Annotated in this window: 399 protein-coding genes, 1 tRNA gene, 3 rRNA genes, 3 pseudogenes and 3 riboswitches (1 of these 409 only partly in view); of the genes and pseudogenes, 155 read left to right on the top strand and 251 right to left on the bottom strand. The window is 71.9% G+C overall.

Features of this window, described 5'->3' with window-relative positions; translation table 11 throughout:
• Window positions 1-96: 96 nt before the first annotated feature.
• The 5 genes from CPH93_RS27350 to recN all read right to left on the bottom strand — a co-directional run bounded on the left by CPH93_RS27350 (window position 97) and on the right by recN (window position 8535).
• A complete protein-coding gene (locus CPH93_RS27350; protein WP_096214350.1) occupies window positions 97-1260 on the bottom strand; it encodes a glycosyltransferase family 4 protein in 1164 nt (387 codons plus the stop codon).
• Between the two features lie 535 nt (window positions 1261-1795).
• Window positions 1796-2587 (bottom strand): hypothetical protein, encoded by a 792-nt coding sequence (locus CPH93_RS27345; RefSeq protein ID WP_096214349.1) that lies wholly within the window; start codon window positions 2585-2587, stop codon window positions 1796-1798.
• 88 nt (window positions 2588-2675) lie between these two features.
• Entirely contained in the window at window positions 2676-3977 is a 1302-nt protein-coding gene (locus tag CPH93_RS27340; RefSeq protein ID WP_096214348.1) for an LCP family protein, read from the bottom strand.
• 230 nt (window positions 3978-4207) lie between these two features.
• Complete coding sequence (locus CPH93_RS27335; protein ID WP_096214347.1) at window positions 4208-6304, bottom strand: bifunctional polysaccharide deacetylase/glycosyltransferase family 2 protein; 2097 nt, start codon at window positions 6302-6304, stop codon at window positions 4208-4210.
• A gap of 503 nt (window positions 6305-6807) precedes the next feature.
• A complete protein-coding gene (gene recN, locus CPH93_RS27330) occupies window positions 6808-8535 on the bottom strand; it encodes a DNA repair protein RecN (protein ID WP_093482487.1) in 1728 nt (575 codons plus the stop codon).
• Between the two features lie 282 nt (window positions 8536-8817).
• On the opposite strand from recN, the gene CPH93_RS27325 reads away from it, so the two are divergent.
• Entirely contained in the window at window positions 8818-10317 is a 1500-nt protein-coding gene (locus tag CPH93_RS27325; RefSeq protein ID WP_231976972.1) for a S41 family peptidase, read from the top strand.
• 60 nt (window positions 10318-10377) lie between these two features.
• Here CPH93_RS27325 and CPH93_RS27320 read toward each other — a convergent pair whose 3' ends face one another.
• Genes CPH93_RS27320 through CPH93_RS27310 form a run of 3 tightly spaced genes read right to left on the bottom strand, consistent with a single transcriptional unit; the run spans window position 10378 to window position 12504 of the window.
• Window positions 10378-11319 carry an NAD kinase gene (locus CPH93_RS27320; protein WP_231976971.1) on the bottom strand — a complete coding sequence of 314 codons (942 nt, stop codon included), beginning with the start codon at window positions 11317-11319 and terminating at the stop codon, window positions 10378-10380.
• The gene (locus CPH93_RS27315) at window positions 11316-12131 is read right to left on the bottom strand and encodes a TlyA family RNA methyltransferase (RefSeq protein ID WP_093482489.1); all 816 of its coding nucleotides are present in this window, start codon (window positions 12129-12131) and stop codon (window positions 11316-11318) included. The genes CPH93_RS27320 and CPH93_RS27315 overlap by 4 nt, the downstream gene beginning before the upstream one ends.
• Before the next feature lie 7 nt (window positions 12132-12138).
• Window positions 12139-12504, bottom strand: coding sequence for a hypothetical protein (locus CPH93_RS27310; protein ID WP_093482490.1), 366 nt, complete (start codon window positions 12502-12504; stop codon window positions 12139-12141).
• Between the two features lie 74 nt (window positions 12505-12578).
• Between CPH93_RS27310 and CPH93_RS27305 the strand changes: the two genes are divergently transcribed.
• Window positions 12579-12926 (top strand): SCP2 sterol-binding domain-containing protein, encoded by a 348-nt coding sequence (locus CPH93_RS27305; RefSeq protein WP_093482491.1) that lies wholly within the window; start codon window positions 12579-12581, stop codon window positions 12924-12926.
• On the opposite strand, the gene CPH93_RS27300 is transcribed toward CPH93_RS27305, so the two are convergent.
• The 3 genes from CPH93_RS27300 to CPH93_RS27290 all read right to left on the bottom strand — a co-directional run bounded on the left by CPH93_RS27300 (window position 12910) and on the right by CPH93_RS27290 (window position 16061).
• Window positions 12910-13761 carry an ABC transporter ATP-binding protein gene (locus CPH93_RS27300; protein ID WP_093482492.1) on the bottom strand — a complete coding sequence of 284 codons (852 nt, stop codon included), beginning with the start codon at window positions 13759-13761 and terminating at the stop codon, window positions 12910-12912. The two genes, CPH93_RS27305 and CPH93_RS27300, sit on opposite strands and share 17 nt — an antisense overlap.
• 135 nt (window positions 13762-13896) lie before the next feature.
• Window positions 13897-15015 carry a FecCD family ABC transporter permease gene (locus tag CPH93_RS27295; protein WP_096214346.1) on the bottom strand — a complete coding sequence of 373 codons (1119 nt, stop codon included), beginning with the start codon at window positions 15013-15015 and terminating at the stop codon, window positions 13897-13899.
• Window positions 15012-16061 (bottom strand): FecCD family ABC transporter permease, encoded by a 1050-nt coding sequence (locus CPH93_RS27290; RefSeq protein ID WP_173909893.1) that lies wholly within the window; start codon window positions 16059-16061, stop codon window positions 15012-15014. The genes CPH93_RS27295 and CPH93_RS27290 overlap by 4 nt, the downstream gene beginning before the upstream one ends.
• Before the next feature lie 63 nt (window positions 16062-16124).
• On the opposite strand from CPH93_RS27290, the gene CPH93_RS27285 reads away from it, so the two are divergent.
• The gene (locus CPH93_RS27285) at window positions 16125-17153 is read left to right on the top strand and encodes an ABC transporter substrate-binding protein (RefSeq protein ID WP_096214344.1); all 1029 of its coding nucleotides are present in this window, start codon (window positions 16125-16127) and stop codon (window positions 17151-17153) included.
• Between the two features lie 170 nt (window positions 17154-17323).
• The gene (locus tag CPH93_RS27280) at window positions 17324-18253 is read left to right on the top strand and encodes a siderophore-interacting protein (protein ID WP_096214343.1); all 930 of its coding nucleotides are present in this window, start codon (window positions 17324-17326) and stop codon (window positions 18251-18253) included.
• A gap of 102 nt (window positions 18254-18355) precedes the next feature.
• Here the strand turns inward: CPH93_RS27280 and CPH93_RS27275 are convergent, their stop codons facing one another.
• The gene (locus tag CPH93_RS27275) at window positions 18356-19381 is read right to left on the bottom strand and encodes an HAD-IIA family hydrolase (protein ID WP_096214342.1); all 1026 of its coding nucleotides are present in this window, start codon (window positions 19379-19381) and stop codon (window positions 18356-18358) included.
• Window positions 19382-19554: 173 nt separating this feature from the next.
• On the opposite strand from CPH93_RS27275, the gene CPH93_RS27270 reads away from it, so the two are divergent.
• The 5 genes from CPH93_RS27270 to CPH93_RS27250 all read left to right on the top strand — a co-directional run bounded on the left by CPH93_RS27270 (window position 19555) and on the right by CPH93_RS27250 (window position 26359).
• Window positions 19555-20820: a DUF1015 family protein gene (locus CPH93_RS27270; protein ID WP_096214341.1), complete on the top strand. Its 1266-nt coding sequence runs from the start codon at window positions 19555-19557 to the stop codon at window positions 20818-20820.
• Between the two features lie 209 nt (window positions 20821-21029).
• On the top strand, window positions 21030-22562 hold the full coding sequence (locus CPH93_RS27265; RefSeq protein WP_096214340.1) for a pyridoxal phosphate-dependent decarboxylase family protein: 1533 nt from the start codon (window positions 21030-21032) through the stop codon (window positions 22560-22562).
• Between the two features lie 34 nt (window positions 22563-22596).
• Complete coding sequence (locus tag CPH93_RS27260) at window positions 22597-23916, top strand: lysine N(6)-hydroxylase/L-ornithine N(5)-oxygenase family protein (protein WP_096214339.1); 1320 nt, start codon at window positions 22597-22599, stop codon at window positions 23914-23916.
• On the top strand, window positions 23913-24557 hold the full coding sequence (locus CPH93_RS27255) for a GNAT family N-acetyltransferase (protein ID WP_093648850.1): 645 nt from the start codon (window positions 23913-23915) through the stop codon (window positions 24555-24557). The genes CPH93_RS27260 and CPH93_RS27255 overlap by 4 nt, the downstream gene beginning before the upstream one ends.
• Window positions 24554-26359: an IucA/IucC family protein gene (locus tag CPH93_RS27250; RefSeq protein WP_096214338.1), complete on the top strand. Its 1806-nt coding sequence runs from the start codon at window positions 24554-24556 to the stop codon at window positions 26357-26359. Before CPH93_RS27255 ends, CPH93_RS27250 begins: the two co-directional genes overlap by 4 nt.
• Window positions 26360-26451: 92 nt before the next feature.
• On the opposite strand, the gene CPH93_RS36465 is transcribed toward CPH93_RS27250, so the two are convergent.
• The 6 genes from CPH93_RS36465 to CPH93_RS27220 form a co-directional block, all read right to left on the bottom strand.
• Entirely contained in the window at window positions 26452-27210 is a 759-nt protein-coding gene (locus tag CPH93_RS36465; RefSeq protein ID WP_197708772.1) for a tetratricopeptide repeat protein, read from the bottom strand.
• Window positions 27147-28271: a hypothetical protein gene (locus CPH93_RS36460; RefSeq protein WP_197708783.1), complete on the bottom strand. Its 1125-nt coding sequence runs from the start codon at window positions 28269-28271 to the stop codon at window positions 27147-27149. Before CPH93_RS36460 ends, CPH93_RS36465 begins: the two co-directional genes overlap by 64 nt.
• A 271-nt stretch (window positions 28272-28542) precedes the next feature.
• A 5S ribosomal RNA gene (gene rrf, locus CPH93_RS27240) occupies window positions 28543-28659 on the bottom strand.
• 113 nt (window positions 28660-28772) lie between these two features.
• Window positions 28773-31894: ribosomal RNA gene (locus tag CPH93_RS27235) — 23S ribosomal RNA — on the bottom strand.
• A 303-nt stretch (window positions 31895-32197) separates the two neighbouring features.
• A 16S ribosomal RNA gene (locus CPH93_RS27230) occupies window positions 32198-33724 on the bottom strand.
• Together the 16S, 23S and 5S rRNA genes form the textbook arrangement of a ribosomal RNA operon.
• A gap of 625 nt (window positions 33725-34349) precedes the next feature.
• Entirely contained in the window at window positions 34350-35000 is a 651-nt protein-coding gene (locus tag CPH93_RS27220) for a DNA-3-methyladenine glycosylase (RefSeq protein WP_096214336.1), read from the bottom strand.
• A gap of 169 nt (window positions 35001-35169) precedes the next feature.
• Here CPH93_RS27220 and CPH93_RS27215 point away from each other — a divergent pair, with 169 nt between their 5' ends.
• The 3 genes from CPH93_RS27215 to CPH93_RS27205 all read left to right on the top strand — a co-directional run bounded on the left by CPH93_RS27215 (window position 35170) and on the right by CPH93_RS27205 (window position 37423).
• Window positions 35170-35952: a sporulation protein gene (locus CPH93_RS27215; protein WP_096214335.1), complete on the top strand. Its 783-nt coding sequence runs from the start codon at window positions 35170-35172 to the stop codon at window positions 35950-35952.
• A 42-nt stretch (window positions 35953-35994) separates the two neighbouring features.
• On the top strand, window positions 35995-36534 hold the full coding sequence (locus CPH93_RS27210; RefSeq protein WP_096214334.1) for a YbhB/YbcL family Raf kinase inhibitor-like protein: 540 nt from the start codon (window positions 35995-35997) through the stop codon (window positions 36532-36534).
• A 385-nt stretch (window positions 36535-36919) separates the two neighbouring features.
• A complete protein-coding gene (locus CPH93_RS27205; RefSeq protein WP_093482505.1) occupies window positions 36920-37423 on the top strand; it encodes an HNH endonuclease in 504 nt (167 codons plus the stop codon).
• A 33-nt stretch (window positions 37424-37456) separates the two neighbouring features.
• On the opposite strand, the gene CPH93_RS27200 is transcribed toward CPH93_RS27205, so the two are convergent.
• From CPH93_RS27200 to CPH93_RS27185, 4 genes are all read right to left on the bottom strand, one after another.
• On the bottom strand, window positions 37457-38230 hold the full coding sequence (locus CPH93_RS27200; protein WP_173909892.1) for a sulfite exporter TauE/SafE family protein: 774 nt from the start codon (window positions 38228-38230) through the stop codon (window positions 37457-37459).
• 77 nt (window positions 38231-38307) lie between these two features.
• Window positions 38308-39246: an SPFH domain-containing protein gene (locus CPH93_RS27195; RefSeq protein ID WP_030087611.1), complete on the bottom strand. Its 939-nt coding sequence runs from the start codon at window positions 39244-39246 to the stop codon at window positions 38308-38310.
• A 101-nt stretch (window positions 39247-39347) separates the two neighbouring features.
• On the bottom strand, window positions 39348-39761 hold the full coding sequence (locus CPH93_RS27190) for an NfeD family protein (RefSeq protein ID WP_093482506.1): 414 nt from the start codon (window positions 39759-39761) through the stop codon (window positions 39348-39350).
• A 136-nt stretch (window positions 39762-39897) separates the two neighbouring features.
• The gene (locus CPH93_RS27185; protein WP_093488531.1) at window positions 39898-40692 is read right to left on the bottom strand and encodes an ABC transporter ATP-binding protein; all 795 of its coding nucleotides are present in this window, start codon (window positions 40690-40692) and stop codon (window positions 39898-39900) included.
• A gap of 108 nt (window positions 40693-40800) precedes the next feature.
• Here CPH93_RS27185 and CPH93_RS27180 point away from each other — a divergent pair, with 108 nt between their 5' ends.
• Window positions 40801-41607, top strand: a complete 807-nt coding sequence (locus CPH93_RS27180; protein WP_093482507.1) for a hypothetical protein — start codon at window positions 40801-40803, stop codon at window positions 41605-41607.
• A 105-nt stretch (window positions 41608-41712) separates the two neighbouring features.
• Here the strand turns inward: CPH93_RS27180 and CPH93_RS27175 are convergent, their stop codons facing one another.
• From CPH93_RS27175 to CPH93_RS27160, 4 genes are all read right to left on the bottom strand, one after another.
• Complete coding sequence (locus tag CPH93_RS27175; RefSeq protein WP_096214333.1) at window positions 41713-41952, bottom strand: chaplin; 240 nt, start codon at window positions 41950-41952, stop codon at window positions 41713-41715.
• A 156-nt stretch (window positions 41953-42108) separates the two neighbouring features.
• The gene (locus tag CPH93_RS27170) at window positions 42109-42348 is read right to left on the bottom strand and encodes a chaplin (protein WP_006606422.1); all 240 of its coding nucleotides are present in this window, start codon (window positions 42346-42348) and stop codon (window positions 42109-42111) included.
• Window positions 42349-42535: 187 nt separating this feature from the next.
• Window positions 42536-43165, bottom strand: coding sequence for a response regulator (locus CPH93_RS27165; protein ID WP_093488533.1), 630 nt, complete (start codon window positions 43163-43165; stop codon window positions 42536-42538).
• 79 nt (window positions 43166-43244) lie between these two features.
• The gene (locus CPH93_RS27160; protein ID WP_093482510.1) at window positions 43245-44390 is read right to left on the bottom strand and encodes a GAF domain-containing sensor histidine kinase; all 1146 of its coding nucleotides are present in this window, start codon (window positions 44388-44390) and stop codon (window positions 43245-43247) included.
• 186 nt (window positions 44391-44576) lie between these two features.
• Between CPH93_RS27160 and CPH93_RS27155 the strand changes: the two genes are divergently transcribed.
• The 3 genes from CPH93_RS27155 (at window position 44577) to CPH93_RS27145 (ending at window position 48050) form a co-directional block, all read left to right on the top strand.
• Window positions 44577-45443 (top strand): SDR family NAD(P)-dependent oxidoreductase, encoded by an 867-nt coding sequence (locus CPH93_RS27155; protein WP_096215614.1) that lies wholly within the window; start codon window positions 44577-44579, stop codon window positions 45441-45443.
• Complete coding sequence (locus tag CPH93_RS27150) at window positions 45440-46558, top strand: S-adenosylmethionine:tRNA ribosyltransferase-isomerase (RefSeq protein ID WP_096214332.1); 1119 nt, start codon at window positions 45440-45442, stop codon at window positions 46556-46558. Before CPH93_RS27155 ends, CPH93_RS27150 begins: the two co-directional genes overlap by 4 nt.
• Window positions 46559-47264: 706 nt before the next feature.
• Complete coding sequence (locus CPH93_RS27145) at window positions 47265-48050, top strand: transglycosylase SLT domain-containing protein (protein WP_096214331.1); 786 nt, start codon at window positions 47265-47267, stop codon at window positions 48048-48050.
• Between the two features lie 97 nt (window positions 48051-48147).
• Here the strand turns inward: CPH93_RS27145 and CPH93_RS27140 are convergent, their stop codons facing one another.
• Window positions 48148-50697 (bottom strand): ABC transporter ATP-binding protein/permease, encoded by a 2550-nt coding sequence (locus tag CPH93_RS27140; protein ID WP_096214330.1) that lies wholly within the window; start codon window positions 50695-50697, stop codon window positions 48148-48150.
• Between the two features lie 535 nt (window positions 50698-51232).
• On the opposite strand from CPH93_RS27140, the gene serB reads away from it, so the two are divergent.
• Window positions 51233-52471, top strand: coding sequence for a phosphoserine phosphatase SerB (gene serB, locus CPH93_RS27135; RefSeq protein ID WP_006606415.1), 1239 nt, complete (start codon window positions 51233-51235; stop codon window positions 52469-52471).
• 283 nt (window positions 52472-52754) lie between these two features.
• Here serB and CPH93_RS27130 read toward each other — a convergent pair whose 3' ends face one another.
• The 4 genes from CPH93_RS27130 to CPH93_RS27120 form a co-directional block, all read right to left on the bottom strand.
• The gene (locus CPH93_RS27130; RefSeq protein WP_093482514.1) at window positions 52755-53273 is read right to left on the bottom strand and encodes a SixA phosphatase family protein; all 519 of its coding nucleotides are present in this window, start codon (window positions 53271-53273) and stop codon (window positions 52755-52757) included.
• Window positions 53274-53359: 86 nt separating this feature from the next.
• On the bottom strand, window positions 53360-53569 hold the full coding sequence (locus tag CPH93_RS27125; protein ID WP_096214329.1) for a hypothetical protein: 210 nt from the start codon (window positions 53567-53569) through the stop codon (window positions 53360-53362).
• Between the two features lie 188 nt (window positions 53570-53757).
• Window positions 53758-53874, bottom strand: coding sequence for an SGM_5486 family transporter-associated protein (locus CPH93_RS37340; RefSeq protein WP_254068946.1), 117 nt, complete (start codon window positions 53872-53874; stop codon window positions 53758-53760).
• Between the two features lie 16 nt (window positions 53875-53890).
• A complete protein-coding gene (locus CPH93_RS27120; protein WP_096214328.1) occupies window positions 53891-55249 on the bottom strand; it encodes a CynX/NimT family MFS transporter in 1359 nt (452 codons plus the stop codon).
• 139 nt (window positions 55250-55388) lie between these two features.
• Between CPH93_RS27120 and CPH93_RS27115 the strand changes: the two genes are divergently transcribed.
• Window positions 55389-56069, top strand: a complete 681-nt coding sequence (locus CPH93_RS27115; protein ID WP_093482517.1) for a FadR/GntR family transcriptional regulator — start codon at window positions 55389-55391, stop codon at window positions 56067-56069.
• 179 nt (window positions 56070-56248) lie between these two features.
• Here the strand turns inward: CPH93_RS27115 and fabI are convergent, their stop codons facing one another.
• Window positions 56249-57019: an enoyl-ACP reductase FabI gene (gene fabI, locus CPH93_RS27110; protein ID WP_006606409.1), complete on the bottom strand. Its 771-nt coding sequence runs from the start codon at window positions 57017-57019 to the stop codon at window positions 56249-56251.
• A 5-nt stretch (window positions 57020-57024) separates the two neighbouring features.
• Window positions 57025-57729: a 3-oxoacyl-[acyl-carrier-protein] reductase gene (gene fabG / locus CPH93_RS27105; protein WP_042161552.1), complete on the bottom strand. Its 705-nt coding sequence runs from the start codon at window positions 57727-57729 to the stop codon at window positions 57025-57027.
• Window positions 57730-58011: 282 nt separating this feature from the next.
• Here fabG and CPH93_RS27100 point away from each other — a divergent pair, with 282 nt between their 5' ends.
• A complete protein-coding gene (locus CPH93_RS27100; RefSeq protein WP_096214327.1) occupies window positions 58012-59544 on the top strand; it encodes a TldD/PmbA family protein in 1533 nt (510 codons plus the stop codon).
• Window positions 59545-59629: 85 nt separating this feature from the next.
• On the opposite strand, the gene CPH93_RS27095 is transcribed toward CPH93_RS27100, so the two are convergent.
• The 3 genes from CPH93_RS27095 to CPH93_RS27085 are packed head-to-tail and all read right to left on the bottom strand — an operon-like array spanning window position 59630 to window position 61576.
• Window positions 59630-60049 carry an arsenate reductase ArsC gene (locus CPH93_RS27095; RefSeq protein ID WP_096214326.1) on the bottom strand — a complete coding sequence of 140 codons (420 nt, stop codon included), beginning with the start codon at window positions 60047-60049 and terminating at the stop codon, window positions 59630-59632.
• Window positions 60042-61172, bottom strand: coding sequence for an ACR3 family arsenite efflux transporter (gene arsB / locus CPH93_RS27090; RefSeq protein WP_096214325.1), 1131 nt, complete (start codon window positions 61170-61172; stop codon window positions 60042-60044). Before arsB ends, CPH93_RS27095 begins: the two co-directional genes overlap by 8 nt.
• Window positions 61169-61576, bottom strand: coding sequence for an ArsR/SmtB family transcription factor (locus CPH93_RS27085; RefSeq protein ID WP_093482531.1), 408 nt, complete (start codon window positions 61574-61576; stop codon window positions 61169-61171). The genes arsB and CPH93_RS27085 overlap by 4 nt, the downstream gene beginning before the upstream one ends.
• Window positions 61577-61655: 79 nt before the next feature.
• Here CPH93_RS27085 and CPH93_RS27080 point away from each other — a divergent pair, with 79 nt between their 5' ends.
• The 3 genes from CPH93_RS27080 (at window position 61656) to tyrS (ending at window position 65538) form a co-directional block, all read left to right on the top strand.
• Complete coding sequence (locus CPH93_RS27080) at window positions 61656-62126, top strand: ArsI/CadI family heavy metal resistance metalloenzyme (protein WP_093482532.1); 471 nt, start codon at window positions 61656-61658, stop codon at window positions 62124-62126.
• A 426-nt stretch (window positions 62127-62552) separates the two neighbouring features.
• Entirely contained in the window at window positions 62553-63992 is a 1440-nt protein-coding gene (locus CPH93_RS27075; RefSeq protein ID WP_096214324.1) for a metallopeptidase TldD-related protein, read from the top strand.
• 142 nt (window positions 63993-64134) lie between these two features.
• Window positions 64135-65538 (top strand): tyrosine--tRNA ligase, encoded by a 1404-nt coding sequence (gene tyrS / locus CPH93_RS27070; protein WP_096214323.1) that lies wholly within the window; start codon window positions 64135-64137, stop codon window positions 65536-65538.
• A 95-nt stretch (window positions 65539-65633) separates the two neighbouring features.
• Here tyrS and CPH93_RS27065 read toward each other — a convergent pair whose 3' ends face one another.
• Entirely contained in the window at window positions 65634-65912 is a 279-nt protein-coding gene (locus CPH93_RS27065; protein WP_006606397.1) for a GlsB/YeaQ/YmgE family stress response membrane protein, read from the bottom strand.
• 209 nt (window positions 65913-66121) lie between these two features.
• Here CPH93_RS27065 and CPH93_RS27060 point away from each other — a divergent pair, with 209 nt between their 5' ends.
• A complete protein-coding gene (locus CPH93_RS27060; RefSeq protein WP_096214322.1) occupies window positions 66122-66496 on the top strand; it encodes a DUF3099 domain-containing protein in 375 nt (124 codons plus the stop codon).
• A 210-nt stretch (window positions 66497-66706) separates the two neighbouring features.
• Window positions 66707-66961, top strand: coding sequence for a hypothetical protein (locus tag CPH93_RS27055; RefSeq protein ID WP_096214321.1), 255 nt, complete (start codon window positions 66707-66709; stop codon window positions 66959-66961).
• 37 nt (window positions 66962-66998) lie between these two features.
• Here CPH93_RS27055 and moaA read toward each other — a convergent pair whose 3' ends face one another.
• The 3 genes from moaA to CPH93_RS27040 form a co-directional block, all read right to left on the bottom strand.
• Complete coding sequence (gene moaA / locus CPH93_RS27050; protein WP_218137663.1) at window positions 66999-67988, bottom strand: GTP 3',8-cyclase MoaA; 990 nt, start codon at window positions 67986-67988, stop codon at window positions 66999-67001.
• A 184-nt stretch (window positions 67989-68172) separates the two neighbouring features.
• Window positions 68173-69813 (bottom strand): solute symporter family protein, encoded by a 1641-nt coding sequence (locus tag CPH93_RS27045; RefSeq protein WP_096214320.1) that lies wholly within the window; start codon window positions 69811-69813, stop codon window positions 68173-68175.
• Window positions 69810-70154 (bottom strand): DUF485 domain-containing protein, encoded by a 345-nt coding sequence (locus tag CPH93_RS27040; RefSeq protein WP_006606392.1) that lies wholly within the window; start codon window positions 70152-70154, stop codon window positions 69810-69812. Before CPH93_RS27040 ends, CPH93_RS27045 begins: the two co-directional genes overlap by 4 nt.
• Before the next feature lie 218 nt (window positions 70155-70372).
• On the opposite strand from CPH93_RS27040, the gene CPH93_RS27035 reads away from it, so the two are divergent.
• Together CPH93_RS27035 and CPH93_RS27030 are read left to right on the top strand one after the other, a co-directional pair.
• Window positions 70373-70570, top strand: a complete 198-nt coding sequence (locus CPH93_RS27035; protein WP_093482539.1) for a hypothetical protein — start codon at window positions 70373-70375, stop codon at window positions 70568-70570.
• Between the two features lie 184 nt (window positions 70571-70754).
• Window positions 70755-72269 carry a S8 family serine peptidase gene (locus CPH93_RS27030; protein ID WP_096214319.1) on the top strand — a complete coding sequence of 505 codons (1515 nt, stop codon included), beginning with the start codon at window positions 70755-70757 and terminating at the stop codon, window positions 72267-72269.
• An 82-nt stretch (window positions 72270-72351) separates the two neighbouring features.
• On the opposite strand, the gene CPH93_RS27025 is transcribed toward CPH93_RS27030, so the two are convergent.
• The 7 genes from CPH93_RS27025 to CPH93_RS26995 form a co-directional block, all read right to left on the bottom strand.
• Window positions 72352-74040, bottom strand: a complete 1689-nt coding sequence (locus tag CPH93_RS27025) for a TIGR03086 family metal-binding protein (RefSeq protein ID WP_231976970.1) — start codon at window positions 74038-74040, stop codon at window positions 72352-72354.
• A gap of 10 nt (window positions 74041-74050) precedes the next feature.
• Entirely contained in the window at window positions 74051-74779 is a 729-nt protein-coding gene (locus CPH93_RS27020; protein WP_096214317.1) for a lysoplasmalogenase, read from the bottom strand.
• Window positions 74776-75687 (bottom strand): sterol desaturase family protein, encoded by a 912-nt coding sequence (locus CPH93_RS27015; RefSeq protein WP_096214316.1) that lies wholly within the window; start codon window positions 75685-75687, stop codon window positions 74776-74778. The genes CPH93_RS27020 and CPH93_RS27015 overlap by 4 nt, the downstream gene beginning before the upstream one ends.
• A 224-nt stretch (window positions 75688-75911) precedes the next feature.
• Window positions 75912-77141, bottom strand: coding sequence for an amidohydrolase family protein (locus CPH93_RS27010; RefSeq protein WP_096214315.1), 1230 nt, complete (start codon window positions 77139-77141; stop codon window positions 75912-75914).
• On the bottom strand, window positions 77138-78574 hold the full coding sequence (locus tag CPH93_RS27005; protein WP_231976969.1) for an amidohydrolase family protein: 1437 nt from the start codon (window positions 78572-78574) through the stop codon (window positions 77138-77140). The genes CPH93_RS27010 and CPH93_RS27005 overlap by 4 nt, the downstream gene beginning before the upstream one ends.
• A gap of 13 nt (window positions 78575-78587) precedes the next feature.
• Complete coding sequence (locus CPH93_RS27000) at window positions 78588-79481, bottom strand: SDR family NAD(P)-dependent oxidoreductase (RefSeq protein WP_096214314.1); 894 nt, start codon at window positions 79479-79481, stop codon at window positions 78588-78590.
• Complete coding sequence (locus CPH93_RS26995; protein WP_096214313.1) at window positions 79481-80278, bottom strand: acetoacetate decarboxylase family protein; 798 nt, start codon at window positions 80276-80278, stop codon at window positions 79481-79483. Before CPH93_RS26995 ends, CPH93_RS27000 begins: the two co-directional genes overlap by 1 nt.
• Before the next feature lie 351 nt (window positions 80279-80629).
• Between CPH93_RS26995 and CPH93_RS26990 the strand changes: the two genes are divergently transcribed.
• The 6 genes from CPH93_RS26990 (at window position 80630) to CPH93_RS26965 (ending at window position 86934) form a co-directional block, all read left to right on the top strand.
• Window positions 80630-81259 carry a TetR/AcrR family transcriptional regulator gene (locus CPH93_RS26990; protein ID WP_096214312.1) on the top strand — a complete coding sequence of 210 codons (630 nt, stop codon included), beginning with the start codon at window positions 80630-80632 and terminating at the stop codon, window positions 81257-81259.
• Between the two features lie 713 nt (window positions 81260-81972).
• On the top strand, window positions 81973-83001 hold the full coding sequence (locus tag CPH93_RS26985) for a DEDDh family exonuclease (protein WP_231976968.1): 1029 nt from the start codon (window positions 81973-81975) through the stop codon (window positions 82999-83001).
• A gap of 63 nt (window positions 83002-83064) precedes the next feature.
• A complete protein-coding gene (locus tag CPH93_RS26980; protein WP_006606380.1) occupies window positions 83065-83298 on the top strand; it encodes a hypothetical protein in 234 nt (77 codons plus the stop codon).
• Between the two features lie 131 nt (window positions 83299-83429).
• A complete protein-coding gene (locus CPH93_RS26975; protein WP_096214311.1) occupies window positions 83430-84335 on the top strand; it encodes an SURF1 family cytochrome oxidase biogenesis protein in 906 nt (301 codons plus the stop codon).
• 54 nt (window positions 84336-84389) lie between these two features.
• Entirely contained in the window at window positions 84390-86174 is a 1785-nt protein-coding gene (locus CPH93_RS26970; protein WP_093482548.1) for a glycoside hydrolase family 15 protein, read from the top strand.
• 4 nt (window positions 86175-86178) lie between these two features.
• Window positions 86179-86934, top strand: coding sequence for an SDR family oxidoreductase (locus CPH93_RS26965; RefSeq protein ID WP_093482549.1), 756 nt, complete (start codon window positions 86179-86181; stop codon window positions 86932-86934).
• A gap of 34 nt (window positions 86935-86968) precedes the next feature.
• On the opposite strand, the gene amaP is transcribed toward CPH93_RS26965, so the two are convergent.
• From amaP to CPH93_RS26940, 5 genes are read right to left on the bottom strand one after another with little or no spacing between them, the layout of a single operon-like run.
• Complete coding sequence (gene amaP / locus CPH93_RS26960) at window positions 86969-87574, bottom strand: alkaline shock response membrane anchor protein AmaP (RefSeq protein ID WP_093482550.1); 606 nt, start codon at window positions 87572-87574, stop codon at window positions 86969-86971.
• Window positions 87575-87579: 5 nt separating this feature from the next.
• The gene (locus CPH93_RS26955; RefSeq protein ID WP_096214310.1) at window positions 87580-88251 is read right to left on the bottom strand and encodes a DUF6286 domain-containing protein; all 672 of its coding nucleotides are present in this window, start codon (window positions 88249-88251) and stop codon (window positions 87580-87582) included.
• Entirely contained in the window at window positions 88248-88631 is a 384-nt protein-coding gene (locus CPH93_RS26950) for an Asp23/Gls24 family envelope stress response protein (RefSeq protein ID WP_096214309.1), read from the bottom strand. Before CPH93_RS26950 ends, CPH93_RS26955 begins: the two co-directional genes overlap by 4 nt.
• A gap of 6 nt (window positions 88632-88637) precedes the next feature.
• Window positions 88638-88835, bottom strand: a complete 198-nt coding sequence (locus CPH93_RS26945; RefSeq protein ID WP_006606373.1) for a hypothetical protein — start codon at window positions 88833-88835, stop codon at window positions 88638-88640.
• 36 nt (window positions 88836-88871) lie between these two features.
• Window positions 88872-89327: an Asp23/Gls24 family envelope stress response protein gene (locus tag CPH93_RS26940; RefSeq protein WP_093482553.1), complete on the bottom strand. Its 456-nt coding sequence runs from the start codon at window positions 89325-89327 to the stop codon at window positions 88872-88874.
• 223 nt (window positions 89328-89550) lie between these two features.
• Between CPH93_RS26940 and CPH93_RS26935 the strand changes: the two genes are divergently transcribed.
• Entirely contained in the window at window positions 89551-90279 is a 729-nt protein-coding gene (locus CPH93_RS26935) for a hypothetical protein (RefSeq protein WP_096214308.1), read from the top strand.
• A 53-nt stretch (window positions 90280-90332) separates the two neighbouring features.
• On the opposite strand, the gene CPH93_RS26930 is transcribed toward CPH93_RS26935, so the two are convergent.
• The 6 genes from CPH93_RS26930 to CPH93_RS26905 form a co-directional block, all read right to left on the bottom strand.
• Complete coding sequence (locus tag CPH93_RS26930) at window positions 90333-91112, bottom strand: enoyl-CoA hydratase/isomerase family protein (RefSeq protein WP_093488547.1); 780 nt, start codon at window positions 91110-91112, stop codon at window positions 90333-90335.
• 113 nt (window positions 91113-91225) lie between these two features.
• Entirely contained in the window at window positions 91226-91447 is a 222-nt protein-coding gene (locus tag CPH93_RS26925; RefSeq protein WP_006606369.1) for a helix-turn-helix domain-containing protein, read from the bottom strand.
• A 335-nt stretch (window positions 91448-91782) separates the two neighbouring features.
• Entirely contained in the window at window positions 91783-93381 is a 1599-nt protein-coding gene (abc-f, locus tag CPH93_RS26920; RefSeq protein WP_006606368.1) for a ribosomal protection-like ABC-F family protein, read from the bottom strand.
• 624 nt (window positions 93382-94005) lie between these two features.
• On the bottom strand, window positions 94006-95460 hold the full coding sequence (locus CPH93_RS26915; protein ID WP_093482555.1) for a hypothetical protein: 1455 nt from the start codon (window positions 95458-95460) through the stop codon (window positions 94006-94008).
• A gap of 218 nt (window positions 95461-95678) precedes the next feature.
• On the bottom strand, window positions 95679-96806 hold the full coding sequence (locus CPH93_RS26910; RefSeq protein ID WP_093482556.1) for an alpha/beta hydrolase: 1128 nt from the start codon (window positions 96804-96806) through the stop codon (window positions 95679-95681).
• Window positions 96807-96891: 85 nt separating this feature from the next.
• Window positions 96892-97560: a class II aldolase/adducin family protein gene (locus CPH93_RS26905; protein ID WP_093482557.1), complete on the bottom strand. Its 669-nt coding sequence runs from the start codon at window positions 97558-97560 to the stop codon at window positions 96892-96894.
• Between the two features lie 467 nt (window positions 97561-98027).
• Here CPH93_RS26905 and CPH93_RS26900 point away from each other — a divergent pair, with 467 nt between their 5' ends.
• Together CPH93_RS26900 and CPH93_RS26895 are read left to right on the top strand one after the other, a co-directional pair.
• Window positions 98028-99344, top strand: a complete 1317-nt coding sequence (locus CPH93_RS26900) for an inorganic phosphate transporter (RefSeq protein WP_093482558.1) — start codon at window positions 98028-98030, stop codon at window positions 99342-99344.
• A 23-nt stretch (window positions 99345-99367) separates the two neighbouring features.
• A complete protein-coding gene (locus CPH93_RS26895; protein ID WP_093482559.1) occupies window positions 99368-99604 on the top strand; it encodes a hypothetical protein in 237 nt (78 codons plus the stop codon).
• Between the two features lie 61 nt (window positions 99605-99665).
• On the opposite strand, the gene CPH93_RS26890 is transcribed toward CPH93_RS26895, so the two are convergent.
• The 3 genes from CPH93_RS26890 to CPH93_RS26880 are packed head-to-tail and all read right to left on the bottom strand — an operon-like array spanning window position 99666 to window position 104148.
• On the bottom strand, window positions 99666-101069 hold the full coding sequence (locus tag CPH93_RS26890) for an extracellular solute-binding protein (protein ID WP_096214307.1): 1404 nt from the start codon (window positions 101067-101069) through the stop codon (window positions 99666-99668).
• Window positions 101066-103693, bottom strand: a complete 2628-nt coding sequence (locus CPH93_RS26885; RefSeq protein ID WP_096214306.1) for a caspase family protein — start codon at window positions 103691-103693, stop codon at window positions 101066-101068. The genes CPH93_RS26890 and CPH93_RS26885 overlap by 4 nt, the downstream gene beginning before the upstream one ends.
• A 5-nt stretch (window positions 103694-103698) precedes the next feature.
• Window positions 103699-104148: a hypothetical protein gene (locus tag CPH93_RS26880; RefSeq protein WP_093482562.1), complete on the bottom strand. Its 450-nt coding sequence runs from the start codon at window positions 104146-104148 to the stop codon at window positions 103699-103701.
• A 204-nt stretch (window positions 104149-104352) separates the two neighbouring features.
• Window positions 104353-104505: riboswitch (cobalamin riboswitch) on the top strand.
• A gap of 174 nt (window positions 104506-104679) precedes the next feature.
• Here CPH93_RS26880 and CPH93_RS26875 point away from each other — a divergent pair.
• The 8 genes from CPH93_RS26875 (at window position 104680) to cobC (ending at window position 114413) form a co-directional block, all read left to right on the top strand.
• Entirely contained in the window at window positions 104680-105750 is a 1071-nt protein-coding gene (locus CPH93_RS26875; RefSeq protein WP_231976967.1) for a cobalamin biosynthesis protein, read from the top strand.
• A gap of 334 nt (window positions 105751-106084) precedes the next feature.
• Entirely contained in the window at window positions 106085-107626 is a 1542-nt protein-coding gene (locus tag CPH93_RS26870) for a cobyric acid synthase (protein WP_093482563.1), read from the top strand.
• A 55-nt stretch (window positions 107627-107681) separates the two neighbouring features.
• The gene (locus CPH93_RS26865) at window positions 107682-109793 is read left to right on the top strand and encodes a putative cobaltochelatase (protein ID WP_096214305.1); all 2112 of its coding nucleotides are present in this window, start codon (window positions 107682-107684) and stop codon (window positions 109791-109793) included.
• On the top strand, window positions 109793-110389 hold the full coding sequence (gene cobO / locus CPH93_RS26860) for a cob(I)yrinic acid a,c-diamide adenosyltransferase (protein WP_096214304.1): 597 nt from the start codon (window positions 109793-109795) through the stop codon (window positions 110387-110389). Before CPH93_RS26865 ends, cobO begins: the two co-directional genes overlap by 1 nt.
• Before the next feature lie 25 nt (window positions 110390-110414).
• Window positions 110415-111812 (top strand): cobyrinate a,c-diamide synthase, encoded by a 1398-nt coding sequence (locus CPH93_RS26855; protein ID WP_096214303.1) that lies wholly within the window; start codon window positions 110415-110417, stop codon window positions 111810-111812.
• A complete protein-coding gene (locus CPH93_RS37645) occupies window positions 111809-112405 on the top strand; it encodes a cobalamin biosynthesis protein (RefSeq protein WP_096214302.1) in 597 nt (198 codons plus the stop codon). Before CPH93_RS26855 ends, CPH93_RS37645 begins: the two co-directional genes overlap by 4 nt.
• The gene (locus tag CPH93_RS26845) at window positions 112402-113307 is read left to right on the top strand and encodes a sirohydrochlorin chelatase (RefSeq protein ID WP_096214301.1); all 906 of its coding nucleotides are present in this window, start codon (window positions 112402-112404) and stop codon (window positions 113305-113307) included. Before CPH93_RS37645 ends, CPH93_RS26845 begins: the two co-directional genes overlap by 4 nt.
• 2 nt (window positions 113308-113309) lie before the next feature.
• On the top strand, window positions 113310-114413 hold the full coding sequence (gene cobC, locus CPH93_RS26840; protein ID WP_096215611.1) for an Rv2231c family pyridoxal phosphate-dependent protein CobC: 1104 nt from the start codon (window positions 113310-113312) through the stop codon (window positions 114411-114413).
• A 96-nt stretch (window positions 114414-114509) separates the two neighbouring features.
• Here cobC and CPH93_RS26835 read toward each other — a convergent pair whose 3' ends face one another.
• The 8 genes from CPH93_RS26835 to CPH93_RS26800 all read right to left on the bottom strand — a co-directional run bounded on the left by CPH93_RS26835 (window position 114510) and on the right by CPH93_RS26800 (window position 122592).
• The gene (locus CPH93_RS26835; RefSeq protein WP_231977483.1) at window positions 114510-115529 is read right to left on the bottom strand and encodes an SCO1860 family LAETG-anchored protein; all 1020 of its coding nucleotides are present in this window, start codon (window positions 115527-115529) and stop codon (window positions 114510-114512) included.
• Window positions 115530-115696: 167 nt separating this feature from the next.
• On the bottom strand, window positions 115697-116245 hold the full coding sequence (locus CPH93_RS26830; RefSeq protein ID WP_093482570.1) for a hypothetical protein: 549 nt from the start codon (window positions 116243-116245) through the stop codon (window positions 115697-115699).
• 20 nt (window positions 116246-116265) lie between these two features.
• Window positions 116266-117717, bottom strand: a complete 1452-nt coding sequence (locus CPH93_RS26825; protein ID WP_231976966.1) for a sensor histidine kinase — start codon at window positions 117715-117717, stop codon at window positions 116266-116268.
• Window positions 117714-118406, bottom strand: coding sequence for a response regulator transcription factor (locus tag CPH93_RS26820; protein WP_096214299.1), 693 nt, complete (start codon window positions 118404-118406; stop codon window positions 117714-117716). Before CPH93_RS26820 ends, CPH93_RS26825 begins: the two co-directional genes overlap by 4 nt.
• 109 nt (window positions 118407-118515) lie before the next feature.
• Window positions 118516-119094 carry a GerMN domain-containing protein gene (locus CPH93_RS26815; RefSeq protein WP_231976965.1) on the bottom strand — a complete coding sequence of 193 codons (579 nt, stop codon included), beginning with the start codon at window positions 119092-119094 and terminating at the stop codon, window positions 118516-118518.
• Window positions 119095-119170: 76 nt separating this feature from the next.
• A complete protein-coding gene (locus CPH93_RS26810; protein WP_096214298.1) occupies window positions 119171-120406 on the bottom strand; it encodes an acyltransferase family protein in 1236 nt (411 codons plus the stop codon).
• Between the two features lie 105 nt (window positions 120407-120511).
• Window positions 120512-121252 carry an SGNH/GDSL hydrolase family protein gene (locus CPH93_RS26805; RefSeq protein WP_443031406.1) on the bottom strand — a complete coding sequence of 247 codons (741 nt, stop codon included), beginning with the start codon at window positions 121250-121252 and terminating at the stop codon, window positions 120512-120514.
• Window positions 121253-121500: 248 nt separating this feature from the next.
• The gene (locus CPH93_RS26800; protein WP_096215607.1) at window positions 121501-122592 is read right to left on the bottom strand and encodes an amidohydrolase family protein; all 1092 of its coding nucleotides are present in this window, start codon (window positions 122590-122592) and stop codon (window positions 121501-121503) included.
• A gap of 598 nt (window positions 122593-123190) precedes the next feature.
• On the opposite strand from CPH93_RS26800, the gene ectA reads away from it, so the two are divergent.
• The 4 genes from ectA to thpD all read left to right on the top strand — a co-directional run bounded on the left by ectA (window position 123191) and on the right by thpD (window position 126622).
• Complete coding sequence (gene ectA, locus CPH93_RS26795) at window positions 123191-123757, top strand: diaminobutyrate acetyltransferase (protein WP_093482574.1); 567 nt, start codon at window positions 123191-123193, stop codon at window positions 123755-123757.
• Window positions 123758-123891: 134 nt separating this feature from the next.
• Window positions 123892-125160 carry a diaminobutyrate--2-oxoglutarate transaminase gene (gene ectB, locus CPH93_RS26790; protein WP_093482575.1) on the top strand — a complete coding sequence of 423 codons (1269 nt, stop codon included), beginning with the start codon at window positions 123892-123894 and terminating at the stop codon, window positions 125158-125160.
• Between the two features lie 55 nt (window positions 125161-125215).
• Window positions 125216-125632, top strand: a complete 417-nt coding sequence (locus CPH93_RS26785; RefSeq protein ID WP_006606340.1) for an ectoine synthase — start codon at window positions 125216-125218, stop codon at window positions 125630-125632.
• Window positions 125633-125722: 90 nt separating this feature from the next.
• Window positions 125723-126622 carry an ectoine hydroxylase gene (gene thpD, locus CPH93_RS26780; protein ID WP_093482576.1) on the top strand — a complete coding sequence of 300 codons (900 nt, stop codon included), beginning with the start codon at window positions 125723-125725 and terminating at the stop codon, window positions 126620-126622.
• A gap of 85 nt (window positions 126623-126707) precedes the next feature.
• Here thpD and CPH93_RS26775 read toward each other — a convergent pair whose 3' ends face one another.
• The 4 genes from CPH93_RS26775 to CPH93_RS26760 all read right to left on the bottom strand — a co-directional run bounded on the left by CPH93_RS26775 (window position 126708) and on the right by CPH93_RS26760 (window position 130601).
• The gene (locus tag CPH93_RS26775) at window positions 126708-127775 is read right to left on the bottom strand and encodes an alkene reductase (protein WP_096214297.1); all 1068 of its coding nucleotides are present in this window, start codon (window positions 127773-127775) and stop codon (window positions 126708-126710) included.
• Window positions 127776-127872: 97 nt separating this feature from the next.
• Window positions 127873-128934, bottom strand: a complete 1062-nt coding sequence (locus CPH93_RS26770; RefSeq protein WP_093488557.1) for an aminotransferase class V-fold PLP-dependent enzyme — start codon at window positions 128932-128934, stop codon at window positions 127873-127875.
• A 114-nt stretch (window positions 128935-129048) separates the two neighbouring features.
• Window positions 129049-129753, bottom strand: coding sequence for a DsbA family oxidoreductase (locus CPH93_RS26765; protein WP_096214296.1), 705 nt, complete (start codon window positions 129751-129753; stop codon window positions 129049-129051).
• 104 nt (window positions 129754-129857) lie between these two features.
• Window positions 129858-130601: an SAM-dependent methyltransferase gene (locus CPH93_RS26760; RefSeq protein WP_096214295.1), complete on the bottom strand. Its 744-nt coding sequence runs from the start codon at window positions 130599-130601 to the stop codon at window positions 129858-129860.
• Window positions 130602-130701: 100 nt separating this feature from the next.
• Here CPH93_RS26760 and CPH93_RS26755 point away from each other — a divergent pair, with 100 nt between their 5' ends.
• Window positions 130702-131376 carry a class I SAM-dependent methyltransferase gene (locus CPH93_RS26755; RefSeq protein WP_093482580.1) on the top strand — a complete coding sequence of 225 codons (675 nt, stop codon included), beginning with the start codon at window positions 130702-130704 and terminating at the stop codon, window positions 131374-131376.
• Here CPH93_RS26755 and CPH93_RS26750 read toward each other — a convergent pair.
• Both CPH93_RS26750 and CPH93_RS37640 read right to left on the bottom strand, forming a co-directional pair.
• On the bottom strand, window positions 131373-131846 hold the full coding sequence (locus CPH93_RS26750; RefSeq protein ID WP_197708714.1) for an SRPBCC domain-containing protein: 474 nt from the start codon (window positions 131844-131846) through the stop codon (window positions 131373-131375). The two genes, CPH93_RS26755 and CPH93_RS26750, sit on opposite strands and share 4 nt — an antisense overlap.
• On the bottom strand, window positions 131828-132064 hold the full coding sequence (locus CPH93_RS37640; RefSeq protein ID WP_096214294.1) for a helix-turn-helix domain-containing protein: 237 nt from the start codon (window positions 132062-132064) through the stop codon (window positions 131828-131830). Before CPH93_RS37640 ends, CPH93_RS26750 begins: the two co-directional genes overlap by 19 nt.
• A gap of 177 nt (window positions 132065-132241) precedes the next feature.
• Between CPH93_RS37640 and CPH93_RS26740 the strand changes: the two genes are divergently transcribed.
• On the top strand, window positions 132242-133204 hold the full coding sequence (locus CPH93_RS26740; RefSeq protein ID WP_107470895.1) for an IS481 family transposase: 963 nt from the start codon (window positions 132242-132244) through the stop codon (window positions 133202-133204).
• Here CPH93_RS26740 and CPH93_RS26735 read toward each other — a convergent pair.
• A complete protein-coding gene (locus CPH93_RS26735) occupies window positions 133201-134745 on the bottom strand; it encodes an aldehyde dehydrogenase (NADP(+)) (RefSeq protein WP_096214293.1) in 1545 nt (514 codons plus the stop codon). The two genes, CPH93_RS26740 and CPH93_RS26735, sit on opposite strands and share 4 nt — an antisense overlap.
• A 157-nt stretch (window positions 134746-134902) precedes the next feature.
• On the opposite strand from CPH93_RS26735, the gene CPH93_RS26730 reads away from it, so the two are divergent.
• The 6 genes from CPH93_RS26730 to CPH93_RS26705 all read left to right on the top strand — a co-directional run bounded on the left by CPH93_RS26730 (window position 134903) and on the right by CPH93_RS26705 (window position 140620).
• The gene (locus CPH93_RS26730) at window positions 134903-135673 is read left to right on the top strand and encodes an IclR family transcriptional regulator (RefSeq protein ID WP_093482583.1); all 771 of its coding nucleotides are present in this window, start codon (window positions 134903-134905) and stop codon (window positions 135671-135673) included.
• Window positions 135674-135860: 187 nt separating this feature from the next.
• Window positions 135861-137117: a sensor histidine kinase gene (locus CPH93_RS26725; RefSeq protein ID WP_096214292.1), complete on the top strand. Its 1257-nt coding sequence runs from the start codon at window positions 135861-135863 to the stop codon at window positions 137115-137117.
• 48 nt (window positions 137118-137165) lie between these two features.
• On the top strand, window positions 137166-137876 hold the full coding sequence (locus CPH93_RS26720) for a response regulator (protein ID WP_096214291.1): 711 nt from the start codon (window positions 137166-137168) through the stop codon (window positions 137874-137876).
• Between the two features lie 170 nt (window positions 137877-138046).
• The gene (locus tag CPH93_RS26715) at window positions 138047-138319 is read left to right on the top strand and encodes a GlsB/YeaQ/YmgE family stress response membrane protein (protein WP_093482585.1); all 273 of its coding nucleotides are present in this window, start codon (window positions 138047-138049) and stop codon (window positions 138317-138319) included.
• 73 nt (window positions 138320-138392) lie between these two features.
• Complete coding sequence (locus CPH93_RS26710) at window positions 138393-139625, top strand: TerD family protein (RefSeq protein WP_096214290.1); 1233 nt, start codon at window positions 138393-138395, stop codon at window positions 139623-139625.
• Window positions 139626-139762: 137 nt separating this feature from the next.
• Window positions 139763-140620, top strand: coding sequence for a class I SAM-dependent methyltransferase (locus tag CPH93_RS26705; protein ID WP_093482587.1), 858 nt, complete (start codon window positions 139763-139765; stop codon window positions 140618-140620).
• Window positions 140621-140674: 54 nt separating this feature from the next.
• Here the strand turns inward: CPH93_RS26705 and CPH93_RS26700 are convergent, their stop codons facing one another.
• Window positions 140675-142126, bottom strand: a complete 1452-nt coding sequence (locus CPH93_RS26700) for an alkaline phosphatase PhoX (RefSeq protein ID WP_093482588.1) — start codon at window positions 142124-142126, stop codon at window positions 140675-140677.
• Between the two features lie 429 nt (window positions 142127-142555).
• Window positions 142556-144049, bottom strand: coding sequence for a hypothetical protein (locus CPH93_RS26695; protein WP_096214289.1), 1494 nt, complete (start codon window positions 144047-144049; stop codon window positions 142556-142558).
• 220 nt (window positions 144050-144269) lie between these two features.
• Between CPH93_RS26695 and CPH93_RS26690 the strand changes: the two genes are divergently transcribed.
• The 3 genes from CPH93_RS26690 (at window position 144270) to dapA (ending at window position 147501) form a co-directional block, all read left to right on the top strand.
• On the top strand, window positions 144270-146108 hold the full coding sequence (locus CPH93_RS26690; protein WP_096214288.1) for an endonuclease/exonuclease/phosphatase family protein: 1839 nt from the start codon (window positions 144270-144272) through the stop codon (window positions 146106-146108).
• Window positions 146109-146234: 126 nt separating this feature from the next.
• On the top strand, window positions 146235-146384 hold the full coding sequence (locus CPH93_RS36285) for a hypothetical protein (protein WP_167511565.1): 150 nt from the start codon (window positions 146235-146237) through the stop codon (window positions 146382-146384).
• 151 nt (window positions 146385-146535) lie between these two features.
• A complete protein-coding gene (gene dapA / locus CPH93_RS26685; RefSeq protein WP_096214287.1) occupies window positions 146536-147501 on the top strand; it encodes a 4-hydroxy-tetrahydrodipicolinate synthase in 966 nt (321 codons plus the stop codon).
• Here the strand turns inward: dapA and CPH93_RS26680 are convergent.
• The 12 genes from CPH93_RS26680 to CPH93_RS26625 form a co-directional block, all read right to left on the bottom strand.
• A complete protein-coding gene (locus CPH93_RS26680; RefSeq protein ID WP_231976962.1) occupies window positions 147413-148429 on the bottom strand; it encodes an EI24 domain-containing protein in 1017 nt (338 codons plus the stop codon). The two genes, dapA and CPH93_RS26680, sit on opposite strands and share 89 nt — an antisense overlap.
• Window positions 148430-148528: 99 nt before the next feature.
• Window positions 148529-149536 carry a 2,3,4,5-tetrahydropyridine-2,6-dicarboxylate N-succinyltransferase gene (gene dapD, locus CPH93_RS26675; protein ID WP_093482591.1) on the bottom strand — a complete coding sequence of 336 codons (1008 nt, stop codon included), beginning with the start codon at window positions 149534-149536 and terminating at the stop codon, window positions 148529-148531.
• A 119-nt stretch (window positions 149537-149655) separates the two neighbouring features.
• Window positions 149656-150195 carry a TetR/AcrR family transcriptional regulator gene (locus tag CPH93_RS26670; protein ID WP_093482592.1) on the bottom strand — a complete coding sequence of 180 codons (540 nt, stop codon included), beginning with the start codon at window positions 150193-150195 and terminating at the stop codon, window positions 149656-149658.
• The gene (locus tag CPH93_RS26665; RefSeq protein WP_093482593.1) at window positions 150195-150515 is read right to left on the bottom strand and encodes a DMT family transporter; all 321 of its coding nucleotides are present in this window, start codon (window positions 150513-150515) and stop codon (window positions 150195-150197) included. The genes CPH93_RS26670 and CPH93_RS26665 overlap by 1 nt, the downstream gene beginning before the upstream one ends.
• Window positions 150516-150655: 140 nt before the next feature.
• Complete coding sequence (locus tag CPH93_RS26660) at window positions 150656-150991, bottom strand: metal-sulfur cluster assembly factor (RefSeq protein ID WP_006606317.1); 336 nt, start codon at window positions 150989-150991, stop codon at window positions 150656-150658.
• A complete protein-coding gene (gene sufU / locus CPH93_RS26655) occupies window positions 150988-151446 on the bottom strand; it encodes a Fe-S cluster assembly sulfur transfer protein SufU (protein WP_093482594.1) in 459 nt (152 codons plus the stop codon). Before sufU ends, CPH93_RS26660 begins: the two co-directional genes overlap by 4 nt.
• Window positions 151447-151500: 54 nt before the next feature.
• Window positions 151501-152757, bottom strand: coding sequence for a cysteine desulfurase (locus CPH93_RS26650; RefSeq protein WP_093482595.1), 1257 nt, complete (start codon window positions 152755-152757; stop codon window positions 151501-151503).
• On the bottom strand, window positions 152754-153518 hold the full coding sequence (sufC, locus tag CPH93_RS26645; protein ID WP_093482596.1) for a Fe-S cluster assembly ATPase SufC: 765 nt from the start codon (window positions 153516-153518) through the stop codon (window positions 152754-152756). Before sufC ends, CPH93_RS26650 begins: the two co-directional genes overlap by 4 nt.
• 7 nt (window positions 153519-153525) lie before the next feature.
• Window positions 153526-153843: a non-heme iron oxygenase ferredoxin subunit gene (locus CPH93_RS26640; RefSeq protein ID WP_093482597.1), complete on the bottom strand. Its 318-nt coding sequence runs from the start codon at window positions 153841-153843 to the stop codon at window positions 153526-153528.
• Window positions 153840-155024, bottom strand: a complete 1185-nt coding sequence (gene sufD / locus CPH93_RS26635) for a Fe-S cluster assembly protein SufD (protein WP_096214286.1) — start codon at window positions 155022-155024, stop codon at window positions 153840-153842. The genes CPH93_RS26640 and sufD overlap by 4 nt, the downstream gene beginning before the upstream one ends.
• Window positions 155025-155083: 59 nt before the next feature.
• The gene (sufB, locus tag CPH93_RS26630; protein WP_093482599.1) at window positions 155084-156505 is read right to left on the bottom strand and encodes a Fe-S cluster assembly protein SufB; all 1422 of its coding nucleotides are present in this window, start codon (window positions 156503-156505) and stop codon (window positions 155084-155086) included.
• Window positions 156502-157365, bottom strand: a complete 864-nt coding sequence (locus CPH93_RS26625) for a helix-turn-helix transcriptional regulator (protein WP_096214285.1) — start codon at window positions 157363-157365, stop codon at window positions 156502-156504. Before CPH93_RS26625 ends, sufB begins: the two co-directional genes overlap by 4 nt.
• Window positions 157366-157655: 290 nt before the next feature.
• Between CPH93_RS26625 and CPH93_RS26620 the strand changes: the two genes are divergently transcribed.
• From CPH93_RS26620 to CPH93_RS26610, 3 genes are all read left to right on the top strand, one after another.
• Window positions 157656-158618 carry an ABC transporter ATP-binding protein gene (locus CPH93_RS26620; protein WP_093482601.1) on the top strand — a complete coding sequence of 321 codons (963 nt, stop codon included), beginning with the start codon at window positions 157656-157658 and terminating at the stop codon, window positions 158616-158618.
• 88 nt (window positions 158619-158706) lie between these two features.
• Window positions 158707-159495, top strand: a complete 789-nt coding sequence (locus tag CPH93_RS26615; RefSeq protein ID WP_093482602.1) for an ABC transporter permease — start codon at window positions 158707-158709, stop codon at window positions 159493-159495.
• Between the two features lie 84 nt (window positions 159496-159579).
• Window positions 159580-160584, top strand: coding sequence for a COX15/CtaA family protein (locus tag CPH93_RS26610; protein ID WP_096214284.1), 1005 nt, complete (start codon window positions 159580-159582; stop codon window positions 160582-160584).
• Here CPH93_RS26610 and CPH93_RS26605 read toward each other — a convergent pair.
• The 3 genes from CPH93_RS26605 to CPH93_RS26595 all read right to left on the bottom strand — a co-directional run bounded on the left by CPH93_RS26605 (window position 160557) and on the right by CPH93_RS26595 (window position 163143).
• Window positions 160557-161603 (bottom strand): amidohydrolase, encoded by a 1047-nt coding sequence (locus CPH93_RS26605; RefSeq protein ID WP_093482604.1) that lies wholly within the window; start codon window positions 161601-161603, stop codon window positions 160557-160559. The genes CPH93_RS26610 and CPH93_RS26605 overlap by 28 nt on opposite strands.
• 135 nt (window positions 161604-161738) lie before the next feature.
• Window positions 161739-162119, bottom strand: coding sequence for a hypothetical protein (locus tag CPH93_RS26600; RefSeq protein WP_093482605.1), 381 nt, complete (start codon window positions 162117-162119; stop codon window positions 161739-161741).
• A 46-nt stretch (window positions 162120-162165) separates the two neighbouring features.
• Window positions 162166-163143: a heme o synthase gene (locus CPH93_RS26595; protein ID WP_371126765.1), complete on the bottom strand. Its 978-nt coding sequence runs from the start codon at window positions 163141-163143 to the stop codon at window positions 162166-162168.
• Between the two features lie 459 nt (window positions 163144-163602).
• Here CPH93_RS26595 and tkt point away from each other — a divergent pair, with 459 nt between their 5' ends.
• From tkt to pgl, 5 genes are read left to right on the top strand one after another with little or no spacing between them, the layout of a single operon-like run.
• The gene (tkt, locus tag CPH93_RS26590; protein WP_096214283.1) at window positions 163603-165693 is read left to right on the top strand and encodes a transketolase; all 2091 of its coding nucleotides are present in this window, start codon (window positions 163603-163605) and stop codon (window positions 165691-165693) included.
• Between the two features lie 35 nt (window positions 165694-165728).
• The gene (gene tal / locus CPH93_RS26585; protein WP_093482608.1) at window positions 165729-166847 is read left to right on the top strand and encodes a transaldolase; all 1119 of its coding nucleotides are present in this window, start codon (window positions 165729-165731) and stop codon (window positions 166845-166847) included.
• 6 nt (window positions 166848-166853) lie between these two features.
• Window positions 166854-168386, top strand: coding sequence for a glucose-6-phosphate dehydrogenase (zwf, locus tag CPH93_RS26580; RefSeq protein WP_093482609.1), 1533 nt, complete (start codon window positions 166854-166856; stop codon window positions 168384-168386).
• Window positions 168383-169411: a glucose-6-phosphate dehydrogenase assembly protein OpcA gene (gene opcA, locus CPH93_RS26575; RefSeq protein WP_093482610.1), complete on the top strand. Its 1029-nt coding sequence runs from the start codon at window positions 168383-168385 to the stop codon at window positions 169409-169411. Before zwf ends, opcA begins: the two co-directional genes overlap by 4 nt.
• On the top strand, window positions 169408-170190 hold the full coding sequence (gene pgl / locus CPH93_RS26570) for a 6-phosphogluconolactonase (RefSeq protein WP_093482611.1): 783 nt from the start codon (window positions 169408-169410) through the stop codon (window positions 170188-170190). Before opcA ends, pgl begins: the two co-directional genes overlap by 4 nt.
• A gap of 114 nt (window positions 170191-170304) precedes the next feature.
• Here pgl and pgi read toward each other — a convergent pair whose 3' ends face one another.
• The 12 genes from pgi to CPH93_RS26510 form a co-directional block, all read right to left on the bottom strand.
• On the bottom strand, window positions 170305-171957 hold the full coding sequence (gene pgi, locus CPH93_RS26565; protein ID WP_093488565.1) for a glucose-6-phosphate isomerase: 1653 nt from the start codon (window positions 171955-171957) through the stop codon (window positions 170305-170307).
• A gap of 346 nt (window positions 171958-172303) precedes the next feature.
• A complete protein-coding gene (locus CPH93_RS26560; protein WP_006606296.1) occupies window positions 172304-172639 on the bottom strand; it encodes an RNA polymerase-binding protein RbpA in 336 nt (111 codons plus the stop codon).
• Window positions 172640-172794: 155 nt separating this feature from the next.
• Window positions 172795-173031, bottom strand: coding sequence for a preprotein translocase subunit SecG (gene secG, locus CPH93_RS26555; RefSeq protein WP_006606295.1), 237 nt, complete (start codon window positions 173029-173031; stop codon window positions 172795-172797).
• A gap of 141 nt (window positions 173032-173172) precedes the next feature.
• The gene (gene tpiA / locus CPH93_RS26550) at window positions 173173-173949 is read right to left on the bottom strand and encodes a triose-phosphate isomerase (RefSeq protein WP_093482612.1); all 777 of its coding nucleotides are present in this window, start codon (window positions 173947-173949) and stop codon (window positions 173173-173175) included.
• A gap of 5 nt (window positions 173950-173954) precedes the next feature.
• Window positions 173955-175157: a phosphoglycerate kinase gene (locus tag CPH93_RS26545; protein ID WP_096215604.1), complete on the bottom strand. Its 1203-nt coding sequence runs from the start codon at window positions 175155-175157 to the stop codon at window positions 173955-173957.
• Window positions 175158-175274: 117 nt separating this feature from the next.
• Window positions 175275-176279: a type I glyceraldehyde-3-phosphate dehydrogenase gene (gene gap / locus CPH93_RS26540; RefSeq protein WP_093482613.1), complete on the bottom strand. Its 1005-nt coding sequence runs from the start codon at window positions 176277-176279 to the stop codon at window positions 175275-175277.
• A gap of 245 nt (window positions 176280-176524) precedes the next feature.
• Window positions 176525-177514 (bottom strand): DNA-binding protein WhiA, encoded by a 990-nt coding sequence (gene whiA, locus CPH93_RS26535; protein WP_018091880.1) that lies wholly within the window; start codon window positions 177512-177514, stop codon window positions 176525-176527.
• Window positions 177505-178566: a gluconeogenesis factor YvcK family protein gene (locus CPH93_RS26530; protein ID WP_093482614.1), complete on the bottom strand. Its 1062-nt coding sequence runs from the start codon at window positions 178564-178566 to the stop codon at window positions 177505-177507. Before CPH93_RS26530 ends, whiA begins: the two co-directional genes overlap by 10 nt.
• A complete protein-coding gene (gene rapZ, locus CPH93_RS26525) occupies window positions 178563-179507 on the bottom strand; it encodes an RNase adapter RapZ (RefSeq protein ID WP_078568763.1) in 945 nt (314 codons plus the stop codon). Before rapZ ends, CPH93_RS26530 begins: the two co-directional genes overlap by 4 nt.
• Window positions 179504-181600 (bottom strand): excinuclease ABC subunit UvrC, encoded by a 2097-nt coding sequence (gene uvrC / locus CPH93_RS26520; protein WP_093482615.1) that lies wholly within the window; start codon window positions 181598-181600, stop codon window positions 179504-179506. The genes rapZ and uvrC overlap by 4 nt, the downstream gene beginning before the upstream one ends.
• Window positions 181601-182107: 507 nt before the next feature.
• Window positions 182108-182971: a hypothetical protein gene (locus CPH93_RS26515; protein ID WP_096214282.1), complete on the bottom strand. Its 864-nt coding sequence runs from the start codon at window positions 182969-182971 to the stop codon at window positions 182108-182110.
• Between the two features lie 4 nt (window positions 182972-182975).
• A complete protein-coding gene (locus tag CPH93_RS26510) occupies window positions 182976-183623 on the bottom strand; it encodes a papain-like cysteine protease family protein (protein ID WP_093482617.1) in 648 nt (215 codons plus the stop codon).
• A 234-nt stretch (window positions 183624-183857) separates the two neighbouring features.
• Between CPH93_RS26510 and CPH93_RS26505 the strand changes: the two genes are divergently transcribed.
• On the top strand, window positions 183858-184796 hold the full coding sequence (locus CPH93_RS26505) for a hypothetical protein (protein ID WP_096214281.1): 939 nt from the start codon (window positions 183858-183860) through the stop codon (window positions 184794-184796).
• A gap of 33 nt (window positions 184797-184829) precedes the next feature.
• Here CPH93_RS26505 and CPH93_RS26500 read toward each other — a convergent pair whose 3' ends face one another.
• Complete coding sequence (locus CPH93_RS26500; protein WP_093482619.1) at window positions 184830-185243, bottom strand: Rieske (2Fe-2S) protein; 414 nt, start codon at window positions 185241-185243, stop codon at window positions 184830-184832.
• 298 nt (window positions 185244-185541) lie between these two features.
• Here CPH93_RS26500 and CPH93_RS26495 point away from each other — a divergent pair, with 298 nt between their 5' ends.
• Together CPH93_RS26495 and CPH93_RS26490 are read left to right on the top strand one after the other, a co-directional pair.
• Window positions 185542-186588: a LacI family DNA-binding transcriptional regulator gene (locus CPH93_RS26495; RefSeq protein WP_093482620.1), complete on the top strand. Its 1047-nt coding sequence runs from the start codon at window positions 185542-185544 to the stop codon at window positions 186586-186588.
• Window positions 186585-187583 carry a carbohydrate kinase family protein gene (locus CPH93_RS26490; RefSeq protein WP_096214280.1) on the top strand — a complete coding sequence of 333 codons (999 nt, stop codon included), beginning with the start codon at window positions 186585-186587 and terminating at the stop codon, window positions 187581-187583. The genes CPH93_RS26495 and CPH93_RS26490 overlap by 4 nt, the downstream gene beginning before the upstream one ends.
• 162 nt (window positions 187584-187745) lie before the next feature.
• Here the strand turns inward: CPH93_RS26490 and uvrA are convergent, their stop codons facing one another.
• Window positions 187746-190727 (bottom strand): excinuclease ABC subunit UvrA, encoded by a 2982-nt coding sequence (gene uvrA, locus CPH93_RS26485; protein WP_096214279.1) that lies wholly within the window; start codon window positions 190725-190727, stop codon window positions 187746-187748.
• 266 nt (window positions 190728-190993) lie between these two features.
• A complete protein-coding gene (locus CPH93_RS26480; protein ID WP_096214278.1) occupies window positions 190994-191761 on the bottom strand; it encodes a TetR/AcrR family transcriptional regulator in 768 nt (255 codons plus the stop codon).
• Window positions 191762-191819: 58 nt separating this feature from the next.
• Here CPH93_RS26480 and CPH93_RS26475 point away from each other — a divergent pair, with 58 nt between their 5' ends.
• From CPH93_RS26475 to CPH93_RS26465, 3 genes are all read left to right on the top strand, one after another.
• Window positions 191820-193379, top strand: a complete 1560-nt coding sequence (locus CPH93_RS26475) for an FAD-dependent monooxygenase (protein WP_096214277.1) — start codon at window positions 191820-191822, stop codon at window positions 193377-193379.
• 123 nt (window positions 193380-193502) lie between these two features.
• Window positions 193503-194246, top strand: a complete 744-nt coding sequence (locus tag CPH93_RS26470; protein ID WP_173909891.1) for a maleylpyruvate isomerase family mycothiol-dependent enzyme — start codon at window positions 193503-193505, stop codon at window positions 194244-194246.
• Between the two features lie 9 nt (window positions 194247-194255).
• Window positions 194256-194912 carry an MBL fold metallo-hydrolase gene (locus CPH93_RS26465; protein ID WP_093482625.1) on the top strand — a complete coding sequence of 219 codons (657 nt, stop codon included), beginning with the start codon at window positions 194256-194258 and terminating at the stop codon, window positions 194910-194912.
• A 79-nt stretch (window positions 194913-194991) separates the two neighbouring features.
• Here CPH93_RS26465 and CPH93_RS26460 read toward each other — a convergent pair whose 3' ends face one another.
• From CPH93_RS26460 to uvrB, 4 genes are all read right to left on the bottom strand, one after another.
• A complete protein-coding gene (locus tag CPH93_RS26460; protein WP_093482626.1) occupies window positions 194992-195975 on the bottom strand; it encodes a TerC family protein in 984 nt (327 codons plus the stop codon).
• Window positions 195976-196188: 213 nt separating this feature from the next.
• Complete coding sequence (locus CPH93_RS26455; RefSeq protein ID WP_096214276.1) at window positions 196189-198318, bottom strand: TerD family protein; 2130 nt, start codon at window positions 198316-198318, stop codon at window positions 196189-196191.
• 104 nt (window positions 198319-198422) lie between these two features.
• Window positions 198423-199001 (bottom strand): TerD family protein, encoded by a 579-nt coding sequence (locus tag CPH93_RS26450; protein WP_006606274.1) that lies wholly within the window; start codon window positions 198999-199001, stop codon window positions 198423-198425.
• A gap of 243 nt (window positions 199002-199244) precedes the next feature.
• Complete coding sequence (gene uvrB / locus CPH93_RS26445) at window positions 199245-201377, bottom strand: excinuclease ABC subunit UvrB (protein ID WP_093482628.1); 2133 nt, start codon at window positions 201375-201377, stop codon at window positions 199245-199247.
• 601 nt (window positions 201378-201978) lie between these two features.
• On the opposite strand from uvrB, the gene CPH93_RS26440 reads away from it, so the two are divergent.
• The 3 genes from CPH93_RS26440 to CPH93_RS26430 all read left to right on the top strand — a co-directional run bounded on the left by CPH93_RS26440 (window position 201979) and on the right by CPH93_RS26430 (window position 204135).
• The gene (locus CPH93_RS26440; protein ID WP_093482629.1) at window positions 201979-202872 is read left to right on the top strand and encodes a glycerophosphodiester phosphodiesterase; all 894 of its coding nucleotides are present in this window, start codon (window positions 201979-201981) and stop codon (window positions 202870-202872) included.
• 71 nt (window positions 202873-202943) lie between these two features.
• The gene (locus tag CPH93_RS26435; protein ID WP_096214275.1) at window positions 202944-203540 is read left to right on the top strand and encodes a methylated-DNA--[protein]-cysteine S-methyltransferase; all 597 of its coding nucleotides are present in this window, start codon (window positions 202944-202946) and stop codon (window positions 203538-203540) included.
• 52 nt (window positions 203541-203592) lie between these two features.
• Window positions 203593-204135 (top strand): DUF1697 domain-containing protein, encoded by a 543-nt coding sequence (locus CPH93_RS26430; RefSeq protein WP_096214274.1) that lies wholly within the window; start codon window positions 203593-203595, stop codon window positions 204133-204135.
• Between the two features lie 15 nt (window positions 204136-204150).
• On the opposite strand, the gene CPH93_RS26425 is transcribed toward CPH93_RS26430, so the two are convergent.
• The 5 genes from CPH93_RS26425 to CPH93_RS26405 form a co-directional block, all read right to left on the bottom strand.
• Window positions 204151-204612, bottom strand: a complete 462-nt coding sequence (locus CPH93_RS26425) for a type II toxin-antitoxin system PemK/MazF family toxin (protein WP_096214273.1) — start codon at window positions 204610-204612, stop codon at window positions 204151-204153.
• Window positions 204613-204932: 320 nt separating this feature from the next.
• The gene (locus CPH93_RS26420; RefSeq protein ID WP_096214272.1) at window positions 204933-205571 is read right to left on the bottom strand and encodes a uridine kinase; all 639 of its coding nucleotides are present in this window, start codon (window positions 205569-205571) and stop codon (window positions 204933-204935) included.
• A 42-nt stretch (window positions 205572-205613) separates the two neighbouring features.
• On the bottom strand, window positions 205614-206063 hold the full coding sequence (locus CPH93_RS26415) for a hypothetical protein (RefSeq protein WP_096214271.1): 450 nt from the start codon (window positions 206061-206063) through the stop codon (window positions 205614-205616).
• Between the two features lie 99 nt (window positions 206064-206162).
• Window positions 206163-207179 carry an IclR family transcriptional regulator domain-containing protein gene (locus CPH93_RS26410; protein WP_096214270.1) on the bottom strand — a complete coding sequence of 339 codons (1017 nt, stop codon included), beginning with the start codon at window positions 207177-207179 and terminating at the stop codon, window positions 206163-206165.
• A gap of 153 nt (window positions 207180-207332) precedes the next feature.
• Window positions 207333-208277: a quinone oxidoreductase family protein gene (locus CPH93_RS26405; RefSeq protein WP_096214269.1), complete on the bottom strand. Its 945-nt coding sequence runs from the start codon at window positions 208275-208277 to the stop codon at window positions 207333-207335.
• A gap of 723 nt (window positions 208278-209000) precedes the next feature.
• Between CPH93_RS26405 and CPH93_RS26400 the strand changes: the two genes are divergently transcribed.
• Entirely contained in the window at window positions 209001-210632 is a 1632-nt protein-coding gene (locus CPH93_RS26400; protein ID WP_096214268.1) for an FAD-dependent monooxygenase, read from the top strand.
• A gap of 298 nt (window positions 210633-210930) precedes the next feature.
• On the opposite strand, the gene CPH93_RS37335 is transcribed toward CPH93_RS26400, so the two are convergent.
• Genes CPH93_RS37335 through CPH93_RS26385 form a run of 3 tightly spaced genes read right to left on the bottom strand, consistent with a single transcriptional unit; the run spans window position 210931 to window position 217312 of the window.
• Complete coding sequence (locus CPH93_RS37335) at window positions 210931-212880, bottom strand: helicase-associated domain-containing protein (protein ID WP_096214267.1); 1950 nt, start codon at window positions 212878-212880, stop codon at window positions 210931-210933.
• Between the two features lie 14 nt (window positions 212881-212894).
• Entirely contained in the window at window positions 212895-214379 is a 1485-nt protein-coding gene (locus CPH93_RS26390; protein WP_096214266.1) for an SWIM zinc finger family protein, read from the bottom strand.
• Window positions 214376-217312: a DEAD/DEAH box helicase gene (locus CPH93_RS26385; RefSeq protein WP_173909890.1), complete on the bottom strand. Its 2937-nt coding sequence runs from the start codon at window positions 217310-217312 to the stop codon at window positions 214376-214378. The genes CPH93_RS26390 and CPH93_RS26385 overlap by 4 nt, the downstream gene beginning before the upstream one ends.
• A 460-nt stretch (window positions 217313-217772) precedes the next feature.
• Here CPH93_RS26385 and CPH93_RS26380 point away from each other — a divergent pair.
• Both CPH93_RS26380 and CPH93_RS26375 read left to right on the top strand, forming a co-directional pair.
• Window positions 217773-219364: pseudogene (locus CPH93_RS26380) on the top strand (UvrD-helicase domain-containing protein).
• A gap of 46 nt (window positions 219365-219410) precedes the next feature.
• Window positions 219411-219725 (top strand): DUF6343 family protein, encoded by a 315-nt coding sequence (locus tag CPH93_RS26375; protein WP_173909889.1) that lies wholly within the window; start codon window positions 219411-219413, stop codon window positions 219723-219725.
• Between the two features lie 311 nt (window positions 219726-220036).
• Here the strand turns inward: CPH93_RS26375 and CPH93_RS26370 are convergent, their stop codons facing one another.
• From CPH93_RS26370 to rpsA, 5 genes are all read right to left on the bottom strand, one after another.
• A complete protein-coding gene (locus CPH93_RS26370; protein WP_096214265.1) occupies window positions 220037-220450 on the bottom strand; it encodes a tetratricopeptide repeat protein in 414 nt (137 codons plus the stop codon).
• A 434-nt stretch (window positions 220451-220884) separates the two neighbouring features.
• Window positions 220885-221346: a cupin domain-containing protein gene (locus tag CPH93_RS26365; RefSeq protein WP_231976960.1), complete on the bottom strand. Its 462-nt coding sequence runs from the start codon at window positions 221344-221346 to the stop codon at window positions 220885-220887.
• A gap of 23 nt (window positions 221347-221369) precedes the next feature.
• Window positions 221370-221960 carry a dephospho-CoA kinase gene (coaE, locus tag CPH93_RS26360; RefSeq protein WP_096214264.1) on the bottom strand — a complete coding sequence of 197 codons (591 nt, stop codon included), beginning with the start codon at window positions 221958-221960 and terminating at the stop codon, window positions 221370-221372.
• Between the two features lie 183 nt (window positions 221961-222143).
• On the bottom strand, window positions 222144-223097 hold the full coding sequence (locus CPH93_RS26355; RefSeq protein WP_096214263.1) for a PAC2 family protein: 954 nt from the start codon (window positions 223095-223097) through the stop codon (window positions 222144-222146).
• A gap of 535 nt (window positions 223098-223632) precedes the next feature.
• The gene (rpsA, locus tag CPH93_RS26350) at window positions 223633-225153 is read right to left on the bottom strand and encodes a 30S ribosomal protein S1 (RefSeq protein WP_033271630.1); all 1521 of its coding nucleotides are present in this window, start codon (window positions 225151-225153) and stop codon (window positions 223633-223635) included.
• Window positions 225154-225532: 379 nt separating this feature from the next.
• Between rpsA and CPH93_RS26345 the strand changes: the two genes are divergently transcribed.
• Window positions 225533-226372: a class I SAM-dependent methyltransferase gene (locus CPH93_RS26345; protein ID WP_096214262.1), complete on the top strand. Its 840-nt coding sequence runs from the start codon at window positions 225533-225535 to the stop codon at window positions 226370-226372.
• Window positions 226373-226469: 97 nt separating this feature from the next.
• Window positions 226470-229034: an ATP-dependent helicase HrpB gene (hrpB, locus tag CPH93_RS26340; RefSeq protein WP_096214261.1), complete on the top strand. Its 2565-nt coding sequence runs from the start codon at window positions 226470-226472 to the stop codon at window positions 229032-229034.
• 76 nt (window positions 229035-229110) lie between these two features.
• On the opposite strand, the gene CPH93_RS26335 is transcribed toward hrpB, so the two are convergent.
• The 3 genes from CPH93_RS26335 to CPH93_RS26325 all read right to left on the bottom strand — a co-directional run bounded on the left by CPH93_RS26335 (window position 229111) and on the right by CPH93_RS26325 (window position 232336).
• The gene (locus CPH93_RS26335) at window positions 229111-230073 is read right to left on the bottom strand and encodes a DUF3068 domain-containing protein (protein ID WP_096215601.1); all 963 of its coding nucleotides are present in this window, start codon (window positions 230071-230073) and stop codon (window positions 229111-229113) included.
• A 108-nt stretch (window positions 230074-230181) separates the two neighbouring features.
• Window positions 230182-230316 carry an SPW_0924 family protein gene (locus tag CPH93_RS35515; RefSeq protein ID WP_107470894.1) on the bottom strand — a complete coding sequence of 45 codons (135 nt, stop codon included), beginning with the start codon at window positions 230314-230316 and terminating at the stop codon, window positions 230182-230184.
• 220 nt (window positions 230317-230536) lie between these two features.
• Complete coding sequence (locus tag CPH93_RS26325) at window positions 230537-232336, bottom strand: lytic transglycosylase domain-containing protein (RefSeq protein WP_096214260.1); 1800 nt, start codon at window positions 232334-232336, stop codon at window positions 230537-230539.
• Between the two features lie 150 nt (window positions 232337-232486).
• Here CPH93_RS26325 and CPH93_RS26320 point away from each other — a divergent pair, with 150 nt between their 5' ends.
• Window positions 232487-233440 (top strand): DUF4184 family protein, encoded by a 954-nt coding sequence (locus CPH93_RS26320; protein ID WP_096214259.1) that lies wholly within the window; start codon window positions 232487-232489, stop codon window positions 233438-233440.
• A gap of 47 nt (window positions 233441-233487) precedes the next feature.
• Here the strand turns inward: CPH93_RS26320 and CPH93_RS26315 are convergent, their stop codons facing one another.
• Together CPH93_RS26315 and polA are read right to left on the bottom strand one after the other, a co-directional pair.
• A complete protein-coding gene (locus CPH93_RS26315; protein WP_096214258.1) occupies window positions 233488-234204 on the bottom strand; it encodes a rhomboid-like protein in 717 nt (238 codons plus the stop codon).
• Window positions 234205-234387: 183 nt separating this feature from the next.
• Window positions 234388-237126, bottom strand: coding sequence for a DNA polymerase I (gene polA, locus CPH93_RS26310; RefSeq protein ID WP_093482652.1), 2739 nt, complete (start codon window positions 237124-237126; stop codon window positions 234388-234390).
• Between the two features lie 270 nt (window positions 237127-237396).
• On the opposite strand from polA, the gene CPH93_RS26305 reads away from it, so the two are divergent.
• From CPH93_RS26305 to CPH93_RS26275, 7 genes are all read left to right on the top strand, one after another.
• A complete protein-coding gene (locus CPH93_RS26305; RefSeq protein ID WP_096214257.1) occupies window positions 237397-239682 on the top strand; it encodes an FdhF/YdeP family oxidoreductase in 2286 nt (761 codons plus the stop codon).
• A gap of 116 nt (window positions 239683-239798) precedes the next feature.
• Entirely contained in the window at window positions 239799-240272 is a 474-nt protein-coding gene (locus CPH93_RS26300; protein WP_093482654.1) for a PaaI family thioesterase, read from the top strand.
• Between the two features lie 486 nt (window positions 240273-240758).
• Window positions 240759-241979 carry a branched-chain amino acid ABC transporter substrate-binding protein gene (locus tag CPH93_RS26295; protein ID WP_093488575.1) on the top strand — a complete coding sequence of 407 codons (1221 nt, stop codon included), beginning with the start codon at window positions 240759-240761 and terminating at the stop codon, window positions 241977-241979.
• Between the two features lie 119 nt (window positions 241980-242098).
• A complete protein-coding gene (locus CPH93_RS26290) occupies window positions 242099-243028 on the top strand; it encodes a branched-chain amino acid ABC transporter permease (RefSeq protein ID WP_093482655.1) in 930 nt (309 codons plus the stop codon).
• 5 nt (window positions 243029-243033) lie between these two features.
• On the top strand, window positions 243034-244830 hold the full coding sequence (locus tag CPH93_RS26285; RefSeq protein ID WP_096214256.1) for a branched-chain amino acid ABC transporter permease: 1797 nt from the start codon (window positions 243034-243036) through the stop codon (window positions 244828-244830).
• A gap of 5 nt (window positions 244831-244835) precedes the next feature.
• A complete protein-coding gene (locus CPH93_RS26280; protein WP_096215600.1) occupies window positions 244836-245792 on the top strand; it encodes an ABC transporter ATP-binding protein in 957 nt (318 codons plus the stop codon).
• Complete coding sequence (locus tag CPH93_RS26275; RefSeq protein ID WP_096214255.1) at window positions 245789-246505, top strand: ABC transporter ATP-binding protein; 717 nt, start codon at window positions 245789-245791, stop codon at window positions 246503-246505. Before CPH93_RS26280 ends, CPH93_RS26275 begins: the two co-directional genes overlap by 4 nt.
• Before the next feature lie 89 nt (window positions 246506-246594).
• Here the strand turns inward: CPH93_RS26275 and CPH93_RS26270 are convergent, their stop codons facing one another.
• Both CPH93_RS26270 and CPH93_RS26265 read right to left on the bottom strand, forming a co-directional pair.
• Window positions 246595-247713 carry a hypothetical protein gene (locus CPH93_RS26270; RefSeq protein ID WP_159395056.1) on the bottom strand — a complete coding sequence of 373 codons (1119 nt, stop codon included), beginning with the start codon at window positions 247711-247713 and terminating at the stop codon, window positions 246595-246597.
• A gap of 582 nt (window positions 247714-248295) precedes the next feature.
• A complete protein-coding gene (locus tag CPH93_RS26265) occupies window positions 248296-248952 on the bottom strand; it encodes an ANTAR domain-containing response regulator (RefSeq protein WP_096214253.1) in 657 nt (218 codons plus the stop codon).
• Window positions 248953-249047: 95 nt separating this feature from the next.
• Between CPH93_RS26265 and CPH93_RS26260 the strand changes: the two genes are divergently transcribed.
• Window positions 249048-249122, top strand: a tRNA-Leu gene (locus CPH93_RS26260).
• A 109-nt stretch (window positions 249123-249231) separates the two neighbouring features.
• Window positions 249232-250002 (top strand): annotated as a pseudogene (locus CPH93_RS26255) (transcriptional regulator); the annotation flags it as partial.
• Window positions 250003-250057: 55 nt separating this feature from the next.
• Here the strand turns inward: CPH93_RS26255 and pyk are convergent.
• The 6 genes from pyk to CPH93_RS26225 form a co-directional block, all read right to left on the bottom strand.
• Complete coding sequence (pyk, locus tag CPH93_RS26250; protein ID WP_093482661.1) at window positions 250058-251494, bottom strand: pyruvate kinase; 1437 nt, start codon at window positions 251492-251494, stop codon at window positions 250058-250060.
• 146 nt (window positions 251495-251640) lie between these two features.
• Window positions 251641-252345 carry an SIMPL domain-containing protein gene (locus tag CPH93_RS26245; protein WP_096214252.1) on the bottom strand — a complete coding sequence of 235 codons (705 nt, stop codon included), beginning with the start codon at window positions 252343-252345 and terminating at the stop codon, window positions 251641-251643.
• Between the two features lie 202 nt (window positions 252346-252547).
• Window positions 252548-253996, bottom strand: coding sequence for a lysine N(6)-hydroxylase/L-ornithine N(5)-oxygenase family protein (locus tag CPH93_RS26240; RefSeq protein ID WP_096214251.1), 1449 nt, complete (start codon window positions 253994-253996; stop codon window positions 252548-252550).
• Window positions 253993-255408 carry a pyridoxal phosphate-dependent decarboxylase family protein gene (locus CPH93_RS26235; RefSeq protein ID WP_096214250.1) on the bottom strand — a complete coding sequence of 472 codons (1416 nt, stop codon included), beginning with the start codon at window positions 255406-255408 and terminating at the stop codon, window positions 253993-253995. Before CPH93_RS26235 ends, CPH93_RS26240 begins: the two co-directional genes overlap by 4 nt.
• Window positions 255409-255607: 199 nt before the next feature.
• On the bottom strand, window positions 255608-258148 hold the full coding sequence (gene pepN, locus CPH93_RS26230) for an aminopeptidase N (protein ID WP_093482665.1): 2541 nt from the start codon (window positions 258146-258148) through the stop codon (window positions 255608-255610).
• 445 nt (window positions 258149-258593) lie between these two features.
• A complete protein-coding gene (locus CPH93_RS26225) occupies window positions 258594-259472 on the bottom strand; it encodes a helix-turn-helix domain-containing protein (protein WP_093482666.1) in 879 nt (292 codons plus the stop codon).
• 165 nt (window positions 259473-259637) lie between these two features.
• Here CPH93_RS26225 and CPH93_RS26220 point away from each other — a divergent pair, with 165 nt between their 5' ends.
• The gene (locus tag CPH93_RS26220; protein WP_096214249.1) at window positions 259638-261458 is read left to right on the top strand and encodes a glycoside hydrolase family 35 protein; all 1821 of its coding nucleotides are present in this window, start codon (window positions 259638-259640) and stop codon (window positions 261456-261458) included.
• 43 nt (window positions 261459-261501) lie between these two features.
• Here CPH93_RS26220 and CPH93_RS26215 read toward each other — a convergent pair whose 3' ends face one another.
• The 5 genes from CPH93_RS26215 to CPH93_RS26195 all read right to left on the bottom strand — a co-directional run bounded on the left by CPH93_RS26215 (window position 261502) and on the right by CPH93_RS26195 (window position 268008).
• Window positions 261502-264618 carry an endo-alpha-N-acetylgalactosaminidase family protein gene (locus CPH93_RS26215; protein WP_096214248.1) on the bottom strand — a complete coding sequence of 1039 codons (3117 nt, stop codon included), beginning with the start codon at window positions 264616-264618 and terminating at the stop codon, window positions 261502-261504.
• A gap of 212 nt (window positions 264619-264830) precedes the next feature.
• Complete coding sequence (locus tag CPH93_RS26210) at window positions 264831-265982, bottom strand: sensor histidine kinase (protein WP_096214247.1); 1152 nt, start codon at window positions 265980-265982, stop codon at window positions 264831-264833.
• Between the two features lie 41 nt (window positions 265983-266023).
• On the bottom strand, window positions 266024-266704 hold the full coding sequence (locus tag CPH93_RS26205; protein ID WP_096214246.1) for a response regulator: 681 nt from the start codon (window positions 266702-266704) through the stop codon (window positions 266024-266026).
• A gap of 101 nt (window positions 266705-266805) precedes the next feature.
• Window positions 266806-266985 carry a hypothetical protein gene (locus CPH93_RS26200; protein WP_093482671.1) on the bottom strand — a complete coding sequence of 60 codons (180 nt, stop codon included), beginning with the start codon at window positions 266983-266985 and terminating at the stop codon, window positions 266806-266808.
• A 216-nt stretch (window positions 266986-267201) separates the two neighbouring features.
• Complete coding sequence (locus tag CPH93_RS26195; protein ID WP_093482672.1) at window positions 267202-268008, bottom strand: S1 family peptidase; 807 nt, start codon at window positions 268006-268008, stop codon at window positions 267202-267204.
• A gap of 267 nt (window positions 268009-268275) precedes the next feature.
• Between CPH93_RS26195 and CPH93_RS26190 the strand changes: the two genes are divergently transcribed.
• Window positions 268276-269169 carry a hypothetical protein gene (locus CPH93_RS26190; RefSeq protein ID WP_093482673.1) on the top strand — a complete coding sequence of 298 codons (894 nt, stop codon included), beginning with the start codon at window positions 268276-268278 and terminating at the stop codon, window positions 269167-269169.
• A gap of 40 nt (window positions 269170-269209) precedes the next feature.
• On the opposite strand, the gene CPH93_RS26185 is transcribed toward CPH93_RS26190, so the two are convergent.
• Window positions 269210-269905 carry an alpha/beta fold hydrolase gene (locus CPH93_RS26185; RefSeq protein ID WP_096214245.1) on the bottom strand — a complete coding sequence of 232 codons (696 nt, stop codon included), beginning with the start codon at window positions 269903-269905 and terminating at the stop codon, window positions 269210-269212.
• 142 nt (window positions 269906-270047) lie between these two features.
• Entirely contained in the window at window positions 270048-270779 is a 732-nt protein-coding gene (locus tag CPH93_RS26180) for an MBL fold metallo-hydrolase (RefSeq protein WP_093482675.1), read from the bottom strand.
• 142 nt (window positions 270780-270921) lie between these two features.
• Between CPH93_RS26180 and CPH93_RS26175 the strand changes: the two genes are divergently transcribed.
• On the top strand, window positions 270922-271410 hold the full coding sequence (locus CPH93_RS26175; protein WP_096214244.1) for a hypothetical protein: 489 nt from the start codon (window positions 270922-270924) through the stop codon (window positions 271408-271410).
• Window positions 271411-271489: 79 nt separating this feature from the next.
• Window positions 271490-271966 carry a PPOX class F420-dependent oxidoreductase gene (locus tag CPH93_RS26170; protein ID WP_093482677.1) on the top strand — a complete coding sequence of 159 codons (477 nt, stop codon included), beginning with the start codon at window positions 271490-271492 and terminating at the stop codon, window positions 271964-271966.
• Window positions 271967-271988: 22 nt separating this feature from the next.
• On the opposite strand, the gene CPH93_RS26165 is transcribed toward CPH93_RS26170, so the two are convergent.
• Entirely contained in the window at window positions 271989-272714 is a 726-nt protein-coding gene (locus tag CPH93_RS26165) for an SDR family NAD(P)-dependent oxidoreductase (RefSeq protein WP_093482678.1), read from the bottom strand.
• 68 nt (window positions 272715-272782) lie between these two features.
• On the opposite strand from CPH93_RS26165, the gene CPH93_RS26160 reads away from it, so the two are divergent.
• The gene (locus CPH93_RS26160) at window positions 272783-273364 is read left to right on the top strand and encodes a MarR family winged helix-turn-helix transcriptional regulator (RefSeq protein ID WP_096214243.1); all 582 of its coding nucleotides are present in this window, start codon (window positions 272783-272785) and stop codon (window positions 273362-273364) included.
• A gap of 20 nt (window positions 273365-273384) precedes the next feature.
• Here CPH93_RS26160 and CPH93_RS26155 read toward each other — a convergent pair whose 3' ends face one another.
• Window positions 273385-274146 carry a winged helix-turn-helix domain-containing protein gene (locus CPH93_RS26155; RefSeq protein ID WP_096214242.1) on the bottom strand — a complete coding sequence of 254 codons (762 nt, stop codon included), beginning with the start codon at window positions 274144-274146 and terminating at the stop codon, window positions 273385-273387.
• 67 nt (window positions 274147-274213) lie between these two features.
• On the opposite strand from CPH93_RS26155, the gene CPH93_RS26150 reads away from it, so the two are divergent.
• The gene (locus tag CPH93_RS26150) at window positions 274214-274789 is read left to right on the top strand and encodes a hypothetical protein (RefSeq protein WP_096214241.1); all 576 of its coding nucleotides are present in this window, start codon (window positions 274214-274216) and stop codon (window positions 274787-274789) included.
• Window positions 274790-274958: 169 nt separating this feature from the next.
• Here the strand turns inward: CPH93_RS26150 and CPH93_RS26145 are convergent, their stop codons facing one another.
• The 3 genes from CPH93_RS26145 to CPH93_RS26135 form a co-directional block, all read right to left on the bottom strand.
• Window positions 274959-276419 carry a glutamate synthase subunit beta gene (locus CPH93_RS26145; protein WP_093482682.1) on the bottom strand — a complete coding sequence of 487 codons (1461 nt, stop codon included), beginning with the start codon at window positions 276417-276419 and terminating at the stop codon, window positions 274959-274961.
• Window positions 276412-281016 carry a glutamate synthase large subunit gene (gene gltB, locus CPH93_RS26140; protein WP_096214240.1) on the bottom strand — a complete coding sequence of 1535 codons (4605 nt, stop codon included), beginning with the start codon at window positions 281014-281016 and terminating at the stop codon, window positions 276412-276414. Before gltB ends, CPH93_RS26145 begins: the two co-directional genes overlap by 8 nt.
• Window positions 281017-281307: 291 nt before the next feature.
• Window positions 281308-282039, bottom strand: coding sequence for a VIT1/CCC1 transporter family protein (locus CPH93_RS26135; RefSeq protein WP_093488579.1), 732 nt, complete (start codon window positions 282037-282039; stop codon window positions 281308-281310).
• 495 nt (window positions 282040-282534) lie between these two features.
• Here CPH93_RS26135 and CPH93_RS26130 point away from each other — a divergent pair, with 495 nt between their 5' ends.
• Both CPH93_RS26130 and CPH93_RS26125 read left to right on the top strand, forming a co-directional pair.
• The gene (locus CPH93_RS26130) at window positions 282535-283827 is read left to right on the top strand and encodes an ADP-ribosylglycohydrolase family protein (protein ID WP_096214239.1); all 1293 of its coding nucleotides are present in this window, start codon (window positions 282535-282537) and stop codon (window positions 283825-283827) included.
• A 46-nt stretch (window positions 283828-283873) separates the two neighbouring features.
• The gene (locus CPH93_RS26125; RefSeq protein WP_096214238.1) at window positions 283874-285121 is read left to right on the top strand and encodes a CaiB/BaiF CoA transferase family protein; all 1248 of its coding nucleotides are present in this window, start codon (window positions 283874-283876) and stop codon (window positions 285119-285121) included.
• A 126-nt stretch (window positions 285122-285247) separates the two neighbouring features.
• Here CPH93_RS26125 and lgt read toward each other — a convergent pair whose 3' ends face one another.
• The 11 genes from lgt to hisI form a co-directional block, all read right to left on the bottom strand.
• Window positions 285248-286318: a prolipoprotein diacylglyceryl transferase gene (gene lgt / locus CPH93_RS26120; RefSeq protein ID WP_096214237.1), complete on the bottom strand. Its 1071-nt coding sequence runs from the start codon at window positions 286316-286318 to the stop codon at window positions 285248-285250.
• A 173-nt stretch (window positions 286319-286491) separates the two neighbouring features.
• Window positions 286492-287466: a DsbA family protein gene (locus tag CPH93_RS26115; RefSeq protein WP_096214236.1), complete on the bottom strand. Its 975-nt coding sequence runs from the start codon at window positions 287464-287466 to the stop codon at window positions 286492-286494.
• Window positions 287467-287575: 109 nt separating this feature from the next.
• Window positions 287576-288394 carry a tryptophan synthase subunit alpha gene (trpA, locus tag CPH93_RS26110; protein WP_096214235.1) on the bottom strand — a complete coding sequence of 273 codons (819 nt, stop codon included), beginning with the start codon at window positions 288392-288394 and terminating at the stop codon, window positions 287576-287578.
• Window positions 288391-289677, bottom strand: coding sequence for a tryptophan synthase subunit beta (gene trpB, locus CPH93_RS26105; protein WP_006606207.1), 1287 nt, complete (start codon window positions 289675-289677; stop codon window positions 288391-288393). The genes trpA and trpB overlap by 4 nt, the downstream gene beginning before the upstream one ends.
• A gap of 177 nt (window positions 289678-289854) precedes the next feature.
• Window positions 289855-290025, bottom strand: a complete 171-nt coding sequence (gene trpM, locus CPH93_RS37635; protein ID WP_368449594.1) for a tryptophan biosynthesis modulator TrpM — start codon at window positions 290023-290025, stop codon at window positions 289855-289857.
• A gap of 34 nt (window positions 290026-290059) precedes the next feature.
• Entirely contained in the window at window positions 290060-290869 is an 810-nt protein-coding gene (gene trpC, locus CPH93_RS26100) for an indole-3-glycerol phosphate synthase TrpC (protein WP_093482689.1), read from the bottom strand.
• 181 nt (window positions 290870-291050) lie between these two features.
• Window positions 291051-291518 (bottom strand): DUF2752 domain-containing protein, encoded by a 468-nt coding sequence (locus CPH93_RS26095; RefSeq protein WP_096214234.1) that lies wholly within the window; start codon window positions 291516-291518, stop codon window positions 291051-291053.
• A gap of 143 nt (window positions 291519-291661) precedes the next feature.
• Window positions 291662-291904 carry an HGxxPAAW family protein gene (locus CPH93_RS26090; RefSeq protein ID WP_006606204.1) on the bottom strand — a complete coding sequence of 81 codons (243 nt, stop codon included), beginning with the start codon at window positions 291902-291904 and terminating at the stop codon, window positions 291662-291664.
• An 85-nt stretch (window positions 291905-291989) separates the two neighbouring features.
• Window positions 291990-292643 (bottom strand): TIGR02234 family membrane protein, encoded by a 654-nt coding sequence (locus CPH93_RS26085; RefSeq protein WP_096214233.1) that lies wholly within the window; start codon window positions 292641-292643, stop codon window positions 291990-291992.
• Between the two features lie 67 nt (window positions 292644-292710).
• Window positions 292711-294255, bottom strand: a complete 1545-nt coding sequence (locus CPH93_RS26080) for an anthranilate synthase component I (protein WP_093482691.1) — start codon at window positions 294253-294255, stop codon at window positions 292711-292713.
• 11 nt (window positions 294256-294266) lie between these two features.
• On the bottom strand, window positions 294267-294671 hold the full coding sequence (gene hisI / locus CPH93_RS26075; RefSeq protein WP_006606201.1) for a phosphoribosyl-AMP cyclohydrolase: 405 nt from the start codon (window positions 294669-294671) through the stop codon (window positions 294267-294269).
• Window positions 294672-294703: 32 nt separating this feature from the next.
• Here hisI and CPH93_RS35905 point away from each other — a divergent pair, with 32 nt between their 5' ends.
• Window positions 294704-294847: a hypothetical protein gene (locus CPH93_RS35905; protein WP_159032211.1), complete on the top strand. Its 144-nt coding sequence runs from the start codon at window positions 294704-294706 to the stop codon at window positions 294845-294847.
• A 97-nt stretch (window positions 294848-294944) separates the two neighbouring features.
• On the opposite strand, the gene CPH93_RS26070 is transcribed toward CPH93_RS35905, so the two are convergent.
• Together CPH93_RS26070 and CPH93_RS26065 are read right to left on the bottom strand one after the other, a co-directional pair.
• Complete coding sequence (locus tag CPH93_RS26070) at window positions 294945-295577, bottom strand: TIGR03085 family metal-binding protein (RefSeq protein ID WP_093482692.1); 633 nt, start codon at window positions 295575-295577, stop codon at window positions 294945-294947.
• 100 nt (window positions 295578-295677) lie between these two features.
• Complete coding sequence (locus CPH93_RS26065; RefSeq protein ID WP_093482693.1) at window positions 295678-296574, bottom strand: LysR family transcriptional regulator; 897 nt, start codon at window positions 296572-296574, stop codon at window positions 295678-295680.
• Between the two features lie 97 nt (window positions 296575-296671).
• Here CPH93_RS26065 and CPH93_RS26060 point away from each other — a divergent pair, with 97 nt between their 5' ends.
• The 3 genes from CPH93_RS26060 to CPH93_RS26050 are packed head-to-tail and all read left to right on the top strand — an operon-like array spanning window position 296672 to window position 300071.
• A complete protein-coding gene (locus tag CPH93_RS26060) occupies window positions 296672-297379 on the top strand; it encodes a succinate dehydrogenase (protein ID WP_096214232.1) in 708 nt (235 codons plus the stop codon).
• 2 nt (window positions 297380-297381) lie between these two features.
• Window positions 297382-299331 (top strand): fumarate reductase/succinate dehydrogenase flavoprotein subunit, encoded by a 1950-nt coding sequence (locus CPH93_RS26055; RefSeq protein WP_096214231.1) that lies wholly within the window; start codon window positions 297382-297384, stop codon window positions 299329-299331.
• Window positions 299328-300071, top strand: coding sequence for a succinate dehydrogenase/fumarate reductase iron-sulfur subunit (locus CPH93_RS26050; protein ID WP_093482696.1), 744 nt, complete (start codon window positions 299328-299330; stop codon window positions 300069-300071). Before CPH93_RS26055 ends, CPH93_RS26050 begins: the two co-directional genes overlap by 4 nt.
• A 1-nt stretch (window position 300072) precedes the next feature.
• Here the strand turns inward: CPH93_RS26050 and CPH93_RS26045 are convergent, their stop codons facing one another.
• The 11 genes from CPH93_RS26045 to hisD are packed head-to-tail and all read right to left on the bottom strand — an operon-like array spanning window position 300073 to window position 307015.
• Window positions 300073-300663, bottom strand: a complete 591-nt coding sequence (locus tag CPH93_RS26045; RefSeq protein WP_093482697.1) for a nitrile hydratase subunit alpha — start codon at window positions 300661-300663, stop codon at window positions 300073-300075.
• Window positions 300660-300947 carry an SH3-like domain-containing protein gene (locus CPH93_RS37450; protein WP_096214230.1) on the bottom strand — a complete coding sequence of 96 codons (288 nt, stop codon included), beginning with the start codon at window positions 300945-300947 and terminating at the stop codon, window positions 300660-300662. The genes CPH93_RS26045 and CPH93_RS37450 overlap by 4 nt, the downstream gene beginning before the upstream one ends.
• Window positions 300937-301206 carry an SH3-like domain-containing protein gene (locus CPH93_RS37445; protein WP_093482699.1) on the bottom strand — a complete coding sequence of 90 codons (270 nt, stop codon included), beginning with the start codon at window positions 301204-301206 and terminating at the stop codon, window positions 300937-300939. The genes CPH93_RS37450 and CPH93_RS37445 overlap by 11 nt, the downstream gene beginning before the upstream one ends.
• Before the next feature lie 32 nt (window positions 301207-301238).
• Entirely contained in the window at window positions 301239-302003 is a 765-nt protein-coding gene (gene hisF, locus CPH93_RS26030) for an imidazole glycerol phosphate synthase subunit HisF (protein WP_093482700.1), read from the bottom strand.
• On the bottom strand, window positions 302000-302407 hold the full coding sequence (locus tag CPH93_RS26025) for a Rid family hydrolase (protein WP_093482701.1): 408 nt from the start codon (window positions 302405-302407) through the stop codon (window positions 302000-302002). The genes hisF and CPH93_RS26025 overlap by 4 nt, the downstream gene beginning before the upstream one ends.
• 21 nt (window positions 302408-302428) lie before the next feature.
• Window positions 302429-303151, bottom strand: a complete 723-nt coding sequence (gene priA, locus CPH93_RS26020; RefSeq protein ID WP_093482702.1) for a bifunctional 1-(5-phosphoribosyl)-5-((5-phosphoribosylamino)methylideneamino)imidazole-4-carboxamide isomerase/phosphoribosylanthranilate isomerase PriA — start codon at window positions 303149-303151, stop codon at window positions 302429-302431.
• A gap of 8 nt (window positions 303152-303159) precedes the next feature.
• Window positions 303160-303816, bottom strand: a complete 657-nt coding sequence (gene hisH / locus CPH93_RS26015; protein WP_093482703.1) for an imidazole glycerol phosphate synthase subunit HisH — start codon at window positions 303814-303816, stop codon at window positions 303160-303162.
• On the bottom strand, window positions 303807-303971 hold the full coding sequence (locus tag CPH93_RS36280) for a hypothetical protein (RefSeq protein WP_006606188.1): 165 nt from the start codon (window positions 303969-303971) through the stop codon (window positions 303807-303809). The genes hisH and CPH93_RS36280 overlap by 10 nt, the downstream gene beginning before the upstream one ends.
• A gap of 4 nt (window positions 303972-303975) precedes the next feature.
• Window positions 303976-304569: an imidazoleglycerol-phosphate dehydratase HisB gene (gene hisB / locus CPH93_RS26010; protein ID WP_030085936.1), complete on the bottom strand. Its 594-nt coding sequence runs from the start codon at window positions 304567-304569 to the stop codon at window positions 303976-303978.
• Complete coding sequence (locus tag CPH93_RS26005) at window positions 304566-305684, bottom strand: histidinol-phosphate transaminase (RefSeq protein WP_096214229.1); 1119 nt, start codon at window positions 305682-305684, stop codon at window positions 304566-304568. The genes hisB and CPH93_RS26005 overlap by 4 nt, the downstream gene beginning before the upstream one ends.
• An 8-nt stretch (window positions 305685-305692) precedes the next feature.
• A complete protein-coding gene (gene hisD, locus CPH93_RS26000) occupies window positions 305693-307015 on the bottom strand; it encodes a histidinol dehydrogenase (RefSeq protein WP_096214228.1) in 1323 nt (440 codons plus the stop codon).
• 262 nt (window positions 307016-307277) lie between these two features.
• Here hisD and CPH93_RS25995 point away from each other — a divergent pair, with 262 nt between their 5' ends.
• Genes CPH93_RS25995 through ybaK form a run of 3 tightly spaced genes read left to right on the top strand, consistent with a single transcriptional unit; the run spans window position 307278 to window position 310247 of the window.
• A complete protein-coding gene (locus CPH93_RS25995) occupies window positions 307278-308879 on the top strand; it encodes an oxidoreductase (protein WP_093482706.1) in 1602 nt (533 codons plus the stop codon).
• A 51-nt stretch (window positions 308880-308930) separates the two neighbouring features.
• The gene (locus CPH93_RS25990; protein WP_093482707.1) at window positions 308931-309677 is read left to right on the top strand and encodes an LON peptidase substrate-binding domain-containing protein; all 747 of its coding nucleotides are present in this window, start codon (window positions 308931-308933) and stop codon (window positions 309675-309677) included.
• Between the two features lie 57 nt (window positions 309678-309734).
• Window positions 309735-310247 carry a Cys-tRNA(Pro) deacylase gene (gene ybaK, locus CPH93_RS25985; RefSeq protein WP_096214227.1) on the top strand — a complete coding sequence of 171 codons (513 nt, stop codon included), beginning with the start codon at window positions 309735-309737 and terminating at the stop codon, window positions 310245-310247.
• Window positions 310248-310359: 112 nt separating this feature from the next.
• Here ybaK and CPH93_RS25980 read toward each other — a convergent pair whose 3' ends face one another.
• From CPH93_RS25980 to CPH93_RS25965, 4 genes are all read right to left on the bottom strand, one after another.
• Entirely contained in the window at window positions 310360-311049 is a 690-nt protein-coding gene (locus CPH93_RS25980; RefSeq protein ID WP_173909888.1) for an ABC transporter permease, read from the bottom strand.
• Window positions 311050-311117: 68 nt separating this feature from the next.
• On the bottom strand, window positions 311118-311942 hold the full coding sequence (locus CPH93_RS25975; RefSeq protein WP_173909887.1) for an ABC transporter permease: 825 nt from the start codon (window positions 311940-311942) through the stop codon (window positions 311118-311120).
• An 82-nt stretch (window positions 311943-312024) separates the two neighbouring features.
• Window positions 312025-313014: an ABC transporter ATP-binding protein gene (locus CPH93_RS25970; protein WP_093482711.1), complete on the bottom strand. Its 990-nt coding sequence runs from the start codon at window positions 313012-313014 to the stop codon at window positions 312025-312027.
• Between the two features lie 95 nt (window positions 313015-313109).
• Complete coding sequence (locus CPH93_RS25965; RefSeq protein WP_093482712.1) at window positions 313110-314396, bottom strand: NYN domain-containing protein; 1287 nt, start codon at window positions 314394-314396, stop codon at window positions 313110-313112.
• Between the two features lie 273 nt (window positions 314397-314669).
• Here CPH93_RS25965 and CPH93_RS25960 point away from each other — a divergent pair, with 273 nt between their 5' ends.
• The gene (locus CPH93_RS25960) at window positions 314670-314849 is read left to right on the top strand and encodes a hypothetical protein (protein ID WP_093482713.1); all 180 of its coding nucleotides are present in this window, start codon (window positions 314670-314672) and stop codon (window positions 314847-314849) included.
• Between the two features lie 166 nt (window positions 314850-315015).
• On the opposite strand, the gene dnaE is transcribed toward CPH93_RS25960, so the two are convergent.
• Entirely contained in the window at window positions 315016-318573 is a 3558-nt protein-coding gene (gene dnaE / locus CPH93_RS25955; protein WP_093482714.1) for a DNA polymerase III subunit alpha, read from the bottom strand.
• A 199-nt stretch (window positions 318574-318772) separates the two neighbouring features.
• Here dnaE and CPH93_RS25950 point away from each other — a divergent pair, with 199 nt between their 5' ends.
• The 6 genes from CPH93_RS25950 (at window position 318773) to CPH93_RS25925 (ending at window position 325371) form a co-directional block, all read left to right on the top strand.
• Complete coding sequence (locus tag CPH93_RS25950; protein WP_096214224.1) at window positions 318773-320134, top strand: DUF2252 domain-containing protein; 1362 nt, start codon at window positions 318773-318775, stop codon at window positions 320132-320134.
• Window positions 320135-320257: 123 nt separating this feature from the next.
• On the top strand, window positions 320258-320917 hold the full coding sequence (locus CPH93_RS25945) for a hypothetical protein (protein WP_096214223.1): 660 nt from the start codon (window positions 320258-320260) through the stop codon (window positions 320915-320917).
• A gap of 96 nt (window positions 320918-321013) precedes the next feature.
• The gene (locus tag CPH93_RS25940; RefSeq protein WP_093482717.1) at window positions 321014-321862 is read left to right on the top strand and encodes a thioredoxin domain-containing protein; all 849 of its coding nucleotides are present in this window, start codon (window positions 321014-321016) and stop codon (window positions 321860-321862) included.
• Window positions 321863-321985: 123 nt separating this feature from the next.
• Window positions 321986-322687 carry a hypothetical protein gene (locus tag CPH93_RS25935; RefSeq protein WP_096214222.1) on the top strand — a complete coding sequence of 234 codons (702 nt, stop codon included), beginning with the start codon at window positions 321986-321988 and terminating at the stop codon, window positions 322685-322687.
• 40 nt (window positions 322688-322727) lie between these two features.
• Window positions 322728-323639, top strand: coding sequence for a thioredoxin domain-containing protein (locus CPH93_RS25930; RefSeq protein ID WP_093482719.1), 912 nt, complete (start codon window positions 322728-322730; stop codon window positions 323637-323639).
• A gap of 88 nt (window positions 323640-323727) precedes the next feature.
• A complete protein-coding gene (locus tag CPH93_RS25925) occupies window positions 323728-325371 on the top strand; it encodes an alkaline phosphatase D family protein (protein ID WP_093482720.1) in 1644 nt (547 codons plus the stop codon).
• Between the two features lie 42 nt (window positions 325372-325413).
• On the opposite strand, the gene CPH93_RS25920 is transcribed toward CPH93_RS25925, so the two are convergent.
• Window positions 325414-326025 (bottom strand): dienelactone hydrolase family protein, encoded by a 612-nt coding sequence (locus CPH93_RS25920; RefSeq protein ID WP_096214221.1) that lies wholly within the window; start codon window positions 326023-326025, stop codon window positions 325414-325416.
• Window positions 326026-326130: 105 nt separating this feature from the next.
• Here CPH93_RS25920 and CPH93_RS25915 point away from each other — a divergent pair, with 105 nt between their 5' ends.
• Entirely contained in the window at window positions 326131-327240 is a 1110-nt protein-coding gene (locus CPH93_RS25915; RefSeq protein ID WP_096214220.1) for a mechanosensitive ion channel family protein, read from the top strand.
• A 30-nt stretch (window positions 327241-327270) separates the two neighbouring features.
• Here the strand turns inward: CPH93_RS25915 and CPH93_RS25910 are convergent, their stop codons facing one another.
• The 4 genes from CPH93_RS25910 to CPH93_RS25895 form a co-directional block, all read right to left on the bottom strand.
• Window positions 327271-328866, bottom strand: a complete 1596-nt coding sequence (locus CPH93_RS25910; RefSeq protein WP_093482723.1) for a Na+/H+ antiporter — start codon at window positions 328864-328866, stop codon at window positions 327271-327273.
• A gap of 140 nt (window positions 328867-329006) precedes the next feature.
• Complete coding sequence (locus CPH93_RS25905) at window positions 329007-329948, bottom strand: RluA family pseudouridine synthase (protein ID WP_006606166.1); 942 nt, start codon at window positions 329946-329948, stop codon at window positions 329007-329009.
• Window positions 329949-330034: 86 nt separating this feature from the next.
• On the bottom strand, window positions 330035-330637 hold the full coding sequence (gene lspA / locus CPH93_RS25900; protein WP_093482724.1) for a signal peptidase II: 603 nt from the start codon (window positions 330635-330637) through the stop codon (window positions 330035-330037).
• A 122-nt stretch (window positions 330638-330759) separates the two neighbouring features.
• Window positions 330760-331641 carry a TraR/DksA family transcriptional regulator gene (locus CPH93_RS25895; RefSeq protein ID WP_096214219.1) on the bottom strand — a complete coding sequence of 294 codons (882 nt, stop codon included), beginning with the start codon at window positions 331639-331641 and terminating at the stop codon, window positions 330760-330762.
• Window positions 331642-332268: 627 nt separating this feature from the next.
• On the opposite strand from CPH93_RS25895, the gene ileS reads away from it, so the two are divergent.
• Entirely contained in the window at window positions 332269-335427 is a 3159-nt protein-coding gene (gene ileS / locus CPH93_RS25890; protein ID WP_096214218.1) for an isoleucine--tRNA ligase, read from the top strand.
• A 174-nt stretch (window positions 335428-335601) separates the two neighbouring features.
• Here ileS and CPH93_RS25885 read toward each other — a convergent pair whose 3' ends face one another.
• The 16 genes from CPH93_RS25885 to rsmH form a co-directional block, all read right to left on the bottom strand.
• Window positions 335602-336705 carry a DivIVA domain-containing protein gene (locus CPH93_RS25885; protein ID WP_093482727.1) on the bottom strand — a complete coding sequence of 368 codons (1104 nt, stop codon included), beginning with the start codon at window positions 336703-336705 and terminating at the stop codon, window positions 335602-335604.
• A 49-nt stretch (window positions 336706-336754) separates the two neighbouring features.
• The gene (locus tag CPH93_RS25880) at window positions 336755-337048 is read right to left on the bottom strand and encodes a YggT family protein (RefSeq protein ID WP_006606159.1); all 294 of its coding nucleotides are present in this window, start codon (window positions 337046-337048) and stop codon (window positions 336755-336757) included.
• Window positions 337049-337115: 67 nt separating this feature from the next.
• Window positions 337116-337736, bottom strand: a complete 621-nt coding sequence (locus CPH93_RS25875; protein WP_006606158.1) for a cell division protein SepF — start codon at window positions 337734-337736, stop codon at window positions 337116-337118.
• 122 nt (window positions 337737-337858) lie between these two features.
• Window positions 337859-338581, bottom strand: coding sequence for a YggS family pyridoxal phosphate-dependent enzyme (locus tag CPH93_RS25870; protein ID WP_093482728.1), 723 nt, complete (start codon window positions 338579-338581; stop codon window positions 337859-337861).
• On the bottom strand, window positions 338578-339342 hold the full coding sequence (gene pgeF, locus CPH93_RS25865) for a peptidoglycan editing factor PgeF (protein ID WP_093482729.1): 765 nt from the start codon (window positions 339340-339342) through the stop codon (window positions 338578-338580). The genes CPH93_RS25870 and pgeF overlap by 4 nt, the downstream gene beginning before the upstream one ends.
• Before the next feature lie 13 nt (window positions 339343-339355).
• Window positions 339356-340582 carry a cell division protein FtsZ gene (ftsZ, locus tag CPH93_RS25860; protein WP_096214217.1) on the bottom strand — a complete coding sequence of 409 codons (1227 nt, stop codon included), beginning with the start codon at window positions 340580-340582 and terminating at the stop codon, window positions 339356-339358.
• A gap of 281 nt (window positions 340583-340863) precedes the next feature.
• Complete coding sequence (locus CPH93_RS25855) at window positions 340864-341679, bottom strand: cell division protein FtsQ/DivIB (protein ID WP_173909886.1); 816 nt, start codon at window positions 341677-341679, stop codon at window positions 340864-340866.
• 23 nt (window positions 341680-341702) lie between these two features.
• Window positions 341703-342794 (bottom strand): undecaprenyldiphospho-muramoylpentapeptide beta-N-acetylglucosaminyltransferase, encoded by a 1092-nt coding sequence (gene murG, locus CPH93_RS25850; protein ID WP_093482732.1) that lies wholly within the window; start codon window positions 342792-342794, stop codon window positions 341703-341705.
• A gap of 6 nt (window positions 342795-342800) precedes the next feature.
• Window positions 342801-344150 (bottom strand): putative lipid II flippase FtsW, encoded by a 1350-nt coding sequence (ftsW, locus tag CPH93_RS25845; protein ID WP_096214215.1) that lies wholly within the window; start codon window positions 344148-344150, stop codon window positions 342801-342803.
• 58 nt (window positions 344151-344208) lie between these two features.
• A complete protein-coding gene (gene murD, locus CPH93_RS25840; protein ID WP_093482734.1) occupies window positions 344209-345687 on the bottom strand; it encodes a UDP-N-acetylmuramoyl-L-alanine--D-glutamate ligase in 1479 nt (492 codons plus the stop codon).
• Complete coding sequence (mraY, locus tag CPH93_RS25835; protein ID WP_006606150.1) at window positions 345684-346748, bottom strand: phospho-N-acetylmuramoyl-pentapeptide-transferase; 1065 nt, start codon at window positions 346746-346748, stop codon at window positions 345684-345686. The genes murD and mraY overlap by 4 nt, the downstream gene beginning before the upstream one ends.
• A gap of 5 nt (window positions 346749-346753) precedes the next feature.
• Window positions 346754-348202 carry a UDP-N-acetylmuramoyl-tripeptide--D-alanyl-D-alanine ligase gene (locus tag CPH93_RS25830; RefSeq protein ID WP_093482735.1) on the bottom strand — a complete coding sequence of 483 codons (1449 nt, stop codon included), beginning with the start codon at window positions 348200-348202 and terminating at the stop codon, window positions 346754-346756.
• 62 nt (window positions 348203-348264) lie between these two features.
• A complete protein-coding gene (locus tag CPH93_RS25825) occupies window positions 348265-350028 on the bottom strand; it encodes a UDP-N-acetylmuramoyl-L-alanyl-D-glutamate--2,6-diaminopimelate ligase (RefSeq protein ID WP_443031405.1) in 1764 nt (587 codons plus the stop codon).
• An 18-nt stretch (window positions 350029-350046) separates the two neighbouring features.
• A complete protein-coding gene (locus CPH93_RS25820) occupies window positions 350047-352059 on the bottom strand; it encodes a peptidoglycan D,D-transpeptidase FtsI family protein (RefSeq protein ID WP_107470893.1) in 2013 nt (670 codons plus the stop codon).
• A gap of 7 nt (window positions 352060-352066) precedes the next feature.
• Complete coding sequence (locus tag CPH93_RS25815) at window positions 352067-352633, bottom strand: FtsB family cell division protein (protein ID WP_093482736.1); 567 nt, start codon at window positions 352631-352633, stop codon at window positions 352067-352069.
• Window positions 352630-353598 carry a 16S rRNA (cytosine(1402)-N(4))-methyltransferase RsmH gene (gene rsmH / locus CPH93_RS25810; protein ID WP_096215597.1) on the bottom strand — a complete coding sequence of 323 codons (969 nt, stop codon included), beginning with the start codon at window positions 353596-353598 and terminating at the stop codon, window positions 352630-352632. The genes CPH93_RS25815 and rsmH overlap by 4 nt, the downstream gene beginning before the upstream one ends.
• Before the next feature lie 516 nt (window positions 353599-354114).
• On the opposite strand from rsmH, the gene CPH93_RS25805 reads away from it, so the two are divergent.
• From CPH93_RS25805 to CPH93_RS25790, 4 genes are all read left to right on the top strand, one after another.
• Window positions 354115-354675: a beta-class carbonic anhydrase gene (locus tag CPH93_RS25805; protein ID WP_096214214.1), complete on the top strand. Its 561-nt coding sequence runs from the start codon at window positions 354115-354117 to the stop codon at window positions 354673-354675.
• A 279-nt stretch (window positions 354676-354954) separates the two neighbouring features.
• Entirely contained in the window at window positions 354955-355974 is a 1020-nt protein-coding gene (locus CPH93_RS25800) for an AAA family ATPase (protein WP_093482738.1), read from the top strand.
• Window positions 355974-357356, top strand: a complete 1383-nt coding sequence (locus tag CPH93_RS25795) for a DUF58 domain-containing protein (RefSeq protein WP_096214213.1) — start codon at window positions 355974-355976, stop codon at window positions 357354-357356. The genes CPH93_RS25800 and CPH93_RS25795 overlap by 1 nt, the downstream gene beginning before the upstream one ends.
• A 112-nt stretch (window positions 357357-357468) precedes the next feature.
• Complete coding sequence (locus CPH93_RS25790; RefSeq protein ID WP_096214212.1) at window positions 357469-359895, top strand: transglutaminase family protein; 2427 nt, start codon at window positions 357469-357471, stop codon at window positions 359893-359895.
• Window positions 359896-360416: 521 nt separating this feature from the next.
• Here CPH93_RS25790 and CPH93_RS25785 read toward each other — a convergent pair.
• From CPH93_RS25785 to CPH93_RS25775, 3 genes are all read right to left on the bottom strand, one after another.
• Window positions 360417-360827: a DUF3040 domain-containing protein gene (locus CPH93_RS25785; protein ID WP_093482741.1), complete on the bottom strand. Its 411-nt coding sequence runs from the start codon at window positions 360825-360827 to the stop codon at window positions 360417-360419.
• 258 nt (window positions 360828-361085) lie between these two features.
• Entirely contained in the window at window positions 361086-361841 is a 756-nt protein-coding gene (locus CPH93_RS25780; protein WP_006606139.1) for a methyltransferase, read from the bottom strand.
• 197 nt (window positions 361842-362038) lie between these two features.
• Window positions 362039-362524, bottom strand: coding sequence for an SAV_6107 family HEPN domain-containing protein (locus CPH93_RS25775; protein WP_093482742.1), 486 nt, complete (start codon window positions 362522-362524; stop codon window positions 362039-362041).
• A 427-nt stretch (window positions 362525-362951) separates the two neighbouring features.
• On the opposite strand from CPH93_RS25775, the pseudogene CPH93_RS36960 reads away from it, so the two are divergent.
• The 4 genes and pseudogenes from CPH93_RS36960 to CPH93_RS25760 form a co-directional block, all read left to right on the top strand.
• Window positions 362952-363184, top strand: a pseudogene (locus CPH93_RS36960) (hypothetical protein); the annotation flags it as partial.
• 154 nt (window positions 363185-363338) lie between these two features.
• A complete protein-coding gene (locus tag CPH93_RS25770) occupies window positions 363339-363953 on the top strand; it encodes a TetR/AcrR family transcriptional regulator (protein ID WP_093482743.1) in 615 nt (204 codons plus the stop codon).
• Window positions 363954-364347: 394 nt separating this feature from the next.
• The gene (locus CPH93_RS25765; protein ID WP_096214211.1) at window positions 364348-364968 is read left to right on the top strand and encodes a DUF4126 domain-containing protein; all 621 of its coding nucleotides are present in this window, start codon (window positions 364348-364350) and stop codon (window positions 364966-364968) included.
• Between the two features lie 91 nt (window positions 364969-365059).
• Entirely contained in the window at window positions 365060-366571 is a 1512-nt protein-coding gene (locus CPH93_RS25760) for a phytoene desaturase family protein (protein WP_096214210.1), read from the top strand.
• Between the two features lie 99 nt (window positions 366572-366670).
• Here the strand turns inward: CPH93_RS25760 and CPH93_RS25755 are convergent, their stop codons facing one another.
• From CPH93_RS25755 to CPH93_RS25735, 5 genes are all read right to left on the bottom strand, one after another.
• Window positions 366671-367858 carry a hypothetical protein gene (locus CPH93_RS25755; protein WP_096214209.1) on the bottom strand — a complete coding sequence of 396 codons (1188 nt, stop codon included), beginning with the start codon at window positions 367856-367858 and terminating at the stop codon, window positions 366671-366673.
• Between the two features lie 36 nt (window positions 367859-367894).
• Complete coding sequence (gene metF / locus CPH93_RS25750; RefSeq protein WP_051006930.1) at window positions 367895-368812, bottom strand: methylenetetrahydrofolate reductase [NAD(P)H]; 918 nt, start codon at window positions 368810-368812, stop codon at window positions 367895-367897.
• Between the two features lie 233 nt (window positions 368813-369045).
• Window positions 369046-369696 (bottom strand): thiamine phosphate synthase, encoded by a 651-nt coding sequence (gene thiE / locus CPH93_RS25745; protein ID WP_093482747.1) that lies wholly within the window; start codon window positions 369694-369696, stop codon window positions 369046-369048.
• A 119-nt stretch (window positions 369697-369815) separates the two neighbouring features.
• Window positions 369816-370181 carry an Rv2175c family DNA-binding protein gene (locus CPH93_RS25740; RefSeq protein ID WP_006606129.1) on the bottom strand — a complete coding sequence of 122 codons (366 nt, stop codon included), beginning with the start codon at window positions 370179-370181 and terminating at the stop codon, window positions 369816-369818.
• A gap of 115 nt (window positions 370182-370296) precedes the next feature.
• The gene (locus CPH93_RS25735; protein ID WP_093482748.1) at window positions 370297-371538 is read right to left on the bottom strand and encodes an NAD(P)/FAD-dependent oxidoreductase; all 1242 of its coding nucleotides are present in this window, start codon (window positions 371536-371538) and stop codon (window positions 370297-370299) included.
• Between the two features lie 156 nt (window positions 371539-371694).
• A riboswitch (TPP riboswitch) is annotated at window positions 371695-371807 on the top strand.
• On the opposite strand from CPH93_RS25735, the gene thiO reads away from it, so the two are divergent.
• From thiO to CPH93_RS25710, 5 genes are all read left to right on the top strand, one after another.
• Window positions 371799-373028, top strand: coding sequence for a glycine oxidase ThiO (thiO, locus tag CPH93_RS25730; RefSeq protein ID WP_231976959.1), 1230 nt, complete (start codon window positions 371799-371801; stop codon window positions 373026-373028). Its footprint overlaps the riboswitch before it by 9 nt.
• Entirely contained in the window at window positions 373025-373240 is a 216-nt protein-coding gene (gene thiS, locus CPH93_RS25725; RefSeq protein ID WP_093482750.1) for a sulfur carrier protein ThiS, read from the top strand. Before thiO ends, thiS begins: the two co-directional genes overlap by 4 nt.
• Before the next feature lie 9 nt (window positions 373241-373249).
• A complete protein-coding gene (locus CPH93_RS25720) occupies window positions 373250-374089 on the top strand; it encodes a thiazole synthase (RefSeq protein ID WP_096214207.1) in 840 nt (279 codons plus the stop codon).
• A gap of 532 nt (window positions 374090-374621) precedes the next feature.
• Window positions 374622-376580 carry a Stk1 family PASTA domain-containing Ser/Thr kinase gene (gene pknB / locus CPH93_RS25715; RefSeq protein ID WP_231976958.1) on the top strand — a complete coding sequence of 653 codons (1959 nt, stop codon included), beginning with the start codon at window positions 374622-374624 and terminating at the stop codon, window positions 376578-376580.
• Window positions 376581-376643: 63 nt separating this feature from the next.
• Window positions 376644-377537, top strand: coding sequence for a deoxyribonuclease IV (locus CPH93_RS25710; RefSeq protein ID WP_093482753.1), 894 nt, complete (start codon window positions 376644-376646; stop codon window positions 377535-377537).
• Window positions 377538-377561: 24 nt separating this feature from the next.
• On the opposite strand, the gene CPH93_RS25705 is transcribed toward CPH93_RS25710, so the two are convergent.
• A complete protein-coding gene (locus CPH93_RS25705; RefSeq protein WP_096214205.1) occupies window positions 377562-378194 on the bottom strand; it encodes a sulfite oxidase-like oxidoreductase in 633 nt (210 codons plus the stop codon).
• Between the two features lie 148 nt (window positions 378195-378342).
• Between CPH93_RS25705 and bfr the strand changes: the two genes are divergently transcribed.
• Window positions 378343-378819 carry a bacterioferritin gene (gene bfr, locus CPH93_RS25700; protein WP_006606121.1) on the top strand — a complete coding sequence of 159 codons (477 nt, stop codon included), beginning with the start codon at window positions 378343-378345 and terminating at the stop codon, window positions 378817-378819.
• An 88-nt stretch (window positions 378820-378907) separates the two neighbouring features.
• Here bfr and CPH93_RS25695 read toward each other — a convergent pair whose 3' ends face one another.
• Complete coding sequence (locus CPH93_RS25695; protein WP_093482755.1) at window positions 378908-379162, bottom strand: (2Fe-2S)-binding protein; 255 nt, start codon at window positions 379160-379162, stop codon at window positions 378908-378910.
• 171 nt (window positions 379163-379333) lie between these two features.
• The gene (locus tag CPH93_RS25690) at window positions 379334-380683 is read right to left on the bottom strand and encodes a class II 3-deoxy-7-phosphoheptulonate synthase (protein WP_093482756.1); all 1350 of its coding nucleotides are present in this window, start codon (window positions 380681-380683) and stop codon (window positions 379334-379336) included.
• Between the two features lie 262 nt (window positions 380684-380945).
• On the opposite strand from CPH93_RS25690, the gene CPH93_RS25685 reads away from it, so the two are divergent.
• Window positions 380946-382970, top strand: coding sequence for an anthranilate synthase family protein (locus tag CPH93_RS25685; protein ID WP_096214204.1), 2025 nt, complete (start codon window positions 380946-380948; stop codon window positions 382968-382970).
• On the opposite strand, the gene CPH93_RS25680 is transcribed toward CPH93_RS25685, so the two are convergent.
• From CPH93_RS25680 to CPH93_RS25660, 5 genes are all read right to left on the bottom strand, one after another.
• Window positions 382936-383952, bottom strand: a complete 1017-nt coding sequence (locus tag CPH93_RS25680) for a 2-hydroxyacid dehydrogenase (RefSeq protein WP_096214203.1) — start codon at window positions 383950-383952, stop codon at window positions 382936-382938. The genes CPH93_RS25685 and CPH93_RS25680 overlap by 35 nt on opposite strands.
• Window positions 383953-384173: 221 nt before the next feature.
• Window positions 384174-385202, bottom strand: a complete 1029-nt coding sequence (locus CPH93_RS25675) for a 6-phosphofructokinase (protein WP_093482759.1) — start codon at window positions 385200-385202, stop codon at window positions 384174-384176.
• A gap of 199 nt (window positions 385203-385401) precedes the next feature.
• The gene (locus CPH93_RS25670) at window positions 385402-386046 is read right to left on the bottom strand and encodes a response regulator (RefSeq protein WP_239013729.1); all 645 of its coding nucleotides are present in this window, start codon (window positions 386044-386046) and stop codon (window positions 385402-385404) included.
• Window positions 386047-386069: 23 nt separating this feature from the next.
• Entirely contained in the window at window positions 386070-387359 is a 1290-nt protein-coding gene (macS, locus tag CPH93_RS25665) for a MacS family sensor histidine kinase (protein ID WP_096215596.1), read from the bottom strand.
• 253 nt (window positions 387360-387612) lie between these two features.
• Entirely contained in the window at window positions 387613-388347 is a 735-nt protein-coding gene (locus tag CPH93_RS25660; protein ID WP_006606113.1) for a lysophospholipid acyltransferase family protein, read from the bottom strand.
• 169 nt (window positions 388348-388516) lie between these two features.
• Between CPH93_RS25660 and CPH93_RS25655 the strand changes: the two genes are divergently transcribed.
• Window positions 388517-389314, top strand: a complete 798-nt coding sequence (locus CPH93_RS25655; RefSeq protein WP_093482761.1) for an alpha/beta hydrolase — start codon at window positions 388517-388519, stop codon at window positions 389312-389314.
• On the top strand, window positions 389301-389927 hold the full coding sequence (locus tag CPH93_RS25650) for a hypothetical protein (protein WP_096214202.1): 627 nt from the start codon (window positions 389301-389303) through the stop codon (window positions 389925-389927). Before CPH93_RS25655 ends, CPH93_RS25650 begins: the two co-directional genes overlap by 14 nt.
• Before the next feature lies 1 nt (window position 389928).
• Here CPH93_RS25650 and CPH93_RS25645 read toward each other — a convergent pair whose 3' ends face one another.
• The 6 genes from CPH93_RS25645 to CPH93_RS25620 all read right to left on the bottom strand — a co-directional run bounded on the left by CPH93_RS25645 (window position 389929) and on the right by CPH93_RS25620 (window position 395235).
• Window positions 389929-390723, bottom strand: a complete 795-nt coding sequence (locus CPH93_RS25645) for an endonuclease/exonuclease/phosphatase family protein (protein ID WP_159032302.1) — start codon at window positions 390721-390723, stop codon at window positions 389929-389931.
• Window positions 390724-390844: 121 nt separating this feature from the next.
• Entirely contained in the window at window positions 390845-391786 is a 942-nt protein-coding gene (locus CPH93_RS25640; protein ID WP_093482763.1) for an ROK family glucokinase, read from the bottom strand.
• A 122-nt stretch (window positions 391787-391908) separates the two neighbouring features.
• Window positions 391909-392385, bottom strand: a complete 477-nt coding sequence (locus tag CPH93_RS25635; protein WP_093482764.1) for a DUF5304 domain-containing protein — start codon at window positions 392383-392385, stop codon at window positions 391909-391911.
• 107 nt (window positions 392386-392492) lie between these two features.
• Window positions 392493-393695, bottom strand: a complete 1203-nt coding sequence (locus tag CPH93_RS25630; protein WP_096214201.1) for an ArsA family ATPase — start codon at window positions 393693-393695, stop codon at window positions 392493-392495.
• Window positions 393696-393697: 2 nt separating this feature from the next.
• Window positions 393698-394201: an SRPBCC family protein gene (locus CPH93_RS25625; protein ID WP_096214200.1), complete on the bottom strand. Its 504-nt coding sequence runs from the start codon at window positions 394199-394201 to the stop codon at window positions 393698-393700.
• A gap of 218 nt (window positions 394202-394419) precedes the next feature.
• Entirely contained in the window at window positions 394420-395235 is an 816-nt protein-coding gene (locus tag CPH93_RS25620; protein WP_093482767.1) for a metallophosphoesterase family protein, read from the bottom strand.
• Window positions 395236-395512: 277 nt separating this feature from the next.
• Here CPH93_RS25620 and CPH93_RS25615 point away from each other — a divergent pair, with 277 nt between their 5' ends.
• Window positions 395513-397309: an AMP-dependent synthetase/ligase gene (locus tag CPH93_RS25615; protein WP_093482768.1), complete on the top strand. Its 1797-nt coding sequence runs from the start codon at window positions 395513-395515 to the stop codon at window positions 397307-397309.
• A gap of 545 nt (window positions 397310-397854) precedes the next feature.
• On the opposite strand, the gene CPH93_RS25610 is transcribed toward CPH93_RS25615, so the two are convergent.
• A complete protein-coding gene (locus tag CPH93_RS25610; RefSeq protein WP_096215594.1) occupies window positions 397855-398997 on the bottom strand; it encodes a glycosyltransferase family 4 protein in 1143 nt (380 codons plus the stop codon).
• 307 nt (window positions 398998-399304) lie between these two features.
• Between CPH93_RS25610 and CPH93_RS25605 the strand changes: the two genes are divergently transcribed.
• Entirely contained in the window at window positions 399305-400633 is a 1329-nt protein-coding gene (locus CPH93_RS25605; protein WP_096214199.1) for a glycosyltransferase family 87 protein, read from the top strand.
• A gap of 39 nt (window positions 400634-400672) precedes the next feature.
• On the opposite strand, the gene CPH93_RS25600 is transcribed toward CPH93_RS25605, so the two are convergent.
• From CPH93_RS25600 to CPH93_RS25580, 5 genes are all read right to left on the bottom strand, one after another.
• Window positions 400673-402058, bottom strand: a complete 1386-nt coding sequence (locus CPH93_RS25600) for a hypothetical protein (protein WP_093482771.1) — start codon at window positions 402056-402058, stop codon at window positions 400673-400675.
• Between the two features lie 51 nt (window positions 402059-402109).
• Window positions 402110-403156, bottom strand: a complete 1047-nt coding sequence (locus CPH93_RS25595; protein WP_093482772.1) for a C40 family peptidase — start codon at window positions 403154-403156, stop codon at window positions 402110-402112.
• 231 nt (window positions 403157-403387) lie between these two features.
• On the bottom strand, window positions 403388-404413 hold the full coding sequence (locus CPH93_RS25590; RefSeq protein WP_173909885.1) for a C40 family peptidase: 1026 nt from the start codon (window positions 404411-404413) through the stop codon (window positions 403388-403390).
• Window positions 404414-404714: 301 nt separating this feature from the next.
• Window positions 404715-406088, bottom strand: coding sequence for an NYN domain-containing protein (locus tag CPH93_RS25585; protein WP_093482773.1), 1374 nt, complete (start codon window positions 406086-406088; stop codon window positions 404715-404717).
• Between the two features lie 18 nt (window positions 406089-406106).
• Window positions 406107-406346, bottom strand: a complete 240-nt coding sequence (locus tag CPH93_RS25580) for a hypothetical protein (protein ID WP_040899430.1) — start codon at window positions 406344-406346, stop codon at window positions 406107-406109.
• Window positions 406347-406540: 194 nt separating this feature from the next.
• On the opposite strand from CPH93_RS25580, the gene CPH93_RS25575 reads away from it, so the two are divergent.
• Entirely contained in the window at window positions 406541-407320 is a 780-nt protein-coding gene (locus CPH93_RS25575; protein ID WP_006606095.1) for a rhomboid family intramembrane serine protease, read from the top strand.
• Complete coding sequence (locus tag CPH93_RS25570) at window positions 407317-407598, top strand: Lrp/AsnC family transcriptional regulator (RefSeq protein WP_006606094.1); 282 nt, start codon at window positions 407317-407319, stop codon at window positions 407596-407598. Before CPH93_RS25575 ends, CPH93_RS25570 begins: the two co-directional genes overlap by 4 nt.
• A 448-nt stretch (window positions 407599-408046) precedes the next feature.
• On the opposite strand, the gene CPH93_RS25565 is transcribed toward CPH93_RS25570, so the two are convergent.
• From CPH93_RS25565 to ctaE, 6 genes are all read right to left on the bottom strand, one after another.
• Complete coding sequence (locus CPH93_RS25565) at window positions 408047-409420, bottom strand: aminotransferase class V-fold PLP-dependent enzyme (protein ID WP_096214198.1); 1374 nt, start codon at window positions 409418-409420, stop codon at window positions 408047-408049.
• 170 nt (window positions 409421-409590) lie between these two features.
• Window positions 409591-409708, bottom strand: a riboswitch (SAM riboswitch).
• 91 nt (window positions 409709-409799) lie between these two features.
• Window positions 409800-410864 (bottom strand): anthranilate phosphoribosyltransferase, encoded by a 1065-nt coding sequence (trpD, locus tag CPH93_RS25560; RefSeq protein WP_096214197.1) that lies wholly within the window; start codon window positions 410862-410864, stop codon window positions 409800-409802.
• Between the two features lie 138 nt (window positions 410865-411002).
• Complete coding sequence (gene qcrB, locus CPH93_RS25555) at window positions 411003-412640, bottom strand: cytochrome bc1 complex cytochrome b subunit (protein WP_093648858.1); 1638 nt, start codon at window positions 412638-412640, stop codon at window positions 411003-411005.
• A complete protein-coding gene (gene qcrA / locus CPH93_RS25550) occupies window positions 412637-413701 on the bottom strand; it encodes a cytochrome bc1 complex Rieske iron-sulfur subunit (protein ID WP_093482777.1) in 1065 nt (354 codons plus the stop codon). Before qcrA ends, qcrB begins: the two co-directional genes overlap by 4 nt.
• Window positions 413698-414507, bottom strand: coding sequence for a cytochrome bc1 complex diheme cytochrome c subunit (gene qcrC / locus CPH93_RS25545; protein WP_093482778.1), 810 nt, complete (start codon window positions 414505-414507; stop codon window positions 413698-413700). The genes qcrA and qcrC overlap by 4 nt, the downstream gene beginning before the upstream one ends.
• Before the next feature lie 84 nt (window positions 414508-414591).
• Window positions 414592-415212, bottom strand: a complete 621-nt coding sequence (ctaE, locus tag CPH93_RS25540) for an aa3-type cytochrome oxidase subunit III (RefSeq protein WP_006606088.1) — start codon at window positions 415210-415212, stop codon at window positions 414592-414594.
• Window positions 415213-415475: 263 nt separating this feature from the next.
• On the opposite strand from ctaE, the gene CPH93_RS25535 reads away from it, so the two are divergent.
• Window positions 415476-415877 (top strand): hypothetical protein, encoded by a 402-nt coding sequence (locus tag CPH93_RS25535; RefSeq protein ID WP_093482779.1) that lies wholly within the window; start codon window positions 415476-415478, stop codon window positions 415875-415877.
• A 19-nt stretch (window positions 415878-415896) separates the two neighbouring features.
• On the opposite strand, the gene CPH93_RS25530 is transcribed toward CPH93_RS25535, so the two are convergent.
• From CPH93_RS25530 to ctaC, 4 genes are all read right to left on the bottom strand, one after another.
• A complete protein-coding gene (locus CPH93_RS25530) occupies window positions 415897-417171 on the bottom strand; it encodes a L,D-transpeptidase (RefSeq protein ID WP_173909884.1) in 1275 nt (424 codons plus the stop codon).
• A 134-nt stretch (window positions 417172-417305) separates the two neighbouring features.
• A complete protein-coding gene (locus tag CPH93_RS25525; protein WP_093482781.1) occupies window positions 417306-417704 on the bottom strand; it encodes a cytochrome c oxidase subunit 4 in 399 nt (132 codons plus the stop codon).
• A complete protein-coding gene (gene ctaD / locus CPH93_RS25520; RefSeq protein ID WP_093482782.1) occupies window positions 417701-419437 on the bottom strand; it encodes an aa3-type cytochrome oxidase subunit I in 1737 nt (578 codons plus the stop codon). The genes CPH93_RS25525 and ctaD overlap by 4 nt, the downstream gene beginning before the upstream one ends.
• Complete coding sequence (gene ctaC, locus CPH93_RS25515; RefSeq protein ID WP_173909883.1) at window positions 419434-420396, bottom strand: aa3-type cytochrome oxidase subunit II; 963 nt, start codon at window positions 420394-420396, stop codon at window positions 419434-419436. Before ctaC ends, ctaD begins: the two co-directional genes overlap by 4 nt.
• Before the next feature lie 349 nt (window positions 420397-420745).
• Between ctaC and CPH93_RS25510 the strand changes: the two genes are divergently transcribed.
• Window positions 420746-422191, top strand: a complete 1446-nt coding sequence (locus tag CPH93_RS25510; RefSeq protein WP_096215593.1) for a cysteine desulfurase/sulfurtransferase TusA family protein — start codon at window positions 420746-420748, stop codon at window positions 422189-422191.
• Window positions 422192-422200: 9 nt separating this feature from the next.
• Here CPH93_RS25510 and CPH93_RS25505 read toward each other — a convergent pair whose 3' ends face one another.
• The gene (locus CPH93_RS25505) at window positions 422201-423175 is read right to left on the bottom strand and encodes a carbohydrate kinase family protein (RefSeq protein ID WP_096214196.1); all 975 of its coding nucleotides are present in this window, start codon (window positions 423173-423175) and stop codon (window positions 422201-422203) included.
• A 158-nt stretch (window positions 423176-423333) separates the two neighbouring features.
• Here CPH93_RS25505 and CPH93_RS25500 point away from each other — a divergent pair, with 158 nt between their 5' ends.
• Complete coding sequence (locus CPH93_RS25500) at window positions 423334-423561, top strand: hypothetical protein (protein ID WP_093482784.1); 228 nt, start codon at window positions 423334-423336, stop codon at window positions 423559-423561.
• Window positions 423562-423686: 125 nt separating this feature from the next.
• Window positions 423687-425204: a hypothetical protein gene (locus CPH93_RS25495; protein ID WP_096214195.1), complete on the top strand. Its 1518-nt coding sequence runs from the start codon at window positions 423687-423689 to the stop codon at window positions 425202-425204.
• A gap of 165 nt (window positions 425205-425369) precedes the next feature.
• On the opposite strand, the gene erpA is transcribed toward CPH93_RS25495, so the two are convergent.
• Window positions 425370-425723 (bottom strand): iron-sulfur cluster insertion protein ErpA, encoded by a 354-nt coding sequence (gene erpA / locus CPH93_RS25490; protein ID WP_006606077.1) that lies wholly within the window; start codon window positions 425721-425723, stop codon window positions 425370-425372.
• A 317-nt stretch (window positions 425724-426040) separates the two neighbouring features.
• Between erpA and nadA the strand changes: the two genes are divergently transcribed.
• On the top strand, window positions 426041-427240 hold the full coding sequence (nadA, locus tag CPH93_RS25485) for a quinolinate synthase NadA (RefSeq protein WP_093648860.1): 1200 nt from the start codon (window positions 426041-426043) through the stop codon (window positions 427238-427240).
• 220 nt (window positions 427241-427460) lie between these two features.
• On the opposite strand, the gene CPH93_RS25480 is transcribed toward nadA, so the two are convergent.
• Both CPH93_RS25480 and CPH93_RS25475 read right to left on the bottom strand, forming a co-directional pair.
• A complete protein-coding gene (locus CPH93_RS25480; protein WP_096214194.1) occupies window positions 427461-427907 on the bottom strand; it encodes a hypothetical protein in 447 nt (148 codons plus the stop codon).
• Between the two features lie 125 nt (window positions 427908-428032).
• On the bottom strand, window positions 428033-428371 hold the full coding sequence (locus tag CPH93_RS25475) for a hypothetical protein (protein WP_231977478.1): 339 nt from the start codon (window positions 428369-428371) through the stop codon (window positions 428033-428035).
• 120 nt (window positions 428372-428491) lie between these two features.
• Between CPH93_RS25475 and CPH93_RS25470 the strand changes: the two genes are divergently transcribed.
• Both CPH93_RS25470 and CPH93_RS25465 read left to right on the top strand, forming a co-directional pair.
• The gene (locus CPH93_RS25470; protein WP_096214193.1) at window positions 428492-429328 is read left to right on the top strand and encodes a helix-turn-helix domain-containing protein; all 837 of its coding nucleotides are present in this window, start codon (window positions 428492-428494) and stop codon (window positions 429326-429328) included.
• On the top strand, window positions 429316-429519 hold the full coding sequence (locus CPH93_RS25465; RefSeq protein WP_096214192.1) for a DUF397 domain-containing protein: 204 nt from the start codon (window positions 429316-429318) through the stop codon (window positions 429517-429519). Before CPH93_RS25470 ends, CPH93_RS25465 begins: the two co-directional genes overlap by 13 nt.
• 123 nt (window positions 429520-429642) lie before the next feature.
• Here CPH93_RS25465 and CPH93_RS25460 read toward each other — a convergent pair whose 3' ends face one another.
• The 5 genes from CPH93_RS25460 to CPH93_RS25440 form a co-directional block, all read right to left on the bottom strand.
• Window positions 429643-432906 carry an efflux RND transporter permease subunit gene (locus CPH93_RS25460; RefSeq protein ID WP_096214191.1) on the bottom strand — a complete coding sequence of 1088 codons (3264 nt, stop codon included), beginning with the start codon at window positions 432904-432906 and terminating at the stop codon, window positions 429643-429645.
• Between the two features lie 174 nt (window positions 432907-433080).
• The gene (locus CPH93_RS25455) at window positions 433081-433767 is read right to left on the bottom strand and encodes a response regulator (protein WP_093648865.1); all 687 of its coding nucleotides are present in this window, start codon (window positions 433765-433767) and stop codon (window positions 433081-433083) included.
• Entirely contained in the window at window positions 433764-435047 is a 1284-nt protein-coding gene (locus tag CPH93_RS25450; protein WP_093482793.1) for a sensor histidine kinase, read from the bottom strand. The genes CPH93_RS25455 and CPH93_RS25450 overlap by 4 nt, the downstream gene beginning before the upstream one ends.
• Window positions 435048-435151: 104 nt before the next feature.
• A complete protein-coding gene (gene pspAA, locus CPH93_RS25445) occupies window positions 435152-435430 on the bottom strand; it encodes a PspA-associated protein PspAA (RefSeq protein ID WP_006606071.1) in 279 nt (92 codons plus the stop codon).
• Between the two features lie 56 nt (window positions 435431-435486).
• A complete protein-coding gene (locus tag CPH93_RS25440) occupies window positions 435487-436272 on the bottom strand; it encodes a PspA/IM30 family protein (RefSeq protein ID WP_040899421.1) in 786 nt (261 codons plus the stop codon).
• Between the two features lie 352 nt (window positions 436273-436624).
• Between CPH93_RS25440 and CPH93_RS25435 the strand changes: the two genes are divergently transcribed.
• Window positions 436625-437221: a DUF3043 domain-containing protein gene (locus CPH93_RS25435; RefSeq protein ID WP_006606069.1), complete on the top strand. Its 597-nt coding sequence runs from the start codon at window positions 436625-436627 to the stop codon at window positions 437219-437221.
• A gap of 75 nt (window positions 437222-437296) precedes the next feature.
• Here the strand turns inward: CPH93_RS25435 and CPH93_RS25430 are convergent, their stop codons facing one another.
• Window positions 437297-437512, bottom strand: coding sequence for a hypothetical protein (locus CPH93_RS25430; protein WP_093482794.1), 216 nt, complete (start codon window positions 437510-437512; stop codon window positions 437297-437299).
• A gap of 161 nt (window positions 437513-437673) precedes the next feature.
• On the opposite strand from CPH93_RS25430, the gene CPH93_RS36955 reads away from it, so the two are divergent.
• The 5 genes from CPH93_RS36955 to CPH93_RS35900 all read left to right on the top strand — a co-directional run bounded on the left by CPH93_RS36955 (window position 437674) and on the right by CPH93_RS35900 (window position 443664).
• Entirely contained in the window at window positions 437674-439086 is a 1413-nt protein-coding gene (locus CPH93_RS36955) for a bifunctional adenosylcobinamide kinase/adenosylcobinamide-phosphate guanylyltransferase (protein ID WP_231976957.1), read from the top strand.
• A gap of 105 nt (window positions 439087-439191) precedes the next feature.
• A complete protein-coding gene (locus CPH93_RS25415) occupies window positions 439192-439947 on the top strand; it encodes a class I SAM-dependent methyltransferase (protein WP_096214190.1) in 756 nt (251 codons plus the stop codon).
• Window positions 439948-439963: 16 nt separating this feature from the next.
• Window positions 439964-441010 (top strand): nicotinate-nucleotide--dimethylbenzimidazole phosphoribosyltransferase, encoded by a 1047-nt coding sequence (gene cobT, locus CPH93_RS25410; protein ID WP_093482796.1) that lies wholly within the window; start codon window positions 439964-439966, stop codon window positions 441008-441010.
• Between the two features lie 144 nt (window positions 441011-441154).
• Window positions 441155-442918 (top strand): phosphatidylglycerol lysyltransferase domain-containing protein, encoded by a 1764-nt coding sequence (locus CPH93_RS25405; RefSeq protein ID WP_093482797.1) that lies wholly within the window; start codon window positions 441155-441157, stop codon window positions 442916-442918.
• Entirely contained in the window at window positions 442915-443664 is a 750-nt protein-coding gene (locus CPH93_RS35900; protein WP_159395055.1) for a hypothetical protein, read from the top strand. The genes CPH93_RS25405 and CPH93_RS35900 overlap by 4 nt, the downstream gene beginning before the upstream one ends.
• Here CPH93_RS35900 and CPH93_RS25395 read toward each other — a convergent pair.
• Window positions 443639-444376 (bottom strand): hypothetical protein, encoded by a 738-nt coding sequence (locus CPH93_RS25395; RefSeq protein WP_093482798.1) that lies wholly within the window; start codon window positions 444374-444376, stop codon window positions 443639-443641. The two genes, CPH93_RS35900 and CPH93_RS25395, sit on opposite strands and share 26 nt — an antisense overlap.
• A 109-nt stretch (window positions 444377-444485) precedes the next feature.
• Between CPH93_RS25395 and CPH93_RS25390 the strand changes: the two genes are divergently transcribed.
• From CPH93_RS25390 to CPH93_RS25360, 7 genes are all read left to right on the top strand, one after another.
• A complete protein-coding gene (locus tag CPH93_RS25390; protein ID WP_096214189.1) occupies window positions 444486-445280 on the top strand; it encodes an adenosylcobinamide-GDP ribazoletransferase in 795 nt (264 codons plus the stop codon).
• 190 nt (window positions 445281-445470) lie between these two features.
• Window positions 445471-447015 carry a leucyl aminopeptidase gene (locus CPH93_RS25385; RefSeq protein ID WP_096214188.1) on the top strand — a complete coding sequence of 515 codons (1545 nt, stop codon included), beginning with the start codon at window positions 445471-445473 and terminating at the stop codon, window positions 447013-447015.
• Window positions 447016-447386: 371 nt separating this feature from the next.
• Window positions 447387-448775: a dihydrolipoyl dehydrogenase gene (lpdA, locus tag CPH93_RS25380; protein ID WP_093482801.1), complete on the top strand. Its 1389-nt coding sequence runs from the start codon at window positions 447387-447389 to the stop codon at window positions 448773-448775.
• A 52-nt stretch (window positions 448776-448827) separates the two neighbouring features.
• Window positions 448828-450582 (top strand): 2-oxoglutarate dehydrogenase, E2 component, dihydrolipoamide succinyltransferase, encoded by a 1755-nt coding sequence (gene sucB, locus CPH93_RS25375; RefSeq protein WP_096214187.1) that lies wholly within the window; start codon window positions 448828-448830, stop codon window positions 450580-450582.
• Window positions 450583-450711: 129 nt separating this feature from the next.
• Entirely contained in the window at window positions 450712-451335 is a 624-nt protein-coding gene (locus CPH93_RS25370) for a GntR family transcriptional regulator (RefSeq protein WP_093482803.1), read from the top strand.
• A gap of 337 nt (window positions 451336-451672) precedes the next feature.
• Complete coding sequence (gene aceE / locus CPH93_RS25365; RefSeq protein WP_096214186.1) at window positions 451673-454345, top strand: pyruvate dehydrogenase (acetyl-transferring), homodimeric type; 2673 nt, start codon at window positions 451673-451675, stop codon at window positions 454343-454345.
• A 242-nt stretch (window positions 454346-454587) separates the two neighbouring features.
• Complete coding sequence (locus tag CPH93_RS25360; protein ID WP_096214185.1) at window positions 454588-455607, top strand: helix-turn-helix transcriptional regulator; 1020 nt, start codon at window positions 454588-454590, stop codon at window positions 455605-455607.
• 97 nt (window positions 455608-455704) lie between these two features.
• Here the strand turns inward: CPH93_RS25360 and CPH93_RS25355 are convergent, their stop codons facing one another.
• Entirely contained in the window at window positions 455705-456619 is a 915-nt protein-coding gene (locus CPH93_RS25355) for an SDR family oxidoreductase (protein WP_096214184.1), read from the bottom strand.
• A gap of 153 nt (window positions 456620-456772) precedes the next feature.
• Window positions 456773-458671, bottom strand: the 3' portion of a protein-coding gene (locus tag CPH93_RS25350; protein WP_096214183.1) for a hypothetical protein. It continues 24 nt past the right edge of the window; only the last 1899 of its 1923 coding nucleotides appear in the window; its start codon lies beyond the right edge, outside the window; the stop codon is at window positions 456773-456775.

Below are 458671 nucleotides of genomic sequence, written 5' to 3'. Positions count from 1 at the left end.
CGCTAGCCGGTCGACCGTCTCGGCCGCCGTCCAGGCGAGCGAACCGGCGGCGGCGACGGCCGTGGCGGCGCCCGTGTGCCGGCCGCCGCACACTGGCTACACCGGCTGAACCGGCTGGGCCAACTCGTCGTAGACGCTGAGGACCTGGGCGACGGTGTCGTTCTCGCTGGGCCAGCCGGCCGCCTGGGTCCGGCCCGCCTCGGCGAGCGCCGTCCGCCGTGCGGGGTCGGCGAGCAGCGCGAGAACGGTACGGGCCAGGGCGGCGGCATCCCCGTAGGGGACCAGTTCCGCGGCCCGGCCGACCAGTTCGCGGGTGCCGCCGGTGTCGGTGGCGACCAGCGGCACCCCGGCGCGCAGCGCCTCCTGGGCGATCAGTGAGCGCGCTTCCCATCTGCTGGGCAGCACCACCAGGTCGGCCGCGGCGAGGAGTTCGGGCACATCGTCGCGGCGGCCGAGGAGCTGGACGGGCAGCCGCTCGGTGTCGATCCGGCGCTGGAGCACGGCCCGCTGCTCGCCCTCCCCCGCGATGGCGACCAGCGGCTGCGGATCGAGCGAGCACCAGGCGTGTGCCGCGTCCAGCAGCAGGTCATGGCCCTGGCTCGGGTCCAGCCGGCCGACCGCGAGGAGCAGCGGGCGGTCCACCGCGCCCAGCTCGGCCCGCTCCTTGTGGCGCATCCGGTCCTGGTCCTCGGGCTCGGCGGGGGCACCACCGGACCGGGGCCCCGGAATGGCGACCGGCGCCAGCCGGGCATCGCGCGCACCCCGCTCGCGGGCCCGGTCCACCAGATCGGAGCAGGCGCCCAGGACGACGGCAGCGGCCCGCGCCACCCGCCGCTCCATCAGATGCACCAGCCCGGCCCGCGCGCCCTCGGTGTGTGCCTTGGTGTGCCAGGTGATGACCAGGGGGACCCGCCCGCCGCCCCGGGGGCCGCGCAGTCCGCGCAACGCCATCGAGGCACGCATTCCGGCCCGCAGGCCGTGCGCATGGACGAGATCGGCATCCCAGCAGGCGCTGCGCAGCAGGGCGACGCTCGCCGGGTCCATCCGCGGCGGGACGGGCACGAAGCGGGCGCCCGCACCCGCGAAGTCGTAGGCCTGCTCGGCCTCCGGTGTGGCGCAGACGGTCACCCGCACCCCGCGCGCGACCAGCCCTTCGGCCAGCGAGCGAACATGCGCGGCGCTGCCGGCGCTGCCGTGCCCCAGCACCTGGACCGTGCGCAGCGGCGACAGCCCGTGCGCCGAGGTCGGGGTGCTGATCACGTGATCGGGGCTCCTGGGTCGGGGCGGGACGGACCGTACCGGCGGGCCGGGTCCGATTGCTGGGGGTGCTGCGGCGCGCGACCCGCGACCGACCGCCTGCCCGCCCGGAGGACGGGCCGGACGCGGCGAGTCCGCCCGGGGTTGCGCACGCGCCCAGGATGCCAGCCCGGCGACGTCAATTCGGCACCGTCGGCCCGCCGTTCCGGTGGGAAGTCTCACCCCAGCGCCCACCAGATCACCCACATGGACGACAAACCGCCCGCGCGTGTTAACGGTCCGTAGGGCGTGCCCACTCTGCGGAGTGCGCCTGCCACCACCCCGAGGGGCGCGTGCGCCGTTGGCCGGGGCGCGCCCGGAGGTTGTCCGGATCCGGGCGTACGGGAGGCGGTTGCGGGGCGCACCCCCACACCCCAGACATCGCGCCTGTTCCGGACATGTGTCATATAGCTCGTACGGACGGCGATCCCGGACGCAGCCGTCCCTCGGACGGGCGGCCTCTCGCCCCGGCCTCTCGCCCGGCTGGCCCTGGCGGGCCTCAGAGTGCCGCGGCCGCCCGGCTGATGCGGTCCCCCGCGGCCGCGGCGGCGATCAGCCCCGCGGCGTGCGCGGCCAGTCCGCGACGGCCGTTGCCCGTGACGACGGCGAGGCCGAGCGCGGCACCGAGGGCATGCGCGCCGGCGTCCCCCAGCATCGTGCGCTCTCCCAGGTCGTCCGCGACGACGGCCGCCACCGCCCCCAGGGGCGCGGCGGACAGCGGGCCTGCCGGTCCACGGCGCAGCAGCCCGGGCGCCCCGAGTGCCAGGACCGCGCCGGCCGTCCGGCCCGGCCGGACGTCGAGGAGGTTGACCAGGTGGGCCGAGCCCGCGATCACCACGCCCGCCAGCAGCTTGTCGGCCGGGCGCTGCTTCAGCAGCGCGCCCGCCGCGAGCCCGGCGGCGCCGATCCCGAACAGCTTCACGGCGCCGCTGGTCACCTCGCCGTCCCGGAGCGCCGAGAGGTGCGCCCGGAATCCGCGGCGGGGGTCGCCGGCCCCGCACATGTCGTCGTAGGCCCCGCAGCCCCCGGCGGCCAGCACCGCCAGCGCGGTGGCGGCCCGGGTACGGGCGGACAACCCCGGTGCACCGGCGGCGGCGAGCGCGGTGCCGGTGACCGTCGCGAGTCCGGCATGCAGCTGCACGGTCCGGCCCGCATGGTTCGTGCGCTCCCACCGGGCGGCGCCGCCCGGCGGCCGCTTCCGCAGCGCCGTGTAAGCGGCCCGGGTCGCCCCCGCCGCCCCCAGGAACGAAGTGATCCGCCCGAGCGCCCCGCCGCCTGCCGCCGTCACCACGTCACTCCCCTCGCCCCGCACCCTGCCGGGCTCAACTCCCGTCACCCTAGGGCGCGTCATGCGGGGCCGATGTACCCGGACAGCACACTCAGCCCTTCGCCCCGGCCGTCACCGGCTGATCGTTGTGCAGCTCCGCGAAGAGCTTCTTCGCCCGCGGCACGTCCCACTTCACCGCGCTGCCCTTGGGGGTCTGGAACGCGAGGCTGGAGACGGGGACATGGAGGCGGGTGCCGTTGCCGGCCGAGACGTTCTTCATCGCTTCGAAGAGCGAAGTGAGGTCCCACAGGCTCATGTTCTTGTCGACGATGAGTGTGCCGAGGCCCGCGTTCATCGTGGGGTAGACCTTGGACGGGTTGAGCAGGATGCCGGGGGTGGCCGCCTTGTGGGAGAGCGCGGCCAGGAATTTCTGCTGGTTCTGGCCGCGGCCGAGGTCGCCCTGGGCCTCTTGGTGGCGCTGGCGGACGAACGCGAGCGCGGCGCGGCCGTCGAGCGTGTGGCAGCCCTTGGTGAGGTTTTCGCCGGACTTCTTGTCCTTGACGGCCTTGTCCAGGCACATCGGCACCCCGCCGACCGCGTCCACGATGCCGACGAAGCCCGCGAAGCCGATCTCCGTGTAATGCCCGATGTGCAGGCCCGTGTTGTGCTCGATGGTCCGTATGAGCAGCTCGGGACCGCCGCGCGAGAAGGCCGCGTTGAGCTTGTCCTTCGAGGCGGCGTAGTGCTTGCCGGTCTCGGGGCGGATGTACGGCGGGATGGTCACCCAGGAGTCACGCGGCAGGCTCATCATCGTGGTGCCGTGGGCGCCGGTGTGCAGCAGGATCATCGAGTCGGTGCGGCGGCCCGCGTCCGCCGAGCCGCCGGTGTGCAGGTCCTTCAGCTGCTTTCCGGACAGGCCCTGGCGGCTGTCGGAGCCCACGATCAGATAGTTGGCGCCCTTGCCCAATGACGGCCGGGCGGCGAGCTTGCCGAAGTCGACGTCGCGCTCGAGCTTGGTGTCGGCCCAGGTATAGGTGCCGACGGAAGTGAGCAGGGTCACAACGATCAGGAGGCCCGCGAGCCGCAGGATCCGGCGGCGCCGGGTGGGGCGGGTGGCCGCGGGCCGGGTGCTTCTGCGCACGGGTCCGCCGGGTCCGCCGTGCGCGGGCGGCCCGCCGTACGAGCCGTCGCCGTCGGGCAGGAACGCCGGGGCGGCCACAGGAGCACCGGTCGAGGCCGGGGCGGACGCGGCGTACGGGTCCTCGCCGCCCGGACGGCCGTTCAGCGGTCTGGCGGCGACCGGCTGCGGCGCGTACGGGGCGTGCTGCCATATCTGCCCCGTGACGGCGTGCGGCGGTTCCGCTGCGCCGCCGTAGTGGTGGGTGTCGTGGGACCCGTCCAGCCAGTCATTCATGGGCGGACAGTCTGCATGCTCACGAGCCCTTCACCAAATGGTGCGCAATTCCGCACCAGAGGAATGATGTTTGGGGGAGGAATACGGATTTCGTGCGTGGCGGGGTGTATATGCGGGCGGGGTCTTCGTGCGGGAACCGGGGTGTGTGGGAGGCCAGATGGGCCGGCGGCTGCGGGCGCCCGGAGGCGGGGCGGGCGCCCTGTGACGGGGCCCGCCCCCAGCCGGCTCGTTCACCTCGACGACACGCTCTGATAGGCCACCGGCTGCCCGATCTGCTGCGCGGCGGTTCCCGAGCGGTGCATCCGCTGCCACTTCAGACGGGTGCCGAGCAGGAAGGCCACCACGGACTGGATGACGACGAGATACATCAACTGCCGGTAGACCAGGAGCTGGAACGGCATCGCCCACAGCGCCCGCATCTTCTCCCCGTCCAGGCGCAGCGCATATCCGGCGCAGAGCAGTTGGACGAGCAGGAAGCCGCACCAGACGCCGGCCGACTGCCAGGGGCCGAGGAAGAGCAGCCCGTACAGCGCGAAGATGTCGACGACCGGCGCGAACAGCGGCAGGGCGACCTGGAACAGAGCCAGATAGCTCAGCCCGCGGCGGCCGAAGCGCCCGGCCGGGCCCATTTGGAGGACGGCCCCGCGGTGCTTCCACATGGCCTGGATCGTGCCGTAGCACCAGCGGTAGCGCTGCCGCCACAACTGGCGCAGCGAGGTGGGCACCTCGGTCCAGGCGACGGCGGACTCCTCGTAGACCACCCGCCAGCCCGCCTGCCACAGGGCCATCGTCAGGTCGGTGTCCTCGGCGAGGGTGTCCTCGCTGACCCCGCCGATGCCCATCAGCGCGTCCCGGCGGAAGGCGCCGATGGCACCGGGGACGGTCGGCATGCACTCCAGCACCTCGAACATCCGGCGGTCGAGGTTGAACCCGAAGACGTACTCCAGGTGCTGCCATCTGCCCAGCAGACGGCGCCGGTTGCCGACCTTGGTGTTGCCGCTGACCGCGCCGACGGCCGGGTGGGCGAGCGGCTGGATGAGGCGCTGGATGGCGTCCGGTTCGAAGACGGTGTCGGCGTCGACCATGACCACGATGTCGTACCGGGCGTGGGCCAGACCGGTGTTGAGGGCGGCCGCCTTGCCCGCGTTGGGCTGCCGGATCACCTGCACCCGGGGATCGTCGATCCAGGTGGCGAGGTCCGCCGTCCGGTCCGTCGAGCCGTCGTCGATCACGATGACCTGCATCTGCCGGTGGGTCGAGGCGAGCAGCGAACGGACGGTGGACTCGATGCCCGCCTCTTCGTTGTAGGCGGGGACGAGGACCGTCACCGGGTCGGTGACCTCACGCAGCCAGGGCGATCCGGGACGGAATCGGGTCAGCCGCCGGACGTGGGCACGGGCGAGGAACACCAGCATCGCCAGTCGCAGCAGCCCCAGCCCGCCCGCGATGGCGAGCACCCAGGCCATCCCTCTGACGAAGGCGTGCCCCAGGGCCTTGGCCCAGATCAGGGCGGTACCCGTCCAGCGCTCGACGGCGGAGACCGGCGCGTCGGGCGAGGGCTGCCGGACGCCCGCCGTCACGGTGGTGAACTTCTCGACCCTCGGGTTGTCGAGCAGCTCCTTGGTGCCCAGGTAGGCGAGGTCGTTCTGGCTGAACTGCCGGATCACGCCCTGCGACGGCTTGCGGTACCACTGGTCGGCGGCGACCAGGGTGTACCCCTGCGCGCCGGCCTTCTCGGCGGCCTTCCATTCGGGGCCGCACATGGTGTCCACCGCGGTGGTCTGCGGCAGCCGGAGCAGCTTGGTGTGGATGCCCGCGCTGCCCGCCAGTGCCTTCTGGGTGAGCGACAGCTCCAGAGAGGCGCGCACCGGCGAGGACTCGCCCATGGCGGCGCCGGTGTAGGTGTTCGAGCCGATCTCATGGCCCTCGGCCCGGATCCGCCGCACCAGGTCCGGGTATTGGGCCGCCTGGGCACCATGGAGGAAGAACGTGGCATGGGCGTGGTGCTTGCGCAGCAGGTCGAGCAGCCGGGGCGTCCATACGGGGTCGGGTCCGCCGTCGTAGGTGAGCGCCACCGTACGGGCCGGCACCGCGGACGAGACCACCTTGCCGCCGTCGAACCGCAGTACCGGGCCGCCCTTCTCGACGGACCTGGGCACGGGGGTGGTGCAGTCCTTGCGGGTCTTCGCGGCGTCGACCTCGTGGGTGGTCCAGCCCTCGAAGAGCAGGGCGCCGAACATCACCGGGAGGACCATGCACAGCAGCAGCCAGTGGCCGCGCGGGTCACGGGACTGCCGGTGCCGGGCACGCTGCGCGCGGCGCCTCACATCGCCCCCGGGACGCCGGCAGGCGTCACTGTGTCCCTTCTTCGGACAACTAGGGTCCGGTACGGGGCATTTGCCGTGATATCGAGCAGATTCCTCGGAGCCCTCGCGCACCGGGGGGAAGCATCAACCCATGGTCGGTCATCGGATATTTTGCGCCGTTTTGTATACCGTCGGGCCTCACACATGGTGGGCGAGTGTACTCATGACGCTGCCGGGGTAGACACCGCGGATCATGAGCGCGCCTGCCGCGATCAGGAGGTTTGTCACACCTGCGCAAGCGGCGGCGCAGCGGGAGCGGGGGGCCGATGACGCAGCAGCGGGCGGCCCGTGATCAACGCCACCCCGCAGGACGGCTCTCCGGCCGCCGTCGGCTCACGGCCGTGGGTGCGCGTTCCCCTCCCGGTGGTGCCGGAAGGTGGTCCCCCGGCGGCCGGCGGCTCGGACGCGGAGGAGACACTGCTCACATCCCGGGGGCCTGACGCACCACGCCCGGACGAAGCGGCTCAGCTCCCCGTACGCGCCGTCTCCAGCAACTCCTCGGCGTGCGCGCGGGCCGTCTCGGAGTCCTCCTGGCCGGCCAGCATCCGGGAGAGTTCGCGGACCCGTTCCTCGCCCTCCAGGACGGTGACGCCGCTCCTGGTGACCGAGCCGTCGTTCGTCTTCGCCACCAGCAACTGACGGTCCGCGAACGCCGCGACCTGCGGGAGGTGCGTGACCACCACGACCTGCGCCGACTTGGCGAGCCGGGCCAGCCGCCGGCCGACCTCGACCGCCGCCTTGCCGCCGACCCCGGCGTCGACCTCGTCGAAGAGGTACGTCGGTACGGGGTCGGAGCCGGCGAAGACCACCTCGACGGCGAGCATCACCCGGGAGAGCTCACCGCCGGACGCGCCCTTGGCGATGGGCCGGGGCGGGGCGCCCGGATGCGGCGCCAGGAGGAGTTCGACCTCGTCGGCACCGGCCGGTCCGTAGGCCACGGTGCGGCCGCCGACCGCGATGCCGTCGGCGTCCTCGGCGACCTCGGTCTGGCGGATCTCGACGGTCACCCGGGCGTGCGGCATGGCGAGTTCGGCGAGTTCGGCCGTGACCGCGTCGGCGAAACGTTCGGCCGAGGCGGTGCGGGCGTCGGTCAACGTCTGGGCCAGCTCGCCCAGTTCCGTGCGCAGCGCGTCCCGCTCGGCGGTCAGCTCGCCGATCCGGTCGTCGTCGCCGTCCAGGTCCGCGAGCCGGGCGGCGCTCTCCTGGGACCAGGTGAGCACTGCCGCGATGTCGTGGCCGTATTTGCGGGTCAGGTGGTTCAGGGCGGCGCGGCGCTCCTCGACGGCGGCCAGCCGCAACGGGTCGGCGTCCAGACCGTCCGCGTAACTGGCCAGCTCGCCGGCCACGTCCGCCATCAGGATGCCGATCTCGCCGAGCCGCTCGGCGAGCGTGGCGAGTTCCTGGTCGTGGCTGCGGACGGCCTCCAGGGCGCGGTGGGCGCCGGCGACCAGGGTGGTGGCGTCGACGCCCTCGGGGTCCTCGGGGTTGCCGGCCAGCGCGGCGTGCGCGGCGGTGGCGGCCGAGGCCAGCGCCTCGGCATGACCGAGCCGCTCGGCCTCGGCGGCGAGTTCGGTGTCCTCACCGGGCTGCGGTTCGGCCGCCGCGATCTCGTCGAGGCCGAAGCGCAGCAGATCGGCTTCCTGGGAACGTTCCCGGGCCCGCGTCGTCAGCTCGTCCAGCTCGGTGGCGACGGCACGCAGCCGGCGGTGGGCGGCGGTGTATTTGGCGAGCGGGACGGCGACCGCGTCCCCGGCGTAGCGGTCCAGGGCCTGGCGCTGCCGGGCCGGCCGCAGCAGGCCCTGCTGGTCGGTCTGGCCGTGCACGGCGACCAGGTCGTCGGCCAGCTCCGCCAGCAGGCCGACCGGTACGGAACGGCCGCCCACGTGGGCGCGCGAGCGGCCCTCCGCGGAGAGGGTGCGGCTGATCAGCAGCGCCCCGTCGTCCAGCTCCGCGCCGGCCTCCTCGGCGCGTACCGCGGCGGGGGCGCGGGAGCCGACGCTGATCCGGCCTTCCACGACGGCCGACTTGGCGCCGATCCGCACCAGGGCGGGGTCGGCGCGCCCGCCGAGCAGCAGGCCGAGGCTGGTGACGACCATGGTCTTGCCGGCGCCCGTCTCGCCGGTCACCGCCGTGAAGCCCGGGGACAGCTCGACAACGGCATCGTCAATGACGCCCAAGGACCGGATCCGCATCTCCTCCAACACGGATACGACCTTACGAGGTCCGGGGGCCGCCCCGCGACGGCCTCCCCTCACTCCTGCCCCCGCCCTGCGGAAAACCCCACCGCAAAGCGGGTGGATGCCTCATGGTGCGGGCGCCTGCCCGGCCCTCACGCTGAGCACGGTCCGGAACGAAGCCGGAAGGAAGCCGGAACGAAAGGTGTGCTCATGTCGGGCGGATCGGTGCATACAGCGGATCGGTGCATACGGCGGTGTGCGGGCTCCGGCTCGCGCCTGGGGGGCGGGGATGACGCCGTGCGCCGCCCCCGCAGCACGGCGGCGTTACTGCTCACCGCCCTCACCGCCGCCACCGTCCTGGCCGCCACCACGGCCTGCGCCGGCCCGCTCCGTACGGACCGCTCCGGGGCGGATGGCCGTGCGGCCACCGCTGACCCGGCGGCGGCCCGGTCCGCCCGCACCCCGGCCGACTCCCTCCAGGGCGTCTGGCGGATGGACGGCTACGGCACCCTCGTCACACTCCGGGGCCGCAGCCTGCGGACCTACGAGGCCACCGGCATCAGCTGTCTGCCCGGCTCCGTCACGGGCACCCGCGCGGGCGCTCCCGGCGCACACGGCAGCCTCCGCTTCACGGTCCCGGACTCGGCCCCGATCACCGTGGTACCGGCCGGCGCCGGCCGCGCCCGGCTGGCCATCGAGGACAACGTCGGCCGGCGCACCCTGCACAGCATCGACGCCCTGCCCGCCCGCTGCACCCGGCGCACACCGCACGATCCCCGGACGGTCTTCGACATCTTCTGGCAGACCTATGCCGAGAACTACCCCTTCTTCCGTGCGAAGAAGATCGACTGGACGGCGGTCCGCGACCGCTTCCGGCCGCAGATCACGGCGAGGACCAGCGAGGACGAACTCTTCGCGGTGTTCCGCAAGATGATCGAGCCGTTGCATGACGCCCACACCCGCGTGGTCGTCAGCAAGGACAAGTGGTTCGCGGGCATGCGTCCCGGCACGGTGCTGCCCACCCGCGAGTCCACCGCCCGTATCGACAAGGCGATCGCCGCGAACCTCGGCCCGGGAGTCGTCCGGCACCAGTGGGCCAACGGCCGGCTCAGCTACGCGGATCTGCCCGGCCGCCTCGGTTATTTCCGTGTCACCTCGTTCGCCCACTACACGAAGGAGGGCGACTACGCCGGCGACGTCGCCGAGCTCGACCGCGCCCTGGACGCCGTGTTCACCAAGGCCCGCACCCAGGGGCCGACTTCCCTGCGCGGCCTGATCATCGACGTCCGGCTCAACGGCGGCGGCGCGGACCCGCTCGGTCTGCGGATCGCCTCCCGGCTCACCGGCCGCCCGTACCTCGCGTACCGCAAGCGGACGCGGAACGACCCCCACGACCCGACCCGGTTCACCACGCCGCAGCCGAGCCGGATCCGCCCGCACCGGGGCCCCGTCTACCCGGGCCCGATCGCCGTCCTCACCGGCCGCCTCACCGTCAGCGCGGGCGAGACCTTCACCCAGGCCCTGATGGGCCGCTCCCCCGCCCCGCTCCGCATCGGCGAGAACACCCAGGGCGTGTTCTCCGACGTCCTGGGCCGCACCCTCCCGAACGGCTGGACCTTCGGCCTGCCCAACGAGGAGTTCCTGACCGCCGACGGCCGCACCTTCGACGGCCCCGGCATACCCCCCGCCGTCCGCACCCCGGTCTTCACCGACGACGAGCTCTCCGCCCGGCGCGACTCCGCCCTCACCCGCGCCAGGGAACTCCTCGCCCGGGGGGCGCCGGGGGAAGGACACTAGGGCCGGGGGCCCCGGGCCCGTCCAGCGGCTGCATTACGAGGGACGGGCGCCGGGGCGTGCCTAGTGCGGGGCCCCGCGCCACCCCGCCACCGGGAGGGCGAACTTGGCGACCAGGCGGTCGGTGAAGGAGGCGTGGTGCAGCCGGGCCAGGCGTACCGGGACCGCGCCGCGGCGGACCTCGACGCGGGCGCCGGCGGGGAGTTCGACGCTGCGGCGGCCGTCGCACCACAGGATGCCGTGCGGGGTCTTCGGCTGGACCTCGACGGCCAGGACCGAACGCGGCGAGGTCACCAGCGGCTTGGCGAACAGCGCATGTGCGCTGATCGGGACCATCAGCAGGGCCTCGACCTCGGGCCAGACCACCGGGCCGCCGGCCGAGAAGGCGTAGGCGGTGGAGCCGGTCGGGGTCGCGCAGACCACCCCGTCGCCGCCGAAGCGGGAGACGGGCCGGCCGTCGACCTCGGTCACCACCTCCAGCATCCGCTCCCGGGCGGCCTTCTCCACCGATGCCTCGTTCAGGGCCCAGTCGGTGTGCACGACGTTGCCGTTGTTGCGGACGAGGATGTCGAGCGTCATCCGTTCCTCGACCTCGTAGGCGCGGGTGACGACCCGGTCGACGACCTTGTCGAGGTCGTCGCGTTCGGCCTCCGCGAGGAAGCCGACGCGGCCGAGGTTGACACCGAGCATCGGGACGCCGGAGGTCCGGGCGAAGTCGGCGCCGCGCAGCAGCGTGCCGTCCCCGCCCAGGACCACCAGCAGTTCGCAGCCCTCGGCCGCGCACGGCTCGGACTCGACGCGCTCGACCGACGACGGCAGCGGCAGGTCCGCGGCCTCCTCCGCCAGCACCCGCACCCCGATGCCGCAGCGCAGCAGGCCCTGGACGACGAGTTCGGCGCTGCGGATGGCCGCGGGGCGGCCCGTGTGGGCGAGCAGGAACACCGTCCGCCCGGCACCGTCGTTCTCGTGTGCTGCGCTGCCTTCAACTGCCTGGGTAGTGGTCAACGAGGCCCCTCCGCCACTGCACGGTCGACGTCCGCCGGGTCGAGTGCAGGCGCCCCGGCGCGCAGCCACAGAAAGTACTCGACATTTCCCGAAGGACCCGGCAGCGGGCTCGCAGTTACGCCAAGTACGCCAAATCCGAGTCCGGCCGCCCGCTCGGCGACGGCACATACCGCCTCGGCCCGCAGCTGCGCACTGCGCACCACCCCGCCGCTGCCCAGCCGCTCCTTGCCGACCTCGAACTGCGGCTTGACCATCAGCACCAGGTCCGCGTCGGGCGCCGCACAGGCGGCCAGCGCGGGCAGGACGAGTCCCAGCGGGATGAACGAGAGATCGCCGACGACGAGGTCGACGGGCTGCGAGTCGATCTGGTCAAGGGTCAGTTCGCGCACGTTGGTGCGGTCCTTGACGGTGACCCGCTCGTCGCTCTGCAGCGACCAGGCGAGCTGTCCGTACCCGACGTCGACGGCGACGACATGGCCGGCACCGGCCCGCAGCAGGACATCGGTGAAACCGCCGGTGGAGGCGCCGGCGTCGAGCGCCCGCCGGCCCTCGATCTTCAGGCCGAGCGGAACGAAGGCGGCGAGGGCGCCGGCGAGCTTGTGCCCGCCGCGCGAGACGTAGTCCGGATCGCTCTCGTCCGCCCGGACGACCACGGCCGCGCTGGTCTCCACCTGGGTGGCCGGTTTCGTCGCGGTCGCACCGCCCACGGTCACCCGGCCCGCGGCGATCAGCTGGCTGGCGTGCTCGCGCGATCGGGCCAGCTTGCGGCGCACCAGCTCCGCGTCGAGTCGGCGTCGTGCCACTCCTGCCACCTGTGGTTCAGCTCCTGTTGTCGTGCGTCGTCGAGGAAGTCGAGGAAGGTGTGGGCGGCCCGGGGTGCTGGTCGAGGCCGGCCAGCACGTCGCGCAGCCCACGGTGCACATCCTCGTACACCGGGAGGTGGCCCTCGGCGGGGAGGTGGTCGGCGTCGGCGAGGCGCCGCAGCCGGGCGTCGACCGCGGCCTGGCCGGTGGGGGTCACGCCCACCCCGATCGGCTGCGGCCCGGCGGGGCGCTCCGGCCCGGCAGGCCCGGCGTCCGCCGCTTCCCCCGCTCCGCCGTCCTCGGGCTCCACGAGCTCCTCCGGCTGCCCCGGCCCGGCGGGTGCGGGTGCCTCCGGCTCCGGGCCGGACATCGGCTGTTCCATGCCCCCGACGCTACCTCGGCGAAGGGCGCCAAGGGCGAACGAGCCGTCCCCGACCTGGCGTATCGTCGCTTCCGATGGCAACCCTCGACCAGTGCCGCGCCGCTCTCGACCGGCTGGCCCAGAACATGTCCTCGGCCGACGGCAGGGTCCGCGGGGCCACCGCGGTCCACCGTTCGCTCAGCTGCCGCATCACGGACCTCGATGTGACCTTCGTCGGGCGGCTGGCCGACGGCACCATCCAGCAGGTGCGCGCCGTCCCCGGCCCGCCGCCGCACAAGGCCGATATCCGCCTGACCATGACCGGCGACGATCTGGTCGCCCTGGTCGACGGGGAGCTGAACTTCGCCCGGGCCTGGAGCAGCGGTCGCGTCAAGCTGGAGGCCGGCCTGCGCGACCTGCTGCGCCTCAGGACGCTCCTGTAGCCGCCGCCCCGCCCGACGCCTGCCCGGCCACGGCCCGGCCGCCGCGGTGCCGGGGCCGGCGGGCGGCGGGGACGACCAGCGGGGTGCCGGTCTCCGGGTCCTCGATGATCTGGCAGCCGAGCCCGAAGACCCGTTCCACCAGCTCCGCGGTGACGATGTCGCCCGGCGCGCCCTCGGCGACGACCGCACCGTCCTTCATGGCGATGAGATGGGTCGCGTACCGGGCCGCGTGGTTGAGGTCGTGCAGCACCGCGACCAGGGTGCGGCCCTGCTCCTCGTGGAGCTCCGCGCACAGGTCCAGCACCTCGATCTGATGCTGGATGTCCAGATAGGTCGTCGGCTCGTCCAGCAGGAACAGCGGCGTCTGCTGGGCGAGCGCCATCGCGATCCACACCCGCTGGCGCTGCCCGCCGGACAGCTCGTCGACGCAGCGGTCGGCCAGTCCGTCCACACCGGTGGCCGCCATCGACTCCCCGACGATCCGCTCGTCCTTGGCCGACCACTGCCGCAGCAGGCCCTGGTGCGGGTAGCGGCCGCGCGCGACCAGGTCCGAGACGGTGATCCCGTCCGGGGCGATCGAGGACTGCGGCAGCAGCCCGAGCGTCCTGGCGACCTTCTTGGCCGGCTGCGAGGAGATCGCGGAGCCGTCCAGCAGCACCGCGCCCGCGGCCGGCTTGAGCATCCGCGACAGCGCGCGCAGCAGCGTGGACTTGCCGCAGGCGTTCGGGCCGACGATGACCGTGAAGGAGTGGTCGGGAACGGCGACCGAGAGATTCTCGGCGATGACCCGCTGGTCGTAGGCGAGGGTGACCTTCTCGGCCGTGAGACGGCTCACTTCAGCACTCCTGGGGGTTGGGTCGTATCACTGCTGTTGCCCGGCACCGCGGGACCGTCGCCCGGCCCGGGCCGCCCGGTACGGGCGAGGGTGCGGCCGCGGGCATCCGCCGCCGGCCTCCGCTCCCCGGGCCGCTCATATCCGTCCCGCCCGGCGCTCCGTGGCCAGCAGCCACAGCAGATAGCCGCCGCCGAGCACGCCGGTGAGCACCCCCACCGGCAGCTGGTCCGCGCCGAAGAGCCGCTGCGAGGAGACGTCGGCGGCGACCAGCAGGGCGGCTCCCATCAGGGCGGAGGGCAGGAGGTTGGGGCCGGGCGAGGCGGTCAGCCGCCGGGCGAGCTGGGGTGCGCTGAGCGCCACGAAGGAGATCGGCCCGGCCGCCGCGGTGGCGACGGAGACCAGCACCACCGCCGCGATCAGCACGACGATGCGGACCCGGTCGACCCGTACGCCCAGCGCGGCCGCCGCGTCATCGCCCATCTCCAGCATGCGCAGCCCCCGCCCGTGGCACAGCAGCAGCGGAACGAGGACGGCGCAGACGGCGGCCGGCGGCCAGACCTGGTCCCAGTCACGGCCGTTTAGGGAACCGGTCATCCAGGTGGTGGCCCGGGTCGCCTCGACGATGTTCGCCTTGGTCAGGAGGTAGAGCACCATCGCGTAGAGCATCGCTCCGGCTCCGATGCCGACCAGCACGAAGCGGTAGCCGTGGATGCCGCGCTGCCAGGCGAGCAGGAAGATGGCGAGACCGGTGACCAGGCCGCAGACGACCGCTCCGGCGGCGACCGCGAAGCCGCCGCCCTGGAAGTAGACGATGACGACCAGTGCGCCGACGGACGAGCCCTGGGTGAAGCCGAGGACGTCCGGGCTGCCCAGCGGGTTGCGGGAGACGGTCTGGAAGACCGCCCCGGCGATCCCGAACGCGGCGCCGACCAGCAGCCCCACCAGCACCCTCGGCAGCCGCAGGTCCTGCACGATGAACTGCTGGCCAACGTCGCCGCCGCCGGTCAGGGTGGCGATCACCTCGGCCGGCGTCATCGGGTAGTCGCCGGAGCCGATCAACGCGACGCCGGCGGCCAGCGCGAGGGCCAGCAGCAGCAGTCCGGCCCCCAGGGCGCGTGGTTCCAGGCGCAGCGAGAGCCCGCCCTTGGTGCGCACCGTTCTGGTCCGCCGGGCCGCCCCCGCTCCCCGGCCGCGCCCGGCCCCCTTCGTCCGCGTCTGCTCGGTGTCCTGCCCGGATTTCACGGTCGCGCTCACAGTTGGGCCATCCTCCGACGCCGTACGAGGTAGATGAAGACCGGCCCGCCGGCGAGGGCCGTCACGATGCCGACCTGGAGCTCGCCGGGCCGGGCCACGACCCGGCCGAGCACATCCGCACCGACCAGCAGCACCGGCGAGAGCACCGCGGAGTACGGCAGCACCCAGCGCAGATCGGGCCCGGTCAGCGCCCGTACGACATGCGGAACCATCAGGCCCACATAGACGATCGGGCCGCAGGCGGCGGTCGCCCCGCCGCACAGCACAGTGACGGTGACCATCGCCAGCACACGGGTGCGGGTCAGCCGGGTGCCCAGCGCCCGCGCCTGGTCGTCGCCGAGCGCGAGGGCGTTCAGCGGCCGGGCGAGCAGCAGCGCGAGGACGGCGCCCACCGCCAGGAATGGCGCGATCCGGGTGACCGTCGGCATGGTGGCCGCGGCCAGCGAACCCACCGTCCAGAAGCGCATCTTGTCCAGCGCCGCGGTGTCCATCAGGTTGACCGCGTTGAGGTAGCCGACGAGGACGGCGGTCAGCGCGGTGCCGGCGAGGGCCAGGCGTACGGGCGTGGCGCTGCGGGTGCCGCCGAGGACGTACACCGCGACGGAGACCGCCGCGGCGCCGGCGAACGCGCACCACACATAGCCGGAGAGCGAGGTGACGCCGAAGAAGCTGATGGCGGTGACGACCGCGGCCGAGGCGCCGGCGTTGATGCCGAGAACTCCGGGGTCCGCCAGGGGGTTTCGGGTCAGCGCCTGCATGACCGTTCCGGCCAGGCCGAGGGCGGCGCCGACGAGCAGACCGAGCAGGGTGCGCGGGAAGCGGACATCGCGGATGACCACATCGGTGTCGGTGCCGGTGTAGTGGAACACCCCGTGCCACACCTGGTCGAGGGGGATCTGTTTCGCGCCGACGGCGATGCCGAGGACGGCGACGACGGCCAGTACGGCCACGGAGGCGAACAGCCCCGCAATGCGCAGGGCCTGCCGTCGCCGGGGGGACACCGGGGCCGGGGCGGCCGGTGATTCGGGGGGACTGTCAACCAACACGCTAGTTAGGTTAGCCTACCCTCACATTGACCGTGCCGCCCCCCAGAGAGAAGTGCAGCCACCATGAGTTCCTCCCGAAGCACCCCTGTGTCCCGTCGCGGCATCCTGGCCGCGGGCGGCGCCGTCGGTATCGGCGCCCTGCTGGCCGCCTGCGGCGGGGGCAAGGGCCCGGGAGGCGCTAACGGCGGTGACGGGAAAGGCTCCTGGACCTTCACCGACGACCGCAAGGAGAAGGTCTCCCTGCCGCACACCCCACAGCGCATCGTCGCCTTCACCGGCACCGCGGCCGCGCTGCACGACTTCGGGATCGACGACCAGATCGTCGGCGTCTTCGGCCCCACCAAGCTCAAGAACGGCAAGCCCGACCCGCAGGCCGGCGACCTGGACATCGACAAGGTCACCATCCTCGGCAACGCCTACAACCAGTTCAACGTCGAGAAGTACGCGGCCCTGCGCCCCGATCTGCTGGTCACGAACATGTACGAGCCGGACGCGCTGTGGTTCGTACCGGACGACAGCAAGGACAAGATCACCAAGCTGGCCGAGTCCGTTGCGATCACTTCCTCCCGCACCCCGCTCGTCAAGATCATCGAGCGCTACGCCGAGCTGGCGGAATCGCTCGGCGCCGATCTCAAGGCCAAGAAGGTCACCGACGCCAAGGCCCGCTTCGAGAAGGCCTCCGAGTCGCTGCGCAAAGCCGCCAAGGCCCACCCGGTCAAGGTGCTCGCCTGCTCCGGCAGCCCCGACCTCTTCTACGCCTCCAACCCCGGCATCAACGCCGACCTCATGTACTACAAGTCCCTCGGCGTCGACCTGATCGTCCCCGACCACCTGGACAAGGACGGCTACTTCGAGAGCCTGAGCTGGGAGAACGCCGACAAGTACCGGGCCGATGTCCTTCTGCTGGACAACCGGACCGCCACCCTCCAGCCCAAGGACCTGGCCGCCAAGCCCTCCTGGGCCAAGCTGCCCGCCGTCAAGGCCCACCAGATCACCCCCTGGTCGAGCGAGCCCCGCTTCTCCTACGCGGGCGCCGCCCCGCTCATCGAGTCGCTCGCCAAGGCGATCGGGAGCGCCAAGAAGGTCAACTGACGCCCGGCTGCGGTGGCTCGCCACCACTGACGCCCGGCTGCGGTGGCTCGCCACCCGGGCCACCACCCCGACCGCAGCCCCCCACCGCGGCCCCAGCCGGCGCACTCTGCCGCAGCACCACCGCACCCCCACCGTCGCCCCACCGCAGTCCGTCCCGGGAGGTTCCCCGCATGACCACGACCGCCGCCCCCGCCACCACACCGTTCCGCTTCTTCGAGGTCCAGGTCCTCCGCACCCGGCGGCTGGGCCCGTCCATGGTGCGGGTCACCTTCGGCGGCGAACGGCTGGCCGAGCTGGCCTCCGGCGGTCGCGACCAGCGCTTCAAGCTCTTCCTCCCACAGCCCCACCAGGACCGGCCCCTCCTCGACGACACCGGCGACGGCTGGTACGCCGCCTGGCGGGCGCAGGATCCGGCCGAGCGGGCGGTGATGCGCTCGTACACGATCCGCGAACAGCGCCACGACCCGGCGGAGTTCGATGTCGACTTCGCCCTGCACGGCGCGGAGCCGGGGGCCTCCCCCAAGCTCTCAACTCCGTTCGCGCAGGGAGGTGCCCCCATCACGGCGGGCGGGCCGGCCTCCCGCTGGGCCGCCCGCGCCCGGCCCGGCGACCGGCTGACCGTGCTCGCCCCGGCCGTCGAGGACAACGGCGGGGTCGACTTCCGCCCGCCGGCCGGCACCGACTGGATCCTGCTCACCGGCGACACGACGGCGCTGCCCGCCATCGCCGGCATCCTGTCCTGGCTCTCCCCCGGCACCCGCGCCAAGGTCTGGATCGAGATCGCGCACGAGGACGACCGGCAGCAGCTGCCGTCCTTCGCCGACGCCGAGATCACCTGGCTGGTCCGCGACGGGGCGGCCGCCGCACACGGCGAGCCGGTGCTCGACGCGCTGCGCGCCGCCGACCTGCCCGAGGGCACCCCGTACGCCTGGGTCGCCGGCGAGGCCGGGACGGTCAAGGCGGTGCGCCGCCATCTGGTCCGCGAGCGCGGCATCGACCGCCGGGCCGTCACGTTCACCGGCTACTGGCGGCGCGGCGCCACCGAGGAGGACCTGATCGCGGAGCTGACGGCCGGGACGGCGACCTCCCAGGACGACTGAGCCACCCGCGGCCGGAACGCGCCGGCGCGGTGGCGGGGCGCGTGCCGGCCCGAGTGCACCGCACCGGGCCCGCCGCCGGAGCCCCGGTGCCCTCGTCGGCCCTCAGATCCCGATCCGGGCCAGCACCTTCCCCGCGTCCGCCGCGCAACTGCCGTCCCCCGCAGCCGTCCAGGCCGCCGCACACAGCGCCCGCAGCCCGTCCAGCGCCGTCCCCTCGCCGGTCACCGCGAGGGTGTCGCCGGACGCCTCGGCCCGCCAGCCGCCGCACCGGAACCCGTCCCCGTCCGCGGTCACCTCGGGCTGCGGTGACAGCAGTCCGCGCAGGTCCGCCTCCACATAGGCGGGACGGTGCTGCGGCGGGGCGGCCAGCAGCTCGGCGGGGGTGGTGACGCCGGTGAGCACCAGCAGCGAATCGACGCCGCCGTTGCAGGCGCCCTCGATGTCCGTGTCGAGCCGGTCGCCGATCACCAGCGGCCGCCGCGCGCCGGTCCGCAACACCGTCTCCCGGTGCATCGGCGGCTGCGGCTTGCCCGCCACCTGCGGCGATCCGCCCGCGGCGATCCGCACCACCTCGATCAACGCACCATTGCCCGGGGCGATCCCGCGCTCCTTGGGGATGGTGAGATCGGTGTTGGACGCGAACCACGGCACCCCGCGCTGCACCGCGTACGCGGCCTCCGCCAGCCGCGCCCAGTCCAGCGTGGGGTCGTAGCCCTGCACCACCGCCGCCGGCTCGTCCTCCGCGGAGAAGACGGGCTCCAGCCCGCGCTCGCGCAGCGCCACCAGCAGCCCCTCGCCGCCGATCGCCAGCACCCGCGCACCCGGCGGCACCTGCTCGGAGATCAGCCGGGCCACCGCCTGCGCCGAGGTGATCACGTCCTCGGCGCCGGTCGGCAGCCCGAAACCGGACAACTGGTCGGCCACGGCCTGCGGGGTCCGGGCGGCGTTATTGGTCACATAGGCGAGGTGCATCCCGCCGTCCCGTGCGGTGGTCAGCGACGGGACCGCATGCGCGATGGCCTGTCCGCCGGCGTAGACGACCCCGTCCAGATCCAGCAGCGCGGTGTCATATGCCTCGCTCAGCGCGCGCCGGCACCCGTCGGGCCGCCTGCGAACCTGCTCGTTCATGCCGTCTCGCTCCTCGCTCCCACATACCTGCGCAGGGACCCGCCGCCACCGGGGGCGCACTCGCTGCCCGGCACCGGTGCGTGACCCTCCGCTTCGTACCTACCGGTATTTCCAGCCACGTACGGGCTGTCCCCCGATCCTCCCTCATCGGTGGGGCGGCATAGCATTCTTCAATGACCAGTAGCGACGGCCTCCGACTCCTCCCGTTCCGCGGACTGCGTTACGCCCGGGAACGCGTCAGCAGCCTGACCGCCGTGACCTCCCCGCCGTACGACGTGGTGGTCCGGCCGGACGGCGTGCGCCATCTGGAGACCGCCGATCCGTACAACATCGTCCGGCTGATCCTCCCGCACGCCGCGGACCCGACCACCCGCCACCGCCAGGCCGCCGACACCCTGCGCCGCTGGCGCGCCGAGGGCGTGCTGACGCAGGACGCCGAGCCCGCGCTGTACGTCTACGAGCAGCGCTCCGGTGAGGTGCTGCAGCGCGGACTGATCGGGGCGCTGCGGCTGGACGGCCCGGTGCTGCCGCACGAGGGCGTCATCCCGGAGGTGGTCGAGGACCGGGCCGCCCTGATGCGGGCAGCGGCCGCCAACTTCGAACCGCTGCTGCTGTCCTACCGCGGCCAGGGCACCGCGACCGGCGCCGCCGCGGTCATCGAGCGGGTGGTGGAGGAGGAACCGCTGCTCGCGACCGTCACGGAGGACGGCTTCGCGCACCGCCTGTGGGCGGTCACCGACCCCGCCGATCTCGCCGCCGTCGACGACGATCTCAGCGCCCGGCAGGCCCTGATCGCCGACGGCCACCACCGCTGGGCGACGTACCAGCGGCTGTACGAGCAGCAGCCCGGCGCCGGAGTCGCCTCCCCCTGGGCGTCCGGCCTGGTGCTGCTGGTCGACACCGCCCGCTATCCGCTCCAGGTCCGGGCGATCCACCGGGTACTGCCGCATCTGCCGCCGGCCAAGGCGCTGGCCGATCTGGCCGGTTCGTTCCGGGCCCGTACGCTCCCGGGCGAGCTCTCCGCCGCCCTGGAGGCCCTGGAGGAGACGCCCGGCACCGCCTTCGTCCTCGCCGGCGGGCCGGACTCCTTCCACCTCCTGGACCGCCCCGACCCCGGTCTGCTGGACCGTACGATCCGCCGGGACCGGCCCGAGGCCTGGCGGCAGCTGGACGCCACGGTGCTGCACTCCGTCCTGCTGGACGAGGTCTGGCACATCCCCGACCACCCGTCGGACATCGGCTATCTGCACCACACCGGGGCCGCGGTCGAGCAGGCCGCCCGGCACGGCGGCACCGCGGTCCTGATGCGCGCCACCTCCGAGGAGACGGTCCGTCAGCTCGCGGAGCAGGGCGTGACGATGCCGCGGAAGTCCACCTCCTTCGGCCCCAAGCCCGCCACCGGCCTGGTCCTGCGCACGCTGGACGACACCGGCAACTAAGGGCGGCACCTGGCGCGCCCCTTCCGACCCTGATCCGCCGGGCAGGCCCTGAAACTCCCGCCCCGCCCCCACCGCGGCACCACACACCCACCCCCGGAAGTAGTTAGGTTAGGCTTACCTAACTACGTCGCCGGGCGGGCCTCCCTGCCCCTGCGCACACCCCACCCTGCGCAGGACGTGGTCAACTCCGCACCAGGGAGGACATCGTCATGAGTCTCCTCGCGCACTCCACCGAGGACCCGGCCGACAGCCGGACACATCTGCTCCACAACGGCACGGCGCACCACTACCACCGCACGGTCACCGAGACCGTCACCCGGATCAGCGCCAAAATCGCCGGCACCACCCGCCCGTTCACCGGCATCACCGTCGACGGCCTCACCCCCACCGTCTCCGGCGTCGACCTGGACGCCCCGCTGTACGACGCGGACGCCGCGCTGGACGAACTGGAGGACGTCTACCTCCGCGACGCCGTCTACTTCCACCACCCGCGCTACCTCGCCCACCTCAACTGCCCCGTGGTGATCCCCGCCCTGGTCGGCGAGGCCGTACTCGCCGCCGTCAACTCCTCCCTGGACACCTGGGACCAGAGCGCCGGCGGCACCCTCATCGAGCGCCGGCTGATCGACTGGACGGCCGACCGGATCGGCCTCGGCGAGCGCGCCGACGGCATCTTCACCAGCGGCGGCAGCCAGTCCAACCTCCAGGCCATGCTGCTCGCCCGGGACGAGGCCTGCCGCCGCGCGCTGGCCGGCGGCGAGCTTCCCGCCGGCGCCAGGCCGTCCGACGTCCTGCCGCGGCTGCGCATCCTCGCCTCCGCCTGCAGCCACTTCAGCATCCGCAAGGCGGCCACCCTGCTCGGCCTCGGCGCGGAGGCCGTCATCGCCGTCCCCTGCGACGAGCAGAAGCGGATGCGCACCACCGACCTGGCCGCCGAACTGGCCCGCTGCGACCGCGAGGGCCTGATACCCATGGCCGTCGTCGCGACGGCCGGCACCACCGACTTCGGCTCGATCGACCCGCTTCCCGAGATCGCCGGCCTGTGCGCCGGGTACGGCGCCTGGATGCATGTCGACGCCGCCTACGGCTGCGGCCTGCTGGTCTCCCGCCGCCGCGCCCTGCTGACCGGCATCGAACGCGCCGACTCGGTGACCGTCGACTACCACAAGTCCTTCTTCCAGCCGGTCAGTTCGAGCGCGGTCCTGGTCCGCGACCGCAGCACCCTGCGGCACGTCACCTACCACGCGGACTACCTCAACCCGCGCCGGATGGTGGAGCAGCGCATCCCCAACCAGGTCGACAAGTCGCTCCAGACCACCCGCCGCTTCGACGCCCTCAAGCTCTGGCTCACCCTGCGCATCATGGGCGCCGAGGCCATCGGCGCACTCTTCGACGAGGTCATCGACCGCGCCGCCGATGCCTGGCAGCTGCTGTCCGACGACCCCCGCTTCGAGGTCGTCGTCGAGCCCCGGCTGAGCACCCTGGTCTTCCGCTACGTCCCCAGCACCGACCAGGACCCCGACCTCAGCGACCGGGTCAATCTGCACGCCCGGGAAGCCCTGTTCGCCTCCGGCGACGCGGTCGTCGCGGGCACCACTGTCGACGGCCGCCACTACCTCAAGTTCACCCTGCTCAACCCGGAGACCACGCTGGAGGACATCGCCACCGTCCTCGATCTGATCGCCGAGCACGCCGGCACCTTCCTCGCCGCCCGGCCCCTGCCGACGCTCAGTGCGCGCTGATCCTCCCCACCGCCCACCCCCCATCGGAGCCCCCGTGTCCGCCCCTTACGACTTCATCGCCATCGGCCTCGGCCCGTTCAATCTGGGCCTGGCCTGCCTGACCGAGCCGATCGACGGACTCGACGGCCTGTTCCTGGACGACAAGCCGTCCTTCGACTGGCACCCCGGCATGATGCTGGACAGCAGCCACCTCCAGGTGCCGTTCCTGGCCGACCTGGTCACCCTCGCCGACCCCACCTCCCCTTTCTCGTTCCTCAACTACCTCAAGGAATCGGGGCGGCTCTACCCCTTCTACATCCGCGAGAGCTTCTATCCGCTGCGCGCCGAGTTCAACGACTACTGCCGCTGGGCGGCCGGCAAACTCGACACCGTCCGCTTCTCCCACCGGGTCACCACCGTCGAGTACGACCCGGCCGAGGAGCTGTACGTCGTCCACGCCGCGCACCTGCCCACCGGTGAGGTCACCTCCCACCGCGCCCGCAAGCTCGTCCTGGGCACCGGCACCCCGCCGCACGTCCCCGAGGCCTGCCAGGACCTGGGCGGCGACCTGCTGCACAACGCCGACTACCTCGACGCCAAGGCGGCCCTCCAGGCCAAGGACAGCATCACCCTGATCGGCAGCGGCCAGAGCGCCGCCGAGATCTATTACGACCTCCTCCAGGACATCGACAGCCACGGCTACCACCTGACCTGGGCGACCCGCTCCCCGCGCTTCTTCCCCCTCGAATACACCAAGCTCACCCTGGAGATGACCTCGCCGGAGTACGTGGACTACTTCCACGCCCTCCCCGCGGCCACCCGCGACCGCCTCAACGCCACCCAGAAGCACCTCTACAAGGGCATCGACTCGGCGCTGATCAACGACATCTTCGATCTCCTCTACCAGAAGAACCTGGCCGGCCCCGTCCGCACCCGTCTGCTCACCAACACGGCCCTCAACACCGCGCGGTACGACGAGACCGCCGGCACCTACACCCTCGGCCTGCGCCAGGAGGAACAGGGCGCGGACTTCACCCTCGACACCCAGGGCCTGATCCTCGCCACCGGCTACCGCTACCGCGTCCCGGACTTCCTCGCCCCGGTTCGCGACCGCATCGTCTGGGACGACGCCGGCCGCTACGACGTGGCCCGCAACTACAGCATCGACACCACCGGCCACGGCATCTACGTGCAGAACGCCGAGCTGCACACACATGGCTTCGTCACCCCCGACCTCGGCATGGCCGCCTACCGCAACTCGTGTCTGGTGCGCGAGCTGCTCGGCCGCGAGCACTACCCGGTCGAAAAGGCCATCGCCTTCCAGGAGTTCGCTGCCCCGGCCGGCCCGCACCACCCCATGGAGATCCCCGCATGAACGAGCACCGCGCGCGCATCCCCGGACAGCGCCCGCCGAGCGCACCCGAGGCCCGGCACGGCGAGCGGCCGGCCCCCGCCCCGCTCTTCACCCGCACCGACCCCGCGCTCGGGGAGTTCGCCCTGCGCCCGGTCGACCCGGCCGCCGACGCCGCCCTGCTGCACGGCTGGGTCACCCACCCCAAGGCCGTCTTCTGGCTGATGCAGGACTGCGACCTCGCCGCCGTCGAGAAGGAAAGCGCGCGGATCGCCGCCGACCCCTTCCACGACGCCTTCCTCGGCCTGCACAACGGAACCCCGGCCTTCCTCATGGAGCGCTACGACCCGGCCCACCGGGAGCTGGTCGGCATCCACACCGCCGAGCCCGGCGACGTCGGCATGCACTTCCTCACCGCCCCCACCACCGCCCCCGTGCACGGCTTCACCCGCGCCGTGCTCACCACCGTCATGGAGATGCTCTTCGCCGACCCGGCCACCCGCCGCGTCGTCGTCGAACCCGACACCCGCAACACCGCCGTCCACGCCCTCAACGAGGCCGTCGGCTTCGAGGTCCTGCGCACCGTCTCGCTCCCCGCCAAAGACGCCCGCCTCAGCACCTGCACCCGCGACCAGTTCCTGGCCACCCGAGGAGACCACCGATGACCGCCGCGAGCCGGCCCACCGCCCAGGAAGCCGTCGCCCACCTCACCCCCGCCCGGTGGGCACGGGCCAACCGCCTGCTGCTCCGCAAGGCCCTCGCCGAGTTCGCCCATGAACGGCTGCTCACCCCCAAGCGCCTGCCACCGGACGGCCATTACTCCCTGCACAGCGACGACGGCGCGACCGAGTACCGCTTCGCCGCCCGCAGACAGGCCCTGGACCACTGGCAGATCGACGCCGACAGCATCACCCGCCACCGCGGCCAGACCGAACTCCCCCTGGACGCCCTGGAGTTCATCCTGGAACTGCGCGACTCCCTGCGTCTCGGCCCGGACGTCCTCCCCGTCTACCTGGAGGAGATCAGCTCCACCCTCTCCGGCACCGCCTACAAACTCGCCGCCCAGCAGCCCACCGCCGCCGAACTCGCGCACGCCGGCTTCCAGGCCATCGAGACCGGGATGACCGAGGGCCACCCCTGCTTCGTCGCCAACAACGGCCGCCTCGGCTTCGGCATCCACGAGTACCACGCCTACGCCCCGGAAACCGCCAGCCCCCTCCAGCTGATCTGGCTCGCCGCCCGCCGCGACCACGCCACCTTCACCGCCGGCGAGGGCCTCGACTACGACACCCTGATACGCAGCGAACTCCCCCGGCACACCCGCGACCGCTTCACCGCCACCCTCACCGGCCTGGGTCTCGACCCCGACGACTACTACCTCTTCCCCACCCACCCCTGGCAGTGGTGGAACAAGCTCTCGGTCACCTTCGCCGCCGAGGTCGCCCAGCAGCACCTGGTCTGCCTGGGCCCCGGCGACGACACCTACCTCGCCCAGCAGTCCCTGCGCACCTTCTTCAACACCACCACCCCCGCCGCCCACTACGTCAAAACGGCGCTCTCGGTGCTCAACATGGGCTTCATGCGCGGCCTGTCCGCCGCCTACATGGAAGCCACCCCGGCCATCAACGACTGGCTCGCCCGCCTGATCGACGCCGACGACACGTTCCGGGCCGCCGGCTTCTCGATCATCCGCGAGCGCGCCGCCATCGGCTACCACCACCGTCAGTACGAGGCCGCCACCGCCAAGGGCTCCCCGTACCGCAAAATGCTCGCCGCCCTCTGGCGCGAGAGCCCCGTCGCCGGCCTCGAACCGGGCCGGCGGCTCGCCACGATGGCCTCCCTCCTCCACACCGACGACGCGGGCGACTCCTTCGCCGCGGCCCTCATCAAGGAGTCCGGCCTGGCCCCCGCCGACTGGCTGCGCCGCTACCTCGACGCGTATCTGACCCCGGTCCTGCACGCCTTCTACGCCTACGACCTGGTCTTCATGCCGCACGGCGAGAACGCCATCCTGGTCCTGGAGGACGGCGCCGTGGCCCGGGTCATCTTCAAGGACATCGCCGAGGAGATCGCCGTCATGGTCCCCTCGGCGGTCCTGCCACCGGCCGTCGAACGCATCCGCGCCGAGGTCCCCGAGGACAAAAAGCTCCTCTCGGTCTTCACCGATGTCTTCGACTGCTTCTTCCGCTTCCTCAGCGGCATCCTCGACGACCGCGGCGTCCTCGACGAGGACACCTTCTGGCGCACCGTCGCCGAGTGCGTCCTCGACTACCAGGCGTCCGCGCCGCACCTCGCCGACAAGTTCGCCCGGTACGACATGTTCGCCGAGGAGTTCGCCCTCTCCTGCCTCAACCGCCTCCAGCTGCGCAACAACCAGGAGATGGTCGACCTCCAGGACCCCGCGGGCGCCCTCCAGCTCATCGGCACCCTCCGCAACCCCCTCGCCCCCTACGCGCCGGCCGCCTGACCCTCCCCCACACATGCCGAAGGGCGGGACCCCGCACGGGATCCCGCCCTTCGTTCATCGCGTCAGCTCAGCCCGCAGCAGCGGCTGCCGGCTCAGCCCTGCGCAGCACCCGCTTCGCCCTGCGCACCGTCGTCCCCGGCCTCGTCACCCTCGGCCTCATCCGCCTCGGACTCGTCCAGCGCGTCGGTGAACTCCACCCCGTCCAGCTCCGCGAGCCGGTCGGAGGCGTCCGTCGTGCCGCCCTGGTCGGCCTCCAGCGCCCTGGCGAACCAGTCACGCGCGTCGTCCTCGCGGCCGACCTCCAGCAGCGCATCGGCGTACGCGTACCGCAGCCGCGCCGTCCACGGGTGCACCGCGCTCGACGCGAGCTCCGGGCTCTGCAGCGTGACCACCGCGGCGTCGGCCTGCCCCATGTCCCGCCGGGCACCCGCCGCGACCAGCCGCATCTCGACCTGTCCGGCCCGGTCCAGCTTCTGCACCTCGGGCTCACCGGCCATCGCCAGCGCCTTCTCCGGCCGCCCGAGCCCACGCTCGCAGTCGGCCATGACGGGCCACAGCTCCACGCTGCCGGTCATCCGCCGCGCCGCCCGGAACTCCGCCAGCGCCTCGCTGTACTTGCCGACCGCGTACGCCGCAAAGCCGGCCGCCTCACGGACCGCCGCCACCCTGGACGCCAGCCGCAGCGCCACCCGCGAGTAGCCGTACGCCCGCTCCGGATCCTCGTCCAGCAGCTTCGCCACCATCACGAGGTTCTTGGCGACGTCCTCGGCCAGCGTCTTCGGCAGGCTCAGCAGCTCCTGCCGCACATCCTTGTCGATCTCGTCACCGGTGACGTCCTCCGGAATCGGCAGCCGCTTGATCGGCTCCCGCTCCCGGTCCCGACGGTCATCGCGCCGGTCGTCACGCCCACGCCCGCCCCCATACGGCCGACGCCCCCCACGCTCGTCATCCCTACGGAACCCACCACGGTCACCACCGCGGTCATCCCTGCGGTCACCACCGCGGAATCCGCCACGGTCATCCCGCCTGTCGTCCCTGCGGAAGCCCCCGCGGTCACCACCGCGCTCGTCCCGCCGGTCATCCCTACGGAACCCGCCCCGGTCACCACCGGACGGCCGGTCATCCCTACGGAACCCACCGCGCTCATCATCACGACGCGGCCCACGCGGCCGCTCATCCCGCCGCTCACCGCCACGGAATCCACCCCGGTCGCCACCGGACGGCCGGTCATCCCTACGGAATCCCCCACGGTCACCACCGCGGTCGTCCCGACGGTCGTCCCTACGGAACCCGCCACGGTCACCGCCACGGTCGTCCCGACGGAACCCACCACGGTCACCGCCACGGTCGTCCCGCCGGAACCCACCGCGGTCACCACCGCGGTCGTCCCGCCGGTCGCCACCACGGAACCCGCCCCGGTCACCACCGGACGGACGGTCATCCCGCCGGAACCCGGGGCGATCCCCGCCCCGCTCATCCCGCCGGTCATCCCTGCGGAACCCACCGCGCTCATCATCACGACGCGGCCCACGCGGCCGCTCATCCCGCCGGTCCCCGCCACGGAATCCACCACGGTCACCACCGGACGGCCGGTCATCCCTGCGGAATCCCCCACGGTCACCGCCACGGTCGTCCCGCCGGTCACCGCCGCGGAACCCGCCCCGGTCACCGCCCGAAGGACGGTCATCACGCCGGAAACCACCGCGGTCACCACCGGACGGACGGTCATCGCGACGGAATCCCCCTCGGTCACCACCGCGGTCGTCCCGACGCTCCCCGCCACGGAACCCACCACGGTCGCCACCGGACGGACGGTCATCCCTGCGGAATCCCCCACGGTCGCCCCCGCGGTCGTCCCGCCGGTCACCGCCACGGAATCCACCACGGTCGCCACCCGAAGGACGGTCATCACGCCGGTAACCTCCGCGGTCTGCACCGCGGTTGGCGCCACGGGCTCCCCGGTCCCCCCGGTCATCACGCCGGAAACCACCGCGGTCGCCGTCGTCGCGCCGCTGCGGCCGGCGCTCCGAACGATCGTCGGAAGAGTTGGTGGACATCGACGTGACTCCTGTCTTCGGTACTGCATTCATTCTCGCGCACCGACCAGTTCGGCGCGCTTCGGCAAAAACAAAAAGGACCCTTGGTCCCAGCATGAACGCTGGGACCAAGGGTCCTGAAAGATTGTTCGGCGGCGTCCTACTCTCCCACAGGGTCCCCCCTGCAGTACCATCGGCGCGGAAAGGCTTAGCTTCCGGGTTCGGAATGTAACCGGGCGTTTCCCTAACGCTATGACCACCGAAACCCTATCGGGTTCTAGCGAACAAGCACACTTTTTAGTTAAGAGTGAAACTTGGTTCAACCAGCGATTGCGACTGTTCGCAACCCGGGAACCACACAGTGGACGCGAGCAACTGAGGACAAGCCCTCGGCCTATTAGTACCAGTCAACTCCACACCTTACGGCGCTTCCATATCTGGCCTATCAACCCAGTCGTCTACTGGGAGCCTTAACCCCTCAAGGGGGAGGGAGCCCTCATCTCGAAGCAGGCTTCCCGCTTAGATGCTTTCAGCGGTTATCCTTTCCGAACGTAGCCAACCAGCCATGCCCTTGGCAGGACAACTGGCACACCAGAGGTTCGTCCGTCCCGGTCCTCTCGTACTAGGGACAGCCCTTCTCAAGACTCCTACGCGCGCAGCGGATAGGGACCGAACTGTCTCACGACGTTCTAAACCCAGCTCGCGTACCGCTTTAATGGGCGAACAGCCCAACCCTTGGGACCGACTCCAGCCCCAGGATGCGACGAGCCGACATCGAGGTGCCAAACCATCCCGTCGATATGGACTCTTGGGGAAGATCAGCCTGTTATCCCCGGGGTACCTTTTATCCGTTGAGCGACGGCGCTTCCACAAGCCACCGCCGGATCACTAGTCCCTACTTTCGTACCTGCTCGACCCGTCAGTCTCACAGTCAAGCTCCCTTGTGCACTTACACTCAACACCTGATTGCCAACCAGGCTGAGGGAACCTTTGGGCGCCTCCGTTACTCTTTAGGAGGCAACCGCCCCAGTTAAACTACCCACCAGACACTGTCCCTGATCCGGATCACGGACCCAGGTTAGACATCCAGCACGACCAGAGTGGTATTTCAACAATGACTCCACAACCACTGGCGTGGCCGCTTCAAAGTCTCCCACCTATCCTACACAAGCCGAACCGAACACCAATATCAAGCTATAGTAAAGGTCCCGGGGTCTTTCCGTCCTGCTGCGCGAAACGAGCATCTTTACTCGTAATGCAATTTCACCGGGCCTATGGTTGAGACAGTCGAGAAGTCGTTACGCCATTCGTGCAGGTCGGAACTTACCCGACAAGGAATTTCGCTACCTTAGGATGGTTATAGTTACCACCGCCGTTTACTGGCGCTTAAGTTCTCAGCTTCGCCGACCCGAAGGTCGACTAACCGGTCCCCTTAACGTTCCAGCACCGGGCAGGCGTCAGTCCGTATACATCGCCTTACGGCTTCGCACGGACCTGTGTTTTTAGTAAACAGTCGCTTCTCGCTGGTCTCTGCGGCCACCCCCAGCTCAGAGAGCAAGTCTCATCACCGGAAATGGCCCCCCTTCTCCCGAAGTTACGGGGGCATTTTGCCGAGTTCCTTAACCATAGTTCACCCGAACGCCTCGGTATTCTCTACCTGACCACCTGAGTCGGTTTAGGGTACGGGCCGCCATGAAACTCGCTAGAGGCTTTTCTCGACAGCATAGGATCATCCACTTCACCACAATCGGCTCGGCATCAGGTCTCAGGCTTCATGCTGTCCGGATTTACCTGGACAGCGCCCTACACCCTTACCCCGGGACAACCACCGCCCGGGCTGGACTACCTTCCTGCGTCACCCCATCGCTTACCTACTACCACCTTGGATCGGCGGCTCCACCACGTCCCTTTGTCCGAAGACTCCAGGCCGGCTTCACGGCCTTAGCATTAATGGATTCGATACTGGGCGTTTCAAAGCGGGTACCGGAATATCAACCGGTTGTCCATCGACTACGCCTGTCGGCCTCGCCTTAGGTCCCGACTTACCCTGGGCAGATCAGCTTGACCCAGGAACCCTTAGTCAATCGGCGCACACGTTTCCCACGTGTGTATCGCTACTCATGCCTGCATTCTCACTCGTGAACCGTCCACAACTCGTTTCCACGGCTGCTTCACCCGGCACACGACGCTCCCCTACCCATCACAGCCTCCGTTGGGAGTATTACTGCAATGACACGACTTCGGCGGTGTGCTTGAGCCCCGCTACATTGTCGGCGCGGAATCACTTGACCAGTGAGCTATTACGCACTCTTTCAAGGGTGGCTGCTTCTAAGCCAACCTCCTGGTTGTCTCTGCGACTCCACATCCTTTCCCACTTAGCACACGCTTAGGGGCCTTAGTCGATGCTCTGGGCTGTTTCCCTCTCGACCATGGAGCTTATCCCCCACAGTCTCACTGCCGCGCTCTCACTTACCGGCATTCGGAGTTTGGCTAAGGTCAGTAACCCGGTAGGGCCCATCGCCTATCCAGTGCTCTACCTCCGGCAAGAAACACACGACGCTGCACCTAAATGCATTTCGGGGAGAACCAGCTATCACGGAGTTTGATTGGCCTTTCACCCCTAACCACAGGTCATCCCCCAGGTTTTCAACCCTGGTGGGTTCGGTCCTCCACGAAGTCTTACCTCCGCTTCAACCTGCCCATGGCTAGATCACTCCGCTTCGGGTCTTGGGCACGCTACTCAACGCCCTATTCGGACTCGCTTTCGCTACGGCTTCCCCACACGGGTTAACCTCGCAACATACCGCAAACTCGCAGGCTCATTCTTCAAAAGGCACGCAGTCACGACACAAGGAACAAGTTCCTTGTGCGACGCTCCCACGGCTTGTAGGCACACGGTTTCAGGTACTATTTCACTCCGCTCCCGCGGTACTTTTCACCATTCCCTCACGGTACTATCCGCTATCGGTCACCAGGGAATATTTAGGCTTAACGGGTGGTCCCGCCAGATTCACACGGGATTTCTCGGGCCCCGTGCTACTTGGGTGTCTCTCAAACGAGCCGCTAATGTTTCAGCTACGGGGGTCTTACCCTCTACGCCGGACCTTTCGCATGTCCTTCGCCTACATCAACGGTTTCTGACTCGTCTCACAGCCGGCAGACTGTGAAAGAGAGATCCCACAACCCCAACCACGCAACCCCTGCCGGGTATCACACGTGACTGGTTTGGCCTCATCCGGTTTCGCTCGCCACTACTCCCGGAATCACGGTTGTTTTCTCTTCCTGCGGGTACTGAGATGTTTCACTTCCCCGCGTTCCCTCCACACTGCCTATGTGTTCAGCAGCGGGTGACAGCCCATGACGACTGCCGGGTTTCCCCATTCGGACACCCCCGGATCAAAGCTTGGTTGACAGCTCCCCGGGGCCTATCGTGGCCTCCCACGTCCTTCATCGGTTCCTGGTGCCAAGGCATCCACCGTGCGCCCTTAAAAACTTGGCCACAGATGCTCGCGTCCACTGTGCAGTTCTCAAGCAACGACCAGCCACCCGTCACAACCCACCGAAGCGGATCTTTACCGGGGCCGGCATCGCGAAGGTCCAGACCATAGTCCGTACCCTCAGATACCCAACAACGTGCCCGACACGACCAGTTGAAGACTCACGTTCCACGCCGAAGCAGTACTGATGATTCCAACCGACCGTGCCGAATAGTCAACGTTCCACCCATGAGCAACCAGCATCAGACATTCGCTGATGTACTGGCCTCTGACCCGGACAAGTCCGAGTAAGAAGTGCTCCTTAGAAAGGAGGTGATCCAGCCGCACCTTCCGGTACGGCTACCTTGTTACGACTTCGTCCCAATCGCCAGTCCCACCTTCGACGATTCCCTCCCACAAGGGGTTGGGCCACCGGCTTCGGGTGTTACCGACTTTCGTGACGTGACGGGCGGTGTGTACAAGGCCCGGGAACGTATTCACCGCAGCAATGCTGATCTGCGATTACTAGCAACTCCGACTTCATGGGGTCGAGTTGCAGACCCCAATCCGAACTGAGACCGGCTTTTTGAGATTCGCTCCACCTCGCGGTATCGCAGCTCATTGTACCGGCCATTGTAGCACGTGTGCAGCCCAAGACATAAGGGGCATGATGACTTGACGTCGTCCCCACCTTCCTCCGAGTTGACCCCGGCAGTCTCCTGTGAGTCCCCATCACCCCGAAGGGCATGCTGGCAACACAGAACAAGGGTTGCGCTCGTTGCGGGACTTAACCCAACATCTCACGACACGAGCTGACGACAGCCATGCACCACCTGTACACCGACCACAAGGGGGACCCTGTCTCCAGGGTTTTCCGGTGTATGTCAAGCCTTGGTAAGGTTCTTCGCGTTGCGTCGAATTAAGCCACATGCTCCGCTGCTTGTGCGGGCCCCCGTCAATTCCTTTGAGTTTTAGCCTTGCGGCCGTACTCCCCAGGCGGGGAACTTAATGCGTTAGCTGCGGCACGGACGACGTGGAATGTCGCCCACACCTAGTTCCCAACGTTTACGGCGTGGACTACCAGGGTATCTAATCCTGTTCGCTCCCCACGCTTTCGCTCCTCAGCGTCAGTATCGGCCCAGAGATCCGCCTTCGCCACCGGTGTTCCTCCTGATATCTGCGCATTTCACCGCTACACCAGGAATTCCGATCTCCCCTACCGAACTCTAGCCTGCCCGTATCGAATGCAGACCCGGGGTTAAGCCCCGGGCTTTCACATCCGACGTGACAAGCCGCCTACGAGCTCTTTACGCCCAATAATTCCGGACAACGCTTGCGCCCTACGTATTACCGCGGCTGCTGGCACGTAGTTAGCCGGCGCTTCTTCTGCAGGTACCGTCACTTTCGCTTCTTCCCTGCTGAAAGAGGTTTACAACCCGAAGGCCGTCATCCCTCACGCGGCGTCGCTGCATCAGGCTTTCGCCCATTGTGCAATATTCCCCACTGCTGCCTCCCGTAGGAGTCTGGGCCGTGTCTCAGTCCCAGTGTGGCCGGTCGCCCTCTCAGGCCGGCTACCCGTCGTCGCCTTGGTAGGCCATCACCCCACCAACAAGCTGATAGGCCGCGGGCTCATCCTTCACCGCCGGAGCTTTCCACACACAGACCATGCGGTCGTGTGTCGTATCCGGTATTAGACCCCGTTTCCAGGGCTTGTCCCAGAGTGAAGGGCAGATTGCCCACGTGTTACTCACCCGTTCGCCACTAATCCACCCCGAAGGGCTTCATCGTTCGACTTGCATGTGTTAAGCACGCCGCCAGCGTTCGTCCTGAGCCAGGATCAAACTCTCCGTGAATGTTTACCCGTAATCGGGTGAAACACACACGAGAAGAGTGGAACGACCAGACGGAATAGGTCCGGTCGTTCACAGCGTCCTCGCTGTGTGTGCCATCCGCACCACATGGGCGGGATGGACTTTCAAAGGAACCTCGTCACCGGATGTTTCCGGTAGACGGGGTATCAACATATCTGGCGTTGACTTTTGGCACGCTGTTGAGTTCTCAAGGAACGGACGCTTCCTTTGGATTCCCTCTCGGGTTTCCTCCGGGCGCTTCCCTTCGGTCTTGCGTTTCCGACTCTATCAGATCCTTGCGGGCCCGATTTTCGCCGGTGCGTTTCGGCCTTTCGGCTTCTTCGCGTTTCCGACTCTAGCAGATCCGGTTTCTCGTCGATTCCGGGTCCGAATTTCATCGGAGGCCGCCCGGAGCAGTTATTCGCTGCTGCCGTTCGGCGTGGTTACTACTTTAACGGTTTCCCCTGGCGACTCATAATCGAGTCGGCGGGGTCTGAATTTCGGCAATGCGAAAGCAGACCCGTCAGGGAATCGTGCGGAGTAGTGGTTGCGCCGCCTGCGGTTCGCGCACAATAGCGCTGCCCGTCTCCAGCGGCTCGGGCTACGTTAGGCGGTGGGCGATACAGAGTCAAGTTGCGGTGGTCGTGCGGCGTCGGGGGACGTGGCGGCGGTAGGGACTGACCGTGGGGTCGTCGGCGATCCAGTAGCGCCAGGGGTGGTCGGCTCCGTCTCCGCCGACGCCGGTGCGCGGGCCATTGCGCACCAGTTCCGGGGCTGGCGGACGGCCGTGCAGTACGGAGAGGGGGGCGTTGCCGCCGACGCACAGGTCGGTGCCGTCGAGACTGCGGTCGATGTCGAGGGCGGTGGCCAGGCGGGCGGGACCCTTGGCCAGTTCCCTGGCGCTGCGGGCTTTGGGGCGGCGGACGGCGGCCAGCTCCGCGCCCGTGAGGATCTCGCCGGCGCGCAGCAGGACTCCGCTCGCCTGGCCGTCAGGGCAGCAGACGGCGTTGAGGCTGAACCACATGCCGTAGATGAAGTAGACGTACGCATGGCCGGGCGGGCCGAACATGGTGGCGTTGCGTGCGGTGCGGCCGCGGTAGGCGTGGGAGCCGGGGTCGTTCTCGCCGTCGTAGGCCTCGACCTCGGTCAGCCGGAGTTCGATCGGACCGTCGGGGGTGTGCCGGAGGAGCGTGCGGCCCAGCAGGTCGGGGGCCACCTCCACGACGGGGCGGGCGAAGAAGTCGCGGGTGAGCGGCATTCGTTCCGGTACGTCGGTCATACGGACCGAGGGTAGTGGAGCCGTTCGGGCGGCGGCTGGCCATGGGGGCACCGCTGTTGGGAAGGTGTGGGCCGTGGAACCGGGTCGCGTGGTTCCGCGTTCGTAGGAAGCGCGCCGGGAGCACGGTGCGCTACGGGAAACACAGGCATTCCGCCTGGGGAGGACGAGCATGGGATTCAAGAAGCTGCTGGCGAGCCTGGGGGCCGGGGGCGCGTCGGTGGAGACGGTGCTCTTCGAGGAGAACGTGGTCCCGGGCGGGGTCGTGCAGGGCGAGGTGCGGATCCAGGGCGGGTCCGTGGCGCAGCAGGTCGAGGGGCTGTCGGTCGGGCTGCAGGCGCGCGTCGAGGTCGAGAGCGGCGACGAGGAGTACAAGCGGAACATCGAGTTCACCAAGGTGCAGTTGGGCGGTGCGTTCGAGGTGCAGCCGGGCGCGGCGCACACCGTGCCGTTCGGGCTGGAGATTCCGTGGGAGACGCCGGTCACGACGTTCCTCGGGACGCATCTGCACGGGATGAACGTCGGGGTGACGACGGAGCTGGCGATCGCCCGTGCCGTGGACTCCAGTGATCTTGACCCGGTGAACGTGCACCCGCTGCCGGCGCAGCAGGCGATCCTGGACGCGTTCGGCCGGCTCGGCTTCCGCTTCAAGGCCGCCGATCTGGAGCAGGGGCACATCCGGGGGACCCGGCAGCGGCTGCCCTTCTACCAGGAGATCGAGTTCCATGCGCCGCAGCACTACCGGGGGCTGAACCAGGTCGAGCTGTCGTTCGTGGCGGACGACCGGGAGATGGACGTCGTCCTGGAGATGGACAAGAAGCCGGGGCTGTTCACGGAGGGTTCGGACACCTACCGGTCGTTCACGGTGGGGCTGAACGACTTCGAGGGGACCGACTGGGCGGCATATCTCAACCAGTGGCTGGCGGAGGTCGGCGGTAAGCGGAACTGGCTCTAACCTGGCCGGACAGGTGTCAGCAAGCGATCAGGAGGTGTCGAAGTGTCCGAGCTGAAGCGGCGGCCGCTCCCGCACGATTTCCATCCGCCGGTGCCGTCGTTCACGGTGCAGAGCGAAGAGGTGGAGCCGGGCGGGACGCTGCGCGCGGAGCAGGTCTTCGCCGAGGGGAACCGTTCGCCGCAGCTGCGGTGGGAGGGTGCTCCCGCGGGGACGAAGAGCTACGCCGTCACCTGCTACGACCCGGATGCGCCGACGGGCAGTGGCTTTTGGCACTGGACGCTGTTCGACATCCCGGCGTCGGTGACGGAGCTGCCGGCCGGTGCCGGGTCCGGGGAGATGAAGGGTCTGCCCGAGGGCGCCGTTCATGTCCGTAACGACTACGGCACGCGGGACTTCGGGGGCGCGGCGCCGCCGCCCGGGGACGGTCCGCACCGCTATGTGTTCACGGTGTACGCGGTGGACCAGGCGAAGCTCGGTCCGGACGCGGATGCGTCGCCTGCCGTCGTGGGCTTCAACCTGCGGTTCCATGCGATCGGGCGGGCCCAGCTGATCGCGGAGTACGAGGTGCCCGCGGCGGGCTGAGCCCCGTAATTCCGTTGCGCCCCGGCGCTTCCCGCACGCACAGTGGTGTCCGTGCCGACGCCCCTCACCGGGGCGTCGGACAGTCGGTACCGCAGTGGCGGGAGCGGCGGGGCGCTGGTGTGTCGTCCGCTGTTCGCCGGAGCCCGCGTTCCGGGTGTCCTCGCCGGCTGCCGTTCGCTCCGGGTCTCGCGTGTTCACGGGGGTGGGACCCGGAGCGCACTCTTTCCGAGGTGTGCGGCTCTGCCGCGGCACCTCCTTTTCATCTTCCGATCGCCCGCCATTTCCCTTGTGGCATGCGGAAATTGCGTTGTTCGGGGAATACCTGCCGCTGCACAGTGGAGCAACTTCGCCACGGGGGCGGAGCGGGTCCGGGAGGTGGGACGGGATGCGCGAGACGCTGGTGCTGAATGCGAGCTTCGAGCCGCTGTCGACGGTGACGCTGCGGCGTGCGGTGGTGCTGGTCATGCAGGACAAGGCCGTCGTCGAGCACGCGCACCCGGGGCTGCGCATCCGTGCCGCTTCGGTGGATGTCCCGGTGCCGCAGGTGATCAGGCTCAGCAGATACGTACGGGTGCCGTTCCGAAGACGGGCGCCCTGGTCGCGGCGGGGTGTCCTGGTGCGTGACCAGCACCGGTGTGCGTACTGCGGGCGCCGGGCGACGACCGTGGACCATGTGGTGCCGCGGTCGCACGGCGGTGGGGACACCTGGCTGAATACCGTCGCCTCGTGTGCGGAGGACAATCACCGCAAGGCGGACCGTACGCCCGAGCAGGCGGGGATGCAGCTGCTGCGGCGGCCGTTCGAGCCGACGCCGGCGGATGCGTTGCTGTCGACGCTGGGGGTGTCGGTGCGGGACGGGCTGCCGGAGTGGCTGCCGGTGCCGGCGTAGCGCACACCAGCCGGAATTCTCGTCCAGCTCCCCCTACTTCAGGAGGAGCTGGACGATGGCCAGCAGGCCGACGAGGACGATGACGGCGCGCAGCGCGGTGGGCGGCAGCCGTCGGCCGACCTTCGCGCCGAGCTGGCCACCGAGGGTGGAGCCGAGCGCGATCAGGGCGACGGCGGTCCAGTCGAACTCCGCGACGAAGAGGAAGAAGACCGCCGCCACGCCGTTGACGACGGCCGCGAGGACGTTCTTGATGGCGTTGATCCGCTGGAGGTCCTCGTTGAGCAGCACGCCCATCAGGGAGAGGTAGATGACCCCCTGTGCGGCGCCGAAGTAGCCGCCGTAGACGCTGGCCAGCATCAGGCCGAGGAGCAGGGCGGTGCCGCCGTCGGGGTGGGCGCTGGTGCCGTTGCGCTCGCGCCGGGCGCGGACCCTCGCGGCGAGCTTGGGCTGCGCGACGACGAGTACGAGCGCGAGGGCGATCAATACCGGGACGATGGTGTCGAAGGCCTTGGAGGGCAGCCCCAGCAGCAGGATCGCGCCGCCGAGGCCGCCGATGAGGGCGAAGGCGGCGAAGCGCAGCAGACGGCGGCGCTGGCCGGCGAGCTCTCGGCGGTAGCCGAAGGCGCCGCTGAGCGAACCGGGCACCAGGCCAAGGGTGTTGGAGACGTTGGCCGTGACGGGCGGCAAGCCGAAGGCGAGCAGTACCGGGAAGGTGATCAGCGTCCCGGATCCGACGATGGTGTTGATCGTGCCGGCGCCGATTCCCGCGGCGAAGACTGCGACTGCTTCCCCGATGGACAAGGCCATCTCCTCACATGGTCAGGGTCGCCTCCCCGCCATGAAGGTCGAGGGGCCACCACTGATCATGCACGAGGCTGAACGGGTCAGTCGATGGGGGGCGCTTCGCGGTTCGGCGAGCTGGGCTTGGGGATGGAACCGCCGCCGGTCGGCGGGGTGAAGTTGCCGAGGGCGCCGCCGAGGCCCTTGAGGGCGTCGCCGATCTCGCTCGGCACGATCCAGAGCTTGTTGGCATCGCCCTCGGCGATCTTCGGGAGCATCTGGAGGTACTGGTAGGAGAGCAGCTTCTGGTCCGGGTCGCCCGCGTGGATCGACTCGAAGACCACCCGGATCGCCTGGGCCTCACCCTCCGCGCGCAGGGCCGCAGCCTTGGCCTCACCCTCGGCGCGCAGGATCGAGGACTGCTTCTCACCCTCGGCGGTGAGGATCTGGGACTGCCGGACACCTTCGGCCTGGAGGATGGCGGCGCGCTTGTCGCGGTCGGCGCGCATCTGCTTCTCCATCGAGTCCTGGATGGAGGTCGGCGGCTCGATGGCCTTCAGCTCGACGCGGTTGACGCGGATGCCCCACTTGCCGGTGGCCTCGTCGAGGACGCCGCGCAGCGCCGCGTTGATCTCCTCCCGGGAGGTCAGGGTCCGCTCCAGGTCCATACCGCCGATGATGTTCCGCAGGGTGGTGACGGTGAGCTGCTCGATCGCCTGGATGTAGCTGGCGACCTCGTACGTCGCGGCGCGGGCGTCGGTGACCTGGTAGTAGATCACCGTGTCGATGTTGACGACGAGGTTGTCCTGGGTGATCACCGGCTGCGGCGGGAACGGCACGACCTGCTCGCGGAGGTCGATGCGGTTGCGGATGGAGTCGATGAACGGGACGACGATGTTCAGGCCGGCGTTGAGCGTGCGGGTGTAGCGCCCGAAGCGCTCCACGATGGCGGCGCTGGCCTGTGGGATGACCTGGATCGTTTTGATGAGTGCGATGAACACGAGCACCACCAGGATGATCAGGACGATGATGATCGGTTCCACAGCGGCTCCCGTGCCCTTCGTTGCTGGTCCGTGCCGGCCGGCGACCGGCTTGACGTTGATCAGTCTTTCAGAGACGTGGCTCGTCGCGCAGCGTGTTGGGGTCAGATGACGACGGCGGTGGCGCCTTCGATCTCGACGACGTCGACCTGCTGGCCGGGCTCGTAGACCTGGCCGGCGTCGAGAGCGCGGGCGGACCAGACCTCGCCGGCGAGTTTGATGCGGCCGCCGACCCCGCCGTCGACGCGCTCCAGGACCGTGGCGCTCTTGCCCTTCAGCGCGTCGATTCCGGAGGCGAGTTGGGGGCTCTGGCCGCGATGGCGGTTGGCGATCGGGCGCACGACGGCGATCAGCGCGACCGATACCGCCACGAACACAAGGACTTGCAGAACGGTGCCGCCACCGAACCCTGCGGTGACGGCACCGGCGACGGCACCGACCGCGAACATCCCGAATTCGGGCATCGCGGTCACGACGAGAGGAATACCCAGTCCTACGGCGGCGATCAGCCACCACACCCATGGATCCACGGCTTCATGGTAGATCCGTACGGCTGCGCGGGACAGGGGACGATCGGTCAGCGGCAGGGACCACGCGCCGCGATGGGGCCCCGGACGACGGCTGGGGGCGCCTTGCGGGCCGGCGGGCGGGCGCTCAGGTCAGCGGCAGACCCTGCGCGGTCCAGCGGTCGTTGCCGTTGCGCTCGACGATCAGCGGGAGACCGAAGCAGTGGGAGAGGTTGCTGGAGGTCAGTTCGAGCTCCAGGGGGCCGGCGGCCAGCACCTTGCCCTGACGGATCATCAGGACGTGGGTGAAGCCCGGGGCGATCTCCTCGACGTGGTGGGTGACCATGATCATCGAGGGGGCGTACGGGTCACGCGCGAGGCGGCCCAGGCGGCGCACCAGGTCCTCGCGGCCGCCCAGGTCGAGGCCGGCGGCCGGCTCGTCCAGCAGCAGCAGCTCGGGGTCGGTCATCATCGCCCGGGCGATCAGGGTGCGCTTGCGCTCGCCCTCGGAGAGGGTGCCGAACTTGCGGTCCAGGTAGTCGTTCATGCCGAGGCGGTCGAGGAAGGCGCGGGCGCGCTGCTCGTCGACGTCCTCGTAGTTCTCCTGCCAGTGCGCGGTCATGCCGTACGCGGCGGTGAGCACGGTCTGCAGGACGGTCTGGCTGCGCGGGAGCTTGTCGGCGAGCGCGATGCCGGCGACGCCGATGCGCGGGCGCAGATCGAAGACGTCGACCTTGCCGAGCTGCTCGCCGAGGATCGACGCGCTGCCGGTGCTCGGGAAGAGGTAGCTGGAGGCGAGATTCAGCAGGGTGGTCTTGCCGGCACCGTTGGGGCCGAGGATCACCCAGCGCTCCCCCTCCTTCACCGACCAGGAGACCTGGTCCACCAGAGCCCGTCCTTCGCGGACCACGGATACGTCCACCAGCTCCAGCACATCGCTCATGAGCGCGATCTCTCCCATTGCTTCTCGGTCGTCGTGTGCACCGGTAGGCGCAGCCCCCCTGCAAACCTACGCCACTCGTTGTCGGTGCTGTTCCCTAGGCTGGGGGGCATGCTCGATGAACCTCGTTCAGGACGGCTGGCGGCATGGGGAAATGCCCTTTTGGCCGGACTTGTCTCACCTGATGACGCCGCGGACCGTATCGCGGACGACGATGCGGTGCACCGCGTGGAGGGCCTGCCCGGGGAGGATCAGCCGGTCGGGCTGACCCTCGCGCTGGGGCGGCTGCGGGCCCTGGGGGCGGTCGGCCTGCGGGTGGCGCTGCCGGTGCCCGGCCATCCGCTGGGGCTGTGCGGGCCGCCGGAATTCAACGCGGCGGCGCTGGAGGCCGAGGAGGCGGTGCTCGCCTCGGGTGCGGGGCTCGGACTGATCCCGGAGACGTACGAGGCCGGGCCGGAGGGCGGGGCCGGGCCCGATGTGCATGTGGAGGTGGTCTGGCGCTGCCTTCCGGTGCGCGAGGCGCCGCCGGCCGATGTGCCGTCGCTGGGTGAGGCGGAGCGGGAGCTGGCGGAGGCGCTGCGGGAGGCGACCGAGCTGCTGTCGACGCTGGATGTGGCCGGGGCCGGTCCGGTGGCGCAGGCGGCGCTGGCGGCGTACCGGGCGCGGGCGGAGGCCGGCCGGCAGGTGCTGGCGCCCGGGTACCCGCCGCGTGCGGTGCGGGTGCTGGAGCTGGCGCAGCGCGTCGGTGCGCTGATCGACATCGCGCAGCAGGCCGGCGGGGAGCACGGTGGCGCGGTGAGCTCGTCGGAGATCGCGGCCCGGGCCGAGGCCCTGCGGCCGGTGGAGCGGACGGCCCGGCGGGCGCAGGTGGCGGCGTACAACTCCGCGGTGGAGGAGCGGGAGCGGCACCGGGGGTGAACGGGACGGGCCCCGCCGGACCATTGTGTGGTCCGGCGGGGCCCTTGCCGACCGGGGCCGAACGCCTCTGGGCAGGCGAAGCCGTTCGGCCCGGGTCGGACAACCTCAGTTGTTGGCGCTGAAGTTGCCGACGGCGGGGTTGAGCACACCGACGACATTGACCGTGTTGCCGGTGGCGTTCACCGGGACGTGCACGGGGACCTGGGCGAGGTTGCCCGAACCGATGCCGGGGGACTTCGTCGCCGCACCGGCGGCCTCGCCGGCGGCGAAGGCGGAACCGGCGGCCGCACCGAGGGCGAGTCCAGTGGTGGCGAGGACGAGGGCGGCCTTCTTGGCGGTGTTCATGGGGCGTGTTCCTCACGTGGTGGCACAGTGCCGGAAGGACAGTGTCTGAGGGAGGGGACCGGCCGCGCGTCCGTGGGCGGACGGGGCCGGTCCGGCGCGACCCGCGCGGACCATGGCGTCAGGCGGGTCAGGCGGATGCTGCGGGCGGGACTGCGCTCAGTGGTTGAGGCAGGGGTCGCCGAAGGTGGGGTTGAGCGCACCGATGGCGGTGACGGTGAGACCGCAGGCGTTCACGGGAACGTGCACCGGAGCCTGGACGGAGTTGCCGGAGACGATGCCCGGGGAGTGGTCCGCACCGCCGGCGGCCTGCGACTGCGCCGAGGCGACACCGGCGCCCGCGAGGGCGAGACCGCTCGCCGCCATGGTGATGGCCGCTGCCCGCTTGATGTTCTTCACTTCTGACTCCTCCTTGCCGTTGCCGTGGCCAGCCGCCACGACTGCACTGGACAACGGCCGGGCCCGGGAAGGGATGCGCCGAACGGGCTACCGCTACACGACAGTATGAATCTCGGATCTGAAGACGACATTCCGCTTGTCGTCGCTGTACGGGAGCACCGGGTACGGCGGTGCTCCCGTACGGAGTTCAGGCGCCGATGCCGTGCCGTACGGCCCACAGGGCGGCCTGGGTGCGGTCGGCGAGGTCGAGCTTCATGAGGATGTTGGAGACATGGGTCTTGACGGTCTTTTCGGACAGCACCAGGGCGCGGGCGATCTCGCGGTTGGAGCGTCCGTCGGCGATCAGGCCGAGCACCTCGCGTTCCCGGTCGGTCAGTGACGTCCCGCGTCCCTGGCCGCCGTTGCCCTCCTCCTGGGCGAGGAGGGCTACGGCGACCTCGGGCTGCAGCAGGACATGGCCCGCGTGGACGGAGCGGATGGCGCCGGCCAGCGCGTCCGGGTCGATGTCCTTGTAGACGTAGCCGGCCGCGCCTGCGCGCAGCGCCGGGACGACGGTGCGCTGTTCGGTGAAGCTGGTCACGACCAGCACCCGGGCGGGGTTGGCCAGTTCGCGGAGTCGGCGGAGCGCCTCGATGCCGTCCATGCCGGGCATCTTGACGTCCATCAGGACGACGTCCGGCTGGAGTTCCTCGGCGGCGGCGATACCCTCGGCCCCGTCGGAGGCCTCCCCCACGACCTCGATGTCGTCCTGGACCTCCAGGAACGTCCGCAGCCCGCGGCGCACGACCTGGTGATCGTCGACGAGCAGTACCCGGATCGCCGGGCCGGCGGCCCGTGAACGGCCGCTTCCGCCGCGGTCGTCCGGGGGGAGCGTCCCCGCGCCGCCCCTGTCCCTGTCAGCCACCGGGCACCTCCATCTCGACAGCGGTGCCCTTGCCGGGCTCCGACTCCACGGTGAGCTTGCCGCCGACGCCGCCGGCGCGGTCATGCATCGAGACCAGGCCGAGATGGCGGCCGGCCCGGCGGACGGTGGCCGGGTCGAAGCCGCAGCCGTCGTCGGCGACCCGCAGCAGCCCGCCCTGGCCGCTCCGGCTCAGGGTCACCTCGACGTGCTCGGCTCCGGAGTGCCGCAGGGCGTTGTGCAGCGCCTCCTGGGCGACGCGGAGCACGGCCTCCTCCTGGGCGGCGGGCAGCGCCCGGACACAGTGGGCCGTGAAGGAGACGCGTGCGGAGTGGGCGCGGTCGAGTACCTGGACCTGGGAGCGCAGGGTGGCGACCAGACCGTCCTCGTCCAGGGCCGCGGGCCGCAGCTCGATGACGGCGGCCCGCAGTTCGTCGGCGGCCTCCGCGGCCAGCGCGGCGACCTGGTGGAGTTCGTCCTTGGCGCGGTCGGGGTCGCGGTCGACCAGGGCGGTGGCCGCCTGGGCGGTGAGGCGGAGCGAGAAGAGCTTCTGGGCGACCGCGTCGTGCAGCTCGTGGGCGAGCCGGGCGCGCTCCCCGGCGATGGTCAGCTCGCGGCTGCGCTCGTAGAGGCGGGCGTTGGTCAGCGCGATGGCGGCGTGCTGGGCGAGTATGCCGAGCAGTCGCTCGTCGTCCTCGGTGAAGCCGCAGCGGCCGTCCTCCTTGGGGCAGCGCTTGTTGGCCAGGAAGAGGGCGCCGAGGATCTCGTCGCCGTCGGCGACCGGCAGGCCGAGGAAGTCGGACATGTCCGGGTGGGCCGCCGGCCAGCCGCCGAAGCGGGGGTCCTCGCGGACGTCGGCGAGCCGCTCGGGGGTGGCGTTGTGCAGCATCGCGGCGAGGATGCCGTGCTGGCGGGGCAGCGGGCCGATGGCCTTCCACTGCTCGGCGCTCACGCCGTCCACCACGAACTGGGCGAAGCCGCCGTGATCGTCGGGCACCCCCAGGGCGGCGTACTCGGCATCCAGCAGCTCGCGGGCCGAGGCCACGATCGTCTTGAGGACGTCGCGCACCTCCAGATGCCTGCTCATCGCCAGGATCGCGGTGCTCACCGCGGGGATCCCCGCGCCCGGTCCGTTGGTCATGGGATCACCGTACCGGCGGGGCGACCAGCCCGTATCGGTCCGATGGCGGCCGCCGCCTACGCCCCCGGGCCTAGGGCGAATGCCCTGGCCACGGCCGGTCCGGCGGCCGACGTCCCGGGGGCGGTGGCGTTCCTACCGTGAGGGCGAGGGCCGGGTGCGGACCCGGCCGGAAAAGGGGACGTGATCATGCCGGTGGCGGTCATCACGGGGGCATCGAAGGGGCTGGGCCGGGCGCTCGCCGGGGCGCTGGCCCGGCGCGGGTGGGATCTGGTGGTCGACGCCAGGTCGGCCGGGCCGCTGGAGGAGGCGGCGCGGGAGCTGCGCGGGGCGGGGGTCCGGGTGGTGGCGCTGCCCGGGGATGTGACGGACGGCGGGCACCGGGCGGCGCTGGTGGCCGCGGCCCGGGAGCTGGGCGGGCTCGATCTGCTGGTGAACAACGCCAGTGCGCTGGGGGCCGAGCCGCTGGTGCGGCTGGCGGACCAGCCGCTGGCGGGGCTGCGGAGGGCGCTGGAGGTGAATGTGGTGGCGCCGCTGGGGCTCACCCAGGAAGCATTGTCGCTTTTGCGCGCTTCCTCCTACCTGCCCTCGTATGAAGAAGTCACCCCTTATAGAGGAGAGGCTCCTTATATAGGAGATATAGGGAAGAGCGCGGCATACGATCCGCACCCTTATTCCGAGAATTCCCAAAATGCCCAGTTGTCCGATTCGCCCACTTATGTAGGGGCGAGTGGGGCGGTCCTCACCATCAGCTCGGACGCCGCCGTCGGGGCGTATGCGACCTGGGGCGGCTACGGAGCGGCGAAGGCGGCGCTGGACCAGCAGTCGGCGGTGCTCGCGGTCGAGGAGCCGGGGCTGCGGGTGTGGTGGGTGGACCCGGGCGACATGCGGACCGATCTGTACGCGGCCGCCGTCCCGGACGATGACGATTCCGGGCGGCCGCTACCGGAGACGGTGGTCCCGGCACTGCTGGGGCTGCTGGACCGCGCCGCCCGTAGTGGGCGGTACACCGTGGCCGCGGGGCGGGCCGTGCCCGAGGGGCGGAGCCCGCGGTGACCGCGGCGCTGCGGGTCCCGCAGGAGCTGTCGGCCGCGGTCCCGGCCGAGCAGCGGGGGCCCGGCCTGGACCGGGACGCCGTACGGCTGCTGGTGAGCCGGGGGACGGCCGAGCCCGGCCACCACGACTTCGGCGCACTGCCCGAGCTACTGGCGGCGGGCGACGTGCTGGTGGTGAACACCTCGCGAACGCTGCCGGCGGCGGTGGACGGCCGGGTCGGGGACGGCCGGGGGCGCGGCGAGCCGGTGGTGGTGCACTTCTCGACCCGGGCGGACCGGTGGCATCCGGCGGGCCGCGCGGTGGCCGGGCACTGGGCGGTGGAGCTGCGCAGCCCGGACGGGCGGGGCAGCACCCGGCCGCGGGCGGGCGGCCCGGCCGGCACGGTGGTGCGGCTGCCCGGCGGGGCGCGGCTCGTACTGGAGGCCCCGCTGGACCCCGGGAGCGCGCGGCTGTGGTGGGCGCGGGTGACGGGCACGGGCGTGCCGGAGCTGATGCGGCGCCACGGGCGGCCGATCCGCTACGGCTACACCGAGCGGGACCAGCCGCTGGCCGCGTATCAGACGGTGTTCGCGCTGGACGGGCCCGGCGGCAGCGCGGAGATGCCGAGCGCCGCCCGCCCCTTCACCGCGGAGCTGGTGGCGCGGCTGGTCAGCAAGGGGGTGCTCTTCGCGCCGGTCTCGCTGCACACGGGGGTCGCGTCCGCGGAGGCGTTCGAGCCGCCGTATCCGGAGCGGTTCGTGGTGCCGCCGGCCACCGCATGGCTGGTGAACGCCGTACGGGCGCGGCGGCAAGCCGCCGGGCGGCGCCGGACGGCACCGGGCGGGCGGATCGTGGCGGTGGGGACCACGGCCGTACGGGCCCTGGAGTCGGCGGCCGGCGCGGACGGGCGGGTGCGGGCCGCGGCCGGCTGGACGGACCTGGTGGTGACGCCGCAGCGCGGGGTCCGGGCGGTGGACGGCCTGCTCACCGGGCTGCACGAGCCCACCGCCTCGCATCTGCTGATGCTGGAGGCGGTGGCGGACGCGGAGGTGCTGCGGCGCGCCTATGCGGCGGCGGTGGAGCGGCGTTATCTGTGGCACGAATTCGGCGATCTGCATCTCGTGCTGCCGGACTGAGTGCCGGGTCCGTCGGACGCGGCGGGGGTGAGCGGCGGCTGGCCTGGGCGGCGCTGAGCCGGGGCGGCGGAGCCACCCAGTGACGACGGGCCTCGCGCGCGCGGGCGTACGGGCGGGGAAGACGCGGGCACCCCGGCGAGGAAAGAGCGGCCTCGCTGCCGCCTGCGCCGGGCGCGGCGGGGCCTCCCCAGGGGGCGCCGGTACGGGCCGGGTGAGCGGCCGACGCAGCCCGTAGCTCCGGCCCGGAGAGCGGCCGGTGCGCCCCGCCATTCCGGCCCAGGTGAGCGGCTGACGCACCCGCGATTCCCACCCCGAACGGCACCCAGGGAATGCGAAGTGCCCGATTTGCGCCGAACGCCCCCCAACCAGGCCAGGGTTGGGGATTTCCGCATACCGACTGTGCGTTTGCAATTACTTCCGGCGAGATAAACCTCCCCGCATTGTGACGCCGGACATAGGACGCAGGTCACTTACGAGCCGGGTTAGTGGACCAAGGAATACATCGTGAGCTGGGAAGGTCTTATCCGGGACGCATTATGTTCGCCCTGGGTTCCACTAACTTCGATCGTATTTAGCACCTTTGCCGTGGGAATTTCCGGCCGCTAAGAATGGCTCTCGTCGCTCGGCGCCGTGACCTGAACTCGGCGTTTTGCCGCCGCTCACAGGCCCGTGCGATGTCCCCCCATCGGAAGAGGTCGCCCCCGCCATGCCCAAGCACGCCAATTCTGGTTTTTCTCGCCTGACCCGGACCCACAAGCTCTCCGTGGCCGGTGTGGCCGCCGCCGGTGCCGCCGCTCTGGCCCTCTCCGTCGTGCCGGGCAACGCCGCCGACCAGGGCAAGACCCAGGCCACCGCGGTGGAGAACGCGCAGCCGGCCGCCTTCAGCGCCGTCGGCACCGCCGGCCGGACCCAGCAGGCCACGATCGCCAGGCAGGCCGACAGCTCCGCTGCCAAGGGCAAGGCCGAGGCCGCCGCCAAGCAGGCCGCCGCCAAGAAGGCTGCCGCCGAGAAGGCCGCCAAGGCGAAGGCCGCCGCCGCTGCGAAGGCCAAGGCCGCGAAGGCGCGCGCCGCGAAGGCCGCCGCGAGCCGGTCCGCCGTGCGCACCGCGATCCCTGCCGCCGCCCCGAAGCCGGCCGCCAAGCCCGTCGTGAAGCGGGTCGTGAAGACGTACCCGAACAACCTGGACGGCTGGATCCGCGAGTCGCTGGACGTGATGGCCAAGAAGGGCATCCCCGGCTCGTACAACGGCATCTACCGCAACATCATCCGGGAGTCCTCCGGCAACCCGATGGCGATCAACCTCTGGGACATCAACGCCCAGAACGGCATCCCGTCCAAGGGTCTGCTCCAGGTCATCGACCCGACCTTCCGGTCGTACCACGTCAGCGGCACCTCCTGGAACATCTACAACCCGGTCGCCAACATCACCGCCGCCTGCAACTACGCGGCCGCCAAGTACGGCTCGATGGACAACGTCAACTCGGCCTACTGAGCCGCAGTTCACGCTCCGCGCACCGCGCACACACCGCCGAGGGGCGGCACCCGACATCGGGTGCCGCCCCTCGGGCGTGGCGGTGCGGTCGTGGCGCTTACTTGCGCATGACCTCCGGCTCGTGGCGGCGCAGCAGCCGCGCGACGACGAAGGCGAGTCCGACGCCCAGGGTGATCAGGATGATCATGTCCATCACGTAGACACCGGTCTGGTGCTTCCACAGCGGGTCCGGGTTGCCCGGCTCCCACGGCAGCAGGGTGTTCATGTCGGCGGTCGCGCCCATCGCCGCGACGGCCCAGCGCGACGGCATCAGCCAGGCGAACTGGGCGACGCCCACGGTGTCGAAGAGCTGGAAGAGCACACCGGTGAAGACCACCTGGACGATGGCGAACATGACCAGCAGCGGCATGGTCTTCTCGGCCGTCTTGACCAGCGCGGAGATGATCAGGCCGAACATCATCGAGGTGAAGCCGAGCGCGATGATCGCCAGCGCCATCTCGATCGCCGGGGCGTCCGCCACCACCAGGCCCTCCGCGGGCATGTTGCGGGTGGAGAAACCTATCGCCGCGATGATCACGCCCTGGAAGGCCGTGACCACGCCGAGCACGATCACCTTGGACATCAGATACGCCGACCGCGACAGGCCGGTGGCCCGTTCGCGCTCGTAGATGACCCGCTCCTTGATCAGCTCACGGACCGAGTTGGCGGCGCCCGAGAAGCACATGCCGACCGCGAGGATCAGCATGATCGTGCTGGCGTCGCGGTTGGTGCGGTGCCTTTCCAGCGGGCCGTATCCGAGGCCGAAGTCGCTGGGGATCAGCATCGAGACCACACCGAGCACCGCGGGCAGGATCAGCATCAGTCCCAGGAAGCCCCGGTCGGAGGCGAGCACCGAGACATAGCGGCGCATCAGCGTCCACAGCTGCGAGCCCCAGCTCTGGGACTTCTGTATCCGGGCCGGCGGCGCCTGGACGTTGACCGACTGCGGGGCGACGGCGTCGAAGTCCGCCGCGTACAGCTGGAAGTGCGGGGAGCCGCGCCAGCGCCCCATCCAGTCGTAGTCGCGGTAGTTCTCGAACGCGGAGAAGACGTCCGCCCAGGTGTCGTACTGGAAGAAGTTGAGCGCTTCCTCGGGCGGGCCGAAGTAGGCCACGCCGCCGCCCGGGGCCATCACCAGCAGCTTGTCGCACAGCGCGAGTTCGGCCACCGAGTGCGTGACGACCAGGACCGTACGGCCGTCGTCGGCCAGGCCGCGCAGCAGCTGCATGACATCGCGGTCCATGCCCGGGTCGAGACCCGAGGTCGGCTCGTCCAGGAAGATCAGTGACGGCTTGGTCAGCAGCTCCAGGGCCACCGAGACCCGCTTGCGCTGGCCGCCGGAGAGCGAGGTGACCTTCTTGTCCTTGTGGACGTCGAGCTTGAGCTCGTGCAGCACCTCGTCGATCCGGGCCTCGCGCTCGGCCTCCGCGGTGTCGCCGGGGAAGCGGAGCTTGGCCGCGTACTTGAGCGCCTTCTGGACCGTCAGCTCCTTGTGCAGGATGTCGTCCTGCGGGACCAGACCGATGCGCTGGCGCAGTTCGGCGAACTGCTTGTAGAGGTTCCGGTTGTCGTAGAGGACATCGCCCTGGTTGGCGGGGCGGTAGCCGGTCAGCGCCTTGAGCAGCGTCGACTTGCCGGAGCCGGAGGGGCCGATGACCGCGATCAGCGACTTCTCCGGGACGCCGAAGGAGACGTCCTTGAGGATCTGCTTGCCGCCGTCGACGGTGACCGTGAGGTGGCGGGCCGAGAAGGAGACCTCGCCGGTGTCGACGAACTCCTCCAGGCGGTCGCCGACCAGCCGGAAGGTGGAGTGGCCGACGCCGATGATGTCGTTCTGGCCGATGACCTTCGTGCCGGACTTGGTGACCGGCTGGCCGTTGACGTAGGTGCCGTTGTGGCTGCCCAGGTCGCGGATCTCGAAGCGGCCGTCGGGGGTGGCGCGGAACTCGGCGTGGTGGCGGGAGACCTGGAGGTCGGAGACGACCAGCTCGTTCTCCAGCGCACGGCCGATGCGCATCACCCGGCCCGTGTCGAGGCGGTGGAACGTGGTCGGGCTGCGGTCGCCGCCGGCCGGGGCGCCGCCCGCCTGCTGCGCGGGGCGCTCCTGCTGCGGGCGGGCCTGCTGCGGGGGAATGGCCTGCTGGGCCTGCTGTGGCGGGGCGTACGGCGGCCGGCCGCCCTGCGGCGGTGCCTGCCAGCCCTGCTGGGCGGGCGGCTGCTGCTGGGCGGGCGGCGCCTGCCAGCCCTGCGCGGCCTGCTGCTGCACGGCCCCCGCCGGCTGTGCGCCGAAGGCGTCGGCGGCCGCCGGGGCGGACAGCGACACCCGGGGGCCGTCGGTGGCGTTGCCCAGATGCACGGTCGAGCCGGGGCCGATCTCCATCTGGTGGATCCGCTGGCCCTGGACGTAGGTGCCGTTGGTGCTGCCCTGGTCTTCGATGAGCCAGCTGCGGCCGGCCCATCGGACGGTGGCGTGCCGCCAGGAGACCCTGGCGTCGTCCAGCACCATGTCGCCCTGCGGATCACGCCCCACGTTGTAGGACCGGGACGGATCGAGCGTCCAGGTCCTTCCGTTCAATTCGAGTACGAGTTCAGGCACTCCACGCCCCATTACATAGTCCCCCGAGTGACGCCCTGTATGGGAAGTCCAGGGATGGCGAACATCGTAGGAACTATTTCAGGCTCGGAGGCCCGACCGGAAACCGGGACGCGACAGGGCTGCACGGGCCTCGCCGGGGCGCCCGCCAAAGGCTCCCGGAGCGCGGGAAGAGCCAATGAAAGCGCAGAGATCACCGTATTCCGGGTGTTCCGTATGAAGCGGTGCCATTCGGGCACAGTCCGCTCCCGCCGGGGATGTCCTGCGGGTCCGCCGCGCAGGCGGCATGATGGAGGAGACGGACACCTTCCGGCCAGGCGATCCGTCGTGGCCGGGTGCCGACAGGGCGCCGAACGCGTCGGCCCGGCACGGACGTTGGCCGGCCGGCGCAGGCCTCCGGCCGACGGGCCGGACACGACTCCATAACGATCAACGGGGCACCCGGAGCCGGGGGCGACGGGGCGCGGGTGGGGCCGGCCCGGGGCCGCGCCGGTCCGAACCCCGGACAGGCGTTTGGACGCGGCCGTCCGGCGGTTACCGTAAGGGCACCATGAGCGCATCGCAGATCCCGCCTGCCACCGCCGTACCGGGCGATGACGTACCGACCCTGCTCGTAAAGATCTTCGGGAAGGACCGGCCCGGCATCACCGCAGGTCTCTTCGAGACCCTCGCCGCCTACTCCGTCGATGTCGTCGACATCGAACAGGTCGTGACCCGGGGACGCATCACGCTGTGCGCGCTGGTCACCGCCCCCTCCCCCGGCCAGGGCTCCGCCGAGGGCGACCTGCGGGCGACCGTGCACGGCTGGGCCGAGTCGATGAACCTCCAGGCGGAGATCATCTCCGGCCGGGGCGACAACCGGCCGCGCGGCACCGGACGTTCGCACGTCACCGTGCTGGGGCATCCGCTCACCGCGGAGACGACCGCCGCGATCGCCGCCGCCATAACGGCCACCGGCGGCAACATCGACCGCATCTTCCGGCTGGCCAAGTATCCGGTGACCGCCGTCGAGTTCGCGGTCTCCGGTGCGGAGACCGCGAGCCTGCGCAGCGTGCTGGCCCCCGAGGCCGCGCAGCTCGGGGTGGATGTCGCGGTGGTCGCGGCCGGGCTGCAGCGCCGGGCCCAGCGGCTGGTCGTCATGGATGTCGACTCGACGCTGATCCAGGACGAGGTCATCGAGCTGTTCGCGGCGCACGCCGGCTGTGAGGCCGAGGTCGCCGAGGTCACCGCCGCCGCGATGCGCGGTGAGCTGGACTTCGAGCAGTCCTTGCACGCCCGGGTCGAGCTGCTCGGCGGGCTCGACGCGTCCGTGGTCGAGGCGGTGCGCAAGGAGGTGCGGCTCACCCCCGGTGCCCGCACCCTGGTACGGACCCTCAAGCGGCTGGGCTACCAAGTCGGCGTCGTCTCGGGCGGTTTCACGCAGGTCACCGATGCGCTCCAGGAGGAGCTCGGGCTGGACTTCGCCTCCGCCAACACCCTGGAGATCGTCGACGGGAAGCTCACCGGCCGGGTCACCGGCGACATCGTCGACCGGGCCGGCAAGGCCAGGCTGCTGCGCAGCTTCGCCCAGCGGGCCGGGGTGCCGCTGGCACAGACCGTGGCGATCGGTGACGGTGCCAATGACCTCGACATGCTCAACGCCGCCGGGCTCGGTGTCGCCTTCAACGCCAAGCCGGTGGTGCGGGAGGCGGCGCACACCGCCGTGAACGTGCCGTTCCTGGACACCGTGCTGTATCTGCTGGGCATCACCCGCGAAGAGGTCGAGGCGGCGGAGACGCACGTCGGCTGAGCGGGGCGGGGTCAGGGGCCGTCAGGGGCCTGGCCGAGCCGTATGAGCGGGGCAAGCTCGGGGCCGTACGTCGGCCCGGCCGCCCGCCGCGGCCGCCCGGACCAGCGGTACGGCTGCCCGGACCACCCGTACGGGAGCCGCCCGGGCACGGAAAGCGTCCCGGCGGACGCGCCTCACCCGCCGGGGAACGGTCCCGCACACACCAAGGCCCCGGCAGACAGCTGCTGCCGGGGCCTCGTCGCGTCCGGGCCGCCCCGCGCGCACGGCGGCAGGGGCGCCGGGATCAGTCGTGCGGCGTCCAGTACGCGACCAGCCGGCCGACGCCATGCTCCACCGACTTCCAGGAGCCGTTGAAGCTGAGCACGGCCAGCGAGGCGGTGGGGAATCCGCTGCGGTTCATCCGCGGCAGCAGATCGCCCTCGGCCTCGCCCGAGAGCGCGTCGGCGAGGGCGTGCACACCGGGGTTGTGTCCGACCAGCATCAGGTCGGACACCTCGTCGGACGTCTCGTTGAGCAGCGCGATGAGCTCCCCCAGGGAGGCTTCGTAGATCCGCTCCTCATAGACGGTCTTGGGCCGCTGCGGAAGCTCGTGGACGGCGAGCTTCCATGTCTCACGGGTGCGCGTGGACGTCGAGCACAGGGTGAGATCGGGGGTGATCCCGGCTCCGGCCAGCCAGCGGCCGGCGACCGGGGCATCCTTGCGGCCGCGCTCGGCGAGCGGACGTTCATGGTCGCTGGACTCCGACCATTCGGCCTTGGCGTGTCGGAAGAGGACAATCCGGCGTGGTGTATCGGCGCTCATGCGTCCCAGCTTCGCACGAAAGGCGGCGCGGGGCGCGGGGTGTTGAACTGCTGATTCCGCCTCTTGGGGCGGTCCGCGGACGGTCATCAGGCACCACTGCGGACAATCCTGGCCAAGATCTCCAGCAGCGGGGCCAGGCCCTGCGGGAGGCCGGCGGCACTCGCCCGGGAGGAGTGGGCGACGAGCGCCAGCAAGGCCACGAAGGAGACCACCGGCAGGGCCACCGCCCACCACGGCAGCCGCGCCCGCCGACGCTGGGCCCTGGCGGCGGGTGACCGGCGGAACACCGGGGGCATGCGGATCGCCTCCGTGGCGGCGCGAAGGGCGGCGCGACCGCGGACCGCGGTGCGCCCACCGCGTTGTGCGGTGTACTTCGACGCTACGGATCCGCCCCCGCCGTTCCCACCCGGGAAACCACCCACTCGTCCCTGATCCCGGCCCCCTAGGGGATGGTGGGGCGGCCCCACCCCGTCCCCCGGCCCGGCTAGGGCGCGGCGATACTCGCGATGATCGCGACGAGAACGGTCACGCCGAGCATGGCGCCCAGGACGAGGAGCAGCTTCTTGTGGCTGTTCTGCGGATTCGGTTCGAGCACTGGCATGGGCCCAGTGTCGCACTCAGGCCTCGTCCTCGATCCGGCGGTCCCGGCCGGCCAGCACCCCCAACGCGATCTGCGGCACCATCAGCCCCGCCATCAGGGCGATCGGCAGCCCCCAGCCACCGCTGTGCTGGTAGAGCGTGCCGACCAGCAGAGGTCCGGGGATGGAGAGCAGATAGCCGACGCATTGCACGAAGGCCGACAGCTTGACGACCCCGGCGGAGCTGGTCGCGCGCATCCCGATCATCGTCAGGGCCAGCGTGAAGGCGCAGTTGGAGACGCCCATCAGCAGCGCCCAGGCCCAGGCGCCGGCGGCCGGGGCCAGATACAGCCCGGCCTCACCGGCCAGCCCGCACAGGCCGAGCAGCACCACGAGCGGACCCTGATGCCGCATCCGGGCCGCCAGCCGCGGCACCACGAAGGAGAGCGGGACGCCCACCGCCATGGTGACCGCGAGCAGCACCCCCGCGGTGCCCGCCGGCACCCCGGCGTCGCGGAAGATCTGCGGCATCCAGCCCATCGTGATGTACGCGGCGGTGGCCTGCAGACCGAAGAAGAGGGCCAGCCACCAGGCGGTCGGCGAGGAGGTGATCCGTACGGGGGCCTCCTCGGGGCGTACCGCGGCGCCCGCGGACGGTCCGGCGGCGGCCGCGCGCTGCCGTGCCACCACGAGCCAGGGCAGCACGGCGACGGCGGCGAGCACCGCCCACCCCGCCAGTCCGGCCCGCCAACTGCCGCCCAGCGCACCGGCCATGGGCACGGTGAGCGCCGCGGCGAGCGAGGTGCCCAGGGCCAGCGCCATGGAGTAGAGCCCGGTCATCGGGCCGACCCGGTCGGGGAACCAGGCCTTGATCACGACCGGGATCAGCACATTGCTGACCGCGATACCGGCCAGGGCGACCGCGCTGGCGGCGAGGAAGCCGCCGGTGCCGCCGGCGAACGGGCGCACCGCGATGCCCAGCGTGATCGCGGCCAGCCCGGCGCAGACGATCGTGCCGGGCCCCCAGCGTCTGGCCAGCCGGGGCGCGGCGATACCGAAGACGGCGAAGCACAGGGCCGGTACGGAGGTCAGCAGCCCGGCGACGGTGCCGCTCATGCCCAGGCCGTCGCGGACCTCCTCCAGGAGCGCGCCGAGGCTGGTGATGGGCGGGCGGAGGGTGAGCGCGGCGAGCACCAGACCGGCCATGACGATCCGCGGCAGCCAGCGGCCGGCCGGTCCTCCGCCCGCCGCCGGACGCTGGGAGCCGCCCGCCGGACCCCGGGAGGCGACTCCCGCAGGGCCGGACTGCGGGAGCCCGGTGTCGTCGCTCGGTCGGGCGGGCGGGGCCGTGGAGCGCTGCTCGGCGGCGCCGAGTATCGCGGTGTCGTCGTCTGTCATGGGTCAAGCATAGAATCATGGGATGAATCCCTGTCCAGCGGATATCGGTACCCTCTGCTGGCCCGGGCGGCCGCCGGGGCCCGCCAGGTCCACCGCGCCGCACGCTGTCGTCCGTCCCCCTCCACTTCGGAGCGCAGCCATGCCCCTGTCCTCTCCCCACCGGTCCGCGCTGGCCGACCAGGTGATCGCGCAGCTCCGCGCCCAGATCACCTCCGGCGAATGGCCGGTGGGATCCCGTATCCCGACCGAGCCGGAGCTGGTCGAGCAGCTCGGGGTGGCCCGGAACACCGTCCGGGAGGCCGTACGGGCGCTGGCGCACAACGGGCTGCTGGACATCCGGCAGGGCTCGGGCACGTACGTGGTGGCGACCAGTGAACTGGCCGGGGTGATGCACCGGCGGTTCGCGGCGGCCGAGCCCGGGCACGTCGCCGAGCTGCGCAGCGCCCTGGAGGCGTCGGCCGCCCGGCTCGCCGCCCGCCGCCGTACCGAAGCGGACCTGCGGCAGATCGACGGGCTGCTGGAGCGGCGCGAGGCGGCCTGGGAGTCCGGTGCGACCGAGGCCTTCGTGGAGGCGGACGCGACCTTGCACCTGGCGATCGTGGCGGCCTCGCACAACGAGGTGCTGGCCGAGATCTACGCCGACCTCGGAGGCGTGCTGCGCGACCACCTGCGGGCCGACGTGGGTGAGGAGCTGCGGCCCGAGGCGCACATGGACCACTCCCGCCTGGTGGAAGCGATCCGCGCGGGCGACGGCGACCGGGCCGCCGCCGAGGCGAGCGTGCACCCCTTCGGCTGCCGGCCGGCGGTGCCGGGGACCTGAGGGTGGGTCGAACGGTTCCCGTAGGGGACGCCGGCGCCCCCTGCGGGGCCACAACGCGGCGGGCGGGGGCGGGTATTCCCGTGATTCCCACGGCTGATTGCCATGGCTGATTCCCCTGGCGCAATGCGTACTGCCCGCCCCGGCACACCGGGACGGGCAGTACGGAGAAGCGCGGGGCGTCAGGCGCCCATCATGTGCACACCGCCGTCGACGTGCACGATCTCGCCCGTCGTCCGCGGGAAGAAGTCGGACAGCATGCCGACGACACCACGACCGGCCGGCTCCGGGTCGGCCAGGTCCCAGCCGATCGGGGCGCGGTGGTTCCACACGTCCGCCAGCTCCTCGAAGCCGGGGATGGACTTGGCGGCCATCGACTTGATGGGGCCCGCCGAGACCAGGTTGCAGCGGATGTTCTTGGGACCGAGGTCCCGCGCCAGGTAGCGGTTGGTGCTCTCCAGCGCCGCCTTGGCCACGCCCATCCAGTCGTACTTCGGCCAGGCGATCTGCGCGTCGAAGGTGAGGCCGACGACCGCGCCGCCGTGCTCCATGAGCGGCAGGCAGGCCATCGTCAGCGACTTGTACGAGTACGCCGAGACCTGCACCGCGGTGCCCACGTCCGACCACTCCGCCTCCAGGAAGTTGAAGGCGCCCTGCGGGCCGAAGGCGATGGAGTGCACGATGCCGTCGAGGCGGGCGCCCTCACCCTGGTGCTCGCGGATCTTGTCGGCCAGCCCGTCCAGGTGCTCCTGGTTGGTGACGTCCAGCTCGATGACCGGAGCGGGCTTGGGCAGCCGCTTGGCGATCCGCTCCACGAGCGAGAGCCGGCCGAAGCCGGTGAGGATGACCTCGGCGCCCTCGTTCTGGGCGACCTTGGCCGCCTGGAACGCGATCGACGACTCGGTCAGGACACCCGTGACCAGGATGCGCTTGCCTGCAAGGATTCCACTCATGCTGATCAGTGACCCATGCCCAATCCGCCGTCGACGGGAATGACGGCTCCGGTGATGTAAGCGGCTTCGTCGGAGGCCAGGAAGCGGACCGAGGCGGCGATCTCCTCGGGCTGCGCATACCGCGCGAGCGGTACCTGCTTGACGATGCCCTCCCGCTGCTCATCGGTGAGCACACGGGTCATGTCGGTGTCGACGAAGCCGGGGGCGACGACGTTGACGGTGATGTTGCGGCTGCCCAGCTCGCGGGCGAGCGAGCGGGCGAAGCCCACCAGCCCGGCCTTGGAGGCGGCGTAGTTCGCCTGGCCCGGCGCGCCCATCAGGCCCACCACGGACGAGATCAGCACGACCCGGCCCTTGCGGGCCCGCAGCATCGCGCGGTTGGCGCGCTTGACCACGCGGAACGTGCCGGTGAGGTTGGTCTCCAGGACCGAGGTGAAGTCCTCCTCGGACATCCGCATCAGCAGCTGGTCACGGGTGACGCCGGCGTTGGCCACCAGCACCTCGACCGGACCCTGCTTCTCCTCGATCTCCTTGTACGCCTGCTCGACCTGCTCGTTGTCCGTGATGTCGCACTTCACGGCCAAAAACCCCGCGGGCGGCTCGCCCGAGCGGTAGGTGATGGCGACCTTGTCGCCTGCCTCGGCGAAGGCACGGGCAATGGCGAGGCCGATGCCGCGGTTACCTCCGGTGACCAGAACCGAGCGGCTCAAGAGATCACCCTTTCCGTTTCCTGTCCGTCCTGCGTTCGATACGAAACTATCGGTCACGGGGCGCTTCCGTGGAATCGAGCACGGACAGGCGCATGCGCCGGTGACTGTCGGGATCCCACAGAACCACGCGCCGGGGACCGCTCCCCGGCAGCCCGGTCAGCCGTGTCGCGACGGGCCCACCGCCGCGCCGCCCCGGCCGACTCACCGTGCCGGACCCCCCTGCGCTCTGGGCCGCGGGCGCCCCGCAGGGGATGATGCAGGCGCCGACCACGGGAGGACTCCTTGCCTGCACCCCATGCCCTCGACGACTCGTTCCTGGCGCTGCCGTTGCGCGCGCTGGCCGACGCCGCGCTGGCCCGCGCCCGCGCGCTGGGCGCCGACCACGCGGACTTCCGCCTGGAGCGGATCCGCAGCGCCGCCTGGCGGCTGCGGGACGCCCGTACGTCCGGGACCTCCGACACCACCGACCTCGGGTACGCGGTGCGGGTGGTGCACGGCGGGGCCTGGGGTTTCGCGTCCGGGGTGGATCTGACCATGGACGCGGCGGCGCGGGTGGCCGCGCAGGCCGTGGCGATGGCGAAGCTGTCGGCGAAGGTGATCCGGGCCGCGGGCTCCGACGAGAGGGTCGAGCTGGCGGCGGAACCGGTGCATCCGGACCGGACCTGGATCTCCTCCTACGACATCAACCCGTTCGATGTGCCGGACGCCGAGAAGACCGGGCTGCTGGCCGACTGGAGCGCCCGGCTGCTGGCCGCCGAGGGCGTGTCCCACGCGGACGCCTCGCTGCTGACCGTCCAGGAGAACAAGTTCTACGCCGACACCGCGGGCACCAGCACCACTCAGCAGCGGGTGCGGCTGCATCCGCAGCTGACGGCGGTCGCCGTGGACCCGGTGAGCGGCGACTTCGACTCGATGCGCACCCTCGCCCCGCCGGTCGGACGCGGCTGGGAGTACCTGACCGGCGACCACTACGACTGGGACGAGGAACTGGCCCGCATCCCGGAGCACCTCGCCGAGAAGATGCACGCCCCCGGCGTCGAGGCCGGCACCTACGACCTGGTGGTGGATCCCTCCAACCTCTGGCTGACGATCCATGAGTCGATCGGCCACGCCACCGAGCTGGACCGGGCCCTGGGCTACGAGGCGGCGTACGCCGGCACCTCGTTCGCCACCTTCGACCAGCTCGGCAAGCTGGCGTACGGCTCCGCGCTGATGAACGTGACCGGCGACCGGACCGCCGAGCACGGCCTCGCGACGATCGGCTACGACGACGAGGGCGTGGCCGCCCAGTCCTGGGACCTGATCAAGAACGGAACCCTGGTCGGCTATCAACTCGACCGCAGAATCGCCCAGTTGACCGGCTTCTCCCGCTCCAACGGATGCGCCTACGCGGACTCGCCGGACCATGTCCCGGTCCAGCGGATGGCCAACGTCTCGCTCCAGCCGGCACCGGACGGCCCGTCCACCGAGGAACTGATCTCGGGCGTGGACCGCGGCATCTACGTCGTCGGCGACCGCTCCTGGTCCATCGACATGCAGCGCTACAACTTCCAATTCACCCAGCAGAGGGCCTACGCAATCCGGAACGGCCAACTGGCCGGCCAACTGCGCGATGTGGCCTACCAGGCGACCACGACCGACTTCTGGGGCTCGATGACGGCGGTCGGCGGACCCCGGACTTACGTGCTCGGAGGGGCTTTCAACTGCGGCAAGGCTCAGCCGGGGCAGGTCGCCGCGGTCTCCCACGGGTGCCCGTCGGCGCTGTTCCAGAACGTGAACATCTTGAACACTTCACAGGAGTCAGGCCGCTCCTGACAGGCAGCAGGCCGGGGCCGGACCGGGGATCCGCCGATAACGCCACTGCTGTACCCGTTGCCGGTAGGGCGACGTCGAGCGGAGGTCACGCCCCGTCGGCGGAGACGATGTCGTCGATCAGTCCACGAACGCGCTCTTCGATCTCGTTGCGGATCGGCCGGACGGCCTCGACCCCCTGCCCGGCCGGATCGGCCAACTGCCAGTCCAAGTACCGCTTACCGGGGAACACAGGACAGCTGTCCCCGCAGCCCATCGTGATCACGACGTCGGACGCCTGCACGGCCTCAACAGTGAGCACCTTGGGAGTCTCGGCTGCTACGTCGATGCCTACCTCGGCCATCGCTGCCACGACGGCGGGGTTCACGCGGTCGGCGGGGGCGGATCCGGCGGAGCGCACCTGTACGCGGTCGCCCGCGAGGTGGGTCAGGAACGCGGCGGCCATCTGGGAGCGGCCGGCGTTGTGGACGCAGACGAACAGGACGGACGGCAGGGCGGGGTCAGACATGGGCGGGGTCTTCCTCGGTCACGGGTGCGGGGGCGGTGAAGAAGCGGCGGGCGTACAGCGCGACATGGACGAGGCCGATCAGCACCGGCACCTCGATGAGGGGGCCGACCACGCCGGCGAGCGCCTGCCCGGAGGTGGCGCCGAACGTGGCGATGGCTACCGCGATGGCCAGCTCGAAGTTGTTGCCGGCGGCGGTGAACGCAAGCGTCGTTGCCCGCGGGTGGTCGAGTCCGGCGGCGCGGCCGAGCGCCATGGAGCCGGCCCACATGACGGCGAAGTACACCAGTAGCGGCAGCGCGATGCGTGCGACGTCGAGCGGCTGCGAGGTGATCGCGTCGCCTTGCAGCGCGAACAGGACAACGATCGTGAACAGCAGCCCGTACAGGGCGAACGGTCCGATCCGCGGAATCAGCTGCGCCTCGTACCACGCGCGCCCCTTGGCCTTCTCGCCGATCCGGCGCGTGAGGTACCCGGCGGCGAGCGGGATCCCGAGGAAGATCAGCACGCTTCGGGCGATCTCCCACACGGACACGTCCCCAAGCTCTCGGCTCTGCTCGAGCAGGGGAGACCCCATCTCGCCGGCCTGCTCAAGGCCGAGCCACCCCGGCAGCGCGGACAGGTAGAACCACCCGAGGGCCGAGAACGCGATCACCTGGAACACCGAGTTCAGCGCGACCAGGACGGCGGCGGCCTCGCGGTCGCCACAGGCCAGGTCGTTCCAGATGATGACCATGGCGATACAGCGGGCCAGCCCCACGATGATCAGGCCCGTGCGGTACTCGGGAAGGTCCGGCAGGAGCAGCCACGCCAACGCGAACATGACCGCCGGGCCGACGATCCAGTTCAGCAGCAGCGAGGGCAGCAGCAGGCGGCGGTCACAGGTGACGGTGTCGAGCCGGTCGTACCGCACCTTGGCGAGTACCGGGTACATCATCACCAGCAGGCCGAGAGCGATGGGCAGCGATACCCCGGTCACGGTGACTTCGGCGAGGGCGGTCCCGAGGCCCGGCACGAGGCGGCCGAGGCCGAGGCCGACCGCCATCGCGGCGAGAATCCAGACGGCGAGGTACCGGTCGAGGAACGACAGCCGGCCGGCGACGGCCTGATCGGGCGCGGCGCTCACGAGGCAGCCCCGGCGACCTCGGCGGGGGCGGGCAGCGGCTCTCCGGCGGGGCGCGTCAGGATGCCCGCCAGGCGGTCGGTCATCTCGGGCAGCAGCCAGTAATAGACCCACGTGCCGCGCCGCTCGCAGTCGATGAGTCCGGCCTGCCGAAGCAGCTTGAGGTGGTGCGAGATCGTCGGCTGCGACAGGTCGAACGCGGGGGTCAGGTCGCAGACGCATACCTCTCCGCCGGCGCGCGAGGCGATCATCGACAGCAGGCGCAGCCGCACCGGGTCGCCCAGTGCCTTGAACACCTTCGCCAGCTCTTCGGCCTGCCCCTCATCGAGGGGGGCGGACAGCAGCCCCGGGCAGCACGCGCCTGCCTCGTCGGCCTGGCCGAGCACCACAAGCTCTTGATTCGACATGCCTCTATGTTGACGTCTTTCGATTCAAGGCGCAAGGTTGAATCGATAGACATCAATGCAAGCCGATGGGAGTCACGCCATGTCCCGTGCACAGCTCGCCCTGCGCGTCAGCGACCTCGAAGCGTCGATCACCTTCTACGCGAAGCTGTTCGGCACCGAGCCGGCCAAGCGTCGCGAGGGCTACGCCAACTTCGCCATTGCCGAACCGCCGCTCAAGCTCGTGTTGATCGAGGGCGAGCCCGGACAGGCAACCCGCCTCGACCACCTCGGGGTGGAAGTCGAGTCCACAGAGCAGGTGACCGCGGCGACATCCCGACTCAAGGATGCGGGCCTGGCCACGTTCGAGGAGAACGACACCTCGTGCTGCTACGCCCTCCAGGACAAGGTCTGGGTACACGGCCCCGGCCAGGAACCGTGGGAGGTCTACGTCGTCAAGGCGGACGCCGACACGCTCGGCAAGAGCGCCGACCCCCACGCGACCGGCGACGCCTGCTGCACGAGCCGGCCGGTCGAGGCGACCGCCCCCGCGGGCTGCGCATGCGGAAGCTGAACGGGACTTCATCGCGCCGGCGGCCGGGCACCTGATGTGACCAGAAGAAGTCCGGTTCGGGGAGTGGGAGCGGGGCACCTGGTGCGCCCAGCCGTGGCGTGCGGGAACGTCGCTCCTCGACCCCAGCGATCGGCCGGCGTCCGCCTCCACCCGTGCGGGGGCCGCCGATAAGCTCTGCTCCCAGGTCGACGCCACATCGTCACCAGACCCGCGCAGTCCGGACTGAACCGGTATGGACAGGGATTGAGGGTAGAGCATGAAGAGCCGCCTGACCTGCACAGATGCCCGTCGGAGGGGGATGCCTGGCAGGTCCCCGGTGGACGTCCGGTGCGCCGGTCGCCGTCTCCACCGGACCGGCAGCGGGGCCCGGCTCTTCCGGGGCGTGACCCTCGTGAGCATGCCGAACACGACGCAGGAGGCCGGTCGATGAGCCGTCGCACCACTACGCCGCACGAGATCGTCGAGCGGGCCCTGGAGCTCTCCCGCGCCGACGGCTGTGTGGTCATCGCCGACGAGCACTCCAGCGCCAATCTGCGCTGGGCGGGCAATGCGCTGACCACCAACGGCGTCACCCGCGGCCGCACCCTCACCGTCGTGGCGACCGTCGACGGCGGGCAGGGCACCGCGTCCGGCGTCGTGACGCGCTCCGCGGTGACCGCGGACGAGCTGGAGCCGCTGGTCCGGGCGGCCGAGGCGGCCGCCCGGGAGGCCGGGCCCGCCGAGGACGCGCAGCCGCTGGTGGGCGGCGAGAAGGCGTCCGCCGACTTCACCGAGGCGGCCGCCGAGACCTCCTCGGAGGTGTTCGCGGCGTTCGCACCGGCGCTGGGCGAGGCCTTCCGGCAGGCCCGCTCCGGCGGCCGGGAGCTGTACGGCTTCGCCCACCACGGTGTCGTCTCGTCGTATCTGGGCACCTCGGCCGGGCTACGGCTGCGGCACGACCAGCCCACCGGGACGCTGGAGCTGAACGCCAAGTCGGCCGGTACCGGCGCCGAACCCCGCTCGGCCTGGGCGGGCCGGGCGACCCGTGACTTCACCGATGTCGATCCGCGGGTGATGGACGCCGAGCTGAGCCGGCGGCTGGGCTGGGCGGAGCGGCGCATCGAGCTGCCCGCCGGGCGGTACGAGACGCTGCTGCCGCCGACCGCCGTCGCCGACCTGCTGATCTACCAGATGTGGTCGTCCGGGGCCCGGGACGCCGCGGAGGGCCGTACGGTCTTCTCCCGGCCGGCCGACGGCTCGGATGCGGCCCGGCCCGGGGCGGGCACCCGGCTGGGCGAGCGGCTCAGCGAGCTGCCGCTGACGCTGCGCAGCGACCCGCGGGCGGCCGGTCTGGAGTGCGCCCCGTTCGTCCTGGCGCACTCCTCCGGCGACGACGCCTCGATCTTCGACAACGGGCTGCCGCTCGCGCCCACCGAGTGGATCCGCGAGGGCGTCCTGCACCGGCTGCCGACCACCCGGCACAGCGCCGGGCTCACCGGGCTCCCCTTGGCGCCGGCTATCGACAACCTCCTCCTGGAGGGCGGCGGTTCGCGCTCGCTGGACGAGATGGTCGCGGCCGCCGGGCACGACGGTCCCACGCTGCTGCTGACCTGTCTGTGGTACATCCGCGAGGTGGACCCGGCGACGCTGCTGCTGACCGGGCTGACCCGGGACGGCGTGTATCTGGTCGAGAACGGCGAGGTGACCGGCGAGGTGAACAACTTCCGGTTCAACGAGTCGCCGGTGGATCTGCTGTCCCGGGCGGTGGAGGCGGGCCGTACGGAGCGGACCCTGCCGCGCGAGTGGGGCGACTACTTCACCCGGGCCGCGATGCCGGCCCTGCGCGTCGCGGACTTCCATATGAGTTCGGTCAGCCGCGGGGTGTGACGGGGCCCCTCCCGCCCGCTGCCGGGCCCCGCGCGCGCAAACCCGTGTGTGGGGCCCGCTGCGCTGGCCATAGACTTCTGCCCGGTCCCTTCCGGGCCACCCTGTCCTCCCTCACGGGAAATACCGATCGATCAGGAACGCCATGACACGCCTCGGCGAATCCGTCGCCCGCGCCAGCACGCTGCTCTCCAGCGACCTCTCCTCGGACGCCACCGTCCAGGAGCTGCTCCAGGAGACGGGTGCCCGGCGCTATCTCGACCTGACGGACCTGTCGGCCAAGGAGCAGGCCGAGCTGATCGCGTCCCGTACGGTCGAGGTCCTGCCGGGCGTGGACAAGCTGGCCGAGCGGATCGAGGAGCGCCGGGCGGGCGGCCGGGGCCTGCACATCAAGCTGGGCATCGACCCGACGGCGACCGATGTGCACCTGGGGCATGCCGTCCCGCTGATCATCCTGAGCCGGTTCCAGCGGCTGGGCCATGACGTCACGCTGATCATCGGCGACTTCACCGCCAAGATCGGCGACCCGTCGGGCCGCACCGCCGAGCGCCCGCCGCTGACCGACGAGGACATCGCGCACAACCTCGCCACCTACCGCGAACAGGTCCGCCCCTTCTTCGACTTCGAGAAGGTCAGCTTCCGGCAGAACAGCGAGTGGCTGGCGCCCTACACCTTCCCCGAGCTGCTCGCGCTGCTCGCGCACGTCCCGGCCTCGCAGCTGCTGCAGCGCGAGGACTTCCGCAACCGGCTGGCGGCCGGCTCCGGTCTGACCATGACGGAGCTGCTCTACCCCGTCGCGCAGGGCCTGGACTCGGTGGCGCTCAACTGCGACGTGGAGCTCGGTGGCTCGGACCAGCTGCTCAATCTGCAGATGGCCCGCAAGCTGATGGAGCTGCGCGGGCAGACCCCGCAGCTGATCGTCACCATGCCGCTGATCGAGGGCACCGACGGCACGGGCGCCAAGATGTCCAAGTCCAAGGGCAATTACGTCGGGCTGAGCGCGCCCGCCGATGATGTCTTCGGCAAGATCATGTCGGTGCCGGACCGCCTGATGGAGCCGTACCTCAAGGCCTGGACGGAGTGGACCGACGAGGAGATCGGGCTCGCCCTGGGCCGGGTCGCGGACCGCTCGCTGCACCCGATGGATCTGAAGAAGATCCTCGCGGGCGAGGTCGTGGCCGCGCTGTACGGCCTGGACGCGGCGATGGCGGCGCGGGCCGGGTTCATCGCGCAGTTCTCCAAGAAGTCGTTCTCCGATGTGGAGTCGCTGCCGGTCGTCGAGGTCACCGCGCACGGCGCCGAGACGGTGGCGACGGTGCTGACGACCGTGCTGGAGTTCACGCCGAGCGCCTCGGCGGCGCGGCGGCTGGCCAAGCAGAATGCGCTGCGGCTGGTCGTGGAGGGCGCGGACGGTCAGCAGACCGTGGTGCTCGCGGAGGCCGACGCGGTCCGTCCGCTGCGCGAGGTCCTGGCCGAGAAGCTGGCGGACACGGCCGGGGTGACGTACCTGAAGGCCGGACGGAAGCTGGCGCAGCTCGACGGCCGCTGAGCCGGCACAGCGGTGGGCGGCCGGTGCGCGAAGGATGCGCGCCGGCCGCCCCTTGTCGTGTGTGCCACCGGGGTCCCGCCCGGCCGGGACAAGTCCTAGGTGGCGTGTCTCTTGTGGCCGCGCATGGAGACCCAGAGGCGGTCCCCGATGGCGACGATGAGGACCGCGCCCGCCAGTTGCAGCAGGTGCCGGATCCAGTCGATGCCCTTGGTGTCGGCGACCCCGAGGCCGGTGGCCGCCCAGTTGCCCAGGACGCTGCCCAGCATGCCGAAGATCACTGTCAGCCAGAGCGGAATCTGTTGCTTGCCCGGGATGAGGGCCTTGGCGATCAGGCCCAGCACCAGGCCCACGATGATGGCCCACAACCACGTCATGACGCCTCCTCTTGCGGCGCTGTGCAGATGTTCGCCCCTCAGTGTCGCTCCACGGCGGCCCGGCCGCACCCCGGAGCCGGGCGACGGGCAGACGGGGTCGGGGCGGGCACGGCACGACCCGGTCTCGTAGGCGGCGCGACCGCGGCGTACCGTGGAATCCGACCGGATTTCGGGGAGAATCCGGCACGACTGACCAGGTGGTGGAAGTGATGCGGAAGCAGAGCAGCGGCCAGGCCTTCCGGATCACGGGGGCCCGGCAGGGCCTGTCCGAGGACGTCCGCGGGCGGCAGCGCCGGTATGTGATCTCGATGGCGGTGCGGACGGTGGCCGTGGTGCTGACCGTGGTGCTGTGGAACGTCGAGCGGCCGGTGGCGATCGCGACGCTGGTGCTGGGTCTGGCGCTGCCGTATATCGCGGTGGTGATCGCCAACGCGGGCCGGGAGAACGCCACTTCGGTCCCGAAGACGTTCATCGCGGCGCCGACCAGGCCGATGCTGACGCGGGAGGCCTCCGACGCCCCCGCGGAGTCCGTTCCGGAGCGGCCGGCGACGGGTACGTCCGGCCCGCGGCCCGACCCCAGTTGATCTGGACCCGGTCTGCAAAGCTCAAGAAAAGCTCAGATCAATCATGGAGTTCCGGTGCACCAGGCACCATCCCCCGTGACATACTGCGTACGCGCTCCGCATCCCCCGTCGGAGCGACGGACCGACGCCGGGCGGCTCCCCCCGTGGCTGCCCGGCGTCGTCATGTCCGGGGGCCCGAAGGGTCCGTGCGCAGGACGTAGGGTTGAGGCCGTGAACTCCCCGAATCCGCAGGATCCCGCCGCCCGGGACGACAGTGCCGTCATCTGCTCCGCGAAGGGCTGCCGCGCCGCCGCCGTATGGGTGCTGGCCTGGAACAACCCGAAGCTGCACACGCCGGACCGGCGCAAGACCTGGCTGGCGTGCGAGGAGCACCGGGAGCATCTGTCGCAGTTCCTCGGTGTGCGCGGCTTCCTGAAGGACGTGGTGACGCTGGAGGAGTGGGAGGCGTCGGCCGCCGGCCAGTGACCGCTTCAGCCGCCGACCGCTTCAGCCACCGATCGCGTCAGCCGCCGATCGCCGACATCGGGCGCTCCGGCTGCAGGAAGGACGGGTCGTCCAGGCCGGAGCCCGCCTTCTTGCCCCACATCGCGGTCTCCCACAGTCGCGCGATCTCGTCGTCGGGGGCCTCGGAGCGCAGCGCCGTCCGCAGATCCGTCTCCTCGGTGGCGAACAGGCAGGTACGTATCTGACCGTCGGCGGTGAGCCGGGTACGGTCGCAGGCCCGGCAGAACGGGCGGGTGACGGAGGCGATCACCCCGACGCGATGGGGGCCGCCGTCCACCAGCCAGCGCTCGGCGGGTGCGGAGCCGCGCTCCTCCTGGCCCTCGGGGGTGAGCGTGAAGCGGGTGCGCAGCGAGGTGAGGATGTCACCAGCGGTGATCATGCCGTCGCGCTTCCAGCCGTGCTGGGCGTCCAGGGGCATCTGCTCGATGAAGCGGAGTTCGTAGTCGTGGGCGATCGCCCAGGCCAGGAGGTCGGGGGCCTCGTCGTCGTTGAGGCCCGGCATCAGGACGGTGTTGACCTTGACGGGGGTCAGCCCGGCCTCGCGGGCCGCGTCCAGCCCGCGCAGGACGTCGTCGTGCCGCTTGCGGCGGGTCAGGGCCTGGAAGACCTCCGGCCGCAGGGTGTCCAGCGAGACGTTGACGCGGTCGAGACCGGCATCGCGCAGCGCGGCGGCGGTGCGCTGCAGGCCTATGCCGTTGGTGGTCAGGGACATCTGGGGGCGCGGGGTGAGCGCGGCGACGCGCTCGACGATGCCGGGCAGGCCGGGGCGGAGCAGCGGTTCACCGCCGGTGAAGCGGACCTCGTCGATGCCCAGGTCCCGCACGGCGATGGTGATCAGCCGGACGATTTCGTCGTCGGTGAGCAGATCGGGCTTGGCGAGCCACTGCAGGCCTTCCTCCGGCATGCAGTACGTGCACCGCAGATTGCAGCGGTCGGTGAGTGAAACGCGCAGGTCGGTGGCCACACGACCGTAGGTGTCGATGAGCACTGGGCCCCCTCCCCGAGAGTGATGGCTCAAGACGTCTGCCCTTCGCGGACAGGTTCGTGTTCGAGCCTACGTGATGGGTGTGACAGCGAGCAGGGCGGAGAAGCACGAGGTGGGCGGGGTGGCCTCGTAGCTCTCTACGACGCCACCCCGCCCTGGCCCTGTAGGGACGGCCCGGTGGCCGGTCTCAGTGGGCCCCGGTCCCGGTCAGCGAGCGGACCTCCAGTTCGGCGTACTTCGCGGCGTCCGGCTCCTCCTTGGACAGCAGGGATCCCAGCCAGCCGAGCAGGAAGCCCAGCGGGATGGAGATCAGGCCGGGGTTCTCCAGCGGGAAGAAGCCGAAGTCCGCGCCGGGGAACATCGAGGTCTCCTTCCCGGAGACGACCGGGGAGAAGAGCACCAGCAGGACGGAGGAGGCGAGGCCGCCGTAGATGGACCAGAGCGCGCCCCGGGTGGTGAAGCGCTTCCAGAAGAGGCTGTAGAGGAGGGTGGGGAGGTTGGCGGAGGCGGCGACCGCGAAGGCGAGCGCCACCAGGCCGGCGACGTTCAGCCCGCGGGCGAAGACGCCCAGCACGATGGCGACCGCGCCGATGCCGACGGTCGCCCACCGGGCGGCGCCGACCTCTTCCTTCTCGGTCGCCTTGCCCTTGCGGATCACGTTGACGTACAGGTCGTGGGCGAAGGACGAGGACGAGGCGAGGGTGAGGCCGGCGACCACCGCGAGGATGGTGGCGAAGGCCACAGCGGAGATGACAGCGAGCAGAATGGCGCCGCCGGTGGAGCCGGCACCGCCGCCGATCGCCTCGGCAAGGAGCGGGGCCGCGGTGTTGCCCGCCTTGTTGGAGGCCTTGATCGTCTCGGGCTTGATCAGGGCCGCGGCGCCGAAGCCGAGCGCGATGGTCATCAGGTAGAAGACGCCGATGATGCCGATCGCCCAGTTCACCGACTTTCGGGCGGCCTTGGCGGTGGGGACGGTGTAGAAGCGGATGAGGATGTGCGGCAGGCCCGCGGTGCCCAGGACGAGGGCGAGGCCCAGCGAGAGGAAGTCGATCTTCGAGGTGGCGGTGGCCCCGTACTTGAGGCCGGGCTCCAGGAAGGCGGAGCCCTTGCCGCTGTTCTCGGCGGCGGCGCCGAGCAGCGTGGAGATGTTGAAGTGGAACTTCAGTGCCACCAGGAAGGTGATCAGCAGGGTGCCGGCGATCAGCAGCACCGCCTTGACCATCTGGACCCAGGTGGTGCCCTTCATCCCGCCGATGGTGACGTAGAGGATCATCACGACGCCGACGAGGACGACGACCAGGATCTTGCCCGCCTCGCTGGTGATGCCCAGGAGCAGGGTGACCAGGGCGCCCGCCCCCGCCATCTGGGCGAGCAGGTAGAAGATCGAGACGATGATGGTGGAGACACCGGCGGCGGTACGGACCGGGCGCCGGCGCATCCGGTAGGCGAGGACGTCGCCCATGGTGAACCGGCCGGTGTTGCGCAGCGGTTCGGCGACCAGGAGCAGTGCCACGAGCCAGGCGACGAGGAAGCCGATGGAGTAGAGGAAGCCGTCGTAGCCGAAGAGGGCGATGGCGCCGGCGATGCCGAGGAAGGACGCGGCGGACATGTAGTCGCCGGAGATGGCCAGGCCGTTCTGGAAGCCGCTGAACTGCCGGCCGCCGGCGTAGAAGTCCTCCGCGCCCTTGGTCTGCCGGCCGGCCCAGACCGTGAGGCCGAGGGTGGCGACGACGAAGACCGCGAAGAGGGTGATGATCAGGGCGCGGTGCTCGCCCGCGCCGCCTCCGGCCGCGAGCGGGAGCGCGAGCGCCTGGGGGGTGAGGTTCATGCGTCGCCCTCCAGACGGGACTTGATGGCCTCGGCCTTCGGGTCGAGCTTGGCGGCGGCGTGCCGGGAGTACCACCAGGCGATGAGGAAGGTCGTGGCGAACTGGGCGAGGCCGAGGACGAAGGCGACGTTGAGGTGGCCGAGGACCTTGGTGGCCATGAAGCCGCCGGCGTAGCTCGACAGCAGCACGTAGCCGAGGTACCAGAGGAGGAAGGCGACGGTGACCGGGAAGGCGAACGAGCGGTGTGCGCGGCGGAGTTCATCGAATTCCGCGCTCGACTGCACCTGGCGGTAGTCGGGCGGTTCGTGTGTCCCCGGGTCGAGGGTCGGTGCGGCGCTCACGGAATCTCCTGACGCGAAGGGGCGGGTTCCCAGTGCCGGTCCGGCGGCGCTGCACGGGAGGAGCGGACCGACAGTAAAGCTCAGGTAAGTGATGTAGATCACGCATGGTAGAGGTGCGTCATACGATGCGACAGGGGGCAGTTGATTGAATCCCAGAAGAATCCGCGGAATGGCCACGACGGCCGCCACCGCGCGCGGGGCGCTTCGTTGAGTCCGGTGTGAACCCGCCGCCACAGCAGGCCCCGCAGCCACCCGCTCCCCGTCGGCGCCCCTACGGCAGTGTCCGGCTGCCGGCGCCGCTCCCCGTCACCCCGCCGCAGCCGCGCTCCGGCCCGGCCGCGGTCGCGCGCCGCTGGTACGGCCCGCGGATCGCCCTGCCACTACTGAGCATCGCCGCCTTGCGGCGCGACGGCTGACCGGCCCTGACGACCCCTCAAGGTCGTACGGAAACGGACTGACGCGATATCAATTCGCTACTCCTGACAGGTTTTCTCCCCGTTCCATTGCTGTGGGCCGGTGATCGCCGATAACTTCACGTCTCATGTATCCGCCCGTGCGCAATCCGTGCACGGGCGGTCTCACGGATGATGTGGAGTACCCATGGCTCATCCCCGATCCAGACGCACGCGGGCGCTGGCCGTACCGCTCGGACTGGCTCTGACGGCGTCCCTCGGTTTCCTCCCGACCGCGGCCACCGCCGCGTCCACGGACACCGCCCCGGCCGCCGCCGCCTCGGACAGTGGCCCGCTGCTGTCGTACGTCGTGAACGCCACGCCCGGCCACACCATGGCCGGCCGGATCACGAAGGCGATAACCAAGGCCGGCGGGAAGGTGGTCATCGCCCATGAGCGGATAGGCGTGACCGTCGTCCACTCGGCCAACCCGCAGTTCGCCGCCGAGATGCGGACGGTGCCGGGCGTGCAGTCGGCGGGCGCGACCCGCACCGCGCCGCTGAAGGCGCAGGGCACCACCGACGTCGGCAAGCCGCAGCGGATCGACCTGTCGAAGTCGCAGCTCAAGGCGGCCGGCAGCGTGGCGAAGGCGAACGGCGAGGAGCCGCTCGAACCGCTGCAGTGGGACCTGCCGGCCATCAAGGCCGACCAGGCCGCGAAGGTGAACCCCGGCAGCAGGAACGTCACCGTCGGCATCATCGACACCGGGGTGGACGACACCCACCCCGACCTGAAGGCCAACTTCTCCGCGAAGCAGTCCGCCAACTGCGTGGGCGGGGTGGCCGATACGTCCAAGGGCGCCTGGCGGCCCTGGAACCCGGACGACGACTACCACGGCACCCATGTGGCGGGCAGCATCGCGGCGGCCCGTAACGGCGTCGGCGTGGCGGGGGTCGCCCCGGGCGTGAAGATCGCCGCCCTCAAGGTCAGCGAGCCGGAGACCAGCCTCTTCTACGCCGAGAGCGTGGTGTGCGCCTTCGTCTTCGCCGCCGACCACGGCATCGCGGTCACCAACAACAGCTATTACGTCGATCCGTGGATGTTCAACTGCAAGGACGACGCGGACCAGGCGGCCATCATCGACGCGGTCGGCCGGGCGGCGAGCTTCGCCCAGCGCAAGGGCGTGCTCAATGTCGCCGCGGCGGGCAACTCCGGCCTCGACCTGGCGGCTCCCCAGCTGCCCGACGCCTCCAGCCCGAACGACTCCACCCCGGTCGAGCGCACCATCAACCCCAAGACCTGCTGGGACGTGCCCACCCAGCTGCCGGGCACGGTGACGGTCGCGGCGACGGGTGTGCACCAGCTCAAGTCGTACTACTCGAACTACGGCCTCGGCCAGATCGATGTGGCCGCGCCGGGCGGTGACTCGCGGCAGGTGCCCGAGCTGCCCGCCAAGAACGGCAACATCCTCTCCACCATGCCGGGCGGTGACTGGGCCTACCTGGCCGGCACGTCCATGGCGACCCCGCATGTGGCCGGCGTCGCGGCGCTGCTCAAGAGCGCCCACCCGAAGTCCAGCCCGCAGGAGCTCCAGTGGCTCCTCAAGGAGCAGGCGGACAACCCCGGCTGCCCCACGGGTGACGCCACCTGCACCGGCACCAAGCACAACAACAGCCACTTCGGCTATGGCATCGTCGATGCACTGGACGCGGTGAAGAAGTAGCTCCCGGGCCGGACACGGCCGTTGCGGGAGGGCCGGGTGGTGCGTGCGCCACCCGGCCCCCTGCGGTGCGCGGGCCCGCCGGTCAGGCCGGGTCGCGGCCGAGGAAGGCCGCCAGCCGGTCCGCGGCGCTCGCGCCGGCCGGGGCGGGCCGCTCCGGAGCGAACGAGCTGCCCGCGGTGCGCGGCGCGGCCCCGTAGATCCGGCGCGCGGCCGCCAGGGTCTCCTCGGCGACCTCGGGTGCCAGAGCGGTCGGCGCACCCGTCGCCCGCGCCAGATCCCAGCCGTGCGCGAGGAGTTCGACCACCACCTGCTGGACGATCATGGCGCCCGGCGCCTCGTAGGGCCCGTAGGTGCGGTGCAGCATCCCGCTGCCGGTGAAGGCGGCGCGGGCGGCGCGGACCGAGTCCGCGAAGGCGGCGAGGTGATCGTCGCCGAGGTGGTCGGCCGTGTGGTCGGTGCGCGGGGCGTCCTCGGCGATCGAGGTGGCCATCAGGTTCTCCCACACCATGTGGTCGAGCAGCTGCCGTACGGTCCACCCCGCGCACGGCGTCGGCAGCGCCAGATCCTCGGGTCGTACGGCGGCGACCAGGGCCAGGACGCCCCGGGTCACCTGCTCATAGGCGTACAGCACCCGGTCGGGGTCGGTGGCGTCGAAAGCGGAGCGGTCGAGTTCGGACGGGCCGGGGTGGGCGCGCAGCGCGGCCGCGGTCCAGGTGCCCGCGACGTCCCAGCGGGGCGGGGCGGGCCGGCCGGTGACCGTGCACAGCAGCTGCCAGTAGCGCTCCACGGCGGGCTCGGCGGCGCACTCCAGCTGCTCCAGCAGCCGGGCGCGGGCGGCCGGGCCGTCCTCGGCGGGCGGGTCGGGGGTGCCGGTCTGGGTGGGGATCCAGGCGGCGATCAGCTCGGCGAGCACGGGCTCCGCGGCCGGGGAGTCCGGGGCGATACCGGCCGCGACGGATTCCTCGCCCCGGAGCCGCATCAGCTCCGCGACGCGTACGGCCGCCTGCTCGTGCCCGGCCGGGTCCGCTTCGTGTACGGCGGCTCGCTCGTGCCCGGCCGGGTCCGTGACGCGTACGGCGGCCCGCTCCGGCCCGGCCGGATCCGTCTCCCCCAAGGCGGCCCCCTCCCCCGCCGCGGGTGCCGTCCGTGCGCTGTACTCGGCCAGCCGGCGCAGCGCCGCGCGTAGTTCGGGCGCACGGACCAGGGCGGTCAGTTCGATCCAGGCGCCGATCTGCTCGGGGGTGGGGTCGTCGGGCAGGTCAGGGGTGGCGGCCAGCAGGCCGCTGCGGTAGGCGGGTGCGTGCACCCCGTCGAGGGCGTCCTCGACGAAGTCGGTGATGATCCGGCGGCGTTCCTGGGCCGACAGACGGGCCAGTTCGGTCATGTGGGGCAGCTCCTCTGCTGCGCTGCCCCGCGCGGCCACCGATCGCAGCACGGCGCGCTGTAGTTGCAGCGTGCGGATCTGCGCGTCCAGCGCGTCCGCCCACTGCGTCGCCGTCTCGGCGACCGTGCGCTCGCGGTCCACCACCGACCGGATCGCCGCCAGTCCGATGCCCAGGTCGCGCAGGCTGCGCACGATCTCCAGGCGGGCCGGGGCGTGAGGGCCGTAGAGCCGGTAGCCCGCGGGGGTGCGGGCGGCGGGCGGCAACAGGCCCTGGTCGGACCAGTTTCTGATGGTCTTGACCGGGACACCGGTCAGGCGCGCCAGCGCGCCGATGGTGAGCAGGCCCGTGCCGTCCTCGTACATGCCGTCCACTGTCGGGTCTCCCACGGGGGGAGACTCAAGCGGTACTTCGGCCCTCCGCAACGCCTGCTTCCGGGAGCGTGCGGGCCGGCGGGGGCGCGGGCTGCCGGGCCGCGCCCGTGAGCGTCCGCAACACCCCTTCTGCCAGCGCGTATTGGGCCGCGGCATAGGTGAGCATGATCCAGAACTGCGGCAGCGGCAGCTGCGGCCAGTGCGCGATGCCGCTGGCGATCAGGGTGTCGGAGAGCAGGAAGAGCAGCCCGCCGAGCGCGGCCCACGGGCCCGCCCGCAGCGCCCCGAACGCCATCGCGGTGAGCAGCAGGCTGTAGCCGGCGACCGGGATGCGCAGCTCGGCCGGGAGGTCCGGCCACAGCAGTACGACGGTGCCGGCCAGCACGGCGCCGTACGCGGCGGCGAGCGCGGGTGTGAGTCCGCGACGGCCCCCGCCGGGGCGGGCCCCGTGCCGGACGAACAGCAGCAGGTAGCAGACGTGCCCGGCGGCGAACGAGCCCATGCCCACCAGGAAGGCGAGGTCCCCGCCGATCTGGAGGAAGGTGTCGCCGCCGCAGCCGAACAGCAGGGCACCGGCGAGCAGCGGCGGGCCGCCGCGCGCCACCGCGTATCCGGTGAGCACCGGCATCAGCGCGGGCTTGGTCAACTGCGCGACGGCCGGGACACCGCCGAGCAGCGCCCCGAGGTGCACCAGGGCCAGTACGGCGAAGACCCACAGCAGCGGCCCCGCGGCCCGCGGCCACCGTGCGGTCACGCGGCGGGCTCCTCGACGGAGGCGTGCGCCGGCGAACCGGGGCCCGCGGGCGCTGCGCCCGCCGCCGCGGCGGCCCGCTCGGCCGGCTGCCAGCCCGGTCCGCGGAACACCCGTCCGGCACGCTCGCGCCAGCTGTCCGCGGCGCGGATGTCGCGGGCGATGGCGACGTATTCGTGGGTGGCCACCCGCAGCGGGTTGAAGCTCTCGACGTTCTTGGTGAGGCCGTAGACCGGCCGCTCGGTCTCGGCGACGAACGAGCCGAACATCCGGTCCCAGATGATCAGGATCCCGCCGAAGTTACGGTCCAGGTAGCCGCCCTGCGAGGCGTGGTGGACGCGGTGGTGGGACGGGGTGTTGAGCAGGAACTCGACGGGCTGGGGCAGGGTGCCGATCCGCTCGGTGTGCACCCAGAACTGGTAGACGAGGTTGGCCCCGGAGGTGAAGGCGATCGCGGCCGGATGCACGCCGAGGGCGATCATCGGGACGTAGAACGGCCAGACGGTCCAGGTCGTCCAGGGCTGTCGCAGGGCGGTGGTGAGGTTGAACTTCTTGCTGGAGTGGTGCACCACGTGGCAGGCCCACAGGACGCGGATGACGTGGTGCCCGCGGTGCGACCAGTAGTAGAAGAAGTCCTGGGCGAGCAGCATCAGCGGCAGCGTCCACCACACCACGGGTATCCGCAGCGGGGTGAGCTCGTAGACCGCGGCGTAGATCGCCACGATGGGGATCTTCCACAGCGCATCGAAGACCAGGCTGCCGAGGCCCATGCCGACGCTGGTGGCGGCATCCTTGGCCTCGTAGCCCTCCGCGTCCTCGTCGGGATGCAGGCGATAGCTCACCATCTCGACCACGGTGAGCAGGACGAAGGCCGGTACGGACCACAACACGACATCGGGCAGGTGCGGCATGCCCCGCACCATAAAGGCGTGGACGGCGGTGCCGCTAGGGGTTGTTACCGAGAAGTATGTAAGACGTGCCGTCAGCTGTGTGCGACGGAGCCCTCCGCGGGGACGTCATCGAACGTCTCGCCGTCGCCCCTGCGACAGGCCCGGAAGGCGCCGGAGGCCCCGTACGGCCAGCCGACGCCGAGCGCCCGGCATCAGTGGCCGTACGGGGGGGGCTCACTCCACCCTCACCACACCCGTACCGACCCGCCCGGGGCGAACGCCGGGCTGGTGGCGTCCGGTGGGACCTCGTCCAGGGGGGCGGCGATCTCGGAGACCGCCGGGCCGACGCGGGCGGCGAGGGGGGCGAGGCGGGCGAGGTCGAAGCCGTAGACGCGGGCCGCGTTCGTGCCGAGCATGGCGGCGGCCTCGTCGGGCGGCAGACCGGCGTAGGCGAGGCGCAGGGCCTCACGGGAGTAGGGGTGGGTGCCTTCGTCGTGGGGGTAGTCGCTGCCCCACATGATCTTGTCGAGGCCGATCCGGTGGCGGAGCGGGACCTCGTGCGGGCGCATGAAGCTGGCGCCGACGAAGCAGTGGTCGCGCCACAGTTCCGCCGGGGTGCGGCCCATGGCCTCGGCCAGGCCGGCGCCGAATTTGGCCTCGGCGGTGGCGGCGGACGCGGCCGCGGCCAGCCGGCCGTGGTAGTAGTCCAGCATGTCCAGGACGCCGGGGATCCAGCCGGAGCCCTGTTCGGTGAGGACGAGGCGCAGGCCCGGGTGGCGGCGGAAGGCCCCGCCGAAGATCAGGTGCCACAGCGCGCGGTGCGAGAACCAGGTCGTCTCGACCATGAACACGGCGCGGGCGGCGGGTGCGTCGCCGAGCGGCGGGGAGGCGGAGCCGCCGTGGTGGTTGACGGGGACCTCCAGCTCCGCGCAGACCGCCCAGAGCGGGTCGTAGACCTCGGAGTGGAGTTCGGGCAGGCCGGATCCGGGCGGGGTGCCGGGGAGCATGATGCCGCCGGTGAGGCCGGCCTCCTTGGTGCGGCGGACCTCCCGTACGGCCTCGTCGACGTCGTTGAGGAGGATCTGGGCGACGCCGGCCCGCCGGCCGGGTGCCTCGGCGCAGAAGTCGGCGAGCCAGCGGTTGTGGGCGCGCAGGCCCGCCCAGCGCCGCGCGAACTCCTCAGGGGTGGCGGGCGCCGGGGCCATCAGGGACGCGGAGGGGAAGAACGGTGGGATGGTGTTGGGGAAGACGACCTCGGCGACGATGCCGTCGGCTTCGAGTTCGGCCAGCCGGCGGGCGGAGTTCCAGTTGCGGTCGGCGGTGTCGGCGAGCAGGTCCTCGTGCGGGTTGACGTAGGCCGCCGCCCAGTCGTCGAAGGCCTCGTGGTGCCGGGAGGCCAGATACGGCCGGTAGTCGAGGAGGTCGGCGCCGGCGTGGCAATCGGCGGAGATGACGGTGTAGCGCTCCGTTGTCATCGGGCGGTCCTGCCTTCCTGCTTGGGCTGAGCCCCGAGTACCGGGAAGTCGTGGTCCGTCAGCCAGTGGCGGCCCACCTCGCGCGAGCGGGCCCAGGAGGCCTCGACCGCCGGCTGGTCGGCCGGCTGGCCGAGTCCGGCCGGGGTGGGGCCGATACGGCGGGCCAGCGGGGCCAGGGCGGCGGTGTCGAAGCCGAAGGCCTCGGCGGCGGACAGACCGAGCATCCGCCGGGTCTCGGCGACCGGGATGTCATGGAAGGTCTTCCTCAGCCAGCCGCGGGTGTCCGGCCAGGTGCCCTCGGGGTGCGGGAAGTCGCTGCCCCACAGGATGTTGTCGACGCCGATCTCGTAGCGCTGGGCGAGCTCGCGGCGCTTGGTGTTGGTGGCGCAGACGAAGACCTGCCGGTCGAGGTACTCGTGCGGCGGGCGCTTGAGGGCGGCGAACGGGGAGAGCTTCTTGCCGCCGTGGGCGCCCAGGTAGAGGCGGTCCATGAACCACAGGAGGTTGGGGAGCCACCAGCAGCCGGATTCGGCGACACCGAACCGCAGGCCCGGGTGGCGTTCGAAGACTCCGGACCACAGCAGGAACCACAGCGGGCGGGCCGGCCACCAGGTCACCTCGGAAACGAAGATCCCCAAGTGGTCCCCGTACTCCTGGCGGGGCGACGACCCGGAGTGGGTCAGCACCGGCATCGCGCACTCGGCGGCCGCCGCCCAGACCGGGTCGTAACGGCGGTCGTGGTACGGCGCGTTGCCGCCCCACATGGCGGGGATCATCAGCGCGCCGAGCCCGGACTCCCGGGCGCGGTGGATCTCGGCGACGACCTGGCCGGTCTCGGCCGTGACCGGTAACAGGGCGACGCCGCAGTGCCGTTCGGGGTGTGCGGAGACGAAGTCGGCGAGCCAGCGGTTGTGTGCCCGGGCGCCGGCCATGCCGAGCTCCGGGTCGTGGTCGCCGGAGAGGCCGAGGCCCACGCCGAAGGGGGCGGCCGTACCGCTGTCGACGGCGTCCGCGTCCGGGAAGACGACCTCCGCCGCGACCCCGTCACCGTCGAGCTCCTTGATCCGCTGCGCGGGGTCCCAGCCGCCGCGCAAGCCCTCCTCGTGGTCCCGGAACCACCGTTCGGCGAAGGCGTCGTTACGGATGCCGAGGCGGGTGGCCTCCGCGCGGCGGGCGTCGCGCTGCCCGAGGAACTCGTCGAAGGCGCGGTGGAAGCGGGCGTCGAGATAGGGGCGGTACTCCTCGGTGGGGAGCCCGGCGTGGCAGTCGGAGGAGATGATCAGGTACGGCTCGTGCAGGTCCTGCTCGTTCAGGTCCTGCTGCGCGCCGGGCCGGTGCTCGGGGGGCTGGCGCTGCTCGGAGAACTGGCCCTGCTCGGAGGCCTGGCCCTGCTCGGGGAACTGCCGGTCCGGGGAACCCTGCGGGTCCGTCATGGCGGAACCTCCCTCAGTCGTCCGGGTCGAGGATGAAGTGCTCCAGATACGCCGGGGCGGCCCGGTCGAGCATGGAGGCGGACCGCGCCCTGATCTGCGCGTCGGTGTGTGCGGCGGGCGGCAGCAGCCAGAAGCGGCCGGCCCGGACGCCGTCCACGACCTGCTGCGCGACGTCCTCCACGGGCGTGAAGGCCACCTCCTGGCCGGCCTCCTTCATCGCCGCCTCCCACTGCGCCAGGCTGCGGTACGGGGTACGGCGTGGCCGGGACTTGGCGTAGCGCGCGGGCCGGTTGCGGTGCGACTCCCACAGGCCGGTGCGCAGCATGTGCGGTCCGGGGAAGAGCACCGAGGCGCCGACGGGGGCCCGTTCGGCCTTCAGATGGGCGTACAGCGACTCGGTCATGGTCACCACGGCCGCCTTGGTGACGGCGTAGACGGACGCGGTGGGCAGCGGCGCGATGCCGCCGTCGGTCGAGGAGGTGTTGACGACATGGCCGGGCTCCCCGCCCGCCAGCATCCGGGGCACGAAGCACTGCACGCCGTGGAAGACGCCCCAGATGTTCACCGCGAACGCCCATTCCCAGTCGCGGGGATCGTGCTCCCACATGCGCCCCTCGGCGCCGGAGCCCACCCCCGCGTTGTTGCACAGCAGATGGACCGCGCCGAAGGCGTCGTACGCGGCGTCGGCGAGCGCGGCGACCTCGTCGCGGAGGCCGACGTCCACGGTGCGCGCCAGTACCTGGGCGCCCTGTGCGGCCAGTTCGTCGGCGACGGCGCGCAGCGGCTCCTCCGCCACGTCCGCGAGGACGACGCGCAGCCCCTCCGCGGCGAAGCGGCGCGCCATGGCCAGACCGATCCCGCTGGCGGCGCCGGTGACGACCGCGACCTGTCCTGCCCGCAGTTCCATCAGGCGCTCCCCTCGGGCGGGCCGTCGAGGAGCTGCTGCGGGTCGTCGTAGCGCTGGTGGGCGTACGGCAGCAGGTCCCGGGCGCTGACCCGCTCGACGACCCGGCCCTGCTGGTCGGTGGTCTTCTCGCCGAGGGTGAGCTCGACGAGGGTGCGGACGGGGAGGTCGGCGACCGGGTCGTACGCCGACTCCCGGAGGACGACCTCGCCGGTGATCCTCTCCAGGGTGCGGACCTTCTCCTGGCGCAGGCAGTGCACCAGCACCGGGTCGCCGTCGAAGCCCGAACCGTCCACGGCGGGCAGGAACTTGAAGTAGAAGTCGGTCTTCCGGACCGGCTCCGGGACCGGCAGCGGGCCGCTCACCTCACCGCGCACCTCGACGAAGGCGATGCCGTGCCGGGCGAGCGCGGCGCGCACCACCGGGCCGTCGCGCTCGACGGTGACCTCGCCCAGCTTCTTCGGTTCGCCGAAGACCTCGCGGCCGCCGGTCAGGGCCCGCTCGTGGGTCATCGGCATGACCAGCGGATACCAGCCCTCGGTGCCGCGGTGCGCGGCCGCGACGGCGACCGAGCCCGCGCCCAGGGGGTAGCCGGTCAGCTCGACCCGGCTGATGGTGACCCGGACCAGCGGTCGTCCGGTGGGTGCGAGCGACGGCGGCAGCACGGCCGCGACGGCGTCCGGGTCGCTCTCCCAGACGGCGACCACGCCGGTGGACCAGATGTCGGGGAGCCGGGAGCCGGCGGTGCGCGCCGCGCTGATCTCCGCCTCGGTGCGCGCTCCGTAACGTACGCGTGCCATGTCGTACCACCCTTCGCCATCGGTGACTTGCGGGGGTCGTGCCAGGCGTCTGTAACACTGTTACACCGTGGGGGGTGAAGGGTAAAGGGTGGGGGAGAGTGGGGAGTTGGGGGGACGGGAGTTGGGGGGAGGACGGCTCGGGGGCGGTTCAGCGATTGACTCAGGGGCGGTTCAGGGACGGTTCCGGGCTGGCTCAGGGACGGTTCCGGGGCGGCTCAGGGAGGATTCCGGGGCGACTCAGGGCCGGTTCCGAGGCGACTCAGGGGACGGCTCAGGGAAGGTTCCGGGGTGGTTCAGGGCCGGCTCGGGGAGGTCCGGGCGACGGTTGAGGGAAGAGTTTGGAGTGGGGCCATGACACGCAGCGCACTGACCGGCGAAGAGGTGCTGACGACCGCCGCCCGGCTGGTGCGGGCGCACGGCCCCGCGGCGCTGACCATGCGCCGGCTCGCCACCGAACTCGGCACCGCCGTCACCTCCATCTACTGGCACGTCGGCAATCGCGAGTCACTGCTGGACGCCCTCGTCGAGCGCACCGTCCGGGAGATGGGCGAGATCCACCCCTCGGGACGCACCCCGCACGCCCGCATCATCTCGGTCGCCCGCGCGCTGTACACGGCGCTGCGCGAGCGTCCGCAGCTGATCGCGATGGTGCACGAACGCGGCCTGACGGAGCGGATGTTCCTGCCCGCGCAGCAGGCACTGGTCCATGAGATGCACGCCGCCGGGCTGTGCGGCGAGACGGCCGCCGAGGCGGTGCGGGCCGTCCAGTTCCAGGTCGTCGGCTTCGTCCTGGTCGAGCGCAACCGGGAGCGGTCGCCCGAGCAGCATCCGAGCGAGGGCGAACTGTGGAACTCCCCCACCGCCGAGCACGATCCGGCGCTGGCCCGTGCGCTGGCCGGTCCGGTCGACACCGAGCGGCTGTTCACCGTGTCGCTGGACGCGCTGGTGACGTCGCTGCTCTCCGCCGGAGGGGCCGGGTGAGGGGGTGGTGGCCTCGCCTGAGTGGGGCTCAGCTCCGGGTGGGACTTGGGGTTCGCCTCTGGGCGGGGCCGGGCGGCGGGCTGGCCCAACGCCATCGCCGGGTGGGACGCAGCCGGAGAGGCGCTCACCTCGACCGGGCCCGCTCGCCGGTAGCCGGGGCAAGCCGTACGACCGATGGGCCATTTGGGCGGTTTCCTTCCACTGCTCCCTTTAGGTGCCCGATTCCCTGGCTTTTGGGGGTGCAGTGGGTTTTCCCGGCGGGGTGCAGTGGTTTTCCCCGCCGCCCACCCCCCTTCGGGGGGTGGGCGGGTGAGGACAGCAGGCCCAGCGGGACGTAGCCAGGTCAGGACAGCAGGCCCAGCGGGACGTAGCCGGGTGAGGACAGCAGGCCCAGGCACCCAGCAGATCAAAAACCCAGCAGGATCAAGCGGCCGGCAAGGCAAGAGCCCACCCCGCCCCGAACCACCGCCCCACTCCCTCACCCGGCCTGCTCCCCCAACCCTCCCCATCCCGCCCCACCCCAGCCGTTCTCAGCCATTCCCGCCCCATCTCGTTCCTTCCCACCCGTACCCGTCCTCCCGTCAACTCCCGCCTCCGCCCCGGAATTGCAGGCGAGCCGTACGCGTCGTGGGCCGTTACCGGCGGCGCCCCACCCGCGTTGCGGCCGACGGCGGTTCGGTGGCTGTCAGTGGCGGCCCGTATCCTCAGGGACCATGCTCGAAGACCGCATGGCAGCAGCCGACCCGATCGCGCCGAAGATCGGGCAGCAGCCGGGCCCGCAGACGCCGCCGGCTCCCTGGCCGACCGCATATCCCCAGGGATACGCGGTGGTCGACGTGGAGACCACGGGCCTGGCCCGTGACGACCGGATCATCTCCGCCGCCGTGTATCAACTCGACGCCCGGGGCGAGGTCGAGGACCACTGGTACACCCTCGTCAACCCGCAGCGGGACCCGGGACCGGTCTGGATCCACGGTCTCACCAGCGCCGTGCTCGCCGATGCCCCGCTCTTCCCGGAGATCGTCCCGGAACTCTCCAAGCGGCTGGAGGACCGGGTCCTGGTCGCCCACAACGCCATGTTCGACTGGTCGATGATCGCCCGCGAGTACGCCCGCGCCGCGGCGGCCGCGCCGGTGCGTCAGCGGCTGTGCACCATCGCCCTGTCCAAGGAGCTGCAGCTGCCGCTGCCCAACCACAAGCTGGAGTCGCTCGCCGCCCATTACGGCGTGGTGCAGCAGCGCGCCCACCATGCGCTGGACGACGCCCGGGTGCTGGCCGAGGCGTTCCGGCCCAGTCTGCGGCGGGCCGCGCAGGAGAATCTGCGACTGCCGCTGCTGACCTGCCAGCCGCTGACGGAGTGGTCGGACGCCCCCGCCCCCCGGCAGCACCCCACCGCCTCGTCCTACCGCCCCACGTCCTGGCGGCCGTCCCGTAAGCGCCCGGCGTGCCCCTACCCCAACCCGGGGCGCTATGAGGTGGGCGGCCGGCTCGTCCAGGGGATGCGGGTCGCCTTCTCCGGCGACACCTCCGTGGACCGCGAGCTGCTGGAGGACCGGGCGATCGAGGCCGGGCTGCATGTCGCCACGAGCTTGTCCCGGCTCACCAGCCTGCTGGTGACCAACGATCCCGACGCCCGTACGTCCAAGACCGCCAAGGCCGCCTCGTACGGCACGGTCGTGATCGACGAGGCGGCCTTCATGCAGCTGCTGCAGGACGTGGCTCCGGCGCGTGCGTCCGGGTGAAGCCCGGTCAACACACCCGTCGGCACCTCGCCCCGCGCGGGCGGCGCCCGCACCCTGTGGCGCATGGCACGTTGTGAGGTCTGCGGAAACGAATACGGCATGACGTTCGAGGTGCACGCGCAGGGCGCGGTGCACGTCTTCGACTGCTTCGCCTGCGCCATCCACCGCATGGCGCCGATCTGTGAGCACTGCCGGTGCCAGATCATCGGCCAGGGCGTCGAGGCCGACCAGAAGTGGTACTGCGGTGCCCACTGCGCCCGCTCGGACGGGAGGGTGGGCATCGTCGACCGGGTCTGATCGGGCAGGTCCGGCGGACCGCAGTGCGGGTACGGGAGCGCGTGACCCCGGCGGGTCCGCCGGACCGGAGCGCGAGCCCCCGGCCGGACCCGCCGCCCGGGGGCAGTGGCGCCCCAGGTACCGTCGAAGCCGTGTACCGCTTCCTGTTGTCCCGGCAGTGGGTGATCGTCACCCTCGTGGCTCTGCTGCTGATCCCCGTCATGATCAAGCTGGGCTTCTGGCAGCTCCACCGCCATCAGCACAAAGTGGCACAGAACCAGCTCATCGCGCGCAGCCTGGCGGCCAGGCCGGTCCCGGTCACCGAGCTGACCGCCCCCGGCCGGACCCTCCCCCGCCACGACATGTGGCGCACGGTCACCGCCACCGGCACCTTCGACACCGCGCACGAGGTGGTGGTCCGCCAGCGCACCGCCGCCGACGAGCAGAGCATCGGCTACTACGTGCTGAGCCCGCTGGTGCTGGGCAACGGCCAGGCCGTGCTGGTCAACCGCGGCTGGATCTCGGCGGGCAACGACCTGACCAAGTTCCCGGACGTGCCGGCAGCCCCCAAGGGCAAGGTCACCGTGACCGGCCGGATGATGGCCGACGAGACCACCGCGTTCAGCGGAATCAAGGACACCAAGGGCCTGCCCCCGCGCCAGATCATGCTGATCAACAGCAAGGAGCAGGCGAAGCGGGTCGGCCGGCCGACGCTCGGCGGCTATATCGAGCAGACCGGGCCCGAGCCGGCCGGCGGCACCCCGGAGCTGGTCCCCGAGCCGGACCATGACTCCATCGGCCCGCACATGGCCTATGCGGTCCAGTGGTGGCTGTTCGCGGCGGCGGTGCCGGTCGGCTGGATCGTCCTCGTACGCCGTGAGCGCCGCGACCGTGCCGAGGCGGCGGCCAAGGAGGCCCGGGAGGCCGCGGAGCCCCGCGAGACCGGAAACGCCGAGGACCCGCAGGACGGCGGGGACGCACACGACATCCCGGGTCCGCAAGACGTCCCGGATCCGCAGGACGGCGAGGAAGCCGCCACCGCCCCGGCCCGCGGGTAGCCCGGACAGCCGCCCCACCGCGTAGCGCGGGCGCCGGGCGGGAAGGTGCGAGGCGTGCATCCACATATCGAGGACTACGCGCTCATCGGTGATCTGCAGACCGCCGCACTCGTCGGACGCGACGGCTCCATCGACTGGCTGTGCCTGCCCCGCTTCGACTCCGGCGCCTGCTTCGCGGCGCTCCTCGGCGGCAAGGAAAACGGCCACTGGCGGGTGGCTCCCCGGTCCGCGGACGCCCGCGCACAGCGCTCCTACCGCGGCGATTCGCTGATCCTCGACACGGTGTGGGAGACCCCCACCGGCAGCGTCCGGGTCATCGACTTCATGCCGCAGCGCGACCGTGCGCCCGATGTCGTACGGATCGTGGAGGGCCTGCGCGGCAGCGTCGAGATGCGGAGCGAGCTGCGGCTGCGGTTCGACTACGGGCGGGTGGTGCCCTGGGTGCGGGCCACCGAGGGCTGCCGGTTCGCGGTCGCGGGACCGGACTCCGTATGGCTGCGCACCCCGCCGCAGAGCAGCACGTACGGCAAGGACTTCAGCACCCGCTCGGACCTCACCGTCGCCGAGGGCGAGCGCGCCGCGTTCGTGCTGACCTGGCACCCCTCGCACGAGCCGCGGCCGGTCCAGATCGAGCCGTACACGGCGCTCCAGGACACCCTGGACGACTGGCACACCTGGTCCGCGCGCTGCCGCTACGACGGGCCGTACCGCGAGGCCGTGATGCGCTCGCTGATCACCCTCAAGGCGCTCACCTACGCGCCGACCGGCGGCATCGTGGCGGCCCCCACCACCTCGCTGCCCGAGGAGCTGGGCGGGGTGCGCAACTGGGACTACCGCTACTGCTGGCTGCGCGACGCCAGCCTCACCCTGAACTCCCTGCTGTCCGCCGGCTATCTGGAGGAGGCCGGCGCCTGGCGGGACTGGCTGCTGCGCGCGGTCGCCGGTGCCCCCGACGATCTGCAGATCATGTACGGGCTGGCGGGTGAGCGGCGGCTGCCGGAGGCCGAGCTGCCGTGGCTGACCGGCTACTGCGACTCCGCGCCGGTCCGTATCGGCAACGCCGCCGTCGAACAGCGTCAGCTCGATGTCTACGGCGAGGTGCTGGACTCCTTCCATGTCGCGCGCCGGGCCGGGCTGCCGTCGGAGCCGCACGCCTGGAGCATCCAGCGCGCCCTGGTGGACTATCTGGAGTCCACCTGGCGCGACCCCGACGAGGGCCTGTGGGAGATCCGCGGGCCGCAGCGGCACTTCGTGCACTCCAAGGTCATGGCCTGGGTCGCGGCCGACCGGGCGGTGCGGGCGATCGAGGCGAACCCGAAGTTCAGCGGGGACGCCGACCGCTGGCGGGCGATGCGCGAGGAGGTCCACCGTGAGGTGTGCGAGCACGGCTACGACGCCGAGCGCGGCACCTTCACCCAGTTCTACGGCTCGAAGGAACTGGACGCCGCGACCCTGCTGATCCCCCGGGTCGGCTTTCTGCCCGGTGACGACCCACGGGTGCTGAACACCATCGACACGGTGCGCCGGGAGCTGACGCACGACGGTCTGGTGCGCCGCTACAGCACGGAGGGCGGCTCGGTCGACGGGCTGCCGGGCGGCGAGGGCACCTTCCTGGTCTGCTCGTTCTGGCTCGCCGACGCCCTGCAGCTCAGCGGCCGGCGGGACGAGGCCCGGGAGATGTTCGAGCGGCTGCTGGACCTGCGCAACGATGTGGGGCTGCTCTCCGAGGAGTACGACCCGGCCGCGGGGCGCCAGCTGGGCAACTACCCGCAGGCGTTCAGCCACATCGGCCTGGTGGGGACCGCCTTCGGCCTCCTCGACGGAGCAACGGCAGACTAGGACCATGGATCTCGGACTCACTGACCGGACGTACCTTCTCACCGGGGCGACCCGTGGCCTCGGCTTCGCCACCGCCCGTGAACTGGTCGCCGACGGCGCCAATGTGGTGCTCACCGGGCGCACCGAGGAGAGCGCGGCCGCGGCCGCCGCCTCGCTCGGCGACCGTGCCCTGGGCGTGGCGGCCGACAACGCCGCCGCCGATGCCCCCGACCGTCTGCTGGCGGCGGCCCGTGCGCGCTTCGGCCGGCTGGACGGCGTGCTGATCAGCGTGGGCGGCCCGGCCCCCGGCAGCGCCGCCGACAACACCGACGAGCAGTGGCAGTCGGCCTTCGAATCGGTCTTCCTCGGCGCGGTACGGCTGGCCCGTGCGGCCGCCGCCGAGCTGCCGGCGGGCGGGGTGATCGGCTTTGTGCTGTCCGGGTCGGTGTACGAGCCGATCAGCGGTCTGACCATCTCCAACGGACTGCGCCCCGGGCTGGCCGGCTTCGCCAAGTCGCTCGCCAACGAGCTGGGGCCGCGCGGCATCCGCGTCCTGGGGGTGCTGCCCGGCCGGATCGCCACCGACCGGATGACCCAGCTCGATGCGCTCTCCGGCGACCCGGAGGGCAGCCGCGCCCGCAACTGTGCGTCCATCCCGCTGGGCCGTTACGGCACGCCGGAGGAGTTCGGCCGGGCCGCGGCGTTCCTGCTGTCGCCGGCCGCCTCGTACGTCACCGGTGTGATGGTGCCGGTGGACGGCGGGGCCCGGCACGGGTTCTGACGAGGGGACGGCACGCCGCCCCCACCGCAGGGCCCTAACTGACCCGCTCCGGCCGGTGCTTGACCGCCCGCAGCCGGACCTCCGCCGGCAGCTCGTCGAGCCCGGCCGAGTGGCGGGCGTGCGCCACCGCCTCGTGGGACAGCCGCCGCAGGACGGTGCCCGGGTCGGCGTGCGGGGCCAGCGCCAGCAGCGCCCTGACCTGCGGTGCGGTCCGGCTGCCGGTCAGCAGCACACCGGCCCCGTCGACGCCGTCCAGCGACTCCGTCTCGGCCGCGACGGCGGCCGCCAGCGCCCGGCCGCGCAGCTCGGCGCCCTCGCCGTCGCCGCTGTCGACGAGGATCTCCTGCAGCCGGTGCCGCCGCAGCTGGGACAGCAGCCACCACAGCATCAGCAGTACGAAGACGGCGAGCGCCGCGATGACGACCGGCCACCACCAGCCCTGGTGGGTCCAGCGGGTGCGGGCGTCCGCGGGGAGCAGCACCTCGCCGGGCCGGGACCACGGCCAGCCGGAGGGCAGGCCGAGATGCCACTTCGCGGGCAGGTCGAGACCGCCGAACAGCACCGCGCCGCCGGTGCCGAACAGCACCACACCGGCCAGGCCGAGCAGCACCCGGTTGGTCGTTCTGCGGACCCTGAGCATCGCGCTCACCCCTTCTTCGGGCGCCGGACGTGCACCGTCAGCCGCAGCGGGTGCGCCAGCCCCAGCTGCCGCAGCCCCTCGCCGAGCGAGACGTCGAGGTCGGCGCGGACCTCGTCCAGCTCGCGGAAGTGCGACACGGCATGCGCCTTGGCCTTGCGGCGGCCGACCTTCATCCGTACGGACTGCACGCCGGCGACCTCCATGGCCCGGTCGCGCAGCACCAGCGCGGCGGCCGACCGGTCCAGCCCGGCCCGGATACCCGGCGCCGTCCGCCGCATCGGCAGCACCTGGCGCAGCCCGGGGGTGAGGGCCAGCACGATCAGCCAGATGCCGAGGACCACGGCGAGCGCGGCGGCGCCCAGCACCCAGGGGTTGTCGAGCGGACGGGTGGCCAGCTCATGGGCGAGGCGCCGGCGCCAGGCCATCGCGGGGCGGTCGGCGCGCACCGCGGCCACGTCGTAGAGCAGCAGCCCGGCGGCAGCCAGCAGCAGCAGCGCGACCACGGCGGCCGGCACCCGGCGGGCCGACCAGAAGCGCCCGGTGCCGTCGTCCTCGTCGCTGCCCGCGGGGGCGTCGTTTCCCGGTCCGGACCGTGCCGCCTCGTCCGCGGTGTCGGGTGTCTTGTCCAGCGTGGGCAGCCGCCGGGTGTCCGCCGGCCGCGCGTCGTCGTCGCTCATCGCACTCTCCCCCGGTCGGTACGGTCCAGCTGCGGTGAGTGCAGCCGCTCGACCTCCACCGCGACCTCGGGCACCGCCATGTTCGCCAACTCCTGCACCCGTTCGGTGACATGACTGCGCACCACGCGGCTCTGGGCGCCGATGTCGGAGGGGTAGCCCAGCTCCACGGCGATCCGTACCCGTGCCTCGCCGAAGTTCCGGCGCTCCTCGCGCCGGTGCACGGTCACCGTCGCGTGGGCGTCCGTGCGGGCGCGCGGGGACTCCCGGCGCAGCGCCTCCCGGGCCGCCTGTGCGGCGATCTTCGCCACCACCCGGTCCGCGATTCTGGTCGCGCCCCGCTCACCCGCCGGTACGGCGGCGGGCGGGGACACCGTCGCCACCCGGCCTCACCGCCGCCGCTCGTCGCGCTCGCCGCGACGCGGACGGAAGAATTCGCCGGCTTCCAGATCCCCGTCGAGGAATCTGCCGACCACGAACCCGATGGCGCCCAACGCCGCCACCAGGACAAAGGCGCCGAAGCCACCGAAGAATCCGGCGAAGCCCAGCGCCATACCGGCCAAGAGGCCGGCCACGGCCATGCTCATCGTGCGCTCCTTCGCTACCGCTCCGGACGGCCCCGGCTAGTGGAGCCGCGGCTCTTCCTCTTCTTCGTCCACCTCGTCGGGGAGTTTGACATCGCTGACCGCGATATTGACCTCGACGACCTCCAGGCCCGTCATCCGCTCCACGGCGGAGATGACGTTCTCCCGCACCGACCGCGCGACATCGGCGATGGCGACGCCGTAGTCGACCACGATCTCCAGATCCACCGCGGTCTGCACCTCGCCGACCTCGGCCTTGACCCCGCGGGTGACGGTCGCGGACCGGCCGCCACCGGGCACCCGCTCGCGCACGGCGCCGAGCGTACGGGCGAGACCGCTGCCCATGGCGTGCACACCGACGACATCCCGGGCCGCAAGACCGGCGATCTTCTCCACGACACCGTCGGCGATGGTGGTCCGCCCACGGGTGGCGGGATCGCCGCCGCCCCTCTTGGTCGGGGTCCTGGGTGCCTCTGCCTGCTGGCTCTCGCTCATCGCCGTACGTCCCTTTCCGCGGGGAGAAGCGGTCCGCCCGCTCCGCTGCCCACAGTAGGTCCGGTTCGTCCCTTTTGCCGTGGGGGATGCGGCAGCGGAGTGCTCCCTACGGCGCCGTGCGGGACAGCGCGCTGTTGTGGGGTCCGGTCTGCGGCAGGCTGGGGGCGTGGTCCGGGACGTGCCCGCAAGAGGGGCCGGGACCTGCCGGGAAAGGGGTGACGCGGTGACCGCGAACCAGTGGGCGCAGGCGGTGCGGACGCAGCTCAAGATCGGCCGGATGCTGCCGCTCGGCGGGCCGGCGGACGGGTCGTGGATCACCGAGCAGGCCGCCGCCGGGGTCCTGCGGACGGCCGCCGGGACACCGCCCGGAGTACGCCTGGGCTCACTGCGGCTGTCGGTCGCCGACCCCGACCGCGCCCCGGAGCCCGCGGTGCCGGCGCCCCCGAGCGCACTGCCGCCGGGCCCGCTGCGGATCGAGGCGGATTTCGCCGCGACCGGCGACCGGCCGCTGCCCATGGTCGCCGACCAGGTACGGGCGGCCTTGCTGGAGGCGTCGGTCCGGGAGCTGGGGCTGGTGGTGGCCATGGTGGATCTGCGGGTCAGCGGCCTGCTGGACGAAGCCTCTGACGAGGCAGCCGGGGCACCGCCGCCCGCCCCGGCGGGCGGCCCGCCCGCCGAACCGGTGACGGAGGAACGGAGCGGCGCGACGCAGGACGGGGCGGCCGGGATCGCCGCGGTCGTCCTGGACGTCGCGGGCGTGGCCCGGCTGGCGCCGGTCCTCGGCTCGTCACGTCCGGTACGGCTCACCGACGGGCATGCGCTGATCCAGCTGGCGACCGCGCCCGGCCACCGGGCGCTGGATGTCGCCGCCGCCGTACGGCAGGCGGTGGCGGCCGCGCCGCCCGCGGTGTCGACGGTCGCCGTGCTGGTCACGGCGGTGGAGCAGGGCTGAGGCGGCCGACCGGGCAGCCCGGCCGGCCGCCTGCCGCGGTCCGGGACGGGGCGCTACTCCCCCACGCCCGCCAGGTCGCGCAGCCGGCGCGCCTGCGCGGCCCGCTCGGCGATGCGCTGCTCCTCGTACGTACGGCCCGCGGCACCGGCCAGCAGGGCCTTGGTCTCGATCACGGCGTCCCGCGGCGCGGCAATAAGCGCGGCGGCCAGGTCGGCCACCGCGCCGTCGAGCTCGTCCGCGGGCACCACGACATTGGCGAGGCCGATCCGCTCGGCCTCCTCGGCATGCACGAAGCGCCCGGTGGCGCAGATCTCCAGCGCCCGGGCGTAGCCCACCAGCCCGACCAGGGGGTGGGTACCGGTCAGGTCCGGTACGAGTCCCAGGCTGGTCTCACGCATGGCGAACTGGACGTCCGGCGCGACCACCCGCAGATCGCAAGCGAGTGCGAGCTGGAAGCCCGCGCCGATGGCGTGTCCCTGCACGGCGGCGATGGACACCAGGTCATTGCGCCGCCACCAGGTGAACGCTTCCTGGTACTCGGCGATGGTGGCGTCCAGTGCGCTGTCCGTGCCACGGGCGAGGTCGATGAACGACGGCTCGCCGTCGAAGCCCTCGGGCGTGAACGCCTGACGGTCCAGGCCGGCGGAGAAGGACGCGCCCTCACCGCGCAGCACCACGATCCGTACGGTGCCCGGCAGCAGCGAGCCCGCTTCGGCGAGCGCCCGCCACATGGCCGGGGACTGCGCATTGCGCTTGGCCGGATGGGCGAGGGTCACCGTGGCGATGGCATCGTCCACGGTGAGTCGCACACCGTCCTTGTCGAGCAGAGTCATCAGCGCCTCCGAGTCAGCCAGCCGCACCTGCGTGCGTAAGTGACTGAACGGTAACCTCCCGGCCGACGGCTTCGTCGGCCGGGGGGACACCGTTGCACTCAAAGGCGTGGCCGTCAGGCCGAAGCGGCCTTCTTGCCCCTCGTGGCTCCGCCACGACCGCGCAGGACCACACCGGATTCGCTGAGCATCCGGTGCACGAATCCGTAGGACCGGCCGGTTTCCTCGGCCAGTGCCCGGATGCTCGCACCGGAGTCGTACTTCTTCTTCAGGTCTGCCGCGAGCTTCTCGCGCGCGGCGCCGGTTACCCGGCTGCCCTTCTTCAGAGTCTCGGCCACCCGTGCCTCCTCGTGGGAAGTGCGCTCTGGACTCTCATGATCACCCCTCCCCGGCTTCCTGGCCACCCATTCCGCAAGGTCTCTACGACATCCTTTGCCGTCGGACACCCGGCCGGCCGGGCCGGAAGCGCTCATTCCAGCTGTCCAGAAGGCCCTCCGAGCCCGGATTTCCCCGAGAAATGGCAGGTCAGGCGGTATGGGGCCAAAAAGGTGACGGCCGGGCCGCAAGGGCCCGGCCATCCGTCGCAGGCTCGCCGGTGTACGAGCCGTTCTCACTCAGATGATGGATCACACGTCGGCCGAATGATCCATACGGCATGATCCATCCGCCGCGGTCAGGCCAGCGCGACCAGATCCGCGTAGTCCTGGCCCCACAGGTCCTCGACGCCGTCGGGCAGCAGAATGATCCGCTCCGGCGCCAGCGCGTCCACGGCTCCCTCGTCGTGCGTCACCAGGACCACCGCGCCCGTGAAGGTGTGCAGCGCGCCGAGGATCTCCTCGCGGCTGGCCGGGTCGAGGTTGTTGGTGGGCTCGTCGAGCAGCAGGACGTTGGCGGAGGAGACGACCAGGGTCGCCAGGGCGAGCCGGGTCTTCTCACCGCCGGAGAGCACCCCGGCGGGCTTGTCGACGTCGTCGCCGGAGAAGAGGAAGGAGCCCAGCGTCTTGCGGATGGCGACCAGGTCCATGTCCGGGGCGGCCGACCGCATGTTCTCCAGGACCGTGCGGTCCGGATCCAGGGTCTCGTGCTCCTGGGCGTAGTAGCCGAGCTTCAGACCGTGGCCGGGGCGGACCTCGCCGGTGTCCGGCTGCTCGACGCCGGCCAGCAGCCGCAGCAGGGTGGTCTTGCCGGCACCGTTCAGGCCGAGGATGACGACCCGGGAGCCCTTGTCGATGGCCAGGTCGACATCGGTGAAGATCTCCAGCGAACCGTAGGACTTCGACAGGCCCTCGGCGGTGAGCGGGGTCTTGCCGCAGGGCGCCGGGTCCGGGAAGCGCAGCTTGGCGACCTTGTCGGAGGCGCGCACCGCCTCCAGACCGGCGAGCAGCTTGTCGGCGCGCTTGGCCATGTTCTGCGCGGCGACGGTCTTGGTGGCCTTGGCCCGCATCTTGTCGGCCTGGGTGTTGAGCGCGGCGGCCTTCTTCTCGGCGTTCGCGCGCTCGCGCTTGCGGCGCTTCTCGTCGGCCTCGCGCTGCTGCTGGTAGAGCTTCCAGCCCATGTTGTAGACGTCGATCTGGGAGCGGTTGGCGTCCAGATAGAAGACCTTGTTGACGACGGTCTCGACCAGGTCGACATCGTGGGAGATCACGATGAAGCCGCCGCGGTAGGTCTTGAGGTAGTCGCGCAGCCAGACGATGGAGTCGGCGTCGAGGTGGTTGGTCGGCTCGTCGAGGAGCAGGGTGTCGGAGTCCGAGAACAGGATCCGGGCCAGCTCGACGCGGCGGCGCTGACCGCCGGAGAGCGTATGGAGCGGCTGGCCGAGGATGCGGTCGGGCAGGCCCAGGCTGGCGGCGATGGTCGCGGCCTCCGCCTCGGCGGCGTACCCGCCCTTGGTCAGGAACTCCGTCTCCAGGCGCTCGTACTTCCGCATGGCCTTCTCGCGGGTGGCGCCCTTGCCGTTGGCCATCCGGTCCTCGTTCTCGCGCATCTTGCGCAGCACGCTGTCCAGATCGCGGGCCGACAGGATGCGGTCGCGGGCCAGCACGTCGAGGTCGCCGGTGCGCGGGTCCTGCGGCAGATAGCCGACCTGGCCACCGCGGGTGACCGAGCCGGCGGCGGGGATGCCCTCCCCGGCCAGCACCTTGGTGAGGGTGGTCTTGCCGGCGCCGTTACGGCCGACCAGACCGATGCGGTCGCCCTTGGCGATACGGAAGGAGGCGGACTCGATGAGAACGCGGGCGCCGGCGCGCAGCTCAAGGCCGGAGGCGGTGATCACGGGAAAAAGCTCCAGGGTCGGAAAAGACGGCGGAATGGACGGGACGGTCCGAGGCGAGCTGCGCCGTCTAATGAACCCAAGGGAGAACTGCCATGGGGGCAGTCTATCTGCCCCGTGCAAGTGGTTTTTCATCCCACGTTGTCGGCTTTCCCGCCGTGGGTGTTGTTCGCCGTTGCGCTTTGCGGCGCGGCGCACGTGGTCGGCTTTCCCGCCGCGGTGTCGTCTCGCCGTTGCGCCTGCGGCGGGCCGGGTGGGTGTCGGGTGCGGTGACGGACCTCCGGGGGCCGGTGTGTGGGACTGCTTCGCTTTACGTCCCACACACCGGCCCCTCCGGCCCGTCCCCTCCCGTGGGTGGAGTGAGTGACGGTTGGTGGGGGCGCGCCACGGTAGCCAGCTCACTGCGACCGACTAGGGACACCGGACCACCTACAAGCACCCCCAACGGCCAATTTCCTCCCCACCCACGGGAGGGGCCGAGCCGCAGGACGAAGTCCGGAGGAGCGGCACCGCACCCAACAACCCACGCCCGCCGCAGGCGCAACGGCGAGACGAAACACGGCGGGAAAGACAAAAACGTGCGCCGCGCCGCAAAGCGCAACGGCGGGCCAGCCGACAACGTGGGAGTCAGACACCGCCCGTGTGGACCTGGAACGCCGCGCGCCGTACCGCCTTGGCGAGGGCGGGATCCGGGTGGGCCGCGGCAAGCGCCACCAGGACCTGGACCGTACGGGGGTGCCCTACTGCACGGACCTCCTCCAGGAGGCGCGGGACCGAGCCCTGGACCGCCGAATCGAGGTGGCGGACCAGGAGTTGGGTCTCGCCGTGGTCGGCCACAGCCGCCGCCGTGTCGACCCACAGCCAGGTCGACTCCTCGCGGGTGAGCACATCGGGTGCGGTCTCCGGGTCGCCGCCCTCGTGCTCGACCAGCCACAACAGGGCGTACGGCCGCAGGGCCGGCTCGTCGGCCGCGGCCCGTACGGCGGCCTCGGCCGGGGCGCCGACCGCCCGCAGTGCCTCGAAGGCCAGGCCGCGCAGCAGCGCGTCCTCACCGCGGGCCACGGTCAGCAGCTCCTCGACGGCCGAGCCGACGGAGCGGGCGGCGAGCCAGGCGCGGTACTCGGTGCGGGCCGGGCCGGGGGTGAGCCGGGCGCAGCCGCGCAGCATCGCCTCCGCGGACTGTTCGATATGGCCGGCCGGGCTCTGCGCGGCGACACAGATCTGTTCCAGCTTGACCCACACCGACCAGTTGCCGAGCGGTGTGAGCTGCGCCTCGGACGCCTCGTACACGGCCTCGTGGACGCCGTCCGGCGCACCGCCCGGCGGCACCAGCGCCCCGACGATCCGCAGCGCGTCCAGCGCCCAGGCCAGCAGTTCGGCCAGCGACGCCCCCGCGGCGTCGTCGGCCGCGGCTGCGGTGTCCTGGGGGCCGTCCGGGGCGGGCTCCTGGCCGTAGGGGACCTCGCAGCGCTCCGTGCGCAGCTCGGCGACGCGCTGGCCGAGCATGTCGAGCAGCACCGGCAGCTGGACCGGCCCGGCCGACAGATGCAGCAGGGACAGCAACTGCGGCAGCGCCTCGACGACTTCGGCGACGATCGCGGGGCCGGCCGCGGCCGGGGCGGGGCGGGCCAGCGACCAGGCGTCGAAGAGTGCGACCCAGCCGCGCAGTACGGCGGTGTCGTCGCGGTCCCAGGCGCGCAGCCGCCAGCCGGGGCGGGCCAGGCCGTCGTGGAGCTCGACGAGCCCGGCGAGCCGGGCCCGGTCCCAGTCGACGCGGACCTGCTGCGGTGTCAGGCGCAGGGCCTCGGCCGCCCGTTCCACCGCCGCTTCGGGCAGGGCGCCGTCGGGCCCGGCGCGCAGGCTGCCGCCGGTGCCGTCGGCACTGTCGGCCCACCGGGCGAGGCGGGCCGCGCCGGCCAGCACGGCGCGGGCCTGCCGGGCCAGCTCCGCGGGCGGCGGAGTGCCCTCGGGCGGGCGGGGCGCCGGGCGCTTGGTCCTGGTTGTCACCGCTCGGCGGGCGGCCCCAACCGGTTGACGGGGGACGAGTCGGAGCCGGGAGTCGCGCGGGGTACGGGACGTCACAGGAGCAGTGTTGCCGCTGACGGCCCGAAAGCCCAATCGGAACCCGGCGTGCGGCCTTTTGGGGCCGGGGCATTTCGCCGTCCCATCCCTGATGGGCGGAGTTGTCCTGCCGTTTGCCCGGGCTTCATGGGGGCGGCGTCGGCGGGGAGGCGGCGGGCACCGGGAGCCGGTACCGGTGCTGCAGAGACCGGGCAGCGGTGCTGCATGAGGCAGCGGTGCTACATGAGAGGGGTGAGGAAGCGCCGTAGTGCCTCTTCGTAGCCCGAGGGGTCGGCGTTCCACATCGCGGCGTGCGGGGCGTGCGGAACCGGCTGAAGCGTGATCAGGTCGGCGCGGCGGGCGGCGAAGGAACGGGAGGCCGTCCAGGGGGCGATCCGGTCGTCGGGGCCGTGGAAGAGCAGGGTGGGAATGTCCAGCTCCTCCGGGTCGACGGCGTCGACGGGGTGGTCCAGGGGAATCCCCGTGGAGCCCTCGGCGGCGCGCACCACCAGCGGCAGCAGGGCGCGCGGGACCCGCCGGGCGGCGGCCAGCGCACGGACCGTGGCATTGCGGTCCAGGACCGGGGAGTCCAGGACGAGACCGCTGATCCGGTCGCGCAGCGCGGAGCGGGTGGCGGCCCGCAGCGCCATGGTCGCGCCGGTGGACCAGCCGTGGAGGACGACGTTCTGGGCGCCGTAGCGGAGGGCGTAGCGGATCGCCGCGTCCAGATCGCGCCATTCGGTGTCGCCGAGGTGGTGGATGCCGTCGGCGGTGCGCGGGGCGCCGAGGTCGTTGCGGTAGGCCAGGTCGAGGACGGGCAGCCGGTGGCGGTGCAGGAACGGCATGGCCACCATGGGGTGCTCGCGGGTGGTGCCCAGGCCGTGTGCGGTGATGACCCAGGTGTCGCGGACGCCGGGCACGAACCACGCCGGGAGCGAGCCGAGTTCGCCGGGGACGTCGACGTCGGCGTAGTCGAGGCCGAGGGCGTCCCGGGGGTTGCCGATGTGCACCTGCGGGGTGAGCCGCATCCGCTTGCCCGGCCGCAGCGTGCCGTGGGTGACCCGCTCCAGGCGGCGGACGACGGCGTCGGCGGGGTGCGGGATGCCGTGGACGACGGAGCCGACCACGGCGTGGCAGCCGTTGCCGGTGAGCCCGTAGGTGCCGGGCCGCATGGCCGCCAGGCTGCGGGTGAGGGCGATGCGCTCCTCGGTGGCGGAGTGCACGGTGAGCCGTGAGTCGCCCGGGAACGGCTGGTCGGGCGAGGGTTTCAGGGCAGTGTCGCTGGCGTACCGGCCGACCGCCACGGCGGCCGCCCCGGCACCTATCACGGTGATGGCGGCCGCGGCCGCCGCAGTACCCAGGCGCACCTCACCAGTGTGCGCAGCGCCGCCGGGTGCGGCCACCTGGCGGAGTCGGGCGGGTGAGTGGCCGGGGCGGCGGCCCGGGACGGGGTCAGGCCTGGCCGCGGCCTCGCTGGCCGTAGCCGCGCAGCCGCTCCGCGGCCGCGTCGAGCTGCCCGGCCGACAGCAGGCTAGGGGTGTGGCCCGGTACGGACTGCGCGGTGAGCCACACGCGGCACATCCACTCCAGCTGGGCGGTGCGGTCCAGGGCCTGGTCCAGGCTGTCGCCGTAGGTCATGGTGCCGTGGTTCTGCAGCAGGCAGCCGGTGCGGTCGCGCAGCGCGTCGAGCATGTGGGCGGCGAGCTCGTCGCTGCCGTAGAGCGCGTAGGGGGCGACGCGGACGGGGCCGCCGAGCGCCGCGGTCATGTAGTGGACGGGCGGGAGTTCGGGCACGAGGGTGGAGACGGCGGTGGCGTACGGCGCGTGGGTGTGGACGACGGCGGCGGCCGGGGTGCTGCGGTAGACCGCCAGATGCATCGGGAGTTCGCTGGTCGGCCGGAGCGTGCCGATGATCTGGGTTCCTGCCAGGTCGACCGCGGTGAGGTCGCCCGGCCCGAGCCGGTCGTAGGGGACGCCACTGGGGGTGACCAGGACCAGGTCCTTCAGGCGGCAGGAGACATTGCCCGAGGTGCCGACCACCAGGCCGTCGGCGACGGTCCTGCGGGCGGTCGTGACCAGGTCGCTCCAGGCTGCGGCGAGGTGGTCGGGGTGGTCCTTCATGGGTCCTCCGGCGCGGGGCGGCGAATGCGGATACGGATGGGGATGGGGATTACGGATGCGGTGCGCGACACCGTACGAGCGAGGCGGGCGCTGTACGTCGCGGCCCGCCGAACCGGTGCGTGCCCTCCAGGGATAGGCGTGATTCTTCAGGGATACCCCTACCGCTGCTCTGGAGGCGGCCGGAATCGGACCCTCGTGCGACGGGGCCTGGGAGCATCGGGGAGCCGGGCCTGCACGCCGTCCGTCCGGGTGCACCGCGGCTGCCGCCAAGCGGCCGCGACCTGCAAAACGGCGCGCAGACACAGCATCCGCAGTTCGCCAACGGGTGAGGCGGAAGTGACAGCGGAGGTGCCTCCGCGTGAACAGTGCGGTGGTGTCACCACCCCGCCCGTCCCAGTTCACTTTCCGTTCACCCACTCTCCGTACGGTCCCAGCGACACTGACCTTCGAACTGATTGCCTGGGTGAATGGAACACATCACGCTTCTCATCGGGATCGTGATCGTCACGGCCTTGGTGTTCGACTTTACGAACGGCTTCCACGACACGGCCAATGCAATGGCCACCACCATTTCCACCGGGGCATTGCGACCCAAGACCGCGGTGGCGATGTCGGCAGTGCTCAACCTCGTCGGTGCGTTTCTGTCCGTGGAGGTGGCCAAGACCATCTCCGGCGGGATCATCGATGAGGGCGCCGGCATCAGACCAGAAGTGATCTTCGCCGGCCTGGTCGGCGCGATCGTCTGGAACCTGCTGACCTGGCTCGCGGGTCTTCCCTCCAGCTCCTCCCACGCTCTCTTCGGCGGTCTGATCGGCGCGACCCTGGTGTCCGTCGGCACCCACGGTGTGCACGGCGATGCCGTGGTGATGAAGGTCCTGATCCCGGCGGTGGCCGCCCCGTTCGTGGCCGGTCTGGCCGCGATGGCGGCGACCCGGCTCACCTACCGGCTGACCCGCAACCGCGACGAGGCGGACACCGCCAAGGGCTACCGCGCGGGGCAGATCGCCTCCGCCGCCCTGGTCTCGCTCGCGCACGGCACCAATGACGCCCAGAAGACGATGGGTGTGATCACGCTCGCGCTGATCACCGGCGGGGTCGTCGCCCCGCACGCCGACCCGCCGCTGTGGGTCATCGCCTCGGCCGGTCTGGCCATCGCGCTCGGTACGTACCTGGGCGGCTGGCGGATCATCCGCACGATGGGCAAGGGCATCACCGACATCCAGCCGCCGCAGGGCTTCGCCGCCCAGACCGGCGCCGCGGCCACCATCCTGGCCTCCTCCCACCTCGGCTTCGCGCTCTCCACCACCCAGGTCTGCTCCGGTTCCGTGATGGGCTCGGGCCTGGGCCGCAAGGGCGGCGTGGTGCGCTGGTCCACGGCCGGCCGGATGGTCGCCGCCTGGGGCCTGACGCTGCCGGCCGCCGGTGCGGTCGCGGCGGGCGCCGCGTTCCTCGCCGGTCAGGGCGACTGGGGCGTGGCGGCGGTGGCGGTCCTCGGACTGGGCATCTGCGGCGCGATCTGGGCCGCCTCCCGGCGCAAGCCGATCGACGCCACCAACGTCAACGAGGGCCCGGCCGCGGAGCCGGCGGGTGTGGTGACCGCCGCGCTGCGCAGCGTCTCCCCGCCGCCGGCCGGCCAGCCGGTGCCGGCCGCCGACGCACCGGAAACCGCCGGGGTGCCCGCCCAGCCGACCGCCCCCGACGCCGAGGTGCCCGCCGAGCCGGCCGGGCCCGACGCCACCCCGACATCCGCCCCGCGCCCCCAGGCCGCGACGGTCACCCGCTAGCTGTCATCACTTAAAGGAACCTCATGACCATCGACTGGACAGCTCTCGGCCAGGTCTTCGGCGTCACCCTCGTGGTGACGGTCGGGATCGTGGGCCTGTTCACCGCCGGCATCGTCGGGGCGTCCCGCAAGCCGGCCCAGGAGGGTGCGGCGGTCGCGGTCGCCGCACCGGGTGCCGGTGCGCGGGCCGGTGCGGTGGCCGCCTTCGCCCTGTGCGCGGTGGCCGTGACCTACGGCATCTATCTGATCGTCGCCGCCTGACGCAGCCGGAAACGGCGGCGCACCAAGCGGCCACGCCCTAGGCGTCCGGCGGAGCACGGCATCAGCCGTCGTCCGCCGGGCGCCTTTCCTGTGGGGTGCCCCGGCCGCCGAGTGCGTCATCGGCCTGCCGGGCCAGCCGGTCGGCGATGGCGGTGCCGCCGCTGCCGTTGAGATAGGCGGCCACGCCGAGCTGCAGGACCTTGCTGAACGTCTGGTAGTGGGCGCTGCGCGGGCGCGGGGCGGCCGCCATCAGCGCGTCGTGCAGGGTGCGGGGGTCGGGCCGCGGCTCCGGCTGCCCCGTGGCGCCGTGCTCCGCTTGCTCCGCACCGACGGGCGGCAGCGGGCAGCGCGGCGCCTTGGCCCCCTCGCGGTACGCCGAGTCGCGGGTGGCGGCGAACCCCCGCTCCAGCAGGCAGCGTTCGCTGCCCGGGTCGGTCAGCGCCTCGATCAGGGCCCGGGCGCCGGCCGGCCGCTTGCTGCCGGCCGAGATCGCCAGATTCTGTCCGCCGAGCACCGACAGCCGCCGGCCGTCGGACGGCCGGGCCGGCAGCTGGGCGACGTCGAAGGCGGTGCCGGCCGTGAGCTTTTCGGCGACCGAGGCGTACTCGACCGGCCAGTTGCGCATGAACACCGCACGCCCGTCGGCGAACCAGCGGCGGCTCTCGGTCTCGTCCATCGTGACGGCCTCGTGCGGCATGAGCGTGCCGAGCCGGTCCTTGAGGTCCGCGATGCCCAGCTGGAGCGCGCCGACCTGCTCGCCCTTGGCGAAGCCGGTGGCGTACGGGTCGCCGCCGTTGGCCCAGGCGGACTCCAGGGTGTTGACGGTGAGGCCTTCGTAGGGCCGCAGCTGGGCGACCATGCCGTACATCCTGGGCCGTTTCTTCTTCCCGGCCCGGGCGTCCTGGTCCGAGCGGCGGTTGTAGGCGTCCGCCGCCTGGAGGGCCCAGGCCTTCAGCTCGCCCCAGTTGGCGGGCGGGCGGTGGTGGCCGTGGGCGTCGAGGAGGTCCTTGCGGTAATAGAGCAGCCCGGCATCGGTGTTGAACGGGACGCCCCACACCTTGCCGTCGTACTCCACCGTCTTGGCCACGCTGCCCAGGAAGTCGCCGTCCAGGCTCGCGGGCCAGGGCCGGATGACGCCCGCTTCGGCGAACTCCGCGGTCCAGGCCACATCGAGGTTGAGCACGTCGTAGCCGCCGTTGCCGGACTGGCCCGCCGCCAGCAGCTGGCTGCGCTGGCCGTCGGCGGTGTCGGGGAGTTTGACGATCCGGACGGTGTGCCCGGTGCGTTTCTCGAAGGCGCGGATCAGGTCCTGCCGGACGCCGGAGCTGCTGAGATCGCTGCCGGTGGCGAGGACGATCGCGCCCTTTTCCGGGACGTTCTGATCCCCCGGCTTACAGCCGCTGACCGCGGTGAGCAGCGCCAGGCCGGCCAGCGCGGCGCCCGCCGTGGCGCGCTTGGCGGTCATCGCTCCCCCTTGGTGGCCGTGCCGATGGAGGCGATCCGGCCGGCCAGGGTGTCGACGGCCTGCGGGCCGCCGGGTACGCACTGGCCGTGGGAGGCCCCGGCCAGTTGCCGCAGGGCGAAGCTGTCGCAGCCGGACTTGCCCAGCACCAGGGCCAGGATGGGCACCTCGGGCCCCTCCCCGACGAGGGTGCCGAGGGTGCGGTCGACGCTCGCCGCGCGGCCGCCCGTGCCGTCGTCCTCGTCGAGGAGGAGCACGATGGCCTTGTTGGGGGCGGTGGACTTCTTCATGGTGCGGACCGCGCGGGTCAGTGCCTCCTCCATCGCGGCGCCGTGATCGACGAGTTCACCGCCCGCGACCCGGTCCAGTGCGGCCTTGCCGCGGGCCGGGTCGTCGCTGCCGAGCGGGACCAGCTCACGCACCGCCGCGCGGTCGTCGGGGTGCGCACGGTCCGGGAAGGCCCACAGGCCGTAGGTGTGCCGGGCGCCGGCCATCTCCAGGGCGCGGCCGGCCGCGCTCAGGGCGACCGGGAGTTTGCCGCCGTCCGCCATGGAGGTGGAGGTGTCCATGAGGATCAGCACCTGGCTGGACTTCTGTGCCTTGTCGTAGCCGTCCAGTACCCGGGCCACCTGGTCGGCGCCGGCCGTGTAACGGGAGACCCGGCTGTCGCGGTTGACGTCCGCGCGGCTGTCGCTGAGCGGTGAGCCGGCACCCGGGGTGTGGTGGTCCACTCCGCGGTAGCCCTGCGCGCCCAGGGTGCGCTGACCGCCGTCCGGGTCGCGCAGCCAGGTGGCGAAGCGGGCCACGGCGGCCCGCCGCGGGGTGGCGTCGGTGGTGCCGCGCCAGTCGACGCGGATGAGGGGATGGTCGAGGGCGGGGACGTTCTCGGGGTAGTAGGCGACGTAGCGGTCGTGCACGGGCAGCGCGGAACTCAGGGCGGGGCAACTGCCGATGGCCCGCCCGAGGTTGTAGTCGGCCAGGGACTTCTCCGACACCAGCGGCGCGGACCTGGTGCGGTCGACGGCGCCGGAGGCAGCGGCGTCGGGCCGCAGTGAACACAGGAGTTCGGTGCTGCCGGCGTACTGGCTGCCCGGGGCGGAGAGCCGGTCCTCGGCGGTGCGGGCGAGCGCGGGGTCGGGATCGGGGCCGTACGGCGAGGCGGCGCCCGGGCCGCCGTGGGCGAGGTAGAGGCCGATGGTGTGCAGCAGTCCGGTGCCGGACAGTACGGGGCTGGGCCGCAGGAGCTTCAGGTCGCGATGCGCGTGGTCGGTGCCGGTGAGCAGCTCCGGCCAGGAGGCGCCGCCCGGTTCGACGTCGTCCAGCCGCCGGTTCGCGGGGATGCCGACGACCAGGGGGGTGTAGGCGACCGGGTCGCCGTAGTGGAGGGTCGCCGGGGATCCCGTGGCCGGCATGCCGCGACGGGCCTCGTAGTAGTCGGCGGTGGATTCCGGTATCCAGATGTCGGGCTGCGGGCCGGGACGGTTGAGGGGGTCGACGCCCCTGTCGGCCGGGCGGCCCTTGCCGGTGCCGCGGGCCTCGCCCTGCCAGCGGTCGGCGGCCGCGAAGCCCTGGTCGACCTGGTCCTTGGCCGCGGAGTACACGGTGATCTGGGCGCGCCGGCAGCCGTCGGGGAGGTCGCCCTCGCCGCTGAGGGGCCGCAGGTTGGCGCCGGACATCTCGTAGTCGAAGGCGGCCTGGCGCAGGGCGGGTTCGGCCTCGGGAGCGGTCAGCAGGCGCAGTTCGAGGGCGGGCGGGCAGGGCGCGTCGGCGTTCGGGAGGTTCAGCACGACGAGGCCCGCGGCGGCCGGGACGAGGATGATCGCCGACACCAGCAGGATCCTGAGCCAGTGCTGGAAGGAGGACTTCAACCGGCGGCGCAGCCGGATCCGCAGCGGGGTCGGGGGCCGTATCTCGGGGGTGGCGAAGGACAGGATGACGTCGTCGACGGTGTTCTGCTTCGCCGACCGCGGTTCCCAGATGTCGCCCATCGGGGTCCGTTCCGCGGCGAGTTGTTCCCGCAGCACCCGGACGAGGTCCTCGAAGGTGACGCACCGCCTGCCGGGTAAGCCCTGTTCCAGGGTCTGGCGGACGGCACGGGTGAAGACACTGCCCCCGGTGGGCTCCTCGCCGCTGAAGATCCGGCGGTTGGGCTGCGCGGCCATCAGCAGCGACATGGGCTTGCGGCAGTTGTGGAAGGCCTCCCCCGCGTTCCCGGCGTAGCAGCACTCCAGGATGATCACGATCCGGTCGGCCCGGGCGTTGTCGAGGTAGGACAGCACCATGTCCTGCCAGGAGACGGTCTTGTGACGCCGTTCCGAGGCGCCGACCATCAGCTGCAGATTGCCGCCGTCCCGGCCCACCCGGCCGTGGCCGGAGAAGTAGACCAGCAGCAGTCCGCGCGCCTCCTGGGTGACGGTGTCCAGCGCCTGTTCCACCTCCCACGGCTCCTGCGGGCGGCAAACGACGACCTCGCCCCGAGTGAACAGGTCGGCGCCGGGGGCGAGCAGGGCGCGTTCGAGTTCCTGGGCGTTGTCCTTCACCGCGGGGAGCGGGCGCAGATGACGGTAGTCGTCGACACAGATCAACAGCGCCCGGTTGACCTTGCCCCGCGCGTCGTATTCGGACATCCGGCTCAGTCCCCGGCGGTGCTGCCGCTTCCGTCGTCCGGGCGGCCGGGATCGGGGGGTTCGGGCGCCGGGACGCCCGGGCCCTCGTCTGCCAGTGCGCGCAGGCCGCCGGCGCCGGCCCCGACCGCGACGGCGGGCCGTTCGCCGGTGTCCCGCTCCTCCCGGCGGCGGCGCAGCCACTCCTTGAGGGCGATGCTGAGGCTCTTGGTGATCTCGGCGGCGACCGCCCCGACGATGACCAGGACCAGATCGTCGACGCCGACGGCCATGTCGCGCGGGGCGTCGCCGTCGTCGTGCGCGTCCGCCGGGCGGGGCCGCAGCGCCCAGTCGTACTGCCGCCGGGCCAGCCACGGCTCGCGCTCCAGCCAGGACTTGAGGTCCTCGATGTCCTGATCGGGATTGTTGGTGCCCGTGATCCTGATGCGGATCTCGTGACGGTCAGCGCGCTGCGGCATCCCCCGGCCCCCTTCCGGCGGCCCCATCGCCGCCGTGCTCCCGATAGTGACGTGGAATCAGGGGCGCAGGCAACCGTCTGTGATCCGGCCACCACGCTGTGGCGTGCACCACAGCCCATGCCACGGGGCAGCGTCGCAGGTCAAGGGTGAGTTGACGGGCATTCGCGGGGCGTGGTGGACTGCCCGAGCCATTCGGCGACAGCTGAGGAAGTCCGGTGCGAATCCGGCGCGGTCCCGCCACTGTCACCGGGGAGGGTTCCTCCAGTGAAGGCCACGGTCCATCTCGCGGACGCCGGACGGCGTACGCGCAGGGCTGGAAGGCCGGAGGACTCGCCGATCCGGGGAGCCAGGAGACTCATGTCGCCGTCACGTCGAGCCAGGGCGCGGACCCTGAGTGAGGACATACCGCCATGCCCGGCTGCCCGTCTAGAGCTCCACTGCCCGCTGCTGCAGGGCCCCTTCGAAGTGTAGGGCGAGGCGCCGCGGGCTGGGCGGAATGTTGTGGACACGCCCTAGCGGCGGTCTGACCCGATGCGCGGCGAACACGCGGGATATGCGTGCGGCGCGGCTCTCGGCTTCCTCGGCGACCTGATCGCGGCGGATCCCCGGCGCGGCCATCCGGTGGCCGCCTTCGGCCGGGCCGCGGCCGCCGTCGAGCGCCGGCTGTGGCGCGACCACCGCGGATACGGGGCGGCCCATGCCCTGCTGTGTGCGGGCGGTGCCGCGGCCGGTGCCGCGCTGCTGGTGCGCGCCGTACGGGGCGCCGCGCCATCGCCGTCCCCGCTGCGCGGCTCCGCCGGGGTCGCGCTGACCGCGGCGACGGTGTGGGCCGTACTGGGCGGCACCTCGCTCGGCCGGGAGGCCCGGGCCGTCGGCGGGGCGCTGGCGGCGGGTGACCTGGAGGTCGCGCGCGAGCGGCTGCCGCATCTGTGCGGACGTGACCCGCAGGCGCTGGACGGGCCGCAGATGGCGCGTGCGGTGGTGGAGTCGGTCGCCGAGAACACCTCGGACGCGGTGGTGGGTGCCCTGGTATGGGGTGCGCTGGGCGGAGTGCCCGGGCTGGTGGCGTTCCGGGCGGTGAACACCCTCGACGCGATGGTGGGGCACAAGTCCCCGCGCTACCGCCGTTTCGGCTGGGCCGCGGCCCGGCTCGACGATCTCGCCGGCTGGCCCGGCTCCCGGCTGACCGCCGCCCTCACCGTCCTCGCGGGCCCCGGCCGGCGCACCGCGCTGCGGGCCTGGCGGGCGGACGGCGGCGCCCACCCGAGCCCCAACGCGGGCCCCGTGGAGGCATCGTTCGCGGGCGCGCTGGGCGTACGGCTGGGCGGCACTCTGGCGTACGGCGGGCGGGTGGAACACCGTCCGGTGCTCAACGGCGGGGCGCGGCCGGTCGCGGTGTCCGACATCGAGCGGGCGGTGCGGCTCTCGCGGCGGGTGAGTGTGTGGGCGCTGGTGGCGACGGTGGGGGCTCGGGTGGGGTTTGGTGCTTTGAGGGCGGGGTTCGGTACTGGGCGGGCGACGGGGGCTCGGGGGGCGGCGGCTCGGGCGGGCGCGGGGCGGCGGCTTGGAGTGGGGCTTGGGCGTAGGGCGGGGCGGGTATGAGGCCGTCCGTTTTTTCCTCGCTGCCTGCTTTTTCCCCGGCGCCTGCTTTTTCCCCGCCGCCCACCCCCCTTCGGGGGGTGGGCGGGTGTAGTGACCCGAAGTGCCTCCGGGGAGTGGGTGGGTGGAGAGACCCGAAGTCCCTCCGGGGAGTTGGCAGGTGGACAGACCCGAAGTCCCTCCGGGGAGTTGGCAGGTGTAGCGACCCGAAGTCCCTTCGAGGAGTGGGCGGGTGGACAGACCCGAAATGCCTTTGCGGGGCGGGCGGACGTAAAGACTCGAAGTGCCGCACGTACGACTCAAGACAGCCGGAGCACCGGCGTAGGAGGAGGACCCCGTGAACGGGCGGTTGAAGGCAGCCGGCGGGGCGGTCGGTGGTGGCCTGTTGGTGGCCGGTACGACGTCCGATGCCGGCAAGAGCGTGGTGACGGCGGGGATCTGCCGCTGGCTGGCCCGCCAGGGCGTCCGGGTGGCACCGTTCAAGGCGCAGAACATGTCGCTGAATTCGTTCGTCACGCGCGAGGGCGCGGAGATCGGGCGGGCCCAGGCGATGCAGGCCGCCGCGGCGCGGGTGGAGCCGACCGCGCTGATGAATCCGGTGCTGCTCAAGCCGGGCAGCGACCGCAGCAGCCAGGTGGTGCTGCTGGGGAAGCCGGTGGGTGAGCTCAGTGCCCGTGGCTACCATGCCGGGCGCCAGGAGCAGTTGCTCGGCACCGTCACCGACTGCCTGGCAGAGCTGCGGCGGACGCACGACGCGGTGATCTGCGAGGGCGCCGGCAGCCCCGCCGAGATCAATCTGCGGCGCACCGACATCGTGAACATGGGCCTCGCCCGGGCCGCCCGGATCCCGGTCGTCGTGGTCGGCGACATCGACCGCGGCGGGGTGTTCGCGTCCTTCTTCGGCACCACCGCGCTGCTGTCGAAGGAGGATCAGGCGCTGGTCGCGGGGTATCTCGTCAACAAGTTCCGGGGCGATGTGACGCTGCTGGAGCCGGGCCTTGCGATGCTGCGCGGCCTCACTGGACGGCAGACGCTGGGCGTGCTGCCCTTCGCGCACGGGCTGGGCATCGACGAGGAGGACGGCCTCAGGGTGTCGCTGCGCGGCGCGGTGCGCGAGAGCGTGGTGGCGCCGCCGCACGGCGCGGAGGTGCTGCGGGTGGCGGTCTGCGCCGTGCCGCTGATGTCGAACTTCACGGACGTGGACGCGCTGGCCGCGGAGCCCGGCGTGGTCGTGCGGTTCGTGGACCGGGCCGAGGAGCTGGCCGACGCGGATCTGGTGGTGCTGCCGGGGACCCGGGGCACGGTCCGGGCGCTGGAGTGGCTGCGCGCGCGGGGGCTGGCGGACGCGATCGCCCGGCGGGCCGCCGAGGGCCGGCCGGTGCTGGGCATCTGTGGTGGCTTCCAGATGCTGGGCGAACTCATCGAGGACGAGGTCGAGTCGAAGGCGGGCACCGTCGAGGGGCTCGGGCTGCTGCCGGTACGGGTGCGGTTCGCGGCGGAGAAGACGCTGGCGCGGCCGGCCGGTGAGGCGCTGGGCGAGCCGGTGGAGGGGTACGAGATCCACCACGGGGTCGCCGAAGTGACCGGCGGGGACGAAGAGTTCCTGGACGGGTGCCGGGCCGGCTCCGTATGGGGCACGCACTGGCACGGCTCCCTGGAGAGCGACGGCTTCCGCCGGGCCCTGCTGCGACGGGTCGCGGCGGACGCCGGCCGGGCCTTCGTGCCCGCCCCCGACACCTGTTTCGCCGCCCTGCGCGAGGAGCAGCTGGACCGGCTGGGCGATCTGATCGAGGAGCACGCGGACACCGCCGCGCTGCTCCGGCTGATCGAGGAGGGGGTACCGGACGGGCTGCCGTTCGTGCCTCCGGGGGCGCCATGAGGGGTACCCCAGGGACGAATACGGAGCTCGACGGCGACGTGGAGGACGACACAGCATGACAACCCCGCACGACACGACCCCGCAGTACCCCTTCAGCGCGGTGGTCGGCATGGACGACCTGCGGCTGGCGCTGCTGCTGAACGCGGTGAGCCCCGCGGTCGGCGGTGTGCTGGTCCGCGGCGAGAAGGGCACCGCCAAGAGCACCGCGGTGCGTGCGCTGTCGGCGCTGATGCCGGCCGTGGACGTGGTCGGCGGCTGCCGCTTCGCCTGCGCCCCGGACGCGCCCGACCCCGGCTGCCCCGACGGGCCGCACGGCACCGGCGCCGCCGAGGAACGCCCGACACGGATGGTCGAACTGCCCGTCGGCGCCTCCGAGGACCGGCTGGTCGGCGCGCTGGACATCGAGCGGGCCCTGTCGGAGGGCGTGAAGGCCTTCGAGCCGGGTCTGCTGGCGGACGCCCACCGCGGCATCCTCTACGTCGACGAGGTCAATCTGCTCCACGACCACCTGGTGGACCTGCTGCTGGACGCGGCCGCCATGGGTGCCTCGTACGTGGAGCGGGAAGGCGTCTCGGTACGGCACGCGGCGCGCTTCCTGCTCGTCGGGACGATGAACCCCGAAGAGGGCGAGCTGCGGCCGCAGTTGCTGGACCGGTTCGGGCTCACGGTCGAGGTCGCCGCCTCGCGCGAGCCGGACCTGCGGGTGGAGGTCGTACGGCGCCGGCTGGCGTACGACGCCGATCCGGCCGGTTTCGCGGCGCGCTGGGCGGCCGAGGAGGACGAGCTGCGCCGGCGGATCGCCGCGGCGCGGGAGCTGCTGCCGGGCGTGACGCTGGGGGATGCGGCGCTGCGGCAGGTCGCCGCGACCTGTGCCGCGTTCGAGGTGGACGGGATGCGCGCGGACATCGTGATGGCGCGCACCGCCACCGCGCTGGCCGCGTGGGCGGGGCGGACGGAGGTCCTGGAGGAGGACGTACGGCAGGCCGCGCTGCTGGCGCTGCCGCACCGCCGGCGCCGTAATCCGTTCGATGCGCCGGGCCTGGACGAGGACAAGCTCGACCAGACGCTGGAGGAGTTCGGGGCGGACGAGGGCACGGGCGGCGACGACGATCCGGAGCCGGACGGTCCGGACGACGGCCCCGGCGGGGGCGGCCCGGAGGGCGGCGGGCGCCCGCCGCAGGACGGCGGCCCGGACGAGTCGGCGCCGGGCCCCGAACTCCCGCACCAGCAGGAGCGGGAGGCCCCCCAGGAGCAGCCCGCGGCCCCGGAGCAGCAGGAATCGGGGCCGACCCCGGAACCGGCCGAGCAGAGCGCACCGGGCGCGGGCGGCGAGAAGGCCGCGGTCGGCGCCACCGAGCCGTTCCGCACCCGGCGGCTGGACGTGCCGGGGCTGGGCGAGGGCGCGGACGGCCGCCGGTCGCGGGCCCGCACCGCGCACGGCCGGACGACCGGCGCCCGGCGCCCGCACGGTGCCCTGGGCAAGCTGCACCTGGCCGCGACCGTGCAGGCCGCGGCGCCGCACCAGCGCGTACGCGGCCGCCGCGGGCCGGGCCTGGTGGTGCGCCGGGACGATCTGCGCGAGGCGGTGCGCGAGGGGCGCGAGGGCAATCTGGTGCTGTTCGTCGTGGACGCGTCCGGGTCGATGGCGGCCCGGAAGCGGATGAGTGCCGTCAAGGGCGCGGTGCTCTCGCTGCTGCTGGACGCCTATCAGCGGCGCGACAAGATCGGCATGATCACCTTCCGGGGCGCCGGCGCCGAGCTGGCGCTGCCCCCGACGTCCTCGGTCGAGGCGGGTGCGGCCCGGCTGGAGCAGCTGCCGACGGGCGGCCGTACGCCGCTGTCGGAGGGGCTGCTGCGGGCCCATGAGGTGCTGCGGGTGGAGCGGATGCGGGATGCCTCGCGGCGGCCGCTGCTGGTGGTCGTCACCGACGGGCGGGCGACCGGCGGCCCGGAGCCGGTGCTGCGGTCCGCCCGCGCGGCCCGGCTGCTGGCCGCCCAGGGCACCGCTTCGGTGGTCGTGGACTGCGAGGCGGGACCGGTGCGGCTGGGGCTCGCGGGCGAGCTCGCCCGTGAGCTGCAGGGCACCGCGATCACCCTCGACGAACTGCGCGCGGACAGCGTCTCCGCGCTCGTACGGACCGTGCAAGGCAACAGGAAGGCCGCGTAATGCCGCAGGGACAGCCGTCCGTCGTACCGAACGACGGGCTCACCACCCGCCAGCGCCGCAACCGCCCGCTGGTGTTCGTCCACACCGGCCAGGGCAAGGGCAAGTCCACCGCCGCCTTCGGGCTGGCGCTGCGCGCCTGGAACCAGGGCTGGCCGGTCGGGGTGTTCCAGTTCGTGAAGTCGGCGAAGTGGAAGGTCGGCGAGGAGCGGGCGCTGAAGGTGCTCGGGGAGTCCGGCGAGGGCGGCACCGTCGCCTGGCACAAGATGGGCGAGGGCTGGTCCTGGGTGCAGCGCGACATCGCCTCCAGTGAGGACGCGGCGCGCGAGGGCTGGGAGCAGGTCAAGCGGGATCTCGCCGCGGAGACCTACAAGCTGCTGGTGCTGGACGAGTTCGCCTATCCGCTGAAGTGGGGCTGGATCGACACCGACGAGGTGGTGTCGGCGCTGCGCGACCGCCCCGGCACGCAGCATGTCGTCATCACCGGGCGGGGCGCCCCCGAGGCGCTGCTGGACTTCGCCGATCTGGTGACGGACATGACGAAGGTCAAGCACCCGATGGACACGGGCCAGAAGGGCCAGCGGGGCATCGAATGGTGACCACGGTGAAGGGGGCGGGTACGGCATGAGCGGCGGTGCGGTCCCCCGGCTGGTGATCGCCGCGCCGTCGTCGGGCGCGGGAAAGACGACCGTGGCCACCGGGCTGATGGCGGCGTTCACCGAGGCCGGGCTCACGGTGTCGCCGCACAAGGTGGGCCCCGACTACATCGACCCGGGCTACCACTCCCTGGCCACCGGCCGGCCCGGCCGCAATCTGGACGCCTTTCTGTGCGGGACGGACCGGATCGCGCCGCTGTTCCTGCACGGTGCGGCGGGCGCGGATCTGGCCGTCGTCGAGGGCGTGATGGGGCTGTTCGACGGGGCGTCGGACCGGGGCGAGCTGTCGTCGACGGCGCAGGTCGCGAAGATCCTGCGGGCGCCGGTGGTGCTCGTGGTGGACGCCTCCTCGCAGTCCCGGTCGGTGGCCGCGCTGGTGCACGGCTTCGCCTCGTGGGACCCGGAGGTGCGGCTGGCCGGGGTGATCCTCAACAAGGTCGGCTCGGACCGTCACGAGCAGCTGCTGCGCGAGGCGATGGACTCCTCGGGGGTGCCGGTGCTCGGCGCGCTGCGCCGCGACGGGCGGGCCGGGACGCCGTCGCGCCATCTGGGCCTGGTGCCGGTCGCCGAACGGCGGGCCGAGGCGCTGGAGTCGGTGGGCGAGCTCGCCGCGCGGATCCGCGAAGGCTGCGATCTCCCGGCGCTGCTGGCGCTGGCGCACAGTGTGCCCGAACTGCCGGACGCGCCGTGGGATCCGGCGGCGGAGCTGGCACCGGTGACGGGGACGGCCGCGGCCGCCCCCTCCGCCAGGCCGCGGATCGCGGTCGCGGGCGGCGCCGCGTTCACCTTCTCGTACGCCGAGCACGCCGAGCTGCTGGCCGTCGCGGGCGCCGAGGTGGTGCCCGTCGACCCGCTGCGGGACGAGCGCCTGCCGCCCGGCACCCAGGGGCTGGTGATAGGCGGCGGCTTCCCCGAGGTCTATGCGCCGGAGCTGTCGGCGAATGAGCCGCTGCGTGCGGCGGTGGCCGAACTGGCCGCCTCGGGGGCGCCGGTCTCCGCCGAATGCGCCGGGCTGCTCTATCTGTCCCGGTCGATCGACGGGAAGCCGATGTGCGGGGTGCTGCCCGCCGAGGCCCGGATGACCGAGCGGCTCACCCTCGGCTACCGGGAGGCGGTGGCGCTGCGGGACAACGCGCTGGCCGCGGCCGGGACCCGGGTGCGCGGCCACGAGTTCCACCGCACGGTGCTGGAGCCGGGGGCGGGCGCGGATCCGGCCTGGGGGCTGACGCACCCGGAGCGGCGGGTGGAGGGCTTCGTGGCCGGCGGGGTGCATGCCTCGTATCTGCATGTGCACTGGGCCGCCGAACCGGCGCTGGCCGGGCGTCTGGTGGCGAGCGCGGCGCGGATCGCCGCGGGCCGGGGATGAGCCGGCGGGCGGCCGGCGAGCCGACGGCGGCGCTGGTCGCCGGCGTCGGAGCGCGCCGCGGGGTCCCGGTCGGCGAGGTGCTGGAGCTGCTCCACGCCACGCTGGCCACGGTGGATCCGGCGGCCCGGATCGTCGCCCTGGCGACGGTGGCGGACAAGTCGGCGGAGCCGGGTCTGCTCGGCGCGGCCCGCCGACTGGGGGTGCCGTTGCGGTCGTTCCCGGCGGCGGACCTGGCGGCCGTACGGGTACCGGCGCCGTCCGCGGCCGCGGCGGCCGCCGTCGGGACGCCGAGCGTGGCCGAGGCCGCCGCACTGCTGGCCGCGGGGCCGGGTGCCGAACTCCTCGCCGGCAAGCGGAAGTCGGCGCCGCAGGGCCGGCCGGCACAGGCGACCTGCGCGCTCGCCGGGCCGGCTGTAACGGATCACGGTGGGGTTACCGCTGGTAGGGAGGGAGCCACCGAGGCCGCCTCGGGGGCTGCGGATATCGTCATGACCTCGTCCAACCCGCCCCGCCGTGGCACGGATCGGCGGACGGCGGCCGTCGGCGGCCCGGCGCCCGACAGCACAACCACCGGCACCAAGGAGACCCAGTGACCCCTCCTCCCGCACTGCTCATCGCCGGTCACGGCACCCGTGACGAAAGCGGGGCCGAGGCCCTGCGCACCCTGGTGCGTGTGCTCGGCGAGCGCCACCCCGACGTCCCGGTCGCCGGCGGGTTCTTCGGCACCTCACCGGCGTCGCTGCCGCTGGACGAGGCGGTCGACGGGCTCGTGGCGCGGGGCGTGACCCGGCTCGCGGTGGTACCGCTGCTGCTCGCCCCCACCGGGCCGGTCCCGGAGGCGCTGCCCGCGGCGCTGGCGCGGGCGACCGAGCGCCACCCCCGCCTCGACCACGTCTGCGGCGTCGAGCTTGGGCCGCACCCCAAGCTGCTGGACGTGCTGGAGCGGCGGCTGGACGAGGCGCTGGGCGGCGGGGCCCGCCGGCCGGAGGACCGGGCACGGACGACCGTGCTGCTGGTGGGGCGGGGCACCGCCGATCCGCAGGCCAACGCCGAGGTGGTACGGGCCGCGCGGCTGCTGTGGGAGGGGCGCGGTTTCGCGGGCGTGGAGACCGCGTTCGTCGCCCGGACGGCCCCCGACGTGCCGGCCGGACTGGACCGGTGCCGGGCGCTGGCCGCCGCGGCGGGAGCCGGTGCGGCCAGCCGGATCGTGGTCCTGCCCTACTTCTTCTTCCCCGGCGGTCTGCTGGAGCGGCTGCGGATGCAGACCGAGGGCTGGGCCGCGGCGCACCCGGGCACGGAGGTGCTCGGGGCGGGAGTGCTCGGCACCCCGGCCGAGCTGGCCGAGGCGGTCATGGAGCGCTACCACGCGGCGGCGGGCGATCCGCTGCTGAGCAGTGCGCCGTGCGGTTGCCGGGCGGCGGCGGAGGACGCCCGGGAGACCGTCGGCGCGGCGTGGCCGACCGCTTCTCCGGCGGCGGACACCGGGGAGCGGTGACCGTGCCGGCGCGCACCGGATCCGCCCGGCTCCCCGCTCCCCCGGCCGCCCCGCCGCTGCCCGAACCCGACCTGCGGCATCACGGCGACGCCGAAGTGCGGGGCGCGGACGGCGTACTGACGGATCTGGCGGTCAATGTCCGCACCGGCACTCCCCCGGCCTGGCTCAAGGCACGGATCGCCGCGTCGCTGGACACCCTCGCCGCGTACCCGGACGGCCGCGCGGCGCGCCATGCGGTCGCCGTCCGGCACGGGCTGCCCGTGGAGCGGGTGCTGCTGACGTCCGGCGCCGCGGAGGCGTTCGTCCTGCTCGCCCGGGCCGTACGGGCCCGCCGGCCGGTCGTGGTGCATCCGCAGTTCACCGAGCCCGAGGCCGCGCTGCGGGACGCCGGGCACGAGGTCGGACGGGTCCTGCTCGACGCCCGGGACGGCTTCCGGCTGAATCCGGCCGCGGTGCCCGAGGACGCCGATCTGGTCGTCGTCGGCAACCCCACCAACCCCACCTCGGTCCTGCACCCCGCGGACGTACTGGCCCGCCTGGCGCGGCCCGGCCGGACGCTGGTGGTGGACGAGGCGTTCATGGACGCGGTGCCCGGCGAACGGGAGGCGCTGGCCGGCCGCACGGCTCTGCCGGGACTGGTGGTGCTGCGCAGTCTCACCAAGACGTGGGGGCTGGCCGGGCTGCGGATCGGCTATGTGCTGGCCGACGCCGACACCATCGCCGCCCTGGAGCGGGCGCAGCCGCTGTGGCCGGTCTCCAGTCCCGCGCTGGCGGCGGCCGAGGCGTGCTCCGCGCCCGGGGCGCTGGCCGAGGCGGCCGCCGCGGCCGGGCAGATCGCCGCCGACCGGGACCATCTGCTGGCCCGGCTGGGCGCGTTCGGGCAGATCCGGACGGTAGCCCCGGCGGCGGGCCCGTTCGTGCTGCTCCAACTGCCGGGCGCGGACGGGGTGCGGGCCGCGCTGCGGACCCGCGGCTTCGCGGTGCGCCGTGGCGACACCTTCCCGGGCCTGGGCCCCGACTGGCTGCGGCTGGCGGTACGGGACCGGGCCACAACGGACCGGTTCGCGGCGGCGCTGGGCGAAGTGCTGGACGAGGCCCTGACGTAGGCGAGGCGTGAGGTGCGCCGTACGGGCCCGTACGGCGCACCCCGGCCGTACCCCACACACGGTGCCCCCACAGCACCGGCGTGGTGTACGGGTCCGTCAGCCGCGACCGCCCTGCGTCGCGGCGCCGCGACGCCGGCGGGCGTAGCCGATCGAGCCGGCCCCGGCCGCGACCAGCAGGGCCGCGCCGCCGGCGAGGTACGGCGTGGCCGAACTGCCGCCGGTCTCCGCGAGGTTCTGGCTGCTGCCGGGCCGGGTCCCGGCCTGGTGCACCTCGGTGCCCCCACCGGCCGGCTTCGTGCCGCCGCCGCTCTGGCCGCCCGTCTGGCCACCGCTCTGACCGCCGGTCTGGCCGCCCGTCTGGCCACCGCTGGTGCCGCCGGAGCCGTTGTCCCCGGGTCCCGTGCCGCCCGGTGCGGTGCAGCCGGCCCGGACCAGCGTGACCCGGCCGTGCACCTCGGCGACGTTCAGCCGCAGCGGGTTGAGGGAGACCTTCAGCTCCAGCGCGGTGGCCGCGGCGCTCTTGGACGTCACGCTCTTGTGGGACAGGTCGAGCCGCACCTCGCCCACGCCCGGCACCTTGACGTCCGTCGTCCCGCCCGCCTTGAGCGTGACCTTCTTGCCCAGGACGCGGACCGGCCCCAGCACGTTGGACTCGGCGCGAGGCCGCTGTCCCGCCTCGCACACCGCTTTGGCGGTGACCTGCTGCGCCTCGATCAGGGACAACTGCGGCGGCAGACCCGGCAGATGGACCTTGGCCCGCACGAGGTTGGCGTAGCCCTCGGCCTTGTGGCGGTCGGCGGTGCCCCGGGCGGTGGCGGCGTCGGCGCGCAGCACGCTGAACGGCTTGCCGTGGTCGAGGCCGTCGAGGGTGACGGTGAGCGCGGTCTTCGAGGCGGAGGCCGGGGCGTGCACCTCGTTCAGGACGGCGTTCAGCGGCACATCGAGCGTCTTGTGGAGCAGCCCGACGTTCAGGCCGGTGCGCAGCACGACCGCGTCGGCGGTGCCGCGGGCCGGGCCGTGGTTGCCGGTGGCATGGGCGGGCACGGCGCCGAGCAGGAGGGCGGGGCCGGCCGTGAGCGCGGTGGCGACGAACGTCGCGGCGAGGCGTCGGGGCATGCCGAAGGAACGGGCGGGACTGGTGGACACGTGTGTGGAACCCTCACAGGAGAAATGGAGCCGCCGGCCGCGCCAATGGGGGACATCACGCGGGCCGGCGACATCGACCCGCACATCGTGTCCGCACCGACGGTGAACGGGGAGCCACGCGCAGTCAGTTCACCCTATTAGGTGGTTTCCGCGCCTTTATTCGATTCGGGCGGCGTGGGGCCCCGCCCTGAGCCCGGGTTCAGCTCGCAGCGCTGGGTATCCGTGGCGCCGCCCGGCGTGCGGCGCACCCGTACGTCCACCTCGCCGGTCCGGGTGCCGTCCGCCGTGCCCACCGCGTCGGCGGCCGTACACACCAGCTGGCGCAGGGCGGTGCGGCTGGTCCCCCACCCGCTGGGCACGAGGACGTCGACGCTGCCGCGCCGCTGCCCGGTGACCGTCGGCGCGGGGGCGTTGCGCGGCACGAAGCTGATCAGGCCGCGGGCCCGCTCGGCCTCGTCAGGGCCCTCCGGCAGGCGATTCAGGGCGTCTTGCGGGGAGTTGGGGCCGCGGTCGAGGCGCGAGACGCGTTCGAGTCCGAGGGGCGAGGAGAAGTACACGTGCACGACGTCCGCGGGCCGTTCCGCCTCGGGCAGTCCGGCGGCCGGGGGGCCGGCCTGCGCGGGTCCGCTGTCGGTGATGCCGCAGGCGCTGACCAGCGCAAGGGCGGCGGCCGGCACGAGCGGCACAAGGATTCCCCGGCGCCGTCTCACACCGGGTCCCACGGCAGGGTCAGGGTGAACACCGCTCCTCGGTCGGGGGCGTTGGCGGCGGTGAGGGTGCCGCCGTGCAGCCGGGCGTTCTCGGCGGCGATGGCCAGGCCCAGCCCGCTGCCCTCGCTGCGGGTGCGGGCCGCGTCGCCCTTGGTGAAGCGGTCGAAGACATGCGGCAGCACGTCGTCGGGGATGCCCGCGCCGCCGTCGGCGACGGTGAGGACGAGCGCGTCCGCGCCGGCCCGGGCCCGCAGCCGCACCGGCGCCGACGTGCCGCCGTGGCGCAGGGCGTTGCCGAGGAGGTTGGCCAGGACGACATCGATGCGGCGCGGGTCGAGGCGGGCGCGCAGGCCGTCCGGTACGGCGACCTCGACCCGGTCCTGCCAGTGGCGCAGCGCCAGCGTCTTGCGGACGAGTTCGCCGACATCGATCTCGTCGAGGTCCAGCACGGCGGCACCGGCGTCGAAACGGGAGATCTCCATCAGGTCCTCGACCATGCGGGCGAGTTTGCGGGTCTCGTCGGCGACCAGCGTCAGCGCCTCGGAGGTCTCCGGGTCCAGCCGGCCGGAGGCGGCGTCCTCATCGAGCACCCCGGTCACGGCGGTCATCGCCGCGAGCGGGGTGCGCATCTCGTGCGAGACATCGGCGGCGAACCGGCGGGCGCCCGCCTCCATGCGGCGCAGGGTGGTGGCGTCGGCCTGCAGGGTCGCGGCCATGGTGTTGAAGGTGCGTCCCAGATCGGCGAGTTCGTCGTCCCCGGTGACGTCGATACGGGTGTCGAGCGCGCCGGCCGCCATGGACTCCGTGGCGGAGCGCAGTTGCCGCACCGGGCGCAGGACGCGGCGGGCGGCGAGCAGCGCGGGTACGACGGCGGCGAGCACGACGGGCAGAGCGCCGGCGCGTGCCGCGGCGACCAGCGAGGAGACGTCGCGCTGCTCGGATGCGAGCGAGAAGGTGGCGTAGACGACGAGTCCGGACGGCTGGGACGGGCGGTCGGCGGAGGCGACGGGCAGCGCGACGGCGAGCTGGGGGTCGCCGCCGCGGTGGAAGCGCTGCACGACGGCGTCGCGGGCCGTCCCCGCGGCGCTGCGCAGCTCCTTGGGGACGGCGGGGGCGGGGCTGGTGGTGGCGACGAGCGGGCCGCTGCGGTAGGCGGCGGCGGTGCGCCAGCTGCGCGCGCCGCCGGCCCGGTCGAGCTGGAGCGTGAGGTCGCGCAGATCCGCTTCGGTGGGCCGGGCGGGCAGGTCGGGCGCGAGGGAGTCGACCTGGTCGCGCAGGTCGTGCACGGCGCTGTCCTGGGCGCGGGCCAGGATCGCGGTGCGCGCCTGGTGGTAGGTGATCGCGGCGGTCGTCAGCGCGCTGAGCGCGGACACCAGGAGGAAGCCGACGACGAGCCGGGTGCGCAGGCCGCGGGGGATCAGGCGGCGGGGGATCCGGCGGCGCTTCACAGCGGGCCGAAGCGGTAACCGAAGCCGCGCACCGTCTGGACGTAGCGCGGGGAGCGCGGATCGTCCTCGATCTTGGACCGCAGCCGCATCACACACGCATCGACCAGCCGGGCGTCACCGTAGTAGCTGTGTTCCCAGACCTGTTCGAGGAGTTGCTGGCGGCTGAAGGTCTGCTGCGGCGAGGCGGACAGGAACAGCAGCAGCTTGAGTTCCGAGGGCGCCAGCACGAGGTCCTGGCCGTCCTTGCGCACGTGCAGGCCGACCCCGTCGATGGTGAGGTCGCCGTAGGTGGTGCGCCGCTCGCGCGGCTCCGCGGCGGGCTGTGCGGGGGCCACCCGGCGCAGCACCGCGCGCATCCGGGCCTCGATCAGCTCCCCGCTGGCGGGTTTGACGACGTAGTCGTCGGCGCCGGCCTCCAGGCCCACGACGATGTCGATGTCGTCGCCGCGCGCGGAGAGGATCACCAGGGGCACCTGGCTGGTCTCACGGATGCGCCGGCAGACCTCCAGGCCGCTCATCCCGGGCAGCATCAGATCGAGCAGCACGATGTCCGGCGCGAAGGGCCCGAGCGCCTGCAGGCCGTCCTCGCCCGTGCCGACCGCTTCGGTTTCGTGGCCGCGGCGGCGCAGCCCCAGGCAGACCCCGCGGCGTACCGCCGGATCGTCCTCGATCAGCAGGACGCGTGTCATGGCCGGGCCTCTCCTTTTCGTCGGTCGGCTAGCGGAACAGACAGGGGCAAAGCTACTCATTCAGGGCAGCGGTGGTCGCCGGGACGGGGCGCACGGGCGCAGGCGCGGGTCAGCGGGCCGCACGGACGGCCTCCACGGGGGCGGCCGCGCCGGTCTCGTCGCACATCACCGGCCAGGGACGCTCGCCCTTCGGCGACAGCCCTGATTCATGGATCCGTACGACCACGTCCACCGGGCGCTTGTGGCCCGGGATGCCCGGCGCCGCGGCGGCCGTGCACACCAGCTGGCTCACCGCCGTCGTCTCCAGCTCCGACACCACCCACGGCAGATACAGGTCGACCGCCCCTGGCGTTGCCTGGGCCCGGACCTCGTGCGGGCCGGCCGGGAGCGCCGTCCTCAGCCCGCGGGCCCGTTCGGCCCGGGTGGGCCCGGCCAGCAGCGCGTTCAGCGCCGTCTGCGGCCCGGCGCCGGGCGGGGCGGGCCGGGCGACGGGCCAGGTGCCGTTCGCGGTGAGGAAGTAGGCCCGCACCGCCGGCCCGTCGGCCGTCCGCGCCCCTCGGGCCGGCGCACCGGCCGCCGCCGGCCCGGCGTCCGTGACCCCGCAGCCGGCGAGCGCCACAGCCGCGGCCACTACGGCGGCCGGCGCCTGCCACCCGGCCCCGCGGCGCGCGGCGCGCCTTATCCGCATGACGCCCACTTCCTCCGCTTATTCCGCATTCGCCCAGTCTCTCCTCCGTGCCGGGCCCGGTGCCCTGTGCCACCGCTTACGGCGACATCAGCTGGTTCACATCCACCGTTCCGGCCCCCAGCTGCGGCCGCGGGATGACCGTCCACACCCCCGCCGCCACGACGGCCGCGGCGGTGAGCGCCACCAGTCCCCGGCGCCCGGTGGCCCACCGCGTCCGGAACCGCACCGGGTCCTCCACCAGGAGCTTCGACAGCACCGCGGCCCCCAGCGACAGGCCGATCGCCAGGGCGGCACGCGCCCAGCCGCCGACGCCGAAGACCTCCTGCGGCAGCAGCAGATACACCGGCCAGTGCCACAGGTAGAGGCTGTACGAGAGCTCCCCGAGCCGGCGGGGGACGGCGCTGCCCAGCGCCCGCCCGGCATACCCGCCCGGCGCCGCGGCGAGCAGCGCGATGAGCACGGCGGCGGCCAGCGAGTGCGCGAACAGCCCGCCCTGGAAGAGGCCGGGCGCGTTCTGGCCGCCGGTCAGCACCCACGACGCCACCAGCCCGCACACCAGCAGCGCGCACACCCCGTCGGCGGCCGGTCCCGGCACCCGGGCGGCCAGCCGGCGCACCGGCGCGGTCGCCGCCAGCGCGCCGAGCAGCAGCGCGAAGGCCCGGGTGTCGGTGCCCTCGTACGCCCGCGTGGTGTCCACGGCAGTGCCGAGCTGGATCATGAGTGCCAGCGACGCGAGCGCGCCCGCACCGGCTAGGACGGCGACCCGCCGCGTACCGCCCCGGCCGCGGCCGGCCACGGCGACCACCAGCGGCCACACCAGGTAGAACTGCCACTCCACGGCGATGCTCCACAGGTGCGAGAACAGGCGGGTGTCGGAGGCGTTGAAGTATCCGACCTGTTCGGCGATGAAGTGCCAGTTCACCGCCTGCGCCGCGGCCCACGGCGCATCGTCGAGCGCGAAGCCGAGCAGGGACGGCGGGCCGACCGCCCAGGCGAGCAGCAGGGCCGCGGTGCCCATGACGGCCAGCGCCGGCAGCAGACGGCGCGCCCGCCGCGCCCAGAACGCGCCCAGGTGGATCCGGCCCCGCTTCTGCACCTCCCCCAGCAGCAGCCCCGTGATCAGGAAGCCCGACAGGACGAAGAACAGGTCGACACCGAGGAAGCCGCCGCCCAGGTAGCCGGCGTGGAACAGCAGCACGGCGGCGACGGCCAGGCCGCGCAGCCCGTCGAGCGGGGCGATATGGGCACGGCCGGGAGCGCGGCCGGGGCGGGGACGGCGGTGCACGGACGGTACGGGAAGGGTGTCAGCCATGGCGGAGTCCTCGGCGGACCGGCCGGTGCGGGCGCATCGGCCGGTCCGCCACGTACGAAGGGGGAAGGAGACGGTGCGCCGGAGCCGGCGCGGGGCCACGGGGGGTCAGCTGCACTTGAGCGGCACGTACCGCTTGCTGCCGGTCCATGAGCCCTTCGCCCACTTCTCCGGCGCGGCCGGGGTGAAGCCGTCCTGCTTGCCGAGCTGCTCGGTGAACCACTTGGCGAAGGCGGCCGAGCCCTGCTGACAGGAGTGGATGCCGTCCGGGGAGCGCTGGGCCTGCTTACCGGCGCTGTCGGTGCCCCACAGCGGGGTGGCGTCGAGGAAATGCACCGTGCCGCCGCTCTTGTCGGCGACCTCCTTGGCCACCTTCGGCGCGCTCTTGATCGCACCCTCGTACTTCTTGTAGAAGTCGTCGATCTTGAACGGCGGCGCGGAGACGAGGTCGAGCTCGGCGCCGGCGTCCCGCGCGGTCTTCGCGAGCTTCTCGTACGCGGCACGCTGCTGCGCGGGCGTGCCCCAGTCGTAGGTGGTGAGCTGGTAGGCGATCACGTCCGGCCGGAACGACGCGAGGTTCTTCTTCAGGTCCTTCCATGTGTCCTGTGCGATCGAGCCGGCCATGGTGTCGCTCGCGACGACCGTGCCACCGCCGTCGGACGAGGCGTCCTTGAAGCGCTGGCCGCTCGCCTTAAGCGCCGCCTCCAGGGGCGGGGCCTCGGCGCCGGCGATGGAGTCCCCCATCCACAGGACCTTCTTGCCGGCCTTCTGCTGCTGCGCGGAGGAGTCCGCGTCCGCCCCGCCGCCGGATCCGCCGTTGCAGCCGGCCAGGGCGGCAGCGGCACTCACGGTGACCAGGGCAACAGCGGCGAGGACCGCCGGGCGCCGGTGACGTGGGGGCGTGCGATGAGGACTGGTATCGGTGTGCATGTCCCCACCAAACCAGCGGAAATCGCCGGTCAGCCTGGTCGTCATCGGTTGCTCACAGGACGGGGATCAGGCCGTCATGGAACACCACACGGCCTCGCCCGGCCGCTGTGGCGGAGCGGGGCCGCCCGGCTACCAGGGGTGCCCCCCGGCCGTGGGGCGAGGCCGCCCTAGCCCACGACCTCCCCGCGCAGCACCACCCGCCGGGGCGCGGCCAGCACCCGGACGTCCTCGCGCGGATCGCTCTCGTAGACCACCAGGTCCGCCGAGGCACCCTCGGTGAGGCCGGGGCGGCCCAGCCAGTCCCGGGCGCCCCAGGTGGTGGCGGAGAGGGCCGCCACGGCGGGCAGCCCGGCCCGGGTCAGCTCGACGACCTCCTCGGCGACCAGCCCGTGGGCGAGCGAGCCGCCGGCGTCCGTACCGGCGAAGACGGGCACCCCGGCGTCATAGGCCGCCCGTACGGTGTCGTAGCGGCGCGCGTGCAGCCGCCGCATGTGGTCCGCCCAGCGCGGGAACTTCGCCTCGCCGCCGTCCGCGAGGAGCGGGAACGTGGCGATGTTGACGAGCGTGGGGACGATGGCGACGCCGCGCTCGGCGAACAGCGGGATGGTGTCCTCGGTGAGACCGGTGGCGTGCTCGATGCAGTCGATGCCGGCCTCGACGAGCGGGGCGAGGGAGTCCTCCGCGAAGCAGTGGGCGGTCACCCGGGCGCCGAGCCGGTGCGCCTCGGCGATGGCCGCCTCGACCGCGCCCGGGGGCCAGCAGGCCTCCAGATCGCCCGTGGAGCGGTCGATCCAGTCGCCGACGAGCTTGACCCAGCCGTCGCCGCGACGGGCCTCCCGGGCGACGTACGCGACCAGGTCCGCGGGCTCGATCTCGTGGGCGTAGTTGCGGATGTAGCGCTTGGTACGGGCGATGTGACGGCCGGCGCGGATGATCCGTGGCAGGTCCGCGCGGTCGTCGATCCAGCGGGTGTCGGAGGGCGAGCCGGCGTCGCGGATCAGCAGGGTCCCCGCGTCACGGTCGGTGAGCGCCTGTTTCTCGCTGGTGGCGTCGTCCACCGGGCCGTGCGCGTCCAGGCCCACATGGCAGTGGGCGTCGACCAGGCCCGGCAGCGCCCAGCCCGTCACGGTGGTGGCATCCCGTGCCATCGTCGGCCGGTCGAAGGTGACCCGGCCACCGACGACCCACAGCTCGTCGCGGACCTCGTCCGGCCCGACGAGTACCCGCCCCTTGAGGTGCAGCACCGCACCCTCACTCATCGACGTCATACCGGCACTTTAGGCGCCGAGGTGCGGTGGGCGGACGCTGCTGCCGCAACGGGCCGGCGGGCGCTTTCGCGCGGCCGCTTCCCCGGGAACCCGGCGCATTGCCCGTGCTTTTGGCTGCGCTCTCTCCGTGTGCGGTCGGCATACGTTCCGTGTCCGCTTCCGGGAGCGTTCCGCACACGTTCCGTGTCCGTTCTCACGGGTCGGCCAACATCATCTCGCGCATGGTGTCCGGGGTCTTGTCACGGACTTGTCGCTCAGGTTTCGATGGGCTTACGCCGAGCCTTCGGGAGGCGAATTCCCAATTCCCTTGCGGTACAGCTTCCCGTATTCTTCTGCCCGCTTTTCCGCACCTCAAACGCCAAGATTTTGCTAGTGGCAAGTACCGTAATTCGGACGCATCTCCTGGGCGTTACGGAGCTGTGACCGACTACACAACGTGTCCGTTTCGCCCCGAACATCCTGGTCAAATCGTGACATTTTGCGGTGGCATCGCGCGGACGGGCGCCCCCGCGCGATAACACATCTTCGTCGCTTCCGTAACCCCTGCCCGCGATGCAATTTCCTTTTTCCCTGGGTAAATTTAATTCCCATGACCGCCGCACAAGCAGACCATGCAGGTGCCCGAAGCGATTTCAGAGAATTTCCGGAGGGCTTCAAGCTCGACACCCCACGAGTGGAGGACGGAGCCGCGATCTGGCGCATCGCCCGCGACTCCAAGGCGCTGGACCTCAACTCCTCCTACAGCTACCTCCTGTGGTGTCGCGACTTCGCCGCCACCTCCGTCGTCGCTCGCGACGCGAAGGGTGAGCCGGCCGCCTTCGTCACCGGATACATCCGCCCCGAGCGCCCGGAGACGCTCGTCGTCTGGCAGGTGGCCGTCGACGCTGCGCACCGTGGCCAGGGGCTGGCGGCCGCACTCCTGGACGGGCTCACCGCCCGTGCCACGGACGCGCTGGGCGTGCGTTTCGTCGAGACCACCATCACCCCCGACAACGCCGCATCGAACCGGTTGTTCGCGTCCTTCGCCGAGCGGCACTCGGTGCCGATCAAGCGCGAGGTGCTCTTCGACGCAGGGCTGTTCCCCGAGCAGGGCCACGAGCCGGAGGTGCTGCACCTCATCGGCCCGTTCCCCCCACCCGCCCGCTCAGGGCACTGACCGAGCCCGAGGGCCGCGCGGCCACCGCGCCGCAGCGGCCATGCGGATCCGGCACACACCCCGCGACACCCGCCGGCACCGCCCAGCCCCCACAGACTTCCCATCTTTCGCCACTCATCTCCCAGGAGCATGCTGTGACCATCACCCAGCCCGATCTGAGCGTCTTCGAGACCGTGGAGTCGGAGGTCCGCAGCTACTGCCGTAGCTGGCCCACCGTCTTCGACCGTGCGCAGGGCAGCCGCATGACCGACGAGGACGGTCACACCTACCTCGACTTCTTCGCCGGCGCCGGCTCGCTCAACTACGGCCACAACAACCCCGTACTCAAACGCGCTCTGATCGACTACATCGAGCGGGACGGGGTCACCCACGGCCTGGACATGTCCACCACGGCCAAGCGGGCCTTCCTGGAGTCGTTCCAGAACATCATCCTGCGGCCGCGCGACCTGCCCTACAAGGTCATGTTCCCGGGCCCGACGGGCGCCAACTCCGTCGAGGCCGCGCTGAAGCTGGCCCGTAAGGTCAAGGGCCGCGAGTCGATCGTGTCCTTCACCAACGCCTTCCACGGCATGTCGCTGGGCGCGCTCGCCGTCACCGGTAACTCCATGAAGCGGGCCGGCGCCGGTATCCCGCTGGTGCACGGCACCCCGATGCCGTTCGACAACTACCTCGACGGCACCTACCCGGACTTCCTGTGGTTCGAGCGGCTGCTGGAGGACCAGGGCTCCGGTCTGAACACCCCCGCCGCCGTGATCGTCGAGACGGTCCAGGGCGAGGGCGGCATCAACGTGGCCCGGCCCGAGTGGCTGCGCGCCCTGTCCGACCTGTGTGAGCGCTGGGACATGCTGCTCATCGTCGACGACATCCAGATGGGCTGCGGCCGTACGGGTGCCTTCTTCTCCTTCGAGGAGGCGGGCATCGTGCCGGACATCGTCACCGTCTCGAAGTCCATCAGCGGCTACGGCCTGCCGCTCGCGCTCACCCTGTTCAAGCCCGAGCTGGACATCTGGGAGCCGGGCGAGCACAACGGCACCTTCCGCGGCAACAACCCGGCCTTCGTCACCGCCGCCGCGACGCTGGACACCTACTGGGCCGACGGCCAGATGGAGAAGCAGACTCTCGCCCGCGGTGAGATCGTCGAAGCACACCTGAAGGCCATCGCCGAGGAGCACCCGGACGCCATCGCCGAGTACCGCGGCCGCGGTCTGGTGTGGGGCCTGGAGTGCAACGACAAGCCCCTGGCCGACAAAATCGCCAAGCGCGCCTTCGAGCTGGGTCTGCTGATCGAGACCTCCGGCCCGGAGAGCGAGGTCGTCAAGCTGCTTCCGGCCCTGACGACCACCCCCGAGGAACTGGACGAGGGTCTGCGCATCCTCGCCCGCGCGGTCCGCGACTGCGCCTGATCGGCCCAACGGCCCCCAGCGTTCCTTACCGTTCCACAGAAAGGCACCCCGCACCGTGATCGTCCGATCCCTCCAGGACATCGAAGGCACCGACCGCCACGTCAAGGCCAAGTCCGGCACGTGGGAGAGCAAGCGCATCGTGCTCGCCAAGGAGCGCGTCGGCTTCTCCCTGCACGAGACCACCCTGTACGCCGGTACGGAGACGTCGATGTGGTACGCGAACCACATCGAGGCCGTACTCTGCGTAGAGGGAGAGGCCGAACTCACCAACGACGAGACCGGCGAGAAGCACACCATCACCCCGGGCACGATGTACCTGCTCGACGGACACGAGAAGCACACCATGCGGATCAAGAAGGACTTCCGCTGCGTCTGCGTCTTCAACCCGCCGGTCACCGGCCGTGAGGACCACGACGAGAACGGTGTCTACCCGCTGCTCACCGAGCCGGATCCGGAGCCCGAAACGGTCTGAGGCGCACCCCCCGCCTGCCCCGTCCGGCAGCTGAGGAAGGCCCGTACCACGTAAGCCAGAGCCCGTACGAGAGGAGAGGAAGGCAACACCATGACCACCGCACCCGAGCGCACCGCCGACCTGTACCCGACCCGTGGGACCGCTGAGGTCATCACCCCGCGGAAGGACCCGGTGGTGTGGTCGCAGCCCGGAACGGCCGGCCCGTTCGCGCCGTCCGAGCTGAGCGACTTCGAACGCGACGGCTTCTTTGCCATCGGGGAGCTGCTGACGGCGGAAGAAGTCGCGGTGTACCGCGCCGAACTGGACCGGCTCGTTCTCGACCCGACGATGCGCGCCGACCCGCGCTCCATCGTCGAGAAGAAGACGCAGACCGTGCGGTCCGTGTTCGAGGTGCACAAGATCAGCGAGGTGTTCGCCAAGCTGGTCTCCGACCCGCGCGTGGTCGGCCGTGCCCGGCAGATCCTCGGCTCGGACGTCTACGTCCACCAGTCGCGGATCAATGTGAAGCCGGGCTTCGGTGCCTCCGGCTTCTACTGGCACTCGGACTTCGAGACCTGGCACGCCGAGGACGGGCTGCCGAACATGCGCACCGTGTCGGTCTCGATCGCGCTGACGGAGAATTACGACACCAACGGCGGCTTGATGATCATGCCCGGTTCGCACCAGCACTTCGTGGGCTGCGAGGGTGCGACGCCGAAGGACAACTACAAGCGGTCGCTGCAGATGCAGGACGCGGGCATCCCGTCGGACGAGGTGCTGACGAAGATGGCGGACAAGCACGGCATCCGCCTCTTCACGGGCAAGGCCGGCTCGGCGACCTTGTTCGACTGCAACGCCATGCACGGCTCGGGTGACAACATCACGCCGTACCCGCGCAGCAATGTCTTCATCGTCTTCAACAGCGTGGAGAACGCGGCGGTGGAGCCGTTCGCGGCGCCGGTCCGGCGCCCGGAGTACATCGGGGCCCGTGACTTCACGCCGGTGAGGTAGTCGCGGAGATCCCGGTGGCGCGGCCGCCGCACAGCAGGGTCTGTGCGGCGGCCGCGCCGTGTGCGTTGCGCGGGCCGGCCGCTGCTCAGGCGTCCAGTGCCGGGTAGTCGAGGTAGCCGGAGTCGTCGCCGCCGTAGAAGCTCTCCCGGTCGGGGGTGTTGAAGGGGCCGCCGCGGGCCAGGCGGCGGGGCAGGTCGGGGTTGGCGAGGAACAGCTCGCCGTACGCGAGGAGATCGGCCTCGCCCCGCTCGACGAGCGACAGCTCCTCGGGCCCGGTGGGCCGGCCGTCGGTGGCCGGGTTGAGCAGGAACGTCCCGCCGAAGCGCTGGCGCAGCCGGCTCAGCAGCTCCGTGTCACGGACGTCGCAGGTGTGCAGGTAGGCCAGGCCCAGCGGGGCGACGGCGTCGACCAGCGTGGTGTACGTGGCCTCCGGCGCGGGCTCGTGGATGTCGTTGAAGGGGTTGCCGGGCGAGAGCCGCAGACCGGTGCGGTGCGCGCCGACCGCGCCGGCGACGGCCTTGACGACCTCGACGGCGAAACGGGCCCGGGCCTCGTCGGAGCCGCCCCACTCGTCGGTGCGCAGGTTGGAGCCGGGGGCCAGGAACTGGTGGATCAGATAGCCGTTGGCGCCGTGGATCTCCACCCCGTCGAACCCGGCCTCCAAGGCGTTGCGGGCGGCGTCCGCGAACCCGGCGATGGTCTCGGCGATCTCCTCGCCGGTCAGCGCGCGCGGGGTGACGAAGTCCTTGAGGCCCTCGTGGGTGAAGACCTGGCCCGCCGCGGCGACCGCGGAGGGCGCCACCGGCAGCAGGTCGTCGGCCAGCAGCACCGGGTGGCCGATGCGGCCGCCGTGCCACAGCTGCGCGAAGATCCTGCCGCCCGCGGCGTGCACGGAGTCGGTGACCTCGCGCCATCCGGCGATCTGTGCGGGGGTGTGCAGACCGGGGGTGAGCGGGTAGCCGCGGCCGATGGGGTCGGTCTGGGCCGCCTCGGTGATGATGAGGCCGGCCGAGGCCCGTTGGGTGTAGTAGCGGACCATGGACGGGGTGGGGACGCCCTCGGCGGTGGCGCGGTTGCGGGTCATCGGCGCCATGACGATGCGGTGGGCGAGCCGGATGCCCGCGAGGTCCATGGGGTCGAATGCGGTGGTCACTGAGGGCCTCTCAACTGCTGCTCGGAACATGTCCGTTGCCCATTACATCAGTCTCGACACCGGGGGCCCCGCGGGCATTCCCCGGCTCGGCCCGGCCCTACCCCACCAGGGACAACAGCCGCTCCACATCATCCGTCGAGTTGTACAGATGGAAGGCCGCGCGGAGCAGTCCGCCGCGCACCGAGATCCGTACCCCCGCCTCGGCCAGCCGGTGTTCGGCGTCCGTGAGACCCGGCGTGGAGACGATCGCCGAGCCCGGCGCGGAAACCGGCGTCAGGCCGCGCTCGGCCAGCCCGGCACGGTAGTGGGCGGCGAGTGCGGTGTTGTGGGCGTGGATGGTGTCCACCCCCAGCTCATCGATGAGGGCGAGCGACTGCTCCGCGCCGATGTAGGAGTAGAAGGCATGCGGCTCGTCGAAGCGCCGGGCGGTGGCGGCCGGCCGGATCAGGCCGTAGTTGGACGCACCGAGGTCCTCACCGGCGACCCAGCCCGCATGCGGCGCGGCCGGCCACGGCGCGCCCGCGCCCAGCTCCCCGCCGAAGGCCATGAAGGTCGTGCCGCGCGGGCACAGCAGCCACTTGAAGGCGCCGGCGACGACGAAGTCGAAGTCCGCGGCGCGCAGCGGCAGCCAGCCGGCGGCTTGGGTGGCGTCGAGGTAGGTGCGCGCCCCGTGCGCCCGCGCGGCCTCACGCACCGCCGCCATGTCGGCGATCCGGCCGTCCCTCGACTGCACGGCGCTGAAGGCGACCAGGGCGGTGCCGGGGCGCACCTCGTCGGCGAGCGCCTCCAGCGGTACGGTGCGCAGCGTGAGGCCCGGTCGGGCGGCGAGCGGATTGACCAGGGAGCTGAAGTCGCCCTCGGGGGCCAGCACTTCGGCGTCCGCCGGAAGCGAGGAGGCCACGAACGCGGACTGCACCGCGACCGAACTGCCGACGGCGACCCGCTCGGCGGGCACGCCCATCAGCCGGGCGAAGGCCTCCCGGGACGCCGAGGCGGCGGCGAAGTAGTCGCGGCCCATCGTGCCGTAGGAGGCGGATTCATCGAGCGCAGCACGCAGCGCGGCGGCGCTGCGCGCCGGGAGGAGTCCGCTGGAGGCAGAGTTCAGATACGTCGTCTCGGGCGCGAATTCGGCCCCGCCGAGTGGCTCACGTCGTTGCATGTGCCCACTGTGGTGGGTGATCGTCGGCCAGTCCATGGCACGGGCCGTGACGCGGGCCGTATCCCGCCACCGGGCCTTACGGCCCCGCGCGGGTGCGGCAGGCCGGCGGCGCGGTCATGTCCCGGGCACGGCGCAGCCGTCGTCCCCATGCGCCTCGCCCTCGCCGGCGGTCGACAGCGGCTCGCCGCCGTCGGCGTACGCCCGCTCCAGGGCCTGCCGGAAGACCTCGGCGGGCTGTCCGCCGGAGATGCCGTAGCGGCGGTCGATGACGAAGAACGGCACGCCGGTGGCGCCCAGCTCCGCCGCCGCGCGCTCCTCGGCGCGCACCTCCTGGGCATACGCCCCGGGGTCGGCCAGCACCCGGGCGACCTCGTCGGCGGGCAGCCCCGCGCCGACGGCGATCTCGCTGCGGACGGCGGGGTCGCCGAGCGCCCGGGCCTCAGCGAAGTTGGCGCGGTAGAAGGCGTCGAGCAGGGCGTCCTGGACGCCGTACAACTTGCCCAGGTGCAGCAGCCGGTGCAGGTCGAAGGTGTTGCCGTGGATCCGGTCGGAGCGGTAGTCCAGCCCCTCCCCAGCCGCGGCCTCGGCGACCCGGGCCTCCATCGCCGCGGCCTGCTCGCGGGTCACGCCGTACTTCGCGGCGAGCATGTCGAGCATCGGGACGCCGTCGGCGGCCGGCGCATTCGGGTCCAGCTCGAAGGAGCGGTGCACCACCTCGACGACCTCACGGTGCGCGAACGCGGCGAGCCCGGCCTCGAAGCGGGCCTTGCCGATATAGCACCAGGGGCAGGCGATGTCGGACCAGATTTCGACGCGCATGGGATGGCTGACTTTCCTCGTCGTGGGTGTGCCCTGGTGCAACCTTTCGGGGTGCGGGGCTATTCCCGGGGGTGGCGTCCCGGCATGACCTCGCCACAGGAGGTTCAGGGGCAGTCGGGCGTCCGGCGCAGGACCAGGGAGACGAAGCCCCAGGTGTCCCGGTAGGCGCGCAGCCATTCGGAGCGACGGGTGGTGGCTGTCGTGAGCACGTGCGAGCTGGCCGGATCGGCGGGGTGGTCCAGGGCCCAGGAGGCCAGCGAGCCCCAGCAGGCCCATTCGTAGTCGTCCAGCTCACGGCGTGTGCTGACGTGTCCGTGGACGGGGGTCCACCCCTCGGACACGACGCGGTCCACGGTGGTCGCCAGGTCGGTGAAGTCCCCGAGCATCTCTCTGGCCTCCTGGGAAGGGGCGCGGTCCCAGAAGCCTTCACCGATGAGGACGCGGCCGCCGGGTGCCAGGTGCCTGCGTGCCGCCGCGAGGGTGGGGAGCAGACCACCGAAGGCATGCGTGGCCCCGAAGCTGAGCACCAGGTCGAACGGCTGCGAGGACACGAAGTCGCCGGCTTCCTGGTGATGGAGAACGAGGCGCTCTTGCACGCCGAGGTCGCTCGCCGCCCGGCGGGCCTGTGCCAGGGCGTCCTCGGAAATGTCCACGCCTACGGCGTGCAGGTGCGGGCACATGGCCAGCGCGCGCAGGAGCCATTCCGCGCCGCCACAACCGAGGTCGAGCACCCGCTCGTCGCCGCGTGGGAGCCCGCGTTCCAGCAGCCGACGCACCGAGTCGTCGTCGAGCGGAGACTTTATCGGGTGCTCAGCATGGGCGATCCTGGAGATCTGTTCACGATTCACCGGCGCAGCCTGTCAACGACAGAGGTCGCGCGCACCTCGTTTTCGTCCACGGGCCGGCGCCCTGAAGCGGGCTTCTCGTTCCGAGGAGTAGCGTCCCGCCATGACCTCGCCACAGGATTTCCTCGGCTTCTGGGAGACCACCGGGTCCGCCAAGACCTTCACCCATCCCCTCGATCCGGCGCTGCTGGACGCGTATGTGCCGCGCGGCGCGCACGTACTGGACTACGGCTGCGGCTACGGGCGGCTGACCGCCGAGCTGGCCGGGCTCGGCTATCGCGCGGTGCGCGGCGTGGATGTGTCGGCGGCGCTGATCGCCCGGGGCCGGCGGGAGCATCCGGAGCTGGATCTGCTGCGGTGGGCCGGGTTTCCGCTGCCGTTCGAGGACGGGGCGTTCGATGCGGCGCTGCTGTTCGCGGTGCTCACCTGTGTGCCCGGGGACGCGGACCAGACCGCGATCGCCGGGGAGCTGGGGCGGCTGGTGCGGCCCGGCGGGGTGCTGTACCTGAGCGATGTGCCGCTCCAGGACGATGCGCTCAACCAGGAGCGCTATGCGCGGTTCGCGGAGCGGTACGGGACGTACGGCGTGTTCGAGACGCCCGACGGCGGGGTGTTCCGGCACCATCCGCCGGAGCGGCTGCGGGGGCTGGTGCGGGCGGCGGGCTTCTCGGTGCTGGCGGAGCGGCGGGGGTCGGTGGGCACGCTGGACGGGCGGACCGCCGAGCGGCTGCAGCTCGTCGCCCGGAGGGAGCCGACGGAGACGGCGGAGGGAGGCTAAGCGGAGACGAGCTCGGCCAGGTGCTGCAGCGAGTTGGTGAGGTGCTCCGGGCCGAACGGCGGGAACTGGATGTACTCCCGGATGTTCTGCGGCACCGCCGACCAGTCGTAGGTGAGCGTGACCTCGGTCTCGGACGGGCCGAGTGGCGCAAGGTCGTAACGCCAGAGCCAGCCGCCGAACTCCAGGTGACCGTCGGCCTTCTCCGTCCCCGTCAGCCAGCCGATGGCGCGCGGCGGGTCGAGTACCTGGACCTGGTTGGCCACCTGGTAGTCACCGTGGGGATGGTTGGCGTGATACATGTCCATCCGGAAAATCTGCCCCACTTCGGTCAGCGGCGCCCGGTCGGCAGCTTCCTGAACCCAGCCGGTGCCGTCGATCGCAGCATGGGCCGTCGGATCCGCCAGCACCGCGAACACCCTCGCGGCGGGCACGGCGACGGTCAGGGTGGCGCTCACGTTCTCCTGGTCCACGGTGTGCACGCTCCTTGTCCCTTGGTCTCCCAGTACAGGTGGACCGTGCCCTTGCCCACGCCCGCGGCGATCTCGGCGATGGTCACCTTGCGGACACCGTGTTCGACGGCCAGTTCGCGCGCACCGTCGAGGATCCTGGCCGCCTGACGGAGTCGCGTTCGATCAGCCGGCTCACCGTCGTGCGTCCTCCCGTTCGCTCCTCGCGACCATGATGGCACGGGGCGCCCACGGAGGTGAGCCCGGAAGCGGAGGCTCTCCCCCTCGCCGCCAAATGGAACGGCCTAGATGTGTTGTCCGGGGACGTTGGTGACACGCGTCCTGGGTGCTTGAACGAGGTGAGGGCCTTCTGGCTCGGTGGGGATTGCGACATCTACCGCCGAGCACAGGAGGCCCTCGTGATCCACCGTAACGCCCCCTTGACGCCGACCGGCAGGCTTCGCCTTGCCCGGTGCGTCGTCGACGACGGCTGGCCGCTACGAAGGGCTGCGGAACGCTTCCAGGTCAGCCACACCACCGCCGCCCGCTGGGCCGGCCGCTACCGATCACATGGCCACGCGGGCATGAACGACCGCTCCAGCCGCCCCCACCACCAGCCCCGACGCACCTCCCCAGCCCTCGAGGAGCACGTGCTGCGGATGCGGCGCGAACACCGCATCGGCCCACTGCGACTGGCCGCCCGCGCCGGCGTCGCGGCCTCCACCGCCCACCGCATCCTCCAACGCCACGACCTGCCCGCCCTGTCAGCCTGCGACCGAGCCACCGGCGAACCCGTCCGCCGCTACGAACGCGCCCGGCCTGGCGAACTGGTCCACATCGACGTCAAGAAACTCGGCCGCATCCCCGACGGCGGCGGCCACAAAGTCCACGGCCGGGCCGCCTCCAGCCCGCACAAGGACCGCCGAGGCGGCGTGGGATACGCCTACCTGCACACCGCCCTCGACGACCACTCCCGCCTGGCCTACACCGAAGACCTCCCCAACGAGACCGCCCCGACCTGCGCGGCCTTCCTCACCCGCGCCACCGCCTGGTTCGCCGCCCAAGGCGTCACCGTCGAACGCGTGCTGACCGACAACGCCTGGGCCTACACCAAGAACACCTGGCGCCAGACCTGCCACGACCTGGGCATCCAACCCCGCTGGACCCGGCCCTGGCGCCCCCAGACCAACGGCAAGGTCGAACGCTTCCACCGCACCCTGCTCGACGAATGGGCCTACCACCAGCCCTACACCTCAGACGCCGAACGGCGAGCAGCGTTTCCCGACTGGCTGGACTGGTACAACTACCACCGACCCCACACCGCAATCAGCGGCCACACCCCAGCCAGCCGCATCACCAACCTGTCCGGACAACACACCTAGAGGCCTTCGGCCTTGCCGTCGATCCGGCGCGGCAGGCCGAGCGGGTTGTCCTCGTGCAGTTCGGGCGGCAGCAGGGCGGGTGGGGTGTCCTGGTAGGCGACCGGGCGCAGCCAGCGTTCCACGGCGGTGCCGCCGACGGAGGTGGAGGTGGAGGTCGTGGCCGGGTAGGGGCCGCCGTGGTGCTGGGCGGGGGCGACCGCGACCCCGGTCGGCCAGCCGTTGACGACCACCCGGCCGGCGAGCGGGGTGACGTCCGCCAGCAGCCGGGCGCCGCGCCCCGCCCCGTCGGTGCCGGCGCTCTCCGCGTCGCCGAGGTGGAGCGTGGCGGTGAGGTTGCCGGGCAGCCGGGCGAGGACGGCGGCGATCTCGGCCTCGTCGGTGTAGCGGGCGACGACGGTCACCGGGCCGAAGCACTCCTCCAGGAGGAGGTCGTGGGGCCCGTCGGTGGTGAGGCGGTCGGCGGGGACGGTGAGGAAGCCGGCGCTGACGGTGTGCTCACCGCCGGCGCCCGGGGTCACCGGCGCCTCGACGTCCGGGAGCGCGGCGCGGCTCTGGATCCCGTCGAGGAACGCCTGGCGCATCCGGTGGTCGAGCAGCACCCCGGCCTCGCTGTTGCTGACCGCGGCGGTCAGCGAGGTCAGCAGCCGGTCGCCCGCCTCGCCGCCGGGCGCCAGGACCAAGCCGGGCTTGACGCAGAACTGGCCGACGCCGAGCGTCATCGACCCGGCCAGTCCGGCGCCGAGCTGCTCGGCGCGCTCCCCGGCCGCGGCCTCGGTGATCACCACGGGGTTGAGGCTGCCCAGTTCGCCGTGGAAGGGGATGGGGTGCGGGCGGGCGGCGGCCGCGTCGTACAGCGCACGGCCGCCGCGGACCGAACCGGTGAAGCCGGCCGCGGTGATCAGTGGGTGGCGTACCAGGTCGACGCCGGCCTGGAAGCCGTGCACCAGGTGCAGCACGCCCTCGGGCAGGCCGGCCTCGGCGGCGGCGCGGCGCAGCAGCGCGGCGCACAGCTCGGAGGTGGCCGGATGGTCCGGGTGGGCCTTGACGACGACCGGGCAGCCGGCCGCCAGGGCGCTGGCCGTGTCGCCGCCCGGTACCGAGAAGGCGAGCGGGAAGTTGCTGGCGGAGTAGACCGCGACCGGGCCGAGCGGAATCTTGTAACGGCGCAGGTCGGGCCGGGGCGGAGCAAGGCCCGGGTCGGCGTGGTCGATCCGTACGTCGAGGAACGCGCCCTCCTGCACGAGGTCCGCGAAGGCCCGCAACTGGTAGGTGGTGCGGGCGAGTTCACCGGTGAGCCGGCCGGGGCCGAGCGCGGTCTCGGCGTCGGCTGCCTCGATGACCGCCTCGCCCGCCTCGTCGAGCAGATCGGCGGCGCGGCGCAACAGGGCGGCGCGTACGGCACGGTCGGCGAGTGCGCCGCGGGCGGCGTGCGCGGCCCGGACCACGGCGTCCACCTCGTCGGCTGTGGCCTCCACCGCAACCTGTTCCCGCTGCTTCCCGGTTCGCGGATCGACACTCCAGACTGGAGCTGCTGCTGCCACCGTGCATTCCTCCCGGGCGATGCCGTGCCGAGTCGTTCGGAGACGTTCCGCTTTCGTGCAGCACACCGGACCGCGTTCTATATGCTGAACGGCGTTCCAGACCATGAACCCGAACCACTGGGACTCTATGGCGGCCGGAACAGAGGGGTCAAGGGCGATGTCAGCTGCCGATACCGGTGGATCGCAGGTCAAATCCGCGGTGCGGACGGTGGAGTTGCTCGAATACTTCGCGGGTCGCCCTGGAATGCACAGCCTGGCGTCCGTCCAGGAAGCGGTCGGCTATCCGAAGTCCAGTCTCTACATGCTGCTGCGCACCCTCGTCGACCTGGGCTGGATCGAGACCGACGCGACCGGCACCCGCTACGGCATCGGCGTGCGTGCGCTGCTGGTCGGCACGTCCTACCTCGACGGCGACGAGGTGGTGGCCGCGGCCCGGCCGACGCTGGACCGGCTCTCCGACGACACCACGGAGACCATCCACCTCGCCCGCCTCGACGGCACCCACGTCGTCTCTCTCGCCACCCGGCAGTCCCCGCACCATCTGCGCCCCTTCACCCGCGTCGGCCGGCGGCTGCCCGCGCACTCCACCGCGCTGGGCAAGGCGCTGCTCGCCACGCACACCGACGACCAGGTGCGGTCGTTGCTGCCGCCGGTCCTCCCGCGGTTGACCGAGCACACCCGCACCGACCGCGAGCAGCTGATCGAGGAGCTGCACACGGTGCGCGCACAGGGGTATGCGGTCGACCGCGAGGAGAACACCCTGGGCCTGTGCTGTTTCGGTGTCGCGCTGCCCTCCCGGACACCGGCCCGGGACGCGCTCAGCTGCTCGGTGCCGGTGGCCCGGCTGGCCCCGGCCCATGAGCAGATGATCAAGGACGCCCTGCTTGCCGCCCGCGACCGGCTGGCGCCGGCCGGCCGGCGGCTGTGAGCCACCGCGGCCGCCGCCCCCGCCGGGCGGCCCTCCCCCGTGCGGCGGAGGCGGATCGTCACCGGGGCCGAGGCGCAGCCGGGCCGGCCACCGGAAGGCTGGCGGCCATGAGCCTTCCGACCGGCCGCCCGGCCCGAGCCCCGTACCCCACAGCACCAGCCATCTTCGCCGCACGCGAGGCCGTCCGATGCGGCTGACCGGCCGGCGCTGGGTCCATCTGGTGCTGGGCGGCGCGCTGTTGATGCCGTTCTTCCTGCTGGTCTCCGCCTTCCTGCCGCTGCTCGCCGACGGCGCCGGCCTGCTGCGCAGCGTCGGCTGGCAGTTCGTCGCCTTCGGCGCTGCGCTGCCGGTCGCCGCGCTGGCCGCGCTGCTCTTCCCGCTGGTGCGGCCGCTGGAGGTGAGCGCCGTGCGGTCGCTGTGCGGGGTGCCCGCGGAGTTGCTGGCCGAGGGGCCGGCCGTCTCGTGGGCGGCCCGGCGGCGTTCCGCGCTGTGGTTCGTGGCGCATCTGCTGGCCGGCGGGATCGTCAGCGGGATGACGCTGGCCGCGCCGCCGGCCGCCGTCGTGCTGCTGGTGCTGCCGTTCTCCGGCTCCTTGCGGCACGCCGGACTGGGCTGGCCGGACGCCTTTCACGGGGCGTGGGCACCGCTCGCGGGGCTGACGCTGCTGGCCCTGGTGGCCGGCACCTCCTGGGGGGCCGGGGCGCTGCTGGCGCGCTGCGCCCCGGTGCTGCTGGGCCCCACGCCCGCCGACCGGCTGGCCGCCGCCGAGCGCCGGGCCGCCGATCTGGCGTCCCGCAACCGGCTGGCCCGCGAGCTGCACGACGCCGTCGGGCATGCGCTGAGCGCGGTCACCCTCCAGGCGGGCGCGGCCCGCCGGGTGCTGGACGCGGACCCGGAGTTCGCCCGCCGGGCACTGACCGCCATCGAGGAGACCACCCGCGCGGCGGTCGCCGAACTGGACACCGTACTGGGCCTGTTGCGCGAGGAGGACGACAGCGATCCGGCCGCACCCGCGCCCACCCTGGACGGCCTGGCGGCGCTGCTCGACCGGACCCGGGCGGCGGGCGTACCGGTCGAGGCGGACATCGAGGGACGGTGTACGGGGCTGCCGCCGGTGGTCTCACGGGAGGCCTACCGGATCGTGCAGGAAGGCCTCAGCAATGCGCTGCGGCATGCCGGGCCGGTGCCGGTCCGGCTGGCCGTACGCGTGACGGACGCGGACGTGACGATACGGGTGGAAAATGCGGTGCCGGAGGCCGGGCCGGGAGCCGGCCGCGCCGCCCCGGACGCCCGGGCGGGCGGGGGCCGCGGGCTGCGGGGGATCGCCGAGCGGGCCCGGCTGCTCGGCGGCGGGGCGACGGCAGCGGCCGAGGACGGCGTGTGGCGGCTGACGGCCCGGCTGCCGCTGGCGGGGGCGGGGCCAGGGCCGGGGGCGACGACATGACGGGCCGAGCGGCGCCGGGCAGCCGGCCGGAAACAGGGGGAACGGGGCATGACCACCGTGCAGAACGACGGCCGGCGGGCCGGTGACGGGGAACCGCCCCGTCCGCTGCGCATCGTCCTCGCCGACGACGAACAGCTGGTGCGCAGCGCGCTGCGCGCGATCCTGGGCGCCGAGGACGGCATGGAGGTCGTCGGGGAGGCCGCGACCGGCGCCGAGGCGGTGCCGCTGATCCGGGAACTGCGCCCGGACCTCGTGCTGATGGACGTCCGGATGCCGGAGATCGACGGGATCCGGGCGACCGAGCAGGTGCTCGCCTCGATGTCCGGGCCGCCGCGCATCATCGTGGTGACGACCTTCGAGAACGACGCCGCCGTCTATGCCGCGCTGCGGGCCGGTGCCAGCGGGTTTCTGCTCAAGCGGTCCGGCGCGGAGGAACTGGTCCAGGCCGTACAGCTGGTGGCGCGCAGCGACTCGCTGCTGTTCCCGGCGGCGGTGCGCCGGCTGGCCGCCCGGCACGCCGGGGAGCGGGCGGCGGACGAGGCGGTGCGGACGCTGCGGGCCCGGCTGTCGGAACGGGAACGGGCGGTGCTGCGGCTGATGACGGCGGGGCTGACGAACGCCGAGATCGCGCAGCGGCTGGGGGTGGGCCCGGCCACGGTCAAGACCCATGTGGCGGGGGTACTGGCCAAGCTCGGGGTGCGGGACCGGACCCAGGCGGTGATCGCCGCGTACGAGTGCGGGTTCGTCCGGCCGGGGTGAGGAGGGGCCGCGGCAACAACGGCCACGGCGGCACCCCCGGCCGTGGACGCACTGCCCGACCCACCGCCGTGACCTGCGCACGTGGCCCGTGCCACGCCACGGAACCCCTGCCGCCCGGCCGGCGTCCTGATCTGTGTACCAACCCTCCGCGCAGGAACGAGGAATGCATCATGGGCATCGTCAGCTGGCTCGTACTCGGGCTGATCGCAGGCGTCATCGCCAAGGTCCTGCTGCCGGGCCGGGACCCGGGCGGGATCGTCGGTACGACCCTGATCGGCATCGTGGGCTCCTTCATCGGCGGCTGGCTCTCCACGAAGTTCCTGCACCGCCCGATACCCAAGGACTTCGGCGAACCCTCCATGTGGATCGCCTCGGTGGCCGGGGCCCTGGTCCTGCTGATCGCCTACCGGCTGCTGTTCGGCAATTCCCGGGACCGCCGGTGACCGCGGACGGCCAACCGGCCGCAGGTAATGGAACCGCAAAGGCGAGCCGATCGTTGACCCCGGCATGACCGCTATGACTCCTGGCTCGAACCTCCCGCTCAGCGCCGTGCGGGTGGCGGTGGACGTCACCGCCCCCGTGCGGCTCGACGTATCGGGCCTGCTGCTCGCCGCCGACGGCAAGGTGCGCTCCGACGACGACTTCGTGTTCTACAACCAGCCCTCCGCACCGGGCGTGACGCACTCCGCGGCCGCCGCCGGCGGCGACACCATCACGGTGGACACCGCCGCGGTGCCCGAGGGCATCGACAAGATCGTCGTCACCGCGAGCCTGGACACCCCCGGCGCCACCTTCGCCGGCACGGAACCCACCGGCACGGTCCGCAACGCCGACGACGGCAGCGTCCTCGCCTCCTTCACCCCGCCGCGGCTGGGCACCGAGACCGCGCTGGTGGTCGTCGAGATCTACCGCCGGGGCGGCGCCTGGAAGGTCCGCGCGGTCGGCCAGGGCTACGCCAATGGCCTTGCGGGGATCGCCACCGACTTCGGCGTCAGCGTGGAGGAACCGGCCGCGCCCGCCGCCGCCCCGCAGACACCCCCCGCTCCCCCGGCCCCCGCCGCCCCGTGGGGACCGCCCGCCGGCGCCCCGGCCCCGGCCGCCCCGCCGCCCGCCGCCGCGCCGGCGGCCCCGGCTCCGGCTCCCGCGCCGCCCGCCCCGGCCCCCGGCTCCGGCAAGGTCAACCTCGACAAGGGCCGGGTCAGCCTGCAGAAGAACCAGACCGTGTCGCTGGTCAAGGGCGGCCGTCCGGTGCTCAGCTCGGTCCGGATGGGCCTCGGCTGGGAGCCCGCCTTCCAGGGCCGGAGCATCGATCTGGACGCCTCCGTCATCGCCTACGGCCCGGACCGCAAGAAGGTCGACAACTGCTTCTTCGGCAAGCTGATGATCCTGGGCGGTGCGATCCAGCACTCCGGCGACAACCTCACCGGCGAGGGCGCCGGCGACGACGAGGCGATCACCGTCCATCTCGGCGGGCTGCCCCCGGAGGTGACGGGCCTGGTCTTCGTCGTGAACTCCTTCTCCGGCCAGAAGTTCTCCGACGTCGCCAAGGCGTACTGCCGCCTGCTGGACGCCCAGAGCGGGGAGGAGCTGGTCCGCTTCGACCTCACGCACGCCGAACCGCGTACGGGCGTGATGATGGCGAAGCTCATCCGTCAGTTCTCCGGCGAGTGGGAGATGACCGCGCTGGGCGAGTTCGTCGACGCCCGTACGGTACGCGGCATGACCAAACCGGCCGCCCAGGCGCTGTGAACCGGTGACGCCCGCCGGACGGCCCCGCCCCGCGGCGAGCGGCGGGGGCCGTCCGCGGCGGGGCCCGCTATTCTGACGGCCCGTCACGGCACCACCCCTCACCTCACGTCCCCTACGGCACGCACGAGGAGCGTTCGATGACGCAGCAGCCGCCGCCCGCCGGCCCCGCCGGTTCCCCGGACCTTCCCGACCGGGTCGCGAAGGTCTACGGCGAGCTCGACCTCAGCACCGTCCCGGCCTTCGCCGGCGGCTTCATCAATTTCGGCTACTGGGCGGGCCTGACCGGCCCCGCGGACCGGCCGCTGACCGAGGCCGACCGCGTGCGCAGCGAGGAGGACCTCTACCGCCTGGTGCTCGAGACCTTCGAGCCGGCGCAGGGCCGCACCGCGCTGGAGGTCGGCTGCGGGCGCGGGCTGGGCTGTGCGCTGGCGCTGCGCGAGTGCGGCCTGGGCACGGTCATCGGGCTGGATGCGCACCCCGACCAGATCGCCCGGGCCAGGAAGGCGAACGCGGAGCTGCTCGCCGCGTCCCCGGACACCGCCGGCCGGCTGGAGTTCCTCCAGGGCGCGGCGCAGCAGATCCCGCTCCCCGACGGCAGCGTCGACTGCCTCTTCTCCGTCGAGGCGGCGCAGCACTTCCGCGATCTGCCCGGTTTCGCCCGGGAGTCGGCGCGGGTGTTGCGCCCGGGCGGCCGGCTGGCGCTGACCACGTTCTTCGCCCGTACCCCGGCCGCCGCCCGCGCGCTGCCCGGGCTGCTGCCCCCGTACGCCGACGGCCTGGACGTGCCGCATGTGATCGACGAGGTCGCCGCGACGCTCTCCGCGGCGGGCCTGCGGCAGGTGAGCGTCCGGCCGATCGGCAAGGGGGTCTGGGAGGCCTACGACCGCTATATGGCCCAGCAGCCGGAGCTCCGCGACGAGTGGCCGCGCCGCTATCTGACGGCCTATGAGACCGGCCTGCTGGACTACTACGTGCTCACCGCGACGGCCGGCTGAGGCCCTCCGCCCGTACGGCAGAGGGCCTCGCCCGCAGGTCGCCGGCCGTGGCGGCTACCGCTGCCGGCGCTGCCGCTTCCACGGGCCGGTGATGGCCAGCATGATGCCGGGCTCCTGGATGTTGGCGAACAGCGTCCGCCCGTCCGGGGAGAACACCGGACCGGTGAACTCGCTGAACTCCGGCTTGTCCGCGGTGCCGATGTTGAGCTCGTTGCGGGCGACGGGGTAGGTCCGGCCGTCGTCGGTGGCGCCGAAGAGGTGCTGCACGCCCTCGCCGTCCTCGGCGATGATCAGGCCGCCGTAGGGCGAGACGGTGATGTTGTCCGGGCCGTCCAGCGCGCCGTCCTTGGCAGGGTCCTGGTTGACGCCCAGCAGCACCTTCAGGGTCAGGGTCCGGCGCCGCGGGTCGTAGAACCACACCTGCCCGTCGTGCGGGACGGGGCTCTCGGCGCGGGCGTAGGAGGACACGACGTAGGCGCCGCCGTCCGCCCACCACAGGCCCTCCAGCTTGCGGGCGCGGGTGACCTCACCGTCCTTGAACTGCTTGCGGACCGAGACCGTCCGGGCGTCGCGGTCGGGCACCTCGACCCAGTCGACGCCGTAGACGGTGCCGGTCTTGGTGGCGCGTGAGAGGTCGTCGACGAACCGGCCGCCGGAGTCGAAGCACTTGAAGGCCTCCAGCACGCCCGCGTCGTCGGCCAGCGTGCGCAGCCGGCCGTGGCCGTGCCGGAAGCCGTGCGGCGGGGTCCAGCGGTAGAACAGGCCGTTGGGGCCGGCGGCGTCCTCGGTCAGGAAGAGGTGGCCGCGCCGGGGGTCGACGACGACGGCCTCGTGGGCGTAACGGCCCAGCGCCTTGATCGGCTTGGGGTTCCGGCCGGCCGCGAGGTCGTGCGGGTCGACCTCGAAGACATAGCCGTGGTCCTTGGTCATGCCGTGGTCGCCGGCCTTGTCCTCGGTCTCCTCGCAGGTGAGCCAGGTGCCCCAAGGGGTGGTGCCGCCCGCGCAGTTGGTGGCGGTACCGGCGATGCCGACCCGCTCGCCGACCGGGCTGCCGTCCTTGGCGACCTCGACGACGGTGCAGCCGCCGGCCGCGGCCGGGTCGTAGACCAGCCCCTCCGTCAGCGGCACCGGGTGCGGCCAGTCGGTGCGCGGGCCCTTGAGCTCGTGGTTGTTGACGAGCAGGGTGGTGCCGCGGTGGCCCTCGAAGGTGCCGGTGCCGTCGTGGTTGGACGGGGTGGACTCACCGCTGTCGAGCTTGGTGACGCCGGTCCGGGTGATGATCCGGTACGAGAACCCGGCGGGCAGCGCGAGGATGCCGTCCGGGTCGGGGACCAGCGGGCCGTAGCCGGCCGCGGTCCCGTCCGGCGCGCCGTCCGGGCCGGCGTCCGGGAGCTCCTCGGCGAGGGCTCCGGGCGCGGTGGCCAGCACCCCGACGCTGCCGGCCAGCGCAACCCCCGCGCCGGCGAGAGCGGAACGCGTGGCGAAGTCTCTTCGGGTGAGCGGCATTGTCATCTCCAAGATGGCCGGATTCTTCTCCCCTGGGGCCTGCGCCGCTTACGTTTCCGCGCGCCGTCGAACTCCAGTTGAACGCGGCACGACATCCAGGAAGCAGTTGGGGCCGGTCCGGCGGAACCGGGCCGCAGTGGGCCCTGCTCCGCCGGACCGGCCCCGCCGGTGCCTGAGGGCGTGTCTTTCGGATCAGCCCGGGCCCGTGGCGTCTGGCACGGCACTCCCCCAGCTAACGCTGGGGGTACCCCCACGCGGCGTTGTCGCATCACCCACGGACACCCAGTCCGAGGGCGACGCTCCGCCTTGCGATGCAGCTCGGCATCCGTACAGCGAATGAAGAGCCGAGACGGAGTGAGCGCAGCGAACGCAGTGCACCAGACGCCACGGCCTGATCCGGGCTGATCCGAAAGACACGCCCTAGGGGACTCAGTCCGACTGCCGCGAGCGCGCCTTGAACGCGGCCTTACGGGCCTCCTTGGCGGCCTTCTTGTCCGGGTGCAGCCGGCCCATGGCCTCCAGGACGTCGGCGGTGGCCGGGTGGTCCACCCGCCAGGCCGACTCGAAGAATCCGCTGTGCTGCTCGGTCAGGCCCTGGACCAGCTCGCGCAGCTCGGTGGTGGCCTCCTCCTCTTCGGCGCTGTCCAGCTGCGCCGCGAGAGTGTCCACCGTCAGCCAGAAGATCATCTCCTGGGAGGGCTCGGGGATGCCGGGCAGCGCGCGCTCGGCGAGCCAGACCCGGGCCAGACCGCCCAGCTGCCGGTCGTCGAGCACCTCGCGCAGCGCCTCCTCGGCGTCCGGTGCGACCAGGGAGAGGGTCTGCTGGGCGTCGAGCCGGCGGCGCGGGGCCCGCTCGTCGTCGCCCCGGGCCGCGGCGAGCAGGTCCCGCGCGGCGTCCAGGGGCGTACGGGCGGCGAGCCACAGCTCGGACTCGGCCTGGGCGAGCGGCTCGGGGTAGTCGGGCAGCGCCTCCAGGAGGACGTCGGCGCCCTTGTCGGAGAGATCGCCGACCGCCGGGGCGTGCACCCCCGCGTCCAGCATCCGGGCGCGGACGGCGTAGACGCCGAGCGGGGTGAGGCGGACCAGGCCGTAGCGGGAGACGTCCTCGTCCGTCAGCGGCTCGGCGGTCCGGACCGTCTCGCCGTCCTCGTCGAGCTCCTCGATGAGCGCCTCGTCGACGGGCTTGTAGGCGACCAGGCCGATCGGCTCCAGCACCCGGAACTGGTCGTCCAGGCGCATCATCGCCTCGGAGACCTCTTCGAGGACGTCGTCGGTGGGCTCGTCCATGTCGTCCGGGACGATCATGGAGGCGGCCAGCGCGGGGAGCGGGACGTCCTGGTCGGGGCGCTCGTTCAGGGCCGTGAGCAGATAGAGGTTGCCGAGGATGCCGTCCAGCATCTCGGCCTCCTCCTCCGGGTTCCAGTCGATCGCGTCCAGGTCCAGCTCGCCGCCCTGGGTGAGCTGGTCGGCGAGGTCGGCGAGGTCGGGGGCGGCAGCGTCGGCGAGCACGGTCTCCATGCCGCCGAGCCAGATGTCGAGGATGTCCTGCGGGCTGCCGGAGGTGAGCAGGCCCAGCTCCTCGCCGGGGGTGGCGGTGCCGGCCGCGGCGTTGTCGGGCAGGTCGGTGCCGTCCTCGTCGTCGGGCGCCTCCTCGATCTCCACGAGTCCGGTGTCCACCGCCAGCTGCCAGGCCTCGGCGGTGTACGCGGGGCCGTCCTCGTCGGCGGCCAGGCCGAGGTGCTCGGTGGCGGCAGCCAGCGGTTCCTGGAGGATCTCGCCGCCCACCCCGACCGGGACGCCCCGCTCGGCCCAGCGGGCGAGCTTCGCGGCCCGGGCCATCAGCGGGGCGCTCAGTGCGTCCCGGGCCAGCTCCGCTTCGGAGTGCAGCCGCACCGGCGGCAGGGTGGGACGGTCTGCGGACATCGGGTGCTCAGCTCCTCGAACGGCTACGGGCTCGTGCGCGCCCAAGCGTAGACGGAATTCTCCGTATCTCGGACGGTTCACCCCGGCGCCTCCCGCCGGACACCCGCGGAGTCTTGACAACTCCCGTGCGTACACAAGAGATTGACGCGCGTAGCGCGCCGGTTACCGCTCCGTAGGCCCGCTGCACCGTCCACCCCCCATCACCCCCTCGGAGGCATCCATGCCGTCCCGTCGTTCGCTCCGCAGGCCGCTCGCCGTCAGCGCGCTGGCCGGTGCCGCCCTGGCCGGCGGACTGCTGATCACCACGCAGTCCGCCTCCGCGGCCGGCACCCGGATCCACGACATACAAGGCAGCACCCGAATATCCCCGCTGGCCGGACAGCAGGTCAGCGAGGTGCCCGGCACGGTCACCGCGATCCGCTCGTTCGGCTCGGCGCGCGGCTTCTGGGTGCAGGACCCGCACCCGGACAAGAACCCCGCCACCAGTGAGGCGGTCTTCGTCTTCACCGGCAAGGAGACGCCGAAGGTCGCCGTCGGCGACGCCATCACGTTCTCCGGCACGGTCAGCGAGTACTACCCGGGCGGCAAGGACGCCGGTCTGCAGTCCGTCACCGAGATCACCGGCGCGACCTGGAAGACGGTCTCCGCCGACGCCCCGCTGCCGGCCGCCTTCAAGCTCAACCCGGCCTCGGTGCCCGGCCGTTACGCCCCCGCCGCGGGCGGCAAGAGCATCGAGTCGCTGAAGCTGCGCCCCGCCTCGTACGCCCTGGACCGCTATGAGTCCCTGGAGGGCATGCGGGTCGCGGTCTCCAACGCGCCGGTCGTCGGCCCGACCAGCAAGTACCACGAGCTGTGGGTGACCGCCGAGCCCGGCCACGACCGCACGACCCGCGGCGGGACGCTCTACCGCTCGTACGCGGACCCCAACGGTGGCCGGATCAAGGTGGGGTCGCTGATCCCGTTCTCGCAGCAGCCGTTCCCGGTGGCCGATGTCGGCCAGGCGCTGACCGGCACCACCGCCGGGCCGCTGGACTACGACAACTTCGGCGGCTACACCCTCCAGGCCACCGAACTGGGCAAGCTCACCGACCACGGCCCGGCGCCGGAGAGCACCCGCAAGCAGAAGTCCGACGAGCTGGCGGTGGCCACCTACAACGTCGAGAACCTCTCCCCCGCCACCCCGCAGGCCAAGTTCGACCGGCTGGCCAAGGCGCTGGTGCACAACCTGTCCGCCCCCGACGTCGTGGCGCTGGAGGAGGTCCAGGACGACAGCGGCCCCAAGGACAACGGGGTGGTCACCGCCGGGGAGACCCTCAAGAAGCTGACCGACGCCATCAAGGCGGCCGGCGGCCCGGCGTACGAGGCGCGGCAGATCGACCCGGTCAACGACCAGGACGGCGGCCAGCCCGGCGGCAACATCCGCACGGCGTTCCTGTTCAACCCCGACCGGGTGTCCTTCACGGACATCAAGGGCGGCGACGCCACCACCCCGGTGAAGGTGGTCGACGACCACGGCAAGGTCACGCTGTCCGCCTCCCCGGGCCGGATCGCGCCCACCGACGAGGCGTGGAAGACCAGCCGCAAGCCCCTTGTCGGCCAGTTCGCGCTGAAGAGCCGGCCGGGCAGTCGGGTCTTCGTGATCGCCAACCACTTCAACTCCAAGGGCGGCGACCAGGGCATGGACAGCCGTTTCCAGCCACCGGCGCGGAGCTCGGAGACCCAGCGCACCGCACAGGCCAAGCTGGTCAACGGGTTCGTCAAGGAGCTGCTGGCCAAGGACCCGAAGGCCGGTGTGGTGGTGGCCGGTGACCTCAACGACTACCAGTTCTCGCCGGCCCTGAAGAACCTCACCGCCGGCGGCGTGCTCACCGACCAGGTCAACCGGCTGCCGGCCGCCGAGCGCTACGGCTACGTCTACAACGGCAACTCGCAGGTGCTCGACCACATGCTCACCACTCGCCCGCTGACCAGGGCCGACTACGACATCGTGCACCTCAACTCCGAGTACGCCGACCAGGCCAGCGACCACGATCCGCAGGTGCTGCGCATCCGGCCGTGAGCCCCGCCACGGGTCACCCCGCGTGACTCCCTCGTCACTCCGACGGCCCACGTCCGGGGGCCGACTGCCGCCGGGGATGCGGTACTGGGCACGTAAGAAACATTCGGCGAGACATAGGGAGTCACCATGCCGAAGTCCCAGAACCGTAAGTCGGGCAACAAGGACCGTGCCGCCGAGCGGCGCGCCGACCAGCGGAAGCCGAAGTCGTCGGAGGAGTCCGCTTCCGAGCGGACCCAGGACCTGAAGCGTTCGCGGAATGGCCTGACTGACGCGTGATGGGCCTGTGATGCCCGAGCGGCCGTCGCACCGAAGGTGCGGCGGCCGTTCCGCGTTCCGCCACCACACCCGGGTCACAGCAGCAGTGCTTAACGAATCAGCCAGAACAACTAACTGGACGTGAAATATGAGGCGCCTTCAGACTCCTGGCATGACCTCCGTGACCGATCACCTCGCACCCCGGAGGGCCGTATCGCCCTTCGGCCGTACCGCGACCGCCATGATCACCCCGTTCACCGCCGACGGGGAGCTCGACACCGACGGCGCACAGCAGCTCGCCACCCACCTCGTCGACGACGGCGGCTGCGACGCGCTGGTGCTGAGCGGCACCACCGGGGAGGCCCCGACCACCTCGGACGCCGAGAAGGAGGCCCTGCTGCGGGCCGTCGTCGAGGCCGTCGGGGACCGGGCGAGAATCACCGCCGGCGTCGGCACCAGCGACACCCGGCACTCCGTCGCGCTGGCCCGCAGCGCCGAACGGGCGGGCGCACACGGCCTGTTGGTGGTCACGCCGTACTACTCACGGCCCACCCAAGAAGCCGTCACCCAGCACCTGCGAACGGTCGCGGACGCCACCGGGCTGCCGGTGATGCTCTACGACATCCCGGGCCGCACCGGCACCGCGCTGAGTGCCGCCACCCTGCTGCGGCTGGCCGCCCACCCGCGGGTCGCCGCGGTCAAGGACTGCGGCAACGACCTGCTGAAGTCGGCGAAGGTGCTGGCCGCGACGGGCCTGGCCTACTACGCGGGCTGCGACGAGCAGATCCTGCCGCTGCGCGCCCTCGGCGGCGCCGGCTGCATCAGCACCGCCGCCAACGCCGCGCCGCGGGCGGTGTGCGCCGTCCTGGACGCCTATGACGCCGGGGACACCGCCGAGGCGGCCCGCCGTCAGCTCGCCCTGGTCCCCCTCATCGAGGCGGTGACCGGCACCGAGACGCCCGGCACGGTCACCGCGAAGGCGCTGCTGAACCACCTCGGCCTGCCCGCGGGACCGGTCCGCGGCCCGCTGCTGGCGGCGGACGCCGCGCTCACCAGCCGGCTGGTGGACGCCCTGCGGACGACCCTGGACCGGACGGCGGATGCGGATACCGCGGTGCCTGCGACTGTCCCTGGCTAGGCGGGAAGGGCGCGGGCGCGGGGCCGAATCCGCCCTGCGCACCGGGCTGACCGGGCGCCGCGGCGCCGTGCTGCCCGTAGGGCGCCCCAGCTCCGTGCTGCCCGTACGGCGCCCCGGTCTGCCCGTAGTAGGGCGCGGCCGGCTCCGGCCCGGCCGCGGCCGTGCCCTCGTCCGGCGCCGGCGGCTCGCTGCCGTCCGGCACCAGATCCCGCACCAGCAGCGTCGCCCCGGCCACCGCGCCCGGCATCAGCACCACCGCGACGAAGGGGATCAGGAACAGCAGCACGACGGGGGTGCCGAAGCCGACGGCGAGCCCCTTGCGCCCCCGCAGCAGCCGCAGCCGCTCGCGCACCGGGACCTCCCGGCGCTGCATGGCCACCGAGGTCAGCTCGACGGCGAGGAAGAAGCCGGAGACGCAGAAGCCGACGGCGGGGATCACCGTCTGCCCGAGGAACGGCACGAACCCGAGCACGAACAGCAGGATTCCGAAGCCGGCGGCCCGCAGCAGCACATGCACGCTGTCGCGCAGCGCGATCCCGATCTCCTGCCACAGCGGCCGGTCCGGGTCCGGCGGACAGTGCCCCTCGGACTCCTCGACCGCCCGGGACAGCGACTCGTAGAAGGGGTCGCCGATCAGCAGGGTGACGGCGGTGAAGGTCAGCACGGAGAGCGTCAGCCCGCCGGCGAACAGCAGCGCCACGAACACCCCGCGCAGCAGCCCCTGCCAGGGCTCACCCCAGCCGTCGGCGAACGGCGTCGCCCAGGCCGCGATGTCGCCGGACCACAGGGCGAGCGCGGTGAGCACCCCCGCATACAGCACCAGGGCGATGAGCGCCGGAATCAGTCCGAATCCCCACCACCGGCCGTGCTGGGCGACCCAGCGCTGGCCCTTGCCCAGATACCGTATCCCCGCTACAAGATCACGCATGGCGCAAGCCTATCGGCGCCCGCCCGGGCCCGGGACGGCGGCCGCACCGCCGACGGCCCGGCGGGGCGTCCGCCGGGCCGTCGGTGCTGCCGTATGCGCTCAGTTGTGGCTGTGCAGGACCTCGTTGAGGCCGCCCCAGGTCGCCTTGTTCGGGCGGGCCTCGACGGTGCCGGTGGTGGAGTTGCGGCGGAAGAGGATGTTGTCCGCGCCGGAGAGCTCCAGGGCCTTGACGATCTGGCCGTCGGGCAGGGTGACCCGGGTACCCGCGGTCACATACAGACCGGCCTCGACGACGCACTCGTCGCCCAGCGCGATCCCGATGCCCGACTCGGCGCCGAGCAGGCAGCGCTCGCCGACCGAGATGATCTGCTTGCCGCCGCCGGACAGGGTGCCCATGGTGGAGGCGCCGCCGCCGACGTCGGAGCCGTCACCGATGACGACACCCGCGCTGATCCGGCCCTCGACCATGGAGGTGCCCAGCGTCCCGGCGTTGAAGTTGACGAAGCCCTCGTGCATGACGGTGGTGCCGGCCGCGAGGTGCGCGCCCAGGCGCACCCGGTCGGCGTCCGCGATCCGCACCCCGGCGGGCGCGACGTAGTCGGTCATCCGCGGGAACTTGTCGATGCTGGTGACCTGGAGATGCAGCCCCTCGGCGCGGGCGTTGAGGCGCACCGTCTCCACCTGGTCGACGGCCACCGGGCCCAGCGAGCTCCAGGCGACGTTGGCCAGCAGGCCGAACACGCCCTCCAGGTTCTGCCCGTGCGGCTTGACCAGCCGGTGGCTGAGCAGGTGGAGGCGCAGGTAGGCGTCGTGCGCGTCCAGCGGCTTGTCGTCGAGGGAGGCGATGACCGTACGGACGGCGACGACCTCGACCTGGCGGACCGGGTCGGGGCCGATCGCCTTGAGCACGGTGGCGCCCAGCAGCTCGGTGGCGCGCGCGTCGTCGAGGTGCTCGGTGCCGGCCGGCCCGAGGTCCGCGGCAGAGACCAGCTCGGGCGCTGGGAACCAGGTGTCGAGAACGGTGCCGTCGGAGGTGACGGTGGCGAGCCCGGCGGCGACGGCGCCGGTGGTACGGGAAGAAGCAGCGGAAACAGCAGCATCGGTCATGCTCGAAACCTAACCGGAGGGCGCCCGTCGAGGCGAACCGGTCTCAGCGATCGGGCCCGGCCGTACGGTCGCACCACCGGCCTCGTACGACCGCACGAGCCCCGCCGCCCGCCCGCCGGTCAGCCCAGGACCCCGGCCAGCCCGTCCCGCACCACGGCGGGTTCGAAGGGCGCGCCGGTCAGCAGATGCTGAAGCAGCAGCCCGTCCGCGACGGCCACCACGGCGCGCGCGGTCCGCTCGTCACCGATCCGCCGGCCCAGCAGCCGCACCATCTCGTCCAGGCACTCGGCCGCGATCGGCCGCACCGCCTCGCGCCGCAGCGCCGCCAGATACAGCTCGTACTCCAGCTCCAACCGCGAGCGGTCCCCGGTCAGGGTCTCCTCGACGAACCGGGCCACCTCGTCGGTGAGCGGCACCGCCGGATCGAGCCCCTCCACCCAGCGCGCGAAGTCGGCCAGCCACTCGCCGTTGACCTGCCGCAGCGCGGCGATCAGCAGCTCGTCGAGGGTCGCGAAGTGGTACGTGGTCGAGCCGAGCGGCACATCGGCCGCGGCGGCCACCGACCGATGACTCAGCCCGGCGATCCCGCGCTCGCCGACCACGGCGATCGCCGCGTCGATGATCCGCTGCCGCCGTCCGGGGTCATGGCGCCGCCCCATCAGTGCGCCCCGTCCATGTTCAGCACCACGACCCCGGCGATGACCAGCACCACCCCGAGAACCTTGAGCCCACTGGCGCTCTCCCCCAGGAACACCATCCCGATCGCGGCGATCAGCGCCGTGCCGACCCCGGCCCAGATGGCGTACGCGGTGCCGACACTCATCGACTTGAGCGTCTGCGCGAGCAGCACGAAGGCGACAACGTAGCCCGCCGCGGTGCCCACCGACGGCCACAGCCGGCTGAAGCCGTCGCTGTACTTCATCGCGGTGGTCGCGAGGACCTCGGACAGGATCGCTCCGGCGAGCAAGAGATAGGCCATGCGTACGAGCGTACACAACGTTGCGTACGGGCGTACATATCCGTGCGGGCCCCGCAACACCCCTCGGCCCCGCCACGCGAAACGGCCGCGCCCGCCAGTGGTGGCTGGCGGGCACGGCCGTATTGCTCAGGGAGATCTCGTCAGACGTTGAAGCCCAGCGCGCGGAGCTGCTCGCGGCCGTCGTCGGTGATCTTGTCCGGGCCCCACGGGGGCATCCAGACCCAGTTGATCTTCAGTTCGCTGACGATGCCGTCCGTGGCGGACTTCGCCTGGTCCTCGATGACGTCGGTCAGCGGGCAGGCCGCGGAGGTCAGCGTCATGTCGATGGTCGCGATGTTGGCGTCATCGATGTGGATGCCGTAGATCAGCCCCAGGTTGACGACATCGATGCCCAGCTCGGGGTCCACGACGTCGTACAGCGCCTCGCGGACCTCTTCCTCCGAGGCCGGCTTGGTGGTGGTCGGGGTGTCGGTCATGCGGTCTTCGCCTCCTCGGAGAGGGCCTTGGCCGTGGCGTCCTTCCAGGCCATCCAGCTGAGCAACGCGCACTTCACGCGCGCCGGGTACTTGGAGACACCGGCGAACGCCACCGCGTCCTCCAGGATCTCCTCCATCGCGTCATCCGGCTCCACCTGGCCCTTGGACTGCATCAGCTCCAGGAAGGTCTCCTGGATCTTCTGCGCGTCCCCGAGCTGCTTGCCCACCAGGAGGTCGTTGAGCACCGACGCGCTGGCCTGGCTGATGGAGCAGCCCTGGCCCTCGTAGGAGACGTCCTCGATCGTCGTGCCGTCGAGCCGCACACGCAGCGTGATCTCGTCACCGCAGGTGGGGTTGACATGGTGCACCTCGGCGTCGCCGTCCCGAAGACCGCGCCCGTGCGGGTGCTTGTAGTGGTCCAGGATGACGTCCTGGTACATGGAATCCAGCTTCACGGCTCAGTCAGTCCTCGTCCTCATCCGCTGTGCTTGTTAACCGGCTGTGTCTGTTTAACCGAAGAAGTTGCGGACGTGCTCCAGGCCCTCGACCAAGACGTCGACCTCGGCGGGGGTGGAGTACAGATAGAACGACGCTCGCGTGGTCGCGGGAATTCCGTAGCGCAGGCAGACCGGCCGTGCGCAGTGGTGGCCCACCCGCACCGCGATGCCCTGCTCGTCCAGCACCTGGCCCACGTCGTGCGGATGGATGTCGCCGAGCGTGAAGGAGAGCGTCGCCCCGCGGTCCTCGGCCGTGCTCGGGCCGATGATGCGCAGGTCGGGGACCTCCAGCAGCCGCTTGACGGCGTACTCGGTGATCGCGTGCTCATGCGCGGCGATGTTGTCCATGCCGATCGCACTGAGGTAGTCCACGGCCGCACCGAGGCCGACGGCCTGGGCGATCGGGGGCGTACCGGCCTCGAACTTGTGCGGCGCGGGCGCATACGTCGAGGAGTGCATCGAGACGGTCTCGATCATCTCGCCACCGCCGAGGAACGGCGGGAGGTCCTCCAGCAGCTCCTGGCGGCCCCACAGGACGCCGATGCCGGTCGGACCGCACATCTTGTGGCCGGTGAAGGCCACGAAGTCGGCCTGCAGCGCCTGGACGTCCAGCACCATGTGCGGGGCGGCCTGCGAGGCGTCGATGCAGACCAGCGCGCCGACCTCCTGGGCGCGACGGATGATCGTCTCGACCGGGTTGATGGTGCCCATGATGTTGGAGACCAGCGTGAACGAGACGATCTTCGTCTGCTCGGTGATGATCTCGTCGATGTTGGACAGGTCGAGGCGGCCGTCGTCGGTGATGCCGAACCACTTCAGCTTCGCGCCGGTGCGCTGCGCGAGCAGCTGCCACGGGACGATGTTGGAGTGGTGCTCCATCTCCGTGATGACGATCTCGGTCTCGCGGTCCACGCGGTAGGGCTCATCGGCCCAGCCGAGCATGTTGGCCACGAGGTTGAGCGACTCGGAGGCGTTCTTGGTGAAGATCACCTCGTCGCGGCTCGGCGCGTTGATGAAGGCGGCCACCTTGTCGCGGGCACCTTCGTACAGCGCCGTGGCCTCCTCGGCGAGCACATGCACGCCGCGGTGGACGTTGGCGTTGTGGCGTTCGTAGTAGGCGTTCAGGGCGTCGAGGACCTGGCGCGGCTTCTGGGAGGTCGCCGCGTTGTCCAGGTAGACGACCTTCTTCCCGTCGTGGATCTGGCGGTCCAGGATGGGGAAGTCCTTACGGATCGCCTCGGTGTCGAGGAGGCCCGGCAGCTGTGTCACGCGGTTGCGCCACCCTTCGTGTAAGCCTCGTAGCCCTCCGCCTCCAGCTTGTCCGCGAGCTCGGCGCCGCCGGACTCGGCGATCCGGCCGTTGGCGAAGACGTGGACCTGGTCGGGCTTGATGTAGCGCAGGATGCGCGTGTAGTGGGTGATCAGCAGGGTGCCGACCTCACCGGTCTCGCGGACGCGGTTGACGCCCTCGGAGACGGTCCGCAGGGCGTCGACGTCCAGACCGGAGTCGGTCTCGTCGAGGATCGCGATGGCGGGCTTCAGCAGCTCCAGCTGGAGGATCTCGTGGCGCTTCTTCTCACCGCCGGAGAAGCCCTCGTTGACGTTGCGCTCGGCGAACGAGGGGTCCATCTGGAGACGCTCCATGGCCTCCTTGACCTCCTTGACCCACAGCCGCAGCTTGGGGGCCTCGCCGCGGATCGCGGTCGCGGAGGTCCGCAGGAAGTTGGAGACCGAGACGCCGGGCACCTCGACCGGGTACTGCATGGCGAGGAAGACGCCGGCGCGGGCGCGCTCGTCGACGGTCATCTCCAGGACGTTCTCGCCGTCGAGGGTGACCGTGCCACCGGTGATCGTGTACTTGGGGTGACCCGCGAGGGAGTAGGCGAGGGTCGACTTGCCGGAGCCGTTGGGGCCCATGATGGCGTGCGTCTCGCCCTGCTTCACGGTCAGGTCGACGCCCTTCAGGATCTCGCGCGGGCCGTTCTCGGCCTCGACGGAGACGTGCAGGTCGTGGATCTCAAGCGTTGCCATGGGGAACTCAGGACTCCTGGGTGACGGAGACGAGCACGTCGTCCCCTTCGATCTTGACGGGGTAAACGGGGACGGGGCGCGTCGCGGGAAGGCCGTTCGGCTTGCCGGTGCGCAGGTCGAAACTCGAACCGTGCAGCCAGCACTCGATCGAGCAGTCCTCGACCTCGCCCTCCGAGAGGGAGACGTTCGCATGCGAGCAGATGTCGTTGATCGCGAACACCTCGCCCTCGGTACGGACCAGGGAGATCGGGACGCCGTCGAGCTCCACCCGCTTGGGGGTGTCCTCCTCCAGCTCGCTGAGCGCCGCTGCGCGTACGTACGTCATGCCGCGGACGCTTCCAGCTCGGCCTCGACCTTGCTCATCAGACGCTCTTCGACGTCCGGCAGGCCGATCTGCTGGACCAGCTCGGCGAAGAAGCCGCGGACGACCAGACGGCGGGCCTCATCGGCCGGGATGCCGCGGGCCATCAGGTAGAACAGCTGCTCGTCGTCGAAGCGGCCGGTCGCCGAGGCGTGGCCGGCGCCGACGATCTCGCCGGTCTCGATCTCCAGGTTGGGCACCGAGTCGACCCGCGCGCCGTCGGTGAGGACGAGGTTGCGGTTGAGCTCGTAGGTGTCCGTGCCGGTGGCCGACGCCTGGATGAGGACATCGCCGATCCAGACCGCGTGGGCGTCCTGCCCCTGGAGCGCGCCCTTGTAGACGACGTGGGAGCGGCAGTTGGACGCCTCGTGGTCGACGAAGAGGCGGTGCTCCTGGTGCTGGCCCTGCTCGGTGAAGTACAGGCCGTAGAGCTCGGCCTCACCGCCGGGGCCCGCGTAGGTGATGCGCGGGTGCAGCCGGACGAGGTCACCGCCGAAGGTGACCACGACGGACTTGAAGGTGGCGTCCCGGCCCACGAGGGCGTTGTGCTGCCCGACGTGGACGGCGTCGTCGTCCCAGTCCTGGACGGAGACGACGGTCAGCTTGGCGCCGTCGCCGAGGAGGTAGTCGACGTTGGCGCCGAGCACCGCGTCGCCGGTGTGGTCGATGACCACGACCGCCTCGGCGAACGCGCCGAGCTCGATGACCTGGTGGCCGAAGGTCGTGCCGCCCTCACCGTGCACGGTGATCCGGATGGGCTCGGCGAGCACGGTCTCCTTGGGGACCGAGACCACCGAGGCCTTCTCGAAGGAGCTGTACGCCTGGGCGGCGACCCGGTCCACGGGCTTGCCGGCCTTGCCGACCCGCGGGTCGGTGCGGTCGACCAGCTCGTGGGTGACGCCCTCGGGAGCGGTGATGTCGATCTTCAGGTCGGGGCCGCCGGCAACGGCACTGCCGTCGTGCAGACCCTTCAGGCGCGCGAGGGGCGTGAAGCGCCACTCCTCCTCGCGGCCGTGCGGCACCGGGAAGTCCGCCACGTCGTAGGACGGCGGGGCGCTCATCCTCGTGGCGACGGTGGACTCCGCCGCCACCGCAAGGGAGCCGGTGGTGGTGGAGCCCGCCGGGATGTTCTGAGCCTCAGCCATGGCTGTCGTAGTGCTCGCTTTCTGCAATCAGGGAGTCGGTCGCTGCTGGGGGTGCGGCGTCAGCCGACCGCGCCTTCCATCTGCAGCTCGATCAGCCGGTTGAGCTCCAGGGCGTACTCCATCGGCAGCTCACGGGCGATCGGCTCGACGAAGCCGCGCACGATCATCGCCATGGCCTCGAACTCCGTCAGGCCGCGCGCCATCAGGTAGAAGAGCTGGTCCTCGCTGACCTTGGAGACCGTGGCCTCGTGTCCCATGGAGACGTCGTCCTCGCGGACGTCGACGTAGGGGTAGGTGTCCGAACGGGAGATGGTGTCCACCAGCAGGGCGTCGCACAGCACGTTGGACTTGGAGCCCGCAGCGCCCTCGCCGATCTCGACCAGACCGCGGTAGGAGGTGCGGCCGCCGCCTCGCGCCACCGACTTGGAGACGATGTTGGAGGAGGTGTTCGGCGCCATGTGGACCATCTTGGAGCCGGCGTCCTGGTGCTGGCCCTCGCCCGCGAAGGCGATGGACAGGGTCTCGCCCTTGGCGTGCTCACCCATGAGGTAGACCGCCGGGTACTTCATCGTCACCTTGGAGCCGAGGTTGCCGTCGACCCACTCCATGGTCGCGCCCTCGTAGGCGACGGCGCGCTTGGTGACCAGGTTGTAGACGTTGTTCGACCAGTTCTGGATGGTCGTGTAGCGGCAGCGGCCGCCCTTCTTCACGATGATCTCGACGACCGCGGAGTGCAGCGAGTCCGACTTGTAGATCGGCGCCGTGCAGCCCTCGACGTAGTGGACGTAGGCGTCCTCGTCGACGATGATCAGCGTCCGCTCGAACTGGCCCATGTTCTCGGTGTTGATCCGGAAGTAGGCCTGCAGCGGGATGTCGACGTGGACACCCTTGGGGACGTAGATGAACGAGCCGCCGGACCACACCGCGGTGTTCAGCGACGCGAACTTGTTGTCGCCGACCGGGATGACCGTGCCGAAGTACTCCTGGAAGAGCTCCGGGTGCTCCTTGAGGGCGGTGTCGGTGTCCAGGAACAGGACGCCCTGCTCCTCCAGGTCCTCACGGATCTGGTGGTAGACGACCTCGGACTCGTACTGCGCGGCGACACCGGCGACCAGGCGCTGCTTCTCCGCCTCGGGGATGCCGAGCTTGTCGTAGGTGTTCTTGATGTCCTCGGGCAGCTCCTCCCAGGAGGCGGCCTGCTGCTCGGTGGAGCGGACGAAGTACTTGATGTTGTCGAAGTCGATGCCCGACAGGTCCGAGCCCCACTGCGGCATCGGCTTCTTGTCGAACAGCTTCAGGCCCTTGAGGCGGAGCTTGAGCATCCACTCCGGCTCGTTCTTCTTCGCCGAGATGTCGCGGACGACGGCCTCGGAGAGCCCGCGCTTGGCGGAGGCGCCGGCCACGTCGGAGTCGGCCCAGCCGTATTCGTACTTGCCCAGGCCCTCGAGCTCGGGGTGAGCAGTCTCCGTGGGGAGCGTCATGCGGGGTTCCTCCCGGCCGTGCTTGCAGATGCTGTGGTGGTCTTGGTGGTGCGTGGCGTGCGGTGAGCGGCCTTGCCGGCGCCGGCCTTCGGGACGAAGGTCGTGCACACCCCGTCGCCATGGGCGATGGTGGCCAGCCGCTGTACATGGGTCCCCAGCAGTCGGGAGAAGACCTCGGTCTCCGCCTCGCACAGCTGCGGGTACTGCTCGGCGACATGGGCGACCGGGCAGTGGTGCTGGCAGAGCTGTTCACCGAGCTGGGGATTGGGCGCGCTGCGCGCCGTAGCAGCGTACCCGTCCGCGGTCAATGCCTTCGCCAGGGCCTCGGTACGGGCCTCCGGCTCGGCGGCCTCGACCTCCTTGCGGTAGCCCTCGGCCTGGGCGGCGAGGCGGGCGCGGGCGAAGGCCGCAACGGCCGCCTCGCCCTTTTCGCCGCCGCCCGCGCTCTGCGCGATCCAGCGCAGCGCCTCGGTGGCGAGCTGGTCGTAGGCCTGGTCGAAGGCGTCCCGTCCGCAGTCGGTGAGGGCGAAGGCCCTGGCCGGGCGGCCGCGGCCACGCGTGCCGTAGACGCGCTTCTCGCGGGGCTCGACGACGCCCTCGGCGGCCAGCGCGTCCAGATGGCGGCGGACGGCCGCCTGGGTCAGCTCCAGCCGGAGGGCCAGCTCGGCCGCGGTGGACGGACCGTGGTCGAGGATGGAGCGGGCGACCTTGTTGCGGGTGCCCTGTTGTTCGTCGTGCGGCGCCGCGGGGTGACCGGCGCCGGCTGCTGCGCGGCGCTCGGGGTGCTCGGGCGCGGAGGCGGCCGGCCCGGCGGTCTGCTCGGCCGCGGGCCCTTCCTGATCCTCGCTCGCGTATTTCACAACGCCATTGTTGCGTAATTCGTCAAAGCGATACAAGCCTCGTCCCGATCACGGGCGGGTGGCCTCTATCACTTAGGTTCACCTAATTCAAGCACCTGCCGAAACCCTCGAATGCCCCTCCGACCTGCAACGGGACGGGCCCCGCCGACGGCCGCGGACAAGGGCGCACCAGGGCGCACAGGGCGGCGGAAATTGTGCGGCCGCGCACCGCCGTCTTGCGTACCCCGGCGCCCTTCCGCACCCACGCCCCCATTGAAGAGCGCCCTGCCACTCTCCGTAGACTGCCCGGCATGCCCAGCACCTCTCCGGGGGGCGCCCCCCGGCCCCCTGGCCGAGAGCCTGCCGTCGAGGTCGTCGGACTGGTCAAGCGCTACGGCACCAAGACCGCCGTGGACGGACTCGACCTGACCGTCGAGCGCGGCGCGGTGACCGCCGTGCTCGGCCCCAACGGCGCCGGCAAGACCACCACCGTCGAGACCTGCGAGGGCTACCGCCGCCCGGACGCCGGCCGCGTCCGGGTGCTGGGCCTGGACCCGGTCGCGGACGCCGCGGCGCTGCGGCCGCGCATCGGTGTGATGCTGCAGTCCGGCGGCGTCTACGCGGGCGCCCGGGCCGAGGAGATGCTGCGGCACACCGCGACCCTGCACGCCGACCCCCTCGACGTGGGCATGCTGATCGAGCGGCTCGGCCTGGGCAGCTGCGGCCGGACGCCCTACCGGCGGCTGTCCGGCGGCCAGCAGCAGCGCCTGGCGCTGGCGATGGCCGTGGTCGGCCGCCCCGAACTGGTCTTCCTCGACGAGCCCACGGCCGGACTCGACCCGCAGGCCCGGCACGCCACCTGGGACCTCGTACGCGAGCTGCGCGCCGACGGCGTCAGCACCGTGCTGACCACCCACTTCATGGACGAGGCCGAGCAGCTCGCCGACGATGTCGCGATCATCGACGGCGGCCGGGTGATCGCCCAGGGCAGCCCGGACGAGCTGTGCCGCGGCGGCGCGGAGAACAGCCTGCGCTTCACCGGCCGCCCCGGCCTCGACCTCGCCTCGCTCCTCAAGGCGCTGCCCGCGGACAGCGCCGCCACCGAGCCGGCCACCGGCGTCTACCGGGTGCACGGCAAGGTCAACCCGCAACTACTGGCCACCGTCGCTTCCTGGTGCGCCCAGAACGGCGTGATGCCCGACGCGATAGCCGTCGAACGCCACACCCTGGAGGACGTCTTCTTGGAGCTCACCGGCAAGGAGCTGCGCGCATGAATCACGGCCCCACGACATTCGGCCGGGGGTCCGGGGGTCGTCCCCCGGGAAGGCACAGCTTGGAGCTCACCGGCAAGGAGCTGCGCGCATGACCGCCACCGGAGCCGGTGTCGCTTCCGGCACGTTCACCCCGCGGCCCGGCGCGGCGCCGCTGTCCCGGATGATCCGGGCGCAGGCGGCGCTGGAGACCCGGATGCTGCTGCGCAACGGCGAGCAGTTGCTGCTGACCGTCGTCATCCCGACGCTGCTGCTGGTGCTGTTCTCCGCCGTCGACATCGTCGACACGGGGTCCGGGAAGCCGGTGGACTTCCTTGCGCCGGGCGTCCTCGCGCTGGCCGTGATGTCCACGGCGTTCACGGGCCAGGCCATCGCCACCGGCTTCGAGCGCCGCTACGGAGTCCTCAAGCGGCTCGCCGTCTCCCCGCTCCCCCGCTGGGCGCTGATGACCGCCAAGACCTGCGCGGTGCTGGTCACCGAGGTCCTGCAGACCGTGCTGCTGACGGTGATCGCGCTGGCGCTGGGCTGGTCCCCGCAGGGCAGTCCGGTGCCGGTGCTGCTGCTGCTCGTCCTCGGTACGGCCGCCTTCTCGGGCCTGGGTCTCCTCATGGCGGGGACGCTGAAGGCCGAGGCGACGCTGGCCGCCGCCAACCTGGTCTTCCTGCTGCTGCTCGTCGGCGGCGGGGTGATCGTGCCGCTCGCGAAGTTCCCGGCGGCGGCGCAGTCCGTCCTGCAGTTCCTGCCCGTCTCCGCCCTGTCGGACGGCCTGCGGGACGTCCTCCAGCACGGCGCCGGGATGCCGTGGACCGACCTGGGGATCCTCGCCGTCTGGGCGGTCCTCGGGCTGGGCGCGGCGGCGAAGTTCTTCCGCTGGGAGTAGCCGCCGGCGGCCGCGGGGCTGGCCCTGGGCGCGTCCGGGACCCCTCGTGAAATCTTGCACAAGGCCCGTCCTACGATGTCTCCCGTGCCGAAAACGCTGAATCCCTTTGAGCTGATCGCCCGCCACTGGCAGCCGTCCGCGGCCTTTGTGCGGCGGGCTGCGCTGGCCACCGTCGTGATGGCCGTGATCATCGTCGTCACGGGCGGCGCGGTCCGGCTCAGCCAGTCCGGACTGGGCTGCTCGACCTGGCCCAAGTGCACACCGGACAGCCTGACGCCGACCGCCGCCATGGGGATCAACGGCCTCATCGAGTTCGGCAACCGCATGCTGACCTATGTGCTGTGCGGGGTCGTCGGGCTGTTCATCATCGCCGCCCGCGCCCGCCACCCCCGGCGCCGCCCGCTCACCCGCCTCGGCTGGGCGCAGTTCTGGCTCGTCATGAGCAACGCCGTCATCGGCGGCATCACGGTCCTGACCGGCCTGAACCCGTACATCGTCAGCGCGCACTTCCTGGCGGCCACGGCGCTGCTCACGGTCGCCGTAGTGACCTGGCAGCGGGCGAGCGAGGGCGACGAGGAGCCGCACGGCCTGGTCGCACGGCCGGTGCGGCAGCTGGCGTGGCTGCTGGTGGCGGCGTCCGGCGCGCTCACCGTCATCGGCACCGTCGTCACCGGCGCGGGCCCGCACGCGGGCGATGCCCACAAGGTCCACCGGATCCCGGTGGACTGGCAGGAGATCACCCAGCTGCACGTCGACTTCGTCTACATCGTCATCGGCCTGACCGTCGCCCTGTGGTTCACGCTGCGCGCCGTCACGGCACCGGCCGCCCCGCGCCGCAGGGTCCTGGAGCTGTTCGTCTGCCTCGCCGCGCAGGGCGTCATCGGCTATGTCCAGTACTTCACGGGCCTGCCCGAGTTCGTCATCGGGGTGCACATGCTGGGCTCGACCCTGGTGTGGATCTGCGTGCTGCGGGTTGCCATGTCGCTGCGCGACCGCGGTCCGCTCCTGGAGGAGGAGCCCTGCGGGCCCGCCCTCGCGGGCGAGGACGAGGCGCCCGGTTCTCAGCTGGCCGCCGCGTCCAGCCGGTAGACCCGGCGCGCGGTCCCCGACCCCACCATCTCCATGATCCGCCGCCCGTCCTCGGCGCCGCACAGCCCCTCGTCGGTCCACTCCCGTACGAGCCGGCCCATGGCGCGGACGAAGAACCGCGCGCCGGTGACGTACAGCTCGGGCAGCCCGCGGGCGCCGGAGGAGAACAGCAGCTTGCCGAACGGCGCCTGACCCAGCGTCTCCTCGGGGCGGGGCCCGGCGTCCGCGTACACATGGGCGTGCAGCGCGGCGAGCTGCGCGGCCCGCCGGTGGTGCGGCGCGGCCGGCAGCAGGACGAGGGCCGAACCGATGCCGGCCGTGGCCCGCAGAAACGCCGCCAGCGGCTGCGGATCGGTGCAGTGCAGCTGCACCGGCAGACCGGTCGCCACCGCGCTCCACAGCAGATGCCGGACGAGGGCGGGCTCGCCGAGCCGCTCCCCGGGGCGGCGGCCGCGCAGCCAGCGGTCCGCGGCGCGCCGTACCTCACCGGCCTCGGGGGCGTGTGCGTCGCAGTGGGTGGCGCCGGAGGCGAAGGCGGTGGCGTGCTGGGCCGCGGCGTAGAGGGCCTCGGCGGTGTAGCCGATGAAGGAGTCGACGCTGCCGGAGGTGTCGGCGACCTGCTCGGCGAGCGGTTCGAGCCGGACGACCTCGTGGGCCGGGGCCTCGGCGGCGGTGGCGAGTTCGGTGGCCGAGGTCAGCTCGCTGGGGGTGCCGGCCTCCAGCAGGAACGTGCCGATGCCGCAGCCGCGCAGCAGTATCCGTCCGGCGCGATAGGCGCCGACCTCGCGCCTGCGGGCGAGGTAGCGGGCGGGCGGGCAGTGCGGTTCCAGGCCGAGCAGCGGGGGGCACCAGCGGCGTATCGCCAGGCCGGTGACGCTGTCGAAGTAACTGGTACCGGCGGGTGCCGGGCCCTGGGCGCCGACCGCGGCGGCGAGGTGGCTCTCGAAGGAGCCGAGGCCGAGCTCGCCGTGCACCGCGCCGTGGCTGTACTGATCGATGAGCGGTGGAGATCCGTCCATCCGCCCCTCCTCGCCGTGAGCCCGCCGGGCGTGGCCGGAGCGCCGCGCCCGGTGAACCTAACGGCCGAGGTGGTGGTGAGGTAGCGGGCTCCGCTTCCGGCGTGCGCTCCGGCGCACGGCGCCCGGGACCGGACGTCAGGCGTTGGCCCGGCCGCCCACCTGGATGCCCGCCATCCGGGACCACTCGTAGCGGCCGGTGCGGACCCTGGCGGCGAGGTCGCCGTCGAAGTCGTCCTGGAGCGTGAGGCCGGCCTGCTCGGCGGCGGCCTTGGCGGATTCGAGGGTGTCCGCGACGAGGTTGCCCCACTCGCCGTTGGCCCCGACGAGGGCGATCCGGATGCGGCCGCGGCCGATGTGCGCGAGCTGGCCTTCGGCGCTGCCGCCATGGGTGGCGGCGAAGGCGCGGATCTCCCGGGCGAGCCTGGCCGTGTGCCGGCCGGCCCGCTTTCCGGCCGCTGCGCCGGCCACCGTCTCCACCTGCTCGTCCGCCTGCTGGGTGTCTGCCATGAACAGCATGCTACCCGCGAGTACTGCTCTGTGTGGGGGTGATCCCCCACACCCCCTAGCGAAGGAAGGGATCCACCGCGACGGCGACGAACAGCAGCGACACATAGGTGATGGACCAGTGGAACAGCCGCATCTCCTTGAGCTTGGCGCCCGTGATCCCGGCCTTGGCGCGGGACTGCAGACCGTGCGCCTCCTTGAGCCAGAAGCCGCCGCAGACGAGCGCGACCGCGGTGTAGAACCAGCCGGTGTAGCCCAGCGGCTGGAGCAGCAGGGAGACGCCGACCATCACCCAGCTGTAGGCGACGATCTGGCGCGCGACGACCTTGTTGCCCGCGACGGCCGGCAGCATCGGCACCCCGACCCGCTCGTAGTCGTCCTTGACCTTCATCGACAGCGGCCAGTAGTGCGGCGGCGTCCAGAAGAAGATGACGAGGAAGAGGATCACCGCGGCCCAGGAGAACGAGTTCGTCACCGCGGACCAGCCGATGAAGACCGGCATACAGCCCGCGATACCGCCCCACACGATGTTCTGCGAGGTGCGCCGCTTGAGGATCATCGTGTAAACGACGACATAGAAAAGCAGCGCACCGAGCGACAGCATCGCCGACAGCGGGTTGACGAGGTACCAGAACCAGGCGGTGGAGCCGACCGCGAGGGCGGTCGCGAACACCAGGCACTCGCGCGGCGAGACCATGCCGGTGACCAGCGGCCGCTGGGACGTGCGGTCCATCAGCGCGTCGATGTCGCGGTCGAGGTACATGTTGAAAGCCGCGGCGCCGCCGGCGGAGAGATAACCGCCGACGCAGGTCGCCAGGACGAGCCACAGATCGGGCACGCCCTTGGCCGCCAGGAACATCACCGGCACCGTGGTCATCAGCAGCAGCTCGATGACCCGTGGCTTGGTCAGCGCCACGAATGCCTTGACGCGAGCCCCGAACGGCCGGTCACCGGGACTTCTGGGGAACTGAGAGCGCTTCCCCACAGCCATGGGGGCGGTGCCCCCACCCGCAGGACGGGATTCGACGGCCGTCACGCACACCCCTGGAAGTAACATCAGCGGCCTCTGCCGCAGAAGAGATAAGGCCTGCAAGCTCCTTCGGCGGTGTGGACCCGTAGGGAAGGGCTTGCGCGTACCACGCCACTTTAGACGTTGGCCATTCGGCGATCTTCGCGGGGGTGGGGTCGTGTTGGGCGCCGGGACGCGGAGGCACCCGGGCATGTTTCCTCGCCCGTTCACCCGGCGTTCGGGAGGCGAACCGGACGGGCGCCCGGCAGTCTGGTCGTATGGCCGTCCGGTCCGGGCGGGGAATCCGCGTGGTCCCCCTGTGGTTGCCCGGAGCGACCGCCGGCCCGCCCCGCACCCACCGACTGAGCGCCGGAAACTTCGACTGAGCGTCGAAAAGACGCACGCACTTGCGGGGGTAGGCTCGACACCGCCTGGCGGGCACACCGTCCGCGGCATTCGACATGTGGAGAGGAGCCCTGACTCAGGGTGAGCACCAAGCCGACCACCACAGATCTCGAGTGGACCGAACTGGACCAGCGTGCGGTGGATACCGTCCGTGTCCTGGCCATGGATTCCGTGCAGAAGGTCGGTAACGGCCATCCCGGTACGGCCATGAGCCTGGCGCCGGCCGCCTATCTTCTCTTCCAGAAGCTGATGCAGCACGACCCGGCGGACGCGAACTGGACCGGCCGCGACCGGTTCGTCCTCTCCGCGGGCCACTCCAGCCTGACCCTCTACATCCAGCTCTACCTCGCCGGCTACGGCCTGGAGCTGGATGACCTGAAGGCGTTCCGCACCTGGGGCTCGAAGACCCCCGGCCACCCGGAGTACGGGCACACCACCGGCGTGGAGACCACCACCGGCCCGCTGGGCCAGGGTGTCGCCAACGCGGTCGGCATGGCGATGGCGTCGCGCTATGAGCGCGGCCTGTTCGACCCGGACGCGGCGCAGGGCACCTCGCCCTTCGACCACACCATCTACTGCATCGCCGGTGACGGCTGCCTCCAGGAGGGCATCTCCGCCGAGGCCTCCTCCCTGGCGGGCCACCAGAAGCTCGGCAACCTCATCCTGCTGTGGGACGACAACCACATCTCCATCGAGGGTGACACCGAGACCGCGGTCTCCGAGGACACCGTCAAGCGCTACGAGGCCTACGGCTGGCACGTCCAGCGCGTCGCGCAGCTGCCCAACGGCGACCTGGACCCGGTCGGTCTGGCCAGGGCCCTGGAGGCCGCCAAGGCCGAGACCGAGCGCCCGTCGTTCATCGCGATGCGCTCGATCATCGCCTGGCCGGCCCCGCACGCCCAGAACACCGAGGCCGCGCACGGCTCGGCACTGGGCGAGGACGAGGTCGCGGCCACCAAGCGCGTCCTGGGCTTCGACCCCGAGAAGTCCTTCGACGTCGGCGACCAGGTCCTCAAGCACACCCGGGGCGCCCTCGACCGCGGCCGGGACGCCAAGAAGGAGTGGGAGAAGTCCTTCGCCGCCTGGCGCACCGCCAACCCGGAGCGCGCCGCGGAGTTCGACCGGATCGCCGCGGGCGAGCTGCCCGAGGGCTGGGAGGACCACCTCCCGGCGTTCGAGACCGGCAAGTCGGTGGCCACCCGCGCCGCGTCCGGCAAGGTGCTGCACGCCCTCGGCGCGGTGATCCCGGAGCTGTGGGGCGGCTCGGCCGACCTGGCCGGCTCGAACAACACCACGATCGACAAGACCTCCTCGTTCCTCCCGGCGGACAACCCGCTGCCGGAGGCCGACCCCTACGGCCGCACGATCCACTTCGGTATCCGTGAGCACTCCATGGCCGCGGAGATGAACGGCATCACGCTGCACGGCAACACCCGTGTCTACGGCGGCACGTTCCTGGTCTTCTCCGACTACATGCGCAACGCCGTCCGGCTGTCCGCGCTGATGCACCTGCCGGTGACGTACGTGTGGACGCACGACTCCATCGGTCTGGGCGAGGACGGCCCGACCCACCAGCCGGTCGAGCACCTCGCCTCGCTGCGCGCCATCCCGGGCCTGAACATCGTCCGCCCGGCCGACGCCAACGAGACCGCCATCGCCTGGCGCGAGATCCTCAAGCGCTGGACGAAGGAGTACGGCGTGGGGGCCCCGCACGGCCTCGCGCTGACCCGTCAGGGTGTGCCGACGTACCCGGCCAACGAGGATGCCGCCAAGGGCGGTTACGTGCTGTTCGAGGCCGACGGCGCGGACGCCACGCCGCAGGTCGTGCTGATCGGCACCGGCTCCGAGGTGCAGCTCGCCGTCGCCGCGCGCGAGCAGCTGCAGGCCGAGGGCGTTCCCACCCGTGTGGTGTCGATGCCGTGTGTCGAGTGGTTCGAGCAGCAGGACCAGGCCTACCGCGACAGCGTGCTTCCCCCGTCCGTGAAGGCCCGTGTCGCCGTCGAAGCCGGCATCGGTCTGACCTGGCACCGTTTCGTCGGTGACGCCGGGCGCATCGTCTCGCTGGAGCACTTCGGTGCCTCGGCCGACGGCAAGGTCCTCTTCCGCGAGTTCGGCTTCACCGCCGACGCGGTCGCGGCCGCCGCCCGGGAATCCATCGCAGCCGCGCGCTGACGCCCGTACACGACAAAGTAGGAGATGCAGAACCCATGACAGACGCACTCAAGCGCCTCTCCGACGAAGGCGTCGCGATCTGGCTGGACGACCTGTCGCGCAAGCGCATCACGTCCGGCAACCTCGCAGAGCTGATCGACCAGCAGCATGTCGTCGGTGTCACGACGAATCCGTCGATCTTCCAGAAGGCGATCTCCGCGGGCGACGGCTACCAGCAGCAGGTCACCGACCTCGCCGCCCGCAAGGTCACCGTCGAGGAAGCCATCCGCATGATCACGACGGCGGACGTCCGCGACGCCGCCGACATCCTGCGGCCGGTCTTCGACGCCACCGGCGGCCAGGACGGCCGGGTCTCCATCGAGGTCGACCCCCGTCTGGCGCACAAGACCGTGCCGACCATCGCCGAGGCCAAGCAGCTGGCGTGGCTGGTGGACCGGCCGAACACGCTGATCAAGATCCCGGCCACCAAGGCGGGCCTCCCGGCGATCACCGAGGTCATCGGCCTGGGCATCAGCGTCAACGTCACGCTGATCTTCTCGCTGGAGCGGTACCGCGAGGTCATGGACGCCTACCTCGCGGGCCTGGAGAAGGCCAAGGCCGCGGGTCTGGACCTGTCCCTGATCCGTTCGGTGGCGTCGTTCTTCGTCTCCCGTGTGGACACCGAGATCGACAAGCGCCTGGAGAAGCAGGGCTCGGACGAGGCCAAGGCCCTCAAGGGCAAGGCCGCGCTGGCCAACGCCCGGCTGGCCTACCAGGCCTACGAGGAGGTCTTCTCCTCGGAGCGCTGGGCCGCTCTCGACAAGGCCGGCGCCCACAAGCAGCGTCCGCTGTGGGCCTCGACCGGCGTCAAGGACCCGGCCTTCAAGGACACGCTGTACGTGGACGAGCTGGTCGCCCCGGGCACGGTCAACACCATGCCGGAGGCCACCCTGGAGGCCACCGCCGCCCGCGGTGAGATCACCGGTGACACCGTCCGCGGCCGCTACGACGCGGCCAAGGCCGACCTCGATGCGATCGCGAAGCTCGGGATCTCGTACGACGATGTCGTGCAGGTCCTGGAGGACGAGGGCGTGGAGAAGTTCGAGGCCTCCTGGATCGACCTGCTCAAGTCCACGGAGGCGGAGCTCAAGCGCCTCGCTCCCTCGGAGGGCTGATCTCCCTTGTCCGATGCACGCGGAGCCAACCCGCTTCGTGACCCCGCCGACCGACGGCTCCCGCGTATCGCGGGGCCGTCGGGCCTGGTCATCTTCGGTGTCACGGGCGATTTGTCCCGTAAAAAGCTGATGCCTGCCGTCTACGACCTGGCCAACCGCGGCCTGCTCCCGCCGGGTTTCTCGCTCATCGGGTTCGCCCGTCGTGAGTGGGAGCACGAGGACTTCGCGCAGGAGGTGTACGAGGCGGTCAAGCAGCACTCCCGTACGCCGTTCCGCGAGGAGGTCTGGCAGCAGCTGGTCCAGGGATGCCGCTTCGTCCAGGGCACCTTCGACGACGACGAGGCCTTCGAGACGCTCAAGGAGACGATAAGCGAACTCGACAAGGCCCAGGGCACCGGCGGCAACTTCGCCTTCTACCTCTCGGTGCCGCCGAAGTTCTTCCCCAAGGTCGTCCAGCAGCTGAAGAAGCACGGGCTGGCCGACCAGAAGGAGGGCTCCTGGCGCCGCGCCGTCATCGAGAAGCCCTTCGGGCACAACCTGGAGAGCGCCCAGGAGCTCAACCGGATCGTCCACGAGGTCTTCCCGACCAACGAGGTCTTCCGGATCGACCACTACCTGGGCAAGGAAACGGTCCAGAACATCCTGGCGCTGCGGTTCGCCAACACGATGTTCGAGCCGCTGTGGAACCGCAGCTATGTCGACCACGTCCAGATCACCATGGCCGAGGACATCGGCATCGGCGGCCGGGCCGGCTACTACGACGGCATCGGCGCCGCCCGGGACGTCATCCAGAACCACCTCCTCCAGCTGCTCGCGCTGACCGCGATGGAGGAGCCGTCCTCCTTCGAAGCAGATGCGCTGGTCGCGGAGAAGACCAAGGTGCTGGGTGCGGTCAAGATCCCCAAGGATCTCGGCAAGGAGACCGTCCGGGGGCAGTACGCGGCGGGCTGGCAGGGCGGCGAGAAGGCCGTCGGCTACCTCGAAGAAGACGGCATCGACCCCAAGTCGAAGACCGACACCTACGCCGCCATCAAGCTGCAGATCGACAACCGCCGCTGGGCGGGCGTCCCCTTCTATCTGCGCACCGGCAAGCGCCTGGGCCGCCGGGTCACCGAGATCGCGGTGGTCTTCCAGCGCGCCCCGCACTCCCCCTTCGACCACACCGCCACCGAGGAGCTGGGGCAGAACGCCCTGGTCATCCGGGTGCAGCCGGACGAGGGCGTGACCGTGCGGTTCGGCTCGAAGGTGCCCGGCACCTCGATGGAGGTGCGGGACGTCTCGATGGACTTCGCGTACGGCGAGTCCTTCACGGAGTCCAGCCCCGAGGCGTACGAGCGGCTGATCCTGGACGTGCTGCTGGGTGACGCCAACCTCTTCCCGCGGCTGGAGGAGGTCGAACAGTCCTGGCGGATCCTCGACCCGATCGAGGTGTACTGGGAGAAGCACGGCAAGCCCGCGCAGTATCCGGCGGGCACCTGGGGTCCCACCGAGGCGGACGAAATGCTCGCACGAGACGGACGGAGCTGGCGCCGGCCATGAAGATCGATCTGACGGAAACCACGTCCAGCAAGATCAACAAGGCACTGGTCCAGGGCCGTCGCGCCGTCGGCACGCCCGCCATCGGCATGGTGCTCACCCTCGTCATCGTCACCGACGAGGAGAACGCCTACGACGCCCTCAAGGCGGCCAACGAGGCGTCGCGTGAGCACCCCTCGCGCACCCTCGTCGTCATCAAGCGGGTCAGCCGGTCGCCGCGCGACCGCGCCAAGGCCCGCCTGGATGCCGAGGTGCGGGTCGGCACGGACGCCGGCACCGGCGAAACGGTCATACTCCGGCTCTACGGCGAGGTCATCGACCACGCCCAGTCCGTGGTGCTGCCGCTGCTGCTGCCGGATGCCCCGGTCGTGGTCTGGTGGGCGGTGAACGCCCCGCTGGACCCCGCCAAGGATCCGCTCGGTGCGCTGGCCCAGCGCCGGGTCACCGACGCCTACGCCGCCGAGCAGCCCGTCCGGGAGCTGTCCGCCCGCGCGGAGACCTACACGCCGGGCGACACGGATCTGTCCTGGACGCGGATCACGCCGTGGCGCTCGATGCTGGCGGCGGCGCTCGACCAGGCCCCGTGCACGGTCAGCTCGGCCGAGGTCGAGGGCGAGGAGTTCAACCCCAGCTGCGAGCTGCTCGCCATGTGGCTGGCCGACCGGCTGAAGGTTCCGGTCACCCGCAAGGTGTCCGGCGGCCCCGGCCTGACCGCCGTACGCATGGAATCCAGCATCGGCTCGATCGTGCTGGACCGCCCGGACGGCTCGCTGGCCACGCTCTGCATGCCGCACCAGCCGGACCGTGCGGTGGCGCTCAAGCGGCGGGACACCTCGGAGCTGCTCGCCGAGGAGCTGCGCCGGCTCGACCCGGACGACATCTACGCCGCCGCGCTCAAGTACGGCGTGGACCGGCTCGGTGAGGGCAAGGACCCCTCGCCGGCGGCCGGGGATCCGGCGGCTGCCGGAAGCGCTGCGGCCAAGCCTGCGGGGAAGAAGGCGCCCGCCAGGAAGGCAGCCGCCAAGTGAGTGCTCCGCAGGTTGTCGTCCACCGCGACAAGGAGCTGATGGCGAAGGCGGCGGCGGCCCGGCTGATCACCAAGATCGTGGATGCCCAGGCCGCCCGCGGCTCCGCGTCCGTGGTGCTGACCGGCGGGCGCAACGGCAACGGGCTGCTCGCAGCCGTGGCCGAGGCGCCCGCGCGGGACGCGGTGGACTGGACCCGGCTCGATCTGTGGTGGGGCGACGAGCGGTTCGCGCCGGACGGCGATCCGGAGCGCAACTACACCCAGGCCCGGGAGGTGCTGCTGGACAGCGTCCCGCTGAATCCGGCCCGGGTGCATCCGATGCCCCCGTCGGACGGCCCGTACGGCAATGACGCCGACGCCGCCGCCGAGGCGTACGCGACCGCACTCGCCGCCGCCGCGGGACCCGAGGACCACGGGCCGGTGCCGTCCTTCGACGTGCTGCTGCTGGGCGTCGGCCCGGACACCCATGTCGCCTCGCTCTTCCCGGAGCTGCCGGCCGTCTACGAGCAGGAGCGGACGGTGGTCGGGGTGCACGGTGCGCCGAAGCCGCCGCCGACCCGTACCTCGCTGACCCTGCCCGCGATCCGCGCGGCGCGGGAGGTCTGGCTGCTGGCGGCGGGCGCGGACAAGGCCAACGCCGCGGCCATCGGCCTGTCCGGCGCCGGCGAGGTGCAGGCGCCGGCGGCCGGTGCCCGCGGCCGCAGCCGGACGCTGTGGCTGCTGGACGAGGCGGCGGCGGCACAGCTGCCGCGCGGGCTCTATCCGCCGGCCTCGGCCTGAGCGGTCGTATGGCCTCAGCGGTCCGACCCGGCCGCAACACGAAGGCCCCGCACCCCCTGGGAGGGGTGCGGGGCCTTCGGCGTCACGGCAGCACGCCGGCGGGACCCGTCCGGATCAACGCCCGCGCAGTGCGCGGTACTTGGCGACCAGACCGGCCGTCGAGGCGTCCAGCCCCGGCACCTCGGCGCCATCGGTCAGCGCCGGCTCGACCCGCTTGGCCAGGACCTTGCCCAGCTCCACGCCCCACTGGTCGAAGGAGTCGATGTTCCAGACCGCGCCCTGGACGAACACCTTGTGCTCATAGAGCGCGATCAACTGGCCCAGCACGGAGGGGCTGAGCTCCTTGGCCAGGATGGTGGTGGTGGGGCGGTTGCCCGGGAAGGTCTTGTGCGGGACCAGTTCCTCGGCCACTCCCTCGGCGCGCACCTCGTCCGGCGTCTTGCCGAAGGCCAGCGCCTGGCCCTGGGCGAAGAGGTTGGCCATCAGCAGGTCGTGCTGGGGCACCAGGCCGGGCTGCAGATCGGCGACCGGCTCGGCGAAGCCCAGGAGGTCGGCCGGGATCAGCTTGGTGCCCTGATGGAGCAGCTGGTAGTAGGCGTGCTGGCCGTTCGTGCCCGGCGTGCCCCAGACGACGGGGCCGGTCTGCCAGTTGACCCGGTGTCCGTCGCGGTCCACCGACTTGCCGTTGGACTCCATGTCCAACTGCTGGAGGTAGGCGGTGAACTTGGAGAGGTAGTGGCTGTAGGGCAGCACGGCATGGGACTGGGCGTCCCAGAAGTTGCCGTACCAGATGCCCAGCAGACCCAGCAGCAGCGGGGCGTTCTCGTCGAGCGGCGCGGAGCAGAAGTGCTCGTCGACGAGGTGGAAGCCCGCCAGCATCTCGCGGAACCGCTCATGCCCGATCGCGACCATCAGCGACAGCCCGATGGCGGAGTCGAAGGAGTAGCGGCCGCCGACCCAGTCCCAGAACTCGAACATGTTGTCCGGGTTGATGCCGAACTCCGTCACCTTCTCGGCGTTGGTCGACAGCGCCACGAAGTGCTGGGCGACGGCCTCTCCCCCGGCGCGCAGCCCGCTCAGCAGCCAGTCGCGGGCCGAGGTGGCATTGGTGATGGTCTCGATGGTGGTGAAGGTCTTCGAGGCGATGATGAACAGCGTCTCGGCCGGGTCCAGATCGCGGACCGCCTCGTGCAGATCGGCACCGTCCACATTGGAGACGAAGCGGAACTGCATGTCCCGGTGGGTGTAGGCACGCAGCGCCTCGAACGCCATCGCCGGGCCCAGGTCGGAGCCGCCGATACCGATGTTGACGACGGTCTTGATGCGCTTGCCGGTGTGGCCCTTCCAGTCGCCCGAGCGGACCCGGTCGGCGAAGGTGCCCATCTTCGTCAGGACGGACTGCACCGCGGGGGTGACGTTCTCCCCGTCGCTCTTGATGACCGCCGAGCCGGGCGCGCGCAGCGCGGTGTGCAGCACGGAGCGCTGCTCGGTGATGTTGATCTTTTCACCGCGGAACATCGCATCCCGCAGCTCCGCCACACCGGTCGCCGCGGCCAGTTCGCCCAGCAGCCGCAGCGTCTCGTCGGTGACCAGGTGCTTGGAGTAGTCCAGGTGCAGATCGCCCACCTGAAGGGTGTAGCGCTCGGCGCGCCCCGGATCCCGCTCGAACAGCTCGCGCAGATGCACCTTCCCCAGCTGCTCGCGGTGCTTGCCCAGCGCGGTCCACTCGGGCAACTGGTCGAGCCTGCTGCGGCCTTCTGCGTTCATCTCGGACATCTGCCTTCTTCGTCTCGTAGCGGCCCCGCCGTCTCCCAACCTAATTGATCAGCCCGCGGTAGGAGGTATCTGTCCACCGCCGGACGAGGCGCTGTCGGCGGCCTGAAGAACAGGTAGCGGCGCCTCGGCACCCTGCTCGTCCTCCCGCCCCCGTCCGCCTCGTGCGCATACGGAAAACAGTACGGGCGACCACTGACAGCCGCCCTCGGGCAACCGCCGCACCGCTGCCCCGCCTGCGCCCGGAGTTGGGGCCGACCCGCGAGGGCGCACCTACGCGGCCGGCCCGGCCGGAGGGTGCTGTCCCCTCCGGCCGGGCCGGCCGGTGTGTGGTGCTCCGTCAGATCTCGCCGCGGAGCTTGGCGAGCGCCTCCGCGAGGATCGCCTCACCATCGGCGTCGCTGCGACGCTCCCGGACGTAGGCGAGGTGGGTCTTGTACGGCTCGGTGCGCGGCGGGTCCGGCGGGCTGTCCCGGTCCTTGCCTGCCGGGAAACCACAGCGCGGGCAGTCCCAGGTGTCCGGAACCTGCGCATCGCCGGCGAAGCTGGGCTGCGTCTCGTGCCCATTGGAGCACCAGAAGGAGATGCGGGTGCGCGGCGCGGACTCGCCGCGCTCGGCCTCCCCCATCGGCCCCGCCCCGACCCGACTTCCTCGGATCGCGTTGCCACTTGCCACGGTCGTAACTCCCTGCGTAATGGTGCTGCACAGCCTCTCGCAGCAGCTGCGCTGCGGAACGCCCCAGTCTACGTAAGGCCCAACGCGCGTCCAGTGGCTGGAGTTACCCGTCCGAGGACGCCCCCCTCATGATAGGCCGCGTCTCCGACGCCTTGTCAGTTGCCGAGCTTCATCAGGATGCCGAGTACGACGATGCAGGCGAACCACAGCAGACCGATCACGATGGTGATGCGGTCGAGGTTACGCTCGGCGACCGAGGAGCCACCGACCGAGGACTGCATGCCGCCACCGAACATGTCGGACAGGCCGCCGCCCTTTCCCTTGTGCATGAGCACCAGCATCATCAGCAGCAGGCTGAAGACGATGAGGGCGATCGAGAACCCGATGACCACGGCTGGACCAACTCTCTAGGACTGACGGACGGACGTATGGATCAAACTCTGTGGAACATATGGTGCGGGGCCGGGGTCGGCGCTGCTGCACCGGTCCCGGCCCCGACAGGGTACGACGAGGGCTCCCCCTCGTCATAGCGGCTACTGGTCGCGGAAGCGGACGATCTTCACGAATTCGTCGGCGTCCAGCGCCGCGCCACCGATCAGCGCGCCGTCGACGTCGGGCTGCGCCATGATCGCGGCGACATTGCCGGACTTGACGGAGCCGCCGTACTGGATGCGGACCTTGTCGGCCAGCTCCTGGCTGTAGAGCTCGGCGAGGCGGCCGCGGATGGCACCGCAGACCTCCTGCGCGTCCTCGGGGGTGGCGACCTCGCCGGTGCCGATGGCCCACACCGGCTCGTAGGCGATCACGATGGTCTCGGCCTGCTCGGCCGGGATGTCCGCCAGACCGCCGTCGACCTGGGCGAGGGTGTGCGCGACCTGGTTGCCGGCCTTGCGCACGTCCAGGCCCTCGCCGACGCACAGGATCGGGGTGATCCCGTTCTTGAAGGCGGCCTTGACCTTGGCGTTGCAGATCTCTTCGTTCTCGCCGTGGTACTGGCGGCGCTCGCTGTGGCCGATGGCCACGTACGCGCACTTGAGCTTGGCCAGCATCGGGCCGGAGATCTCACCGGTGTAGGCACCGGAGTCGTGCGCGGAGATGTCCTGGGCGCCGTACTTGATCTTGAGCTTGTCGCCGTCGACCAGCGTCTGCACCGACCGCAGGTCGGTGAAGGGCGGCAGGACCGCGACCTCTACGGCGTCGAAGTCCTTGTCGGCGAGGGCGAAGGCGAGCTTCTGGACGTGGGCGATGGCCTCGAGGTGGTTGAGGTTCATCTTCCAGTTGCCCGCCATCAGCGGGGTGCGGTCAGTCACGATGTTCAGTCCTCCAGAGCGGCGAGGCCGGGGAGCGTCTTGCCTTCGAGGTATTCGAGGCTGGCGCCGCCGCCGGTCGAGATATGGCCGAAAGCATTCTCGTCGAAGCCCAGCAGCCGGACCGCGGCGGCACTGTCACCGCCGCCGACGACGGTGAAGGCGTCCGAGTCCAGCAGGGCCTGCGCGACGGCCTTGGTGCCGCCCGCGTAGTCGGGGTGCTCGAAGACGCCCATCGGGCCGTTCCAGAAGACCGTGCCCGCGTCGGCGAGCTTCGCGGCGTACAGCTCGCGGGTCTTCGGGCCGATGTCCAGGCCCTCCTTGTCGGCCGGGATGGCGTCCGCGGCGACGGTCCCGGGGTGGGCCGGGGCCCTGGTCTTCAGGTCCGGGAACTCGGACGCCACCAGGACATCGACGGGGAGGACGAACTCCACACCGCGCTTCTCGGCCCGCGCCAGGTACTCCAGGCAGGCCGGGACCTGGTCTTCCTGGAGCAGCGAGATGCCGACCTCGTGGCCCTTGGCCTTGAGGAAGGTGTAGGCCATCCCGCCGCCGACCAGGATGCGGTCGGCCTTTTCGATCAGCTGGTCGATGACGGCGAGCTTGTCGGAGACCTTGGCGCCGCCGAGCGCGACGACGTAGGGGCGCTTGACGTCCTCGGTGAGCTTCTTCAGGACGCCGACCTCGGTGGCGATCAGGTCGCCGGCGGCGTGCGGAAGGCGCTTCGGCAGGTCGTAGACGGAGGCGTGCTTGCGGTGCACGGCGCCGAAGCCGTCGCCCACGTACAGGTCCGCCAGGGCGGCGAGCCGGTCGGCGAAGGCGCCGCGCTCGGCGTCGTCCTTGCTGGTCTCGCCCGCGTTGAAGCGGAGGTTCTCCAGCACGGCGACCTGGCCGTCCGCCAGGCCGGCGGTCACGGACGCGGCGGACTCGCCGACCGTGTCCGTCGCGAACGCCACGTCCTGGCCGAGGATTTCACCCAGCCGCGCGGCCGCGGGGGCCAGCGAGAAGGCCGGGTCCGGGGCGCCCTTGGGACGGCCCAGGTGGGAGGCGACGATCACCTTGGCGCCGCGCTCGACGAGCTTGGCGATCGTCGGGGCGACGGCGCGGATCCGGCCGTCGTCGGTGATGGTGGTGCCGTCCAGCGGCACGTTCAGGTCGGCGCGGACAAAGACGCGCTTGCCCGCTACCTGAAGGTCGTCGATCGTCTTCATGAGGAGTGACTCCATCACATGGGTCGGTGGGTCGCGGAACGGGGCCCGCACGACGCTTCCTCGCGTCGTACGAGCCCCGTCCTCACATCTCGCAGTGTCTCGGGTGTGAACCAGAGATCAGAGCTGGCCGCCGACGAAGGTGGTCAGGTCCACCAGGCGGTTGGAGTAGCCCCACTCGTTGTCATACCAGCCGACGACCTTGACCTGCTTGCCCTGGGACATCGTCAGCTTCGAGTCGAAGGTGCAGGAGGCCGGGAAGTTCACGATGTCCGAGGAGACGATCGGGTCCTCGGTGTACTCAAGAATGCCCTTGAGCTGGCCCTCGGCGGCCTTCTGGAAGGCGGTGTTGATCTCGTCCCGGGTGACCTCGCGGTCCAGCTCCAGGACCAGGTCGGTGACCGAGCCGGTGGGGACGGGCACGCGCATCGCGATGCCGTCCAGCTTGCCCTTGAGCTGCGGGAGGACCAGGGCGGTGGCCTTGGCGGCACCCGTCGAGGTCGGGATGATGTTCTCCGCGGCGGCGCGGGCGCGGCGCAGGTCGCTGTGCGGGAAGTCCAGGATCCGCTGGTCGTTGGTGTACGCGTGGACCGTGGTCATCAGGCCCTTGACGATGCCGAAGTTCTCGTCGAGAACCTTCGCCATCGGCGCCACACAGTTGGTGGTGCAGGAGGCGTTGGAGATGACGTGGTGCTTGGCCGCGTCGTACTTGTCGTTGTTGACGCCCATCACGATCGTGATGTCCTCGTCCTTGGCGGGCGCGGAGATCAGGACCTTCTTGGCGCCGGCCTGGATGTGCTTCTCGGCGTCGGCCTTCTTGGTGAAGATGCCGGTCGACTCGATGACGATGTCGGCGCCCAGCTCCGCCCAGGGGAGGTTGGCCGGGTCGCGCTCGGCCATCGTCTTGAAGGTCTGGTTGCCGACCGTGATGGTGTCGTCGGTGTGGCTGACGTCCTGCTTGAGGCGACCCAGGATGGTGTCGTACTTCAGCAGGTGAACCAGAGTCGCGTTGTCGGTCAGGTCGTTGACACCGACGATCTCGATGTCCGCGCCCTGCTCCAAGAGCGCGCGGAAGTAGTTGCGACCAATGCGGCCGAATCCGTTGATGCCTACGCGGATCGTCACGAACCGATCTCCTCGTTAGGTACGCCGATGAGCCACCGGCGAGCTGTATGGGCTGTCCCCGACCGCCTCCGACCCTACCCCCAATAAGAGACGTACGTGACATTGACAAACGGGCCTCCGATACCTCAAACGAGCGCCCCCGGTCGTGCCCTTCGGCGCCTGTCAGTGCCGCCCCCGCCAGCATCGATGCGGGGGTGACACCAGGGCCGCGAAGAGCCGCCGGGGGCGTACGCAGCAGGGAGCCGTCAGCCGACCATGCCCTCGGCGAGCTCCTCGGTGAGATTGGATTCCGTGCCGGGGATGCCGAGGTCCTGGGCCCGCTTGTCGGCCATGGCCAGCAGGCGGCGGATCCGGCCGGCGACGGCGTCCTTGGTGAGCGGCGGGTCGGCGAGGGCGCCCAGCTCCTCCAGCGAGGCCTGCTTGTGCTCCATGCGCAGCCGGCCGGCCGCGGCGAGGTGCTCGGGGACCTCCTCGCCGAGGATCTCCAGGGCGCGCTGGACCCGGGCGCCCGCGGCGACCGCGGCGCGCGCCGAGCGGCGGAGGTTGGCGTCGTCGAAGTTGGCCAGGCGGTTGGCGGTGGCGCGGACCTCGCGGCGCATCCGCCGCTCCTCCCACGCGAGCACCGACTCATGGGCCCCGAGCCGCGTCAGCAGGGCGCCGATCGCATCACCGTCACGGACGACGACGCGGTCCACGCCGCGCACCTCGCGGGCCTTGGCGCCGATGCCGAGCCGGCGGGCGGCACCGACCAGCGCGAGCGCCGCCTCGGGCCCGGGGCAGGTGACCTCCAGCGACGAGGAGCGGCCGGGCTCGGTCAGCGAGCCATGGGCCAGGAAGGCCCCGCGCCAGGCCGCCTCGGCGTCGCAGGTCGCGCCGGAGACCACCTGTGGGGGCAGGCCGCGGATCGGGCGGCCGCGGCCGTCCACCAGGCCGGTCTGCCGGGCCAGCTGATCGCCGCCGGCCACGACCCGGACGACATAGCGGCTGCCGCGCCGCAGCCCGCCGGGGGCCATCACCACCAGGTCGGAGCTGTGCCCGAAGATCTCCAGGATGTCCTTGCGCAGCCGGCGGGCGGCAATGCCGGTGTCCAGCTCCGCCTCGATCACGATGCGTCCGCTGACCAGATGCAGACCGCCCGCGAACCGCAGGATCGACGAGACCTCCGACTTCCGGCAGCAGGTCCGGGTGACGGGGAGCCGGGAGATTTCATCCTTCACCGCTGCCGTCATCGCCATGGGCCGATCCTTCCATGCATCCGAAAAATACGGTCGTACGCGGCTGCCAGCAGCTCCGGGTCATGCCGGTCGGGGGCTCCCCCGGCGCTCGACCGGGCGTCGTCTCCTTGTGCGGCGACCGCCGCCAGCTCGACCTCGCTGCCGACCAGCTGCTTTGCAGCAGTGGTCAGGCCGTCGAGGTCGGGCACGGCGGCCTTGTCGGCCAGCACCACGTCGAAGGCGAGTTTAGGGGCGTGTCGGGCCAAAACCTCCAAATGACGCTGCGGGGAGAAGCCATCGGTTTCGCCCGGTTGGGGCGCAAGGTTGAGCGAAAGGACCTTTCGGGCCTTGGTCTCCTCCAGGGCCTCGCGCAGCTCCGGCACCAGCAGATGCGGGATCACCGAGGAGAACCAGGATCCGGGGCCGAGCACCACCCAGTCGGCGTCACGCACCGCGGCGACCGCCTCGGGGACGGCCGGCGGGTCCTCGGGGACCACATGGACGGACTGCACCTCGCCGCGGGTGAGCGCGACGGTGGCCTGGCCGCGGACCGTGGAGATCTCGTCCGGGCGGTCCGCGTCATGCCCCTTGACCTGGGCCTGGAGCTCCAGGGGCACCGCCGACATCGGCAGCACCCGGCCGTGCGCGCCGAGCAGCTTGCCGACCAGGTCGAGCGCCTGGACATGATCGCCGAGCTGCTCCCACAGCGCGACGATCAGCAGATTGCCGACCGCGTGGTCGTGGAGCTCCCCTTCGCTCTGGAAGCGGTGCTGGATCACCCGGGACCAGGTCTGGCCCCAGTCGTCGTCGCCGCAGAGGGCGGCCAGCGCCTTGCGCAGATCGCCGGGCGGCAGGACGCCCAGCTCGTCGCGCAGGCGGCCGCTGGAGCCGCCGTCGTCGGCGACCGTGACCACGGCGGTCAGATCACCGGTGATACGGCGCAGCGCGGCCAGCGAGGCGGACAGGCCCATGCCGCCGCCGAGCGCGACCACCTTGGGGGTGGCGCCCTTCGTCGTCCGCCCGCTGGGCACGAAGCGGCGGACCCGGCGCAGCCGGGGAGTGCGCCCGCTCACTCGCGCCCCATGTCCCGGTGGACGACGACCGTTTCCACCCCTTCGGAGACCAGACGGCGGGCGAGCTTCTCGGACATCGCGACGCTGCGGTGCTTGCCGCCCGTGCAGCCCACGGCGATGGTCACATAGCGCTTGCCCTCCCGGCGGTAGCCCTCCGCGACGATCCGCAGCAGCTCGGCGTAGCCGTCCAGGAACTCCTTGGAGCCGGGCTGGCTGAAGACGTAACTGGAGACCTCGTCGTTGAGGCCCGTGAAGGGGCGCAGCTCGGGGACCCAGTGCGGGTTGGGGATGAAGCGGCAGTCGATGACCATGTCGGCGTCGACCGGCAGGCCGTACTTGAAGCCGAAGGACATGACCGTGGCGCGCAGCTCGGGGACCTCTTCGCCGGCGAACTGGGCGTCCATCTTGGCGCGCAGCTCATGGACGTTGAGGCTGGAGGTGTCGATGACCAGGTCGGCGTCGCCGCGCAGCTCACGCAGCAGATCGCGCTCGGCGGCGATGCCGTCGACGATCCGGCCGTCGCCCTGGAGGGGGTGCGGGCGGCGCACCGACTCGAAGCGGCGCACCAGGGCCTCGTCCGAGGACTCCAGGAAGACGATGCGGCGCTTGACGTTCTGCGCGTCGAGGGTGGCCAGCGATTCCTTGAGGTTGGCGAAGAACCGGCGGCCGCGGACGTCGACGACGACCGCGATCCGGGCGACATTGCCCTGCGAGCGGGCGCCCAGCTCGACCATCGGCGCGATCAGCTCGGGCGGGATGTTGTCGACGACGAACCAGCCGAGGTCCTCCAGGCACTTCGCGGCCGTGCTGCGGCCGGCGCCGGACATCCCGGAGATGATCACCAACTCGGGGATCGCGGCGCTCTCGCCCTGGTCGGTCGTGCCCGTGTTCACCTCTGCACCGTCTCTCTCCGGTTCCTTCGCTTCGTGCGGTGTACTCATCGTTCCTGCCCCCGTTCTGCCGACAACGCGGCCGGTGGGGCCCCGTCATCCTCAATGATCTCTCCTGTGGCGGTGTTCACCGCGGGGGCGGACGGTGCCGCCCCGGCCAGCGCCGCAACGACCGTCTCGGCGGTCTTGCGGCCGACGCCCGGGACCTCGCAGATCTCGTCGACCGTCGCGGCCCGCAGCTTCTTCAGCGAGCCGAAGTGCTTGAGCAGGGCCTGGCGGCGGGTGTCGCCCAGCCCGGCGACGGCGTCCAGTGGCGAGGCCTTCAGCCGCTTGCCGCGCTTGGTGCGCTGATACCTGAGGGCGAAGCGGTGCGCCTCGTCACGGACGCGCTGGAGGAGGTAGAGGCCCTCGCTGCTGCGCGGCAGCACGACGGGGTCGTCCTCCCCGGGCAGCCAGACCTCTTCGAGGCGCTTGGCCAGGCCGCAGACGGCGACATCGTCGATGCCGAGCTCGTCCAGGGCCCGGCGGGCGGCCGCGACCTGCGGGGCGCCGCCGTCGACGACCACGAGCTGGGGCGGGTAGGCGAACCGCTTGGGGCGGCCGTCCTCGTCGACGGGGCGGCCGGCGCCTGGCTCCATGGGGCCGTCGGCCTCCAGGGGAGCGTCGGCCTCCACCGGGGCGTCCTCGGCCGGCTCCTCCGTCCACTCGCCGGACCGCTGCTTCTCCTGGAGATAGCGCCGGAAGCGGCGGGCCGTGACCTCGTGCATGGAGCGGACGTCGTCCTGGCCCTGGCCGTGCCAGACCTGCTCGTCGCCCACCCGGCCCTTGATCTGGAAGCGGCGGTACTCGCTCTTGCGGGCGAGGCCGTCCTCGAAGACCACCATCGAGGCGACGACGTCGTCGCCCTGGAGGTGGGAGATGTCGAAGCACTCGATGCGCAGCGGCACCGAATCCAGGCCGAGCGCCTCGGCGATCTCCTCCAGCGCGCGGGAGCGGGTGGTCAGGTCGGAGGCGCGCTTGGTCTTGTGCAGCGCCAGCGCCTGCTGGGCGTTGCGGCCGACCGTGGCCATCAGGTCCTTCTTGTCGCCGCGCTGCGGGATCCGCAGCGAGACCTGGGAGCCGCGGCGGTGCGAGAGCCACTGTGCGACCGGCTCGACGGGCTCGGGCAGCGCCGGGACCAGGACCTCCTTGGGGACGGCGTCGCCCTGCTCCTCGCCGTACAGCTGCTGGAGGGCGTGCTCGACGAGATCGCCGGTGGTGACGGCCTCGACCTTGTCGGTGACCCAGCCGCGCTGGCCGCGGACCCGGCCGCCGCGGACGTGGAAGATCTGGACGGCGGCTTCGAGTTCGTCCTCGGCGACGGCGATCAGATCGGCGTCGGTGGCGTCGGCGAGGACCACGGCGCTCTTCTCCATGGCCCGCTTGAGCGCCCCTATGTCGTCCCGCAGCCGGGCGGCGCGCTCGTACTCCATCTCCTCGGCGGCCTCCTGCATCTGCCGCTCCAGGCGGCGGAGGTAGGCGCCGGTGCGGCCGGCCATGAAGTCGCAGAATTCCTCGGCGAGTTCGCGGTGGTCCGCGGCGGAGATCCGCTCGACGCAAGGGGCCGAGCACTTGCCGATGTAGCCGAGCAGGCAGGGGCGGCCGATCTGGGCGGAGCGCTTGAAGACACCGGCGGAGCAGGTGCGCACCGGGAAGACCCGCAGCATCAGATCGACGGTCTCGCGGATGGCCCAGGCGTGGCCGTAGGGGCCGAAATAGCGCACGCCCTTCTTCTTGGCACCGCGCATGACCTGGACGCGGGGGAACTCCTCGTTGAGGGTCACCGCCAGATACGGATAGCTCTTGTCGTCGCGGTACTTGACGTTGAAGCGGGGGTCGAACTCCTTGATCCAGGTGTATTCGAGCTGGAGCGCCTCGACCTCGGTGGAGACGACGGTCCATTCCACCGCGGCGGCGGTGGTGACCATCGTGCGGGTACGCGGATGGAGGCCGGCCAGGTCCTGGAAGTAGCTGGCCAGGCGCTGGCGCAGGCTCTTGGCCTTGCCGACGTAGATGACTCGGCCGTGCTCGTCGCGGAACTTATAGACCCCCGGCGAGTCGGGGATCTGTCCCGGCTTGGGTCGATAGCTGCTGGGGTCTGCCATGCACACCACCCTACTGACCGCCACCGACATTCACGGTGCCCCGACCACTCCCGCGGCCGGCCGGGCGCAGTCGGTCCGGCGGAGTCCGGCCGGCACGCCGCCGCAGGCCGGGCCCCGGCCTGCGGCGGGCCGGGCGCGGGCACGGTGACGGCGGGGCGGGGGCGGTGCGCACCCGGGTGGAGCAGGGCGGCGGCGGACGGTCGGCAGCGGGCGGCGCGGCCCGGTCGAGCCGCGCCGCGCGGCCGGTCCGGGGCAAGGGCGCGCGACGCGGCAGACCGGCGGCCGCCCATCGGGAGGGACGGCACAGGGCGTCCCTCACGGGAAGGCGTGTCAGGGGCCTGACGGCTGGTCAATGCCCGTACGGGGCCCGGAGGGCGGCCGGGATGCCCCCGCGCGAAGTGCGGATCAGGCGCCGCCGCCGTGCGCCCGGTGCACGCGGGCCGTCCCGCGCTCCGCGCTCCGTCCCCCCGCCGCCGCCCTCCGTCCGGCAGCGGGGAGACGGCCTGCTCAGTGGCTGTGCCGGCGGCGCAGTGCCGCGGTGGCGGACAGCCCCAGGGCGAGCAGGGCGGCGGCGGCCGCCACGGTCGAGGCCGCGGTCACCGGGAAGGAGTCGCCCGTGAGCGCCCCGGCCTCGACGGGCGCCTTCCGGGGACGCTTCCCGGCGGCGGGCGGCCCGTAGCCGCCGGCCTCCCCACGCCGGTCGTACGCGGACCCGGGGAGCTTGTCCCCGTAGGCCTTCGCCACCCGCGTGCGGTAGGCGGCGACGGTGGTGCCGTGCGCGCCGACGGCCTTGCGGGCGTCGGCGTCCAGGGGCTCGATCCGGTCGCCGCGCTGGACGTACCAGGCGTCTATCTGCGGCTCGTGGAAGACCGTGCCGCCCTGTGCCCGGGCGGCCCCGGCCGCGGCGTAACGGGTCTCGTCGTCGCCGCCGGCGATATTGACGACCTTCCAGGAGCCGCCCTGCGCGGCGGTCCACACCGAGGCCGTACGGCCGTCGGCGGCCACCGCCTTGGTGGCGAGGAACTCCAGCCGGGCGACCGGGGCCGCCGGCCGGCCGCGGACGAAGTCCGGTGACAGGCCGTACACGGGGACGGTGCCGCCCTCGATGCGCGGGGCGGCGGACTGCGCGGCCCCGGTCGCGGCGGCGCCGCCGCGCTGCCGCTCGGCGGCGAAGAACCGGGCGAGGGTGTGCAGGGTCGCGGGAGCGGTGGCCGCCGCACGGGCGGCGGTGAGGCTCGCGCGGGCCGGGGCCTGGGGCGCGGGGACGGCTGCGGCCAGTGCGGAGTGCGGGGCGAGGCCCATGAGGGCGGTCGCGACCGTCCCGGTGGCGACGGCGCGGAGGGCGGTGCGGACGGCGGTGCGCTTCGTCATGGCCTCAGGCTCCTATCCGGTAGAGGGAGTGTGTCCAGGAGAAGGAGCTGCCGTTCACGTAGTAGTTGAAATCGCCCCAGTTGTAGCGATTATTGGTCGCCCAGGGATCACCCCAGTAGACCCAGTTGCGTTCCGTGTCATAGCCGTAGAGCACATGCATGTGGCCACCGCCGGAGGACCACTGGATGCGGGTCTCCATCGGACGGCCGGCGTCGATCTCGCTCTGCACGGTGCCGTAGCCGAGCCAACCGCTCACGTAGGAACCGGAGTTGATGCCCATCCAGGCGAAGGCGTCCTGCACATTGCCCAGGGTGGCCTGGTCGTTGGGGCAGGAGGTCCCCTGCTGGCGGTGGAAGGCGGCGTTGCAGAACTGGTTCTGGCTGTAGTTCCTGCCGTACCAGGCCGCGATGGTGTTGCCGGAGCCCGCCCAGCACCAGTTGGTGTTCTCCTGGGCCTGCATGGCGATGCCCAGGCTGTTGGCGGCGCGCAGGGAGGCGGCCGTACTACGGGCGGTGAGGGCGTGCGCCGGGGGTGTGAGGGGGGTGGCAGAGGCTGGGGTCGTGCCCGTGAGCGCGGTCAGTGCGGCGGCGGTGAGCGCCGCGGCCGACAGCCATCTGCGGCGGGAAACACGTGCGTGGGGTGCACGAGTCATGGCGTTCCTCCCGAAAAGGGGGTGAGGGGGGTGAGAGGAGCGCATCCGGATGCTGTTGAGCAGCATCGGGTGTTGTCGCAGGCAGGTCAACACGCTTCAATGCGAGGTGACATAGGGGTGTGGACGGACGGGCCCGGATGTGAACGGCCGGTGCCCGGCTTGCTGCAGTGACCAGGCCGTACGGCGCGCAGCGAGCGATCCGGATGTGAACGTTCACGCCGGAGGATTGAGGCAATGGCACAGGACACCCCCCGGTCGGCCGAGCTGGCCCAGCTGCTGCGCACCGGCCCGTTCCATCTCGCGCTGCGCTCCGCACTCACCGAGCGCGGGCTCGCCCTCACCCGCGTCCAGCACAAGCTCGCCGAGCGCGGCATCACCATCGGGGTGACCAGCCTGAGTTACTGGCAGCAGGGCGCCCGGCGTCCGCAGCGCCCCGAGTCGCTGCGGGCGGTGCGCGCCCTGGAGGAGGTCCTGGAGCTACCCGCGCACTCGCTGCACCGGCTGCTGGTGCCGGAGGGCGGCGGCCACCCGGAGGCCGAGCGGCCGGCCGCCCGCACGTACCGCTCCCTTGTGGCGCCCGCCGAGGCACTGCGGCAGCTGTTCACCGAGCTGGAGGCTCCCGCGGACGGCGGTCTGCACACCGTGGGCCATCACGAGCGGGTCCGCATCGGGCCCGAGCGCCGGCTCCTGGAACGGGAGTCGCTCCAGGTGGTGCGCGCCCACCGGGACGGGGTGGACCGCTATGTCGCCATCCACCGGGGCGATGCGGGCTGCGATCCCGCCCGCGTCCGGGTGCGGGCCGCGGAGAACTGCCGGCTGGGCCGGGTGCGCGGGAGCACCGAGGCGGGCGTGGTGGTCGCCGAGCTGCTCTTCGACACCCGGCTGCGGGCCGGTGACACCCATGTCTTCGGCTACGTCTTCGAGGACGGCAGCGGCGGCCCGAGCGCCGAGTACCTGCGCGGCTTCAGCTTCGCCGGCGGCCAGTACGTGCTCCAGGTCCGGTTCGACGAGGCGGCGCTGCCGGTGCGCTGCCGCCGCTTCGCCCAGACCTCGCCGGGCGCTCCGCGCAGCGGTCAGCAAGAACTGACGCTCAGCGGACGGCACCGCGCCGTGCACCTCGTGGAGCAGGGGGTACGGCCCGGGATACTGGGCATCGCCTGGGACTGGGGGTGAGCCCCCGCGGCCGGGGGCCGGCGGGCCGCTGCCTCAGCCCGCGATCAGCTTGCCGTCCTTGGCCTTGACCGGCACCTCGGGCAGCGGGTCGGCCGCCGGCCCCTGGAGGACCTTGCCGGTGGTGACGTCGAAGCGGCTGCCGTGGCAGGGGCAGCTGCCCTCCTTCTTGTCGACCTCCGACAGGATGCAGCCGGCGTGGGTGCACTTGGCGCTGAAGCACTTGTACGTGCCCTTGGCGGGCTGCGACACCACGAGACGGTCCTCGCGGTAGAGCTTGGCGCCGCCGACCGGCACCTCGGCCGCGGCCCCGAGTTCGACCGGCCGGTCGGGCACCGCCGAGGCGTTCGCGCCCGAGTCCCCCGGCGAGCAGGCGGTCAGTCCGCAGCCGGCGGCACCGGCGAGCGCGGCCCCCCGCAGCACGGTGCGGCGGGCGGGGGACTGGCTCATGGCTGCTCCAGAGGGGACGGCGTCAGTGGCTGGCGGCTGACGACGATACCGGCACAGACCCTTCCGCTTCCGGCCGGGCCGGGCGTCGGAGCAGCGGGAGGGGCGGCACGGGCAGCAGCGCGGCGTGGCCGGGACCGGGGCGGGGTCGGGCAGTGCGGAGGCCGCAGGACGTAAACGCTTACGCAAGCGTTTACGTTTGGGGCGGAGCCTCGTAGTGTGGGGGCTTCGCGGGACGAGTGGCCGTGCCAGCGCGGCCCGGGGCGCCGCCGTGGCGCCCCGCGCGGGAAGGAAGAGCCGGATGACGACGATGGCGGATGTGGCGCGGCGTGCGGGGGTGTCCGTCGCCACGGTCTCGCATGTGCTGAACGGGACGCGGCCGGTGCGTCCGGACACCCGTACCGCGGTACTCGGCGCCATCGACGCGCTCGGCTACACCCACAACACCCTGGCCCGCTCCCTGGTCACCGCCCGCACCCGCTCGATCGGCCTGGCGGTCTCGGCGATCAGCAATCCGTACTTCACCGAGATCCTCCAGGGCGTCGAGGCCGGCGCCCTGGAAGCCGGCTACAGCCTGCTGCTCGCCGATCCGCACGACGACCCGCGCCACGAGCGCAAGGTCGTCCAGCTGCTTCACGAGCGGCGGGTGGACGGCATGATCGTCGCGCCGTCCGCGGAGCCCGCCGAGATGGTGGAGTATCTGGCCCGGCGCGAGGTGCCCACGGTCTTCCTGGACCGGCTGGTGGGCGACGACCACGACCAGGTGTGCGCCGAAAGCACCGGTCCGGTGCGTCAACTGGTCGAGCATCTGGCTGACTTGGGGCACACCCGGATCGGTCTGGTGGCCGGCCTCCCCGGGCTGAGCACGACCACCGAGCGCGTCCAGGGCTACCGTGAGGGACTGCGCGCCCGCGGGCTGCCGTTCGCCCCCGAACTCCTCGCCGGCGGCCACTCCGAGGCGGCGGGCGCCCATGACGCCACCCGGCAGCTGCTCGCCGCGGCAGATCCGCCCACCGCGCTCGTCACCGCCAACAACGCGATGACCATCGGCGCGCTCCGGGCGCTGCGCGAGCTGGGCCTGGAGGTGCCCCGCGATATCGCGCTGGCCTGTTTCGACGACTTCTCGTGGGCCGATCTGTTCACGCCCCGGCTGACCGTGATCGCCCAGCCCAGCAAGGAGATCGGGGCGGCGGCGGTCCGGCTGCTGCTGGAGCGGCTGGAGCAGCCGGACCGGCCGCCGCGCACCGTCCGCCTCCCCTGCGCCTTTGTGCACCGTACGTCGTGCGGCTGCGCCGAACCCGCTCCGGCCGTGCCCCCGGCCGCCCAGGAAAGGAACCGCACCCCGTGATCGTCGTCGCCGGCGAGGCACTGATCGACCTCGTCCCCAGTCCGCAGGAACCCTCCCCGAGCCACCGGGGCGAGCGGGACGCCGCCACCCCGGACGGCCGGCTTCCGGCGCTGCAGCCGCAGCGCGGCGGCGGCCCGTACAACACCGCGGTCGCGCTGGGGCGGCTGGGGTCACCCGCCGCGTTCTGCTCCCGGGTCTCCACCGACGCCTTCGGTGCGGCGCTGCTGCACGGGCTGCACAGCAGCGGCGTGGACACCTCGCTGGTGCAGCGCGGCAGTGAGCCGACCACCCTCGCCGTGGCCGACATCAGCCCGGACGGGTCGGCGGGCTACGGCTTCTATGCCGACGGCACCGCCGACCGGCTCTTCGCCCTGCCGCCGGAGCTGCCCGCCGCGGTCCGTGCGCTGTCCCTGGGCACCTGCTCGCTCGTGCTGGAACCGGGGGCGAGCGCCTATGAGGCGCTGCTGCACCGCGAGGCCCGGCGCGGGGTGTTCACGGCGCTGGACCCGAATATCCGGGCCGGTCTGATCGCCGACCCGGACGCCTACCGGGCCCGCTTTCGCACCTGGCTCCCCGACCTCGCCCTCCTGAAGATGTCGGAGGAGGACGCCCTGTGGCTGGCGGGGGCCGGTGCCGCGGCGGGCGGCGGGTGGGACGCGGTCACCGCGGCGGCGAAGGAATGGCTGGGCGCGGGGCCCGCGGCGATCGTTCTCACCCGTGGCGGGGCCGGTATGACGGTGCTGACGCGGGGCGGCGGTGAGCTGACGGTCCCCGGCGAGCGGGTCGAGGTCGTCGACACCATCGGTGCCGGTGACACGGTCAACGCCGCGTTGCTGCACCGCCTGGACGCCCACGACGCCCTCTCGTACGCCGCCGTCACCGCGCTCGGCGACGACGACTGGCGCGACATCCTGCGCTTCGCCGCCCGCGCGGCCGCCGTCACCTGCTCCCGGGCGGGCGCGGAGCCGCCGTTCGCGCGGGAGTTGGTGGCGTAGGGGGCGGACGCTGACGGGGAGGCCGCTCACGGTGGGCCGCCCCGTAACCCGCGACGGGCCGTCACCGCCCCCCTGTGGAGAGCGGTGACGGCCCGTACCGGGAACGGTCCCTGCCGGGAACGCCCCGTCGGCGTCAGGTCCGGCGGGCCCGCGCCGTCGGCGTCAGGTCCGGCGGGCCCGCGCCGTCGTCTTCTTGGCGGCGGTCTTCTTGGCGGCGGCCGTCTTGGCGGGGGCCTTCTTCGCCGCGGACTTCTTGGCCACCGGGTTCTTCTCGGACGCCCCGGCCGGCGCGGCATCGCTGACGCGGTCGCCGAGGATCTCCCGCAGGAACTTGCCGGTGTGGCTGGCCGGGATCGACGCGACGCCCTCCGGGGTGCCTTCGGCGACGACCAGACCGCCGCCGTTGCCGCCCTCGGGGCCCATGTCGACGACCCAGTCCGCGGTCTTGATCACATCGAGGTTGTGCTCGATGACGATCACCGTGTTGCCCTTGTCGACCAGGCCGGACAGCACATTGATCAGCTTGCTGATGTCGTCGAAGTGCAGACCGGTGGTCGGCTCGTCGAGGACGTAGACCGTGCTGCCCGTGGAGCGCTTCTGGAGTTCGCTGGCGAGCTTGACGCGCTGGGCCTCACCGCCGGAGAGCGTCGGCGCGGACTGCCCGAGCCGGACGTACCCGAGGCCGACCTCGTTGAGCGTCTTGAGATGCCGGGCGATGGTCGGCACCGCCTCGAAGAAGCTCAGCGCCTCCTCGATGGGCATGTCCAGCACCTCGGCGATGGACTTGCCCTTGTAGTGGACCTCCAGCGTCTCCCGGTTGTAGCGCGCTCCGTGGCAGACCTCGCACGGCACATAGACGTCCGGCAGGAAGTTCATCTCGATCTTGATGGTGCCGTCGCCGGAGCAGTTCTCGCAGCGGCCGCCCTTGACGTTGAAGGAGAAGCGCCCCGGCAGATATCCGCGAACCTTGGCCTCCATCGTCTCCGCGAAGAGCTTGCGGACATGATCGAAGACGCCCGTGTACGTCGCCGGGTTGGAGCGCGGGGTGCGGCCGATCGGCGACTGGTCGACATGGACGACCTTGTCCACCAGGTCGTCGCCGGCGACCCGGGTGTGCCGGCCCGGCACCGACTTGGCGCCGTTCAGCTCGCGCGCGAGGTGGGTGTAGAGGATGTCGTTGACCAGCGTCGACTTGCCGGAGCCGGAGACGCCGGTGACGGCGGTGAACACTCCGAGCGGGAAGGAGACGTCGATGTCGCGGAGGTTGTTCTCCTTCGCGCCGTGCACCGTCAGCCGCCGCGCCGGGTCGGCGGGCCGCCGGATGTCCGGGGTCGCGATGGCCTTCTTGCCGGACAGATACTGACCGGTGATCGACTCCTTGGTGGTCAGCAACTGCTTCATCGGGCCGCTGTGCACGACCTTGCCGCCGTGCTCACCCGCGCCGGGGCCGATGTCCACGACCCAGTCCGCGACCTTGATGGTGTCCTCGTCGTGCTCCACGACGATCAGGGTGTTGCCCATGTCGCGCAGCCGCACCAGGGTCTCGATCAGCCGGTGGTTGTCGCGCTGGTGCAGACCGATCGACGGCTCGTCGAGGACGTAGAGCACGCCCACCAGGCCGGAGCCGATCTGGGTGGCGAGGCGGATGCGCTGGGCCTCACCGCCGGAGAGGGTACCGGCCGCGCGGTTCAGCGAGAGGTAGTCCAGGCCGACGTCGACCAGGAACTTCAGCCGCTCGTTGACCTCCTTGAGGACCCGCTCGGCGATCTTCTCCTCGCGCGCATCGAGCGTCATCTCCCGCAGGAAGTCGGCACAGTCGCTGATCGACATGGCCGCGACCTCGGCGATCGACTTCTGCTGGACCGTGACGGCGAGGACGATCGGCTTGAGCCGGGTGCCCTCACAGGTCGGGCAGGGCACCTCGCGCATATAGCCCTCGAAGCGCTCCCGGCTGCTGTCGCTCTCCGCCTCGGAGTGCCGCCGCTTGACGAACGGCACGGCACCCTCGAAGGGCGTGGTGTAGGCCCGCTGGCGGCCGTACCGGTTGCGGTAGCGCACCTCGATCTGGGTCTTGTGGCCGTTCAGCAGGGCCTTCTTGGCGCGGGCCGGCAGCCCGGCCCAGGGGATGTCCGTACGGAACCCGAGGGCGTCCGCCAGCGCGCCGACCAGGCGGCCGAAGTACTCCTTGGTGTGGCCGTGCGACCAGGGGTGGATCGCTCCCTCGTCGAGGGAACGGTCCTCGTCGGGGATGATCAGCTCGGGGTCGACCTCCATGCGCGTGCCGATGCCCGTGCACTCCGGGCAGGCGCCGAAGGGCGAGTTGAAGGAGAAGGAACGGGGCTCCAGCTCCTCGAAGGAGAGGTCGTCGTACGCGCAGTACAGATGCTCCGAGTACATCCGCTCGCGCTGCGGGTCGTCCACGTCCAGGTCGACGAAGTCGAGGATGACCATGCCGCCGGAGAGCCCGAGGGCGGTCTCGACGGAGTCGGTCAGCCGCCGCTTGGCGGACTCCTTGACCGTGAGGCGGTCGACGACCACCTCGATGGTGTGCTTCTCCTGCTTCTTCAGCTTCGGCGGCTCGGAGAGCTGGATCGTCTCCCCGTCGACCCGTGCCCGGCTGTAGCCCTTGGACTGGAGGTCGGAGAAGAGATCGACGAACTCGCCCTTGCGCTCGCGCACCAGCGGGGAGAGCACCTGGAAGCGGCTGCCCTCGGGGAGTTCGAGCACCTTGTCGACGATGGCCTGCGGCGACTGCCGGGCGATCGGCCGCCCGCACTCGGGACAGTGCGGCTTGCCGATACGGGCGAAGAGCAGGCGGAGGTAGTCGTAGACCTCGGTGATCGTGCCGACCGTCGAGCGCGGGTTGCGCGAGGTCGACTTCTGGTCGATGGACACCGCGGGGGACAGGCCCTCGATGAAGTCGACATCGGGCTTGTCCATCTGCCCGAGGAACTGCCGGGCATAGGAGGAGAGCGACTCGACATAACGCCGCTGCCCCTCGGCGAAGATCGTGTCGAAGGCGAGCGAGGACTTGCCCGACCCGGAGAGCCCCGTGAAGACGATGAGGGAGTCGCGGGGAAGGTCGAGCGAGACATTCTTGAGGTTGTGCTCGCGAGCGCCACGAACGATGAGACGGTCGGCCACGCCGGTCGGCACCTTTCTTGGAGGGGGGCGGGGGCCGCGGGCCCTGCGTCCGCCGCGCGATGGGTGAGCAGAGGCGACGAAGCGGAGCGGAGCCCCCGCCCCAGGGTATGGGGCCCGCCGCGGCACTGTCTGTGGGATGCCACGCACGAGCTTATAGCACGCCCATTCGATTTAGGGGGGCCGCAAGCCCTCTTCATCCGAACGTGTGGCGGCCGCACTCTCTTCCCGCCCCGCCCGCACGCCCGTACGCTGCGGAAACTCGTCCCTCAAGCGCCGTCGGGCAGCGCCCGCTCCAGCGCATCGAACGTCCGCCGCAGCACCTCCGCCTGCTCAACGGCCACCTCGTCGACCGGGTCACCCCCGAGTTGCCGGGCCACGGCGCCGGCACAGGCCGCCCGGACCCCCGCGATGATCAGCGCCGCGGCCAGCCGGGCGTCCTGACCGGGCCGGTCCGCATCGCCGCCCGCGGCCTCGGCGAGCAGCGCGGCGAGGGTGCCCTCCATCTCCTCGACCGCCTCGCGGCCCCGCGCCCGCAGCGCCGGGGAGTCCAGCACCGTGCGCCAGAAGTGCTCGAACCCCTCCCCCACCGCGGACAGCGGATGCTGCTCCGCCAGCAGCCCGAGCACCAGGGCGCGCAGCGCGGCGAGCGGCGACTCGTCCGCGCCGCGCTCCCGGACGGCGCGGACGATCAGCTCCCGCGCCTCGGGGATCCGGTCCAGGAACAGATCCTCCTTGCGCGGGAAGTAATTGAAGACCGTCATCGTCGACACCTCGGCGGCGCGGGCCACCTCGGCGACGGTGACATGGTCGAAGCCGCGCTCGATGAAGAGCAGCGTGGCCTCGCCGGAGATCCGCTGCCGGGTCCGCAGCTTCTTTCGTTCGCGCAGCGTCAGCCGCCCGTCATCCGCGGTGAAGCCGGTCTCCCCCGGCCGGCCACCGGTCGCGCCCGGCCCGCCGCCGTTCGCACCCGGCCGGCCGTCGGCCTCTCCCCCGCCCGCCATCCGTGCACCGCCGCGCCGTTCCTCTTCCGCCATGGCCGGAATTCTAGCTAATTTTTAGCCGCAACAATTTTTTAGTCACTACACTCACGCCATGGAACATGACGCAGACGTAGTAGTGGCAGGGGGCGGCCCGGTGGGGCTGATGCTCGCCTGCGAACTCGCACTGGCCGGTGTCCCCGTGGTCGTCCTGGAGCGACTGACCGAGGTGAGCACCACGATCAAGGCGGGGGCGATCAACTCCCCCAGCGCGGAGGCCTTTTACCGGCGCGGGATGCTGCCGGGCCTGGCCGAGGCACAGCGCGCCGCCCTCGAGAAGTTCAGCTCGTTCGCACGCGGGCGCCGGGCCGCCGGCGCCTCCCTGGTGCGGCAGCCGCCGAAGTTCGCCGGGCATTTCGCGGGCATCATGCTGCGCGGCGACCTGCTGGACGAGTCCGACCCGGACTTCGACGGCCCCGGGCCCGCCGGCGAGGTCGGTCTCGTACCGCAGGAGGCGCTGGAGCGACTGCTCAACGCCCGCGCCGCCGAACTCGGGGTGGACCTGCGCCGCGGGGTGACCCTGACCGGATTCGACGCCGGTGAGGACGGCGTGCGGGTGCACACCTCGGACGGGTCGCTGCGTACCGGCTGGCTGGTGGGCTGCGACGGCGGCCGCAGCACGGTACGCCGGCTCGCCGGCTTCCCGTTCCCGGGCACGGCGCCCGAGATCACCGGCCGGCAGGCCCTGGTGGAGCTGACCGGCGCCGAGGCGCTGGGAACCGGGTGGAACTGGACCGAGACCGGGACGTACGCCCACGGCCCGATCCCCGGCCGGATCCTCACCGTGGAGTTCGACGGGCCGCCCGAGGACCGCGAATCCCCCGTCACCGCCGAGGAGTTGGAGGCCTCCTTGCGAAGGGTGTCGGGGGTGCCGGACGTGCGGATCCACAAGGTGCTCACGGCGACCCGGTTCACGGACAATGCGCGGCAGGTGCCCGACTACCGCTCGGGGCGGGTGCTGCTGGCCGGTGATGCGGCGCATGTGCACTCGCCGTTCGGCGGCCAGGGGCTGAACCTCGGCATCGGCGACGCGATGAACCTCGGCTGGAAGCTCGCCGCCACGGTGCGCGGCTGGGCGCCGGAGGGGCTGCTCGACACGTACACGGCCGAGCGGCACCCCCTGGGCGCATGGGTGCTGGAGTGGACCCGGGCCCAAGTGGCGCTGATGCGGCCGGAGTCGCACGCCCGGGCGCTGCGCGGGGTGATCTCCGAACTGGCGGGAACGGTCACCGCCACCACGTTCTTCGCCAAGAAGATCTCCGGCGTCCAGCAGCGCTACGACCTGCCCGGCGACCACCCGCTGACCGGCCGCAGCGCCCCCGACCTGGAGTTCTCCGACGGCACCCGGCTCGCGGACCAGCTGCGGGGCGGGCAGGGGCTGTTGCTCGACCTCACCGGGGACGGCGAGGTGCACAAGCGCGCCACGGGATACGGCGACCGGATACGTCTGCTCACCGCGGACTGCCCCGGGCGGCCCGCTCTGGCCGGCCTTCTGGTACGGCCGGACGGCTGCACCGCCTGGGCTGCGGACTCCCCCGGCGGGCCGGACACGGGCGAGGAGCTGGCGGCCGCGCTCCGGCGCTGGTTCGGCCTGCCGGACGCCATGGCGGCCTGACCGTCGCGGGCGGCGCCGGCCCGGCTGCCGGGCGCCGCCCGCCCCGGCTGGCGCGCCCCCGCGTACGCCCCGATCGGCGCCGGCCGACTCCCGCACGCGCCCCGGCGGCGCTAGCGTCGGACCATGACCCTCATCCTGCCCGACTTCCCGCACGATGTGGCGGCCGTCCGCGAAGCCACCGGCCGGCTCCTGGACTCGGTGCGCACGCTCGACGACGCGGCGATCGCCGAGCCGTCGCTGCTCGCCGGCTGGACCCGCGGCCATGTCCTGGCCCATCTGGCCCGCAACGCGGACGCGCTGGGGAACCTCCTGACCTGGGCACGTACGGACGTCCGGACGCCGATGTACGCCAGTGCCCAGGCGCGCGAGGACGATATCGAGCGGGGCGCCGCCCGCCCGCTGACGGCGCATCTGGCGGACCTGGAGGAGACGGCCGCACGCTTCGACGCGGCGATGGAGGCGCTGCCCGAGGCGCGCCGGGGCTTCGAGGTCGAGATGCGCAACGGCGTCGTCGAGCGGGCCGACCGGCTGCCGATGCGCCGGCTGACGGAGGTCGAACTGCACCATGTCGACCTCGGCGTCGGCCACACCGTGGAACAGCTGTCGCCCGCGTTCATCGAGAGCGAGCTGGCCTTTCTGTGCACGGTCAAGTTCGCCGGCCATCCGGATCTGCCCGCGCTGGAGCTGCGGGCCGAGGACGGCGCCCGGTGGCGCACCGGGCGGTGGGACACCGCGCCGGGCGGCGAGGCCGCGCCGGTGGTGGTGACGGGCCCGGCGACCGCGCTGGTCGGCTGGCTGACCGGACGCGGTGACGGCGGCAAACTCGACAGCCATGGCTCCGGGCTGCCCGCCGTACCGCCGCTCTAGAGTGGTCGTATGGGCTACAGCGGAGCAGTGAAGGTCGGCGGACCGGCCGACGTGCACGAGCTGACCGACCTGATGATCTCGAAGGTCGCGGTCGGTCCGATGGACAACAACGCCTATGTGCTGCGGTGCCGGGCGACCGATGAGCAAATGCTGATCGACGCGGCCGCCGAACCGCACACGCTTCTCGCCCTGATCGGTGACAGCGGCATCTCCTCCGTGGTCACCACGCACCGGCACGGTGACCACTGGGGCGCGCTGCAAGAGGTGGTCGAGGCGACCGGCGCACGGACGTATGCGGGACGGTACGACGCCGAGGGCATCCCCGTCCCCACGGACGTGCTGGTCGAGGACGGTGACACCCTCACCGTCGGGCGGGTCGAACTGACCGCGCGTCATCTGGTCGGGCACACACCGGGCAGCATCGCGCTGGTCTACGACGACCCGCACGGCGCCCCGCATCTGTTCACCGGAGACTGCCTGTTCCCCGGCGGCGTCGGCAACACCTTCGGCAATGCCGAGAACTTCGCCAGCCTGATCGACGATGTGCAGCGCAAGCTGTTCGACCGGCTGCCCGACGAGACCTGGGTCTATCCGGGCCACGGCAACGACACCACGCTCGGCGCGGAGCGGCCGCAGCTCGCGCAGTGGCGCGAGCGCGGCTGGTAGGGACGACGGGACGGCGCCCGGCTCGCTCCACAAGGAGCGGGCCGGGCGCCGTCGTTGCCCAACGGGCCGGGGAGCGGCCTCAGGCGTCGATGCTCTCCTTGGCCGCCGTCTCGGCTGCGGCCTGCTTCTTCGAGGCACGCAGGCTGGTGATCGTGGTGACGATCAGCACGGCGCAGATGACGCCCAGCGAGACCGGAATACTGATCTCCGGAACGGCCACCCCGGACTCGTGCAGTGCGTGCAGCACCAGCTTCACGCCGATGAATCCCAGGATGATCGACAGGCCGTACGAGAGGTGGACCAGCTTCTTCAGCAGCCCGCCGATCAGGAAGTACAGCTGCCGCAGGCCCATCAGGGCAAAGGCGTTGGCGGTGAAGACGATGTACGGGTCCTGGGTGAGGCCGAAGATCGCCGGTATGGAGTCCAGCGCGAAGAGGACGTCGGTGGTGCCGATCGCCAGCATGACGATCAGCATCGGCGTCATCAGCCGCTTGCCGTTCTCGACGATGAACAGCTTGGTCCCGTGGTACGCGTCGGTCGACGGGAAGCGCTTCTCGACCATCTTCAGGAAGCGGTTCTCCTCGAACTCCTCGTCCTCCTCCTCGGCGCGCGCCTCCTTGATGAGCTTCCACGCGGTCCAGATCAGGAACGCGCCGAAGAGGTAGAACACCCAGGAGAAGTTGGCGATGATCGCGGCACCGGCGCCGATGAAGCCGGCCCGCAGCACGAGTGCGATCAGCACACCCACCATCAGCACCCGCTGCTGGTAGATCGCGGGAACCGCGAACTTCCCCATGATCAGTACGAAGACGAAGAGGTTGTCGACGCTCAGGGACTTCTCGGTGATGAAGCCGGCGAAGAACTCCCCGGCGGGCGCGGTGCCGCCGAAGACCAGCAGCCCGAGGCCGAAGAGCGCGGCGAGCGCGATCCAGACACCGGTCCAGATTCCGGCCTCCTTGAGGGAGACCTCGTGCGGTTTGCGGCCGCCGATGAAGAAATCGGCGGCGATCAGGGCACACAGACCAAGGATGGTCAGTACCCACAGGGTCAGGGAAACGTCCACTGCTCCTCCGGCAGAGTCGTACGGCACTCACAGCGTCGTCGCTGCCGGAGGTCTCTTCCGTCCCGTCCGCCCGAGGGGGCGGGACCGACGCCCCGGGATCTCGTCACACTCGCAATCCGTGATGACGGGTACGTCGCGTGGGAATACTCCCCTCCGCACCAAGAACAGTAAAGGAAACCCAATGAATAGTAAAGAGAAAGGTAAAGCGCCTGGTCAGGGCGTTCGACGAGCGGCCGCGAGCTGCCCCAGCACCTGACGCACCACCTGACTGCCCGCCGGGGCGAGCGGAGGTTCATACGTCCAGGCATGGCCGACCCAGGGGTCGGCGAGGTGCGCATCGGGGACCGGAGTGATCCGCAGCAGGGAGCGCCACAGCGGGTCCAGGACCGGGCCGTACTCCCTGGTCCGTGCGCGGTCGGCGACCATCAGGAGATGCACCCCGACGGCCGGCCCCTCGTCGGCCAGATAACGGAGCCGGGTGAGGGCACGTTCGTCGAAGCCGTGCGGGAAGTCGTGCACGATCAGCAGCTGCTCGGCGGGGTCGAGGTCCGGCGGCAGCGAGTCCGCGGCGCGATGGCGGACGGCCATCTGCACCAGGTCGACCCGCCGCGTCAGCCCCTCCAGGACCGAGGCCACCCCCTGGGCTCCGGGCACCGGGAGGGCGGGCAGCGCACCGCTCTCCACCAGGGGCGCGAGCGCGGGCGCCGCGGTACCGGCCGGGTCGATGACCTGGACCGCGAAGTCGCCGGGCGGGTGGACGGCGAGCAGCCGGGCGGCGATCGCGACGGCCGTCTCCATGGCCAGACGGCCGAGTTCGGCCTCGTCGGGCGGGCCGTCCGTGAGCGCGCTGCCCAGCTCCCGGCGGCCGACCTCGCGCTCCGGGTCCGGGCCGCCGTGGACCAGGGCAGCGGGCCCGCTGTCGATCCACAGCCCGCGCTCCAGCGGGAGTCGTACGAGCATGGGAATGCGCAGGTCCAGGACCTCCGGGAGGTGCAGATCGCCCAGGCGCAGCGCCATCGGCCGCTCCTGGGGCGCCTGGTAGCCGTGCCATACGGGGCTGTCCCAGCGGGCGAAGGCCGGCGGCAGCGCGGGCTCCACGACCTGCGACTCGGCCACCAGCTGGCCGAGGTCGCGGTCGAGCGCGGCCCGGGCCTGGGTCACGAGGGTGGCGTGCCGGTCGCGGGCGGTGGCACGGGCGACATCGCCGGCCGTACCGAGGCGGTTGCGCGGGTCGGCCAGGGCCTCGTCGAGCTCCTGCTCCATACGGGACGCGGCGAAGTCGGCGGCGCTGCGGTAGGCGGCGACGGAACGGGCCAGGTCCTCGAACATGCCCCAGACCTGGTTGTAGAGCCGCTCTTCCATGCTCCAGCCGGCGGCGTCACCGGCCACCGGCTGCGCGGGGCCGTCGGCCGCGGCGGGGACGGTGGCCGCGGCGGGGACGGTGGCCGCGGCGGGGACGGTGGCCGCGGCGGGGGCGGTGGCCGGCGCGCTCGGCGTGGCCGCGGGGGACGGAGCAGGGTCGGGCGGTGTGGGGGTGCTGCGGCGCCGGGGGTGCCGGTAGTCGACGGGGGCGGCGGCGGGCGAGGCGGCATCCGTCTCAGCTCCGGGGGCGGCTGCGGCCGTCGGCTCTGCTGTGTGTCCGGCGCCGTGTGCCGAGGCTGCCGGGTCGTCAGATGTCGTGCGGGGCGCGGAGGAGGACGGCCGGTCCCCGGCGGGCGGGACGACCGGGCCGGTGACGGGCCGTTCGGAACGGCCTGCCGCCACGGGGGCAGGCGCGGGGACCGCGCGGGCCTGCCCCAGGCCGACCGCCTGCTCGATCTCCGCGGCCAGCTCCGCCGCCTGCGGCAGCCCCTGGTCGTGCAGCATCGCCGGGAGGCCGCCGGCGTAGCCCTGGCCCACGGCACGCACCTTCCAGGCGCCCTGCCTGCGGTAGAGCTCCACGGCGACGACGGCGGACTCGGCGTCCAGTCCGGTGAGGGTGTAGCGCGCGAGGGCGGTGCCGTCGAGGCCGGTCACCGCGACGGCGGGCGCGGCGGCCGCACCGAAGGTGGGCAGCGCACCGGTAGTGCTGGGCAGCGCCAGCAGCACGCTGACCCGGTGGACGGCCGCGGGCAGCGCGTCGAGATCCACCGCGATGCGGTGCTCGGCGGCCGCCTGACGGGGAACCTCGATACCGGTGCGCCGGGGTGCACCCGGATGCGCCACCGCCTCGACGCCGGAGAGCCTGCCCTGTGCGTCGCCGAGCGTGACCCCCGCGACGACGGGGCCGCCCGCCGCCACCCGGATCTCCACCCGCGTCCGGTCCAGCAGATGGTTCTGCCCCCGGACCAGCTCGGCCGTCATCGGTGTTCCCCCTGGTTGTCGTGGCGCGTCCCCGGGCCGGGCCCGGGCGGCGGGCCCGGAGCCGACGGCGGCGCGGCCCGGTGCGCGCTGCCGCGGTGTGGTGGCTACAGGTGCGGCAGGATCGCCGGCACGAGGTCCTGGAAGGTGCGGCCGACGGAGGGCTCACCGATGGCGGTCATCTGCCAGCCGCCGCCCACCCGGTGCACCTTGGACATGACCTGTGCGGTGTAGTTGCCGCCGCCCGTGAGGGTGTAGCGGGCGAGCTCCTCGCCGGTGGTCTCGTCCACCAGGCGGCAGAAGGCGTCCTGCACCTCGGCGAAGGTCTGGCCGGTGAAGGAGTTGACGGTGAACACGATCTGGTCGATGTGCACCGGCACCCGCGCCAGGTCCACCAGGATCGCCTCGTCGTCACCGCCCTTGCCCGCACCGCCGACCAGGTTGTCGCCGGTGTGCCGGACCGCGCCGTCATCACTGGTCAGGTGCTGGAAGAAGACGACGTCTATGGGCTTCTTCTCGGCGAACAGCACCGCCGAGGCATCGAGGTCGATCTCGCTGGTCCGCCTCCCGAACAGCCCGCGGCGCGGCGCCGAGCGCCACCCCAGCCCCATCCGCACCGCGGTCAGGCTTCCGCCGTCGGACTTCTCCAGGCTGATGCCCTGCCCCTTGGACAAATTGACCGACACGCGCCGTCCCCTCTCTGTACTGTCCCGCCCAGCCTCTCCGGCGGCCCCTTCGACCCTATGCACGACGGCGTGCCGGGAGAGACTCTGGCTCGCCTTTTGTGGCGTTTCTGCAACACACCGGGAGCCGCTGGGCACACCCCGTTCACTTGGGGTGATGCCGCATCGCAGCGGATGCGGGCCCCCTCCGGACGGACCGGCCGCGCACCGCCCGGTTCTCACTCCCCCTCAGCCGATGCCGCCCCCTTACTTCACCCCGGCCTCCCTCATTTGCCGCAGCTCCTTCTTCAGTTCGCCGACCTCGTCGCGGAGCCTGGCGGCGACCTCGAACTGCAGCTCGGCCGCGGCGGCCCGCATCCGCTCCGTCATCTCCTCGATGAGCTCGGCCAGTTCGGCGGCGGGACGGTCCGTCAGCGTCGCCGTTCCCTTGCCGCCCTTGCCCTTCGCACCCTTCGCACCGAGCGCCGGGACCGGTGCCTTGCCCTTGGCGTCCTTGGCCTCGGCGGCCTGGCGGTAGCCCGAGCCCAGCAGCTCCTGGGTGTCGATCTCCTCCCGGGCGATGGTGGCGACGATGTCGCCGATCTTCTTGCGGAGCGGCTGCGGGTCGATGCCGTTCGCCTTGTTGTACGCCAGCTGCTTCTCCCGGCGGCGGTTGGTCTCGTCGATGGCCTTCTCCATCGCCCGGGTGACCTTGTCGGCGTACATGTGCACCTGGCCGGAGACATTGCGCGCCGCACGTCCGATGGTCTGGATGAGCGCCGAACCGGACCGCAGGAAGCCCTCCTTGTCGGCGTCCAGAATGGCCACCAGGGAGACCTCGGGGAGGTCGAGGCCCTCGCGCAGCAGGTTGATGCCCACCAGGACGTCGTACTCACCCGATCGCAGCTCGCGCAGCAGCTCCACACGGCGCAGGGTGTCCACGTCGCTGTGCAGATAGCGGACCTGGATGCCGAGCTCGAGGAAGTAGTCGGTGAGGTCCTCGGCCATCTTCTTGGTGAGGGTGGTGACCAGGACGCGCTCGTCCTTCTCCGTGCGGGCGCGGATCTCGTGCACCAGGTCGTCGATCTGTCCGTCGGTGGGCTTGACCACCACCTCCGGGTCGACCAGGCCGGTCGGACGGATGATCTGCTCCACGAAGCCGTCCCCGCGAGCCAGCTCGTACGGGCCCGGGGTCGCGGACAGATACACGGTCTGCCCGATGCGTTCGAGGAACTCTTCCCACTTCAGCGGCCGGTTGTCCATGGCCGACGGCAGCCGGAAGCCGTGCTCGACGAGGGTGCGCTTACGTGAGGCGTCGCCCTCGTACATGGCGCCGATCTGCGGGACCGTGACATGCGACTCGTCGATGACCAGGAGGAAGTCGTCCGGGAAGTAGTCGATGAGGGTGTTGGGCGCGGAACCGGGCTCGCGGCCGTCCATGTGCATGGAGTAGTTCTCGATGCCCGAGCAGGAACCGATCTGACGCATCATCTCGATGTCGTACGTGGTGCGCATCCGCAGCCGCTGGGCCTCCAGCAGCTTGCCCTGCTTCTCCAGCGTGGCGAGGCTGTCCGCCAGCTCGGCCTCGATCCCGGCGATGGCCCGCTCCATGCGCTCGGGCCCCGCGATGTAGTGGCTGGCCGGGAAGATGTACAGCTCCTGGTCGTCGCTGATCACCTCGCCGGTGAGCGGGTGGAGGGTGGACAGCGCCTCGATCTCGTCGCCGAACATCTCGATCCGCACGGCCAGCTCTTCGTAGACCGGGAAGATCTCGATGGTGTCGCCGCGCACCCGGAAGGTGCCGCGGGTGAAGGACACGTCATTGCGGGTGTACTGGATGTCGACGAAGCGGCGCAGCAGCTGGTCGCGGTCGAATTCGTCGCCGACCTTCAGCGGCACCATCCGGTCGACGTACTCCTGCGGTGTACCGAGGCCGTAGATGCAGGACACCGAGGCGACCACGACGACATCACGCCGGGTGAGCAGCGAGTTCGTGGCGGAGTGGCGCAGCCGTTCGACCTCCTCGTTGATGGAGGAGTCCTTCTCGATGTACGTATCGGACTGCGGGACGTACGCCTCGGGCTGGTAGTAGTCGTAGTAGGAGACGAAGTACTCGACGGCGTTGTTCGGCAGCAGTTCGCGGAATTCGTTGGCGAGCTGGGCCGCGAGGGTCTTGTTGGGCGCCAGGACGAGCGTCGGGCGCTGCAGCTTCTCGATCATCCACGCGGTGGTCGCCGACTTTCCGGTGCCCGTCGCGCCCAGCAGGACGACGTCCTTTTCACCCCCGCGGATGCGCTGCTCCAGCTCGGCGATGGCCGTCGGCTGGTCACCGCTGGGCTGGTAGGGGCTGACGACCTCGAAGGGCGCCACCGTGCGTTCGATCTTTGATACGGGCCGCATGGGATCCACCGTACGACCCCGCACTGACAATCGACGCGAAAAATGCCCTGACCTGCGGTTTTGTGGTGTGGAGGCGAGCGTCCCCGCGTGCCCGCGACACCCGGCGGTCGGCGGGCGCGGGACGGCGGATGGCGGACGGCCCGTGGGGCCGCTCGGGTCGGTGCGGCGCCGGCCGCGGAACGCCGCCGGGGCGGGGCGCCGGGCACCCGGCAGATTCCCCGGGCCGGTCCCGGGCCGGTCCCGGTCCGGCGCCGTGACCGCCGGGTGCCCGCACGCGAGCCGGCCGCGGCGGGCCGGCCGCCGCCGGTGTGCGACCAAAACCGTTCAGAAGCACGACGGGTGACGCATCATCGGTCAAGATGCGCGGATGCCGTGGCTCCGGCAAGTTGGACGGCGTCGGAGCGTACGTCTGTGGCACGGCTGGTCCGGGCATCCTGCAACTGCGCGACGCTCCGGAACCGAACACCGGCCGCTTCTCGTTCAGCGCCCCGCCACCGCACCACCGCCTCCCGCTATGGCCCGGCTGCGAGCCTCTGTCCGTCCGACCCCGGTTCACGTCACTTCACGTCAGCTCACGTCCACGACGTCACGAGGAGTCCGTATGCGTATTCGCCCCGTCGCCGCCGGTGCCGCCGGTGCGCTCCTGGGTCTGTCCGCGCTCGCCCTCTCCCCGGCCGCCGCCCAGGCAGCACCGCACGGACACCCTCCGGTGGCGGTCGCCCACCGCGGTGCCTCGTCGTACGCGCCCGAGAACACCCTCGCCTCGATCGACGCCGCCGCCCGGCTCGGGGTCGAATGGGTCGAGAACGACGTCCAGCGCACCAAGGACGGCGAGCTGGTCATCCTCCACGACAGCTCGCTCGCCCGGACCACCAACGTCGAGCAGGTCTTCCCCGACCGCTCCCCGTGGAACGTGTCGGACTTCACGCTGCGCGAGATCGACAAACTGGACGCCGGCAGCTGGTTCGGACGGAAGTTCAAAGGGGAGCGGGTGCCGACCCTGGAGGACTACATGGACGAGGTCGAGCACAACGACCAGAGCCTGCTGATGGAGCTGAAGTCTCCGGAGCTCTACCCCGGCATCGAGCGGCAGACCCTGAAGGAGCTGCGCAGCGAGGGCTGGCTGAGCAGCTCACACGTCAAGCGCCGGCTGATCATCCAGAGCTTCAACGCCGACACCCTCAAGACCGTGCACACCCTGCGGCCGGACATCAGGACGGGTTTCCTCGGCAATCCCTCCGTCGCCGACCTCCCGAAGTTCGCGAAGTACTGCGACCAGATCAACCCCGTCCACACGGTGGTCACCCGGGACTACGTGGCCGCCGTCCACGGGCTGAAGGGCCCGCACCGCCGGCCGCTGGACCTGTACACCTGGACCGTCGACGACCCGGCGACCGCGCTCAAGGTCGCCGGCCTGGGCGTCGACGGCATCATCACCAACAAGCCGGACGTGGTGCGGGACGTCGTGGAGGGCAGTGACGACGAGGACGACTGAGCGCCGGGAGCGGACCGGGGGCGGGCGCCTGGCCCCGGCGCATTGTCAGTGGTGCGTCCTACCCTGAACAGGTGACGTACGCAGAGCAGGATTCCCCGTCGGCGACCGGGCCGGACCCAGCGCCGGAGCCGGCGGCGGCCCGGCGCGACTGGGCCTGGACGCGGCTGGAGACCCCCATCGGTCCGCTGCTGCTCGCCGCGACCCGCACGGGCCTGGTCCAGGTCGCCTTCCATGCCGACGAGCGCACGGCCCGCCGCGCGCTGACCCGTCTGGAGCAGTTCTTCGGCGGACCTCCGCTCAGCGGCATACCGCATCTGGCGACGGCCGCCACCGAGCTGTCCGCCTATTTCGCCGGTCGGCTGCGGGCCTTCACCGTCCCGCTGGACTGGTCCTTGTCCTCCGGCTTCGCCGCCCGCGTCCTGCAGGTCCTGGCCACGGACGTCCCCTATGGCGGCGTCGTCGGCTATCAGGACCTCGCCGACCGGGTCGGGGAGCCGGGCGCCGCCCGCGCGGTGGGCGCCGCGATGGGCTCCAATCCGCTGCCGGTCGTCGTGCCCTGCCACCGTGTCGTCGCCAGTGACGGCGGGATCGGCGGCTTCGGCGGCGGTCTGGAGACCAAACGCCTGCTGCTGGCCCTGGAAGGTGTGCTGCCCGCCCCGCTCTTCTGATTCCGACCGTCGTCCGTCCGTACCGAGTCCGGCTCCCACGAATGGCAGCGTCATGTCCCGTCAGATCGCTCTGCTCCGCGGCATCAACGTCGGCGGACACAACTCCTTCCCCAAGGCCCGGCAGCTGGAGCTGGCCGAGTCCCTGGGTCTGAAGGAGGTCTCGGTCCTGTTGCAGACCGGCAATATCGTCTTCGCCGACCCCGGTACGCCGCCGGAGGAGACGGCCCGGATGCTGCACGACGGGATCGCCGCCGAACTCGGGCTGACGGTGCCGGTCGTCGTGCGGACCCGCGACGAGCTGGCCGCGGTCGTCACCGCGAATCCGTTCCCGCAGGCCGTGCCGGAGCCCAAGAGCCTGCATGTGACGTTCCTGTCCGCGGTGCCTGCCGACACCTCGCGGCTCGACGCGCTCGACCGTGCCGCGTTCGCGCCCGATCAGTACCGGCTGATCGGGCGCGAACTGTATTTGTGGTGCCCCGGCGGCATCGGCCGCTCCAAGCTCGCCGAGACCGTGAGCCGCGCCCGGCTCGGGGTGACGGCCACCGCCCGTAACTGGAACACCGTCACCAAGCTTCTGGCCCTGGCGGACGCCTGACGCCCCATACGGCCGTCAGCGCCAGCCGTAGCGCTCGCGCAGCCGGTTGACCACGAGGTTGAAGCGTCCCCGGTCCAGTGCGCAGGCCTCGCGTCGCATCCCGTCCGGGTGCACCCGCAGCACCCGGTCCACGGCCACCCAGGAGTCGCGCCCCGCGCGGTCCCACGGGCCGGTGCCCAGGGGCACCCATTCCCGGTCGTTGTTGTGCCGCTTGCTGGACAACTGCACGGCCAGCAGCGTTCCGGCCGACTCACGGGCGACGACCAGCACCGGACGGTCCTTGCCGCGGCCGTCGTTCTCCTCGTAGGGCACCCAGGTCCACACGATCTCTCCGGGGTCCGGGTCGCCGTCGGGGTCGGGCGCATAGGTCATGGTCACGGTGCCGACGGAGCGCGGCCGCGCCTCCACGGTCGCGGCCGGCCCCTGACTGCCGGGCAGCGCGGGGGACTCATCGGGTGCATTGAATGAAGTCGTCACGGGTGCACGCTAACCGCCGTCGCGAACGCGCTGATCAGCGGCCCTCGATCGACGCTCCCCGATCCGTTGTCAGTGGTCGGCCGTACGGTTTTTTCCAGCGGGGGACGGCCGTGGAAGGGATCACCATGTCCGAGGGCACGACGAATCCGGAGCTGTCGCAAGAGGGCGGCGGCGCCCACGAGTTCTACGAGGTGACGGTGCAGGGCACGGTCGTCTCGGTGAGCCCGGGCGCCCGGGCCGGGCCGGGCGTTGAGGAGGGGCGGGCGCCCAGGCCGGGCCCGGCGCTCCACACGAACCAGGCCTCAGGACGAGCCGGGCGCTCAGGACGCCCCGCTCCAGGCCGGACGGCGGGGATCGTCGGCCCGTACGACGATGTCCGCCGCCTCCTCGGGCCGGGTCTCGGCCTCGTAGCGCGCGAAGGCGGGCAGCGTCCAGCGCTCGGCCTCCGGGGTGCGGCGGGCGAGTGCGGCCGGCGACAGCTTCAGATGCACCGAGAGATCGAAGGGGAACCAGTGACCGAGCAGCAGCGGTCCGTGGAGCAACAGGACGCCGCCGGGCGGAAGTTCGACGTATCCGCTGCGGGTCGCCCGGTCCGCCGCCGGATCCCACAGATCGGGAAGCACCCGCCCGGTGCCGCCCGGATCCAGCGGCTGGAACACCTCCCGCCACAGCGCCTGCCGGTCGAACCACTCGTCGTGGAAGGCGTCGGGGTCCTCGCGGCCGTATTCGAGCCGCAGCGAGGCGGGGCGCAGAAAGCCGAAGGCGCCGGCCTTGTGCACCGCCCGCCCCCGCACCCGCAGCGCCTCGGCGAGCCGGCCGGCCAGCTCGCCCGGCGCGGCGGCGGGTGCCCCGTCGACGGCCACCCGCAGCCAGGGGCTCCCGTCCTTCGACGGCATCGCGACGAGGCGCTCGGCGAGCGCGTCGGTGAGCCGTTCCCAGGTGATCGCTTCGAGCCGCACCCCGCCATTCTGCACGGATGCGCGGCGCGGGAGCGTCCCGTGTCAGCCCGGCAGCGGCGGGTTCGGCCCGGTGGTGAAGTGGGACCCGGAGATGACGCCGGCCTGGATCACCGGACCGTGATGCACCCCGCCGCTGACGGTGTTGTGCACCTCCCGCACCCCTCCGCGCTCCGTTTCGGGGGCCACCTCGTCGAGCAGCGCGCGCAGTTCGGCCGCCGCGGCCGGATCCTCGCTCAGCATCCGCCGCAGCCGCAGCTGCCAGAACGCGGTCACCCCGGCCGCCCCGCTCTCGTCGCCCTCCTCCCGGGCCGCCGCCAGATCGGCGCGCGAGACCTCCAGCTCGCCGGCGAGGACCTCCTCGTCGGCCGTGTCCCGCCGCCGGGCGAGGAAGGCCGCCATTCTGCGGCGGACCGTCGCCCAGCCGTCCGTCGCCATCTGCTGCACCAGCGTCGTCGCCCCCGCCGCGGCGAGCGCCGCCAACTCCGGTTCCATCAGACCTCCTCGAGTGCCGTGGGTCCGCCCCCGGGCGGCAGGTGCCGCCCGGATGACGCGGACCGGTTCATGGGCGGGCCGGCGGCCCGGTGCCGTGGTTCAGGCCTGGTCCGCGGACGGCCGGGCGGCTCCGTAGCGGCTGAGTACGGCCGCCGCCTCCTTCGTCGCCTCGATGACGCTCTCGGGGGCCACCGGCATGACGGACTTGAGCTTGAGCAGCAGGACCGCTCCCATGATGGAGCCGTCCCACATGATCGGCGCCGCGCAGGAGTTCCACCCGGCCATGCACTCCTCATACCCGAGCGCATGGCCGAGGTCGCGCACCTCCGCGAGCGACGCCACCAGCGCGTCGTTGTCCCGGTAGACGCCCGGTCCGGCCTGGTCGGGGACGGGCTCGGCCAGCACCCGCTGCTGCAGCACCTCCGGCAGGTAGGCGAGGATCGTGCGCCCGGAGGCACCGGTGCGCAGGGAACGTGTCACGGACAGCACATCGCGCGGCGTCATGCCCAGCTCCGCGAGGTCGGAGTCGCCGACGGCCATGTCGACGCACTGCCGCTGCGCACCGGAGAAGGGCGCCACCATGTAGAGGAACGCCAGCCCCCCGTCGGTGGCCTCCCGCAGGTCGCGGAGGACCGCCTGGGCGCCGTCGAGACGGTGGTCGAGCGCGGTGAAGGCGAGTTGGGCGGCCGAGGTCCGCAGCCGGTAGAGGCCGCGGTCCACCCGCTCGAAGATCCGCTGGTAGATACCGGACTGCAGGATGCGGTAGACGACGGAGTCGTCCAGGCCGGTGAACTCGGCGATCTCACCGGGTCCGTGGGCGGAGCCGCCGAGTTCGGCGAACGCCGTCTGGACGAGGAAGACCCGCTCGGCATGGCCGGATCCCGACGTCCGGGAGCCCGTGGACGACGCGCCCTTGGGTGCCTGGCGGGGCTTCTTGGCATGGCCCGTGGTGCGCGGCGCCTTGGCATTGCTGCCCGGCTTGGCATTGCTGCCCGGCGCTTTGGCCGCGGTCCCCGGTGCCTTGGCGGTCCCCGGCGTCTTGGCCGTGGTGCCCGAAGCGGAGTCGGGTGCGGCGGCCGAAGCCCGCGATCCCGAGGCTGTGGTGCTGTGGCCCATCGTGTGCTCTCTCCCCTGGCAATGGTCCGCGCCCGAAGGCGCACGGCTGTTCCGGTGCGAACCGGTTCCCCCGTCGCCCACGGTTCCCGACGGCCGGCCCCGGCGTGCACTCCCGCAGCCGTTCTGCCCGTCGGGCGCCCTGGGCTACCGGAATTACCGGGCGACGTCGAGGGCCAGTTTCCCGGTCGGTGTACGGGCGGCGAGATCCCGGTGCGCCTGCGCCGCCTCACCGAGCCCGTAGACGGCGCCGGTCAGCGGCCTGAGGCTGCCGTCGACGACCGCGTCGAACAGGGCCTGCATGGACGTCGGCAGCGCCGTACGGTCCGCGTAGAGCTGCGGCAGCCAGAAGCCCGAGACGGTGATGCTCCGCTCCATCAGGTCCCGGGTCGGCACGCTCGCCAGGTCGCCGCCGGCGAACCCGTACACGGCCAGCCGGCCGCGCGGGGCGACGGCGGCAAGGGTCCGCTCGAAGGTGACACCGCCGGTCATCTCCAGCGCCGCCGCGACCGGGCCGCCGGCCGCGTCCAGGATGCGTTCGGTCAGGTCCTCGGCGGTCGAGTCGACCACCGCGTAGGCACCCAACTCCTCGGCCAGCTTGCGCTTTTCCGGGGAGCCCGCGAGTCCGATGACCTTGGCCCCGGCGTGCGCGGCGAGCTGGACGGCCAGCGAACCGACACCCCCCGCCGCGGCCGGCACGACGACGGTCTCGCCCTTGGTGAGGCGCAGCGAGGTGAACAGCAGATGCCAGGCGCTGTTGCCCTGCAGCGCCAGCGCGACGGCCTGTTCGTCGCTGACGGCGTCGGGGACGTCCCAGGTGACCCGGCGGTGCAGCAGCGCCCGCTCCGCGTATCCGCCGCCACGGCACAGCCCGACGACGCGCCGGGTGCCGTCCACCGTCCCCACGACCTCGTTGCCGGGAACGTACGGCAGCTCGACGGGCGCGAGGTAGGAGTCCCCCCGTACGTGCACATCCGCGTAGTTGATACCGGCCAGGGCGACTTCGACCAGCGAGTGGCCGGCGCGGGGCGCGGGCTCGGGAACGTCCTCGAGCCGCAGCACGTCCGGACCGCCGAATTCTCGCATCACAATCGCGCGCACGACTCTCCCTTTGGTTCTCCAGTGCGGTGCCCGCACAGGGTAGGCAGGCCGGCCAAGTGCCCGCGGTTATCCGATCATTTCGCGCCAACCATGAGAGGCTTCCGGCGCCGCCACCCTTCTCCTGGTGAAATTTTTCGCCCTGCTTTCTCGCGACGCGAGAAACCCCCGCAGCGATTTCCGCCCATTGCGCCACTTTGCATCGGATCTACCCCTCGGTATCCCCGGGGTGGCTGCCACGCGTCTCTCGTGCACACGCGGCTGTCGGATGTGATCGCCGCAGCCTACGATCCCGAAGGGTGTCCGCCGTTGACCAGATGTGACGGCTGCGTCCCCCTGGGCCGAGCGCGTTCCGCGAGGCAGTTGTGCTCGCCCGCCCCACCCGGTGACACGGGCGGGTGGCGGAGGGGGTGGCCGTGCGCGGGGCAAGGCGGGCACGGCCTGAGGGGGATTTATGAAGGGGAAATCGGGGGGCGGCAGGCCGGCGTTCGCGTCGGCCTGCCGGGACCCCCAACGTGCACTACCGCTTCCGCCGGCGCCGCTGCGCCTCCTGCGGACCGTATCCGCGTCCCTGCCGTTCTCGCTGACGGCTTCCTTCACGGCCGCCACCGACGCCGTCATCGCCGCCGCACGCCGGTGTTCCCGTCCGTATGCGGCACCGCCCTTCGTGGATGTGTCGCGCGCCGGCCGGGGAACCGTGCTCCGCCGCCGAGAAAGGGACTGCCCATGAACGCGTCGAGCTTTGCGAGCAGCAACGGGCTCCAGTTCACCCACCCCTACCTCGCCGTGGTGCTCGGCGGCGGCTTCACGGGCATGCTCGCCGCCGCCACCCTGTCCCGTCACGCCGACGTCATCGTCGTCGAGCGCGAGCCGCGGACTCCTGCGCTGCCCACGGACCTTCCGCAGGCCCGGCACGCCCAACTGCTGACGGGGGACGGCGCCCGGCTGGTCGAGGCGCTGCTGCCGGGCAGCGTCGATCAGTGGCTGGGCGAGGGGGCCCGCCGGATGCCGGTGCCGGCCGGGTTCGCCGACCGTTCCCCGAAGAGCTGGTTAGGCCGGCGACCGCACTCGCAGTATCTGCTGGCCTGCTCCCGCGATCTGCTCGACCGGGTCATCCGCCGTCAGGTGCCCGGCCTGCCCGGAGTGAGCGTCCTGGACGGCACCGAAGCAGCCGAGCTGACCGGCACCGCGGAACACATCACCGGGGTACGGGTCCGGGACACCACCGGCGGCGGGACGTACCGGCTCGATGCCGACCTCGTCATCGACGCCACGGGCCGCCATTCCACCACCCCGTCCCGGCTGGCCGCACTGGGGCTGCCCACCGCCCCCGAGGACGTCTCGGACGCCGGGATCGTCTCGGCGACCCGTATCTTCCGCGCCCCTGAGGACACCGAGAACTGCCCGGTGCTCACCGCCCATTCCCCGCTCACCCAGCCGGTTCCCGGGCCGTTCGCACCTCGGCGCGCGCTGCCCGGGAAGACGGCGACACTGGTCCCGATCGAGGGCGGCCGCTGGCTGGTCACGCTCACCGGCACCGGCGACGACCGGCCGTCCGAACACGCGGGCCGCTTCGTGCCGTTCGCCCAACGCTGCAGCCCCCTCATCGGCGACCTCATCGCCGGCGCCGAGCCGCTGAGCGAGGTGCGGCTGACCCGCGACACGGCCGGCCGCCGGCGGCGCTATGAACAGCTGGCGTCCTGGCCCACGGGCTTCATCGTCCTCGGTGGCGCCGTGGTCTCACTCGCCGCAGACTGCGGTCAGGGACTGTCCCTGGCCGCCCACGGGGCCACCGCGCTGCGCCGGGTACTGCGCCGCCACGGGATGGACGACCCGGCACTCGCCCAAAGGACACAGCGGGCCATCGGCCGCATCGTTCAGGAACCGTGGGCCCTGGCGGCCGGCGAGGCGCTCCCGTTCCCCGGCACCGGCCGCACCGCCGTCCGCCGTTCGTACGTCGATGTCGTCACGCCCGCCGCTCCTGCCGCACCGCTCCTGCGGCCCTCCGCCGCGCTCGACGCGCTCCGGGGCACGGCACGGCGCCGCCCGGCGGCCGGCGGTTCCCCGGCCCGGCAGGGGGCACCGAGGCCGGCGGCGGGGTCGTTGCCGACGACGCCCGGTCCCTCGTCGGCCACCGGCACCCGCCCCCCGGCGTCGGCCGGTGCCGCATCCCCCCTCCCGGCGCTGCCTGCCGCCACGCTCTCGGCGGTGCCACCCGTCCCGGGGCAACCCTCGTCCCCGTCCCCCCGCCCCGGCTCCGCGCCCGTCCCCGGACGACTCCCGCGCCGGCTCGGCTTCGCGCCGACGGCGCTGCGCCGTTTCGGCGGGGCGAGCCGGCGGAAGGCGGGCGAGGGCTGAGGCCGGGACCGCGGGGCTGCTCGGGCCTCCGTCACGCCAGCAGGGCCAGCCCGCGGACCGCCCGCCACGGCGCTGCTGGTGGCGGTGCGCCCTGCCGTACGGCGGGGTGGCGGTCCTTCCTGCCGTATTGGCTGCCCGGCCGCCCGTGATGTCGAGACCTCAAGCGTCACGGGTCGGCGTGTAAGGCGAGGTGTACGGCGACGGCGTGCAGGATCTCGGTGACGGCGCGGCCAGCCGGCGTGGCATGCGTGCCTAGGCTGCGTGGGCGCCGCAGGCCGGGGCGGATCCGTCCCACAGGTCACGTATCACCGGCCGTTGCGGTCCGCCGGTCCTCCCCCGTCTGCTGGCGTTGCGTGGGGAACCCCAGGAGACGCTGGGCGAGGGTGAGCGGTGCCTGGGGATTTCGGATGGGTGCGGGGGCCGTGGCGCGGTGGGCGGGGAGGCGTTCGACGGTCGTGGTGCCGGTGTCGGATTCCAGGGCGGGTGCATAGCCCGCGGCGCGCAGCGCGTCCAGGGTGGCGGTCGGCGGCCGGCCGCTGACCAGGACGGTCGGGGCGATCTCGCGCAGCCCGAGGGCGCGCAGCGCGCGGTGCGCGGCGAGCTCCTTGAGGAGGGCTTCGTCGTCGGAGCGGATGCAGCAGGCGGCGGGCAGTACCCGCATCCGGCCGTGGGCGCGGGCGGCGTCCTGGACGAGGTAACCGAGCGGCTGCGGCAGGGTGTCGGTGACCGAGGCGCGGGTGAGGTCTTCGACGAGCGTGGCGGCGGTGTGGCCGGAGTCCAGCGCACGGCGTACCGAGTGCGGGGTGAAGCGCCAGGTCACGGCGTGGCCTTCGGATTCGCGGTCGGCCGCGGAGGCGAGGAGTCCGGTGAGCGCGGCGGAGGGGCGGCCGGGGACGACGGCGGTCAGATCGGCCTGGAAATGGGCCTGTTCGAGGAGCGGCGGCAGCAGTGCGGCGAGCGGCTCGTCGAGGGACTGCGGGTCGGTGAGCAGAGCACGGCCGAGGGGGGTGAGCGTCCCGTGGGCGGCCAGGCCCAGGTAGGCGGCTTCGTGGAGGGTGTGAGCGGCGCGTTCCTCGGCCATCGGCAGGCGGGTGACGGCGAGGGGGCGGTACCAGTCGGCTGCCCGGAGGAGGTCCGTCCACGGGGTGCGGCGGTCCGTCTCCCGCTGCGGGGCTTCGCTGAGCGGCAGCGCGGGGAGCGGCGTGCCCGCGCCGAGGGGGACGGTGGCCAGGGCGGCGAGGAGGGCGTGTCGGAGGGCGGGCGCATGCCGGTCGTGTCCGCGGACCAGTGCGGTCGGGGTCTCCCCGAACGGGGTGTGGGTGGGGACGTCCCACAGGTCGCACCAGGCGGCCAGTACGGGGGCGAGGCGGGCGCCGGGCGGGCGGGTGAGCCAGTCGTCGTAGGCGCCGGTGGGCAGGGCGGTGATGCCGGACGGGGTGCGGGTGAGGGCGATGAGGCCTGCGGCGAGGGTGAGGTCGAGGAGGAGGCGGGTGTGCGGTTCGTCGGCGCCGGCCGCTTTGGCCAGCCGTTTGATCTCCCGTACGGCCAGCCCGCCCGACTTGCGCAGAGCGGCGGGCTGGGTCGCCAGAGAGGCCAGCAGGCGCTCCACGGTGGCGGCGAGGGTCGCCACGGCGGCCCGGGATTCATCGTGCGGTGAGGTCGAGGGGACGGTTGCGGCGCGCTCTTCCGGGGCGGCGGCGTCGTCCGGGACGGGCCGTGGGGCGTGGGCGAGGAACGGGCCGAGGTCGTGGGCGGCGAGGAGTTGCGGTGCGCGGGGCGGGACGACGATCGTGCCGTCCTCGCCCGGTGCGGCGAGTCCGTCGTCGCAGAGGGCGTGCAGGGCGTCTTCGGCGGCGGTGCGGGTGGGGCCGGGCGAGGTCGCGTCGAGGGCGGCGAACACGTCCTGGGCCGGGACGGGTTCGGTGGCCAGATGCGCGAAGGACAGCCGGTGCGCCATCAGGGACTGGTAGTCGGCGCCCGGGGCGGGGGCGGCGGGTCCGGGGGCGGCCTGCCCGGCGCGCTCCTGGCTGAGGCGGGCGGCGGTGGCGAGCACCGTCAGGCGGGGGTGGTCGAGATGCACCACCAGTTGGTGGAGGGTTTCGTACGACCACAAGGCGCTTGCCAGGCCGCGGAGTTCGGTGGGTGCGGGGCGGCGGGCGAGCGGCTCGGCGTGGCGCGTGAGGAGCGCGGCGAGCTGCTCGGGGGTGCGCCGGGCGAGGGACCGGGTGAGTGCGTCGAGACCTTCCACGGCGTCGAGGTTAGTCATCGCGCGAGCAGGGTGGTGAGCGCGCCCACGGGGTCGGGGTCCGCGGGGCCGGCGGGCCACCAGTCCTCGGCGCCGGGTTCGGATTCGTACGGATACCAGCGGTGGTCGTGGCCGAATCGGAGCTGAATGCCGCGGTCCGGGTCGGTGAGGTGGTTGTGGCGCGGGCGCAGGGACGGGAGGTCCGCGGCGAGGAGGGCGCTGCGGGCCCGGTCGAAGTCACCGGCCGGGGGGTTCCAGGGGGTGTCGAGGAGGACAAGGCCTTCGGGGCCGCCCTGCCGCCAGGCGGCGACGGCGCGGGCCACGTCCGTAGGGGTGCGGCCGGTCGCCGCGGCGAGGTCGCGGTAGAGGGCACGGGTGGTGGCGGTCAGGCCGGCGGTGGGGTGGGCCGTGGCGGTGAGGCGGACGGCGTCCTCCCAGGGAGGCAGGGCCGGGAACGGGCTGTGAACGGCCGTGCGTTCCGTACCGGCGCCAGGGGTGCGGGCGGCGGATACGCAGGCGTGCGCGCGGGCGGCGGCGTCGGCTGCCAGGAATTCGAGGGTGGCGGGGTCGAAGGGGAGACCGTCGCCGTCCGGGAGGGCCGGCGGGCGGCCGGGCTGCGGCGGCAGAGGCAGCGGTGGCGGCAGCGGCGGCCGGGGGCGGTCGGCGAGGGCCGACCGGGCCGGGACACCGCGCGACGGGGGCTCGGCCGGTGCGGGCTGCTCCCCTGGGGCGCCGCCGAAGGCAGCCTCCCCGGGGCCGCCACCGGAGGCCGCCGCTGAGCCCTGTTCGATGTCGGCGACCTGCGGCCCTCCGCCGGTCCCGGGCCCGCGGCGGTACGCGGCAGGCCGGTCGGCGACGGGGGCATGGTCGCGGGCTTCGCGGGCGGTGAGGGCGGCGTTGCGGCGGGAGAGGGCGTCGAGGAGTTCGCGTTCGCCGCGGCCGCGCATCAGCAGCAGCACGAACGGGTCGGCGTCCAGGAGCCGGGCCACCTGGAAGCAGAGCGCGGCGGCGTGCTTGCAGGGACGGCCGTGGTCGGGGCACGAGCACCGGGGGACGAGGTCGCCCGGTCCCGGAAGGAGGCGTACCTCGCCCTCGGCCAGTGCGGGCGGAAGCTTCTTGGCCAGCAGGGCGGTGAGCCGGCCGGGCTCCGCGGCGATGGCGTCCAGGAGGCCGTCCCACTCCTGGTCGGTGAGGGTCCGGAGGCGGATTTCGGCGCTGTAGGGGCGGGGCCGGCTGCCGCGGACGGTGGCGACGATGCGGCCGGGGGTGACGTTGATGGTGTCGACATGGCCGTCGCGGGCGTAGGTGCGGCCGCGGGCGAGCCGGGCGCTGTCGAGGGCGGTGGTCTCCAGGGCGTCCAGCCAGGCGCTGCCCCACCAGGATTCGGCGAACAGCCCCCGGGCGCCGGTACGGACCGGCAGGGGCGGGAAGGTGCGTGAGCGGTCCGCGCGGGCCAGCCGGTCCGCTGCGGCGGCGCGCCCGGAGGCGGGGCGTGGGTTCATCCGGGCCTCCTGAGGGAGACGAGGTCGGCGAGGTCGGCGTCGGACAGTTCGGTCAGCGCGCTCTCGCCGCCGGTCAGCACTGCGTCGGCGAGCGCCCTTTTGGCGCCGAGGAGTTGGGCGATGTTGTCCTCGACCGTGCCCTCGGTGATCAGGCGGTGGACCTGGACGGGCTGGGTCTGGCCGATGCGGTACGCACGGTCGGTGGCCTGCTCCTCCACCGCCGGATTCCACCAGCGGTCGTAGTGGATCACATGGCCCGCACGGGTCAGATTCAGGCCGGTGCCGGCTGCCTTCAGCGACAGCAGGAAGACCGGGACGTGTCCCGACTGGAAGCGGTCGACCATCTTCTCCCGCTCGGCGACCGGGGTGCCGCCGTGCAGCAGTTGTACCGGGATGCCGCGCCGGGTCAGATGTGCCTCCAGCAGCCGTGCCATGCCCACGTACTGGGTGAAGATCAAGGTGGCGCCGCCCTCGGCGAGGATCGTGTCGAGGAGTTCGTCGAGGAGTTCGAGTTTCCCGGAGCGGGCGGCGACGCCGGGCGCGGCCTCCTTGAGGTACTGCGCGGGGTGGTTGCAGATCTGCTTGAGGGCGGTGAGCAGCTTCATGACCAGGCCACGGCGGGCGATGCCCTCGGCGTTCTCGATCCGGGAGAGGGTCTCGCGGACGACGGCCTGATACAGCGCGGCCTGTTCGCGCCCCAGCGCCACCGGGTGGTCCGTCTCCGTCTTGGGCGGCAGTTCGGGAGCGATGCCGGGGTCGGACTTCTTGCGGCGCAGGATGAACGGGCGCACCAGCCGGGCCAGCCGCTCGGCCGCCGCCGGGTCCTCGCCGCCCTCGACCTCACGGGCGTGCAGCGCACGGAAGGTCTTGAGGGGCCCGAGGAGCCCGGGGGTCGTCCAGTCGAGGAGGGCCCACAGCTCCGAGAGGTTGTTCTCCACGGGGGTGCCGGTGAGGGCGATCCGGGCGGGTGCCTTGATGCTGCGCAGCGCCTTTGCCGTCGAGGAGCGCGGGTTCTTCACATGCTGGGCCTCGTCGGCGACGACCCATGCCCAGGACCGGCCGGCCAGTTGGGGCGCGCTGCTGCGCATCGTCCCGTAGGTCGTCAGCACGAAGCCGCCGTCCAGGCCGTCGAGGCTGCGGGCGGGGCCGTGGAAGCGGCGTACGGGGGTGCCGGGCGCGAAGCGCTCGATCTCGCGCTGCCAGTTGCCGAGGAGGGAGGCCGGGCAGACCACGAGCACCGGTGCGCCGGGCCGCCGGTGCAGATGGAGCGCGATGACGGTGACGGTCTTGCCCAGGCCCATGTCGTCGGCGAGGCACCCGCCCAGGCCGAGGGAGGTCATGGTGTCGAGCCAGGCCATGCCCCGTAGTTGGTAGTCGCGGAGGGTGGCGCGCAGTCCGGGCGGCTGGGGCAGGGGGCGCGCGTCGGTTGTCAGGCGGCCGCGCAGCGCGGCGAGTGCGCCCTGGGGCACCACCTCGACCTCCTCGCCGTCCACCTCCGTGGTGCCGTGGAGCGTCGCGGCGAGGGCGTCGACCGGCTCCAGGTAGCCCAGTTCGCGCTTGCGGGCCTTGCGTACGAGCCCGGGGTCCACCAGGACCCACTGGTCGCGCAGCCGGACGACGGGGCGGTGCGCCTCGGCGAGGGCGTCCATCTCCCCCTCGGTCAGCGCCACCCCGTCCAGCGCCACCTGCCAGCGGAATTGCAGCAGTTCGCGGGTGTCGAAGAAGCCGAAGCCGTCCGCGGCCGAGCCGGGTGCCGGGCGCAGCACGGCCGCCGCGGTCAGGCCGCGGGCCAGTTCCCTGGGCCAGTGGACCGCCACTCCCGCGGCGCCCAGACGCGGCGCGGCCTCGCCCAGCAGCTCGTACAACTCGTCCTCGCCGAGCGGCAGTACGTCGGGCACCGGCCGCTCCAGGAGGCGGGTGAGCGGGGCCCAGACACGGGCGGCGCGGCGCAGTGCGAGGAGGGTGTCGACGCGGGAGCGCGCCCCGAAGTGCTCGGGCCCTTCGCCTTCCCACAGGTCCCGGGCGTCGGCGACCAGGGTGGGGTCGGTCAGGCTGTGCACCTGCAGGACGGCGGCGGCCGCACTGCGCTCTTCGGCGTCGCCCGCCCCGCTCTCCTCCTGCCGGTCGAAGAGCCGGTGCGGGGAGAGGTCGAGACGCAGCGAGAGCCGTACCCCCGCGTCGACGCCGGCCGCGACCTCGGCGGCCCATTCCCGGGCTCCGGGCAGGCGTTGGGGTGTCATCGCGGCGTACGGGGCGCCGGCCACCAGGGCGGCGGCGGGGGTGCGCGGCAGCGTATCGACGACCGCGTCCACATAGCGCCGGACCAGCGCCGCGGGATCGTGCAGCTGTAGTGGGCGGCTGCCGGGGAGGGGCACCGGAAAGGCCTCGGCGGGCATGGCGGCGGCGATGGCCCTCAGGTACGCGATGTCGTCGGGGTCGAGCGGGCCGGCGCGCCAGGCGTCGGTGTCGTCGGCGGTCAGTCCGGGAAGCAGCCTGCCGCGCGCGGCAAGGTGCAGCGCATGGAGGGTGGCCGCTCCCCAGCAGGCGGCGGCCGGGTGGGCGTCCGGGGCGTGCCGGGCACGGATCAGCAGCGGGACGGCCTCGGCCAGCGGGAGCAGCACGGCGGGGACCGTGCGGCTGCGGGCGCCGTTTCCGTGGCGGCGGGCGACGGTCAGTTCCCCCGGCTCGGCCGCCCCGCCCTCGCCCGGCGCCGGCCCCTCGCTTCCTGTGGTGAGGCCGTCCGGGAGCGGGCCGCCCTCCGGCCGCCAGAGCGCGATCTTCCCGGCGCGCGGCGGCTGGGCGGGCAGGAACACCGCGGCACAGCGGACCGCGGCGGCGGCCCCGCCGTCCTCGCCCGCGCCCCCGGATCCGGCCGCGGGCGAGCCGTCCGGCGGCCGGGCCTCCCCTGCCGCCGCCTCCCACCGCCTCGTCATGCCATCCCTTACCGCTCGGCCGTCCCGTGCCGGCCACGGTGCTCCCCGAGCCTGCCGCGCCCGCCCTGCTGCTGTGTCCCCGACCTGCGAGTCTACGGTCGTACGCACGGTGTCTTCCGCTCCTCCCCCAGCGTCCCGGCCCTCCCTCGCGCGCCTGGCGATTGATCGCCGGACGCGCACGAAGTCCAGCCGGCCTTCGGCTTCGGCACCTCCTCGTCGACCGTGCCGGAGAAGGCGAACCTCCCGCCCGCTCCGGCCTCGGCCCGCCGCGGGCCGTGCCGTGATGACGAGGTAAGCAGACGGCACTGACAACGCGTCCTGCCCGCGCCTCACGCACCGGCCGAGTTATCCACAGGCCACACAAAGCCTCTTGCTCTCCGCCAAAAATCCGCTACGGTCAGTGACGAAATTACTCTCAGTGATCGACCGATGGCATTACCCATGCCGGTGAGGAGGCCTCATGAACACCCTGGTGAACACCTCCACGAAGACGCCCGCGAACACCCCCACGCTCGAACAGTCCGCCGCGGCGGAAGCCTTTCCGACCGGCGCGCATCTGGTGATCCAGGCCGGCGCCGGGACAGGAAAGACCACCACCCTCGCCATGCTCGCCCGCACTGCGCGGCGCCAGGGACGTTCGGGCCGGTACATCGCCTTCAACAGAGCGGTCGCGCGCCATGCCGCCCGGTCATTCCCCTCCGAGGTGTCCTGCGGGACCGCCCATGCCCTCGCTTACACGGCCGTGGGCAGGAGATTCCAGGCGCGCATGAACGCCCCACGGCAAGCGGGTTGGCGCACGGGCGCGGCCCTGGGCATCGACGACGGCATGACCGTGCGCATCGGAGCACGCACAGTCACGCACAAGGCGCTCTCACATACGGTGCTGCGCACGTCACCCGCTTCTGCCAGTCGGCCGACACCGAGGTGGCGCCGCACCACGTCCCACCCCTGCGCGGAGCGGAACCCGAACCGCTCCACGCTCACCTCGCCGAACTCGTCCTGCCCTATGCGCGCAAAGCCTGGGCCGATCTGCAGCATCCGGACCACGGCGTCGTCCGCTTCGAGCACGACCACTACCTCAAGATGTGGGCGCTGAGCGAGCCCGTCATCCCTGCGGACTTCCTGCTCCTGGACGAGGCGCAGGACACCAACCCCGTGGTGGAGCAGGTCTTCACGGCCCAGCGCGACCACGCACAGCTGGTGATGGTCGGGGACTCCGCTCAAGCCATCTACGGCTGGCGCGGCGCGCGCGATGTCATGACCGGATTCGACGGGAGACAGCTCAGCCTCTCCCGCTCGTTCCGCTTCGGGCCGGCGCTCGCGGCCGAGGCCAACCGCTGGCTCACGATCGTCGGCGCACCGCTCCGGCTCACAGGTGCGCCCGACCGGGAGACGGAAGTGCGCACGGTCCGCGCGCCGGACGCGATTCTGTGCCGGACGAATGCGGGAGCGATGGTGGAGGTGATACGGCAGCTGGCAGCGGACCGCCGGGTCGCACTGGCAGGCGGCGGTGCGGCGCTCAGCGCTCTTGCCCGTGCGGCACACGACCTCGAGGCCGGGCGCCGCAACGCCCACCCCGAGCTGATGCTCTTCGAGACCTGGGGCGAACTGCGCGAGTACGCCGAGTTCGACCCGGCCGGACGGGATCTGCTGCCGCTCGTGGAACTGGTCGACGAACACGGCACACCCGCCCTGCTGCGTGCCCTCCAGCAGCTCTCGCCCGAGGAGTCCGCCGAGGTGACGGTGTCCACGGCCCACCGGGCCAAGGGACGGGAGTGGGCGAGCGTACGCATCGCGGACGACTTCACGGGCCCCGATGATCTCGACGAGCGCGGGGAGGACGGAGCCCCGCTCCCGGGTCCGATCGACATCGACGAGGCACGTCTGGCCTACGTCGCGGTGACCCGCGCCCGCTCACTGCTCGACATCGGCGGGCTGTCCTGGATCAACGACCACCCCGCCGGCGACCCGCGCCCCGCCGGCGGGAAACCCACGGAGCAAGCCGCAGAACGCATGGCGCAAGCGAAGAAAAGAGGTGCCGGAGAGAAGTGACTGTCCAGTCGATCGGGAGGATCCTGGAGGAGGGAGATGGGTGCCGATGCGTACGGGAAATGAGCCCCTTCACGCACGCAGCCCGCTGAAAATACGCTGTGGGCTGGCGCTGTGGGGGTTGCTGTGGGCGATCGCCGGAACCGTGGCCTTCATCAATGCCGGACGGCCGGAATGGGCAGCGGCGTGTGCCGCCCTGGCCATGGTGGCCGCCACGGACCTGACCATGGTGATCCGCCACATCCGCCAGGGACCGCACTACCAGCCGGGCAAGGACATACCGCCCTATGCACCTGACCGGGGCCGGAACGACGCGTTCGGCATACGCAACGACGCCGGTCGGAGACGGAACACCGGACGGTAGAGGGGACGGAAAACCGGGCGGGAGAGGTGCTGCGCGGCCGCACGGCGGCCGGGCAGGCACAGGCAGGGCAGGCGAGTATGCACGGGCAGGAAAGCGGTGCCCGGTCCGGCTGCGGCTGCCGAGCCCTGAAATGCGCCCGTACGGGATCCAGCGGCACCTCGACGATCGGAGGAATGGGGGTACGCGTCTCGACCCACGGCCGTGCGGCACAGGGTGACACCGGAGATCACCGAAGACTGCGTGTGCTGCCACTGCGCGGGCCCAATGGCCGGTGAGGGGCAGTCCGTTCGCCCCGAACCGACTCGGTGCGGCTACTCCGCCTCGTGGTCCGGATCGCCGGGGTCATTTTCGCCGTTGCCCGTCTCGCGTGCGAAGCGGGCCGCCTCGAGGAATTCCGGGCGCGGCTCCAGAGCCGCCGCCAGCCGGAAGTGGCGCAGCGCCTCCTCGGAACGATCGGCGCGCTCCAGAGTGCGGCCGAGCGCGAAATGTGCGAAGGCGTTGTCCGGCTCGCGTTCCAGCACAATCTGGAACTCGAGTTCCGCGGGCCGCAATTGAGCGGCCAGAAAGAAGGCGCGGGCACGCAGCAGCCTGGCCGCGGTGTTCTCGGGGTGCGCGGTGATGACCGAGTCCAGCAGTTGGATCGCACCGCGCGGGTCGCGGGCCGCCAACAGCTGCTCCGCGGCGCGGAAGTCGATCACATGCGTCTCGGGGCTGCTTTCGGGCACGGCCTGCTCCTCTCCGTCGCCGTCGGGGCGTGCATCAGCTACGGACCGTACGGCGCTACCTGGGGCACAACAATCCCCCCGGCCGCGGCATTCCCCGGCCGGCGCACCCTCAACCGGCCCAACCCACCGCACGCGAAGCCGTAACGACCCGGGCGGAGGAGACCGACTGAGAAGAAGTAGGTCGCGGGGAAGGAGGCAAGGGAGGAGCCAAGAGAGCGGGGAGGGGTGGGGCGGGGGCGGGGGGCGGGGGCCCCCGGGGGGAGAGAAGCCAGCCCAACATTCCACCCACCCCTCAGCCCACCCACCCCCACACCATCAGCCCACCCAAGCCGCCCCCCAACGAGCCACTACACCCCCACGCCAATCCCCCGCTCAACCCCAACCCCAACCCCAACCCCAACCCCAGCCACAGCCACAGCCACAGCCACAGCCCCCTAAAGGCTGATGTGGTACGCCTTGCGCAACGTCTCGTGCACGGTCCACTGCGTACGGTCGCCCTCGCGCAGGACGCAGGCATCGCCGGGTCCCACTTCGAGCACCGGGCCGCCCTCGACCTCGATGGTGGCGCGCCCGCTGACGACCACGAACAGCTCGTTGGCCTCGGTGTCCGTGACCACTCCCGGCGTGATCTGCCAGATTCCCCGGATCTGCCGCCCGTCGGGGGACTCCCACAGCACCTTGCCCGTCACCACGGGCTCACCGGAGACAATCTGGGAGGGGTCGAGCGGATCCGCCTCCAACTCGTCGTCCGCGATGCCGGGAATATTGACCGCGAACGAGGCGGGTGCGGACCCGGCGGCGGAGCGGGACTCGGAAGCGGAACCCGCGCCGGGCTCCGCAGCGGAGGCGGCCCCGGTACCGGGCGTCTGGGCGTCAAGATCGGAAGCAGCAGTCATGGCGGCGAGGGTACCTTCCGTCCTCACGCGCTCCGCAGCCGCTCCCACACCGCACGGACCTGGGGTTCCAGCTCCTCCAGCGGTCCGTTGTTGTCGATCACGAGATCTGCGACCGCCAGCCGCTGTTCGCGCGACGCCTGGGCCGCCATCCGGGACTTGGCCTCGTCCTCCGCCATCCCCCGCAGCCGTACGAGGCGGTCCAGCTGGGTCTGCGGTGCGGCGTCTACCACGACCACCAGGTCGTACAGCGGCGCCAGGCCGTTCTCGGTCAGCAGCGGGACGTCGTGCACGACCACCGCGTCCGGGCCCGCCGCTGCTTCGAGTTCGGCCGATCGCGCCCCCACCAGCGGGTGCACGATCGCGTTCAGTGCCTTCAGCTTCTCCGGGTCGGCGAAGACGATCCCGCCCAGCTTCGGCCGGTCCAGCGTGCCGTCCGGCGCGAGCACGCCGTCCCCGAACTCCTCGACCACGGCAGCCAGTCCGGGCGTACCCGGCTCGACGACCTCGCGGGCAATCTTGTCCGCGTCGACGATCACGGCGCCATACGACGCCAGCAGTCGCGAGACCTCGCTCTTGCCCGCGCCGATTCCGCCGGTCAGCCCCACCTTCACCATGGCCCCACGCTATACGGTGCGCCCGGACGGCGGCAGCACAGGAGCCCCGGCCGGCTCGGCGCCGGCCAGTTCCAGCACCGGCCGGTTCAGCCGCCAGCAGGTCCAAGCGCCAGCCGGGTTCAGACCCCAGCCGATTCTGCCGCCAGCCGGTTCAGGCCCCGACCGGTTCAAGCACCAACCGGTTCAGGCCCCGCCCGCCCCGCCGTCCCCCTCCCGCTCCGCCAGGAAGCGCTCGAATTCCCTGCCGATCTCATCGGCCGAGGGGAGTTCCACCGGCTCGGCCACCAGGCTCGCCCGGCTTTCCGCACCGGCCACCGCGTCGTACTGATGCTCCAACCCGCTGACCAGGGCCACCAGTTCCTCGTCGCCCTCCGAGATCTGCCGCTCGATCTCCTCCTGCGTGCGCAGCGCCTCCGTACGCAGCGCGTGTGCGGCGCCGGGCAGGACCAGCCCCGTGGCGGCCGTCACGGCCTCCAGAGCGGTCAGTGCGGCGTCCGGGTAGGCGGACCGGGCGATGTAGTGCGGAACATGCGCCGCCACGCCCAGCACATCGTGTCCGGCTTCCGCGAGCCGGAATTCGATCAGCGCCTCGGCGCTGCCGGGGACCTGTGCCTCGTCGAAGAAGGCACTGTGACCGGGCATCAGGTCGGTGCGGTTGCCGTGCGGGGTGATGCCCACGGGGCGGGTGTGCGGGACGCCCATGGGGATGCCGTGGAAGTTGACCGAGAGGCGCACGCCCAGGCGCTCCACGATGTCCTTCACCGCGCCCGCGAAGCGCTCCCACTCCACGTCCGGTTCGGGCCCGGTCAGAAGCAGGAAGGGCGCGTCGGTGGTGTCCCGTACGAGCCGCAGCTCGATGCTCGGGGTCTCATAGGCGGTCCACCGGCTGCGCTCGAAGGTGAGCAGCGGGCGGCGGGCCCGGTAGTCGACGAGGCGGTCGTGGTCGAAGCGGGCGACGACCTGGTTCGGCAGGCCGTCCAGCAGCCGTTCGACGATCTGGTCGCCGGTCTCGCCGGCGTCGATGTACCCGTCGAAGTGGTACAGCAGCACCAGGCCGGCGGAGTCCCTGGAGGCGATCGCCTCGACCTCCGCGAGCCCGCTCGGCTCCCATTCGTACAAGCCCTGGGGATCCAACACAGTGACCGCTCCTTCTCGTTCTCATGGGCGGCAACGCATGAGGGGGCGTAAGCATTCCCGACGACCGGCCTGAGCCGGCCCCCTGCGTCATCGCAGAGGGCCGGGTCCCGCCCCGGCCGGCTCGCACCATCGGGCGCCCCGGTCCTCGCCCCGGCCCCTCCGACCTCGCCACCGCGCACCCCCACCCGACGCCACTCGCCGGCCCCTCACCTCACGCCTACCCCGTAGCCCCTCATCTCACATTTCGCATTCCACTTTTCGGCGGGTGAACTCCCCGTTGTGGAAGGCGAGTTCACCACCCCTCCCCGCACTCCTGCATCGTGAGGCACGGCAGCCCCACCCCTCGGCCTCCCCCCTCCCCACACGCAACACCTCGGCACCGACATGCAGCGCTCACCATCCGGGAGCCATGGGATGCCTACGCGCGCCCCGTCAGTCCCGGTCCCCTCACGCCCGCCCTACAGGTACGACGAAGGCCCGCTCCCCCTGAGGGGAACGGGCCTTCGTCTATCGGCTAGTGCCTATCGGCGAGAGCTCAGCTCTGGCCGCCGGCCAGCTTCTCGCGGAGCGCGGCGAGGGCCTCGTCCGACGCCAGGGCGCCGGAGTTGTCCGCCGACTCCGAGGAGTAGGAGCCGCCGCCACCGGCGTTGCCGCCGCCGGCCTGACCGCCACCCTGCGCCGCCGGCGCCGCAGCACCCTCGGCCGCAGCCTGCTCGTCGGCCTCGCGGGACTTGATGACCTGAGCCTGGTGCTGCTCGAAGCGCTGCTGCGCCTCGGCGTACTGGTTCTCCCACGCCTCGCGCTGGGTCTCGTAGCCCTCGAGCCAGTCGTTGGTCTCGGGGTCGAAGCCCTCGGGGTAGATGTAGTTGCCCTGGTCGTCGTAGGACGCGGCCATGCCGTACAGGGTCGGGTCGAACTCGACCGCCGACGGGTCGGCACCGAAGGACTCGTTGGCCTGCTTCAGCGAGAGGCTGATGCGGCGGCGCTCGAGGTCGATGTCGATGACCTTGACGAAGATCTCGTCGTTGACCTGGACGACCTGCTCCGGGATCTCGACGTGGCGCTCGGCCAGCTCGGAGATGTGGACCAGGCCCTCGATGCCCTCGTCGACGCGCACGAACGCACCGAAGGGAACGAGCTTGGTGACCTTACCCGGGACGACCTGACCGATCTGGTGGGTCCGGGCGAACTGCTGCCACGGGTCTTCCTGGGTCGCCTTGAGCGACAGGGACACGCGCTCGCGGTCCATGTCGACGTCCAGGACCTCAACCGTGACCTCCTGGCCGACCTCGACGACCTCGGAGGGGTGGTCGATGTGCTTCCAGGACAGCTCGGAGACGTGGACGAGACCGTCGACGCCGCCCAGGTCCACGAAGGCACCGAAGTTGACGATGGAGGAGACGACGCCGGAGCGCACCTGACCCTTCTGGAGGGTGGTGAGGAAGGTCTGGCGGACCTCGCTCTGGGTCTGCTCCAGCCAGGCACGGCGGGACAGGACCACGTTGTTGCGGTTCTTGTCCAGCTCGATGATCTTGGCCTCGAGCTCCTTGCCCACGTAGGGCTGGAGGTCGCGGACGCGGCGCATCTCGACCAGGGAGGCCGGGAGGAAGCCGCGGAGGCCGATGTCGAGGATGAGACCACCCTTGACGACCTCGATGACGGTACCGGTGACGATGCCGTCCTCTTCCTTGATCTTCTCGATGGTGCCCCAGGCGCGCTCGTACTGGGCGCGCTTCTTCGAGAGGATCAGGCGGCCTTCCTTGTCCTCCTTCTGGAGGACCAGGGCCTCGATCTCGTCACCGACGGCAACGACCTCGTTGGGGTCGACGTCGTGCTTGATCGAGAGCTCGCGGCTCGGGATCACACCTTCGGTCTTGTAACCGATGTCGAGCAGGACCTCGTCCCGGTCGACCTTCACGATGACGCCGTCGACGATGTCGCCGTCGTTGAAGTACTTGATCGTCTCGTCGATCGCGGCGAGGAAGGCTTCCTCGTTACCGATGTCGTTGACCGCAACCTGCGGGGTGGTGGCGGTGGTCTCGGTGCTGCTCGTCATGTGGGTAAAGGCTCCGGTGCGGACATTGAAGTCGTAGGTACTGCTACGCCGAGAGCCCGTATCGCCTCTGCATAAGCCGGACAGTGTCAAAGACGCATTCGCCGGAAACCCGCAGATGCCGGAGCATCCGGGAGCGACCCGAATCGCCTCAAAACCGAGGGGACATACATACAGATGCGAGCGCGGCCTGCTCCGTCTGAGGCGCGCAAGCCCGCAGCGCAACTTGTAGCATACGGGGGCAGCCGGACCCGGTCAATGCGCGAACGCGCACACCCGGGGCAGAACGCCCCATAACCGGCACACGCGATGTTCCGCGAGGTCGAACGGCCTCACAGTCCCTGCAGCGACAAGCAGAGCGAACACTACGACGACGGGCGCCATGAACCAAGAGCACGAGCCGGAGGCCACCCGCCGTGACGCCTCGGACACCGAGAGCAGCCGGGCCAGCCGGGGCTGGTGGGACAGCAACGCGGACGAGTATCAGAGCGAGCACGGGGCGTTCCTGGGGGACGACCGCTTCATCTGGGGCCCCGAGGGGCTGGACGAGGCGGAGGCCGCGCTGCTCGGGCCGGCCGCCGAGCTGAAGGGGCGGCGGGTCCTGGAGATCGGGGCCGGTGCGGCGCAGTGCTCCCGCTGGCTGGCGGCGCAGGGCGCGCTCCCGGTGGCGCTGGACCTCTCCCACCGGCAGTTGCAGCATGCGCTGCGGATCGCCGACGGGGCGGCGGAGGACACCACGGAGCTGGTGGAGGCGGACGCCGGGGCGCTGCCGTTCCGCGACGGCAGTTTCGACCTGGCCTGTTCCGCGTACGGGGCGCTGCCGTTCGTCGCGGATCCGGTGCGGGTGCTGCGTGAGGTGCGCCGGGTACTGCGGCCGGGCGGGCGGTTCGTCTTCTCCGTGTCCCACCCCATCCGCTGGGCCTTCCCGGACGAGCCGGGGCCCGAGGGGCTCTCGGTGGGGGCGTCGTACTTCGATCGCACGCCGTACGTCGAACAGGACGAGTCCGGGCGGGCGGTGTACGTGGAGCACCACCGGACGCTGGGCGACCGGGTGCGGGACGTGGTGGCCGCGGGGTTCCGGCTGGAGGATCTCGTCGAGCCGGAATGGCCGGAATGGAACACCCAGGAGTGGGGCGGCTGGTCTCCGCTGCGGGGGCATCTGATCCCGGGGACGGCGATCTTCGTGTGCACGGCGGCTGCCGAGGACCCGGTACACGGCTGACGGACGTAGGTCCACAACGGACGGACGGGGCTGCCGGGCCGCCGGGGCCGGAGAACGTGCCGGCCGGTGGACGGGGCGGGGGCGGCAGACTGGGGGCGTGATCCGTCGTGACGCCCTCGCCCAGTTGCCCGTCCGTGCTGCGTTGCCCGCGCTCCGTGCCGCCCTCGACGGGCCCGGTGCCGCGGTGCTGTGCGCGCCGCCGGGTACCGGCAAGACGACGCTGGTGCCGTTGGATCTCGCGGGTCTGACCGGCGCGGGTCCGGTGCGGCGGGTGCTGGTAGCCGAGCCGCGCCGGATCGCGGCCCGGGCGGCCGCGCGGCGGATGGCCTGGCTGCTGGGCGAGAAGGCCGGTGAGCGGGTGGGGTTCACGGTGCGCGGGGAGCGCCGGGCCGGGGCCCGTACGGTCGTCGAGGTGGTGACCACCGGGGTGCTGCTGCAGCGGTTGCAGCGCGATCCGGAGCTGGCCGGGGTGGATGTGGTGGTCCTCGACGAGTGTCATGAGCGGCATCTCGACGCCGACACCTCCGCGGCCTTCCTGTTGGACGTGCGGGAGACGCTGCGGCCCGAGCTGGGGCTGGTGGCGGCGTCGGCCACTACGGACGCCGAGGGATGGGCGCGGTTGCTGGGCGGCTCCGCGGGGGCGGCGCCGGTGGTCGAGGCGGCGGGCGTGTCGCACCCCGTGGAGGTGGTGTGGGCGCCGCCGCAGCGGCCGGTGCAGCCGGCGCACGGGATGCGGGTCGATCCGGCGCTGCTGGGGCATGTGGCGGCGGTGGTGCGGCGGGCGCTGCACGAGCAGACGGGCGATGTGCTGTGTTTCCTGCCCGGTGTCGGGGAGATCGGGCGGGTCGCCGGGCAGCTGGCAGGGGTGGACGCCGAGGTGTTGCAGGTGCACGGGCGGGCGCCGGCCGAGGTGCAGGATGCCGTACTGGCGGGCGGGGACGGCGTGCGCCGGGTGGTGCTGGCGACGTCGGTGGCGGAGTCCAGCCTGACGGTGCCGGGGGTGCGGGTGGTGGTGGACAGCGGGCTGGCGCGGGTGCCGCGGACGGATCATGCGCGCGGGCTCAGTGCGCTGGCGACCGTACGGGCCTCCCGGGCGGCGGCCCGTCAGCGTGCCGGCCGGGCGGGGCGTGAGGCGCCGGGTGTGGTCTTCCGCTGCTGGGCGGAGGGTGAGGACGGGCGGCTGCCGGCGTTCCCCGATCCGGAGATCAAGGTGGCCGATCTGACGGCGTTCGCGTTGCAGGCGGCGTGCTGGGGCGATCCGGCGGCCCGTGGTCTCGCGCTGCTCGACGCACCGCCGGCCGGGGCGCTGGCCGCGGCCCGGGAGGTGCTGACGGCGGTCGGTGCGGTGGACGCGGAGGGCCGGGCGACCGATCGGGGTGTGCGGATGGCGCGGCTCGGGCTGCATCCGCGGCTGGCGCGGGCCCTGCTGGACGGGGCGCCCGAGGTGGGCCTGCGGCGTGCCGCGGAGGTGGTCGCCCTGCTGAGCGAGGAGCCGCCGCGGGCGTACGGGGACGATCTGGCGGCCGCGTGGCGCAGCGTGCGCCGGGGCGGCGATGCGTATGCGGCGCGGTGGCGGCAGGAGGCCCGGCGGCTGGCGTCGGCGGCCGGGGAGCCGCGGGCCGGGGAGGGGGCCGCGGTGGGTGCTGCCGGGGGCCGTGGCGACGATGCCGTCGCCGGGCTCATTGCGGCGCTGGCGTTCCCGGAGCGGGTGGCCCGGGCCCGCGGGGGCGGGAGTTTTCTCATGGCGTCCGGGACGGGGGCCGAGTTGGCGGGGGCGGGTCCGGGGACGCGGGCAGGTGACGGGTCGGGGCTGCGGGATGCCGAGTGGCTGGCGGTCGCGGTGGCGGACCGGCCGGTGGCGGCGGTGTCGGCGCGGATCCGGCTGGCGGCGGTGATCGACGAGGAGACGGCGGGTGCGGCGGCGCGGGCCCTTTACTCCTCGGGCGAGGAGGTGGGGTGGTCCGGCGGCGATGTGGTGGCCAGGAGGGTGACCCGGCTGGGGGCGATCGAGCTGGCGTCCCGGCCGCTGGCCTCGCCCGACGCGGGGCTGTTGCGGGATGCGGTGGTGTCGGGCCTGCGGCGGGAGGGGCTCGGGCTGCTGCGGTGGCCGGCCGCCGCGGTGTCCTTGCGGCAGCGGATGGCGTTCCTGCACCGGGAGTGGGGGGCGTCGTGGCCGGATGTGTCGGACGAGGCGCTGCTGGCGCACGTCGAGGAGTGGCTGGGTGTGGAGCTCGCCCGGGCACGGCGGCGGGCCGATCTGGAGCGGATCGACGCGGGGCAGGCGCTGGCCCGGCTGCTGCCGTGGGCGACCGGGGAGGCGGCGCGCTTCGAGGAGCTGGCGCCGGAGCGCATCGAGGTGCCGAGCGGTTCGCGGGTGCGGGTGGATTACGGCGGTGAGCAGCCTGTGCTGGCCGTGAAACTGCAGGAGGTGTTCGGCTGGCAGGAGTCGCCGCGCGTGTCGGGCGTGCCCCTGCTCATCCATCTGCTGTCCCCCGCCGGACGCCCGGCAGCGGTCACCGCCGACCTCGCCTCCTTCTGGAAGGGCGGATACCGGTCCGTACGCGCGGAGTTGCGCGGCCGCTACCCCAAGCACCCCTGGCCGGAGGATCCTTCGACGGCCGCGCCGACGCGGCACACGACGACGCGGCTCAAGCGGGGCTGAGCCGGAGGGGGCAGGGGCGCTCCGGCGTCACACGGGACGTGACGGGCCGCCGCTGGCAGCGCCGCCGGGCGCGGGCCTAGCCGGCGGGGGCGGTCCGGGGCCGGCGGCTGCGGGCTTCGAGGTGCAGGCTCAGGGCGAGCAGGGCGGCGCCGAGGGCCAGGAATCCCCAGGGGAGGTAGCGGGTGAGCAGCAGCACGAGGGTGCGCTGCGATCTCACCAGCGACACGGTGGCGTCGACGTAGTCGGCGCGCATCTTGACGTGGCCGGCGAACGCGGTGACCGTGCGGCTGCCTGGCAGCAGATCGCCGCCGCGCAGCTCCTCCTTGTGGATCTCCTGGCCGTTGACCGGCGCTCCGGTGACCGGCTCCACCCAGAACATCCGCCGGGTGGTGTACCAGCGGGTGGTGCCCATCTTCGCGACGGCCTGCGGGGTGACGCCCTTGACCGGCATCTTCTTGGGGAGGGCGACCTTGGTCCAGGGGATGGTCTGCTCGAAGTAGTAGACCTCCAGGCCGCGGAAGGTGCGGGTCCCCTTGTAGTGGATGGGGGCGGAGGTGCGGGTCTGGGCGTCGAAGTAGGCGTAGTCGCGTTTCTCGGTGAGGAACGGCCACTTGTATTCGATGCCCTCGCGGCGGACCGGGTCGCCGTCGACCGACTCGCCGGTGGCGTGCACGGGTTCCTGGGAGTGCGCGTCGAAGATGTAGCGCTCGGGGACCTGGGAGACCATCTTTCCGTCGGGACCGGCGACGTAGGACAGCGCGTCCCAGACGACGACATCGCGGCCGGCGGACTGCTCGATCCGGTCGGATGCCGCGACGTTGCCCTTGAGGGTCTGCACGATGGTGACCTGGGGGACCTGCTGGGCCTTCATCGTCCCGTAGTTGAGGAGGGTGGCGGGCTTCGCCTCCAGGACCATGTCCTGGTACTGGCCGGGCGGGATCTTGGCGAGCCGGGGGAAGGCGTACCACCGCATCAGCGGGGACAGTGCGGTGAAGAAGACGGCGAGGGCCAGCAGCACCAGGCTCGACGGGCGGCGCATGCCGCGGGCCGCTCGTCGCCGGCCGGGGGCGGCGGTGGCGGCCTCGGCCGGGGGCACGGGGGGTGTGGCGCGGGTGGGGTCGGTGCGGCGCATGGCGGCGTCCCTCCCTCAGGGCTGCGCGGGCACGGTGGTCAGCAGCGGCTTGGGCGAGGTCGTGCCGCCGGGGGTGCCGACCGCTGTGAGGGTGAGGACGAGGGTGAGCGCCGCGGCCAGTCCGACCGCGGCTGCTGTCAGGGCGCGCATGGCCGGCCTCCCCGGTGAGCTGATGCAGCGTCAGGCGGGGGCACCGTAGCAACGGGCGCGCGAGATGAGAACACGTGGCACCGCCGTCCTCCCCTGGACGGCGGGCAGGACGGCGGCGACGGGGGCGCGGCCACCGGACCGGCGGCCAACCGGCCGTGGCGGCCCGCCTGTTGGGGCGGTGCGCTACGGCCGTGGCGCTTCGGTCCGGGTGGGCGCGCGGTCAGGAACCGGCCGGGGCGGCGACCTTCAGCTTGACGGTGAGCACGGCGCCGTCGGCGGTGGTCAGCCGCAGCAGGAACGTCCCCGGGTGGGTGTCCGTGTAGATCTTCGGGAGCTTCAGCAGGCCATGGGCGTCGGTGGTGAGACCGGTGAGGGTGCGGACCGGGTCGTCCTGGTTGTCGCCGGCGGCCTCGGGGGCCTTGAAGTAGGGGCCCTTGTCGTTCTCCACGGGGTGGTCCGGGTCGTCGGTGACCATGGTGGCGGTGACCGGCACCCCCGCCGCGCGCTTGCCCCGGTAGGTCGCCTTGATCTCGACCGCGTCCTCCGCGAAGGGCTGGCCGGCGGTCGCCGTCAGCTCCTTGTCCGAGGTACGGGTGAGCTTGTCGGCCTTCGGGGCCGGCTTGGCCTTGACGGTGGCGCCGAAGTCGACGGCGGGCGCGCTGCGGCCCACGGCCGTGGCGCGGACGGTGAAGGCGGCGGCCCGGTCGCCGGCGCGCAGGGCGGGGGCGGTGGCCAGGCCGGCCTTGTCCGTGGTGACGGTGACGGCGGTCCGGTTGCCGGGGAAGCGGGCGCCGGCGGAGGCGGGGAGGGTGAAGCGGACCGGGGCGCCGGCGACCGGCTTGCCCGCGGCGTCCTCGGCGCGCACCTTCGGCGAGGCGGTGAACTCGCTGCCGGCGGTGGCGGTCAGGTCCTTGTCTCCTACCCGGGTGAGGGCGGTGAGGCGGGGTTCCGTGGGCGGCTTGGGGGTGGGCTTGTGGGTGGGGGTGCCGCCGCCCGGGGCGGGGTCGGTGCCGTCCGGCTTGCCGGGGTGGTGTTGTCCCTTGCCGGGCTTGCCTGGCTTGCCGGTGCCGGATCCGCCGGGGCGTCGGTGCTGGTCCGGCGCGCCGGCGGAGCCGCGGCCGGCCTGCTCTCCGGCGCCGGCCCGGGCGTCGCGGTCGTCGCCGGCCGTCCGGGGCTCCCGTCGATGCTCCGGAAGGACGCCCCTGCCGTCCGGGATCTCGTGGGCGCCGTGACGGTAGAAGGCGTACCAGGACAGCACGGTGCGCAGATAGTCGTCGGAGTTGTTGTAGCCGAGGATCGCGTGGTCCAGATCGTTCTGGTCCGCCAGGTCACGGCCGCCGGCGCAGAGATAGTGGCCCGCGGCGAGTGCCGCGTCGAAGACGTTGTTGGGGTCCTTCTTGCCGTCGCCGTTGCCGTCGGCGCCCCAGCCGGTGTGGTCGGGGCCGCCCTGCGACCAGGTGGAGGGGATGAACTGCATCGGGCCCACGGCACGGTCGTGAGTGAGGTCGCCGTCGTAGCGGCCGCCGTCGGTATCGGCGATCCGCGCGAAGCCCTGGCCGTTGAGCTGCGGTCCGAGTATGGGCTGGAGGGTGGTCCCTTCGGCGTCGACCGCTCCGCCGCGCGCCTGGCCGGATTCGACCTTGCCGATCCCGGCGAGCAGTTGCCAGGGCAGCCGGCAGCCCGGGACGGATCCGTCTATGGCCGACTCGGCCTTCTTGTACGCGGCCAGGACGGTGGCGGGGAGACCGGCCTCGGTGGGGCCGGCGGGGCTGCCGGAGTGGTGGCCGGTGCCGTGCGAACCGCGGGGCGGTACCGGGCTGTTGAGGGGCGGCAGGTCGGTGTAGTACGTCGTACCGCCGTCGATGGGGGTGTCGGCGGGGGGCGGGGGCGGCTGCTTTCTGACGGCCGCCGCCTCGGTGGCGCCCGGCGCCTGAGAGGCCGTCAGAGCGGCGAGCACCAGGGCCGCCACGGCCGTCGAGGCCGCCCCCCTGTGGAGCCGCCGTCGGAATGTGGCTGCCATGCGTGGTCCCCTCCGCGTTGCCGTACCGCGCTCCTGACGCGGTATCGCGCTCCCCCAGCGCTCCAACTCAGGCGAGACTACGACAACTCGGGCCCGGCATCTACCACCCCATCACGCACATAATGATCTGAATCGATCAAGGAGAGAGGCATGCCGTTCACTCTCAGCCATGCCGCCGCCGTGCTCCCGGCCATCCGGCGGACCGGTGCGGCCCGCGGTCCGCTGGTCGCCTCGGCGCTCGTGGCAGGGTCGTTCGCACCTGATATGACGTATTACGCGGACACCCTGGTTCCGGGCGGCATGGCCTTCGGTGACGTGACCCACTCGCTGCCCGGGGTGGTGACCGTGGATGTGCTGGTCACCGTGGCGCTCGTCGGCGGCTGGCTGCTGGTGCGCGAGCCGTTGACCGCGTTGTTGCCCCGGGCGAGGCAGGGCCCGGTCCACAGCTTCCTGCGGGGCCGGCCCTGGCGGCCCCGCGGGCCTCGCGAACTCGCCGCCCTGGTGGGCTGGTTCCTGGTCTCGGCGATACTCGGGGCGGCGACCCATGTGGTCTGGGACTCCTTCACCCACCCGGGCCGCTGGGGCACCCGGCTGGTTCCCGGTCTGGACCAGGTGGTGAGCGGAATCCCGGTCTGCAAGTACGTGCAGTACGGCACCTCGGCGCTCGCGCTGGCGGCGATGGGCGGGTTTGTGTGGCCGGTTCTCCGGGGGCTGGGCGGCGGCACCGCGGCGGCCGGGGTGTCCGCACCGGCCGCGGTCCCGGCGCTGGGCGTACGGCTTCGGCTGCTGCTGACCGCCCCGCTCGCGCTGTGCGTGGCGGCCGGCGCCGTGCACCGTGTGCTGCAGGCGCGCACCGTGAACGCTTCTGCGGCGGGCGCGCTCAACTACCTCCCGTCCGCGCTCTTCGGCGCCGGGGCCGGCCTCCTCCTCGGGCTCCCGCTCTACGCAGTGGCCGTACGACTGCTGCACCGCCGCACGCTCCGCACCCGGGCGGCCGACGCCACGGGCCGGCCGCCGAGGCCCGCGGTGCAGAACGCGCCCCGGGCGGTGTCGCGGCCGGGCGCCGGGGCCGCCTCACCGGCCGCCTCGTCCAGCACCGAGTGACGGCGCCCAAGGGGCCTGCTCGCACCCGCGCCGCCGCACCCGTCGGGCTACTCGACGAGCGCCGGGCCGGGCTCGGACACGGGGCCGGCCTCGGGCACCGGGGCGGGGGCGGTGCGCCGGGCGGCCCGCAGCAGAATGGCGCCGCAGACGAACCCGACGGCGGCCGCCAGCAGATGTCCGATGGTGGTGAAGTCGGGCAGCACCCCGCTCCAGTCGCCGCCGAGCACCGGCCAGGCGACGACCCCGGCCGCCGCGAGCCGGCGCGCCCGGCGCAGCAGGAGCGCCGCCGCCGCGAGCACCGTCTCGGCCCCGTAGCTGATGCCGAAGTCGGGGGCGTGCCGGACGCTGTCCGGGTACCAGCCGTGGGCGAGGGCCACCTGGATCACCGGCACGGTGAGCAGCGTCGCCGCGAGATGCCCCAGGAGGAAAATGCCGTAGGCGCGCCCCGGCCCGTACCGTCGTTCCAGCCGGGCCAGGCACACGGTGATGCCGAGTCCGAGCGTGATCAGCGTGCCGGCGAAGGCCTCCGAGGTGATCTCGGTCAGCGTGCCGTCGAAGAACAGCAGGCTGCCCGCCAGCACCCGGACCGGATGGTCATGAAGATTGTCCAGATGGGTACTGACGCCGAGCACCACCCGCTGGGCCTCCGCGGTGGACAGCACCGCGGTGCACCACAGATGGGTCGCCAGCAGCAGTACGAGATAGCCGACGGTGACCGGGCCACGGGAGACATAGGTGCCCAGGGCGCGGGCCGCACGACGCATCACGGGGTGATCAAAACACAGCGCTTTCGAGCGGAACACGCTCCATGACGCATCGGGCGACGACCGGTTTCAGCCACCGGCGGGCGCGCCCGAACCCGGTAGCAATGCGCTGCGGTGCGGGCCAGGTTGGGTGGTGCGGCAGGTGGCGGCACGGGGCGTCCGCGCCGCCACCCGCTTTCCGGCTCAGTGCGCCGCCGACTCCCAGTCCTTGCCGAAGCCGACCGAGACGTCCAGCGGGGCGCTCAGTTCGACCGCGTCGGCCATCTCCCGGCGGAGCAGCTCCTCGACCTTCTTGCGCTCGCCCGGCGCGACCTCGACCACGATTTCGTCGTGCACCTGGAGCAGCATCCGCGACTCCAGCTTCGCGGCCCGCAGTGCCGCGTCGACCCGCAGCATGGCGATCTTGACGATATCGGCGGCGGTGCCCTGGATCGGGGCGTTCAGCGCCATCCGCTCGGCCATCTCGCGGCGCTGGCGGTTGTCGCTGTTGAGGTCGGGGAGGTAGCGGCGGCGGCCGAGCATCGTCTCGGTGTAGCCGGTGGCGCGGGCCTCCTCCACGACGCGCCGCAGATAGTCGCGCACCCCGCCGAACCGCTCGAAGTAGTTGTCCATCAGCTTGCGGGCCTCATCGGGCTGGATGCCCAGCTGCTGGGAGAGCCCGAAGGCCGACAGGCCGTACGCCAGGCCGTAGGACATCGCCTTGATCTTGCGGCGCATCTCCGCGTCGACCTCGTGGGTGGCGACCGAGAAGACATGGGAGGCGACCGTGGTGTGCAGGTCCTCTCCGGAAGTGAACGCCTCGATCAGGCCCTCGTCCTCGGAGAGATGGGCCATCACCCGCAGCTCGATCTGGCTGTAGTCGGCGGTCAGCAGCGACTCGAAGCCCTCACCGACGATGAAACCGCGGCGGATCGCCCGGCCCTCGTCCGTCCGCACCGGGATGTTCTGCAGGTTGGGGTCCGTGGAGGACAGCCGGCCGGTGGCGGCCACGGTCTGGTTGAAGGTGGTGTGGATCCGGCCGTCGGCGCCGATGGTCTTGATCAGGCCCTCGACGGTGGTGCGCAGCTTGGCCTGCTCACGGTGCCTGAGCATGATCACCGGGAGTTCGTTCTCGGTCTGCGCCGCGAGCCAGGCCAGGGCGTCGGCGTCGGTGGTGTAGCCCGTCTTGGTCTTCTTGGTCTTGGGCAGGCCCAGCTCGCCGAAGAGGACCTCCTGCAGCTGCTTGGGCGAGCCCAGGTTGAACTCGTGGCCGGCGGCGGCATGCGCCTCCTTGACGGCCTGCTGCACCGCGCCCGCGAACTGCTGCTCCATGCGCTCCAGCCAGCCCCGGTCCGCGGCGATACCGGCCCGCTCCATCCGGGCCAGCAGCACGCTGGTCGGCAGCTCCACCTCGCGCAGCAGCTCGGCCGCGCCGACCTCCGCCAGCTTCGCCTCGAACGCCGTACCCAGGTCGAGGACCGTACGGGCCTGGCCCATCAGGGCGTCCGCCTCGGCCTGTTCGTCCGCGCCGAAGGCCAGCTGGCCGTCACCGGCCGCGGCGGGGGCGAGATCGCGGCCCAGGTACTCGATGGACAGGGCGTCCAGGGCGAAGGAGCGGCGGCCCGGCTTGACCAGATAGGCGGCCAGCGCGGTGTCCATGGTGACGCCGTCGATGCGCCAGCCGTGCTCGCCGAAGACCCGCATCAGCCCCTTGGCGTTGTGCATCACCTTGGGGCGGGCGGCATCCGCGCTCCAGGCGGCGAAGGCCTGCTCGTCGGCCGCGTCGAGCTGGGCGGGGTCGAACCAGGCGGCCGGCCCGCCGGGGGCGGCGAGCGCGACCTCGGCGACACTGCCGCTGCCGAGGGTCCAGACGTCGACCGTGGCCACGCCGAGCGGGCCCGTGCCGTGTTCGGCCAGCCACGGAGCGAGGTCACCGGCACCGATGAGCGTGCCGTCCACCTCGACGCCGGGCTCCGGGGCGGCCGCCTCGGCTGCCTCGGCGGCGCCCGGGTCGACGGCGTGCAGCCGGTCGCGCAGGCCCTGGTTGCGGATCTCCAGCGCGTTGAAGAAGACCGAGAGCGCCTCGCGGTCGTACGCCTCGCGGGTCAGCTCCGCCGGGCCGCACGGCAGCTCGACGTCGCGCACCATCTCCGTGAGCCGGCGGTTGAGCTTCACCGCGTCCAGGTGCTCGCGGAGGTTGACGCCCGCCTTGCCCTTGACCTCCTCGGCCCGCTCGGCCAACTCCGCGAACGAACCGAACTGGTTGATCCACTTCGTGGCGGTCTTCTCCCCGACACCCGGGATGCCGGGGAGGTTGTCGGACGGGTCGCCGCGCAGCGCCGCGAAATCGGGGTACTGGGCGGGGGTCAGGCCGTACTTCTCGAAGACCTTCTCCGGGGTGAAGCGGGTCAGCTCCGAGACGCCCTTGGTCGGGTAGAGCACCGTGACGTCGTCGGAGACCAGCTGGAAGGAGTCGCGGTCGCCCGTGACGATCGAGACCTCGAAGCCCTGGGCCGTGGCCTGCTCGGTGAGCGTGGCGATGACGTCGTCGGCCTCGAAGCCCTCGACCGCGAAGCGCTTGACCCGCATCGCGTCGAGCATCTCGCCGATCAGCTCGACCTGCCCCTTGAACTCGTCGGGCGTCTTGGAGCGGTTCGCCTTGTAGTCCGCGAACTCCTCGGACCGCCAGGTCTTGCGGGAGACGTCGAAGGCCACCGCGAAATGCGTGGGCGCCTCGTCGCGCAGGGTGTTCGCGAGCATCGACGCGAAGCCGTAGATCGCATTGGTCGGTTGTCCCGTGACGGTCGTGAAATTCTCCACGGGCAGGGCGAAGAACGCCCGGTATGCCATGGAATGCCCGTCCATCAGGAGCAGGCGGGGACGGCCGCCCGCCGCCGCCGGGGTGCCGGTCGCTTCGCTCTTCTTCGCTGCCTTTGCTGCCACGCCCCCGATCCTGCCACGCCCCACTGACAATCCCCGCCGCGACGGCTCCCGGCCTCTTGCCGCAACCGCTCCCGAGACCGGCCGCGCCACCCCGCCACCGCCGCACACCGCCCCCGACCTCCCCGTACGCCGCGGCCCCCGGCCGCCACCCCCTGCACCCCGCCACACGTCCGTGACAGGATCGAATGCGTACGGCAAGCGAATGCGTACGGCAACGGTCCGCCGCACCCGGCGGACCGCGCAGCAACTCACGGCTCAAGGGAGAGCGCCATGGCAGGCAAACCGCCCGTGTCGGACCCCGTCCAGGACGCGCCCCAGGTCAGCGAACCCCAGCACTCCGCCGTCGGGCTGCCGGCCCTCACCCACGCCCTGCGCATCTCCCAGCAGCAGATGGGCGTGCGCCGTACCGCCCTGACCCTGCTGCGCGTCAACCAGCAGGACGGCTTCGACTGCCCCGGCTGCGCCTGGCCCGAGCCCGACAAGCCGCACACCGCCGAATTCTGCGAGAACGGCGCCAAGGCCGTCGCCGAGGAAGCCACCCTGCGCCGCGTCACCCCGGACTTCTTCGCCGCCCACTCCGTCGCCGACCTCGCCGACCGCAGCGGCTACTGGCTCGGCCAGCAGGGCCGCCTGACCCACCCCATGTATCTGGCCGAGGGCGCCGACCACTACGTCCCCGTCTCCTGGGAGCGGGCCTTCGACCTCGTCGGCGAGGAGCTCACCGCCCTCGACTCCCCCGACGAGGCCGTCTTCTACACCTCCGGCCGCACCAGCAACGAGGCCGCCTTCCTCTACCAGCTCTTCGCCCGCGAATTCGGCACCAACAACCTCCCCGACTGCTCCAACATGTGCCATGAGTCGTCGGGCTCCGCGCTCACCGAGACCCTCGGCATCGGCAAGGGCAGCGTCCTGCTGGAGGACCTCTACCAGGCCGACCTGATCATCGTCGCCGGGCAGAACCCGGGCACCAACCACCCGCGGATGCTCACCGCCCTGGAGAAGGCCAAGGCCGGCGGCACGAAGATCATCTCGATCAATCCGCTGCCCGAGGCCGGCCTGGAACGCTTCAAGAACCCGCAGACCCCGCGCGGCCTGGCCGGCGGCGGCACCGCACTCACCGATCTCTTCCTCCAGGTACGCCTCGGCGGCGACCAGGCCCTCTTCCGGGCCCTCAACCGCCTCGTCCTGAACACCGACGGCGCCCTCGACGAGGACTTCATCCGTGACCACACCCACGGCTTCGAGGAGTTCGCGCAGGCCGCCCGGGCCGACGACGACTGGGACGAGACGCTCGCCGCCACCGGCCTGACCCGCGAGGAGATCGACCGCGCACTGGAGATGGTCCTCGCCTCCCGGCGCACCATCGTCTGCTGGGCGATGGGCCTGACCCAGCACAAGCACTCCGTCCCCACCATCCGGGAAGTCGTCAACTTCCTGCTGCTGCGCGGCAACATCGGCCGCCCCGGGGCCGGCGTCTGCCCCGTCCGCGGACACAGCAACGTCCAGGGCGACCGCACCATGGGCATCTTCGAACGGCCCGCGCCCGCCTTCCTCGACGCCCTGGAGAAGGAGTTCGGCTTCGCACCGCCCCGGGAGCACGGCCTCGACGTCGTCCGCGCCATCCGCGCGCTGCGCGACGGGCAGGCCAAGGTCTTCTTCGCGATGGGCGGCAACTTCGTCTCCGCCACCCCCGACACCGACGTCACCGAGGCGGCCATGCGCCGCGCCCGGCTGACCGTCCACGTCTCCACGAAGCTCAACCGCTCGCACGTGATCACCGGCGCCCGCGCCCTGATCCTGCCGACCCTGGGCCGTACCGAACGCGATGTGCAGCGCGGCGGCGCGCAGTTCGTGACCGTCGAGGACTCCATGGGCATGGTGCACGCCTCCCGCGGCCGCCTGGAGCCCGCCAGCCCCCATCTGCTGTCCGAGACGGCGATCGTCGCCCGGCTGGCCCGCCGCGTCCTGGGCGAGCGCAGCCGCACCCCCTGGGAGACGTTCGAGCAGGACTACGGGGCGATCCGCGACCGGATCGCCCATGTCGTCCCGGGTTTCGAGGACTTCAACACCAAGGTCGCCCGCCCCGGAGGCTTCGCCCTTCCGCACGCCCCCCGGGACAGCCGCAGCTTCCCCACCGCCACCGGCAAGGCCAACTTCACCGCCGCGCCCGTGGAGTACCCCACCGTCCCCGAAGGGCGGCTGCTGCTGCAGACGCTGCGCTCCCACGACCAGTACAACACCACCATCTACGGCCTCAGCGACCGCTACCGCGGCATCAAGAACGGCCGGCGGGTGGTGCTCGTGCACCCCGACGACGCCCGCGAACGGGGTCTGGCCGACGGCGCGTACGCCGACCTGATCAGCGAGTGGACCGACGGCAGCGAGCGGCGCGCGGCCGGCTTCCGCGTCGTGCACTACCCGACGGCCCGCGGGTGTGCGGCCGCCTACTACCCCGAGACCAACGTCCTCATCCCGCTCGACCACACCGCCGACACCAGCAACACCCCGGCCGCCAAGTCCGTGGTGATCCGTCTGGAGAGCGCCCGCGAGGACTGACCGCGGCGGGCCCCGGGCGGCGGGAACAACGACCCCGCGCTGAGCGCTTGCTCAGGGGCCTGATAGGAACAGGCACGGATCGACGACGATCAGGGTGAGCGAACGGAGCCGCAGGCATGGGTGAGCACAGCACGACCAAGTTTCCGCAGGAGATCCTCGACCAGTGGGCCGGCCTCGGCCTCGACCTGCCGGCGTTGTTCTCCGCCGGGCACCTCGGCGAGCGGATGAGCGTGCAGGTCACCGAGGCCGCCCCGGAGCGCGTCGTCGGCACCATGCCCGTCGAGGGCAACACCCAGCCCTACGGCCTGCTGCACGGCGGGGCCTCCGCCGTCCTGGCCGAAACGCTCGGTTCCGTCGGCTCCATGCTGCACGGCGGCCCCACCAAGATCGCCGTCGGCGTCGACCTGAACTGCACGCACCACCGCGGTGCCCGCTCCGGGCTGGTCACCGGCGTCGCCACCCCCGTACACCGGGGCCGCTCCACCGCCACCTACGAAATCGTCATCACCGACGAGCACGACAAGCGGGTCTGCACCGCCCGTCTGACCTGCCTGCTGCGCGAGACCGACAGCGACGCCTACCGCAGTTGAGCCACCCCGGGCGGCGCACCGTCGCCCGCCGCCGCGGCCCCGCTTCCGACCCCCGGGAGCGGGGCCGCCCGCATTTTCGTAACGCTGAGTAATCGGTGGGCGAGGCCGTGCCGCTCCCGATTCCCGTGCCCTTCAAGGGCCCCGGCGCCCCCGCACCCGCGGCGTCCGGATACCGGACGCCAGACCGTCACCGCGCGCCCCATCCCCCCGTGGAGGTGCACGTTCATCCCCCGCACCGTGTTCGCCCTCCGGTGTAAGGACCATAACGGCAAAACGCTCATCGAAGGTCATAACAAGAGCGTCACATCCTGGTCAGCGCCTCTGCCGGTCCGGCGAACACCGCTCTAGAGTCACCGCCAGTCACCGCGCGGCCGGGCGCACTGTGAGGACGGACATCTTCCCCACCCACACAGCCCGTCGCGCGATATCGGCCATGCGCCTGCTGTGGCCGCGCCAGGGAAAGGACTGATCGTGCGTCACCGTTCCTTGCTCCTCCTCACCACCGCAGTCACCGCCGGTGCCCTCACGCTCTCCGCGTGCGGCTCGCGCGGCGAGAACAAGAGCGGCGACGGCTCCAAGACAACCGTCGTCATCGGCCTCGACGCCCCCACCACCGGAGAGCTCTCCGCGCTGGGCCTGGGCATCCGCAATTCCGCCCAGCTCGCCATCGACAACGCCAACAAGGCCGGCGAGGTCAAGGGCGTCACCTTCAAACTCGAAGCCCTCGACGACAAGGCCCTGCCCAACGTCGGCCAGCAGAACACCACCAAACTCGCCGGCGACAAGGACGTCCTCGGCATCGTCGGACCGCTCAATTCCGGCGTCGCCCAGTCCATGCAGCAGGTCTCCAAGCAGAACAACCTCACCCTGATATCCCCGGCGAACACCACCCCGGACCTCACCCAGGGCCCGGACTGGCGGAAGAACAAGCGGGTCCGGCAGTTCCCCACGTACTTCCGCACCGCCACCACCGACGAGGTGCAGGGCGCCTTCGACGGCCAGTACGCCTGGGAGAAGATGAAGGCCAAGAAGGTCTACATCATCGACGACCAGAAGACCTACGGCGTCGGCCTGGCCTCCTCCTTCAAGGACCAGTTCACCAAGCTCGGCGGCAAGGTCGCCGGCACCGAGCACGTCAGCCCCGACGACCGTGACTTCAAGGCCGTCGTCTCCAAGGTCAAGTCCGCCAAGCCCGACCTGGTCTTCTACGGCGGCGAGTACCCCGCCTCCGGCCCCCTCAGCCAGCAGCTCAAGGACGGCGGCGTCACCGTCCCGCTCATGGGCGGCGACGGCATGTACAGCGGCGACTACATCAAGCTCAACAAGAAGGCACAGGGCGACTACGCCTCCTCCGTCGGCAAGCCCGTCGAAGAGCTCCCCTCCGCCAAGAAGTTCATCGCCGACTACAAGGCAGCCGGCTTCAAGGAGGCCTACGAGGCCTACGGCGGCTCCACCTACGACTCCACCTGGGCCATCATCCAGGCCGTCAAGGCCGTCGTCGGCGACAACGGCGGCAAGCTCCCCGACGACGCCCGCAAGAAGGTCGTCGACGCCATGAACAAGGTCACCTTCGACGGTGTCACCGGCCGCGTCGCCTTCGACAAGTACGGCGACACCACCAACACCATGATCACCGCCTACCAGGTCGACAAGGGAGCCTGGGCCTCCCGCTTCAGCGCCGAATTCAAGAAGTTCGACAAGAGCTGACCGACCCCAGCACCACCCACACCCCGGGCCGCGCCAGGACGCACCACGCCCCTGGCGCGGCCCGCGGCACACCGGGGCAGCCCGGAACCCCGTAACTCCCATGCAACGGAGGCCCTGCGGTGAGTGAACTGCCGCAACAGCTGGCCAACGGACTCATCCTCGGCGCGATGTACGGTCTCATCGCGATCGGCTACACGATGGTCTACGGAATCGTCCAGCTCATCAACTTCGCCCACGGCGAGATCTTCATGGTCGGCGGCTTCGGAGCGCTCAGCGTCTTCCTCGCGCTCCCCGCCGGCACCTCGCTCGCCCTCGCCCTGCCGATCATGCTCCTCGGCGGCATCGCCGTATCCGTCCTCGTCGGCATCGCAGCGGAACGATTCGCCTACCGCCCACTGCGCGGCGCCCCCCGACTCGCCCCCCTCATCACCGCCATCGGCCTGTCCATCGCCCTCCAGCAGGCCATCTGGAAGTGGTACCCCGACGGCAAACAGGCCCGCGTCTTCCCCCAGTTCAAGGGCCACTCCTTCGAGATCCTCGGCGCCACCGTCCAGCGCGGCGACATCTTCGTCCTCATCGCCGCCCCCGCCTGCATGATCGCCCTCGGCTTCTTCGTCGCCAAAACCCGCAGCGGCCGCGCCATGCAGGCCACCGCGCAGGACCCCGACACCGCCAAGCTCATGGGCATCAACACCGACCGCATCATCGTCCTCGCCTTCGCCATCGGCGCCGCCTTCGCCGGCGTCGCCGCCGTCGCCTACGGACTGCGCACCGGCGAGGTCCAATTCCGCATGGGCTTCATCATGGGCCTCAAAGCCTTCACCGCCGCCGTACTCGGCGGCATCGGCAACATCTACGGCGCCATGCTCGGCGGCGTCGTCCTCGGCATCGCCGAAGCCCTCGCCACCGCCTACATCGAAGAAATACCCGGCATGGAGCAATTCGGCGGCGGAGCCTGGAAGGACGTCTGGGCCTTCGTCCTCCTCATCCTCGTACTCCTGCTGAGACCACAGGGCCTCCTGGGCGAACGTGTCGCGGATCGGGCGTGATAGCGATGACCACTGACACCACCACAACCCCCGTGCGCGGCCTGCTCCCCCTCCCCGAACGCACCGCCCGCCTCACCACCGCCGCCGGCGCCCTCGTCACCGCCCTCTCCACCGGCCTCGCCTGGACCTGGAGCAGCGACTTCCCCGGCGACCTCACCTACAACTTCTCCCCCGCCGGCCTCCAGCTCATCACCCTCTTCGGCGGACTCCTCACCCTCCTGCTCGCCACCGCGGCCCTCGGCGTCCGCGGACTGCAATGGCTCACCCCCGCAGGACGCAACGCCCCCACCCTCCTCGCCGCCCTGGCCACCTTCGCCGCGACGTGGTTCACCCTGATCTCCATCGCCGTCCAACTCGGCGGCCTGATCAACCTCGAACCCGGCGGCCTCCTCGCCGCCATCGCCTCCCTCATCACCCTCCTCGGCGCCCTCGCCCTCCCCCCGGACCACCCCGCCGACACCCCACCGGCCGGCGCATGGCAGCGCTTCACCGCCACCCTCGCCGCCAGCCCCCTACGGCGCCGCACCCGCGAACTCCCCTCCTGGGCCGAGATCCTGATCATCGCCGCCGCCTTCGCCGCCGGCCTGCTCGCCTTCACCTACGGCATCGACACCGACGACGGCGCCCCCTTCGTCGGCTACCTGCTCTTCATGGTGCTCGCCGTCCCCGCCCTCAACCGGGCCGGACTCATCGCGCGCCTGACCGCACTGACCCGCAACCACCGCGGCGTCGCCCTCTGCGCGGCCTTCCTCTCCGCCGCCAGCTTCCCCTTCACCCAGGACACCGACCAGTACACGATCATCGGGGCCAACATCCTGATCTTCGCCACCGTCGCCCTGGGCCTCAACGTCGTCGTCGGCCTCGCCGGCCTCCTCGACCTCGGCTACGTCGCCTTCCTCGGCGTCGGCGCCTACGCCGCAGCCCTCGTCTCCGGCTCCGCCGAATCCGCCCTCGGCCTCCACTTCCCCTTCTGGGCCGCCCTCCTCACCGGCGCCGCCGCCTCCCTCGTCTTCGGCGTCCTCATCGGCGCCCCCACCCTCCGCCTGCGCGGCGACTACCTCGCCATCGTCACCCTCGGCTTCGGTGAGATCTTCCGCATCGCCATGCTCAACCTCAACGGCACCACCGGCCCCGACATCACCAACGGCGCCATGGGCATCCCCAACATCCCCAACCTCGAAATCTTCGGCTTCAACTTCGGCGAACCCCACGAGATCCTCGGCATCCCCATCGCCACCTACGGCAACTACTACCTGCTGATGATCCTCGTGACCGCCTTCGTCGTCCTCGTCTTCCGCCGCGCCGCCGCCTCCCGCATCGGCCGCGCCTGGATCGCCATCCGCGAAGACGAAACCGCCGCAATCGCCATGGGCATCAACAGCTTCCGCCTCCGGCTCCTGGCCTTCGCCCTCGGCGCGGCGCTCGCCGGACTCGCCGGGACCGTGCACGCCCACGTCGTCACCACCGCCACCCCCGAACAATTCCAGTTCGCCGGGCCGCAGCCCCCCAACTCCGCCTTCCTCCTCGCCGCCGTCATCCTCGGCGGCATGGGCACCCTCAGCGGACCCCTCGTCGGCGCCGCCCTGCTCTTCCTCATCCCGGCCAAGCTCGACTTCATCCAGGACTACCAACTCCTGCTCTTCGGCATCGCCCTCGTCCTCCTGATGCGCTTCCGGCCCGAAGGCCTCATCCCCGACCGCCGCAAACAGCTGGAATTCCACGAAACCGGCCAGCTCGACGTGCCCGACCAGCGCCTCCCCGACGCAGACGCCACCCTCGGCGCCACCCAGGCAAAGGCGTGACGACCATGACCACAGCACCCAGCCTCGCACCCGCCACCGACACCGTCCTCAAGGCCGACGGCGTCACCATGCGCTTCGGCGGACTCACCGCCGTACGCGGCGTCGACCTCACCGTCGGCAGCGGCGAAATCGTCGGCCTCATAGGCCCCAACGGCGCCGGCAAAACCACCTTCTTCAACTGCCTCACCGGCCTCTACGTGCCCACCGAAGGCACCGTCAGCTACCGCGGCACCCGACTCTCCCGCAAACCCCACCTCGTCACCCAAGCCGGCATCGCCCGCACCTTCCAGAACATCCGCCTCTTCGCCAACATGACCGTCCTCGAAAACGTCCTCGTCGGACGCCACACCCGCACCAAAGAAGGCCTCTGGTCCGCCCTCCTGCGCGGCCCCGGCTTCAAAAAAGCAGAACGCACCAGCGAAGAACGCGCCATGGAACTCCTGGAGTTCACCGGCCTCGCCCACAAACGCGACCACCTCGCCCGCAACCTCCCCTACGGCGAACAACGCAAGCTCGAAATCGCCCGCGCCCTCGCCAGCGAACCAGGACTCCTGCTCCTGGACGAACCCACCGCCGGCATGAACCCCCAAGAAACCCGCGCCACCCAGGACCTCGTCCTCGCCATCCGCGCCCAAGGCACCGCCGTCCTCGTCATCGAGCACGACATGCGCTTCATCTTCAACCTCTGCGACCGCGTCGCCGTCCTCGTCCAAGGCCAAAAACTCGTCGAAGGCACCGCAGAAGTCGTCCAGGCCGACGACCGCGTCATCGCCGCCTACCTGGGCGAACCCGTCGACGACCACACCACACCCGACGACGCGGCCGACCCGGCACCCACCACGGACACCCCGCCCGACGCCGACACCCCGGCCCCAGACGGCGCCCCCTCCGCGGAAACCGCCCCCGACGCCACGGCCCCGGCAGACCGGCCGGCCCAGGGACCCACCGGAGACACCCCATGACCGCACTGCTCGAAGTCGAGGACCTCCGCGTCGCCTACGGCAAGATCGAAGCCGTCAAAGGCATCTCGTTCTCCGTCGAAGCAGGAGAAGCCGTCACCCTCATCGGCACCAACGGCGCTGGCAAAACCACCACCCTGCGCACCCTCTCCGGCCTCCTCAAGCCCCTCGCCGGAAAGATCACCTTCGACGGCGAACCCCTCAACGGCGTCCCCGCCCACAAGATCGTCGAACGCGGCCTCGCCCACTCCCCCGAAGGCCGCCGCCTCTTCCCCCGCCTCACCATCGCCGAAAACCTCCAGCTCGGCGCCTTCCTCCGCAAAGACACCGCCGGCATCGCCGCCGACATCCAACGCGTCTACGACCTCTTCCCCATCCTCGGCGAACGCAGCAAACAAGCCTCCGGCACCCTCTCCGGCGGCGAACAACAAATGCTCGCCATGGGCCGCGCCCTGATGTCGCGCCCCAAACTCCTCATGCTCGACGAACCCTCCATGGGCCTCTCCCCGATCATGATGCAGAAGATCATGGAAACCATCCGCGAACTCCGCTCACAAGGCACCACCATCCTCCTCGTCGAACAGAACGCCCAGGCCGCGCTCTCCCTCGCCGACCAGGGACACGTCATGGAAATCGGCCGCATCGTCCTCTCCGGCAGCGGCGCATCACTCCTCCACGACGAATCCGTCCGCAAGGCCTACCTCGGCGAAGACTGACCCCCGGAGCCGCATTCGCCCCGTCGAGCCACGGCTCGACGGGGCGAAGTACGCCACAAGGCAGTCGCCAGGAAAGGCGCCGGGCCGCGCTACTGCGGTGCGGGCTCCTGATACTTGAAGTAAGTGACCGGCGTGCTGGTCTGCGGAGACTGCACATACACCCGGGCAGGGATGGCCCTGAGATGCTCCTTCTCCGGAGTACCGGGAGCCTTCTCGGTCCCCTGATAGTCCACGAACAGGTAACCGATGTAGTAGGCACCGTCCCGCCTGCCCTGCAAACTCCCCTTCGTGTTCGCCGGGAACTCCACCTCCGTCTTGTCCTCCTGCGAAGTCATCTGCCGGTTGAGGGAAGTCGAGGAGTAGCTGTACGTGAAACTGACCTCCAGCGCGCCCTCGCCCCCCTTCCCCCCATCAGCCGGAGTGCTGGTCAGCTTGGGCGTGAACTTACCGCCCACCGACCAACCCGACGTCGAACTGTTCTCCTCGGTCACCTGCCCCCCGACCGTGTACGTCTTCTTCCCCCCACCCGCCATACCGCTCCCACCGTCCACCTTCGGATACTTGGAACCGGACGTCGGATCGAGCTTTCCGACGAAAACGCACGGATTCGCCTTCGCAGTATTCTGCGGCGCACCCTCGTAGTGGTAACTGCCATTGCAGTACGACTTCGCCGAGTTCGTTTCGCTCATCGCCTGCGCGATGTTGTTGTCACTCGTGCTCTGACTGGTCTCCGGCTCCGTGATCGACGAATCCGCAATCTGCCTGGCAGCATCCGCAATGAACTGCGGCGGCTTCATACCATCCGCCCTCGGGACCTTGTTGCCATCCTTGTCGATCACCATGCCATCCGCGTAGTCCTTCGCCGCCTGCTTGGCATCCTTCAGCGCCGTCCCCACGTCGTACTGGGCCTGCACATCCCCCAGGGCAACGGACTTGATATTGCCCTTCGCATCCTGATCGATCCCCGTCGGATAACCCATCACGCTCTCCGACGGCCGGACAGGCGCCCACTGCTCCATCGCCTTGAGGATGTCGTCCTCCGACCCGTAGACCTTCGAGTCGTCGATCTGCTTCGGGCTGTCGGCAGCCACAGCCGGTGCCGCGGTACCCACCAGGGGCGCCGCGCCCAGAACGGCCGCGACCAGCACAATGGCACCTCTGGCCGCTCGTCTGGACACCCGGCGCGGAGAGGCAGCTGAATTCGTCATGGTCGTATCTCCCTTACGTCCTGAAGAGACGAAGCCGCACAGCCTCGCCTGCTGCGGTAACTACGAAGGCGCCCGAAATGACGCCGAGGCACCTCGGAACAGCAGCAACGGAACCAGCCAGGAAGACCACAAGCGGGCGATTACGCTCGCCTTGCCCGCCGAATTTCAGGCAGGCGACCTCAGTGGCAGGGTGCGGAATTACTGTTCCTCGAAGAGGTCCACATTCGGGGAATTCCTCCTCTCGACATCAGTGGAGAGGGAAGCCGCACCGCAGTGGTTCCACGGACTTCTCGGTAACTTCCGCAGGATTCAGGGAAAGGACGCGCAGGGCCACCCGAAAGGCCGGTGCGGCAGACGCCGGCCAGCAGATTCACGAAGCGCGGAACGCCAGCTGCCGGCCATGATCAGCGGAGCGACCACCCGCAGGCGAGGCGGCCGTCCACGGAGAATCGTGGATCACAGCTACGGCGCGGGCGAAAACAACGAGCGGGCCGAGCAAGGGCCGCCGGCAGTGCGGCCCCGCTCCGGGCCGTACCGGTCAACCGGCCGGTCAACCGGTACGGAGCCGCTCACACAGCGCAGCTACTCGCCGTTCTTCTGCTGCTTCTTCTCCTCGGCATCCTCGATGACCGCCTCGGCCACCTGCTGCATCGACAGCCGGCGATCCATCGACGTCTTCTGAATCCACCGGAACGCCGCCGGCTCCGTCAGCCCGTACTGCGTCTGCAGAATGCTCTTCGCCCGGTCCACCAGCTTCCGGGTCTCCAGGCGCTGAGTGAGATCCTCGATCTCCTTCTCCAGCGTCCGCAGCTCGGTGAACCGGCTCACCGCCATCTCGATCGCCGGAACCACATCCGTCTTCGAGAACGGCTTCACCAGATACGCCATCGCCCCCGCGTCCCGCGCCCGCTCCACCAGCTCACGCTGCGAGAACGCGGTCAGCATCAGCACCGGCGCGATGCTCTCCTCGGCGATCACCTCGGCCGCCGAGATACCGTCCAGCACCGGCATCTTCACGTCCAGGATCACCAGATCGGGGCGGTGCTCGCGGGCCAGGTCCACGGCAGTCTGACCGTCGCCGGCCTCGCCCACGACGGTGTAGCCCTCCTCCTCCAGCATCTCTTTGAGATCGAGACGGATGAGGGCCTCGTCCTCGGCGATCACGACGCGCGTGGTCAGCGGCGGGACGTGCGACTGATCGTCATCGGCGACGGGCTGCTCGGGCTCGGCGGCGCTCACGGGACTCCTCATTCCAGGCAGGTGGTGCCCCATGAGCCTACCTAGCTCCTGTAGGGTAGGACCACGCAGGGCAGCAGGTATCCTCCCTTTCTAAGGCCCCAGTACTCCAACTGGTTAGAGAGGCGGCTCTCAAACAGCCGAAAGTGTGGGTTCGAATCCCACCTGGGGCACTTTCTCTTCGATTCGAAGATAGCGCGATGGTCGTTCACCGCCACCCGTTCCGGTGATCGCACAGTTGAAATCGCCACAGGTGGCACTCTTCTCGCCATCCTCGCGTGCATGTACGACATTGCAATGCGGCAGCAAGCCCTCGCCCTCGTCGCCCAAGGCCGAAGCCTCAACTCCGTAAGCAAGCAGACCGGGATATCCCGGTACGCGATCCGCTCGTGGCAGACGCGGATCGAGCCGGTTTCCCGCAAGACGGAATGCTCACGATGCGAGCAAGTGCCGCGACAACCCGAGGCCACCACGGCATACGCGTACCTGCTCGGCCTCTACCTCGGAGACGGCTGCATCAGTAAACAGCCTCAGAACCGGGGGTATGCGCTACGGATCGCGTGCGCGGATGCGTGGCCGGGCCTCATTGCGGCATGCCGGCAGGCAGTAAAGACAGTCCGCCCCATGAACAGCGTATGCGTCATCCAGCGCGAGGGCTGCGTCATGGTGACGAGCTACAGCCACCACTGGCCCTGCCTGTTCCCCCAGCACGGCCCCGGCAAGAAACACGAGCGACCGATCGTCCTCGAACCCTGGCAACAACAGATCGTGGACGCACACCCCTGGGAATTCCTCCGCGGACTCATCCACTCCGACGGCTGTCGCATCACCAACTGGACGACCCGGATGGTCGCCGGCGAGCGCAAGCGCTACGAGTATCCGCGGTACTTCTTCACGAACATGTCCGCCGACATCCTGCGGCTCTATACGGACACCCTCGACAAGGTCGGTGTCGAGTGGAAGCCGGCGCGGCAATCCCGCGGCGCGCAGAACATCTCCGTGGCGAAACGCAGTTCCGTCGCCCTCATGGACAAACACATCGGGCCGAAGTACTGGCAGGGACGGCAGTCAGGTACCTCGGCCCAGCGGGAGCGCGGTGCGGGTGGGGCTACTTCGGGGAGTCGTCCTCGCCGATGTGGTGGACGCGGACGAGGTTGGTGGAGCCGGGGACGCCGGGCGGGGAGCCGGCGGTGATGATGACGACGTCGCCCTTCTGGCAGCGGCCGAGGGCGAGCAGGTGCTCGTCGACCTGGGCGACCATCTCGTCGGTGGAGTTGACGGTCGGGCCGAGGAAGGTCTCCACGCCCCAGCTGACGTTGAGCTGGGCGCGGGTGGCCGGGTCGGGGGTGAAGGCCAGCAGGGGGATGGGTGAGCGGTAGCGGGAGAGGCGGCGGACGGTGTCGCCGGACTGGGTGAAGGCGACGAGGAACTTGGCGCCGAGGAAGTCGCCCATTTCGGCGGCGGCGCGGGCGACGGCGCCGCCCTGGGTGCGGGGTTTGCTGGTTTCGGTGAGCGGCGGGAGGCCTTTGGCGAGGATGTCTTCCTCGGCGGCTTCGACGATGCGGCTCATCGTGCGGACGGTTTCGGTGGGGTATTTGCCGACGCTGGTTTCGCCGGAGAGCATGACGGCGTCGGTGCCGTCGATGACGGCGTTGGCGACGTCGGAGGCTTCGGCGCGGGTGGGGCGGGAGTTGTCGATCATCGAGTCGAGCATCTGGGTGGCGACGATGACCGGTTTGGCGTTGCGCTTGGCGAGCTTGATGGCGCGCTTTTGGACGATGGGGACGGTTTCGAGGGGCATTTCGACGCCGAGGTCGCCGCGGGCGACCATGATGCCGTCGAAGGCGGCGACGATGTCGTCGATGTTGTCGACGGCCTGGGGTTTTTCGACCTTGGCGATGACCGGCAGGGTGCGGTTTTCCTCGCGCATGATGCGGTGGACGTCTTGGATGTCGCGGCCGCTGCGGACGAAGGAGAGGGCGATGATGTCGGCGCCGTAGTGCAGGGCCCAGCGGAGGTCGTCCTGGTCTTTTTCGGAGAGGGCGGGGACGGAGACGGCGACGCCGGGGAGGTTGAGGCCTTTGTGGTCGGAGACCATGCCGCCTTCGATGACCTTGGTGTGGACGTGGGGTCCGTCGACGCCGATGACTTCGAGGGTGACTTTGCCGTCGTCGACGAGGATGCGTTCGCCGGTGGTGACGTCGGCGGCGAGGCCGTCGTAGGTGGTGCCGCAGATCTGGCGGTCGCCTTCGACGGCGGGTTCGACGGTGATCGTGAACTCATCGTCGCGTTCGAGAAGTACGGGGCCTTCGCGGAATCGGCCGAGTCGGATCTTCGGGCCTTGAAGGTCGGCGAGGATGCCGACGGTGCGGCCGGATTCCTCGGCTGCCTTGCGGACCCGGTCGACGCGTGCTTCGTGGTCGGTGTAGGTGCCGTGGCTGAGGTTGCAGCGGGCGATGTCCATTCCGGCGTCGACGAGGGCTTTGATCTGCTCGTACGAGTCGGTGGCGGGGCCCAGTGTGCAGACGATTTTTGCTCGGCGCATGTTTCGACTCTATGACTTACCGGGCGGTAGGGAACGGTAGGAAAGTGTCTGCTCAACGAGGGCTTGATGAAAGGCTGTTGACAAGTCTTGGAATGCGCGCGACCCCGCTCCGATGAGCGGAATTCCGCCCTGGGCGCGGGGTGGTCTCACAGTGCGGGACGGGTCATCGTAAAGCGTGCGTTGACGTGGGCGTAGACGACCTGGCGCTGGGGTTCGAGGTCGAGGGCGGGGGCGGTTTCCTGGGTGGCGCCGCCGTAGCCGGGGACGGAGCGCATGGCGGGGGCGGCGGTGGGGGCGGCGTTCTCGGCGCCGAGGTCGGCGATTTCGAGGAGGGCGTCGAGGCGGGCGCCGACGGCCTCGGCGTATTCGCGGGCGCGCTGGACGGCTTCGTGGACGGCTTGGGTGCGGGCGGCGCGGTGGGCGGGTGAGTCGGGGCGCAGGGCCCACCAGGGGCCGTCGACGCGGGTGAGGTCGAGGTCGGCGAGGCGGGTGGTGAGTTCGCCGAGGGTGGTGAAGTCGTTGAGGGTGGCGGTGTGGGTGACGCGTCCGTGGTAGGCGCGGATGCGTTCGTGGCGGCCTTTTTCGGTGAGCTGTGGGGTGAGGCTGAAGGTGCCGGTTTCGAGTTTTTCGATGGCGTCGCCGTAGGTCTTGATGAGGGTGAGGGCTTGTTCGTTGCGGCGGGTGAGGTCGGTGAGGGCGGCGCTGCGGTCGGTGCCGCGGGCGCTGACGGTGACGGCGATGCGGGCGATTTCGGGGTCGGCTTCGAGGCGGGCTTCGCCGCGTACGGCGAGGCGGGGTGTGTCGGGGGTGCCGTAGGGGAGGGCGGGGGTGCCGTCGGCGGGGTCGGTCATGGGTGCCTCCGGGTGGTGGGGTGGGCTGCGGCTGAATCTACGTGCGTTGCCCACGCGGGTGGAGGCTTTGGTTCGGGTGTGCCGGCGTTCTCCGGCCGGGGCGGGGATGCCACTCGCCCCTTAGAGGTCATGGTGTGCCGGGGTTCCGAGACCGGCTGGTGGCCGGTGGCGGCGGCGGTGCCGGGGCATCGCCGCCGCTGGGTCAGCCGCGGGGGACGAGGGTGGAGCCCTGGCGGGGGACGGTGCCGGTGCGGCCGGCGGGCGGGGCCTGTGGAAGGCCGAAGGTGGTGAAGGCGGTGCGGGTGGGGAGGGGGTAGGGGGTGGTGTCGGTGAGGGAGTTGAGGATGGTGGCGCTGCGCCAGGCGGCGAGGCCGAGGTCGGGGGTGCCGACGCCGTGGGTGTGGGTTTCGGCGTTCTGGACGTAGATCGCGCCGGTGACGGAGGGGTCGAGGACCAGGCGGTGGTTCACGTCGATGCGGGGGCGTTCGGCGGAGTCTCGGCGTACGTAGGGGTCGAGGGCGGCGAGGAGGGTGTCCATGCGGCGTTCGCGGTAGCCGGTGGCGAGGATGACGGCGTCGGCGGTGAGGCGGGTGCGGGTGCCTTGCTGGGTGTGGTCGAGGTGGAGTTCGACCTTGGTGTTGCCGACGCGGCCTGCGGTGCGGACGCAGACGCCGGGGGTGAGGGTGGCGTCGGGCCAGCCGCCGTCGAGGGTGCGGCGGTAGAGCTCGTCGTGGATGGCGGCGAGGGTGTCGTGGTCGATGGCTTTGTGGAGTTGCCATTGGCCGGGGACGAGGGCGTCGCGGACGCGTTCGGGGAGGGAGTGGAAGTAGCGGGTGTAGTCGGGGGTGAAGTGTTCCAGGCCGATTTTGCTGTATTCCATGGGCGCGAAGGCGGGGGTGCGGGCGAGCCAGTGGAGGCCTTCGCGGCCTGCGGGGCGGGCGCGGAGCTGGTCGAGGAAGATTTCGGCGCCTGATTGACCGGCGCCGATGATGGTGAGGCGGTCGGCGGTGAGCAGGCGGTCGCGGTGGTCGAGGTAGTCGGCGGAGTGGATGACGGGGACGCCTGGGGCGTCAGCGAGGGGGCGCAGGGGGACGGGGACGTGGGGGGTGGTGCCGATGCCGAGGACGAGGTTGCGGGCGTAGGTGCGGCCGAGGGCTTCGGCTTCGCCGTCGGGGTCGAGTTGGGCGAAGTCGACTTCGAAGGCTTCGCGTTCGGGGTTCCAGCGGACGGCGTCGATCTGGTGGCCGAAGTGGAGGGCGGGGAGGTTTTCGCTGACCCAGCGGCAGTAGGCGTCGTATTCGGCGCGGTGGAGGTGGAAGCGTTGGGCGAAGTAGAAGGGGAAGAGGCGTTCGCGGGTTTTGAGGTAGTTGAGGAAGCTCCAGGGGCTGGCGGGGTCGGCGAGGGTGACGAGGTCGGCGAGGAAGGGGACTTGGAGGGTGGTGCCGTCGATGAGGAGGCCGTGGTGCCACTGGAAGTTGGGGCGTTGGTCGTAGAAGGCGGTGCGGAGGTGGGTGAGGGGGTGGGCGAGGGCGGCGAGGGAGAGGTTGAAGGGGCCGATGCCGATGCCAACGAGGTCGAGGGGTTCGTCGGGGGCGGTGGTGCCCGTGGTGTCGGTGGTGAGGGGCGCTTCACGGGGCGGGGTGTTCGTCATCGGAGGGTCTGGCCTTCCACGAGGGTGAGCAGGGTGGTGAGGTCTCCGGGTTGGGTGTGGGGGTTGAGGAGGGTGGCCTTGAGCCAGAGCCCGGTGGGGGTGGTGGCGCGGCCGAGGACGGCACGGCCGTCGATGAGCAGGGTGCGGCGGACGGCGGCGAGGGTGGTGTCGGTGATGCCGGTGGGGCGGAAGAGGACGGTGCTGAGGGTGGGGCGGGAGTGGAGTTCGTAGAAGGGGTGGGCCTCGATGAGGTCGGCGAGGGTCTGGGCGGCGGCGAGGGTGCGGTCGATGAGGTCGCCGAGGCCGTGGCGGCCGAGGGCTTTGAGGGTGACGGCGATTTTGAGGATGTCGGGGCGGCGGGTGGTGCGTAGTGAGCGGCTGAGGAGGTCGGGGAGGCCGGCTTCGGTGTCGTCGTCGGCGTTGAGGTAGTCGGCCTGGTGGGCGAGGGGGGCCAGGGTGGTGGGGCCGGGGACGGCGAGGAGGCCGGCGGCGACGGGTTGCCAGCCGAGTTTGTGCAGGTCGAGGGCGACGGTGTGGGCGCGGTCGAGGCCGCTCAGGGTGGCGGCGTGGGTGTCGCTGAAGAGCAGGGCTCCGCCGTAGGCGGCGTCGACGTGGAGGCGGACGCCGTGGTGTTCGGTGAGGTCGGCGAGGGCGGGCAGGGGGTCGATGGCGCCGGAGTCGGTGGTGCCTGCGGTGGCGGTGAGGAGGAGGGGGCCGGTGTGTCCGGCGAGGTTGGCCAGGCAGGTGTGGACGGTGTCAGGGGTGAGGATGCCGTCGGGGGTGGGGAGGGTGAGGGGTTCGGGGAGGCCGAGGAGCCAGGCGGAGCGGTGGATGCTGTGGTGGGCGTTGGCGCCGCAGATGATCTGGAGGGGGCCGGCGGTGGGGTCGTTTGCCGCGGCGGCTTCGCGGGCGAGGAGCAGGGCGAGCTGGTTGGATTCGGTGCCGCCGGTGGTGATCAGGGCGTCGGGGGCGGTGGCCCGGGGGTAGACGAGTGCGGCGAGGGCGTGGCTGGTGAGGGTCTCCAGGGCGGAGGCGGCGGGGGCCTGGTCCCAGGAGTCCATGGAGGGGTTGAGGGCGCAGGCGGCGAGGTCCGCGGCGGTGGCGAGGGCCAGGGGCGGGCAGTGCAGATGGGCGGCGCAGTGGGGGTCGGCGGGGTCGGCGGCGCCGGCGGCGAGGGTGTGGACGAGGGTGCGCAGGGCGGCGTGCGGGCCGGTGCCGTGGTCGGGCAGGAGGGGGTGGCAGGCGTCGCGTACGGTGCGGGCGACGGTGTCGGGGCCGCCGGGCGGGAGGGGTCCGGCACGGTCCTCGGCGCCGGTGGTGAGGGCGTCGAGGACGGTGTCGAGGAGGGGGCGCAGTGCGCGGGGGCCGTTGGTGCCGCCTGCGAGGGCGGTGCCGGCAGGGGGCGCAGACATCAATGTGCTCTTCTGTCAGGTGAGTTGGGGCGGTCCCATACGGACGTGCCCTGAGGCGGCCCTAAGTTACTTTCCCTGTACAGCACGTATCTACTGGTTGCGGTCATACCACCCGTAAGTGGTACGGATGTTTACCGCGGGTGTGTGCGGGGTGCCGCCGGCTGCCGTTCCGGCGGCACCCGCTGGTGCCGGGCTGCGGCTACCGGGCGTCGGCCGCGGCGCGTATCTTCAGCGCCCGCCGCAGGTCGTCCAGCTGGTCGACCAGTTTGCGGCGCAGGGCGGGGGTCGCCTGGCCGTCGGCGAGGCAGGCCTCGCCGAGGCGGAGGGTCTCGTCCTCGACGAAGGTGTCGGGGAAGGCCTGGCGGCCGGCGGCGGCGGCGAGGGCGGGGCCGCGGGCGGCGGCGAGGGCGGGGGCGGCGGTGAAGTAGCGGGCCACGTAGGGGCGCAGCAGTTCGTGCTGTTCAGGTGCCCAGAAGCCGGTGGCGGTGGCGATGAAGAGGTAGTTGGACAGGCCGGCGTGCTCGTCGGTGGTGAACAGGGCGTCCCAGGCGGCCTGTTTGGCGGCCGGGTCGGGGAGGGCGGCGTGGCAGCGGGCGGCGCCTTCACGGCCGGTGGCGCCGGGGTCGCGGGCGAGTTCGGCGTCGATGGTCGCGCGGAGTGCGTCGAGGGGGCCGGCGCCGAGGGTGGCGAGCCGGCCGAGGATGCGCCAGCGCAGTTCGGGGTCGAGGTGGGGGCCGCCGGGGACGCTGCCGTCGTCGAGCCAGTCCTGGATGCCCTCGGGGGTGGTGGCGCTGTCGATGAAGGCCCGTACGGCGGTGAGCCGGAGCCCTGCTTCCGTGCCGTGGGCGGGGCCTTCGGTGCGGCGGAGGATGTCGCGGCTGAGGGCGGTGAGGGTGGTCAGGGCGGTGTGGCGTTCGGCGGCCGGGAGGTAGTGGTCGGCGATCTGGGTGCGGGCGAAGGCGAGGACGCCCTGGAGGATCGCGAGGTCGGTTTCGTGGGGGAGGTGGGTGCGGGCGGCGTCGAGGTAGGCGGTGGGGGCGAGGGCGCCGTCGCGGACCATGTCGCGGGCGGCGTTCCAGACGACCGCGCGGGTGAGCGGGTCGGGCAGGCCGGACAGCGAGCGGGCCACGGTCTGCCAGGAGGCCGGATCGAAACGGACCTTGGCGTAGGTGAGGTCGCCGTCGTTGAGGACGAGGAGGTCGGGGGCGGGCTTGGGGAAGGCGCGGCGGGTGCGGCCCTCTTCCGCGGGGATGTCCAGCTCGAAGCGGTCGCGCAGGACGAGCCGGCCGGGGTCGGTGAGGTCCTGGTCGTAGGCGCCGACGGCGATGCGGTGCGGGCGGCTGCCGCTGTGGTGGACGTCGAGGTGCCAGGTGTCGTCGCCGGTGGCGGCCTCGGGGGTGAGGGTGTCGACTCCGGTGGTGCGCAGCCAGCGTGCGGCCCAGGCGTGGACGTCGCGGTCGGTGGCGCGGCCGAGGGAGTCGAGGAAGTCGGCGAGGGCGGCGTTGCCGAAGCGGTGCCGGGCGAAGTGGTCGTTGATGCCGGCGAGGAAGTCCTTCTCCCCCATCCAGGCGACGAGCTGGCGCAGGGCGGAGGCGCCCTTGGCGTAGGAGATGCCGTCGAAGTTGAGGAGGGCAGAGGCGGTGTCGGGGACGTCATCGGGGGCCGGGGCGACGGGGTGGGTGGAGGGGCGCTGGTCGGCGTCGTAGCCCCAGCCCTTGCGGGCGACGGCGAAGTCGGTCCAGGTGTCACGGAAGCGGGTGGCCTCGGACAGGACCTGGTAGCCCATGTATTCGGCGAAGGACTCGTTCAGCCAGATGTCGTCCCACCACTGGAGGGTGACCAGGTCGCCGAACCACATGTGGGCCATTTCGTGGGCGATGACCATGCCGCGGGTCTGGCGTTCGGTGTCGGTGACGGCCGAGCGGAAGACGAACTCGTCGCGGAAGGTGACCAGTCCGGGGTTCTCCATGGCGCCGGCGTTGAATTCGGGGACGAACGCCTGGTCGTAGGAGTCGAAGGGGTAGGGCTCCTCGAAGATCTCGTGGTAGCGGTCGAAGCAGCGGCGGGTGAGGTCGAGGATCTCCTCGGCGTCGGCGTCCAGGTGGGGCGCGAGCGAGCGGCGGCAGTGGATGCCGAAGGGCAGTCCGGCGTGTTCGGTGCGGACGGAGTGCCAGCGGCCGGCGGCGACGGCGACGAGGTAGGTGCTGATCAGGGGGGTGGGGGCGAGGGTCCAGTGGCCGGGGTCGCCCTGGGTGGCGAGGCCGTTGCCGAGAACGGTCCAGTCGGTGGGGGCGGTGACGGTGAGGGCGAAGACCGCCTTGAGGTCGGGCTGGTCGAAGGCGCCGAAGACGCGTTGGACGTCGTCCAGGAACAGCTGGGTGTAGACGTAGCTCTCGCCGTCGGCCGGGTCGGTGAAGCGGTGCATGCCCTCGCCGGTGCGGGAGTAGCACATGGTGGCGTCCAGGCGCAGTTCGTGGGCGCCGGGGGTGAGGCCGGTGAGCGGGAGGCGGTTGTCGTCCAGGGCCGCGGGGTCGAGGGGCCGGCCGTCGAGGGTGGCGGAGTGCAGCTCGGCGGGTTTGAGCTCGACGAAGGTGTCGCCGGCGGTCCGTGCGGTGAACTGGATGACCGTATGGGACCCGAACCGGTCCGCGCCCCGGGTGAGGTCGAGGGCGATGTCGTAATGGTGGACGTCGATGAGTTGGGCTCGGGTCTGCGCCTCGTCGCGCTGCAGTGCGGGCATGGGGTCATGCTGCCGTACGGTCCGTGGGGTGTGCACGGGGGTTTGACAGGGTGGGGTTCCCTCCGGGTGGGGTTCCCTCCGGGGGTGGTCTGGTGGGTGCGGGTGGTGTGGTCCCCTTCCGGGTTGGTGGGGGCTCGCGTCCTGCGGGGTTCGTGAGTGCCGCTGGGGCCGGAGGGGACGCACCGGGGGCCGTCCTCGGCGCGGGCGCATCTGGTGCGTGGGATTGGTTGCCCCGTTGTTCGCTCCGGGTCCTGCGGGCGGCCCCCGGTGCATCCCCTCCGGCCTTCGTACGTGCCCGGCTGCGGGGCGGTGGCACCGCCCGTCAGTGACCATGCGGGCCCGGTACGTCCCCTCCGGCCCTCGTTCGTTCCGGGCTGCGGCCCGGTGGCACTGACCGTCACCGCCCACGCGGGCCACGCGCCATGCTGACCCTGGTACGCCCGGGTCAGCCGCCGACCAGCGGAGGGTCGTTCGGGTCCGGGATCTGGGTGGACCAGCCGCCGGGGACGTTGTGGACCTGGCGGTCGCGGAAGCGGATGGGGGCGGTGCCTACGCGGCGGGTGAAGAGGCGGCTGAAGTAGGCGGGGTCTTCGTAGCCGACGCGGCGGGCCACTGCGGCCACCGGGAGTTCGGTTCCTGCCAGGAGTTCCTTGGCGCGGCCCAGGCGGATGCCCAGTAGGTAGTCCTTGGGGCTGCAGCCGGCGCCGCGGCGGACGGCCGTGCGGAGTTCGGCCGGGGTCATGCCGTGCCGGGCGGCGTGTTCGGCGACGGAGAGTGGCAGGAACGCGTCGCGGGCCAGTGCCTGGAGGACGGGTTCGCCGTCGGCGTCCGTATCGGCGCGGGCCCGGCGCAGGGCGACCAGGAGTTCGTGGACGGCGGCGGAGGTCTCCACCTCCAGGAGCGGGTTGCCGCGGCGGGCCGCGCGGGCGATGCGTCCCACGGCCGCGCGCGCGGGGCCGGTGTCCGCGAGGGGGACGAGGGGGCGGTCGCGCTCGATGTAGCCGAGTTCGGTGTAGGTCTCGGCGGCGGGGCCGGTGAAGTCGACGAAGCTCTCGTCCCAGCCGGTCTCGGGGTCGGCGCCGTAGTGGTGCACCACGCCCGGCGTGATCCACAGCAGTGCGGGGGCGGTGACCTCGTGGCGGCGGCCGTCGGGGGTGGTGCACCAGCCGCGGCCTGCGCTGATGACGATGGCGACGTGGTGGTCGAGGGTGCGCGGGCCGACCGTCGGCAGGGTGCCGTGCTGGAGTCCGACCCCCAGGCACACCAGGCCGAGCCGGTGGTGGACCGGGTTGGGGGTGAAGTAGCGCATCCAGGTGTGGTACACGTCCGGGCCTCCCGTCGCCGCGTGCCTGTCCGTACCGCTCCGTCGAACCGTCCAACCGCAGCCGATCTTTGTCCATGGACCGTCACACCGCCAGAGGGCGAGGGTGACCGGAGACCGGGCACGCCCGGGCGGTGGCGCGCGGGAGACGACACAGGGGCGGGTGACGTGACGCGGTTCGAGGTGGGCGAGCGGGACTTCTTGCTGGACGGGCGGCCGGTGCGGCTGCTGTCGGGGGCGCTGCACTACTTCCGGGTGCACGAGGAGCAGTGGGGTCACCGGCTGGCGATGCTCCGGGCGATGGGCCTGAATTGTGTGGAGACCTATGTGCCGTGGAATCTGCACGAGCCGCGGCCGGGTGAGTTCCGGGACCCGGAGGCGCTGGGGCGGTTCCTGGACGCGGCGCAGGCGGCGGGGCTGTGGGCGATCGTCCGCCCGGGGCCGTACATCTGCGCGGAGTGGGAGAACGGCGGGCTGCCGGAGTGGCTGACCGGGCCGCTGGGGCGGCGGGTGCGGACGCGGGACGCGGCGTATCTGCGGGCCGTGGACCGCTGGTTCGGGCGGTTGCTGCCGCAGGTCGTGGCGCGTCAGTGCACGGAGAGCTCGGGGCCCGGCGGGCCCGGCGGCCCGGGCGGCGGGCCGGTGCTGATGGTGCAGGTGGAGAACGAGTACGGCTCGTACGGCAGCGACGGCGCGTATCTGGCGTGGCTGGTGGAGCGGCTGTGGGCGCTGGGGGTGCGGGTGCCGTTGTGTACGTCGGACGGGCCCGAGGAGCACATGCTGAGCGGGGGGTCGGTGCCGGGGGTGCTGGCCACCGTCAACTTCGGTTCCGGGGCGCGGGAGGCGCTGGCGGCGCTGCGGCGCCACCGGGCGGACGGGCCGCTGATGTGCATGGAGTTCTGGTGCGGGTGGTTCGCGCACTGGGGGCGGGCACCGGCGCCGCGCACGGCGCAGGATGCGGCGGCGGCGCTGCGGGAGATTCTGGAGTGCGGGGCCTCGGTCAATGTGTACATGGCGCACGGCGGGACGAGCTTCGGCGGGTGGGCGGGGGCCAACCGGTCGGGTGAGCTGCAGGACGGGGCGCTGCGGGCGACGGTGACTTCGTACGACTACGGGGCGCCGGTCGATGAACGGGGGCGGCCCACGGAGAAGTTCTGGCGGTTCCGGGAGGTGCTCGCCGAGTGGGCGGACGGGCCGCTGCCGCCGGTTCCGGAGCCGCTGCCGGGCCTGGCGGCTCCGGTGCGTGCGGTGCTCGGGGAGTGGGCGCCGGCCGGGGAGGTGATGGCGGCGTTGGGGGGTGCGGAGGTCGAGGGGGGCGGTCCGGCGACGTTCGAGGAGTTGGGCGTGGACCGGGGGGTGGTGCGCTACCGGCTGGCGGTGCCGGGGCCGCGGGGCCGGTATCCGCTGCGGGTGCGGGGGCTGCGGGACCGGGCGGTGGTGTCCGTCGACGGGGTGCCCGGGCCCGTGGTGGAGGCCGAGGACGCGCTGCTGGGGGAGGTGGCCGGGCCGGCGTCGGTGGAGGTGTGGGTGGGGTCGCTGGGGCGGGTCAACTACGGTCCGCGGCTTGCCGAGTCCAAGGGGATCGTGGGCGGGGTGCTGCACGAGCGGCAGTTCCTGCACGGCGTACGGTCGCGGGGACTGCGGCTGGATGCGCTGGAGGAGGCGGGGGCGCTGGCCAAGGTGCCGTTCCGGCCGGTGGCGGGGGCCGGTGGGGCCGCGGGGCTGTACCGGGGCACGGTGACGGTGGCCGGGCGGGCCGGGGATGCGGATCTGGTGCTGCCGGGCTGGCGGCACGGTTTCGCCTGGATCAACGGGTTCTGCCTGGGGCGCTATCGGTCCGTCGGGCCGCAGCAGGCCCTGTACGTGCCCGGCCCGGTGCTGCGTGAGGGCGGCAACGAGCTGTTGTTGTGGGAGTGGGAGGGCGCCCCGGCCCCCGTGGGGGAAGGGGCGGGGGCGCCCGGTCTGTATCCCTGCGAGGCAGGGAGCTGAGGGTGGTCGTGGGGGCGTGCCGAACCCGCCCCCACGCCCCGCGCTACCCCTGGACCTCGCGCACCTCGAACGTGTCGAGGACGAACTCCGCGGTTCCGTCGTCGCCCACCTTGCGCAGGCCCACCCAGGCCTCGCCGCTGGCGGGTGCGGTGAACTCGTAGGTGTAGGTGGTGGGTTGGGTCGCCACCGGGAGCGGGCTGCGGCTCAGTTCGCGGGGTGCGGGCTCGTCGACGGCGGTGACCCAGGCGTACTGGCCGGCCTTCTCGTTCTCGTAGCGGAAGGTGACCCGGTAGCGGCGGCCGGGGGTGAAGCGGACGGTGTGCGGGACGGTGCGGTACACCAGCCCGGTGTTCTCGCCGCGTGACTTGAGCGACTGGCCGCCGTCGAGGACGTCGTCGATCGCCTTGCCGTTCCACCCCCGCTGGGTGAAGCGGGCGTGCCGCTGGGCGAGGTGGGTGCGGGGGTCGGTGCTGCCGCCCGCGTCGCCCTTGACGAAGGGACCCCAGCCCTGGGGGACGTGTTCGAAGTCCTCGTAGACCAGGGTGCCCTTCTTGGTGACGGCCTTGGCGGGGACGACGCGGACGTTGTCGAACCGGACCCGGGCGCGGCCCGCCGCCGCGGTCAGGGTGAGGGTGACCGGGCCGCCGCCGTCGGGGACGGTGAAGTAGGTGAACAGCCGCTGGAAGCGGGTGCCGGATTTGCGGTCGGCGGCGACGTAGTTGCCGGCGGTGGAGGTGTCCGTCCAGTTGGCGGCGGTGACGCCGTCGGCGGTGCGGATCTCCAGGCCGGCCCGGCGCCGCTCCCCCGCCGTGGCGCCGACCTCGATCTGTACGGAGGCGGCGTAGCTCCCGGGGGCGAGCCGGCGGAGGTGCTGGGCGACGGTGGCGGCGGCGCCCGCGCCGATGACCAGTTCGTAGTCGCCGAGGGTGCTGCGCCGGACGGCGGCCGGGCCGGTGGTCCGCCAGGCGTCCAGGGTTCCGGCGTGGAAGCCGGGGTCGGTGAGCGGGGTGCCTTCGCCCCAGTGGGGGTCGCCCTGGGCCGGGGCCCGGTGGCGGTGGACGACGTACGCGACGCCGGGCCGGGCGGTGAGGGTGATCTTCCCGTCGCGGACCGGGACCCGGGTCTCCTGGGTGCGGCCCTGGTCGGTGAGCCGGTAGACGTGCACGGCGGTGGCCGCGGACCAGCCGCGGGGCAGGGCCCAACGGGTCGTGCCGCCATGGGGGTTGTAGTGGTAGAGCTTGCCGGGGTCGGTGGCGTTGCGGGGTTCCCAGGGGAGCAGGTAGGTGCCGTCGTCGTAGACCAGCCGGCCGTCGGTGGTGATCTTGCGGGGGCCGCTCGACGACGGATCGCCGGAGTCTGAGCCGGCGTCGCTGACGACGGTCCTGGTGGGGCCCTCGAAGGTGATCTCGTGGGCGCTCCAGGTCCTGATCGGGTACGCCTGGAGGTACTTGGCGGGCAGGGCCTCGGTCCAGAGGAGGGTGTGGAAGGCGTTCCAGTCGGTCTTGCCGACCCAGCCCTCGAAGTTGCCCATCCGGCCGCTGCCCAGCAGCGTGGGCCACTTGTCGGCGAAGACGTCCTTGTGGTGGTTGCGGACGAAGCGGATCAGCTGGGAGTTGATACCGCGGGAGGTGTCGGGGCCGTAGTCGGTCTCGTTGGCCCAGTGCGACCACAGCGAGGAGCGTTCCAGGCCGTGGCCCCATTCGGTGGTGATCTGCCAGCCCTGGTCGCGCAGATGGCGCTGGAGGCGGTCGGAGTTCCAGCCGGACTCGCGGAAGACGTCGATGTAGAGGGTGGTCAGGGCCGGGTCGGTCTCCTTGCGCAGCTGGGCGAAGCGGGCGGCGATGTCTCCGGAGACCAGATCGCGGCGGGCGTCGATGCGGTAGGACTGGTCGAGCCAGTCCCACTGCTTGTCGTTCTTGTCGACGAGTTCCTCGGAGAAGGCGTGCGCGACGGGGTAGGACTCGGTGGCGTTGACGTGCACCGCGAAGTCGCTGTTCCACTTCTTTCCGGCGCGGACCAGCGCGTTGAGGTCGGCGAGGCCGCCGGCCCGCTGGTTGTAGTTGCCGCCGTAGTCGGGGTGGGCGGAGTCGTGGCCCTCGGACTGGTAGCCCTTGAGGAGGGTGAACTGCCCGAGCCCGTCGGTGGCCAGGGCGATCCGCTTGACGTTGTCGAGGGTGGCGAGGAACGGGTTGGTGGCCTGGCTGGCGAAGTTGAACGCGATGTGCGGGACGACCCGTAGATGCTGTGCGTCGGCGCCCAGCGGCATGACCATGATGTCGCGCAGCGCGATGGCGGCGTCCTGCCAGTCGATGCGGCCGTCGCCGTTGCGGTCGCCGGTGACGATGACGGTCGCGTACGGCAGCGGCTCGGTGGCGGTGGGGGGCTGCCCGGCGGCCCGGTGCGTCCACTGGCCGGGGACCAGCTGGGCCTTGACGAAGCCGTCGCCCTTGAGGGTCTGCCGCCACAGCCGGCCGTTCTCCCAGGCGGTGGCGCCGGCCGGCTTGTCGTACACGGTGTTGGTCTCGACGGCGGCGGCCAGTTCGTCGGTGGCGACGACGGCGTAGGCGCATCCGGTGGGCGCGGCCTCGGCGGGGGTGTCGGCGGTGACCTGCACCAGGGTGTCCCCGCTGGTGGCCTTGTCGAGCGCGATACGGGCGGCGAGCAGGGTCGCGCCGGGCTGGTCGCTGCGGACGCTGAGCAGCGCGAGGCCGGGGATCTCCAGGGTGCCGATGCGCAGCGCCGGGGTGTCGGCGATGCCGGTGACCCGCCAGGTGACCTGCCGGCCCCGGACGGCGATCTCGACGGTGATCCGGGTGCCCCCGTCGAAGCCGAGGGTGTAGGTGGCGCGGTCGGCGCGGGCGCGGTGGGTGACGTGCGGGGTGCGGGCGGTGCCGTCGATGAGGACCTCGGAGACCGGGGTGTCCTGGCCGTGCAGGACGGCGCCGGTGCCGCGGTCGGTGTAGGCGACGATGCGCGGGAAGGCGGTGTCGACGCGGACCTCCAGCGCGTCGGAGCGGAGCCGGGCCGTACCGTCGCGCCGGGGTGCGGCCGCGGCGGTGGGCGCGCCGGGCAGGAGGGCCCCGGCGACGGGGGCGAGCGCGGTGCCGGCGACGACTGTTCTGCGGCTGGGCCCGCGGGGGGCACCTGTCTGTCCGTTCACGCGCGCTCCTCCTTCGTGCCGGCAGTGCCTGTTGGCGGACAGCGTGCTGCGGGGGCGGGGCGTGCGCCTATGGACAAAGGAGGGGGAGGTGTTGGACAGATGTGGGGCGGGTGGGGCGCGGGTGACGGCGGGCAGCCCCGGGCCGGTGGCGGGGGAAGGCGGCAGCGCGGGGCCGGGCCGGTGGCGGCGGGGAACCCCTGTCCGTGCCGGCGTCAGGCAGCAGCCGCCCCGCCGTCCAGGGGCAGGACGGCCGTGAGCTCCCAGCCGCCCTCGGCCGCGGGGCCCGCGGTGAGGCGGCCGCCCATCGCCTCGGCCCGTTCGGTGAGTCCGGCCAGGCCGAAGCCGCCGCCGCGGGCCTGTTCGCAGAGGCGGGCGGGGGCGCCGCCGTCGTTGGCGATGCGCAGTTCCGCCCCGAGGGGGACGGGCCGCAGACCGATCCGTACCGCCGTGGCGTCCGCGGCGTGCTTGCGGATGTTGGTCAGCGCCTCGCGCACGATGCGGTAGACCGCGGCCGCCACATCGGCCGGCAGCGCGTCGGCCACCCCGCGGTCGAGGGCGAGGACGACCGGCGGGCCGGTGCGGGCGAAGGCATCGGTCATCGCCCGTACCTCGGCGAGCCCGGCGACGGGGTGGGTCTGTGCCCCGTTCTCCCGCAGTACCCGCACGAGCCGGCGCATCGCGCCCAGCGCCTCGCTGCCGGAGGTCTCGATCCGTTCGAAGGTGGCGCCGGCCTGCTGCCCTTCCAGGGCGGTGAAGCGGGCGGCGCGGGCCTGGACGACGATGCCGGTGACGTGGTGGGCGACCAGGTCGTGCAGCTCACGCGCCAGTTCCAGCCGCTCGGCGGCCCGGACCGCGGCGAGGTCGCGCAGCCGCTGAGCGTCCTGGCGCCGCAGGATCAGCGAATAGGCGACGACGACCACGGTGAGCACGGCGTGCACGGCGGTGAAGATGCCCAGCCGGATGTCCCGCAGCGGGGCGAGCATGCAGGCCAGGCCCAGCAGCGGGCCGAGCACGGCCGCGGTGCGGGCGGGCGCGCGGTGGACGACGGCAGTGAGCAGGACGAGCAGCGCGATGCCCTCGCCCAGGCCCCATACCTGGAGCGCGTGCTGTCCGGCGATCAGCACCGCCGAGCCGGCCAGCGAGACCGTGGCCGCGGTCCAGCCCCGGACGGTCAGCGGGATGCGGGCGGAAGGCACCGCGCACAGGCAGACCACGACGGCGGTGGCCACCACGGTCGCGTACGGGCGGATGGGCTGACTGGCCAGCTCCACCGTTTCGAGGCCGACGAGGAACAGCAACAGCACCGCCAGCCCGGCCTTGGCGGCGACGCCCGGCCGCGGGCGGGGCAGGCGCCATCCCGTCACCGGGCTCCTGTCCGGGACGAGCCGCTTTCCGGTGCGCTCGCTCACGTCCGGCCCGTGACCAGGCCGGTCTCCCAGGCCCAGGCGGCGATCTCGACGCGGTTGCGGGCGTCCAGCTTGTTCTGCACGTTGGCCAGATGGGTCTTGACCGTGGACAGCGAGACGTACAGTTCGCCGGCGATCTCGGCGTTGGTCAGGCCGCCGGCCAGCGCCCGTACGACGTCCTGTTCGCGCTCGGTGAGCGGCTCGGCGGGGGTACGGGCCGGGCGGCCGCGGCCGGCGGCGGGAGCCATCCGGCGCAGCAGCCGGACGGTGATCGCGGGCGAGACCAGCGAGTCGCCGACGGCGGCGGCGCGGACGGCTTCCACGAGCATGGCCGGGCTGGCGTCCTTGAGGAGGAAGCCGCTGGCGCCGTCGCGCAGCGCGGCGTGGACGTATTCGTCCAGGTCGAAGGTGGTGACGATGACGATCCGGGGGCGCTGTCCGTGCTCGGGGTGGGCGGCGGCCAGCTCGGCCAGCCGGCGGGTGACCTCCAGCCCGTCGAGGGCGGGCATCCGGATGTCGAGCAGCAGCACATCGGGGCGCAGCCGGGCCACGGCATCGAGGGCGGCCCGGCCGTCGATGACGTCGTCGAGGACCTCGATGTCGTGCTGGCTCTCCAGAATCATCCGGAATCCCATCCGGACCATCTCCTGGTCGTCCGCGATGACCACGCTGATCGGCATGTCGCTCCTCCTCGGCGCCGTCGGAGCCGAGGGCCCGTGTCCGTCCGGCCGGCCGGCGGGGCGCGCGGCGCCCCGGGGGCCGGGAGAAGCTGCGGGCACGGTCAGCCCCGGACCGCCTGCGGGGGCGTCTCGGCCGGCTGGACGGGGCTGTCGTGGACGCCGAGCAGGACGTAGGCGACGGCCGCGGCGGAGGCGGCGAGGAGCAGGGCGGCGAGGACCGTCGTGCGGTGGTCGCGGTCACGGCGGCATGCCGGGGGGCGGAGTCGGGGCTGGGTGGTCATGGCGTTCACGCTAAGGAGCCGCCGGGGGCCCGCCCATAGGCCGTACGGTCATCGGTGACGGCACAAGACCCGGCCGGAAGCACGAATTTGGTCCCGGGCCGGACGGACCAAGGTCCCTGGGGCGGCGGGACCAAGGGCCCGGGCCGAGGCCGGGACCGCCCGCTGCGGCACAGGGCCCGGGGAGCATCTCCCCGGGCCCTGCGGTGCGTGCTGCGGTCAGCCGAGTTCGCCCGCGGCCTTCTTGATGTTCGCGGCGAAGGTGCTCACCTCGCTGTAGACACCGGGCTTGCCGGGCCGGGCGCAGCCCTCGCCCCAGGAGACGATGCCGACCTGGAGCCACTGGCCGGCGTCGTCCTTGCGGAACATCGGGCCGCCGGAGTCGCCCTGGCAGGTGTCGACGCCGCCGGTGTCCAGTTTGCCGGCGCAGATCTCGTCGCCGGGCGTCAACTGGTCACCGTAGGCCTTCTTGCAGGTGGCGTCGTCGACGAAGGGCACGGTCGCCTTGAGGAGGTAGCGCTGTTGGTCGCCGCCCTCCTTGTCGGCGCCCCAGCCGGCGATGGTGAAGTCGCCGTTGTTGAGCTTGTCGTTCTCGGCGATCTTCAGGGTGGGCTGGTCTATCGGCTTTTCGAGTTTGATGAGCGCCCAGTCCTTGCCCTTGCCGTTGTAGCCGGGGGCCTGCAGGACCTTGGTGGACTTCACCTTGACGGCGTGCGAGTCCTCCAGGTCGGCCACCCCGGCGGTGGCGGTGATGGAGGTGTTGGCGCCGCTGCCGTCGACACAGTGCGCCGCGGTGAGCACGATGTCCTTGGCGTACAGGGCACCGCCGCAGCCCATCGACAGCCGGACCATGAAGGGGAATTCACCCTGGTCGGCCTTGGTGCCGCCGACGACCTTGGTGTGGACGGAGCCGGAGGGGTCCGGGGCGGGGGCGGCATGGGCCGCGCCCGGCTGGAGGCTGAAGGCGGCCAGGGCGACCGCGCCGACGGCGGAGGATCTCGTGAGAAGCTTCCGGTAAGTGCGCAACGGGCTTCCTTTCGTGGGGGGTTGCACGTCTCAATGACGAGCCCATGCCAACACCGGAGCCGGACGTGACCGCCGCACCGTGCACAGGGCGGAAGACAGCACACCGCAAGGCGTCCGGACCCAGTGGGGGATGAGTCCGAAGAGCGCCCTGCGATTATGTGGACCGGCAGGTCAGAGTGACAAGAGTGCGCATCCGGCCAACTCCCCTGCCCCACACGCCCCGTACGGCCCATACCGGACGTTCCCGGCGCCCCGTACAGTGGCCGGGTGACCACCGGCAGCAGTGAGATCGAGCACGGTTTCCCCCATCTCGACACGGTGCGCGCGGCCGTCCACGCGCTGTTCACCCGCCTGTCGTACGACACGGTCAGCACCTTCGCCACCAGCGTGCTGCCGGTCGATGTGGCCTTCGACGAGTCCGAGGACCTGCATCTGGGAGCGCAGCGGGTCGCCCGCGCCCTGGTCCGTCAGCTGCATCTGCCAGACGCCCGGATGGTCATCACCTTCCGCGAGATGGAACACGCCGCGAACGTCGAACTCACCGCGGGACCCGAGTACTTCATCGAGCTGAACGACCGCTTCACCAAGCACCGCAAGGACATCGGCGCCGCGCTGGCCCACGAGGTGATGCACATCTGCCTGCACCGGCTGGACCTGTCGTTCCCCGGCACCCGCGACAACGAGATCCTCACCGACACCGCCACGACCTACCTCGGCGCGGGCTGGCTGCTGCTGGACGCCTATCGCGAGCACGGCCCGTTCTCGCAGAAGCTCGGCTATCTGACGCCGGAGGAGTTCGGCTACGTCCTCGCCAAGCGGGCCCGGTTCTTCGACGAGGACCCGGCACCGTGGTTCACCAGCCCGCAGGCGTACGACGCGTACACGGCGGGCGCGGAGCGGGCCGGGCGGGACCTGCGCCGGCCTCCGCTGGCCGGCGCCGGCTGGGCCGCCCGGCTGCGCTACGCCAAGGACCGCCGGGCGGCCCAGGGGCGAACGGGCCGCCCGGCCGCGGCCGGTGACGGCTACGCCTTCGAGGGCCCGTCGCCGCTGCGGGTGTCGTTCCCCTGCCCCGCCTGCCACCAGCGGATCCGGGTCCCGGTCCGCGGCCGGCTCCAGGCGCGCTGCACGCTGTGCAAGACCCTGCTGGACTGCGACACCTGACGGCGCGGCGGCCGCTCCGCCGGGCCCGCCTCGGTCCTGGTCAGACCCACCCCTCCAGGCCCGCCATGAAGGCGTCGAAGTCGTCGCGGTGGATGGTGTGTCCCACGCCGGGCACCGTACGGACCTCGAAGCCGCGGCCGGCCAGCTCGGCCGCCGCCGGCGCGGAGAAGAGGAACCCCTCCCCCGCGTACTGCACCAGCGAGGGGACGACCGGCTTCTCGGGCGTACGGTCCTCGCGGTGCACGGCGGACAGCGCGAGGGCGGTGCCGGTGTCCCAGTCCGCGACCGTGGCCAGCTCGATGTCGATGTCGGCCTCGCTCCAACGCGGGTTGAACATCCGCACCTTCGCCCGGTCGGCCCGCTTGAACGTGACGAACAGGGCCGGATCGACGGACTGTCCGAGCCCGGCGAGCGACCACGCCGGATCGCTGTACACCGCCCGTCGCGGCTGCAGCCGCTCCACCGCCAGGGACAGCGCCAGGCCGCCCAGGGAGTGCCCGATGACGACCTCGGGGGCGGCGGGCAGGGTCTCCACGAGGTCGTCGGCGAACAGTTCGGCACCGTAGTCGCCGCGCGGGCTGCGGCCGTGGCCGCGCAGATCGACGGCGAGGACCCGATAGCCCCGGTCGGCGAGCGCCGGGCCGACCCGGTGCCAGGTGCGGTGATCGGACATCATTCCGTGGACCAGCACCGCGATCCGTTCACCGGTGCCCCACTCATGGGTGTACAGCTGCATGCCCGTGCCTCTCCTCGCATCCCGCGTTCGCCGGCTCCCGCCGTTCCCGGACGGGCCCGGCCCGCCCGAGGGTATCCGCGCAGCGCCGCGCGGGCCGGGCGCTGCCCCCCCGACCCGCTACGGCACACCCGCCCGGCCCCGGTTACTGCCAGTCCGTCTCGGGCGTGGCCGCGGCCAGGATCTCCCGCGCGCCACCGCGCAGCGGCGCACCGTGCGGGACGCACACCGTGTCGGCACCGAGCGCGGCCAGCCGCCGGAAGGACGCGACGGCCGCCTCGCGGTCGACATTGATCGGGCCGAGGACGGCACGCCGGCCCTCGGGGTCGGCGCCGATGAGGTCGCCGGGGAAGAGCAGCCGGCTCGCGGGGAGGTGCAGGGCGATCCCGCCGGGGGTGTGGCCGGGGACGTGCAGCACCCGCACCGGTTCGGGCCAGCCGTCGAGGGTGTCCCCGTCGTGGAGTTCGACATCGACCTCGACGGGGCGCAGCGGCGGGGTGCCGGCGGCCGTGAGGCCGGCCATGATCCCTTCGTGCAGCGGCCGTTCGGCGGGGGTGAGCTCCGGCTCGGGGGCGGGGGCGGTGCCGCGGATGTAGGGGGCCTCCAGGGCGCCGGCCAGGACGCGGGCGCCGGTGGCGGCGACCAGGTCGGCGGCGGCGCCCATGTGGTCGAGGTGGTAGTGGGTGAGCACGATCTGCCGCAGCTGGTCGGGGCGTCCACCGAGACGGGCGAGGGCGTCGAGGACGGCGGGGGCGGAGCCGGGGACGCCGGTGTCGACCACGGCGTACCCCTCGTCGGGGAGGGCGACGAAATACACGTGCCCGACGGGGAACGGGAGGTGCCAGACGGTACGGGTGATCCGGGTGAGGGTGTCCATGGCCCGGACGCTAACGGCAGGCGGTCCGGGGTCACGGCGGTTGCGCCAGGGGCGGATTGTGCGCAGGGCGAACCGCGGCCGGATTGGGCCGGAACCTGTCTTGCCTCCGCAACGTCACACCGCCGACCAAGGAGGCAATGTCATGCGAGGATCCCACCTCTCCCGCACCCGTACCCTCACCGCTGTGCTCGCGCTGGCCACGGCCGGCACCGTCGCGCTGTCCGGCTGCGGCCAGCAGAAGCAGACCGTGGGCACCGCGCCGGCCCCGAAGAAGCAGGACGCTTTCGAGCGGCGCGCGGATCAGATCGTGCGGGACTGGCCGAAGGTGTCCCCGGTCACCGGACGGCAGCAGGCGCTGCTGCCGCTGGTCGGCGCGGACCGTCCCAAGGACAAGGGCGTACGGGAGATCACGGTGACGGTCGGGCACAGTGCCTGCGATGTCCACTTCGGTGCGCGCAGCCACGAGTCGAAGGACCTGGTGGTGATCACCGGCTGGGGCAAGCGGAAGAGCAACAAGGGGATGTGCACCGAGCAGCTGGCGACGGACAAGGTGACGGTGCGGCTCAAGTCCGCCCTGGACGGCCGCAAGGTCGTGGACGCGGCCACCGGCAAGCAGCTGCTCAAGGGCTGACCGGCGGGCCGCAGGGAACGTCCCGGCCACGATCCGCCGGTCCGGCAGATCGTGGCCGGAGCGCCCTAAGCTCGGCCGTATGAGCCCTTCTCGCGCCACCACCACCCGCGTCGAACTGCCGGGACTGCTGGAGTTCGTCCGCCCCCGGCACCGTGCGATCCTGCTCACCCGCCGCAGCGACGGCACCCCGCAGGGCTCGCCGCTGACCTGCGGGGTGGACGACTCCGGCCGGCTGGTCATGTCGACGTATCCGGAGCGTGCCAAGGCCCGCAACGCCCGCCGGGTCTCGTCGGTCAGCGTCATCGTGCTGTCCGACGAGTGGAACGGCCCGTGGGTGCAGATCGACGGCGAGGCCGAGGTCCTCGACGTCCCGGATGCGATCGAGCCGCTCGTCGAGTACTACCGCACCATCGCCGGGGAGCACCCGGACTGGGACGAGTACCGGGAGGCGATGCGCACGCAGGGCAAGTCACTGATCCGGGTGACACCGCTGCGCTGGGGCCCGATCGCCACCGGCGGTTTCCCGGCCCGGCTCGCGGAGGACGGTGACGCGTAGCCCTCCCCTGCCGCAGCGGACGTCAACGGGTCGTGCGGGTCCCGCCGTTGACGTTCAGCACCTGGCCGGTGATGTGCCGGGCCGCCGGTGACGCCAGGAAGGCCACCGCCTCCGCGATGTCCGCCACGGACCCCGGGCGGCCCACGGCCGAGGCGGTCACCAGCTGGTCGCGGCGCTCGTCGGTGAGCTGGTCGCGGAAGAAGTCGGTGCCGGCGATATAGCCGGGCGAGACGACGTTGGCCGTGATGCCGCGGGGGCCGAGGTCCCGGGACAGGCCGGCGTTCCAGGAGGCGAGGCCCGCCTTGGCCGCCCCGTAGGCGCCGCCGGATCCCTGGTCGGCGGCGATCGACCCGATGTGGACGACCGCGCCGCCGGCCGCCAGCCGGCCCTCCAGCGCCCTGGTGGTCAGCGCGGCGCTGAGCAGGTTCGCATCGAGGTTGGCGCGGAATTCCCGGGCGTAGGACGCCAGATCGCCGGCGCCGTCGGAGTCCAGGTCGGTGTTGCCGCCGGCGTTGTTGACCAGGACGTCGACCTGCGCGGGGAGTTCGGCGAGCAGCGCGGTGAGCGCCTCCGGGTCGGTGTGGTCGCACACCAGCGGGCGGACGGCCGGATGGCGGGCGGCGGTCTCCTTGAGGGGGCCGGGGCGGCGGCCGGTGACGACAACCTCGTCACCGCGGTCCGCGAAATGGTGGGCGACGGCCCGTCCGATGCCCGTTCCGCCGCCGGTGACCAGGATCGTGCGTGACATATGCTGAGCTCCGTCCATGACGTTCAGGTCTAAATTTATAACTAAACCTAACATCGCCAGGAGGGCCCGTGGCAAGGGAATTCGAGGCGCCGGACGGCCATGCCCCCTCGGCGGCCGACACCTCCGCGTACCCCGTCGAGGAGATCGCCGCGGCCTGGGAACGCGAACGCCCCGGCATCCCGGTCACCTCGATCGGGATCGTGACGCCGATCTGGCAGCTGGCGAAGCTGCTGGGTGACGACCGGCGCCGGGTGCTGGCCGGCGCCGGGGTCGACCCGGCCACCCTCGATCTGCTGAGCGTGCTGCGCCGCAGCGGTGAGCCCTACACCCTGACGACCCGTGAGCTCAGCCGGCGCTCACTGGTCACCGCGGGGGCGATCTCCCAGCGGGTGGCCCGCGCCGAGCGCGAGGGCCTGGTCACCCGGCGGCCCGGCGAGGGCCGCCCGCGTACGGTCCTGGTCGCCCTGACCCCGGCCGGCCACGAGCTGATCGAGGCCACCGTCGACCAAGTGCTCGGGCGCGAGGCCGAGTTGGTCGGCGGCCTGACCCCCGAGCAGCAGGAGCAGCTCGCCGGACTGCTGCGCCTCCTGCTCCAGGACACCCAGCGCCGGCTCGGCGACGACCGGATCAGCCAGGTCGGCGACGACTGACCGCGGCCCGCCCGGCCAGGTCAAGCGCGGGGCGGGGCGAGCGCCAGGGAAGGGTAGAGCGCCTCGTCGGGCAGTCCGAGCTGGGCGCGGAAGGCTCTGCGGCCCGCCGCGGTGACGGTCAGGATGCGGGTGGTGACGGCCTTGACGATCCAGTCGTGCTCCAGGGCGTGCTGATAGAGGGCGGCACCGACCGCACCGGAGAGATGCTGGCGGCGCACCGTCCAGTCGAGGCAGGTACGGACGTGGGCCCGGCCGCCGGCCGACGGGCCGGCGTCGGAAATGCCCAGCGCGGCCAGCCAGTTGGCGCCGGCGCCGGTCAGCACCAGGCCGTAGTCCCGGGCCAGCAGGCCGCGTTCGGTCATGGCGGCGGCGATGGCGACGCCGAGCGCACCGGCGATGTGGTCGTAGCAGGTACGGGCGTGGTGCAGCGCCCGGCGGTGGTTGGCCTCGGCCAGCGAGCGGACCGGGACCTGACGGTAGGGGGCCAGACCGGCGAGGTTCTCCAGGGTTTCCGCGGTCTCCGGGCCGGCCAGCCGCACATAGCGCCGCCGGCCCCGGCGCTCCTCGGCGAGCAGGCCGCCGGAGACCAGGAGGTTGAGGTGTTCGGTGGTGGTGGACGGGGCCACCGCCGCGTATTCGGCGAGTTCACCGGCGGTCCAGGCACCGCCGTCGAGCAGGGCCATACAGATGGCGGCACGGGTGCGGTCCGCGAGCAGTGCCGCCAAGGCGGCCAGATCGGGGGTTTCCGCGACGCTTTCCTGATCGGCGTCCCATCGGTTCATCTACACAGAGTAACCTCTCATAACATTTCGGTGAGCACCGAATCGTCCGGCTTCTATCCTCAACGCCATGAACGTCGCGCTGGAGAAGAGCAGTTCGGTCACGCCGGCGCTGCTGTCCACGGAGAACGACGACGGGACCTTTGTGCTGGTCGAGCTGCGGATCCGGTGGGAGCTCGGGCCGGTCGTCAGCCTCTGGCTGCCGTCCCGCGGCCGTACCGCGCAGAATCTCGCGGTTCGCCCGGACGTGGTCTTCAATCTGCCGCCGGACGGAACGGGGGCCGAAGAGGAGACGAGCAGCATGCCGTGCGCCACGGATACGCCGTGGACGGAACGGTCCGAGCTGGTACGGCCGCCCCGGCTCACGCACTGCCCGGTGCAGTTGGAGGCCCGCCGGGTCGGCGAGTGGACGGTGACCGCCGGGGCATGGGCCCAGATCGAGGCCCAGGTGCTGCGGGTGCATGTCGATCCGCGGGCCGTGCTGCCGCTCGGCGAGGGGCGGACCGAACCGGGCGTCTGGCAGCCGCCGGTGCACGACTTCCGGCCATCGGCCACTCCCCCGCCGCAGCCCGTACCGGCGCCCGCGCAGGAGCTGGCACGGCAGCGGGAGCTGCGCTTCCCCGCCGGGCGCGGCGGCCGCCCGTAGGCGCCCCGACGCCGTAACGGCATCAGGGCCGGCGGGGTTGCGGCACACAACACGCGGCGCCTGCCCTCCGGTCGGGGGGAGGGGACAGGCGCCGCGGTATGGGCTCCGGGGGGACTCCCGGACCCCATGCCGCCGTACGACGTTGTACGGGACAGCGGGGGACGGTCCGTCACACGGCCAGTGCGCGGTCCGTCGGCTTGATGGGAGCGGGCAGGGCGCTGACGCCGGTCAGGAAGCGGTCCACGCCCTTGGCCGCGGAACGGCCCTCGGCGATGGCCCACACGATCAGCGACTGGCCGCGGCCGGCGTCACCGGCGACGTACACGCCGGGGACGTTGGTGGCGAAGTCCGCGTCGCGGGCGATGTTGCCACGCTCGTCGAGCTCCAGGCCGAACTGCTCGACCAGGCCGTTCTCCCGGTCGGTGCCGGTGAAGCCCATCGCGAGGGTGACCAGCTGGGCCGGGATCTTCCGCTCGGTGCCGGGCTTCGGCTCCGGGCGGCCGTCCTTGAACTCCACCTCGGTCAGGTGCAGGTACTGGACGTTGCCGTCCTCGTCGCCCTCGAAGTGGGTGGTGGAGACGGAGTAGACCCGCTCGCCGCCCTCCTCGTGCGCGGAGGTGACCTTGTAGAGCATCGGGAAGGTCGGCCAGGGCTGGCCCGGGTGCCGCTCGTCGCCCGGCTTGGGCATGATCTCCAGCTGGGTGACGGAGGCCGCGCCCTGGCGGTGGGCGGTGCCGACGCAGTCCGCGCCGGTGTCGCCGCCGCCGATGACGACGACGTGCTTGCCCTCGGCGCTGATCGGGGCGACGGTCAGATCGCCCTCCTGCACCTTGTTGGCCAGCGGCAGGTACTCCATCGCGAAGTGGATGCCGTTCAGCTCGCGGCCGGGCACCGGCAGGTCGCGGGAGGTGGTGGCACCGGCGGCGATGACGACGGCGTCGTAGCGCTTGCGCAGCTTCTTGGCGTCGAGGTCGCGGCCGATCTCCACCTCCGTACGGAACTTGGTGCCCTCCGCGCGCATCTGCTCGATGCGGCGGTTGATGTGGCGCTTCTCCATCTTGAACTCGGGGATGCCGTAGCGGAGAAGACCGCCGATACGGTCCGCGCGCTCGTAGACGGCGACGGTGTGGCCGGCCCGGGTCAGCTGCTGGGCGGCGGCCAGGCCGGCCGGACCGGAGCCGATGACGGCGACGGTCTTGCCGGAGAGGCGCTCGGGCGGCTGCGGGGTGACGTCGCCGTTGTCCCACGCCTTGTCGATGATGGAGACCTCGACGTTCTTGATGGTCACCGGCGGCTGGTTGATGCCCAGCACACAGGCGGACTCACAGGGCGCGGGGCAGAGGCGACCGGTGAACTCCGGGAAGTTGTTGGTCGCGTGCAGCCGCTCGCTGGCCTCGGTCCAGTCCTCGCGGTAGGCGTAGTCGTTCCACTCGGGGATGAGGTTTCCGAGCGGGCAGCCGTTGTGGCAGAACGGGATGCCGCAGTCCATGCAGCGCGACGCCTGCTTGCTGATGATCGGCAGCAGGGAGCCGGGCTGGTAGACCTCGTTCCAGTCCTTGACGCGCTCGTCGACGGGGCGGGTCTTGGCGACCTCGCGCTCGTGGTTCAGGAAGCCCTTGGGGTCAGCCATTGGTCGCCGCCTCCATCATCTTCTCGTGGGTCTCGGACTCGGAGAGTCCGGCCTGCTCGGCGGCGTCCTTGGCGGCGAGCACTGCCTGGTACGTGGGAGGGATGACCTTGCTGAAGCGCGCGGCCGCGGCATCCCAGTCGGCGAGGAGCTTGGCGGCGACGGTGGAGCCGGTCTCCTCCTGGTGGCGGCGCACCACGTCGTGCAGCCACTGCTTGTCGGCGTCGTCGAGCGCGTGCACCGCGTCGACGAGCTCCTTGTTGACGTTGGCCTTGTCCAGGTCGATGACGTAGGCGAAGCCGCCGGACATACCGGCCGCGAAGTTGCGGCCCGTCTCGCCCAGCACGACCGCGTTGCCGCCGGTCATGTACTCACAGCCGTGGTCACCGACGCCCTCGGAGACCACCGTGGCACCGGAGTTGCGGACGCAGAAGCGCTCGCCGACCCGGCCGCGCAGGAACAGCTCGCCGCCGGTGGCGCCGTAGGCGAGGGTGTTGCCCGCGATGGTGGAGAACTCGGCGAGGTGGTCCGCGCCGCGGTCCGGGCGGACCACGACCCGGCCGCCGGACAGGCCCTTGCCGACGTAGTCGTTGGCGTCGCCCTCCAGGCGCAGCGTGACGCCGCGCGGCAGGAACGCACCGAAGGACTGGCCGGCCGAGCCGGTGAAGGTGATGTCGATGGTGTCGTCGGGCAGGCCCGCGCCACCGAACTTCTTGGTGACCTCGTGGCCGAGCATGGTGCCGACGGTCCGGTTGATGTTGCGGATCGCGATCTGCGCCCGGACCGGCTGGGCGTCCTCGGCGGTGTCCGCGGACAGCGCGTCGGCGGCGAGCTTGATCAGCTCGTTGTCGAGCGCCTTCTCCAGGCCGTGGTCCTGCTCGATGACCTGGTGGCGCACGGCGCCCTCGGCCAGCTCGGGGACGTGCAGCAGCGGGGCCAGGTCCAGGCCCTGCGCCTTCCAGTGGTTCACCGCGCGGGCGGTGTTCAGCAGCTCGGCGTGGCCGATGGCCTCGTCCAGGCTGCGGAAGCCCAGCTCGGCGAGGATCTCGCGGACCTCCTCGGCGATGAACTGGAAGAAGTTGACGACGTACTCGGCCTTGCCGTTGAACCGTTCGCGCAGCGTCGGGTTCTGGGTGGCGATGCCGACCGGGCAGGTGTCGAGGTGGCAGACGCGCATCATGACGCAGCCGGAGACGACCAGCGGTGCGGTGGCGAAGCCGTACTCCTCGGCGCCCAGCAGGGCGGCGATGACGACATCACGGCCGGTCTTGAGCTGGCCGTCGGTCTGCACGACGATGCGGTCGCGCAGGCCGTTGAGCAGCAGCGTCTGCTGGGTCTCGGCCAGGCCCAGCTCCCAGGGACCGCCCGCGTGCTTGAGGGAGGTCAGCGGGGAGGCACCCGTACCGCCGTCGTGGCCGGAGATCAGGACCACGTCCGCGTGCGCCTTGGAGACACCCGCGGCGACCGTGCCGACGCCGACCTCGGAGACCAGCTTCACGTGGATGCGGGCCGCCGGGTTGGCGTTCTTGAGGTCGTGGATCAGCTGAGCCAGGTCCTCGATGGAGTAGATGTCGTGGTGCGGCGGCGGGGAGATCAGGCCGACGCCCGGGGTGGAGTGCCGGGTCTTGGCGACCCAGGGGTAGACCTTGTGGCCGGGCAGCTGGCCGCCCTCGCCGGGCTTGGCGCCCTGGGCCATCTTGATCTGGATGTCGTCGGAGTTGACCAGGTACTCGGACGTCACACCGAAGCGGCCGGAGGCGACCTGCTTGATGGACGAGCGGCGCGCCGGGTCGTAGAGGCGCTCGGGGTCCTCGCCGCCCTCACCGGTGTTGGACTTGCCGCCCAACTGGTTCATGGCGATGGCGAGGGTCTCGTGCGCCTCCTGGGAGATGGAGCCGTACGACATGGCGCCGGTGGAGAAGCGCTTGACGATCTCCGATGCCGGCTCGACCTCCTCGATCGGGATCGAGGGGCGGTCGGAGGCGAAGGAGAACAGACCGCGCAGCGTCATCAGCCGCTCGGACTGCTCGTTCACCCGCTCGGTGTACTTCTTGAAGATGTCGTAGCGGCGGGCGCGGGTGGAGTGCTGGAGCCGGAAGACGGTGTCCGGGTCGAAGAGGTGCGGCTCGCCCTCGCGGCGCCACTGGTACTCGCCGCCGATCTCCAGCGCACGGTGCGTGGCGGCGATGCCGGAGGCCGGGTAGGCCTTGGCGTGCCGCGCCGCGACCTCCTTGGCGATGACGTCCAGACCGGCGCCGCCGATCTTGGTCGCGGTGCCGTGGAAGTACTTGGCGACGAACTCCTCGTCCAGGCCGACGGCCTCGAAGACCTGCGCGCCCCGGTAGGAGGCGACGGTGGAGATGCCCATCTTGGACATGACCTTCAGGACGCCCTTGCCGAGCGCCTTGATCAGGTTCTTGATCGCGGTCTCCGGCTCGACGCCGGGCAGGAAGGTGCCGGCGCGGACCAGGTCCTCGACGGACTCCATGGCCAGGTACGGGTTGACCGCGGCCGCGCCGAAGCCGATCAGCAGCGCGACGTGGTGCACCTCGCGCACATCGCCGGCCTCGACGAGCAGACCGACCTGGGTGCGCTCCTTGGTGCCGATGAGATGGTGGTGGACCGCGGCGGTCAGCAGCAGCGACGGGATCGGTGCGTGCTCGGCGTCCGAGTGGCGGTCGGAGAGCACGATCAGCCGGGCGCCGTCGTCGATGGCGGCGTCCGCCTCGGCGCAGATCTGCTCGATCCGGGCGGCCAGCGACTCGCCGCCGCCGGAGACCCGGTAGAGGCCGGAGAGGGTCACGGCCTTCATGCCGGGCATGTCGCCGTCGGCGTTGATGTGGACGAGCTTGGCCAGCTCGTCGTTGTCGATGACCGGGAAGGGCAGGGTCACGCTGCGGCAGGAGGCCGAGTTCGGCTCCAGGAGGTTGCCCTGGGGGCCGAGCGAGGAGATCAGCGAGGTGACCAGCTCCTCGCGGATGGCGTCCAGCGGCGGGTTGGTGACCTGCGCGAAGAGCTGGGTGAAGTAGTCGAAGAGCAGCCGGGGACGCTCGGAGAGCGCGGCGATCGGCGAGTCGGTGCCCATCGAGCCGATGGGCTCGGCGCCGGCCTTGGCCATCGGGGCGAGGATGACGCGGAGCTCTTCCTCGGTGTAGCCGAAGGTCTGCTGGCGGCGGGTGACCGAGGCGTGGGTGTGCACGATGTGCTCGCGCTCGGGCAGGTCCGCGAGCTCGATCAGACCGGAGTCCAGCCACTCCTGGTAGGGCTGCTCGGCGGCGAGCTGCGCCTTGATCTCGTCGTCCTCGATGATGCGGTGCTCGGCGGTGTCCACGAGGAACATCCGGCCGGGCTGCAGCCGGCCCTTGCGGACGACCTTGGCGGGGTCGATGTCCAGGACGCCGACCTCGGAGGAGAGCACGACCAGGCCGTCGTCGGTGACCCAGTAGCGGCCGGGGCGCAGACCGTTGCGGTCGAGGACCGCGCCGACCTGGGTGCCGTCGGTGAAGGTGACGCAGGCCGGGCCGTCCCAGGGCTCCATCATCGTGGAGTGGTACTGGTAGAAGGCGCGCCGGGCCGGGTCCATGGAGGTGGAGTTCTCCCAGGCCTCCGGGACCATCATCAGCACCGAGTGCGGCAGCGAGCGGCCGCCGAGGTGCAGCAGCTCCAGGACCTCGTCGAAGGACGCGGAGTCGGAGGCGTCCGGCGTGCAGACCGGGAAGATCCGCTCCAGGTCCTCGTTGCCGAAGAGCTTCGAGGCGAGCTGGGACTCGCGGGCGCGCATCCAGTTGCGGTTGCCCTTGACCGTGTTGATCTCGCCGTTGTGCGCGACGAAGCGGTACGGGTGGGCCAGCGGCCAGCTCGGGAAGGTGTTGGTGGAGAACCGCGAGTGGACCAGCGCGATCGCGGTGGCGAAGCGGCGGTCGGACAGGTCCGGGAAGAAGGGCTCCAGCTGGCCGGTGGTCAGCATGCCCTTGTAGACGATCGTCCGGGCGGACAGCGAGGGGAAGTAGACCCCGGCCTCCCGCTCGGCGCGCTTGCGCAGCGCGAAGGCCTTGCGGTCCAGCGCCAGGCCGGTGCTCTCGCCGTCGCCGACGAACAGCTGGGAGAAGGCCGGCATGGTGGCGCGGGCGCCGTTGCCCAGCAGCTGCGGGGCGACCGGGACCACCCGCCAGCCGAGGACGTCCAGGCCCTCTTCGCCGGCCATCGTCTCGATGCGCGCGACGGCCTTGGCCGCTTCCTGGGCATCGGACGGCAGGAAGGCGATGCCGACGGCGTAGGCGCCGGCCTCGGGGAGCTCGAAGGTGACCTCGTCACGGAGGAACGCGTCCGGCACCTGGAGCAGGATGCCCGCGCCGTCGCCCGAGTCGGGCTCCGAGCCGGTGGCACCGCGGTGCTCCAGATTCGTCAGGACGGTGAGCGCCTGCTCGACCAGTGCGTGGCTGGCCTCTCCGGTGAGGGTGGCCACAAAGCCGACGCCGCAGGCGTCGTGCTCGTTGCGCGGGTCGTACATGCCCTGCTGGGCGGGGCGGCCGTCCATGGGCGACCAGGCGGCGTCGCCGGCGCTGCTGGTGGTCGCGGAGTGCGTGGACGCGAAGCGCATCAAGCTCTCCCAACGTCGTCGTGGCATAGGAATTGCCGAGGGACGACGTTGGCCCTCCGCGAAATTTCGTGCAGGTTACAGGATGGGCCGCTTCTCGAAAGTCGAAAAGAGGCTTCCAACATGCGGACACCGCGGGTGCGGTGGGTCAGGACGCGGACGGAATCTGGAGCCGTCCCACAGGGCGGCGTTCGGCGAGCGACATTGCCCGCGACGCCTGGGCCTTATGCCCCGTCGTCATCGATTCGAAACCGCTGGGTAATGCGGTAATTATGCAGTCACTCGCATGACACGTCACCCTACGACGGTCCCGAACAGTGCGCCCAGGGCGTACGTCACACCCGCCGCGGCGCCGCCGAGGGCCAGCTGGCGCAGTCCGCTGAACCACCAGGAACGCGCCGTCACCCGGGCCACGACCGCCCCGCAGGCGAAGAGTCCGACCAGGGCGAGCAGCACCGCGGGCCAGATGGCGGAAGCGCCCAACAGGTAAGGAAGAACAGGCAGCAGCGCGCCCAGCGCAAAGGATCCGAAGGAGGAAATGGCGGCGACAGCGGGCGAAGGAAGGTCCGACGGGTCGATACCCAGCTCCTCGCGGGCATGGATCTCCAGGGCCTGCTCGGGGTCCGAGGAGAGCTGTTCGGCGACCTGCCGGGCGAGCGCCGGCTCGACGCCGCGCGACACGTAGAGAGCCGCCAGTTCGTCCAGCTCGTCCTTCGGGTGCTTACGCAGCTCGGCCCGCTCGACCGCCAGCTCGGCCTGGACCAGCTCCCGCTGCGAGGCGACCGAGGTGTACTCCCCCGCGGCCATCGAGAAGGCGCCGGCCGCGAGGCCCGCAAGGCCGGTGATGATGATCGTCTGCTGCGACAGCGCGCCGCCGGCGACACCCGTCATCAGGGCGAGGTTCGAGACCAGCCCGTCCATCGCGCCGAAGACGGCGGGGCGCAGCCAGCCGCCGTTCACATCGCGGTGGGTGTGGTTGTCGCGGTGCGCCACATGCGTCGGCGCCGCGGCATCCATGATCTCCATGACGGACATATCGGTACCTACTCCCTGGAGCGAGGTGTGGGCCGATGGCGGCACTTCCCCCTTCAACGCCTCGAATTTATGCGCCCATTACCCTCCGCCGCTAGCAAGGAAGGCCGAACTTACCGCTCTGACCTGCGGTTTTTCCCCGAGGTCGGCGGTGAGATCCGGGTCACACGCCCGTCGGCGGACCCGCGGACCCCTCCCCGCGCCGCCGTCCGGGGGAGTCGACCGGGTGACCGTGGGGCCCGGGAGAGGAGAGCCGGGCCGAGGCGTGGCACGGATGAAGCGCAGCGGTCCGAGGCCTGCCGGGTGCTGTCCGGCCGTACGCCGCCCCGGCCGGCCCGGGCCTCGTCGAGCCGGACCGGCCCGGCCGCTCGCCCGTACGGGGCCGACCGCCCTCGAAGCCACCGGGGCGGCGGTCCCGGCGGCACGTGCGGACGCCGTCGTCGGCGCCCGCTTGCCCCGCTCCCGCACCGTGGAAGGACTCCCCCGCACATGACCTACGCAAGCGAGCAGACCCCGACCGCGCCGGACGCCCCCGGCCGGCGGGCCGCCGGGGCCAGGGCGGTCATGCCGGCCGTGCAGCCGGCGCCGGTGAGCCCGCCGGCCGCCGCCCCCGTGCCGCCCTCGCTGGAGGACCGGGCCACCGGTGCGCTGGTCGGGGCGGCGGTCGGGGACGCGCTCGGCGGGCCCGTGGAGGGCTGGTCGCCGGAGGAGATCGCAAAGCGGCACGGCGGCCGGGTCGAGGGCATCGTCGGACCGTTCCACGACGACTGGCGCACCGCCCGGCCGATCGCGCCGTACCACAAGGGCGACGGGCACGTCACCGACGACACCCTGATGACGCATGCGCTGGTCAGGGTCTACGAGACGGTGCGCGATCACCTCGACGCCTACGACATCGCCGATCATCTGGTGCCGGATCTGATCGGCACCCCGCGCTGGATCCCGGAGCTGGAGGCCGAGGCGCTGCCGCTGCAACGGATCTTCCTCGCCGAAAAGTGGATCGTGGCGCGGCTGCACTACGGGCATGCGGATCCGCGGGAGGCGGGCGTCGGGAACATCGTCAACTGCGGTGCGGCGATGTACATGGCACCGGTCGGCGTGGTCAACGCCGGCAACCCGGACCGGGCGTACGCCGAGGCGCTGGACATCGCCGGTGCCCATCAGTCCTCGTACGGGCGGGAGGCGGCGGGGGTGTTCGCCGCGGCCGTGGCCGCCGCGTTCATCCCGGACGCCACCCCGTCCTCCGTCCTCGTGCAGGCGCTGCGGCTGGCCAAGGACGGCACCCGCGCCGCGATCGAGGCGGTCTGCGAGGCCGCGTCGTCGCTGACCGACCCCGCGTCGGCGCCGGCGCCGCTGCGCGCGGCCGTCGCCCCCTTCGACACGGTGGGCCCGGACTACCGAAACCCCTCGCTCGGCGCCCGCCGCCCCTCCCGGCTGCACGCCGTCGAGGAGCTCCCGATCGCCCTGGGCATGCTGCTGGTCGGCGGCGGCGACTTCCGCAGCACGGTGCTCGGCGCGGTCAACTACGGGCGCGACTCCGACTCGATCGCCACGATGAGCGGTGCGCTGGTCGGCGCGCTGCGCGGGGCGTCGGCGGTGCCGGCCGAGTGGAGCGAGGAGGTCGCCCGCGCCAGCCGCCTCGATCTGCAGGCGCCCGGGGCCACGCTGGCCACCGTCGCCCGGGAGATCTTCACCCGCGACCGGTCCCGCGCCCGCACCCACGAGCAGGCCTTCACCGCGATCTCGGCCATCCCCGCGATGACGGAGGCGGGCGGGCGGTGACCGCCGGCATCGCTCCGACCCCCGACCGACCGGAGGCCTCCGCACCATGACCGACCCCTCCCCCTCCGGGGTGGCCGAGCCCGCCGCGGCCTCCCCGCAGCCTCCCGCCTCCGGCCCGCTCACCGGGCTGCGGGTGCTCGATCTCGCCACGCTGTTCGCCGGTCCGCTCGCCGCCACCCTGCTGGGCGACTTCGGCGCCGAGGTGATCAAGGTCGAGCATCCGCACCGGCCCGATCCCTCGCGCGGCCACGGCCCTGCCAAGGACGGCATCGGGCTGTGGTGGAAGCTGCTGGGCCGCAACAAGAAGGCCATGACGCTGGATCTGTCCCACCCGGGCGGCCGGGACGTGCTGCTGCGGCTCGCCGCCGGGGCGGATGCCGTGATCGAGAACTTCCGGCCCGGAACGCTGGAGCGCTGGGGCCTGGGCTGGGACGAGCTGTCCGCCGTCAACCCGCGGCTGGTGCTGGCCCGGGTCACCGGCTTCGGCCAGTTCGGCCCGTACGCCCGCCGGCCCGGGTTCGGCACGCTCGCGGAGGCGATGAGCGGCTTCGCGGCGATGACCGGCGAACCGGACGGTCCGCCGACCCTGCCACCATTCGGTCTCGCGGACGCGATCGCGGCGCTCGGCACCTCCTACGCCGTGATGGCCGCACTGCACGCCCGGACGGCCTCCGGCCGCGGCCAGGTCATCGACATGGCGCTCATCGAACCGATGCTGACCGTCCTCGGCCCGCAGCCGCTCTGGTACGACCAGCTCGGCCATGTCCAGCCGCGGACCGGCAACCGCTCGGCCAATGTCGCGCCGCGCAACACCTACCGCACCGCCGACGGCTCCTGGGTGGCGGTCTCCACGTCGGCCGAGTCGGTCGCCGAGCGGGTGATGCGGCTGGTCGGGCGGCCCGAGGTGATCGGGGAGCCCTGGTTCGCGACCGGGGCGGGACGTGCGGAGCACGCCGATGAGCTGGATGCGCCGGTCGCCGACTGGATCGCCCGGCACGACCGGGCCGAGGTGATGGCCGCCTTCGAGAAGGCCGAGGCGGCCGTCGCGCCGATCTACGACATCCGCGAGGTGATGACGGATCCGCAGTACCAGGCGCTGGGCTCGATCACCGAGGTCCCGGACGACGAGCTGGGCACGGTCCGGATGCAGAACGTCCTCTTCCGGCTCTCCGAGACGCCGGGCGCCATCCGGTGGGCGGGCCGCCCGCACGGCGCGGACACCGACGAGGTACTGGCCTCCCTCGGGCTGACCGGCCCCGAGATCGAGGGGCTGCGCGCAGCGGGCGCAGTGTGAGGCCGGCGGGGGCCGGGCGGGAGCTGGGCTCGGCCACGCGCCGGAGCTGACCGGGGCCGGACAGCACAGCGCCGGGCGGGCCCGATCGTCTCGGGACCGCCCGGCGCTGTGCTGTCGTGCGTCGCCTCAGGACTTCTTGGTGCTGCCGCTGCCGGCGGGCTTGGCGGCGTCCTCGGCGGACTCCTCCGCCGGGTCCTCGCCCTTCGCGTCGCCGGCCGCGTCCGTCGCGGACCCGGTGACGGCCTTGTCCTCTCCGGAGTCCGTCTCGCCGTCGTCGGACGCCGCCTTCGGGGACGGCTTCTCGACCGACACCTTGCCGCCGTCGGCGTCGTCCCGGGCGCCCTCGTCGCCGTCGCCGTCTTCACCCTCGGCGACCTGTGCCCCCGGCTCGACGACCGCTTCCCGGCCGGGCGCCTTCTTGGCCGAGATCACCAGGTAGGCGATGGCCAGGACGCCGACGATCAGGGCGGTCCAGACGTTCAGCCGCAGGCCCAGGATGTGGTGCGCCTCGTCGACGCGCATGTACTCGATCCAGGCGCGGCCCGCGCAGTAGGCGGCGACATACAGCGCGAAGGCCCGCCCGTGGCCGAGCCGGAAGCGCTTGTCGGCCCAGATGACCAGCGCGGCGACGCCGAGACACCACAGGCACTCGTAGAGGAAGGTCGGGTGGTAGGTGCCGCCGATCCGTCCGATGGCCGGGTCGGAGCTGATCTTCAGCGCCCACGGGACATCGGTCGGCTTGCCGTACAGCTCCTGGTTGAACCAGTTGCCCCAGCGGCCGATCGCCTGCCCGATGGCCAGACCGGGCGCCAGCGCGTCGGCGTACGCGGGGAGCGGGATGCCGCGCCGGCGGCAGCCGATCCAGGCGCCCACCGCGCCGAGCGCGACCGCACCCCAGATCCCCAGGCCGCCCTGCCACACCTTGAAGGCGTCGATCGGGTGGCCGTTCGGGCCGAAGTACGGCTCGTACGTCGTGATGACGTGGTAGAGGCGGCCGCCGACCAGCCCGAAGGGCACGGCCCACACGGCGATGTCCGCGACGGTTCCGGAGCGGCCGCCGCGCTGCACCCAGCGCTTGTTGCCGAGCCAGACACCGACGAAGACGCCGATGATGATGCAGAATGCGTAGCCGCGCAGCGGGACCGGGCCGAGGTAGACGACTCCGGTCGACGGGCTGGGAATGAATGCGAGGTCCATGGCAGGGACGACGCTACCGCGCCGGGCGGGGTCGACGACAACTTCCACCCGGCTACGGCTGCGTAACGACCCGCCGTCCCGGACGATGACGCTGGGTGTCCGGGCCGCCGGCCTCGGTGAGCCGAGGACCCCGCAGGGCCCTCCGACTCGGACGACCAGGACGACCAGGACGACTAGGACGACGGCGCGAGGCCCGCTCCGCTCTGCGGCTCCCGGGGCGCGGTGCTCCGGCCGTGGGTCTGCCGCTCCTGGGACGGGACGCCCGGGATGCCGGTGTGCCGGTGGTGCGGTGCGGCGCTGTGGTGGCCCGCCTGCTTGCCCGGGTGGGGCGAGGTGCTCGGGTGCGGCGGGAGGCCCTTCCCGGGCTGCTTGCCCTTGTTGGCCTCCTGCACCATCTTCTTGAGGTCCGCCGGGGTGAACCGGCCGCCCTTCTCCTGCGCGAGGTCCTTGCCGTTGAGCAGGACGGTCGGGGTGCCGCGGTATCCGGAGGTGGCGAAGGCGTCGTTGGACTTCTGCGCGAAGCGGTCGTACCTGCCGTCGTCGACGCAGGCGGTGAAGGCGGGGGTCACCAACCCCTTGACCTTGCCGGCCAGTTGGAGGAGGTACTTCTTGTCGGCGAACTTGTCCTGCGTCTCGGGCGGCTGGTTCGCGTAGAGGACGTCGTGGTAGTCGCGGAACCTGCCCGCGTCCTGCGCGCACAGGGCGGCGTTGGCGGCGTTGAGGGATCCCTTGCCGCCGGAGTTGCCGTCGATGATCGTGACGAGGTGGTACTCGTTCTTGAGCTGACCGGAGTCGACCAGCTCATGGACGACCGGGCGGAAGCCGGTCTCGAACTGCTGGCAGGCGGGGCAGCGGAAGTCCTCCCACACCGTGAGTGTGGAGGGGGCGCCGGCCGCGCCCACCGGGACGGCGGGCCGTTTGCCGCCGCTCGCCTGCTTCGGGACGGCGACCTGGTTGTCGCTCTTGCTGCCGTTGTCGCCGGCCGACGACGCCCAGACGGCGATGCCGCCGGCGATCGCCAGCACCACCACCACCGATCCGGCGACGATGCCCTGCCGGCGGCGCCGGGCGCGCGTCTTCTCCTTTTCCCGCTGTTCCTGGAGTCGCTCGCGGGCGGTTCTCTTACCCTCATGGTTCTTCTGGCTCACGCCCCTGGACAACGAAGCGGAGGGGTGACCCTGCACCCCTCCGCACCGATGTTCGCCCTATCGAGGGACAGCGCGCCGGGCGTGGACGTCCGTCCGGCGCGCCCCGCCCCTAGGAGCGCTTGCGCACGCCCTCGGCCAGCTCGCCCGCCAGGGCGCGGATCCCGGCGAGGCCGGCCGCCAGGTCCCCGTCCGAGGCCAGCAGCCGCTTGACGAACGCCGAACCGACGATCACGCCGTCCGCGAACTGGGCCACTTCGGCGGCCTGCTCGGCGTTGGAGACGCCGAGGCCGACGCAGACCGGCAGGGCGGTCGTCGCCTTGGTGCGCCGGACGAGGTCCTGCGCCTGGGCGCCCACCGACGCGCGGGTGCCGGTGACGCCCATCAGCGAGGCGGCGTAGACGAAGCCGGAACCCGCCGCCGTGATCTCGGCGAGCCGGGCGTCCTTGCTGCTGGGGGCGACGACGAAGACGGTCGCCAGACCGTGCTTGCCGGCGTGCTCGCGCCAGGTCGCGGACTCCTGGACCGGCAGGTCGGGCAGGATGCAGCCGGCGCCGCCCGCCTCGGCGAGCTCGGCGGTGAAGCGCTCGATGCCGTAGCGGTCGATGGGGTTCCAGTACGTCATGACCAGGACGGGCTTGCCGGTGGCCCGGTGTGCCTCGCGCACCGTCCGCAGCACGTCCGCGATCTTCACGCCGCCGCGCAGCGCGATGTCGTCGGCGGTCTGGATCACGGGCCCGTCGAGGACCGGGTCGCTGTGCGGGAGCCCGATCTCCACGACGTCCGCACCGCCGTCGAAGACGGCCTTGGCGGCCTCGATGCTGCCGTCGACGGTCGGGAATCCGGCGGGCAGGTAGGCGATGAGCGCGGAGCGGCCCTCGGCCCGGGCGGCGGCGAGGGTATCGCTCAACAGCTGGATGTTTCCGCTCACTTGGCGTCCCCTTCGATCTCCGCGCCGGCGGTGTCGGTGTCCGCCTCGACGGCGGCGTCGGTGTCGTACAGGCCGAAGTAGCGGGCGGCGGTGTCCATGTCCTTGTCGCCCCGGCCGGACAGGTTGACCACGATCAGCCCGTCCGGGCCGAGCTCCCGGCCGACCTCCAGCGCCCCGGCGAGGGCGTGGGCGCTCTCGATGGCCGGGATGATGCCCTCGGTCTGCGAGAGCAGGCGCAGCGCCTGCATCGCCGCGTCGTCGGTGACGGCGCGGTACTCGCCGCGGCCGCTGTCCTTGAGGTAGGCGTGCTCGGGCCCGATGCCGGGGTAGTCCAGACCGGCCGAGATGGAGTACGGCTCGGTGATCTGGCCCTCCTCGTCCTGGAGGACGTAGCTGCGGGAGCCGTGCAGGATGCCCGGTTCGCCGGCGGTCAGCGTGGCGGCGTGCTCACCGGTCTCGATGCCGTGGCCGGCGGGTTCGCAGCCGATGAGCCGGACCCCGGCGTCCGGCAGGAAGGCGTGGAAGAGGCCGATGGCGTTGGAGCCGCCGCCGACGCAGGCCACGGCCGCGTCGGGCAGGCGGCCGGCGCGCTGGAGGATCTGCCGGCGGGCCTCGACGCCGATGACGCGGTGGAAGTCGCGCACCATCGCGGGGAACGGGTGCGGACCGGCGACGGTCCCGAAGAGGTAGTGGGTGTGGTCGACGTTGGCGACCCAGTCGCGGAAGGCCTCGTTGATGGCGTCCTTGAGGGTGCGGCTGCCGGACTTCACGGCGATGACCTCGGCGCCGAGCATCCGCATCCGGGCGACGTTGAGGGCCTGGCGCTGGGTGTCGATCTCGCCCATGTAGATGGTGCAGTCGAGGCCGAAGAGGGCGCAGGCGGTGGCGGTGGCGACGCCGTGCTGGCCGGCGCCGGTCTCGGCGATGACCCGGGTCTTGCCCATCCGCCGGGTGAGCAGCGCCTGGCCCAGCACGTTGTTGATCTTGTGCGAGCCGGTGTGGTTGAGGTCCTCGCGCTTGAGGAACACGCGGGCCCCGCCGGCCTGTTCGGCGAACCGCGGCACCTCGGTGAGCGCGCTGGGGCGGCCGGTGTAGTTGACCAGCAGATCGTCGAGTTCGGCCGCGAACGCGGGGTCCGCCTTGGCCTTCTCGTACTCGGCGGCGACCTCGTCGACCGCGGCGACCAGCGCCTCGGGGATGAATTTGCCGCCGAAGGCACCGAAGTAGCCCTCGGCGCTGGGGACTTGGCCCTCGGGGTCGGGAAGGAAGAATTCGGAGGACATCTGACGCACTCCTAGACCGGGGCACGCGCCCCGGAGGTCCGGTTCATCGGGAGGTGAGCATGGCGGAAGGCGGCGCGCTGTAGGGGTCGCTGCCGCCGCGGAGCCGGCGGGGCCGGTACCGCGGAGGTACGGACGCGATGCCTTGGGGCATCGCGGCGCCGACACGGGGCCGGCGCGTCAGCGCGCGGGCCCCCGTCGCCATCGCCTGCCGTTGATCTGTCCCGGCTCGGATCCGATGTGGTACCTGACCCGGCGCCCGTGGACCCGCCGCGCGGGGGCGCGGCAGCCGCGGTGCCACGAGGGCAGCGCAGAGCACTTGGCCTCGGGGCGGCGGGGGGCGGCGGTCATGTCGGGGTGGGTGTCCTGTCCTGGGGGCGGGCGCTCAGGACCGGCCGTGCCGGATCGCCGGGTGGGAGCCCGCGGCGACCAGGTCGGCGACCGAGGTCCTGGGGTCCTTGCCGGTGACCAGCGACTCGCCGACCAGCACCGCGTCCGCGCCGTCGTTGGCGTAGGCGATCAGGTCGTGCGGTCCGCGGACACCGGACTCGGCGATCTTGACGATGTGGTCGGGGATCTCGGGGGCGACCCGGGCGAAGTTGCCGCGGTCGACCTCCAGGGTCTTGAGGTTGCGGGCGTTGACGCCGATGATCTTGGCGCCGGCGTCCACCGCGCGGGCGACCTCTTCCTCGTCGTGCACCTCGACCAGCGGCGTGAGCCCGATCGACTCGGCCCGCTCGATCAGCGAGACCAGCGCCTCCTGCTCCAGCGCGGAGACGATCAGCAGCGCGAGGTCGGCGCCGTAGGCCCGGGCCTCCCACAGCTGGTAGGCGGTGACGATGAAGTCCTTGCGCAGGACGGGGATGTCGACCTTGGCGCGGACGGCCTCCAGGTCGGCCAGCGAACCGCCGAACTTGCGCTGCTCGGTGAGGACGGAGATGACCGCCGCGCCGCCCGCCTCGTAGTCGGCGGCCAGGCCGGCCGGGTCGGCGATCGCGGCGAGCGCGCCCTTGGAGGGGCTGGAGCGCTTGACCTCGCAGATCACCGTCACGCTCTCGCCCTTGAGGGCCGCGACGCCGTCCTTCGCGGGGCGTGCCTTGCGGGCCCGCTCCTTGAGCTCGTCGAGAGTGACGCGGGCCTGCCGCTCCGCGAGGTCGGCGCGGACCCCGTCGATGATCTCGTCGAGCACACTCACGCGAGCGGCCTCCTTCTTGAGCGGGGGAGGTGGACAGTGATCCGTGGGGACGAGCCGTCCCACCCGGTCCTTCGATGGTATCCGCCATGGGATGCAGGTCTCGCATCCGGTGGACCGCGGTCCCACGACCTGGACATTCACCGGTGACGCGGAGGGGTGCACCGGCTCGCCCGGCCGCGGATCACGGAGCCAGCGCGCGGCCGGCGGGGAGGTTGCGGACGACGGTGAAGACCAGCAGCAGCCCGGCCAGCGCCCACCAGTGGACGGGCCGCGGCCGGGGTCCCGCCATCGGGCGGCCCCGCACCGCGCGGCCGAGCCAGACCGCCCAGAAGACCGCACAGGCGGCGTACCCGGCCACCGCGAGGGCGTTGGCGCCCAGCGCCGCGGGGAGGTCTCCGTGGGCGACGTCATGGGCGCTGCGCAGTCCGCCGCAGGCCGGGCAGTACAGGCCGGTCAGATGCAGCAGCGGGCACACCGGATAGTGGCCGGGCCGGTGGGGATCGACGGCGCCGACATAGGCGAAGGCCGCGAGGGCGGCGGTCAGGGCGCCCAGGGGTGCCGCGAGACGGCGGGGCAGCGCGCGCCGGCGGGGGGCCGGGGGCGCGAGGTGCGCCACGGGATCGCTCACGTGCCGATTGTGCGGCGGCATGCGCGAAGGCGCAGCTTCTCGGCCGCCGTACGGAGCGGGCACGGACGGCGGGTACGGCACCTCGGGTGCGTACGGGCCGGGAAGCGGCGCCTTCGAAGGGAACTGCGGGGGTGGCGCCGGGCGGGCGCCACGGGAGCGGGAGCTCAGCCCTCCTGCGGCTGGGCCTGCGCCGGGGCAGCGGGCTTGGCGCGGCGGGGCTCCTGGCCCATGCCGGCCGCACGCATCAGACCGCCGGCCACGGCACCGAGGCCGATCAGCACGATGCCGGCCCAGAAGCCGGGCACGTTCCCCAGCACGATGAAGGCTCCGGAGACGCAGAAGCCGATGAACGAGATGATGACGCCCGTCCAGGCGGCGGGGGTGTGTCCGTGGCCACTGCTCGACATGAATGCTCCTCGTTGCTCTGTCGCGCCGGGGTCGGGGCGCGGTGATCCTCGTCGCCCATTGTCACCGATGCCGGGCGGCGCACCTTTACCGGGTGGGGTCCTCACCGCGGTCCAGGGACTTCCAGATCTCCTCCGGACGGTCCAGATCCGGCGGGGCCGGAGCCCTGCGCGGGCCGCGGGCGCCGCCGGGCGTGCGCTCGTACCGGCCCGACATCGCAGGCCAGTGGCGTCCGTAGACCAGCGCCAGCAGTCCGGCGAGCAGCAGCAGCCCGCCGCCGGCCGCGGCCACCCACGGCCAGCCGGTGTGCGTGACGTGATGCACACCGGCGTCGGTCAGGCCGACCGCGGTGGCGGCCTTCTCGCGCAGCGCGGAGGTGTCGGAGTTGCCCAGCACGGCGGCGACGGCGATGCCCGCGCCGCTGAGCGTGAGCAGGGCGGCGACCGCGATCCGGCCGACCCGGCGCACGGCGAAGACGGCGACCAGCGCGGCCAGGCCGACGACGGCCAGCGCGCCGGGCACCCCGGTCACATCGGCGCCGGTCACGCTGCGCGGCAGCGCGCCCTGGGCGAGCTCCGCGGAGCCCTTGGCCCAGATGCGGCCGGAGGCCAGCAGCGCCAGGCCCGCGCCGGCCGCGCCGGCCAGCAGGGCGAGGGCGAGGCTGCGGGTGGCGCTGCGTGCGCGGGTGGCCGGCTCGCCCGCGGGCGGGGCGTCGGCAGGGGTCTGGGGTACGGCACTCACGCGCACCACTATCGCGCACCGGCCGACGGGGTCCGGTGCGCGGGGTGGCTGCGGGGCGTGCGGCCGGTCACTTTCCCAGGTGGTTGGCGGTGTTCACGGCGCGCAGCACGGCGGCCGCCTTGTTGCGGCACTCGGTGTCCTCGGCCACCGGGTCGGAGTCGGCGACCACGCCGGCGCCCGCCTGGACGTAGGCGGTGCCTTCCCGGAGCAGGGCCGTACGGATCGCGATGGCGGTGTCGGAGTCGCCGGCGAAGTCGAGGTAGCCCACGCAGCCGCCGTACAGCCCGCGCCGGGTCGGCTCCAGCTCCTCGATGATCTGCAGGGCGCGCGGCTTGGGCGCCCCGGAGAGGGTGCCGGCGGGGAAGCAGGCGGTGAGCACGTCGAAGGCGCTGTGGCCCTCGGCCACCTGCCCGGTGACCGTGGAGACGATGTGCATCACATGGCTGTAGCGCTCGATGGACATGAAGTCGACGACCTCGACGCTGCCCGGCTCGCAGACCCGGCCCAGGTCGTTGCGGCCCAGGTCGACCAGCATCAGATGCTCGGCGCGCTCCTTGGGGTCGGCCATCAGCTCATCGGCCAGGGCCTGGTCCTCCTGAACGGTGGCGCCGCGCGGGCGGGTGCCGGCGATGGGGTGCACCGTGGCCCGGCCACCCTCGACCTTGACCAGCGCCTCCGGGCTGGAGCCCACCACGTCGAAGGCGCCTTCCTCGGCGCCCTCGCCGCCCTCGAAGCGGAAGAGGTACATGTACGGGCTGGGGTTGGTGGCCCGCAGCACCCGGTAGACGTCCAACGCGCTCGCCGTGCACGGCGTTTCGAAGCGCTGGGAGGGCACGACCTGGAAGGCCTCGCCGGCCCGGATGCGCTCCTTGATGTCCTCGACGGCGTCCTGGAAGGCCGGGCCGCCCCACTCGGCGGTGAACGGCGGAACCGCGGACGGCGGCATCGCGGCGGCACTGGCGGGCGCGGGCCGGGCCAGGTCGTAGGCCATGGTGTCCAGGCGGGCCACGGCGTCCGCATAGGCCTCGTCGACACCGGTGTCGAGGTCGTTGTGGTTGATCGCGTTGGCGATCAGCAGGACCGTGCCGCTCCAGTGGTCGAGGACGGCGAGGTCGGAGGTGAGCAGCATGGTCAGCTCGGGCAGCCGGAGGTCGTCGGCGGTCTGCTCGCCGATCTTCTCCAGGCGGCGCACGATGTCGTAGCCGAGGTAGCCGACCATGCCGCCGGTGAACGGCGGCAGTCCCGCGCCCTCGATGAGGTCGCGGGGGGTGTGCAGCGCCTCGACGGTGGCGCGCAGCGCCTGGAGCGGGTCGCCGCCGGTGGGGACGCCGACGGGCGGGGTGCCGAGCCAGTGCGCCTGCCCGTCGCGGGTGGTGAGGGTGGCGGCGCTGCGGACGCCGATGAAGGAGTACCGCGACCACGTCCGGCCGTTCTCGGCGGATTCGAGAAGGAAGGTGCCGGGGCGCTCGGCGGCGAGTTTGCGGTAGAGCCCGACCGGTGTGTCGCCGTCCGCGAGCAGGCGCCGGGTGACGGGGATGACCCGACGGTCCTTGGCGAGCGTACGGAAGGTGTCGAGGTCCGGAGTGGCGGTGCCGGTGGTTCCCGTGGTCATGGCAGCGGAGCCTACTGGTCGGAGGTGGCCTCGGCAGCCAGGACGTCGGCGTCGAAGCAGGTGCGGTCGCCGGTGTGGCAGGCGGCACCGACCTGATCGACCTTGATCAGCACGGTGTCGGCGTCGCAGTCCAGCGCCACCGACTTGACGTGCTGGACGTGGCCGGAGGTGTCGCCCTTGACCCAGTACTCCTGGCGGCTGCGGGACCAGTACGTGCAGCGGCCGGTGGTCAGGGTGCGGTGCAGCGCCTCGTCGTCCATCCAGCCGAGCATCAGCACCTCGCCGGTGTCGTACTGCTGGGCGATGGCGGGGACCAGGCCGTCGGCGCCGCGCTTGAGGCGGGCGGCGATGGCCGGGTCGAGGGCGGACCCGGCGGCGGGGGCCTGGCCGGGGGCGGTGGTGCGGCTGCTGGTCATGCGTCCATTGTGCCGTGCGGCATCCTGCAGACATGCATCCTCAGGAGCCGCCCGTGCCGCCACCGCCGCCGGACCCGGACCGCGCCGCGCGGGTGGCCGCGCGGGTGCTGGGGGCGGTGTGCGCGGCGGCGGTGGCGGTGGCCGTGGCGATCGTGGTCGTGGTGTTCCGGCAGTAGGACGTGTCCGACCCGGCGGGCCGGAGCGGGCCCCGCGACGGGACTGTGCGGACGCGCCCCGGCGGGCCGGAGCGGACACCGGGGCGGTCCGGGGCGGTCAGACCCCCAGTTTCGCCGCCAGCAGCCGGTCGATCGCCTCCTTGTCCCCGTCCAGTGCCACGTCGGCCGCCTCCTGCCGGCCGAAGGCGAACATGGTCAGCTCGCCCGGCTCGCCGACGACCGTGACCACCGGGGTGCCACGATGGGCGACCGCCGTCCGCCCGTCCGGCCGCCGCAGCACCAGGCCCACCGGCGACTTGCGGCCCAGTACCCGGGCCATCCGCTCCAGCCGGGACCACAGGGCGTCCGCGAAGACGGGGTCGAGCTCGCGCGCGGACCAGTCCGGCTGCGCCCGCCGGACGTCCTCGGTGTGGACGTAGAACTCGACGGTGTTGGACGCCTCGTCGAGCTGCTTCAGTGCGAACGGCGACATCCTCGGCGGCCCGGTCCTGATCAGCTGGATCAGCTCCTCGTACGGCTTGGCGGCGAACTCCGCCTGCACCCGCTGGAGCCGGGCGGCCAGCGGCTTGACGAGGAGCCCGCCGGCCGCGTCGGCGCGCCGTTCGCGCACCACCACGTGCGCGGCCAGCTCCCGCGCGCTCCAGTTCTCACACAGCGTCGGCGCCTCGGGGCCGGCGCTCTCCAACAGGTCGGCGAGAAGGAGCCGTTCACGCTTCGCATGGGTCGACATGCGGCCAGCCTACGACCGGCCCCGGAGCCCTGCCACGGGGCCGCGCCCGGCGGCCGCGGGGTGATGGGCCCGGTCACCCGGCTGCCGGGCCGCCGCCCAGTCAGGCCCCGTCCGCCGCCAGGTGCGCGCGCAGGATGCGCTCCAGTTCGCGGGCGGCGCGCGGCGGCGAGACGTCCCCGCGGTGGGCGACCGAGACCACGCGGTGCATACCGGGGGTGGAAAAGGGAGTGATCCGCAGGCCGGAGCGTTCGGCGACCATGCTGGGGACGACGGCGATGCCCAGTCCGGCCCGCACGAAGCCGAGGACCGCGTCCATCTCGCCGCCCTCGACGGTGAAGGACGGTTCGAAGCCGGCCGCCCGGCAGGCCGCGGTGGTGAATTCCCGCAGGTCGTAGCCGCGGCGGAACATGGCCAGCGGCCGGTCCTTCAAGTCCGCCACGCGGATGCGGGTGCGCCGGCCGACGGGGGCCGGGCGGTCGGGGGCGGAGACCACGACGAGTTCCTCGCGCAGCAGGTCGGAGGTGGCCAGGGCGGGGGCCTGGACCGGGAGCGGGGTGATGATCAGGGCCAGGTCCAGTGCGCCGTCGGCCAGCGCCCGTACGAGGTCCTGGGAGCCGTCCTCGGTCACGAGCAGCTCCACGCCGGGGTAGGTGGCGTGGAAGGCCCGCAGGACATCGGGGACGAGGCTGGCGCAGAGGCTGGGCGGGGCGCCGAGGCGGAGCCGGCCGCGGCGCAGCCGGGCCACCTCCTGGACCTCGCGGCGGGCGGTCTCGGCGTCGGCGAGGATGCGCCGGGCGAGCGGCAGCAGGGTCTGACCGGCATCGGTGAGGGAGATGTGGCCGCGGGCGCGGTGGAAGAGCTCGGCGCCCAACTCCCGCTCCAGGGAACGGATTTGCTGGGAGAGGGAGGGCTGGGCGACGTGTTCGCGCTCGGCGGCGCGGGTGAAGTGGCGGGTGTCGGCCACGGCGGTGAAGTAGCGGAGCTGCTGCAGCTGCATGAGAGCAAGGGTAAGGCGCTCGATAGGCATCGCCTATGGAGATGAGCCGCACCATGTCTTGGACTGATGGGTGGGGCCGTCCTTACCGTCGGGACCCATGGCACTGGACATACGGACGGACCGACGGCCGTCCCTGCCGCATACGCTGTGGCACTCGACCGTCGGCAAGAAGACGGTGATGGCCGTCAGCGGCCTGATCATGCTGCTCTACCTGGTCGTCCACATGCTCGGGAACCTGAAGATCTTCTTCGGGCCGGGCGAGTTCAACCACTATGCGCACTGGCTGCGGACGATCGGCGCGCCCTTCATGCACCAGGAGTGGACGCTCTGGCTCGTCCGCGTCGTCCTGGTGGCCGCCGTCGTGGCGCACGCCGTCTCCGCGTACCAGCTCAGCCGCCGCGACATCAGGGCGCGGCCCGAGGCCTACGTGCACAAGAAGCCGCGCGCGAGCTATGCCACCCGCACCATGCGCTGGGGCGGGATCATCCTCGGGCTGTTCCTCGTCTGGCATCTGCTCGACCTGACGACCGGCACCGTGCACCCCGGCGGTTTCCGGCCCGGCCACCCGTACCAGAACGTCGTGGACACCTTCTCCACCTGGTACGGCAACGTGATCTACCTCGTGGCGATGCTGGCGCTCGGCCTGCACATCCGGCACGGGTTCTGGAGCGCCGCACAGACCCTCGGCGTCGGCAGCCGCCGCCGCGACCGCGCCCTGAAGACCACCGCCAACCTCCTCGCGCTGGTGCTGACCGTGGGCTTCGTCGCCGTACCCCTTGCCGTCATGACCGGAGTGGTGAGTTGACCATGGCTTCTTACGCGGACTACGCGACCGGTGCGCCGGTCGCCGACACCAAGGCACCGGCCGGGCCGGTCGCCGGGCGCTGGGACACCCGCCGCTTCGAGGCGAAGCTGGTCAACCCCGCCAACCGCCGCAAGCACACCGTCATCGTGGTCGGCACCGGCCTCGCGGGCGGCTCCGCGGGCGCCACCCTCGCCGAACAGGGCTACCACGTCGTCCAGTTCTGCTACCAGGACTCCCCGCGCCGGGCCCACTCGATCGCCGCGCAGGGCGGTATCAACGCGGCGAAGAACTACCGCAACGACGGCGACTCGGTCCACCGGCTGTTCTACGACACCGTCAAGGGCGGCGACTTCCGCGCCCGGGAGTCGAATGTGCACCGGCTCGCGCAGATCTCCGTCGAGATCATCGACCAGTGCGTCGCCCAGGGCGTGCCGTTCGCGCGGGAGTACGGCGGGCTGCTCGACACCCGCTCCTTCGGCGGCGTCCAGGTCTCCCGGACGTTCTACGCCCGCGGGCAGACGGGCCAGCAGCTGCTGCTCGGCGCCTATCAGGCGCTGTCCCGGCAGATCGCGGCGGGGAACGTGGAACTGCACGCGCGCACCGAGATGCTGGATCTCGTCGTCGCCGACGGGCGGGCCCGCGGCATCGTCGCCCGGGACCTGGTCACCGGCGAGATCGCCACCCACTTCGCCGATGCCGTGGTGCTGGCGTCCGGCGGCTACGGCAACGTCTTCCATCTGTCGACCAACGCCATGAATTCCAACGCGACCGCCATCTGGCGGGCGCACCGCCGCGGGGCGTACTTCGCCAACCCCTGCTTCACCCAGATCCACCCGACCTGCATCCCGCGCACCGGCGACCACCAGTCGAAGCTGACGCTGATGAGCGAGTCGCTGCGCAACGACGGCCGTATCTGGGTGCCGAAGGCCACGGGCGACACCCGCCCGCCCGGCCGGATCCCCGAGGAGGAGCGCGACTACTACCTGGAGCGCAGCTACCCGTCCTTCGGCAACCTCGTCCCCCGCGACATCGCCTCCCGCGCCGCCAAGCAGGTCTGCGACGAGGGCCGCGGCGTGGGGCCCGGCGGCCAGGGCGTGTACCTGGACTTCGCGGACGCCCTCGCGCGCATGGGCCGGGCCCGGATCGAGGAGAAGTACGGCAACCTCTTCGACATGTACGCGCGGATCACCGCGGAGGACCCGTACGAGGTGCCGATGCGGATCTACCCCGCCGTGCACTACACGATGGGCGGACTGTGGGTCGACTACGACCTCCAGACCACCGTCCCCGGCCTGTTCGCGATCGGCGAGGCCAACTTCTCCGACCACGGCGCCAACCGCCTCGGCGCCTCCGCCCTGATGCAGGGCCTGGCCGACGGCTACTTCGTCCTCCCCTCGACGATCAACGACTATCTGGCCCGCGCCCCGCTCGCCGACTCTATGGACGCCGGCCACCCGGCGGCCGCGGCGGCCGTCGAGGAGACCCGGGAGCGGCTGGCCCGGCTGCTGGCCGTCGACGGCGACCGCACGCCCGACTCCTTCCACCGGGAGCTCGGCGCCCTGCTGTGGGAGCACTGCGGGATGGCCCGCACCGCCGAGGGGCTGCGCACGGCCCTCGACCGGATTCCGCGGCTCCGCGAGGAGTTCTGGCGGCGCATCAAGGTGCCGGGCACCGGCGAGGAGTTCAACCAGTCCCTGGAGAAGGCCCACCGCCTCGTCGACTACCTGGAGCTCGCCGAGCTGATGTGCCTCGACGCACTGCACCGCGCCGAGTCCTGCGGCGGGCACTTCCGCGCGGAGTCGCAGACCCCGGACGGCGAGGCCGAGCGCCGGGACGCGGAGTTCTCCTACGCCGCCGCCTGGGAGTTCACCGCCACCGGCAGCGCCCCCGTCCTCCACAAGGAAGACCTGGTCTTCGAGTACGTCCACCCCACCCAGCGGAGCTACGCATGAGGCTCACCCTGCGCGTCTGGCGCCAGAAGCACGCCGACGCCGACGGCACGATGTCCACGTACGAGGTGGACGGCATCGCGAAGGACATGTCGTTCCTGGAGATGCTCGACACGCTCAACGAGTCGCTGATCCTCGCCGGCGAGGACCCGGTCGCCTTCGACCACGACTGCCGCGAGGGCATCTGCGGCGCCTGCAGCCTGGTCATCAACGGCGAGGCGCACGGCCCGGAGCGGACCACCACCTGCCAGCTGCACATGCGGTCCTTCGAGGACGGCGACACGATCGACATCGAGCCCTGGCGGGCCGCCGCCTTCCCCGTCGTCAAGGACCTGGTCGTCGACCGCTCCGCCTTCGACCGGATCATCCAGGCCGGCGGCTACATCACCGCACCCACCGGCGCCGCCCCCGAGGCCCATGCCACCCCCGTCCCCAAGCCGGCCGCCGACGCCGCCTTCGAGCACGCCGAGTGCATCGGCTGCGGCGCCTGCGTGGCCGCCTGCCCGAACGGCGCGGCGATGCTCTTCACCTCGGCGAAGGTCAACCATCTGGGTGTGCTGCCGCAGGGCGCTCCCGAACGGGCGTCGCGGGTGCTGGACATGGTGGCGCAGATGGACGAGGAGGGCTTCGGCGGCTGCACCCTCACCGGCGAGTGCGCCACCGCCTGCCCCAAGGGCATCGAGCTGTTCAGCATCACCACGATGAACCGCGAGTTCGTCCGCGCGGCGCGCAAGGGGCGCTGAGTCAGACCGCGGCGGTCCCGATGAGCCCTTCGCGGGTGACGAGCGCGGCCAGCTCCGGCTCGCTCCACCCCGCGGTGTCATCGGGCCGCCGCGGCAGGACCATGTAGCGGCTCTCCGCGCTGGAGTCCCACACGGTGATCGCGGTGTCGTCCGGCAGCACCAGCCCGAACTCGGCCAGCACGGCCCGCGGTTCGCGTACCACCCGCGAGCGGTAGGCCTCGCTCTTGTACCAGGACGGCGACGGCCCCAGCAGCCCGACCGGATAGCAGGAGCACAGCGTGCACACCAGGACGTGGTGCGTGGTGGCGGTGTTCTCGACGACCTTGAGCCGCTGCTCCTGGATACCGCCCGCCATCGACAGCCCCACCTCGGGCAGCGCCGTATTGGCATCGGCCAGCAGCCGCTCCCGGAACCCCTCGTCGGTCCAGGCCCGCGCCGCGATCCGCGCCCCGTTGACCGGCGAGGCCCCCTTCAGCATCGCCGCGAGGGACGCGTCCAGCTGCTCCTGGGCGACCACCCCGGCCTCGATCAGCCGCTCCTCCAGCCGCCGCACCCGCGCCGCCACCGGCGCACTCGTGTGCTCGCCGCTCATACCCCGTCCTCCGCCACCCGCTCGATGTACGACTCCCAGAGGTCGACCGTGACCTCATGACCGCCCTCGCCCCACAGGTCGCCCGCGGTGAAGGCCACGGTGTAGACGGGCTCCACCCGGGGCTCGGCCACCCCTGCGGCCACCTCGTCCGCGAGCTCCCAGCTGCCCTGGCACTCGACGATCCGCCCCACCTGGCCGCGCACGTACCGCGGCGCCCGGGTATGCCCGTCGGGATCGCCGGCGCGCACCCGCACCCGCTCCCCCGCCCGGAATTCAGCCCGCATCGAGCAGCCCCCGCTCGGCCAGCAGCGTCTCGATCGCGAGCAGCCACCGCTCGTAGTACGACGTCGCCAGATACTGCTGCGGGTCCATCCGCTCGACCGCGTCCCGGAACTCGTCGAGCCGGTAGACCCCGTTGCGTACCAGCGTGGAGTTCAGCGCGAACACCCGCGCCTCCCAGTCGGCGTGGAACGGCGGCTCGTCCGCCTCGATCTCCAGCGCCCCGAACCCGGTCTGGCCACCCACATCGTTGACACGGCTCATGCGCCGAGCCTACGCGGTCAGTGATCTTCGTGTCAGCGCACCGGGTGTCCCGCGTCCCGGAGGGCGTCCTTGACCTGGCTGATGCGCAGGTCGCCGAAGTGGAAGACGGAGGCGGCGAGCACCGCGTCGGCGCCGGCCGCGACGGCCGGGGCGAAGTGGTCCAGCCGGCCGGCGCCGCCGGAGGCGATCACCGGGACGGTGACGTGCTTGCGGACCGCCTCGATCATCTCGACGTCGTAGCCGTCCTTGGTGCCGTCGGCGTCCATGGAGTTCAGCAGGATCTCGCCGGCGCCGAGGGCCGCGGCGCGGTGGGCCCATTCGACGGCGTCGATGCCGGTGCCGCGGCGGCCGCCGTGGGTGGTGACCTCGAAGCCCGAGGGGGTGCCGGCGTCGGTACGCCGGGCGTCGACCGACAGCACCAGGACCTGGCTGCCGAACCGCTCGGAGATCTCGCGGATCACGTCGGGCCGGGCGATGGCGGCGGTGTTGACGCCGACCTTGTCGGCGCCGGCCCGCAGCAGCTTGTCGACGTCGTCGGGGGTGCGCACGCCGCCGCCGACGGTGAGCGGGATGAAGACCTGCTCGGCGGTGCGGCGGACCACGTCATAGGTGGTCTCGCGGTTGCCGGAGGAGGCGGTGATGTCGAGGAAGGTCAGCTCGTCGGCGCCCTCGTCCCCGTAGATCTTCGCCATCTCGACGGGGTCGCCCGCGTCCCGCAGGTTCTGGAAGTTGACGCCCTTGACGACCCGGCCGTTGTCGACGTCCAGGCAAGGGATGACTCGGACCGCCAGGGTCATGTCTGTGGGGGCCTTTCTGCCAGTTCTCGGAATGCTTCTAGTTCTACTTCGACCAGGACGCGGGAGTCGACGAAGCCGGAGACCACGACCAGGGTCGCGACCGGCGGGGTGGCCTCGAACAGCTCCCGGTGGGCGCGGCCGGCCGCGTCCACGTCGCGGAGGTGGGTGAGGTACAGGCGGGTGCGCAGTACCGCGTCGGCGCCCAGGCCGAAGGGCTTGAGCGCGGCCAGCGCGTTGGTCAGGGCGGTCCGGGTCTGGACGTAGGGGTCGCCCTCACCCTGGAGCACGCCGTCGACCAGGGGCATCGTGCCGGCGACCAGGACCCGGTCGCCGGCCGCCACGGCGCGTGCGAAGCCGATCTTGTCTTCCCAGGGGTTGTCGGTCCGTACGCGCTCGATGGTCATCACGCGGCCTTTCGTTCGCCGTTACGACACTGCTGCCAGCGCCTCTTCGAGGGTGAACGCCTTTGCATAGAGCGCCTTGCCGACGATCGCGCCCTCCACACCTTCGGGTACCAGCGTGGCGAGCGCCCGCAGGTCGTCGAGGGAGGAGACGCCGCCGGAGGCGACGACGGGGCGGTCGGTGGCCGCGCAGACGTTCCGCAGCAGCTCCAGGTTGGGGCCCTGGAGGGTGCCGTCCTTGTTGATGTCGGTGACGACGTAGCGGGCGCAGCCCTCGGCGTCGAGGCGGGCCAGCGTCTCGTAGAGGTCGCCGCCGTCGCGGGTCCAGCCGCGGCCGCGCAGCGTCGTCCCGCGCACGTCCAGGCCGACCGCGATCTTGTCACCGTGCTCGGCGATGACCTTGGCGACCCACTCGGGGGTCTCCAGCGCGGCGGTGCCGAGGTTGACCCGGCGGCAGCCGGTGGCGAGCGCGGCGGCGAGCGTGTCGTCGTCGCGGATACCGCCGGACAGCTCGACCTTGATGTCCATGGACCGGGCGACCTGGGCGATCTGCGCCCGGTTGTCGCCGGTGCCGAAGGCCGCGTCGAGGTCGACGAGGTGCAGCCATTCGGCGCCGGCCCGCTGCCAGGCGAGGGCCGCCTCCAGCGGGTCGCCGTAGGAGGTCTCGGAGCCGGACTCGCCGTGGACGAGGCGGACGGCCTGGCCGTCGCGGACGTCGACGGCGGGGAGGAGTTCGAGCTTCGGCATCAAGGGGCTCACAGGGTGTTGATCCAGTTGGTCAGGAGCTGGGCGCCGGCGTCGCCGGACTTCTCGGGGTGGAACTGGGTGGCCCACAGCGGGCCGTTCTCGACCGCGGCCACGAACCGCTCACCGTGGGTGGCCCAGGTGACCTTCGGCGCGGCGAGGTGGGGGTTGCCGACCTCCAGCTCCCAGTCGTGCACCGCGTAGGAGTGCACGAAGTAGTAGCGGGCGTCGGCGGGCAGCCCGGCGAAGAGCTGCGAGTCGCCGGCGGCCTCGACGGTGTTCCAGCCCATGTGCGGGACGACGTCGGCCTTGAGCGGGCCGACCGTGCCGGGCCACTCGTCCAGGCCCTCGGTCTCCACGCCGTGCTCGATGCCGCGGCCGAAGAGGATCTGCATGCCGACGCAGATGCCCATGACGGGGCGCCCGCCGGCCAGCCGGCGGCCCACCAGCCAGTCACCGCGGGCCTCCTTCAGCCCGGCCATGCAGGCGGCGAACGCGCCGACGCCGGGGACCAGCAGCCCCTCGGCGTTCATCGCCCGGTCGAAGTCCCGGGTGATCTCCACCTCGGCGCCGACGTGCGCCAGCGCGCGCTCGGCGGAGCGGACGTTGCCGAAGCCGTAGTCGAAGACGACGACCTTCTTACGGGGTGCCGAGGCGGTCAATTCCATACCTCCAACCGGAGCACACCGGCGGCCAGGCACAGCGCCGAGCCGACGGACAACAGCACGATCAGGCTCTTGGGCAGCTGCTGCTTCCAGAAGGAGTAGACGCCGCCGAGGAGAAAGAGCCCGAGAAGGATGAAGACCGTGGACAGTCCGCTCACAGGACTACAACGCTCCCTTGGTGGACGGGATGATGCCGGCCGCCCGCGGGTCCCGCTCGCTGGCGTAGCGCAGCGCCCGGGCCAGCGCCTTGAACTGGCACTCCACGATGTGGTGGGCGTTGCGGCCGTACGGGACGTGGATGTGCAGCGCTATCTGGGCCTGGGCGACGAACGACTCGAAGATGTGCCGGGTCATGGTCGTGTCGTAGCTGCCGATCATCGGCGCCATGTTCTCCGGCTCGGTGTGCACCAGATACGGGCGGCCGGAGAGGTCGACGGTCACCTGGGCCAGCGACTCGTCCAGCGGGACGGTGCAGTTGCCGAAGCGGTAGATGCCGGACTTGTCGCCGAGGGCCTGCTTGAAGGCGGCACCCAGCGCGAGGGCGGTGTCCTCGATGGTGTGGTGGGTGTCGATGTGCAGATCGCCGTCGGTCTTGACCTTGAGGTCGAACAGGCCGTGCCGGCCGAGCTGGTCGAGCATGTGGTCGTAGAAGCCGACACCGGTCGATACCTCGACCTCGCCCCGGCCGTCGAGATCGATCTCGACGAGCACGGACGTTTCCTTCGTGGTGCGCTCCACGCGTCCTACGCGGGTCATCGCTTGCTCTCCTTCAGTACTGCACGAACCGCGTCGAGGAACGCGTCGTTCTCGGCCGGGGTGCCGGCGGTGACCCGCAGCCAGCCCGGTACGCCGTTGTCACGGACCAGCACGCCGTGGTCGAGGATCGCCTGCCAGGTGGCGTGCGCGTCGTCGAAGAGACCGAACTGCACGAAGTTGGCGTCGGAGTCGACGACCTGACAGCCGCTCGCCCGCAGCTCGGTGACCAGGCGGTCCCGCTCGGCCTTGAGCTGCTCGACGTACTTCAGCAGGGTCTCGGTGTGCTCCAGCGCGGCGAGCGCGGTGGCCTGGGTGACGGATGAGAGGTGGTACGGCAGCCGGACGAGCTGGACCGCGTCGACCACCGCGGGGTCGGCGGCCAGGTAGCCCAGCCGCAGGCCGGCGGCGCCGAACGCCTTGGACATGGTCCGGGAGACCACCAGATTCGGCCGGCCCTCGATCAGCGGCAGCAGCGAGGGGCGGTGGCTGAACTCGCCGTAGGCCTCGTCGACCACCACCAGGGCCCCGGCGCCGTCGGCCCGCGCCGCCTGCGCGGCGTCGTACAGCGCCAGCACCGTCTCCGCCTCGACGGCGGTGCCGGTGGGGTTGTTCGGCGAGCAGATGAAGACCACGTCGGGCCGCTGCCCGGCGATGGCCGCCCGCGCCACCTCGACGTCGATGGTGAAGTCGGCGTTGCGCGGGCCGGAGATCCAGCCGGTGCCCGTGCCGCGGGAGATCAGCCCGTGCATGGAGTACGACGGCTCGAAGCCGAGGGCCGTGCGGCCGGGGCCGCCGAAGGTCTGCAGCAGCTGCTGGATGACCTCGTTGGAGCCGTTGGCGGCCCAGATCTGCTCCCGGGTGACCGGGTGGCCGCCGGTGCCGCTGAGGTAGCGGGCCAGCGCCTCGCGCAGCTCGACCGCGTCCCGGTCGGGGTAGCGGTTGAGCTGCCGGGCGGCCTCGGTCACCCGCTCGGCGATCCGCCGGACCAGCGGTTCGGGCAGCGGGTAGGGGTTCTCGTTGGTGTTCAGGCGCACCGGGACGTCCAGCTGCGGCGCGCCGTAGGGGGACTTGCCGCGCAGCTCGTCCCGGATGGGGAGGTCGTCGATACGGGTCACGTGCCTGCTCACTTGCTCTGCGGGACCTTCCAGTCGAACCTGGCCTTCAGCGCGGCGCCGTGGGCCGGGAGGTCCTCGGCCTCGGCGAGGGTCACCACATGGTGGGTGACCTCGGCCAGCGCGTCGCGCGAGTAGTCCACGACATGGATGCCGCGCAGGAAGGACTGCACGGACAGGCCGGAGGAGTGGCAGGCGCAGCCGCCGGTGGGCAGGACGTGGTTGGAGCCGGCGCAGTAGTCGCCGAGCGAGACCGGGGCGTACGGGCCGACGAAGATGGCGCCGGCGTTGCGGACCCGGGCGGCGACGGCGGAGGCGTCGGCGGTCTGGATCTCCAGGTGCTCGGCGCCGTAGGCGTCCACGACCGTGAGGCCCTCGTCGATGCCGTCGACGAGGACGGTCGCGGACTGCCGGCCGCCCAGCGCCTCGGTGATCCGCTCGATGTGCTTGGTGGCGGCGACCTGCCGCTTGAGGGCGGCGTCGACGGCGTCGGCGAGCTCGGCGGAGTCGGTGACCAGCACGGCCGCGGCCAGGGTGTCGTGCTCGGCCTGGCTGATCAGGTCGGCGGCGACGTGCTCGGGGTCGGCGGTGGCGTCCGCGAGGACCGCGATCTCGGTGGGGCCGGCCTCGGCGTCGATGCCGATGCGGCCCTTGAGCAGGCGCTTGGCGGAGGCGACGTAGATGTTGCCGGGGCCCGTGACGAGGTTGACCGGCAGGCACTCGTCGGTGCCGTACGCGAACATCGCGATGGCCTGGGCGCCGCCGGCGGCGTAGACCTCGTCGACGCCGAGCAGGGCGCAGGCGGCGAGGATGGTCGGGTGCGGCCGGCCGCCGAACTCCTTCTGCGGCGGGGAGGTGACCGCGATGCCGGTGACCCCGGCCTCCTGTGCCGGGACGACGTTCATGACGACGGAGGACGGGTAGACCGCCAGGCCGCCGGGGACGTAGAGCCCCACCCGCTCGACGGGCACCCAGCGTTCGGTGACCGTGCCGCCGGGGACGACCTTGGTCGTGACGTCGGTGCGGCGCTGTTCGCGGTGGACGATCCGGGCGCGCCGGATGGACTCCTCCAAGGCGGCCCGCACGGCCGGGTCCAGCCCGTCGAGGGCCTCGCGCAGCGCCTCGGCGGGCACCCGTACGCGCGTGATCTCGACGCCGTCGAACCGCCGCGCACAATCGATCAGCGCCGCGGTGCCGCGATGGCGCACGTCCTCGCAGATGGGCCGCACCTTCTCCAGGGCGGCTTCCACGTCGAACTCGGCACGGGGCAGCAGATCGCGCAGGGCGCCGCCCTCGGGGAGGGCGTCACCGCGCAGGTCGATTCGGGAGATCACCCTCCCAGTGTCTCAGACCTGCTCCCGGGCCCGAGCGGCCGTATCACTCAGTGATACACAGCGGCGTGCGCCGCGGACGCACCGTGACCCGGCCCTTCGAAGTTGACCGGAGTTGGCCCTGACCACGCGTGTTCAAGCAGACACGGGCGCGGGCAAGGGCCAGCTGACGGCGTACGGGGACGCCTGTGGGACGCCACACGACCGGTGCACGAGGTGCGTCCGAACAGGTTGCGACACACCACGGGACAGCAAGGGGGATCCAGTGACCGAGCCCGGGGACGGCGACGCGCCCGCCGACCTGCAACTGACATCCGCGGAATGGAGCATGTGGCAGGCCTTCCGCAACGGCAGCACCTGCGACCTGCACATCGGCGACCCGGCCCGCGACGATCCGCACGGGCAGCATCTGTGGGGCCCCGAGCGCCGGGTGCGTGCCCGGGTCGTGGCGCTGCTGCTGCTCGACGGGCCGCCCCCGCAGCCGGGGAGGGTGGCCGCATTACAGCTGACCGGCGCGTACATCACGGACACTCTCGACGTTGCGGGCGGCACGATCAAGCCATTCGTGGAGCTGCGGGACTGCCGCTTCGAGGCCGAGGTGGTGCTGCCGGAGAGCCACTTCACCACGCTGCGGCTGGTGAACTGCGCGATACCCCGGCTGGAGGCGGCCCGGCTGCACACCGAGGGCGATCTGCATCTGCCGCGCTGTGTGGTGCAGTCCGGCATCCGGCTCACGGACGCCCAGATAGGCACCGACCTGATGCTCAATCAGACCATCGTGCACAAGGACCGCCAGGGCCGCTCCGTCATGGCGGACGGGCTGACCGTCGCCCAGGACCTGCAGGCCGAGATGATGGAGTCCTACGGCGAGTTGTCGCTGCGCGGCGCCACCATCGGCGTCTCGCTGAGCCTGCGCGGCAGCCGGCTGTGCAACCCGTTCGGCCGCCGGGCGCTGAACGCCCCCCAGCTGACCGTCGAGCGCACCCTCTATCTGACCGCCGCGGGCCTGGCGAACTCCCCGTTCTCCAGCAGCGCCACTCCCCCGTACGGCATCGGCCAGACCCCCTCGCGCGGCACCCGGGTGCAGCGCTTCGAGTGCGAGGGCGGGATGCGGCTGGACGACGGGCGCTTCGGCGACGCGGTCGACTTCGAGAACGCCCGCTTCATCATGGAGTCCGACCAGGAGCTGTCGCTGCGCCGGATCCAGACGCCCGAGCTGCGGTTCCTCGGTGAGCGCCCGCAGCGCGGCCGGGTGATCCTCTCCGGTGCCCGGGTGGTCAACCTCATCGACAAATCGGCGAGCTGGCCGGGGCTGGGCGGGCTGTGGATGGCCGGCTTCGCCTACGAGACGCTGATCCCGCGCGGCCACTTCCCGCTGGCGCTGCGGCTGCAGTGGGTGGCCGCGGCGACCCCCGAGTACGCGCCCGAGCCGTACGAGATGCTGGCCGCCTCGCTGCGCAGCACCGGTGAGGACGCCGACGCCCGGGAGGTGCTGCTGGCCAAGCAGCGGCGGCGCCGCGAGACGCTGCCGCTGGCGGCGAAGGCCTGGGGGATCCTGCAGGACTGGACGGTGGCCTACGGCTACCGGCCGGGGCGGGCCGCGGTGTGGATGGCCGTGCTGTGGGCGATCGGCACGCTCTACTTCTCGACGTCCCCTCCCCCGCCCCTCAAGGCCGGTGAGGCGCCGCCCTGGAATCCGTATCTCTACTCCCTGGACCTGCTGCTTCCGGTGATCGACCTCAATCAGGGGGCCGCCTGGAAGCCCGGCGGCGGGTCGCAGTGGGTGGCCGCGGTGCTGATCCTGGCGGGCTGGGTGCTCGCCACGACGGTCGCGGCCGGCGCCTCGCGGCTGCTGCGGCGGCAATAGCCGGGGTACGGGTGGTGGCCCGGACCGCTACAGGCTCTAGGCTTACGGGCTGTGACCTCCGTGCGCCTCCCCCTCTTCCCGCTGAACTCGGTGCTGTTCCCGGGACTCGTGCTCCCGCTGAACGTCTTCGAGGCGCGCTACCGGGCGATGATGCGCGATCTGAGTGCGGTACCCGAGGACGACCGCCGGTTCGCGGTGATCACGATCCGGGACGGCCGGGAGGTCGCCCCCACCGCGATGGGCATGCCGGACGCCACGCTGCCGACCGCCGAGGGTCCCGCGGCGGGCTTCGGTGACGACCCGATGCAGGCGTTCCACACGGTGGGCTGCATCGCGGACGCGGCCACCATCCGGGAGAAGTCGTCCGCCGACGACACCGGCTACGAGGTGCTCGCCACCGGCACCACCCGCTTCCGGCTGCTGTCGGTGGAGGCCTCGGGGCCGTATCTGACCGGTGAGGTGGAGGAGCTGGCGGACGACGAGGGGGACGGCGCGGGTGCGCTGGCCTCCGGCGTCGTCCGGGCCTTCCGCACCTATCAGAAGCGGCTGGCCTGGGCGAACGAGCGGACCCTGTCGAGCGGGCAGGACCTGCCGGCCGACCCGTCCGTGCTGTCGTATCTGGTGGCCGCGGCGGCCGTGCTGGACGTCCCCGCCAAGCAGCAGCTGCTGGAGGCGCCGGACGCCGCGGCCCGGCTGACCCAGGAGCTGACGCTGCTGCGCCAGGAATCGGCGCTGCTCGGTAAACTCCCGTCGCTGCCGGCCGTGGATCTGACCCGGCAGCCGACCCACCCCAACTGACGTTCCGCGGCCCGGGGCCCGCGCGGGCCGGGCCCTGGCGAGTGAGGCGTTTTCGCGGTGCCGAAGAAGACGAAGCAGAAGAAGACCGGACAGCCCGGGGGCGGCACGCCCGCGACGGTGGCGCTCACCGCGTCCGGCGTCCCCTTCACGGTGCATGCCTACGCGCACGACCCAACCGCCGCCTCGTACGGCGAGGAGGCCGCCGAGGCCCTCGGGGTCGCGCCCGAGCAGGTCTTCAAGACGCTGCTCGCGGAGGTCGACGGCGCGCTGACGGTCGCCGTGGTGCCGGTGTCGGGGTCCCTGGACCTGAAGGCGCTGGCGACCGCGGTGGGCGGCAAGCGGGCCGCGATGGCCGATCCGGCGGCGGCCGAGCGCAGTACGGGCTACGTCCTGGGCGGGATCTCCCCGCTGGGGCAGCGCAAGCGGCTGCCCACGGTCGTGGACGCCTCCGCCCAGGGCCGGCCGACCGTATGTGTCTCGGCGGGGCGGCGCGGCCTGGAGGTCGAGCTGGCGCCGGAGGATCTGGTGGCGCTCACGGGGGCACGGGTGGCGGCGATCGCGCGGGGCTAGGCGGTCGCGGGCGGGGTCGATTGCCGCGGGCGCCCGCCGTCGGCGCCCCGGCAAGCGGGCGGGGCAGCCGCGATGGCGGCCGCCCCTGCTGGTGCGTCGGTGTCCGGCGGCGTCAGTGCCCGGCGGGCGGTTCCGGCGCGGGCGGCTCTTCCCGCTGGTCGTGGTGGCCGCTCCAGTCCACCTCCGGCTCCGGGTCCCGCGGGCCGAACAGCCCGGTCAGCGCCAGCTGGGTGAGCATCGCGGCGATCGGCCAGGCCAGCAGCGCGCCCTTGGCCTGGAGCCGCAGCGGACCCGAGAAGGCCACCCCGGGGCCGACCTGCTTGGCGTGCGTGGCCACGTCCGGGGTGGGGCCCAGCCACATCCCCGTCACCCAGCCCAGCACCGCACCCAGCAGCCCGCCCACGACCAGCGCCACGACCAGCGGAATCCCGCCGCGCCGGCGCAGCAGGAAGACCACGGCGGCGCTGAGCACCCCGAAGCCGAGGGACAGCAGGACGAAGGTGCCGTCCGCGCCGATCGCCTCCTCGCCCTCGGTGTTCTTGAGGTAGACGTTGCGGGTGTCCGCGATCAGCGGGATGTGCGGGGCGAGCCAGTTCCACAGCACCCCGAGCAGCACCCCGCTCACCGCGACCACGAGCGCGATCACGGCACCCTCGCGCAGCTCACGCGCCAGCTCGGGGCCGCCGAGCCCGGTGTGGTCAGGGTGCTCGGCGGTGGCTCCGTGGTCGTGGGCGGGCGCGGCCTGGGGGTGCTGCGGCTCTTCGGGCGGTTGGTTGTCGCGGGGCGTCAGCGGTGCGGTCACCCCGTCATCGTGCCAGGTGGGGCCGGTGGGACCGGCGGCAGGACGCCCGTTGGAGGGGCCGGAGGCGGTCATCGGGTGGCCGCCCGCCGGTAGGCCCAGGTGGCGACGGCCAGCGAGAGCACCCCGACGGCCGCGCAGACGCCCAGGTCGGCGCCGACCACGAGCCAGTCGGGATGCGGGTCGAAGCTGCGCGACAGCGCCTCCACGCCGTAGGTCGACGGCAGCAGATCGCGGGCCCAGCCGATCACCTCGGGCATCCGCGCGGCCGGCAGCACCCCCAGCAGCAGCGCCGCCGACATCCCCAACTGGCCGCAGAGCGTGGCGAGTTCGGGGCGCGGGGCGAGCAGGCCGAGGGCCGCGCCGAGGCCGGCCAGCGCCGCCCCGGCGAGCGGGATCACGGCGGCCAGCACCCACAGATGGGCCATCGGCAGCTGGAAGAGCACACAGCCGGTAACCGCGGTGACGACCGTCCCCGGCACGGTGAAGGAGGCGTACGCGGCGGCGGCGCCGAGCACCACGGCGGCCGGCGGCACCGGCAGCGTCGCATAGTGGTCGAGCCCGCCGCCGGCGCGCAGCTGGCCGAAGTACTGGGCGAGGAGGTTGAGCGCGACGAAGGCGACGACCAGCACGCTGGAGCCGGACACCACCGACCGCGCCGGGTCACCGCTGTCCACCACTCCGCGCAGCAGGACCATGATCCCGACGGACTGGAAGGTGGCCACGAACAGCAGCGGGATCCGGGCCACCCGGGCCCGGGAGAGCTGGGCGCGGTAGACGGCGCCGAGCGCGGGCACGAAGCGGGCGCGGGGCGCCAGCGGGGCGGCACCGTCCTCGGTCCGCACCTCGGGGCCGACAGCCGCACCGGCCACCGCCTGCGCGGGAACCACACTCACGCTGTCACCGAGCCTTCCTCGTACTGTCGGCAGTCTTCGTGCCGTCCGCAGTCATCGATACGTGCGCCGCGCCCCGCGCCGTTCACGCCTTGACCAGCCCCTCCGCGCGGCCGCCGAGGGCCAGGTAGACATCCTCCAGGCTCGGCGTGGCGAGGGTGAAGTCGTCGAGGGCGGCGAAGGCGGGCCCCGAGGTGACGGCGGCGACGGCGGTGCGGGCCCGGTCGGCGGGGAGCCGCAGGGTCCAGCGGCGGCCGGAGGTGTGCGCGGCGGCGGCGAGCGCGGCGACCTCGGGCACGTCCAGCGGCGGGCGGTCGCGCCACACCAGCTCCAGCCGGACCTCCTCGCTCACCATCTCCTTCAGTCCGCCGGGCGTGTCGCAGGCGATCACCCGGCCCCGGTCGATCACCGCGACCCGGTCGAGCACGCTCTCGGCCTCCAGGACGTTGTGGGTCACCAGCACCACCGTGACCCCGCGCTCGGCGCGCCGCCGGTCGACCGCGGCCCAGACGGCGCGCCGGGCGACCGGGTCCATCCCGGTGGTCGGCTCGTCCAGCACCAGCAGCGGCCGCTCGCCGATCAGCGCGGTGGCGAGGCAGGCCAGCCGCCGCTGCCCGCCGGACAACTGCTTCAGCGCCCGTCCCGTGAGGTCGGCGAGGCCCAGCTCGCCGATCACCGCGTCCCGCTCGGCCCGCGCCTCGCGGGCGCCGAGGCCACGCAGCCGTCCGGTGGTCTCCACCGCCAGCGCGACGGTCATCTCGTCCAGCGCGGTGGACTCCTGGCCCAGGTAGCCCAGCAGCCGGGCGGCCCGCTCCGGGTGGCGCACCAGGTCGTGGCCGAGGACGGCGATGCTGCCGGAGTCCGGGCGCAGCAGTCCGGTCAGCTGGCGCACCAGGGTGGACTTGCCGGCGCCGTTGGGGCCGAGCAGCCCGAAGATCTCGCCGCGGTGGACATCCAGGGTGATGCCGTCGTTGGCCCGTACGGCGGGCGCCTGAGCCGCCCCGCGGCGCCCGCGCGTCGCGGGGTACGTCTTGACCAGGTCCCGCACGGCGCACACCGGTACACCGCGCTCCACCTGTTTTGCGCCCGTCCTCACGAGCTATGAGGGTACGCGTCCCCGGACCGCCTCCGGCCCGCGGGGCACCGGCGGGCGAGCCGGACCCTGGGCCGTCAGTCCGTGGCCGGGGCGTGCTCGGCGGCCGTGCGCAGATCGACCTCGCGCCAGAAACCGGCCCGGATGGCATAGCGGTCGTGCTCGTCGATCTGGTCGTCCTTGTGGGCGAGCAGTCCGAATCGGGCGGCGTAGCGCAGCAGTTCACCGTCGATGCGGTGCGGGATGCGCGGGTACTCCGTCGACAGCTGGGTCAGATGGGCGGTGTCGGAGAGCCGGTCGGTCCAGCGGCGGGCGAAGACCTGGCCGACCTCGAAGGGGTCGCCGCTGACGGCGGTGATGTCCTCCTCGCGGTCGGCCCAGCGCTGCTCGGCGCTGGTGAGCTGGGCGAGCGTGGGCAGGCCCGCGGTCGCCTCCGGTTCGCCGGCCGGGGCGCCGCGCTCGACCCAGCCCTTGTCGGACGACCAGCGCAGGGTGGCGCCGGCCGCGGCCCCGGGCTGCGCGGCGCCCGGGCCGGCCGGTCCCTGGCCCGCGGCGTGCGCCCGGCCGAGCCCGGCCAGGTCCTTGGGGGTGGGCACGACCTTGGAGCCGGTGGCGCCGGGCTCGCTGCCCGCTGCGGCGTTCTCGGTGCCGGCCGGCGGGCGGGCGACCCCGTTGGCGCCGCTGCGCTCATGGGTGTGCTCGGCGGATTCCGGCCCGGCCGCGGCCGCCGCGGCCGCGGACTCGGGCAGCGGGGCGGAGAGGATCGCGGCGATCTCGGGGCGCGGCGCGGGCGGCGGGGCGCAGGGGCCGCCGAGCTCCTTGGCGCGCACCGCGCGCGTGATCCAGGTCCGGTCCAGCACCCGCCGCTCATCGGCCTCGGCGACCAGGTCCTCGGACTGGTTGTAGTCGCCGTCCGCGGCCTGGACGGCCCACAGGTGGACGGCGACGCCGTGCTCCTTCGCCGACATCAGCCCGGGCAGCAGATCGCCGTCGCCGGTGACCAGCACGATGTCGGAGCAGGCGCGGTTACGGGCGAGTTCGGTCAGCTCGGCGTGCATGGCGGCGTCCACGCCCTTCTGCGCCCAGCGGCCGTCGCTGCGGGTCAGGGCGCCCAGCCGGACCGTGACCCGGGGCATCACCCGCAGCCGGCGGTGCTCGGGCTGCGGCACGCGGTCGGGGGCGCCGTCGAACCAGTAGATCCGCAGCAGCGGGCGTTCGGTGTCCGACTCGGCGCGCTGGCGCAGGCCCTGGATGAGGGCGGCGTGGTCAACGGTGATCCGGGACCGTGCGGGCTCTCCGGCGAGCAGACTCGCGGCGGCACCGAGCAAATACCCGGCGTCCACCAGGACGACGCAGCGATCCACGTTCCACCCTCTTCCCTGAGGTGCTGAAAGTCCGGTCGCCCCCCGGCTCGGCCCATGGCACGAGTTTTCTTCGGCTTTCCTTCGAGTCTGCCCGACCGTACGGGCGTTATCAGCCCGAACTCGATCATCGGCGTGGCGGATTCGGCCGGAGATCTCGTGCACAGTGCGTGATCGGCCGTTTTACGCACGGTAATTGCCCGAAATGCAGGCATCTGTCCCGCGTGTAAGTCTGGTTCCGGCCCAGATCCCGATTCCCCCTCAGGAGGCAAGGTCATGGCCAAGGACAAGAAGCAGGACCGCAGCCGGCAGCAGAAGACGGCATCCGCGGCCGAGCGCGGCCAGCAGGAGGCCCAGCGTGCGAGCTTGGAGGCACAGACCCAGGCGCGGTCCCAGGCTCAGGGCAGCCCGGCAGATGTTGCACGTAAGCACCAGCGGCGCTTCGGTCACAACTGATCGATGCCGCACAGGAGTTGAGGGGCGCGCCCACTTCGGGCGCGCCCCTCGGGGTAGGACCTGTTCGGTGACTCAGGGCCGGTGGTTCAGGGGCCCGGTGGCTCAGGGGCCGGGCGATGCTCCGCCGGGCAGACCCTGAAGCGGTGCGCCGGGCAGCGTCGGCCGGTCAGCCCGCCAGGCAGGACGGACCGAGCAGCACCTTCAGATCGCCGAACAGCGAGGGGTCGGGCGTGACCCGGTGCCGGTCCAGCCGGAGCACCGTCGTCTTGCGCGCCCCCAGCAGCTTGATCCGTACCTCGGTGGAGCCGCGGTGGCTGCTGAGCACCTCACCGAGCTTCTCGACCATCGGCGGGGTGACCTTGACCGTCGGAATGGTGATCGTCACGGGAGCGTTGGTGCCGGCCTCGGAGAGGTCGGGGACCATCATCTCCATCGCGACCAGCCGCGGGATGTCCTCCCGCTTGTCGAGGCGGCCCTTGACGAAGACCACGGTGTCCTCGACGAGTTGGGTCGACACCAGCTGGTAGGTCGCCGGGAAGAACATGCAGTCGATGGAGCCTGCCAGGTCCTCGACGGTGGCGATCGCCCAGGCGTTGCCCTGCTTGGTCATCTTGCGCTGCAGGCCGGAGATGATGCCGCCGATGGTGACGATCGAGCCGTCCGAATAGTCGCCGCCGGTCAGCTGGGAGATGGCGGCGTCCGCCTTGTCGGACAGTACGTGTTCCAGGCCGAAGAGCGGGTGGTCGGAGACGTAGAGACCGAGCATCTCGCGCTCCTGGGCGAGGAGGTAGGTCTTGTCCCACTCGACGTCCGAGAACTCGATGTCCAGACCGAAGCCGGGGCCCTCGGAGGTGTCGCCGGCGTCGCCGGCCATGCCGCCGAAGAGGTCGAACTGCCCCTCGGCCTCCTTGCGCTTGACCTGGACGACGTTGTCGATCATCGGCTCGTAGTGCGCCATCAGGCCCTTGCGGGTGTGGCCCATTTCGTCGAAGGCGCCGGCCTTGATGAGGGACTCGGTGGTGCGCTTGTTGCAGACGACCGCCTCGACCTTGTCGAGGTAGTCGGGGAAGGAGGAGTACTTCCCCTTGGCCTTGCGGCAGCGGATGATCGAGTCGACGACGTTCTGGCCGACGTTGCGGACCGCGGTGAGGCCGAAGAGGATCACGTCGTCGCCCTGGGCGGCGAAGTTCGCCTCGGACTCGTTGACGTTCGGCGGCAGCACCTTGATGCCCATGCGCCGGCACTCGTTGAGGTAGACCGCCGACTTGTCCTTGTCGTCGCGCACGGACGTCAGCAGCGCGGACATGTACTCGGCCGGGTAGTTGGCCTTGAGGTAGGCGGTCCAGTAGGTGACCAGGCCGTACGCGGAGGAGTGCGCCTTGTTGAAGGCGTAGCCGGCGAACGGGACCAGGACGTCCCACAGGGCCTGGATGGCCTGGTCGGAGAAGCCGTTCTTGCGGGCGCCCTCCTGGAAGAGCACGAAGTTCTTCGCGAGTTCCTCGGGCTTCTTCTTGCCCATGACGCGGCGGAGGATGTCGGCCTCACCGAGGGAGTACCCGGCGATGATCTGGGCGGCCTTCTGCACCTGCTCCTGATAGACGATCAGGCCGTAGGTGAGGCCCAGGACCTCCTTGAGGGGCTCCTCCAGCTCCGGGTGGATCGGGGTGATCTCCTGGAGGCCGTTCTTGCGCAGCGCGTAGTTGGTGTGCGAGTCCATGCCCATCGGGCCGGGGCGGTACAGGGCCGAGACGGCGGAAATGTCCTCGAAGTTGTCGGGCTTCATCAGCCGCAGCAGCGAGCGCATCGGGCCGCCGTCGAACTGGAAGACGCCGAGGGTGTCACCGCGGCAGAGCAGCTCGAAGGTCTTGGGGTCGTCGAGCGGTACGGAGAGCATCTCCAGGTCGACGCCCTTGTTGGCCTTCACCATCTTGACGGCGTCGTCCATGATCGTGAGGTTGCGCAGGCCCAGGAAGTCCATCTTGAGCAGGCCCAGCGACTCACACTGGGGGTAGTCCCACTGCGTGATGGTCACGCCGTCGGTGTGCCGCGTCCAGAGCGGGGCGTGGTCGACGATGGGCTCACTGGACATGATCACGCCGGCCGCGTGCACACCCATCTGCCGGACCAGGCCCTCCACACCCTTGGCGGTGTCGATGACCTTCTTGACGTCCGGCTCGCTCTCGTACATCCCCCGGATCTCGCCCGCCTCGCTGTAGCGCGGGTGCTTGGGGTCGGTGATGCCGCTGAGGTCGATGCCCTTGCCGAGGACGTCGGCGGGCATGGCCTTGGTGAGGCGGTCGCCCATCGCGTACGGGTAGCCCAGCACGCGGGCGGAGTCCTTGATGGCGTTCTTGGCCTTGATCTTGCCGTAGGTGCCGATCATGGCGACCTTGTCGGAGCCGTACTTCTCCGTCACATACCGGATCACTTCGACGCGCCTGCGCTCGTCGAAGTCGATGTCGACATCGGGCATGGAGACGCGCTCGGGGTTGAGGAACCGCTCGAAGATCAGTCCGTGGGTGATCGGGTCGAGGTCGGTGATGCCCATGGCGTACGCCACGATCGAACCGGCCGCGGAGCCACGGCCGGGGCCCACCGCGATCCCGTTGTTCTTGGCCCACATGATGAAGTCGGCGACGACGAGGAAGTAGCCGGGGAACCCCATCTGGATGATGATGTCCATCTCGTACTCGGCCTGCTTCTGCCGGTCCTCGGGGACCCCGCCCGGGTAGCGGCGCTGCATGCCGACCCGGACCTCCTCCTGGAACCAGGTGACCTCGGTGTAGCCCTCCGGGATGTCGAACTTCGGCATCAGGTCGCGCTTTTCGAACATCCCGGTGATGTCGATCTGGTCGGCGACCAGGCGGGTGTTGGCGCAGCCCTGCTGCCAGGCCTCGGAGGAGTCGATGGCGTACATCTCCTCCGTGGACTTGAGGTAGTAGCCCGTGCCGTCGAAGCGGAAGCGGTCCGGGTCGGAGAGGTTCTTGCCGGTCTGGATGCACAGCAGCGCGTCGTGCGCGGTCGACTCGTGCGCATAGGTGTAGTGCGAGTCGTTGGTGACCAGCGGCGGGATGCCGAGCTCCTTGCCGATCTTCAGCAGGTCGTCGCGGACCCGGCGCTCGATCTCGATGCCGTGGTCCATCAGCTCCAGGAAATACCGGTCCTTGCCGAAGATGTCCTGATACTCCCCGGCGGCCTTGCGCGCCTCCTCGTACTGGCCCAGGCGCAGCCGGGTCTGGAGCTCACCGGAGGGGCAGCCGGTGGAGGCGATCAGGCCCTCGGACCACTGGGCGATGGTCTCCTTGTCCATCCGCGGCCACTTCGTCAGCCAGCCCTCGGCGTAGGCGTCCGAGGACAGCCGGAACAGGTTGTGCAGACCGGTCTTGTTCGCCGCCCAGATGGTCTTGTGCGTATAACCACCGGAACCGGAGACGTCATCGCGCTTCTGGTGCGGCTGGCCCCACTGGATCTTGCGCTTGTTGCGCCGCGACTCGGGGGCGACGTACGCCTCGATGCCGATGATCGGCGTCACACCGGCCTTCTGCGCGGAGTGGAAGAAGTCGTACGCGCCGTGCAGATTGCCGTGGTCGGACATCGCGATGTGCGTCATGCCCATCTCGTTGGCCGCCTTGAACATGTCCGACAGCCGCGCCGCACCGTCCAGCAGGGAGTACTGGGTGTGGACGTGCAGATGTGTGAACGGGGCCTGGGACGCGGCAGCCACAGCAGGGGACCTCCGGAGAGCGGTCGGCGGGGCACTCCCGGCGCGAGCCGGGGGCCGGTGGGTGGTCTCGAAGTCTACGACTCCTGACTGACAATCGCCGGGCACGCGCGAGTAGCCTCACCCGTTGTCAGTGGCAGACCGCGCCCCGGTACGTCACGGCGCTCCGAACCATTTTCCGCACCTCAGGAGGCACCCAGCGATGCCGTCCCAGCACGCCCCGGCGCAGGACGCCGAGCAGCGCGGCGAGGAGATCCTCGCCGTTTTCGACACCGCCTTCGGGGAACTGCTCGCCGCCGACCCCGCGGCCTTCCGCGTCAAGTTCCGGAAGATGGCCGCCTCCGCCTTCGCCTTCTACCGGGGGACGGCGTGTCTGTTCTACCGGGACCTGGAGGCCGGGGCCGCCCAGGGTGACGGCAAGGACCGCGGCCCGTATCTGGACGAGCGGACCGGCCGGGTGTGGATCCACGGCGATCTGCACGCCGAGAACTTCGGCACCTACATGGACTCCACGGGCCGGCTGATCTTCAACGTCAACGACTTCGACGAGGCCTACGTCGGCCCGTTCACCTGGGACCTCAAGCGGTTCGCCGCCTCGGTCGCGCTGATCGGCTACGCCAAGGCGCTCAGCGACAAGCAGATCACCGACCTGGTGCGCACCTACGCCGCCGCCTACCGGGAGCGCATCCACGCGCTGGCCTCCGGGGGGTCGCACGCCGACAAGGACGAACTGCCGCCGTTCATGCTGGAGACCGCCGAGGGCCCGCTGCTGGACGCGCTGCGCGACGCCCGCGCGATGACGCGGTTCGGGCTGCTGGACTCGATGACGGAGATCCGCGACTTCGAGCGCCGCTTCGCGCCGGGCGGCGGCAGCGTCGAGCTGGACGCGGCCACCCGCTACAAGGTGCTCGCCGCCTTCGACGGCTATCTGGAGACGCTGCCCGAGTCGAGCCTGGGCCGCCCGGACTCCTACCGCGTCAAGGACGTGGTGGGCCGGCGCGGCATCGGCATCGGTTCGGCCGGGCTGCCGTCGTACAACATCCTCCTGGAGGGCAACAGCGACGCCCTGGAGAACGATGTCGTGATCTACATGAAGCAGGCGCAGACCCCGGCGGTCTCCCGGCACCTCACCGACCCCGCGGTCCGCGGCTACTTCCAGCACGAGGGCCACCGCACGGTCATCTCGCAGCGCGCCCTGCAGGACCACGCCGACCCGTGGCTGGGCTGGACCGAGCTGGACGGCGCCGGCCAGCTGGTCGCCGAGATCTCGCCGTACGCGGTCGACCTGGACTGGTCGGACATCGACGACCCGGAGGAGATCGCGGCGGTGGTGGCCGACCTGGGGCGGGCCACCGCGACCATGCACGCCGCCGCGGACGACGAGAGCGGCCACTCGCTGGTGCCGTTCTCCACGGAGCGGGCGATCGACGCGGCCATCGCGGCCGACGAGGAGGGCTTCGCGGCGCTGCTGGTGGACTTCGCGCACTCCTACGGCGCCCGCGCCCGCGCCGACCACCAGATCTTCGTGGACCTCTTCCGCAACGGCCGGATCCCCGGCCTCTAGCCACGCGGGCAAGGGCCACGAGCAAGGGACCGAGATGTGCCGTACGCACCGTATTTCCGGGTGCGTACGGCTAAGGACCCCCTTAGCCGCCGCTTATCCCGCCCCATGGCACACTCGGCTGCAATGGACACCTCGGCGGCACACCTGCGGGCACTGCGCGCAGCGCTCTTCACGGCGCTGTGCGTGACGCTGTCCGCGGCGTCCCATGTGCTGCTGTCCCGGATGCCGCTGCCGCCGGCGACCGTCGCCGCCCTGTGCGTCGCCGTGTTCGTGATCGCCTACGCGCTGGCCGGCCCGGAGCGCGGCTACTGGCGGATCGCCTCCCTGCTGGTCCCCCTGGAGCTCGCCGCCGACCTGGTCTTCACCTTCGGCCAGCACACCTGTTACGGGGAGGCCGGCGGCCGGGTCGCCGGCCCGCTGCGCTCGCTGGGCGTGGACCTGCTGTGCGGCGGCAACCCGGTCGGCACCCCCCTGGCGGCCTCGCCCGAGGAGAGCCCTTCGCCCGTGGCGACCTGGTGCGTCCTGCTCGCGGCGCATCTGCTCATCGGGCTGCTGGCGGCGGGCTGGCTGCGCCGCGGCGAGGCCGCGCTGCACCAGCTGCTGGGCGCGGTGGCCGGCTTCGCCTTCCGCCCGCTGCTGATCGCCGTCGCGGTGATCGGCGCCACCGCCGCCCCGCGCCGCCCGGTGCCTGCCCCCGTCCGGGCCGGGCACCTCTCCGGCACCGACCCCCTGCTGGTGCACTGTGTGGTACGCCGTGGGCCGCCCTGCGCGCTCGCTGCGTGAGCCCTGCGCCCGCGCAGCCGGCGTTCCCGTGAGGTACGGGTACGCCGCCGACCGCTTGCACCCCCGTCCCACGGATTCCACGGAGCAGGAACAGTCATGAGCAACCGCAACAACCAGGCCAACAAGCAGGCAGCCCGTGAGCGGCTGCGCGCCGAGCGCGCGCGGCAGGCGAAGAAGGAGAAGGTCCGCCGGCAGCTGGTCGTCGGCGGCGCGATCGTCGCCGTGCTGGCGATAGCCGGCGGCATCGGCGTGGCGTTCGCCACCATGGGCGGCGACTCCGGCAGCAGCGTCGCGAGCGGCGACGAGTGGGGGAAGGCCGAGAAGGCCAAGCTGGTCAAGCCCGCCAACAGCAGCGGCGCCAACGGCACCACGGTCGTCATCGGCAAGTCCGACGCCAAGAACACCCTGAACCTCTTCGAGGACCCGCGCTGCCCCGGCTGCGCCAACTTCGAGCAGAACGTCGGTCAGACCGTCGAGAAGGACATCAAGGACGGCAAGTACAAGGCCTCCTACCACCTGGGCACGTTCCTCGACGCCAACCTCAAGGGCACCGGCTCCAAGAACGCGCTGAGCGCCCTGGGCGCGGCCCTGAACGTCAGCCCGGACGCCTTCTTGAAGTACAAGTTCGCGCTGTACTCGAAGGAGTACCACCCCGACGAGACCGGCCCGGACAAGTTCGCCGACGACAGCTACCTGCTCAAGGTCGCCGACACCGTCCCGGCGCTCAAGGGCAACGCCGCCTTCCGGAAGAACGTCACGTCCGGCACGTACAACCGCTGGGCGATGGAGATGTCCAAGGCCTTCAACTCGGACAAGGACGTCACCAGCACCCCGACGATCAAGCTCAATGACACGGTGCTGGGCACGGACAGCCCGCAGGGCAAGGTGGCACCGTCCAGCGTGGCCGCCTTCAACTCCATGGTCGACAAGTCGCTGAAGCGCTGACGCAGGCGGCGGCCCGGCCCTGAGCCGGGCCGCTTCCCACCTTCGGCCGGCGTGCGCTCCGCACGCCGGCCGATGCCAAATCTTGACCCGGTCTTTGGCCGTGCACATGGCAGACTCCCGCCCATGCAGGCGACGGGAGTGCGCCCCGGGGCCCGGCCGGCGGCCGTGCCGGGTAATCAGCTCAGGGCGGTGCGGGCGGCGCTGTTCACGGCGCTGTGCACCACCCTGTCCGCGGCCTCCCATGTGCTGCTCTCCCGCGCCCCGTTGCCGCCCGTGCCGGTCCTCGCGATCGCCGCCGCCGTCTTCGTCGCGGCCTATCTGCCGGCCGGCCGGGAGCGTGGCTACGGCGCCTTCGCCGCGCTGCTGGTGCCCTTGGAGCTGGCCGCCGACACCGTCTTCACCACCGGCCAGCACGCCTGTTACGGGCGGGCCGGCGGCCCGGTCGCCGGCCCGCTGCACTCGGTCGGCGTCGATCTGCTGTGCCGGGGCGGCGAGTTGGGCACCCCGCTGGCGCGGGTCGCCACTCGGTCAGGCACAGCGCTGCCGGCGGCCGCCCCCTGGCTGCTGCTCGCCGTCCACGTCACGGCCGGTCTGCTCGCCGCCGCCTGGCTGCACCGCGGCGATGCCGCCCTGGACGCGCTGCTGCGCGCCGCCGCGGCCGGCGCCTTCCGTCCGCTGCGGACCGCGGCCGCCGTGGCCACCGCGGCCGGCGCCCCGCTCCGGCGGCGGATCCGCCCGCTGCATCCGCTGCCGCCGTCCCACCCGCTCCCCCTCCTCAGTAACTGCGTACGGCGCCGCGGCCCGCCCTCCCGGGCCGCCGCCTGACGCATCCGTACGAGCCTTCACACCCTTGAGGGGACCCCCCATGAGCAACCGCAACAGCCAGGCCGGCAAGGCCGCGGCCCGTGAACGCATCCGGGCCGAGCGCGACCGCCAGAAGAAGAAGGAGCGGCTGCGCCGCCAACTCACCGCGGCGGGCGTGCTGGTCGGCGTGCTGGCCGTGGCCGGCGGCATCGGCTACGCCGTACTGAAGGCCAACGAGCCGACGGGCTGGGAGGCCGCCAAGGAGGCCAAGCTCGTCACGCCCGCCCACACCCAGGGCAAGAACGGCACCGAGATCCTGATAGGCGACAAGAACGCCAAGCAGACCCTGGAGATCTTCGAGGACGTCCGCTGTCCGGCGTGTTCGGCCTTCGAGCAGAGCAGCGGCAAGGCCCTGGTCAAGGACATCGAGGACGGCCGCTTCCGCGCCCGCTTCACGATGTACACCTTCATCGACGACGCCCAGGGCGGCGGCCAGGGCTCGAAGAACGCGCTGAGCGCGCTCGGTGCGGCGCTGAACGTCAGCCCGGAGGCCTTCTTGAAGTACAAGTCGGCGCTGTACTCGGCCAAGTACCACCCCGATGAGCGCGAGGACCTCTACGCCAAGGACTCCGAGCTGCTCAAGGTCGCCTCCGACGTACCGGAGCTGGCGCACAACAAGGCGTTCGAGACGGCGGTCACGAAGGGCACCTACGACCGCTGGGCGATGGAGATGACCGCGCTGTTCGGCCGCAAGGGCGTCAAGGGCACGCCCACCTTCATGCACGGCAACAAGAAGCTGGTGATGGACCAGATCCCGCAGCGGCAGATGACGCAGGCGCAGTACAACCAGCTCGCCCAGGCCAACTTCAACAAGATGATCGACCGGGAGTTCGGCCCGGCGAAGGGCTCCGGCAAGCCGGACCCGGGCAAGGGTATCCGCGAGGGCGAAAAGGACCCCACGGGCGGCCGCTGAGTGGCTTTCGGACAACGGGCGGGCGAATTCCGGGAATCCCGGAAATCGCCCTCCCGGCACGGCTTACCGGCCAGTAAGGTGAGCGGCCGTGACCGATCATGACCAGATCTCGCGCCGCACAGCCGTTACGGCCGTAGCCGCCACCGCCGCACTCCTGCCGTTCGCCGGCGCCGCCACCGCGCACGCCCAAGAGGCCCCGGACCAGGGCAGGTTCTTCCAGCACGGCGTTGCCTCCGGGGACCCGCTCCCCGACGGCATCCTGCTGTGGACCCGCCTCACGCCGACCGCGCAGGCCACCCCCGGCTCCGGCCGGGGGCCGGCCACCACGGTGAGCTGGGAGGTGGCCAGCGACCAGGACTTCGCGTCCGTCGTCGCCCGGGGGAGCCTTTCCACCTCGGCGGCCACCGACCACACCGTCAAGGCGGACGTCCGCGGCCTGCGCCCGGCCACCCACTACTACTACCGCTTCACCGCCGGCGGGCAGCACTCCCCCGTCGGCCGCACCCGCACCGCCCCCGCCGAGGGCACCTCGGCGGGCAACGTCCGCTTCGGCGTGGTCTCCTGCGCCAACTGGGAGTCCGGCTACTTCTCCCCCTACCGCCACCTCGCCGCCCGCACCGACCTGGACGCGGTGCTGCACCTCGGCGACTACCTCTACGAGTACAAGTCCGGCGAATACCCGGAGTTCAAGTACGTCGTCCGCCCGCACTCCCCCGCCCACGAGCTGCTCACCCTCGCCGATTACCGCATCCGGCACGGCGTCCACAAGACCGACCCGGACGCGCTGGCGATGCACGCCACCCACCCGGTCATCGCCATCTGGGACGACCACGAATTCGCCGACAACGCCTGGAAGGGCGGCGCGGTGAACCACACCCCGGGCACCGAGGGCGACTGGTCCACGCGGATGGCCGCGGCGAAGCAGGCGTACTTCGAGTGGATGCCGGTACGCCCCTCGATCGCCGGCACCACCTACCGCAGGCTGCGCTTCGGCACCCTCGCCGATCTGCATCTGCTGGACCTGCGCTCGTTCCGCGACCAGCAGGCCAAGCCGGGCAGCGGCGCGGTCGACGACCCCAGCCGGACGATCACCGGGCGGGCCCAACTGGACTGGCTCAAGCAGGGGCTGGAGCGCTCGGACAGCGCCTGGCGGCTGGTCGGCACCTCGGTGATGGTCTCGCAGGTCGCGTTCGGGTCCATACCCGCGAAGCTGCTCGGCCCGCTCGCCGAGATCCTCGGGGTGCCCAAGGAGGGCCTGGCGATCAACACCGACCAGTGGGACGGCTACACCGACGACCGGCACGAGCTGCTCAGCCACCTCAGCGACCGCGGGATCGACAACACCGTCTTCCTGACCGGCGACATCCACATGGCCTGGGCCAACGACGTGCCGATCCAGGCGGCCACGTACCCGGCGACCAGGCCGGTGGCGACCGAGTTCGTGGTCACCTCCGTGACCTCCGACAACCTGGACGACATCCTGCACGTCGCGCCGCACACGCTCTCCCTGGCCGGGGTCGCCGCCATCCGGGCCGCCAACCGCCATGTGAAGTGGCTCGACATGGACTCGCACGGCTACGGGGTCCTGGACGTCACCGCCGAGCGGACGCAGATGGACTACTTCGGCATCTCCGACAAGACCGATCCCCAGGCCACCAGCACGCTGCTGCGCTCGTACCGCACCCGGTCCGGCACCCAGCAGGTGGAGCGGACGGACCAGCCGGTGGGTTGAGCTGCGCCCCGCCCACCGGCACACCGGCCCGGCCCGCCCGGCTCACAGCCCGGCGAGGAAGCCCTCCGCCACCTTCCAGGTGCGCTCCGCCGCCTCCGTGTCGTAGTCGGGCAGGCCGGGATCGGTGAAGAGATGGCCGGCGCCGGCGTAGCGGTAGACCTCTACGTCCGCGCCGGCCCGGCGCATCTGCAGGTACCAGGCGTTCAGCCAGTCGTGCGGCTCGTACGGGTCGGGGTCGGCGACGTGCAATTGCACCGGCAGGTCGTCGGCGACGGTGTCCTCCGCGATGTCCGAGGTGCCGTGGAGCAGCAGCAGACCGCGGGTCTTCTCGTCCCCCAGCGCGAGGTTCTGGGCGACCGAGCCGCCGAAGGAGAAGCCGGCGTAGACCAGTCCGCGCTCGGAGTACGGTGCCACGGCCGTGATGGCCCGCTTGAGCAGCTCGTCCTTGCCGATCTCGTCCTTGATCAGAATGCCGTCCGGGACCGATTCCGCGGTCCGGCCGTCGAACAGATCGGGGACGATCACCTCGTGTCCCGCGGCGCGCAGCCGGTCGGCCGCGGCATGCACCGCGGGCCGTAGCCCGCACACCGAATGAAAGAGCACAATCGTCGAAAGCCCGCTGGTCGGGGACTCGGCGGAGGCCGGCACTGACATCACTTCCCTGGGTTGGACCGATCTCCCCCCATCGTGCCAGTTACGGTCGCAGGTACCGGGTACCAGCACACCACAGCGCCCCGCACCCCACAGAGGAGGAGTCCCGTGTCACCTGAGGACGTACTGCGTCCGGTCGTCGTCATCGGCGGCTCGGTCCTGCTCACCCTCATCCTGGTCTGGCTCGCCGACCGGGCACTGGTCCGCATCGATGCCGCGCACCCCGAGACCCCCCTGTGGGGACTGCTGCGGCGCTGCCGGATACCGCTGCAAGTGGCGCTGTGCGCGGCGCTGTTGCGCGGCTCGTACGACGCGTCCGCGGTCAAGCTCATCGACGCCCATGCGGTGGGCATCGGCCAGGCGCTGACCCTGGTGCTGATAGCGGCCACCGCCTGGTTGGTGGTCTGGGCCGCGGCGGCCATCGTCGAGTCGTCGTACTCGCGCTATGCGGCCGGCGCCCGGGACGCGGCGCGGGTGCGCCGGGTGCGGACCCAGGTGACGCTGATCCAGCGGGTGGTCACGGCCGTGGTGATCGTCGTCGCGGCCGCCTCGATGCTGCTGACGTTCCCGGCGATGCGGGCGGTGGGCACCTCCATGCTGGCGTCCGCCGGGCTGGTGGGCATCGTCGCCGGTATCGCCGCCCAGTCCACCCTCGGCAATCTCTTCGCCGGGCTGCAGATCGCGTTCGGCGACATGGTGCGGATAGGGGACACGGTCGTCGTGGACGGCGAGTGGGGCACCGTCGAGGAGATCACCCTGACCTTTCTGACCGTCCGGACCTGGGACGAGCGCCGGATCACCATGCCGGTGTCGTACTTCACCGGCAAGCCGTTCGAGAACTGGTCGCGCGGCGGTGCGCAGATGACCGGCACGGTCCTGCTGCACCTCGACCACAGCGCGCCGGTGGAGAAGATGCGGCAGCGGCTGCTGGAGATCCTCCAGGAGTGCCCGGAGTGGGACGGCCGGTCCTGGAGCCTGGTGGTGACCGACACCACACCGTCCACGATCGTGGTCCGTGCCCTGGTCACCGCCCGGGACGCGGACACCATATGGACGGTGCGCTGCGTGGTCCGCGAGCGGCTGCTGGAGTGGCTGCAGGCCGAGCACGCCTACGCGCTGCCGCGGATCACCACCGCACCGGCGCCGCCGGATCTGCCCGCGGCCCGCCGAGGTGACCAGGCCGGCGCGGATGCGGGCGCCGAGCCGCCGCGCGGCTGAAGCGCGGGCCGGGCCCGTCCCCCGACGGCGTCAGGGCGTACCCCGCAGGCTGCGCACGTCCAGATGCCGCAGCACCCGGTCGACGACCTCCGGGTCCGCGCCCGGTTCGCTGCGGGCCGCCAGCACCTCGTGCCGGGCGGCGGAGAGCATCTCGCCCTGGATGCGCTGCACCTTCTTCATCCGGGCGATGCGCTTCTCGAAGAGCTCGCGCCGCTCGTCGTCGACGATCTCCGGCGCGATCCGGGCGCCGATGTCGTGCGCCCGGCGGGCCAGCTGCTCGCTGATCTCGTCGGGCAGCTCCTCGACCTCCAGGATCTCCTTCAGCCGGCGCTTGGACGCCTTGATCACCCGCAGCGCCAGCTCCCGCTCCAGCGCGTCGACCGCATCGGTGTCGGCCCGCACCCGCAGCCGGCGCACCAGCCAGGGCAGCGTGAGGCCCTGGATGATCAGGGTGGAGAGCACCACCGCGAAGGCGATGAAGAGGATGTCGTCGCGGGCCGGGAAGTCGTTGCCGCCGTCGATGGCGTACGGAATGGCCAGCGCCAGCGCCACCGAGGCCACCCCGCGCATCCCCGCCCACCACATGATGAGCGTCTCCCGCCAGCTCATCGGGATGTCCTCGTCGTAATCGCGGCGCTTGTGCATCCGCTTGGCCAGCCAGGCGGCGGGCAGCAGCCACAGCAGCCGGACGCCGACGACCACCGCGACGACGGCGGCGCCGGCGCCGAGCAGCTGGCCCCAACGGTGCGAGGCGGCCCCGAAGATGTTGTGCAGCTCCAGGCCGATCAGCCCGAAGGCCACACCGGTGACGAGGGTGTCGACGACCTCCCAGAAGGTGTAGCCCGCCAGCCGGCCCCGCACGTCGTCCGCGTCGACCGCGTGCTCGGCGAGGAAGAGCGCGCAGGTCAGCACCGCCAGCACGCCCGATCCCTTGAACTCCTCGGCCAGGACGTAGGAGACGAACGGCACCAGCAGCGTCAGCCCGATCTGCAGCGTCGGATCATCCAGCAGCCCCATCAGCTTGTTGGTGACCCAGCCGAGCCCCAGGCCGACCGCTATGGCGACCACCGCGGACAGCACCAGTGAGCCGAGCGCGGCGGGCACCGAGAAGGTGCCGGTGACCGCGGCGGTCAGCGCGACGTGGTAGAGCACGATCGCCGTGACGTCGTTGAACAGCCCCTCGCCCTCCAGGATGGAGACCATCCGGCGGGGCAGCCCCAGCTTGCCGGCGACGGCGGTCGCGGCCACCGGGTCGGGCGGTGCGACCAGCGCCCCGAGCACCACCGCGGCGGCCACCGGCAGACCCGGCACCACCGCCTGGGCGACGGCGGCCACCGCGGCGGTGGTGGCGAAGACCAGCGCCACGGCGAGCAGGAAGATCGGCCGGAGGTTGGCGGTGAACTGCCGCCAGGAGGTGCGCTGCACGGCCGCGTAGAGCAGCGGCGGCAGCACCACCGGCAGGATGAATTCGGGCGGTACCTCGACGTTGGGCACGAACGGCAGCAGCGCCAGCACGGCACCGGCCAGCGTCATCAGTACCGGTGACGGAAGCCCCAGCCGGTCGCCGACCGGAACCATGACCACGGCTCCGAGCAGAAGGACGAACATCAGAGCCAGCTGGTCCACGGTGGCTACGCTCCGGGGTGGTCGGATTCGATCACTTTCCGCCCCAGCCTGCCATGGCGCCGACCTGGACCCGCTGTGCCGGTGTCCGTTCTGCGGCAGTTCGCCGCTGTGTCAGTTCGCCGCTGCGCGTCCGGGCGGCGTCAGCTGCTCTCGTCCCGCACGGTGTCCAGCGCGCGCTGCAGATCGTCCGGGTACGTGCTCTCGAACTCCACCCAGCGGCCGTCGGAGGGGTGCTCGAAGCCCAGCCGGACCGCGTGCAGCCACTGCCGGCCGACGCTCAGCCGCTTGGCCAGCGTCGGGTCCGCGCCATAGGTCAGATCGCCGACGCAGGGGTGACGGTGGGCGGCCATGTGCACCCGGATCTGGTGGGTGCGGCCGGTCTCCAGCTTGATGTCGAGCAGGCTGGCCGCGCGGAACGCCTCGATCAGGTCGTAGTGCGTGACCGACGGCTTGCCCTCGGCGGTGACCGCCCACTTGTAGTCGTGCTGCGGATGCCGGCCGATGGGGGCGTCGATGGTGCCGCTCATCGGGTCCGGGTGGCCCTGCACCAGGGCGTGGTAGCGCTTGTCGACCGTACGCTCGCGGAACTGCTGCTTGAGCAGGGTGTAGGCGCGCTCGGACTTGGCGACCACCATCAGGCCCGAGGTGCCGACGTCGAGACGGTGCACGATGCCCTGGCGCTCGGCGGCACCGGAGGTGGAGATGCGGTAGCCGGCCGCGGCCAGTCCGCCGATGACGGTCGTACCGGTCCAGCCGGGGCTCGGGTGCGCGGCCACTCCGACCGGCTTGACGATCACGACGATGTCGTCGTCGTCATGCACGATCTCCATGCCCTCGACGGGCTCGGCGACGATCTCGACGGGCGGCGCGGCCTGCGGCATCTCGACTTCCAGCCAGGCGCCGCCGTGCACCCGCTCCGACTTCATCACCTCGGAGCCGTCGACCCGGACCCTTCCGGAGGCCGCGAGTTCGGCCGCCTTCGTACGGGAGAAGCCGAACATCCGGGCCAGCGCGGCGTCGACGCGCTCGCCCTCCAGGCCGTCCGGTACGGGCAGGGTGCGGATCTCGGGAATGGTGCTCACCCCACGAGTATGGCAGTTACGCCGTGGTGTCCTGCCCGGCGGTTGGGGGCGGCCGGCCCGCGAGGCGCCCGCCCCCGCCGTGCCGGTCAGTCCTTGTGGACGGTCCCGTCGGGGTCGAGGCCCCGGAAGGACAGGATCACGATCAGGATGCCGCCGCAGACGATCGCGGAGTCGGCGAGGTTGAAGACCGCGAAGTGCGCGGGGGCGATGAAGTCGACGACCGCACCCTCGAAGACGCCCGGCGTGCGGAAGATCCGGTCGGTGAGGTTGCCGAAGGCACCGCCGAGCAGCAGCCCGAGCGCGATCGCCCAGGGCAGGCTGTAGAGCTTGCGGGCGATCCGGGCGATCACCACGATCACGGCCGCCGCGATGAAGGTGAGGAAGATCGTCAGCGCCTCGCCCATACCGAAGGCGGCACCGCGGTTACGGATCACCGTGAACTGCAGCAGCGTCCCGATGACCTCGATGGGCGCGTGGTGCTCCAGCTTCGCGACGACGAGGAGCTTGCTGCTCAGGTCGAGCAGGTAGACCAGGAGCGCGACCAGCAGCAGGGCGAGGATCCGCCGCTTGCCGCGGCCGGCGTCCGGCCCGGACTGCGCCGGCCCGTCCGCTTCGGCCCCCGTCGTGGGATCCGCTCCGGCACCCTGCTCGGGTTCCGGCGTGCCGGTGATGCGTTCCGCCTCTGCCACGTGTGAGTCCCTCAGCCCGTCGTGTCCACGGCCGGGCCCCGCCCGGCTGAACCACGAGAGTACGGCACGCCTCCACGGACGCGGGCGGTCCGGGTGCCGCCCCGCGACGACCTCCGGCCGCCTCAGCGGCGCTCCTGCCTCTGCTTGCACTCCACGCACAGCGTCGCGCGCGGGAAGGCCTGCATCCGTGCCTTGCCGATGGGGTTGCCGCAGTTCTCGCACAGCCCGTAGGTGCCCGCGTCCAGCCGGCCGAGGGCCCGTTCGGTCTGGTGGAGCATCTCGCGGGCGTTGGAGGCGAGCGCCAGCTCGTGTTCGCGGGTGATGTTCTTGGTGCCGGTGTCGGCCTCGTCGTCACCCGCGCCGTCGCCGTCACGCATCAGCCCGGCGATGGCGTTCTCGGCCGAGACGATCTCCAGCCGCAGCCGCGCCGCCTCGTCCATCAGCTCGGTCCGGGCCGCGGCGACCTCGGCCGGCGTCCAGGGGTCCTCACCGGCCCGTACGGCGAGCTCGCCGGGCGCCGCGGCCACCTTGACCGTCGGCCCCGCGGAGTTGTTGCCGGCTGCCCCGGCCCTTGAGGCCGCAGTCTTCTTCGCCACCACCGTTTTGGCTCCCGTCTTCTTAGCGGGCACCGCGGCCTTCTTGGCCGGAGCCTTTTTCGCGGTCTTCTTCGTGGTCTTCTTCGCGGTCTTCTTGGCCGCTGCCTTCTTCGCCGCCGGCTTCGTCGCTGCCTTCTTCGCGGCGGTCTTCTTCGCCGCAGTCTTCTCCGCGGTCGTCTTCGCCGAGGCCTTCTTCGCCGGCGCGGCCGTCTTGGCCGTGGTCTTCGACGGGCGGGCCGCGCCGTCCGCCGTCTTCTTCGCCGCAGTCTTCTTCGCCGCAGTCTTCTTGGCCGCGGTCTTCTTGGCCGCGGCCTTCTTCGGAGCGGTCTTCTTCGGTGCAGGCTGCTTCGCGACGGCCTCGTCGGCAGGCGTCGTGCTCTTCTCCGCGGCGGTCTTTTTCGCCACCATGGCCGCGACCCCTTCACATATGTGACTTTGTTCGCGAATCGTGACGGGAACGATAAATCGCCACGCGCCACGCGGCAACGGGACGCACCGCCCCTCGGGCCCTGCCTACCGGCCCGGACGTCCGGTCTGTCTCGGTTGTGCCCCGCCGCCCGCCCGGTAATCCGCCGGGCGGGGCGGCACCCGACTGCTCGCCATTCGGGTCACTTCGCGGGGCCGGGACGCCCCGCGGTGCGCCCGCGCCCGCCCCGCCCGCACGCCGCCGGAAATCCGGTCGGCCGCGGTCGGCGCGGCCCCGTACACTGGGCACAGCGAGAGGCATTGACGGGACGAGTAGCGCCGTACGCAGCCAGCAGCGACCCGGGGACGGTGGAAGCCCGGGGGCGTGCACGACGTGAAGATCACCCCGAGCCGCCGGAAGAAAGCTATGGACAGTGGGCTCCGCCCACGGGCTTGGACAGTGGGCTCCGCCCACGGGCCGCAGCCCACCCAAGGCGAGTAGAACCGGCAGCGCGACCCCAATGAGGGGGCGGTGCGACGGCACCGCCAAGGAGGGTGGTACCGCGGGAGCCCAGGCTCTCGTCCCTCCGGACGGAGAACGCAGCAGGTGTCCGCCGGAGGAAGCCCCCGATGAGTCCGCAGCCCCAGTACCGCCAGGTACCCGCCCAGGTAGACCTCCCCGCCCTTGAGCACGCCGTGCTCGAGTTCTGGCAGGAGCAGAAGGTCTTCGCCCGTACCGTCCAGCAGTCCGAGGGACGGCCCGAGTGGGTCTTCTACGAGGGCCCCCCGACCGCCAACGGCATGCCCGGCGCGCACCACATCGAGGCCCGCGTCTTCAAGGACGTCTTCCCCCGGTTCCGCACGATGCAGGGCTACCACGTCGACCGCAAGGCCGGCTGGGACTGCCACGGCCTCCCGGTCGAGCTGGCCGTGGAGAAGGAGCTGGGCTTCAACGGCAAGAAGGACATCGAGGCGTACGGCATCGCCGAGTTCAACGCCAAGTGCCGCGAGTCGGTGACCCGCCACACCGACGCCTTCGCCGAGCTCACGACCCGTATGGGCTACTGGACCGACCTGGATGCCCCGTACCGCACGATGGACCCCGACTACATCGAGTCGGTGTGGTGGTCACTGAAGGAGATCTTCAGCAAGGGCCTGCTGGTCCAGGACCACCGTGTCGCCCCCTGGTGCCCCCGCTGCGGCACCGGCCTGTCGGACCACGAGCTGGCGCAGGGCTACGAGACGGTCGTCGACCCCTCGGTCTTCGTCCGCCTCCCGCTGACCTCCGGTCCGCTGGCCGGCCGGGCCAAGCTCCTGATCTGGACGACCACCCCCTGGACCCTGGTCTCCAACACCGCCGTCGCCGCCCACCCCGACGTCACCTATGTCGTCGCCACCGACGGCAGCGAGCAGTTGGTCGTCGCCGAGCCGCTGCTGGAGAAGGCGCTCGGCGAGGGCTGGAGCGCCACCGGCGAGTCGTTCACCGGCCGCGAGATGGAGCGCTGGTCCTACGAGCGCCCCTTCGACCTCGTCGAGCTGGACGGCGCCAACATCGTCGTCAACGCCGAGTACGTCACCACCGACGACGGCACCGGCCTCGTCCACCAGGCCCCGGCCTTCGGTGAGGACGACCTCAAGACCTGCAAGGCGTACGGCCTGCCGGTGATCAACCCGGTCCGCCCGGACGGCACCTTCGAGGAGGGGCTGGACCTGATCGGCGGCCAGTTCTTCAAGAAGGCCGACGAGGCGCTGGTCGCCGACCTCGGCTTCCGCGGTCTGCTCTTCCGGCACCTCGCCTACGAGCACAGCTACCCGCACTGCTGGCGCTGCCACACCGCGCTGCTCTACTACGCCCAGCCGTCGTGGTACATCCGCACCACCGCGGTCAAGGACGCCCTGCTGCGGGAGAACGAGAACACCAACTGGTTCCCGGAGTCGGTCAAGCACGGCCGCTTCGGCGACTGGCTGAACAACAACATCGACTGGGCGCTGTCCCGCAACCGCTACTGGGGCACCCCGCTGCCCATCTGGCGCTGCGAGGAGAACCACCTCACCTGCGTCGGCTCGCTGGCCGAGCTGACCGAGCTGACCGGCACCGACCAGTCGGACCTGGACCCGCACCGCCCGTACATCGACGAGATCACCTTCGCCTGCTCGCACGACGGCTGCGGCCTGACGGCCACCCGCGTCCCGGAGGTCATCGACGCCTGGTACGACTCGGGCTCGATGCCGTTCGCGCAGTGGGGCTACCCGTACCGCAACAAGGAGCTGTTCGAGAAGCGCTACCCGGCGCAGTTCATCTGCGAGGCCATCGACCAGACCCGCGGCTGGTTCTACACCCTGATGGCCGTCGGCACCCTCGTCTTCGACAAGTCGAGTTACGAGAACGTCGTCTGCCTGGGCCACATCCTGGCCGAGGACGGCCGGAAGATGTCCAAGCACCTGGGCAATATCCTCCAGCCGATCCCGCTCATGGACCAGCACGGTGCCGACGCGGTCCGCTGGTTCATGGCCGCCGGCGGCTCCCCGTGGGCCGCCCGCCGGGTGGGCCACAACACCATCCAGGAAGTCGTCCGCAAGACCCTCCTCACGTACTGGAACACGGTCGCCTTCCAGGCGCTGTACGCCCGTACCTCGAACTGGGCGCCCTCCGCCGCCGACCCGGCCCCTGCCGACCGACCGCTGCTGGACCGCTGGCTGCTCGGCGAGCTCAACACCCTGGTCGAGCAGGTCACCGACGCCCTGGAGTCGTTCGACACCCAGCGCGCCGGCAAGCTCCTCTCCTCCTTCGTCGACGACCTCTCCAACTGGTACGTCCGCCGCTCCCGCCGCCGCTTCTGGCAGGGCGACGCGGCCGCGCTGCGCACCCTCCACGAGGTCATCGAGACCGTCACCCGCCTCATGGCGCCCCTCACCCCGTTCATCACCGAGCGGGTCTGGCAGGACCTGGTCGTCCCGGTGACCCCGGACGCCCCGGATTCGGTGCATCTCGCGAGCTGGCCGGTCGCCGACAAGGCCGCCATCGACCCGACGCTGTCCGCCCAGATGCTGCTGGTCCGCCGGCTCGTCGAGCTGGGCCGCGCCACCCGCGCCGAGTCCGGCGTCAAGACCCGCCAGCCGCTGTCCCGCGCGCTGGTCGCGGCCCACGGCTTCGCGGCCCTGCCCGAGGACCTGCGCGCACAGATCACCGAGGAGCTCAACGTCAGCTCGCTGGCCTCCCTCTCGGAGGTCGGGGGCTCCCTCGTCGACACCACCGCCAAGGCGAACTTCCGTGCCCTCGGCAAGCGGTTCGGCAAGGGCGTCCAGGCGGTCGCCAAGGCCGTCGCCGCCGCGGACGCCGCGGCCCTCTCGCTCGCCCTGCGCGAGGGCACGGCGAGCGTCGAGGTCGACGGCGAGACCGTCTCCCTCGCCCCCGACGAGGTGATCATCACCGAGACCCCGCGCGAGGGCTGGTCGGTGGCTTCCGACGCGGGAGCGACGGTCGCCCTCGATCTGGAGATCACCCCCGAGCTGCGCCGGGCGGGCCTGGCCCGCGACGCGATCCGGCTGATCCAGGAGGCCCGTAAGAACAGCGGTCTGGACGTCGCCGACCGGATCGCGCTGCGCTGGCAGTCCACCGACGAGGAGGTCCGCACGGCGCTGGCCGACCACACCGGTCTGATCTCCGACGAGGTGCTCGCCACGGACTTCGTGCACGAGCAGCACACCACCGACGAGGCGAACGGTTCCTACGGCCCCGAGTTCACCGACGAGGCCCTGGCCCTCACCTTCCGCCTCCGCAAGGCGTAACCCCGGGCACCGCCCGTACGAAGCCCCCCGGCGCAGCCCGCGCCGGGGGGCTTCGCCGTCCCCGCACCCGCTCCCGGCCGCACGGACAAGTCCACACAAAAGGGCCGGGCCCCGAAGGAATGTTCTTCCTTCGGGGCCCGGCCCTGATTGCCGACGGTGCGCGCTACGCGGGCGTCAGTTGTCGTCCTCGTCGATGAGGAAGCCACGCATCGGCGACGGCGTCTGCTGCATCGGCTGCGGGCTCTGCGGCCGCACCGGAGCCATCGGCTGGGTCATCGCCGGCGACATCTGCTGCTGACCGCCGTAGGACGGACCACCGCTGGACTGACCGGCCATGGAGTGGTTGCCACCACCCATGGACTGACCGCCACCCATGGTGTGGTTGCCACCCATGGCACCCGCACCGGCCGACGCCATCGAGGGCGACGGCGGCAGCGAAGCGGTCGCCGGGGTCCGCGGCGGGGCCAGCGAGTCATCGGCCTGGTTCTCCAGCTGACGCAGCTGGCTCTCCAGGTAGGACTTCAGCCGCGTGCGGTACTCGCGCTCGAAGCCGCGCAGGTCCTCGACCTTGCGCTCCAGCGTCGCGCGGGCCGACTCCAGCGAGCCCATCGCCACGCGGTGCTTCTCCTGCGCGTCCCGCTCCAGCGCATCGGCCTTGGCGCGGGCGTCCCGCTCCAGGCCCTCGGCACGGCTGCGCGCCTCGCCGACGATCTTGTTGGCCTCGGAACGGGCCTCCGCGATCGCCTGGTCGGCGGTCTGCTGTGCCAGCGACAGCACGCGTGCCGCGCTGTCACCGCCCGGGCCGCCCTGCTGGCCGCCGGGCAGCTGGGGTCCGCCGGGGCCGCCCATCGGGCCGCCCATGGGACCGCCGGGACCCATCGGACCGGGGCCGTGCGGGCCCTGCGGGCCGTGGCCACCGGGACCAGGAGGCAGCTGCGGTGCTCCACCGGGCAGTTGGGGAGGGCCACCCATCCCCTGCTGCTGCGGCGGCACCGGCTGCGGACCGGATATGGCGGCGGGCACGGGAGCCCCGGGCCTCTGCTGCTGCTCCTGCTGCTGGTCCGGTCCCTTGCGCAGACCCTGCTGCTGCTGGTTCTGCGCGGCGGCGCGGGTGGCAGCCGCAAGCTTGGCGCGGAGGTCCTCGTTCTCCCGCAGGAGCCGGGTCAGTTCGGCTTCGACCTCATCGAGGAAGGCATCGACCTCGTCCTCGTCATAGCCTTCTCGGAGGCGGACGGTCGTGAACTGCTTGTTCCGCACGTCCTCGGGGGTCAACGGCATCTCTACTTCACCTCAACGTAGTCGTCGGCAATCGGCAAGACCGTATCGTTCACACCAACAACACCGACCTCACGACGGTGATCAGGATGTACACGATGATCATCAATACGAAGAAGGACAGGTCGAGCGCCACGCCCCCGAGACGCAGCGGCGGAATTACCCGCCGCAGAAGCTTGAGTGGCGGATCAGTGACAGTGTAGGCGGCCTCAAGAACGACCACCATCGCCTTGCCGGGTTGCCATGAACGGGCGAATTGGAACACATAGTCCATCACCAGCCGGAAGATCAACACGATCAGGAAGCAGTACAGCGCGATGTAGATCACCTGACCAAAGACACTCATCTCGCGCTGTCCCTCTCCCCTTGCTCCTGTGCAGACCTTACGGCCCCGGTGTGCCCGGTGTTGCGTCTCAGCTCTGGTTGAAGAACCCGCCCTCTGCGATACGGGCCTTGTCCTCCGCCGTGACATCGACGTTAGCAGGAGACAACAGGAACACCTTCTGCGTCACCCGCTCGATACTGCCGTGAAGACCAAACACCAAACCGGCCGCAAAGTCGACAAGTCGCTTCGCATCGGTGTCATCCATCTCCGTCAGATTCATGATCACCGGAGTGCCCTCGCGGAAGTGTTCCCCGATGGTACGGGCTTCGTTGTAGGTCCGGGGGTGGAGTGTGGTGATGCGGTAGGGCTCCCGCTCGGACACAACCTTGGGCATGATCACCGGTGCGTTCTTCTCCAGATTTGGACGTTCGGGTGTGATGGATGACACGGGGGCGATTCGCGCGGGTCGTCCGCTTTCCACGGTGAGCGGGGCCGGTTCGCGTTGCGCCGGAGGTGTCACAGCACGGACGGGTTCCTCCCTTTCCGGGGGGATTTCGGGCTGAGCCTGGTGCTGTTGACGCCGCCCCCGATCGGGTTCCGGGTCAAGCTCGGGCTCGAACTCGTCGTCGGGGTCGAACCCCCGGCCGTCGTACCCATCGTCCTCCACGAGGCCGAGGTAGACCGCCATCTTGCGCATCGCGCCGGCCATTCTCTGCGTCCTCCGCTCTGTGGTGGATCGGCTCCGTCAGCAGGGGCCTTGGATCCACGCGGCCTGCCCGCTTGTGCGGGAATGACCATATTTTGTGCTGTGGTCCGACTTGCTTGGCGACGTTACCGGAGCCGTGGTCGGACTCCGAGTACCGCAGTGCCGACGCGCACATGTGTCGCCCCGGCTGCCACGGCATCTTCGAGGTCCGCGCTCATGCCTGCTGACACCATGTTGGCAGCAGGATGCAGCGCGCGCAGGTCGGATGCGATTTCCATGAGCCGTTCGAAAGCGGCGAGTTCACGGCCCGCGTACGGCCCGGCCAGCGGTGCGACGGTCATCACACCGTCCAGGCGCAGCCCTTGAGCCCCGGCGATCGTCTCGGCAAGTGCCTCGACTCCGTCCGGCGCCACCCCGCCCCGGTCCCCCCGCTCCCCCGACTCCGCGTCGAGCGCCACCTGGATCAGGCAGCCCAGTTCGCGCTCGGCGCGCACCGCCTCCCTGGAGAGGGCGGTGGCGAGCCGGGCCCGGTCGACCGACTGAACAACTCCGGCATATCCGGCCACGGACCGCACCTTGTTCGTCTGCAACTGACCAACGAAGTGCCAATTGAGCGGCAAATCTCCGCATTCCGCGGCCTTGGGGGCGGCCTCCTGATCACGGTTCTCCGCGACCTGCCGCACCCCCAGCTCCGCGAGCAGCCGTACATCGCTCGCGGGGTAGGTCTTGGTGACCACGATCAGGGTCACTTCGTCCCTCGGCCGGCCGGCCTTGGCGCAGGCGGCAGAGATACGTTCCTCCACCTGCGCCAGGTTCTGTGCCAGCTGCGTCTTACGGTCGTCCGTCACGACTCGGCCTCCCCCAGCCCCGGGCCGGGGGCGCCCCCGAGCCACACATAGCTCGCGAGCCGCCCCGTCGTACGGTCGCGCCGGTAAGAAAAGTGGTCCGCGGACTCGCGGGTGCAGATGTGGGAATCCTCACGCAACGGCACGCCAGCCGCGGCGAGTTGGGCCCGTACGCCTGCGGTGACGTCCACCGCGGGAGTGCCCCAGCCGGTCGTCGCCCGGGCCTCGGGCACCACGGCGGCGACATCCTCGCGCATCGCCTCGGGCACCTCGTAACACCGCCCGCAGATCGCGGGTCCGGTGTACGCGACGATCCGGGCCGGCTCCGCGCCCTGCCGCACCATCGCCTCGACGACCGCCGGGACGACCCCGGCGACCAGCCCGGGCCGGCCGGCGTGCGCGGCCCCCGCGACTCCGGCGACCGGGTCGGCGAGCAGAACCGGGGTGCAGTCGGCCGTCAGCACGGCGAGCGCAAGACCCCGGCGAACCGTCACCACCGCGTCGACACCGGGGACGTCCTCGTCTCGCCACGGTCCGTCGACCACTGCGACGTCCCGGCCGTGGACCTGGTTCATCCAGACCACCGCGGCCGGGTCGAGGCCGAGTTCCGCGGCGGCGCGCGCACGGTTGGTGCGTACGGCCTGCGGGTCGTCGCCGACCGCGCCGCCCAGGTTGAGCTGCTCATACGGAGCGGCGCTCACCCCGCCCCACCTGTCGGTGAAGGCGAAGTGCGCGCCGCTCTCGTGGTGCTGTTTCCCTATCACTTCGCTGCTTCGGTCACTTCAGGAAGTCGGGGACGTCCAGTTCCTCGGCCGCGGAGTCCGAGTACGGACGGGCCGGGGGAACCTGCGGGGCGCTCGCCGGGGACGAGGAGACCTCACCCAGCGAGGAGGACTCGGCCGGGGCCGGCTCCTCGTCGCGTACGGGCACCGAACCCAGTCCGCCGAAGGACGACGAACGCGGCTCGGGCGGAGCGACCGGACGGCTCGGGGCCGGGGCGGGCTCCTCGCGCTTCGCGGTGGACGCGGCGGACTGCGAATCGCGGCGGGCCGGCGGCTGACCGCCGTCGAAGCCCGCGGCGATGACCGTGACCCGGACCTCGTCGCCCAGCGCGTCGTCGATGACCGCACCGAAGATGATGTTGGCTTCCGGGTGTGCCGCCTCGCTGACCAGCTGCGCGGCCTCGTTGATCTCGAAGAGACCGAGGTCGGAGCCGCCGGAGATGGAGAGCAGCACGCCGCGGGCGCCGTCGATGGACGCCTCCAGGAGCGGCGAGGAGATCGCCATCTCCGCGGCGGCCACCGCGCGGTCGTCGCCGCGCGCCGAGCCGATGCCCATGAGGGCGGACCCGGCCTCGGACATCACGGACTTGACGTCGGCGAAGTCGAGGTTGATCAGGCCCGGGGTGGTGATCAGATCGGTGATGCCCTGCACACCCGACAGCAGCACCTGGTCCGCGGACTTGAACGCGTCGAGCACGCTCACCTGACGGTCCGAGATGGACAGCAGCCGGTCATTGGGGATCACGATGAGGGTGTCGACCTCTTCGCGCAGCTGGGCGATGCCGTCCTCGGCCTGGTTGGCGCGACGGCGGCCCTCGAAGGTGAACGGGCGGGTGACCACACCGATCGTCAGGGCGCCCAGCGAGCGCGCGATGTTGGCGACGACGGGTGCGCCGCCGGTGCCGGTGCCGCCGCCCTCTCCCGCGGTCACGAAGACCATGTCGGCCCCCTTGAGGACCTCCTCGATCTCCTCGCGGTGGTCCTCGGCCGCCTTGCGACCCACATCCGGGTTGGCGCCGGCGCCGAGCCCGCGCGTCATTTCGCGGCCGACGTCGAGCTTGACGTCGGCGTCGCTCATCAGCAGCGCCTGCGCATCGGTGTTGATCGCGATGAACTCGACGCCCTTGAGCCCGACCTCGATCATCCGGTTGATGGCGTTCACGCCACCGCCGCCGATGCCGACGACCTTGATGACTGCGAGGTAGTTCTGCGGTGCTGCCACGTCGAAGGCCTCTCGCCTCGAGTTACGTGTCGTCGCCGCACTGCGTGTGGACGCCGACTGATGCCGATGGGACGGTTCGTAGTGCCGACCCGAACCCTAACGTTGAAGTTTAGGGTTACCTGTACCTGTGTTCCTTGGTTCCATAGTCCCTTTGGAACGAGACACTAAGTCGACAAGGCGCGCACGTTCAACGAACACGCCGAACCTCCCGTTTTTCTTTTCACCCTATGTGATCACCCATAGTCGTAGCCATCCAGGGTGCTGGCCTGCGGCTACGGACGTCAACTCCCGGATACGGCAGGGGCGCTGGGGACCGACACATCGAAGTGGCGCGCGTCACGCGCGGCTTTCACCAGCGCGGCCAGCACCTTTGCCTTTTCGGCGCCCTGTTCGCGGCTACCCCAGGCGACGGTGCGGCCGTCCGCCAGTTCGAGGGAGATGGCGTCATAGGACCGGACCCGGACCTTCCGGAGGTCCTTGCGCAGCGCCACGGGAAGATCCTGGGCGACCTCGACCGCGGAGCGTCGCAACCGGTCGGTTCCGAACTGATGCAGACTCGGAGAGTCGGATGCGATCATTTCCAGAAGCGGAACACCCTTGGGGGCCGCCCTCACGGTGGCGAACCGGACGCCCTCGGCGTCCACTTCGACAAACTTTCCGCCCGATCTCATCAGCAGTTCCGGCATTCTTTCGGTCACATTCAGACCGATTGTGTTCGGCCAGGACCGCTCGACGTCCACGGTCTTGATGCGCGGCAGCCGGGCGCGCAGCCGGCGGGCCAGCGCCTCGGTGTCCACGGAGGCCAGTGGGGCGTTCATCGGGGCATGCGCCGCGGCGACGACCTCATCCGGCGTCAGCACCTCGGTGCCGGTGGCCTTGACGCGTTCCACCCGCAGCCAGTTCGAGGCGTAGAGCACCCAGGCGCCGAACGCGCCGAGCAGCACCACACCGACCAGAATGATGATCAGACTACGGCGGCCCGGCGCGCGAACGGGAAGGCGCACCCACCGGAATCTTCCCCCCGGGGGCGCCTCGGCGGAGGGCGGGCCGGACGGTGACTTCTGCTCGCCCCGACGGGCGGTTGCCGGTCCGGCCACGCTCCCCTGCCTTCTCTCGTGCGCTACTTGTTGTGCTGCGCGATCGCCTCGTACACCATGCCGACCAACAGCTCGTCGGCGTCCCGGCGGCCGAACTCGGAGGCCGCGCGTGACATCTCGTACAGCCGGTGCGGATCGGCCAGGACCGGGAGCACATTGCTCTGCACCCAGTCCGAGGTCAGCTGGGCGTCGTCGACCAGCACACCTCCGCCGGCGTTGACCAGCGGCTGGGCGTTGAGCCGCTGCTCGCCGTTGCCGATGGGCAACGGGACGAACGCGGCCGGGAGCCCGACGGCGGACAACTCGGCGACGGTCATCGCGCCCGCGCGGCAGAGCATCATGTCGGCCGCGGCGTACGCGAGATCCATCCGGTCCACGTACGGTACCGGGACATAGGGGGGCATCCCGGGCATGTTGTCCGCATGCGGCAGTTCGTTCTTCGGGCCGACCGCGTGCAGGACCTGGATACCGGCGCGCTGCAGGGCCGGCACGGTGGCCTGGATGACCTCGTTGAGCCGGCGGGCGCCCTGGGAACCGCCGGACACCAGCAGCGTCGGGAGGTTGGGGTCGAGGCCGAAGGCGGCCCGCGCCTCGGGGCGGACCGCGGCACGGTCCAGGGTCGCGATGGTGCGGCGCAGCGGGATGCCGACGTAGCGGGCCCCGCGCAGCTTGCTGTCAGGGGTGCTGACGGCGACGAACTTGGCGTACCGCGAGCCGATCTTGTTGGCCAGACCGGGCCGGGCGTTGGCCTCGTGGACGATGATCGGCACCCCGAGCCGCTTGGCGGCCAGATATCCGGGCAGCGCCACATAGCCGCCGAAGCCGACGACGCAGTCGGCCTTGGTGCGCTCCAGGATCTGCTCGGCGGCCTTGATCGTGCCGCGCAGCCGCCCGGGGACGGTGATCAGTTCCGGCGTGGGCTTGCGTGGCAGCGGGACAGCGGGGATCAGCCCCAGCTCATAGCCGCGCTCCGGGACGAGCCGGGTCTCCAGGCCCTTCTCCGTGCCGAGTGCCGTGATCCCCACGGTGGGGTCCTGCCTCCGCAGTGCGTCCGCGAGGGCGAGCGCGGGCTCGATGTGGCCGGCGGTCCCCCCACCGGCGAGTACGACATGCACCGAAATTCACCGCTCTCCGGACGGTCGCTTCTTGACGCGCCGTCTCATCGTCTTCCATCTCACCCCAGCCGCTCTTCTGCCGAAGACCGGCTTCCGCTTCGACCGGGCCGTCAAGGCCGCCCGTGCAGCGGGCTCGTCACGCGCGAAGGCGATCAGCAGCCCGATGGCGAACATCGTCGGCAGCAGGGCGGAGCCTCCGTAGGAGAACAGCGGGAGCGGGACACCGGCGATCGGCAACAGGCCGAGCACCGCACCGATGTTGATCACGGCCTGGGCCGTGATCCAGGTGGTCACACCTCCCGCGGCGTACCGTACGAAGGGGTCCTCCGTGCGTCCGGCCACGCGGATACCCGCATAGCCTAGAGCCGCGAAGAGGGCGAGCACCGACAGCGTCCCCGCCAGACCCAGTTCCTCCCCGGTGATGGCGAAGATGAAGTCGGTGTGCGGTTCAGGGAGTTCTCCCCATTTTTCCATACTTGCGCCGAGGCCGGAACCGAAGAATCCGCCGGACGCCAGGGCATAGATGCCGTGCACGGCCTGCCAGCACTGGTCCCCGGGCCCCGGATCGGTCGCTCCGATGCAGGCCAGCCGGGACATCCGGTTGGCGCTGGTCTTGATCAGCAGCGCCCCGATCAGCGTGGCGGCGCCCAGCACCCCCACGAACAGCCTGGTCGGCGCACCGGCCAGCCACAGCAGCCCGAAAAGGATCGCCGTGAGAATGATCGCGGTGCCCATGTCGCCGCCGAGCATGATCAGCCCGAGCAGCAGAAAGGCCACCGGGATCAGCGGCACCAGCAGGTGCTTCCACTGCACCAGCAGCTTCTTGTCCTGTTTGCGGGCCAGCAGATCGGCGCCCCACAGCACCAGCGCGAGCTTGCCGAACTCGCTCGGCTGCATCTGGAACGGGCCGCCGAGGTTGATCCAGTTCTGGTTGCCGTTGACCGCGACCCCTATCCCGGGGATCTGCACCAGGCACATCAGGAAGACCGAGCCGGCCAGCAGCGGATAGGCCAGCCCGCGGTGCAGCCGTACCGGCATCCGGGAGGCGGCCATCAGCAGCCCGCCGCCGAGGACCGCGGCGAGCAGCTGCTTGCGGAAGAAGTACGCCGGGGCCAGGCCGGACTGCAGCGCCTTGATCTGGGACGCCGAGTAGACCATCACCAGGCCCAGGACGGTGATCAGCAGGCTGCCGCCGAGGATCAGGTAGTACGCGGTCAGCGGACGGTCCCAGGCGCGCCGCACCCTGACCAGGAAGCCCCGGGGGCCACCGGGGACGCGGCCGCCGCGCGGCCCCCGCACCATGGCGGGCCGGCGCGGCGGACGCGGCAGGGCCGCCTTCGGCGATCGGGCCGTCATCCTCGTCCCCTCCACAGGTACGCGCCGACCGGTCCCGGCGGCGGCGGGGAGAAACGGTCTAGTGATCCCGTGCGGTCAGCTCGCCGACCGCGGCGGCGAAGGCCTCGCCCCGCTTGTTGTAATTGACGAACATGTCCATCGAGGCACAGGCCGGGGCCAGCAGGACGGTGTCGCCCGGCTCGGCCAAACGGGTCGCTTCCCGGACCGCCTCGGACATCGCCCCAGTGTCTGTCCGGTCGAGGTCGACCACCGGGACATCGGGGGCGTGTCGCACCAGGGCTTCGCGAATCAGCGCCCGATCGGCGCCGATCAGCACCACGCCGCGCAGCCGGGCCGCGGACTTCTGCACCAGCTCGTCGAAGGTCGCGCCCTTGGCGAGGCCGCCGGCGATCCACACGATGTGCTCGTACGCCGCCAACGACGCCTCGGTGGCGTGGGTGTTGGTGGCCTTGGAGTCGTCGATGTACGTGACGCCGTCGACGTCCGCGACGTGCTGGATGCGGTGTGCCTCCGGGTGGAAGGCGCGCAGTCCGTCGCGTACGGCGGCGGGCCGGACGCCGAAGGCACGGGCCAGCGCCGCCGCCGCGAGGGCGTTGGCGATGTTGTGCGGGGCGGGGGTGCCGGAACCGGGCGCGATGTCGGCGACCTCGGCGAGCTCCTGGGCCTGCTGCTGCCGGTTCTCCACGAAGGCGCGGTCGACGAGGAGGCCCTCGACGACGCCGAGTTGGGAGGGGCCGGGGGTGCCGAGGGTGAAGCCGATGGCGCGGCAGCCCTCCTCGACGTCGGCCTCGCGCACCAGGTCCTCGGTCGCCTTGTCGGCCGCGTTGTAGACGCAGGCGACGGTGTTGCCCTCGTAGATCCGGCCCTTGTCGGCGGCGTAGGCCTCCATGGAGCCGTGCCAGTCGAGGTGGTCGGGGGCGAGGTTGAGTACCACGGCGGAGTGCGCGCGCAGCGACGGCGCCCAGTGCAGCTGGTAGCTGGAGAGCTCCACGGCGAGCACGTCGTAGGGGCGCGCACCGTCCTTGCCCTGGCCGAGGACGACATCGATGATCGGGGTGCCGATGTTGCCGACGGCGGTGGTGTGCAGGCCCTCGGCGGCCAGGATCGAGGCCAGCATCCGCACGGTGGTGGTCTTGCCGTTGGTGCCGGTGACCGCGAGCCAGGCGGCGGGCGGCTGCCCCGCGACGGTCTCGCGCAGCCGCCAGGCGATCTCCACGTCACCGACCACGTCCACCCCGGCCGCGGCGGCCGCCGTGAACAGCGGGCTGTCCGGCTTCCAGCCGGGCGAGGTCACGACGAGGTCGGTGCCCTCGGGAAAGGTCTCGCCGTCGCCGAGGCGGACGGTGATCCCCGCGGCCTCCAGCTCCTGCGCGGCCGCCCGCTGCTTCTCCCCGTCGCCACCGTCCACGACGGTGACGTGGGCGCCGAGGCCGGCCAGCGCGCGGGCGGCACTGATGCCGCTCACGCCCAGGCCGGCCACGGTGATGTGCTGACCGGCGAACTCCGCGGGAGTGCCGGTCGGACCGTGGGTGGTCACTTCGCTGCCTGCCAACCGCCGTAGAAGATGCCGAGTCCGACGATGACGCACATGCCCTGAATAATCCAGAATCTGACCACCACAAGCACTTCCGACCACCCCTTGAGCTCGAAGTGGTGCTGGAGTGGCGCCATCCGGAAGACCCGCTTACCGGTCAGCCGGAACGAGCCGACCTGGATGACCACGGACATGGTGATCAGGACGAAGAGGCCGCCGAGGATGGCCAGCAGCAGCTCCGTACGGGAGCAGATGGCCAGACCGGCCAGCGCGCCGCCCAGGGCCAGCGAGCCGGTGTCCCCCATGAAGATCTTGGCGGGTGAGGTGTTCCACCACAGGAAGCCGAAGCAGGCACCCATCAGGGCCGAGGCGACGACCGCGAGGTCGAGTGGGTCGCGGACCTCGTAACAGCCCGGCCCCGCGGTGATCTGGTTGGCGCAGGACTCCTGGTGCTGCCAGATGCCGATGAAGGTGTACGCGCCGAAGACCATCACCGAGGCGCCGGTGGCCAGGCCGTCGAGGCCGTCGGTGAGGTTCACGCCGTTGGACATCGCCAGGATCATGAACAGCGCCCAGATCACGAAGATCACCGGGCCGATCTGCCAGCCGAAGTCCTGGGTGAAGGACAGCCGGTCCGAGGCCGGGGTCTGTCCGCGCAGGTCGGCGAATTGCAGCGAGAGCACCGCGAAGGCGATGCCGACGATCAGCTGGCCGGCCATCTTGGCCTTGGCCCGCAGGCCCAGCGACCGCTGCTTGACGATCTTGATGTAGTCGTCGAGGAAGCCGACCAGGCCCATGCCCGCCATCAGGAACAGCACCAGCACACCGGAGAAGGTGGGGTCGCTGCTCGTGATGACCTTGGTCAGCACGTAGGCGATGATCGTGGCCAGGATGAAGGCGATACCACCCATGGTGGGCGTACCGCGCTTGCTGTGGTGGTCGCGCGGGCCGTCATCGCGGATGAACTGCCCGTAGCCCTTTTTGGCCAGCAGCTTGATCAGCAGCGGGGTGCCGATCAGGGTCAGGAAGAGCCCGATCGTTCCGGAGAAGAGGATCTGCTTCATCGAGTTCATCGGGATGCGGCTCCACCCTCGGCGCCGGCGCCCGCAGCGCCGCCGTTGTCCAGCAATGCTGCGGCGACCCGCTCCAGCCCCACCGACCTGGACGCCTTCACCAGCACGACATCTCCCGGCCGCAGCTCGCTGCGCAACAGGTCGACCGCCGCCCGCGCGTCGGACACGTGCACCGACTCCTCACCCCACGAACCCTCGTTCTTGGCGCCCATGTCGAGCCACGCCGCTTCCGCGCCGCCGACCGCCACGAGCTTGCTGACGTTGAGTCGGACGACCAGCCGCCCGACCGCGTCGTGTTCGGCGAGTGACTCCTCGCCGAGCTCGGCCATCTCACCGAGCACCGCCCACGTGCGCCCGCCCTTCGCCTTGGCGGCTGCGCCCATGGCGACCAGCGCTCGCAGCGCCGCTCGCATGGACTCGGGGTTCGCGTTGTAGGCGTCGTTGACGACCGTCACGCCGTCCGCGCGCTCGGTGACCTCCATACGCCAGCGGGAGAGCGTGCCGGCTTCGGAGAGCGCGGAGGCGATCTCGTCCACGGGCATGCCCAACTCATGGGCTACGGCGGCCGCGGCGAGCGCGTTCGACACGTGGTGCTCACCGTACAGCCGCATGGTCACATCACTGCACCCGGAGGGTGTGTGAAGCGTGAATGCAGGCTGTCCCAGCTCCGTGAGACGGACATTCTCGGCACGTACGGCGGCGTCCGCGGCCTCACCGAACAGGACCGTACGGGCCGTTGTGCGCACCGCCATGGCACGGACGTACGGATCATCGGCGTTGAGCACCGCGATCCCGCCCTCCGCCGCGGACGGCAGCGCCTCGACGAGTTCGCCCTTCGCCGCGGCGATCTGCTCGCGGCCGCCGAACTCGCCGATGTGCGCGGAGCCGACGTTGAGCACCAGACCGACCCTCGGCGGGGTCAGTCCGGCGAGGTAGCGGATGTGGCCGACGCCGCGGGCGCCCATCTCCAGGACGAGGTGACGGGTCGTCTCATCGGCGCGCAGCGCGGTCAGCGGCAGCCCGATCTCGTTGTTGAGGTTGCCCTCGGGCCAGACGGTCGGGCCGTGCCGCTGCAACAGCTGGGCGAGCAGGTCCTTGGTGCTGGTCTTGCCGGCCGAGCCGGTCAGCCCGACGACGGTGGTGCCGAGCCGCTCGACAACGGCGCGGGCGAGCGCGCCGAGCGCGGCGGTGACGTCGTCGACGACGATCGCGGGGACGCCGACGGGGCGGGCGGCCAGGACGGCCACCGCGCCCGCCTCGACGGCGCCCCGGGCGAAGTCATGGCCGTCGACGCGTTCCCCGGCGAAGGCCACGAACAGGGCGCCGGGGCCCACCGCACGGGAGTCGGCCACGACCGGTCCGGTCACCCGGCGGCCGTCGTCCGGTATGTCGTACTGCTGCCCGCCGACGATGCTCGCGATCTCGGCGAGCGACAGGGAGATCACAGGTCACCCCCGTCGAGGGGCGGGCGGTGACGGTAAGCGGATTGTGCGCACATGGAGGTGTGTCATCCCTGGTGGTTCGGCTGCGGTGACTGCTGCGACTGCTGTGGCTTCAACGAGTCCTCGATGGCACCGCGCAGCACCTGGCGGTCGTCGAAGGGGCGTACCACTCCGGCGATGTCCTGGCCCTGCTCATGGCCCTTGCCCGCGACGATCACGGTGTCGCCGGGCTCGGCGCGCGCGACGGCGGCGGCGATGGCGGCGGCCCGCTCCTCCTCGACCAGCACCGTGCCGCGTTCGTGGATCGGCACCTCGGCGGCGCCCGCGAGCATGGTGGCGAGGATCGAGAGCGGGTCCTCGTTACGGGGGTTGTCGGAGGTCAGGACGGCCGTGTCGGCGAGCCGGGCCACCGCGGCGCCCATCGGGCCGCGCTTGTGCGGGTCGCGGTCGCCGCCGCAGCCGAGCACGGCGTGCAGCTTGCCGTCGGTGACCTTGCGCAGCGCGCGCAGAACCGATTCGACGGCGTCCGTCTTGTGGGCGTAGTCGACGACCGCCAGATACGGCTGGCCGGCGTCGATGCGCTCCAGACGGCCGGGGACGCCGGGCACCGCGGCCACGCCGTCGGCCGCGGTCTGCGGGTCGATGCCGGCGACGACCAGCGAGACGATCGCGGCGAGCGCGTTGGCGACGTTGAAGGGGCCGGCGATCGGGGAGGCGGCGCGCACGGTCACGCCGTCCGGGCCGTGCACGGTGAAGGTCGAGCCGAGGGTGCCGACCTCGACGTCCGCGGCGCGCCAGTCGGCGTCCGGGTGGCCCTCCGCGGAGAAGGTGGTGACCGGGACCTCGGACTCGCCCTCGGCCAGGCGCTTGCCGTACTCGTCGTCGAGGTTGACCACGCCGGCGCGGCTGCGGGCCTTGGTGAACAGCTGAGCCTTGGCCTGGAAGTAGTCCTCCATGCCGGAGTGGAACTCCATGTGCTCCGGGCTGAGGTTGTTGAAGATCGCGACGTCGAAGACGCAGCCGTCGACCCGGCCGAGGACCAGGGCGTGGCTGGAGACCTCCATCGCGACCGCGCGGACCCCGCGCTCGCGCATCACGGCGAACAGCGCCTGCAGGTCGGTGGCCTCTGGGGTGGTGCGCTCGGACTTGATCCGCTCGTCGCCGATGCGGGTCTCGACGGTGCCGATCAAGCCGGTCAGCCCGCCGTCGGGGCGCCGGGCCGCGGCGGCCCGCAGCCCGCCCTCGATGAGGTAGGCGGTGGTGGTCTTGCCGGAGGTGCCGGTGATGCCGATCTGGAGGAGGTCCTCGCCCGGCGTTCCGTAGATCGAGACGGCCAGCGCGCCCATCCGCGCGCGCGGGTTCTCGACGGCGAGGACCGGCAGGCCGGTCGCGGCGGCGCGCTCGGCGCCCGACGGGTCGGTCAGGATCGCCGCGGCACCGAGGTCGGCGGCCTGGGCGACGAAGTCGGCGCCGTGCAGACGGGCGCCGGGCAGCGCGGCGTAGACATCGCCGGGGCGGACCGCCCGGGAGTCGTGGGTGATGCCGGTGACCATGACATCGGCATGGCCGGCGGCGGGGGCCGGGCATCCCAGCTGCTCGGCGAGGTCCGCCAGGGGGGTGGGGCGGACCCGGTCAGGGCGGGGTGCGCCCGGATAGGTGCCGGGACCGCCCTTCTCGGCGTGCTGGGCTTTCGGGGACTGATCAGCGTGTGACACGGCGGTGAGCGTACCGGGCACAGTGGGCCCGGGGCGAAGTGAGGGCGGTGGTGGGGCGCAGCTTCCGGGGATGGGGGTGCCGTCCGGGGTGCCGTCGGGGGTGATGGTCGTCACGGCGGAATTGCCTCGATTTCATTGGCCTGGCGTGAAGGTGACCGGCAGCCGCGGGGGCTTGGCTCCGGTCGGAGGTACCTGGAGGGTCTTCAGCGCGAACGCCATGACCTGCTGGTAGATCGGGCCGCAGACCTGACCGCCGAAATAGCTGCCCGCGGTGGGGTTCTGTACGGCGCAGTAAACCGTGAGGCGGGGCTTGTCGGCGGGGGCGAAGCCGGCGAAGGACGCGGTGTAGCCGTGGTAGCGGCCGGTCCGGGGGTCCACCCGGTTGGAGGTGCCGGTCTTGCCGCCGACCCGGTAGCCGTCGATCTTCGCCTTCGCTCCGGTGCCCTCCTCGTCGTCGACCACCGATTCGAGCATGGTCGCGAGCGTGGTGGCGGTCTTCCGGCTGACCACCCGGTTCTTGGCGGGCCGGGGCGCCGGTACGAACTTTCCGTCGGGGCCGGTGGTGCCGCGGACCAGGGAGGGGGCGATGCGCTCGCCGCCGTTGGCGATCGTGGAGTAGACGGAGGCGGCCTGGACGGCGTTGAGCGACAGCCCCTGGCCGAACGGGATGGTGAACTGCTGCGAGGTGTTCCACTTCTGCGGCTTGGCCAGGATGCCGTCGGTCTCCCCGGGGAAGCCGAGCCCGGTCGGCTTCCCGATCCCGAATCTGCGCAGATACGAGTAGAGGACCCGGTTGGCCTCCGGCTGGGTCCTGCCGAGCTGGCCGGCCGCGAGGATCGTGCCGATGTTGCTGGATTTGGCGAGCACGCCGTTGAGCGTCAGGTGCCAGGTGGCGTGGTCGACGTCGTCCGCGAACAGCCGGTCGCCGCGGTGCAGCCGGTTGGGCACGGTGACCCGGGTGGAGGGGGTGGCGACGCCCTCCTCCAGGACAGCGGCCAGCGACATCAGCTTGCTGGTGGAGCCCGGCTCGAAGGCGTCGGACAGCGCGGCGTTGCCCAGCGCCTCCGGCTCGGCCTTCGCGATGTCGTTGGGGTCGAAGCCGGGCGCATTGGCGAGCGCCAGGATCTCGCCGGTGCGGCTGTCCTGGACGACGACATAGCCGCGGTCGGCCCGGGAGCGGGCGACCTGCTCGGTGATGGCCTTCTGGGCCGCCCACTGGATGTCCCGGTCGAGGGTCAGCTCGACGTCGCTGCCGGGGACGGCGGGGTGTTCCTGGGTGTCGCCGGTGGGCACCCGGCGGCCGCCGGACTGGGCGTAGACGAGCTTGCCGTCCTTGCCCGCCAGCGGCTTGTCCAGGCGCGCCTCCAGGCCGCCCCCGCCCTTGCCGTTGCTGCCCACGAAGCCGAGGACGCCCGAGGCGAGGTCCTTGTTCGGGTAGAGGCGCCGGCTGTGTTTGTCGGCGAAGATCCCGACCAGGACGTCGGGGCGGGGGGCGCGCTTGGGGGCGGCGGCCGCCCTGGCGTCGAGGCGTGCGCGCAGGTCCTTGATCTTCTTCCAGACCTGCGGGCTCTGCTGCCGGGCGAGCAGCACATAGCGCGCCTTCGGCTGGTCGAGCTTCCGGGCGAGGGCGGCCTTGTCCTGGCCGAGGATCGGGGCGAGCAGCGCGGCGGCCCGCTGCGGCGCATCGCCGACCTTGGTCTTGTCGGGCGCCAGCAGGCTGGGGTCGGCGGTGATGTCGTACGCGTCGACGGTGGTGGCCAGGTCCACGCCGTTGCGGTCGGTGATAGCCCCGCGCTCGGCGGCCAGCTTGACCGGTACATAGCGGTTCTCGTTGGCCTTGGCGGCGTACGCCGAGGCATCGACGGCCTGTACCTGGAAGAGCCGTACGACGAAGATCAGCATGATCAGCGTCAGCCCGAGGGCGACCAGCCGCAGCCGGGGGCGCGGGCTGCCGAGGCGGAGCGCCGGCTGCCCGGGGCGGGGGCGGGCGGCGGGGCGCCGGGCCGCGGGCCGCGGGGCGCCCGGCTTCGGGCCCGGCCGGGGCCCGGGGCTCCGGCCGGCGGACGGCCGGCCGGCGCGGCCGGATCCCTGGCCGCCGCGCTGGGCGGGGCGCGGCACCCGGCGGGGGTCCCTGGGCTCGGTCATGCCGCGGTCACCTGCCGGCGGTCGTCGGGGAGGGAGCGGCCGCGGTGCCGCCGGACGGGGCGCGCAAGGCGGCGGCCGAGGGGGCCGGTACGCCGTCCGGTCCCAGCACCCCGGCGGCGGCCGCGAGCGGCGCCGCGGACGGGCCGGTGCGGCCGGCCGCCGGCGAGGGCTCGGCGGAGCTGCTCAGCGGCGCCCCCGTCGACGTGGCCTTGCTCGGCCGGCCGCGGACCGTGCCGTCCGGGAGCAGGAACGCCGGGGTGCCGCCCGGCACCATCCCCAGCCGCCGGGCGCGCCGCTCCAGCGCGTCCGGGGCGGAGTAGGCGTCCACGTCCTGCTGCAGGGCCTGCTGCTCGTCCGTCAGCTCGTCGGTCTTCTTCTCCAGCTTGCTGAGCTCGAACGAGCCTTGGTTGAGGGCGGAGTTGAGCAGCAGCAGGGTGATCAGGCCGGAGCCGAGCAGGACGACGATCAGGAACACGAAGGGCGTGCGCGCCGCCGTGCCCCGTCCGCCGGCCCCGGAGGGGAGCAGCGCGGCGAGGCGGTACTGCCTGCCGCGCGGCCTCCCCTGGCCTTTCATGCGTTGTCCTCGACATGCTCGCGGATGCGCTCCGCGCCGCGCAGCCGGGCGGGGGCGGCCCGGCGGTTCTCGGCGATCTCCTCCTCCGTGGGGAGCTCGGCGCCGCGGGTCAGTAGCTTGAGCCGGGGCTGGTAGCGCTCGGGGACGACCGGCAGCCCGGGCGGCGCCGTATTGGCGGCTCCGGCCGCGAAGACCTGCTTGACCAGCCGGTCCTCCAGCGAGTGGTAGGAGAGCACGGCGATCCGGCCGCCCACCGCGAGCGCCTTCACGGCCGCCGGAACGGCTCGCTCCACGCTCTGCAGCTCCCCGTTGACCTCGATGCGCAGCGCCTGGAACGTGCGCTTGGCGGGGTTGCCACCGGTGCGCTTGGCGGCCTGCGGCAGCGCGTCCCGGATCAGCTCGACCAGCCGCGCGCTGGTGGTGAACGGCTCCTTGGCGCGCTCGCGCACGACGGCCTCGACGATCCGCTTGGCCTGCTTCTCCTCTCCGTAGGAGCGCAGGATCCGGACCAGCTCACCGGGCGCGTAGGTGTTGAGGACCTCCGCGGCGCTGATGCCGGTCGTCTGGTCCATCCGCATGTCGAGCGGGGCGTCCTGCGCATACGCGAAGCCGCGGTCGGCCTCGTCGAGCTGCATGGAGGAGACACCGAGGTCGAAGAGCACACCCTGGACGCGCGGGGTCCCGAGCCGGTCGAGGACCTCGGGGAGCTCGTCGTAGACGGCGTGCACCAAGGTGGCGCGCTCGCCGTACGGGGCGAGCCGCTCGCCCGCGAGCTTCAGGGCGGACGGGTCGCGGTCGAGGGCGATGAGCCGGGCCGCCGGGAAGGTGGCGAGCAGCGCCTCGCTGTGCCCGCCGAGGCCGAGCGTGCAGTCGACGACGACCGCACCGGGCTCGGCGAGCGCGGGGGCGAGCATGTCCAGGCACCGCTGGAGCATGACGGGTACGTGACGGGTGCTGCTGTTCATACGGCGGCCCCGCCGCGCCCGGCCCGCCTGCCCGCGCAGAGCGCGCACTTCTTCCTGGTTCGCTCGCTACGCTCGCTCATGTGCCTTCCGATGGGCTGGGCGGCAGGTGGGTCCCCCGGCCGCTGGCTGGGGGATGCCGCACGTACCGCTTGGTCCCCGCCCGCTCTGAAGGGGAAGTGGCCCTCCGGCGACGGGGAAGTGACGTCGGAAGACCATGGGAGCGGGAGGAGGCCGAGCCGTACGTACGATGCGCGCACGCGAGGAATCCGGTATCCAAGGAGAGCGTCACGCCTCCCACTTCGCGCCACTTTAGTCCACCGGCTGCCCCGGTCAATCAACCGGTTCCGCGCGTCCTGCGACGGCTTTGCCGCGGCCATTCCCGCCGGCTTCCCCGGGGCCGCTCACCCGGACGGCGGGTACGGACGGCCCTGTGGGTTACCTCACAAGGAGTGATGTCGCCCCCTATGCCCGACCTCTCATGCGGCCGGACGAGCCGGTGCCTATTACGGTGATTCCATGTCCATACCTGCATCGCAGCCGCTGCCCCCGTCCTCCGACAGCGCCGCCGACGGTGCCGCCGGCACCGTCACCGACAGTCTCGTCGAGGCGAATCGGCGCTATGCCGCGTCGTTCACCGACCCCGGGATGGACGCCCGGCCGGTCCGCAAGGTCGCCGTCGTCTCCTGCATGGACGCCCGGATCGACCTGCACCGTGCCCTCGGCCTGAAGCTCGGCGACTGCCACACCATCCGCAATGCCGGCGGGGTGGTCACCGACGACATCATCCGGTCCCTGACGATCAGCCAGCGGGCGCTCGGTACCCGTTCGGTCGTCCTCATCCACCACACCAACTGCGGTCTGCTCAGCCTGACCGAGGACTTCCGCCACGACCTGGCGGCCGAGGTCGGACAGCGTCCCACCTGGGCGGTCGAGGCGTTCAAGGACCTCGACGAGGACGTGCGGCAGTCGATGCAGCGGGTCCGCACCTCGCCCTTCCTTCTGCACACCGACGACGTCCGCGGCTTCGTCTTCGATGTGACGACGGGCCTGCTGCGGGAGATCGATCCGCGGGACTGACGTGCCGGGCCGGGCCGGCTGGTCCGGCCCGGCCTGCCGATTCCGCCGATTCTGCCGGGGCGGGGGGGCCGTACCGGAAGGGCGGGTTCGCCCGGAAAGCCGGGAAAGCCGCGAGATAACCTTGTGAGTTATCCACAGGTCATGACGCGAAGCCGCGCGGGCGGCAAGAATGCGTACGTGACGTCGTCCCGGCCGTGGCCGGGCGCGATGCGCGCTTTCGGGGTGGGCCGGGTCCGCAGAGGGGGCACCTGCCCGTGGTTCGGGGCCGAGGAGGGCCGAGTGACGACGTATGACGAACGAGCGAGCCTCAGCGATCTGACCACCACCGCGGAGCGGGTCCGCCGGTCGGTGGAGAGCGTGATCGAGGGCAAGCCGGAGGTCGTACGGCTCGCACTGACCGTGCTCCTGGCCGAGGGACATCTGCTCATCGAGGACGTGCCCGGCGTCGGCAAGACCATGCTCGCCAAGGCGCTGGCCCGCTCCGTCGACTGCTCGGTGCGGCGCATCCAGTTCACCCCGGACCTGCTGCCCTCCGACATCACCGGCGTCAGCATCTTCGACCAGCAGCAACGGGACTTCGAGTTCAAGCCCGGCGCGATCTTCTCCCAGATCGTGATCGGCGACGAGATCAACCGCGCCTCGCCCAAGACCCAGTCGGCGCTCCTGGAGTCCATGGAGGAGCACCAGGTCACGATGGACGGGCAGACCTACGAGCTGCCCAGCCCGTTCATGGTGATCGCCACCCAGAACCCGGTCGAGATGGAGGGCACCTACCCCCTCCCCGAGGCCCAGCGGGACCGCTTCATGGCGCGGGTGTCGATCGGCTATCCCAGCCCGGCGGCCGAGCTGCAGATGCTGGACGTACACGGCGGCGCCTCGCCCCTCGACGACCTCCAGCCGGTCGCGCACGCCCACGAGATCGTGAAGCTGACCGAAGCGGTGCGCGAGGTCCATGTCGCCGAAACGGTGCGCCGATACACCGTGGATCTGGTCACGGCCACCCGCAGCCACCCCGAGTTGCGGCTCGGCGCCTCACCGCGCGCCACCCTGCATCTGCTGCGCGCCGCCAAGGCCGGTGCCGCGCTCCTGGGGCGCGAGTACGCCCTCCCGGACGACGTCCAGTCGCTGGCGGTGCCGGTGCTCACCCACCGGCTGCTGCCCACCGCCCAGGCCCAGTTGAACCGCCGTACGGCCGAACAGATCGTCCGGGAGATCCTGCAGCGCGTCCCGGTCCCCGAACCGTCCGTGCAGCCATGGCGCACACCCGGTCAGCGACCGCCCGGCGTACGGGGGTTGTGATGTCCGAGGGGGGAAGCGGGGGGCCGCCGGACCGCGACGGACTGCGGGCGGCCCTCTCGGGGCTGACGACACGCGGCAGATCGTTCCTGGCCGCCGGGGTGGCCGCCGCGGTGTGCTCCTTCCTCCTCGGACAGCCGGATCTGCTGCGGGTCGGTCTGCTGCTCGCCGCGCTGCCCCTGGTGTGCGTCCTGGTCCTGCACCGCACCCGCTACCGGGTCGCGGGCAGCCGCACGCTCTCCCCGGCCCGGGTGCCCGCGGCCGCCGAATCCCGGGTCCGGCTGCGGATGGAGAACGTCTCCCGGCTGCCGACGGGGGTGCTGATGCTCCAGGACCGCGTGCCGTACGTCCTCGGGCCCCGGCCGCGTTTCGTCCTGGACCGGGTCGAGGCCGGCGGCCGCCGTGAGGTCTCCTACCGCGTCCGCTCCGACCTGCGCGGACGCTATCCGCTGGGCCCGCTGCAGCTGCGCCTTTCCGACCCGTTCGGGATGTGCGAGCTGACCCGCTCGTTCAGCACCTGCGACACCCTCACGGTGGTGCCGCGGGTCGAGCCGCTGCCGCCGGTACGCCTGACGGGCGAGGCCGCCGGCTACGGCGAAGGACGGCAGCGTTCGCTGGCACTGGCCGGGGAGGACGATGTCATTCCGCGCGGCTACCGGCACGGCGACGATCTGCGCCGGGTCCACTGGCGCTCCACCGCGCGCTACGGCGAGCTGATGGTCCGCAGGGAGGAGCAGCCGCAGAAGGCACGCTGCACGATCCTGCTCGACACCCGCGAGACGGCCCACCCGGGCTCGGGTCCCGACTCGGCCTTCGAATGGGCGGTGACGGGCGCGGCGTCGAGTGCGCTCCATCTGCTGGAACGCGGCTTCTCGGTGCGGCTGCTGACCGACACCGGCACCTCGGTCCCGGGCCCCGACGGCGCCGGCGGCTTCGGGGGCGGCACGGAATCGGCCGATGCCGCGGGCCTGGTGCTGGACACCCTCGCCGTCGTGGAACAGTCCGAGGAGGAGGGCCTGTCGGCGGCGTACGACGTACTGCGCGGCAGCAACGAAGGACTGCTGGTCGCCTTCTTCGGCGACCTGGACGAGCAGCAGGCGGCGGTGGCCGGGCGGATGCGGCAGCGCTGCGGCGCGGCCGTCGCGTTCGTCCTGGACGGCGACGCCTTCACCCGCCGCCCCGGCGGCATCAGATTCTCCCCCGGCCAGGTCCCGGTGGCCGACCGGCTGCGGCTGCTGCGGCAGGCGGGCTGGACGGCGCTGCCGGTGACCCCCGGGGACGCGCTCGCCGACCTGTGGCGTGCGGGGGCCGGGCCGCAGCGCCCGGCGGAGGCGGACGCGGCGGAGGCGGACGCGGCGGAGACGGTGGCAGGGGGCCGGCCATGAACGGGTGCCCGAACCCTGCGCGGGAGCGGCGGCCGGGGCCGCCCCGCCTTGGTGGGAGCAGCGGTCGGCGCGGGCGGTGCCCGGCCGGCCCGGAGCGAAGGGGGGCACACGCATGAGCGGCCGGGCGCGGCTGGCGCTGTGTGCGGCGGTGGCCACCCTGTGTGCCGCCGGCGCGCTGCTGCCGCTGGTGGAGCCGATCGACTGGCTGATCCAGGCGGCCTTCCTGCTGGCCGTCGTGACCGGCGCGGGCGCGGCGGCCCGCCGGGCCCCCCTCGCCGGGCCGCTGGTCATCGGCGTACAGGCCCTGGTCGCCGTGCTGCTGATGACCCTGTTCTTCGCCCCGGGCGAGGCGATCCTCGGCCTGCTGCCGGGCCCCGACGCCTTCGCGGAATTCGGCCGGCTGCTGCAGGCCGGCCTACGGGACGTCGGCCGCTACGCCATCCCCGCCCCCGTCACCCCCGGCATCCGGCTGCTGCTGATCGCCGGTGTGCTGCTGATCGGCCTGCTCGTGGACGCGCTGGCGGTCACCTACCGCAGCGCCGCGCCCGCCGGGCTGCCGCTGCTGGCGCTCTATTCGGTGGCGGCGGGGCTCTCCCAGGGCGGCGCGGGCCGGCTGCGGTTCCTGATCGCGGCCGCCGGCTATCTGCTGCTTCTGCTGGCCGAGGGCCGAGACCGGCTCTCCCAGTGGGGCCGGGTGTTCGGCGGTCCGGGCCGGCCGGACCGCGCGCGGAGCTTCGCCCTCAGCGGGCCCACGCCGGCCCCGGTCCGTACGGGCCGCAGGATCGGCGCGCTGGTGCTCGGCATCGCGGTGGTGGTACCCGCCCTCCTCCCCTCCCTGGGCGGCGGGCTGTTCGGCGGCTCCGCCAGCGGCGGCGGCCCGGGCAGCGGCGGCGGCACGATCTCCGCGGTCAACCCGCTGGTGTCGCTGCAGGACAGCCTCAACCAGCCCGAGGACAAGGAAGTCCTCAACTACCGCACGACCGCCTCCGACTCCCGGGACATGTATCTGCGGATCGTCGCCCTGGACCAGTTCGACGGCACGACCTGGAAGCCCTCCGAGCGGACCGTCACGGACGTCCCCGAGCAGCTTCCGCGACCGCCCGGCCTCAGCCCCTCGGTCGAGCTCAACCACGTCAACACCTCCATCTCCACCGCCGAGTGGTACGCCCAGAACTGGCTGCCGCTCCCCTACCCGGCGTCCAAGGTGGACATCTCCGGACGCTGGCGCTTCGAGCCCCAGGGCCGCACGCTCGTCGGGGACCGCGGCCAGAACACCCACGGGCTGCAATACCAGGTCGAGAGCCTGCAGGTGCGGCCCACGTCCCGGCAGCTGGCCACCGCCCCGGCGCCGCCCGCCAAGCTGCTGCGCGAGTACACCAAGGTCCCGGGCTCCCTGCCCCCGACCGTCCGCAGCACCGCCCGCCGGGTCACCCACGGCGCACCGACCGCCTACGCCAAGGCCGTCAAGCTCCAGGACTGGTTCGCGCTCAACGGCGGCTTCACCTACAACACGGAGGTCCGGGCCGGCAGCGGATCCGAGGCCATCGCCCGGTTCCTGCGCCAAAAGGAGGGCTTCTGCGTCCACTTCTCGTTCTCGATGGCCGCGATGGCCCGGACGCTGGGCATCCCGGCCCGGGTAGCGGTGGGCTTCACACCAGGCACCAAGCAGCCGGACGGCACGACCTCGGTCGGCCTCAAGGACGCCCACGCCTGGCCAGAGCTGTACTTCCAGGGCGTCGGCTGGACCCGCTTCGAGCCGACCCCGAGCCGAGGCAGCATCCCTGACTACGCCTACCCCGACACCTCGGCCCCGGCCGAGCCCGGCAACCCGGCCCCCGAGCCCTCCCGGCCCGCTGCCCCCTCGGACGGCGGCCCGTCCGCGGACCCGTCCTGCGGCCCGGACGAACAGCGGCAAGGCAGCGGATTGGCCTGCGTCACCCTCCCCGCGGAGTCCGGCGCCCGCCCGCCGGACGGCGGCACGTCCCCCTGGGCGATCGCCGGCATCGTGTCGGCCGCCCTGCTGGTCCTGCTGCTGCCCGCGCTCCCACTGCTGTGGCGGCTGCGCATACGCTCCAGACGGCTGGCGGCCACGGGCGCGGACGGGGACCTCACGGCGGGCACCCTCGCCGCCTGGCGGGAGTTGCTGGACACCGCCTGGGACTTCGGCATCCTGCCGGACGAATCACTGACCCCGCGCAAGGCAGCGGCACGCATCATCAGCATCGGAGAACTGCAACCGGAACCCGCCGCGGCCGCCCACCGAGTTGCGGCAGCGGTCGAACAGGTCCTGTACGCCCCGCAACCGCAGCCGGTGTCCGGCCTCGCCACGGACGTAGAGCAGGTCCGGTCCGGGTTGCAGACCGGCGCCCCCCGTGCTCTACGGCTGCGCGCCCTGCTCGCCCCACGCTCGGCGGCCCGCCTGGGCCGGGCCTGGTCCGCCCGCTGGGCGGCCCTCCTGCTCCGGTGCCGCACCAGCCGCCCGGTCGCCCTGACGCGGCGGACGGTGATGGTTCTACGGCCGGGGCGGCGGCGGGCGTAGCGTCCGCGCTGCCGGAGCACAAAAGTTCCCGACGCGCAGAGTGTGTGCCGCAAGAGTGCTGTGGCTGCCCGATCCTGTCGGGCGGCCACGGCGCGGTGGAGACTTCCGGTGGCGGCGCAGGCGGGGGACGTTGTGCGCCAGCGCCGGAGCCCAGAACCGCCGATCCGCTTAAGGCCGAAGCACCGGTGCAGAGCGGGTTGTCGGCTCACCGGCGGGCGAACCGCGCCTTGCGGGCGGAAAGGTCCGCTCGCCGTCCACGCCCCACTCAGCGCTACCGGCGACCGTTCAGCCTTCACCTGCGTGCTGCGTGCTGCGTGCTGCGTGCTGCGTGCTGCGTGCTGAGGAGGCTTGCGTGGGGAAAGCTGCGCGAAGACGTGACGAACCGCAACTGGACGGAGGGGCGGAAAAGATGGAAGCGGCCCGGAAGGCCGCTTCGGGGGTGGGAAGGAGGGCTTACGTGGGTCGGCACCGGAAGGCTCGGAGAACCCCCGGGAGGCCCGTCGCCGTGTCGACCCGTCGGCTCAGTGGCCCTGTTGTTCGTCCCTGCGGCGCTGCCAGCGGTCCTCGATACGGTTCATCATCGAGCGCCGCTGCCTGGGCCGGCGTACCGGTGCACCTGCGCCGCCTGCGGGACCCGCGCCGGACGGCTGCTGGCCCTGTCGGGGGGCTTTGCGCCAGCCGGTGACTGCCAGCACTGCGCAGCCGAGCATGACGAGGAAGCCCACCACACTGATCCAGATCTGCTGCGCGACCATGCCGGCCATGAGCAGGGCGATACCCACCAGGAAGCCCGCGACCGCTTGGTAGACCCGTCGCCGGGTGTACGTGCGCAGCCCGCTTCCCTCAAGCGCTGTCGCGAACTTGGGATCTTCGGCGTACAGCGCTCGCTCCATTTGCTCGAGCATGCGCTGCTCGTGCTCCGAGAGCGGCACGGAGTCCTCCTACTCGTCGGTCGCGGGGGGCGACCGGGTGCGACCCTTTCAGGATAGGCAGGGAATCGCCCCCGTGAAACCCGCCTCTCGACGCCAGTTCACTGTCCGGGCCGCCGAGGAGACCGGTGGCGATGCTGCCTGCATTCCCCACCCGCCTGTCCGTCATGCCGGAACGTCGTACCCCGATCATACGGGGCGAAGGGGCTGATCGGGTGGTCTGTGGCCGACTGCACGCGGTAGTCGCCCGTGCCGCGTGGGTCAGTCGCGCTCCGCGAGGACGTGCAGCTGGGTGGCCACGGAGTGGAACGCGGGCTGTTCGGCGGCGGCCGCTTCGAGCTTCAGCAGGGCCTCCATGGCGCCCGGCTCGGTGTCGACCAGCACACCGGGGACCAGATCGGCGAAGACCCGTACGCCGTGGACCGCGCCGACCTGCAGACCGGTGGCGGACACCAGGTCGGTGAGCTGGTCGGCGGTGAACCGGCGCGGGACGGGGTCGCCCTCGCCCCAGCGGCCTGCGGGGTCGGTGAGGGCGTGCCGGGCCTCGGTGAAGTGGCCCGCGAGGGCGCGGGCGAGGACGGCGCCGCCCAGACCGGCCGCGAGCAGGCTGAGGGTGCCGGCCGGGCGCAGCGCGTCGACGGCGTTGCGGACGCCCTCGGCCGGGTCGTCGACGTACTCCAGCACGCCGTGGCAGAGCACGGTGTCGTAGCCGCCGCGCTCGACGACGTCGAAGAGGCCGTGGGCGTCGCCCTGGACCGCACGTACCCGGTCGGCGACACCGGCTTCCGCGGCCCGGCGTTCCAGGGCGAAGAGGGCGTTGGGGCTGGGGTCGACGACCGTGACGCGGTGGCCGAGGCGGGCGACCGGCACGGCGAAGTTGCCGGTGCCGCCGCCGGTGTCGAGGACGTCCAGGACATCGCGCCCGGCGGTCTTGACCCGGCGCTCCAGGGCGTCCTTGAGGACCTCCCAGACCACGGCGGTACGAAGGGATGCGCGGGGGCGCAGCGGGTCAGACACGGCGGGTGGCTCCTCGGAGGGGGCATGAACGTCTAGGCGTCCACCACCCTATTCCGTCCGGCGGCGTCCGCCGCCTGCGGAGCGGTCCGTCTTGTGTGCGGCGTGGGGCGGGGCTTCTCTTTCCCTCCCCCCGGGCCCTCCCCCGGGGGCCCTCCCCCTCCCCACCCCACCCCCGCCTCACCTGGCTCGGCCGGCCCCTACCCCGCGCGCTGGGGCGGCAGCGAGGGCTGGACGAGCAGCATCCGCTCCACCAGGCGCAGGAACATCGCGGCGTCCCGCAGAAGATCATCGGCGTCCCGGCGGCCGGCCGCGCCGGCTATACCGGCCTCGGCCTTCGCCCGGCGGTCGGCGCCGGCGGCGAAGAGAGCGCTCCACTCGGTGAGTTCGGGAGCGACCTCGGGGAGGACCTCCCAGGCGCTGCGGATACGCCGCCTGCGGCGCGCGGTGGCCTCGGGCCGGCCGCGGACGGCGAGGACGGCGGCGGCAGTGCGCAACGCGGCCAGATGAGCCGTGGCGAACCGCTCGTTGGGGGTTTCCAGGGTCTGTGCTTCCGCCAGACCCTGCTGGGCCTGGGTGAGCAGATCGAGGGCGGCGGGTGGTGCGGTCGCCCGCCGCAGGACGGGGTGGACATCGCTCGGGGGACCGTACGCAGCGGAGCTGCCCCTGCCGGGACGAGCTGCCATGACGAACCTCCTGTCGTCGCATGCCGGTTCGGGACCGAATGCCGATTCGGGACCGGATGAACCCATCGTGACGTACCCCACTGACAATCGGGCCTGACCTGCACTTTCACCGAAAAGGGGATGGATTTCCGGCGGACTCGAGGGGCCGGAACCCAACACCCCCATTGCCGGACCGGAGGTGGGGTGCGGATACAAGTTTTGAACTGACCAGTCAGTTCGAGGAGGGTTCGTGGACAGTACCCCGCGCCGGGCGGCGGTCACGGCCGCGGAATTCGGGGTCAAGGGCCCCCGCGGATGCGCGTTCCGGAACATCGACATCACGACGCCGAGCTCGATCCCGCGCTCACGGTCGGCGATCATCTGCGGGAACGTGCCCTGTTGCAGGGCCGGTTCGGCAGTTCGCTGCGGGACCTGCTGCGGCCGCGGCTCTGCGGGCGGCACCTATCCGTGCTGACCAGCCCCTGCTCCTTTGCCGCCATCCACCCGTATCTGCCGTTGAGTTACCTCGTGGAGGGGCTGCGCCGGCTCATGCCGGGCGGTGAGCTCGCGCCCGCGTGGCAGGGCAATGCGGTACTTCTGGCGTGCACCGCCGGGGCGCTGGTGCCGACGTCCCTGACGGCGCGCGGCCGAGAGGTGGTGCGGATGAAGGATCTGCATCCCGGAGCTGAGCCCGAGCGCCCGCCCTCCCTCCGCTACCGCTGGGAGGTATCCCCGGACCGCCACCGTCCTGTCCGGAGGCTCCCCGGGGCCGGACGCCCGGTGGGACCGCCCTCGTGCCGCGCGTCGATCCGCGGGGAGCGGCAGAATCGCCCCCATGGACAGCTCCCACTCACGCCGCGACGCCACCCGGCGCAAGCTCTTCGACGCCGCGGTCACGCTCATCGCCGAACAGGGTTTCTCCTCCACCACGGTGGACGAGATCGCCGAACGGGCGGGCGTCGCGAAGGGCACCGTGTATTACAACTTCGCGAGCAAGAACGTTCTCTTCGAGGAGCTGCTGCGGCACGGCATCGAGCTGCTGGCGTCCTCCTTGCAGACGGCCGCCGACGAGGTCACCGGCCGGGGCGGCAGCCGGATCGACGCGCTGGACGCCATGATCCGGGCCGGCCTGGACTTCATCTCCCGTTACCCGGCGCTCACCCAGCTCTACGTGGCCGAGCTGTGGCGCACCAACCGGGCCTGGCAGTCGACGCTGATGGTGGTGCGCGAGCGGGCCATCACGGTGGTGGAGACCGTGCTGCGGGAGGCGGTGGCCCGTGCGGAGCTGAGCGAGGAGATCGATATCCCGCTGACCGCCTCGGCGCTGTTCGGGATGGTTCTGGTGGCCGCCCTTGACTGGCAGTCCTACCAGCCGGACCGGTCGATCGACGAGGTCCACGCGGCGCTGTCGCGGCTGCTCCAGGGGCGCGTCGGCGGCCAGGTCGCGTAGCCGGGCTCGGCGGGCGGGCCGGGGCCCCTTGGTTGCGGGGGCATTCCGGGGCGGATGCGGATGCGCGCCGTTGTGGTCAGGTGCGGCGCGCACCCGTTCTCCCCCGCGGGTCCGCGCAAAAGAGTGCGCTGCCCTGGCACAGATCGTTCCCCCACCGATCCGACCAGGACAGCGCTTCCCCCGTGCTCCCCCGTGCGTCCCCCGTATCCCCCGTCACGTCCGGGAGCCGCGCCGCTCCGCCGCCCCGTGTCGGCGGTGCGGCGCCGCTTCCCTTCCGTGGCCCCTACTCTTCCGTCCGGGTGGCCGGCGGCCCATCCGCGTACCTACTCATCTCGGCGTCTGAGTACGGATACTCAAGTCTGAGCACGCACCCCCAGGGCCTACGATCTTCGGCGTGTCCGTACTTCCCTTGGTGTTCACCAGTGGCTGGGCGAGCGGGATCAACGCCTATGCCGTCGTCCTCGTCTTCGGCCTGCTCGGCGCGACCGGCGTCAGCGAGGAGGTGCCCGCGGCGCTGCAGCGCCCCGACGTGCTGCTCGTGGCCGGGGTCTTGTTCCTGTGCGAGGCGGTCGCCGACAAGGTCCCGTACGTGGACTCGGTCTGGGACGCCGTACACACGGTGATCCGGCCGATCGCCGGTGGTGTCGTGGCGGCGCTGCTGGCCGGGCACGACGGTTCGCTGCCCCAGTTGGCGGCGAGCGCGGTCGGCGGCTCGACGGCGCTGGTGAGCCATCTGGTCAAGGCGGGCACCCGGATCGCGGTCAACACCTCGCCGGAGCCGGCCAGCAACATCGTGGTGAGCGTGGTCGAGGATCTGGGCGTCGCCGGGCTCGTCGCCTTCGCGGTGTTCCATCCGGTGGCGGCCGCGATCATCGCGGGGGCGCTGCTGGCCGCGGGGATCGCGGTGGTGGTCCTTCTGTGGTCGCGGATCCGCCGGTACCTCCGGCGCCGGCGGCAGCGGCGCGAGGACAAGCGGCTCGCCGCGGCGGGCGGCGCGGTGCCGCCGGCGGTCTGACGGTCCGCGCGGGCCGGTGGCGCCGGGGCCGGTGACGGTCCGGCCGCCGGCCGTGCGGGCGTTGTCAGTGGCTCCGGATAAAGTCGCAGGCATGGCACGGATTGCGGTGATCGGCGCCGGGATGGGCGCGATGGCAGCCGCTGCCCGGCTGGCCGTCGCGGGCCACCGGGTGGCGGTGTTCGAGCGCGGCGCGACGCACGGCGGTGCGGTGCGGCGTCTGGAGCGGGACGGCTTCGCCTTCGACACGGGGCCCGGTCTGCTGCATCTGCCGGCCGTCTACCGGGATCTGTTCCTCAAGACCGGCCGGGAGCCGCTGGAGAGCTGTCTTGAGCTGTCCCAGGTCGACCCCGCGAGCCGCCATGTCTTCGCCGACGGCACGGCCGTATCTCTGCCGAACGCCTCGCGGGCCGGCGTGCTGGCGGCCCTGGACGAGGCGCTGGGTGCGGGCGCCGGGGAGCGCTGGAGCGCCCTGGTGGGCCGCGCCCGTGAGGCCTGGGACGCCACCCGTCGACCGCTCCTGGAGGAGCCGCTGTGGCAGGACTGGCGGGTGCTGGGGCGCGATCCGTATCCGGCGATGCGTCGGCGCGGGCTGTTCGGCCGGGGCAAGGGCCCCACGACCGCCACCCTCGCCGAGGTGGCCCGCCGCGAGCTGGCCGACCCCCGGCTGGTCGCGCTGCTGGAGAGCCATGCGCTGGCCTACGGCTTCGACCCGCGCAGCGCCCCGGCGAGCGCCGCCGTGCTGCCGTACATGGAGCAGACCTTCGGGAGCTGGTATCCGCGCGGTGGTCTGCGGGCGCTGGCCGACGCGGTGTACGAGCGCTGTCTGGCGCGCAAGGTGGAGTTCAGCTTCGGCGCCGCGGTGACCGGGATCGTGGAGAAGGACGGCCGGGCGGCGGGCGTCGAGCTGGCCGACGGCCGGGTGGCCGAGGCGGAGTTCGTGGTCGCGGGCATCGATCCGGGGCAGCTCGCGGGGCTCTGCGGGGGCCGGGAGCCGTGGGGCGCCGACGAGGTGCGCCCCGGCTCGGGCGAGCGCGGCCCCGGGCGGCTGACGGTGTGTCTGGCGCTGCGCGGGGCGCGCCCCGCGGACGCCGTGCACCGGACGGTGGTGCATGCCGCGGACCGCGCGGCCGAGTTGGCGGGCGTCTTCGGCGACGGCCCCGGGCTGCGGACCCCCTGTGACCGGCCCACGGTGACTGTGCTGCGCCCGGACGACCCCGCCGCACGGCCGGACGACGCCCATGAGGCGGTGACGCTGACCGCGACGGTCGCTGCGCACGGCCCGGTGGACTGGCTCGACGGGGCGGCCGTGGCGGCCGAGGCGGAGCGGATGACCGGGATCGCCGAGGCCGCGGTGCCGGGGCTGCGGGAGCGGGTGCTGTGGCGGGAGGTGCTGCCGCCCACGGACGACATGCCGGTGCCGGGCCCGGCGCTGGCCGGCCAGGAAGGGCGCTTTCTGCGGCCCGGCAACCGCACCCGGATACCGGGGCTCTATGCGGTCGGTGGCTGGTCGCACCCGGGCGGCGGGCTCGCGCATGCCGGGATGTCCGGCGCGATCGTCGCGGGCCTGATCGTGCACGGCGACGACTGGCACGGCTCGACCTGACGGCCGGGCGGTGTGCGGGCCGGGGCCGGCCCGCCGTCGCGCCGCCATCGCGCCGCGCGCCCGATGCGGATTCGCCCCGTAGCAGTACTGCTACCGGTCTCAGTACCGGTACTGCTGCCCGTCGTAGCCCTGCTGGTAGGGCGGATACGGCTGCTGCTCGGGCGGGAGTTCGCTGTCGCGCTGCTGGGGGACCCAGACACCGCCGGGCGGTGTCTCGCCGTAGCCCTGGCCCGGATTCTGGGCGAGCGGCTGTCCCTGGCTGTCGTACTGCTGCGTGGCGTAGGGCGCCTGGGCGTAGGGCGACTGCGCGTAGGGGTCCGGCTGCCCGTACGGGTCGTAGGCCGCGGAGTACTGCTGGGTGCCGATGTACGGGTCGGAGTAGGGCGCCTGCTGGCCCAGGGCGTCGCCGTAGGCCGCGTAGGGATCGGCCCAGGTGTCCTGGCCGGCGCCGTTCTGACCGTAACTGCCGCCGTACGCAGCGCCGTTGCCGTCGTACGCATAGCCGTTGCCGGCGCCCGGACCGTTCCCGGGGGCGGTGCCGTAGGCGTCGTAGCCGGGGTATTCGGGCTGTGGGGCGCGGGCGTCGGGGCTGTAGATGCCGTACTGGCCGGTCTCGTCGGGCATCGGCTGCGGGGCATAGACGGCGGTGGCGTCGGCCTGCGCATAGTCGTTCTGGACGGCGAACGGCTGGGTTTCGTAGGCGCTCTGGTCCAACTGCCCGCCCTGGTAGGGGTCCTGGCGGCGGAAGACGTCGTCGGAGTCGTAGTCGTAGGAGCCCTGCCCGGCGTAGGCGCCCTGTCCGGCGTAGGGGTCCTGGCTCTGGAAGCCGCCGGTGCTCTCGAAGGTGTCCTCCAGGCCGTTGCCGGCCACGGCGTTGAAGCCCCGTCCGTCGGTGTCGGTGGGCTGCACCGCCTCCAGGCCGGAGACCTCCAGCGTCGGTTCGGCGGAGGCCTGGCCGGAGTTGCGGGCCCGGCGGCGCCGGCCCCCCTCGGCGGGCTTGCCCGGCACCCCGGGCATGCCGGGCTTGCCGTCCTTGCCGCGCAGGGCCCAGCCGGTGGTGAAGCCGCGGCGGAAGGAGAGCGTCACATTGGTCTGCCCGACGGCGAAGGCGGCGAGGCCCACTCCGATCGCGATCACCGACGGGATGAGGACACCGACGACCACGGTGAGGAAACCGGCGAAGGCGAGCAACCGCCAGCGCAGTCGCGCCTTGTTCTGGAGCAGGACCTCACTGAGCAACCACAGGGCGACCAGGCCGAACGCGATGTAGAGGACCGTCCAGCCCATATACGCCCCTCTTCCGCCGCTCGCCGGCCACCGTGATCAGGACTGCTGGTGCAGGCCCAGATTCTCGTAGATTTCCAGGGTCGCCGTGGAGTGGTTCAGGGTAATGAAGTGCAACCCGGGAACATCCTCGGCCATCAAACGTGCGCACAGATCCGTTGCGTACTCGATGCCAATGGAGCGTACCGCCGCCGGGTCGTCCTTGACGGCGAGGATGCGCTCGGCCAGCTCGGGCGGGAAGGCCGCGTTGCTGAGTTGCGCGAACCGCTCGATCTGGCGCACGTTCGTCACCGGCATGATCTCCGGAATGATCGGCGTGGAGCAACCCGCGGCCGTCACCCGGTCCCGCAGCCGGAAGTAGTCCTCGGGATAGAAGAACATCTGGGTGATGGCGAAGTCCGCGCCGGCCCGGCACTTGTCGACGAAGTGCGCCACATCCGTGTCCCAGTCCGTCGAGCGCGGATGCATCTCGGGGAAGGCGGCGACGCCGACACAGAAGTCGCCGGACTCCTTGATGAGACGGACCAGGTCGGCGGCGTAGGCGACGCCGTCGGGGTGCTTGACCCACTCGCCCATCGGGTCGCCGGGCGGGTCGCCGCGCAGCGCGAGCATGTTGCGGATCCCGGCACCGGCGTACTGGCCGATGATGTTGCGCAGGTCCGCCGTGGAGTGGTTGACCGCGGTCAGATGGGCGACCGGGGTCAGGGTGGTGTCGGTGGCGATGCGCTCGGTGGCGCGCACCGTGCCGTCACGGGAGGTGCCGCCGGCGCCGTACGTCACGGAGACAAAGGTCGGCGAGACGGCCTCGATGCGGCGAATGGCGTTCCACAGGGTCCGCTCGCCCTTCTCCGTCTTGGGGGCGGCGAACTCGAACGAGTACGACTGCTTACCGGAGGCAAGCAGGTCGCGCACCGTTCGTGCGCGATCAGTCCTGGTGGAAGCTGTACCTAGGGCCATACCGGCAGGTTAACCACCGGCCGGGCACACACCAACCGTGATCGGCGTTATGCCTGGTTGGTGCGGTTCATGTCCACTGGTTGGACATTTTCCGGTCGCCGGGAAGTCGGAAAACTTTCCGCTGCCACCGCATCCCGGGCCCTGCGGAAGCCGGCCGCGGAAGCCGACCGGTCTTCTGGCGCCGGCGCGGGGTGATCCCGGTCACCCCCGCACGAGATGCCTACACGAGATGCCTAGGCGTCCCAGCTGCGGATGCGCTTGGCCAGGTCCGCGGCCGCCGCCCCCGGGTCGTCCGCCTCCGTGAGGGCGCGGACCACCACGATGCGGCGGGCGCCGGCCGTGAGCACCTCGTCCAGGTTTCCGGCGTCGATCCCGCCGATCGCGAACCAGGGGCGCTCGGGGGCGCGGGAGGCGGCGTAGCGGACCAGGTCGAGGCCGGGGGCGTGCCGGCCGGGCTTGGTGGGGGTGGGCCAGCACGGGCCCGTGCAGAAGTAGTCCACGCCGGGTTCGTCGAGGGCTGCGTCCACCTCGGCCTCGGCGTGGGTGGAGCGGCCTATGAGGACCTCGGGGCCGAGCAGGGCGCGGGCGGCCGGGACCGGCAGGTCGCCCTGGCCGAGGTGCAGCACGTCGCTGCCGGCCGCGTGGGCGACGTCCGCCCGGTCGTTGACCGCGAGCAGCTTGCCGTGTCGCCGGCAGGCGTCCGCGAAGACCTCCAGATGCCGGAGCTCCGCACCCGCCTCCAGGCCCTTGTCGCGCAGCTGGACGATGTCCACCCCGGAGGCGAGCACCGCGTCCAGGAACTGCGGGAGGTCGCCCTGCCGGGTGCGGGCGTCCGTGCACAGGTAGAGGCGGGCGTCGGCAAGGGCCTGTCGTGCGGTGGTCATCGGGCGGCTTCCCCCCGGGTCGGGGGTGCACGGGCCGGTCCTTCCGGTCCGTACACCCCTCGGATGTGGTTACGGATGCTGGTGCGGTTGCGGGACGGGAGCGCGCCGCGCCGGGTGCGTCAGACGGCGAGCGCCTGGGCCCGGCGCTTCACCTCCGTGCCGCGATTCTCGCGCAGCGCCTGGGCGGGCGTGCCGGGCAGGGTCTCATCCGGGGTGAACAGCCACTCCAGCATCTCCTCGTCGGTGAAGCCGTCGTCCTTGAGCAGGGTGAGGGTGCCGACGAGCCCCTTGACCACCTTGTCGTCCTTGATGAAATCGGCGGGCACGTGCAGTGCCCGGTTCTCGCCGCGGCGCACCGCGATCAGCTGGCCCTCCTTGACCAGCTGCCGGACACGGGTCACCTCGACGCCGAGCCGTTCGGCGATGTCGGGGAGGGTGAGCCAGGCGGGGACGAGTCCATCGATGTTTGCGTCAATCTCGGTCACAGGAACAAGCCTGCCACCTCGCACTGACAGCCGGTAGCCGGGCATCGCCGTCGGGGGCCTGCTGCACACCGGAGGGTGACGGCCGGCTGCCGTCGGCGACCGTGGTGCGGCCCCGCTACAGCGCCGCCGCCTTCAGCGGTACGGAGGCGTTCGCGGCCCGCTCCCGGTCCAGGACGACCCCGCGCTCGATGAGCTTGCGTCCCTGGGCGAGGTCGCGCGGGCGGCCCACGGCCAGCAGCGCGACGAGCCGGCCCTCCCGCAGCCAGATCACCGACCAGGCGGCCCCGGTCGGGTCGCCGCGCCAGACCAGGTCATCGGCGTCGACGTGGTGGCCCGCGTACTGCACGAACCGGCCGAACTGCTCCGACCAGAAGTACGGGACGGGGTCGTAGACCAGCCCTTCCGTGCCGCCGCGGGCGATGTTCTCGGCGACCGTGCGGGGGCCCTGGAGGGCGTTGTCCCAGTGGTGGATGAGCAGCCGGCTGCCGTAGCGGGCCGAGGGGAAGGAGGCGCAGTCGCCGACCGCGTACACACCGGGCACGGAGGTGCGCAGGCGACCGTCGGCCAGGACGGAGCCGTCCTGCGGGGACACCTCGACGCCCGAGCCGGCCAGCCAGCCGGTGGCGGGCCGGGCGCCGATCCCGACGACCACCGCGTCGGCGGGCAGGGTCGTGCCGTCCTCCAGGGTGACCGCGCCCGGCGTGACGGATGCGACCCGGGCGCCGGTGCGCAGCTCGGCGCCGGCGTCCGCGTACCAGCCGGTCATGTGGGTGGCCACCTCGGGCGGCAGGGCGCCGGCCAGCGGGCGGTCGGCGGCCTCGACGACGGTGACCGCGCAGCCCGCTTCCCGGGCCGCGGTCGCGAACTCGGCACCGATCCAGCCGGCCCCGACGACCACGATCTCGTGCTGGGCGGCGAGCACCGGCCGCAGCCGCGCGGCGTCGTCGAGGGTGCGCAGCAGATGGACGCCAGGCAGCCCCTCGCTGCCCGGCAGCATGATCGGTTCGGCGCCGGTCGCGAGGACCGCGTAGTCGTAGGAGACCGGGCCGGCGGCCGTCTCGACCTGGCGCGCCTCCGGTACCAGGCCGGTCACGGGGCGGTTGAGGTGGAGGTCGATGCCGAGCGCGGCGAAGTCGACGTCGAAGGTGGAGCCTTCGGCCTTGCCCAGCAGCACCGCCTTGGACAGCGGCGGGCGGTCGTAGGGCTGGTGGGGCTCGTCGCCGAGGAGCGTGATCGCGCTGCGCCAGCCCTGTTCGCGCAGGGCGACGGCGGTCTGCACACCCGCGATTCCCGCGCCGACGATCACGACGCGCGGCGTGCGGTCAGGGGCCTGGGAGGACTTGCTCTGCTCGCTCACCTGATCACTCTAGGACGGTGGGCGGGGCCGTCCGCAGCAGCGCGCAAGGAGATCTCTGACACAGCGTCATGGACGCTCGGTGAGGCGTGCGGGCCCGTGGGCGCGCCGGGGGCGGCACCTTACGGCGCGTCGCGGCACCGTATTAGGGTGACGGCTACACGCACTCGCGGGAGCCCGGACGCACCGGGCTGAGAGGGAGGCTGGGCGGCCTCCGACCGTACGAACCTGATCCGGGTCATGCCGGCGAAGGGAGGGGCTGGATGCCCATGCCACCATCTGCCGCACGGTCGCAGCCGTCCGCCGGGAGGCCGGATGTGCTCGTACTCGGCGGCGGCATCATCGGACTGGTCACCGCCTGGCGGGCGGCCGGCCGCGGACTGACCGTCGCGGTGGCCGATCCGGCGCCCGGTGGCGGCGCGGCCCGGGTCGCGGCCGGCATGCTGGCCGCGGTCAGCGAGCTCCACTACGGCGAGCAGACCCTGCTGGGGCTCAATCTCGCCTCGGCGCGGCGCTACCCCGAGTTCACCCGGGAGCTGGAGGAGGCCGGCGGGCAGCGGATCGGCTACCGGCGGTGCGGCACCCTGGCCGTCGCGCTGGACGCCGACGACCGCGCGCACCTGCGCGAGCTGCACGCCCTGCAGATCCGCTCGGGGCTGGACTCGCAGTGGCTGACCGGGCGCGAGTGCCGCCGCCTGGAGCCGATGCTGGCCCCCGGGGTGCGCGGCGGGCTGCGGGTGGACGGCGACCACCAGGTCGATCCGCGCCGGCTCGCGAGCGCCCTGCTGGTCGCCTGCGAGCGCGCCGGCGTGGACTTCCACCGCAGCCGCGCCGCCCGGCTGACGGTCGCGGGCGGACGGGCCACCGGCGCCGAACTCGCCGACGGGACACGGCTGTCGGCCGGTCAGGTCGTCCTGGCCGCGGGCAGCGAGAGCGGCCGCCTGGCCGGCGTCCCCGACGGGGTGCTGCCGCCGGTGCGGCCGGTCAAGGGACAGGTGCTGCGGCTGCGGCTGCCGGAGGTGCCGGCCGGGAGCCCCGCCTTCCTGTCGCGCACCGTACGGGCCGTCGTACGCGGCGGGCCGCTCTACCTGGTGCCGCGGGCGAGCGGCGAACTGGTCGTCGGCGCCACCAGCGAGGAGCTGGGCTGGGACACCACCGTGACCGCGGGCGGGGTCTACGAGCTGCTGCGGGACGCGCACGAGCTGGTCCCGGGCATCACCGAACTGCCGCTCGTCGAGACCTGCGCCGGGCTGCGCCCCGGCTCCCCCGACAACGCCCCGCTGCTCGGGCCGACCGAGCTGCCCGGCCTGCAACTGGCCTGCGGCCACTTCCGCAACGGGGTGCTGCTGACGCCGGTCACCGGTGACGCGATGGCCGAGTCGCTGGCCACCGGGAGCCTGCCGGACGTGGCCCGCCCCTTCTCCCCCGCGCGCTTCTCCCCCGGCATCCCGGGGCCCGTGCGCACCCGTACCCCCCAGGAGCAGCCCGTATGAGCGCCCCCACCGTGTCCGTGTCCGTCAACGGCGAGGCCCGCGAGGTCGCCGGCGGGCTCACCCTCGACCGGCTGGTCGCGACGCTGACCCCGGCGTCCTCCGGGGTGGCCGCGGCGGTCAACGACCTCGTGGTGCCGCGCGCCCAGTGGCCCACCACCCCGCTCGGCGACGGCGACCGCGTCGAGGTTCTCACCGCCGTCCAGGGAGGCTGACCCGCAGACATGACCGATATCGCAACCCGGCGGGAAACCGCTCCCACCACCACCGCGGCCCCCGACCCGTTCACCCTCGCCGGCACCACCTTCGGGTCCCGTCTGATGATGGGCACCGGCGGCGCACCCAGCCTCGACGTGATGGAGCGGGCGCTGCTCGCGTCGGGGACGGAGCTGACGACGGTCGCCATGCGGCGGCTGGATCCGACCGTGCAGGGCTCGGTGCTGTCCGTACTGGAACGGCACGGGATCCGGGTGCTGCCGAACACCGCGGGCTGCTTCACCGCCGGGGAAGCGGTGCTCACCGCCCGGCTCGCCCGGGAGGCGCTCGGCACCGACTGGATCAAGCTGGAGGTCGTCGCCGACGAGCGCACCCTGCTGCCCGACCCGGTGGAGCTGCTGGATGCCGCCGAGACCCTGGTGGACGACGGTTTCACGGTGCTCCCCTTCACGAACGACGATCCGGTGCTGGCCCGCAGGCTGGAGGAGGTGGGCTGCGCCGCGATCATGCCGCTGGGCTCGCCGATCGGCTCCGGGCTGGGCATCCGCAACCCGCACAACTTCCAGCTGATGACCGAGCGGGCCGGCGTCCCAGTGATCCTGGACGCCGGCGCGGGCACCGCCTCGGACGCCGCCCTGGCCATGGAGCTGGGCTGCGCAGCGGTGATGCTGGCGTCCGCCGTGACCCGCGCGCAGGAGCCGGAGCTGATGGCCCACGCGATGCGCCACGCGGTCGAGGCGGGCCGGCTGGCCCACCGCGCGGGCCGCATCCCGCGCCGCCATTTCGCTCTCGCGTCCTCACCGACGGAGGGGATGGCCGAGCTGGACCCGGAGCGGCCAGCGTTTTGATTCCCACGTTGTCGGCTGTCCCGCCGTGGCGGTTTCTCGCCGTTACGCCTTGCGGCGCGCCGCACGTTGTCGGCTTTCCCGCCGTGGTTGCTTCTCGCCGTTGCGCCTGCGGCGGGCCGGGTGGGTGTCGGGTGCGGTGACGGACCTCCGGGGCCGGTGTGTGGGACTGCTTCGCTTTACGTCCCACACACCGGCCCCTCCGGCCCGTCCCCTCCCGTTGTGGGAAAAGGGAAGGTGAGTGGGGGCGCGCCACGGTAGCCAGCTACTGCGACCGACTAGGCACACCGGACCACCTACAAGCACTCCCACCGGCCTGTTTCCTCCCCACCACGGGAGGGGCCGAGCCGCAGGACGAAGTCCGGAGGAGCGGCACCGCACCCGACCACCCACGCCCGCCGCAGGCGCAACGGCGAGACGAAACACGGCGGGAAAGCCGACAACGTGCGCCGCGCCGCAAAGCGCAGCGGAAGGGCGGGAAAGCCAACAACGTGGGAAGCCAAGCCAAGCGCAGCGACCCGTAGACTCGTTCCCCGTGGATACGACCCTTCAGGACCCGCTCGTGGGCCAGCTGCTCGACGGCCGCTACCGCGTCCAGGCGCGCATCGCCGCCGGCGGTATGGCCACGGTTTATCAGGCCATGGACACCCGGCTGGACCGGGCGCTCGCCCTGAAGGTGATGCACCCGAGTCTGGCCACGGACGGGGCGTTCGTCGACCGCTTCATCCGCGAGGCGAAGTCCGTGGCGCGGCTGTCGCACCCCAATGTGGTGGGCGTCTTCGACCAGGGCACGGACGGGACGTACGTCTATCTGGCGATGGAGTACGTCGCCGGCTGCACGCTGCGCGATGTGCTGCGCGAGCGGGGCGCCCTCCAGCCGCGGGCCGCGCTGGACATCCTGGAGCCGATCCTGGCCGCGCTGGGGGCCGCGCACCGCGCCGGCCTGGTGCACCGCGACATGAAGCCGGAGAACGTCCTGATCGGCGACGACGGCCGGGTCAAGGTCGCCGACTTCGGGCTGGTGCGCGCGGTCGACACGAACACCACCGCCTCGACCGGCTCCGTCCTGGGGACGGTCTCCTATCTCGCGCCCGAGCAGATGGAGCACGGCACCGCGGACGCCCGGGTCGATGTCTACGCCTGCGGTGTGGTGCTCTACGAGATGCTGACCGGCACCAAGCCGCACACCGGCGGCTCCGTGGCGCAGGTCCTCTACCAGCATCTGCACGAGGACGTCCTGCCGCCGTCCGGACTGGTGCCGGGGCTGGCCCCGCAGCTGGACGAGCTGGTCGCGCTGGCCTGTGCCCGCGATCCGCAGCACCGCCCGCAGGACGCGGTGGCGCTGCTGTCCCGGGCGCAGGAGGCTCGGGCGCAGCTGACCGACGCCCAGCTGGACGTCGTACCGCCGCAGGCCAAGGAGGTGCCCGCGGGCGGCGACGGCACGGAGCGGACGGACGTGATACCGCGGCCGGCCGGTAAGGCGCCGGGGGCGGACGAGGCGGAGCTGCACCGCACCAGCCGGCTGGAGGTGCCGCCGGAGGAGCGGACCACCCGGCTGCGGCCGGTGCCGGGCGGGACGGGTGCGCCCAACCGCCGCGGGCTGCCGCGGCACCGGCGGCTGATCACCGTGCTCGCGGCCGTGCTGCTGGTCTTCGGGGTGGGCGCGGGCGTCTGGTACATCAACTCCGGCCAGTTCACGACCGTGCCCGCGGTGCTGGACATGCCGCAGGCCAAGGCCGAGAAGACGCTGCGGGACGAGGGCCTGGGCGTGAAGGTGGTGCGCGGCTTCAGCTCGAACGTGGACCGCGGTCACGTCATGAAGACGGATCCGGCGAACGGCAAGCGGATCCGCGGCAACGGCACGGTCACCCTCACCGTTTCCCGCGGCCCGAACATCGTCAGCGTCCCCGACCTGTCCGGCACCCCGGTCGCCGACGCCAAGCGGAAGCTGCGCGACCGCGGGCTGATCCCGGGCACCGAGGCGCGGGAGTTCAACGACGAGGTGGCCAAGGGCTCGGTGATCCGTACGGACCCGGCCGCGGGCAGCAAGCGGCGGCCGGACACCGCGGTGGGGCTGACCATCAGCCGGGGCACCGCGGTCCAGGTGCCGGGGGTGCTCGGCAGCAAGCGCGCGGACGCCGCGACCACGCTGCGCGAAGCCGGCTTCCAGGTGCGCTTCGCCGACCAGCCGGTCTTCTCCACGCAGGACAAGGGCACCGTCGCCCGGCAGACGCCGGCCGAGGGCGGCAAGCTCGGCAAGGGCGACACGGTCACCCTGACGCTGTCCAAGGGCCCGGAGATGATCCCCGTCCCGGACGTGACCGGCAAGAACGTCGACGACGCCAAGAAGCAGCTGACCGACCTGGGCTTCCAGGTCGAGGTGGACAAGCCGTTCTTCTTCCCGAAGGACACGGTCGAATCGCAGTCCGTCGAGGCCGGTCAGAAGGCGCCGAAGGGCGGCACGATCACCATCAAGCTCGAAGGCGGGCTGTAAGAGCGGGCGGCCCCGCGGCCGTCCGGCGGACGGCGGCCGCGGGACACCTGGCACCCTGAGAGGGTGAGTACTTCCCCCCAGGGCGCCGAGCTGCGCGCCCGTGCACGTAATCCGGTCGGCGGCCATGTTCCGGTGGCCGGCGGGCTGGCGAAGACCGGCCTGCCGTACGCCCGGGAGATGGGCGACGAGGTCGTCCAGGTCTTCGTGGCCAATCCGCGCGGCTGGGCGACGGTGCCCGGCAACCCGGAACAGGACGAGGCGTTCCGGGCGGCCTGTGCCCAGGAGCAGATTCCCGTCTATGTCCATGCCCCGTATCTGATCAACTTCGGGTCGCACACCGAGGCGACGGTCGAGCGGTCCGTGGCGTCGCTGCGCCACTCGCTGCGCCGCGGCCGGGAGATCGGTGCGCTCGGGGTGGTCGTGCACACCGGCTCGGCGACCGGCGGACGGCCGCGGGCGGTGGCGATGGCGCAGGTCAGGGAGCGGCTGCGGCCGTTGCTCGACGAGCTGACGCACCCGGACGACCCCTGGCTGCTGCTGGAGCCGACGGCCGGGCAGGGGGCGTCGCTGTGTGCGATGGCCGAGGATCTCGGCCCGTACTTCGACGCGCTGGACCGCCACCCCAGGCTGGGGGTCTGCCTCGACACCTGTCATGCGTTCGCGGCCGGGCACGACATGGCGGCACCGGGCGGGACGAAGGCGCTGCTGGACGAGCTGGTGGAGGTCACCGGCGAGGGCCGGCTGAAGCTGATCCACGCCAACGATTCCAAGGACGTGGCCGGCGCCCACAAGGACCGGCACGAGAACATCGGCGCGGGTCACATCGGCGCGGAGCCCTTCGGCGAGCTGTTCACCCATCCCGCGACGGCCGGGGTGCCGCTGGTCGTCGAGACGCCCGGCGGCAAGGAAGGGCATGCGGCGGACGTGGCGCGGCTCAAGGAGCTGCGCGGGCGCTGACCCGGCGGGCCGCTGCGGACGGGGTCAGAGCTCGGGGCCGTCCCCGGGCTCTTCCTGGTACGAGTAGCGCTGCTCCCGCCAGGGGTCACCGAGGTTGTGGTAGCCGCGCTCCTCCCAGAAGCCGCGGCGGTCGGCCCGCATGTATTCGATGCCGCGGACCCACTTGGGGCCTTTCCAGGCGTACAGATGCGGAACGATCAGGCGGACCGGGAATCCGTGTTCCGCGGTGAGGAGTTCTCCCGAGCGATGGGTGGCGAAGAGGCACTTCTCGGCGGCGAAATCCTCGATCCGCAGATTCGAGCTGAAGCCGTACTCGGCCCACACCATCACATGGGTGACATCGGGCGCGGGCGGTGCAAGATCAAGAATGGTCTGGGTGCGCACCCCGCCCCATTCGGCTCCCAGCATGCTGAATTTCGTCACGCAGTGCATATCGGCGACGACCGTGGTGTACGGCAGTGCCGTGAATTCCTCGTGCGACCAGCAGTGTTTCGCACCGTCGGCGGTGGCCCCGAAAGCCCGGAACTCCCAGCGTTCGGGACGGAACTTGGGGACCGGCCCGTAATGGGTCACCGGCCAGCCCCGCTGCAGCCGCTGGCCCGGAGGGAGCGCAGGAGGCTCCTCTTCGCGGCTTTCCGGCTGACCCATGCCCTCCATGGTCTCAGACCGGAAGGGGTGCCGATGACCAGCGACGGGAGGGATTGGGGCAACTCGTACTAAGCATGCACTTACTGGACGGCCCGCTCCGGGCGGTGCGAGGATGCGCGGCACCTGCCCAGTTCTCGCGTGGAAGGAGCCCGCAGCCATGCAGGGCGACCCCGAGGTCATCGAATTCCTCAACGAGCAGCTGACCGCCGAGCTGACCGCGATCAACCAGTACTTCCTGCACGCCAAGATGCAGGAGAACTTCGGCTGGACGAAGCTCGCGAAGTACACCCGCTCCGAGTCCTTCGACGAGATGAAGCACGCGGAGATCCTGACGGACCGGATTCTCTTCCTCGAAGGTCTGCCGAATTACCAGCGGCTCTTCCATGTGCGGGTCGGTCAGACCGTCACCGAGATGTTCCAGGCCGACCGGCAGGTCGAGGTCGAGGCAATCGACCGGCTCAAGCGCGGAATCGAACTCATGCGCACCAAGGGCGACATCACCTCGGCGAATATCTTCGAGGACATCCTCGCCGACGAGGAACATCACATCGACTATCTCGACACCCAGCTGGAACTGATCGAAAAGCTCGGGGAGGCGCTCTACCTCGCCCAGCTCATCGAGCAGCCGAGCTGAGCGAGCGGGCCGATGCGCCGTCGCGGCCACTGCCCGGGCGACAGGGAAGGATCTCCCTCACCCCTGGCGGAGACCGCGGCCCTGACGGCTACGCGGCCTCCGAGAGCGCCACGGGCTCCACTGCGCCCGCCGCCGCGCCCAGCGGCTCGGACGTGCCGTTCTCGATGAGCTCCCGGCGGGGGCAGGCGCCCCGGCCGAGCAGGGCCTGGATGCGGCGTACGCAGTTGCCGCAGTCGGTGCCGGCCTTGCAGGCGGAGGCGATCTGACGGGGCGTGCAGGCGCCGGTGTCCGCGTGGTCGCGGACCTGCTGCTCGGTGATCCCGAAGCAAGAGCAGACGTACACGCGGTGTCACCTCCGTAGGGAACCTCATCGATCCGGCTGATCTTGAGTGAGGTTACCCTTACCTTACCTGGCGCGCCGGGGGCTGCACAACGCGATGGGGCGTGGATCACAGGATCCGCGCCCCATCGTCTGTTGTCCCTGACCGTCAGTGCAGGTCAGCGGCCCACCGGCTCACTGGTCGCGGTACATCTCCGCCACCAGGAACGCCAGGTCGAGCGACTGGCTGCGGTTGAGCCGCGGGTCGCAGGCGGTCTCGTAGCGCTGGTGGAGGTCGTCGACGAAGATCTCGTCGCCGCCGCCCACGCACTCGGTGACATCGTCACCGGTCAGCTCGACGTGGATACCGCCCGGGTGCGTGCCGAGGCTCTTGTGGACCTCGAAGAAGCCCTTGACCTCGTCCAGCACATCGTCGAAGCGCCGGGTCTTGTGACCGGAGGCCGCCTCGAAGGTGTTGCCGTGCATCGGGTCGCAGATCCAGGCGACCTGGGCGCCGGAGGCGGTGACCTTCTCGACCAGCTCGGGGAGCTTGTCGCGGACCTTGTCCGCTCCCATGCGGGTGATGAAGGTCAGCCGGCCCGGCTCCCGCTCCGGGTCGAGCCGCTCGATCAGCGTCAGCGCGTCCTCGGGCGTCGTCGTCGGGCCGAGCTTGACGCCGATGGGGTTGCGCACCCGCGCGGCGAACTCGATGTGCGCACCGTCGAGCTGACGGGTGCGCTCGCCGATCCAGAGCATGTGCCCGGAGACGTCGTAGAGGTGACCGGTGCGCGAGTCGACCCGGGTCAGCGCCGACTCGTAGTCGAGGACCAGCGCCTCGTGGGAGGCGTAGAACTCGACGGTGCGGAACTCCTCCGGGTCCACCCCGCAGGCGTTCATGAAGTTCATCGCGCGGTCGATCTCGCGGGCCAGCGCCTCGTAGCGCTGTCCGGAGGGCGAGGACTTCACGAAGTCCTGGTTCCAGGCGTGCACCTGGCGCAGGTCGGCGTAGCCGCCGGTGGTGAAGGCGCGCACGAGGTTCAGGGTCGCCGCGGAGGCGTGGTACATCCGCTTGAGCCGCTCGGGGTCCGGGATGCGGGCCGCCTCGGTGAACTCGAAGCCGTTGACGGAGTCGCCGCGGTAGGTCGGCAGCGTCACCCCGTCGCGGGTCTCGGTGGGCTTGGAGCGCGGCTTGCTGTACTGGCCGGCGATCCGGCCGACCTTGACCACCGGGACGGACCCGGCGTAGGTCAGGACGGCGCCCATCTGGAGCAGCGTCTTGAGCTTGTTGCGGATGTGCTCGGCGGAGACGGCGTCGAAGGCCTCCGCGCAGTCGCCGCCCTGCAGCAGGAACGCCTCACCACGGGCGACTGCTCCCAGGCGCTCGCGCAGCTGGTCGCACTCGCCCGCGAAGACGAGCGGCGGATAGGACTCGAGCTCCGCGATCACATCGCGCAGAGCCTCTTGGTCCGGCCAGTCAGGCTGCTGCGCCGCGGGCAGGTCTCGCCAGGTGTGGCCACCGGCGTGGGTTTCAGCGTTCACGGTCACAAAGCCAACATTACGGGGTCCCGCCGAGCGTCCAGTACCCCGACCGGAGTGTGAGACGGGCCGCACCGGGGGCGGCGCGGTCCGTCCGGTAGGGTGACCGCCATGCACGCGCATCCCGCCATGAACATGAACTGGTGGTGGACCGCTCATCCGGCGGCCCACTGATTTCGCGCGCACACAGACACTCCGCGAAGGCCGCCCGAGGGGCGGCCTTCAGCCTTTTCCGGCGGCCGTTCCCTCCCCTCCTGGAAGGAACCCCGCCATGCACCGCGAGCCTCCCGCCCGCACCGACGCCGCCGCCCTCGTCAGCCGGCTGCTCGACCCCGCCTGCCCGCCGTTCGCCCTGCTCCGCCGCCGCTCCCCCGGGCGGGACGGCAGCACCGTCGAGGTGCTGACCGGCGAGGTCACCGAGGTCGAGCGGCTGGCCGACATCCCGCTGGGCGACGGGGTGCCGGACACGCCGGTGACCGATGCGCTCGCGCTGATCCCCTTCCGGCAGATCTACGAGCGCGGCTTCCGGGCCCACGACGACGGCACCCCGCTGGCCGTGCTGCGCCCCCGGGAGAGCGCCGAGGTGCCCCTGGACGCGCTGCTGGCGGCGCTGCCCACGCATGACGTGCAGGTGACGGACGGGGCGTTCGACGTGGACGACGACGCCTACGCCGAGATCGTCGGGCGGGTGGTGCGGGACGAGATCGGCACCGGTGAGGGCGCGAACTTCGTCATCCGCCGGACGTTCCAGGGCGAGATCGCGGACTTTTCGGCGGCCGACGCGCTGGCGCTGTTCCGGCGGCTGCTGGCCGGTGAGCGCGGGGCGTACTGGACGTATGTGGTGCACCGCCCGGGGGTGCACACGCTGGTCGGCGCCAGCCCCGAGGTACATGTGCGGATGTCGGGCGGCACCGTCGTGATGAATCCCATCAGCGGCACCTACCGCTACCCGCAGGACGGCCCGACCGCGGAGAGCCTGCTGGCGTTCCTCGACGACCGCAAGGAGGCCGAGGAGCTGTCCATGGTGGTGGACGAGGAACTGAAGATGATGTGCACCGTGGGCGACAAGGGCGGGGTGGTCATCGGGCCGCGGCTCAAGGAGATGGCACATCTGGCGCACACCGAGTACGAGCTGCGCGGCCGGTCCACCCTCGATGTGCGCGAGGTGCTCAAGGAGACGATGTTCGCGGCGACGGTCACCGGGTCGCCGGTGCAGAACGCCTGCCGGGTCATCGAGCGGCACGAGCCGGTGGACCCCGACGGGCGGGGCCGCGGTTACTACGCGGGCGCGCTGGCGCTGATCGGGCGGGCCCCGGGCGGCGGACCCGAGGAGGGCTCCTGCACCCGCACGCTGGATTCGCCGATCCTGATCCGTACCGCCGACATCTCCGCCGCCGGCCGGCTGCGGGTGCCGGTCGGCGCCACGCTGGTGCGCGCCTCCGACCCGTACAGCGAGGTCGCCGAGACGCACGCCAAGGCGGCGGGGGTGCTCAGTGCGCTGGGGGTGCGGCCGGCGCCCGCGCGGCCCGCCGACGGCAGCCGCCCGCCGCGGCTGGCCGACGACCCGCGGGTGCGGGCCGCGCTGGACGCCCGCCGCGCCGGCCTGGCCCCCTTCTGGCTGCGGATGCAGACCACCGCGCCGGTCGCCGAGCTGAGCGGTCAGGCCCTGGTCATCGATGCGGAGGACACCTTCACCGCGATGCTGGCGCATCTGCTGCGCACCTCGGGGCTGGGGGTCACCGTGCGGCGCTTCGACGAGCCGGGGCTGCGCGAGGCCGCCCGGGCGCACCGGGGCCCGGTCGTGCTGGGCCCGGGGCCGGGCAATCCGTCCGATGCCGCCGACCCCAAGATGCGCTTTCTGCGGTCGCTCACCGCAGAGCTGGTCGCGGGACACCGCCACGCGCCCGCCCGTCTCCCGGCCACCGCCCCTCATCGAGGCCCTTCGGGCCGCCCCGCCTTGTTGGGGGTCTGTCTTGGGCATGAGCTGCTCGCCGCGGAGCTGGGGTTGGAGATCGTCCGCAAGGAGGTGCCCTTCCAGGGCGCCCAGGAGCGGATCGACTTCTTCGGCCGCCAGGAGACGGTCGGCTTCTACAACACCTTCACGGCCCGCTGCGACGACACCACGGCGGCCGAACTCGCCATGCACCGCGTCGAGTTGAGCCGGGACGCGGACACCGGTGAGGTGCATGCGCTGCGCGGTCCGGGCTTTGCGGGCGTGCAGTTCCACCCCGAGTCGGTGCTGACCCTGGACGGCGCGGCGGTCACCGCACAGCTGCTGGCAGCTGTCCTCGTGTGACCAGCATGTTCGCGTTGGTGCGGTGGGCCAGATAGTCCTCGACGTTGGCCACGGTGGCCTCGACGATCTGGTCCACCGCCTCCTCGGTGAAGTACGCCTGGTGCGAGGTGACCAGCACGTTCGAGAAGGTCATCAGGCGGGCGAGGGTGTCGTCGCCGATGACGTCCAGGGACTTGTCGGCGTAGAAGTACCCGCCCTCCTCCTCGTACACGTCCAGGCCGACGCCGGTGAGCCGGCCGGCCTTGAGCGTGTCGACGAGGGCCACGGTGTCGACGAGCCCGCCGCGGCTGGAGTTGATCAGGATCGCGTCGTCCTTCATCGCGGCCAGCGCCTCGGCGTCGATGAGATGCCGGGTGGCCGCCACCAGGGGGACGTGCAGGGTGAGCAGATCCGCCTCGGCGAACAGCCGCTCCTGGGTGACGTACGCCATGCCCAGGTCGAGGCATCGCGGGTTCTCGGCGAGGTCCCAGCCCAGCAGGCGCATACCGAAGCCGTGGGCGATCTCGGTGAACGCCTCGCCGATCCGGCCGGTGCCGAGCACTCCCACCGTTCGTCCGCGCAGATCGCGGCCGATCAGGCCGTCCAGCCGGAAGTCGAAGTTACGGGTGCGGTGGCTGGCCATGACGATCCGCCGGTTGATCGCCAGAGCGAGCCCCCAGGCGAATTCGGCGACCGCGTACGGGGAGTAACGGGAGACCCGGCCGACGCTCATCCCAAGGTCGGCCGCGGCCTGCAGATCGATGTTGTTGAAGCCCGTGGCGCGCTGGGCGATCATCTTCGTCCCGCCGGCCGCGAGGGTCTGCAGCACGTCCGCGCCCAGGTCGGCGGTGACGCCCGCGCTGACGATCTCGTACCCGTGGGCGATGGGAGCGGTGTCGCGGTTGAGGGTGACGTCCAGGCTGCGGATCTGGTGACGGCCGGCGAAGGCCTTCTCCAGGATCGGCCGCTCATCCGTCTGCACGCCGAAGGCGACGATCTCCACTGAGCTCTCCCGGGTTCGTGCGCCGGCTGAATTCCACCCGCCTATGGGCAATAGGACGGATAAGTCGCGTATGCCACGTACGGCGAATATACGGCCCCCTACGGGCCCTCGCCCGGTGGTGCCGCCCGGGTCGGGGCGGGAGAACCGCGGGCGAGGGGGCGGGAGGAATACAGCGGAGGGCGGGCGGGACGACGACGGCCAAGGGCGGGCGGCGGCCCGGTTCAGCCGAAGAACACCCCGGCCTCGGCGTAGAGCGCCGGATCGACGGTCTTCAGCCGGGCGGTCGCCTCCGCGATCGGCACCCGGACGATCTCCGTGCCGCGCAGCGCGACCATCTTGCCGAAGTCGCCGTCCCGTACCGCGTCGATGGCGTGCAGCCCGAAGCGCGTGGCCAGCCAGCGGTCGAAGGCGCTGGGGGTGCCGCCGCGCTGGGTGTGCCCGAGGACGGTGGTACGGGCCTCCTTGCCGGTCCGTGACTCGATCTCCTTGGCCAGCCACTCCCCCACGCCCGAGAGCCGGACGTGCCCGAAGGAGTCGGTGGAGTCGTCCTTGAGCACCATCTGGCCGTCCTTGGGCATCGCACCCTCGGCGACGACCACGATCGGGGCGTAGCGGACCTTGAAGCGGGACTCGATCCACCGGCAGACCTGCTCGATGTCGAAGCGCTGCTCCGGGATCAGGATGACGTTCGCCCCGCCGGCGAGCCCGGAGTGCAGCGCGATCCAGCCGGCGTGCCGGCCCATCACCTCGACGACCAGGACCCGCATATGGGATTCGGCGGTGGTGTGCAGCCGGTCGATGGCTTCGGTGGCGACGCCGACGGCGGTGTCGAAGCCGAAGGTGTAGTCCGTGGCCGACAGATCGTTGTCGATGGTCTTGGGGACGCCGACGCACGGGATCCCGTGCTCCTCGAAGAGCCGGGCGGCGACCCCGAGGGTGTCCTCGCCGCCGATCGCGATCAGGGCCTCGACCTCCTCCTTGGCGAGCGTCTCCCGGATCCGGCGGACGCCGTCGTTCTGCTTGAAGGGGTTGGTCCGCGAGGAACCGAGGACCGTGCCGCCGCGGGGCAGGATGCCGCGCACCGCCGGGATGTCCAGCGGGACCGTGTCGCCCTCCAGCGGACCGCGCCAGCCGTCCCGGAAGCCGACGAACTCATATCCGTACTCCTGGGTGCCCTTGCGGACGACACCCCTGATCACCGCGTTCAGACCGGGGCAGTCGCCGCCGCCGGTCAGTACTCCGACCCGCATCGCTGCTTCACCTACATCCCGTCAGTGGCCGCGCACGGCCGTCTTCGATCCGACCCCGGTCACGCTAATGGTGATCTGGGTCACTCAGGAATGCGGCAAACGGTGCTGCCGGTGATTCAGCGGGCACTTGAGGGCGGGCGTTCACCCGTACGAGCGGCTCCCTCCGGGTGGCGGCCCCTCCGGCCGGAGTCCGCGCGGGTCACACCTCGTCGAGGCCGCGCTCGATGGCATAGCGCACCAGCTCCACGCGGTTGTGCAACTGGAGCTTGCCGAGGGTGTTCTGGACGTGGTTCTGCACCGTGCGGTGCGAGATGACCAGCCGCTCGGCGATCTGCTTGTACGAGAGCCCCTTGGCGACCAGGCGCAGCACCTCGGTCTCCCGGTCCGTCAGCTGCGGTGCGCCCGGCTCGTCCGGCGTGGCCGGGGCCGGTTCGGTCGCCAGCCGGCGGTACTCGCCCAGCACCAGACCGGCCAGGCCCGGGGTGAACACCGCATCGCCGGCGGCCGTGCGCCGCACCGCGTCCAGCAGCTCCTGGGTGCTCGCGGACTTCAGCAGATAGCCCGTCGCCCCGGACTTGACGGCCTCCAGCACATCGGCGTGCTCACCGCTCGCGGACAGCACCAGCACCCGCAGCGCCGGGCGGGCGCCGACCAGTTGCTTGCACACCTGCACGCCGGGCAGGCCCGGCAGATTGAGGTCCAGGACCAGCACATCGGGCGCCGCGGCCTGCGCCCTGCGCACCGCCTGGAGGCCGTCCCCGGCCGTCGCCACGACCTCGAACCCGGCCTCCGCCAGATCCCGGGCGACCGCGTCGCGCCACATCGGGTGGTCGTCGACGACCATGACCTTCAGCGCCGGCTGCTCGTTCACGTGCCTGCCTTCCCCCGCCTTCCACCCTCGGACGCACCGCCCTTGGGGACCGTCAATTCCACTTCGGTGCCCTGGCCGGGGACCGAGACCCACTGGGCGCTGCCGCCCAGATCCCGCAGCCGGCCGCGGATCGACAGGGCCACCCCCAGCCGGCCCTCCCGCTCGGCGTCGGCGAGCCGGCCCTCGGGGATGCCGGGGCCGTCGTCGCGGACGGTCACCAGCACCGCATCCGGTTCGTCCTCCACCAGGATCCAGGCGTGGGCACCGTCCCCCGCATGCACCCGGACATTGTCCAACGCGGCACTGACAGCGGCCGCGAGCTCGGCCGCCGCGGCGGCCGGCAGCTCCACCGGGGCGCCGGGCTCGGAGAAGGTGACGCCGGCGCGCGCGAACGGCGCGAGCAGCGCCCGCACATCACACGGCCCGCTGTCGGACGCCGCCGGTGCGGCCGCGACGGGTGCCGGGAGGTCCTCCCGTACGTCCTCACCGGCCTGGTGCGGCACCGTGGGGGCGGCGCCGGGCAGGCCCCCGTGCGGCGGCAGCAGCCCGCCGGCGACCAACGTCCGCAGCGCGACCTCCTGTTCACCGGCCATCCGGCCGAGTTCGGCCGCCTCGCCGCCGATCGCGGCACCGCGCCGCTGCACCATGGCCAGCACCTGCAGCACGCTGTCGTGGATGTCGCGGGCCAGCCGCTCCCGCTCCCGGGTGGCCGCCTCGATCTGCAGGGCACGTGCGAGGGTGCGCTCACTGGAGCGGGCCACCTCGACGACGTAGCCGATGCCGACGCTGGCGACCCACACCAGCACCACGTTGTGGATGGTGTCGCGGGCCAGCTCCTGACGCTCGATCAGATTGGCCGCGGCCACAATGGTGGAAGCCACCGCGGCCCAGCGCCAGCCGCCCTTGATCGCGAAGCCGAGGACGGCGCCCGCGGTCCAGATGGACGGCAGCGTCGGCCCGCCGCCCATGACGCGGGCGTGGGTGTCGACCGCCAGCGTGAGCAGGATGCCGCCGACCGCGAAGCCGAGGTCGGCCACCAGGAACTGCCGGGTGCAGCGCTCCGGTGACGTCGTACGCCGCCAGGTCAGCGCCATCCAGAGGGTCAGCGCGGCCATGTAGGCGACGGCGCCCAGCGGATGGGCGTAGTGCCGGTAGGAGAGCGCGACCAGGCACAGGGTGTAGACGAGGGTGAGGATCCGGTAGCCGGTGAGCGCCCGCCACAGCGGGAGTTCGACGGACATCCGCAGCGCCTTCGGCGGGCGCTTGCCATGGCGCCGGGCGGCCATGGCGCGCACCGCCGCTATGCCCGTGTCCGTGTCGGTATCCGTCATCGCCGTCCCCCTAGGGCGCGTCGTTTGGATCAGGGCGGGCTCGCGGGGTCTGGCACGCACGCTCGCCGCGTTGTCGTCACTCGCCGACGCTCCGCGTCGACTCCCTCCTCCGCCTTGCGATCGCACGCACCAGACCCCGCTCCCTGATCCGCCCTGATCCAAACGACACACCCTAGCCGGGCGCTCACACCCGGTCTCGGCCGCCCGTCTATTCGGCGGCCGCCTTCTTGGCCTGCTCCGCCTCGGCCTTCTTCTGCGCCTCCGCCGCCTTCGCCGCGTCGGCGATCTGCCGCTTGGCCGCGGTCGCGTAGATGTCGACGTACTCCTGGCCGGACAGCTTCATGATCTCGTACATGACCTCGTCGGTGACCGACCGGAGGATGAAGCGGTCGCCCTCCATGCCCTGGTAGCGGGTGAAGTCCAGCGGCTTGCCGATACGGATGCCCGGCCGGATCATCTTGGGCACGATCTTGCCCGGCGGCTGCACCTTCTCGGTGTCGATCATCGCCACGGGGATGACCGGCGCCCCGGTGGCGAGAGCCACCCGCGCCAGGCCACCGGGCTTGCCGCGGTAGAGCCGGCCGTCCGGGGAGCGGGTGCCCTCCGGGTAGATGCCGAACAGCTCACCGCGCTCCAGCACCTCGATGCCGCTCTTGATCGCCGCCTCGCCCGCGCCGCGTCCGCCCGAGCGGTCGACCGGGAGCTGGCCGACGCCCTTGAAGAACGCGGCGGTCAGCTTGCCCTTCACGCCCGGCGAGGTGAAGTACTCCGCCTTGGCGATGAAGGTGACCTTCCGGTCGAGCACCGCGGGCAGGAAGAAGGAGTCCGAGAAGGACAGGTGGTTGCTCGCGAGGATCGCCGGACCCTCGGCGGGAATGTTCTCGATGCCTTCCACCCAGGGCCTGAAGGCAAGCTTCAGCGACCCGCCGATGGAAAACTTCATTGCGCCGTAGATCAACCGACTGCCTCCTGTGTGTGACGCAAAGACCTTAACCTGCCGCGGTGGCCCCCTCGCGTCACGCCCGGCGGCCGTCGCCGGACCTACCCGCCCGCCGTCACTTTGCGTACCCTGAGGTAACTCGCCAGGCCCCCTCATCGATCGGAGTCCCCCGGTGCCGCTCCTTCCCGGAGCCGAGCCGTTCCGCCGTGACGGCGGAGAGGTCGGCGTCCTTGTGTGCCACGGCTTCACCGGCTCCCCCCAGTCCGTACGCCCCTGGGCCGAGCATCTGGCCGACCAGGGGCTCACGGTCAGCCTGCCGCTGCTGCCCGGTCACGGCACCCGCTGGCAGGATTTGCAGATCACGACCTGGCAGGACTGGTACGCCGAGGTCGACCGCGAACTGCGGGCGCTCACCGAGCGCTGCAGCACGGTCTTCGTCTGCGGCCTGTCGATGGGCGCCGCGCTGGCGCTGCGACTGGCCGCCAAGCACGGCGACGCGATCAGCGGGGTCGCCGTGGTCAACCCCGGCAACAAGATCCATGACGCGGCCGCGCCGCTGCTGCCGGTGCTGCGCCATCTCGTACGGACGACCAAGGGGATCGCCAGCGACATCGCCAAGCCCGGCATCGAGGAGGTCGGCTACGACCGGGTGCCGCTGGACGCCGCGTATTCGCTGCGCCGGTTCTTCCAGCAGGTCGACTCCGAACTCCCCCGTGTCACCCAGCCGTTGCTGGTGATGACCAGCCCGCAGGACCATGTCGTCCCGCCGGTGGACTCCGAACGCATCCTGAGCCGGGTGTCCTCGACCGACGTCCGCCAGACGCTGCTGGAGCGCAGCTACCACGTCGCGACGCTCGACCACGACGCGGAGCAGATCTTCCGGGAGACCGTCGCCTTCATCACCCGGCTCGCCCCGCAGGCGCAGGCGGGCACCGCCCAGGAGGGGACGGCGGACCGTGGCGGAGCGTAGCCCCCGCGACCCCCGGGACCCGCTGGACGAAGAGGCCGCCTGGGCCGAGATCGTGGCGGGCTACGGCGAGCAGCCGGCGTTCCCCGCGGGGGACGGCCCGTCGGCGTCCGCGGCCGAGGACGGCGACGGCGAGGGCGACGGCGAGACCCCCGCGAAGGACGAGACGGACGCGTCGAAGGACGAGGCGGCCACGAAGGACGGCGCGGCCGCGGGCGGGACCGGCACCGGGTCCGGGCCCGGATCCGGGGACCCCCTGACCGGCAGCTCGCGTCCGGGCAGCTTCGTGGTCTACGCACCGGGTGTCGGCCCCCGCGACTGGAGCGCCGCCAAGGCGTCCGACGACGACTTCGACGAGTCCGACGAGGGCCACTTCACCCCGCCCGAACCGCCCCCGCTGCCGCAGGCCGACGTCACCGCCAAGTTCGCCTGGATCGCGGTGATCGGCGGCCCGCTGCTGCTAGTGGCCATGGTGCTGTTCCAGCAGCCGGTGACGTGGTGGATCACGGTCCTGGGCATCGGCGGCTTCCTCGGCGGGTTCGCCACCCTGGTGGCCCGGATGAAGAACGACGACGAGGACGACGACGACCTGCCGGGCAGCGGCGCGGTGGTGTGAGTCAGCCGGTGGCCGGCACCCGCAGGGCGGCCAGCACCGGCAGATGGTCGGTGGCCGCCGTGAGGTCGTCCTCCCGTACCCCCGGCAGCCCGTGCGGCACCCCGCAGCCGAGGACCTCCACACCGTCGGTGGTGAAGATCGCGTCGATCCGCTGATGCGGATCACGGGGCGTGGAGGTGAACTCCCCGCCCCACGGCCGGGCCGCCCAGGCGTCCGTGAGCGACCCCGCCAGCCGGCGGAAGCTGCGGCCGTCCGGCCGGTCGTTGAGGTCGCCGCCGGCGACGGCGTACGGCACGTCCAGGGCGGCCAGCCGCTCCAGCAGCAGCCCCGCCTGGGCGTAGCGCTCCCGGTCGGCGAGGCTGAGGTGGCAGCTGAGCACGCCGAGGCGGGCCCCGCCGATGCGGACCACGGCGGTGGCGAAACCGCGGCGGTGCAGTCCGGGGGTGCGGGGCAGCAGGATGTCCTCGGTGCGCTCCACATGGGCGCGCAGGGTGGACAGGATCATCGGGCCGGCGGCCGTGGCGCCGCCGGTGACATGGACCAGACCGGCCGCCCGGGCCAGCTTCTCGGTGGTCTTGCGCCAGCGGAAGAACCGCGGCGCCTCCTGGATCAGTACGAGATCGGGGGCGCAGGCCCGGATGACCCTGGCCAGCGCCGCCCGGTCGTCGCGCATCGAGCGGATGTTGTAGCTGAGCACCCGGATCACCGCCGCACCGCTGTGCTGCGCGGTGCCGTTGCCGGTGTCCTCGCCGGGAGCGGGGCCGGGCTCGGTACGGGACTCGGGGAGCGAGAGCAAGGCGGCAGGTCCTCTCACCGGGATCGTCACGCGGGCCAAGATAGAGCACCGCCCGCCGCACCCCTGAGGGACGCGACGGGCGGTGCCGGATGCAGCGGGCGCTGACGGGCCCTCGGGCCGGTCAGCCCTGGCGCGCCAGGTCGGCCGCGCCGACCAGGCCGGCCTTGCCGCCGAGCTGGGCGGCGAGCACCTGGGCGTGCGGCCGGTACTGGTTGCCGACCAGCCAGCGGCGGAAGGACTTGCGGATCGGCCCCAGGACCAGTTCGCCCTCGTCGGAGACGCCGCCGCCGACGATGAAGGCGGACGGGTCGAAGAGCGAGGCGAGGTCGGCGAGGCCGGCGCCGGCCCAGCGGGCCAGCTCGCGGAAGGAGTCGATGGCCACCGGGTCGCCCTGGCGGGCGGCCTCGCTGACGTGCCGGCCCTCGATGCCCTCGGAGGTGCCGTCGCCGAGCGCCAGCAGGATCTGGGCGTTCTCGGGGGTGGCGAAGGCGCGCTGGCGGGCGTAGCGCAGCAGGGCGCGGCCGGAGGCGTACTGCTCCCAGCAGCCCTGGCTGCCGCAGCCGCAGAGCAGTCCGTCGGGCACCACCCGGATGTGGCCGAACTCGGCGGCGACGCCGAACCGGCCGCGGCGCAGCTTGTTGCCGATGATGATGCCGCCGCCCAGGCCGGTACCGAGGGTGATGCAGATGACGTCGCTGTGGCCCTGGCCGGCGCCGAACTTGTACTCGCCCCAGGCCGCGGCGTTGGCGTCGTTCTCGACCACCACGGGGAGGCCGACGCGCTGTTCGACCTTGTCCTTGAGCGGTTCGTGGCGCCAGTCGATGTTCGGTGCGAACAGGACCGTGGCCCGCTTCTCGTCGACGTAGCCGGCGGCGCCGATGCCGACGGCCTCGACGTGATGGCCGGCTCCCACGGTGCGCACCGCCTCGGCGATGGCCTCGGTCAGCGCCTCGGTGGCATGCGGAGTCTGCACCGTGCACGTTTCAAGGATCGAGCCCTCTTCGTCGACCACGCCGGCCGCGATCTTCGTGCCGCCGATGTCGACGCCGATGGTGAGTCCCATGTGTCCCTCAGATTTTCGCTCGAACCCCGCCGGGATCCACCGTACCGGAGGTGGGAGCGGCTGCCGCTCCCACAGGAGGTCGGAGTGAAGGGCACACCCCCCGGGCGCGGGGGCCGCGGGGCTCAGTCGAGGTCGATCCGCTCCGTGCCGGCGGGGCCGTCGTCGTCGCGGGGATCGTCGCCGCGTCGGCCGCCGGGGCGGTCGTCGAGGTCGTCGCGGGTCCAGCGGCGCTCGCTGCCCTCGACGGCGGAGCGGTAGGCGGCGAGCAGCTCGGAGCCGGCCGCGGCGAGGTGGTCGAAGATGTCGGGGTTGCGCTCGATGACCGGCTCGACGGCGGCCCTGGCCTGCTTGAACAGCTGGTTGACGGCGCCCTGCGCGGCGATCCCGCCGAGCGCCCCGGGCAGCTGGATGCCGGCGAGCTTGTCGGTGACCGCCTCGGCGAGCTTGCGCAGCTCCTCGGCGGCGCTGCCCGGCTGCGGGCCGTGGGCGGCGCGGTGGCGGGCCTGCTCGGCCGCGAGGTCCTCGGCGCAGGCGGTCTGCCAGGCGTCGGCATCGGGCTCGGCCCTGCGGTCGGCGGGGCGCTCGGTGGCATCGCTCATGATGAACTCCGTGACTCCTGCGGCGAGGCAGTACGGCGAAGGGGTGCAAGACGGGCACGTCGGGGCGGGGCCCCACCCTCGACGGTACCCGAACGGTGGTATTGCGTTCAGTCGCTCTTGGGCCACAGCCCGGGATCGGGGGTGAAGCGGATGTCCAGGACGCCGTCGCGCAGTCCGGCGCCGGAGACGGTGCAGCGGCGCAGCGCGGAGGGCAGCGTACGGATCCGCCGGAAGCGGCCCACGGTGACCACGATCTCGTCGCCGCGGCGCACCAGGCCCAGCCCCCGGCGTTCGGCGCCGGGCAGCGGCACCCGCCAGAGCAGGATGCCGTCGGTGGCCAGCCGGTCCTCGACGGTCCACGGGTCGCGGCCGGACTCCTCGCCGGGAGCGCTCCCGGCGATCTCGCCGGCCCCGCCGTCGAGCAACTCGTCGAGTGCGCCGACGCCCTGGGGGTCGCGGCCCAGGTGCGGCACCTCGTGGACGGGGACGTCGCCGAACTCCTCGCGCAGCGCCTTGAGGGCGGACTGCTGGCTGCCGGAGAGCGCGGCGAGGAAGGGGTCGGCGGAGCCGGTGGGCAGCAGCCGGTTGACGACCACGCCGTCGGTGCGCCGGCCGTGCAGGGCGAGTCCGGCGCGGATGTCTCGCAGCGTGGCGGCGGCGACCGGTCCGGCGTCGGTGACCAGGCGGACGGAGGTGCCGGGGTCGTCGATCGCGCGCTGGACGGCGGCGAGTTCGCTCTCCCAGCGCTCGGCGGCGTCGTACAGCTTCTGGGCCGGCATCGGGACGCCGGCGAGCTGGGCGAGCACCGGGCGCAGCGCGCGGGCGGCCTGGCGCTCGGGGGGCAGCAGCCGGCGCAGATAGCGGCGTACCTGGGCCGGCAGGGCGAGCAGCCGGACCGTTTCGGCGGCCGAGGGCATGTCGACGACGACCAAGTCCCAGTCGTCCGAGGCGTGTTCGGCGCGCAGCGCGTGCAGCAGCGCGAAGTCCTCACAGCCGGGGAGTTCGGTGAGTTCGTCCTCGTCGAGCGGGGCGGCGCCGAGCAGATCGAGGGCGGCGCCCGCGCGCTCCTGGAACGCGAGGAACTCCTGGCGGAAGCGGTCACCGGGGTCGATGCGCCGGGCGTGCAGGCCGGGCGCTATCGGGGTGGGCGCATCGGCGCCGAGGGGGACGCCCAGCACCGTTTCCGGCGCACTGCTCTCGGTGGTGAGCAGCAGTGTCCGCGCGCCTCGCCGGGCGCCGGCCAGGGCGGTCGCGGCGGCGAGCGTGGTGCGGCCCGCGCCGCCGGGGCCCGTGACGAGGACGGTGCGCACGCTCAGAGCTTCTTGGCCTCGTCGGTGGTCCCGGCGCCGTCGGCGGGCCCGGCGGTGTCGTCGGCGAGGCCGCTCTCGACGCGCTTCTTCAGCCCGGCCAGCGCACGGTCGATGATGACCTTCTCGGCCTTGCGCTTGATCATCCCCAGCATGGGGATCTTGACGTCGACGGTCAGCTGGTAGGTCACCTCGGTGCGGGCGCCGCCGCCGAGGGCGGACAGGCGGTAGGAGCCGTCGAGGGCGCGCAGCATCTGCGACTTGACCAGGGACCAGCTGACCTCGTTCTCGCCGGTCCAGGTGTAGGCGAGGGTGTGGTCGTCCTTGATCGCCCCGGCGTCCAGCAGCAGGCGCACCTGCGCGGCGCGGCCGCGGTCGTCCTTGTCGAGGACCTCTGCCTCTTTGACCTCGCCGGTCCATTCCGGATAGCGGTCGAAGTCGGCGATCACTCCCATCACCTCGGCAGGTGCCGCCTCGATCGTGATGCTCGAGCTGGTGTGTTCGGCCATCGCCGTGACTCCTCCATGCCGATTCCTGCCGGTCCGCCGACTCTTCCCCGAGCTCTCAGCTCCGAGCTGGGGAGACCCCGATACGCGGTGTCTGTGCTGCTACCGGCTCTGAGGCTACCGCGCGGGAACCTGCGGGCGGACACCAGCAGGCGCGGTACGACGGACCCGGTCGGCCACCGGCCACGCACCGGGCCCGCGCCGGCCGAGCCGTGGCGGCCTCACCACTGGAGGACGTAGGGCGTGCCGGTCGCATTGAAGTGGCCGACATTGACGCATTCCGTGCCCTCGATCCGGACCCGCCGGGCCAGCGGCTGGTGCACATGCCCGAAGAGGGAGTAGCGGGGCCGGGTGGTGCGGATGGCGTGCAGCAGGGCCGCGCTGCCGCGCTCGAAGCGGCGGGCGACGGTGTCGTAGCAGAGCTCGGGGACATCGGGCGGGATGTGGGTGCACAGCACGTCCACCTCGCCGACCGCCTCGATCTTGGCGGCGTACTCCTCGTCGCTGATCACGTAGGGGATTGGGGTCTCCCCTGCTCGAACGGAGTTGAGAGCTCGGGGAAGCATGGGGCTGGTGAGGCCGCCGCCGACGAAGCCGAAGACCCGGCCGCCGATCTCCACCCGCTGGCCGTCCAGGACAGTGGTGCCGGGCCGGGCGTACTCGGGCCACAGGCGCGGGATGTCGACGTTGCCGTAGGTGGCGTACGTGGGCGTCGGGAAGGCGGCGAAGAGTTCGGCGTACTGCCGGCGGACCGCGCCCTCGATGACCGACTCACGGCTCGTGCCCGCGGCGTCCAGTTCTCCCCACAGTCTGCGGCCGAGCGCGCGGGCCTCCTCGAAGCGGCGGGCGGTGCGCAGTTCGACCAGCGTGCCGGCGTTCGCGGCGCCGAAGAGATCGGGGAAGATGCCGCGCGAATGGTCGGCGTAATCGAGGAAGAGGACCAGGTCACCGAGGCAGACCAGGGCATCGGCACCCTCTCCGGCCGCCGCCAGGTCTCGGCTGTTCCCGTGTACGTCACTGACCACATGCACGCGCATGCCGTCACCCTAGATCGGCCTGGCCAGGGCCGGGAGGGGGCGGGGGAACTGGGGTTACTTTCGGGTCACCGACCCACTGGTCTAGTCTGCGCGGGAGAGTCCCCATGGCGTGTCCCGCTGCATGTGACGCATCAAACATCTGGCCGTTCCCCCCTATCCCAATAGCAATACCGATGGGTAACGTCCGGGCAGTCCAACCTCCCCCCTGCATGACCATGGACCGCCGCCGGTGCAACACACAGCGTCGTGGCGCCGGCGCTTTTGAGGAGCAGCAGTCTTGCGCGAGTTCAGCCTTCCGGCCCTGTACGAGGTCCCCGCGGACGGCAATCTGACGGATCTCATCCGCCGAAATGCCGCGCAGCACCCGGATGTTGCCGTCATGGGACGCAAGGTGAACGGCGCATGGCAGGACGTCACCGCCGCCGCCTTCCTCGCCGAGGTCCGCGCCGCGGCCAAAGGACTGATCGCTTCCGGAGTGCAGCCCGGCGACCGGGTCGGTCTGATGTCGCGCACCCGCTACGAGTGGACGCTGCTGGACTTCGCCATCTGGAGCGCCGGTGCCGTCACCGTCCCGGTGTACGAGACCAGTTCGGCCGAACAGATCCAGTGGATCCTCGGCGACTCCGGCGCGGTGGCCTGCCTGGTGGAGTCCCCCACCCATGAGGCGACCGTCGAGTCGGTGCGCGACCGGCTGCCCGAGCTGGAGAACATCTGGCAGATCGAGCGGGACGCCATCGCCCGGCTGCAGGCCGCGGGCGCCGGCATCACCGATGACGAGGTGGAGGCGCGCAGCGCGCTGGCCGACGCCGACTCGCCGGCCACCATCGTCTACACCTCCGGCACCACCGGCCGTCCCAAGGGCTGTGTGCTCAGCCACCGCAGCTTCTTCGCGGAGTGCGGCAACATCGTCGAGCGGCTGCGCCCGCTGTTCCGTACCGGCGACTCCTCGGTCCTCCTCTTCCTCCCCATCGCGCACGTCTTCGGCCGGCTGGTGCAGATCGCCGCGGTGATGGCGCCCATCAAGCTGGGCCACGCCCCCGACATCAAGAACCTCACCGACGACCTCGCCTCGTTCCGCCCGACGCTGGTCCTGGGCGTGCCGCGGGTCTTCGAGAAGGTCTACAACTCGGCGCGGGCCAAGGCGCAGGCCGACGGCAAGGGCAAGATCTTCGACAAGGCGGCGGACATCGCGATCGCCTACAGCCGCGCGCTGGACGCCCCGGAGGGCCCGGCGTTCGGGCTGAAGCTGAAGTACAAGGTCTTCGACCGGCTCGTCTACAGCAAGCTGCGGGCCGTCCTCGGCGGCCGCGCCACCCACGCCATCTCCGGCGGCGCCCCGCTCGGTGACCGCCTCGGCCACTTCTACCGCGGCATCGGCTTCACCGCCCTGGAGGGCTACGGCCTGACGGAGTCCTGCGCGGCGACCGCCTTCAACCCCTGGGACCGGCAGAAGATCGGCACCGTCGGCCAGCCGCTGCCCGGCTCGGTGGTGCGGATCGCCGACGACGGCGAGGTCCTGCTGCACGGCGAGCACCTCTTCACCGAGTACTGGAACAACCCGTCGGCCACCAAGGAGGCGCTGTCCGACGGCTGGTTCCACACCGGCGACCTCGGCACCCTCGACGAGGACGGCTACCTCGCCATCACCGGCCGCAAGAAGGAAATCCTGGTCACCGCGGGCGGCAAGAACGTCGCCCCCGCCGTGATCGAGGACCGTATCCGGGCGCACGCGCTGATCGCCGAGTGCATGGTCGTCGGCGACGGCCGGCCGTTCATCGGCGCGCTGGTCACCCTCGACGAGGAGTTCCTGCCCCGCTGGGCCGAGGAGCACGGCCACCCCGCCGATGTGACGCCGTCCCAGATCGCCGAGGACCCGGAGCTGCTGGCCGCCGTCCAGCGCGCGATCGACGACGGCAACGCGGCCGTCTCCAAGGCCGAGTCGGTGCGCAAGTTCCGCATTCTGCCGACCCAGTTCACCGAGGAGTCGGGCCATGTCACCCCGTCGCTGAAGCTCAAGCGGAACGTGGTGGCGAAGGACTTCGCGGAGGAGATCGAGGCGATCTACCGCGGGTAGGTTGGCTTCCCACGTTGTTGTCTTTCCCGCCGTGGTGGTTGCTCGCCGTTGCGCTTTGCGGCGCGGCGCACGTGGTCGGCTTTCCCGCCGCGGTGTCGTCTCGCCGTTGCGCCTGCGGCGGGCTGGGTGGGTGTCGGGTGCGGTGACGGACCTCCGGGGCCGGTGTGTGGGACTGCTTCGCTTTACGTCCCACACACCGGCCCCTCCGGCCCGTCCCCTCCCGTTGTGGGAGTGAGTGACGGTGAGTGGGGGCGGGCCACTCGTAGCCAGTTCACTGCGACGACGAGGCGCACCGGACCACCTACAAACACCCTCACCGGCCTGTTTCCTCCCCACCACGGGAGGGGCCGAGCCGCAGGACGAAGTCCGGAGGAGCGGCACCGCACCCGACAAACCACGCCCGCCGCAGGCGCAACGGCGAAACACCCCCACGGCGGGAAAGCCGACAACGTGCGGCGCCCCGCAAAGCGCCACGGCGGGCGCACCGCGCAGCGGGCGACAAACGGCGAGCAACAACCACGGCGGGAAAGCCAAAAACGTACGGGTTAGAGCAAGCGCTTCAAGCGCTCGGCCAGCAGGTCCCAGCGCCACCTCTCCTCCACCCAGGCGCGGCCCCGTTCGCCCATGGTGCGGCGCAGGGCGGGGTCCCGGAGGAGGGTGATGATGCGGTCGGCGGTGGGGGTGGGGGCGCCGCCCGGGACCACCCAGCCCGTTTCGCCGTCCAGGACCGCGTCCGGTGCCCCTCCGGAGTCCCCCGCGACCACCGGGAGCCCCGTGGCCGAGGCCTCCAGGTAGACGATGCCCAGGCCCTCGACGTCGAGCCCGCCGCGGCGGGTGCGGCACGGCATCGCGAAGACATCGCCCGCGCCGTAATGCGCCGGCAGCTCCTCCCAAGGGACCGCACCGGTGAAGCGCACCGCGTCCGCGACGCCCTTGGCCGCCGCCAGCGCGTGCAGGTCCTTCTCGTACGGGCCGCCGCCGACGATCAGCAGGACCGCGTCGGGCACCGCGGACAGCACCGCCGGCATCGCCTCGATCAGGGTGTCCTGGCCCTTGCGCGGGACGAGCCGGGAGACGCACACCACCACCGGCCGGCCGGCGAGGCCGAGCCGGGCCCGTACCTCGTCGCCGCCCGAGTCGGGGTGGAAGGTCTTCTCGTCGACGCCGGGCGGGAGTTGGACCATCCGCGCGGCGTCCGCGGGGGCGAGTGCTCCGGCGATCCGGGTGCGGGTGTACTCGCCGAGGTAGGTGAGGGTGTCGGTGCCCGCGCCGATCCGGCGCAACAGCTGCCGGGCGGCCGGCAGCTGCGCCCAGCCCGCCTCGTGGCCGTGGGTGGTCGCCACGATGCGGCGTGCGCCGGCCGCGCGCAGCGCGGGCGCCATCAGGCCGAGCGGCGCCGCCGCACCGAACCACACCGACGAGCAGCCGTGTTCACGCAGCAGCCCGGTGGCCCGCCGGGTCACCCTCGGGGTGGGCAGCAGCATCGTCGTACGGTCCCGGATCACGGGGAACGGCTGGTCGGCGTCGAAGGCCGCGGTGGCCGCGCGGCCCTCGGCGCTGCGCTTCCAGGTCGAGGCGTAGACGACGACCTGGGAGGCGTCCAGCCGCAGCGCCATGCTGTGCAGAAAGGCCTGGATGCCGCCGGGCCGGGGCGGGAAGTCGTTCGTGACGATCAAGGTCTTGTGCACGATGGTCTCTCGGCGGTCGGTCCGGGCGGCGGTCTCGGCAGTTCGGGCCGAGAGTACCGGGCCGCCGGCGGACGGCGGCGGCCCGCCCCGCCACACCCGTCCTCCCCCCCACCCCCGAACCCACCCCCCGCCCCCTCCCCCGAAGGGGGAGGAGGGGGAGGGGGCGGGGGAAAGCTTTTACGGCCATGACCGGCCGCCATCCGGCATCAGGCAGACTGCTCGGGCGGGCAGCGGCAGGCAGGGCGCCGTGCCCCCGGAGCCGCCCGCGGTGCCGGGCGGGCCCCGGACGAGCAGCGATGAGGTGACGATGAGCAGGATCAGCACGGCGCGCGGGGTGTGGCTCCCGGTGGCGGCATGGGCCGTGACCCGGGCCGTGGTGCTGCTGTGCGTCCTGCGGGTGCTGGTCCTGCCGGGACCGGACGTCACCACCGATGTCTCGGTGATCTACCAGGGCTGGTTCGACGTCCTGAAGACCGGCACCTTCCCGCTGGCCGATGTGACCTGGCAGTATCCGCCGGCCGCCGCCCTCGCGATCCTGTCCCCCGGCCTGCTGCCGTTCCTGGACTACGCTCCGGCGTTCTACACCCTGATCCTGCTCACGGACGCGGTGGTGCTCACGCTCTTCCTGCGGGCCGGCCGGCGGCCCGGCCACCGCCCGGCCGGGGCCTGGGTGTGGATCGCGGGCGTGGCGCTGCTGGGCCCGACCGCCTACGCCCGCTACGACCTGATGGTCACCGCGGTCGCCGTCGCCGCGCTGTTCGCGGCCGTCCGCCGGCCGCGGGTGGCGGGCGCGCTGATCGCCTTCGGCGCGCTGCTGAAGGTCTGGCCCGCGCTGCTGCTGACCGGGGCGGCGGGGCGCGGCCGGCGGGCCCGCGCGCTGTGGTGGAGCGCGGCCGGTACCGCCGCCGGGCTGACCCTGTTCTTCGTCGCCGCCGCACCGGGCGCGCTGGCCTTCCTCACCTTCCAGCGCGACCGCGGTACGGAGGTCGAGTCGCTCGGCGCCCTGGCCTTCCACTTCGCCCGCCAATTCGGGTGGCAGGGGCAGGTGCTGCTGAACTACGGCTCGCTGGAGTTCCTCGGGCCGGGCGTCCCCGTCGCCGGCACCGTGGCGCTCACCCTGAGCCTGGCGGCCGTCGGCTGGCTCTTCCTGTGGCGGGTACGGGCCCGGGAGCTGGGCCCCGCGACGCTGTGCGAGGCCGCCTTCACCGCCACCCTGCTGTTCACGACCACCAGCCGGGTGATCAGCCCGCAGTACATGCTCTGGCTGGTGGGCCTCGCCGCGGTGTGTGTGACCGTACGCGCCTGCCGGCAGACGCTGCCGGCGGTGCTGGTGCTGCTCGCCACCGGGGTCACCCTGCTGGAGTTCCCCGTCCGGTTCGCCGATGTCGTGGCGAGCGACCCGAAGGGCGTCGCCCTGCTGGTCGTCCGCAACGGGCTGCTGGTCGCCGCGTCCCTGCTCGCCTGCCGCCGGCTGTGGGTCTCGACCAAGGACGGCGGGCCCGGGGACGACGGGCCCACGGACGGCGCCGGCGTCGTCGGCGCCCGCAAGCCGGCGGACGAGGCCGTTGCCGCCGCGCCCGAGCTCACCGGCGCCGCCGCACCGCCGCGGACACCGGCACCGCCGGCGCCCCTGTAGTGGCCCCGCCGCCCGGTGGGGCCGCCCCCGGCCGCCGCCTCACCGCCGCAGCTGCTGCCGTACGTAAGCGCGCCACCGCCGGGTGAACTCCGCCATACCGATGCCCAGTTGGGTGCGCATGACGCGGTCCGTCCGGTCGGCGCGGGACGGCGGACGGTGTCCGGCGCCGGCTCCCGGTCGGCCCGGCCGGGAGCCCGCGGGCGCCGCCGTGGCCGCCTCCATCGGCGCCCCCGAACTCCCCGACGCGACCCGGATCGCGCTCTTGCCCGCCGCCTTGTAGAAGGCGATCAGCTTGGCCTCGCCCCACTTCTCGGCGATCATCCGGCAGGCCAGCCAGCTGCCCTCGTACGCCTTCGCCAGCCGGTCGGCACCGGCCCGGAAGCCGAAGTCCGCATCGGTCGGCAGCCGGGCGGGGAGCTTGCCGCCGGCGACCGCGCGGGTGAGTTCGGGGGCGGTGGTGACGGCCTTGCGGTGGAGGCCGCGGTAGGCGACCCAGTCGGCGAAGCCCTCGGAGACCCACAGCGGGGTGGCCGGAGTGGTGGCCGTGCGGGTGGCGACATGGGTGGTCTCGTGGGTGAGCACCACCTTGCGGCCCAGGTCGTTGAGCTCCTCGTAGGCGTCCGGGTTGATGATCACGCGGTCCGCGGGCGCGGCCGCCTCGACGCCCGCCTCCCCGGTGGTGACCGCCGCGATCCCGGCATAGCCGGACGGATCATCGCTGCCCATCAGCTGCGCCATCCGCTCGACCGAGTCCGGCGCCTCCACCACGACCTTCTGCGCCCACTTCCCCTTCCAGGCCGCGGAGACCGCCGGCACCGCCCGGTCCACCCGGCGCGCCAGGTCCTTCAGCCGCCCCGGATGGGCGGGGCTGCCGAGGACCAGGCTGTGCCGGCCGCGCACCAGCCGCACCGGGCCCTGGTCCCACAGCTGCCGGGTGCCGCTGTGGCCGTCCTCGGCGCCGTCGGTGTCGGAGGAGATCAGCCAGCGGCCGTCGCGCTCGGTCAGGGTGAGGTACTGGACGGCGTGCACCGGCGCGGTGTCATAGCCCTTGAGGCGGTAGCGCAGCCGCACCTTCGCGGCCAGCCGGGTGCCGGTGCTGCCGGACGGGAGCGGGAAGGCACCGGTCGAGTCGAGGTCGTAGTGCCAGTCGGCCAGCGGTACGCCCGCGAGGTGGGCGAACATCGCGCGCTGCCGGTCGCGGTAGCCGGTGGCCCGCGGGTCGACGGAGGCGAGAAAGCCCGCCGCGTCCCGCTTCCGTACGGCCTGCGCACGGGTGTCGAGCATCCGCTGGACGTCCGGGAAGCGGGCCGGTGTGGAGGCCGTCGGCGCGCAGCCGGCCAGCGGGGCGAGCAGCACGAGGGCCAGAGCGGCAGCACCCGCCGCCCCGGCCCGCGACAGCCGCCCGGCCGCCCACTGCTGTGACATGCGGACGATCGTAGGTCGGGCCCGGCCGGGGCAAAAACGCTGGGTTGCGCCTCAGGGCCTGGTGACGGCCGAGATCGGCATCATCCCGACCGGGTCGTAGCGCACCCGTGCGCCGGGATAGGGCGCGTGGACGACCTGCCCGTTGCCGACGTACATCCCGACGTGGCTGGCGTCCGAGCGGTAGATGACCAGGTCACCGGGTTGCGCCTGGCTGAGCGGCACCTGCCGGCCGGCGCCGCGCTGGGCCTGCGAGGTCCGCGGGAGGGAGACACCGGCCCGGCCGTAGGCCCATTGGGTGAGCCCGGAGCAGTCGAAGGCCGAGGGGCCGCTGCGCCCCCAGGCGTACGGCGAGCCGACCGCGGCGCGCACCGCGGCGACGGCCGCCGCGGCCCGCCCGGAGGCCGGGACGGCTCCGCGCAGGTCCGGGGCCGCCTCGTGGCGCCCGTCGCTCCTGGTGGCCCGTTCGAAGGCCTTCCTGGCGTCCTTGGGGAGCGCGTTCAGCAGCCGCCGCGCGGTGGCCAGCCTGCGCTGGACGTCCCGCTTGTGGCGGGCGACGGCCTTGCGGCTGGCCTCCAGCTGCGCCAGCTTCGCCGCGGTCTCCCGGCGCTGCTGCTCCAGGGTGCGCTGGGCCGTCCGGAGCCTGCGCAGCTCGCCGGCCTGGCTGACGCCGAGCCGGTCGAGCGCGGAGGCCTTCTCCAGGAAGGTGTCGGGACGTTCGGTGAGCATCAGCTGGACGGTGGGATCCATGCCGCCGGACCGGTACTGGGCGGCGGCCAGCGCGCCCAGCCGGCCGCGCATCCGGTTGACCCGTTCCTGGGCGCGGGCGGTGCGGTCCTGGAGGGCCGCCACCTGGCCGCGCAGTTCCTTGGTCCGTGCCTGGGCACCGTCGTACTTCTCGGTGGCCCGCTCCGCCTGCGCGTAGAGGCTGTCGACCCGGGCGGTCGCCGCTTCCCGGCCGGCGGCCGTGCGGCCGGCCGGATCGGCGGACGCGACCGGGGCCGACAGTCCGGCGGCCGCGGTCGCCAGGGCGGCCGACACAACGGTGACCCCGGCGAGGGTGCTCTGGCCGTGCTGCGAGGTACGGCGGTGGGACACCACGAAAGCCGCACTCCTTCCCTGTGCAGCCCCTGCCGCCCGGGAGGGCGTCGGTGACCGGATGCTGCGCGGGCAGACAGTAGCGGCGCCGGTCCACACCGACCAAAGACCGCATTTCGCCCACAAAAAGCCGCCCCGCCGGTGACTGTGCAGGTCACCGGCGGGGCGGCAGGTCAGCGGCCGCGGCCGCAATTCGCCCGTTCGGGCGGCACGTTGTGAGTGTTGTGAGGCTTGTCAGACCCGCACGCCGAACGCGAACTCCATGTTGCTCATGGGCTCGTAGCGCACCTGGGCGCCCGGCTTCGGCGCGTGCAGCACGATGCCGTTGCCCGCGTAGAGGCCGATGTGGTGCAGGTCGCTGTAGAAGAGCACCAGGTCGCCCGGCTTGAGGGCGCTCTGCGAGGCGATCCGGGTACCGGCGTTGGCCTGCTGCTGCGAGGTGCGCGGCAGCGACTGGCCGGCCTGCGCATAGGCCCAGGAGGTCAGACCGGAGCAGTCGAAGGACGACGGGCCGGTGGCGCCCCAGACGTAGGGCGAACCTATCTTGGACTGCGCGGCCCGGAGGGCGGCCGCACCGCGCTGCGACGCCGGGACGTCGTCACCGAGGTTGGCCCGCTCGTTGCTGCGGTTGGCGCGGTTCTCCTCGGCCTGCATGGCCGCCCGCTCCTTGGCCGTCATCCGGTTGAGCAGCTGCTGCGCCTTGGCGAGCTTGCCCTTGATCTCGTCCTTCTTGTCACCGAGCGCCTTACGGGTCTCGGTGAGGTCCTTGATCTTGCCCGCGGCCTCGGCGCGCTCCTGGGCGAGCCGGCGCTGCTTGTCCGCGATGGTCTTCAGCTGGTCGGCCTGCTTGCCGCTCAACTGGTCGAGCGTGGCGGCCTTTTCGAGGTAGGTGTCCGGGTCGCCGGAGAGGAACAGCTGCACCGAGGGGTCGATGCTGCCGCTGCGGTACTGGCCGGAGGCGACCGCACCGAGACCCTTGCGCAGCTGGTTGAGCTCACCCTGGCCACGCGCGACCTTGTCCTGGAGGTCGTCGACCTCTTTCTGGAGCTTGTCCTGCTGCTCCTTGACCCCGTCGTACTTCTCCGTGGCCTGCTCGGCCTCGTTGTAGAGCTTGTCGACCTCGGACTTGACGTCCTTCTTCGACTGATGGGGGTCGGCCTGGGCGGCCTGGGACGAGAGGGCGACCGCCGCTGCGGCGGTGGCGGTGAGCACGGTCACGCGGGTACGGCTCGGCTGCTTGGGTCGACGGTGGGACGCCACGGGGGCGAGCTCCTTCTTCCTCCAGCCGCCTACCGGGAAGTGGGGGGTAAGACCCCGGCTCCGCGTGAACGCCGCGGACTCGGCGGTACCTTCACTGTTATCCCGGTTGGATAATCATCTGCATGAAGGTTCGGGGCTGACCTTAGTAACCGAGCTGTGATCGCTTCAAATCCTCAGGGGAATTTTCTGCGCCACCAGTCCCATCCTTTACCAACGTCACACAGGCAGTGAGCGTCAACTGACGCTCAGGTACGGAGAACAGGCAGTGGACGGCGGTCCGTTGCCAGGGACCCGGCGTGCGTCAGGTCCGGGCAAGTCGCTTGAGCAGCAAGGCCGATGCCACCGGCCGGGCCCCGGCCTTCGCCACCCCGTCGGCCACTTCCCGGTCCGTGGAGACCACGACGACCGGACGGCCGGGTGGTTCGGCCCGAACCAGCTGACGAATCAACTCATCGGCCGTTACGCCCGGTTTACTGAAAAGGACCCGTACGCCGCGCGGCGGCGCGAGCAGCACCGGCGCCGCCAGCTCCGCCCCGTCGAAGACACAGGTCATCTCCGCGCCGGTCTGCGCCGCCAGCACCGCGAGACCGCCCAGCAGCCGCAGCCGCTGCTTGTCGAGCGGCATGGTCGGATAGCCGGTTTTGGTGACGTTGTAGCCATCCACCACCAAATGCGCCTGCGGCAGCGCCAGAAGCTGGTCGAGCAGCGCCGGATCCATCTCCGACAGCGCCCGGGTGGCGATGTCCTTGGGCGTCATCCGGCCCGGTGCGACCGCCTCGACGGTGTCCGCGGGATGGACGTTGGCGGGCGGCAGCGCCAGCTCGCGGCGCAGCCCCTGGGCCGCGTCCAGCACCGTGTCGAGCAGCAGCCGCACCCGCATGTCCTCGACGCTGCGGCCCTCGCGGGCGGCCCGCCGGCTGGTCTCCAGCGCCGTCTCGGCCTCGGCGATCCGGGCCTTGAGCCGGCGCACCTCACTGTCCGCGGCGGTCTTCTCGGTGGCCGCCCGGTCCCGGGTCTCCGCGAGGGCGGCGTCGGCCTTGCGCACCGCGGCCTCACCGCGCTTGACGTCGCTCAGCGCGCTGCGCAGCTTGCGCCGCAGCGACTCGTTCTCCTTGCGGACGGTGTCCAGATCGGCCCGGATCCGGTCGGCCTCCGTACGGGCCTCGCCGCGCGCCTGCGCCAGCTCCTCGCGCAGCCGGGCCAGTTCCCGCTCGGCCTCCTCGCCGGCCCGCTCGGCGCGCGCCCGCTGGGCCTCCTCGCCGGCCGCCGCGACGAGCTTGACCCAGCCCTCGGGGCGCAGCACATAGGCGGCCGCCGCGACATCGAGCGGATCGGCGGCCGCCGGCGGATTGCCGTGCTCCAGCGCCGCGGCGAGCTCCGGCTGCGCCTCGCGCAGCTTGCCGGCGATCCGCTGCCGGAAGACCGCATCGCCCTCCAAGGCGGAAGCCATCGCATTTCCGGCGAATTTGGCCCGGCGAGTCGGGGTGAAACGGGCGTACTGCCGCAGCGGGGGCGGGAGTTCGGCGACCGTCAGCGCGCCGAACGACTCCGCGGTGAGCGCCACGACCCGGCGCCGTACGCCCTCGGGCAGCGGTCGGTCGAGCACCTCGTCCGCCGCACCCTCGGGTACGTCGTCACGCTGTGCCCCCGGCTCCCCTTCTGGACGCTCCACCACGGCTGCCTCGCTCCGATCTCAGGCGTTCGCGCCCGGACGGTCCACCAGCTCGATCTGGTCGACCGCGTTGCACCAGCGGCAGCGCACGGACTCGATGCTCTCACTGAGCACCTCGCGCTCCTCCACCTTCGGCTCGCCGGCCAGGTCCAGATGGACGTACTCCACCACCTTGGCCTGGCGGGTCACGTCGAAACGGGTGAGGTTGCCGCACAGCGTGCAGCGCCACCGGGTTCCGTCCGTCGGCAGGGGAACAGACATCCTGTCGTCCTCTTTCGTGCTCGTCGATCTCGTGCTGCTGCGCGTTCACGCGGTGCGCCGTCGGACTGCGGAAGTACGCAAAGTACTGCCTGTAACCCTACGGCCTGACGGGGGGCCGGTGCGGGCCCCGCCCGGGTGCCGGGATGCGGCGAGGCGCTCTGTCCCGATTGCCCCCATTGAGCAATGATCACTTCATGACGGCGCCGGCCCCCTCTCCCCGTTCACCCCGCTCGTCCGGTCTCCTCCCCCGTCCGCCGCATGCCACCCGGTCCCTGACCGCGGTGTTCTCGCGGCTGACGAATGTGCTGATCGGCCTGTGCTGCGCGGTCTTCGTGATCGGCCCGGCATCCGGCCTGAACCGGATATACGGCACCGGTGACGCCCTGCTGAAGGCCCAGACCGCGTATTTCGAGCGGTGGGGCGTGATCCCGCTGGATCTGTGGAGCGGCTCGGTGCGGGCACTGATCACGCCGCTCACCGCGTTGTTCGTGCACGGCAGCTGGCTGCACCTGCTCGGCAACATGCTCTTTCTGTACGTCTTCGGCGGGATGGCCGAGGCACGCATGGGCCGGCTGCCGTTCGCCGCCTTCTACCTCATCATCGGCTACCTGGCGCTGCTCGGCTACGCGGCCGCCCACGCCTCCTCGGACCAGACGCTGGTGGGCGCCTCCGGCTCGATCTCCGGGGTGCTGGGGGCCTTCCTCTACCTCTTCCCCACGGCCCGGGTGACCAGCGTCTTCCCCTTCCTCTTCTTCCTGCCGCTGCGCTTTCCCGCCTGGATGGTGCTGCTGTTCTGGTTCTTCCTGCAGTGGCAGGCCGCGCAGCACGACCCGCGCGGCCCCGGGGTCGCCTACCTCGCCCATGTCATCGGGTTCGCCCTCGGCTTCCTCTACGCCTGGGCCCGCTACAGGAGGGATAGTGTGGGGGCCACCAGGCGGAACGACCGGGCGACCGAGGGAGAGAGCCAGCCGTGATCACGTCGATCGTGCTCATCAAGACCAGCGTGGACCAGATCCCCGAGATCGCCGAGAAGATCGCCGCCCTGGACGGGGTCAGCGAGGTCTACTCGGTCACCGGAGCCCACGATCTGATCGCGATGGTGCGGGTGGCTGCGCATGACGACCTCGCGGACGTCATCCCCGGCCGGATCAGCAAGGTCCCCGGCGTCGCGTCGACGGAGACGCATATTGCGTTCCGCACGTATTCGCAGCATGACCTTGAGGCTGCCTTTGCGATTGGGCTCGACGCGTAGGCCTGTTTTTTCCCACGTTTTCGGCTTTCCCGCCGTGGTGGTTTGTCGCCGTTGCGCTTTGCGGCGCGGCGCACGTTTTCGGCTGTCCCGCCGTGGTGGCTTCTCGCCGTTGCGCCTGCGGCGGGCTGGTTGCCGCTGCGCTGGCTGTTCGGCTGCGGGACCGGCCCTCCGGACTCCGTCCTGCGGTCCGGCCCCTCCCGTTGGGGGTGGATGAAGACCGGTGGGGGTGCACATAATCCGTCATCCGCCCGCAGTGGACGTGACTGTGCCCGCCCCCACCGGCCTCTTTCCCACCCACTCACGGGAGGGGCCGCGCCGCAGGACGGAGTCCGGAGGAGCGGCACCGCAGCCGACCGCCCACGCCCGCCGCCAGGCGCAACGGCGACAAGCCCCCCGGCGGGACAGCCGACAACGTGCGGCGCGCCGCCAACGTGGGAACCAATCCGCGCTACGCGCGGTCAGGCACACAACGCCCGTCTTCCGTCCGGTAGTTCCAGCGGGCGCCGTGCGCCACGAGCTCCTTGACGGCGGTTACGAACCGCTCGACATGCTCCTCCGGCGTGCCAACGCCAAAGCTGACGCGGATGGCGTTCAGGGAGCGTTCGCCGGGGGCGGCCTCGGGGGCGCCGCACTCGCCGGGGTCCTGCGGGTCGGTGCCCAGCAGGGTCCGTACCAGGGGGTGGGCGCAGAACAGGCCGTCGCGGACGCCGATGCCGTACTCCGCCGACAGCGCCGCGGCGAAGTGGGAGCTGTTCCAGCCCTCGACGACGAAGGAGAGGACGCCGACGCGTGCGGCGTCGGCGCCGAAGAGCGAGAGGACCTGGACCTCGGGCACCTCGGCCAGGCCCGCCCGGAGCCGGTCGATCAGCTGCTGCTCACGGGCGATCAGCGCCGGGAAACCGGCCTCGGTCAGGGCCTGGCAGGCGGAGGCGATGGCGTAGGCGCCGATGACGTTCGGCGAGCCGGCCTCGTGCCGGGCGGCGGTGGTGTGCCACTCGATGTCCACCCCGCCGTCCGTACGGCGGGACACCTTGCGGCTGGCGCCGCCGCCCGCCAGGTACGGTGCGGCGTCCTGCAGCCAGTCCGCGCGGCCGGCCAATACACCGGCGCCGAACGGCGCGTACAGCTTGTGGCCGGAGAAGGCGACCCAGTCGGCGTCCAGCTCGGCGAGGTCCACGGGGTGGTGCGGGACGAGCTGTGCCGCGTCCAGCACGATGCGCGCGCCGTGAGCGTGGGCCGCGGCCGCCAGTTCCCGTACCGGCCACAACTCACCGGTGACGTTGGACGCGCCCGTCACGCAGACCAGCGCGGGGCCGTACGGCTCGCGCTCGGCCAGCGCCTTCTCCAGGGTGTCCACCGCCTGCTGCGGGGTGCGCGGGGCGTTGAGGTAGGTCACGGCGACATCCGCGCGCTGCTCCCACGGCAGCAGCGAGGCGTGGTGCTCGGTCTCGAAGACGAAGACCCGGGTGCCCTGCGGGAGGGCGGCGGCGAGGAGGTTGAGCGAGTCGGTGGTGGAGCGGGTGAAGACCACCTGGTCGTCGGCGCGGCAGCCGAGGAACTCCGCGATCGTGCGGCGGCTGTTCTCGAACAGGTCGGTGGACAGCTGCGAGAGGTACCCGGCGCCGCGGTGCACGCTGCCGTAGTACGGGGCGTAGGCCGCCACGTCGTCCCAGACCCGCTGGAGCGCGGGGGCGCTGGCGGCGTAGTCCAGCGCGGCGTAGTCGACCTCGCCGCCGGTCACGAGCGGGACGCGGACATCCCGGCCGAGAACCGGCAGCGGGGCACAAACGGAACGGTCGGCGGCAACGGCGGCAACAGACATGGCGAACTCCCGTAAGAGGTAAGCGAATTCGCTGCGGGCAGGCGTACGGAAAGAACCGTCGGGGCACCGCAGCGGAAAGGAAAAAGGGATGCGGAGAAGGGGCCGTCGAGCCCTATCGCATTCGCTGATTCACGGAAGTTCTCCCTCGAGGACCAGGATCCCTGGCGAGGGATCCGCGCTTGCCGCAGACCTCGCTGCCTGCGGCCTGGTCATCACCCGGGGCACCCCGCCACGGAAGGAGGGTTGCCGGACAGCGGGCCGGGGCCTGTGTCGCTGTCACTCGTGACCTGCGCAGAATCATGCCATACGGCCGGTACGCCGCAAGGCCCGGTCCATATGACGGAACGGGCCTTGCGTCACACCCTGCGTGACCGGGTGCTCAGGCGTTGCTGGCCGCCACCCAGCGCTCCAGCGCCCGCTTGGCCGCCCCGGAGTCGATCGCGGCGGCGGCGGTGTCGATACCGGCCCGGATCTGCTCCGCCAGCGGGGCATCGGTGGGCTCCAGGGCGACCAGCGCCGCCGCGGAGTTCAGCAGCACCGCCTCGCGTACCGGCCCGGTCTCGCCGTCCAGCAGCCGGCGCGCCACCTCCGCGTTGTACGAGGCGTCCGCGCCGCGCAGGGCCTCCACCGGCACCAGGTCGATGCCCACGTCCCGCGGGTCGAAGGCCTCCTCGCGCACCGTGCCGTCCCGGACGATCCACACCCGCGAGGTCGCGGTCGTGGTCAGCTCGTCCAGGCCGTCGTCGCCGCGGAACACCAGCGCCGAGGAGCCGCGCTCGGCGAGCACCCCGGCCAGGATGGGCGCCATCCGGGCGTCCGCGACACCGGTCGCCTGGGCGCGGACCTTCGCGGGGTTGGTCAGCGGGCCCAGCACGTTGAACGTGGTACGGATGCCGAGCTGGCCCCGGGCGTTGGCGACGTGCCGCAGCGAGGGGTGGAACTTCACCGCGAAGCAGAAGGTGATCCCTGCTTCCTCGGCGACCTCGACGACCCGTCGCGGGGTGAGATCGAGGTTGACGCCGAGCTTCTCCAGTACGTCGGAGGCGCCGCTGGCCGAGGACGCGGCGCGGTTGCCGTGCTTGACGACCTTGGCGCCGGTGCCGGCCACCACGATCGAGGACATCGTGGAGATGTTGACGGTCTTGGCGCCGTCGCCGCCGGTGCCGACGATGTCCACGCTCGGCCCGGGCACCTCGATCAGCCGGGCGTGCTCGTACATGGTGCGGACGAGGCCGGAGATCTCGGCGACGGTCTCGCCCTTGGCCCGCAGCGCCACCGCGAAACCGGCGATCTGGGCGTCGCCGGCCTCGCCCCGCATGATCTTGTCCATCGCCCATGCGGTGTCGTCCGCGGTGAGGTCCCGGCCGTCGAGCAGGGCGTTCAGGAGGCCCGGCCAGGTCTGGGCCGCCACGCTGTCGCCGCCAAAGGGGGTCGCAACGCTCATGGTCCACACTCCTGGTTTGTCTCCTGCTTCTGTCGTTCACCCTATCGACCCGCCGGACACGCCGGAGGGCCCCGTCCGTCCGGACAGGGCCCTCTGGGTGGCGTGCTCCCTACGGTGCGCTATGAGGCGCCGCGGTGATCAGTGGTGGCCGTGGCCGCTGGTGATCTCCTTGTACTCCTCGACCGTGGGCTTGGCGATGACGCTGTCCTCGCCGTAGTAGCTCTTGGAGAGCTTGGCGCGCAGCTTCTGCGTACGCGGGATCTTGCGCTGCACGCCGTTCTCGTCGACCTCCGGGCCCAGTTCGAGCGGCTCGGGCTGCTCGTGCTGGGTGAGGAGGTGCAGCTGCTCCTGGTCGAGCGGCTCGTGGACCTCGATGAACTCACCGTGCGGCAGGCGCTTGATGATGCCCGACTCGCGGCCGTGCAGCACCTTGTCCTTGTCGCGCCGCTGCAGACCCAGGCAGATCCGCTTGGTGGCGATGAAGCCCAGCACCGGCCCGACGAAGAACGCGATCCGGACGAACCAGGTGATCGAGTTGATCGACAGGTGGAAGTGCGTCGCCCACAGGTCGTTGCCGCCACCGATCAGCATCACGAAGTACGCGATCAGCCAGGCGACGCCGAAGCCCGTACGGGTCGGGACGTTGCGCGGGCGGTCCAGGATGTGGTGCTCGCGCTTGTCGCCGCGGACCCAGGACTCCACGAACGGGTAGACCGCGATGGCGACCAGGACCAGCGGGAAGATCAGGATCGGGATCAGCACGCCGAAGTTGAGGGTGTGGCCCCAGAAGTTCCACTCCCAGCCCGGCATGACACGCACCAGACCCTCGGCGAAGCCCATGTACCAGTCGGGCTGGGCGCCGGTGGAGACCTGGTCGGGGCGGTACGGGCCGATGGCCCACACCGGGTTGATGCTGGCGATCGCGGCGATCGCCGCGATCACGCCGAAGACCAGGAAGAAGAAGCCTCCGGCCTTGGCCATGTAGACCGGCAGCAGCGGCATGCCCACGACGTTGTTGTTGGTCTTGCCGGCACCCGGGAACTGGGTGTGCTTGTGGTAGAAGACCAGGATCAGGTGCGCCACCAGCAGGCCGAGCATGATGCCCGGCAGCAGCAGCACGTGCACCGTGAAGAACCGCGGGATGATGTCGTGCCCCGGGAACTCCCCGCCGAAGATGAAGAACTGCAGGTACGAACCGACCAGCGGCATCGCCAGGATGACGCCCTCGATGAACCGCACGCCGGTGCCGGAGAGCAGGTCGTCGGGGAGCGAGTAGCCGGTGAAGCCGGTGAACATGCCCAGCACGAACAGCAGGAAGCCGAACAGCCAGTTGACCTCACGCGGCTTGCGGAACGCGCCGGTGAAGAACACCCGCATCATGTGGACCATCATCGCGGCCAGGAAGACCAGCGCGGCCCAGTGGTGGATCTGGCGGATGAGCAGACCACCACGCACGTCGAAGCTGATGTTCAGCGTCGACTCAAAGGCCTGGGTCATCCGGATTCCCTGCATGGGCACGTAGGAACCGTGATAGGTCACCTCGGCCATGCTCGGGTGGAAGAACAGCGTCAGATAGACACCGGTCAGGATGATGATGATGAAGCTGTAAAGCGCGACCTCGCCCAGCATGAAGGACCAGTGGTCCGGGAAGATCTTGCGCATGTTGGACTTGGCGAGGCTGTAGATGCCCAGCCTGCCGTCCGCCCAGTCGGCGATCCGCTCGCCCCGTGGCGCCTGGCCACGGCGCGTGGTGGTCGCGCTCGTCTCGTTACTCATCCGCGCTCCCAGAAGCTCGGGCCGACGGGCTCCTCGAAGCCGTTTGCGGCCTCCAGGAAGCCGTCCTTCTCCGTGATGTGCAGCTGCGGCAGGGCGTGACCGGCCGGACCGAAGATCACCCGACCACCGTCAGAGAGGTCGAAGGTCGACTGGTGGCAGGGGCAGAGCACATGGTGCGTCTGCTGCTCGTACAGGCTGATCGGGCAGCCCACGTGGGTGCAGATCTTGGAGTACGCCACGATGCCCTCGTGCGACCAGGACAGCTCGTGCTTGTCCTTGATGTTCTGCGGCTGGATCCGCACGAGCATCAGGGCGTCCTTGGCGATCTTCTCCGCGAACTCCTCGTCGTCCTCCTCCAGGCCCTCGGGCTTGGCGAAGGTGAGCGAGCCGACGGCGATGTCCTCGGGACGCAGCGGGAGGTTGGTGGACGCGTTGACGAGGCGGACGCCCTTCTTCCAGTTCGTCGTCCGCAGCTTGGTGCCGGGCAGCGGCCCGAGGTCGCGCAGCAGGACGACGCCGGAGAGCGGCACCAGGGCCAGCGCGCCGAACATCGTGTTGCGGACCAGCTTGCGGCGGCCGATCTGCGACTCCTTCGCACCGTCTGCGAAGTCCGCCATGACCTTGGCCTTGACCTCGGGGGCCGCCTCGATCGGGTGGCGCTCGTCGGCGACCTCCTCGTCCGACATCAGCGTGCGGGCCCAGTGGACCGCGCCGGCGCCGATGCAGAAGAGCGCCGCACCGAGGGTCAGACCCAGCGCGAAGTTCAGCGCGCTGATGTGGCCGATCGGCCAGATGTAGACGATCTTGTCGATCGGGATCGCCACATACGAGGCGATGAACGCGACCGTGGCGATCATCGACACGACGAAGAGGAGAGCCACGGTGCGCTCGGAGCGCTTGGCGGCCCGCTCGTCGATGTCCTGGGCACGGTGCTCGTGGGGCGGCAGACCCGGGTCGGCGAACGGGTTCTCCGCCGTGATCACCGCACCCTCGTGAGCCGTCTCCCGCTCACCGGGAAGGGTTTCTTCTGGCACGTCTTCGTGTCGTCCAGTCTCGCTCATGACTTCTTGGCCTTCGTAGTCCGGGCTGCGACCCAGATGGCGACCGCGATCAGCGCGCCCAGGCCGAAGATGTAACCGAAGAGACCCTCACTGACCGGACCGAGACCACCGAGGTCGAGGCCGCCGGGGCTCTCCGATTCATCGCCGTTGACGGCGCCGAGGTACGCGATGATGTCCTTCTTGTTCTGCTTCGACAGCGAGCCGTCACCGAAGGAGGGCATGTTCTGCGGGCCGGTTTCCATGGCCTCGTAGATGTGCTTCGGGTCCACGCCCTCAAGCGTCGGTGCGAACTTGCCGTTGGTGAGGGCGCCGCCCTTACCGGTGAAGTTGTGGCACTGCGCGCAGTTGGTGCGGAACAGCTCGCCGCCCTTGCCGATGTTGGCGCCCTCGGAGTTGTACTGCGACTTCTCCGGAACGGTCGGACCGGCACCCAGCGACGCGACATAGGCCGCGAGCTGGTCGATCTGGGCGTTGGTGTAGATGTTCCGCTTCCGCGGCACCTGGGCGCCGGGCTGCTGGGCGGGCATACGGCCGGTGCCGACCTGGAAGTCGACGGCGGCGGCGCCCACGCCGACCAGGCTCGGGCCGTCGGAGGTGCCCTGACCGCCGGTGCCGTGGCAGCTTGCGCAGCCCACGGCGAAGAGCTTCTTGCCCTCCTTGATGGCAAGAGACTGGGCGGTGTCATCGGCCTGAGCCTTGTCCGCCGGCGCGAACGCGGCGTACAGCCCCCCAGTGACCGCCAGCGCGAAGAGTAGGACGACGAGCGCCGCCAGCGGATGGCGCCGTCGTGCGGAGAGCTTTTTCACGGATTACCCCGGTGTCAGGATCTTCTGCGTCGATGCTTTGGCTATGTCTGTCTGATATGCGGGCCCGGCAAGGCCCCGTACCGGTTACCGGATCAGGTAGATCGTGGCGAAGAGGCCGATCCAGACGACATCGACGAAGTGCCAGTAGTAGGACACGACGATGGCCGCGGTGGCCTGCGTGTGGGTGAACCTCTTGGCCGCGTACGTCCTGCCCAGGACCAGCAGGAAGGCGATCAGACCGCCTGTCACATGCAGTCCGTGGAAGCCGGTGGTCAGGTAGAACACCGAGCCGTAGGGGCCGGACGAGAGCGACAGGCCCTCGTGCTTGACCAGCTCGGTGTACTCGAAGACCTGACCGCCGATGAAGATCGCACCCATGATGAAGGTGACCACGAACCAGGCCCGGAGCTTCTTGACGTCGCCGCGCTCGGCGGCGAAAACGCCGAGCTGGCAGGTCAGCGAGCTGAGCACCAGGATCGTGGTGTTGGTCGCGGAGAACGGAAGATTCAGCGCACTGGCGGATTCCTTCCAATACGCCTCGCCGGTCACCGATCGAAGGGTGAAGTACATCGCGAAGAGGGCCGCGAAGAACATCAGCTCGGAACTCAGCCAGATGATGGTTCCGACGCTGGTGAGGTTCGGCCGATTGACCGACGGGTGCGCGTGCCCGGTTTCTACTGTCGTTGCTGTCGCCACGACCGACATTATGTCGGTCGCTTATCCCGCCCTCACTCCGGGGGGTCCCGTTCGGTGTGTCAAGGGCGTATGCCCTGCTCGTACGGCCCATTTCGGCGATCGCTCGAAGGAGGGACGCAGCGGCCGGGACGCGGTGCCCGGGCTCCGCCGGAACCGCTCCTGACGGCCCGTCGGGAAGATCCCGGATCCGTCCGACCCCTCCTGTGGGCACCCCCCGCGGGAGTAGCATCCGCCCCACCCGATGCTGTGCCGCTACGAAGCGTGGAGGAACGATGCAGGCGACTGCCACGGTGCTGGTCTACAGCGACAACGCAGGCACCCGCGAGCAGGTCCGGCTGGCGGCCGGACGGCGCCCCGCCGCCGATGCCCCGCAGATCGAGATCCTGGAGTGCGCCACCGCACCGGCCGTGCTCACGGCGCTGGAGCAGGGCGGCATCGACGTCTGTGTGCTGGACGGCGAGACCGCCCCCGCGGGCGGGATGGGCGTCTGCCGGCAGATCAAGGACGAGATCTTCCAGTGCCCGCCGGTGCTGCTGCTGATCGGCCGCCCCCAGGACGCCTGGCTGGCGACCTGGAGCCGTGCGGACGCCGCGGTGACCCATCCGCTGGACCCGGTCGCCTTCGCCGACGCTCTGGCCGGCCTGCTGCGCCGCAAGCGCCTCGTACAGGCCTGAGCGGCCTGCTGGGCGGCGCTCAGAAGGTCGGGCGCAGTCGGGCGTCGTCGGCGGGGTTCTGTTCGCGCTCGGCGGTTCCTGTGGTGCTGGAGGCCTTGTTCTTCAGCGCACTGCCGGCCCGCCATTCCTGCCAGGGCATGTTCCAGTCGCCGAAGCCGTTGCCGAACGCCGGCATGGTCTCGCCACCGCTGTTCATGACCTTGACGATGTCGCCGACCCGGACGTGGTTGAAGAACCACTGGGCGTTGCCGGTGGACATGCCCGTACAGCCGTGGCTGACGTTCGCCGCGCCCTGGGATCCGACGGACCAGGGTGCGGCGTGCACGTACTCACCGCTCCAGGTCACCCGGGTGGCCCAGTAGACCGGCAGATCGTAGGAGTCCCCGCTTCCGGCAGCGATGCCGACGGTCGAGCTGCGCATCCGTACGAAGCTCTCCTTGCCGAGGACGACCTTGACGCCGTTACGGGTGGAGAATCCGGGCTTGCCGGTGGTCACGGGGATGGTGTTGATCGTCTCGCCGTTGCGCAGCACCGTCATCTGGTGTGCCGCCGCGTCGGTGATGGCCTCCATCCGGTCGCCGGTGGTGAGCCGAAGCGGCTTGGACGGGCCGCCGTAGAACCCCTTGGCGATCTTCAGGCCGGCCAGGTTGCTGTGCACCGAGATGGTGGCGTGGGCGGGCCAGTACTCCTTCGGGCGGAAGTGCAGCTTCTTGCCGTCCACCCAGTGCCAGGAGCCCTCGACCCGCGGCATGGAATCGACCTTCAGGGCGCTCTCGACGATGGCCCGCTGCTTGGGGTCCTTGACCGGCCGGCTCAGCTCGGCGGTGACCGGCTGGCCGACGCCGTACTCGCCGCCCTCCGGCCCGAAGACCGCGGTCAACTGGCCGTCGGCGTCCGCGGTGTGGACCGTGAGCGTCTTGCGGCCGGGCGCACCGTCCCCGTCCTCGGTGCTCACCCGTACCGTGTAGCGGCTGCCGGCGGCCAGGGGCACCGTGGTGCGCCAGCGCCTGCCGTCGGCGCTCAGCTCGCCACGGACGAAGCGGCCGGTGGAGTCGGTGGCGGTCACGTCGGTGATCCGCGCGTCGTCCCCCTTGACGGAAACCTCAAGCGGCTTGTCGGGATCCGCCTTCTTTTTGCCGTCGGGGGTGTTGGCCGTGATCTGGTCGGCCGCGTCGTAGGGAGCGGCGGAGAGCGCTTCCGAATCCGAGCCCCCGCACGCGGTGGCGCTCACCGCAAGGGGCACGAGCAGGAGGCCGCAGCTCAGCACCGTCCGGGTTCGAGGTCTGTGACTCATGACCCAAAAATATGAAGAATCACCTGGCCCAGCGCGCTGGAGGACTGCAAACGGGTCTGTCCCGGGCCCAGAAACGCGGCGGGCCCGGACACCCCGTCAAGGTGTCCGGGCCCGCCGTACGGCAGTGCGCGTGCTTACTGCGTGCGGTTCTCACCGTGGTAGTACTCGAAGACCCAGCCGAAGAGTCCGACGAAGATCACCGGCAGCGAGAAGTACAGCAGCCACCAGCCGAAGACGACGCCCAGGAAGGCGAGCGCGCCACCGACCGCCAGGGACAGCGGCTGCCAGCTGTGCGGGCTGAAGAAGCCCAGTTCGCCGGCGTCGTCCGAGACCTCGGCGTTCTCGTTGTCCTGTGCGCCCGCGTCGACCCGCCGGGCCGTGAAGGCCAGGTAGTAGCCGACCATGATGCACAGGCCGAAGGCGAGGAACAGCGCGGTGGTACCCGCAGGCTCCTTCGACCACAGGCCATAGACGATCGCCATGACGAGGACGAAGACGGAGAGCCAGATGAACATCTTGCCCTGGATCTTCACTTGCCCGCCTCCTTGCCGCCGGCGAGGGCCTTGTCGGCCTCGGTGCCGTGGCCGTTGTGCAGCGCGTCAAGGGCTGCGATCTCCGGGTGGTGCAGGTCGAACGCCGGGGATTCGGACCGAATACGCGGCAGGGTGAGGAAGTTGTGCCGCGGCGGCGGGCAGGACGTCGCCCACTCCAGCGAGCGGCCGTAGCCCCACGGGTCGTCGACCTCGATCTTCTCGCCGTACTTCGACGTCTTCCAGACGTTGTAGAGGAACGGCAGGATCGACAGGCCCAGCAGGAACGAGCTGATCGTCGAGATGGTGTTCAGCGTCGTGAAGCCGTCGGCCGCGAGGTAGTCCGCGTAACGCCGCGGCATGCCCTCGGCGCCCAGCCAGTGCTGGACGAGGAAGGTGCCGTGGAAGCCCACGAACAGCGTCCAGAAGGTGATCTTTCCGAGCCGCTCGTCCAGCATCTTGCCGGTCATCTTCGGCCACCAGAAGTGGAATCCGGCGAACATCGCGAAGACGACCGTGCCGAAGACCACGTAGTGGAAGTGCGCCACGACGAAGTACGAGTCGGAGACGTGGAAGTCCATGGGCGGCGAGGCCAGGATGACACCGGTCAGACCACCGAAGGTGAAGGTGATCAGGAAGCCGATCGCCCACAGCATCGGCGTCTCGAAGGACAGCGAGCCCTTCCACATCGTGCCGATCCAGTTGAAGAACTTCACACCCGTCGGCACCGCGATCAGGAACGTCATGAAGGAGAAGAACGGCAACAGCACGCCGCCCGTCACATACATGTGGTGCGCCCAGACGGTGACCGAAAGACCGGCAATCGAAACCGTCGCCGCAATCAGACCGATGTAGCCGAACATCGGCTTCCGGGAGAACACCGGAATGACCTCGGAAATGATGCCGAAGAACGGCAGGGCGATGATGTACACCTCGGGATGGCCGAAGAACCAGAAGAGGTGCTGCCAGAGCAACGCGCCGCCGTTTGCCGCGTCGAAGACATGCGCACCGAATTTACGGTCCGCCTCCAGCGCGAGCAGCGCGGCCGCCAGCACTGGGAAGGCCAGCAGGACCAGCACGGCGGTCAGCAGCACGTTCCAGACGAAGATCGGCATCCGGAACATCGTCATGCCCGGCGCCCGCATGCAGATGATCGTCGTGATGAAGTTGACCGAACCGAGGATCGTGCCGAAGCCGGAGAAGGCCAGACCCATGATCCACATGTCCGCGCCGACGCCCGGCGAACGCACCGCGTCCGACAGCGGCGAGTACGCGAACCAGCCGAAGTCCGCCGCACCCTGCGGGGTGAGGAAGCCGGCCACCGCGATCAGCGAGCCGAAGAGGTAGAGCCAGTAGGCGAACATGTTCAGCCGCGGGAACGCCACGTCGGGCGCGCCGATCTGCAGCGGCATGATCCAGTTCGCGAAACCGGCGAACAGCGGCGTCGCGAACATCAGCAGCATGATCGTGCCGTGCATCGTGAACGCCTGGTTGAACTGCTCGTTCGACATGATCTGCGTGCCGGGACGAGCGAGTTCGGCGCGCATGAGCAGCGCCATCACGCCGCCGATGCAGAAGAACGCGAACGACGTGACCAGGTAGAGCGTGCCGATGGTCTTGTGGTCAGTGGTGGTGAGCCACTGCACGGCAGCGATACCGGGTTGCTTCTTGCGTACGGGCGGTGCTGCCGGAGCCGTATCGGCGGCGGCACCCTGAGGTTCGTTGAGGATGCTCACTGGTTCTTCGTCTCCGCATTCCTGGCGTGATCCGTCTGCTTGATGCCCGACGGCAGGTATCCGGTCTGGCCCTTCTTCGCCAGGTCCTTCAGGTGTGCCCGGTACCGCTCGGGGGACACGACCTTGACGTTGAAGAGCATCCGGGAGTGGTCGACGCCGCAGAGCTCGGCGCACTTGCCCATGAAGGTGCCCTCCTTGTTGGGAGTCACCTCGAAGACGTTGGTGTGGCCCGGGATGACGTCCTGCTTCATCAGGAACGGCACCACCCAGAAGGAGTGGATGACATCACGAGAGGTCAGCACGAACTGAACCGTCTCGCCCTTCGGCAGCCACAGGGTCGGACCGGGGTTGCCGGTCTGCGGGTTGCGCTCGCCCGGGGTGCCCACGTCGTAGACGCCGTCCGCACCGGCCGGCGCGGACTTCTTCCACTTGTCCGGGATCGCGTCGAGCGCGCTGGAGTCGATGGCGGAGGTCGACTTGTTGCCGTCCGTGTTCTCCAGGTAGTTGAACGCCCAGCTCCACTGGAAGCCGACCACGTTCACGACGTGGTCCGGCTTCTTGGAAGTCTTCAGCAGCGCGCTCTCATCACGTGCGGTGAAGTAGAAAAGCACCGCAATGATGATGAACGGGACGATCGTGTACAACGCCTCGATCGGCATGTTGTACCGGGTCTGCGCGGGGACCTCCACCTTGGTCCTGCTGCGGCGGTGGAAGATCACACTCCAGATGATCAGGCCCCACACCAGCACGCCCGTTGCGAGGGCGGCGGCCCAGGAGCCTTGCCAAAGAGAGAGGATCCGCGGCGCCTCGTCGGTGACGGGCGTTGGCATGCCGAGGCGGGGGAAGTCCTTATATGTGCAACCAGTAGCGGTCGCCAGGACCAGGCCCGCAGCAAGCACCTGCGGCAGCTTCCGCCGCATCGGGCGCCGCGACGAGCGGTCGGAGCCGTTGGGACTCACGTAGCGCCTTCCCGAGAGTCTCGCCCGCGCGGTCGGCTGCGGCCTTACTCGCTGGTCGGTCGCCGCCCTGCGTCGGGCAGGGGTTTGGATGTTTATGCGGACCAAACCCTACTGGACGCTATTTGGGGTCGCGCGGGGAGGGTGCCCAACGCGCCGCGACGCACCCCTAAGGGGTGGCCAGGGCCCTTACGGGAGGCCCGGCGAACCCCCGAATACCCGCTTCCACCAGGCATCTGACGCCATGCCCGGCACCGTACCCGCGCCGCTTCGTCCGCGCCCGGCCGGCCGCCCCGCCCGCCGCCGGACCGAGGCCGCGCGCCGCCCGCGGCCGGTGTTCTACCGTCGTTACGTGCCCTACTTCGACGCGGCCTCGACCGCCCCGCTGCACCCCGTCGCCCGCGAGGCACTCCTCGCCTCGCTCGACGAAGGGTGGGCCGACCCGGCCCGCCTCTATCGCGAGGGACGGCGCGCCCGGCTGCTGCTGGACGCCGCCCGGGAGGCCGCGGCCGAGGCGGTGGGCTGCCGCCCGGACGAATTGGTTTTCACCCCTTCGGGGACACAGGCGGTGCATACGGGAGTGTCCGGCGCGCTGGCGGCCCGTCGGCGGGCCGGCCGCCGGCTGCTGCACTCCGCCGTCGAGCACTCCTCGGTGCTGCATGCCGCCGAGGTCCATGAGGCGGCCGGCGGGAGCCGGGCGGAGCTGCCGGTGGACCGTACGGGCCGGGTGGCGGCCGGCGAGGTGGCCGCCGCGCTCGGTACGGACACCGCGCTGGTCTGCCTCCAGTCCGCGAACCACGAGGTGGGGACCGAGCAGCCGGTCGACGAGGTGGCGGAGCTCTGCCGGGAGGCGGGGGTGCCGCTGCTGGTGGACGCCGCCCAGTCGCTGCCGTGGGGGCCGGTGCCCGGTCCCTGGTCGCTGCTGGCGGCGAGCGCCCACAAGTGGGGCGGCCCGCCCGGTGTGGGGCTGCTCGTGGTCCGCAAGGGGACCCGGTTCGCGCCCCAGGGCCCGGCGGACGAGCGGGAGTCGGGCCGCAGCCCGGGCTTCGAGAACCTCCCGGCGATCGTGGCTGCCGCGGCTTCCCTGCGCGCGTTGCGGGCGGACCCGGGGACGGAGGGGGAAGCGGCGCGGCTGCGGCTCCTGGTGGACCGGATCCGCGCACGGGTGCCGGAGCTGGTGCCGGACGTGGAGGTGGTCGGCGACCCGGTGCGCCGCCTGCCGCATCTCGTCACCTTCTCCTGTCTCTATGTCGACGGGGAGACCCTGCTGCACGAGCTGGACCGGGCGGGCTTCTCGGTGTCGTCCGGCTCGTCCTGTACGTCCAGCACCCTGACGCCGAGCCATGTGCTGCGGGCGATGGGGGTGCTGTCCGAGGGAAATGTCCGGATCTCGCTGCCGTACGGCACGGCCGAGGCGGAGGTGGAGCGCTTCCTGGAGGTGCTGCCGCAGGTGGTGCGCTCGGTGCGGGAGCGGCTGGGCGTCCCGGCGGCGGGCGGCGAGGAGGGGCCGACGACGGCCGGCGGGGCCCCGCAGACGGCCCCGGCGGCACCGGCCGCGGAGCCCGCCGAGGCGGCCGGGCTGGTCGTCGATGCGCTGGGCAAGCGCTGCCCGATCCCGGTGATCGAGCTCGCGAAGGTGATCGGCGAGGTGCCGGTCGGCCAGACGGTGACGGTGCTCTCCGACGACGAGGCCGCCCGGCAGGACATCCCCGCCTGGTGCACCATGCGTGACCAGGAGTACGTGGGTGAGCGGGCGGCCGGGCGCGGCGCCGCGTATGTCGTGCGGCGCCGCGCCTGACGCGGTGGTTCAGGCCAGGTGCTGCTGGACCTCGTTCGCGGCCTCGTGGCCGTAGGCCTTGGTGAAGCGGTCCATGAAGTGGCTGCGGTGCAGCTCGTACTCCTGGGTGCCGACGGTCTCGATGACCAGGGTCGCCAGCATGCAGCCGACCTGCGCGGCGCGCTCCAGGCCGACGCCCCAGGCCAGGCCGGACAGGAAGCCGGCGCGGAAGGCGTCGCCGACGCCGGTCGGATCGGCCTTGACCTTCTCCTCCGGCACGCCGACCTCGATCGTCGGCTCGCCGACCCGCTCGATGCGGACGCCGCTGGCGCCGAGGGTGGTGACGCGGGTGTTGACCTTGGCGAGGATCTCCTCGTCGGTCCAGCCGGTCTTGGACTCGATCAGGCCCTTCTCGTACTCGTTGGAGAAGAGGTAGGCGGCGCCCTCCATGAGGGTGCGGATGGCGTCGCCGTCCATGCGGGCGATCTGCTGGGAGAAGTCGGCGCCGAAGGGAATACCGCGGCTGCGGCACTCCTCGGTGTGCCGGATCATCGCCTCGGGGTCGTCCGCGCCGATCAGGACGAGGTCCAGGCCGTCGACCCGCTCGGCGACGTGCTGCAGCTCGATCAGCCGGGCCTCGCTCATCGCGCCGGTGTAGAAGGAGCCGATCTGGTTGTGGTCGGCGTCGGTGGTGCACACGAAGCGGGCGGTGTGCAGCACCTCGGAGATGCGTACGGAGCGGGTGTCGACGCCGTGGCGGTCGAGCCAGGCGCGGTACTCCTCGAAGTCGTTGCCGGCGGCACCGACCAGGATCGGCTCGGTGCCGAGCTGGCCCATGCCGAAGCAGATGTTGGCGGCGACGCCGCCGCGGCGGACGTCGAGCTGGTCGACCAGGAACGAGAGGGAGACCGTATGCAGCTGGTCGGCGACCAACTGATCGGCGAAGCGGCCGGGGAAGGTCATCAGGTGGTCGGTGGCGATGGAGCCGGTGACTGCGATACGCACGACGGGTCTGCTCCTGCGGAAGGCGTAGGGGCGGGCGGACGTGAAGCAACGCTACCCGGCGGGGTGGCACGCCACCCGGTCATCCCGGACACTTGAGCTACTGAAACTACCCAATAGTAGGTCTTTCTCCACGGTTTATGACTGCGTACGGTGCCGCTATGACCAAGCCTGTGAAAGCCGTCACACCGTCCCCCGACGCCTCGCCCGCCCGGCAGGACCCGGAGTCGCTCGACGAGCTGCGCGGTGACTGCGCGCGGATGAAGGGCCACTGGAGTAGCGGGCAGAGTCCCGCGCCGGCACCGGGGCGCGCCGCCGATCTGCACGGCGTCAAGGTCCCCTCGTCTTCCGCCGCCCTGGTGGACGGAATGTCCGAGTACGGCGACTGACCGCCCGCCCGCCGGGGGCCGAACTGCGCCCGGCGGGAACCGCATCCACCCCCGCTCCGTCCCATCGGCGTCCCCTCACGGAGGATGGCACGTCAGATGTTCAGCGGAGCCGAAGGAGCGATGCGGTGAACACCGAGGACAGCAACGACAGCCCGAACCCCACGGAGCGCAGGCGGCGCACCCCGGCGGTGGTCGCTTCGGTGGCCGCCGCGGTGCTGCTGGCCGGGGGCGGCGCGGCGTACTGGGCCTCGTCCACGTCCGGCAGCGGGGCGGCCGGCCCGGCCAAGGGCGACCCGCCGCCCCTCGCGCTCGACGGCTACTCCGGCGGCTCGATAGCGGCCGGTGAGCCCAATCCGCAGGGTGCGAAGTACCGGGCGGTGAAGAAGCTGCCCGGCGGTCCGGCGGCGGCGCCGGTCTACCGCCCCAAGGGCGAGATCAGCCGGGAGTCGGTGGAGCGGCTGGCCAAGGCTCTGGATGTGGCCGGAAAGGTCCGCTCGGAGGGCACCACCTGGAAGGTCGGCGGGCCGACGCGGGACGGCCGCGGCCCCGTCCTCCAGGTGAACAAGACCGGCTCGGGCTCCTGGACGTTCTCGCAGTACGGCACCCCGGGCGGCACCAACTGTGCGCTGCCCGCTTCCCCCAAGGGCGACAAGGGCGGGGACGGCGGCGCCGCGTCGAGCCGGCCCGGCTGTCCGTCGTACCGCGGCGGCGGGGACATCGCGACCGAGGACGACAGCAGCGGCAAGGGCGCGGTGTCGCCGGAGAAGGCCAAGCAGGCGGTGCGGCCGGTGCTGAAGGCGCTCGGCCAGGAGGACGCCAGGATCGATGCGGGCGGGCTGTCCGGTGCGGTGCGGATCGTCACCACGAACCCGGTGCTGGGCGGGCTGCCGACGTACGGCTGGCAGAGCGACCTGCAGGTCGGCTCGGACGGTCAAGTGGTCGGCGGCAGCGGCCAGTTCGCGAAGCCGGTCAAGGGCGCGGAGTATCCGGTGCTGAACGCCGACAAGACGCTGGACCGACTGAACTCGGGCGAGGGCCGCAAGCCGGCCGGCTGCCCCTCACCGCCCGGCAAGAAGGACACCAGGGACGGCAAGGCCGGCGGGATCGCGCCGTGCGAGCCGGCGCCGACGAAGGCGCAGCAGCCGTCCGAGGTGACCGGCGCGGCCTTCGGGCTCTCGGTCCAGTACGTGGACGGCGGGCAGGCGCTGGTGCCGTCGTGGCTGTACACGGTGCGCCAGCCGGGCGCCGGCAGCGGCCCGGACGCCACCTCGACGGTCGCGCAGCCGGCCGTGCACCCGAAGTACCTGGCCCACCGGGACGGCGGGAGCACCTCGCAGGGCCCGGGGAAGCCGCAGAAGCCGTCCGGGAAGCCCGGGGCGATGGCCCTGGAGTCGTACGACGTGAGCGACGGCGGCAAGAAGCTGACGGTGCACTTCTGGGGCGGGGTGTGCAGCGTCTACTCGGTGAGTGCCGAGGAGTCCGGCTCGGCCGTGCGGACCAAGGTCGTCGGCAAGGACAAGAAGCCCGGCCAGATCTGCGTGAAGATCGCCAAGGAGTTCACCAAGACCGTGACGCTGGAGAAGCCGCTGGACGGCCGGAAGGTGGTCGATGTCTCGACCGGCGAGTCGGTGCCCAAGCAGTAGCGGGCGTGCACGGGCCTCCGGGCCTCCAGGCCTCCAGGCCTCCAGGCCTCCAGGGCGAGGCGTACGCGCCGGAAATCACCGAGGCCCCCGGAGGCGGAAACAACGAAAGGCGGCGCTCCCCCACTCGGGGGGGGCGCCGCCTTCCGTACGTACTGCCCGAGCTCCTTAGCTGAAGGAGTCGCCGCAGGCGCAGGAGCCGGTGGCGTTCGGGTTGTCGATCGTGAAGCCCTGCTTCTCGATGGTGTCGACGAAGTCGATGGAGGCACCGCCCAGGTAGGGGGCGCTCATCCGGTCGGTGACGACCTTGACACCGTCGAAGTCCTTGACGACATCGCCGTCGAGCGAGCGCTCGTCGAAGAAGAGCTGGTAGCGCAGTCCGGAGCAGCCGCCGGGCTGAACGGCCACCCGCAGCGCGAGGTCGTCCCGGCCTTCCTGCTCCAGCAGGCTCTTGACCTTCGACGCGGCCGCGTCGGACAGGATGATGCCGTCGCTGACGGTGGTCTCGTCCTGAACGCTCATCTAGATCTCTCCCGGGTTGTACGGACCGCTTGTCATCGGATGCAACCAGTTGCAACCAACGACGTCCCGGATTAATTCCGGCTGGGCACCACATGTCGAGAAGCCTTCCGGCACACCGCCGGGGGCGGCTTCTCACATCGTTCTCCCATCATGCTCGCACACCGGCGGACAGGAACAGGTGGCCGAGCACACACGGCGGGGTGCTGATGCGTCACATCGACACAAGCGCCATCGTCAAAGTGACGTGAAGCAGCTATGATAGATAGCGTCAAATAGACGAAAAGGCTTGTGCAAGAGCCGTCTGCAGAAAAGAGAGGGTGCGTGTTGTGACCACCGCCCAGCCCCTGGACGTCCAGCCGACCCCGCTGGCCCTGCTCCTCCTCGGCCGCGAGGCCGACCCGAAGAGCGAGCGCGGCGTGGAGTGCCCCGGCGATCTGCCGGCTCCGTCGGACCCCGATCTCGTCGAGCGCGCCCGCGCGGCCAAGGCGAAGCTCGGGGACAGGGTCTTCGTCCTGGGGCACCACTACCAGCGCGACGAGGTCATCGAGTTCGCCGATGTCACCGGCGACTCCTTCAAGCTCGCGCGGGACGCCGCCGCCCGGCCGGACGCCGAGTACATCGTCTTCTGCGGTGTGCACTTCATGGCGGAGTCGGCCGACATCCTCACCGGCGACGACCAGCAGGTCGTCCTCCCCGACCTGGCCGCCGGCTGCTCGATGGCCGACATGGCCACCGCCGAGCAGGTCGCCGAGTGCTGGGACCAGCTCACCGAGGCCGGTATCGCCGAGCAGGTGGTGCCCGTCTCGTACATGAACTCCTCGGCCGACATCAAGGCCTTCACCGGCAAGCACGGCGGCACGATCTGCACGTCCTCCAACGCCAAGCGGGCGCTGGACTGGGCCTTCGCGCAGGGCGACCCCGCGACGAGCAAGGTCCTCTTCCTGCCGGACCAGCACCTCGGCCGCAACACCGCCGTCCGTGACCTTGGCATGTCCCTGGACGACTGCGTGGTCTACAACCCGCACAAGCCGAACGGCGGCCTGACCGTCGAGCAGCTGCGCGCCGCGAAGATGATCCTGTGGCGCGGCCACTGCTCGGTGCACGGCCGCTTCTCGCTCGACTCGGTCAACGACGTCCGGGCCCGTATCCCCGACGTCAACGTCCTCGTCCACCCCGAGTGCAAGCACGAGGTCGTGGCGGCGGCGGACCAGGTCGGCTCGACGGAGTACATCATCAAGGCCCTGGAGGCCGCCCCGCGCGGCTCGAAGTGGGCCATCGGCACCGAGCTGAACCTCGTCCGCCGGCTGGCGAACCGCTTCGCCGCGGAGGACAAGGAGATCGTCTTCCTCGACAAGACGGTCTGCTTCTGCTCGACGATGAACCGCATCGACCTCCCCCACCTGGTGTGGGCGCTGGAGTCCCTCGCCGCCGGCAAGGTCGTCAACCGCATCGAGGTCGACAAGGAGACCGAGAGCTTCGCGAAGCTGGCGCTGGAGCGGATGCTGGCGTTGCCGTAGCCGACGTTGTCGGGTGGGTCCCACGTTGTCGGCTTTCCCGCCGTGGGTGTTTCTCGCCGTTGCGCCTGCGGCGGGCCAGGTGGGTGTCGGGTGCGGTGACGGACCTCCGGGGCCTGGTGTGTGGACTGCTTCGCTTTACGTCCACACACCAGGCCCCTCCGGCCCGCCCCCTCCCGTTGTGGGAAAAGTGGAACGTCGGTGGGGGCCTGCGCCGGACCGGCTACTCAAGCGTCCAGCGGACCTTGTCGCCGCCCTTGATCGCGGTGTGGCAGGGACCCTTCGTGATCTTCTTCTCGTTCACGTACGCGTTCCACTTCTTGGTGCCGCTCGCGGCGTCGCCGTGGATCTCGGTGACGACATAGTCCTGGGTGGCGGTGTCCCAGCGCGCCTGCACCCCGCCGAGGCCGTAGATCTCGTCGGCGTCGACCAGGGCCGTCAGGGGCGTGGGGCTGATGCCGTCGGCGGCGCAGTAGAAGCCACCGAAGAGGGTGCGCGGGCCCGTCCGGACGAGTCCCACGCTGGCGGTGTAGGAGCCGCCGGTCACGCCGACGCGCACCCGGACGTCGCCGGGGGCTGCGGTGGCGGGCGGCGCGACCGCGAGGGCCAGGGCCAGGACGAGTCCGGCAGCGGTTACGGGGGCGGCCCCGCGGGCCAGGAGGGACGGCACGCTCGGTCACCTTTCGTCGGTTCGGCAGCACACGTCACGAAACCAGCACTCCCGGTGATCGGCGAGAGGTGCACCGCCGAATGCGTACGCCGCACCGCGCGCAGGCCGGAGTGGGTGCCGGCGGGTCACAGATAGAGCTGCCGTCGGCAGACGCGGCAGCAGGTCCGGCCCTCGCACAGCCTGGTCTCCCCGTGGTCGCACGGCTCCGGCAGCCGGTCGCCCCGGCTGACCGCGATCCGTAACACGTCCCGCAGCGCCGCGTGGAGGTCCGCACCTGGCCCGGCGGGCAGCACCTCGGTTTCGTTCAGCAAGGCCTCGGCCGCCGCGAGCAGCTCACCCTCGACCACGTCGGCCAGTACGGAAAGGCGACTGTCGGGGTCATCCGTGCTGAGGTAGCACGGAGCGCCGTCCGGCCTGGTCCACGGCAGCAGCCGGGGCGGCGAACCCTCGAACATCTGACTCATTTCCTTCACGTCGGCCATCCTCATTACCGTGTGTATCGCCACCGCCACCCTGTGGGACATGGCCTCAACGCGGGTGCTCCGTCCCCCTGTTGAGCCCGGGACGACCGAGAGCTGACGCACATGAAGTTCACCTCGAAGGAACTGAGCCCCTACCTGTCCGCCCGCCACTACTTCGGCTCCGAACAGCGCCGCCACCGCGAGCGCGCACGGCTGTCGCTGGTGCAGCTGGCGGACATCGTCAACTTCAGCAAGAGCACGCTGGCGCGCGTCGAAACGGCGGAGTTGATGCCTCCGCCGGAACTGCCGTCCGCGCTCGACGCGGCGTTCGGTGTGGAGGAGTACTTCCACGGCCTGTTCCAACTGGCCAAGAAGGAAGCGCATCCGGATCAGTACCGGCGCTTCATGGACTTCGAAGCCCGGGCTGAGGTGATCGAGGTCTACGAGCCGCAGGCCGTACCTGGGTTGTTGCAGACGAGGGAGTACGCGCGAGCGTCGCTGGGCTGTCAGGAGGACTTGACCAAGGAACAGGTCGAAGAGCGCGTCAACGCCCGGCTGTCCCGCCAGGAGCGCTTGCACTCGGACTCCCGGCCCTATCGGTGGGCGATCCTCGACGAGGCTGTGCTCCGGCGGCCGGCAGGCAGCAGGGAGTGCATGTACAAACAACTGGCTTGGCTGCTCGAACAGGTGGATACTCCCCACAGTATGGTGCAGGTCATGCCGTTCTGCTTGGGTCACTACCCGCTGATGGGCGGCGCGCTGAATCTGCTGACACTTCCCGACGGCTCCGCCGTCGCCTACGAAGAGGGCATCGAGGCCGCGCATCTCCACGAGGGTCCGGAAGCCGTGAAGAAGTGGCGGCGCCGCTATGAGGTGTTGCGTGCGAACGCCCTCTCCCCGGCGGCGTCAGCGGAGCTGATCCGAAAGGCCATGGAGGTCTACAAGCCATGCGACACATAACCGAGTTGAGCGCGGCCCGCTGGCGCAAGAGCACCTACAGCAACACCAACGGGGGCAGCTGCGTCGAGGTCGCCGACGACTTCCCCGGACTCGTCCCCGTCCGCGACAGCAAGAACCCCCACGGCCCGGCCCTCCTCATCCCGGCCGCGGCCTGGACGGCGTTCGTGGATTCCCTCAAGGGCCGGAGCTAGACCTGCCGTTCGGCCCGTCCCGGCGCAGCGCCGGGACGGGCCGGGGCACGGGGACCGCCCAACGCGATGCCCCCGCAAGCACCAGCCTGCGGGGGCATCGTGTCTTCGCCCGGCGCGTCGTCGTCAGACGGTTGCCGGCTCCGGGGTGCGGTCGTCCTTCCCGGCCTGCGGGCCGGAGGTGTCGTTCCGCTTTGTGGCCTTCTTCTTTGCTCGGCGCTCCTTGCGGAGTTCGATCATTGCGTAGAGCGTCGGGACGAGGAGGAGGGTGAGGAGGGTGGAGGTGATCAGGCCGCCGATCACGACCACGGCGAGCGGCTGGGATATGAAGCCGCCGTCGCCCGTGATGGACAGCGCCATCGGGAGCAGCGCCATGATCGTGGCGAGGGCGGTCATCAGGATCGGGCGGAGGCGGTGGCGGCCGCCCTCGATGACCGCCTCCACGACGCCGTAACCCTGCGACCGGTACTGGTTGATGAGGTCGATCAGCACGATGGCGTTGGTGACCACGATGCCGATCAGCATCAGCATGCCGATCATCGCCGGGACGCCCAGCGGGGTGCCGGTGGCGACCAGCAGGCCGATCGCTCCGGTGGCCGCGAAGGGGATCGAGACGAGGAGGATCATCGGCTGGATCAGCGAGCGGAAGGTGGCCACCAGGAGCATGAAGACGATGGCGATGGCCGCCAGCATGGCCAGGCCGAGCGAGGAGAACGCGTCGGACTGGTCCTGGGAGACGCCGCCGATCTTCGCGGTGGCACCGTCCGGCAGCTTCAGCGCATCGATCTTCTTCTGCAGCTCGGCGCTGACCGCACCGGTGTTGTCGCCGGTCGGCTTGGCGGTGACGGTCGCCGAGCGGGCGCCGTCGATCCGGGTCATCTGGACCGGGCCGGGGACGGTCCGGACGGTGGCGAGGCTGCTGAGCTTGGCCGGGCCGGACGGGGTCGGGACGGCCAGGTTCTTCAGGTCGGCCTCGGTGGTGGCCGGGTGGGCCGCCTTGATGACGATGTCCCGCTCGGTGTCGTCCAGGACGGCCTTGCCGCTCTCGGTGCCGCGGACCGCCTGGGTCACCGCCGCGCCGAGCGTGGTCTGGTCGTAACCGGCCGCCGCCGCCTTGGCGTTGGGCTTCACCGAGATCCGCGGCACGCTCTCGGAGAGGTCGCTCTTGACGTCGGTGACGTGGTCGAGACCGGCCACCGCCTTGCGGACCTGCTCGTTGGCCTGCTTCAGGACGCCGGCGTCACCGGCCTTGACGACCACGCTCAGGTCCTGGTTGCCCATGCCGCCGCCGGTGCTGAAGGTGGTGTCGCCGATGGACGGGCCGAGCTTGTCGAGGCCGGCCCGCAGATCGTCGGTGACCTTGCCGGAGTCCGCGGAGTCCTTCAGCTTGAGCTGGTAGGAGGCCTGGTTGGCGCCGGTGCCGCCGCCGAAGGCCGCCATGAAGCCGGACGAGCCGACGGTGACCTGGTAGTCGGCGATGTCGTCGTTGGACCCGAGCAGCTTCTCGACCTTCTTGGCCTGCTTGTCGGCCGCGTCCAGGCTGGTGCCGGGCTTGAGTTCCTGCTTGAGGGTGAGGGTGTTCTGGGAGCCCTGGTCGAGGAAGTTGGTCTTGAGCAGCGGGCCCATGCCCATGGTGCCGAGAAGGATCACCACGGCGATGACCAGGCTGGTGAACCGGCGGCGGGTGGCGAACCGCAGGACCGGGACGTACAGGCGCTGGAGGGGGCTCTTGGCCTCCTTCTCCTCCGCCGCGCGGCGCAGGTCGTCCACGGTGGTGCCCTCGGGGACCTTCGGGGCGCGCAGGAACCAGTACGACAGCACCGGAACGACCGTCAGGGAGACGATCAGGGAGGAGAGCAGGGCAACCGTCACCGTCAGCGAGAAGGAGCCGAACAGGGCGCCGATCATGCCGCCGACCACACCGATCGGCAGGAAGACCGCGACCGTGGTGAGGGTGGACGAAGTGATCGCTCCGGAGACCTCCTTGACGGCGGAGAGGATGGCCTCGCGCCGCTCCTCGCCGTAGCCCAGGTGCCGCTTGATGTTCTCCAGGACGACGATGGAGTCGTCGACGACGCGGCCGATCGCGATGGTCAGCGCGCCGAGGGTGAGCATGTTGAGGGAGAGGTCACCGGTCCACAGCACGATCAGGGTGATGACGACCGAGAGCGGGATGGAGACCGCGGTCACCAGGGTGGAGCGCAGGCTGAGCAGGAAGACCAGGATGACGATGACCGCCATGGCGAGGCCGAGCAGGCCCTCGGTGGTCAGCGAGTCGATCGACTTGGAGACCTGCGGGCCCTGGTCGGAGGCGACCGTGAGGTGGGTGCCCTTGCCCAGGTCCTTACGGATCTTGGGGAGCTTGTCCTTGACCGCGTCGGAGATGGCGACGGCGCTGCCGTCCTTGTCCATCGTCACGTTCACACCGAGGCTGGGCTTGCCGTTGGTGCGGGTGAGGGAGGTCGGGGTGGCCTGCTCTTCCTTGACGGTGGCGACATCGCCGAGGCGGACCGGCTGGCCCGCACGTCCGCCGCCCGCAGCCGGACCGCCGCCTGCGGAGGCACCGGCACCGGCTCCGGCTCCGGCTCCGCCACCTGCCGACGGGCCGCCGCCCGCGGAGGCACCCGCACCTGCGCCGCCGCCCGCGGACGGGGCCAGGGTCAGGTCCTTGATCTGTGCGACGGAGGTGAAGCCCGCGCCGACCTGAACGGTCTTGCTCTTGCCGCCCTCGGCGAACGAGCCGGCGGGCACCGACGTGCCGCCGTTCTGCAGCGCCTGACCTAGTGCCTGGGCGCTCAGCCCGGCCGCGGCGAGCTTCTTGTCGTCGGGGGTGACCGCGACGATCCGGTCCTGGACGCCGTCCACGGTGACCTGGCTGACGCCGTCGATGTTCTTCAGGTCCGGTACGACGCTGCGGTTGAGCTGGTCGGCCAGCGTCTGCTGGTCCTTGGAGTCGGAGGAGACGGCGAGGACCACGGTGGGGATGTCGTCGGTCGAGCCGGACACCACCTGCGGGTCGACGTCCTTGGGCAGCTTGGCGCGGGCCCGGTTCACGGCCTGCTGGACGTCGGCGACCAGGCGCTTGGAGTCATTGCCGTAGTCGAACTGCGCCATGATGACGCCCGAGCCCTCGCTCGACGTCGAGGTGACGGACTTGATGCCGTCGACCCCCTGGACGCCGTCCTCGAGCGGTTCGATCACCTGCTTCTCGACGACGTCGGGCGAGGCACCCTGATAGGGCGCCAGGACGGACACCATCGGGAGTTCGATGGAGGGCAGGAGCTGCTGCTTGAGCTGTGGGATCGCGATGGCGCCGAAAGCGATCGCCACGATCGACATCAGCGCTATCAGGCCCCGTTGTACGAGGCTGAGGCGGGACAGCCAGGACATGGTGGGGTCAACTCTCTTCTGTTCCGAAAGGGCGGCGGGGCCTGCTCAGGCCCGACGACAGGGGCCTTTACAGCCCACCTCAACCTTCCGGCATGCCCTGGCCGGTTTTCCTCGCTCGCAGGTCGGTTTCCGGGCCGGGGGGTGTACCGCGTTCGGAGTACCTTTACTCCACCCTTACTGCACCCGTGGGCGTACGAGTCCGGACTCGTAGGCGATGACCACCAACTGGGCGCGGTCGCGGGCCCCGAGCTTGGCCATCGCGCGGTTGACGTGCGTCTTGACGGTGAGCGGGCTGACCGCGAGCTGTTCGGCGATCTCGTCGTTGGACAGCCCGCCGGCCACCAGCGTCAGCACCTCCCGCTCCCGGCCGGTCAGCGTCGCCAGCCGCTCGGTGCCCCGCCCGGTACGCTCGCCGTCACCCGAACTCCCGCCCTGCGCAAGGAACTTGGCGATCAGCCCCTTGGTCGCGACCGGTGACAGCAGCGCCTCACCGGCCGCCGCGATCCGGATGGCATGCAGCATCTCGTCCGGTTCGGCGCCCTTGCCGAGGAAGCCGCTGGCGCCGTTGCGCAGCGACTGCACCACATAATCGTCGGCCTCGAACGTGGTCAGGATGACCACCCGGACCTCCGTGAGGTCGGGGTCCTCGCTGATCATGCGGGTGGCCGCCAGGCCGTCGACGCCGGGCATCCGGATGTCCATCAGGACGACATCGGGGCGCTCGGCCCGGGTCAGCTCGTACGCCCGGGCGCCGTCGGAGGCCTCCCCCACCACCCGCATGTCCGGTTCGGAGTCCACCAGCACCCGGAACGCGCTGCGCAGCAGCGCCTGGTCATCGGCGAGCAGCACCTTGATCGTCATGTCGTCTCCCCCGTACGGACGGTCTGCAGTGGAAGGGTCACCCGCACCTGGAAGCCGCCGGCCGCGCGGGGGCCGGTCACGACGGTGCCGCGCAGCGCGAAGACCCGCTCGCGCATCCCGATCAGGCCGTGGCCGCCGCCGGGCTCGTCCGGCTCCGCGGCCGGCCGCTCGCCGCCCTTCTGGCGCGGTACGCCGGCCCGGCCGGCGCCGTCGTCCAGGACGGTCACGGTCAGCGCGGTGTCGGTGTGGACGATCCGTACCGTGGCACGGGCGCCCTCCCCGGCGTGCTTGTGGACGTTGGTCAGCGCTTCCTGGACCACACGGTAGGCGGTGAGGTCGGCGGAGGCGGGCAGCGGCCTCGGCAGCGGCGGGATCTCCAGGTCGACGGGGATCCCGGCGCGGACGAACCCGTCGACGAGCTGGTCGAGGACGCCCAGGCCCGGGGCCGGCTCGGTCGGTGCCTTCGGGTCGTCGGACTGCCGCAGCAGCCCCACGGTGGTGCGGAGTTCCTCCAGCGCGGAGCGGGACGCCTCGCGGACGTGCGCCAGCGCCTCCTTGGCCTGGTCGGGGCGGTTGTCCATGACGTGCGAGGCGACCCCGGCCTGGACGTTGACCAGAGCGATGTGGTGGGCGACGACATCGTGCAGCTCGCGGGCGATCCGCAGGCGCTCCTCGGCGACCCGGCGCCGGGCCTCCTCGTCGCGGGTGCGCTCGGCGCGTTCGGCGCGCTCCCGTATGGCGTCGACGAAGGCGCGGCGGCTGCGGACCGCGTCACCGGCCGCCGCGGCCATGCCCGTCCAGGCGAATATCCCGATGTTCTCCTGGGCGTACCAGGGGCGGGGCCCGTAGAGCATCGCGGCGGCGGTCAGCACGACGACGGTCAGCGCGCCCACCCGCCAGGTGGTGGGGCGGTCGGTGCGGGAGGCCAGGCCGTACAGGGCGATCACGGTGGCGGCAGCCACCGGGGCCCCCGGGGAGCCGGTGCGGGTGAGCAGTTCGGCGAGGGTGAGCAGGACCGTCGCGGCCAGGACGGTGCGCGGCAGCCGGCGGCGCAGGACCAGGGCGGCGCAGGCCAGCGCGGCCAGCACCACGGCGGTGGCGGACAGTTCGTGGCGGACGAACCGTTCGCCGTGCGAGCCGTGCGGACCGGCCATCGCGCCGAACAGGATGCACCCGAAGACGGCGACGGCCACGGCGGCGTCCCATGCGCGCGGATGCGTGCGGTGCCACTGGAAGCGGCCGGCGCGCGACGGGTCCGGGCGGGGATCGAGGAGGCTCACAAGAGCAAACGGTAGCGCCCCGGTCCCTTCGGGGGGACCGGGGCGCTGTGCGCTGGAGTGCTGTGCGCTGGAGCGGAGTGACCGGGGCGGGGGCCCGCCGGGGATCAGCCCGGGATCAGGCCGTCGTCGCTGAGCATCTCCCGGACCTCGTCGAGCGAGGCCTCCGGGGACGGCAGGATGAGGGCGGACGGTTCGAGGGCGTCGTCGGGGAGCGGCGTGCCCAGGCGGCGCACCGCGTCCAGCAGGGCGCCGAGGGTGCGCCGGAAGCCTTCTTCGTCGCCGCTCTCCATCTCGGCGAGCAGCTCATCGTCCAGCTTGTTGAGCTCGGTGAAGTGGGCGTCGTCCAGCTTCACCTGGCCCTCCCCCATGATCCGTACGATCACGACGGTCTCCCTTGGTCCGGTCCGACGATCCTTGCGAGGCTAGCCGCCGCGGACCGTCACTGCTTGTCGAAACGCGGCTGGTCCTGCTGCGGGGCGGGCTTCGCCTCGCCGTTCTGGCCGCTCTCGATGGCCTGCTGGCCGGCGGACGAGCCGCCCGAGAGTTCGGCCTTCATCCGCTGCAGCTCCAGTTCGACATCGCTGCCGCCGGAGAGCCGGTCCAGCTCGGCGGTGATGTCGTCCTTGGCCATGCCGGACGGGTCGTCCAGCGCGCCGGAGGCCATCAGCTCGTCGATGGCACCGGCCCTGGCCTGCAGCTGCGCGGTCTTGTCCTCCGCGCGCTGGATGGCCATGCCGACGTCGCCCATCTCCTCGGAGATGCCGGAGAAGGCCTCGCCGATCCGGGTCTGCGCCTGGGCGGCGGTGTACGTGGCCTTGATGGTCTCCTTCTTGGTACGGAAGGCGTCGACCTTGGCCTGCAGGCGCTGGGCGGCGAGCGTGAGCTTCTCCTCCTCGCCCTGCAGCGTCTGGTGCTGCGTCTCCAGGTCGGTGACCTGCTGCTGCAGCGCGCTGCGCCGGGTCAGCGCCTCACGGGCCAGGTCCTCGCGGCCGAGCGCCAGCGCCTTGCGGCCCTGGTCCTCCAGCTTGGCGGACTGGCCCTGGAGCTGGTTGAGCTGCAGCTCCAGGCGCTTGCGGGAGGTCGCCACGTCGGCGACCCCGCGGCGCACCTTCTGCAGCAGCTCCAGCTGCTTCTGGTACGAGTAGTCGAGGGTCTCGCGCGGGTCTTCGGCCCGGTCCAGGGCCTTGTTGGCCTTCGCGCGGAAGATCATCCCCATCCGCTTCATGACACCATCGCTCATGGGCCTCGCGCGCCCCCTTCTGACCCGGGTCGCCCCGGGCTTAGGCTCCAGCACATCTACAGACCCCACAGTACGGGCCCTGGTTCCATTACCGCACTGTTCGCGCCCGGATGCGCTCCTCCTCCAGGACGATCGCGGGCGCCCTGCCTCCCGCGCAGGGAGTAGGGAGAGTCCGGACAACCGGCGGGATGTCCGCTCTGCCCCGGTAGGTGTCCGCTCCGACCCGGTCAGCGGGGTGGGTGGTCCCCGTGCGGCGGGGCCGTCGGAGGGGGTCCGTTGCCGGATCGTGCCCGTCGGACCATGGCCCTACCGCGGCGAGCACGTACTCTTGGGTTTTGTGTTCCGAAGCCGTTCGAAGGATGAGCAGGCCGCGACCGCCAAGGTGACCGCGGACCAGCCCCAGCAGCCCCGCGATCCGCAGGCCCCCAAGGGCCGGCCGACGCCCAAACGCAACGACGCGCAGTCCCAGCGCCGCTCCCGCGCGCACACGCCGGCCAACCGCAAGGACGCGGCCAAGGCCCAGCGTGAGGCCCGCCGTGCCGACATGGCCCGTCAGCGCGAGGCGCTGGCCAACGGCGATGAGCGGTATCTGCCGGCGCGCGACAAGGGGCCGGTGCGCCGCTTCGCGCGGGACTATGTCGACTCCCGCTGGTGCGTCGCCGAGTTCTTCCTGCCGATGGCCGTGGTGATCCTGGTGCTCACCATGATCCGGGTGCCGTCGATCCAGAGCATCGCGCTGCTGCTGTGGCTGGTGCTGATCGTGCTGATCGTGCTCGACTCGGTGCTGATCTGGTTCCGGCTGAGCAAGCGGCTGCAGGAGCGCTTCCCGAACGAGAACCTCAAGGGTGTGAAGGCGTACGCGGTGATGCGGACGCTGCAGATGCGGCGGCTGCGGCTGCCGAAGCCTCAGGTCAAGCGGGGTCAGCGACCCTAAGGCCAGTTCTTGTGCTGACTGATACGCCGCGCGGCCGGCCCCTCTGTGGGGTCCGGCCGCGCGGCGTGTGCGGTCTCAGCCCTCGGCGTCCGCGTGCAGGCTCATCGGGCCCGCGTAGACCTCCGTGCCGTCCTCGAAGAGCCTGACCTGGTCGACGCCGCCTTCGAGGAGGGCCTTCCACTCCTCGCCGATCCAGGACTCCGCGTCGCCCTGCGTGGTGAACTCCTCCGGCTGTACGGCGGGCGCCGCCTCCGCACCGTCCGCCGTCTCGAACCGCCACGTCCACGCCATGTCCGCCTCCTGGATCCCACCGGGTACGAGTCCGTGCCACCGCGGAACGGGTGCTGCCACGTTGCGCGGTGCCATGATTCCGTGCTGATCGGCAGCCTAACGGCCGTGTCGAGTCCGCCCCCGCCGCGCTCACCGCGGCCGGACGCGAGAAACTCGGCGGTGTGGATGTGACTCTCCTCGGCACCGGGGCCCCGCAGGGGCTGCCGCGGCCCGGCTGCCCGTGTGCCGCCTGCGCGACCGCCGTCGGCGACGAGGCGCGGGCGGCGACCGCGCTGCTCGTCGACGGCGTGCTGCTGATCGATCTGACGCCGGGGCCGGCCTTCGCGGCCGCCCGGGCCGGGCGGTCGCTGGCGGGCGTGCGGCAGGTGCTGCTCTCGCATCCGCACGACGGCCCGGCGATGGAGGTGCCCGCCGGGCTGCCGCAGCCGGGGCGGGTCGCGGACGGGCGGGAGCTGGCCCTGCTCGACGGGCACCGGGTGCGGGCCCTCGCGGTGGACGGCCCGGGGACCGGCTACGAGATCTCCGGAGCCGACGGCGAGCGACTGCTGTATCTGCCGCCGGGCGCGGCACCGGCCGGGCTGGGCAACGGCACCGGCCGGGCGGCGGGCGGCGGTGCCGGGGGCCAGGGCGGCGCGGTGCCGTACGACCTGGTGCTGCTCGACGTGCTGGGGCGGCCGGACGCGCTGGCCCGGCTGCGGGCGGGCGGCCTGGTCGACGCGGCGACGGATGTGGTCGCGGTGCACGTGGACCACGGCGTGCCGCCGGGGCCCGAGCTGCACCGCCGGCTGGCCGCGGTGGGCGCCCGGGCGGTGGCGGACGGCAGTTCGCTGGTGGTCGGCGAGTATCACGCGGTGCCGGATCTGCCGCGGCGGACGCTGGTGCTGGGCGGGGCGCGCAGCGGGAAGTCGCTGGAGGCGGAGCGGCGGCTCGCGGCCTTCCCGGACGTGGTGTACGTGGCCACCGGGGGGACCCGGGACGGCGACGAGGACTGGGCACAGCGGGTCTCGCTGCACCGTGAGCGGCGCCCGAGCAGCTGGCGGACGGTCGAGACCTGCGATCTGGTGCCGCTCCTGGAGGCCGGGATCGGGAGGTCGGGGAAGGACGTCGCGGCGCCGGGCAGCGAGGCCGGGGGACCAGGGGAGGAAGCCCGGGCGCCGGGTACGGAAGCCGCGGGTCAGGGCGCCGGTGCCGGGTGGCCGGGGGCGGAGGCCGCCGGGCCCGCCGCGGGTGCCGGGACCGGCCGGGCGCCCGATGCGTCGCCGCTGCTCATCGACTGTCTGGCGCTGTGGCTGACGCATGTCATGGACGAGGTCGGGGCGTGGGACGACGCGACCTGGGAGGCCGGTGGCCGGCGGGCGCTGCGGGAGCGGGCCGATGCGCTGGTGGCGGCGGTGCGCGCGACCCGGCGGCCGGTGGTGGCGGTCAGCAACGAGGTCGGCTCCGGGGTCGTCCCGGCGACCCCGGCGGGCCGCCGGTTCCGCGACGAACTGGGGCGGCTGAACGCGGCGTTCGCCGCGGAGTGCGAGCAGGTGCTGCTGGTCGTCGCGGGCCAGGCGCTTGCGCTGCGTGGATGACGGATGCCGGGTGGGACCGTGTCCGCTTGCGCTGCGTGGATGACGGATGCCCGGTGCGGTCCGTGTCCGCTTGCCCTGGGGGCGCGGCGCCGGTGCTCTTGAGCGGTGAGCGAATCCGAGCGGACCGAGACCGAAGCGCCGGCCGGGTGTGCCGCGGCGCCCGCCCGGGACCCGGGGGCGCGCGGGCGGCGTTTCGACGCGGCCGTGCGGGCCTATCTGGTGCGGCATCCGCAGGCGACGGTGGTCGCACTCGGGGAGGGCCTCGACACCGGTTTCTGGCGGCTGGACAACGGGCGGCTGACCTGGCTGACGGTGGTGGTGCCGGAGGCCGCCGCGGTGCGCCGGATACTGCTGCCGGACGGGCCCCGGCGGCGTACGGTCGCCTGCCCGGCGGGCGACCACGGCTGGCTGGACGCGGTGCAGGAGCCGCAGCACGGGGTCGTCATCACCGCGCCGGGGGTGCTGATGCGGCTGCCGCCGGCGACGGTACGGGCGCTGCTGGCGGCGTGTGCGGAGCGGTTTCCCGGTGGTGCGCTGGTTTTTGACGCCCTGCCACGGCTGACCGCGGCCCTCGCCCGGCGGGCCGCGGCCGGGACGGGCGGCGGCCGGTGGGCGGCTCCGGTGCGCTGGGGGCTGGACCGCGGCCAACTGCCGCGGCTGGCCGGTGCGCACCCGGGCATCGCCGCGGTGCACGAGGTCGCGCCGGTGCCGGCAGCGGGCCCGCCGTGGCGGTGGACGGCGTACGGCCTGCCGTCGTGGCTCGGGCAGCGGGCCCCGGTGCGGGCGCTGGCGCCCCTGGTGTGCGAGGTGCGGTTCGCGGCCGCCCGATCCCCCCGACGTGCCTCGTCAGCGGTGAGTTGACGGTAATCTGCGCCCAATGAGCGCCCTGAACCTCGATGACTTCGCCCACCTGATCGAGCGCCCCGACGGCGGGGTGCGCCGTGCCGCCGAGGAGCGGCGGGCGCGCCTGTCCGTGCCGCCGGGGGCGCTCGGCCGCCTCGACGAGCTGGGCGAGTGGCTGGCCGCCGCGCAGCAGCAGGTTCCGGTACGGCCCGTCGAGCGGCCGCGGGTGCTGCTGTTCGCGGGCGATCACGGGGTGGCGCAGCTGGGCGTCTCGGCCCGGCCGGCGGGGTCCACCAGGGATCTCGTACGGGCCGTGCTGGACGGTACGAGCCCGGCGGCGGTGTTGGCCCGTGGTGTGGGGGCGCAGCTGCGGGTGGTCGATCTGGCGGTGGACTGCGACCCCGAGGAGCTGCCCGAGGAGGTCACCCGGCACCGGGTGCGGCGCGGTTCGGGGCGGATCGACATCGAGGACGCGCTGACGGCCGAGGAGGCCGAGGCGGCGTTCCGGGCCGGGATGGCCCTGGCGGACGAGGAGGCGGACGCCGGCACCGATCTGGTGGTGCTGGGCGATCTGAGCGTCGGCGGGACGACGGCCGCGAGCACCCTGATCGCCGCGCTGTGCGGTACGGACGCCTCGGTGGTCACCGGGCGCGGCGGTGCCCCCATCGACGATCTGGCGTGGATGCGCAAGTGCGCGGCGATCCGCGATGCGCTGCGGCGGGCCCGTCCGGTGCTCGGCGACCAGCTGGAGCTGCTGGCCGCGGTCGGCGGCGCGGATCTGACCGCGATGACCGGCTTTCTGCTGCAGAGTGCGGTGCGCCGCACCCCGGTGATCCTGGACGGGGTGGTCTCGGCGGCCTGTGCGCTGGTGGCGCAGCGGGTGGCGTTCCGGGCGCCGGACTGGTGGGTGGCCGGGCAGGCGAGCGGGGAGCCCGCGCAGGCGAAGGCGCTGGACCGGATCGCGCTCAACCCTTTGCTCGACCATGGCGTCACTGCTGGCGAGGGGACGGGGGCGCTGCTCGCCCTGCCACTGGTGCAGGCGGCCGCGGCCCTGGCGGCAGAGCTGCCCGTGCGCGACTGACCCGGCACCGGCCCACCGTGGCCGGCACCGTACGAAGCGACCGGAGAGGCGCCCCTCGTGGGCGCCTCGCTGCTTCCTGCCGTACCGGACCACCGGTGTGCGCCCCATAAGATCGCGCTTTACACGTTTTATGGGAGACATCGCTTGAGTCCGGATGAAGGCCGCCCGCGCGGTCGATGGTCACAGCGTGGTGCCGGGTTCGGTATCTGGTATCTGCGCACGGTCACGTTCCTCAATTTCCTGAGTGCGGTGTGGGTGTCGTTCGGCAACGACATCCGTCGGCACAACATCGCGGAATTCTTCACTCCGTATCTGCTGACGGCGGGCTTCGCCTCCGGCGCCTTCTCGCTCTTCCTCTCCGTCACCCTGCGGCGGCGCAAGCGGGCGGCGTGGATTTTGAATCTGGTGCTCTCCGGTCTGCTGGTGCTGCTGTTCGCCCTCGGGATGGCCACGGTCCCGGAGTTCCGCGCACCTGTGCAGAACTGGGTGTCGCTGGGGCTGACCGTGCTGTTCGTCGCCGCATTGGTGGTCGGGCGCCGGGAGTTCTACGCCAAGGGCGACCGCTCGAATCCGAAACTGGCGGCGGCGGTCGCGGCCGGCGGCCTGCTGGTCACCTCGCTGCTCGCGGCGCTGCTGGTGAGTGTCACCAACACCGCGGACGGTTCCTCGACGTTCGTACAGCGCTGGCGCTACGGCCTGATGCGGCTGGTGTCGCTGGCCGCCGACGACCGTGCGTTCCCGGAGATCGCCACCCCGAACTGGGTCAATGTCGCGATCAATGTGCTGAGCACGCTGCTGCTGGTCGCGGTCCTGTGGGCGGCGTTCCGCTCCGTACGCCGCACCGAGGCGCTCACCGCGGACGACGAGGAGCGGCTGCGCGGTCTGCTGGCGCGGCACGGCGACCGTGACTCGCTGGGCTACTTCGCGCTGCGCCGCGACAAGAGCGTGCTGTTCTCCCCCAGCGGCAAGGCCGCGGTCACCTACCGCGTGGTGGGCGGGGTGTCGCTGGCCTCCGGGGACCCGCTGGGCGACCCCGAGGCCTGGCCCGGCGCCATCGAGGGCTGGCTGGCCGAGGCGCGGGAGCACGGCTGGGCGCCGGCCGTGATGGGCGCGAGCGAGGAGGGCGGCACGATCTACGCCCGGCACGGGCTGGACGCGCTGGAGCTCGGCGACGAAGCGATCGTGGAGACCGCGGAGTTCACGCTGGCCGGGCGGGCGATGCGCACCGTACGGCAGGCCTACAACCGCATCGAGCGGGCCGGTTACACGGTCCGGATCCGCCGGCACGAGGACATCCCCGCGGAGGAGATGGACCGGCTGCTGCATCTGGCCGACGACTGGCGCGACGGGGAGACCGAGCGCGGTTTCTCGATGGCGCTGGGCCGGCTCGGGGATCCCGGGGACGGGCGCTGCGTGATGCTGGAGTGCTACGACGGCGGCGCCGGCGAGGAAGGCGGGGAACTGCGGGCGCTGCTCAGTTTCGTCCCGTGGGGCGCAAAGGGCCTTTCGCTGGATCTGATGCGGCGGGAGCGGAACTCCGAGAACGGGCTGATGGAGTTCATGGTGCTGGAGCTGATCCAGCGCGCGAAAGAGGTGGAGATCACGCAGCTCTCACTGAACTTCGCGATGTTCCGTTCCGTCTTCGAACGTGGATCGCGGCTCGGCGCGGGCCCGGTGCTGCGCCTGTGGCGCTCACTGCTCAGCTTCTTCTCCCGGTGGTGGCAGATTGAATCGCTCTATCGCGCCAATGCGAAATACCGGCCCATCTGGGAGCCGCGGTACCTGCTCTTCGAAAAGAGCACCGATTTGCTGCGGATCGGAATCGCCGCGGCCCGTGCGGAAGGTTTTCTGGAAGCACCCGGACTGCCCAAGTGGCTGAACCGCAAGCACCTGGAGAACGTGAGATGAGCGAGGCCGGGGCGGGGCGGGAGGTCCCTGCGCCGGGGCCCGGGGAGACGTCCGCCCTGCGCCGCGCCGCGCGCGCCGAGTGGGGCCCGCTGTTGTGGACGGTGCGGTCCGCGCTGGCCACGCGGAGGCTGCGGGCGATTCCGGTGACGCTCGCCGCCGTCTGTCTGACCCTGGTCTTCCAGCTCGTACAGAACCAGGCCTGGGGCTATCGGGCGGTGCAGGACATCGGCTCCGTCCAGGCCTGGGAGCACCTGTGGGTGGCGCTGCTGCGCACCCCGCTGTCGCTGTTCGTGCCCGCGCTGGACCTTCCGGTGTGGGGTGCGCTGGCGCAGATCCTGGTGGTCTTCGGGATCGCGGAGATCTGTGTGGGCTGGCGGCAGACGCTGGGCGTCGCCTACCTGGCCACGCTCGCCGGGACGATGTACGCCCGGATCGGCATCTGGATCGGCCCGGAGAGCCCCATCGGGCTGCCCGACTCGGACAAGTACGTGATCGACACCGGGCCTTCGGCGGCCGTGGTGGGGCTGGCGGTGTACGTGTGCTGGCGCCATCGCGCGTGGTTCACCTGTGCCGTGGTGGTGGCCTCGATGGTCGTCGAGGTGGTGTTCATCAAGAACAACCTGGCGGGCAAGGAGCATGTCGCGGCGGCCCTGGTGGTGCTGGCGGTGTGTCTGCTGCAGGAGGTGTGGCAGCCGCACAAACCGCCGGGCTTCCAGCGCGTCAGCGGCTGGGAGCACCCCCGATGAACTGCTCGACCTTGCGGCGCAGCCCCGACCAGCGGCGGTCGTGACGGACGGCGCGGACCCGGGCACGGGCCCGCGCCTTCGGCCGGTTGCGGTACAGGCGCCGGGCCCAGAGCGAGTGCGGCCGGGCCAGCCGGATCGCCCCGAACAGCGCGACGAACGGCACGAAGATGCCGATGACCGCCATCCGGCCCTTGCCCTTGGCGAGCGCGACGAGCACGAAGAGGAAGTTGACCGCCACGGTCCGTACGACGGTGAAGCGGTCCGTCGACTCCTCCGGAGTCACCTCGTTGACGCCGAACGGCAGGAAGCCGCCGAGGATCAGGGCGACCAGGGCGGCGGTGAGGAGGACGATCTCGACGCTCTTGGTCCCCTCCTCGGTCCAGTACACGTCGTCCAGATGCAGGATCAGCGCGAACTCGTCCAGGACGAGGCCCACTCCCATGCCGAAGAGCACCGCCGCGACACCGGAACCGAAGCCGCGCCGGCCGCCGGCGAGCGCGATGAAGCCGCCGAGGACCATCAGCACCACGCCGGGCACGACATGGTGCACATGGACGCCGCCCGGGCTGATGTTGCGGAACGGTCCCCGGCCCGCGCGGATGAGCCGGGTGATGACGCGGGTGACGAGGAAGGTCAGCACGAAGGAGGCCAGGGCGAGCAGCAGCGGCAGCTTCCCCGGCTCGACGATGTTGCGGTACCACCAGTGGCCCATCCCACACGCTCCCGGTTTGCCGCACAATGTTCTGGAGCAACCATTAGGCCCCCTCCCGGTGCCCGGGACCGGCAGCCAAACGCCGCCGGCGCCCGGATAGCCTGCCGCGGTGACCGAGACCTCCGCTCCCCCGTCCCCCTCCGACGCCCTGCGCTTCGCGTTCGGGACGCTGACCGTACTGCCGGTGCACGTCACCCGCTGGGACCGGGCGGCGGCGCGCGGCGGGATGCTCTGCGCACCGCTGGCCGGCCTGGTCGTCGGGCTGTGCGCGGCCGCCGTCGGCGGTGCGCTGCTGCTGCTCGGCGGCAGTCCGCTGCTGGCCGCGGTCGGCACCGCCGCGGTGCCCGCGGTGCTCACCCGCGGACTGCATCTGGACGGGCTCGCCGACACCGCCGACGGCCTGGGCAGCGGCAAGTCCGCCGAGGACGCCCTGCGCATCATGAAGCAGTCCGACATCGGCCCGTTCGGGGTCCTCACGCTGCTGTTCACCCTGCTGGCACAGGTGGCCGCGCTGTCCGGGCTGTACGCCGGGGGCTGGGCGCGCGGCGCGGCCGCGGCGGCGGTCGCCGCGGTGACCGCGCGCACCGCGCTGACCCTCGCCTCCCGCGCGGGGGTGCCGGCCGCCCGTCCGGAGGGGCTGGGCGCGGCGGTCGCGGGAACGGTTCCGGCGCGGGCGGCGCTGGTGTGCGCGGCGGTGGTGGCCGCCGGATGTGCGGCGGCCGGCGCCGCGTTCGGCCCGTACGGCGCGCTGCGCGCCGCCCTCGCGGCGCTGGCCGGCCTCGGGCTCGGCGAGCTGGTGCTGCGGCACTGCCGGCGGCGGTTCGGCGGGGTGACCGGCGATGTGTTCGGGGCGCTCGCGGAGAGCGCCGGCCTCACGGCGCTGCTGGCGCTGGCACTGGGCTGACGGCCGCACACATCTCCCAACTCGCCCTGAACTCACCGCAGTTGGCCCGTCACGGCACCGTCCTCCGGGGCGACCGTCATCGCCGGTGTGCCAGTGGACGGGGTCCCGCGGCGCCGCCGAGCGTAGGCTCGGCCGCAGCAGCGCGCTGCGCGCAGACGGATTCCCCGGACGGAACAGGACCCTTATCACCGTGACTGCACTGACCCTCAGTACTTCTTCCGCCGCAACGGTGCGTGCGGATGCCGTCGTCGTCGGCGTGGCCAAGGGCGCCAAGGGCGTCGTTGTCGCCCCCGGCGCGGAGGCCGTGGACAAGGCCTTCGGCGGCAAGCTCGCCGCTGTGCTGGAGACCCTAGGTGCGAGTGGTGCCGAGGGCGAGGTGACCAAGCTGCCCGCCGCCGACGGCCTCAAGGCTCCGGTCGTGCTGGCGGTCGGCCTGGGCGACGCCCCGGCCAAGGGCGACGGCTACGACAACGAGGCGCTGCGGCGCGCCGCGGGCAGCGCCGCCCGCGCCCTGTCCGGCACCAAGAAGGCCGGCTTCGCGCTGCCCGTCGAGGACGCCGAGGCGGCCGCCGCGGTGAGCGAGGGCGCGCTGCTCGGCGCCTACGCCTTCACCGCGTACCGCAGCAACGGCAACGGGTCGAGCGCCAAGGGCGGCAAGCAGAACGACGCCAAGTCGGCGCCGCTCGGCGAGGCCGCGATCCTCGGCGGGAAGCCGCGCGACAAGGAGTTCAAGGCGGCCGCCGAGCGCTCCGTGGCGCTGGCCGAGGAGATCAACCGCGCCCGCGATCTGATCAACACGCCCTCCAACGACCTCGACCCGAAGTCCTTCGCGGCCCAGGCCCAGGCCGCCGCCAAGGAGTTCGGCCTCAAGGTCGAGGTGCTGGACGAGAAGGCGCTCAAGAAGGGCGGCTACGGCGGCCTGATGGGCGTCGGCCAGGGCTCCGAGACCCCGCCGCGGCTGGTGCGGATCGCGCACACGCACCCCAAGGCGGACAAGACCCTGGCGCTGGTCGGCAAGGGCATCACCTACGACTCGGGCGGCATCTCGCTCAAGCCGGCCGGCCACAACGAGACCATGAAGTGCGACATGAGCGGTGCGGCCGCCGTGTTCGCCGCGGTCGTGGCCGCCGCCCGCCTCGGCCTGAAGGTGAACGTCACCGGCTGGCTGGCGCTCGCCGAGAACATGCCGTCCGGCTCGGCCACCCGCCCCGGCGACGTGCTGACCATGTACAGCGGCAAGACCGTCGAGGTGCTCAACACCGACGCCGAGGGCCGGCTGGTGCTGGCCGACGCGCTGACCCGCGCCTCGGAGGAGACCCCGGACGCGATCGTGGACGTCGCCACCCTGACCGGTGCCATGGTGCTCGCCCTGGGCAACCGCACCTTCGCGGTCATGGCCAACGACGACGCCTTCCGCACCTCGATCCACGAGATCGCGGAGGAGGTCGGCGAGCAGTCCTGGCCGATGCCGATGCCGTCCGAACTGCGCAAGGGCATGGACTCGCCGGTCGCCGACATCGCCAACATGGGTGAGCGGATGGGCGGCGGCCTGGTCGCCGGCCTCTTCCTCAAGGAGTTCGTCGGCGAGGGCATCACCTGGGCCCACCTCGACATCGCGGGCCCGGCCTTCCACGAGGGCGCGCCCTGGGGCTACACCCCCAAGGGCGGCACGGGATCCGCGGTCCGCACCCTGGTCCGGCTGGCGGAGCGCACCGCCGCGGGCGACCTGGGCTGACGTTCCCACGAGGGCTTTTCCGCCCTCTTGCCCGCTTCATCCCCAAGGCCCCGGGCCTCCCGCCCGGGGCCTTGGGTGCGTGTTCGGTCACATTCGCCCTCGACGAAATCCGTACGCCCGCCATCACCGCCCTTCCCAGGCGGCGCTTTGCGCCACTGCACCATTTGTACGCACCAGTAACCCCTACGAGGCGGTTGATCACCGTCTTACAGCCCGGCCCGCCGTCCCGGCTCCACGGAACAAGTGCGAAGATGGGTTCTCGGCAGGACAGGGCCCCCCTTACCCAGGGCCGAAGTTAAAGCGGCCGAACAACAGCCGCGGTCCGGTCATCGAGGACCGGTTCCGGCGCACCCATGCATGGAGGACGTGACGTGGCGAACGACGCCAGCACCGTTTTCGACCTAGTGATCCTCGGCGGCGGCAGCGGTGGTTACGCCGCGGCTCTGCGCGGGGCGCAGCTGGGCCTGGACGTCGCCCTGATCGAGAAGGGCAAGGTCGGCGGTACCTGCCTGCACAACGGCTGCATCCCCACGAAGGCTCTGCTGCACGCCGGTGAGATCGCCGACCAGGCTCGCGAGAGCGAGCAGTTCGGTGTCAAGGCCACTTTCGAGGGCATTGACATCAAGGCGGTCCACAAGTACAAGGACGAGGTCATCTCGGGCCTGTACAAGGGCCTGCAGGGCCTGATCGCCTCCCGCAAGGTGACGTACATCGAGGGCGAGGGCCGGCTGTCCTCCCCGACCTCCGTCGACGTGAACGGCCAGCGTGTCCAGGGCCGCCACGTCCTGCTGGCGACCGGCTCGGTGCCGAAGTCGCTGCCGGGCCTGGAGATCGACGGCGACCGCATCATCTCCTCGGACCACGCGCTGACGCTGGACCGCGTGCCGAAGTCCGCGATCGTGCTGGGCGGCGGCGTCATCGGCGTCGAGTTCGCCTCGGCGTGGAAGTCCTTCGGCACCGACGTGACCATCGTCGAGGGCCTCAAGCACCTCGTCCCGGTCGAGGACGAGAACAGCTCCAAGCTGCTGGAGCGGGCCTTCCGCAAGCGCGGCATCAAGTTCAACCTCGGCACCTTCTTCGACAAGGCCGAGTACACCACCGACGGCGTCAAGGTCACCCTCGCCGACGGCAAGACCTTCGAGGCCGAGGTGCTGCTGGTCGCGATCGGCCGCGGGCCGGTCTCGGCGGGCCTGGGCTACGAGGAGCAGGGCGTCGCGATGGACCGCGGCTACGTCCTCGTCGACGAGTACATGCAGACCAACGTGCCGACCATCTCGGCCGTGGGTGACCTCGTTCCCACCCTCCAGCTCGCGCACGTCGGCTTCGCCGAGGGCATGCTGGTGGCGGAGCGGCTGGCCGGTCAGAAGACCGTGCCGATCGACTACGACGGCGTGCCGCGCGTCACGTACTGCCACCCCGAGGTCGCTTCGGTGGGCATCACCGAGGCCAAGGCCAAGGAGCTGTACGGCGCCGACAAGGTCGTCGCGCTGAAGTACAACCTTGCCGGCAACGGCAAGAGCAAGATTCTCAAGACCACGGGCGAGATCAAGCTCGTCCAGGTCAAGGACGGTGCCGTGGTCGGCGTCCACATGGTCGGTGACCGTATGGGCGAGCAGGTCGGTGAAGCCCAGCTGATCTACAACTGGGAAGCCCTGCCGGCCGAGGTTGCGCAGCTCGTGCACGCGCACCCGACGCAGAACGAGGCCCTCGGCGAGGCCCACCTGGCCCTCGCCGGCAAGCCTCTCCACTCCCACGACTGATCACAGTCCGGGCGCGACCACATCCGCACATTCGATAGGAGCAACTGAAACCATGGCGGTTTCCGTAACCCTTCCGGCGCTCGGCGAGAGCGTCACCGAGGGCACCGTCACCCGGTGGCTGAAGGCCGAGGGCGAGCGCGTCGAGGTCGACGAGCCGCTGCTCGAGGTGTCGACCGACAAGGTCGACACCGAGATCCCGGCCCCGGCCGCTGGTGTCCTGTCCGCCATCAAGGTGGCCGAGGACGAGACCGTGGAGGTCGGCGCCGAGCTGGCCGTCATCGACGACGGCACCGGCGCACCTGCCGCTGCCCCGGCTCCGGCCGCCGCTGAGGCGCCCGCCGCCCAGCCGCAGCCCGAGCCCACCCCGGCCCCGGCCGCCGAGGCCCCCGCCCCCGCCGCTGCCCCCGCGGGCGGCGCCGAGGGCACGGACGTCGTCCTCCCCGCGCTCGGCGAGAGCGTCACCGAGGGCACCGTCACCCGCTGGCTGAAGGAGGTCGGCGAGGAGGTCTCGGCCGACGAGCCGCTGCTGGAGGTCTCCACCGACAAGGTCGACACCGAGATCCCCGCCCCGGCCTCCGGCACCCTGCTGGAGATCGTCGTCGGTGAGGACGAGACCGCCGAGGTCGGCGCCAAGCTCGCCGTCATCGGTGCCAAGGGCGCGGCTCCGGCCGCCGCTCCGGCCCCGGCCGCCCCGGCCCCCGCCGCCGCTCCGGAGGAGCCCGCCCCGGCCCCGGCCCCGGCTCCGGCCGCTGCTGCCCCGGCGCCCGCCGCTCCGGCTCCGGCCCCCGCGCCGGCTCCGGCCGCTGCTCCGGCTCCGGCCGCCGCTCCGGCTCCGGCTCCCGCCCCGGCTGCCGCCCCCGCCACCCCGGCCCCGGCCGCTGGTGAGGGCGCGTACGTCACCCCGCTGGTGCGCAAGCTCGCCGCGGAGAGCGGCGTCGACCTCGCCACGGTCAAGGGCACCGGTGTCGGTGGCCGCGTCCGCAAGCAGGACGTGATCGCCGCCGCGGAGGCCGCCAAGGCCGCCGCGCCCGCTGCCGCCGCCGCTCCGGCCGCGTCGAAGGCCCCGGCCATCGAGGCGTCCCCGCTGCGCGGTCAGACCGTCAAGATGCCGCGGATGCGCAAGGTCATCGGCGACAACATGATGAAGGCCCTGCACAGCCAGGCGCAGCTGACCTCCGTGGTCGAGGTGGACATCACCAAGATCATGCGGATGCGCAACCAGGCCAAGGACGCCTTCGCGCAGCGTGAGGGCGTCAAGCTCTCCCCGATGCCGTTCTTCGTCAAGGCCGCTGTCCAGGCGCTGAAGGCCCACCCGGTCGTCAACGCCCGGATCAACGAGGACGAGGGCACCATCACCTACTTCGACACCGAGAACGTCGGTATCGCGGTGGATGCGGAGAAGGGCCTGATGACCCCGGTCATCAAGGACGCCGGTGACCTCAACATCGCCGGTATCGCCCGCAAGACGGCGGACCTGGCGGGCAAGGTCCGCGCGAACAAGATCACGCCCGACGAGCTGTCCGGTGCGACCTTCACCATCAGCAACACCGGTTCGCGCGGCGCCCTGTTCGACACCGTCATCGTGCCCCCGAACCAGGTCGGCATCCTGGGCATCGGTGCCACCGTCAAGCGCCCGGTGGTCATCAACCACCCGGACCTCGGCGAGACCATCGCGGTGCGCGACATGACCTACCTCGCGCTCTCCTACGACCACCGTCTGGTGGACGGCGCCGACGCCGCCCGCTACCTGACCACGGTCAAGCAGATCCTGGAGGCCGCCGAGTTCGAGACCGAGATCGGTCTCTGAGTTCGTAGTCGTGTAGCAGGGGCCGGCCCCGGTCCGTACAACATCCGTACGGACCGGGGCCGGCCCTTGTGCATACCGCGGTCACGGATAATGGCCCCCTCGTCACCCCCCGCTCTGAAGGAGCACCCCATGACCCCGCCCGTCGTCCATTCGCTGCGCGAGCAGATCCGCGAGCACATCCTCGAGGGGATCGTCAGCGGCCGCTGGCAGCCGGGCGAGCGGATCGTCGAGCGGCGGATCGCGGTGGAGCTGGAGGTCAGCCAGACGCCCGTACGGGAGGCGCTGCGCGAGCTGGAGTCGCTCCAGCTGATCGAGTCGGCACCGAACAAGGGCGTCCGGGTGCGGAATCTGACCGCGGACGACCTCAAGGAGAGCTATCCGGTGCGGGCCGGGCTGGAGCAGGTGGCCGCCGAGCTGGCCGCCGGCCGGCTGGCCGAGGACACCGCGGCGCTGGAGCGGGAGGTGGCGGCGCTGCGCGAGGCGGACCGGGCCGGTGACGGGGAGGCGCAGGTGCGGCACACGGTCGCCTTCCACCGGGAGATCGTGCGGGCGGCCGGCAACTCCGTGCTGCTGCACACCTGGGAGTCGCTGGGCATCGAGGTCTGGACGACGCTGTCGATCCGCTGGTTCAGCCCGGAGCCGCGCTCGCACGCCCAGGACCACCAGGAGATCGTGGATGCCTTCCGGCGGCGCGACCCGAAGATCGGCGCCTTGCTCAAGTCGCACGTGCTGAGCTGCGCACCTCGGGTCTGAGGGGCGTCCCGGAGGGGGCGACAGGACGCCTCCCGGACGGGGCGACCGGACCGCTCCCGGACGGGGTGACCGGGCCCCTTTCGGACGGGGCGAGCGGAGCCCATTCGACTGGCACGCGGTGCCCAAAAATGCGGCACCCCGTGCCGACCTGCGGTTTTTCCTTCGTTGAGCGTTGATCGATCATCGATCAGAGGCGTATCGTCCTCCTCGGGGCGCGACAACCCTGCCTGCCGAACTCGTAGGGGGTGTCGTCGAGGGCCCGCCGTCCTGCCCTGTGGACGCGGACCCGGCCACGACGACACCCCGAGCTTCCCTCCCGTCCGGAAAGGGGCCACCCATGCCCGACCCCGTGCGCCTGCCGTACAGCCAGCTCGACCAGCTCCCGGACCGTGATCCCGAGGAGACGGCCGAATGGCGTGAGTCGCTCGACGCCGTCACCGAGGCAGCGGGCCCGCATCGCGCCGCCTATCTGATGCGCCGTGCCCTGGAGCACACCGCGCGCACCGAAGGCACCGCCCTGCCGTCGCTGCTGGAGACGGAGTACGTCAACACCATCCCGACCTCCGCCGAGCCCGAATTCCCGGGCGACGAGGCGATGGAGGCCCGGATCACCGCCTGGAACCGCTGGAACGCCGCCGCGATGGTCACCCGCGGCTCCAAGCTGGGCCTCGGCGGCCACATCGCCACCTTCGCCTCCGCCGCCTGGCTCTACGAGACCGGCTTCCAGCACTTCTTCCGCGGCAAGGAGGGCGACGGCAGCGGCGACCAGCTCTACATCCAGGGCCACGCCTCCCCCGGCGTCTACGCCCGCGCCTTCCTCGAAGGCCGCCTCACCGAGGACCACCTCGACCACTTCCGCCAGGAGGCCGGCGGCGAGGGCCTGCCGTCCTACCCGCACCCGCGGCGGCTGCCGTGGCTGTGGGAGTTCCCCACCGTCTCCATGGGCCTGGGCCCGCTCTCCGCGATCTACCAGGCGCGCTTCAACCGCTACCTGGAGCACCGCGGCATCAAGGACACCAGCAACTCCCACGTCTGGGCGTTCCTGGGCGACGGCGAGATGGACGAGCCCGAGTCGACCGCCGCACTGGCGCTGGCCGGCCGCGAGGGCCTGGACAACCTGACCTTCGTCATCAACTGCAACCTGCAGCGCCTCGACGGCCCGGTCCGCCCCAACTTCAAGATCGTGCAGGAGCTGGAGGCCCAGTTCCGCGCGGCCGGCTGGAACGTCGTCAAGTCGCTGTGGGGCCAGGCCTGGGACGAGGTCTTCGCGCGCGACACCGACGGCGCGCTGATCCGCCGCCTGGGCGAGACCCCCGACGCGCAGTTCCAGACGTACGCCACCCGCGACGCCGCCTACCTGCGCGAGCACTTCTTCGGCGCGAACGCGTCCCTGCGGGCCCTCGCCGCCACGCTCTCCGACGCCAAGCTTCTGGAGCTGTTCCAGACCTCCCGGGCCGGCCACGAGCCGCGCAAGGTCTACGCCGCCTACAAGGCCGCCGTCGAGCACAAGGGCGCGCCGACCGTCATCCTGGCGCAGACCGTCAAGGGCTACACCCTCGGCGCGGGCTTCGAGTCCCGCAACGCCAACCACCAGATGAAGAAGCTCACCATGGCGGAGTTCCGCACCATGCGTGACGTGCTCGAACTCCCCATCCCGGACAGCGCGCTGGAGGGCGACCTGGTGCCGTACTGGCGCCCGGCCGAGGACTCCCCCGAGATGGTCTACCTGCGCGAGCGGCGCGCCGCCCTCGACGGCCCGGCGCCCGCCCGCAAGGTCGTCGACAAGCCGCTGCCGATGCCCGCCGACAAGGCCTTCGACGCGCTGAAGAAGGGCTCCGGCAGCCAGGAGATCGCCACCACCATGGCGTTCGTCCGGCTGATCAAGGACCTGATGCGGGACAAGGAGACCGGCAAGCGCTGGGTGCCGATCGTCCCCGACGAGGCGCGCACCTTCGGGATGGAGTCGCTCTTCCCGACCGCCGGCCTCTACTCCCCCAGGGGCGCGACGTACGACCCGGTCGACCGCGACCAGCTGCTCTGGTACAAGGAAGCCAAGGACGGCCAGATCCTCAACGAGGGCATCACCGAGGCCGGTTCACTCGCCGACTTCACCGCCGCCGCGACGTCCTACGCGACGCACGGCGAGCCGATGATCCCGTTCTACATCTTCTACTCGATGTTCGGCTGGCAGCGCACCGCCGACCAGTTCTGGGCGCTGGCCGACCAGTTGGGCCGCGGCTTCGTCATCGGCGCCACCGCCGGCCGCACCACGATGACCGGCGAGGGCCTCCAGCACGCCGACGGCCACTCGCACCTCATCGCCTCCACCAACCCGGCGGCGCTCTCCTACGACCCGGCCTTCGCCTACGAGGTGGCGGTCATCGTCAAGGAGGGCCTGCGCCGGATGTACGGTCCCGAGGCCGAGGACGTCTTCTACTACCTGACGGTCTACAACGAGACCAAGGTCCAGCCGGCCATGCCGCAGGGCGTCGAAGAGGGCATCCTCAAGGGCCTGTACCGCTTCAACGAGGGCACCCGGCCCGAGGCCGACAGCCCGCAGCTGCAGCTGCTGGCGTCCGGCACCGCCATCCACTGGGCCCTGGAGGCACAGCAGCTGCTGGCCGACGACTGGGGCGTGGCGGCCGACGTGTGGTCGGCGCCGTCCTGGACGGAGCTGCGCCGGGACGCCCTGGAGTGCGACGCCGCCCGGCTGGAGGGCGAGGACCGGATCCCGTACGTCACCCGTGCGCTGGCCGGTGCGCCCGGCCCGGTCGTCGCGGTCAGCGACTGGATGCGGGCGGTTCCGGACCAGATCGCGCCGTGGGTCGAGCAGGACTGGACCTCCATCGGTACCGACGGCTTCGGCCTGTCCGACACCCGCGAGGCGGCCCGCCGGCACTTCGGTGTCGACCCGCAGTCGGTGGTCGTCCAGGCGCTGGCCGCCCTCGCCCGCCGCGGCGAGGTCAAGCCGGAGGCCGTCAAGGAAGCCCGGGAGCGCTACGGGCTGTGACCCATGGGCGGACCCGGCACCGGGTCCGCCCGCCCTCCGGGGCACCCCCAACTCCCGTGCGGAGGCCACCATCCCGCGCCCGGGGCCTTCGCACGGGAACCCGCTCCGCCCGGCCGGTCACGCCCTGATCGCGGCCGGGCGGGCTTTTTTGCCGGCGGGGTGGCGGTGTGGCCGTGGCGGCCGGGCCGGCCCGGCCACCGCCGTCCCCGGCCGCTGTCAGTGGTCCCCGGCATGATGAAGACATGCGTGCTGCCCGGCTGATCAAGATGGTGTTGCTGCTCCAGGCGCGGCCGTCGATGACGGCCGCCGAGCTGGCGCGCGAGTTGGAGGTCTCCGAGCGTACGGTCGCCCGCGACGTCCTCTCGCTCTCCGAAGCCGGCGTCCCGGTCTACGCGGACCGCGGCCGGGCCGGCGGCTACCGCCTCATAGGCGGCTACCGCACCCGGCTGACCGGCCTCGGCCGCAGCGAGGCGGAGGCGCTGTTCCTGTCCGGAGTGCCCACGGCGCTCCGCGAGATGGGCCTCGCGGACGCCGCCTCCGCCGCGCGGCTGAAGGTCTCCGCCGCGCTGCGGCCCGAGCTGCGGGACGCCGCGTCGGGCGCCGCCCAGCGCTTCCACCTCGACGCACCCGGCTGGTATCAGGAGCCCGAGCCCCCCGAGCTGCTCCCCGCGATCGCCGATGCGGTCTGGGACGACCGCCGGATCACCGCCCGCTACCTCCGCAAGGACACCGAGGTGGAGCGGGAGTTGGAGCCGTACGGCCTCGTGCTGAAGGCGGGGGTCTGGTATCTGGCGGCGCGGGTGGACGGGGACTACCGCGTCTACCGGGTCGACCGGTTCACCGCCGTGACGGCCGACGAGGGCGCCGCGGCTGTCGGGGCTACTGGGGCTACCGAGGCCTCGGACGGCCGGTTCAGCCGGGACGAGTCCTTCGACCTGCCCGCGTTCTGGGCGGAGCGGGCGGCCCAGTTCGCCCGGTCGATCCTCCGCGAGGAGGTGGTGCTGCGGCTCTCCGCGCGCGGAGTGCGCCAGCTGCCGTACGTCACCGAGCGCGCCGCGGCCCGCGAGGCGATAGCCCGGGCGCAGGCGGCGGACGGCCCCGATGAGCAGGGGCGGCTGACGGTCACCCTGGCCGTGGAGTCCGCCGAGGTCGCCTACGCCCAGTTGCTGTCGCTCGGCCCGGAGGGCGAGATACTCGCGCCCGGCGAGCTGCGTGCGCGCATGGCGGCGGCCGCCCGCCGGACGGCCGCCCTGTATGCGTAGCCGGGGGGCATGCCTGGCCGGGCGGCATGCGTGGCCGGGCGGCATGCGTGGCCGGGCGGCATGCGTGGCCGGGCGGCCGTTCCGCCGCGGACGGCTGCTACCGGTAGTCGGCCGCCGTCGCGTCCCGGCCGCCGAAGACCACCTCGTCGAAGTAGCCGAAGCAGTCGGGCCGGGAGCCGTCGGTGTCGGTGAAGCCGTACACCTTCGCCAGCTGACCGCTGGAGAGCGAGCAGCCGCTCCAGCGTTCCTTGTCCGGGTCGGCGGCCAGCGCGCGTACGCCGCGGGCGATCAAGGCCGGCGACTCGGCGATGGCGAAGTGCGGCTCCTTGGCCACCGCGTCGCGCCAGGTCTCCTCCGTCACCCCGAAGTGGTCCAGCATCGCCTCGGACCGGAGGAAGCCGGGGGTGAGCGAGACCGCCGTGCCGCCGTGTTCCCTGAGCTCGGCGGCGAGACCGAAGGCGATGCGGTGGGGAGCGTTCTTGGTCAGGTCGAAGCACAAGTTGTCGCGGTAGCGGCGGTTGAAGTCGGCGGTGCCGTCGGTGATCTCGACGACCAGCCCGCCGGGCCGCCGGATCAGCAGCGGCAGCGCGTAATGGCCGGTGATGAGGTGGGAGTCGATGCCCAGGCGGAGCATCCGCAGCCCGCCCGCCAGATCGAGGTCCCACAGCCGAGTGTCGAACTCGATCAGCCGGTCGCCGCCCCAGAGGCTGTTGACCAGCACATCCAGCCGTCCCTGCGCGCGGTCGATCCGCTCGACCAGTGCCTTGACCTGCTCCGGTTCAAGATGGTCGGTCGGCACGGCGATGCCGGTGCCGCCCGCCGCGGTGACCAGCTCCGCGGTCTCCTCGATGGTCTCCGTGGGCCGTCCGACCTCGCTGACCCGCTCCCGCGTCGTCCGCCCCGTCACGTACACCAGGGCCCCGGCCCGGCCCAGCTCGACCGCCATCGCCCGGCCCGCGCCCCGGGTCGCCCCGGCGACCAGCGCCACCCGTCCCGCCAGTTCTTTCGTCACGTACGCCACTCCTCGCTGTCAGGTGCCTCGCATCCGTCCACGGCGACCGACCCTGACAGCGAAACCGGACATCTCCTGTCGGGAATCGGCCGGGATTCCCGATGGCTCCGTGCGGCGCCCTCCCCGGGGGGCCGCCCCTTACCAGCGCCCCCTTTACGGGCCGAACGCCCGCACGGGCGCGCCGTTCCGCAGCCGTCCGGTGACCGTTGCGGGGGTGTCCGGGGCGGCCGGGGCGGCCAGTGTGCTCTCGTTGCCGGTGGCCCGTACGCCGCCGGTGGCGTCGATGCCGCCGACCTCCCGGCTGCCGGCCGCGAGCAGATACGACCGACCGGACGGCGCCCGCCAGCGGACCTGACCCACCACATGCGGCCCGAAGGGGCTGCAGGCGGCGGTGTTCGCGGCCCGCCCGGCGATCCGCCCCGGGTCCGTCGGGCGCACGGCGGGCGGCAGGAACTGAATCGTCGCGCTCCCGGGCCCGCGCCAGGTGTCGGCGCGGGTACACACCCAGGTCGCCCGGCCGGCGCCCTCCGGGAGGCGTTGCTCGGCGAACGCCCAGTCGGTGACGGACCGTACGCCGGTGCCGCGCAGCGACCCGAGCGAACAGGCGGTACGGGCCCAGCTCTGCAGCGCCGCGGCGCCGGTGGCCTCGTGCGGTCCGGCACCCGGGGTGCCACCGGACGACGGCGGCGGCACGTATCCGAGATGCACGGGCACGAGGTCGTTGAGGTCGGCCAGGAGGAAGGTCGCGTCGTCGGCGTGGCCGGCGTTCTCCACGACCCGGGTCGAGGGCCTGAACCGGGCGACCGGCCAGCGGCCGCAGCCGCTGCCCGGCGCGGGCGGGGCCAGGATCCGGTCGGTGACCCCGTCCGGTGCGACGTGCAGCGCGTGCGGCGGGGCGGCCGGCGCCAGCAGATCGCGGGTGGTGACCTCGGAGATCCAGGGCGCGAGCAGATAGCGCATCCAGCCGTTGCCGCGGCCGATCACCAGCGCGGCGCCGGTGGTCAGGTCCGCGTCGTCGACCCGGGCGAAGTGCAGGGTGGGCGTGGCGTCTTCGGGCTCGGCGTAGCGCACCAGCCGCTCGCCGTCGTGGAAGACCACCACCATCACCGCGTCGATCAGCCCCGCGTACAGCAGCTGCGGCGGATGGTCCGGCGGCCGGGTGGAGGTGCCCGCGGTCGCGGTGATCCGGGCATCGGCGGGCGGCGCCGCCCAGACCCGCAGGGCCCGCCCCAGCAACTCCTGGTCGCCGGCCTGCCGGCCGCGGACGGGCCAGGCGGTGAAGTCCACCCGGGAGGTGTCCGCCCACTGGTCGTTGGGGGTGCGCACCAGCCGGGCCGGTTCCAGCGCCTGCTCCGCGACGGTCTCGGCCCGCACCGGCCGGTCCCGCACGCCCTGCCACACCCCGGCCGCCGCCGCGCCGAAGGCCAGTACGGCCACCAGCGCGGCCACCCCCCGCAACCGCTGCCGGCGGCGCAGCAGATCCGTCGGCCGGGTCTGCACCGTGCAGGGGTCGAACTCCCCGGAGTTCAGCATCACCCCGGCGCCGGCCCCGGTCTCCCGGTCCAGCTGCTCGGCCGCCCGCTGCGCCGCGTCCGGTGCGGGCGCCCCGGCCTGTTCGAGGACGGTGCGCGCGGCCTCCTCGTCCAGGCCCTCCAGATGCCACAGCCCGAGGGTGGCGCGGACCGACGCGGGGACGGCGGACAGCGCCTGGTCCAGGGCGAGTTCCTCGGCGCCGCCGGCCCGCGGGAACAGCCGCAGCCCCCAGACCTGCGGCAGGACCGGCAGCCCCCGGCCCGGCCGCCCCTCGTACGCCAGCGCCAGCCGCAGGGCCCGCAGCCGCACCAGGTCGTAGCCGGTCTCGGCCGCCGGGCCGCGCTGGGCCGGCAGCCCGCCGTCCGGCCGCCGCAGCCGGGCCCGCGGCAGTGCCCGCTGGACCAGGGCGTGTGCGGTCAGGACCCGGCGGTGGCGGCCCATCGACGGGGGCAGGACGAGGTAGGCGAGGCGGACGAGCCGTGGATAGTGCTCGACGATGGCCGCCTCGGCCCGTTCGAC

The organism is Streptomyces sp. 2323.1, assembly GCF_900221035.1.
Classification (GTDB): Bacteria; Actinomycetota; Actinomycetes; order Streptomycetales; family Streptomycetaceae; genus Streptomyces; species Streptomyces sioyaensis.
Note: the sequence above shows the minus strand (reverse complement) of the source record. Positions and strands in the feature narration are given on the sequence as shown.

Excerpts from the sequence above, each read along its gene's own strand:
- CPH93_RS27340 (WP_096214348.1), bottom strand. The coding sequence starts at position 3,977 with ATGAATGACTGGCTGGACGGGTCCCACGACACCCACCACTACGGCGGC.
- recN (WP_093482487.1), bottom strand. The coding sequence starts at position 8,535 with ATGCGGATCCGGTCCTTGGGCGTCATTGACGATGCCGTTGTCGAGCTG.
- CPH93_RS27310 (WP_093482490.1), bottom strand. The coding sequence starts at position 12,504 with ATGGAACAGCCGATGTCCGGCCCGGAGCCGGAGGCACCCGCACCCGCC.
- CPH93_RS27305 (WP_093482491.1), top strand. The coding sequence starts at position 12,579 with ATGGCAACCCTCGACCAGTGCCGCGCCGCTCTCGACCGGCTGGCCCAG.
- CPH93_RS27285 (WP_096214344.1), top strand. The coding sequence starts at position 16,125 with ATGAGTTCCTCCCGAAGCACCCCTGTGTCCCGTCGCGGCATCCTGGCC.
- CPH93_RS27280 (WP_096214343.1), top strand. The coding sequence starts at position 17,324 with ATGACCACGACCGCCGCCCCCGCCACCACACCGTTCCGCTTCTTCGAG.
- CPH93_RS27275 (WP_096214342.1), bottom strand. The coding sequence starts at position 19,381 with ATGAACGAGCAGGTTCGCAGGCGGCCCGACGGGTGCCGGCGCGCGCTG.
- CPH93_RS27270 (WP_096214341.1), top strand. The coding sequence starts at position 19,555 with ATGACCAGTAGCGACGGCCTCCGACTCCTCCCGTTCCGCGGACTGCGT.
- CPH93_RS27265 (WP_096214340.1), top strand. The coding sequence starts at position 21,030 with ATGAGTCTCCTCGCGCACTCCACCGAGGACCCGGCCGACAGCCGGACA.
- CPH93_RS27255 (WP_093648850.1), top strand. The coding sequence starts at position 23,913 with ATGAACGAGCACCGCGCGCGCATCCCCGGACAGCGCCCGCCGAGCGCA.
- CPH93_RS27250 (WP_096214338.1), top strand. The coding sequence starts at position 24,554 with ATGACCGCCGCGAGCCGGCCCACCGCCCAGGAAGCCGTCGCCCACCTC.
- CPH93_RS27220 (WP_096214336.1), bottom strand. The coding sequence starts at position 35,000 with ATGACCGACGTACCGGAACGAATGCCGCTCACCCGCGACTTCTTCGCC.
- CPH93_RS27215 (WP_096214335.1), top strand. The coding sequence starts at position 35,170 with ATGGGATTCAAGAAGCTGCTGGCGAGCCTGGGGGCCGGGGGCGCGTCG.
- CPH93_RS27205 (WP_093482505.1), top strand. The coding sequence starts at position 36,920 with ATGCGCGAGACGCTGGTGCTGAATGCGAGCTTCGAGCCGCTGTCGACG.
- CPH93_RS27200 (WP_173909892.1), bottom strand. The coding sequence starts at position 38,230 with ATGGCCTTGTCCATCGGGGAAGCAGTCGCAGTCTTCGCCGCGGGAATC.
- CPH93_RS27185 (WP_093488531.1), bottom strand. The coding sequence starts at position 40,692 with ATGAGCGATGTGCTGGAGCTGGTGGACGTATCCGTGGTCCGCGAAGGA.
- CPH93_RS27180 (WP_093482507.1), top strand. The coding sequence starts at position 40,801 with ATGCTCGATGAACCTCGTTCAGGACGGCTGGCGGCATGGGGAAATGCC.
- CPH93_RS27175 (WP_096214333.1), bottom strand. The coding sequence starts at position 41,952 with ATGAACACCGCCAAGAAGGCCGCCCTCGTCCTCGCCACCACTGGACTC.
- CPH93_RS27160 (WP_093482510.1), bottom strand. The coding sequence starts at position 44,390 with ATGACCAACGGACCGGGCGCGGGGATCCCCGCGGTGAGCACCGCGATC.
- CPH93_RS27155 (WP_096215614.1), top strand. The coding sequence starts at position 44,577 with ATGCCGGTGGCGGTCATCACGGGGGCATCGAAGGGGCTGGGCCGGGCG.
- CPH93_RS27145 (WP_096214331.1), top strand. The coding sequence starts at position 47,265 with ATGCCCAAGCACGCCAATTCTGGTTTTTCTCGCCTGACCCGGACCCAC.
- CPH93_RS27140 (WP_096214330.1), bottom strand. The coding sequence starts at position 50,697 with ATGGGGCGTGGAGTGCCTGAACTCGTACTCGAATTGAACGGAAGGACC.
- serB (WP_006606415.1), top strand. The coding sequence starts at position 51,233 with ATGAGCGCATCGCAGATCCCGCCTGCCACCGCCGTACCGGGCGATGAC.
- CPH93_RS27130 (WP_093482514.1), bottom strand. The coding sequence starts at position 53,273 with ATGAGCGCCGATACACCACGCCGGATTGTCCTCTTCCGACACGCCAAG.
- CPH93_RS27125 (WP_096214329.1), bottom strand. The coding sequence starts at position 53,569 with ATGCCCCCGGTGTTCCGCCGGTCACCCGCCGCCAGGGCCCAGCGTCGG.
- CPH93_RS37340 (WP_254068946.1), bottom strand. The coding sequence starts at position 53,874 with ATGCCAGTGCTCGAACCGAATCCGCAGAACAGCCACAAGAAGCTGCTC.
- CPH93_RS27120 (WP_096214328.1), bottom strand. The coding sequence starts at position 55,249 with ATGACAGACGACGACACCGCGATACTCGGCGCCGCCGAGCAGCGCTCC.
- CPH93_RS27115 (WP_093482517.1), top strand. The coding sequence starts at position 55,389 with ATGCCCCTGTCCTCTCCCCACCGGTCCGCGCTGGCCGACCAGGTGATC.
- fabI (WP_006606409.1), bottom strand. The coding sequence starts at position 57,019 with ATGAGTGGAATCCTTGCAGGCAAGCGCATCCTGGTCACGGGTGTCCTG.
- CPH93_RS27095 (WP_096214326.1), bottom strand. The coding sequence starts at position 60,049 with ATGTCTGACCCCGCCCTGCCGTCCGTCCTGTTCGTCTGCGTCCACAAC.
- CPH93_RS27085 (WP_093482531.1), bottom strand. The coding sequence starts at position 61,576 with ATGTCGAATCAAGAGCTTGTGGTGCTCGGCCAGGCCGACGAGGCAGGC.
- CPH93_RS27080 (WP_093482532.1), top strand. The coding sequence starts at position 61,656 with ATGTCCCGTGCACAGCTCGCCCTGCGCGTCAGCGACCTCGAAGCGTCG.
- CPH93_RS27075 (WP_096214324.1), top strand. The coding sequence starts at position 62,553 with ATGAGCCGTCGCACCACTACGCCGCACGAGATCGTCGAGCGGGCCCTG.
- tyrS (WP_096214323.1), top strand. The coding sequence starts at position 64,135 with ATGACACGCCTCGGCGAATCCGTCGCCCGCGCCAGCACGCTGCTCTCC.
- CPH93_RS27065 (WP_006606397.1), bottom strand. The coding sequence starts at position 65,912 with ATGACGTGGTTGTGGGCCATCATCGTGGGCCTGGTGCTGGGCCTGATC.
- CPH93_RS27060 (WP_096214322.1), top strand. The coding sequence starts at position 66,122 with ATGCGGAAGCAGAGCAGCGGCCAGGCCTTCCGGATCACGGGGGCCCGG.
- CPH93_RS27045 (WP_096214320.1), bottom strand. The coding sequence starts at position 69,813 with ATGAACCTCACCCCCCAGGCGCTCGCGCTCCCGCTCGCGGCCGGAGGC.
- CPH93_RS27030 (WP_096214319.1), top strand. The coding sequence starts at position 70,755 with ATGGCTCATCCCCGATCCAGACGCACGCGGGCGCTGGCCGTACCGCTC.
- CPH93_RS27015 (WP_096214316.1), bottom strand. The coding sequence starts at position 75,687 with ATGCCGCACCTGCCCGATGTCGTGTTGTGGTCCGTACCGGCCTTCGTC.
- CPH93_RS27010 (WP_096214315.1), bottom strand. The coding sequence starts at position 77,141 with ATGACAACGGAGCGCTACACCGTCATCTCCGCCGATTGCCACGCCGGC.
- CPH93_RS27005 (WP_231976969.1), bottom strand. The coding sequence starts at position 78,574 with ATGACGGACCCGCAGGGTTCCCCGGACCGGCAGTTCCCCGAGCAGGGC.
- CPH93_RS27000 (WP_096214314.1), bottom strand. The coding sequence starts at position 79,481 with ATGGAACTGCGGGCAGGACAGGTCGCGGTCGTCACCGGCGCCGCCAGC.
- CPH93_RS26995 (WP_096214313.1), bottom strand. The coding sequence starts at position 80,278 with ATGGCACGCGTACGTTACGGAGCGCGCACCGAGGCGGAGATCAGCGCG.
- CPH93_RS26990 (WP_096214312.1), top strand. The coding sequence starts at position 80,630 with ATGACACGCAGCGCACTGACCGGCGAAGAGGTGCTGACGACCGCCGCC.
- CPH93_RS26985 (WP_231976968.1), top strand. The coding sequence starts at position 81,973 with ATGCTCGAAGACCGCATGGCAGCAGCCGACCCGATCGCGCCGAAGATC.
- CPH93_RS26980 (WP_006606380.1), top strand. The coding sequence starts at position 83,065 with ATGGCACGTTGTGAGGTCTGCGGAAACGAATACGGCATGACGTTCGAG.
- CPH93_RS26965 (WP_093482549.1), top strand. The coding sequence starts at position 86,179 with ATGGATCTCGGACTCACTGACCGGACGTACCTTCTCACCGGGGCGACC.
- amaP (WP_093482550.1), bottom strand. The coding sequence starts at position 87,574 with ATGCTCAGGGTCCGCAGAACGACCAACCGGGTGCTGCTCGGCCTGGCC.
- CPH93_RS26955 (WP_096214310.1), bottom strand. The coding sequence starts at position 88,251 with ATGAGCGACGACGACGCGCGGCCGGCGGACACCCGGCGGCTGCCCACG.
- CPH93_RS26945 (WP_006606373.1), bottom strand. The coding sequence starts at position 88,835 with ATGAGCATGGCCGTGGCCGGCCTCTTGGCCGGTATGGCGCTGGGCTTC.
- CPH93_RS26940 (WP_093482553.1), bottom strand. The coding sequence starts at position 89,327 with ATGAGCGAGAGCCAGCAGGCAGAGGCACCCAGGACCCCGACCAAGAGG.
- CPH93_RS26930 (WP_093488547.1), bottom strand. The coding sequence starts at position 91,112 with ATGACTCTGCTCGACAAGGACGGTGTGCGACTCACCGTGGACGATGCC.
- CPH93_RS26905 (WP_093482557.1), bottom strand. The coding sequence starts at position 97,560 with ATGAAGGACCACCCCGACCACCTCGCCGCAGCCTGGAGCGACCTGGTC.
- CPH93_RS26900 (WP_093482558.1), top strand. The coding sequence starts at position 98,028 with ATGGAACACATCACGCTTCTCATCGGGATCGTGATCGTCACGGCCTTG.
- CPH93_RS26895 (WP_093482559.1), top strand. The coding sequence starts at position 99,368 with ATGACCATCGACTGGACAGCTCTCGGCCAGGTCTTCGGCGTCACCCTC.
- CPH93_RS26890 (WP_096214307.1), bottom strand. The coding sequence starts at position 101,069 with ATGACCGCCAAGCGCGCCACGGCGGGCGCCGCGCTGGCCGGCCTGGCG.
- CPH93_RS26885 (WP_096214306.1), bottom strand. The coding sequence starts at position 103,693 with ATGTCCGAATACGACGCGCGGGGCAAGGTCAACCGGGCGCTGTTGATC.
- CPH93_RS26880 (WP_093482562.1), bottom strand. The coding sequence starts at position 104,148 with ATGCCGCAGCGCGCTGACCGTCACGAGATCCGCATCAGGATCACGGGC.
- CPH93_RS26875 (WP_231976967.1), top strand. The coding sequence starts at position 104,680 with ATGCGCGGCGAACACGCGGGATATGCGTGCGGCGCGGCTCTCGGCTTC.
- CPH93_RS26865 (WP_096214305.1), top strand. The coding sequence starts at position 107,682 with ATGACAACCCCGCACGACACGACCCCGCAGTACCCCTTCAGCGCGGTG.
- cobO (WP_096214304.1), top strand. The coding sequence starts at position 109,793 with ATGCCGCAGGGACAGCCGTCCGTCGTACCGAACGACGGGCTCACCACC.
- CPH93_RS26855 (WP_096214303.1), top strand. The coding sequence starts at position 110,415 with ATGAGCGGCGGTGCGGTCCCCCGGCTGGTGATCGCCGCGCCGTCGTCG.
- CPH93_RS37645 (WP_096214302.1), top strand. The coding sequence starts at position 111,809 with ATGAGCCGGCGGGCGGCCGGCGAGCCGACGGCGGCGCTGGTCGCCGGC.
- CPH93_RS26835 (WP_231977483.1), bottom strand. The coding sequence starts at position 115,529 with ATGCCCCGACGCCTCGCCGCGACGTTCGTCGCCACCGCGCTCACGGCC.
- CPH93_RS26820 (WP_096214299.1), bottom strand. The coding sequence starts at position 118,406 with ATGACACGCGTCCTGCTGATCGAGGACGATCCGGCGGTACGCCGCGGG.
- CPH93_RS26815 (WP_231976965.1), bottom strand. The coding sequence starts at position 119,094 with ATGCGGATAAGGCGCGCCGCGCGCCGCGGGGCCGGGTGGCAGGCGCCG.
- CPH93_RS26810 (WP_096214298.1), bottom strand. The coding sequence starts at position 120,406 with ATGGCTGACACCCTTCCCGTACCGTCCGTGCACCGCCGTCCCCGCCCC.
- CPH93_RS26800 (WP_096215607.1), bottom strand. The coding sequence starts at position 122,592 with ATGAGTGAGGGTGCGGTGCTGCACCTCAAGGGGCGGGTACTCGTCGGG.
- ectA (WP_093482574.1), top strand. The coding sequence starts at position 123,191 with ATGACCGCCGCACAAGCAGACCATGCAGGTGCCCGAAGCGATTTCAGA.
- thpD (WP_093482576.1), top strand. The coding sequence starts at position 125,723 with ATGACCACCGCACCCGAGCGCACCGCCGACCTGTACCCGACCCGTGGG.
- CPH93_RS26770 (WP_093488557.1), bottom strand. The coding sequence starts at position 128,934 with ATGCAACGACGTGAGCCACTCGGCGGGGCCGAATTCGCGCCCGAGACG.
- CPH93_RS26765 (WP_096214296.1), bottom strand. The coding sequence starts at position 129,753 with ATGCGCGTCGAAATCTGGTCCGACATCGCCTGCCCCTGGTGCTATATC.
- CPH93_RS26755 (WP_093482580.1), top strand. The coding sequence starts at position 130,702 with ATGACCTCGCCACAGGATTTCCTCGGCTTCTGGGAGACCACCGGGTCC.
- CPH93_RS26730 (WP_093482583.1), top strand. The coding sequence starts at position 134,903 with ATGTCAGCTGCCGATACCGGTGGATCGCAGGTCAAATCCGCGGTGCGG.
- CPH93_RS26725 (WP_096214292.1), top strand. The coding sequence starts at position 135,861 with ATGCGGCTGACCGGCCGGCGCTGGGTCCATCTGGTGCTGGGCGGCGCG.
- CPH93_RS26720 (WP_096214291.1), top strand. The coding sequence starts at position 137,166 with ATGACCACCGTGCAGAACGACGGCCGGCGGGCCGGTGACGGGGAACCG.
- CPH93_RS26715 (WP_093482585.1), top strand. The coding sequence starts at position 138,047 with ATGGGCATCGTCAGCTGGCTCGTACTCGGGCTGATCGCAGGCGTCATC.
- CPH93_RS26710 (WP_096214290.1), top strand. The coding sequence starts at position 138,393 with ATGACTCCTGGCTCGAACCTCCCGCTCAGCGCCGTGCGGGTGGCGGTG.
- CPH93_RS26705 (WP_093482587.1), top strand. The coding sequence starts at position 139,763 with ATGACGCAGCAGCCGCCGCCCGCCGGCCCCGCCGGTTCCCCGGACCTT.
- CPH93_RS26700 (WP_093482588.1), bottom strand. The coding sequence starts at position 142,126 with ATGCCGCTCACCCGAAGAGACTTCGCCACGCGTTCCGCTCTCGCCGGC.
- CPH93_RS26695 (WP_096214289.1), bottom strand. The coding sequence starts at position 144,049 with ATGTCCGCAGACCGTCCCACCCTGCCGCCGGTGCGGCTGCACTCCGAA.
- CPH93_RS26690 (WP_096214288.1), top strand. The coding sequence starts at position 144,270 with ATGCCGTCCCGTCGTTCGCTCCGCAGGCCGCTCGCCGTCAGCGCGCTG.
- CPH93_RS36285 (WP_167511565.1), top strand. The coding sequence starts at position 146,235 with ATGCCGAAGTCCCAGAACCGTAAGTCGGGCAACAAGGACCGTGCCGCC.
- dapA (WP_096214287.1), top strand. The coding sequence starts at position 146,536 with ATGACCTCCGTGACCGATCACCTCGCACCCCGGAGGGCCGTATCGCCC.
- CPH93_RS26680 (WP_231976962.1), bottom strand. The coding sequence starts at position 148,429 with ATGCGTGATCTTGTAGCGGGGATACGGTATCTGGGCAAGGGCCAGCGC.
- dapD (WP_093482591.1), bottom strand. The coding sequence starts at position 149,536 with ATGACCGATGCTGCTGTTTCCGCTGCTTCTTCCCGTACCACCGGCGCC.
- CPH93_RS26670 (WP_093482592.1), bottom strand. The coding sequence starts at position 150,195 with ATGGGGCGGCGCCATGACCCCGGACGGCGGCAGCGGATCATCGACGCG.
- CPH93_RS26665 (WP_093482593.1), bottom strand. The coding sequence starts at position 150,515 with ATGGCCTATCTCTTGCTCGCCGGAGCGATCCTGTCCGAGGTCCTCGCG.
- CPH93_RS26660 (WP_006606317.1), bottom strand. The coding sequence starts at position 150,991 with ATGACCGACACCCCGACCACCACCAAGCCGGCCTCGGAGGAAGAGGTC.
- sufC (WP_093482596.1), bottom strand. The coding sequence starts at position 153,518 with ATGGCAACGCTTGAGATCCACGACCTGCACGTCTCCGTCGAGGCCGAG.
- CPH93_RS26640 (WP_093482597.1), bottom strand. The coding sequence starts at position 153,843 with ATGACGTACGTACGCGCAGCGGCGCTCAGCGAGCTGGAGGAGGACACC.
- sufD (WP_096214286.1), bottom strand. The coding sequence starts at position 155,024 with ATGGCTGAGGCTCAGAACATCCCGGCGGGCTCCACCACCACCGGCTCC.
- sufB (WP_093482599.1), bottom strand. The coding sequence starts at position 156,505 with ATGACGCTCCCCACGGAGACTGCTCACCCCGAGCTCGAGGGCCTGGGC.
- CPH93_RS26620 (WP_093482601.1), top strand. The coding sequence starts at position 157,656 with ATGCCCAGCACCTCTCCGGGGGGCGCCCCCCGGCCCCCTGGCCGAGAG.
- CPH93_RS26615 (WP_093482602.1), top strand. The coding sequence starts at position 158,707 with ATGACCGCCACCGGAGCCGGTGTCGCTTCCGGCACGTTCACCCCGCGG.
- CPH93_RS26605 (WP_093482604.1), bottom strand. The coding sequence starts at position 161,603 with ATGGACGGATCTCCACCGCTCATCGATCAGTACAGCCACGGCGCGGTG.
- CPH93_RS26600 (WP_093482605.1), bottom strand. The coding sequence starts at position 162,119 with ATGCTGTTCATGGCAGACACCCAGCAGGCGGACGAGCAGGTGGAGACG.
- tal (WP_093482608.1), top strand. The coding sequence starts at position 165,729 with ATGACAGACGCACTCAAGCGCCTCTCCGACGAAGGCGTCGCGATCTGG.
- opcA (WP_093482610.1), top strand. The coding sequence starts at position 168,383 with ATGAAGATCGATCTGACGGAAACCACGTCCAGCAAGATCAACAAGGCA.
- pgi (WP_093488565.1), bottom strand. The coding sequence starts at position 171,957 with ATGAACGCAGAAGGCCGCAGCAGGCTCGACCAGTTGCCCGAGTGGACC.
- CPH93_RS26545 (WP_096215604.1), bottom strand. The coding sequence starts at position 175,157 with ATGAAGACGATCGACGACCTTCAGGTAGCGGGCAAGCGCGTCTTTGTC.
- whiA (WP_018091880.1), bottom strand. The coding sequence starts at position 177,514 with ATGGCGATGACGGCAGCGGTGAAGGATGAAATCTCCCGGCTCCCCGTC.
- rapZ (WP_078568763.1), bottom strand. The coding sequence starts at position 179,507 with ATGAGTACACCGCACGAAGCGAAGGAACCGGAGAGAGACGGTGCAGAG.
- uvrC (WP_093482615.1), bottom strand. The coding sequence starts at position 181,600 with ATGGCAGACCCCAGCAGCTATCGACCCAAGCCGGGACAGATCCCCGAC.
- CPH93_RS26515 (WP_096214282.1), bottom strand. The coding sequence starts at position 182,971 with ATGACGAAGCGCACCGCCGTCCGCACCGCCCTCCGCGCCGTCGCCACC.
- CPH93_RS26510 (WP_093482617.1), bottom strand. The coding sequence starts at position 183,623 with ATGACTCGTGCACCCCACGCACGTGTTTCCCGCCGCAGATGGCTGTCG.
- CPH93_RS26505 (WP_096214281.1), top strand. The coding sequence starts at position 183,858 with ATGGCACAGGACACCCCCCGGTCGGCCGAGCTGGCCCAGCTGCTGCGC.
- CPH93_RS26500 (WP_093482619.1), bottom strand. The coding sequence starts at position 185,243 with ATGAGCCAGTCCCCCGCCCGCCGCACCGTGCTGCGGGGGGCCGCGCTC.
- CPH93_RS26495 (WP_093482620.1), top strand. The coding sequence starts at position 185,542 with ATGACGACGATGGCGGATGTGGCGCGGCGTGCGGGGGTGTCCGTCGCC.
- CPH93_RS26480 (WP_096214278.1), bottom strand. The coding sequence starts at position 191,761 with ATGGCGGAAGAGGAACGGCGCGGCGGTGCACGGATGGCGGGCGGGGGA.
- CPH93_RS26475 (WP_096214277.1), top strand. The coding sequence starts at position 191,820 with ATGGAACATGACGCAGACGTAGTAGTGGCAGGGGGCGGCCCGGTGGGG.
- CPH93_RS26470 (WP_173909891.1), top strand. The coding sequence starts at position 193,503 with ATGACCCTCATCCTGCCCGACTTCCCGCACGATGTGGCGGCCGTCCGC.
- CPH93_RS26465 (WP_093482625.1), top strand. The coding sequence starts at position 194,256 with ATGGGCTACAGCGGAGCAGTGAAGGTCGGCGGACCGGCCGACGTGCAC.
- CPH93_RS26455 (WP_096214276.1), bottom strand. The coding sequence starts at position 198,318 with ATGACGGCCGAGCTGGTCCGGGGGCAGAACCATCTGCTGGACCGGACG.
- uvrB (WP_093482628.1), bottom strand. The coding sequence starts at position 201,377 with ATGCGGCCCGTATCAAAGATCGAACGCACGGTGGCGCCCTTCGAGGTC.
- CPH93_RS26440 (WP_093482629.1), top strand. The coding sequence starts at position 201,979 with ATGCGTATTCGCCCCGTCGCCGCCGGTGCCGCCGGTGCGCTCCTGGGT.
- CPH93_RS26430 (WP_096214274.1), top strand. The coding sequence starts at position 203,593 with ATGTCCCGTCAGATCGCTCTGCTCCGCGGCATCAACGTCGGCGGACAC.
- CPH93_RS26415 (WP_096214271.1), bottom strand. The coding sequence starts at position 206,063 with ATGGAACCGGAGTTGGCGGCGCTCGCCGCGGCGGGGGCGACGACGCTG.
- CPH93_RS26410 (WP_096214270.1), bottom strand. The coding sequence starts at position 207,179 with ATGGGCCACAGCACCACAGCCTCGGGATCGCGGGCTTCGGCCGCCGCA.
- CPH93_RS26400 (WP_096214268.1), top strand. The coding sequence starts at position 209,001 with ATGAACGCGTCGAGCTTTGCGAGCAGCAACGGGCTCCAGTTCACCCAC.
- CPH93_RS26390 (WP_096214266.1), bottom strand. The coding sequence starts at position 214,379 with ATGAACCCACGCCCCGCCTCCGGGCGCGCCGCCGCAGCGGACCGGCTG.
- CPH93_RS26385 (WP_173909890.1), bottom strand. The coding sequence starts at position 217,312 with ATGACGAGGCGGTGGGAGGCGGCGGCAGGGGAGGCCCGGCCGCCGGAC.
- CPH93_RS26375 (WP_173909889.1), top strand. The coding sequence starts at position 219,411 with ATGCGTACGGGAAATGAGCCCCTTCACGCACGCAGCCCGCTGAAAATA.
- CPH93_RS26365 (WP_231976960.1), bottom strand. The coding sequence starts at position 221,346 with ATGACTGCTGCTTCCGATCTTGACGCCCAGACGCCCGGTACCGGGGCC.
- coaE (WP_096214264.1), bottom strand. The coding sequence starts at position 221,960 with ATGGTGAAGGTGGGGCTGACCGGCGGAATCGGCGCGGGCAAGAGCGAG.
- rpsA (WP_033271630.1), bottom strand. The coding sequence starts at position 225,153 with ATGACGAGCAGCACCGAGACCACCGCCACCACCCCGCAGGTTGCGGTC.
- CPH93_RS26345 (WP_096214262.1), top strand. The coding sequence starts at position 225,533 with ATGAACCAAGAGCACGAGCCGGAGGCCACCCGCCGTGACGCCTCGGAC.
- CPH93_RS26335 (WP_096215601.1), bottom strand. The coding sequence starts at position 230,073 with ATGCGCCGCCCGTCGAGCCTGGTGCTGCTGGCCCTCGCCGTCTTCTTC.
- CPH93_RS35515 (WP_107470894.1), bottom strand. The coding sequence starts at position 230,316 with ATGCGCGCCCTGACAGCAGCCGCGGTCGGACTGGCCGCGGCGCTCACC.
- CPH93_RS26325 (WP_096214260.1), bottom strand. The coding sequence starts at position 232,336 with ATGGCAGCCACATTCCGACGGCGGCTCCACAGGGGGGCGGCCTCGACG.
- CPH93_RS26320 (WP_096214259.1), top strand. The coding sequence starts at position 232,487 with ATGCCGTTCACTCTCAGCCATGCCGCCGCCGTGCTCCCGGCCATCCGG.
- CPH93_RS26315 (WP_096214258.1), bottom strand. The coding sequence starts at position 234,204 with ATGCGTCGTGCGGCCCGCGCCCTGGGCACCTATGTCTCCCGTGGCCCG.
- CPH93_RS26305 (WP_096214257.1), top strand. The coding sequence starts at position 237,397 with ATGGCAGGCAAACCGCCCGTGTCGGACCCCGTCCAGGACGCGCCCCAG.
- CPH93_RS26300 (WP_093482654.1), top strand. The coding sequence starts at position 239,799 with ATGGGTGAGCACAGCACGACCAAGTTTCCGCAGGAGATCCTCGACCAG.
- CPH93_RS26285 (WP_096214256.1), top strand. The coding sequence starts at position 243,034 with ATGACCACTGACACCACCACAACCCCCGTGCGCGGCCTGCTCCCCCTC.
- CPH93_RS26280 (WP_096215600.1), top strand. The coding sequence starts at position 244,836 with ATGACCACAGCACCCAGCCTCGCACCCGCCACCGACACCGTCCTCAAG.
- CPH93_RS26275 (WP_096214255.1), top strand. The coding sequence starts at position 245,789 with ATGACCGCACTGCTCGAAGTCGAGGACCTCCGCGTCGCCTACGGCAAG.
- CPH93_RS26270 (WP_159395056.1), bottom strand. The coding sequence starts at position 247,713 with ATGACGAATTCAGCTGCCTCTCCGCGCCGGGTGTCCAGACGAGCGGCC.
- pyk (WP_093482661.1), bottom strand. The coding sequence starts at position 251,494 with ATGCGCCGAGCAAAAATCGTCTGCACACTGGGCCCCGCCACCGACTCG.
- CPH93_RS26245 (WP_096214252.1), bottom strand. The coding sequence starts at position 252,345 with ATGACCGACCCCGCCGACGGCACCCCCGCCCTCCCCTACGGCACCCCC.
- CPH93_RS26240 (WP_096214251.1), bottom strand. The coding sequence starts at position 253,996 with ATGACGAACACCCCGCCCCGTGAAGCGCCCCTCACCACCGACACCACG.
- CPH93_RS26235 (WP_096214250.1), bottom strand. The coding sequence starts at position 255,408 with ATGTCTGCGCCCCCTGCCGGCACCGCCCTCGCAGGCGGCACCAACGGC.
- pepN (WP_093482665.1), bottom strand. The coding sequence starts at position 258,148 with ATGCCCGCACTGCAGCGCGACGAGGCGCAGACCCGAGCCCAACTCATC.
- CPH93_RS26205 (WP_096214246.1), bottom strand. The coding sequence starts at position 266,704 with ATGCCGATCAGCGTGGTCATCGCGGACGACCAGGAGATGGTCCGGATG.
- CPH93_RS26200 (WP_093482671.1), bottom strand. The coding sequence starts at position 266,985 with ATGACCACCCAGCCCCGACTCCGCCCCCCGGCATGCCGCCGTGACCGC.
- CPH93_RS26185 (WP_096214245.1), bottom strand. The coding sequence starts at position 269,905 with ATGCAGCTGTACACCCATGAGTGGGGCACCGGTGAACGGATCGCGGTG.
- CPH93_RS26180 (WP_093482675.1), bottom strand. The coding sequence starts at position 270,779 with ATGGACACCCTCACCCGGATCACCCGTACCGTCTGGCACCTCCCGTTC.
- CPH93_RS26175 (WP_096214244.1), top strand. The coding sequence starts at position 270,922 with ATGCGAGGATCCCACCTCTCCCGCACCCGTACCCTCACCGCTGTGCTC.
- CPH93_RS26170 (WP_093482677.1), top strand. The coding sequence starts at position 271,490 with ATGAGCCCTTCTCGCGCCACCACCACCCGCGTCGAACTGCCGGGACTG.
- CPH93_RS26165 (WP_093482678.1), bottom strand. The coding sequence starts at position 272,714 with ATGTCACGCACGATCCTGGTCACCGGCGGCGGAACGGGCATCGGACGG.
- CPH93_RS26155 (WP_096214242.1), bottom strand. The coding sequence starts at position 274,146 with ATGAACCGATGGGACGCCGATCAGGAAAGCGTCGCGGAAACCCCCGAT.
- CPH93_RS26150 (WP_096214241.1), top strand. The coding sequence starts at position 274,214 with ATGAACGTCGCGCTGGAGAAGAGCAGTTCGGTCACGCCGGCGCTGCTG.
- CPH93_RS26145 (WP_093482682.1), bottom strand. The coding sequence starts at position 276,419 with ATGGCTGACCCCAAGGGCTTCCTGAACCACGAGCGCGAGGTCGCCAAG.
- gltB (WP_096214240.1), bottom strand. The coding sequence starts at position 281,016 with ATGCGCTTCGCGTCCACGCACTCCGCGACCACCAGCAGCGCCGGCGAC.
- CPH93_RS26135 (WP_093488579.1), bottom strand. The coding sequence starts at position 282,039 with ATGGAGATCATGGATGCCGCGGCGCCGACGCATGTGGCGCACCGCGAC.
- CPH93_RS26130 (WP_096214239.1), top strand. The coding sequence starts at position 282,535 with ATGACCTACGCAAGCGAGCAGACCCCGACCGCGCCGGACGCCCCCGGC.
- CPH93_RS26125 (WP_096214238.1), top strand. The coding sequence starts at position 283,874 with ATGACCGACCCCTCCCCCTCCGGGGTGGCCGAGCCCGCCGCGGCCTCC.
- lgt (WP_096214237.1), bottom strand. The coding sequence starts at position 286,318 with ATGGACCTCGCATTCATTCCCAGCCCGTCGACCGGAGTCGTCTACCTC.
- trpB (WP_006606207.1), bottom strand. The coding sequence starts at position 289,677 with ATGTCCTCCGAATTCTTCCTTCCCGACCCCGAGGGCCAAGTCCCCAGC.
- trpM (WP_368449594.1), bottom strand. The coding sequence starts at position 290,025 with ATGACCGCCGCCCCCCGCCGCCCCGAGGCCAAGTGCTCTGCGCTGCCC.
- CPH93_RS26095 (WP_096214234.1), bottom strand. The coding sequence starts at position 291,518 with ATGCCGCCGCACAATCGGCACGTGAGCGATCCCGTGGCGCACCTCGCG.
- CPH93_RS26090 (WP_006606204.1), bottom strand. The coding sequence starts at position 291,904 with ATGTCGAGCAGTGGCCACGGACACACCCCCGCCGCCTGGACGGGCGTC.
- CPH93_RS26080 (WP_093482691.1), bottom strand. The coding sequence starts at position 294,255 with ATGACCACGGGAACCACCGGCACCGCCACTCCGGACCTCGACACCTTC.
- hisI (WP_006606201.1), bottom strand. The coding sequence starts at position 294,671 with ATGACCAGCAGCCGCACCACCGCCCCCGGCCAGGCCCCCGCCGCCGGG.
- CPH93_RS35905 (WP_159032211.1), top strand. The coding sequence starts at position 294,704 with ATGCATCCTCAGGAGCCGCCCGTGCCGCCACCGCCGCCGGACCCGGAC.
- CPH93_RS26070 (WP_093482692.1), bottom strand. The coding sequence starts at position 295,577 with ATGTCGACCCATGCGAAGCGTGAACGGCTCCTTCTCGCCGACCTGTTG.
- CPH93_RS26065 (WP_093482693.1), bottom strand. The coding sequence starts at position 296,574 with ATGCAGCTGCAGCAGCTCCGCTACTTCACCGCCGTGGCCGACACCCGC.
- CPH93_RS26060 (WP_096214232.1), top strand. The coding sequence starts at position 296,672 with ATGGCACTGGACATACGGACGGACCGACGGCCGTCCCTGCCGCATACG.
- CPH93_RS26055 (WP_096214231.1), top strand. The coding sequence starts at position 297,382 with ATGGCTTCTTACGCGGACTACGCGACCGGTGCGCCGGTCGCCGACACC.
- CPH93_RS26050 (WP_093482696.1), top strand. The coding sequence starts at position 299,328 with ATGAGGCTCACCCTGCGCGTCTGGCGCCAGAAGCACGCCGACGCCGAC.
- CPH93_RS26045 (WP_093482697.1), bottom strand. The coding sequence starts at position 300,663 with ATGAGCGGCGAGCACACGAGTGCGCCGGTGGCGGCGCGGGTGCGGCGG.
- CPH93_RS37450 (WP_096214230.1), bottom strand. The coding sequence starts at position 300,947 with ATGCGGGCTGAATTCCGGGCGGGGGAGCGGGTGCGGGTGCGCGCCGGC.
- CPH93_RS37445 (WP_093482699.1), bottom strand. The coding sequence starts at position 301,206 with ATGAGCCGTGTCAACGATGTGGGTGGCCAGACCGGGTTCGGGGCGCTG.
- hisF (WP_093482700.1), bottom strand. The coding sequence starts at position 302,003 with ATGACCCTGGCGGTCCGAGTCATCCCTTGCCTGGACGTCGACAACGGC.
- CPH93_RS26025 (WP_093482701.1), bottom strand. The coding sequence starts at position 302,407 with ATGACCATCGAGCGCGTACGGACCGACAACCCCTGGGAAGACAAGATC.
- priA (WP_093482702.1), bottom strand. The coding sequence starts at position 303,151 with ATGCCGAAGCTCGAACTCCTCCCCGCCGTCGACGTCCGCGACGGCCAG.
- hisH (WP_093482703.1), bottom strand. The coding sequence starts at position 303,816 with ATGGAATTGACCGCCTCGGCACCCCGTAAGAAGGTCGTCGTCTTCGAC.
- hisB (WP_030085936.1), bottom strand. The coding sequence starts at position 304,569 with ATGACCCGCGTAGGACGCGTGGAGCGCACCACGAAGGAAACGTCCGTG.
- CPH93_RS25960 (WP_093482713.1), top strand. The coding sequence starts at position 314,670 with ATGGCCAAGGACAAGAAGCAGGACCGCAGCCGGCAGCAGAAGACGGCA.
- CPH93_RS25950 (WP_096214224.1), top strand. The coding sequence starts at position 318,773 with ATGCCGTCCCAGCACGCCCCGGCGCAGGACGCCGAGCAGCGCGGCGAG.
- CPH93_RS25945 (WP_096214223.1), top strand. The coding sequence starts at position 320,258 with ATGGACACCTCGGCGGCACACCTGCGGGCACTGCGCGCAGCGCTCTTC.
- CPH93_RS25940 (WP_093482717.1), top strand. The coding sequence starts at position 321,014 with ATGAGCAACCGCAACAACCAGGCCAACAAGCAGGCAGCCCGTGAGCGG.
- CPH93_RS25935 (WP_096214222.1), top strand. The coding sequence starts at position 321,986 with ATGCAGGCGACGGGAGTGCGCCCCGGGGCCCGGCCGGCGGCCGTGCCG.
- CPH93_RS25930 (WP_093482719.1), top strand. The coding sequence starts at position 322,728 with ATGAGCAACCGCAACAGCCAGGCCGGCAAGGCCGCGGCCCGTGAACGC.
- CPH93_RS25920 (WP_096214221.1), bottom strand. The coding sequence starts at position 326,025 with ATGTCAGTGCCGGCCTCCGCCGAGTCCCCGACCAGCGGGCTTTCGACG.
- CPH93_RS25895 (WP_096214219.1), bottom strand. The coding sequence starts at position 331,641 with ATGGTGGCGAAAAAGACCGCCGCGGAGAAGAGCACGACGCCTGCCGAC.
- ileS (WP_096214218.1), top strand. The coding sequence starts at position 332,269 with ATGAGTCCGCAGCCCCAGTACCGCCAGGTACCCGCCCAGGTAGACCTC.
- CPH93_RS25885 (WP_093482727.1), bottom strand. The coding sequence starts at position 336,705 with ATGCCGTTGACCCCCGAGGACGTGCGGAACAAGCAGTTCACGACCGTC.
- CPH93_RS25880 (WP_006606159.1), bottom strand. The coding sequence starts at position 337,048 with ATGAGTGTCTTTGGTCAGGTGATCTACATCGCGCTGTACTGCTTCCTG.
- CPH93_RS25875 (WP_006606158.1), bottom strand. The coding sequence starts at position 337,736 with ATGGCCGGCGCGATGCGCAAGATGGCGGTCTACCTCGGCCTCGTGGAG.
- ftsW (WP_096214215.1), bottom strand. The coding sequence starts at position 344,150 with ATGACGGCCCGATCGCCGAAGGCGGCCCTGCCGCGTCCGCCGCGCCGG.
- mraY (WP_006606150.1), bottom strand. The coding sequence starts at position 346,748 with ATGAAGCAGATCCTCTTCTCCGGAACGATCGGGCTCTTCCTGACCCTG.
- CPH93_RS25820 (WP_107470893.1), bottom strand. The coding sequence starts at position 352,059 with ATGACCGAGCCCAGGGACCCCCGCCGGGTGCCGCGCCCCGCCCAGCGC.
- CPH93_RS25815 (WP_093482736.1), bottom strand. The coding sequence starts at position 352,633 with ATGAAAGGCCAGGGGAGGCCGCGCGGCAGGCAGTACCGCCTCGCCGCG.
- rsmH (WP_096215597.1), bottom strand. The coding sequence starts at position 353,598 with ATGAACAGCAGCACCCGTCACGTACCCGTCATGCTCCAGCGGTGCCTG.
- CPH93_RS25805 (WP_096214214.1), top strand. The coding sequence starts at position 354,115 with ATGTCCATACCTGCATCGCAGCCGCTGCCCCCGTCCTCCGACAGCGCC.
- CPH93_RS25795 (WP_096214213.1), top strand. The coding sequence starts at position 355,974 with ATGTCCGAGGGGGGAAGCGGGGGGCCGCCGGACCGCGACGGACTGCGG.
- CPH93_RS25790 (WP_096214212.1), top strand. The coding sequence starts at position 357,469 with ATGAGCGGCCGGGCGCGGCTGGCGCTGTGTGCGGCGGTGGCCACCCTG.
- CPH93_RS25775 (WP_093482742.1), bottom strand. The coding sequence starts at position 362,524 with ATGGCAGCTCGTCCCGGCAGGGGCAGCTCCGCTGCGTACGGTCCCCCG.
- CPH93_RS25770 (WP_093482743.1), top strand. The coding sequence starts at position 363,339 with ATGGACAGCTCCCACTCACGCCGCGACGCCACCCGGCGCAAGCTCTTC.
- CPH93_RS25760 (WP_096214210.1), top strand. The coding sequence starts at position 365,060 with ATGGCACGGATTGCGGTGATCGGCGCCGGGATGGGCGCGATGGCAGCC.
- CPH93_RS25755 (WP_096214209.1), bottom strand. The coding sequence starts at position 367,858 with ATGGGCTGGACGGTCCTCTACATCGCGTTCGGCCTGGTCGCCCTGTGG.
- metF (WP_051006930.1), bottom strand. The coding sequence starts at position 368,812 with ATGGCCCTAGGTACAGCTTCCACCAGGACTGATCGCGCACGAACGGTG.
- thiE (WP_093482747.1), bottom strand. The coding sequence starts at position 369,696 with ATGACCACCGCACGACAGGCCCTTGCCGACGCCCGCCTCTACCTGTGC.
- thiO (WP_231976959.1), top strand. The coding sequence starts at position 371,799 with ATGCCCATGCCACCATCTGCCGCACGGTCGCAGCCGTCCGCCGGGAGG.
- thiS (WP_093482750.1), top strand. The coding sequence starts at position 373,025 with ATGAGCGCCCCCACCGTGTCCGTGTCCGTCAACGGCGAGGCCCGCGAG.
- CPH93_RS25720 (WP_096214207.1), top strand. The coding sequence starts at position 373,250 with ATGACCGATATCGCAACCCGGCGGGAAACCGCTCCCACCACCACCGCG.
- CPH93_RS25705 (WP_096214205.1), bottom strand. The coding sequence starts at position 378,194 with ATGGAGGGCATGGGTCAGCCGGAAAGCCGCGAAGAGGAGCCTCCTGCG.
- bfr (WP_006606121.1), top strand. The coding sequence starts at position 378,343 with ATGCAGGGCGACCCCGAGGTCATCGAATTCCTCAACGAGCAGCTGACC.
- CPH93_RS25685 (WP_096214204.1), top strand. The coding sequence starts at position 380,946 with ATGCACCGCGAGCCTCCCGCCCGCACCGACGCCGCCGCCCTCGTCAGC.
- CPH93_RS25675 (WP_093482759.1), bottom strand. The coding sequence starts at position 385,202 with ATGCGGGTCGGAGTACTGACCGGCGGCGGCGACTGCCCCGGTCTGAAC.
- CPH93_RS25670 (WP_239013729.1), bottom strand. The coding sequence starts at position 386,046 with ATGGTCGTCGACGACCACCCGATGTGGCGCGACGCGGTCGCCCGGGAT.
- macS (WP_096215596.1), bottom strand. The coding sequence starts at position 387,359 with ATGGCCGCCCGGCGCCATGGCAAGCGCCCGCCGAAGGCGCTGCGGATG.
- CPH93_RS25660 (WP_006606113.1), bottom strand. The coding sequence starts at position 388,347 with ATGAAGTTTTCCATCGGCGGGTCGCTGAAGCTTGCCTTCAGGCCCTGG.
- CPH93_RS25640 (WP_093482763.1), bottom strand. The coding sequence starts at position 391,786 with ATGGGACTCACCATCGGCGTCGACATCGGCGGCACGAAGATCGCGGCC.
- CPH93_RS25635 (WP_093482764.1), bottom strand. The coding sequence starts at position 392,385 with ATGAGCGATGCCACCGAGCGCCCCGCCGACCGCAGGGCCGAGCCCGAT.
- CPH93_RS25625 (WP_096214200.1), bottom strand. The coding sequence starts at position 394,201 with ATGGCCGAACACACCAGCTCGAGCATCACGATCGAGGCGGCACCTGCC.
- CPH93_RS25620 (WP_093482767.1), bottom strand. The coding sequence starts at position 395,235 with ATGCGCGTGCATGTGGTCAGTGACGTACACGGGAACAGCCGAGACCTG.
- CPH93_RS25605 (WP_096214199.1), top strand. The coding sequence starts at position 399,305 with ATGAGCAGGATCAGCACGGCGCGCGGGGTGTGGCTCCCGGTGGCGGCA.
- CPH93_RS25600 (WP_093482771.1), bottom strand. The coding sequence starts at position 402,058 with ATGTCACAGCAGTGGGCGGCCGGGCGGCTGTCGCGGGCCGGGGCGGCG.
- CPH93_RS25580 (WP_040899430.1), bottom strand. The coding sequence starts at position 406,346 with ATGTCTGTTCCCCTGCCGACGGACGGAACCCGGTGGCGCTGCACGCTG.
- CPH93_RS25575 (WP_006606095.1), top strand. The coding sequence starts at position 406,541 with ATGACGGCGCCGGCCCCCTCTCCCCGTTCACCCCGCTCGTCCGGTCTC.
- CPH93_RS25565 (WP_096214198.1), bottom strand. The coding sequence starts at position 409,420 with ATGTCTGTTGCCGCCGTTGCCGCCGACCGTTCCGTTTGTGCCCCGCTG.
- trpD (WP_096214197.1), bottom strand. The coding sequence starts at position 410,864 with ATGAGCGTTGCGACCCCCTTTGGCGGCGACAGCGTGGCGGCCCAGACC.
- qcrB (WP_093648858.1), bottom strand. The coding sequence starts at position 412,640 with ATGAGTAACGAGACGAGCGCGACCACCACGCGCCGTGGCCAGGCGCCA.
- qcrA (WP_093482777.1), bottom strand. The coding sequence starts at position 413,701 with ATGAGCGAGACTGGACGACACGAAGACGTGCCAGAAGAAACCCTTCCC.
- ctaE (WP_006606088.1), bottom strand. The coding sequence starts at position 415,212 with ATGTCGGTCGTGGCGACAGCAACGACAGTAGAAACCGGGCACGCGCAC.
- CPH93_RS25535 (WP_093482779.1), top strand. The coding sequence starts at position 415,476 with ATGCAGGCGACTGCCACGGTGCTGGTCTACAGCGACAACGCAGGCACC.
- CPH93_RS25530 (WP_173909884.1), bottom strand. The coding sequence starts at position 417,171 with ATGAGTCACAGACCTCGAACCCGGACGGTGCTGAGCTGCGGCCTCCTG.
- CPH93_RS25500 (WP_093482784.1), top strand. The coding sequence starts at position 423,334 with ATGACCAAGCCTGTGAAAGCCGTCACACCGTCCCCCGACGCCTCGCCC.
- erpA (WP_006606077.1), bottom strand. The coding sequence starts at position 425,723 with ATGAGCGTTCAGGACGAGACCACCGTCAGCGACGGCATCATCCTGTCC.
- CPH93_RS25475 (WP_231977478.1), bottom strand. The coding sequence starts at position 428,371 with ATGAGTCAGATGTTCGAGGGTTCGCCGCCCCGGCTGCTGCCGTGGACC.
- CPH93_RS25470 (WP_096214193.1), top strand. The coding sequence starts at position 428,492 with ATGAAGTTCACCTCGAAGGAACTGAGCCCCTACCTGTCCGCCCGCCAC.
- CPH93_RS25465 (WP_096214192.1), top strand. The coding sequence starts at position 429,316 with ATGCGACACATAACCGAGTTGAGCGCGGCCCGCTGGCGCAAGAGCACC.
- CPH93_RS25460 (WP_096214191.1), bottom strand. The coding sequence starts at position 432,906 with ATGTCCTGGCTGTCCCGCCTCAGCCTCGTACAACGGGGCCTGATAGCG.
- CPH93_RS25455 (WP_093648865.1), bottom strand. The coding sequence starts at position 433,767 with ATGACGATCAAGGTGCTGCTCGCCGATGACCAGGCGCTGCTGCGCAGC.
- CPH93_RS25440 (WP_040899421.1), bottom strand. The coding sequence starts at position 436,272 with ATGAAGCGGATGGGGATGATCTTCCGCGCGAAGGCCAACAAGGCCCTG.
- CPH93_RS25430 (WP_093482794.1), bottom strand. The coding sequence starts at position 437,512 with ATGGCGTGGACGTGGCGGTTCGAGACGGCGGACGGTGCGGAGGCGGCG.
- cobT (WP_093482796.1), top strand. The coding sequence starts at position 439,964 with ATGAGCGCCCTGAACCTCGATGACTTCGCCCACCTGATCGAGCGCCCC.
- CPH93_RS35900 (WP_159395055.1), top strand. The coding sequence starts at position 442,915 with ATGAGCGAGGCCGGGGCGGGGCGGGAGGTCCCTGCGCCGGGGCCCGGG.
- CPH93_RS25395 (WP_093482798.1), bottom strand. The coding sequence starts at position 444,376 with ATGGGCCACTGGTGGTACCGCAACATCGTCGAGCCGGGGAAGCTGCCG.
- sucB (WP_096214187.1), top strand. The coding sequence starts at position 448,828 with ATGGCGGTTTCCGTAACCCTTCCGGCGCTCGGCGAGAGCGTCACCGAG.
- CPH93_RS25370 (WP_093482803.1), top strand. The coding sequence starts at position 450,712 with ATGACCCCGCCCGTCGTCCATTCGCTGCGCGAGCAGATCCGCGAGCAC.
- aceE (WP_096214186.1), top strand. The coding sequence starts at position 451,673 with ATGCCCGACCCCGTGCGCCTGCCGTACAGCCAGCTCGACCAGCTCCCG.
- CPH93_RS25360 (WP_096214185.1), top strand. The coding sequence starts at position 454,588 with ATGCGTGCTGCCCGGCTGATCAAGATGGTGTTGCTGCTCCAGGCGCGG.